The sequence below is a fragment of the Stenotrophomonas sp. YJH_SMC_40 genome (genome assembly GCF_059368615.1).
The window spans coordinates 165,382-534,128 of record NZ_JCAFRX010000003.1; the positions used below are offsets into that span (position 1 = coordinate 165,382).

The 368,747-nt window shown below is 66.3% G+C and carries 354 protein-coding genes, 2 tRNA genes and 3 pseudogenes (1 of these 359 running past the window's edge); 163 read left to right on the forward strand and 196 right to left on the reverse strand.

The window, feature by feature from the left end:
* From dnaX to AC5P6X_RS06575, 4 genes are all read left to right on the forward strand, one after another.
* Positions 1 to 1,269, forward strand: partial view of a DNA polymerase III subunit gamma/tau gene (gene dnaX, locus AC5P6X_RS06560; RefSeq protein WP_049451114.1) — the 3' portion only. Its footprint begins 765 nt before the window's first position; the window shows 1,269 of its 2,034 coding nt (coding positions 766-2,034); its start codon lies beyond the left edge, outside the window; its stop codon occupies positions 1,267 to 1,269.
* Positions 1,270 to 1,275: 6 nt separating this feature from the next.
* Entirely contained in the window at positions 1,276 to 1,596 is a 321-nt protein-coding gene (locus AC5P6X_RS06565; RefSeq protein ID WP_005408298.1) for a YbaB/EbfC family nucleoid-associated protein, read from the forward strand.
* A gap of 111 nt (positions 1,597 to 1,707) precedes the next feature.
* Entirely contained in the window at positions 1,708 to 2,307 is a 600-nt protein-coding gene (gene recR / locus AC5P6X_RS06570) for a recombination mediator RecR (RefSeq protein ID WP_005408299.1), read from the forward strand.
* Between the two features lie 67 nt (positions 2,308 to 2,374).
* Complete coding sequence (locus tag AC5P6X_RS06575) at positions 2,375 to 2,734, forward strand: histidine triad nucleotide-binding protein (RefSeq protein WP_108270514.1); 360 nt, start codon at positions 2,375 to 2,377, stop codon at positions 2,732 to 2,734.
* Between the two features lie 77 nt (positions 2,735 to 2,811).
* Here AC5P6X_RS06575 and AC5P6X_RS06580 read toward each other — a convergent pair whose 3' ends face one another.
* From AC5P6X_RS06580 to AC5P6X_RS06595, 4 genes are read right to left on the reverse strand one after another with little or no spacing between them, the layout of a single operon-like run.
* A complete protein-coding gene (locus tag AC5P6X_RS06580; RefSeq protein WP_049451102.1) occupies positions 2,812 to 3,339 on the reverse strand; it encodes a Slp family lipoprotein in 528 nt (175 codons plus the stop codon).
* Positions 3,336 to 5,285 carry a transglutaminase TgpA family protein gene (locus AC5P6X_RS06585; protein WP_099605982.1) on the reverse strand — a complete coding sequence of 650 codons (1,950 nt, stop codon included), beginning with the start codon at positions 5,283 to 5,285 and terminating at the stop codon, positions 3,336 to 3,338. Before AC5P6X_RS06585 ends, AC5P6X_RS06580 begins: the two co-directional genes overlap by 4 nt.
* The gene (locus AC5P6X_RS06590) at positions 5,278 to 6,222 is read right to left on the reverse strand and encodes a DUF58 domain-containing protein (protein ID WP_108270515.1); all 945 of its coding nucleotides are present in this window, start codon (positions 6,220 to 6,222) and stop codon (positions 5,278 to 5,280) included. The genes AC5P6X_RS06585 and AC5P6X_RS06590 overlap by 8 nt, the downstream gene beginning before the upstream one ends.
* 2 nt (positions 6,223 to 6,224) lie before the next feature.
* Positions 6,225 to 7,178, reverse strand: coding sequence for an AAA family ATPase (locus tag AC5P6X_RS06595; RefSeq protein WP_005408304.1), 954 nt, complete (start codon positions 7,176 to 7,178; stop codon positions 6,225 to 6,227).
* A 42-nt stretch (positions 7,179 to 7,220) separates the two neighbouring features.
* On the opposite strand from AC5P6X_RS06595, the gene AC5P6X_RS06600 reads away from it, so the two are divergent.
* Positions 7,221 to 9,062 (forward strand): glycosyltransferase family 39 protein, encoded by a 1,842-nt coding sequence (locus AC5P6X_RS06600; protein ID WP_049451099.1) that lies wholly within the window; start codon positions 7,221 to 7,223, stop codon positions 9,060 to 9,062.
* Between the two features lie 211 nt (positions 9,063 to 9,273).
* On the opposite strand, the gene AC5P6X_RS06605 is transcribed toward AC5P6X_RS06600, so the two are convergent.
* A complete protein-coding gene (locus AC5P6X_RS06605; protein ID WP_049451098.1) occupies positions 9,274 to 9,843 on the reverse strand; it encodes a Maf family protein in 570 nt (189 codons plus the stop codon).
* A gap of 113 nt (positions 9,844 to 9,956) precedes the next feature.
* Here AC5P6X_RS06605 and AC5P6X_RS06610 point away from each other — a divergent pair, with 113 nt between their 5' ends.
* From AC5P6X_RS06610 to AC5P6X_RS06680, 15 genes are all read left to right on the forward strand, one after another.
* Positions 9,957 to 10,466, forward strand: coding sequence for a YceD family protein (locus AC5P6X_RS06610; protein ID WP_012479287.1), 510 nt, complete (start codon positions 9,957 to 9,959; stop codon positions 10,464 to 10,466).
* A 107-nt stretch (positions 10,467 to 10,573) separates the two neighbouring features.
* Entirely contained in the window at positions 10,574 to 10,768 is a 195-nt protein-coding gene (rpmF, locus tag AC5P6X_RS06615) for a 50S ribosomal protein L32 (RefSeq protein ID WP_005408308.1), read from the forward strand.
* A gap of 91 nt (positions 10,769 to 10,859) precedes the next feature.
* Positions 10,860 to 11,837 (forward strand): beta-ketoacyl-ACP synthase III, encoded by a 978-nt coding sequence (locus tag AC5P6X_RS06620; protein WP_088436031.1) that lies wholly within the window; start codon positions 10,860 to 10,862, stop codon positions 11,835 to 11,837.
* A 78-nt stretch (positions 11,838 to 11,915) separates the two neighbouring features.
* Entirely contained in the window at positions 11,916 to 12,698 is a 783-nt protein-coding gene (locus tag AC5P6X_RS06625; protein WP_005408310.1) for a BUD32 family EKC/KEOPS complex subunit, read from the forward strand.
* A gap of 256 nt (positions 12,699 to 12,954) precedes the next feature.
* Positions 12,955 to 13,899, forward strand: coding sequence for an ACP S-malonyltransferase (gene fabD, locus AC5P6X_RS06630; RefSeq protein ID WP_049451097.1), 945 nt, complete (start codon positions 12,955 to 12,957; stop codon positions 13,897 to 13,899).
* An 82-nt stretch (positions 13,900 to 13,981) separates the two neighbouring features.
* Complete coding sequence (fabG, locus tag AC5P6X_RS06635) at positions 13,982 to 14,725, forward strand: 3-oxoacyl-ACP reductase FabG (RefSeq protein ID WP_005408312.1); 744 nt, start codon at positions 13,982 to 13,984, stop codon at positions 14,723 to 14,725.
* Between the two features lie 152 nt (positions 14,726 to 14,877).
* Positions 14,878 to 15,117: an acyl carrier protein gene (gene acpP, locus AC5P6X_RS06640; protein WP_005408313.1), complete on the forward strand. Its 240-nt coding sequence runs from the start codon at positions 14,878 to 14,880 to the stop codon at positions 15,115 to 15,117.
* 143 nt (positions 15,118 to 15,260) lie between these two features.
* Positions 15,261 to 16,523 (forward strand): beta-ketoacyl-ACP synthase II, encoded by a 1,263-nt coding sequence (fabF, locus tag AC5P6X_RS06645; protein ID WP_049444073.1) that lies wholly within the window; start codon positions 15,261 to 15,263, stop codon positions 16,521 to 16,523.
* A gap of 190 nt (positions 16,524 to 16,713) precedes the next feature.
* On the forward strand, positions 16,714 to 18,078 hold the full coding sequence (locus tag AC5P6X_RS06650; RefSeq protein ID WP_088436028.1) for an aminodeoxychorismate synthase component I: 1,365 nt from the start codon (positions 16,714 to 16,716) through the stop codon (positions 18,076 to 18,078).
* A gap of 197 nt (positions 18,079 to 18,275) precedes the next feature.
* Positions 18,276 to 19,337 carry an endolytic transglycosylase MltG gene (gene mltG / locus AC5P6X_RS06655; RefSeq protein WP_108270516.1) on the forward strand — a complete coding sequence of 354 codons (1,062 nt, stop codon included), beginning with the start codon at positions 18,276 to 18,278 and terminating at the stop codon, positions 19,335 to 19,337.
* Positions 19,334 to 19,999 (forward strand): dTMP kinase, encoded by a 666-nt coding sequence (gene tmk / locus AC5P6X_RS06660; protein ID WP_005412450.1) that lies wholly within the window; start codon positions 19,334 to 19,336, stop codon positions 19,997 to 19,999. Before mltG ends, tmk begins: the two co-directional genes overlap by 4 nt.
* Positions 19,996 to 20,952, forward strand: a complete 957-nt coding sequence (locus AC5P6X_RS06665) for a DNA polymerase III subunit delta' (RefSeq protein ID WP_005412451.1) — start codon at positions 19,996 to 19,998, stop codon at positions 20,950 to 20,952. The genes tmk and AC5P6X_RS06665 overlap by 4 nt, the downstream gene beginning before the upstream one ends.
* Positions 20,949 to 21,302: a PilZ domain-containing protein gene (locus tag AC5P6X_RS06670; RefSeq protein ID WP_108270517.1), complete on the forward strand. Its 354-nt coding sequence runs from the start codon at positions 20,949 to 20,951 to the stop codon at positions 21,300 to 21,302. Before AC5P6X_RS06665 ends, AC5P6X_RS06670 begins: the two co-directional genes overlap by 4 nt.
* A gap of 111 nt (positions 21,303 to 21,413) precedes the next feature.
* Positions 21,414 to 21,488 (forward strand) — tRNA-Val (locus AC5P6X_RS06675).
* A 233-nt stretch (positions 21,489 to 21,721) separates the two neighbouring features.
* Entirely contained in the window at positions 21,722 to 22,102 is a 381-nt protein-coding gene (locus AC5P6X_RS06680) for a tautomerase family protein (protein WP_005408320.1), read from the forward strand.
* Between the two features lie 30 nt (positions 22,103 to 22,132).
* Here AC5P6X_RS06680 and AC5P6X_RS06685 read toward each other — a convergent pair whose 3' ends face one another.
* From AC5P6X_RS06685 to AC5P6X_RS06795, 23 genes are all read right to left on the reverse strand, one after another.
* Positions 22,133 to 23,206, reverse strand: coding sequence for a phage late control D family protein (locus AC5P6X_RS06685; protein WP_049451093.1), 1,074 nt, complete (start codon positions 23,204 to 23,206; stop codon positions 22,133 to 22,135).
* Entirely contained in the window at positions 23,197 to 23,412 is a 216-nt protein-coding gene (locus AC5P6X_RS06690; RefSeq protein WP_049451092.1) for a tail protein X, read from the reverse strand. The genes AC5P6X_RS06685 and AC5P6X_RS06690 overlap by 10 nt, the downstream gene beginning before the upstream one ends.
* On the reverse strand, positions 23,396 to 23,863 hold the full coding sequence (locus AC5P6X_RS06695; protein ID WP_005408323.1) for a phage tail protein: 468 nt from the start codon (positions 23,861 to 23,863) through the stop codon (positions 23,396 to 23,398). Before AC5P6X_RS06695 ends, AC5P6X_RS06690 begins: the two co-directional genes overlap by 17 nt.
* Before the next feature lie 2 nt (positions 23,864 to 23,865).
* Positions 23,866 to 26,313 (reverse strand): phage tail tape measure protein, encoded by a 2,448-nt coding sequence (locus tag AC5P6X_RS06700; protein WP_108270519.1) that lies wholly within the window; start codon positions 26,311 to 26,313, stop codon positions 23,866 to 23,868.
* 120 nt (positions 26,314 to 26,433) lie between these two features.
* Entirely contained in the window at positions 26,434 to 26,724 is a 291-nt protein-coding gene (locus tag AC5P6X_RS06705; protein WP_005412456.1) for a phage tail assembly protein, read from the reverse strand.
* 80 nt (positions 26,725 to 26,804) lie between these two features.
* The gene (locus AC5P6X_RS06710; RefSeq protein ID WP_005412457.1) at positions 26,805 to 27,308 is read right to left on the reverse strand and encodes a phage major tail tube protein; all 504 of its coding nucleotides are present in this window, start codon (positions 27,306 to 27,308) and stop codon (positions 26,805 to 26,807) included.
* 2 nt (positions 27,309 to 27,310) lie between these two features.
* Complete coding sequence (locus tag AC5P6X_RS06715) at positions 27,311 to 28,510, reverse strand: phage tail sheath C-terminal domain-containing protein (protein ID WP_187757203.1); 1,200 nt, start codon at positions 28,508 to 28,510, stop codon at positions 27,311 to 27,313.
* 107 nt (positions 28,511 to 28,617) lie between these two features.
* Positions 28,618 to 29,202, reverse strand: coding sequence for a hypothetical protein (locus tag AC5P6X_RS06720; protein WP_049433223.1), 585 nt, complete (start codon positions 29,200 to 29,202; stop codon positions 28,618 to 28,620).
* A 4-nt stretch (positions 29,203 to 29,206) separates the two neighbouring features.
* Positions 29,207 to 30,724 (reverse strand): tail fiber protein, encoded by a 1,518-nt coding sequence (locus AC5P6X_RS06725; RefSeq protein ID WP_088436021.1) that lies wholly within the window; start codon positions 30,722 to 30,724, stop codon positions 29,207 to 29,209.
* A 7-nt stretch (positions 30,725 to 30,731) separates the two neighbouring features.
* A complete protein-coding gene (locus tag AC5P6X_RS06730; protein ID WP_088436020.1) occupies positions 30,732 to 32,033 on the reverse strand; it encodes a phage tail protein I in 1,302 nt (433 codons plus the stop codon).
* Complete coding sequence (locus AC5P6X_RS06735; RefSeq protein WP_088436019.1) at positions 32,026 to 32,922, reverse strand: baseplate assembly protein; 897 nt, start codon at positions 32,920 to 32,922, stop codon at positions 32,026 to 32,028. The genes AC5P6X_RS06730 and AC5P6X_RS06735 overlap by 8 nt, the downstream gene beginning before the upstream one ends.
* A 2-nt stretch (positions 32,923 to 32,924) precedes the next feature.
* Complete coding sequence (locus AC5P6X_RS06740) at positions 32,925 to 33,263, reverse strand: GPW/gp25 family protein (protein ID WP_005408332.1); 339 nt, start codon at positions 33,261 to 33,263, stop codon at positions 32,925 to 32,927.
* A 52-nt stretch (positions 33,264 to 33,315) separates the two neighbouring features.
* Positions 33,316 to 33,906: a phage baseplate assembly protein V gene (locus tag AC5P6X_RS06745; protein ID WP_012479303.1), complete on the reverse strand. Its 591-nt coding sequence runs from the start codon at positions 33,904 to 33,906 to the stop codon at positions 33,316 to 33,318.
* Positions 33,903 to 34,457, reverse strand: a complete 555-nt coding sequence (locus AC5P6X_RS06750) for a hypothetical protein (RefSeq protein WP_024956107.1) — start codon at positions 34,455 to 34,457, stop codon at positions 33,903 to 33,905. The genes AC5P6X_RS06745 and AC5P6X_RS06750 overlap by 4 nt, the downstream gene beginning before the upstream one ends.
* Positions 34,458 to 34,809: 352 nt before the next feature.
* Complete coding sequence (locus tag AC5P6X_RS06755) at positions 34,810 to 35,187, reverse strand: hypothetical protein (protein ID WP_088436017.1); 378 nt, start codon at positions 35,185 to 35,187, stop codon at positions 34,810 to 34,812.
* Positions 35,184 to 35,669 carry a glycoside hydrolase family 24 protein gene (locus AC5P6X_RS06760; protein ID WP_049451085.1) on the reverse strand — a complete coding sequence of 162 codons (486 nt, stop codon included), beginning with the start codon at positions 35,667 to 35,669 and terminating at the stop codon, positions 35,184 to 35,186. Before AC5P6X_RS06760 ends, AC5P6X_RS06755 begins: the two co-directional genes overlap by 4 nt.
* Positions 35,666 to 36,016 (reverse strand): hypothetical protein, encoded by a 351-nt coding sequence (locus AC5P6X_RS06765; protein WP_005408337.1) that lies wholly within the window; start codon positions 36,014 to 36,016, stop codon positions 35,666 to 35,668. The genes AC5P6X_RS06760 and AC5P6X_RS06765 overlap by 4 nt, the downstream gene beginning before the upstream one ends.
* Entirely contained in the window at positions 36,013 to 36,441 is a 429-nt protein-coding gene (locus tag AC5P6X_RS06770) for a helix-turn-helix domain-containing protein (RefSeq protein WP_223846372.1), read from the reverse strand. The genes AC5P6X_RS06765 and AC5P6X_RS06770 overlap by 4 nt, the downstream gene beginning before the upstream one ends.
* A 355-nt stretch (positions 36,442 to 36,796) precedes the next feature.
* Positions 36,797 to 37,180: a hypothetical protein gene (locus AC5P6X_RS06775; protein ID WP_033835195.1), complete on the reverse strand. Its 384-nt coding sequence runs from the start codon at positions 37,178 to 37,180 to the stop codon at positions 36,797 to 36,799.
* A gap of 151 nt (positions 37,181 to 37,331) precedes the next feature.
* A complete protein-coding gene (locus tag AC5P6X_RS06780; protein ID WP_049451083.1) occupies positions 37,332 to 37,970 on the reverse strand; it encodes a deoxynucleotide monophosphate kinase family protein in 639 nt (212 codons plus the stop codon).
* A gap of 41 nt (positions 37,971 to 38,011) precedes the next feature.
* Positions 38,012 to 38,239, reverse strand: coding sequence for a hypothetical protein (locus tag AC5P6X_RS06785; RefSeq protein WP_024956102.1), 228 nt, complete (start codon positions 38,237 to 38,239; stop codon positions 38,012 to 38,014).
* Positions 38,240 to 38,313: 74 nt separating this feature from the next.
* Positions 38,314 to 38,589, reverse strand: coding sequence for a DUF7696 family protein (locus AC5P6X_RS06790; RefSeq protein WP_049451082.1), 276 nt, complete (start codon positions 38,587 to 38,589; stop codon positions 38,314 to 38,316).
* Positions 38,590 to 40,926 (reverse strand): VapE domain-containing protein, encoded by a 2,337-nt coding sequence (locus AC5P6X_RS06795; RefSeq protein WP_049451081.1) that lies wholly within the window; start codon positions 40,924 to 40,926, stop codon positions 38,590 to 38,592.
* A 488-nt stretch (positions 40,927 to 41,414) separates the two neighbouring features.
* On the opposite strand from AC5P6X_RS06795, the gene AC5P6X_RS06800 reads away from it, so the two are divergent.
* The 5 genes from AC5P6X_RS06800 (at position 41,415) to AC5P6X_RS06820 (ending at position 46,296) form a co-directional block, all read left to right on the forward strand.
* Positions 41,415 to 41,639, forward strand: a complete 225-nt coding sequence (locus tag AC5P6X_RS06800; protein WP_005408344.1) for a hypothetical protein — start codon at positions 41,415 to 41,417, stop codon at positions 41,637 to 41,639.
* An 11-nt stretch (positions 41,640 to 41,650) separates the two neighbouring features.
* A complete protein-coding gene (locus AC5P6X_RS06805) occupies positions 41,651 to 41,905 on the forward strand; it encodes a hypothetical protein (protein WP_012479313.1) in 255 nt (84 codons plus the stop codon).
* 210 nt (positions 41,906 to 42,115) lie between these two features.
* Complete coding sequence (locus tag AC5P6X_RS06810; protein WP_108270521.1) at positions 42,116 to 42,511, forward strand: DUF2946 family protein; 396 nt, start codon at positions 42,116 to 42,118, stop codon at positions 42,509 to 42,511.
* A gap of 129 nt (positions 42,512 to 42,640) precedes the next feature.
* Positions 42,641 to 44,779 carry a TonB-dependent receptor gene (locus AC5P6X_RS06815; protein ID WP_108270522.1) on the forward strand — a complete coding sequence of 713 codons (2,139 nt, stop codon included), beginning with the start codon at positions 42,641 to 42,643 and terminating at the stop codon, positions 44,777 to 44,779.
* 11 nt (positions 44,780 to 44,790) lie between these two features.
* Positions 44,791 to 46,296 carry a PepSY-associated TM helix domain-containing protein gene (locus AC5P6X_RS06820; RefSeq protein ID WP_049451078.1) on the forward strand — a complete coding sequence of 502 codons (1,506 nt, stop codon included), beginning with the start codon at positions 44,791 to 44,793 and terminating at the stop codon, positions 46,294 to 46,296.
* A 9-nt stretch (positions 46,297 to 46,305) separates the two neighbouring features.
* Here the strand turns inward: AC5P6X_RS06820 and AC5P6X_RS06825 are convergent, their stop codons facing one another.
* On the reverse strand, positions 46,306 to 47,439 hold the full coding sequence (locus AC5P6X_RS06825; protein ID WP_049451077.1) for an MFS transporter: 1,134 nt from the start codon (positions 47,437 to 47,439) through the stop codon (positions 46,306 to 46,308).
* Between the two features lie 11 nt (positions 47,440 to 47,450).
* On the reverse strand, positions 47,451 to 48,227 hold the full coding sequence (locus AC5P6X_RS06830; RefSeq protein ID WP_049451076.1) for a DeoR/GlpR family DNA-binding transcription regulator: 777 nt from the start codon (positions 48,225 to 48,227) through the stop codon (positions 47,451 to 47,453).
* Between the two features lie 157 nt (positions 48,228 to 48,384).
* On the opposite strand from AC5P6X_RS06830, the gene smqnr reads away from it, so the two are divergent.
* Positions 48,385 to 49,032 carry a SmQnr family pentapeptide repeat protein gene (smqnr, locus tag AC5P6X_RS06835; RefSeq protein ID WP_049451075.1) on the forward strand — a complete coding sequence of 216 codons (648 nt, stop codon included), beginning with the start codon at positions 48,385 to 48,387 and terminating at the stop codon, positions 49,030 to 49,032.
* Positions 49,033 to 49,035: 3 nt separating this feature from the next.
* Here the strand turns inward: smqnr and AC5P6X_RS06840 are convergent, their stop codons facing one another.
* Positions 49,036 to 49,710, reverse strand: coding sequence for a class I SAM-dependent methyltransferase (locus tag AC5P6X_RS06840; RefSeq protein WP_049451074.1), 675 nt, complete (start codon positions 49,708 to 49,710; stop codon positions 49,036 to 49,038).
* A gap of 88 nt (positions 49,711 to 49,798) precedes the next feature.
* Positions 49,799 to 50,497, reverse strand: coding sequence for a glutathione S-transferase family protein (locus AC5P6X_RS06845; protein ID WP_049451073.1), 699 nt, complete (start codon positions 50,495 to 50,497; stop codon positions 49,799 to 49,801).
* A gap of 115 nt (positions 50,498 to 50,612) precedes the next feature.
* Between AC5P6X_RS06845 and AC5P6X_RS06850 the strand changes: the two genes are divergently transcribed.
* On the forward strand, positions 50,613 to 51,557 hold the full coding sequence (locus AC5P6X_RS06850; protein ID WP_099605046.1) for a LysR substrate-binding domain-containing protein: 945 nt from the start codon (positions 50,613 to 50,615) through the stop codon (positions 51,555 to 51,557).
* On the opposite strand, the gene AC5P6X_RS06855 is transcribed toward AC5P6X_RS06850, so the two are convergent.
* Positions 51,496 to 52,875: an aminotransferase-like domain-containing protein gene (locus AC5P6X_RS06855; protein WP_088431379.1), complete on the reverse strand. Its 1,380-nt coding sequence runs from the start codon at positions 52,873 to 52,875 to the stop codon at positions 51,496 to 51,498. The two genes, AC5P6X_RS06850 and AC5P6X_RS06855, sit on opposite strands and share 62 nt — an antisense overlap.
* A gap of 133 nt (positions 52,876 to 53,008) precedes the next feature.
* Between AC5P6X_RS06855 and AC5P6X_RS06860 the strand changes: the two genes are divergently transcribed.
* A complete protein-coding gene (locus AC5P6X_RS06860) occupies positions 53,009 to 53,872 on the forward strand; it encodes a DMT family transporter (RefSeq protein ID WP_099605047.1) in 864 nt (287 codons plus the stop codon).
* 39 nt (positions 53,873 to 53,911) lie between these two features.
* Here the strand turns inward: AC5P6X_RS06860 and AC5P6X_RS06865 are convergent, their stop codons facing one another.
* Positions 53,912 to 54,847, reverse strand: a complete 936-nt coding sequence (locus AC5P6X_RS06865) for a LysR family transcriptional regulator (RefSeq protein ID WP_088436010.1) — start codon at positions 54,845 to 54,847, stop codon at positions 53,912 to 53,914.
* A 107-nt stretch (positions 54,848 to 54,954) separates the two neighbouring features.
* On the opposite strand from AC5P6X_RS06865, the gene AC5P6X_RS06870 reads away from it, so the two are divergent.
* On the forward strand, positions 54,955 to 56,472 hold the full coding sequence (locus tag AC5P6X_RS06870; RefSeq protein ID WP_088436009.1) for an MFS transporter: 1,518 nt from the start codon (positions 54,955 to 54,957) through the stop codon (positions 56,470 to 56,472).
* A gap of 279 nt (positions 56,473 to 56,751) precedes the next feature.
* Here AC5P6X_RS06870 and AC5P6X_RS06875 read toward each other — a convergent pair whose 3' ends face one another.
* Positions 56,752 to 57,156, reverse strand: coding sequence for a GFA family protein (locus AC5P6X_RS06875; protein ID WP_033834825.1), 405 nt, complete (start codon positions 57,154 to 57,156; stop codon positions 56,752 to 56,754).
* 171 nt (positions 57,157 to 57,327) lie between these two features.
* Between AC5P6X_RS06875 and AC5P6X_RS06880 the strand changes: the two genes are divergently transcribed.
* The gene (locus AC5P6X_RS06880; protein ID WP_108270523.1) at positions 57,328 to 58,302 is read left to right on the forward strand and encodes an Lnb N-terminal periplasmic domain-containing protein; all 975 of its coding nucleotides are present in this window, start codon (positions 57,328 to 57,330) and stop codon (positions 58,300 to 58,302) included.
* Positions 58,302 to 60,323 carry an esterase/lipase family protein gene (locus AC5P6X_RS06885; protein ID WP_005408362.1) on the forward strand — a complete coding sequence of 674 codons (2,022 nt, stop codon included), beginning with the start codon at positions 58,302 to 58,304 and terminating at the stop codon, positions 60,321 to 60,323. The genes AC5P6X_RS06880 and AC5P6X_RS06885 overlap by 1 nt, the downstream gene beginning before the upstream one ends.
* Before the next feature lie 87 nt (positions 60,324 to 60,410).
* On the opposite strand, the gene AC5P6X_RS06890 is transcribed toward AC5P6X_RS06885, so the two are convergent.
* Positions 60,411 to 61,832, reverse strand: a complete 1,422-nt coding sequence (locus AC5P6X_RS06890) for an MFS transporter (RefSeq protein ID WP_088436007.1) — start codon at positions 61,830 to 61,832, stop codon at positions 60,411 to 60,413.
* Between the two features lie 29 nt (positions 61,833 to 61,861).
* Here AC5P6X_RS06890 and soxR point away from each other — a divergent pair, with 29 nt between their 5' ends.
* Entirely contained in the window at positions 61,862 to 62,296 is a 435-nt protein-coding gene (gene soxR, locus AC5P6X_RS06895; RefSeq protein ID WP_005412484.1) for a redox-sensitive transcriptional activator SoxR, read from the forward strand.
* A 72-nt stretch (positions 62,297 to 62,368) separates the two neighbouring features.
* Here the strand turns inward: soxR and AC5P6X_RS06900 are convergent.
* A pseudogene (locus AC5P6X_RS06900) lies at positions 62,369 to 62,980 on the reverse strand (short chain dehydrogenase); the annotation flags it as partial.
* Positions 62,981 to 63,069: 89 nt separating this feature from the next.
* On the opposite strand from AC5P6X_RS06900, the gene AC5P6X_RS06905 reads away from it, so the two are divergent.
* Complete coding sequence (locus tag AC5P6X_RS06905) at positions 63,070 to 63,945, forward strand: LysR family transcriptional regulator (protein ID WP_099605049.1); 876 nt, start codon at positions 63,070 to 63,072, stop codon at positions 63,943 to 63,945.
* Positions 63,946 to 64,121: 176 nt separating this feature from the next.
* Here AC5P6X_RS06905 and proC read toward each other — a convergent pair whose 3' ends face one another.
* Positions 64,122 to 64,943, reverse strand: a complete 822-nt coding sequence (gene proC / locus AC5P6X_RS06910; protein WP_005408367.1) for a pyrroline-5-carboxylate reductase — start codon at positions 64,941 to 64,943, stop codon at positions 64,122 to 64,124.
* Positions 64,944 to 64,961: 18 nt separating this feature from the next.
* Entirely contained in the window at positions 64,962 to 65,639 is a 678-nt protein-coding gene (locus AC5P6X_RS06915) for a YggS family pyridoxal phosphate-dependent enzyme (protein WP_005408368.1), read from the reverse strand.
* Between the two features lie 87 nt (positions 65,640 to 65,726).
* On the opposite strand from AC5P6X_RS06915, the gene AC5P6X_RS06920 reads away from it, so the two are divergent.
* The 3 genes from AC5P6X_RS06920 to AC5P6X_RS06930 all read left to right on the forward strand — a co-directional run bounded on the left by AC5P6X_RS06920 (position 65,727) and on the right by AC5P6X_RS06930 (position 69,199).
* Complete coding sequence (locus AC5P6X_RS06920) at positions 65,727 to 66,764, forward strand: type IV pilus twitching motility protein PilT (protein ID WP_004147099.1); 1,038 nt, start codon at positions 65,727 to 65,729, stop codon at positions 66,762 to 66,764.
* A 100-nt stretch (positions 66,765 to 66,864) separates the two neighbouring features.
* Entirely contained in the window at positions 66,865 to 68,007 is a 1,143-nt protein-coding gene (locus AC5P6X_RS06925) for a PilT/PilU family type 4a pilus ATPase (RefSeq protein WP_005408369.1), read from the forward strand.
* 208 nt (positions 68,008 to 68,215) lie between these two features.
* Positions 68,216 to 69,199 carry an aldo/keto reductase gene (locus AC5P6X_RS06930; RefSeq protein WP_005408370.1) on the forward strand — a complete coding sequence of 328 codons (984 nt, stop codon included), beginning with the start codon at positions 68,216 to 68,218 and terminating at the stop codon, positions 69,197 to 69,199.
* A gap of 47 nt (positions 69,200 to 69,246) precedes the next feature.
* Here the strand turns inward: AC5P6X_RS06930 and AC5P6X_RS06935 are convergent, their stop codons facing one another.
* Positions 69,247 to 70,146 (reverse strand): LysR family transcriptional regulator, encoded by a 900-nt coding sequence (locus AC5P6X_RS06935; RefSeq protein WP_049451062.1) that lies wholly within the window; start codon positions 70,144 to 70,146, stop codon positions 69,247 to 69,249.
* Positions 70,147 to 70,617: 471 nt separating this feature from the next.
* Here AC5P6X_RS06935 and AC5P6X_RS06940 point away from each other — a divergent pair, with 471 nt between their 5' ends.
* Together AC5P6X_RS06940 and AC5P6X_RS06945 are read left to right on the forward strand one after the other, a co-directional pair.
* Positions 70,618 to 70,830 (forward strand): DUF4287 domain-containing protein, encoded by a 213-nt coding sequence (locus AC5P6X_RS06940; protein ID WP_014646220.1) that lies wholly within the window; start codon positions 70,618 to 70,620, stop codon positions 70,828 to 70,830.
* A 110-nt stretch (positions 70,831 to 70,940) separates the two neighbouring features.
* Positions 70,941 to 71,648, forward strand: a complete 708-nt coding sequence (locus AC5P6X_RS06945; RefSeq protein ID WP_014036228.1) for a YitT family protein — start codon at positions 70,941 to 70,943, stop codon at positions 71,646 to 71,648.
* Positions 71,649 to 71,731: 83 nt separating this feature from the next.
* Here AC5P6X_RS06945 and AC5P6X_RS06950 read toward each other — a convergent pair whose 3' ends face one another.
* Positions 71,732 to 72,277, reverse strand: coding sequence for a DNA-3-methyladenine glycosylase I (locus AC5P6X_RS06950; protein WP_049451061.1), 546 nt, complete (start codon positions 72,275 to 72,277; stop codon positions 71,732 to 71,734).
* Entirely contained in the window at positions 72,274 to 74,061 is a 1,788-nt protein-coding gene (locus AC5P6X_RS06955) for a DUF4153 domain-containing protein (protein ID WP_108270525.1), read from the reverse strand. The genes AC5P6X_RS06950 and AC5P6X_RS06955 overlap by 4 nt, the downstream gene beginning before the upstream one ends.
* 91 nt (positions 74,062 to 74,152) lie before the next feature.
* Here AC5P6X_RS06955 and AC5P6X_RS06960 point away from each other — a divergent pair, with 91 nt between their 5' ends.
* From AC5P6X_RS06960 to AC5P6X_RS06975, 4 genes are all read left to right on the forward strand, one after another.
* Positions 74,153 to 74,719 (forward strand): YqgE/AlgH family protein, encoded by a 567-nt coding sequence (locus tag AC5P6X_RS06960; RefSeq protein WP_005408377.1) that lies wholly within the window; start codon positions 74,153 to 74,155, stop codon positions 74,717 to 74,719.
* Entirely contained in the window at positions 74,712 to 75,206 is a 495-nt protein-coding gene (gene ruvX, locus AC5P6X_RS06965; RefSeq protein WP_005408378.1) for a Holliday junction resolvase RuvX, read from the forward strand. The genes AC5P6X_RS06960 and ruvX overlap by 8 nt, the downstream gene beginning before the upstream one ends.
* A 15-nt stretch (positions 75,207 to 75,221) precedes the next feature.
* The gene (locus AC5P6X_RS06970) at positions 75,222 to 76,172 is read left to right on the forward strand and encodes an aspartate carbamoyltransferase catalytic subunit (RefSeq protein WP_049451058.1); all 951 of its coding nucleotides are present in this window, start codon (positions 75,222 to 75,224) and stop codon (positions 76,170 to 76,172) included.
* 347 nt (positions 76,173 to 76,519) lie between these two features.
* On the forward strand, positions 76,520 to 77,011 hold the full coding sequence (locus AC5P6X_RS06975; protein WP_088436004.1) for an REP-associated tyrosine transposase: 492 nt from the start codon (positions 76,520 to 76,522) through the stop codon (positions 77,009 to 77,011).
* A 120-nt stretch (positions 77,012 to 77,131) separates the two neighbouring features.
* Here AC5P6X_RS06975 and AC5P6X_RS06980 read toward each other — a convergent pair whose 3' ends face one another.
* From AC5P6X_RS06980 to AC5P6X_RS07055, 16 genes are all read right to left on the reverse strand, one after another.
* Positions 77,132 to 77,929, reverse strand: a complete 798-nt coding sequence (locus AC5P6X_RS06980; protein WP_049451056.1) for a carboxylesterase family protein — start codon at positions 77,927 to 77,929, stop codon at positions 77,132 to 77,134.
* 70 nt (positions 77,930 to 77,999) lie between these two features.
* Entirely contained in the window at positions 78,000 to 78,266 is a 267-nt protein-coding gene (locus AC5P6X_RS06985) for a hypothetical protein (protein WP_049451054.1), read from the reverse strand.
* A 62-nt stretch (positions 78,267 to 78,328) separates the two neighbouring features.
* The gene (gene mgtE / locus AC5P6X_RS06990) at positions 78,329 to 79,690 is read right to left on the reverse strand and encodes a magnesium transporter (RefSeq protein WP_005408383.1); all 1,362 of its coding nucleotides are present in this window, start codon (positions 79,688 to 79,690) and stop codon (positions 78,329 to 78,331) included.
* Between the two features lie 194 nt (positions 79,691 to 79,884).
* Entirely contained in the window at positions 79,885 to 81,654 is a 1,770-nt protein-coding gene (ptsP, locus tag AC5P6X_RS06995) for a phosphoenolpyruvate--protein phosphotransferase (RefSeq protein ID WP_059033400.1), read from the reverse strand.
* Between the two features lie 2 nt (positions 81,655 to 81,656).
* Entirely contained in the window at positions 81,657 to 81,926 is a 270-nt protein-coding gene (locus AC5P6X_RS07000; protein ID WP_005408385.1) for an HPr family phosphocarrier protein, read from the reverse strand.
* The gene (locus AC5P6X_RS07005; protein ID WP_005408386.1) at positions 81,919 to 82,311 is read right to left on the reverse strand and encodes a PTS sugar transporter subunit IIA; all 393 of its coding nucleotides are present in this window, start codon (positions 82,309 to 82,311) and stop codon (positions 81,919 to 81,921) included. The genes AC5P6X_RS07000 and AC5P6X_RS07005 overlap by 8 nt, the downstream gene beginning before the upstream one ends.
* Before the next feature lie 497 nt (positions 82,312 to 82,808).
* On the reverse strand, positions 82,809 to 83,693 hold the full coding sequence (gene rapZ / locus AC5P6X_RS07010; protein WP_033835540.1) for an RNase adapter RapZ: 885 nt from the start codon (positions 83,691 to 83,693) through the stop codon (positions 82,809 to 82,811).
* A 27-nt stretch (positions 83,694 to 83,720) separates the two neighbouring features.
* Positions 83,721 to 84,671, reverse strand: coding sequence for an HPr(Ser) kinase/phosphatase (gene hprK, locus AC5P6X_RS07015; protein ID WP_005408388.1), 951 nt, complete (start codon positions 84,669 to 84,671; stop codon positions 83,721 to 83,723).
* Positions 84,668 to 85,120: a PTS sugar transporter subunit IIA gene (locus AC5P6X_RS07020; RefSeq protein ID WP_032130191.1), complete on the reverse strand. Its 453-nt coding sequence runs from the start codon at positions 85,118 to 85,120 to the stop codon at positions 84,668 to 84,670. Before AC5P6X_RS07020 ends, hprK begins: the two co-directional genes overlap by 4 nt.
* A gap of 21 nt (positions 85,121 to 85,141) precedes the next feature.
* On the reverse strand, positions 85,142 to 85,459 hold the full coding sequence (gene hpf / locus AC5P6X_RS07025; protein ID WP_004147311.1) for a ribosome hibernation-promoting factor, HPF/YfiA family: 318 nt from the start codon (positions 85,457 to 85,459) through the stop codon (positions 85,142 to 85,144).
* Between the two features lie 58 nt (positions 85,460 to 85,517).
* A complete protein-coding gene (locus AC5P6X_RS07030) occupies positions 85,518 to 86,939 on the reverse strand; it encodes an RNA polymerase factor sigma-54 (RefSeq protein WP_038645608.1) in 1,422 nt (473 codons plus the stop codon).
* A gap of 39 nt (positions 86,940 to 86,978) precedes the next feature.
* Positions 86,979 to 87,698, reverse strand: coding sequence for an LPS export ABC transporter ATP-binding protein (gene lptB / locus AC5P6X_RS07035; RefSeq protein WP_005408391.1), 720 nt, complete (start codon positions 87,696 to 87,698; stop codon positions 86,979 to 86,981).
* The gene (lptA, locus tag AC5P6X_RS07040; RefSeq protein ID WP_005408392.1) at positions 87,698 to 88,249 is read right to left on the reverse strand and encodes a lipopolysaccharide transport periplasmic protein LptA; all 552 of its coding nucleotides are present in this window, start codon (positions 88,247 to 88,249) and stop codon (positions 87,698 to 87,700) included. The genes lptB and lptA overlap by 1 nt, the downstream gene beginning before the upstream one ends.
* 103 nt (positions 88,250 to 88,352) lie before the next feature.
* A complete protein-coding gene (gene lptC / locus AC5P6X_RS07045; RefSeq protein WP_012479345.1) occupies positions 88,353 to 88,928 on the reverse strand; it encodes an LPS export ABC transporter periplasmic protein LptC in 576 nt (191 codons plus the stop codon).
* Complete coding sequence (locus tag AC5P6X_RS07050) at positions 88,925 to 89,473, reverse strand: KdsC family phosphatase (protein WP_005408394.1); 549 nt, start codon at positions 89,471 to 89,473, stop codon at positions 88,925 to 88,927. Before AC5P6X_RS07050 ends, lptC begins: the two co-directional genes overlap by 4 nt.
* A gap of 66 nt (positions 89,474 to 89,539) precedes the next feature.
* A complete protein-coding gene (locus AC5P6X_RS07055; protein ID WP_012479347.1) occupies positions 89,540 to 90,541 on the reverse strand; it encodes a KpsF/GutQ family sugar-phosphate isomerase in 1,002 nt (333 codons plus the stop codon).
* 54 nt (positions 90,542 to 90,595) lie between these two features.
* Here AC5P6X_RS07055 and AC5P6X_RS07060 point away from each other — a divergent pair, with 54 nt between their 5' ends.
* Genes AC5P6X_RS07060 through AC5P6X_RS07070 form a run of 3 tightly spaced genes read left to right on the forward strand, consistent with a single transcriptional unit; the run spans position 90,596 to position 92,433 of the window.
* Positions 90,596 to 90,826 (forward strand): BolA family protein, encoded by a 231-nt coding sequence (locus AC5P6X_RS07060; protein WP_005408396.1) that lies wholly within the window; start codon positions 90,596 to 90,598, stop codon positions 90,824 to 90,826.
* Positions 90,827 to 90,847: 21 nt separating this feature from the next.
* A complete protein-coding gene (gene murA / locus AC5P6X_RS07065) occupies positions 90,848 to 92,119 on the forward strand; it encodes a UDP-N-acetylglucosamine 1-carboxyvinyltransferase (protein ID WP_005412503.1) in 1,272 nt (423 codons plus the stop codon).
* Entirely contained in the window at positions 92,116 to 92,433 is a 318-nt protein-coding gene (locus tag AC5P6X_RS07070; protein WP_005408398.1) for a hypothetical protein, read from the forward strand. The genes murA and AC5P6X_RS07070 overlap by 4 nt, the downstream gene beginning before the upstream one ends.
* A gap of 139 nt (positions 92,434 to 92,572) precedes the next feature.
* Here the strand turns inward: AC5P6X_RS07070 and AC5P6X_RS07075 are convergent, their stop codons facing one another.
* From AC5P6X_RS07075 to purM, 7 genes are all read right to left on the reverse strand, one after another.
* Positions 92,573 to 93,256: a DUF3108 domain-containing protein gene (locus AC5P6X_RS07075; protein ID WP_005408399.1), complete on the reverse strand. Its 684-nt coding sequence runs from the start codon at positions 93,254 to 93,256 to the stop codon at positions 92,573 to 92,575.
* Between the two features lie 2 nt (positions 93,257 to 93,258).
* A complete protein-coding gene (locus AC5P6X_RS07080; protein ID WP_005412504.1) occupies positions 93,259 to 94,080 on the reverse strand; it encodes a DUF3108 domain-containing protein in 822 nt (273 codons plus the stop codon).
* Positions 94,081 to 94,147: 67 nt separating this feature from the next.
* Positions 94,148 to 94,807 carry a phosphoribosylglycinamide formyltransferase gene (gene purN, locus AC5P6X_RS07085; protein WP_005412505.1) on the reverse strand — a complete coding sequence of 220 codons (660 nt, stop codon included), beginning with the start codon at positions 94,805 to 94,807 and terminating at the stop codon, positions 94,148 to 94,150.
* Positions 94,804 to 95,466, reverse strand: coding sequence for a DUF2238 domain-containing protein (locus AC5P6X_RS07090; RefSeq protein WP_049397533.1), 663 nt, complete (start codon positions 95,464 to 95,466; stop codon positions 94,804 to 94,806). The genes purN and AC5P6X_RS07090 overlap by 4 nt, the downstream gene beginning before the upstream one ends.
* A 41-nt stretch (positions 95,467 to 95,507) precedes the next feature.
* The gene (locus AC5P6X_RS07095; protein ID WP_005412507.1) at positions 95,508 to 95,930 is read right to left on the reverse strand and encodes a hypothetical protein; all 423 of its coding nucleotides are present in this window, start codon (positions 95,928 to 95,930) and stop codon (positions 95,508 to 95,510) included.
* On the reverse strand, positions 95,927 to 96,415 hold the full coding sequence (locus tag AC5P6X_RS07100; RefSeq protein ID WP_005408404.1) for a hypothetical protein: 489 nt from the start codon (positions 96,413 to 96,415) through the stop codon (positions 95,927 to 95,929). Before AC5P6X_RS07100 ends, AC5P6X_RS07095 begins: the two co-directional genes overlap by 4 nt.
* A gap of 23 nt (positions 96,416 to 96,438) precedes the next feature.
* Entirely contained in the window at positions 96,439 to 97,497 is a 1,059-nt protein-coding gene (purM, locus tag AC5P6X_RS07105) for a phosphoribosylformylglycinamidine cyclo-ligase (RefSeq protein ID WP_043034199.1), read from the reverse strand.
* Positions 97,498 to 97,596: 99 nt separating this feature from the next.
* Here purM and AC5P6X_RS07110 point away from each other — a divergent pair, with 99 nt between their 5' ends.
* Genes AC5P6X_RS07110 through hda form a run of 3 tightly spaced genes read left to right on the forward strand, consistent with a single transcriptional unit; the run spans position 97,597 to position 100,609 of the window.
* Positions 97,597 to 98,736, forward strand: coding sequence for a DUF2066 domain-containing protein (locus AC5P6X_RS07110; protein WP_495215380.1), 1,140 nt, complete (start codon positions 97,597 to 97,599; stop codon positions 98,734 to 98,736).
* Entirely contained in the window at positions 98,733 to 99,902 is a 1,170-nt protein-coding gene (locus tag AC5P6X_RS07115; protein ID WP_005408407.1) for an AI-2E family transporter, read from the forward strand. Before AC5P6X_RS07110 ends, AC5P6X_RS07115 begins: the two co-directional genes overlap by 4 nt.
* The gene (hda, locus tag AC5P6X_RS07120; protein ID WP_005408408.1) at positions 99,902 to 100,609 is read left to right on the forward strand and encodes a DnaA regulatory inactivator Hda; all 708 of its coding nucleotides are present in this window, start codon (positions 99,902 to 99,904) and stop codon (positions 100,607 to 100,609) included. The genes AC5P6X_RS07115 and hda overlap by 1 nt, the downstream gene beginning before the upstream one ends.
* 487 nt (positions 100,610 to 101,096) lie before the next feature.
* On the opposite strand, the gene murU is transcribed toward hda, so the two are convergent.
* From murU to AC5P6X_RS07140, 4 genes are all read right to left on the reverse strand, one after another.
* Positions 101,097 to 101,807 carry an N-acetylmuramate alpha-1-phosphate uridylyltransferase MurU gene (gene murU, locus AC5P6X_RS07125; RefSeq protein ID WP_005412511.1) on the reverse strand — a complete coding sequence of 237 codons (711 nt, stop codon included), beginning with the start codon at positions 101,805 to 101,807 and terminating at the stop codon, positions 101,097 to 101,099.
* Positions 101,804 to 102,829: an aminoglycoside phosphotransferase family protein gene (locus AC5P6X_RS07130; protein ID WP_049448592.1), complete on the reverse strand. Its 1,026-nt coding sequence runs from the start codon at positions 102,827 to 102,829 to the stop codon at positions 101,804 to 101,806. The genes murU and AC5P6X_RS07130 overlap by 4 nt, the downstream gene beginning before the upstream one ends.
* A gap of 64 nt (positions 102,830 to 102,893) precedes the next feature.
* Positions 102,894 to 103,163 carry a GlsB/YeaQ/YmgE family stress response membrane protein gene (locus tag AC5P6X_RS07135; protein ID WP_005408411.1) on the reverse strand — a complete coding sequence of 90 codons (270 nt, stop codon included), beginning with the start codon at positions 103,161 to 103,163 and terminating at the stop codon, positions 102,894 to 102,896.
* Positions 103,164 to 103,231: 68 nt separating this feature from the next.
* Entirely contained in the window at positions 103,232 to 104,725 is a 1,494-nt protein-coding gene (locus AC5P6X_RS07140) for a M20 family metallopeptidase (protein ID WP_005408412.1), read from the reverse strand.
* Between the two features lie 199 nt (positions 104,726 to 104,924).
* Here AC5P6X_RS07140 and AC5P6X_RS07145 point away from each other — a divergent pair, with 199 nt between their 5' ends.
* The 4 genes from AC5P6X_RS07145 (at position 104,925) to AC5P6X_RS07160 (ending at position 108,075) form a co-directional block, all read left to right on the forward strand.
* Complete coding sequence (locus AC5P6X_RS07145; protein ID WP_024958219.1) at positions 104,925 to 105,251, forward strand: ComEA family DNA-binding protein; 327 nt, start codon at positions 104,925 to 104,927, stop codon at positions 105,249 to 105,251.
* A gap of 352 nt (positions 105,252 to 105,603) precedes the next feature.
* On the forward strand, positions 105,604 to 106,689 hold the full coding sequence (locus AC5P6X_RS07150; protein WP_212560556.1) for a L,D-transpeptidase: 1,086 nt from the start codon (positions 105,604 to 105,606) through the stop codon (positions 106,687 to 106,689).
* Between the two features lie 17 nt (positions 106,690 to 106,706).
* Positions 106,707 to 107,432, forward strand: coding sequence for a murein L,D-transpeptidase catalytic domain family protein (locus tag AC5P6X_RS07155; protein ID WP_111109108.1), 726 nt, complete (start codon positions 106,707 to 106,709; stop codon positions 107,430 to 107,432).
* A gap of 34 nt (positions 107,433 to 107,466) precedes the next feature.
* Positions 107,467 to 108,075 (forward strand): HutD/Ves family protein, encoded by a 609-nt coding sequence (locus AC5P6X_RS07160; RefSeq protein WP_005412516.1) that lies wholly within the window; start codon positions 107,467 to 107,469, stop codon positions 108,073 to 108,075.
* Between the two features lie 147 nt (positions 108,076 to 108,222).
* On the opposite strand, the gene AC5P6X_RS07165 is transcribed toward AC5P6X_RS07160, so the two are convergent.
* The 13 genes and pseudogenes from AC5P6X_RS07165 to AC5P6X_RS07225 form a co-directional block, all read right to left on the reverse strand.
* Entirely contained in the window at positions 108,223 to 109,827 is a 1,605-nt protein-coding gene (locus AC5P6X_RS07165) for a sulfite reductase subunit alpha (protein WP_329756645.1), read from the reverse strand.
* Positions 109,824 to 110,795 carry an FAD:protein FMN transferase gene (locus tag AC5P6X_RS07170; protein ID WP_049448739.1) on the reverse strand — a complete coding sequence of 324 codons (972 nt, stop codon included), beginning with the start codon at positions 110,793 to 110,795 and terminating at the stop codon, positions 109,824 to 109,826. Before AC5P6X_RS07170 ends, AC5P6X_RS07165 begins: the two co-directional genes overlap by 4 nt.
* Before the next feature lie 53 nt (positions 110,796 to 110,848).
* Positions 110,849 to 111,652 carry a DUF4198 domain-containing protein gene (locus tag AC5P6X_RS07175; protein ID WP_049448602.1) on the reverse strand — a complete coding sequence of 268 codons (804 nt, stop codon included), beginning with the start codon at positions 111,650 to 111,652 and terminating at the stop codon, positions 110,849 to 110,851.
* 75 nt (positions 111,653 to 111,727) lie between these two features.
* The gene (locus tag AC5P6X_RS07180) at positions 111,728 to 112,246 is read right to left on the reverse strand and encodes a DUF2271 domain-containing protein (RefSeq protein WP_005408420.1); all 519 of its coding nucleotides are present in this window, start codon (positions 112,244 to 112,246) and stop codon (positions 111,728 to 111,730) included.
* A gap of 26 nt (positions 112,247 to 112,272) precedes the next feature.
* Positions 112,273 to 112,911 carry a PepSY-associated TM helix domain-containing protein gene (locus AC5P6X_RS07185; RefSeq protein WP_005408421.1) on the reverse strand — a complete coding sequence of 213 codons (639 nt, stop codon included), beginning with the start codon at positions 112,909 to 112,911 and terminating at the stop codon, positions 112,273 to 112,275.
* A gap of 199 nt (positions 112,912 to 113,110) precedes the next feature.
* Positions 113,111 to 115,531: pseudogene (locus AC5P6X_RS07190) on the reverse strand (TonB-dependent receptor domain-containing protein).
* Positions 115,532 to 115,677: 146 nt separating this feature from the next.
* Entirely contained in the window at positions 115,678 to 116,079 is a 402-nt protein-coding gene (locus AC5P6X_RS07195; RefSeq protein ID WP_108270730.1) for a hypothetical protein, read from the reverse strand.
* A 164-nt stretch (positions 116,080 to 116,243) separates the two neighbouring features.
* The gene (locus AC5P6X_RS07200; RefSeq protein WP_057501291.1) at positions 116,244 to 116,921 is read right to left on the reverse strand and encodes a Fe2+-dependent dioxygenase; all 678 of its coding nucleotides are present in this window, start codon (positions 116,919 to 116,921) and stop codon (positions 116,244 to 116,246) included.
* 10 nt (positions 116,922 to 116,931) lie between these two features.
* Positions 116,932 to 117,651: a tetratricopeptide repeat protein gene (locus tag AC5P6X_RS07205; protein ID WP_108270729.1), complete on the reverse strand. Its 720-nt coding sequence runs from the start codon at positions 117,649 to 117,651 to the stop codon at positions 116,932 to 116,934.
* Positions 117,652 to 117,719: 68 nt separating this feature from the next.
* Positions 117,720 to 120,026, reverse strand: coding sequence for a TonB-dependent receptor (locus tag AC5P6X_RS07210; protein ID WP_005408426.1), 2,307 nt, complete (start codon positions 120,024 to 120,026; stop codon positions 117,720 to 117,722).
* 152 nt (positions 120,027 to 120,178) lie between these two features.
* A complete protein-coding gene (locus AC5P6X_RS07215; RefSeq protein WP_049448608.1) occupies positions 120,179 to 120,583 on the reverse strand; it encodes a hypothetical protein in 405 nt (134 codons plus the stop codon).
* A 200-nt stretch (positions 120,584 to 120,783) separates the two neighbouring features.
* Entirely contained in the window at positions 120,784 to 121,116 is a 333-nt protein-coding gene (locus AC5P6X_RS07220; RefSeq protein WP_012479365.1) for a non-heme iron oxygenase ferredoxin subunit, read from the reverse strand.
* Positions 121,113 to 121,652 (reverse strand): GNAT family N-acetyltransferase, encoded by a 540-nt coding sequence (locus tag AC5P6X_RS07225; protein WP_005408429.1) that lies wholly within the window; start codon positions 121,650 to 121,652, stop codon positions 121,113 to 121,115. The genes AC5P6X_RS07220 and AC5P6X_RS07225 overlap by 4 nt, the downstream gene beginning before the upstream one ends.
* 163 nt (positions 121,653 to 121,815) lie before the next feature.
* Here AC5P6X_RS07225 and AC5P6X_RS07230 point away from each other — a divergent pair, with 163 nt between their 5' ends.
* The gene (locus tag AC5P6X_RS07230) at positions 121,816 to 122,256 is read left to right on the forward strand and encodes a hypothetical protein (RefSeq protein ID WP_123958287.1); all 441 of its coding nucleotides are present in this window, start codon (positions 121,816 to 121,818) and stop codon (positions 122,254 to 122,256) included.
* A 63-nt stretch (positions 122,257 to 122,319) separates the two neighbouring features.
* Here AC5P6X_RS07230 and AC5P6X_RS07235 read toward each other — a convergent pair whose 3' ends face one another.
* The 5 genes from AC5P6X_RS07235 to AC5P6X_RS07255 all read right to left on the reverse strand — a co-directional run bounded on the left by AC5P6X_RS07235 (position 122,320) and on the right by AC5P6X_RS07255 (position 127,622).
* Complete coding sequence (locus AC5P6X_RS07235; protein WP_108270299.1) at positions 122,320 to 123,576, reverse strand: cysteine desulfurase; 1,257 nt, start codon at positions 123,574 to 123,576, stop codon at positions 122,320 to 122,322.
* On the reverse strand, positions 123,573 to 124,835 hold the full coding sequence (sufD, locus tag AC5P6X_RS07240) for a Fe-S cluster assembly protein SufD (RefSeq protein ID WP_049448615.1): 1,263 nt from the start codon (positions 124,833 to 124,835) through the stop codon (positions 123,573 to 123,575). The genes AC5P6X_RS07235 and sufD overlap by 4 nt, the downstream gene beginning before the upstream one ends.
* Positions 124,835 to 125,599 (reverse strand): Fe-S cluster assembly ATPase SufC, encoded by a 765-nt coding sequence (sufC, locus tag AC5P6X_RS07245; protein WP_322534124.1) that lies wholly within the window; start codon positions 125,597 to 125,599, stop codon positions 124,835 to 124,837. The genes sufD and sufC overlap by 1 nt, the downstream gene beginning before the upstream one ends.
* A 74-nt stretch (positions 125,600 to 125,673) precedes the next feature.
* The gene (gene sufB, locus AC5P6X_RS07250) at positions 125,674 to 127,149 is read right to left on the reverse strand and encodes a Fe-S cluster assembly protein SufB (protein WP_005408435.1); all 1,476 of its coding nucleotides are present in this window, start codon (positions 127,147 to 127,149) and stop codon (positions 125,674 to 125,676) included.
* Positions 127,150 to 127,166: 17 nt separating this feature from the next.
* Positions 127,167 to 127,622 carry an SUF system Fe-S cluster assembly regulator gene (locus AC5P6X_RS07255; RefSeq protein ID WP_005408436.1) on the reverse strand — a complete coding sequence of 152 codons (456 nt, stop codon included), beginning with the start codon at positions 127,620 to 127,622 and terminating at the stop codon, positions 127,167 to 127,169.
* A gap of 208 nt (positions 127,623 to 127,830) precedes the next feature.
* Here AC5P6X_RS07255 and AC5P6X_RS07260 point away from each other — a divergent pair, with 208 nt between their 5' ends.
* Positions 127,831 to 128,298 (forward strand): SET domain-containing protein, encoded by a 468-nt coding sequence (locus AC5P6X_RS07260; RefSeq protein ID WP_088436931.1) that lies wholly within the window; start codon positions 127,831 to 127,833, stop codon positions 128,296 to 128,298.
* Between the two features lie 162 nt (positions 128,299 to 128,460).
* Positions 128,461 to 129,003, forward strand: coding sequence for a type 1 glutamine amidotransferase domain-containing protein (locus AC5P6X_RS07265; protein ID WP_024956948.1), 543 nt, complete (start codon positions 128,461 to 128,463; stop codon positions 129,001 to 129,003).
* A gap of 38 nt (positions 129,004 to 129,041) precedes the next feature.
* Here the strand turns inward: AC5P6X_RS07265 and AC5P6X_RS07270 are convergent, their stop codons facing one another.
* The 4 genes from AC5P6X_RS07270 to AC5P6X_RS07285 form a co-directional block, all read right to left on the reverse strand.
* On the reverse strand, positions 129,042 to 129,638 hold the full coding sequence (locus tag AC5P6X_RS07270; protein ID WP_049448619.1) for a DUF1439 domain-containing protein: 597 nt from the start codon (positions 129,636 to 129,638) through the stop codon (positions 129,042 to 129,044).
* Positions 129,639 to 129,720: 82 nt separating this feature from the next.
* Entirely contained in the window at positions 129,721 to 130,251 is a 531-nt protein-coding gene (locus AC5P6X_RS07275) for a hypothetical protein (RefSeq protein ID WP_049448621.1), read from the reverse strand.
* Between the two features lie 51 nt (positions 130,252 to 130,302).
* A complete protein-coding gene (locus tag AC5P6X_RS07280; protein WP_005408441.1) occupies positions 130,303 to 130,611 on the reverse strand; it encodes a DUF3861 family protein in 309 nt (102 codons plus the stop codon).
* Between the two features lie 295 nt (positions 130,612 to 130,906).
* A complete protein-coding gene (locus AC5P6X_RS07285; RefSeq protein ID WP_005408442.1) occupies positions 130,907 to 131,305 on the reverse strand; it encodes an HU family DNA-binding protein in 399 nt (132 codons plus the stop codon).
* 372 nt (positions 131,306 to 131,677) lie between these two features.
* Here AC5P6X_RS07285 and AC5P6X_RS07290 point away from each other — a divergent pair, with 372 nt between their 5' ends.
* Positions 131,678 to 132,109 (forward strand): OsmC family protein, encoded by a 432-nt coding sequence (locus tag AC5P6X_RS07290; protein ID WP_164221493.1) that lies wholly within the window; start codon positions 131,678 to 131,680, stop codon positions 132,107 to 132,109.
* 158 nt (positions 132,110 to 132,267) lie between these two features.
* On the opposite strand, the gene AC5P6X_RS07295 is transcribed toward AC5P6X_RS07290, so the two are convergent.
* Both AC5P6X_RS07295 and AC5P6X_RS07300 read right to left on the reverse strand, forming a co-directional pair.
* Positions 132,268 to 133,146 carry a PhzF family phenazine biosynthesis protein gene (locus tag AC5P6X_RS07295; RefSeq protein WP_164221491.1) on the reverse strand — a complete coding sequence of 293 codons (879 nt, stop codon included), beginning with the start codon at positions 133,144 to 133,146 and terminating at the stop codon, positions 132,268 to 132,270.
* Between the two features lie 91 nt (positions 133,147 to 133,237).
* Positions 133,238 to 134,110 carry a PhzF family phenazine biosynthesis protein gene (locus AC5P6X_RS07300; protein WP_329756654.1) on the reverse strand — a complete coding sequence of 291 codons (873 nt, stop codon included), beginning with the start codon at positions 134,108 to 134,110 and terminating at the stop codon, positions 133,238 to 133,240.
* Positions 134,111 to 134,185: 75 nt separating this feature from the next.
* On the opposite strand from AC5P6X_RS07300, the gene AC5P6X_RS07305 reads away from it, so the two are divergent.
* From AC5P6X_RS07305 to murD, 3 genes are all read left to right on the forward strand, one after another.
* Positions 134,186 to 136,780 (forward strand): bifunctional aspartate kinase/diaminopimelate decarboxylase, encoded by a 2,595-nt coding sequence (locus AC5P6X_RS07305; RefSeq protein WP_495215383.1) that lies wholly within the window; start codon positions 134,186 to 134,188, stop codon positions 136,778 to 136,780.
* A gap of 76 nt (positions 136,781 to 136,856) precedes the next feature.
* Entirely contained in the window at positions 136,857 to 138,209 is a 1,353-nt protein-coding gene (gene murL / locus AC5P6X_RS07310) for a UDP-N-acetyl-alpha-D-muramoyl-L-alanyl-L-glutamate epimerase (protein ID WP_329756656.1), read from the forward strand.
* Positions 138,190 to 139,599 carry a UDP-N-acetylmuramoyl-L-alanine--D-glutamate ligase gene (gene murD / locus AC5P6X_RS07315; RefSeq protein WP_329756658.1) on the forward strand — a complete coding sequence of 470 codons (1,410 nt, stop codon included), beginning with the start codon at positions 138,190 to 138,192 and terminating at the stop codon, positions 139,597 to 139,599. Before murL ends, murD begins: the two co-directional genes overlap by 20 nt.
* Positions 139,600 to 139,693: 94 nt before the next feature.
* Here murD and AC5P6X_RS07320 read toward each other — a convergent pair whose 3' ends face one another.
* Positions 139,694 to 140,287, reverse strand: coding sequence for an SMI1/KNR4 family protein (locus tag AC5P6X_RS07320; RefSeq protein WP_285311465.1), 594 nt, complete (start codon positions 140,285 to 140,287; stop codon positions 139,694 to 139,696).
* A 132-nt stretch (positions 140,288 to 140,419) separates the two neighbouring features.
* Between AC5P6X_RS07320 and AC5P6X_RS07325 the strand changes: the two genes are divergently transcribed.
* Positions 140,420 to 141,211, forward strand: coding sequence for a dienelactone hydrolase family protein (locus tag AC5P6X_RS07325; protein ID WP_329756662.1), 792 nt, complete (start codon positions 140,420 to 140,422; stop codon positions 141,209 to 141,211).
* A 189-nt stretch (positions 141,212 to 141,400) separates the two neighbouring features.
* Here the strand turns inward: AC5P6X_RS07325 and AC5P6X_RS07330 are convergent, their stop codons facing one another.
* Complete coding sequence (locus AC5P6X_RS07330; RefSeq protein WP_005408451.1) at positions 141,401 to 142,399, reverse strand: polyprenyl synthetase family protein; 999 nt, start codon at positions 142,397 to 142,399, stop codon at positions 141,401 to 141,403.
* A 214-nt stretch (positions 142,400 to 142,613) separates the two neighbouring features.
* Between AC5P6X_RS07330 and AC5P6X_RS07335 the strand changes: the two genes are divergently transcribed.
* Positions 142,614 to 144,227: an alpha-glucosidase family protein gene (locus AC5P6X_RS07335; RefSeq protein WP_108270294.1), complete on the forward strand. Its 1,614-nt coding sequence runs from the start codon at positions 142,614 to 142,616 to the stop codon at positions 144,225 to 144,227.
* 177 nt (positions 144,228 to 144,404) lie between these two features.
* Here the strand turns inward: AC5P6X_RS07335 and AC5P6X_RS07340 are convergent, their stop codons facing one another.
* Both AC5P6X_RS07340 and AC5P6X_RS07345 read right to left on the reverse strand, forming a co-directional pair.
* Positions 144,405 to 147,158 (reverse strand): TonB-dependent receptor, encoded by a 2,754-nt coding sequence (locus AC5P6X_RS07340; protein ID WP_108270303.1) that lies wholly within the window; start codon positions 147,156 to 147,158, stop codon positions 144,405 to 144,407.
* 251 nt (positions 147,159 to 147,409) lie between these two features.
* On the reverse strand, positions 147,410 to 149,461 hold the full coding sequence (locus tag AC5P6X_RS07345; protein ID WP_108270302.1) for a glycoside hydrolase family 97 protein: 2,052 nt from the start codon (positions 149,459 to 149,461) through the stop codon (positions 147,410 to 147,412).
* Positions 149,462 to 149,698: 237 nt separating this feature from the next.
* On the opposite strand from AC5P6X_RS07345, the gene AC5P6X_RS07350 reads away from it, so the two are divergent.
* The 6 genes from AC5P6X_RS07350 (at position 149,699) to AC5P6X_RS07375 (ending at position 156,503) form a co-directional block, all read left to right on the forward strand.
* Positions 149,699 to 151,891, forward strand: coding sequence for a glucosidase family protein (locus AC5P6X_RS07350; RefSeq protein ID WP_108270293.1), 2,193 nt, complete (start codon positions 149,699 to 149,701; stop codon positions 151,889 to 151,891).
* Positions 151,888 to 153,375 (forward strand): MFS transporter, encoded by a 1,488-nt coding sequence (locus AC5P6X_RS07355; protein ID WP_012479383.1) that lies wholly within the window; start codon positions 151,888 to 151,890, stop codon positions 153,373 to 153,375. Before AC5P6X_RS07350 ends, AC5P6X_RS07355 begins: the two co-directional genes overlap by 4 nt.
* Entirely contained in the window at positions 153,375 to 155,090 is a 1,716-nt protein-coding gene (locus tag AC5P6X_RS07360; RefSeq protein WP_049448645.1) for an alpha-amylase family glycosyl hydrolase, read from the forward strand. The genes AC5P6X_RS07355 and AC5P6X_RS07360 overlap by 1 nt, the downstream gene beginning before the upstream one ends.
* 121 nt (positions 155,091 to 155,211) lie before the next feature.
* Positions 155,212 to 155,598: an SseB family protein gene (locus AC5P6X_RS07365; RefSeq protein WP_005412550.1), complete on the forward strand. Its 387-nt coding sequence runs from the start codon at positions 155,212 to 155,214 to the stop codon at positions 155,596 to 155,598.
* A 150-nt stretch (positions 155,599 to 155,748) separates the two neighbouring features.
* Complete coding sequence (locus AC5P6X_RS07370) at positions 155,749 to 156,213, forward strand: GNAT family N-acetyltransferase (RefSeq protein ID WP_049448646.1); 465 nt, start codon at positions 155,749 to 155,751, stop codon at positions 156,211 to 156,213.
* Complete coding sequence (locus AC5P6X_RS07375; protein WP_049448648.1) at positions 156,210 to 156,503, forward strand: hypothetical protein; 294 nt, start codon at positions 156,210 to 156,212, stop codon at positions 156,501 to 156,503. The genes AC5P6X_RS07370 and AC5P6X_RS07375 overlap by 4 nt, the downstream gene beginning before the upstream one ends.
* A gap of 124 nt (positions 156,504 to 156,627) precedes the next feature.
* Here AC5P6X_RS07375 and AC5P6X_RS07380 read toward each other — a convergent pair whose 3' ends face one another.
* The 3 genes from AC5P6X_RS07380 to AC5P6X_RS07390 all read right to left on the reverse strand — a co-directional run bounded on the left by AC5P6X_RS07380 (position 156,628) and on the right by AC5P6X_RS07390 (position 162,287).
* Positions 156,628 to 160,212: an ABC transporter permease/M1 family aminopeptidase gene (locus tag AC5P6X_RS07380; protein ID WP_329756669.1), complete on the reverse strand. Its 3,585-nt coding sequence runs from the start codon at positions 160,210 to 160,212 to the stop codon at positions 156,628 to 156,630.
* 12 nt (positions 160,213 to 160,224) lie between these two features.
* Positions 160,225 to 161,127, reverse strand: a complete 903-nt coding sequence (locus AC5P6X_RS07385) for an ABC transporter ATP-binding protein (RefSeq protein WP_329756671.1) — start codon at positions 161,125 to 161,127, stop codon at positions 160,225 to 160,227.
* Positions 161,128 to 161,255: 128 nt separating this feature from the next.
* Entirely contained in the window at positions 161,256 to 162,287 is a 1,032-nt protein-coding gene (locus tag AC5P6X_RS07390; RefSeq protein ID WP_012479391.1) for a LacI family DNA-binding transcriptional regulator, read from the reverse strand.
* Positions 162,288 to 162,579: 292 nt separating this feature from the next.
* Between AC5P6X_RS07390 and AC5P6X_RS07395 the strand changes: the two genes are divergently transcribed.
* From AC5P6X_RS07395 to AC5P6X_RS07415, 5 genes are all read left to right on the forward strand, one after another.
* Positions 162,580 to 163,152: a single-stranded DNA-binding protein gene (locus tag AC5P6X_RS07395; protein ID WP_005408464.1), complete on the forward strand. Its 573-nt coding sequence runs from the start codon at positions 162,580 to 162,582 to the stop codon at positions 163,150 to 163,152.
* 202 nt (positions 163,153 to 163,354) lie between these two features.
* On the forward strand, positions 163,355 to 164,260 hold the full coding sequence (locus AC5P6X_RS07400; RefSeq protein ID WP_329756673.1) for a hydroxypyruvate isomerase family protein: 906 nt from the start codon (positions 163,355 to 163,357) through the stop codon (positions 164,258 to 164,260).
* A 27-nt stretch (positions 164,261 to 164,287) separates the two neighbouring features.
* On the forward strand, positions 164,288 to 165,973 hold the full coding sequence (locus tag AC5P6X_RS07405; protein ID WP_088436899.1) for a GMC oxidoreductase: 1,686 nt from the start codon (positions 164,288 to 164,290) through the stop codon (positions 165,971 to 165,973).
* Positions 165,973 to 166,548 (forward strand): gluconate 2-dehydrogenase subunit 3 family protein, encoded by a 576-nt coding sequence (locus tag AC5P6X_RS07410; protein ID WP_495215385.1) that lies wholly within the window; start codon positions 165,973 to 165,975, stop codon positions 166,546 to 166,548. Before AC5P6X_RS07405 ends, AC5P6X_RS07410 begins: the two co-directional genes overlap by 1 nt.
* On the forward strand, positions 166,548 to 167,306 hold the full coding sequence (locus tag AC5P6X_RS07415) for a 3-keto-disaccharide hydrolase (RefSeq protein ID WP_049448744.1): 759 nt from the start codon (positions 166,548 to 166,550) through the stop codon (positions 167,304 to 167,306). The genes AC5P6X_RS07410 and AC5P6X_RS07415 overlap by 1 nt, the downstream gene beginning before the upstream one ends.
* 30 nt (positions 167,307 to 167,336) lie before the next feature.
* On the opposite strand, the gene AC5P6X_RS07420 is transcribed toward AC5P6X_RS07415, so the two are convergent.
* From AC5P6X_RS07420 to AC5P6X_RS07440, 5 genes are read right to left on the reverse strand one after another with little or no spacing between them, the layout of a single operon-like run.
* Positions 167,337 to 167,633, reverse strand: coding sequence for a c-type cytochrome (locus AC5P6X_RS07420; protein WP_012479397.1), 297 nt, complete (start codon positions 167,631 to 167,633; stop codon positions 167,337 to 167,339).
* Between the two features lie 18 nt (positions 167,634 to 167,651).
* Positions 167,652 to 168,515, reverse strand: a complete 864-nt coding sequence (locus AC5P6X_RS07425) for a sugar phosphate isomerase/epimerase family protein (RefSeq protein ID WP_108270290.1) — start codon at positions 168,513 to 168,515, stop codon at positions 167,652 to 167,654.
* 19 nt (positions 168,516 to 168,534) lie between these two features.
* Positions 168,535 to 169,659: a Gfo/Idh/MocA family protein gene (locus tag AC5P6X_RS07430; RefSeq protein WP_329756676.1), complete on the reverse strand. Its 1,125-nt coding sequence runs from the start codon at positions 169,657 to 169,659 to the stop codon at positions 168,535 to 168,537.
* A gap of 12 nt (positions 169,660 to 169,671) precedes the next feature.
* Positions 169,672 to 170,889 (reverse strand): nucleoside permease, encoded by a 1,218-nt coding sequence (locus tag AC5P6X_RS07435; RefSeq protein ID WP_033833422.1) that lies wholly within the window; start codon positions 170,887 to 170,889, stop codon positions 169,672 to 169,674.
* Positions 170,890 to 170,916: 27 nt separating this feature from the next.
* Complete coding sequence (locus AC5P6X_RS07440; RefSeq protein WP_049448662.1) at positions 170,917 to 171,969, reverse strand: sugar phosphate isomerase/epimerase family protein; 1,053 nt, start codon at positions 171,967 to 171,969, stop codon at positions 170,917 to 170,919.
* A 95-nt stretch (positions 171,970 to 172,064) separates the two neighbouring features.
* Here AC5P6X_RS07440 and AC5P6X_RS07445 point away from each other — a divergent pair, with 95 nt between their 5' ends.
* The 4 genes from AC5P6X_RS07445 to AC5P6X_RS07460 all read left to right on the forward strand — a co-directional run bounded on the left by AC5P6X_RS07445 (position 172,065) and on the right by AC5P6X_RS07460 (position 177,310).
* On the forward strand, positions 172,065 to 173,072 hold the full coding sequence (locus AC5P6X_RS07445) for a LacI family DNA-binding transcriptional regulator (RefSeq protein ID WP_329756679.1): 1,008 nt from the start codon (positions 172,065 to 172,067) through the stop codon (positions 173,070 to 173,072).
* Between the two features lie 147 nt (positions 173,073 to 173,219).
* Entirely contained in the window at positions 173,220 to 174,272 is a 1,053-nt protein-coding gene (locus AC5P6X_RS07450; RefSeq protein ID WP_495215387.1) for a sensor domain-containing diguanylate cyclase, read from the forward strand.
* Positions 174,273 to 174,379: 107 nt separating this feature from the next.
* Positions 174,380 to 175,405: an AI-2E family transporter gene (locus AC5P6X_RS07455; protein ID WP_150359551.1), complete on the forward strand. Its 1,026-nt coding sequence runs from the start codon at positions 174,380 to 174,382 to the stop codon at positions 175,403 to 175,405.
* A 162-nt stretch (positions 175,406 to 175,567) separates the two neighbouring features.
* The gene (locus AC5P6X_RS07460; protein WP_111150158.1) at positions 175,568 to 177,310 is read left to right on the forward strand and encodes a GGDEF domain-containing protein; all 1,743 of its coding nucleotides are present in this window, start codon (positions 175,568 to 175,570) and stop codon (positions 177,308 to 177,310) included.
* A 9-nt stretch (positions 177,311 to 177,319) separates the two neighbouring features.
* Here the strand turns inward: AC5P6X_RS07460 and AC5P6X_RS07465 are convergent, their stop codons facing one another.
* On the reverse strand, positions 177,320 to 177,826 hold the full coding sequence (locus AC5P6X_RS07465; protein ID WP_099605567.1) for a PaaI family thioesterase: 507 nt from the start codon (positions 177,824 to 177,826) through the stop codon (positions 177,320 to 177,322).
* A 35-nt stretch (positions 177,827 to 177,861) separates the two neighbouring features.
* Complete coding sequence (locus AC5P6X_RS07470; RefSeq protein ID WP_049448672.1) at positions 177,862 to 178,296, reverse strand: hypothetical protein; 435 nt, start codon at positions 178,294 to 178,296, stop codon at positions 177,862 to 177,864.
* Between the two features lie 284 nt (positions 178,297 to 178,580).
* Here AC5P6X_RS07470 and AC5P6X_RS07475 point away from each other — a divergent pair, with 284 nt between their 5' ends.
* Positions 178,581 to 179,012 carry a pyridoxamine 5'-phosphate oxidase family protein gene (locus AC5P6X_RS07475; RefSeq protein WP_005412573.1) on the forward strand — a complete coding sequence of 144 codons (432 nt, stop codon included), beginning with the start codon at positions 178,581 to 178,583 and terminating at the stop codon, positions 179,010 to 179,012.
* 38 nt (positions 179,013 to 179,050) lie between these two features.
* Here AC5P6X_RS07475 and AC5P6X_RS07480 read toward each other — a convergent pair whose 3' ends face one another.
* Both AC5P6X_RS07480 and AC5P6X_RS07485 read right to left on the reverse strand, forming a co-directional pair.
* Complete coding sequence (locus AC5P6X_RS07480; protein ID WP_049448674.1) at positions 179,051 to 180,445, reverse strand: DUF2867 domain-containing protein; 1,395 nt, start codon at positions 180,443 to 180,445, stop codon at positions 179,051 to 179,053.
* A 24-nt stretch (positions 180,446 to 180,469) separates the two neighbouring features.
* Positions 180,470 to 180,781, reverse strand: coding sequence for a metalloregulator ArsR/SmtB family transcription factor (locus AC5P6X_RS07485; RefSeq protein WP_004147836.1), 312 nt, complete (start codon positions 180,779 to 180,781; stop codon positions 180,470 to 180,472).
* 129 nt (positions 180,782 to 180,910) lie between these two features.
* Here AC5P6X_RS07485 and AC5P6X_RS07490 point away from each other — a divergent pair, with 129 nt between their 5' ends.
* The 5 genes from AC5P6X_RS07490 to AC5P6X_RS07510 all read left to right on the forward strand — a co-directional run bounded on the left by AC5P6X_RS07490 (position 180,911) and on the right by AC5P6X_RS07510 (position 185,221).
* A complete protein-coding gene (locus tag AC5P6X_RS07490; RefSeq protein WP_088436903.1) occupies positions 180,911 to 181,492 on the forward strand; it encodes an NMCC_0638 family (lipo)protein in 582 nt (193 codons plus the stop codon).
* Positions 181,493 to 181,676: 184 nt separating this feature from the next.
* On the forward strand, positions 181,677 to 182,144 hold the full coding sequence (locus AC5P6X_RS07495; protein WP_005412578.1) for a DUF2975 domain-containing protein: 468 nt from the start codon (positions 181,677 to 181,679) through the stop codon (positions 182,142 to 182,144).
* Positions 182,144 to 182,368 (forward strand): helix-turn-helix domain-containing protein, encoded by a 225-nt coding sequence (locus tag AC5P6X_RS07500; RefSeq protein ID WP_012479411.1) that lies wholly within the window; start codon positions 182,144 to 182,146, stop codon positions 182,366 to 182,368. The genes AC5P6X_RS07495 and AC5P6X_RS07500 overlap by 1 nt, the downstream gene beginning before the upstream one ends.
* A gap of 43 nt (positions 182,369 to 182,411) precedes the next feature.
* A complete protein-coding gene (locus AC5P6X_RS07505; RefSeq protein ID WP_088436904.1) occupies positions 182,412 to 183,950 on the forward strand; it encodes a TerC family protein in 1,539 nt (512 codons plus the stop codon).
* 134 nt (positions 183,951 to 184,084) lie between these two features.
* The gene (locus tag AC5P6X_RS07510) at positions 184,085 to 185,221 is read left to right on the forward strand and encodes a metallophosphoesterase (protein ID WP_088436905.1); all 1,137 of its coding nucleotides are present in this window, start codon (positions 184,085 to 184,087) and stop codon (positions 185,219 to 185,221) included.
* A 53-nt stretch (positions 185,222 to 185,274) separates the two neighbouring features.
* On the opposite strand, the gene AC5P6X_RS07515 is transcribed toward AC5P6X_RS07510, so the two are convergent.
* The 5 genes from AC5P6X_RS07515 to AC5P6X_RS07535 form a co-directional block, all read right to left on the reverse strand.
* Entirely contained in the window at positions 185,275 to 185,913 is a 639-nt protein-coding gene (locus AC5P6X_RS07515) for a ferric reductase-like transmembrane domain-containing protein (protein ID WP_049448683.1), read from the reverse strand.
* A 115-nt stretch (positions 185,914 to 186,028) separates the two neighbouring features.
* On the reverse strand, positions 186,029 to 186,763 hold the full coding sequence (locus AC5P6X_RS07520; protein ID WP_088436906.1) for an HvfC family RiPP maturation protein: 735 nt from the start codon (positions 186,761 to 186,763) through the stop codon (positions 186,029 to 186,031).
* Positions 186,756 to 187,601, reverse strand: a complete 846-nt coding sequence (locus AC5P6X_RS07525) for an HvfB family MNIO-type RiPP peptide maturase (RefSeq protein ID WP_088436907.1) — start codon at positions 187,599 to 187,601, stop codon at positions 186,756 to 186,758. Before AC5P6X_RS07525 ends, AC5P6X_RS07520 begins: the two co-directional genes overlap by 8 nt.
* A 56-nt stretch (positions 187,602 to 187,657) precedes the next feature.
* Positions 187,658 to 188,134, reverse strand: a complete 477-nt coding sequence (locus AC5P6X_RS07530) for an HvfA family oxazolone/thioamide-modified RiPP metallophore (RefSeq protein ID WP_088436908.1) — start codon at positions 188,132 to 188,134, stop codon at positions 187,658 to 187,660.
* 95 nt (positions 188,135 to 188,229) lie between these two features.
* Positions 188,230 to 188,874, reverse strand: coding sequence for an HvfX family Cu-binding RiPP maturation protein (locus AC5P6X_RS07535; protein ID WP_108270285.1), 645 nt, complete (start codon positions 188,872 to 188,874; stop codon positions 188,230 to 188,232).
* A 342-nt stretch (positions 188,875 to 189,216) separates the two neighbouring features.
* Here AC5P6X_RS07535 and AC5P6X_RS07540 point away from each other — a divergent pair, with 342 nt between their 5' ends.
* From AC5P6X_RS07540 to AC5P6X_RS07565, 6 genes are all read left to right on the forward strand, one after another.
* Complete coding sequence (locus AC5P6X_RS07540; protein WP_044569642.1) at positions 189,217 to 190,011, forward strand: alpha/beta fold hydrolase; 795 nt, start codon at positions 189,217 to 189,219, stop codon at positions 190,009 to 190,011.
* A 3-nt stretch (positions 190,012 to 190,014) separates the two neighbouring features.
* Entirely contained in the window at positions 190,015 to 190,560 is a 546-nt protein-coding gene (locus AC5P6X_RS07545) for a redoxin family protein (RefSeq protein WP_108270284.1), read from the forward strand.
* A gap of 57 nt (positions 190,561 to 190,617) precedes the next feature.
* Entirely contained in the window at positions 190,618 to 191,358 is a 741-nt protein-coding gene (locus AC5P6X_RS07550; protein WP_049448695.1) for a response regulator, read from the forward strand.
* Entirely contained in the window at positions 191,355 to 192,668 is a 1,314-nt protein-coding gene (locus AC5P6X_RS07555; RefSeq protein ID WP_108270283.1) for a sensor histidine kinase, read from the forward strand. The genes AC5P6X_RS07550 and AC5P6X_RS07555 overlap by 4 nt, the downstream gene beginning before the upstream one ends.
* Positions 192,669 to 192,793: 125 nt before the next feature.
* Positions 192,794 to 193,807 carry a hypothetical protein gene (locus tag AC5P6X_RS07560; protein ID WP_049448699.1) on the forward strand — a complete coding sequence of 338 codons (1,014 nt, stop codon included), beginning with the start codon at positions 192,794 to 192,796 and terminating at the stop codon, positions 193,805 to 193,807.
* Between the two features lie 78 nt (positions 193,808 to 193,885).
* The gene (locus tag AC5P6X_RS07565; RefSeq protein ID WP_329756695.1) at positions 193,886 to 195,145 is read left to right on the forward strand and encodes an MFS transporter; all 1,260 of its coding nucleotides are present in this window, start codon (positions 193,886 to 193,888) and stop codon (positions 195,143 to 195,145) included.
* Between the two features lie 4 nt (positions 195,146 to 195,149).
* Here the strand turns inward: AC5P6X_RS07565 and AC5P6X_RS07570 are convergent, their stop codons facing one another.
* Complete coding sequence (locus tag AC5P6X_RS07570) at positions 195,150 to 196,097, reverse strand: nucleoside hydrolase (protein WP_005412590.1); 948 nt, start codon at positions 196,095 to 196,097, stop codon at positions 195,150 to 195,152.
* 151 nt (positions 196,098 to 196,248) lie between these two features.
* Here AC5P6X_RS07570 and AC5P6X_RS07575 point away from each other — a divergent pair, with 151 nt between their 5' ends.
* Entirely contained in the window at positions 196,249 to 196,581 is a 333-nt protein-coding gene (locus AC5P6X_RS07575; RefSeq protein ID WP_043034145.1) for a hypothetical protein, read from the forward strand.
* A gap of 71 nt (positions 196,582 to 196,652) precedes the next feature.
* Here AC5P6X_RS07575 and AC5P6X_RS07580 read toward each other — a convergent pair whose 3' ends face one another.
* From AC5P6X_RS07580 to AC5P6X_RS07640, 13 genes are all read right to left on the reverse strand, one after another.
* The gene (locus AC5P6X_RS07580) at positions 196,653 to 197,372 is read right to left on the reverse strand and encodes a GntR family transcriptional regulator (RefSeq protein ID WP_005408509.1); all 720 of its coding nucleotides are present in this window, start codon (positions 197,370 to 197,372) and stop codon (positions 196,653 to 196,655) included.
* A 56-nt stretch (positions 197,373 to 197,428) separates the two neighbouring features.
* Positions 197,429 to 198,796 (reverse strand): SLC13 family permease, encoded by a 1,368-nt coding sequence (locus AC5P6X_RS07585; RefSeq protein ID WP_005412592.1) that lies wholly within the window; start codon positions 198,794 to 198,796, stop codon positions 197,429 to 197,431.
* A 104-nt stretch (positions 198,797 to 198,900) separates the two neighbouring features.
* Positions 198,901 to 199,821 carry a malonate decarboxylase subunit epsilon gene (gene mdcH, locus AC5P6X_RS07590; protein WP_495215390.1) on the reverse strand — a complete coding sequence of 307 codons (921 nt, stop codon included), beginning with the start codon at positions 199,819 to 199,821 and terminating at the stop codon, positions 198,901 to 198,903.
* Positions 199,818 to 200,633, reverse strand: coding sequence for a triphosphoribosyl-dephospho-CoA synthase MdcB (gene mdcB, locus AC5P6X_RS07595; RefSeq protein WP_164221425.1), 816 nt, complete (start codon positions 200,631 to 200,633; stop codon positions 199,818 to 199,820). The genes mdcH and mdcB overlap by 4 nt, the downstream gene beginning before the upstream one ends.
* 35 nt (positions 200,634 to 200,668) lie before the next feature.
* Positions 200,669 to 201,310, reverse strand: a complete 642-nt coding sequence (gene mdcG, locus AC5P6X_RS07600) for a malonate decarboxylase holo-[acyl-carrier-protein] synthase (RefSeq protein WP_049453239.1) — start codon at positions 201,308 to 201,310, stop codon at positions 200,669 to 200,671.
* Positions 201,303 to 202,007 carry a biotin-independent malonate decarboxylase subunit gamma gene (gene mdcE / locus AC5P6X_RS07605; protein WP_164221513.1) on the reverse strand — a complete coding sequence of 235 codons (705 nt, stop codon included), beginning with the start codon at positions 202,005 to 202,007 and terminating at the stop codon, positions 201,303 to 201,305. The genes mdcG and mdcE overlap by 8 nt, the downstream gene beginning before the upstream one ends.
* Before the next feature lie 2 nt (positions 202,008 to 202,009).
* Positions 202,010 to 202,918 (reverse strand): biotin-independent malonate decarboxylase subunit beta, encoded by a 909-nt coding sequence (locus tag AC5P6X_RS07610; RefSeq protein ID WP_329756699.1) that lies wholly within the window; start codon positions 202,916 to 202,918, stop codon positions 202,010 to 202,012.
* A complete protein-coding gene (gene mdcC, locus AC5P6X_RS07615) occupies positions 202,915 to 203,235 on the reverse strand; it encodes a malonate decarboxylase acyl carrier protein (protein ID WP_099527516.1) in 321 nt (106 codons plus the stop codon). The genes AC5P6X_RS07610 and mdcC overlap by 4 nt, the downstream gene beginning before the upstream one ends.
* Before the next feature lie 10 nt (positions 203,236 to 203,245).
* Positions 203,246 to 204,889, reverse strand: a complete 1,644-nt coding sequence (gene mdcA, locus AC5P6X_RS07620) for a malonate decarboxylase subunit alpha (protein ID WP_108270277.1) — start codon at positions 204,887 to 204,889, stop codon at positions 203,246 to 203,248.
* A gap of 190 nt (positions 204,890 to 205,079) precedes the next feature.
* Positions 205,080 to 207,287, reverse strand: a complete 2,208-nt coding sequence (locus AC5P6X_RS07625) for a TonB-dependent siderophore receptor (RefSeq protein WP_329756702.1) — start codon at positions 207,285 to 207,287, stop codon at positions 205,080 to 205,082.
* 353 nt (positions 207,288 to 207,640) lie between these two features.
* A complete protein-coding gene (mqo, locus tag AC5P6X_RS07630) occupies positions 207,641 to 209,329 on the reverse strand; it encodes a malate dehydrogenase (quinone) (RefSeq protein WP_329753133.1) in 1,689 nt (562 codons plus the stop codon).
* 227 nt (positions 209,330 to 209,556) lie between these two features.
* Complete coding sequence (locus AC5P6X_RS07635) at positions 209,557 to 210,003, reverse strand: GNAT family N-acetyltransferase (RefSeq protein ID WP_005412603.1); 447 nt, start codon at positions 210,001 to 210,003, stop codon at positions 209,557 to 209,559.
* Positions 210,004 to 210,172: 169 nt separating this feature from the next.
* Complete coding sequence (locus AC5P6X_RS07640; RefSeq protein WP_005412604.1) at positions 210,173 to 211,078, reverse strand: LysR family transcriptional regulator ArgP; 906 nt, start codon at positions 211,076 to 211,078, stop codon at positions 210,173 to 210,175.
* Between the two features lie 138 nt (positions 211,079 to 211,216).
* Here AC5P6X_RS07640 and AC5P6X_RS07645 point away from each other — a divergent pair, with 138 nt between their 5' ends.
* Positions 211,217 to 211,852, forward strand: a complete 636-nt coding sequence (locus AC5P6X_RS07645) for a LysE/ArgO family amino acid transporter (RefSeq protein ID WP_005408523.1) — start codon at positions 211,217 to 211,219, stop codon at positions 211,850 to 211,852.
* Between the two features lie 167 nt (positions 211,853 to 212,019).
* Positions 212,020 to 213,987: an alpha/beta hydrolase family protein gene (locus AC5P6X_RS07650; RefSeq protein WP_049448733.1), complete on the forward strand. Its 1,968-nt coding sequence runs from the start codon at positions 212,020 to 212,022 to the stop codon at positions 213,985 to 213,987.
* A gap of 55 nt (positions 213,988 to 214,042) precedes the next feature.
* On the opposite strand, the gene AC5P6X_RS07655 is transcribed toward AC5P6X_RS07650, so the two are convergent.
* From AC5P6X_RS07655 to AC5P6X_RS07665, 3 genes are all read right to left on the reverse strand, one after another.
* Positions 214,043 to 215,797 (reverse strand): peptide MFS transporter, encoded by a 1,755-nt coding sequence (locus tag AC5P6X_RS07655; RefSeq protein ID WP_049448734.1) that lies wholly within the window; start codon positions 215,795 to 215,797, stop codon positions 214,043 to 214,045.
* 79 nt (positions 215,798 to 215,876) lie between these two features.
* Positions 215,877 to 217,025 carry an acetyltransferase domain-containing protein gene (locus tag AC5P6X_RS07660; protein WP_164221417.1) on the reverse strand — a complete coding sequence of 383 codons (1,149 nt, stop codon included), beginning with the start codon at positions 217,023 to 217,025 and terminating at the stop codon, positions 215,877 to 215,879.
* A 91-nt stretch (positions 217,026 to 217,116) separates the two neighbouring features.
* Entirely contained in the window at positions 217,117 to 217,659 is a 543-nt protein-coding gene (locus tag AC5P6X_RS07665; RefSeq protein ID WP_223846374.1) for a hypothetical protein, read from the reverse strand.
* Positions 217,660 to 217,936: 277 nt separating this feature from the next.
* Between AC5P6X_RS07665 and AC5P6X_RS07670 the strand changes: the two genes are divergently transcribed.
* The 3 genes from AC5P6X_RS07670 (at position 217,937) to AC5P6X_RS07680 (ending at position 223,584) form a co-directional block, all read left to right on the forward strand.
* Positions 217,937 to 219,901 carry an OPT family oligopeptide transporter gene (locus AC5P6X_RS07670; RefSeq protein WP_005408528.1) on the forward strand — a complete coding sequence of 655 codons (1,965 nt, stop codon included), beginning with the start codon at positions 217,937 to 217,939 and terminating at the stop codon, positions 219,899 to 219,901.
* Between the two features lie 233 nt (positions 219,902 to 220,134).
* Positions 220,135 to 222,213 (forward strand): alpha/beta hydrolase family protein, encoded by a 2,079-nt coding sequence (locus tag AC5P6X_RS07675; RefSeq protein WP_049448737.1) that lies wholly within the window; start codon positions 220,135 to 220,137, stop codon positions 222,211 to 222,213.
* A gap of 141 nt (positions 222,214 to 222,354) precedes the next feature.
* Entirely contained in the window at positions 222,355 to 223,584 is a 1,230-nt protein-coding gene (locus tag AC5P6X_RS07680; protein WP_005408530.1) for a DUF819 family protein, read from the forward strand.
* Positions 223,585 to 223,810: 226 nt separating this feature from the next.
* On the opposite strand, the gene AC5P6X_RS07685 is transcribed toward AC5P6X_RS07680, so the two are convergent.
* Genes AC5P6X_RS07685 through AC5P6X_RS07705 form a run of 5 tightly spaced genes read right to left on the reverse strand, consistent with a single transcriptional unit; the run spans position 223,811 to position 226,834 of the window.
* Positions 223,811 to 224,290, reverse strand: coding sequence for a hypothetical protein (locus AC5P6X_RS07685; protein ID WP_005412610.1), 480 nt, complete (start codon positions 224,288 to 224,290; stop codon positions 223,811 to 223,813).
* A gap of 46 nt (positions 224,291 to 224,336) precedes the next feature.
* Positions 224,337 to 224,597 (reverse strand): cell division topological specificity factor MinE, encoded by a 261-nt coding sequence (minE, locus tag AC5P6X_RS07690; RefSeq protein ID WP_005408532.1) that lies wholly within the window; start codon positions 224,595 to 224,597, stop codon positions 224,337 to 224,339.
* Between the two features lie 2 nt (positions 224,598 to 224,599).
* Positions 224,600 to 225,409, reverse strand: a complete 810-nt coding sequence (minD, locus tag AC5P6X_RS07695) for a septum site-determining protein MinD (RefSeq protein WP_005408533.1) — start codon at positions 225,407 to 225,409, stop codon at positions 224,600 to 224,602.
* A gap of 37 nt (positions 225,410 to 225,446) precedes the next feature.
* Complete coding sequence (minC, locus tag AC5P6X_RS07700) at positions 225,447 to 226,292, reverse strand: septum site-determining protein MinC (RefSeq protein WP_043034132.1); 846 nt, start codon at positions 226,290 to 226,292, stop codon at positions 225,447 to 225,449.
* A complete protein-coding gene (locus AC5P6X_RS07705; RefSeq protein WP_005408535.1) occupies positions 226,238 to 226,834 on the reverse strand; it encodes a GNAT family N-acetyltransferase in 597 nt (198 codons plus the stop codon). The genes minC and AC5P6X_RS07705 overlap by 55 nt, the downstream gene beginning before the upstream one ends.
* A 150-nt stretch (positions 226,835 to 226,984) precedes the next feature.
* Here AC5P6X_RS07705 and AC5P6X_RS07710 point away from each other — a divergent pair, with 150 nt between their 5' ends.
* From AC5P6X_RS07710 to AC5P6X_RS07725, 4 genes are all read left to right on the forward strand, one after another.
* Positions 226,985 to 228,181, forward strand: coding sequence for a sensor histidine kinase (locus AC5P6X_RS07710; protein ID WP_005408536.1), 1,197 nt, complete (start codon positions 226,985 to 226,987; stop codon positions 228,179 to 228,181).
* The gene (locus tag AC5P6X_RS07715) at positions 228,181 to 228,822 is read left to right on the forward strand and encodes a response regulator (RefSeq protein WP_005408537.1); all 642 of its coding nucleotides are present in this window, start codon (positions 228,181 to 228,183) and stop codon (positions 228,820 to 228,822) included. The genes AC5P6X_RS07710 and AC5P6X_RS07715 overlap by 1 nt, the downstream gene beginning before the upstream one ends.
* A gap of 234 nt (positions 228,823 to 229,056) precedes the next feature.
* On the forward strand, positions 229,057 to 230,130 hold the full coding sequence (locus tag AC5P6X_RS07720; RefSeq protein ID WP_005408538.1) for a polyketide cyclase: 1,074 nt from the start codon (positions 229,057 to 229,059) through the stop codon (positions 230,128 to 230,130).
* Between the two features lie 103 nt (positions 230,131 to 230,233).
* Entirely contained in the window at positions 230,234 to 230,605 is a 372-nt protein-coding gene (locus AC5P6X_RS07725; RefSeq protein ID WP_033833348.1) for a DUF423 domain-containing protein, read from the forward strand.
* 368 nt (positions 230,606 to 230,973) lie between these two features.
* Here the strand turns inward: AC5P6X_RS07725 and AC5P6X_RS07730 are convergent, their stop codons facing one another.
* The 5 genes from AC5P6X_RS07730 to AC5P6X_RS07750 are packed head-to-tail and all read right to left on the reverse strand — an operon-like array spanning position 230,974 to position 233,672.
* Positions 230,974 to 231,783: a M15 family metallopeptidase gene (locus tag AC5P6X_RS07730; RefSeq protein ID WP_108270274.1), complete on the reverse strand. Its 810-nt coding sequence runs from the start codon at positions 231,781 to 231,783 to the stop codon at positions 230,974 to 230,976.
* 9 nt (positions 231,784 to 231,792) lie between these two features.
* Positions 231,793 to 232,386 (reverse strand): PH domain-containing protein, encoded by a 594-nt coding sequence (locus AC5P6X_RS07735; RefSeq protein ID WP_049448399.1) that lies wholly within the window; start codon positions 232,384 to 232,386, stop codon positions 231,793 to 231,795.
* 3 nt (positions 232,387 to 232,389) lie between these two features.
* Positions 232,390 to 232,569: a DUF4177 domain-containing protein gene (locus AC5P6X_RS07740; protein ID WP_005408542.1), complete on the reverse strand. Its 180-nt coding sequence runs from the start codon at positions 232,567 to 232,569 to the stop codon at positions 232,390 to 232,392.
* Positions 232,566 to 232,745, reverse strand: coding sequence for a type II toxin-antitoxin system antitoxin (locus tag AC5P6X_RS07745; RefSeq protein ID WP_005408543.1), 180 nt, complete (start codon positions 232,743 to 232,745; stop codon positions 232,566 to 232,568). The genes AC5P6X_RS07740 and AC5P6X_RS07745 overlap by 4 nt, the downstream gene beginning before the upstream one ends.
* A 45-nt stretch (positions 232,746 to 232,790) precedes the next feature.
* Entirely contained in the window at positions 232,791 to 233,672 is an 882-nt protein-coding gene (locus tag AC5P6X_RS07750; protein WP_149500805.1) for an SPFH domain-containing protein, read from the reverse strand.
* 137 nt (positions 233,673 to 233,809) lie between these two features.
* Here AC5P6X_RS07750 and purT point away from each other — a divergent pair, with 137 nt between their 5' ends.
* The gene (gene purT / locus AC5P6X_RS07755) at positions 233,810 to 234,997 is read left to right on the forward strand and encodes a formate-dependent phosphoribosylglycinamide formyltransferase (protein ID WP_049448402.1); all 1,188 of its coding nucleotides are present in this window, start codon (positions 233,810 to 233,812) and stop codon (positions 234,995 to 234,997) included.
* Between the two features lie 72 nt (positions 234,998 to 235,069).
* On the opposite strand, the gene AC5P6X_RS07760 is transcribed toward purT, so the two are convergent.
* Together AC5P6X_RS07760 and AC5P6X_RS07765 are read right to left on the reverse strand one after the other, a co-directional pair.
* Positions 235,070 to 236,284, reverse strand: coding sequence for an endonuclease/exonuclease/phosphatase family protein (locus tag AC5P6X_RS07760; RefSeq protein WP_108270272.1), 1,215 nt, complete (start codon positions 236,282 to 236,284; stop codon positions 235,070 to 235,072).
* Between the two features lie 38 nt (positions 236,285 to 236,322).
* Positions 236,323 to 237,078 (reverse strand): arginyltransferase, encoded by a 756-nt coding sequence (locus AC5P6X_RS07765; RefSeq protein ID WP_495215391.1) that lies wholly within the window; start codon positions 237,076 to 237,078, stop codon positions 236,323 to 236,325.
* Positions 237,079 to 237,234: 156 nt separating this feature from the next.
* Here AC5P6X_RS07765 and AC5P6X_RS07770 point away from each other — a divergent pair, with 156 nt between their 5' ends.
* Entirely contained in the window at positions 237,235 to 237,795 is a 561-nt protein-coding gene (locus AC5P6X_RS07770) for an EF-hand domain-containing protein (protein WP_108270270.1), read from the forward strand.
* Positions 237,796 to 237,846: 51 nt separating this feature from the next.
* Here the strand turns inward: AC5P6X_RS07770 and AC5P6X_RS07775 are convergent, their stop codons facing one another.
* From AC5P6X_RS07775 to AC5P6X_RS07790, 4 genes are all read right to left on the reverse strand, one after another.
* Positions 237,847 to 239,064, reverse strand: coding sequence for an RNA polymerase sigma factor (locus AC5P6X_RS07775; protein WP_108270269.1), 1,218 nt, complete (start codon positions 239,062 to 239,064; stop codon positions 237,847 to 237,849).
* Between the two features lie 209 nt (positions 239,065 to 239,273).
* Positions 239,274 to 239,783 carry a pathogenicity-like protein gene (locus tag AC5P6X_RS07780; RefSeq protein WP_033833354.1) on the reverse strand — a complete coding sequence of 170 codons (510 nt, stop codon included), beginning with the start codon at positions 239,781 to 239,783 and terminating at the stop codon, positions 239,274 to 239,276.
* Between the two features lie 4 nt (positions 239,784 to 239,787).
* On the reverse strand, positions 239,788 to 240,696 hold the full coding sequence (gene tesB / locus AC5P6X_RS07785) for an acyl-CoA thioesterase II (RefSeq protein WP_108270268.1): 909 nt from the start codon (positions 240,694 to 240,696) through the stop codon (positions 239,788 to 239,790).
* Between the two features lie 141 nt (positions 240,697 to 240,837).
* A complete protein-coding gene (locus AC5P6X_RS07790) occupies positions 240,838 to 241,614 on the reverse strand; it encodes an enoyl-CoA hydratase/isomerase family protein (protein WP_012479449.1) in 777 nt (258 codons plus the stop codon).
* Positions 241,615 to 241,648: 34 nt separating this feature from the next.
* Between AC5P6X_RS07790 and AC5P6X_RS07795 the strand changes: the two genes are divergently transcribed.
* The gene (locus AC5P6X_RS07795) at positions 241,649 to 242,095 is read left to right on the forward strand and encodes a copper chaperone PCu(A)C (protein ID WP_108270267.1); all 447 of its coding nucleotides are present in this window, start codon (positions 241,649 to 241,651) and stop codon (positions 242,093 to 242,095) included.
* A 70-nt stretch (positions 242,096 to 242,165) separates the two neighbouring features.
* On the opposite strand, the gene AC5P6X_RS07800 is transcribed toward AC5P6X_RS07795, so the two are convergent.
* The 3 genes from AC5P6X_RS07800 to uvrA form a co-directional block, all read right to left on the reverse strand.
* Positions 242,166 to 242,891 carry an enolase gene (locus AC5P6X_RS07800; protein WP_108270266.1) on the reverse strand — a complete coding sequence of 242 codons (726 nt, stop codon included), beginning with the start codon at positions 242,889 to 242,891 and terminating at the stop codon, positions 242,166 to 242,168.
* A gap of 97 nt (positions 242,892 to 242,988) precedes the next feature.
* Positions 242,989 to 243,396, reverse strand: coding sequence for an acyl-CoA thioesterase (locus AC5P6X_RS07805; protein ID WP_060380351.1), 408 nt, complete (start codon positions 243,394 to 243,396; stop codon positions 242,989 to 242,991).
* Entirely contained in the window at positions 243,396 to 246,389 is a 2,994-nt protein-coding gene (gene uvrA / locus AC5P6X_RS07810; RefSeq protein WP_024957497.1) for an excinuclease ABC subunit UvrA, read from the reverse strand. The genes AC5P6X_RS07805 and uvrA overlap by 1 nt, the downstream gene beginning before the upstream one ends.
* Positions 246,390 to 246,707: 318 nt before the next feature.
* Between uvrA and rplU the strand changes: the two genes are divergently transcribed.
* The 3 genes from rplU (at position 246,708) to cgtA (ending at position 248,528) form a co-directional block, all read left to right on the forward strand.
* Positions 246,708 to 247,016, forward strand: a complete 309-nt coding sequence (gene rplU / locus AC5P6X_RS07815; RefSeq protein ID WP_005408557.1) for a 50S ribosomal protein L21 — start codon at positions 246,708 to 246,710, stop codon at positions 247,014 to 247,016.
* 18 nt (positions 247,017 to 247,034) lie between these two features.
* Positions 247,035 to 247,298: a 50S ribosomal protein L27 gene (rpmA, locus tag AC5P6X_RS07820; RefSeq protein WP_005408558.1), complete on the forward strand. Its 264-nt coding sequence runs from the start codon at positions 247,035 to 247,037 to the stop codon at positions 247,296 to 247,298.
* Between the two features lie 177 nt (positions 247,299 to 247,475).
* The gene (gene cgtA, locus AC5P6X_RS07825; protein ID WP_049404715.1) at positions 247,476 to 248,528 is read left to right on the forward strand and encodes an Obg family GTPase CgtA; all 1,053 of its coding nucleotides are present in this window, start codon (positions 247,476 to 247,478) and stop codon (positions 248,526 to 248,528) included.
* 342 nt (positions 248,529 to 248,870) lie between these two features.
* Here cgtA and rpsT read toward each other — a convergent pair whose 3' ends face one another.
* Positions 248,871 to 249,140: a 30S ribosomal protein S20 gene (rpsT, locus tag AC5P6X_RS07830; RefSeq protein WP_005408560.1), complete on the reverse strand. Its 270-nt coding sequence runs from the start codon at positions 249,138 to 249,140 to the stop codon at positions 248,871 to 248,873.
* A 117-nt stretch (positions 249,141 to 249,257) separates the two neighbouring features.
* On the opposite strand from rpsT, the gene murJ reads away from it, so the two are divergent.
* The 5 genes from murJ (at position 249,258) to ispH (ending at position 256,215) form a co-directional block, all read left to right on the forward strand.
* The gene (gene murJ, locus AC5P6X_RS07835) at positions 249,258 to 250,862 is read left to right on the forward strand and encodes a murein biosynthesis integral membrane protein MurJ (protein WP_032965638.1); all 1,605 of its coding nucleotides are present in this window, start codon (positions 249,258 to 249,260) and stop codon (positions 250,860 to 250,862) included.
* A 75-nt stretch (positions 250,863 to 250,937) separates the two neighbouring features.
* Entirely contained in the window at positions 250,938 to 251,885 is a 948-nt protein-coding gene (locus AC5P6X_RS07840) for a bifunctional riboflavin kinase/FAD synthetase (RefSeq protein WP_005408562.1), read from the forward strand.
* Positions 251,882 to 254,713, forward strand: coding sequence for an isoleucine--tRNA ligase (gene ileS, locus AC5P6X_RS07845; protein WP_108270265.1), 2,832 nt, complete (start codon positions 251,882 to 251,884; stop codon positions 254,711 to 254,713). Before AC5P6X_RS07840 ends, ileS begins: the two co-directional genes overlap by 4 nt.
* Positions 254,713 to 255,237 (forward strand): signal peptidase II, encoded by a 525-nt coding sequence (gene lspA, locus AC5P6X_RS07850; protein WP_005408564.1) that lies wholly within the window; start codon positions 254,713 to 254,715, stop codon positions 255,235 to 255,237. Before ileS ends, lspA begins: the two co-directional genes overlap by 1 nt.
* Before the next feature lie 27 nt (positions 255,238 to 255,264).
* Positions 255,265 to 256,215, forward strand: a complete 951-nt coding sequence (gene ispH, locus AC5P6X_RS07855; protein ID WP_049448422.1) for a 4-hydroxy-3-methylbut-2-enyl diphosphate reductase — start codon at positions 255,265 to 255,267, stop codon at positions 256,213 to 256,215.
* Between the two features lie 70 nt (positions 256,216 to 256,285).
* Here the strand turns inward: ispH and AC5P6X_RS07860 are convergent, their stop codons facing one another.
* On the reverse strand, positions 256,286 to 256,666 hold the full coding sequence (locus tag AC5P6X_RS07860; RefSeq protein WP_123958321.1) for a hypothetical protein: 381 nt from the start codon (positions 256,664 to 256,666) through the stop codon (positions 256,286 to 256,288).
* A 415-nt stretch (positions 256,667 to 257,081) separates the two neighbouring features.
* Here AC5P6X_RS07860 and AC5P6X_RS07865 point away from each other — a divergent pair, with 415 nt between their 5' ends.
* The 4 genes from AC5P6X_RS07865 to AC5P6X_RS07880 all read left to right on the forward strand — a co-directional run bounded on the left by AC5P6X_RS07865 (position 257,082) and on the right by AC5P6X_RS07880 (position 260,732).
* A complete protein-coding gene (locus tag AC5P6X_RS07865) occupies positions 257,082 to 257,420 on the forward strand; it encodes a hypothetical protein (protein ID WP_141097954.1) in 339 nt (112 codons plus the stop codon).
* On the forward strand, positions 257,401 to 257,979 hold the full coding sequence (locus AC5P6X_RS07870; protein ID WP_143572877.1) for a hypothetical protein: 579 nt from the start codon (positions 257,401 to 257,403) through the stop codon (positions 257,977 to 257,979). Before AC5P6X_RS07865 ends, AC5P6X_RS07870 begins: the two co-directional genes overlap by 20 nt.
* Before the next feature lie 207 nt (positions 257,980 to 258,186).
* Complete coding sequence (locus tag AC5P6X_RS07875) at positions 258,187 to 260,070, forward strand: M61 family metallopeptidase (RefSeq protein ID WP_329757107.1); 1,884 nt, start codon at positions 258,187 to 258,189, stop codon at positions 260,068 to 260,070.
* Entirely contained in the window at positions 260,067 to 260,732 is a 666-nt protein-coding gene (locus AC5P6X_RS07880) for a lysoplasmalogenase (protein ID WP_329757105.1), read from the forward strand. Before AC5P6X_RS07875 ends, AC5P6X_RS07880 begins: the two co-directional genes overlap by 4 nt.
* 82 nt (positions 260,733 to 260,814) lie before the next feature.
* On the opposite strand, the gene AC5P6X_RS07885 is transcribed toward AC5P6X_RS07880, so the two are convergent.
* From AC5P6X_RS07885 to AC5P6X_RS07905, 5 genes are read right to left on the reverse strand one after another with little or no spacing between them, the layout of a single operon-like run.
* On the reverse strand, positions 260,815 to 261,534 hold the full coding sequence (locus AC5P6X_RS07885; RefSeq protein ID WP_088436856.1) for a hypothetical protein: 720 nt from the start codon (positions 261,532 to 261,534) through the stop codon (positions 260,815 to 260,817).
* Entirely contained in the window at positions 261,531 to 262,487 is a 957-nt protein-coding gene (locus tag AC5P6X_RS07890; protein WP_329757103.1) for a hypothetical protein, read from the reverse strand. Before AC5P6X_RS07890 ends, AC5P6X_RS07885 begins: the two co-directional genes overlap by 4 nt.
* A 46-nt stretch (positions 262,488 to 262,533) precedes the next feature.
* On the reverse strand, positions 262,534 to 265,320 hold the full coding sequence (locus AC5P6X_RS07895) for a TonB-dependent receptor (RefSeq protein ID WP_123958326.1): 2,787 nt from the start codon (positions 265,318 to 265,320) through the stop codon (positions 262,534 to 262,536).
* A gap of 14 nt (positions 265,321 to 265,334) precedes the next feature.
* Positions 265,335 to 266,303, reverse strand: a complete 969-nt coding sequence (locus tag AC5P6X_RS07900) for a FecR family protein (RefSeq protein WP_033833367.1) — start codon at positions 266,301 to 266,303, stop codon at positions 265,335 to 265,337.
* The gene (locus AC5P6X_RS07905; protein ID WP_080052359.1) at positions 266,300 to 266,809 is read right to left on the reverse strand and encodes an RNA polymerase sigma factor; all 510 of its coding nucleotides are present in this window, start codon (positions 266,807 to 266,809) and stop codon (positions 266,300 to 266,302) included. The genes AC5P6X_RS07900 and AC5P6X_RS07905 overlap by 4 nt, the downstream gene beginning before the upstream one ends.
* Positions 266,810 to 267,064: 255 nt before the next feature.
* Between AC5P6X_RS07905 and AC5P6X_RS07910 the strand changes: the two genes are divergently transcribed.
* The 6 genes from AC5P6X_RS07910 (at position 267,065) to AC5P6X_RS07935 (ending at position 274,769) form a co-directional block, all read left to right on the forward strand.
* Positions 267,065 to 269,935 carry an autotransporter outer membrane beta-barrel domain-containing protein gene (locus tag AC5P6X_RS07910; protein ID WP_088436858.1) on the forward strand — a complete coding sequence of 957 codons (2,871 nt, stop codon included), beginning with the start codon at positions 267,065 to 267,067 and terminating at the stop codon, positions 269,933 to 269,935.
* 97 nt (positions 269,936 to 270,032) lie between these two features.
* Complete coding sequence (locus tag AC5P6X_RS07915) at positions 270,033 to 271,037, forward strand: 2-hydroxyacid dehydrogenase (RefSeq protein WP_495215393.1); 1,005 nt, start codon at positions 270,033 to 270,035, stop codon at positions 271,035 to 271,037.
* Positions 271,038 to 271,087: 50 nt separating this feature from the next.
* A tRNA-Thr gene (locus AC5P6X_RS07920) sits at positions 271,088 to 271,163 on the forward strand.
* 319 nt (positions 271,164 to 271,482) lie between these two features.
* Positions 271,483 to 273,126, forward strand: a complete 1,644-nt coding sequence (locus AC5P6X_RS07925) for an RNA-directed DNA polymerase (RefSeq protein ID WP_495215394.1) — start codon at positions 271,483 to 271,485, stop codon at positions 273,124 to 273,126.
* Entirely contained in the window at positions 273,113 to 273,853 is a 741-nt protein-coding gene (locus AC5P6X_RS07930; RefSeq protein WP_141097957.1) for a hypothetical protein, read from the forward strand. Before AC5P6X_RS07925 ends, AC5P6X_RS07930 begins: the two co-directional genes overlap by 14 nt.
* Before the next feature lie 298 nt (positions 273,854 to 274,151).
* On the forward strand, positions 274,152 to 274,769 hold the full coding sequence (locus AC5P6X_RS07935; RefSeq protein ID WP_176414814.1) for a hypothetical protein: 618 nt from the start codon (positions 274,152 to 274,154) through the stop codon (positions 274,767 to 274,769).
* Between the two features lie 103 nt (positions 274,770 to 274,872).
* On the opposite strand, the gene AC5P6X_RS07940 is transcribed toward AC5P6X_RS07935, so the two are convergent.
* The gene (locus AC5P6X_RS07940; protein WP_088436863.1) at positions 274,873 to 276,489 is read right to left on the reverse strand and encodes a TIGR04141 family sporadically distributed protein; all 1,617 of its coding nucleotides are present in this window, start codon (positions 276,487 to 276,489) and stop codon (positions 274,873 to 274,875) included.
* Positions 276,490 to 276,993: 504 nt separating this feature from the next.
* Here AC5P6X_RS07940 and AC5P6X_RS07945 point away from each other — a divergent pair.
* On the forward strand, positions 276,994 to 278,196 hold the full coding sequence (locus AC5P6X_RS07945; RefSeq protein WP_088436132.1) for a site-specific integrase: 1,203 nt from the start codon (positions 276,994 to 276,996) through the stop codon (positions 278,194 to 278,196).
* Positions 278,197 to 278,201: 5 nt separating this feature from the next.
* Here the strand turns inward: AC5P6X_RS07945 and AC5P6X_RS07950 are convergent, their stop codons facing one another.
* Positions 278,202 to 278,543: a helix-turn-helix domain-containing protein gene (locus AC5P6X_RS07950; RefSeq protein ID WP_088436133.1), complete on the reverse strand. Its 342-nt coding sequence runs from the start codon at positions 278,541 to 278,543 to the stop codon at positions 278,202 to 278,204.
* 149 nt (positions 278,544 to 278,692) lie between these two features.
* Between AC5P6X_RS07950 and AC5P6X_RS07955 the strand changes: the two genes are divergently transcribed.
* Positions 278,693 to 279,226 carry a hypothetical protein gene (locus tag AC5P6X_RS07955; RefSeq protein WP_495215396.1) on the forward strand — a complete coding sequence of 178 codons (534 nt, stop codon included), beginning with the start codon at positions 278,693 to 278,695 and terminating at the stop codon, positions 279,224 to 279,226.
* A 747-nt stretch (positions 279,227 to 279,973) separates the two neighbouring features.
* On the opposite strand, the gene AC5P6X_RS07960 is transcribed toward AC5P6X_RS07955, so the two are convergent.
* The gene (locus AC5P6X_RS07960) at positions 279,974 to 280,321 is read right to left on the reverse strand and encodes a winged helix DNA-binding protein (protein ID WP_141097906.1); all 348 of its coding nucleotides are present in this window, start codon (positions 280,319 to 280,321) and stop codon (positions 279,974 to 279,976) included.
* Between the two features lie 226 nt (positions 280,322 to 280,547).
* Here AC5P6X_RS07960 and AC5P6X_RS07965 point away from each other — a divergent pair, with 226 nt between their 5' ends.
* The 12 genes from AC5P6X_RS07965 (at position 280,548) to AC5P6X_RS08020 (ending at position 297,358) form a co-directional block, all read left to right on the forward strand.
* Complete coding sequence (locus tag AC5P6X_RS07965; protein WP_141097907.1) at positions 280,548 to 281,012, forward strand: hypothetical protein; 465 nt, start codon at positions 280,548 to 280,550, stop codon at positions 281,010 to 281,012.
* Between the two features lie 169 nt (positions 281,013 to 281,181).
* Positions 281,182 to 282,240 carry a hypothetical protein gene (locus AC5P6X_RS07970; RefSeq protein ID WP_141097908.1) on the forward strand — a complete coding sequence of 353 codons (1,059 nt, stop codon included), beginning with the start codon at positions 281,182 to 281,184 and terminating at the stop codon, positions 282,238 to 282,240.
* A gap of 1,388 nt (positions 282,241 to 283,628) precedes the next feature.
* Complete coding sequence (locus AC5P6X_RS07975; RefSeq protein ID WP_495215397.1) at positions 283,629 to 284,351, forward strand: hypothetical protein; 723 nt, start codon at positions 283,629 to 283,631, stop codon at positions 284,349 to 284,351.
* Between the two features lie 14 nt (positions 284,352 to 284,365).
* Entirely contained in the window at positions 284,366 to 285,742 is a 1,377-nt protein-coding gene (locus AC5P6X_RS07980) for a winged helix DNA-binding protein (RefSeq protein ID WP_495215398.1), read from the forward strand.
* A gap of 576 nt (positions 285,743 to 286,318) precedes the next feature.
* Positions 286,319 to 287,248, forward strand: a complete 930-nt coding sequence (locus AC5P6X_RS07985; RefSeq protein ID WP_425531789.1) for an RHS repeat-associated core domain-containing protein — start codon at positions 286,319 to 286,321, stop codon at positions 287,246 to 287,248.
* Entirely contained in the window at positions 287,226 to 287,756 is a 531-nt protein-coding gene (locus AC5P6X_RS07990; RefSeq protein ID WP_123958328.1) for a hypothetical protein, read from the forward strand. The genes AC5P6X_RS07985 and AC5P6X_RS07990 overlap by 23 nt, the downstream gene beginning before the upstream one ends.
* Positions 287,757 to 288,192: 436 nt before the next feature.
* Entirely contained in the window at positions 288,193 to 291,075 is a 2,883-nt protein-coding gene (locus AC5P6X_RS07995; RefSeq protein ID WP_329757090.1) for an RHS repeat domain-containing protein, read from the forward strand.
* Positions 291,076 to 291,080: 5 nt separating this feature from the next.
* On the forward strand, positions 291,081 to 294,140 hold the full coding sequence (locus AC5P6X_RS08000) for an RHS repeat domain-containing protein (protein ID WP_123958330.1): 3,060 nt from the start codon (positions 291,081 to 291,083) through the stop codon (positions 294,138 to 294,140).
* 517 nt (positions 294,141 to 294,657) lie between these two features.
* The gene (locus AC5P6X_RS08005; RefSeq protein WP_149500828.1) at positions 294,658 to 295,536 is read left to right on the forward strand and encodes a site-specific integrase family protein; all 879 of its coding nucleotides are present in this window, start codon (positions 294,658 to 294,660) and stop codon (positions 295,534 to 295,536) included.
* A 132-nt stretch (positions 295,537 to 295,668) separates the two neighbouring features.
* Positions 295,669 to 296,031: a hypothetical protein gene (locus AC5P6X_RS08010; RefSeq protein WP_049448441.1), complete on the forward strand. Its 363-nt coding sequence runs from the start codon at positions 295,669 to 295,671 to the stop codon at positions 296,029 to 296,031.
* A gap of 505 nt (positions 296,032 to 296,536) precedes the next feature.
* Complete coding sequence (locus AC5P6X_RS08015; RefSeq protein WP_227415829.1) at positions 296,537 to 296,761, forward strand: TonB family protein; 225 nt, start codon at positions 296,537 to 296,539, stop codon at positions 296,759 to 296,761.
* A gap of 78 nt (positions 296,762 to 296,839) precedes the next feature.
* Positions 296,840 to 297,358, forward strand: a complete 519-nt coding sequence (locus AC5P6X_RS08020) for a hypothetical protein (RefSeq protein ID WP_049448445.1) — start codon at positions 296,840 to 296,842, stop codon at positions 297,356 to 297,358.
* 26 nt (positions 297,359 to 297,384) lie between these two features.
* Here the strand turns inward: AC5P6X_RS08020 and AC5P6X_RS08025 are convergent, their stop codons facing one another.
* From AC5P6X_RS08025 to AC5P6X_RS08035, 3 genes are read right to left on the reverse strand one after another with little or no spacing between them, the layout of a single operon-like run.
* The gene (locus AC5P6X_RS08025; RefSeq protein ID WP_005408578.1) at positions 297,385 to 297,711 is read right to left on the reverse strand and encodes a hypothetical protein; all 327 of its coding nucleotides are present in this window, start codon (positions 297,709 to 297,711) and stop codon (positions 297,385 to 297,387) included.
* Between the two features lie 23 nt (positions 297,712 to 297,734).
* Positions 297,735 to 298,079, reverse strand: a complete 345-nt coding sequence (locus AC5P6X_RS08030; RefSeq protein ID WP_088436146.1) for a hypothetical protein — start codon at positions 298,077 to 298,079, stop codon at positions 297,735 to 297,737.
* 40 nt (positions 298,080 to 298,119) lie between these two features.
* Positions 298,120 to 298,731, reverse strand: a complete 612-nt coding sequence (locus AC5P6X_RS08035) for a GyrI-like domain-containing protein (RefSeq protein ID WP_049448451.1) — start codon at positions 298,729 to 298,731, stop codon at positions 298,120 to 298,122.
* 353 nt (positions 298,732 to 299,084) lie between these two features.
* Between AC5P6X_RS08035 and cyoA the strand changes: the two genes are divergently transcribed.
* The 4 genes from cyoA to cyoD are packed head-to-tail and all read left to right on the forward strand — an operon-like array spanning position 299,085 to position 303,101.
* Positions 299,085 to 300,125, forward strand: coding sequence for a ubiquinol oxidase subunit II (cyoA, locus tag AC5P6X_RS08040; RefSeq protein WP_005408581.1), 1,041 nt, complete (start codon positions 299,085 to 299,087; stop codon positions 300,123 to 300,125).
* Between the two features lie 2 nt (positions 300,126 to 300,127).
* Positions 300,128 to 302,125 (forward strand): cytochrome o ubiquinol oxidase subunit I, encoded by a 1,998-nt coding sequence (cyoB, locus tag AC5P6X_RS08045; RefSeq protein WP_005408582.1) that lies wholly within the window; start codon positions 300,128 to 300,130, stop codon positions 302,123 to 302,125.
* Entirely contained in the window at positions 302,122 to 302,760 is a 639-nt protein-coding gene (gene cyoC / locus AC5P6X_RS08050) for a cytochrome o ubiquinol oxidase subunit III (RefSeq protein WP_005408583.1), read from the forward strand. Before cyoB ends, cyoC begins: the two co-directional genes overlap by 4 nt.
* A complete protein-coding gene (gene cyoD / locus AC5P6X_RS08055; RefSeq protein WP_005408584.1) occupies positions 302,760 to 303,101 on the forward strand; it encodes a cytochrome o ubiquinol oxidase subunit IV in 342 nt (113 codons plus the stop codon). The genes cyoC and cyoD overlap by 1 nt, the downstream gene beginning before the upstream one ends.
* A 654-nt stretch (positions 303,102 to 303,755) precedes the next feature.
* Here the strand turns inward: cyoD and AC5P6X_RS08060 are convergent.
* Positions 303,756 to 305,813 (reverse strand): putative bifunctional diguanylate cyclase/phosphodiesterase, encoded by a 2,058-nt coding sequence (locus tag AC5P6X_RS08060; protein ID WP_088435909.1) that lies wholly within the window; start codon positions 305,811 to 305,813, stop codon positions 303,756 to 303,758.
* 150 nt (positions 305,814 to 305,963) lie between these two features.
* Here AC5P6X_RS08060 and radA point away from each other — a divergent pair, with 150 nt between their 5' ends.
* From radA to AC5P6X_RS08080, 4 genes are all read left to right on the forward strand, one after another.
* The gene (radA, locus tag AC5P6X_RS08065) at positions 305,964 to 307,340 is read left to right on the forward strand and encodes a DNA repair protein RadA (RefSeq protein ID WP_005408586.1); all 1,377 of its coding nucleotides are present in this window, start codon (positions 305,964 to 305,966) and stop codon (positions 307,338 to 307,340) included.
* 121 nt (positions 307,341 to 307,461) lie between these two features.
* The gene (locus AC5P6X_RS08070) at positions 307,462 to 309,318 is read left to right on the forward strand and encodes an ATP-binding protein (protein ID WP_033833372.1); all 1,857 of its coding nucleotides are present in this window, start codon (positions 307,462 to 307,464) and stop codon (positions 309,316 to 309,318) included.
* A 48-nt stretch (positions 309,319 to 309,366) separates the two neighbouring features.
* Positions 309,367 to 311,673, forward strand: a complete 2,307-nt coding sequence (locus AC5P6X_RS08075) for a tetratricopeptide repeat protein (protein ID WP_049451942.1) — start codon at positions 309,367 to 309,369, stop codon at positions 311,671 to 311,673.
* A 92-nt stretch (positions 311,674 to 311,765) separates the two neighbouring features.
* Positions 311,766 to 312,230 carry a YqhG/Tai3 family protein gene (locus AC5P6X_RS08080; protein ID WP_049451941.1) on the forward strand — a complete coding sequence of 155 codons (465 nt, stop codon included), beginning with the start codon at positions 311,766 to 311,768 and terminating at the stop codon, positions 312,228 to 312,230.
* Between the two features lie 99 nt (positions 312,231 to 312,329).
* On the opposite strand, the gene AC5P6X_RS08085 is transcribed toward AC5P6X_RS08080, so the two are convergent.
* The gene (locus AC5P6X_RS08085; protein ID WP_049451940.1) at positions 312,330 to 313,124 is read right to left on the reverse strand and encodes a cytochrome C assembly family protein; all 795 of its coding nucleotides are present in this window, start codon (positions 313,122 to 313,124) and stop codon (positions 312,330 to 312,332) included.
* 122 nt (positions 313,125 to 313,246) lie between these two features.
* Here AC5P6X_RS08085 and ffh point away from each other — a divergent pair, with 122 nt between their 5' ends.
* From ffh to AC5P6X_RS08135, 10 genes are all read left to right on the forward strand, one after another.
* Positions 313,247 to 314,623: a signal recognition particle protein gene (gene ffh / locus AC5P6X_RS08090; RefSeq protein WP_049451939.1), complete on the forward strand. Its 1,377-nt coding sequence runs from the start codon at positions 313,247 to 313,249 to the stop codon at positions 314,621 to 314,623.
* Positions 314,624 to 314,714: 91 nt separating this feature from the next.
* On the forward strand, positions 314,715 to 315,791 hold the full coding sequence (locus AC5P6X_RS08095; RefSeq protein ID WP_005412650.1) for an NAD(P)H-dependent flavin oxidoreductase: 1,077 nt from the start codon (positions 314,715 to 314,717) through the stop codon (positions 315,789 to 315,791).
* Complete coding sequence (locus AC5P6X_RS08100) at positions 315,788 to 316,600, forward strand: aminotransferase class IV family protein (protein ID WP_049451938.1); 813 nt, start codon at positions 315,788 to 315,790, stop codon at positions 316,598 to 316,600. The genes AC5P6X_RS08095 and AC5P6X_RS08100 overlap by 4 nt, the downstream gene beginning before the upstream one ends.
* Positions 316,601 to 316,698: 98 nt before the next feature.
* Complete coding sequence (gene rpsP / locus AC5P6X_RS08105) at positions 316,699 to 316,959, forward strand: 30S ribosomal protein S16 (protein ID WP_005408594.1); 261 nt, start codon at positions 316,699 to 316,701, stop codon at positions 316,957 to 316,959.
* Between the two features lie 44 nt (positions 316,960 to 317,003).
* On the forward strand, positions 317,004 to 317,516 hold the full coding sequence (rimM, locus tag AC5P6X_RS08110) for a ribosome maturation factor RimM (RefSeq protein ID WP_005408595.1): 513 nt from the start codon (positions 317,004 to 317,006) through the stop codon (positions 317,514 to 317,516).
* Between the two features lie 8 nt (positions 317,517 to 317,524).
* Positions 317,525 to 318,283, forward strand: a complete 759-nt coding sequence (gene trmD, locus AC5P6X_RS08115; RefSeq protein ID WP_024956747.1) for a tRNA (guanosine(37)-N1)-methyltransferase TrmD — start codon at positions 317,525 to 317,527, stop codon at positions 318,281 to 318,283.
* Positions 318,284 to 318,437: 154 nt separating this feature from the next.
* Entirely contained in the window at positions 318,438 to 318,839 is a 402-nt protein-coding gene (gene rplS / locus AC5P6X_RS08120) for a 50S ribosomal protein L19 (RefSeq protein ID WP_005408597.1), read from the forward strand.
* An 82-nt stretch (positions 318,840 to 318,921) separates the two neighbouring features.
* Positions 318,922 to 319,302 carry a DUF6404 family protein gene (locus tag AC5P6X_RS08125; RefSeq protein ID WP_049451937.1) on the forward strand — a complete coding sequence of 127 codons (381 nt, stop codon included), beginning with the start codon at positions 318,922 to 318,924 and terminating at the stop codon, positions 319,300 to 319,302.
* A 79-nt stretch (positions 319,303 to 319,381) separates the two neighbouring features.
* Complete coding sequence (locus tag AC5P6X_RS08130; protein ID WP_005412655.1) at positions 319,382 to 319,816, forward strand: DUF1801 domain-containing protein; 435 nt, start codon at positions 319,382 to 319,384, stop codon at positions 319,814 to 319,816.
* A 38-nt stretch (positions 319,817 to 319,854) separates the two neighbouring features.
* Positions 319,855 to 320,262 carry a DUF1801 domain-containing protein gene (locus AC5P6X_RS08135; RefSeq protein WP_495215399.1) on the forward strand — a complete coding sequence of 136 codons (408 nt, stop codon included), beginning with the start codon at positions 319,855 to 319,857 and terminating at the stop codon, positions 320,260 to 320,262.
* A 69-nt stretch (positions 320,263 to 320,331) separates the two neighbouring features.
* Here AC5P6X_RS08135 and AC5P6X_RS08140 read toward each other — a convergent pair whose 3' ends face one another.
* Positions 320,332 to 321,792 carry an MATE family efflux transporter gene (locus tag AC5P6X_RS08140; RefSeq protein WP_049451935.1) on the reverse strand — a complete coding sequence of 487 codons (1,461 nt, stop codon included), beginning with the start codon at positions 321,790 to 321,792 and terminating at the stop codon, positions 320,332 to 320,334.
* A gap of 62 nt (positions 321,793 to 321,854) precedes the next feature.
* On the opposite strand from AC5P6X_RS08140, the gene AC5P6X_RS08145 reads away from it, so the two are divergent.
* The gene (locus AC5P6X_RS08145; protein ID WP_049451934.1) at positions 321,855 to 322,094 is read left to right on the forward strand and encodes a hypothetical protein; all 240 of its coding nucleotides are present in this window, start codon (positions 321,855 to 321,857) and stop codon (positions 322,092 to 322,094) included.
* Between the two features lie 9 nt (positions 322,095 to 322,103).
* On the forward strand, positions 322,104 to 322,511 hold the full coding sequence (locus AC5P6X_RS08150; protein WP_005408603.1) for an RNA-binding S4 domain-containing protein: 408 nt from the start codon (positions 322,104 to 322,106) through the stop codon (positions 322,509 to 322,511).
* A gap of 38 nt (positions 322,512 to 322,549) precedes the next feature.
* Here the strand turns inward: AC5P6X_RS08150 and AC5P6X_RS08155 are convergent, their stop codons facing one another.
* The 3 genes from AC5P6X_RS08155 to mutS all read right to left on the reverse strand — a co-directional run bounded on the left by AC5P6X_RS08155 (position 322,550) and on the right by mutS (position 327,762).
* Entirely contained in the window at positions 322,550 to 323,152 is a 603-nt protein-coding gene (locus AC5P6X_RS08155) for a DUF937 domain-containing protein (RefSeq protein ID WP_123958336.1), read from the reverse strand.
* Positions 323,153 to 323,260: 108 nt separating this feature from the next.
* Positions 323,261 to 324,904 (reverse strand): catalase, encoded by a 1,644-nt coding sequence (locus AC5P6X_RS08160; protein WP_005408605.1) that lies wholly within the window; start codon positions 324,902 to 324,904, stop codon positions 323,261 to 323,263.
* A 188-nt stretch (positions 324,905 to 325,092) separates the two neighbouring features.
* Positions 325,093 to 327,762 (reverse strand): DNA mismatch repair protein MutS, encoded by a 2,670-nt coding sequence (mutS, locus tag AC5P6X_RS08165; protein ID WP_425530069.1) that lies wholly within the window; start codon positions 327,760 to 327,762, stop codon positions 325,093 to 325,095.
* A 241-nt stretch (positions 327,763 to 328,003) separates the two neighbouring features.
* On the opposite strand from mutS, the gene AC5P6X_RS08170 reads away from it, so the two are divergent.
* Together AC5P6X_RS08170 and AC5P6X_RS08175 are read left to right on the forward strand one after the other, a co-directional pair.
* Complete coding sequence (locus AC5P6X_RS08170; protein WP_237398738.1) at positions 328,004 to 329,266, forward strand: O-antigen ligase family protein; 1,263 nt, start codon at positions 328,004 to 328,006, stop codon at positions 329,264 to 329,266.
* Positions 329,266 to 330,258 (forward strand): glycosyltransferase, encoded by a 993-nt coding sequence (locus tag AC5P6X_RS08175; protein WP_329755892.1) that lies wholly within the window; start codon positions 329,266 to 329,268, stop codon positions 330,256 to 330,258. Before AC5P6X_RS08170 ends, AC5P6X_RS08175 begins: the two co-directional genes overlap by 1 nt.
* Positions 330,259 to 330,288: 30 nt before the next feature.
* On the opposite strand, the gene AC5P6X_RS08180 is transcribed toward AC5P6X_RS08175, so the two are convergent.
* Positions 330,289 to 330,681 carry a barstar family protein gene (locus AC5P6X_RS08180; RefSeq protein ID WP_049451902.1) on the reverse strand — a complete coding sequence of 131 codons (393 nt, stop codon included), beginning with the start codon at positions 330,679 to 330,681 and terminating at the stop codon, positions 330,289 to 330,291.
* A gap of 282 nt (positions 330,682 to 330,963) precedes the next feature.
* Here AC5P6X_RS08180 and AC5P6X_RS08185 point away from each other — a divergent pair, with 282 nt between their 5' ends.
* Together AC5P6X_RS08185 and AC5P6X_RS08190 are read left to right on the forward strand one after the other, a co-directional pair.
* On the forward strand, positions 330,964 to 333,186 hold the full coding sequence (locus tag AC5P6X_RS08185; protein WP_123959409.1) for a methyl-accepting chemotaxis protein: 2,223 nt from the start codon (positions 330,964 to 330,966) through the stop codon (positions 333,184 to 333,186).
* A gap of 165 nt (positions 333,187 to 333,351) precedes the next feature.
* Positions 333,352 to 333,720 carry a glycine zipper 2TM domain-containing protein gene (locus AC5P6X_RS08190; protein WP_032965667.1) on the forward strand — a complete coding sequence of 123 codons (369 nt, stop codon included), beginning with the start codon at positions 333,352 to 333,354 and terminating at the stop codon, positions 333,718 to 333,720.
* Positions 333,721 to 333,848: 128 nt separating this feature from the next.
* On the opposite strand, the gene AC5P6X_RS08195 is transcribed toward AC5P6X_RS08190, so the two are convergent.
* From AC5P6X_RS08195 to AC5P6X_RS08215, 5 genes are all read right to left on the reverse strand, one after another.
* Complete coding sequence (locus tag AC5P6X_RS08195) at positions 333,849 to 334,976, reverse strand: ABC transporter permease (RefSeq protein ID WP_123958338.1); 1,128 nt, start codon at positions 334,974 to 334,976, stop codon at positions 333,849 to 333,851.
* Positions 334,973 to 336,160 (reverse strand): ABC transporter permease, encoded by a 1,188-nt coding sequence (locus AC5P6X_RS08200; protein ID WP_329755890.1) that lies wholly within the window; start codon positions 336,158 to 336,160, stop codon positions 334,973 to 334,975. Before AC5P6X_RS08200 ends, AC5P6X_RS08195 begins: the two co-directional genes overlap by 4 nt.
* Positions 336,145 to 337,158, reverse strand: a complete 1,014-nt coding sequence (locus AC5P6X_RS08205; protein ID WP_033834499.1) for an HlyD family secretion protein — start codon at positions 337,156 to 337,158, stop codon at positions 336,145 to 336,147. The genes AC5P6X_RS08200 and AC5P6X_RS08205 overlap by 16 nt, the downstream gene beginning before the upstream one ends.
* Entirely contained in the window at positions 337,151 to 338,551 is a 1,401-nt protein-coding gene (locus tag AC5P6X_RS08210; protein WP_099605770.1) for a TolC family protein, read from the reverse strand. Before AC5P6X_RS08210 ends, AC5P6X_RS08205 begins: the two co-directional genes overlap by 8 nt.
* A gap of 78 nt (positions 338,552 to 338,629) precedes the next feature.
* Entirely contained in the window at positions 338,630 to 339,526 is an 897-nt protein-coding gene (locus AC5P6X_RS08215) for a LysR family transcriptional regulator ArgP (RefSeq protein WP_049417512.1), read from the reverse strand.
* A gap of 106 nt (positions 339,527 to 339,632) precedes the next feature.
* On the opposite strand from AC5P6X_RS08215, the gene AC5P6X_RS08220 reads away from it, so the two are divergent.
* Positions 339,633 to 340,253, forward strand: coding sequence for a LysE/ArgO family amino acid transporter (locus AC5P6X_RS08220; protein ID WP_099605769.1), 621 nt, complete (start codon positions 339,633 to 339,635; stop codon positions 340,251 to 340,253).
* 50 nt (positions 340,254 to 340,303) lie between these two features.
* On the opposite strand, the gene AC5P6X_RS08225 is transcribed toward AC5P6X_RS08220, so the two are convergent.
* The 18 genes from AC5P6X_RS08225 to AC5P6X_RS08310 form a co-directional block, all read right to left on the reverse strand.
* The gene (locus AC5P6X_RS08225; RefSeq protein WP_329755889.1) at positions 340,304 to 342,358 is read right to left on the reverse strand and encodes a TonB-dependent receptor plug domain-containing protein; all 2,055 of its coding nucleotides are present in this window, start codon (positions 342,356 to 342,358) and stop codon (positions 340,304 to 340,306) included.
* Between the two features lie 253 nt (positions 342,359 to 342,611).
* On the reverse strand, positions 342,612 to 344,081 hold the full coding sequence (locus AC5P6X_RS08230; protein ID WP_329755888.1) for a M23/M56 family metallopeptidase: 1,470 nt from the start codon (positions 344,079 to 344,081) through the stop codon (positions 342,612 to 342,614).
* Complete coding sequence (locus AC5P6X_RS08235; protein WP_005408657.1) at positions 344,078 to 344,461, reverse strand: BlaI/MecI/CopY family transcriptional regulator; 384 nt, start codon at positions 344,459 to 344,461, stop codon at positions 344,078 to 344,080. Before AC5P6X_RS08235 ends, AC5P6X_RS08230 begins: the two co-directional genes overlap by 4 nt.
* Before the next feature lie 91 nt (positions 344,462 to 344,552).
* Positions 344,553 to 345,344 carry a type I methionyl aminopeptidase gene (map, locus tag AC5P6X_RS08240; protein WP_171039729.1) on the reverse strand — a complete coding sequence of 264 codons (792 nt, stop codon included), beginning with the start codon at positions 345,342 to 345,344 and terminating at the stop codon, positions 344,553 to 344,555.
* 10 nt (positions 345,345 to 345,354) lie between these two features.
* Positions 345,355 to 345,567 carry a ParD-like family protein gene (locus tag AC5P6X_RS08245; protein WP_005412680.1) on the reverse strand — a complete coding sequence of 71 codons (213 nt, stop codon included), beginning with the start codon at positions 345,565 to 345,567 and terminating at the stop codon, positions 345,355 to 345,357.
* A gap of 67 nt (positions 345,568 to 345,634) precedes the next feature.
* On the reverse strand, positions 345,635 to 345,994 hold the full coding sequence (locus AC5P6X_RS08250; RefSeq protein ID WP_329755886.1) for a bleomycin resistance protein: 360 nt from the start codon (positions 345,992 to 345,994) through the stop codon (positions 345,635 to 345,637).
* A gap of 63 nt (positions 345,995 to 346,057) precedes the next feature.
* Entirely contained in the window at positions 346,058 to 346,942 is an 885-nt protein-coding gene (locus tag AC5P6X_RS08255) for an arginase family protein (RefSeq protein ID WP_005412678.1), read from the reverse strand.
* 3 nt (positions 346,943 to 346,945) lie between these two features.
* A complete protein-coding gene (locus tag AC5P6X_RS08260; RefSeq protein ID WP_049451947.1) occupies positions 346,946 to 348,010 on the reverse strand; it encodes a GNAT family N-acetyltransferase in 1,065 nt (354 codons plus the stop codon).
* 29 nt (positions 348,011 to 348,039) lie between these two features.
* Positions 348,040 to 349,440, reverse strand: coding sequence for an aspartate aminotransferase family protein (locus AC5P6X_RS08265; protein WP_049451892.1), 1,401 nt, complete (start codon positions 349,438 to 349,440; stop codon positions 348,040 to 348,042).
* A 63-nt stretch (positions 349,441 to 349,503) separates the two neighbouring features.
* Positions 349,504 to 350,220, reverse strand: a complete 717-nt coding sequence (locus AC5P6X_RS08270; RefSeq protein WP_329755885.1) for an MtnX-like HAD-IB family phosphatase — start codon at positions 350,218 to 350,220, stop codon at positions 349,504 to 349,506.
* A gap of 174 nt (positions 350,221 to 350,394) precedes the next feature.
* Positions 350,395 to 351,597 carry a DegT/DnrJ/EryC1/StrS family aminotransferase gene (locus AC5P6X_RS08275; RefSeq protein WP_329755884.1) on the reverse strand — a complete coding sequence of 401 codons (1,203 nt, stop codon included), beginning with the start codon at positions 351,595 to 351,597 and terminating at the stop codon, positions 350,395 to 350,397.
* Positions 351,598 to 351,607: 10 nt separating this feature from the next.
* Complete coding sequence (locus AC5P6X_RS08280) at positions 351,608 to 352,006, reverse strand: DMT family transporter (protein WP_005408666.1); 399 nt, start codon at positions 352,004 to 352,006, stop codon at positions 351,608 to 351,610.
* Positions 352,003 to 352,362, reverse strand: a complete 360-nt coding sequence (locus AC5P6X_RS08285) for an EamA family transporter (RefSeq protein ID WP_012479558.1) — start codon at positions 352,360 to 352,362, stop codon at positions 352,003 to 352,005. The genes AC5P6X_RS08280 and AC5P6X_RS08285 overlap by 4 nt, the downstream gene beginning before the upstream one ends.
* Position 352,363: 1 nt before the next feature.
* Positions 352,364 to 353,200 (reverse strand): alpha/beta hydrolase, encoded by an 837-nt coding sequence (locus AC5P6X_RS08290; protein WP_065179649.1) that lies wholly within the window; start codon positions 353,198 to 353,200, stop codon positions 352,364 to 352,366.
* Between the two features lie 79 nt (positions 353,201 to 353,279).
* Positions 353,280 to 354,659 (reverse strand): sensor histidine kinase, encoded by a 1,380-nt coding sequence (locus AC5P6X_RS08295; RefSeq protein ID WP_005412674.1) that lies wholly within the window; start codon positions 354,657 to 354,659, stop codon positions 353,280 to 353,282.
* Entirely contained in the window at positions 354,656 to 355,339 is a 684-nt protein-coding gene (locus AC5P6X_RS08300) for a response regulator (protein WP_005408670.1), read from the reverse strand. Before AC5P6X_RS08300 ends, AC5P6X_RS08295 begins: the two co-directional genes overlap by 4 nt.
* A gap of 132 nt (positions 355,340 to 355,471) precedes the next feature.
* Positions 355,472 to 356,599: a metallophosphoesterase gene (locus AC5P6X_RS08305; protein ID WP_049451889.1), complete on the reverse strand. Its 1,128-nt coding sequence runs from the start codon at positions 356,597 to 356,599 to the stop codon at positions 355,472 to 355,474.
* A 73-nt stretch (positions 356,600 to 356,672) separates the two neighbouring features.
* A complete protein-coding gene (locus AC5P6X_RS08310) occupies positions 356,673 to 357,122 on the reverse strand; it encodes a winged helix-turn-helix transcriptional regulator (RefSeq protein WP_329755883.1) in 450 nt (149 codons plus the stop codon).
* 75 nt (positions 357,123 to 357,197) lie between these two features.
* Here AC5P6X_RS08310 and AC5P6X_RS08315 point away from each other — a divergent pair, with 75 nt between their 5' ends.
* A complete protein-coding gene (locus AC5P6X_RS08315) occupies positions 357,198 to 358,415 on the forward strand; it encodes an MFS transporter (RefSeq protein ID WP_425531781.1) in 1,218 nt (405 codons plus the stop codon).
* An 82-nt stretch (positions 358,416 to 358,497) separates the two neighbouring features.
* On the opposite strand, the gene AC5P6X_RS08320 is transcribed toward AC5P6X_RS08315, so the two are convergent.
* Positions 358,498 to 359,913: a GGDEF domain-containing protein gene (locus AC5P6X_RS08320; protein WP_285309293.1), complete on the reverse strand. Its 1,416-nt coding sequence runs from the start codon at positions 359,911 to 359,913 to the stop codon at positions 358,498 to 358,500.
* Positions 359,914 to 360,200: 287 nt separating this feature from the next.
* Between AC5P6X_RS08320 and AC5P6X_RS08325 the strand changes: the two are divergent.
* A pseudogene (locus AC5P6X_RS08325) lies at positions 360,201 to 362,450 on the forward strand (TonB-dependent siderophore receptor).
* A gap of 45 nt (positions 362,451 to 362,495) precedes the next feature.
* Here the strand turns inward: AC5P6X_RS08325 and AC5P6X_RS08330 are convergent.
* Positions 362,496 to 363,422 carry a hypothetical protein gene (locus tag AC5P6X_RS08330; RefSeq protein ID WP_088436617.1) on the reverse strand — a complete coding sequence of 309 codons (927 nt, stop codon included), beginning with the start codon at positions 363,420 to 363,422 and terminating at the stop codon, positions 362,496 to 362,498.
* A 221-nt stretch (positions 363,423 to 363,643) separates the two neighbouring features.
* Between AC5P6X_RS08330 and AC5P6X_RS08335 the strand changes: the two genes are divergently transcribed.
* Positions 363,644 to 364,624 carry a cation diffusion facilitator family transporter gene (locus AC5P6X_RS08335; protein ID WP_329752759.1) on the forward strand — a complete coding sequence of 327 codons (981 nt, stop codon included), beginning with the start codon at positions 363,644 to 363,646 and terminating at the stop codon, positions 364,622 to 364,624.
* Between the two features lie 38 nt (positions 364,625 to 364,662).
* Here the strand turns inward: AC5P6X_RS08335 and nfi are convergent, their stop codons facing one another.
* A complete protein-coding gene (gene nfi, locus AC5P6X_RS08340; RefSeq protein WP_049451886.1) occupies positions 364,663 to 365,337 on the reverse strand; it encodes a deoxyribonuclease V in 675 nt (224 codons plus the stop codon).
* A 94-nt stretch (positions 365,338 to 365,431) separates the two neighbouring features.
* On the opposite strand from nfi, the gene gpmA reads away from it, so the two are divergent.
* Both gpmA and AC5P6X_RS08350 read left to right on the forward strand, forming a co-directional pair.
* Positions 365,432 to 366,181, forward strand: coding sequence for a 2,3-diphosphoglycerate-dependent phosphoglycerate mutase (gpmA, locus tag AC5P6X_RS08345; RefSeq protein WP_005408679.1), 750 nt, complete (start codon positions 365,432 to 365,434; stop codon positions 366,179 to 366,181).
* 161 nt (positions 366,182 to 366,342) lie between these two features.
* Positions 366,343 to 368,436, forward strand: coding sequence for a M13 family metallopeptidase (locus AC5P6X_RS08350; RefSeq protein WP_329755880.1), 2,094 nt, complete (start codon positions 366,343 to 366,345; stop codon positions 368,434 to 368,436).
* Positions 368,437 to 368,747 lie beyond the last annotated feature (311 nt).

Consider the following 368,747-nt stretch of genomic DNA (forward strand, 5'->3'; position numbering starts at 1 on the left):
CTGGCTGACGGCGATGGCCCGCGCCTGCTGCAGGTGGTGGCCGCGCTGGCCGAATTCTCGCCGGACTGGAGTGGCGTGCTGGAAGCGCTGGCCGAAGGCCTGCACCGCATCCAGGTGCAGCAGCTGGTACCGGGTGCGGCCGTTGCCGAAGGCCTGGATGCCGCCGCATTCGCCGAGCGCCTGCGCCCGGAAGTGGTGCAGCTCTGGTACCAGATGGCCTTGAACGGCCGTCGTGACCTGCCGATGGCGCCGAGCCCGCGCGCGGGCTTCGAGATGGCCGTGCTGCGCATGCTGGCGTTCCGCCCGGCCGCGGCGGTCCCGCCGGTGCCGAAGTCGGTGGAGGGGGCAGGCAATGCGCCGGGTGGCAATGCTGCCGGTGGTGGCACCGGTGCGGGGACCCACGAAGCGACGCCGGCGACTGCCGCCGCTTCGGCAAGCCCGGCCGTGGTGGCGCAGGTGGCCGCTCCGGTGCAGGCCGCGCCGCGCGAACCTGAACCCGAACCTGAGCCGGCCCCGCAACCCGAACCGGACCCGACGCCGGAGCCCGAGCCGGTTCCGGTGGAAGAGCCGGTGTCACCGCCGCCGGTGAAGGCCGAAGCAGCGACGCCGCCGTCCGTTGAAACAGAAGTGGGCGACGACCTGCCGCCGTGGGCCACCGACGAAGCCGAGGCACGTGACGAGGCGCTGGCGGCCGAGATGGCTGGGCCGGAAGCTGCCATGGTGGCGCCCTGGCATGAGCCGCCGGCTCCCGTCGCGGCTCCCAGCGAGCCTGCACCGCCCGAGCGCCCGTTCCGCACTGAAGGCATTGCCATCGCGCCGGTCGAGCCGGCGCCAGTGCAGGAGAATGCGCCGCTGGAAGGTGTGAGCGACCTGGCCAGCGCCGAGGACTGGCTGGATCTGGTCGCCAACAGTGGCCTGAGCGGCCCGTCGCGGCAGCTGGCCGCCAACGCTGCCTTCATCAGTTGCCAGCACGGGACCTTGAAACTGGGCCTTTCGCCCGGATTTGAATACCTGCGCTCGGAGCGCGCGCTGGCCGCCCTGGGCGAGATGCTGGAGAAGGCCCTCGGCCAGGCGCCGAAGATCGTGGTCGAGACCGTGGAAACCGAACACGTTCCGGCCGAGACTCTGCACCAGCGTGCCGACCGCCAGCGTAGTGAGCGGCAGCAGGTGGCAGAGGCCGTTTTCATGGACGACCCGGAAGTGCAGGTGCTGATCCAACAGCACGGTGCCCGGGTTGTTTCCGATTCCATCCGTTCTTTTGACGAGTAAGACACCATGCGCGGAAACATCGCCCAACTGATGCAGCAGGCCCAGAAAATGCAGGAAAACCTGCAGAAGGCCCAGGAAGAAATCGCCAAGATCGAAGTGACCGGCAGCGCCGGCGGCGGCATGGTCAGCGTGACCCTGACCGGTGCCAAGGAATGCCGCAAGGTGCGCATCGACCCGTCGCTGACCAGCGACCCGGAGATGCTGGAAGACCTGATCGCCGCCGCCTTCAATGATGCCTCGAACAAGATCGATGCCGAGTCGAAGTCGAAGATGGGGTCGGCCACCGCCGGCATGCAGCTGCCGCCGGGCATGAAGCTGCCGTTCTGATTTCCCAGGGGGCGCCTGCTGCTGCAGGTGCCCGCTCCAACCCTCGGTCGAGCATGGTTCGACTCTACAGACAGCTGTCGAGCGTGCTCGACGCCATGAAAGCATGCCGCCGTGTCCGCACCCCTGCTTGAACAATTGATCGACGCATTGCGGGTGCTGCCTGGCGTCGGCCAGAAGACTGCACAGCGCATGGCCTATCACCTGCTCGAGCGCGAGCGCGAAGGTGGCCAGCGTCTGGCCGAGACACTGGCATTGGCGGTGGAGCGAATCGGCCACTGCGTGCAGTGCCGCGATTTCAGCGAAACCGAGCTGTGCCCGACCTGTGCCAACGGCAGCCGCGAGCGCAGCCAGCTGTGCGTGGTCGAATCGCCGGCCGACCGCCTGGCCATCGAGAACGCCACCGGCTTCCGCGGTGTCTACTTCGTGCTGCAGGGGCGGCTGTCGCCGCTCGATGGCATCGGCCCGCGCGAGCTGGGCCTGGAGCAATTGGAGCGACGGTTGGCCGAGGGCGAGGTGCAGGAGCTGATCATCGCCACCAGCGCCACTGTGGAGGGCGAGGCCACCGCGCATTACCTGGCGCAGCTGGCGCGCGCACGCAAGGTGCAGCCGAGCCGTTTGGCGCAGGGCCTGCCACTTGGCGGTGAACTCGAATACGTCGATCGCGGCACGCTCTCGCACGCGTTCGGAACGCGCAGCGAATTCCGCGATTGAATGCCGGCCGGGCATCCCCCGGCGCGGCCGGCCTACAATGCGGATGACATCCCCGCCGAGGCCGACCATGAGCAACGAAACCCTCTTCAGCAAGATCATCCGTCGCGAGATCCCGGCCACCATCGTCTACGAGGATGACGAGGTGCTGGGCTTCAAGGACATCGCACCGCAGGCACCGGTGCACGTGCTGTTCATTCCGAAGAACGAGATCATTCCGACCCTGGATGACCTGCAGCCGTCGCAGGCGCACCTGATCGGCAAGCTGGCGGTGGCTGCCGCCGAGTACGCGCGCCGCGAGGGCTTCGCACAGGACGGCTACCGCATCGTGATGAACTGCCGCGAGCATGCCGGGCAGACCGTGTTCCATATCCACATGCACCTGCTGGCCGGTGCGCCGCTGGGGCATTTCGGTGCGCCTGGGCGTTGAAGCCCCTGTCCACGCCATGCGCGGATGAAAAAGGCCGCCCGAGGGCGGCCTTTTCCGTCATGCCTGTGCGGTGACGATCACCACCAGCCCCAGCGACCATAGCCGCCCCAGTACGGACCATACGGGCCCGGGCCCCACGGGCCATAGGGGTAGGGCACCACGTCGACCTGGCGCTGTTCCGGCCACAGGTAGATCACATCGGCCGACAGCTTGGGCAGGCGGTAGTCGTACTCGCCGATGCGGGTGTTCTGGTAGCCGTCGATCTTGCCGATGAAGGTCACGTCACGACCGGCTTCGAACACGGCCGGGTCGTAGAAGCCGGCACGGCAGGCGATGAAACGACCGTCGCTGGCGTCGGACGAGGTGGTGTTCGGGCGGCCACTGCCATTGAGCGGGCGCGAGATGATCTGGAAGCAGGTCTCGCCCTGGCCGGGCTTGGTTTCGATGATGCGACCGCCCCAACGGACCGGCGTGCCGATCTGCTGGGTAGCGACTGAGTCGCGCGGGGAGACCAGGCTGAACTGTCCCTGCAGCGGCTTGGGGGCCGTGGCGCAGGCCGACAGGGCCAGCGTGGCCACAGCGGTGAGAAGGAACTTGGTGTTCATGGGGAGGCTCCGGAAGTCGGGCGATGCCTGCGCAGGTCCCGCAATAATGAAGCGAGGTCGGTGCAAGTTCCAGCGTAGCGCGCGTCGGCGAAACGCTGGCTGAGTGCGAGCAGGGCCGGGTCAGGGCGCTGCCGGTGCACCCGCTGGGCCCAGTCCTGTGCGGTTTCGTGCGGTTCACGGGCCAGGCCGAGGCGGGCGTAGCGCCGTCCGAGCCGGTGCCAGGCGCGCAGCAGCGGGTCGCGTTCGCGCTCGCCACGGGCCAGCAGCCAGGCCATCCACGCCAAGGCCAGCATCGTTGCCACCACGAAGCCAGCGACAAGTTGCGTGGGGCCCAGATCATCCAGCCCGAACGGCGTGAGCAGTTGCTGCTGGCGGCGTGCATCGAATGACAGCACCAGGTCGTTCCAGCCGCGGCGCAGCCAGTCGCCCATCTGCCCCAGCTGCTGCCAGCGTTGCTGCAGTGGCGTGTCCGTACCGGCCTGCAGGCGGTCGTCCAGTGTGTCCAGGATGCGTTCCGGTGCCACGGCTGCGGTCGGGTCAACCCGTACCCAGCCGCGCTGCGGCAGCCATACCTCGGCCCAGGCGTGGGCGTCCATCCGCCGCACGATCCAGTAGTCGCCAAGGCGGTTGTAGGTGCCGCCGGCAAAGCCGGTCACCACCCGTGCCGGGACGCCGGCGTTGCGCATCAACACCACGAAGGCCGAGCTGAAGTGTTCACAGAAGCCGGCCTTGTAGCCGAACAGGAACTCGTCGATCGGGTCGCGCCCTGCCGCAGGGGTGTCCAGCGTGTACGAGAAGTCGGTGGTGATCCACTGCAGCGCGCGGCGCACGATGGCCTCGTCATCGCTGCCAGCCTGCTGCCGCCATTGCTGCGCCAACGTGGCGGTGCGCGGATTGAAGCCACTGGGCAACTGCAGCGCGGCCCGTCGCAGATAGGGTGACAGCGTGCTGTCGAAGCGTTGTGGTGGCGCCGAATGCAACCGCCAGCGGCTCAGCGACGCCAGTGACCGCTCGCTGCTCAGGTTCATGTCCGCATCCAGCGTGCTGCCTGCAGGCGCGCGGCTGGGCAGGTCCAGTGCCACCAGCTGGCGCCGGTCGGTGGGTTCGTAGTCGATCTGGTAGTCCCAGCCCTGCGTGCCGGCCTCGACCACGGCCGCCGGCCGTCGCTCGCTGGCGCGGTCACGTGTCCAGCGCCGGCCATCGAAGGCGGTCAGTACCGGTCCTCGCCAGTAGCGTTGCATCGGCTCGGGTACCGCGCCGAAGAACTGCACGCGCAGCGCCGGGCTGTCGTCGGCCATCAGGTCCAGCCACTGGCCGGGCTCCATGCTGTCGGACAACCCCGGCGTACCCACGGCGCGCTCGGGAACACCCCACAGTGGCGTGGCCAGGCGGGGGAACAGCCAGAAGCAGGCCAATGCCAGCGGCAGGCCGATCGCCAGCAGGCGGCCAACGCCGCGCAGCTGCCCTCGCAAGGGCAGCTGGGCGGCGTGGCCTTCATCCCCGGCCAGGCGTTGCAGGGCGAGCAGCGCGCTGATCCCCGCCAGTGCGGCCAACACCGTGGTCAGTGGTCCTTGGTCGAGCAGGAACGCCGCAAACGGGGAAAACAGCGCGAACCCGAGCAGGCTGCGGGCATCGCGCCGGCTGCGCAGTTCGCTGGACTTGATCGCCAGCATCGCTGCCAGCAGGGCGCAACCGGTATCGCGCCCAGGTCGGACCATCCCCATCTGCCAGGCGATGGCACCGAGCATGGCCAGCACCAGCAGCAGGCGCACCGGCATGGGTAGCACCTTCCGCCACGACAGGATCGCAGTCACGAGTGCTGCGGCCGCGATCACGCCCGCCAGCAGGGGCGGCAACTGCAGCAGCAACGGCAACAGCGCCAACGCCGCGCTGGCCAGGGTCCAGTTGCGGGCATTGCGGTCGAGCGCGGGCGTGGTCTCAGTCATGCGGCATCAATGCCAGTGCACGCAGGCACAGGTGGTGGTGGCCGGCGCCCTGGCCTGGCCCGAACGGCGGGTGTGCAGGCAGCAGCAGGGTGTAGCGGCGGCCTTCGCGCTCGGCCATGTCGACCCATCGCGCCAAACGCGCGATGCGTGCTTCATGGCCCAGCGGGGACAGCGTGCGCCAATCGAGGATGACTTCGATGCCAACCGGCCTTTCGTACTCGCGCACCAGCAGGCTGTCGCGGCGTGCCGAGTGCTTCCACGAAATGCTGCGTGGCGCATCGCCCGCACGATAGGGCCGCAGCTGATGCAGTTCCTCGCCGCTGGCGTGGGCTCGGGTATGCAGCGGATCGTTGCCGCTTTCCGGCAGTGCAGGGGCCAGCGCCTCGGGTTGCGGATAGACCAGCAGCGGTTGTTCCGGCCACACCCACGACCATGCCCGTACCAGGCCCAGTGGCTGGGTGGTGGAGAGGCGGATGCGCGGGAGCTCCAGCCAGCCGCGGCGTTCGCTGGGAACCTGCAGCTCCACCTCACCGCGGCCGTGTGCAGGCAGCGAGGTCCAGGCTTCGCTGTCACCCACCTGCAGGTGCAGGCCGTGGCGTGCGCGCGGATCACGCAGTGACAGGTTCACGCGCAGGCGCAGTGGTTGCCCGGCAGGAACCGGCTCGGCGGAGATCGCGTCGATCTGTACGCCGGACAGCTGCAGGTGCGCGGCGATGGCGCTGGCGATCGCCGCTGCCGCCAGCAGCAGGGCCAGCAGCAACGCCGGGTTGTTGTTGTAGTTCAGTGCGCCCAGCAGCATTGCCGCCAGCAGCGCGGCGACGAACAGGCCGAAACGGGTGGGCAGCACGTAGATGCGATGGCGGTCCAGGCGCTGCGGCAGTGCTTCAGGCCTGCGCGGGCGTGCCAGCAGTTGCAGTCGTGCCCAGCGCGTGGCCACCCTCAGTCCACCGCAACGGTCTGCAGGATGGCCCGTGCCAGTGCCGGCCCCGAGCTGGACTCGGCTTCGGCCACGAGGCGATGACCGGCCACCGCCACGAACAGGGTCTGCACGTCCTCGGGCACCACGTGGCCGCGGCCCAGCAGAAGTGCATGCGCCCTGGCCGCGCGCAGCAGCGCAAGGCCGGCACGCGGTGACAGGCCCACGCGCACGCCGGCGTGCTGGCGGCTGCGGGTCAGCAGGGCCTGCACGTAGTCGACCAGTGCATCGCTGGCATGGACCTGGCTGACGGCTTCACGCAGCGCGCGTACCTGGGTGTCATCCAGCTTCGGTACGGCACGTGCGATCAGGTCGCGGCGGTCTGTACCTCGCAGCAGTTCGCGTTCGGCCTGCGCACTGGGGTAGCCCATCGCCAGGCGCAGCAGGAAACGATCCAGCTGCGAATCCGGCAGCGGGAAGGTACCGGACAGGTCCACCGGGTTCTGCGTGGCGATCACGAAGAACGGATCGGGCAGGGGATGGGTCTGCCCATCCAGGGTGACCTGCTGTTCGGCCATCGCCTCCAGCAGCGCGCTCTGCGTGCGCGGCGGCGCACGGTTGATCTCATCGGCCAGCAGCACGTGGGTGAACACCGGCCCCGGATGGAACTGGAACTGGCGGCTGCCGGCCTCGTATACCGAAACGCCCAGTACATCGGCGGGCAGCAGGTCGGAGGTGAACTGCACGCGCTGGAAACTGAGGCCCAGGCTGCTGGCCAACGCATGCGCCAGCGTGGTCTTGCCCAGGCCGGGCAGATCCTCGATCAGCAGATGGCCACCGGAAAGCAGGGCGACGAAAGCCAGCCTGACTTCCGGCACCTTGCCCAGCACCAGTGCGTTTACCTGATCCTGTGCCTCCCGCAGGGCCTGGCGCAGTTGATCGGTTAGCATGCTGGGATTGGGGGACGAGGCTGGCATGATCGTCTCAGGTCTGGAATCCATTCGATTATCCATAGAGCAATGCAGGGCGAACAGCGCGCGCGGACAATATTTCTCTGGTTATGGACGCTGGTCACAGCGGCCAAGCTGGTAGTGGCTGCGCGGCTGCCACTGTTTGTTGACGAGGCGTTCTATTGGCAGGAAGGCCAGCATCTGGCCGCTGCGTATTCGGACCTTCCCGGACTGACCGCGTGGTTGGCGCGCCTGGGTGTGGAGATCGGTGGCCAGCATGTGCTCGCGTTGCGCCTGCCGTTCCTGGCCATCGGCGCGCTGCTGCCGTTGCTGGTGGTGCGCACGGCCACGCGCTGGTTCGGCAATGTGGCCGGTTGGCAAGCGGGCAGCCTCACGCTGTTGATGCCGTTGTCGGCGACGCTGGGCCTGCTGGCGGTGCCGGATGTGCCCATGGCACTGGCCGCGGTGATCTGCCTGCACGCCGGTGCGCGGCTGCTGCACAACGTTGATGCATCGTCGGCGATGAAGCTTGCGCTGGGCCTGTCGATCGGTGCGCTCAGTCACTACCGTTTCATCGGTGTCATCGGCGTTGGCTTCATCGCGTTGCTGGCGCTGCCGCAGGGGCGGCGCATGCTGGCCGATCCGCGCGTATGGGTCGCGCTGGCGGTGGGCGTGCTGGCGTGGCTGCCGTTGCTGGCATGGAACGCGGACAACCACGACGCCGGCCTGAAGTTCCAGGTGGTCGAGCGCCATCCCTGGACGTTCGAATGGAACGGGCTGTGGTTCCTGGTGATCCAGCCCATGCTGGTCACCCCGATCCTGTGCATGGCGATGTGGAAGGTGGCGCTGGCCGGTACCCGCAGGGGCGGCGGCACGCGCGTGCAGTGGCGCTACTTCGGCCTGGTCGGGGGCGTATCCACGCTGGGCATCTTCCTGCTGGGCTTCTTCACCGACGTCGAGCGGATCAGTTTCCATTGGCCGCTGCCGGGCTACCTGGCCCTGCTGGTGGCGGTGCCGGTGGTGCTCAACGGCTGGCCACGCTGGCTGCGGCGCACCGGCTGGTGGCTGGCGGGCGCAGGCATGGTGCTGGCGTTCGGCTATTACCTGATGGCCTCCACGCCTGCGTTGCGCGAGCAGCTGGCAGGCAGCAAGTACTACCCGCGCAATTTCGCTGGCTGGCAGCCGTTGGCGATGGCGGTGCGCGAAGAGTTGCAGCAGATGCCGGCGGGCACGCGGGTGCTGGCGGGGAACTTCAAGGTGGGGGCCGAGCTGGGCTTCCAGCTCGGCAATGGCGATATCGAAGTGCTGCCGCATCCGCTCAACGACAAGCATGGGCGCACCGCGCAGCTGGCGCAGTGGGAACTGCTGCATGAGGGCAAGCGCTCGACGCCGATGCTGCTGGTGCTTTCACCCAGTGACCAGCGTTATCGCGATCTGCTGGCGCGCTATCACGCCATCTGCGGACAGGTGGGGCCGCTGCCGGCGCCGCGTGTGGTCAGCAGTGACCATGGTTTCCAGCGTTTCCTGCTGTTCCGGCTGCCGGCGCGGCGCGCGCCGGGGGCGTGCGTGACTCCGGCAATGGCATGGCTGGATACCCCTTCCAACGGCGAAAAGGTGTCTGGCACGCTGGCGATCAAGGGATGGGCGTTCAAGGATGGTGTCGGCCTGGCACGGGTTGAGGTGCTGGTCGATGGCCGCTCGATGGGGGATGCGCGCTATGGCCGCGCATTCGACGTGCGCCAGACCTGGCCGGACAGCACCGATCCGCAGCATCCGGCGGTGGGCTTCGATGCTTCATTGGACACTAGCACGCTGGCGCCGGGACGGCATTGGCTGGGCCTGCGCCTGCACGGTCGCGATGGCAGCGTGGAGGAATGGCAGGAGCAGCCGTTCGAGGTTCGCGGGCGCTGAGGCGGAGCGCGGTCCAGGTGGTCGCGCGCCAGGTTGGTTGGGTGCTCCATGTTGGTAGAGTCGACTGTTAGTCGACTGCTCTTCCAGCCGCCGGCAGAACCCCGCGCTGCGCGCGATGGTCGACTGACAGTCGACGCTACCCGGCTCAGGTCCTACCCGGCCCATGTCCGGCCTGTTTCCGCGATCGGTGCCGGCAGTCAGTGTGTCGCCTTCAGGGCACCGCGAACCCTGCCTGGCGCAGCAACCCGCACAGCGCGATCAGCGGCAGGCCGATCAGCGCGGTCGGGTCGCGGTTGTCGATCGCTTCGAACAGGCTGATGCCCAGGCCCTCGCACTTGAAGCTGCCGGCGCAGTCCAGGGGCTGTTCGGTGGTCACGTAGCGTGCGATCTCCTCATGGCCCAGCGCGCGGAAACGGACCTCGGTCAGATCCACGGCACTGAATGATTCTCCGTCTCGCGTGAGACTGATGGCGGTATGGAAGCGTACTGTCTGCCCGGACATCGCCGCCAGCTGCGCGCAGGCCGCCCCGGCCGTGCCCGGTTTGCCCAGCGGCCGCCCGTTCAGGTCCGCCACCTGGTCCGAGCCGATCACCCAGGCGCCGGGGTGGCGGGCGGCGACTTCGGTTGCCTTGGCCGTGGCAAGGCGCGTTGCAAGGGCCAGCGGCGTCTCACCGTTCAAAGGGGTTTCATCCACCTCCGGGCGCGCGCAGTCGAAGGGCAGGCCCAGCCGCTGCAGCAACTCGCGGCGGTAGCGGGAGGTGGAGGCCAGGACCAGTGACATGCGAGAATACCGGGGCAGGGTGCGGCAGTCTGGCCTGTGCGCAGCGCCAGCAGCAAGTGCTGTATGGCGGGCATTTGACAGCAGCCCCCCCGATCCTTAGTATTCAGCGGCTTATGTCCGCGAACGTGCCCGAATCGCTGGATGCTTGGCGGATGGTCGTAGCGCGAAGGCGCTTCGACGGCCAGGTCTCCCTGGCTGAATTGACCCGCCTGCAGGGGCTGGTCGCAGATACCGACGGCGAGTGTTCCTACTCGCTTGAATTCGGTCGCGACGAAGTCCTGCGGGTATCCTATGTGGAACTGACCATCGACACCGCGTTGCCGCTGACCTGTCAGCGCAGCATGCAGCGATTCCTGTTGCCGGTGAAGGTGACCCAGAGGCTTGGCCTGATCCGCGACGAGGACGAGGAATCGTCCCTGCCGGAGGAGTACGAGGCGTTGCTGGTGCCGGAAGACGGCCAGCTGCGTCCGCTGGACCTGGTCGAAGACGAGTTGGTGCTGGCGGTGCCGGTGGTACCGCTGTCGCCCGACGGTGAAGCAGTCGACAAGGACTGGGCGCCGAGCGAAGAAGAAACAAAGAAGGCCAATCCGTTCGCGGCATTGGCGGCATTGAAGAAACAATAGCAGCCGGATTGTCGTCGGCGGCTGCGGCGAAAGCGAAAGTGTGCTGGGCGCTGGCGTCCTGCGCGACGATACGACGAAGCAAAACGAACCGAGTTTGGAGCAATCCCATGGCTGTGCAGAAATCCCGTGTTACCCCGTCCCGCCGCGGCCAGCGCCGTTCGCATGACGCCCTGAGCGCCAAGCAGCTGTCGACCGACCCGACCACCGGCGAAGTGCACCTGCGTCACCACATCACTGCCGACGGTTTCTACCGCGGCAAGAAGGTCATCCAGACCAAGACCTCGGCCGTCGAAGAAGATTGATGTGCCGGGAAGGCCGCTGCCCCCGGGCAGCGGCCTTTGCCTTCTTTCCCGGGCGTGCCGGTGATCGGCGGCCCGCGCAACAGGAAACATGATGAGCAAGCGGATCTATTCGAGGATCGCGGGCACCGGTAGCTATTTGCCGGAAAAAGTCCTGACCAACGCCGACCTGGAAAAAATGGTCGAAACCTCGGATGAGTGGATCCAGTCGCGCACCGGAATTCGTGAACGGCACATCGCGGCCGAAGGCGAAACCACCAGCGACCTCGGCTACCAGGCCGCGTTGCGCGCACTTGAAGCGGCCGGTATCGACGCTTCGCAGCTCGACATGATCGTGGTCGGTACGACCACGCCCGATCTCATTTTCCCCTCCACCGCGTGCCTGATCCAGGCCAAGCTCGGTGTTGCGGGGTGCCCTGCCTTTGACGTCAACGCCGCCTGCTCGGGCTTCGTGTTCGCGCTGGGCGTGGCCGACAAGTTCATCCGTTCCGGCGACTGCAGGCACGTGCTGGTGATCGGCACCGAAACGCTGACCCGCATGGTCGACTGGAACGATCGCACCACCTGCGTGCTGTTCGGCGATGGCGCCGGCGCCGTCGTGCTCAAGGCCGACGAGGAAACCGGCATCCTCAGTACCCACCTGCATGCCGACGGCAGCAAGAAGGAGCTGCTGTGGAACCCGGTGGGCGTCTCGACCGGCTTCAAGGACGGCGCCAACGGTGGTGGCACCATCAACATGAAGGGCAACGACGTGTTCAAGTACGCCGTCAAGGCGCTGGACTCGGTCGTGGACGAGACCCTGGCTGCCAATGGCCTGGACAAGTCCGACCTGGATTGGCTGATTCCGCACCAGGCCAACCTGCGCATCATCGAAGCCACCGCCAAGCGCCTGGACATGTCGATGGACCAGGTGGTGGTGACTGTCGACAAGCACGGCAACACCTCGTCCGGCTCGGTGCCGCTGGCGCTGGACGCCGCGGTGCGTTCGGGCCGCGTCGGGCGCGGCCAGCTGCTGCTGCTGGAAGCCTTCGGCGGCGGCTTCACGTGGGGTTCGGCCCTGCTGCGCTATTGATAGTGCAAGTTACGACAATGTGAAGTTCTGTCGTTACGGCCCCTCTGGGGCCGTAACGCGTTTAAAGGAGTACACGTCATGGTTGAGCCCATCGTCATCGAAGGGCAGCGCGCCTGGCTGAAGCAGTACGGCAAGGGAAGCCGCGCAGTGGCCCTGGGCCTGCTCAATTTCGTTGCCCGCCGTTTCCATCTGGACGCCCTGCGGCCACCGCCGCACCGTGGTGGTGATGCCGCGCGAGAAACCGAAGCCCGTCGCCTGGGAGAACTGCAGGCGCAGGGCGTGAACGTGCCCGACGTGCTGGGCAGCGGCCACGCCGCGCTGGTGATCGGTGACAACGGCAGCTCGTTCAATACCTGCCTGCGCCAGGCCGACGAGGCCGGCCGCGACCGGCTGGTGATGGCGGCCATGCAGGCCATCGCCGAAGCGCATGCGCGCGGCGCCTATTTCGGCCAGCCGCTGCCGCGCAACCTCACCTGGGATGGGCAGAAGGTGGGCTTCATCGACTTCGAGGAAGATCCGCTGGAAGTGATGGATCTGTCCGAAGCGCAGGCCCGCGACTGGCTGATGTTCGGTTACGGCGTGGCCAAGTACTACGCCGACCGCCCCGAGCAGCTGCAGGCGATGATGGCCGAGGCGATGGGCGAGGCCCAGGCGCCTGTGCGCGAACACGTGCACGCGGTCAGCGGCCGCCTGCGCAGCCTGGCCCGGGTCTGCATGAAGCTGGGCCGTTCAGCGCGCGCGCTGGCGCATTCGATCTTCATCGCCCATGGCGCCAGCACGGCGGGCGTACTGATGCTGGTGGGCCTGTGCGTGGACTTCCTCGCCGACGGCGACCTGGACGTGCTGCAGCTGTTCTGCTGATGGCAGGTTCGCGCTGCTGGCAGGTTGGCGCTGCGGTAGAGTCGACTGTCAGTCGACTTCCGCGCGCAGCGCGGGTTTTCAGCGGCTGATCGAAGGGCAGTCGACTGACAGTCGACTCTACCTGGGCGGGGCACCGCACCGGATGCCGGGTTGTCCCGCGGCCGCGCTCCATACGCCTGCATACGCGCACGTACAGACGACACAGCGGATTCGCCCTTATCATGGCCCGCTTCGATTGCAACAAGCGGATGACCGCGTGACCGTATCCACCCTCGCTTTTGTCTTCCCCGGCCAGGGCTCGCAGTCTGTGGGCATGGTGGCCGAGCTGGCCGAACTGCACCCGCAGGTGCGTGAAGCCTTCACCGAAGCATCCGATGGTGCCGGCGTCGACCTGTGGGCGCTGTCCCAGGGTGGCCCGGAGGAAATGCTCAACCGTACCGAATACACCCAGCCGGCCCTGCTGGCCGCGAGCATCGGCGTGTGGCGTGCCTGGAACGCCGTGGGCGGTCCGCGCCCGTCGGTGCTGGCCGGCCACAGCCTGGGCGAGTACACCGCCCTGGTCGCCGCTGGCGCGCTGAGCCTGCATGACGGTGCGCACCTGGTGCGCCTGCGCGGCCAGCTGATGCAGGAAGCCGCACCGGCCGGTGTCGGCGCCATGGCCGCCGTGCTCGGCGCTGAAGACCAGCTGGTGCTGGACGTCTGCGCCGAAGCCGCGGGCAGCCAGGTGGTGGTGCCGGCCAACTTCAATTCGCCGGGCCAGATCGTGATCGGCGGCGACGCAGATGCGGTTGACCGCGCGCTGGCGCTGCTGGCCGGGAAGGGCGTGCGCAAGGCCGTCAAGCTGGCCGTGAGCGTGCCCTCGCACACCCCGCTGATGCGCGAAGCCGCCAACCGCCTCGCCGAAGTGATGGCCGGCCTGTCCTGGCAGGCGCCGCAGCTGCCGGTGGTGCAGAACGTGGATGCCCAGGTGCATGACGGTATCGACGCGATCCGTACCGCGCTGGTCCAGCAGCTGTATCAGCCGGTGCAGTGGACCGGGTGCGTGCAGGCGCTGGCCGGTCGTGGCATCACTCGGATCGCCGAGTGCGGCCCGGGCAAGGTGCTGACCGGCCTGGTCAAGCGCATCGACAAGGCCATCGACGGCCGTTCACTGGCCACCCTGGGCGACTTCGAAGCCGCCCGCGAGGCATGGTCGGCCTGACTCCCCCTGTTCCTGCCGACCGTACCGGTGGCCGCTGCACGCGGTACGGGTACGGCGGCCGCCCCAGCCTGAGGAAAACATCATGAGCAAGCCCCTGCAGGGTGAAATCGCACTGGTCACCGGCGCCAGCCGTGGCATTGGTGCCGCCATCGCCGATCTGCTGGCCGCCCAGGGCGCCACCGTCATCGGCACCGCCACCACCGAATCCGGCGCTGCCGCGATCGGTGAGCGCCTGGCCGCCCACGGCGGCCACGGCCGTGCACTGAACGTGACCGACGCTGCCGCGCTGGACAGCGTGCTGGACGGCATCGCCAAGGAGTTCGGCCCGATCTCGATCCTGGTCAACAATGCCGGCATCACCCGCGACAACCTGCTGATGCGCATGAAGGACGAGGACTGGGCGTCGATCATCGACACCAACCTGACCAGCGTGTTCCGTACCAGCAAGGCGGTGATGCGCGGCATGATGAAGGCACGCAAGGGCCGCATCATCAACATCGCATCGGTGGTGGGCGTGACCGGCAATGCCGGCCAGGCCAACTACGCGGCCGCCAAGGCCGGCATCATCGGCTTCAGCAAGTCGCTGGCCAAGGAAATCGGTTCGCGCGGTGTCACCGTCAATGTGGTTGCTCCCGGCTTCATCGACACCGACATGACCAAGGCGTTGCCGGAAGAAGCGCGCACCGCGCTGATCAACGACATTGCCCTCGAACGCCTGGGTTCGCCGGAGGACATCGCCCATGCGGTGGCCTTCCTGGCCAGCCCGGCTGCCGGTTACATCACCGGCGAAACCCTCCATGTGAACGGTGGCATGTACATGCCGTAAGCAAGGGGCGCAGGGATTGCGCCGCAAGTGGTTGATCTGCTGAGGTTTTTGCTGCGATGCAAGGCCGCGCCGGTTTCCACTACACTATCCCACGGCCATCGCCTTTGATGGCGACCACTTTTGAACCACAACTCCATCTGGAGCGAGATCCCATGAGCACCATCGAAGAACGCGTCAAGAAAATCGTCGTCGAACAGCTTGGCGTCAAGGAAGAAGAAGTCACCAACAGCGCATCGTTCGTCGATGACCTGGGCGCTGACTCGCTGGACACCGTCGAGCTGGTGATGGCCCTGGAAGAAGAATTCGAGTGCGAGATCCCGGACGAAGAAGCCGAGAAGATCAGCACCGTGCAGGCCGCCATCGACTACGTCAAGGCCCACGTCAAGGCCTGATGTCAGACGGCAGTGCGCGTGCAGGTATTTCCTTGCCGCGCACCGCACCCCATGGGGCCGCTGTTGCGGCCCCGTGTGTTTGGGCATCACATCGAAGCAAACCGAGTTACCCGTAGAAATCATCCGGGTCAGGAGAAACAGCAATGAAGCGTCGCGTCGTCGTAACCGGCCTGGGTATCGTCTCGCCGTTGGGCAATGATCTGGCCAGCAGCTGGGAAGGCATCACCCACGGTCGTTCGGGCATCGGTCCGCTGACCAACGTTTCTGATGCCTACCTGGACCGGTTCACCACCAAGATTGCAGGTGAGGTCAAGGGATTCGACATCACCGCCGACAATGAACTGTTCGGCAAATTCCGGGTCAGCGGCAAGGATGCCAAGAAGATGGACCCGTTCATCCATTACGGCCTCGGTGCCTCGTTCATGGCCCTGCACGACTCGGGCCTGGAGATCACCGACGCCAATGCCGAGCGCATCGGCGCCATCGTCGGCGCCGGCATCGGCGGCCTGCTTGGCATCGAAGAGCAGACCATCGAGTTCCACGAGGGCAAGAAGATCTCGCCCTTCTACGTGCCCAAGACCATCATCAACATGCTGCCGGGCCAGCTGAGCATCATCACCGGCCTGAAGGGTCCGTCGTTCTCGGCGGTCTCGGCGTGCGCGACCTCGAACCATTCGATCGGTACCGCGATGCGCATGATCCAGTACGGCGATGCCGACGTGATGGTGGTCGGTGGTGCCGAGCGTGGCTCGTCGCCGACCGCCGTGGGCGGTTTCTGCGCGATGAAGGCCATGAGCACCCGCAACGATGCTCCGGAACAGGCCTCGCGCCCGTGGGACAAGGACCGTGACGGCTTCGTGCTGGGCGACGGCGCCGGCATCCTGATCCTGGAAGAGTACGAGCACGCCAAGGCCCGTGGTGCGAAGATCTATTGCGAACTGGCCGGCTTCGGCGCCAGCTCCGACGCTTACCACATGACCGCGCCGAGCGAGAACGGCGAAGGCGCCGCGCGCTGCATGGTCATGGCCATGAAGGACGCCGGCGTGAGCCCGGAGCAGGTGGGTTACCTCAACGCGCACGGCACCTCCACGCCGCTGGGCGATCTGGGCGAGACCATGGCGATGAAGACCGCCTTCGGCGACCACGCCTACAAGATGATGGTCAGCTCCACCAAGTCGATGACCGGCCACCTGCTGGGCGCTGCCGGCGGCGTGGAAGCGATCTTCTCGGTGATGGCGCTGCAGGACAACGTCATCCCGCCGACCATCAACCTGCAGCAGCCGGGCGAAGGCTGCGACCTGGACTACGTGCCCAACGAAGCACGCCAGGCCAAGGTGGACGTGGTGATGTCCAATGGCTTCGGCTTCGGCGGCACCAACGGCACGCTGATCTTCAAGCGCGTCTGACCGGTGCGGTAGGTTGTAGAGTCGACTGTTAGTCGACTGCCTTTCGATCCGCCGCGGTGATCGTTGATGGGAAAGCAGTCGACTGACAGTCGACTCTACCCATCGGCAATCCGACAAACGGATCAACGCCGTGCACCACGGAGCCGCCGCAAGGCGGCTTCCGTGCATCTGAACTCCCGAACTGGCTGCCATGACCCACGCACCGCTGATCCACCCGCTGCCGCACCCGATCGATCTGCTGGCCCTGCAGCAGCACGACCCGGCGCGCTTCCCGCTGCTGATGGAATCCACCGCCTCGGGCACCGCCCAGGGCCGCTGGAGCCTGCTGCTGGTCGCGCAGGGCGATGGCCTGCGGCTGGATGCCGACGGCCAGGTGCGCGACCAGCACGACCTGGTGCAGCCCGGCACGTTCCTGCAGGCACTGGATCGCGCCTGGCAGCATGAGCGCCTGCCGCATGACGGCAGCCACAGCCTGCCGTTCCGCGGCGGCTGGGCGTTGATGCTCGATTACGAAGTGGCCAGCCAGATCGAACCAGTGCTGCCAGCGCGTGCTCGCGGGGATGGTCGCCCGACCGCGCTGGCGCTGCGCTGCCCGGCGGCGGTGCTGCATGACCACCACAACGATGCCAGCTTCGTCATCGCCGAAGCCGGCGAGCAGGCGTTGCTGGATGCGCTGGTGGCACTGGCCTCGGCCGTGCTGCCCGAAGCCGGGCTGGGCTGGCAGCCACCGCAGGCGGTCGGCGAGGACGCGCCGCAGCGTTTCACCGATGGCGTGCGTCGGGTGATCGAGTACCTGCGCGCCGGCGACGTGTTCCAGGTGAACCTGTCGCGGCGCTGGAGCGCGCAGTTCGCTGCGCCGGTCAGCCCGCAGGCGCTGTACGCACAGCTGCGTCGTGCCAACCCGGCGCCGTTTGCCGGCCTGTTCAGCGCGCACGGCCGCCATGTGGTCAGTTCCTCGCCGGAGCGGCTGGTGTCGGTGCACGCCGGCCATGCGCAGACCCGTCCGATTGCCGGTACCCGTCCACGCTTCGAAGGCGACGACGATGCCGCGCGCATCCAGGAACTGGTCGGCCACCCCAAGGAGCGCGCCGAGCACGTGATGCTGATCGACCTGGAGCGCAACGACCTGGGCCGCATCTGCCTGCCGGGCACCGTGGTGGTCGATGAGCTGATGACCGTGGAGAGCTACGCGCACGTGCACCACATCGTCAGCAACGTCAGCGGCCATCTGCGCCCGGAGGTCACGCCCGGCGAGGTGATCGCCGCCACGTTCCCGGGTGGCACCATCACCGGCTGCCCGAAGGTGCGCTGCATGCAGATCATCAGCGAGCTGGAGCAGGTGCCGCGCGGTGCCTATACCGGCGCGTTCGGCTGGCTGAACCGCGATGGCGACCTGGACCTGAACATCCTGATCCGTACCGCCGAAGTGGATGGCCACGAGGTGAGCTTCCGCACCGGCGCCGGCATCGTGGTCGATTCGGACCCGGACAAGGAGCTGGACGAGACCCGTGCCAAGGCCCGCGGCCTGCTGCGCGCACTGGGCCAGCAGGGGTAGTGCCGGCCGCTGGCCGGCAACCTCATTCATCCACGATCCACGCGATTGCCGGCCAGCGGCCGGCACTACCGGTACCGGCGGGTGCCGTTGTTCCGGTGGGTGCCGACCGTTGGTCGGCACGGCTGCGTGGCCCCGGTCATGACCCCAATCCACCGGCACGGTATCCTGCACGACGGAATCGAGTTCAGAGGTAGTCCATGGCGGGAGCCAAGCGCGGGTGTCTGTTCGTGGTAACGCTGGTGGTGGTGCTGGGCGCCGTCGTGGCCGGCGTGGGCGCGTGGTTCTTCTACCAGCAGACGCGTTTCGCCGATGCCCCGATCACCCCGACCGCCGAGAGCGTGGTCATCGCCAGCGGCGATGGCATGAACAGCGTGCTGCGCAAGCTGCGCGATGCCGGCGTGGACGAGGGCCAGGACGCCCAGTGGCAGTTGCTGGCGCGCCAGCTTGATGCCGCCGGCAAGCTGAAGGTGGGCGAGTACGCGCTCAGCGCCGAGCTGACCCCGCGCGAACTTCTGCTGCGCATGCGCGCGGGCAAGGTGCTGCAGCACCGCGTCACCATCGTCGAGGGCTGGAACATCCGCCAGCTGCGTGCTGCGCTCAAGCGCGCCGAGCCGCTGCTGCACACCACCGACAATCTTGATGATGCCGCGCTGATGCAGCGCCTCGGCTTCGGTGGCCAGCATCCGGAAGGCCGCTTCCTGCCGGAGACCTATGTCTACCAGCGTGGCGACAGCGATCTGGACGTGCTCAAGCGCGCCCATGCCGCAATGGAAAAGGCGCTGGATGAGGCCTGGGAAAGCCGTGCGCCGGACCTGCCGATCAACACGCCCTACGAGCTGTTGACGATGGCCTCGATCATCGAGAAGGAAACCGCGCTGGCCAGCGAACGCCCGCAGATTGCCGGCGTGTTCATGCGCCGCCTGAAGATCGGCATGCGCCTGCAGACCGACCCGACCGTGATCTACGGCCTCGGTGCCGCGTATGACGGCAACATCCGCCGTCGCGACCTGACCACCGATACGCCCTACAACACCTACACCCGTGCCGGCCTGACCCCGACCCCGATCGCGATGCCCAGCCGCGACGCGCTGATGGCGGCCGCGCAACCCGCGGCGGGCGACGCGCTGTACTTCGTCGCGGTGGGCGATGGCAGCGGCGCGCACGTGTTCTCGCCCAGCCTGGACCAGCACAACGCCGCAGTCGCCCGCTACCTGCAGCAGCTGCGCCAGCAACGTACCCAGGAGACCCCGGCGCAATGAGTCCCGCGCTGCTTCGCCACCCGCGTTTCGTCAGCCTGGAAGGCGGCGAGGGCGCGGGCAAGACCACTGCCATCAATGCCATCCGTGACTGCCTGCGCAGCCACGGTCATGAGGTGGTACTGACCCGCGAGCCGGGCGGTACGCCGCTGGCCGAGCGCATCCGTGGCCTGGTGCTGAAGCCCGATGCCGAGATCGCCGCCGAACCGCTCAGCGCCGAAGCCGAGCTGCTGCTGGTGTTCGCCGCGCGCGCGCAGCATGTGCGCCAGGTGATCCAGCCGGCGCTGCAGCGCGGTGCCTATGTGCTGAGCGATCGTTTCACCGATTCCAGCTATGCCTACCAGGGCGGTGGCCGTGGCCTCGACCCGCAGTGGATTGCCGATCTGGAGCGCCGCGCGGTGGGCCTGCTGCCGGGCCTGACCCTGCTGCTGGACGTGGACGTGGCCGTCGGCCGGGCACGCGCCAATGGCCGTGACCTGTGGCCGGACCGCATCGAGAGCGAACAGGATGATTTCTTCCAGCGCGTGCGCGAAGTGTTCCGCAGCCGCGCACAGCAGGACCCGCAGCGCTTCGCGTTGATCGACGCCGGCCAGGAGCAGGCGCGCGTGGCCGCCGATGTGGTCGCGCGTGTCGAGCGCTGGCTGCAGGACGGGGAGGGCGCATGAGCACGTTTTCGCCTTGGCAGCAGCGCGCGTTCGACCAGACCGTGGCCGCGCTCGATGCGGGTCGCCTCGGCCATGGCCTGCTGATCTGCGGGCCGGCCGGGCTGGGCAAGCGTGAGGTGGCGTTGGCGTTGGCCGACCACGTGCTGGCGCGCGGGGACGCCGCGCACGCCACGCGCACGCGCCAGCTGATCGCCGCCGGTACCCATCCGGACCTGCAGCTGGTCAGCTTCATTCCGAACAAGAGCGGCGACAAGCTGCGTACCGAGATCGTCATCGAGCAGGTGCGCGAGATCACCGACAAGCTGGCGCTGACCCCGCAGTACGGCGTGGCGCAGGTGGTGATCGTCGACCCGGCCGATGCGATCAACCGCTCGGCGGCCAACGCGCTGCTGAAGACGCTGGAAGAGCCGCAGCCCGGCCGCTACCTGTGGCTGATCAGCAGTGACCCGGCACGCCTGCCGCAGACCATCCGCAGCCGTTGCCAACGCCTGGAATTCAAGCTGCCGCCGCAGCACGAAGCGCTGGCCTGGCTGCAGCAGCAGGGCCACAGCGAAGCACTGGCGCGCGAAGCGCTGGAGGCCGCCCGCGGCCATCCCGGCCAGGCCGACAACTGGCTGCGCGAAGACGGCCTGAGCCTGCGCCGCGAAGTCGGTCGAGATCTGGAACAGCTGGCCGCCGGCAAGACCGGCGCGGTGGAGCTGGCGCAGAAGTGGTGTGGTGACGACAACGCGGCGCTGCGCCTGCGCTTTGCCGCCGACCTGGCGCTGGCCCAGGCCAGCACCGATGCCTTGACCACGCCGGAGCGATTGCACAAGCTTGCAGCCTGGTTCGATGCGGCCAACCGCACCCGTGACCTGCTGCGCACCACGGTGCGTGCAGACCTTGCGGTGGTCGAGTTGCTGCTGGCCTGGAACAAGGTGAACGAGCGGCCTGCCGCAAGGGGAAATCGATGAGTGCCAGCAACGCCCGCCAGGGCATCCTGTCCCTGGCCGTGAAGGACAAAGCCGCGCTGTACAGCGCGTACATGCCGTTCGTGAAGAACGGCGGCATCTTCGTGCCCACGCCCAAGCGCTACTTCCTGGGCGACGAGGTGTTCCTGCTGCTGACCTTGCCCGATTCCAGCGAGCGCCTGCCGGTGGCCGGCAAGGTGATCTGGGTGACCCCGGCCGGCGCGCAGGGTAACCGCACCGCCGGCATCGGCGTGCAGCTGGCCGATGGTCCCGAAGGCGAGGGCGTGCGCCACAAGATCGAGACCCTGCTGGCCGGGCTTACCGGCTCGGACAAGCCGACCCACACGATGTGAGGTGGCGCCGGGCCATGCGGCTGCATGCCTCGAAACGCCCGTGAACACGAATGTGAAAAAGTGTTGACGGCCTCTGAAAAGCCCCTATAATGAGCGGCTCAGCAACACACCGGGCGGTTAGCTCAGCGGTAGAGCATTGCCTTCACACGGCAAGGGTCACAGGTTCGATCCCTGTACCGCCCACCATGTTGCAGAACGAAAGAAGCCTCCAGAAATGGGGGCTTTTTTGTTGCCTGACCATCAGCGCGGCTTTCCGGCATCGTTGGCAGCGCGACTCACCGGCTCCCTCAACCGCGCGAAGCGCTCGGGGGACGCACTTCACCGATGCGGGCACAGGATTCCATCCATGCGCTGTTCCGTGGTTCACGGCCGGCGTACTCTCGAGGCAGTGCCGTGCCCCCATTCCCTTGAGTGCCACCATGCCGCTCGCCCGCATCGATCTTCGCAAAGGTAAATCCGCCGACTACCTGCAACGTGTCGGCGAAGCCATCTACCAGGCCATGCGCGCGGTGGGCGTGCCGGAGAACGACCGCTTCCAGATCTTCCAGCAGCACGACGCCGGCACGCTGATCTACGACCCCGGCTATCTGGGCGTGGACCGCACCGACGATTTCATCTGCATCCAGATCACCTGGAACGAAGGGCGTACGCTGGAGCAGAAGAAGGCGTTGTACGCCGGCATCGCCGATGGACTGCACGCGGCGGTGGGCATCCGCCGCGAGGATGTGTTCATCAATCTTGTTGAAGTAAAGAAGGAGAACTGGTCGTTCGGTAATGGCGTGGCGCAGTACGTGAGTTGATGCGCGGAAAGCACCACGCATGGCGTGAATCTACACCTCGCTGCCGACCTGTTCGCCTTCGCTGGCCGGGGCATTGCTGGCCGCTTTTACTGCGTCGGCGCTGTTGGGTTGTTCGCATTCGATGCGGGTGACATAGCCCTCGCTGCCGATGCTGTGCTCGGCACGCTTGACCAGCCACTGCCCATCCACGCCCTCGCGGAACCCCTGCATCACCACCGTGGCCTCGGCCATCAGCGTCTCGCGGCCGGGCAGGGTGTAGCTGAGCGTCCGCGTCTGCCGTGCCTGTTCGCGATGCTTGGCGCGCGCCGCCGCCTCTGCGCTCTCCCGGTCGGCATAGGCCATGCGCAGGCGCATGATCGGTTCACCGCTGCCGACCTTCACTTCCTGGCGCTTGGCACTGCGCACGTCGCGGTAGTACGCAATGGTGGTACCGGCATCTTCGCGTGCGGCAAGGGTTACCCGATAGTCGCTGCCATCGGCCGGGGTGAGGGTGACATCAGGAATGCGCTCGCCGCTGGCGCTGGTGGATTCGCCCCGCTTCACGAACACCAGGCGCCCGCCTCCGGGCTTGGCGATGGCATCGTGCTGTTTGGCCAGGCGCAGCAGAAGGTTCATGTCCGACTCCTGCGACTGCACCGTCAGCGGAAGCACGATGGACGCCAGCGATGCGTTCACCGCTGCGTTCAGCCCATGCTCGCCGGCCATGCGTCGCACCATGTCGCCGATCGTGGTGCCCTTCTTCCAGGTGCGCGTCTTCTGCGTCTGCAGGTCGCTCTTGCCCCCCTTGCTGGTCTCGAACGGTGCCGCCCTGGCGCGCAGCGTCATGCTGCCGGGAAAGCCGGAGATCTCCACCTCGTCGCAGATGTACAGGCCCGCGCGCCGCACTTCGCCGTCATAGCCGATGAAGGCCTCCAGTTCCGCGCCAACCGGTGGCAGCTGGATCGGATCGGACGGATCGTGGTCGGCCAGCTGCAGTTCCAGCGTGTCGGACGTGTTGCCGGTCTCGTCGGTGATGCGCAGCGACTTGAAGCGCGCCATGATCCTGTCGGTGATGTCCTGGCTGTTGGCCACCACGCGGAAGGCCGGTGTGATGTTCAATCCCACAGGGCGACTCCCTTGCGCTCGCTGGCCGGGCGCTGCACCTCCGGCAGGGTGATCGCTACGCCGGCAGGCAGTACCGGGCCGCGTGCGGCCAGGCCCGGGTTGGCATCGAACACCGCGCGCAGGATGGCTGGTGACTGCTCGCCATAATGCGCGTACGCGACACGGTCTACGACGTCGCCGTCGCGGGTGCTATACGTTCGTGCCATTGCTGTGCTTCCGCAGTGAAAGGGTGAATTCCTGTTTCAGGATCGCGCTGTCGGCGGTGAACTCGCTGGCGGTGGCATCGATCTTCTCGATGACCCACAGGCCCAGGTTGCCGCCTTTGCCGGTCAGCAGTCGATGAGGCGTGCCCTGCGCGGCCAGCTTGCGCAGCTGTGAGAGCTCATTGCCGGCGCCGCGGAACTGGTAGTAGATGACGCCCGGCAGGGTCATGCTGGCTGAGCCCGGTCCGGTGTACTGCAGGGCCGCCATCTGGCCGATGCGGTCCTGCGCCTGCCAGCGATACTCGTTGGATTGCTGGATCTCCCGGAAGACCGCGGTGTTGAGGCTGAACTTGAAGCCGCCCAGCATCAGCAGCACCGGAGCGTTGCCGGAATCGTTTGCTTTGAACTGCGACAGCAGCTTGTCCACTGTGCCGGTTACGAACTCGCGCTTCATGCTCAGTTCCTGTCTGCAAGGCCACCACGGGCGGCAACCGCGTTGCGACGCTGCAGCTCGTCGGCCGTGCGGCGCGCCACCGATTCGCTGGATTCACCGGGTTGCTGGTGGATGGTGATGTTGTTGGTCTGTTGCTGCTGCACGGTGGTCGGTGCGCGCATCGTGGGCGAGGGCATGTCCGGCGCACGGCGTCCCTGCGCGCCGCTCAGCTCGGCCATGCGGCGGTTCAGGCCATCGTTGTCGTTGGTGCCGACCGCGTACGCAACGCGCGCCATGTCGCCGATGCCACCACCGCCGCGCGCCTTCATGCCGCTGTAGATGTTGGCGGCGCCCACTGCGGTCTGCAGCCCGCCCTCGGCGACCTCCAGCGCTTTGTCGTTGGCAGCCCCTACGCCACCACCAAGCTTGTCCATGAACCAGCCGACGCCTTCGATGACTGGCTTGAGCTTTTCCAGGATGCGGTCGAACGCTGCGGTCGCCTTCTGGCTGATCGACTCCCAGATGTTGCCAAGGGTTTCGTTGATGAAGCCGGCGACGGTGCCGAGCATCTCGCCCAGCCACACCACCGCCCCCACCACGCCGCCGATGACCTGGATCACCAGCCGGAAGTTGGTCAGCAGCGCCTCACCCACCAGCGAGCCGATCTGGGCGACGCGTGACAATTCATTGCCGGTGTACTGCGCCGGTTCCAGCATCTTCGACAGCCAGTCCCAGGCCTGGCCGATCAGCCCGCTCATGACTTCCCAGGCGGGGCGCAGTGGTTCAACCGCGCGCATCAGTTCACCCATCGCTGCGGTGCCTGCACCGCTCAGGCCTTCCCAGACGCCGCCCAGGAATGCCTTGATCGGTTCCCAGTACTTGCGCACCAGCAGGGCGCCGGCGGTGATGGCGGCGACGGCAACGGCGATGGGGCCACCGCCGATGGCACCAATGGCAGTTGCGACGATGCGGAAACCCGATGCCAAGCGCATGGCCATCGGCCCAAAGCGCCCCAGCTGTGCCAGCAGGCTGCCGCCACGGAACAGCTGGAAGGCCTTCTGCACGCCCAGGACCGGGCCCTGCAGGAAGGTCCAGGCATAGCGAGCGCCGAGTACCGCCGCGCGCATGCCCAGCATGCCGACCACGATCTGCGTGGTGTTGGCGATCAGCTTCGGGTTTTCCTGCACGAACGAGGTAACCCCGTTCAACAGCTCGGTCAGCTTGACCGCGGCCTCGCCCACCGCGGGCAGCAGCGCGGCACCGAAGGCCTTGGACAGGTTGTCCACGGCGATCTTGGCGCCCTCGATCTTCTGCGGGTCGGTCTGCATCGCGTCGGCATAGGCCGCATCGGTGGTACCCGCCGATCCATTCAAGGCCTTGTCGCGGACACGGATGTAGGTGTCCCAGTTCTCGATCATGGGCTGGACGAAGTTCTTCGCCTGTGCATCGCTGAACAGGGTGCCGATCTTCTTCTGGTCGCCCGCAGTCGCCTGGATGATCCCCTGCATCGCAGCATCGAAGGGATTGCCGCCGCTGGTCTGTGCATCGCCGATGATCTTGCGCAGATCCAGGTTCAGGCTCTTCTTGGCCTTCTCCTGAATGTCCGGCGAGAGCACCTCGGACATGAAGCTCTTCATGTTGCTGGCGGCCTTGTCGGCGCCACCTGCCGAGTCCAGCGTGGCTTCCAGTGCCGCACCCAGCGTAGCCGCCGCCGATGTGCCCTGCAGCTTCATCGCCTCGAACGAGGAACCCAGCACCGGCAGCACCTGGGCCATGTCCTTCAGGCCCAGGCTGCCCTGCTGGCTGTTCACCACCAGCACGTCCAGCGCGTTCTGCATGCGCGAGGGATCGATATCGAACGACTGCTGCAGGGCGGCCGCAGCTTGGGCCACATCATCGATGCTGGCACCGGTGACGGTGGTGGTCCGTCCAACGGCGCCGAGGCTGGCCTGCGCGGACTGTGCGTCCATGCCGGCCGCGACCATCAGCTTGATCGACCGCTGCAGATCGTCGGCGCCCTGGTTGGTTGCACGCGATTGCTGCAGGATCGCTTGGCCGAGCGCACTCACCTGCGCGCGGCTGAGGTTGGCTGCCACGCCGATCTGCTGGTTCTGGCGGGCGAAGCCGGAGGCGTTCTCGACCGGCTTGGCCAGTGCGGTGACGGCGGTGCCGAGTGTGCCGCGCGCTGCCTTGAACGAGGCGCCGAGTTTCTCGCGCTTCTCCAGGTTGGCGGTGCGCTTGGCTTCGACACGCTCCAGCGCTTCCTGTGAGGCGCGCAGCGCATCGGCCTGCGCGCGCATGCGGGTGTATGCGGTGCCCGACTTCTTCATCGCGGCGAGCTTGAGTTCCAGCTTGCCGGCTTCATCGCCGAGGCGCTTCACGCCATCATTGGCGAAGGACAATGCGTCCTTCAGCGACTTGGACACCTCACCGCCGATCGTGATCGTTGTCGTTTTAACGTTACTGGCCATGTACCGGCAATCCCTGAATCCACCAGATGAACTTCGACACCCGCAGTGTCATGATTTCGCGCAGGCCCCAGCCGGTATGACCGGCCAGGGCGAGCACTCCCTGCCTGATCTGTGGCAGGGTCAGGTGGTAAAAAGCGCGACGCCTGCCTGCAGTCGTGCGTAGTCGCGCAACGGCATCTTGCGCACGTCGTCCGGCGAGATCTCGCACAGGTTGGCGATCATCCGCACCTCACGCTGGGCGTCGCTGCCCTTGTCGTCCTGGTAGCGCTCCATGTCTTCCACGGTCGGCTCGCGCATGCGCAGCACGGCGGTTTCCATGCCATTGACCTGGCGCGGACGGGTGAGGGTGATCTCGGCGAAGCCATCGCGCTCGATGACGGTGTCGGTGGGGGTCTTGGTCTTGCTGGACATGGATGCGTTCCTGGAATGCGATGCGATGCGATGGATGCGGGGGCGCGAGGCGCCCCCGGGTTCTTCGGTGCGGCGTGGGCTCAGATGCCCAGCGCGCCGCGGATGCCGGCCAGGACGTCGACGCCACCCTGGCGGGCGATCATGTTGACCACGTCGATCTCCTGCACGACCTGGGCACCATGGGTCAGCTTGTAGTAGCTCAGCGCCAGGCTGACCTTGATCGTGCCCTTCTCGCCGACCTTGGTTTCGCCACGGTCCAGCAGCTTCACCTTGCCGCGCATGTTGTGCACGACCTGGGTCACTTCACCGTCGTCGCCTTCCAGCGCCTCGCGGGCGGTGAAGCCGTATTCCTTGCTTTCGATGACGTGGAACTTGCTCATGATCTCCGCGTCGTCGGAGGCGAACTCGACATCGGCGGTCAGCTTTTCATGGCCGAGCACGATCTCGGTCGGGGCGAGCATGCCGCCGGCCTGGAAGTCCTCGGTCTTCAGAGACAGCTTGGGGGCGGTGAAGGACATCACGCTGCCGGCATAACCCTTGCCGTCGACGTAGAAGTTGAAGTTTTTGCGGATCTTGCGTGCCATGCTTAGAAGATCTCCGAGACGTAGTTGTTGTTCATGTGCATGCGGAAGGTCAGCTGCTCACCCGGGTAGGTCGGAGTGAAGTCGAAGTCCCAGTAGAAGCGGCCCTGGGCCACGCTGTCCGCTGCGTTCAGTTCCGGGTCGATCCAGCAGTTGCCGCCGAGGATCGCGCCCTGGGTCTTCAGGCCGCGCAGGAAGGCATTGACGCCCTCGCGCACGTCATCGACGTAGGTCTTGCTGATGCCGCGGTCGACGGCCCACAGGTGGGCGGCTTCCAGGCTGTCGGCGATGATGTCGGCGGTGCGCACCACGCACAGGAACTGCCACTTCGGATCGATGCTGGTGGTGCGGTTGCCCCACAGGCGGAAGCCCTCTTCGCGGATGACCGTGGCCACGTTGGCCTGGTTCAGCAGGTTGGCGCGGCTGGTGGCATCGGATAGGCCGAAGTCGATCGCACGCGCGGTACCGACCACGCCGTTGAGTTCCAGGTTCGACGGCGACGCCCACCAGCCGCGCTCGTTGTCGCTGCGGGCGATGGCACCGGCCACGGCACCGGAGGCATGGCGGGTGACGATGGCATCACCGGACTGCACCAGCAGCGCGGGGTCGACCACGTAGACGCGCTTGGAGCCGGTCAGGGCGGCGGTGGACTTGGCAGCGTCGTCGTTGCTGTTCGGGCCATCCTTGATGATCACCGCACGCAGCTTGTCGGCGATGCCGAGCAGTTCCGCTACGACCGGGTTGGCCAGCAGTTCGGTGTCGCGCTTTTCGTGGGTGTGGGTGAAGCCCGGCACCGCCAGGATGCGTGGCTTGATGCCCACTACCGACTTTGCCGCCAGCAGTGCATGCACGCCGGTGTAGGCACCGGTCTGCGCGTTCACGCCGCCCAGCACGTTGGCCAAGGTGTCGTTCTCGGTGGCGCCCTTCTCGACGCGGACAACGACGACGACCGCGTTGGACTGGTCGAAGATGGCGTCGAGCTGGCCCGGGAGGGTGCCATCATCGACTTCGGTGGCGGTGCCGGCGAGCAGTTTGGCTGCCTGCGAACGCGAGGTCACCAGGACCGGGGTGTTGTACGGGAAGGCGATCTTGTCGGCGCGGGGCGCGGTGCCCACAATGCCGATGACACTGGTCGAGGCAACAGCGATCGAGCGGGAACCACCATCGATGTTGACGACCTGCACGCCATGCAGAAATTCGGCCATGCGTTGTTTTTTCCTTGGTTGGGTGGGTGCTGCGGTCGCGATCTGCGCCGCATGGGTACATGTTCGTATCTGGCCGCGGCTGGCTTAATTGCAGCCGTGGCCCGATGTCACGGCTGCGGCGGCGTGCCCGCTTCGGGATCGGGCGCACTCACCCTTGCCCAGGCGGCGCTGGCTTCATCGAAGGTGACCGGATAGCTGCGATCGCCGGGTGGTGCCAGGTCGGTGACCGTGGACGGCAGCGCCACGCCGCGGGGCAGGGGAGTGGCGAAGCTGGCATCGTGCTTGTTCCACAGGGGGCGCGTGCTGTAGTCCGGCAACAGCGTCCATTCGCGGCGGCTGGCATTCCACGCGTTGTACTGCGCGGTGGTGCCATCCAGCTTGAATGGTTCGGACAGGGTCACGTCCTTGGGCAACGGCTCACCCAGCGCGAGGCGATTGGGTACCGCCATCGCGGTGCGCGTGTCCCACAGCATGCAGTTGCGGAAATCGGCCACCAGTTCCCAGCGTGAGCCATCCTCGGCCAGGCGCAGTGACTGGTATTCGCCTGCGGCCTGGCGGGGGGCGACGTCCACAGTGAAGTCAGGCAGGTTCCACGCGCCATCGGGCGAAGGTTGCAGACGGACCTTGCCCATGTAGGCACGGGTGTGGGGATCGTAGGAGTGCGCGAAGCGCGGTTCAGTAGGCAAGGTCATGTCCTCAGTACGCGATGCAATAGATCATCCGCAGGCCCGCCGGCAGGTTGCGGTCGCCACCGGCGGCCTCCACCACGATGGCATGGCTGTGTGCACCGGCGTCCGCCGCCGAGGCGGCATGGCCGTGGTCGCCGACGTGGGCGATGGAAATGGTGTGCGAGTGACCACCGGCGCCGTTCATGCCGATGTTGTGACCATGGCCACCAGCGCCGTCGGTGGTGAAGCTGTGGGCGTGGCCACCGGCAGGGCTGGTGTTCGGCCAGGGATTGTCATAGTCGATGTTGCCGCGGGAGCCCATGTGGTTCCCGTAGTCGGCACCCCATGGATAGGCGGCCCCAACTTCCGCATAGGCGGTGAGATGCTGGTGGTCGCCCACCCAGGAGGTTCCGCCGGTGTGCGCGTGATGGCCCTGCGAGTCGGTCCATGCACCGTGCGCGTGATCACCGACCGCGCTTGCGCTGGCGCCATGCGAGTGCGCGCCACCTGCGCCCACGGAAATGGCATGGCTGTGGTTGCCTGCCGTTGCCGCGCTTGCGCTGTGGGCATGGTGGATCACTTCACCCTGGGTGAAGCTTCCGACCGCTTCCGGGTTCAGCGTGTGCGTGACTACCGTGCCTTCCTGCATGGCCGGCAGGTTGAAGGTGGTTGCGCCATCGCCGGCGCCATAGCGGGTGCCGATGGCGGCGAACAGGGCCGGATAGCTGGCACGCGGAACAGCGGCGCCATTGCACAGCAGCATGCCGTTGGGCGCGGTGGCACCGGCGAACAGGATGACCTGGCCGGGAACGTGCACGCTGGACGGCACGCCGGTCATGTTGCGCCAATCCAGGTAGTGCGTGCCATGACGGCCATCGAGCAGGTCCGCGTCCAGCCCCTTGTCGGCGCCTTCATCCTTCAGCGCCGCTGATTTCAGGCCCAGCGCGGAACGGAATGCGGCATCGGTAGCGATCGACAGCAGCGTGCGCACGAACTGGGTGGGGGCGCTGGCACCGAATCGCTTGTCGATGAAGGCACGCAGGCCACGCGGCGTTACTGCACGCTGGGTGTCTGCGCCATCTTCGGTCTCGGTCGTAGTGGCCAGCTCGACCACGCCCTGCACCTCGGTGGTGGAGGGAGGGTAGATGAATTCGGCATTGCCGAATTCGATCAGTGCGGTATCGACTTCACTGAAGCGGGTATCGGTGGAGAGCAGCAGCATCGAGGCTGCGGTTTTCTCCATGATGGGATCGGCCTGGCCGAATGTGGCGAACAGCGTGCCGTCGCCTAGGTACAGGCCGAAGCCACGCAGGCTGTAGGCGGTGGCGCTGTCGTCGCGGATCGTGACGTGCAGCGTGTCATCGCCCACCGCCTTGCCGCCGAATGTCGAGACACGCTTGATCTCGCCGGGCAGCGTGGTCAGCCCCGCCGACGGCGTGAATGCCGTGGAGGTCAGGCCGATCTCGGTGATCAGCACGGCACTGGTGCCGGTATTGGGTGGGTTGACCAGCCTGGCGAAGCCGGCGTCGGTGATTTTCAAGCGCATGCGGGGTTTACTCTCCGATCAGTTGGATACGGCGGAAGGTGGTGCCCTGGGCACCGGCGAGCGCACCGATACCGGCGTTGGCCTGCATGCCCTGGGTGAAGGTGAAGTGCGATCGCACCGGCTTGGTCCGGCTGATCTCGCCGATCACGTCGTCGACGAACTTGGCAGTGGCGGTTTCGCCGCCCTGGTTGGCAATGGTCATCACCGCTTCGAAGGTGTGCGGTGCGCCCTGCGGCTGCATCTCCCACCATTCACGGATCAGGATCGAGCCACCAAAAGCGGCGACCACGTCACGCACGCTGCCCCAGGTACCCTTGCGGCGCTGGATGGCGATCGCGGCACGCACGCGCGCGCGCTTCACCGTCTCCGGCCAGTAGGCCTTCCATTCGTCCACGGACAAGGCCCAGGCCAGCCAGGGCAGCAGAGTGGCCGGACAGCGGTCGGCGTCCCACAGCGCGGTGATGTCCACCGGCAATGGGCGGGTGACCGCAGCGCGGGCCAGAGCCCGCTCCGCGTGGGTGGCGTTGGGCGGCAGCAGGGTGCCTGCCATCGGCACCCTGATCAGCGCATCGCCGTCGATGATCGAGCCGGGAGCGGGTGCCTGGCTGAGCGTGATCACATTGTTGAGCACGCTGTAATCAATCACGGCCACAGGCTGGGGCATGGTGCGGATGTAGCTGGTTGCCTCGCGGCCTTCCTCCACCTGCACGCCCCAGAGATGGATGCGGCTGTCCGGCTTCAGGCCGGTGTTTCCGGCTGCCCGTCGATCCAGCACGATACTCACGCCCCGGCGGGCGTCATCTGCGGTTGCGGCATAGGTGTAGCTGTAGCGCTTCCACTCGGTGCCCACCTGCAGACGTGTCCTGCCTGCGCCGGTGGTGCGCACGCCGAGGTCGATGGCACATGGCTCGGTTGCGCGCAGCCAGATGCTGACGGTACGCACGGCACCATCGGGAAACGCGCTTCCATCCTCGTCCACCAGACCGGTGAAGTTCTGATTCGGTCCCCCGATCGCATCGGAGACAGGAAAGGAGCAGGCACTGGAACTGCCATCTGGAGCGGGGTGATTGGACGACAGGTTCGCTGGCTTGGTGTAGAAGCCCTTCCACCAGGTATTACTGAACGCTGCCGAGAAGCGCTGCAGGTTGCGCCGCAGCGTATCCGACAGCTTCAGCCGCCCCTGCCAATCGGTGCGGTACACCGCCTGCAGGGCGGACAGTGCGCCACCCGGATGGCGGAACTGCAGGTTGTGGCCGTCGATGGCGCCGCGCAGGCGCGCATTGACCACGCGTGTGCCGGAATCACTCATCGTTGCCGCCATGCGTCAGAGTCACAGCGGAGCAGTAGGTGGCCTGGGTACGATCCACCACCACGTCAGCCGCTGGGCTGGAAATCTCCACGCGCTGCACACCCTCGGCATGCAGTGCGGCGAACAGGCCCGAGCGGGTAACATCGCGGCCGAGCCGATGCGATTCGGCGATGTAGCGGTCCAGGCGCGTGCGCGCCTCGGCCAGCACGACCTGCGAGTCCGGTCCGGCGAAGGTATAGAGCGTGGCGGTGACCGTGTAGTCGACGATTGTCGCTGTGCGCACCAGCACGTGGTCGGTGAGCGGTCGCACGTCGGTTGCGCTCAGCTTCATTTCGACGGCGTCGAGCAGTCCAGGGGCAGCGGTGCCATCGGCTTCACGCGACAGCACAGAAACCACCACCTCACCCGGCGACGGACTTGTCGCGCTGGCATCGAGTACCCGTGGATCGGCGCTCAGGGCGTGGAAGATGTAGGCGCCCTCCGGGCCGGCCACGCTGAAGCCTTCCGGCCCCAGCTGGATGCGCCGACGGAAATCCTCATCGCTTTCGTAGCGCGGCGGAACACCCTGCTGCGGTTTGCCCGGATCCAGCATCTGGCGACCGATGCCGAAGATCGCGGCCAGCTGGTCGAGGTCGCTGCCAACCGCATAGGCCAGCATCACGCCACGCGCGGCGTCGTTGACACGCTGGCGATCGAGCAGGCGCAGGTAGGTGCAGACCTCCAGGATCTTGAAGGCCGGGTCCGACGGCAGCAGCGCGTCGAAGGTGGGATCCAGGGCCTGCAGTGCGGTCAGCGATTCATCGAACATGGCTTCGAAATCGAGCACTTCGATGACCGCCGGTGCAGGCAGCTGGGACAGATTGACACTGGTGAACGAGCCGGATGCCACGGTTAGCGAACCTCGATTCCTTCGATGGTGATGGCCTCGCCGTCCGGCAGGTGGATCCCGGTCACTGCCAGGATCATCACGCCGGGGGCGGGGAGGGAGACGTCGACGTTCTCGACGTGGAGACGCGGTTCCCATCGCGCCAGCGCGTCGACGGTGGCCGCGATCAGGTCCATGCGCAGCGAGCGGTTGGTCGGCGCATCGATCAGTTCGAATACGCGTGAACCGTATTCGCGGCGCAGTACGCGGGAGCCAAGGGGCGTGGTGAGAATGTCACGCACGGACTGGTGGAGATGGGCGAGCCCATCCAGTGATTTGCCGGTGTTGGCGTCGATTCCTCGCATGGCCTCTATCGTCGTGGAGTGCGGTTTTTCAGGGCATTGCAGGCGTGGCCGCTCAGGCCTGGGCCGGCGTGGTCGGGGCGGTTGGGCCCTGTGCGGTGTGCGTGTGTGCCTTCAGGCCGATGGCGCCGGCCTTGACTTCGCCCGGTGTGCTGATGTCCTTGCCGGCGCTGATCGCGCCGCTGACATCCAGATCGCCGGTCGCCTTGATCGAGGGTGTATCGAGCACGATCGATTCGCTGGCGATCACCTGTGCATTCGCGCAGGTGACGATGACCTTGCCGCTGCCGACATGGACGTTGAGCGTGGTGGTTTCCTGGTCGTACTCGACGCTGCTGCCGTCGGCGAACTCGGTGCGCTGCCGCAGGCGCGAGTCGGCAGGCGGCGGAAAGCGGTCCTGGTACAGGCTGCCGAGTACCAGCGCCTGGCCGGGGTCGCCATAGGGGCACGCCAGCACGACCTGCTCGCCCGGTTCGGGAGCGCACCAGCTGCGCATGCCCGGTCCGGCGCGGCGCTCCAGCCAGGGAATCCAGTCGGTAAGCATGCCGTCGGCATCGACGCGAACGCGCCCGTTCGCCTCGTCCAGTTCGCGTACCACACCGATCATCAGCAGGTTGCCGATCAACCGCGCGTGTTCGGCGCTCATGGTGCGCGCTCCGGCAATGGCTGGTAGCGGGACTCATGGACGCGGCCGATCTCCGGCGCGAAGCTGTAGCACGCCTGCGGCACCACGCCGCCAGCGTCGTCCCAGGGGTTGTCGCCCAGCGCGACCGGCAGTGACCACTCGACGATCCAGGTGCGCAGGCCCGGCTGTGCCGCCGCGGGGTCTTCCGGCAATGCTGCAATCACATCGATCGCACCGCTGGCAACGCCGGGGAAGCGGCCGAGCTGGTGCAGCCAGGTCGCCAGGGCGAGGGCCGCGTTGCGCAGCTGCAGCGCTGTGGTTGCATCGGTCGCCGGCAGCGCAATGCGCGCTTCGAAGCGAAGCGTGGCCTGCAGCAGGCCACTGCCATCATTGTTGTCCCTGCTGCGGTCACAGCGGGTCATCGCCAGCAGGCAGGCCGGCAGGGGCATCCCCTCAGCGTTGGCGTCGCGATGGAATTCGACGCTTGCAAACCCCGGAAAGCGTGCGCGGATTGCGGCTTCGATCGCGGCAATCAGCGGATCGAGCGTGGGAGGGAAGGAATCGTTCGCCATGTCAGCTCATGCAGGGAAGGGAAGAAGGGCGTGGCCCGTGCGGCGCGCGCGGTCTGCAGCCAGTGTTGCCATCACCGCGGTGGGGTGGCATTGCAGGCGTGACCGTATCCGGCAGGCTCAGTGCGTGGGAGTGGCACTGCTGCCGCAGTCGGCGGGTGCTGCCGGCGCGGCGCCATTGATGGTGATGCCGCGCTGGCTGCCGAGGCCGCACAGCAGCGCACTCAGCTGGTCGGCCAGCGCGTGGTACTGCTGTGCGACCGCAACGTGATTGCGCAGCAGCGCGTCATCGCTGGCTGCGTGCAGGTCCGGCAGGCGGGGTGGGGGAAGCAGCTGGGCAGGTGCGATGCTGAGGTCAGCGCGGCAGGGCGTGGCCGGCGTTGGCCTCGCGCCAGATGCGCACGAACTCAGCGTCAGCGTCGCCGCGATCACGACCAGGAGTCTTGGCATGGGTCTCGATGTCCCGTTGCAGGGTGTTGAACTGTTCGGTGTGCCGGGCCTGGTGGGCCAGGCGCTGTGATTCGGCCTGCGCGCCTGCGGCGCTGTTGGCGAGGGCCTGCTGGTGCGTGCGCTGGACTGCATCGGTGCGGGCCTCCTGCTGCGCTGCCCGGGTGGTGGCAACGGCAAGGTCCGCAGTGCGGTCGCGCAGGGTCCATCCCAGCCAGGCGCAGCTCGCGTGGCTGCCGGCAAGGACCAGCAGCCCGATGCCCAACCTCAGTGCCGCGGGCGTCACTGCAGGGCTCCGCCGGCGGCACGGTACGCCGCGCGCAGTGTTTCCAGTGCGTGCTCCTTCTGGCCGTAGCCGGCGCCCGGCAGCGATGCCCAGATGCGCCGGGCCGCAGTGACGGCGGCATCGAAGCGGCCCAGCCGGATCAACTCGTAGGCACCGCATTGCTTGAGCAGCGCCACGGCCGCGCGGTCCTGCGAAACCGGGCCGAAGTCAGGCAGGCCCAGTCGCGCGCGCAGGTCATCCCAGGTGCTGCGCAGGAACTGGTAGCGGCCGGCGGCGCTGGATTTGATGCCATAGCGTGGCAACGACACCAGCACGCGGGGATGGTCGCGGTAGTCGGTGAACAGCTGGCCACCGACGATGACGTCGTAGCCGCGGTCACGCGAGCGCCGGCTGGGTATGTCGGTGCCTTCGGACACCGCCAGCATGTCCAGGAACGCAGCAACGTTGGTGCCACCGAGGGCGCTGGCTGCAGCGGCTGTCATGCGGCGGCCCCCGGCTGCTTGCGAACCAGGTTCAACAGAGCGTCTATCTGTACGCTCTGCTGGGCGATCTGTGCACGCAGGGCGCTGACTTCACCGCGCAGCTGCCCGATCTCCTGGGCCATTGCCTCGCGCTCGTGCATCAGCCCATCGGCGCGTGTACGTTCGGCCGCGAGCTGTTCCTGCAGGGTGCGCAGGGTGTTGCTGGTGGCTTCATCGGCGGTGCGGTCGACCTTGGCCGACGACAACCACTGGCGCAGCCACAGCGACACCGCGATCAGCACGCCCGAGGTCCCGCCCAGGTACTTGGCCCAATCCGGCACGCCGGCCAGCAGGTCGCTCTCGTTCATGCGCGTGCGTATCCCTTGAGCAGGGCCGGGTGGACAGCCGGTGGCAACGCGGTGCGCGCACCGCGCAGGGCGCGCTTGATGGTGGTCTGTGAGACGCCGAACTCACGCGCAACATGGTCGCGTGGCATGCCGCTGGCGACCGCGCGGGCAATCTGTTCACGGCGTTCGTGCGCGCCGGCAGCGAAGCAGGATGCCAGGAACAACAGTTCGCCGCCGAAGTGCGCGACCAGCCGCTGGGCGACGTCGTGGCCAAGGATGTCGATCAGCCGGTGCTGGTCGGGCAGGGTGGAGGGTACGTAGACGATGACGCGGTGACGGCCGGTGGTGCTGGAGGTGGTCGGCGGCCAGGCACGCACCAGCGTGAGGGCTGCGGATTCGCCGATGACCTCGGCCAGGGTCTGGATGCTGTCGGGCAGGGCGTTCATGGAGGATGTCTTCAGTGGCATTGATCTCCACTGTTGCCATCCCGCATGACCAGTCAACACCTTTCATCTACTTTTATATCGGTGCGCTGAAGACGTTCAGTCGTGCGTGAGGAGGGGGGAGGAGCACGACACGCCTGCTTGCAGTGAGACGAATCCGCTTGCTCTGGCCGCTGGTGTTTTCCTGTACATCCGTACTCGTTGTCCTCACCTGGCAGGAACAGAGGCAGATCAAGGGGATGGGGCAGGTACAGGGTGAGGACGGCCACCTGCCACACAGCCTCATGCGCCGTGTACTGGCCGGAAACGAAAAAGCCCCGGACGATGCCGGGGCTTCAGGACTGCAGGGGGCGCTGGATCAAAGATCGAACACCAGGTTGCCGCCGGTCTTGCGGGGGATGTACCCGGCGTCGCGCAGCCAGCGTGCCGCGTTGACCTGGTCCATGCGCTTGACCGGGAAGCGGTTGGCGAACATCAGGAAGCGCGCCACGGTGATCGACTCGCCCTTGCCCTTCAGGGCCGCAAGGGTTTCGACGAACCAAGGCGCGGGCGGCTGCTGGCTGCCCGGGCGGGCCACGGTACGCGTCTGCTGGGCGCTGCCTGCGCCTGCCCGGGCAGTGGCCAGCGTGCACAGCGAGATGAAGATCGCATCCAGGCTCACGATGTCCTTGCTGCCCTTGGGCTGGGACTTGAACAACTCGATGGCCTTCAGGCGCGTCGACGTGAACTGTTCGACCTCCATGGCGTTTCCTCTTTGCGAAATGGGTTGGGGATGCAGGGTGACGACAGGTGTCGTCGGTGATGGGGATGACCTTACATCATTTTCGCCGATGATGGGTCGGGGCCTGCGCTGGGTTCGGGGGATGGACCGGATGGCGGGCCGGCATTCCGGATCAGATCACACCGCGCGAACGCAGCTGGTCCAGCGATCTGCGGACCAGATCGGCCGGGGTGCTGTCATTGTCGACTTCGATGTCGACCAGCTCATGCGGCAGCGGCTGCTCGCTGGCATGAGGGTCGCTGCTGCGATGGCCTGGGCGATTGACGCGGATCACGACACCACCACGACGCCGGATCGCGCGGGCCTCATTGGCGAAGCGGACGTCGGGTACCAGCCCGCCCTCGGGCAGGCGTGCGAACAGCGAGCGTACCCACAGCTCGGGATGGACGCGGTCACGCCCCCACTCGGTACCGGCGGTCTGCATCAGGTGGCGCGGGGTGAGTTCGGCCAGCCAGTCGATGGCGTCCTCCTTGCGGCTGTCCAGTTCGTGCAGGGAGAGCCCGAGGAGGGAGGCGACCAATTGCCGCAGTGGGGCCGCGAAGCTGTCGCATGGCAGTGACAACGCCGACGCCAGTCCATTGGCGAGTGTGTCCTTGCCCGAGCGCTTGCTGCCGGCGATGCCGATGTAGAGCGGCACACGAGAGCGTGGCGCCGGCCGCAGGGCGATGCTGCCCAGTGCAGGGCCGGCACGGAACGCAGCCAGTGTGTCGGCAATCAGGCGATGACCGCTGTCGAGGGAGGCGGGAATCATGCGGAATCTACTCCTGGAGAAATGCGGCAGGTGCCGGAGGATCAGGAATCGCGACCGACGACGCTGCGGGCGCGGAGGATGCGCTGGGTGATGCGCCCTCCCCGGGCCGCTGCGGCGATCGGGTCAAAGCACAACATGGCGGTGCGGGTACGCCGGCCGGCAGCAAGGTGGTCGCGGATGGTCCGCTCGGACAGCACCGGTACCCGCTGGTGGATCTGCTGCACGGTCAGCTGCTCACCTTCGAAGGCATGCAGTCGGGGACGGGACATGGCGGAAGCGCTCCTGGAAGGTGGCGGGCCGATACCGGCATCTTGCCCCTGTAGATGCCCCTAGTCAACACCTTTCATCTACTGCCATCATGGTGCGGTTGGGCGGGCGGGCTGGCGATCCACAGCCGCAATGCCGCTGCTGCCAGGCGCTCACGCTCAACCGGGCCGCGTGCGGCCAGGACACCCTCGAGATACTGTTGGCGGTGCCGGCGCGGACTGACCACCGTCCAGCGCCCGTCGGTGCCCACGCGCCGGTAGCGGTCCAGTTGCAGCAGGCGACGTGCTTCGCAGTGCAGGCGCCAGTCGCCGTTGCTGCTGTCAACGTCGCGACCATCATGGAGGCGCGGCATCTAGAACGGCCCTGCCGCGTGCTCGGCCAGACTGCGTTTGCGCTGTGGCATCAGCCAGACCTTGGCGCGCTCCTTGCCCACCACGCGGGTGCGCACACCATGCCGCTTCACCACGTAGGCGGCGGCCTCGTTCACCTCGCGACGGTTGGGCCTGTCGATGCCCACCGCGATGACGATCTCGGTGGCGCGGTAGTGCGCGCTCCAGTGCTCGGCAGGGAGCGACCAGTCGAAATGACGATCGATCAGTTCGGCGATCGGCGAGATGGGCTCGTGTTCGCTGTTGGTGGCATTGAGCGCATCCAGTTCCTCGGCACTCAAGTGCCAGGTCTCGCCACTGCAGTACAACGCATGGGCCTCAGCCCAGACCTGCTGCATGTCGATCCGCGCCGGTTCGCCCAGCGCCACGGCGTGCACGGTCCACCAGCGGGTGTTGCCGGTGGCATCGCGGAGGAAGCGTTCGTCGTTGACACTGGCAAACAGGATGGTGCGCCGCGCATAGCGGGATTCGGTGCGCGCGTAGGGGCGACGGATCTCGTCATGGCTGCGCGAGATGAATGATTTCAGCGCCGCGATATCGGTACGGCGGAAGGTGGCATCGACTTCGCCCAGCTCGACGATCCATCTGGAGATGACCTGCTTGACGCTGTCCTTGTTGGCCGGATCCAGAACCACCCCGTCGGCGATCAGATGCAGCTCTACCGGCGCCAGCTGCCGCGCCCAGCGTGTCTTGCCCAGGTTCTGTTTCGAAACGAACGTCAGCACGCCGCGCGCGACCACGCCATCGGGCTCAAACGCCGCAGCCACGCCGGAGATCAGCCAGCGCCGCATCAGGACTTCCTTCAGCACGCGGCCGTCGGCCATGTGCGTGGGCTTGGCTTCCTGCACGGTATCGAAGAACGCCTGCAGGCGGGACTGGCCATCCCACGGCCGTGAGGTGATCCAGCTGGCGACCGGGTTGTAGGGATTGGCTTCGGCCACCTGGCACAGGTTGGTCTCGAAGCTGGCGGTGGCCATGCCAGCGCGGTGCATGCAATCCATCACTTCGCCCGCCGCGACCTCCTTGGCGTTGTCCACGGTCGTCTGCAGCCCAGGGACCAGAATCTCCAGATCCTTGCGGATGACGTTGTAGCGCACGGTCACACCGGTACGACGGCACAGCTCGGCCAGGTTGCGGGCGGTTGGCAACGGCCGCCCGCGCGCGTTGGTATCGGGAAACGGGGTGAAGGCATCGAATGCGGACAGGTTGCCCGGCACCTGGTAGCGCGCGCTGGCCGATGACGGCGCATCGTCCAGCGCCACGTCGTCGCCCCCTGCCGGCGGCATGGGGGGCAACAACTGGGCACGCACGGTGTCCAGCCCCTCGCGCAGATGCAGGTCGTTGAAGTCGGTAGGGCGGTCATCGTCGCCATGCAGCGCGGCGAACTCGGGCCAGACCACGCGGGCATCGATGTCCGCGGCAGCCTGCGTGGCCAGGGTGACGCCAGGGTTGTCCAGCGGCTGCCGCGTCCACTGATCGTTGTCGGCACACAGCACGAATGACGCGTCCGGCATGGCGCCGCGCCAGGCTCGGGCGACCGCGCCAAGGTTGCCTGCATCCCAGGCCACTACCACGCACCAGCCCGTGGCCTGGTGGATGGATCCGGCGGTGGCATAGCCCTCTGCAATGGCGATCGGCTGGCCGGTAACCGGCTTGCCGATGACATGGAAGCAGCCCTGCTTGCGGCCACCGGAAAGGAAGTCCTTGTCGCGGCCAAGTGCTGGATCCACGCGGGGAAAGATCGCCTGCAACGAGACGATACGGCCCGCGCTGTTCATTACCGGTACCAGCAGGGCGTTGTCGATGTGGCGGAAGACAAGGCCATCGCTGTTGCGCACCGGCCACGGCGCCACACGCAGGCCATGTGCATGGATGCCCTTGCGTACGAGATAGGGGTGGTGGGCATCGGCAGGAATGGCTCGGTTCCACAGCACGTTGGCCGCCTTGGCGGCGGCGTCATCGCGTTCGCGCTGATGCCGTTCGCGCTCGCTGCGGGCCGCCTCCTGGCGTTGCCTGATGGCACGCTGCTCGGCGGCGCTCAACGCGGTCGGCGATTTCGCGCACCAGGCATGGCGGGTGCCGGTCCGCCAGCTGCCGAACTCGCCGGCCGGCACGTGGTCTCCAAACAACACCGCCCAACCATTGCGCGTGCCACGACGGTCGCCTTCCACATGGAAGCGCACCAGCGTGCCATCGGCGTTGAGCGCGTCGCGGCCGCGCGCGTCCGGCACGATGCCGTGCGCGTGCATGGCCTGCAGGAACGCGGGAACGATGTCCTGCGTGGGATGCGGTGTGTGCATTCGACGGAGCCCCTGGGAACGTGGATCGGTCCACGGCGGCCGATGGCGGCCAACGTGCTGTGCAGTACCTGGCGTGCGCAGGCCACGCAGCGGCCGACCGACGCAATGTGGTCAGGATGTGATGGGAGGTGGTGACACGGTCATGGTGTCGGAATGGGGGTTCATTTGCAACACCTTCCAGTACCTTGCATCCCCGGTCGCGAACAGGCCGCCCGCTACTCGTTGGATCTGTGATGACGATCCGCAGATTGCTGTGGTCGCGCCGGTGCGTCGCAGTTGGCGAGAACCGGTTTTCGGATGATGCGATCGCCGTCAACGACGGCCCATCGTTTCTCTCCATCGCGCCTTCGGGCGCCCGTGCACAAGGAGCCTGCATGCCTGAAATCCACTGCAACCACGAACGCCGATCCGCCGCGGAATCCGCGTCGTTGACCGTCGTTGCGGCGTTCTCAACCGGTGCGACCACCCCTCGATAAAATACAACCCGCATGACGGACACCATCGACGAAGCGCAGGAAATGGAAGCGCGCCACCTGCAACGCGCCCTGGCCCAGCACGCGACGCGGGCCAGCAACGTTGCCCCTCTCACTCCCATGGGGGAATGCCACAACCCGGACTGCAGCGAGGACTTCGACAACGATCCGGCAAGACTGTTCTGCGGGCCTGCCTGTGCCGAGCGTTTCGAAGCCATCCATCAACACCGCAACGCATAGGAACAGGGGACATGTCTCTGAACAGCAACGACGCTGGCTTCACCGAACGCATCGCCGGTTTATCGGCCGAGCTCGCCGTGCTGGTGAGCCTGGTGGAGAACCACATCCATCTGCAGCTGGCTGATCTGGCCGACTCGGGTGATGTGGATGCACAGGAGCGATTTGCGGTAGCCGATCCGGAGCGCTGGTTGGAGAACGCCCGCAACAGCCTGCAGGCGGGTTTCATGTTCCTGGAGCGCGCGGTGCAGCAACCGGCGCGGTTCTAGCGATGTGATGCGGGGACGGAAGGGGCCGTATGGGTGCCTTCCGTCCCCCTTGGTGTCATGGAGAGCACTTGCGTCCGTGGCTGCGTCATAACGTCGCACCACCCTTCTGGAAACCCTGAACGTGGTCCAGGGTTGGCGGCAGCCCCGTAGAATGGCGGCGTGCGTCGTTCTGTCCTCCACCGCCGGTTCCAGTCCCTGGCATGGCTTGCCATGCTGCTGGTGCTGCTCGCCCCGTTGGTGAGCCGTTGGCTGGCGCACGGTCACGTGGCTACCGCTGCGCCGGTGGCGGCGATGGACCAGGCGATGCACGCAGAGCATGCGCAGCACGCGATGGAAGGGCACCACGATCATCACGCGATGGCGATGCAGCACGGCGAATCGACGCCGAAGCCAGCTGCCGATCCACATGCCGACCATGAGATGGGCGTGGATTGCTATTACTGCCTGATCGCCGCGCGGCTGATCACCCTGCTGGTGGCCGCATTGCTGCTGCTGGCGCCGATGGCGCCGGTATGCCGCGCGCTGTGCGGTGCGGTGCGGGCGTTGCCGCAACGGATCAGCGGCACATTGGGAGCGCGTGGGCCGCCGGCCTTGATGGCCGTTTGAGCCCTGCGCGCACGCCTTTGGATTGATTTTCCCAAGCTGCCAGGCATGGCCTGGCACGACTGCGTGCGCGTTCCCCGAACTCCCTGAGCTGCCCTGCCACTGCGGGATGGCTCTGCATGCCGTGAACAGATGAAAACCAACCCCAACTCCGCGCACCTGCGCAGGGCGGCGCTGCCTGCGCTGTGCATGTCCCTGCTGCCCGCCGTGCCCGCCCTTGCCGCCGATGCGGCACCCACGACCACGCTGGATACCGTGCGTGTGGTCGACACCCGCAGCGGTGAACTGTCTTCCACCGCCAGCGCCGGGTCTGCGCTGGGCCTGAGCGTGCTGCAGACACCGGCCAGCCTGACGGTGATTTCGCGCGAGCAGCTGGAGCAGCGCGGCGACACCAACCTCAATGATGCGATCAGCCGCGCCGGTGCGATCAGTGCGATGCCGCACCCGGGCAACGGCCTGAGTGCGCTGTCCAGCCGTGGCTTCACCGATGGCGCTTCCGTGATGCGCCTGTATGACGGGCTGCGCCAGTATGGCGGCGTGGGCATCACCTTTCCGTTCGATACCTGGTCCATCGAGCGCATCGAAGTGCTGCGCGGTCCGGCCTCGGTCATCCATGGCGATGGTGCCATTGGCGGGGTCATCAACATCGTGCCGAAGAAGCCGACGCGCGGTGCCATCGAGAACGAGATCAGCGTGACCGTGGGCAGCGAGGACACCGCACGTCTGGGCTTCGGCAGTGGCGGCGCGCTGACGCCCGAGCTGGCCTACCGGCTGGATGTGAGTGGCAACTACAGCGGTGGCTGGGTTGATCGCGGGCGCAGTAGTGATGCCACCTTCTCCGGCGCACTGCTGTGGCAACCGCGTGCGGATCTGCAGCTGTCGCTCACCCATGCGGAAGGCTATCAGCAACCGATGCGCTACTTCGGCACGCCACTGGTGGATGGCCGCCAGCTGGAGGCGCTGCGCCACCGCAACTACAACGTGGAAGACAGCGACATCCGCTACCGCGACCGCTGGACGCAACTCGATGCGCTGTGGACACCGAACGCGAACGTGGAATGGCGCACGCGCCTCTACCAGATCGACAGCCAGCGCGATTGGCGCAATGCCGAATCCTATGTCTACAACCGCGCTACCGGCTTGATCGATCGATCAGGAAACACCGAGATCACCCACAACCAGGAACAGACCGGACTGACCTCGACGCTGCGGGTACAGGGGAACATTGCGGGCCTGGCCAACAGCTTCGCCGTGGGCCTCGACGCCAACCGCGCGCACTTCAAGCACACCAACAACACCTACGCCGGCAGCTCCGGCCCGGTCGACCCGTTCGATCCGGTGCCGGGCCAGTTCGTCAGTGACGCGCCGAATCTGCCGCGCTACCGCAACGGTGCCGAGCAGTACGCGCTGTTCGTGGAGGACCGGTTGGCGCTGAGCGAACGCTGGTCGGTGCTGGGCGGGCTGCGCCACGACCGCGCGCGCATTGATCGTACGGATCTGGTCAGCGGCCAGAATGCGTTCTCGAGGACCTACAGCAGTACTGGCTGGCGCGTGGGCGCAGTGTTCGTATTGCAGCCCACGCTGAGTTTCTATGCACAGTACTCGCAGGCGGCGGACCCGGTCAGTGGCCTGTTGATGATCAGCCCGGCCAACGGCGCCTTCGACCTGGCCAAGGGCCGGCAGGTCGAGGTGGGCCTGAAGCAGGCCTTCGATGGTGGCGAGTGGACGCTGGCGGCGTACCGCATCCGCAAGACCGGGCTGCTCAGCCGCGATCCGCTGGTGCCGGATCGCCGCGTGCAGGTGGGCGCACAGACCTCGCGTGGCATTGAGGCGTCCTTGAACTGGAACTTCGCGCCGCGCTGGTCGCTCGATGCCAATGCCACGGTGCTGAAGGCCGAGTTCGAGGACTTCCTGGAAACCATCGGTTCGCCGCCGGTGCTGGTGTCGCGTGATGGCAACGTGCCACCGAACGTGGCCGAGCGCCTGGCCAATGTGTGGCTGAGCTGGCAGTTCGCACCGGACTGGAGTGCGGCGGGTGGCGTGCGTTACGTCGGCAAGCGCTACGCCGACAACGCCAACACCTTGCAGCTGCCCGGCTACAGCACCACCGACCTGGCACTGACCTGGCAGGCGGCACCGCGCACGCGGCTGTCGGCGCGGCTGTTCAACGTGTTCGACAAGGCGTACTACGCCACCGCGTACTACACCAGCACGCAGTGGCTGCTGGGTGCGGACCGGCGCGTCGAATTCACCGTCGACCATCGCTTCTGAGGACGCTGGCGATGACGTTGCGATCCACCGCCAAGCGCTGGACCTATCTGGTGCACCGCTGGCTGGGCATCGGCGGATGCCTGCTGATGTTGCTGTGGTTTGTCAGCGGCATGGTGATGCTGTTCATTGGTTACCCGAAGCTGACACCCGGTGAGCGGCTGGCGGCGTTGCCGGTGCTGGGGGATGCTCGCGATCTGCAGGGGCTGTCGGTACTGCCTGCCGTGGTGCAGGCCGAGCCGGAGGTTGTGGCGCTGACGACGCTGCGTGGCGAGCCTGCGTACGTGGTGCGCAATGGCAGCAACGTGGGCGCCTGGTCTGCCGTGACCGGCCAGGCGCTGCTGCCGGTGTCGGCACAGCGAGCCGAAGCATCCGCCGCACAGTTCGCGGGCGGCCAAGCCTTCGTCGGCGCGACACGCGTGGACGAGGACCGCTGGACGCATTCGCGTGCGCTGGATGCGCATCGGCCGCTGTACCGGGTTGAAGTGGGCGGCGCGCAGCCAGGGGATGTGTATGTGTCCTCACACACCGGCGAAGTGGTGCAGGACGCACCGCATGTGCAGCAGCGCTGGAACTATGTGGGCGCCTGGCTGCACTGGTTGTACTTCCTGCGCATGCAGTCGGTGGACCCGGTGTGGACGTGGGTGGTGATCGTGATGTCCGCGCTGTGCACGGTGGCGGCGATCAGCGGCATCGTGGTGGGTGTGTGGCGCTGGCGCTTCCGCGGGCACTACCGCACTGGCGCGAAGACGCCGTACGTCGAGCCCTGGATGCGCTGGCACCATCTGATCGGGCTGGTGGCTGCGGCCTTCATATTCACCTGGATCTTCAGCGGGCTGATGTCGATGAATCCGTTGGGAGTTTTCAGCAGCACGCGTGAAGCGATCGACAGCGGACGCTATCGTGGCGGTACGGTGGCGGTGGATGGCGCGTTGGGTGAACCGGCGGCGCTGCTGGCGGCCGTCGACGACGCGCGCTTCAAGCCGGTGGAGATCCAGTGGCGACGCATCGATGGTGAGCTGTTCGCGGTGTTGCTGGACGGGCAGGGCGAGACCCGCATTGTGTCCGGCAGTGATGGTCATCTGCAGGTTGCGCGGTTGCTGCGGGCCGCATGGCTGCAGCAGAAGGTGCGGGCGTTGTCCGATGCGCCCGTGCAGGGGTACTGGGTCCAGCTCGCAGCGGATGCGTACTTCTACCCGCGTGCACCGGAAGCCATGAACGGCGCAGCGGTACGCCGCTTCCCGGTGGCGGTGGCTGATTTCGGCGATGCCGAGGCGACGCGGGTCTACCTCGATCTGGCCACTGGCGACCCGTTGCTGACGATGGGGCGTCGCGAGCGCGTGGGTCGCTGGCTGTTCTACTTCCTGCACAGCTGGGACCTGCCGGCGATGCTGCGTCAGGACATCGCCCGGCTGGCGGTGTTGCTGCTGCTGAGCCTGGCTGGCGCTGCGTTGTGTGCAACGGCCACGGTGATCGGCTACCGCCGGTTGCGGATGAAACTGCGGCGCAGGCGGCGCTGATGCCTTGGACTAAACCCGCAGCCAACGTGTGGACACGGCCACCAGCAACAAGGCCGTGGCCACACCGATGAACGCAGCAATCAGACCGAAATGATTGGCGGCAAAGCCGATCAACGCCGGTCCGGCAAGGATGCCGGCAAAGCCCAGCGTAGAGACGGCCGTGATCGCCAGTGCACCGGGCATGCGGTTCTGATGGCCGGCCAGCGAAAACAGCGCCGGCGCGATGTTGGCGCAACCGAGGCCGACCAGCACATAGCCCGCCAATGATGCCTGCCACGGCGTGACCAGGGTCAGCACCAGCACGCCGGCAGCGGCGAGCAGCGCGCCGAACACGATCGCGCGCTGGCGGCCCACGCGTGCCACCAGTGCATCGCCGAACAGGCGCGCGACCGTCATGGTCAGGGTGAAGGTCACATAGCCGATGCCTGCCAGGCTGGCATCGACGCGACGTATATCGCTGAGGAACACCGCGCTCCAGTCGAGCATCGCACCTTCGCCGAGGAAGGCGACGAACGCCAGCACGCCGATGAACAGCACGATGCCATGCGGTAGGGCCAGCATCGGTGTGTCGTGTGGCATGCGTTCGCTGTGCCAGTACGTCGCCGACAACAGCATCACCAGCAGCATGGTGCCGACACCGATCAGCACCGATGCCAAGGGCGGCAACTGTGCGGACAGCAGCACGGTCATGGTGGCCGCGCCGAGGAAGCCGCCAATGCTGAAGAAAGCATGGAAGCCAGACATCATCACCCGCCGTGCTTCGCGCTCGACGATGACGGCCTGCACGTTCATCGTGCAGTCCATCGCACCCACGGCCGCACCGAACACGAACAGCACCACGCCCAGCGTCCAGGCCGAACCCGCCAGGGCCAGGCCGGGCACGGTCAGGCAGATCAGCAGGCTGCTGGCCACCATCACCCGGCGGCAACCGAGGCGTGCGGCCAGCACGCCGGACAAGGGCATCGCCAGCAGCGAGCCGGCACCGAGGCAGAGCAGCACCAGCCCCAGCGTGGCGTCATTGATCCCGGTGCGCGCTTTGGCGAATGGCACCAGGGTGGCCCACAGCGCGGTGGCGAAGCCGGGAATGAAGAACGCAGCGCGGGTCGCGTGCTGTTCGGCACGCGCGCGGTTGGCAAGGGACATGAGCAGTACGGTCAGGGAGGCGTGGGGTGCACCGCGATACCGGCGGCGTGGAAGCGAGCCGCCAAGGCGGGCGGTGCGGTGGTGGTCAGCACCAGGTCGTCGATCTCGTCCAGGCTGGCGATCTGCCAGTTGCCGCGGGCACCGAGCTTTTCAGTGGTGGCGGCGACGATGACGCGGCTGCTGCAGGCCACCATCGCGCGCTTCAGCGTGGCTTCTTCCGAATCCATTGCCCACACACCGGTGTCGCCGTCCACCGCGCAGGGGCCGGGCAGGTACACGTCGGCACGCAGGCGCTGCACCTGGGCCAACGCCTCGGCACCGACCGCACCGCCACCGCTGGCCAGGCGCCCGCCGATCAGCTGCACTGAAGTGCCTTCGAGCATGCTGGCGGCGGTGGCGATCTGCGGGGCATTGGTGATCACCGTCAGGCCGAGAGCGGCCGGCAGCTGCTGGGCGATCGCCAGATTGGTCGAACCGGCATCGAGCAGTACCACCTGGCCGGGTTGCAGCAGCGCGCAGACGCGGGCGGCCAGCTCGGCCTTGTCGCCGCGGTCGCGGGTCAGGCGCTCGCGCAGCGGCCGTTCCTTGGGCGGCGGCAGCACGGCGCCGCCGTAGACGCGCTGGCACAGGCCCTGGGTGGCGAGCTCGCGCAGGTCGCGGCGGATCGAATCTTCGGAGACGGCATAACGGCGCGCCAGTTCGGCGGCGACCACGCGGCCCTGCTGGCGCAGCTCCTCGAGGATCTGCCGGGTGCGCTGGGCGGGTAGGGGGCTGGGGTCGGCGCTCATGCCGCAAGTCTGCACGTTCGTGCATAATCGTGCAACAACACGCATTGGTCGGGAGGGCACAGGGCGGCTGGACTGCCGGTGAACCCGCCCGCCCCGGGGTCTATGGATCGGCCTCGCGGCCCGGCATCATGGCGGGGCACTTGGCATGGAATCCCTGATGTCTCCCACCGTTCACCGCAAGCTGCGCATCGGCGCGGACCAGTACACCGGCCAGAAAGTGGTCGACCAGCAGTTCCACGAGTGCGATTTCTCCGGTGCGGACCTGACCGGCACCGAGTTCATCAACTGCAGTTTCTACGATGCCGACAGCCGCGCCGGCTGCCGCTTCAATGGCGCCACGCTGAAGGAAGCCAGTTTCCGCAGCTGCGATATCAGCATGTGCCATTTCAATTTCATCAAGGCGCTGGGCCTGGAGATCAGCGAGTGCCGTGCGCAGGGCGCGGATTTCAGCAACGCCAGCTTCATGAACCAGATCACCACGCGCAGCTGGTTCTGCAGCGCGTTCATCAAGAAGTCGAACCTGCGCTATGCCAATTTCTCGCGGGTAACGCTGGAAAAGTGCGAGCTGTGGGAAAACCGATGGGATGGCGCGAATGTGAGTGGCGCCAGCTTCGCCGGCTCGGACCTGTCCGGCGGCCAGTTCGAGGGCATCGACTGGAACAGCGCCAACTTCACCGACTGCGACCTGACCAACTCGGAGCTGGGTGAGCTGGACCTGCGCAGCACCAACCTGCGTGGTGCCAAGCTGGACGTGCAGCAGGTGGCGCTGTTGATGCAGCGCATCGGCATCACCGTGGTGGCGTAGGCATCACCCGGCGTACGCCACCCAGCCCTTGAAGCTGAAGCCTGCGTAGAACAGCTCCACGCCATCGAAGCCGGCCTCCTGCAGCAGCGCCACTTCCTGTTCGGGGGCCAGCAGCGGCAGCCGCTCGGCAATGGCCTCGATCGCGCGCTGTGCATCGGCGTGGGCAACGCCCGAGGCTTCGGCGAACGCTGCGTAGCGCTGCAACCAGCGCAGCTTGCCGGCCGGTTCCTGCGGCACGCTGTGGTGGGCCACAACCAGCGGCGCGCCGGGCTGCAGGCGCCGGTGCAGCTCGCGCAACGTGTGCAGGCGCTGCCCGGCATCGAGGAAGTGCAGGGTCAGCAGGCAGCTGGCCCCATCGAAGCGCAGATCGGGCGCATCGTCGATGTAACCTTCCAGCAGCTGCACGCGCGGCATCAGTGGACCCAGTGTCTGCTCGGCCAGGGCCAGCATCGGCGCGGCCGGATCCACGCCCAGCAGCTGCCAGCCCGGCTGCGCCTCGGCAAAAGCCTTCAGCTCCAGCCCGCCACCGGCGCCCAGCACCAGCACACGGCCCTGCGCGGGAACGCGTTCGGCCAGCAGCAGGCGGCTCATCTGCTGCAACGCGAGGAAACCGGGCACCTGGCGCAGCGGCGCTTCGGTATAGCGGGCCACCGCCTGCGGATCGGAGAACGTGGACATGCGCGGATTCCTGCGGCGGGGGGACATACCACTGTAGCGCGGCGCGCAAGAGGCATTGCGCGCCGCTGCCACACGGGCAGGACAGGGCTCAGGCCGCTGCTGCCTCAAGCACGTCTTCCAGCCGCACCTCGCCGAGGAAGCCACCGCTGCTGGTTGCCGGCTGCTGCGCTTCGATGGCGTAGGCGAACTGCACGCCGGCGTCGTCCTGCAGGCGCTCGAACAGCTGCTGCACCCTGGGGTACTCGCGACGATCGACCACCTGGTGATAGTCGTTCCAGCGCGCGATGCCGGCGAAGTAGGCATCGGCAAAGCTGCGCTGTTCGCCCAGCAGCCACGGGCCCGTGCCGATCATCTGCTCCAGCGCCTGGTGGGCGTGGCGCACCTTGGTGGTGCCATAGGCACGCAGCGCCTCGCCTTCATCGCCTTCCGCATGCTCCAGTGCGTGCCAGAGCGGCGCGTAGGCACCGAAGAAACTGGTGTTGAGATAGGCCAGCCGATGGTTGAGGCGATCGAAGCTGGAGGTGCCCTGTGCGAAGCCCAGCCCCTGCGCGATACCCAGCGCGGCCAGGTGGTTGAGGATGGCCAGGCTCTCGCTGAGCAGCTCGCCCTGCGCGGTTCGCAGCGTCGGGGTTTCGCCCAGTGGATTGAGGCGGCGGTAGTCCTCGCCCTGCACCTGGCCGGGCATGTCGATGCGGCACAGGTGATACGGCTGGCGCAGCCATTCCAGGGCGACGATGGAGCCGAACGAGCAGCCCGAGGGCACGCCGTAGAAGAGGATCGGGGTCATGGCAGATTTCCGGTTCAAGCCGCGATGCGGCGGGTGAGGGAAGCGTGCCTGCGTGGACATTGCCCCGGAAGCCGTTCGAATGGCATCCTGAAGTCCACATCTGTGGACGTTGTCCATGCTCAACCTCAACGATCTGGCCCTGTTCGTGACTGCGGTGGAGCAGGGCGGGTTCGCCGCAGGCGGGCGCCATCTGGGCCTGCCGCGCTCGACCCTGAGCAAGCGCGTGGCGCTGCTGGAAGAGCAGCTCCAGGTGCGGCTGCTGCAGCGCAGTTCGCGCCGCTTCGCATTGACCGAGGTCGGCCAGGAGTTCTTCGAGCGCGCACGCGCAGCGTTGTCTGAGGTCGAGGCCGCCGAGGCCATCGTCCGCGACCGCCAGGCCGAACCTAGCGGCACCGTGCGGATCAGCGCTTCGATTCCGGTGGTGCAGGGGGAGCTCGCCGCGTGCCTGCCCGCGTTGGCCCGCCGCTATCCACGGCTGCGTATCGAAGTTGAAGTGAGTGATCGTTTTATCGACCTGGCGCAGGAAGGCATCGACATCGCCCTGCGCAGCCACTTCGGTCCGCTGCCGGATTCCGGGTTGGTGCAGCGCATGCTCGGTAGCGAACGCATCGTGCTGGTGGCGTCCCCTGGTTATCTGGCAGCCGCGCCGGCACTGGACACGCCCGAACAGCTACGCGCGCATGCCGGCCTGCTGACCGCGCGCCATGCAACGCGCTGGACGCTGCACGGCGCCGACGCCCGCACCGTGCAGGTGGAGCCGCAGGTGGCGCTGGTCGGCAATGAATCGCAGCTGCTGATCGCGGCGGCAGAAGCGGGTCTTGGCATCACCGTACTGCCACACAGCCTGTGTGCTGCGGCCATTACCGCCGGCCGCCTGCAGCAGGTGCTGCCGGCATGGCATGCCGGCGAAGTCACCACCAGCGTGTTGCTGCCGCATCGCCGCGGCCAGTTGCCGGGCGTGCGCGTGGTGGTGGATGCGCTGGTCGCGCATTACCAGCTCAACGCAGCGCGCGCGCCAGTACCTGCCAGATCCTCGGGTCTTGGCACTGCGAAACGTTGAAACGCACATAGTCGGCTGCGCGCTGCGATTGGCTGAAGGCATTGCCCGGCGCCAGCACGATGCCTTCGCGCAGGCATTGCCGCGCCAGTGCGGCGGCGTCGCGGCCATCGGGCAGCTGGCACCACAGGAACAGGCCGGCTTCCGGCTGCAGCCACGGCGTGATGCCCAGCATCTGCAGCTTCCGCAGTGTGTGCCGGCGTGCATCGGCCAGCCGCGAACGTATCGACTGCATGTGGCGGCGGTAACCGCTGTCGGTCAGCGCGATGTGCATCAACTGCGCGGCCAGATGGCCACCGCCGAAGCTGGTCGCCAGCTTCAGGTCGGTCAATGCCTCTATCCAGTCGTGGCGCGCAGCGATGTAGCCGCAGCGCGAGGCTGCCGACAGCGTCTTGGAGAAACTGCCGACGTGGATCACCCGTGACAGTCCATCGAGCGCGGCCAGCCGCGGTGCCGGCTGCAGTTCGAAGTCGGCGAAGATGTCATCCTCGATGATGATCAGTTCGCTGCGTTCGGCCAGGCCCAGCAGGCGGTGTGCGGTGCTCGCGGAAAGCACCGCGCCGGTCGGGTTGTGCAATCCGGAATTGGTGATGTACAGCCGCGGCGAATGTGCCTGCAGGGCCTGCGCGAACGCCTCCAGGTCCGGGCCGCTGTGCGTGTACGGCACGCCGATGGCCTGCACCTGGTGCGCCTTGAGCAGCGCGTGGTAGTTGAAGTAGCTCGGGTCATCGACCAGCACGCAGTCGCCGGGCTTGAGCAGGAAACGGCAGAGCAGATCGACCGCGTGCGTACCGGATTCGGTCAACAGGATCTGCTCCACCGGTGCATCGATGCCAAGCGTGGCGCTGCGCCTTTGCAGCAGCTGGCGCAACGCGGGCAGCCCGAGCGGGGCGGCGTAGTCCACCAGTTGCATGGCATCGGCACGCGCCAGCCGGCGCAGGCCGCGGCGCACGCCATCGTGATACAGCCAGTCACTGGGCATCCAGCCGCACCCTGGCTTGAGGTCGCCCGCGGGCGTTTCCAGCGATTGCCGTGATACCCACAGCGGATCCACCGCGCGATCCAGCCGTGGCTCCAGTTCGGCCAGCGCCAGCGGTGCGGCCGGGCCACTGACGTAGAAGCCCGAGCCTGCGCGCGCACTGATCAGGCCTTCGGCCGCCAGGCGCTCGTAGGCCTCGACCACGGTGGAGACCGAAACCCCCATCGTCGCAGCCTGCGCACGAACCGAAGGCAGGCGTGAGCCGGGGCCATCCACCCGTGCACTGATGCGGGTGCGGACGGTCTGGATGACCGATTCGATGCGGGTAAGCGGGCGCGGCATGGTGGAACCGTAGTGGAAGTGTGGGCAGTACAGTTACTTGCGACTGTACTGGATTGTAGCTGGGGTCTTCCCGCGCCGGATGCTTCCATGCAGGTCCAGCCGGGCATCGTCCGGCACCTTCAGGAGTATAGGCGTGGAACGGTCGGCGAGTGGTTGGATCAATGGCTTCATCGGTGTGGTGATCTTCGCCGGCTCCCTGCCGGCCACCCGCTTGGCGGTGCTGCAGCTGGACGCCGGATTCGTCACCGCTGCACGCGCCACCATTGCCGCCGTGCTCGGCCTCGGCCTGCTCCTTCTGCTGCGCCAGCCGTGGCCGCGGCGCAGTGACCTGCCCGGGCTGATAGTGGTCAGCCTCGGGGTGGTGGTCGGCTTTCCGTTGTTGACCGCACTCGCGCTGCGCCACGCATCGTCGGCGCACACCATCGTGTTTCTCGGCCTGTTGCCGTTGAGCACTGCGGTGTTCGGCGTGCTGCGCGGTGGTGAACGGCCGCGACCGGCGTTCTGGCTGTTTTCGTTGCTGGGCAGTGCCTGCGTGGTCGGCTATGCGGTGCGCAACGGCATCGAGGCATCGTTGCAGGCCGATCTGCTGATGCTGGCGGCGATCGTGGTGTGCGGGCTGGGCTATGCCGAAGGTGGTCGGCTGGCCCGTCATCTCGGCGGTTGGCAGGTGATCAGTTGGGCGTTGCTGCTGGCCTTGCCGGTGATGCTGCCGCTGACGGTGCTGATGCGCCCGGCATCGTTCACTGCGGTCGGTGCCTCGGCGTGGTGGGCGCTGGGCTATGTGGCAGTGTTCAGCATGCTGATCGGCTTCCTGTTCTGGTACCGCGGGCTGGCGCAGGGCGGCATCGCCGCCGTCGGCCAGTTGCAGTTGCTGCAACCGTTCTTCGGCCTGGCCCTGGCCGCGCTGCTGCTGCACGAATCGGTCAGCCTCAGCATGGTGCTGGTGACCGTGGTCGCGGTGATCTGCGTGGCCGGCGCGCGCCGCTTCAGCCGCTGAACGAAAAAGGGGACGGAGGGGATTAAGTCGTAATCGGTCCTACTGTGCCTGAAACGACTTAATCCCCTCCGTCCCCTTTTCCGGGGCGCCCTGGAACAGATGCGCAACGGCGTAGTCGATGAACACCCGCAGGCGTGCACTCGGATGGCGCCCACCGGGCCATAGCAGCGAGAACTGCCCCTGGTGCGTGGGCAGCGCAGGCAGTACCCGTTGCAGGCGGCCATCGGCCAGCGCGTCGGCTGCGAGGAAGTCAGGCATCCAGGCCAGGCCCATGCAACCGATCGCAGCGGCAAGCACGGCCTCCATGTTGTTGCAGGTCATCGCCGTGGGAAGGCGCGCTCCGGCATCGCCTTCGATGCCCGGCAGCTGCCAGGGATGCAGCTTTCCGGTGGTGGGGTAACGGAAGCGCAGCGCGGTATGCAGGCGCAGCTCGCCCACATCGCCGGGCGTTCCATGCATCTGCAGATAGCCCGGCGCCGCACAGAGGATGAAACGAAAGCCGCCCAGTCGCCGTGCGGTCAGGCTGGAATCGGCCAGTTCACCACTGCGTATCACCGCGTCCAGGCCTTCGCTGACCACATCGACGATGCGGTCGTTGAAGTCCAGTTCCAGCTGCACCTGCGGATAGCGTTGCTGGAAGCCGGGCAGCACCGGCAGCAGGAAGCGGTACCCGATGGTGGGCAGGCCGATGCGCAGCAGCCCGCTGGGGGCGTGCTGTCGCTGCGCCAGGTCCGCCTGTGCTTCGGAAAGTTCATCTAGCGCACGCCGGCAGCGCTGCAGCAGCAGTTCGCCTTCGTCGGTGAGATGCACGCGGCGGGTGGTGCGTTGGAACAGCCGGGTGCCGAGCTCCTGTTCAAGGCGGGCGATGCGCTTGCCGACCGCCGACGCGGACAGGCCAAGTGCACGCGCAGCACCAACGATGCTGCCGGCCTCCGCGGTGCGGACGAAGGCGAGCAGGGCAGAAATGGAGTCCATGCGGGGCATGATTACGGAACATTAGGACGCAATCAACGTCCATCGAGCCTGTTTTTCAGGGATAGCGGCCCGTCCATCATCAATGCCCCTGATGGATGGAGGCCCGCATGGCCCCGGTTTCGATGCTCCCTGTACCTGTCCAGACGCAGCAGCGCTGGACCCTGCTTGCCGTCTGCCTGGCCGCACTGGCGTTGCCGTTGTCCTTCTCGGCCGGTGCGGTCGCGGTGCCCGCGCTGGCCCGTTCCGTGGCGTCGTCGCCGAGCGTGCTGGCCTGGGTGACCAACGCCTTCATGCTCACCTTCGGCAGCCTGCTGCTCGCTGCCGGTGGCCTGGCCGACCGCTATGGCCGGCGGCGGTTGTTCCTGCTGGGCACAGCAGGCTTCACCATTGCCACGATCGCCGTCTGCCTTGCTCCCACGCTACCCTCGCTGGATCTGGCGCGTGGGTTGCAGGGCGTTGCCGCCGCAGCGGCGTTGGCGTCCGGCACGGCTGCGCTCGCGCATGCCTGGCAGGGGCCGATGCGTGGCCGTGTGTTCGCCCTGCTGGGCGCCACATTCGGTGCGGGGTTGGCGCTGGGGCCGCTGTTTGCGGGTCTGCTGCTGCAGGCATTGGGATGGCGCAGTGTGTTCGCCGTCGGCGGCGTGCTGACATTCGCCGCCTTCGTACTGGGCGCGCGTGTGTTGCCCGAGAGCCACGGTGAACGCGGGCGGCTGGATGTCGGCGGCATGCTGGGCTTCAGCCTGATGCTGGCAGCGCTGACCCTGGCCCTGCTGTGGCTGGGCGAGTTCGGCCTGCATACCGTGCGCGTGCAACTGGCGCTGTTGGCGACGCTGCTGCTGGGCGCAGCGTTCATCTGCATCGAACGACTGCACCGCTCACCCCTGCTGGACCTCTCGTTGTTCTCGCAACCGGCGTTCCTCGGTGTCCAGCTGCTGCCGGTCGCAACCTGCTTCGGCTACGTGGTGCTGCTGGTGGTATTGCCTCTGCAGCTGCTGGGAGTGCACGGACAGAGCGCGACCCTGGTGGGGCTGCAGATGCTGACCCTGTCCGCGCCGATGCTGGTGCTGCCGATGCTGGCCGCGCGCTGGGCGGAGCGCGTGGGAAGTGCGCGGCTGTGCACGCTGGGACTGCTGGTCTGTGCCTCTGGCCTGTACCTGCTGTCGCGCCATGCATCGCAGCCGTCGCCTTCGCAGTGGGTGCCGTGGCTGATGCTGGTCGGTGCAGGAACGGCCTTGCCATGGGGGCTGATGGATGGGCTGTCGGTGAGCGTGGTGCCGGTACAGCGTGCGGGCATGGCCGCCGGCATCTTCGGGACCGTGCGTGTAGCCGGTGAGGGCATCGCATTGGCCGCAGTCACTGCCTTGCTTGCGCTGCTGATCGGCCATCAGCTGCAGGGCGCGTCGCCGGCATCGCTGGCGCGTGCCGGTGCCTATCTGGCCACGGGGGCGCGGGAACAGGCGCAGGCACTGCTACCGGCGATGAGTCGCATGCAGCTTCAGCATGCCAGTAGTGAGGCGCTGGCAACACTGCTGCGTGTACTGGCGCTGCTGACCGCCGCATGTGCTGCGTTGTTGCACCTGTTGCTGCGGAAACGTAAAGACGCGTTGGTCGGGCGTACTGCGTAGCAGGCTCATCGCCCGCCTTCGCCGTCATCCCGTTGTCGTGTCCCGCTCACGCTGCCTATGCCCACCCGGGCCTAGGCTTGGTCGTCCCCGTCCCCCACGGAGACCTGCCATGTGGCTGCTCGATCATCTCTGGCCTGGCCGTCGACCGCTTCCTCCCCCGGCCGCGGATGCGCCACCGGCACCGCCGCGCCGGCCCTGGCTGAAACGCCCGGCGCGGGCCGGGCGCAGCGGCATGGCGCCCTGGCAGAAGGTGGCCACCCCGCCGCGGCGCACGCGCCACTAGCCGGTGCGGTCTGATGGATGGTTGACCCCATCGCTGACCGGGATCACCCCCAACGCGAACGGGTCGATGCCTTCCAGGCAGGCCACGTTGTAGCCGTACTGGTCGGGGTTGGAGCGGCGCCGGTGATGGGTGTAGATGCCGCACACGCCACAGAAGTAGTGCTCGGCCACATGGGTGTTGAACTGGTACATCTGCAGGTGGTTCTGCCCGCGCAGCACCTGCAGGCCCTGGCGGGGGACGCTGGCGGCGATGGCGCCCCGGCGCCGGCACATCGAGCAGTCGCAGCGGCGGGGATCGACGATGCCGTCGGGCAGGTCCAGCAGCAGCTCGACGGTGCCGCAGTGGCAGGTTGCGCGGTGCTGGGGTTGGACCGGAACGCCGGCCACGGAAGTGATGCCCATCATTGCTCCTGTGTGATCCGTCTGGCCGCGGGGGCCGCCGCAGACGGTGCGCCGGTGTGCCTGAACGGGCCGTAGATGCCACGGTGAACCCGCTTGTGGCTAACTATGCGGCTTCAGGACCGCGACAGGATGCCAGTGAAAGCCGCAGGACGATGGATGACAGGAAGTGCCATGGCGCTGCTGGCGCTGTGGGTGACCGGGCTGCTGGCCTATCAGTTGCCGGGGCCGGGCTGGCTGGCCACCGGCGTCGCCGGGCTGTGGCTGCTGGTAGCGCTGTGGGTGTCGTGGCGGGTCGCGCGTGGCCGTGCCTCGCGCCGCCTGGGCCTGGCGTTCGGGGCATCGCTGGCGCTGGCCGGCCTGTGGTGGCTGCTGCTGACCCCGCGCCAGGACCGCCTGTGGGCCGATGACGTGGCCCAGCGCCTGCACGTGGTGTCTTTCGATGGCCGCCACGTCGTGCTGGACAACGTGCGTGATTTCACCTGGCGCAGCGAAACCGACTACGACGCCCGCTGGGTGCGCCGCGAGTACGACCTGGACCAGTTGCGCTCGGCCGATCTGGTGCTGTCGTACTGGATGGGCCCGGCCATCGCCCACACCCTGATCTCGTTTGGTTTCGAGGACGGTCGCCACGTGGTGTTCTCGCTGGAGATCCGCAAGGAGCGCGGTGAATCGTTCTCGGCGCTGGGTGGCTTCTTCCGCAAGTTCGAGATGACCCTGGTAGCTTCGGAGGAGACCGACATCATCCGCACCCGCACCAACGCGCGCGGCGAGGACGTCTATCTCTACCGTCTGCATGGCATGGACCGTGCGCAGCTGAAGGAACTGTTCGCTGCGTACATCGCGCAGGCCCGCGAACTGGATGCCAAGCCCGGCTTCTACAACACGCTGACCAGCAACTGCACCACGATCGTCTTCGACCTGGCCCGGCACATCGCACCGCGCCTGCCGCTGGACTATCGCCTGCTGCTGTCCGGTTACCTGGCCGAGTACGCGCAGGAGGTCGGCGCGCTCGCTCCAGGTGTGCCGTACGCCGAGCTGCATGACAAGGGCCGCATCACCCAGCGTGCGCTGGACCTGGGCAGCGGCGACCATTTCTGCACCGTAATCCGCCAGGGCGTGCCCGGCACCGAGCAGGACCCGCAGTAATGACCCGATTCCTCCCACGCCGCTGGCAGCGCCTGCTGCCGGTGTTGTTCGCTGCCTTCCTGCTGCTGGGTAGCAGCGGTTGCGCGATGGTTACCGTCAAGCAGGTCAAGTCCAGCGATTCGCTGGTCAACAAGCGTGCCGACGTGCTCAACACGGGCAAGCTCAGTCCGGCCGCGCGCGAGACGCTCAGCGCGGCAGGCCTGGACGAGTCGCAGTGCGAAAAGGACTTCCTGGTCTGCCGCAGCACGCTGCTGATGACCGACGACCTCAATGTCGAGCAGCGCTTGTCGGCGCTGTCCGAACTGTGGGTGAAGGCCGCGCTGGCGATGACGCCGAAGAAGACGGCTGCCGGCGATCCGCCGATGAGCGATGCGGCATTGGATGCCTGGCTGGAAGCGGCGCGCTATGCCTATGCCTACCTGTTCTACAGCGGCCGTTCGCCGTCCGACCGTGCCTTCGAGGATCGGCAGACGCAGGTGCGCGACTACTACAACTACGCCGCCGAGAAGGCGGCAGTGGTGCTGTTCGTGCGCGCACGCGCCGCTGCGCTGGCCGGCGAGGACTACACGAAGCCGCTCACGGTCGGCAGCTGGTCGCTGGCCTCCAACTACCAGCAGCTGAACCTGAAGAGCATTCCCGCGCAGTTGGTGCCGGCCGGCACGGTCAGCTTCGTCGGCCTGCGCAGTACCTATCGCCGCGATGGCTTCGGTGCCGAGCTGGTGATGGTGATGGACCCGCCGAAGCTGGTTGCACCGGTGATCGCACCCGAGGGCCCCAAGGCCGAGGCGCCGCAGGAGGATGAGGACGACGCACGCCGTGGCCGCCGTCATCGCCATGACGATTCGGTGCCCGAGTTCAGCGAGATGTCCTCGATCAACGTCACCGCACTGCTGCGCTTCGAGGGCAGCAACCTGGACGATGTGATGCGCACGCGCCGGGTCGAGCTGGACGCTTATTCGCCCGAAGCCACCGAGCGCATCACCCTGCATGGCGAGCAGGTGCCGCTGGCCGGCAACTTCACCGCCGCCTATGGCCTGTGGCTGGCGCAGAGCGGTTTCGCCCGGCAATCGCTGCGCACCCTGTTCGGCATGAGCGAGGGCATCGGCGAACCGCACATCTACCTGATGCAGCCGTGGGACCCGAATCGTCGCATCATCTTCATGCTGCACGGCCTGGCCAGCAGCCCGGAAGCCTGGGTGAACCTGGCCAACGAGATCATGGGCGACCCCGAGCTGCGCCAGCAGTTCCAGGTGTGGCAGGTCTACTACCCGACCAATGCGCCGATCGCGTTGAACCGCTACGAGATCGCCAACGCATTCAACGACACGCTGAAGCACTTCGATCCCAACGGCAGCACGCGTGCATCGAAGGACATGGTCTACATCGGCCACAGCATGGGCGGCGTGCTGGCGCGCCTGCTGGTCAGTGACTCGGGCGACGTACTGTGGAATGACCTGCTGGCCAACTACGACCTGAAGGGCGAGCGCCTGAAGCGGGTGCAGAACAAGCTGGGGCCGCTGCTGCATTTCAAGGCGCAGCCGAACGTGGAACGCGCGATCTTCATCGCCGCGCCGCACCAGGGCACCGACATTGCCGGCAACAAGGTCGGGCGCCTGATCGGTCGCCTGGTACGCCTGCCGCTGACCATCCTCGGCAAATTCGAGGATGTGTTCCTGGCACTGGCGCAGGCCGAACAGCAGGTCGATGGCACGGCCAAGCCGAAGATTCCGAACAGCATCGACAACCTCAAGGCCAGCGATCCGTTCGTGAAGGCCGCCGCACAGCTGCCGATCGAAGCGGGCCTGAAGTACCACTCGATCATCGCCCAGCGCAAACCGGAACTGCCGGTGGACAAATCCGATGACGGGCTGGTGCCGTACTGGAGCGCGCACCTGCCGGGTGCATTGTCCGAGAAGGTGATCATCTCCGGCCACAGCGTGCAGGAGACCCCGCAGGCGGTGCTGGAAGTGCGGCGCATCCTGCATCGGGACATCGATGATGTGGGGGCCGGTACGCGGTAATGCCGGCCGCTGGCCGTCACCATCATGGGATTCCCGCGTGCGCGGAGGTTGCCGGCCAGCGGCCGGCACTACCGGAATCCGGCGGCGCTACACCCGTCGCGCGATCACCGTGGCCAACAGCGCAAGGCCGAAGGTGATGGCCAGGCACAGCAGGTAGCCGGTGTGCGGGGTGCTTTCCACGAACAACGCGAACAATGCGCCGGAGACCGCCAGCGCGGTGGTCACCGACAGGGCCTCGCTCAGCTGCAGTGCCGAGGTGTTGGCACCCTGCTCCCGCGGCGCCGACAACGACAGCGTCAACACCGACAGGCTGGCGTAGATCATGCCCATGCCGAAGCCGGTCACGGCCCAGCCGAGCAGCGACACCGGCAGTGGCACTACGTTGAACAGCACGGCCAGCGTGGCGGCGATGCCGACCGTCATCATCATCGTGCCGGCGCGCAGCAGCTGCTGGCGTGACCAGCCACGCTGCTGGTGGCCCTGCAGCCACGAGCCGGTGAACCAGCCCAGCGCACCGAGACTGAGTACGGCACCGGCCCAGCTGGGCGAAAGGCCACGTTCGCGCTGCAGCAGCAGTGGCAGGTAGGCCTCGCAGGCGAAGAAGGCGGCTGCCGCGATGCCACGCAGCGCGATCACGCTGGGCAGGCCACGGCGCAGGATCAGTGTTCCGGGCGGAAGCAGTCGATGTACGCAGAACAGCAGCGCCAGCACCGCCACACCGATGCAGAGCAGGGCAGGCAGGCCCTGCTGCTGGCCGCCGAAGTAGAGCAGCAGCGCCGCCAACGAGGCACCACTGGCCCAGCGCACCACGGTGCCTCGCCCATCGTCGGCGAGGCCGCCATCGGTGGGTTGCATGCGCGTAACTGCCGGACGCAGCAGCAGCGCGGCCGGAATGGCCAGCAGTGGCACGGCCAGGAACACCCAGCGCCAGCCCAGGTGCTGCACGATCAGGCCGCTCAACGCCGGGCCGACCATCGAAGGCACCACCCAGCCGGCCGAGAAGGCGGCGAACACCTTCGGCCGCAGGTGCTCCGGGTAGCTGCGGCCGACCATCACGTACAGCGAGACCGAGATCGCACCCGCACCCAGGCCCTGCAGCAGGCGTCCCGCCACCAGCATGCCCATGCGCATCGCAAAGCCGGCCAGCAACAGGCCCAGCACGAAGCAGGCCAATCCGTACCAGAGCGGCCGTGCCGGACCATGGTGATCGGCCCAGCGCCCGGCGAGGGTCATGCCGATCACGCTGGTGGCCAGGGTACCGCCGAAGGCCAGTGCGTACAGGCGCAGGCCATCCAGCGCCTCGGCCACGGTGGGCATCGCGGCCGCAACGGCCAATGCCTCGAAGGCGTGCAGCGCGACCAGCGCGACCATGCCGAGGGTGGTCGCGCGATAGCGTGCGGACAGGATCGAGGTGTCAGCCGGCAGGTGGGCGGCGGCGGGCGAGAGGGTCGGGGGCATACGGGTCAGATGCGGGCCGCGCTTGTCAACTGGCGGCGAAGATAGCAGCATGACACCTCAACAGCAGTTGAGGTCAAGCAATGGTGTCCCAGGAACTGAGCGTGGGCGAAGTCGCCCAGCGCAGTGGCGTGGCGGTTTCGGCGCTGCACTTCTACGAGCGCAAGGGGTTGATCAGCAGCCTGCGCACTTCGGGTAACCAGCGCCGCTATAGCCGCGACGTGCTGCGCCGGCTGGCGGTGATCCGCGTTGCGCAGCGCGTGGGCATGCCGCTGGAAGCGGTCGGCCGTGCCTTCGAAAGCCTGCCCGAGGGCCGCGCCCCGACCAAGGCCGACTGGGCCAGGCTGTCCGCGCGCTGGCGCACCGAGCTGGAAGAACGCATCCACATGCTGCAACTGCTGCGCGATGAGCTCACCGGCTGTATCGGCTGCGGCTGCCTGTCGCTGCAGCGCTGCCGCCTGGCCAACCCGGGGGATGTGCTTGGCGAACGCGGCGACGGCCCGATGCGCTGGGAGTGACCTGCGAAAAGGGGACGGAGGGGATTATGTCGTTTGTGCATTGACGACTTGATCCCCTCCGTCCCTTCTTTCTTACCAGACCGTGATCGTCTCGCCGCTCTGGATGCCTTCCACTGCACGCTGGAAGGCCAGCGCCGCGCGCTGCGCGCTCACCGCTTCAAAGCCCGGGAAGTAGGGTCCGTAGGCTGCCATCGATTCGATCAGCACGTTCGGGCTGACCACGTTGATGCGCAGGCCACGCGGCAGCAGTTCCAACGCGGCGGCACGCACGAAGCCTTCCAGCGCGGCATTCACCGAGGTGGCGTTGACGCCATCGCGGATCGGCTGTGCACTGACGATGCCGCTGGTCAGGGTGATCGAGCCGCCGGCGTTGAGATGGTGCTGCGCCGCCAGTGTCAGCCGCACCTGGCCCAGCAGCTTGTCCTGCAGGCCGAGGTTGAACTGCGCCGGCGTCATGTCCTGCAGCGGACCGAAGTGCAGCTTGCCGGCGGTGGAAATCACCGCATCAACCGGGCCGGTACGCGAGAACAGTTCGGCGACGCTGGCGTCGTCGGTCAGGTCCACGCGCAGTTCGCCGCTGCTGCGGCCGGCGGCGAGAATCTGATGCTGTTGGCCGAGCTGGCGGGCGACTGCCTGGCCGAGGGTGCCGCTGGCACCAACGAGGAGGATCTTCATGGCCGTTCCTTGCGTGAGGGAGTAAGCGCAGTCTGCGCCGTCACAGTGGGGTTAGGTAAGCGGCGTATGCTTTGCAGATTCCTAACTCCGGATTAGCAATGGACACCCTTCGCTGCATGCAGGCTTTCGTCGCGGTAGCCGAGTGCGGCAGCTTTGCAGGGGCCGCTGAAGAGTTGCAGGTCTCGGCGGTGATGGTCGGCAAGTACATCCAGCAGCTGGAGGCGCACCTGGGCACCGCGTTGCTGCAACGGAACACCCGCCGCCAGCGCCTGACCGAAGCCGGCAGCGCCTACCTGGCCGGGTGCCGGCAGGTGCTGGAGCAGGTGCAGCAGGCCGAGGCCGACGTGGCCGGCCTGCAGGTTCAACCGCGCGGGCTGCTGCGGGTCAGCGCACCCACCACCTGGGGCAGCTGCGTGCTGGCGCCACAACTGGCCGGCCTGCTGCGCGCGCAGCCGCAGCTGAACGTTGAACTGGATCTGAGCAACCGCCGTGTGGATCTGATCGAGGACGGCTTCGACGTGGCGATCCGGGTCGGGCCACTGCCGTCGCAGGAGGTGGTGGCGCGGCCGCTGCCACCGTATGCGATGAGCCTGTGCGCGGCGCCGTCCTACCTGCGCCGGCGCGGCACGCCGCGTACGCCCGCCGATCTGGAAGGGCATGACTGCCTGAGCCATCTGGCCTGGCGCGGTGGCCACGGCTGGCAGCTGGCCAACGGTGAACAGGTGGACTGGGAAGCGCGCCTGACCTGCAATGATGGTGTTGCACTGCGCGAAGCCGCGGTGGCCGGGGCCGGGCTGGTGCTGCAGCCGACCGCACTGCTGGCCGGGGAGATTGCAGCCGGGCGGTTGAAGCCGCTGCTGCGCGACTACCTGCCCGAACCGCGGCCGATGCACCTGATCTACCTGCCCGACCGCAGGCCGCGCCCGCGGTTGCAGTGCTTCGTCGATTTCGTCATGACCACGTTGGCGCAATAAGCATCCACGCCATGCGTGGATGATGGTAGGTGCCGACCATTGGTCGGCACACATCGGGATCAATCATTCACCGCAGACAGCAGAGCACCGTGCATTCCAGCGGCGACAGGTATCAATAGATCCACGCCATGCGTGGATGATGGTAGGTGCCGACCGTTGGTCGGCACACATCGGGATCAATCATTCGCCGCAGACAGTTCCTGCCCACGCACCTGCGCGGCGCGCAGTGCCGTATCCACCAGGGCCTCGAAGCCACCGGCCTGGAAGCTCTCGATCGCGGCCTGGGTGGTGCCGTTGGGCGAGGTCACGCGGCGGCGCAGTTCCGCCGGGCTTTCGCCAGCCTCATCCAGCATGCGCGAGGCGCCCAGCAGGGTCTGCACCACCAGCGTGCGCGCGGCGTCGGCCGGCAGGCCCTGGGCAATACCCGCCGCTTCCATGGCTTCGGCCAGCAGGAACACATAGGCCGGGCCGCTGCCGGAAACGGCAGTCACTGAATCCATCAGCCCCTCGCTGTCGATCCACACCGTGCGCCCGGCACTGGCCAGCACCTGCTCGGCCCGCGCGTGCTGCTGCGTGTCCACCGACGGTGTGGCGAACAGGCCGGTCACACCTGCGCCGAGCAGGGCAGGGGTGTTCGGCATCGCGCGCACCACTGCCAGGTCGCCCCCCAGCCAACGCTGCAGCTGCGCACTGGTGATGCCGGCGGCAATCGACACCACCAGCGGTCGGCTCGCCTGTGCCAGCGCCTGCAGAGACTGGCAGACCTCGCGCAGCACCTGCGGCTTCACCGCCAGGAGCCAGGTGCCACCCTGCGCGGCGGCATCGCTCGCGTTGTCATGCACCTGCACGCCGAAGTCGGCGGCCAGCGCCTGGCGCAGTTCGGCCACCGGTTCGGCGACGTGGATGTGCGCGGCCGGCACGCCCTGGCGGATCAGGCCGGCGATCAGGCTGCGCGCCATGTTGCCGCCGCCGATGAAGGTGATGGAATCAGCTGCCATGGAAGTCTCCTTGAAAAATCAGGCCGGGCGTGGGCGCGCGCCGAACAGGGCGGTGCCGATGCGCACCAGGGTGGCGCCCTCGGCGATGGCTTCGGCGTAGTCGCTGCTCATGCCCATCGACAGCGTGTCGATCTGCGCGTGCTGGGCAGCCAGCAACTGGAAAAGTGTGCGCATGCGCACGAATGCATCCCGACGGCGCTCGGCTTCGGGCCATGGCGCGGGAATCGCCATCAGTCCGCGCAGGCGCAGGGTGGGTTCGGCGGCAATCGCTGCGGCCAGTGCATCCACTTCTTCCGGTGCACAGCCATGCTTGCTGGATTCGTCGTCGATGTTGACCTGGATCAGCACGTTCAGCGGGCCTCGCGCGGCCGGGCGATGGCGTGCCAGCGCGGTCACCAGCTTGGGGCGGTCCACGCTCTGCACCCAGTCGAAATGGCTGGCCACGGCCTCGGCCTTGTTCGACTGCAGGTGGCCGATCAGGTGCCATTCCAGCGCCAGGTGCTGCAGCGCCTGCATCTTGGCCAGTGCCTCCTGCACGTAGTTCTCGCCGAAGGCGTGCTGGCCCTGCGCGGCCAGCGCGGCCACGGCCTCGGCCGGCTGGGTCTTGGACACCGCCAGCAGGCGTGGGTCGGGCCTGCCAGCGGCCTCGGCGGCGGCATGCAGGTTGCTCAGGATCTGGGGCAGGGGAGTGGCCACGTAACGCGTTCCGTTGAATCAGGAGGCTATACTGCCGCCCGGGGAAAGATCCTTCCAGTCGAAGCCGTTATTGGGGAGTAGCCGCTCATGGATATCGCCGAACTGCTGGCGTTTTCCGTAAAGAACAAAGCGTCCGACCTGCACCTGTCCGCAGGCCTGCCGCCGATGATCCGCGTCGACGGCGACGTTCGCCGGATCAACATCCCAGCCCTGGACCACAAGCAGGTCCATGCGCTGGTGTACGACATCATGTCCGACAAGCAGCGCCGCGATTACGAGGAATTCCTCGAAGTGGACTTCTCCTTCGAGATTCCATCGCTGGCGCGCTTCCGAGTGAACGCGTTCAACCAGAACCGCGGTGCCGGTGCGGTGTTCCGTACCATTCCGTCCGAGGTGCTCACCCTCGAGGACCTGGCCTGCCCGCCGCTGTTCCGCGAAGTGATCCAGCAGCCGCAGGGCCTGATCCTGGTAACCGGCCCGACCGGTTCGGGCAAGTCGACCACGCTGGCGGCGATGATCGACTACATCAACAAGAACGAGTACGGCCACATCCTCACCGTCGAGGATCCGATCGAATTCGTGCATACCTCGCAGAAGTGCCTGATCAACCAGCGCGAAGTGCACCGCGACACGCATGGCTTCAATGAAGCACTGCGCTCGGCGCTGCGTGAGGACCCGGACATCATTCTGGTGGGCGAACTTCGTGACCTGGAAACCATCCGCCTGGCACTGACCGCAGCGGAAACCGGCCACCTGGTGTTCGGCACCCTGCATACCAGTTCGGCGGCCAAGACCATCGACCGCATCATCGACGTGTTCCCGGCCGGCGAAAAGCCGATGGTGCGCTCGATGTTGTCCGAGTCGTTGCGTGCGGTCATTTCGCAGGCGCTGCTGAAGAAGGTTGGCGGCGGTCGTACCGCAGCGTGGGAAATCATGGTCGGCACCCCGGCCATCCGCAACCTGATCCGCGAGGACAAGGTGGCGCAGATGTACTCGGCCATCCAGACTGGCCAGCAGTACGGCATGATGACCCTGGACCAGCACCTGCAGGACCTGGTCAAGCGCAGCCTGATCACCCGAAACCAGGCCCGTGAGTACGCCAAGGACAAGCGCCTGTTCGAGTAAGGCGGGGCAGTAACGGGGCAGCGTGCGCCAGTGCGCTGCTGTTCCCGTGTTGTTTCCTCCACCGACCGTTACCTGGTAAACCGCTTTCCGGGAGCCTGCCGTGAACACCACCGCGACCACCATCGATTTCACTTCGTTCCTCAAGCTGATGGCGCACCAGCGCGCCTCGGACCTGTTCATCACTGCGGGTATGCCGCCGGCAATGAAGGTCAACGGCAAGATCTCGCCGATCACGCAGACCCCGCTCACGCCGCAGCAGAGCCGCGACCTGGTCCTCAACGTGATGACCCCGGCGCAGCGCGAGGAATTCGAGAAGACCCACGAATGCAACTTCGCCATCGGCCTGTCCGGTGTCGGCCGCTTCCGCGTCAGCTGCTTCTACCAGCGCAACCAGGTCGGCATGGTGCTGCGTCGCATCGAGACGCGCATCCCGACGGTGGAAGAACTGAGCTTGCCGCCGATTATCAAGACCCTGGCGATGACCAAGCGCGGCATCATCCTGTTCGTCGGTGCCACCGGTACCGGTAAATCGACCTCGCTGGCAGCGATGATCGGTTACCGCAACCAGAACTCGACCGGCCACATCATCACCATCGAAGATCCGATCGAGTTCGTGCACAAGCACGAGGGCTGCATCATCACCCAGCGCGAAGTCGGCATCGATACCGACAGCTGGGAAGCCGCGCTGAAGAACACCCTGCGCCAGGCGCCGGACGTGATCATGATCGGTGAGGTGCGTACCCGCGAAGGCATGGACCACGCCATCGCGTTCGCCGAAACCGGCCACCTGGTGCTGTGCACCCTGCATGCCAACAACGCCAACCAGGCGATGGACCGCATCGTCAATTTCTTCCCGGAAGACCGCCGCAACCAGCTGCTGATGGACCTGTCGCTGAATCTCAAGGGCGTGGTCGCGCAGCAGCTGGTGCCGTCGCCCGATGGCCGCTCGCGCAAGGTGGCGATGGAGATCCTGCTGGGCACGCCGCTGGTGCAGGACTACATCCGCGACGGCGAGATCCACAAGCTGAAGGAAGTGATGAAGGACTCGGTCCAGCTGGGCATGAAGACCTTCGACCAGAGCCTGTTCGAGCTGTACCAGGCCGGCGAGATCAGCTACGAGGACGCGCTGCGTTACGCCGATTCGCAGAACGAAGTGCGCCTGCGCATCAAGCTCAGCCAGGGCGGCGACGCACGCACGCTGTCACAGGGCCTGGATGGCGTGGAGATCTCCGAGATCCGCTGACCTGCAGATCTGTAGAGTCGACTGTCAGTCGACTCTCGCGCGCAGCGCGGGATTTTCCCGGCCGGTGAAAGAGCAGTCGACTAACAGTCGACTCTACCGGGCGCGTTGGCGATTGATGAATTCCAGTCATGACCAACTGCAACGCTGCCCATTCAATCGGCAGCCCCTGCAGGCGTATCGTCAGCGTTCCCCCCTCTGGAGCACGACGATGCAGACACGTGAACTCGGCCGCAGCGGCCTGAAGGTTTCCGCCTTGGGCCTGGGTTGCATGGGCCTGACCCATGCCTATGGCCAGCCGGTCGAGCGCAGCCAGGGCATCGCCCTGCTGCACGCTGCCGTTGAACGCGGCGTGACCTTCTTCGACACCGCCGAAGTGTACGGCCCGTACACCAATGAAGACCTGCTCGGCGAGGCCCTGGCGCCTTACCGCGACAAGCTGGTGATCGCCACCAAGTTCGGCTTCAGGGATGCGCGCACCGATACCGGCCTGGACAGCCGCCCCGAGAACATCCGCGCCGTGGCCGAAGCCAGTCTCAAGCGCCTGCGCACCGACCATATCGACCTGTTCTACCAGCACCGTGTCGACCCGAACGTGCCGATCGAGGACGTGGCTGGCACCGTGCGCGACCTGATCGCCGAGGGCAAGGTCGGCCACTTCGGCCTGTCCGAGGCCAGCGCCGCCACCGTGCGCCGTGCGCACGCGGTGCAGCCGGTGGCTGCCGTGCAGAGCGAGTATTCGCTGTGGTGGCGTGAACCGGAGCGCGAACTGCTGCCGGCCCTGCAGGAACTGGGCATCGGCTTCGTGCCGTTCAGTCCGCTCGGCCGTGGCTTCCTGACCGGCGCGATCAACGCCGACACCACCTTCGACGCCAACGATTTCCGCAACAGCGTGCCGCGCTTCGAAGTGGACGCCCGCCGCGCCAACCAGGCGCTGGTGGATCGCATCAGTACGATTGCTGCAGCACGCGGCGCGACCCCGGCGCAGGTGGCGCTGGCCTGGCTGCTGGCGCAGGCGTCGTGGATCGTGCCGATTCCGGGCACCACCAAGATCCACCGCCTGGAAGAGAACCTGGGCGCGGCTGACCTGCAGCTGGCGCCGGAGGAACTGCAGCGCATCGCGCAGGCGCTGGATGAAGTATCGATCGTCGGTGAGCGCTACAACGCCCAGCGTGCGGCCCAGGCCAAGGGCTGATCACCGGGTGCGGACCGAGGTGGGTGCGGACCGTTGGTCCGCACACCTCATCCAGCCATCGGCCCGCGCAGCGCATCCAGCACCGTGCGCATCGCCACCGTGACGTGGCGGCGCGACGGGTAGTACGCGTAGTAGCCATCGAAGTGCGGGCACCAGTCGTCCAGTACCGACTGCAGGCGGCCATCGTCCAGCATCGGCTGCACCTGGTCTTCCGGCAGCCAGGCCAGTCCGCTGCCGGCCAGCGCAGCGGCGCGGGTCATGCCCATGGTGTTGAAGGTCCACTGGCCGCTCACGCGCACGCTCAGTTCGTTGCCGTCCTGGCCGAAATCCCACGGCATCAGCCCGCCATGCGTGGGCAGGCGCAGGGTCACGCAGTTGTGGCCTGCCAGCTCGTCCGGATGGCGTGGGACCACGTGCTGGCGGAAGTAGCTGGGTGCACCGACCACGCGCATGCGCAGCGGCGGGCTGATCGGCACGGCGACCATGTCGCGCGCCAGGCGTTCGCCGAGGCGGATGCCGATGTCGTAGCGCTCAGCCACGATGTCGGCCAGCCCGTAGTCGGCGGTCAGTTCCACCTTGAGGTCCGGATACTGCTGCAGCAGCGGCGCCAGCCGTGGCCACGCGATGTACTCGGCGGCATGGCCGGTGGCATTGATGCGGATGGTGCCGGCCGGGCGTTCACGGTATTCGGCCAGCGCGGCCAGTCCGTCCTCGATCTCGGCCAGGCGCGGGCCCAGGGTGTCGAGCAGGCGGGCACCGGCTTCGGTGGTGGACACGCTCCGAGTGGTGCGGGTCAGCAGGCGCACGCCCAGGCGCTGTTCCAGGCCGCGCATGGCATGGCTGAGCGCGGACTGGGACACGCCCAGCTGGGCGGCGGCCTTGGTGAAGCTGCCCTCGCGGGCAACGTGCACGAAGGCCTGCAGGTCGTTGAGGTTTTCGCGGGGCATGACGGGATGATACGGCCGGGCTGCGCCCGGCACCTGCCGAATCAACGTCAACGGCAACGTCAAAAGCTGGCTTCCCGTGGGAGGCGGGGTGGCTCAGGTTGCGGGGGACGGCGCAAGTCCCCCTCCGGGGCCCGGCCCAGCCGCTGGCGGCTGTGCGTTCGGGCGCTTGCGAAGCAGTGCTTCGCAAGCAAAGCGCCCTCACCCATGAAGCTCGGTCGCGCTTGCTCGTGTGTGCTGTCCTGCGCACACGGCAAGACCGGGGTTGGTCGTCCTGCCCAACCCGCCCGAGGCATGCCTCGGGCCCATGCGGCTTACACCCCGCAACCTGAGCCGCCCCGCCTTCGACAATTTCCCGCTGCTGTTGGTGGGTGCCGACCGTTGGTCGGCACGGGATCCGGCCCCACGACGTGAGGGTGTGTCGATTTCAGGGACTGTGGTTCGTCGAATGAATGACTTCAACGGGAGCTGCACATGAGCACTGACACCAAGCCGAAAGGCCCGGCCTCGTATTTCCCCTCCATCGAGAAGACCTACGGGCAGCCGGTGGCGCACTGGTTCGGGCTGCTGGCCGGGAAGAAGGGCCTGAAACACATGGAACTGGTCAGCTTCCTGAAAAGTGAGCATGGGCTGGGCCATGGCCATGCCAATGCGCTGGTGGCGCACCATCTGGCCGGCAAGGGCTGAGCAGCGGCGGGCCGGAGATCGGGCGGGGCGCATTCAGCTGAACGATTTCATCTGCAACTGTCATGCAGATCGTGTCTAATACCGATCCCCACCTGCTGTTCCCCACCCGTATGTCCCTTCCCTCCCATGGCCCCGCGCCGTGCGACGACGCTGACGGCCACCTGGTCACCGCCGGTCCGCTGACCCCGCCGCCCGACAGCGCCGGCACCACCGCCGACGAAAAAGCGCTGCGCCACTCGATCGCCGAGGACGTGCAGGGCATGGTGCTGGCCACGATGGTGGCCTCGCTGGGCCTGGCCATCTTCGCCAAGGGCGGGCTGATGATCGGCGGCATGGCGGGCATGGCGTTCCTGCTGCACTACGCGATGGGCTGGAACTTCGGCCTGGTGTTCGTGCTGGTCAACCTGCCGTTCTACTGGGTGGCGCTGCGGCGCATGGGTTGGGAATTCACCCTGAAGACCTTCGCTGCGGTCACCGCCTGTGGCGTGTTGACCGACCTGCTGCCGCGCTGGATCGACTTCTCGCACATCAACCCGCTGTATTCGGCGATCGTCGGCGGTGCGTTGTCCGGCCTGGGCATCCTGTTCTTCATCCGCCATCGTGCCAGTCTCGGCGGCATCGGCATCCTGGCGGTGTACCTGCAGCGCACCCGTGGCTGGAGCGCGGGCAAGGTGCAGATGTCCTACGACGCCTGCCTGATGGTGGCCGCGTTCTTCGTGTTGTCGCCGTCGAAGGTGCTGTACTCGGCCATCGGCGCGGTGGTGCTCAGCCTGGTGCTGATGTTCAACCACCGCCCCGGCCGCTACATGGGCGTGTGACCGTTCAACGGGGTTCCCGGCCAGCGGCCGGCACTACCGGAACCCACGCGTAGTAACGCCGGGCCATGCCCGGCGGATATCCATCAGCGGGCGGCGGCCTTCAGCCACGGCGGCGACAGCGTCAGCAGCCGCGCATGCACCGGGCAGTCCTCGGCATGCGCACCGGGGAGGTAGCCCAGGCTCATCAGGAACTCGCCGGTGATCTCGCCGCCGGTGAAGCGGAAGGTCTTCTTGAACAGCTTCACCCAGTCGGCCTTGCTGCGCGGGTGGTGCGCGTCCAGCCACGCCGCGAAGCTGCCATGGCTGGCCCGCAGCTGCTGGATCACCTGCGCGTTGTGGATGGCCGCCAGCACCTTCAGCCGGTTGCGGATGATGCCCGCGTCCGACAGCAGGCGCTCGATGTCCTGCTCGGCGTATGCAGCCACGCGGTCCACATCGAAGCCGTCATAGGCCGTGCGGAAGCCCTCGCGCTTCTTCAGGATCGTTTCCCAGCTCAGGCCGGCCTGATTGATTTCCAGCACCAGCCGCTCGAACAGTTCGCGCTCGTCACGCTGCGGGAAGCCGTACTCGTTGGCGTGGTAGTAGTCATGCACCGGATGGCCCGGGGCGATGAGGCAGTAGCCGCTCATGGGGAAGACTCGGTGGATTCGGGTTCGGGATCGATGGCCACTGCGGGGCGCCCATCGATGGACAGCATCGGCCAGCGTGGCGGTTCGAGCGTGAGTTTGCCATCACGCAGCGCCTGGTTGATCGCCTCGGCCTGGCCGCTGGCGGTGCCGAACAGCGAACCGGCCCGGCGCCAGTGGGCATCCCTGCCACGTGCGTACAGCACGCAGTCCGGCCCACGGTGGGTGTACAGCTCGCACAGCAGCACTTCGCCAGTGCCATCGCCGTCCAGGTCGCGATGCACGATCAGGCAGTCGCGCTCGCTCTGGGCGCAGGATTCGCCATCGATCGCGCGCGTGGCCAGTGCCTGCCACCAATCGTCCGGTGGCGAGCTGGATCCCTTGGCCAGCTTCAACGCGCGCTGCAGGGCGACGACGTCCTGCGGCCCCTTGTCGAGGCGGTGGCCGTCATCCCAGCGCGAGGTACGTGCCAGCGCGGCAGCGATCACCTGTGGCGCGTTGGCATCGGCGGTGATGGCTGGGTCACGCTGCAGCTCGCGCAGCGCCTGCACGCCGCGGTGGCCAAGATCGAAGCGCAGCACGTTGACGTCACTGCTGGTGATTGCAGGCGGGTCCGCACGCAGGCGCGCCAGCTGGCTGGACAGGGTCAGCCGTACCGGGTCCAGCAGCGGCGAGTTGCCCAGCAACGCCAGTGCCAGCACCGCCCAGCACATCCAGCGGTTGACCGGCTCCAGCATCTGCAACCAGCGCCCCTGCCGGCGCAGCACCGCCAGCGCGTAGCCCGCGGCATAGCCGGCCACGGCCACTGCGACGAGTACCGCCCAGAACCGGTCCACGGTCCAGCCGTACTGCACCACGCGCAGCCCCAGTGCGTACAGGGCCAGTGCGGCGTAGGCCGGCAGCGCCAGCAGGCTGGCTTCAACCAGCCGGCGCAGCAGCAGCGGGTAGGGGGCGCTGTCTTCCCCCTGCTGGTAGACCGCGTTGGTGAACGTCACCAGCAGCAGCGACAGCACCAGCAGCAGGCCGGCGGCCGAGCGGGTCTTCCACAACGGTTCCAGCCCGGTAAGCGGCAGGCTCAGCACGAACAATACGGCGATGAACGAGAGCAGCGGCAACAGCCCACGGCAGATCGCGAACAGCACCTGACGGGTGATCTGGATGGCGCGGTGCTGGGTGCGCCCGATCAGTACGCCGAACCCGGCCAGGCTGCCGGTGGCCAGTGCGATGAACGCGTCCTGCCGGAACAGGTCGCGGAAGACGGTCACGTCGAGCAGCTGGAACAGCGCCGACCACAGCCACAACAGCAGCCAGGTCAGCCCGGTGAACAGTGCCGCCAGGGCCAGGGTCAGACCATTCTGCCAGGTGCGCTCGAACAGCTCGGGATAACTGGCACGCCAGTGCCCGTGCTGCAGCTGGAACTGCCACCAGGGCAGGACCACGAACACCGCAACGGCAATGCCCAGGGTCAACGGAAGCTGCAACGCGCCCGATTCCAGTGCGGTCTCGCCATTGAGGTTCCAGCCGATCCAGGCGGCCAGCGCCAGCACCACCGTCGAGCCGAGCACGGCCTGCAGCCACAGGCGGCGCTGGCCCAGCTCCACCAGGCTCAGCGCCACCGCGCTGGGAATGGCCAGCACCCAGGCGTACCAGCAGTAGCGCCAGCCGATATCGCGGAACGGCCACGCGTCGGACAGTTCCTGCGCGGCATACAGCATCAGGCCCTGCAGCAGGGCAAGCAGGACGATGGCGCTGCGTGCCGGCAGGGTCAGGGGCGTTGAAGACTGCATCGATGACCTTCCATGGCAAAGCACCATCCTAGCCCATCGCTGTTCGACGCCATCGCGCGACCATCCCGCCCCCAGCAGGTAGAATAGGACCATGCCTGTAACGCCGACTTCCCTTGCCGATCACCTGCTCGTCGCGCTGCCGTCGCTGCTCGACGCGACCTTCGCCCGCAGCGTCGCGCTGATCTGCCAGCACGACGAGAACGGGGCGATGGGCGTGCTGGTCAACCAGCCTTCCGAGTACACGCTGGGTGAAGTGCTTGCACAGATGGACATCACCACCGGTGATGGCGACCTGCAGGCGCGCATGGTGCTCAACGGCGGCCCGGTGCATCCCGAGCGCGGCTTCGTCATCCATGACGACGCGCGGGCGTGGGATTCCAGCCTGACCGTGGGCGACGGCCTGTACCTGACCACCTCGCGCGACATCCTCGAAGCGATGGCGCGCGGCGAGGGCCCGGCCAATGCCGTGGTCACCCTCGGCTGTGCCGGTTGGGGCGCCGGGCAGCTGGAAAGCGAGCTGTCCGAGAACAGCTGGCTGACCGTGCCGGCCGATGCCGAGCTGGTGTTCCAGCTGCCGCTGGAGCAGCGCTGGCAGGGTGCGGCCTCGCGCATCGGCGTGGACCTGTTCCGGCTGACCGACTACAGCGGCCATGTCTGAGCCCATCACGCCCGCGCCGGATTCTGCTGCCCCGGCGATCCGCCGTGATGGCACCGTTCTGGGTTTCGATGTCGGCTCGCGACGGATCGGCGTGGCCATCGGCAGTGCCTTCGCCGCGCATGCGCGCGCGGTGGCCGTGGTCGATGTGCACGGCAACGGCCCGGACTGGACCGCGATCGAACGCCTGCTCAAGGAATGGAAGCCCGACGGCCTGGTGGTCGGCGACCCGCTGACCCTGGACGGCCAGGACCAGCCCAACCGCAAGCGCGCGCAGGGCTTCGCCCGCCAGCTGCGGGAGCGCTTCAAGCTGCCGGTGGTGATGATCGACGAGCGTTCCAGCTCAGTCGAGGCCGCACGCCGCTTCGCCGTCGAGCGCGCCGAAGGGCGCAAGCGCCGCCGTGATGCGGCTGCCCTCGATGCCGTCGCCGCAGCGGTGATCATCGACCGCTGGCTGTCGTCCCCCGACGACGCCACCCCCATTCCCTGACTGCCCGACACCGCCATGACCGCCCAGCAAATCGATGCCTCCGGACGCCTGCGCCACCTGCTGACCCTGGAGGGCCTGCCGCGCGAAACGCTGCTGCAGCTGCTCGACCGCGCAGGGCAGATCCGCGATGCCGCAGTCGGCCGCGTCGGCAACAAGCGCCACGTGCTGGCCGGTTCGGCGGTGTGCACGCTGTTCTTCGAACCGTCCACGCGCACCCGCAGTTCGTTCCAGCTGGCCGCGCAGCGGCTGGGGGCGGACGTGCTGAATTTCGACGCCTCGACCTCCTCTACCCGCAAGGGTGAGACCGCCTGCGACACGCTGCGCAACCTGGAAGCGATGGGCGTGCGCGGCTTCGTGGTGCGCCACCCCGATGACGGCGCCGTGGCCGCACTGGCCGATGCGGCAGGCGAGGGCACCGCGCTGATCAATGCCGGTGACGGCCGCAGTTCGCACCCGACCCAGGGCCTGCTGGACATGCTGACCCTGCGCCAGGCCAAGGGCCCGGATTTCTCGAAGCTGAAAGTCGTGATCGTCGGCGACGTGAAGCACTCGCGCGTGGCCCGTACCGACCTGCATGCGCTGCGCACGCTGGGCGTGGGCGAGATCCGCGTGTGTGGCCCGCAGTCGCTGCTGCCGGACGACGAGACCCTGAAGGGCTGCGTGGTCGGCGATGATTTCGACGCGATGCTGGAAGGCGTCGATGCGCTGATGATGCTGCGCCTGCAGCGCGAGCGCATGGAAGAAGGCCTGGTGCCGTCGCTGGAGCAGTACCACGCGCAGTACGGCCTGACCAACGAACGCCTGGCGCGCGCGGGCAAGGATGCCGCGGTGCTGCACCCGGGCCCGATCAACCGCGGCGTGGAAGTGACCGACGAGGTGGCCGACGGCTCGCAGTCGTGGGTGCTGCGCCAGGTCGCCAACGGCGTCGCGGTGCGCATGGCCGTGCTGGAAACCCTGCTGGGCTGACCTGCCCTGGTGGGTGCCGACCGTTGGTCGGCACGGTTGATCTGTCCTTATCCGATCCGGTGGGTGCCGACCGTTGGTCGGCATGGTTGATCTGTCCTTATCCGATCCGGTGTGTGCCGACCGTTGGTCGGCATGGTTGATCTGACCTTATCCGATCCGGTGGGTGCCGACCGTTGGTCGGCACGGTTGATCTGTCCTTATCCGATCCGGTGGGTGCCGACCGTTGGTCGGCACTGAACCGTCAGTGCGGTGAAGTGCGGGCCTAGCCATTGAATGGTTCCGGGCCTACCTGTACTGACGTGATTGCCCGATAGAACCGGAGTAGCGGCAGGCGCACGCTTGGGCCCATGAGCCGCGCACGCCTACGCCTTGGCCGCCATTCCCGGATCGGACAATCCTACATCCTGACCACCGTCATCCAGGAGCGTCGACGCTACTTCGATGATGCCACTGCGGCACAGGAGGTGATGGATGTGTTCCGTCGCATTGATGCTGAGGGCCTGACGCACTCACTTGCCTATGTGGTCATGCCGGACCACATCCATTGGCTTGTGGAGATCCGTGCGTTCTCGCTGGACTACATCATGCAACGCTTCAAATCGAGCAGTACATTGCGGATCAACCGCATGCTGGGTAGGACAGGACCATTCTGGCAATCGAGCTATCACGATCACGCCATTCGTTCTGAAGAATCACTGTTTCGCCATGCGATGTACATCGTCGCCAACCCGGTCAGGGCGAACTTGGCGAGCTGCGTGGGAGAGTATCCGTATGCCTGGTGCCGATGGGAGATCGATGAGAGGTACCAGGCAATGGATTACCCCGAAGCGGAGAGGTAGTGCCGACCAACGGTCGGCACCCACCCATACCCAAGCCGACCAACGGTCGGCACCCACCAATACCCAAGCCGACCAACGGTAGGCATCCACCAACAGGTGTTTCCCAGCAGAAGCTGCGGTTCAGCGCTTCTGCGCGAACAGCCATTCCCACATTGCCGGGTCGGCGTAGGTGGCGTCCCAGGCATTGTGGTTGCCTTCCGGGTATTCGGTGTAGCGCACGTCGCGTGCGGCGGCGCGCTGGAATGCGGCATGCAGTCTGCGGTCGTCGTCCGGCGGCACCACGTCATCCAGTGCGCCGTGGAAGATCCAGATCGGCGTGTGCTGCAGGCGCTGGGCAATCACCGCGTACGGGTCCGCTTCGTGCGCGACCTGCTCGACGAACAGGGTCGGGCGTACCGCACGCGGGGCGAGCACCGCGCCGCACACGGGGACGATCGCGGCAAAGCGGCGTGGGTCATCCAATGCGATGTTCCAGCTGCCATAGCCGCCCATCGACATGCCGGTCAGGTATTGCCGCGCCGGGTCGGCGCCGAATTCGGCGATCGTCGCGTCCAGCGCGGCCACTGCCGTACGGTTGTTGCGGCCGCTCCATTCCTCGTGGCCCGGCACCTGTGGGAACACCACCAGGGCGGGGAAATCGGGATGCGCGCGCAGGTAAGGCCCCAGCCCGGCGTGGGTCTGCTTGACGCCATCGGCGCCACGCTCGCCCGAGCCGTGCAGGAACAGGACGACCGGAAGGTGGGTGGGAGCGGCGGCCTGCACGCTAGCCGGAATGAACACCTGGTAGTAAGCCGTTTGCCCGTCCACCTTCACCGCGCGTGCTTCGAAGCGGCCACGCGCGCTGTCCGGCAGCGAAGTGCAACCGCTCATCATCAGAAGGGCCAGCAGTGGCAGCCAGCGCGACAGCAAACGGACCATGGGATTTTCCGAAGCGGCGAGATCGCCTGCATCGTAGTCCGCCGACGTCGGCACGGCATCGTGCGCCGCGTCACTGCGGGCGCGGGAAGCTGGCGATGATCTCCAACTGCTCCTGTGCCTCGGCATTGCCTTCGGCGGCGGCGGCCTGCACCTGCGCAATGTCCGGGTGCAGGACCACCAGCAGTGGGTTCTCGCAGACCGGGCAGGCGTACTCGGTGGCGTCCTCGTCAAGTTCCATTTCCATGGCACGCGAGCTGCCCTTCCATTCACAGGCCGGGCAGGTGTGCTGCTGGTCGCGCCAGCCGGGCTGGAAGTAGTTTTCGATTGTCGTTGCCATGGGGGGATCCAGTTGGGATCGGGTCAGAGCGCCGCGCAGCGGGGATCCGACCCTCGAGACGGTCAGTGCAGCAGCACCAGGGTGGCCAGGCCGAGGAAGGTGAAGAAGCCCATCGAATCGGTCACGGCGGTCAGGAAGATGCCGCTGGCCAGCGCCGGGTCGAAGCCGAAGCGTTTCAGCGTCAACGGCACCAGCACGCCGGCCAACGCAGCAAACAACAGGTTGCAGGTCAACGCGATGGCGATCACTGCCGACAACCCGGGCGAGTGGAACCAGGCGAGCACGATCAGGCCCAGCACCGAACCCAGCATCACGCCGTTCAACAGCGCGACCCGTACTTCCTTCCACAGCAGGGTGCGGGCGTTGGAGGCGCCCACCTGGCCCAGCGCCAGGCCGCGCACCATCAGTGCCAGCACCTGGGTACCGGCGTTGCCGCCGAGGCCGGCGACGATCGGCATCAGCACCGCCAGCGCCACCAGTTTGTCGATGGTGCCTTCGAAGTGGCCGACCACGCTGGAGGCCAGGAAGGCCGTGCACAGGTTCACCGACAGCCACATCAGGCGGCGGCGCATCGCGCGCCAGACCGGGCTGAACAGATCTTCGTCCTCGTCCAGACCGGCGGCGCCCAGCGCCTGGTGCTCGGCCTGGCCGCGGATGATGTCGACCACGTCATCGATGGTGATGCGACCGATCAGGATGTTGTTGTCATCCACCACTGGCGCGGAGATCCAGTCATGGTCGGAGAACTGGCGGGCGACTTCCTGGTCGCTCTCGCCGACGTCGATGGCTGGCTGCTCGTCGTCGATCAGGCGATTGATCGGGGTGGTGTCCTCGTGGGTCACCAGTGCCGCCAGCGACACGCGGCCGAGGTACTGATGGCGGCGGCTGACCACGAACAGGTGGTCGGTGTGGTCGGGCAGTTCACCGCGCAGGCGCAGGTAGCGCAGCACGACGTCGACATTGACGTCGGCGCGCACGGTCACCACGTCCGGATTCATCAGGCGACCGGCGCTGTCCTCGGGATAGGACAGGACCTGTTCCAGGCGCTCGCGGTTCTCGCGGTCCATCGACTTGAGGACTTCGTCGATGACCGTGTCCGGCAGGTCTTCGACCAGGTCGGCCAGATCGTCGATGTCCAGGTCTTCGACCGCGGCGATGATCTCGTCCGGGTCCATGTCCGCGAGCAGGCTTTCGCGCACGTCGTCGCCGACGTGGACCAGCACCTCGCCGTCGTCTTCCGGATCAACCAGTCCCCACACCACCTCGCGCTTGCCCGGCGGCAACGATTCGAGCAGGTTGCCGATCTCGGCCGGGGCCAGGGTGTTGACCAGGCGACGCACCGGGCCCAGTCGGCCGCTGTCCAGTGCATCGGACAGCATCCGCAGTTGGCGCGCAGTCTTGTCGTGGCGTACAGCTTCAGCCATCGCAGCTCCCGCGGGGATAAGAAAAGCCGCGATCCCGGCAAGGATGCGGCAACAGGGGTGTTCAGCGCGTCATTATCGCAAGGCGATGTTTCAACGCATAGCCGCCGGGTGGCGGTAGTGCCGGCCGCTGGCCGGCAACCTCTTGGTCTTCGATGGGGAGGCTGCCGGCCAGCGGCCGGCACCACCCTTGGCGCTCAGGGCGTATCCGCCACCAGTGCCAGCCAGCGTTCGATCGCGCGGCGGTCGCGCGCGGCCAGCAGCTTCGGTGCGCGCGCGCGCAGCATGGCCAGGTCGGCCTCGCGGACCGCGCGGCGTACTTCCAGCAGCGTGCCCGGGTGCAGGCTGAACTCGGTCAGGCCCAGTGCCAGCAGCAGTGGGGTCATCCGCGCATCGCCGGCCATCTCGCCACAGACCGCCACCGGGATGCGGTGGCGCGCGCCGGTCTCGATCACCATCTGCAGCAGCCGCAGCACCGCCGGGTGCAACGGCGAATACAGCTCGCCCAGTGCTTCATTGTTGCGGTCGGCCGCCAGCAGGTACTGCACCAGGTCGTTGGTGCCGATCGACAGGAAATCGACCAGGTCGATGAAGCTTTCCAGCGCCAGCGCCGCAGCAGGGACTTCGATCATCGCGCCCAGTGGCACGTGGTCGGACACCATGTGGCCTTCGCCGCGCAGCTGTTCGGTCAGCTTGAGCATGCGGCGGCGCACTGCCAGCAGTTCCTCCCGGGTGCTGACCATCGGCACCAGCACCCGCAGCTTGCCGTAGGCCGAGGCGCGCAGGATCGCGCGCAGCTGGGTGTCGGCTACCTTCGGCCGTGCCAGCGACAGGCGTACGCCGCGAAGGCCGAGCGCCGGGTTTTCTTCGTTGCTCAGGGTCAGGCCGGTGCGGTCGGCCTTGTCCGCGCCCAGATCGAGGGTGCGGATGGTCACCGGTCGCCCGCTCATGCCCAGTGCCGCATCGCGGTAGGTCTGGAACTGTTCTTCTTCATCCGGCAGCTCGTTGCGCTGCAGGAACAGGAATTCGGTGCGGTACAGGCCAAGGCCGTGGGCGCCCAGCGCATGCGCCTGGGTCACGTCCTCCAGCGACTCGGCATTGGCCAGCAGGGCAATGTCGACCTGGTCGCGGGTGCGGCTGGGCTTGCTGCGCAGGCGGCCGAGCTCGCGCTGTTCGCGCGCGTGTTCCTTCAGTCGCGCGCGGTAGTCGCGCAGATTGTCGGCCTGTGGATTGGCGGTGATGCTGCCGTCGGCGCCGTCGATGATCAGCACGTCGCCATCGGCGATGCGGCTGAGCAGCTGCGGCACGTTGACGATCAAGGGCAGGTGCAGGCTGCGCGCAAGGATCGCGCTGTGCGAGAGCGCGCTGCCGGCGGCGGTGACGATGCCGACCACGCCTTGCGCCTGCAGCTGTGCCAGTTCGGAGGGCGCGATGTTGTCGCAGACCAGGATCTCGCCGGCCAGGCCTTTCACCGCTGGCGGGCGTTCGGGCTGCAGGAAGGCATGGATGCGGCCGATCACATGGTCGAGGTCGTCCATGCGGCTCTTCAGGTAAGCATCGTCCATGCCGTCGAAGACCTTGGCCAGGCGGTCGCGCTGCAGGCGCAACGCATAGCCGGCGCTGTACGGTCCGCTGCGGATCAGTTCGTCCAGCCCATACAGCAGCTCGGGATCGTCCAGCAGCAGCGCATGCAGGTCGAGGAACTCACCCACTTCCTGGTTCAGCGCTCCATGCAGGCGCTGGCGCAGCTCGTGCATCTCCGACCGCGCGGCGTCCACCGCGCGATGCAGGCACGCCAGCTCGGCCTCGACCTGGTGGGCGGCAACGCGCTGCTCGGCCACTTCCAGTGCATGCGGCAGGCGCACGCGGGCGCGGCCCATTGCCGTGCCGCGGGCGGCACCATGCCCGGCCAGCAGCAGTACCGGCCGCTGGCCGGAAGGGGGTTGGCCGGCGCGTGCGCGTGGCACGCTCAGCTGTCCTCGTCGAAACGGCGTTCGAACAGGCCGACCACCGCCTCCATCGCGGCGGCTTCGTCCTCGCCGTTGATCCGCACGGTGACCGGGGTGCCCTGGCCGGCGGCCAGCAGCATCACGCCCATGATGCTCTTGGCGTTGATCTCACGGCCTTTGGCGGCCATGGTCACGTTGCAGCGGAACGGCGCCAGGGTCTGCACCAGCTTGGCGGTGGCCCGGGCATGCAGGCCCAGGCGGTTGCTCACGGTGAGTTCTCGTTCAAGCATCGTCGACTATCGCTCCATTACGGGTACCCGCCGCGGCTGTGGCGGGCAGTTGATCCAGTCCCTGTTCCGGATAATTCATCACCCGCAGCAACATCGGCAGGCTCAGCGCCGACACCCGGCGAACCGGGGTCCCCAGCCGGGCCAGCTGCCCGGCAAGGTTGGCAGGGCTGGCGCCGTACAGGTCGGTCAGGATCAGCACACCATCACCCCCGTCAACCCGCCGCAGGGCGGCCGAGGCGAGCGGGAGCAGGGCGTCCAGGTCTGCGTCGAACGGTACTTCGAAAGCTTCGGTTTTCAGCGGCAACTGCCGCAGGAGCCGGGTCGCCACGTCAAGCAGGGCGGTCCCGACCCCGGGATGTGTTACGAGGAGAATGCCACAGGTCATTACTGCACGTTAACAGGTCAAGGTGAATTGGCGATAGCAGCAGGAGAGGGGCACTGTGTCCCGTATTCAGCGTTGCTCCCAGGGGAGGCCTTTCCCGTTGAGAAAGAGATCCGACCCCATCCGTTTTTCGATGCCTGACAGCGATTCATCCACGCATGGCGTGGATCCATCGTGTCGACCAGGGTCGACACCCACCAACAGCAGCAGAAATCTGTCAGAGGCGGGGCGGTGGGGCAGGCAGGACCGTTGGCGCCATGGATGGCGCCATCGAGCCCCCAGGGGTGAGGGCGCTTTGCTTGCGAAGCACTGCTTCGCAAGCGCCCGAACGCCCAGCCGCCAGCGGCTGGGCCGGACCGCGGAGCGGGGTTCACGGCGTGTCCTGCAGACCCACACCGCCCCGCCATCCCACGGAATGCCGCTTCTGCTGTTGCTGTTGCTGTTGCCGGCCAGCGGCCGGCACTACCGGCGGGTGCCGGGCGCAGCCCGGCCGACCCCCCTCAATCCTGTTCGCGGTGGTACGTCGCCACGTCTTCCCAGCCCATCTCGCGGGCATGCCGGGCCAGGCGCTCGGCCAGGAACACCGACCGGTGCTTGCCGCCGGTGCAGCCGAACGCCACTGTCACATAGCTGCGGGTGCCATCACCCAGCTTCGGCAGCCAGGTATCGAGGAAGTCCATCAGCTGGGCCAGGTAGCGCTGCACGTCCGGCTGCGCTTCCAGGTAGTCGCGTACACCCGGTTCGCGACCGCTGAGCGCGCGCAGGTCCGGGTCCCAGTGCGGATTGGGCAGCACCCGCGCATCGAACACGAAGTCCGCCTCGGCCGGCACGCCGCGCTTGTAGGCGAACGATTCGAACAGCAGCGACAGGCCGGTGGCATGGTCCATCGTGAACTCGGTGATGATCCGCCGCCGCAGCTGATGCACGTTGAGGCTGCTGGTGTCGATCACCGCATCGGCCTCGCGGCGCAGCGGTGCGGTCAACTCACGTTCGCGGGCGATGGCTTCGGGCAGCGACAGGCCCAGCTGGCTCAGCGGATGGCGGCGGCGGGTGTCGGCGTAGCGCTTGAGCAGCGTCTCGTCGCTGGCTTCGAAGAACAGCACCTTCACGTCCACGCCGGCGTCGGCCGCCAGCTGCCGCCAGTCGCCCAGCTGGCTCAGGTCGGCCTGGCCGCGAACGTCGATGCCTACGGCCAGACGCCGTGGTGCGCTGCCGTCGTGGTTGGTCAGCAGGCTGCGCACGAAGTCGGGCAGCAGATTGATCGGCAGGTTGTCCGAGCAGTAGTAGTCCTGGTCCTCGAAGGTCTTCAGGGCGACGGATTTACCCGAGCCGGACAGGCCGCTGACGATGATCAGGGTCGGGGCGGAGGGGGTGACGGTGCTCATGGACAGGCTCTTCGAAGGGCAGGGAAATCAGGGTGTTCGCCGTTCCAGCAGGTTGCTGTGGCGGGCGATGAACATGGCTGCCGGGTCGATGCCCTTGGTGCGCAGGATGTGCAGGCGGGTGGCCGCCTCGGTCAGCACGGCCAGGTTGCGGCCGGGCATCACCGGCAGGGTGATCAGCGGTACGTCCAGGTCCAGCACATGGCGGGTGCCCGAATCGCCGGTCAGGCGCTCGTAGCCATGCGGGGTGGGTTCGGTCATCGGCTTGGTCAGGTGGACGATCAGCCGAAGGTACTTGTTCTTCTTTACAGCCGTGTCGCCGAACATCTCGCGCACGTTCAACACGCCCAGGCCGCGCACTTCCAGCAGGTCCTGCAGCAGCTCCGGGCAGGTGCCATCGAGTACATCGGGTGCGATCTGGGTGAATTCGGGGGCATCGTCGGCCACCAGGCGATGGCCGCGGCTGAGCAGCTCCAGCGCCAGCTCGCTCTTGCCCGACCCGGCCTCACCGGTGATCAGCACGCCGATGGAGTAGATCTCCATGAACACGCCATGCAGGATCACCCGCGGCGCCAGCGTACGCGCCAGGTGGTAGGACAGGTGGTTGAGCAGTTCGTGGCCGCGCTTGGGCGACAGCCACAGCGGCGTGCCGGATTCATCCGCGGCGGCGCGCAGGTCTTCCGGGCAGGCCTGGTTGCGGGTCAGCACCAGCGCCAGCGGGTGCGACTGCATGATCTTTTCGATGGTCTCCCAACGCTGGCGCGGTTCCAGCGCATCCAGCCAGGACAGTTCCTCGGTACCCAGGATCTGCACCTTGTTGGGGTAGATCGCATTGAGGTAGCCGGCCAGCGAGGGGCGCCGCGAGACCGTGTTGCCGGCCTCCAGCTCGCGCTTCTCGCCGGACTTGCCGGCAGCCCAGCGCAGCCCCAGCCGCTCGCGCTGCTGTTCGAACAGTTCACGGGCGGTGATGCTGGTATTCATGCGGCGCTCGCAGGTGGGGTCATGTCCAGCGCCTCGCGCAGCGCCCGGGCATCGCCCGCTTCGCGCAGGGCCTGGCGGATGTCCGGCGCCGAGAACAGCTCGGCCAGCTCGGACAGCAGCATCAGGTGCTGGTGGGTGTAGTGGGCGGGGACGGCCATGGCGAACACCAGGTCCACCGGCTCGTCGCCACCAAAATCGACCGGGGTGGCCAACCGCAGCAGGGCGCCGCGGGGGCGGTCCAGGGTTGGCGCGCGGCCGTGGGGAATGGCGATGCCGTGGCCGATGGCGGTGCTGCCCAGCGCTTCGCGCTGGCACAGGTTCAGATAGATCTGTTCGGCGTTGGCCTGGCGGCAGGCCAGCAACCCGGCGGCGGCCTGCAGGACGCTGTCACGGTCGGTGGCCGTGCAGAGCTGGGTCTGCACGGCCGCCAGGAGGTCAGTCAGGGGCATGTCTGCGGGGAACGGTGGCGATCAGCCACCATTGTCGCCCACCGGCAGCGGTGCGTGCTGCTGTTTTTTCTCCTTGTGCTTGATCACCAGACGGTCAAGCTTGTCCGCAAGCAGGTCGATCGCGGCATACATGGTCTGGGCATTGGCCTCGGCGTGCAGGGTCTGGCCGGGAATGTTGAGGCTGGCGTCGACGTGGTGTTCGGTCTTCTGCAGCTTGAGGGTCACCCGCGCTTCGCAGTGCTGGTCGAAGTGCTTTCCGATCCGGGCCAGCTTCTCCTCAACATAGGACTGCAGGGCCGGGGTGACTTCGACATCTTTGCCAAACGTTTCGATGCGCATCGGGTTTCTCCTGTGTTCGGATGTGCCAATGAACCTCTCCGCCGGGCGCGGCGGCGCGTCAAGCGATTCTGACCCTTTCGTGCGAGGCGGAAATGTTCATGGCTTCACGATACTTCGCCACGGTGCGTCGCGCTACTGGAATTCCCGACGATTTGAGCAGGTCAGCCAGCTTGGCGTCAGAAAGCGGCTTGCGCGGGTTCTCGTCGTCGATCAGGCGCCGGATCATCGCCTGGATGGCGGTGCTGGACGCCTCGCCACCGCTCTCGGTATCGATGCCCGAGGCGAAGAACGCGCGCAGCGGCAGGGTGCCTCGCGGGGTACGCACGTGCTTGCGGGCGATCGCGCGCGAGACCGTGGATTCGTGCAGGCCGAGCTCGGCGGCGATCTCGCGCAGGGTCAGTGGACGCAGCGCCTGCTCGCCGAATTCGAGGAAGCCGGCCTGCTGCAGGATCAGGCTGCGCACGACGCGCAGCAGGGTGTCACCACGCTGCTGCAGCCCTTTCAGCAGCCAGCGCGCTTCCTGCAGCTGGGCACGCAGGTAGCCGGCATCGGCGTCGCCACAACGTCGGATCAGCTGTTCGTAGCCGCGGTGGATCACCACCTTCGGCCCGGCATGCGCGGCCAGCGCTGCGCGCCATACGCCGTTCTGCCGCCACACCACCACATCCGGCACCACATAGGTGTCCTGCGACAGCGGCGCGATCTGCGTGCCCGGGCGCGGGTCCAGCGAACGCAGCAGCGCCACGGCAGTCTCGACCTCGTCCAGCGGCAGCTTCAACTCATGGGCGAGCCCGGTGACGCCGCTGCGCGGCAAACGTTCCAGGGGTCCTGCGGCAATCTGTCGCGCCAGGAGCAGACCGGGCGTGTCGCCGGCCAGCACATCCAGCTGCAGCAGCAGGCATTCGCCCAGCGTGCGTGCAGCCACACCCACCGGATCGAAGCGCTGGATGCGATGCAGCACGGCGAGGATCTCGTCCTCGTCGGCGTGGATCGCCGGCAACAGGGTTTCAGCGATGGTGGCCAGCGGCTCGCGCAGGTAACCGTCGTCGTCCAGTGCATCGATCAGTGCGGCACCGATGCTGCGATCACGCGAGGACAGATGCGACAGATGCAGCTGCCACAGCAGATGGTCGGCCAGTGTTTCGGTTTCGGCTACGCGCTCGGCAGCGCTGCCGTTGTCGTCGTCATCATCGAAGCTGCCACCGCTGCCGGTCGTGGTCCAGTCCAGTTCGGTCGGCGCCCAGTCGTCGCCCTCATCGCTGCGCTCTGCAGGCGCTTCGTTGTCGTTGCCATCGCTGCCTTCATTGGCGGCGCTGCTGTCGTTGCTGTCGGCCCAGTCCAGCAGTGGGTTGCTTTCCACTGCCTGCGCGATCTCCAGCTCCAGCTCGGTGGCCGACATCTGCAGCAGCTTGATCGCCTGCTGCAACTGGGGCGTGAGCACCAGTTGCTGTCCCAACGATGTCTGCAGCCGAGTCTTCATGCCTGTGCCGAAAGGAAGGAAAGGGACCCGGCGACTGCTTCACAGCTTGAAGGAATCCCCGAGGTAGACGCGACGTACATCGGCGTTGTCCAGGATCGCCTCCGGCGAACCCTGGGCCAGCACGCTGCCCTCGGCGAGGATATACGCGCGGTCGCAGATACCCAAGGTCTCGCGCACGTTGTGGTCGGTGATCAGCACGCCGATGCCACGCTGCTTGAGGTGGGTGACGATGCGCTGGATCTCGCCGACCGAAATCGGGTCGACACCGGCAAACGGTTCGTCGAGCAGGATCAGGCGCGGTTGTGCGGCCAGTGCGCGGGCGATCTCGCAGCGGCGGCGTTCGCCACCGGACAGGCTGGCGCCGAGCTGGTCGGCGACATGGCCCAGCTGCAGTTCGTCTAGCAGGCCGTTCAATTCGCGCTCGCGGCCGGCCGAGTCCAGGTCCTCGCGCAGTTCCAGCACCAGGCGGATGTTGTCGGCCACGGTAAGCTTGCGGAACACCGACGGTTCCTGCGGCAGGTAGCCCACCCCCTGCTTGGCGCGGGTGTACATCGGGTCGCCGGTGATGTCCTTGCCGTCGAGCACGATGCTGCCGGCATCGGCGGCCACCAGACCGACGATCATGTAGAAACAGGTGGTCTTGCCGGCACCGTTGGGGCCGAGCAGGCCGACCACTTCACCCGCATCGAGGGTCAGCCCGAAGTCCTTGACCACTTCGCGCTGCTTGTACTTTTTGCGCAGGCCCTTGGCGACGAGCATTACTTCCTGCTCCCGGCCGGCTGTGCCGGCGTGGTGGCCTTGGGCTGTGCCGCAGGCGCGGCCGGGGTCTTGTTCTTCGGCGGGATGACGGTACGCACGCGGCTGCCGTCACCACCGGAGTTCATCTCGCCGGTGCGGGTGTTGTAGACCATGCGCTGGCCGGCATTGGTGCCGCGCGCGCTGGTGACCTTGTAGTTGCCGGTCAGGGTGATGATCTCGGTCTTGATGTCGTAGTCGATGCGATCAGCCAGCGCATCCATCCAGGTGCCGTCATCAAGCTGCTGCTTCATCTTGGCCTGCTTGCCGGTGAACACCACGCGCACGGCCTCGCCGTCCTTGAGGTAGATCTCGGCCTCGGACGAACGCAGGTCCAGCGTGCCCTGGGTGATGATCACGCCCTGCGACAGCACGGTCTTGCCGTCGCCGGTGAGCATGCCGGACTGGGCGCCGGAATCGATGTGCATGTCTTCGTTGCGGTCGGTGGACTTGGCGAAGGCGGCGCTGGGGACAAGAAGACCGAGCGCGAGTACGGCGGCAAAGGGAATCTTCATCGGGGTCCGTTCTACCGGTGGGGGCCTGCCGGGCGGGCCGGGGGCGGAGGGTGGGGCTGCCGGCCCTGCGCCTGTCCGGAGACGTCGCGGGCTGGCGGCGGAATCAGCGTCTGGGCGTGTAACGGCCCTTGGACTGGCTGAGGAAATGATACGTGTTGTTCTTCGAATCCACTTCGAAGCCGACGCCGGACTGTTCCATGCCCGGGCGGGTCATGGTCACCAGGGCGTCGGTACGGGCGCGGTTCTCCTTCGGGAACACGTCCAGGTGGTCGGTGCGGAAGGTGGTCGGCACCACACCCGGGCCCGCCGGGCTGTCGCCGGCAACCTTGCCGCGCAGCTTCATCTCGTCGCCCTTGGCGCTGAGCCAGCCGGTCTCGGCACGCAGCGTCCAGTGCTTGCCATCCTTGTCCGGCATCTCGAACAGCGGGGTGGCGATGTTGATGGTCTGGTCGCCGCGCTGGCGCTCCAGCCGCGGTGCGCGAAGGGTGGTCGATTCCTTGCCGTGCTCATCCAGGGCAACGATCTGGAAGTCATGCAGGATGTAATCCACGCCGATTTCCTGGCCCCCCGTGGCTGGACCCTTGTCGCGGTTGCGCAGCGCCGCCCAGCTGCTCAGCAGGGCGGCCAGCAGCAGGCTGATGCCGAGCACGGTGCGCCAGTTCAAGGTGGGCAGGTTCATGCGCCAAACCTCGCCAGCACCGCATCCGCGCGGCCCTGGGCGGCCAGCAGGATGTCGCACAGCTCGCGCGCGGCGCCACGGCCACCCTCGGCGCGGGTCTGCCAATGCACGCGTTCGGCGATCCACGGATGGGCATTGGCCGGGGCCACCGCAAGGCCGACCGCACCCAGCGGCGCCAGATCGGGCAGGTCATCGCCCATGAACGCCACCTGTTCCAGGCCGATCCCGTGCTGCGCACACAGCGCCTGCACGCTGGCCAGCTTGTCGCCCACGGCGATCTGGGTGTCGATGCCGAGGTCGGCGCCGCGCTTGAGCGCGGACTGGCTGTTGCGCGCGGTGATCAGCACGGGGTGGATACCGTGCTGCTGCAGCAGTTTCAGGCCCAGGCCATCCTGCACGAAGTACGCCTTGCTCTCGTTGCCGTCCTTGTCGTAGTACAGCCGACCGTCGGTGAGGGTGCCGTCCACGTCGAAGCAGGCCAGGCGGATCTGGGCCGCAGCGGCATGCAGGTGGGCGGGGAAGGCGGGCAGGGGGGACCAGGGCATCAGGGCGGCAGGCTCGTTATGGGCGGGTGCGGCGTTACAGACTGAATGGGGTCTACGGACTGTCGGTTAAACCACCCGGGCCCGCAACAGGTCATGAATGTTCAGCGCGCCAACCGCGCGGCCCTGGCCATCAACCACGATCAGGCCGGTGATTTTGTGGGTCTCCATCAGGCGGGCGGCCTCGACCGCCAGCTGGTCGGCGCCGATGGTGCGCGGGTTGCGGGTCATCACGTCGGCGATCTTCGCCGTGCGCACGTCCAGCGCACTGTCCAGCGCACGGCGCAGGTCGCCGTCGGTGAACAGCCCGATCAGCACGCCGTCGGCGTCAACCACGGCGGTCATGCCCAGCCGCTTGCGGCTCATTTCCACCAGCGCCTCGCTGAGGCTGGCGTCGGCGCCCACGCTGGGCAGGTCGTCGCCGGTGTGCATGACGTCGGTGATGTGCAGCAGCAGGCGACGGCCGAGGCTGCCGGCCGGGTGCGAGCGGGCGAAGTCATCGGCGGTGAAGCCACGTGCATCGAGCAGGGCCACGGCCAGTGCATCGCCCATCGCCAGCGAGGCGGTGGTGCTGGAAGTGGGTGCCAGCGCCAGCGGGCAGGCCTCGGCCGGCACGCTCACATCCAGATGGATGTCGGCGGCGGCGGCCAGGCTGGACTGCGGGCGGCCGGTCATGGAGATCAGCAGGTTGCCCTGGCGCTTGAGCACCGGCAGCAGCATCAGCACCTCGTCCGATTCGCCCGAGTAGGACAGGGCCAGCACGACGTCGTCCTCGGTGATCATGCCCAGGTCGCCGTGGCCGGCTTCACCGGGGTGCACGTAGAACGCCGGCGTACCGGTAGAGGCCAGGGTGGCGGCGATCTTGCGCGCGATATGCCCGGACTTGCCCATGCCGGTGGCGACCACCCGCCCGCGGCTGGCCAGAATCGCCTGGCAGGCCTGCTGGAAGGCCTCGCCGAGGCGGTCGGCCACGGCATCCAGGGCCTGCCGCTCGATCTCGAACACGCGGCGGCCACTGGCAACCAGGCCGGCAGGGTCGACGGAACGGGGGGGCAACAGGGATTCGGCCATGCGGACGCCACGCAGCGGAAGTAGAATGGACCCACATTTTATTAGGAAAGCCCGTTGGACGCCGACACCATCCGCAATCTGATCGAAACCGGCCTGCCCGGCGCCCGCGCCGACGTGCAGGGCGACGATGGCGTGCATTTCGAAGCGACCGTGGTCTGCGAGGCCTTCGCCGGCAAGATGCCGCTGGCCCGCCACCGCATGGTGTACGCCACCCTGGGCGACCTGATGGGCGGCGCGATCCACGCGCTGGCGCTGAAAACCGTGACCCCGGCCGAAGCCGGCTGAACCGCAGAAGATCCCGAATACATGGCCAAGATCGTTGTGACCGGCGGCGCTGCGCTGCACGGTGAAGTGAGCATCTCCGGCGCCAAGAACGCCGTCCTCCCCATTCTCTGCGCGACCCTGCTGGCCGATGCGCCGGTGGAGATCACCAACGTGCCGCACCTGCACGACGTGGTCACCACGGTGAAGCTGCTCGGCGAGCTGGGCGCCAAGGTCACCATCGACCAGGGCACGCTGTCGCGCGGCAGCGCGATCGTGGTCGACCCGCGTCCGGTCAACCAGCACGTCGCACCGTATGAGCTGGTCAAGACCATGCGCGCCTCGATCCTGGTGCTGGGTCCGCTGCTGGCCCGCTTCGGCGCCGCCGAAGTGTCGCTGCCGGGCGGCTGCGCGATCGGCTCGCGACCGGTCGACCAGCACATCAAGGGCCTGCAGGCGCTGGGCGCCGAGATCGTGGTCGAGAACGGCTTCATCAAGGCCAGCGCCAAGCGCCTGAAGGGGGGCCACTTCACCTTCGACATGGTCAGCGTCACCGGCACCGAGAACGTGCTGATGGGCGCGGTGCTGGCTGAAGGGACCACCGTCCTCGACAACTGCGCGATGGAACCGGAAGTGACCGACCTGGCGCACTGCCTGATCGCGCTGGGCGCGAAGATCGAAGGCCTGGGCACCGCCCGCCTGGTGATCGAGGGCGTCGAGCGCCTGTCCGGTGGCCGCCACGAAGTGCTGCCCGACCGCATCGAGACCGGCACCTTCCTGGTGGCCGCGGCGATGACCGGTGGCAAGGTCACGGTCAACCGTGCGCGCCCGAACACCATGGACGCGGTGCTGTCCAAGCTGGTCGAGGCCGGTGCGAAGATCGAGACCACCGACGACAGCATCACCCTGGACATGCAGGGCAGGCGGCCGAAGGCGGTCAACCTGACCACCGCGCCGTACCCGGCATTCCCGACCGACATGCAGGCGCAGTTCATGGCGCTCAACTGCGTGGCCGATGGCGTGGGCGTGATCAACGAAACGATCTTCGAGAACCGTTTCATGCACGTCAACGAACTGCTGCGCCTGGGCGCGGACATCCAGGTCGAAGGCCACACCGCCATCGTGCGTGGCAGCGAGCACCTGAGCGGCGCACCGGTGATGGCGACCGACCTGCGTGCGTCGGCCTCGCTGATCCTGGCCGGCCTGATGGCCAGCGGCGATACCACCATCGACCGCATCTACCACCTTGATCGTGGCTACGAGAACATCGAAGAGAAGCTGTCTTCGCTCGGCGCCACCATCCGGCGCGTGCCATGATCCTGCGCGGCAAGTTCAGCCCGCGTCGCAAGGCGCTGCTGGCCCTGGTGCTGATCGTGCTGGCGTGGCTGGGCTATGCCTGGTACGCCAACATCGCCATCACCCAGGGCATCGAGCAGAAGGACATGGACTGGAACGGCGACGGCACGGTCACGCGTGACGAGATCATCGAGTCGTTCTATGCGGTCGCGGTGAACGACAGCCAGGACGGCAACCGTCATTGCCGCACCTTTGTCTGGCGCAGCACCGGCGAGCAGATCCGCGTGGACTGCCGCACCGAGTTCAAGCCGGCGGCGGCCGAGGAAAAGAAGTAAGAAAAACGCCCGCGAAAGCGGGCGTTTTCTTTTCGCGGGGCCCGGGGTCGGGTCCCTTTCCATCGGAAAGGGCTCCGACCCCAGCCACACAACCGGGGTCAGAGCCCATCCCCGAGGGGATGGGATCCGACCCCGGCACTCAGTTCATCGCCTTGATGGTCAGGTCCAGCGCATCGCGGCCGCTCTCACGCTGCAGCATGCGCGCCGGCACCGGGAAGTCCGGCACGATCCAGGCGATCAGCTCCTTGTTGCCATCGGCGCGCGAGACCTTGGTCGCCTCGTAACTCTTGCCGGCCACGGTGATCGATTCCTTGCCGATCACGCGGTAGGTCATGTTCTTGATCCGGCCTTCGTCCACCATGCGATAGGTCAGCGGCTTGCCGGCGGCCAGGTCACGGGCGATCGCCAGGTTGATCAGCAGCGCGTCCATGTCGCCTGCTTTCAGCGCGATGGGGCCCGCACGGTCCGGCTTGATGTCGCCGGTCCAGGTGGCCTGGTTGCTGGTCCAGTTGTAGTTGGCCTGCACGTTGCGCTTCTTCACCAGCAGTGCCGAACGGTCCTGGCTGCTGAGCGGGCGCAGCTGGCCACGCACTTCCTCGAACACCGTGCTCTGGCTGAGGTCGGCCAGCTGGTTCTTCACCTGCAGGCTGTAGCGCCATTTGTTGCTGCCTTCGCTGGCCAGGGTCATGGTGCCGTTGGCCTGCATGCCCATGTAGCTGGCCAGGTAATCCGCCTTGAACGGTTCCAGCGCCATGGCCGGCAGACTGGCCACGGTCAGGGCAGCGGCTGCGATCCAGGTGAGGGGGCGGGTCAGGGTATTCATGCTCAGACTCCTTGGTATTCGATCAGGCGCAGGTCGACGCGGTCTTCGCCGTCTTCGCGTTGCAGGATGCGCACCGGGGTGGGGACACCGTTGGCGATCCAGAGAATGGTTTCGTTTCTGCCACCGTTGGTCCGGTAGACCCGCAGCGCGTTGTAGGACAGGTCGCCGACCTCGACGTTCTCGGTCTGCGGCGCGGCCTGGTAGTCGTGTTCGCGGACCTTGCCCATGTCCACGTAGCGGTAATGCATGGTGGCGCCCGGACGCGCATCGCGCATGATCGCCAGGTTGATCAGCAGCGCGCTCTGGTCGCCGGCCCGCAGCGGGATCGGCTGCGCGCGCTCCTTCTTGACGTCGCCGGTCCATTGCGCGGTGCCGGCCTGCCAGTTGTAAGTGCCCACGGCCTTCTTGCCCAGGAACAGGCCCTTGCGCACCGTGCTCTGGCTGAGCGGTGCGTAGACGCCACTGCGCTCCTCGAACACCGTGCTCTGCTCGATGTTCAGACCGAGCACGCTGGCAAAGCCGCGGCGGCCGACCACCTGCATGTCCACGCGCCACTGGCTGCCGCCGGTGTGGGTGACCTGCATGCTGGCATCACCCGCTTCCTTGCCCTTGTAGAAGGCCTGGTAGGTGGCGGTGAACGGCTGCAGCGGCGGCGGCTCCCAGGCCAGTGCCGGCAACAGCGGCACACTGGGCTCGTTCGGTGGCAGCGCAGCGGGTGTGGGCGGCGGTGAAGCCGCAGGCGGCTGCGCCTGGCCCCAGCCCACAGCGGGAAGCACGGCAAGCGACAACAGCAGTGAAGTGGACAGCAGCGTCGTGGTCTTCATGGAGGACAGGAACCGCAGGAGGGGGCAGGATGCCAGCCCCGCAGTCAGCGGGGCGTGTGCAAGAGCGTTACCGGTTCAGGTTTCCGGCGGAATCTAGGGCCAAGGGGCTAAACAGGGGGTGACCGTCCAGCCAGGGCTGACCCTCCCGTTCAGCCAGGCGGCCCTCGCACAGCAGCTGCAGTGTGGCGATCAGCAGCGGATGCTCCACCGCAAGCACGCGTGCGGCCAGCGCCTGCGCGTCATCGCCGGGCCGCACCGGCACGCGGGCCTGCGCCAGCACCGCGCCGGCATCCAGTTCGGGGACCACCAGGTGCACGCTGGCGCCATGCTCGGCGTCACCGGCCTGCAGCGCCCGCGCGTGGGTGTCCAGGCCCTTGTGCAGCGGCAGCAGCGACGGGTGGATGTTGACCAGGCGGCCATCGAAACGCTGCACGAAGGCCGGACCAAGGATGCGCATGTAGCCGGCACAGACGATCCAGTCCGGCTGTACCGCGGCAAGCGCATCGCCGAGCGCCTGCTCGTAGCTGGCGCGGTCGCTGAATTCCTTCGGTGCATGCGCCCAGCGCAGGCCGGCATCGACACGCAGCAGGGCCTCTGCGGCGGGGCGGTCGGAGAACACGCCGACCACCTCGGCCGGCAGGCGGCCGCTGCCGATCGCGTCGAGGATGGCCTGCAGGTTGCTGCCGCGGCCCGAGGCGAGCACAGCGATGCGGGTTGGGGCGGTCATTGCAGGGAACTCCGGCGGATCAGAGGCCAGGTCAGCAGGCTGCCGACGGTCGCCATCAGCATGTCGGCATGCGCATCCCACATGTCACCCTGCTGGCCGTTGTAGGCTTCGGCGGCATCCGGCGACAGCGCCAGCGCGATGGCCCATTCGAACCATTCGTAGACCAGGCTGGCACACATCACCGTCATCACCGCCAGGGTGAAGGCCTGGCCCAGGCGCAGCGCCGGCCACGCATGACGGGCCAGCTGCAGCAGTGCGGGGGTGAAGCAGACGCCGAAGAGGAAGTGGATGAGGCGGTCGAAATGGTTGCGCTGCCAGCCGAAGGCCGCATTCGGCGACCAGCCGGTCAGCATCTGCGCCCAGGCGTCGTAGGGCACGTTGGAATACAGCCAGCGCGCCGCCACGCAGTGCAGGGCGATGAAGCCGCAGATGGCGATGAAGGCGCCATTGCCCAGCCAGCCGCCGCGGCGGTCGACCCACAGCAGGGCGGCCAGACCGACCACGGTCAGCGTGCTGTGCAGGGCCTGCTCGATGGGCCACAGCGGGTGGATCCAGCTGATCGCGAAGACCGCCAGTACGGCAGCGAAAGCCCACTTCTTCGGGACCGGGAAGCGGCGGGTGGTGGGCGAATCAGACGTCGGGAGGGCAGGCGCGGACATGGGAAATCGATCAGATGAGGACGGGGCGTCTGCCGGCAGGTTCAGGCACTGAGGTGATCACCGCGGTCGAACAGCGCAGCCATTTCCGGCTTGGACAGGAACACCCAGGCATAGGCGGCCAACGCCATGCCCAGTGGTCCAGCCAGCACGCCCAGCCACGCCGCGCGCTGGCACCAGGCCAGCCCGGTGCGATGTGACAGCTGGCGCGCGGTGTGCAGCTGCACGAACCCCAGCACGGCGGCCAGCACGGCGATGGACGCATAGACCGTGGTCAGCATCCAGGCATCCTCCAACCCGCGCGACTGGGCCACCCAGCCGCTGAGGCCGAGGAACGCCACTGCGGCGACCCAGTGGAAACCGGCCAGGGCGTAGAACAGCACTCTCAGTGTCTGCAGATGGCTGGTCAGCTGCAGCTGTGCCAGGGTCTGATGCGGCAGCGGCGGTGGATTGCCGGAGGCGGTCATGCGGTCGCGGCGGGAAGGTCGAAGGCGGCCTTGACCTGCGGGCGCAGCAGAGTGATCAGGCTGAACACCCCCAGCACCGTGCCGACCGGCGTGAACAGGCAGGCCAGGCCAGCCGCGATCAGGCACAGCAGATGGCGACGGCGGCGGGACAGGCAGCGGCCGGCATAGGCCACGAACGCGCCCAGCGTGATGCCACCGAACACGACGACGCAGCCGAGAACGGTGAACACCCAGCCCATCAGGCGCTGTTCCTCCAGCGAGGAGGGCTCGCCGCCGGACTTCATCGGCAGGCTGCCGGTCAACGCGGCGATGCCGATCACGATGTGCAGGATGAAGATCAGCGAGAACAGCACGATCAGGCCACCGACCACGTAGTGTGCGATGGCCAGCATGCGCAGGTGGTCGGCATCCTGCGCGCTGAACGGCGGTACCGTCGCCAGCGGCGGCGGCACGGGGGCGGGCGACAAAGGGGGCGTTGCGTCCATGCGGGGCTCCTGGGTTGCCGGCGTCAGCCGATGTGGACGCGTTCGGCGCCTTCGGCGGTGACCACCTGGCCGATGGTCCAGTGCTCCAGGCCCTGCGCCTTGACTGCATCGGAAACGGCAGCCACCTGGTCCGCTGCGACGATCAGCACGAAGCCGATGCCGCAGTTGAAGGTGCGCCACATCTCGCTGTCGGCCACCGCGCCTTCCTTCTGCAGCCACTGGAACACCGGCGGCAGGGCCCATGACGACGCCTGGATGTCCAGGCCGAGGCCGTCGGGCACTACGCGGATGATGTTCTCGGTCAGGCCGCCGCCGGTGATGTGGGCCATGCCATGGATGGCCTCGCCGTGCGACTTCAGCAGCGACAGGATCGGCTTCACATAGAGGCGGGTCGGTGCCATCAGCGCATCGACCAGCTTCACGCCGCCTTCCAGTTCCAGATCGGCCGGGCGACCGGCGCGGTCGTAGATGCGGCGCACCAGCGAGTAGCCGTTGGAGTGCGGGCCGGAGGAGGCGATGCCGATCAGCACGTCGCCGGCGGCCACGCTGGCGCCGTCCTTCAGCTCGCTCTTCTCCACTGCGGCGACCGTGAAGCCGGCCAGGTCGTATTCGCCGGGGGCGTACATGTCGGGCATTTCAGCGGTTTCGCCGCCGATCAGCGCACAGCCGGCCTCGGTGCAGCCGTTGGCGATGCCGCCCACGACCGCTGCGGCGGTGTCGATGTCCAGCTTGCCGGTGGCGAAGTAGTCCAGGAAGAACAGCGGTTCGGCGCCCTGCACCAGCACGTCGTTCACGCACATGGCGACCAGGTCGATGCCGATCGTATCGTGGCGGTTCAGCTGGTGGGCCAGCTTCAGCTTGGTGCCCACGCCGTCGGTACCCGACACCAGCACCGGCTCGCGGTACTTGTTGGACAGGTCGAACAGGGCACCGAAGCCACCCAGGCCGCCCATCACTTCCGGGCGGAAGCTGCGCTTGACCAGGGGCTTGATCCGCTCGACCAGCGCATTGCCGGCGTCGATGTCGACCCCCGCGTCACGGTAGGTGAGGGGGGAGGGGGCGGAAGACGGGGTGTTGGTCACGGGCGTCGGCGCTGGCAGGGGTTGAACGGGCGATTTTAACAGGCCGCATTGGCGCAAAGGCCGTATTCGGGCAACAATTCCCCCGGATACGTCGAGCCAATGGATGTCCTGATGCGCCGCAGCCTGATTCTGACCCTGCTCCTTGCGCTGAGCCTGCCGGTGGCCACGATGGCCCAGAGCGGCCTTCGCACCGAGGGTGATGTCGCCACCGCCAGTGGCGCGTACGAGGCCGAAGTGCCCGTCAACAGCCAAGCCGAGGCCGATCGCAACGGCGCCCTGGCCCGCGCCCTGAGCGTGGTACTGGGCAAGCTGTCCGGCGACCGCAGCGTGATGTCCCGCCCCGGCGTGGTGCAGGCGCTGCGCAACGCCAAGGACTACGTGGCCAGCTACGACTACAAGCAGGACCAGAGCGTGGGCGCCAGTGGCGCCCCCAGCTTCCGTACCCTGCTGGTGGCCCGCTTCCGCGAGGATGATGTCGACTCGCTGGTGTCGGCGCTGGGCCTGCCGCTGTGGCCGCAGCCGCGACCGAAGCCGGTGCTGTGGCTGGCCGTCGACGATGGCAGTGGCCCGCGCCTGGTCAGCGTGCAGCAGGCCAACGCCGCCCGGCCGTTGCTGAACCGCGCCATCGAGCGCGGCTACAAGCTGGGCCTGCCCAGTGGTGGCGCCGCCGAACAGGCGCTGGCGGGTGCGATCTGGCGCCAGGACAGTGCCGCCGTGGCCCGTGCCTCCTCGCGCTACTCGCCGCCGATGCAGCTGATCGGCAAGTTGTACCGCGCCAATGGCGGCTGGCAGGCGGCCTGGGTGTTCGTCGACAACGGCCGTGAACTGAACAAGTGGACCAGCAAGGACGCCAACGCCATGCGCGCGATGGCGGCCGGTGCCGACGGCGCCGCCGACGCGCTGGTCAAACGCTATGCCAAGGCCGGCGCCGCCGTCGGTCAGGCCGGGACCTACCGTGTGGTGGTCACCGGCATCAACAGCGCCGACGACTACCTGCGTCTGGCCGCTGGCCTGCGCGAGGTGCCGGTGGTGCGCAATGTCACCCCCCTGCATGCCTCGGCTGGCCAGCTGGAGCTGAACCTGGAGATGACCACCGGCCTGGCCGGCTTCAACCGCATGCTGGGCGACAACGGCGTGCTGGCGCCGAGCGCTCCGCTGCCGGCCCTGCCCGCTCCGATCGACGACACCACCGGTACTCCGGTGGCCGCCCCGGTCAGCAACGAGTACCGCCTGCGATGACTCTGACCCCGGAAGCGGAAATCGCGCAGTTCCTGCGCCGCCTGAAATACATCCTGTTCGCCGGCCTGATCGGCTGGGTGGTGTGGCTGCTGGCGCCGATCCTGACCCCGTTCGTGCTGGCGCTGGCGCTGGCCTGGCTGGGTGACCCTCTGGTGGACCGCATCGAGGCCACCGGCCGCTCGCGCATGACCGGCGTAGTGCTGGTGTTTGCGGCGATGGTGCTGGTGATCGTGGCGCTGCTGCTGGTGCTGGTACCGATGATCGAGCGCCAGATCACCACCCTGATCGCGGTTGCCCCGCAGGCACAGGCGTGGCTGATGGAGAAGGGGATTCCCTGGTTCGAGCAGAAGACCGGCCTGGAAGTGATGCAGTGGCTGGACCCGGACCGCCTGATCGAATGGGTGCGCAGCCACTGGCAGCAGGCCGGCGGCTTCGCCACCACGTTCATGGGCTACGTCTCGCGCTCCGGCTTCGCGATGGTGACCTGGGTGGTCAACATCCTGCTGCTGCCGATCCTGGCGTTCTACTTCCTGCGTGATTGGGACAAGCTGGTCGAGCGCGTGGCGTCGGTGATTCCGCGCAACCACATTGGCACCATCAGCGCGTTGGCGCGTGAGTCCAACGAGGTGCTGGGTGCGTTCATCCGCGGCCAGTTCCTGGTGATGCTGGCACTGGGCGTGATCTATGCCGGCGGCCTGTCGCTGGTCGGCCTCAAGCTGGGCCTGCTGATTGGCCTGATTGCCGGTCTGATCAGTTTCATCCCGTACCTGGGCGCGACCACCGGCGTGCTGATGGCGGTGATCGCCGCGCTGGTGCAGGCACAGGGCTTCGACCTGAAGCTGCTGATCCTGGTCGGCGTGGTGTTCACCGTGGGCCAGCTGCTGGAGAGCTACGTACTGACCCCGCGCATCGTCGGCGACAAGATCGGCCTGCACCCGGTGGCGGTGATCTTCGCGGTGATGGCCGGCGGCCAGCTGTTCGGCTTCCTCGGCATGCTGCTGGCGCTGCCGGTGGCGGCGGTGACCAACGTGCTGCTGCGCTACGCGCACCAGCGTTACCGCCAGAGCGAGCTGTACGTGGGCGAGAAGCCGGCAATCGTGCTTGACGGCGTGGTCGATGCGCCCCATATCATCGTTCCGAACGAAAAAGGCCCCGACCTGAAGTGATGGGTGTGCCGCAACTGCCGCTGGCCCTGCATTACCCGCGGGACCAGCGCCTGGAGACCTTCATCGGCGCGCCGGATGGTGCGCTGGCGCAGCTGCGCGCGATCGCGGTGGGTGCCAGCCACGATTGGGTCTACCTGGAAGGTGCGGCGGGCACGGGCAAGACCCACCAGGCGCTGGCGATGTGTTCCAGCGCCGAGCAGGCAGGGCGCCTGCCGACCTATGTGCCGCTGGCCAGTGCGGCCGGCCGCGTGCGTGCGGCGCTGGATGGGCTGGAAGCGCGCGAGCTGGTGGCGCTGGACGGCCTGGACGAGGTTGCCGGCAACCGCGACGACGAGATCGCGCTGTTCGATTTCCACAACCGCGCGCGCGCCGCGGGCGTGACCGTGCTGTACACGGCGCAGAAGGCGCCGGAAGCGCTGGGCCTGGTGCTGCCGGACCTGCGTTCACGGCTGGGCCAGTGCGTGCGCGTGCTGCTGCAGCCGCTGGATGAGGAGGGGCGGGCAGCGGTGCTGCGCGAACGCGCGCTGCGACGCGGCCTGGCGATCGACGAGGCATCCATCGAGTGGCTGCTGTCGCACACCGGGCGCGAGCTGGGTGGGTTGATCACGCTGCTGGACTGGCTGGACCGCGAGTCGCTGGCGGCGAAGCGGCGGATCACCGTGCCGTTCCTGCGCCAGGTGCTGGAAGAAGGCCGGCCCCGCTACTGAGGGTGGGTTTGTTTGCAGGGCTGCGCCCTGCACCCGCAGAAGCAACGTCAACGTCAAAAGCTGGCTATCCGTGGGGATGGCGGGGTGGATCCGGTTGCGGGGGACGCTGCAAGTACGTCCATGTAAGCTCGGTCGCCGCATCCATGCGGCTCACGCCCCCGCAACCGGATCCACCCCGCCTTCGACAGGTTCCCGCGATCTGCCGGGACTGCGTACTGCACTGCTGACTGCTGTTGGTGGGTGTCGACCTTGGTCGTCACCAGAGCAAGCGCAGCGAAGCGACCCGCTTTTGCTTTTCTTTTTTCTTTTCCGTGGCTGGACGCGCACGGAAACTGTCAGAGGCCGGTCGGGGTGGGCTGCGCAGGGGCGTGAGCCGCATGGATGCGGCGACCGAGCTTACATGGACGTACTTGCAGCGTCCCCTGCGCAGCCCACCCCGACCGGCCAAGCACGGCTTCTGCTTTCAATGAGTCCAGCCACGAGGGGCTCAGCCGTTCGCCGCCAACTCAGCATCCAGCGCGCGCAGCCGATCCACGGTGCCGACATCGGTCCAGCGCCCGCGATGGTGCTGCCCGGTCATCAACCCCTGCGCCATGAAATGCTTCTGCAGCGGCACCACCGAGAACTTCGGCGGCAGCCGCTCGCTGCCCGGCGCCTCGCCGATCACCGTGCGCCAGTCGGCCACGATCGAAGGACGGTACACGCCGATGCCGGCATAGGTCAGGCACGGTCCTTCGCGATCGTGGTGCAGCACCCCCTGCGTATCGAGGCGGTAGTCACCGTCCGCGTGCTGAACCGGATTGTCGACCAGCACCAGGTGCGCCTGGCCCTGCGGCTCGCGCGGCAGCGTGGCGAAATCGAAATCGGTCCAGATGTCGCCGTTCACCACCAGGAACGGGGCATCGCCCAGCACCGGCAGGGCGTTGAGGATGCCACCGCCGGTCTCCAGCGGGGTCGCTCCTTCGTACAGGAAATGCAGGTGCAGGCCCCATTGGCTGCCATCGCCCAGCGTCGCCGGGAACTGTTCGGCCAGCCATGCGGTGTTGACCACCACCTCGCGCACGCCGAGTGCGGCCAGGCGTTCCAGGTGCCAGACGATCAACGGCTTGCCAGCCACTTCCAGCAGCGGCTTGGGCGTGTGCAGGGTCAGCGGGCGCATGCGCTCGCCGAGGCCGGCGGCAAAGACCAGCGCCTTCATCGGGCCACGCGCATCGGTGCACCCAGCTCGGCCAGCGCCGGCTTGATGCGCTCGTCCAGCAGCTGCTGCAGCGGTGCCAGTTCCCGATAGCGCGGCAGCACTTCATCCAGATAGGTGATGAAGCGCGGTGCGTCGTCGAGGTAATGGCCCTTGTTGTCGCGGTAACGCAGCCGGCAGAACAGGCCCAGGATCTTCACGTGGCGCTGGATGCCCATCCAGTCGGCATCGCGCAGGAAGGTGGCGCGATCGGGCACCGGCAGGCCGGCGTCGCGGGCGCGCTCGTGATACTGCGCCAGCCATTCGTCCACGCGTTGCAGTGGCCAGCTCAGGAAGGCGTCCTTGAACAGGCTCACCGCATCGTAGGCGATCGGGCCGCGCACCAGGTCCTGGAAATCCAGCACTGCGGGGCCATTGTCGACCGGCATCAGGTTGCGCGGCATGTAGTCGCGATGGGTCATCAGCTGGGCTTGGCCCAGCGCGTTGTCCATCAGGCGGCGATGCACCAGCTGCAGGCCTTCGATCTCGCCGCAGTCCAGCTCCAGGTTCAGGTGGCGCTGCAGGAACCATTCGTCGAACAGGCCGGCATCGCGCTGCAGCAGCGCCTCGCCAAACTGGCCGAAGTCGGCCGGCACCGGGATCGCCTGCAGGCGCAGCAGCTGTTCGATCGAACGGCCGAACCATTCATCGGCATTGCGCTCGTCGAGGATCCTGGCCAGGGTCGGGCCGCCGAGATCTTCCAGCAGCAGGAAGCCGGCATCCAGATCCTGCGCCAGCAGCGCGGGCACGCGCAGGCCGTTGTCGTGCAGCAGGCCGCGCATGCGCAGCCACGGCCTCGGATCTTCCAGCCCCGGCGGGGCATCCATCACGATGTGGCTGCCGCGCGTGCTGGTGGTACGCCAGTAGCTGCGCATGCCGGCATCGACCGAGGCGCGTTCGACCACCGCGCTGGCATCATCGAGCTGGGTACGGGCCCACTGCAGGCGCTGCGCGCTGCGCTGGGGATCGGAGGCGGGTTCGGTCATGCAGGCATATCCGGGCGCGCCGGGCGCGCCAACGTCGGGAACAGGAAGGGAAGGAGGGACGGGGTCAGCGACGGCCGCTGAACAGGCGCAGCACGGCCAGCACGGCCACCGCACCCACTACCGCACCGAGGAAACCGGCCGGCTCACCGGGGGCGTACCAGCCCATGTACTGGCCGAACCAGCCGGCCACCAGGGCGCCAAGGATGCCCAGCACGATGGTCAGCAGGCAGCCCATGCGGTTGTTGCCGGGCATGAAGAAACGCCCGAGCAGGCCGACGAAGAAGCCGACCAGGATGATGTAGAGCCAGCTGCTGCTGCCGAACAGACCATTCATGCGCGCGATTTCCGCCAAGGGTGGACGCAGCCTAGCAAGGCCAGGCTGCGTCCGTCACGGGTGCCGGATCAGCAGCAGCCGTGGTCGCCGTGGCGGGTGCCGCTGTCGGCAGCCACCGGCGAACCGCTGGTCTCGCCGCGCAGGCTGGCGGCGTAGTGCTCGCTGATCACCTTGGACACGCAGGCGGTGACCTTCTTGCCCATCGGGATGTGCAGGAACTCGTTCGGGCCGTGCGCATTGGAGTGCGGGCCGAGCACACCGGTGATCATGAACTGCGCGCCCGGGAACTTCTCGCCCAGCATGCCCATGAACGGGATCGAGCCGCCTTCGCCCATGTACATCGCCGGCTTGCCGAAGAAGGCCTGGCTGGCGTCGTCGATGGCCTGGGTCAGCCACGGCGCCATGGCCGGGGCGTTCCAGCCGGTGGAGGCCTTTTCCAGGTCCAGGGTGACCTGCGCGCCGTTCGGCGGGTCGCGCAGCAGCGCTTCCTTCAGCAGCTCGCCGCAGGTCTTGCCATCGGCCGTCGGCGGCAGGCGCAGCGACAGCTTCACCGAGGTCTGCGGGCGCAGCACGTTGCCGGCCGATTCCAGCGGCGGCATGCCGCCGACGCCGGTGACCGACAGCGCCGGGCGCCAGGTGCGGTTGAGCACCAGCTCGGTCAGGTCCTCGTTCATCGGGCGCAGACCGTCGACCATCGGGAACTTCTCGAAGATCTCGGTATCCACCACTTCGGCGGCACGCTTGGCCTGTTCCAGGCGTTCGGCCGGGATCTCGACGTTCATGCCGTCGATCAGGATGCGGCCGGTCTCCTGATCCTCGATGCGCGAAAGGATCTGGCGCAGCAGGCGGAAGCTGGACGGGATCACGCCGGAGGCATCGCCGGAATGCACGCCTTCGTTGAGCACCTTCACGGTGAAATTGCCGCCGGTCAGGCCGCGCAGCGAGGTGGTGCACCACAACTGGTCGTAGTTGGCGCAGCCCGAATCCAGGCAGACCACCAGCGACGGCTTGCCGATGCGGTCGGCGAGGTGGTCGACGTAGGCTGGCAGGTCGTAGCTGCCCGACTCTTCACAGGCTTCGATCAGCACCACGCAGCGGGCGTGCGGCAGGCCCTGGGCCTGCAACGCCAGCACGGCGGCCAGCGAGCCGAAGATGGCGTAGCCGTCATCGGCGCCGCCGCGGCCATACAGCTTGTCGCCGCGCAGGACCGGGGTCCACGGGCCGAGGTCGTCGTCCCAGCCGGTCATTTCCGGCTGCTTGTCCAGGTGGCCGTAGAGCAGGATGGTGTCGTCGCCGGTCTCGGCGCCGGTGGCCGGAATTTCCAGGAAGATCAGCGGGGTACGGCCTTCCAGGCGCACCACTTCAACCTTCAGGCCGGGCAGCTGCTGGGCCCTGGCCCAGTTCTCCATCAGCGTGACCGCCTGTTCCATGTAGCCGTTCTGCACCCAATTGGCGTCGAACATCGGCGACTTGTTGGGAATGCGGATGTAGTCGACCAACTGCGGGACGATCTCGCTGTCCCACTTGTCATTGACGAATTGGCCGAGCTTGGCGCTGTCCATCTGAAACTCCGGTTGCATGGGCTGATCCGGCCATTCTACGCCTGTGCCACGGGTAGGGTTTTTCCTACATCACGTCGGGTATTTGGCTGGCTTACGGAAATCCGGGAAACCGATAGGCTGTGTGCATGTGGTGACGGACACTGTTCCTACCGACGGGATTGCCGGTCGGGGCGGCCAGAATCACAAGGAGATACACGTTGTGCCTTGGTTTGTCGTGTTGAGGGCACTGGTGCTGGTCATGGGGATCGCTGGGGCGCATGCCGCCGAACCGATCGACATCAACCGCGCCGATGCCCAGGCGCTGCAGCAGGGATTGACGATGGTCGGAGCCGCCAAGGCCGAGGCGATCGTCGAGCACCGGCGCAGACACGGCCCGTTTCATCGCGTCGAGGACCTGACGCAGGTGAAGGGGATAGGGAAAGCAATCGTCGAACGGAATCGACAGCGGATCACCGTAGGCAACAGGTTGTTGCCGGCGGATCCGGTACCCGGATCGGTACCGGTGCGAACCGTACCGAGGCGCTGACAGCAGGAATCGTCGGAACCGGCAGGAAGCTGGTTCAGCGGTCACGGACAGGACGGCCGTGACCACCGACCGCCGCAGGACGCGGCACCAATCACCAGGATGGTGGCATCACAGACCTGTGGAAGGGGCTGAGATACAAGCAGGACAGACGCGGCCGCGTGCAGGATGCAACGCTACCCCCACAGCGCAGGATGCGAGGGGGCGGCAGCAGGCCGACAAGGACGTAACGATTGCCCGGTACGACACATGGCTGTGTCGCCGGGCAGTTTCATTTCCGGCGCCTGGTTTTGCCGCGGCCACCACGGGCCGATGGTGTACGGTGGCCGCACCGCATGGAAAGGACCCCCGCTGGATGCTCCCGCTCCGCCCCACCACCCTGATGCTCGCCCTTGCACTGGCCCTGCCGCTGCTGGCCCATGCCGCTGCGCCGACAGCGGCTGCCAAGCCCACGGCTGCCGCAGCCAGCAGCGCTGAAGTGCGCGGGCCGACCGACCTCAAGCCGGGCGAATACCTCTGGCATCCGGAAATCTCGCCGACCGGCCCGATCGTGCTGGTGGTCAGCCTCGATGAGCAGCGCGCCTACGTCTACCGCAACGGCATTGCCATCGGCCTGACCACGATCAGCTCGGGCAAGGCCGGGCACGAGACGCCAACCGGCGTGTTCACCATCCTGCAGAAGGACAAGGACCACAGGTCCAACCTCTACAACAGCGCGCCGATGCCGTACATGCAGCGGCTGACCTGGGACGGCATCGCCCTGCATGGCGGCAGCCTGCCCGGGCATCCCGCCTCGCACGGCTGCGTGCGCCTGCCGCAGGCCTTCGCGCAGAAGCTGTTCAGCGAAACCCAGCGCGGCGATACCGTGGTCGTGGCCGATGCCAAGAGCTCACCGATGACCCTGGCCTATCCGTCGGTGCTGGCGCCGGTGAACGCGCGCGGCCAGGCCCTGCCGGAGGCCGAGGGCGGAGCCCCGGCACAGGCCTGGTGGGACGACAGCGCGGCGCCGGCCGGGCAGGTCGGCATCCTGGTCAGCCTGCACGACCAGCGCCTGTACGTGCTGCGCGATGGCGTGATGATCGGCGAGTCGCCGCTGAAGGCTGACGCCCTGCCGGCGTTCCAGGGCACCACGCTGTTCGTGATGGGGCAGGGTTACAGCGACACCCCCAGCCCGCTGGACGTGAACCAGCGCCTGCACCAGTGGACGGCCTACCCGTTGCTGGGCCAGGACCGTGCCCAGGCCACGCCGGACCTGCTGGCCACGCCCTCGCTGCCGATGGCGCTGCCGGCCGATTTCGCCCGCCAGCTGTACCAGGTGCTGGTGCCGGGCACGACCCTGCTGGTGACCTCGCTGCCGGCGGTCCGCCCAAGCCCGGCTGAATCCGGAATGCAGCCGGTCTTGGAATCCGAGCCGCCAGGGTCCACCCTCAAGGGCAACTGAGTGCCCTCGTTGTGCCCATGACTGCATCCCGCCTGTGCCGGCTGGCCGCGTTCGGCCTGCTGGCGACCTCGGCCAGCGCCCCGGCGCTGGCACAGACGCCCGCCCTTGCCACCAGCGCCGATGATCTGGCTGCCCTGCTGTCGCGCAGTGCGCCCAAGGCCGACCGCCACGTGTTGCAGCTGGCGGCGCACGCCATGCGCTGTGCGCTGCAGCGGCCGGAACTGGGCATCAACGGTGATCGCCTCAGCGTGATCGACTATTCGCGCCCGTCCACCGAGCCGCGCCTGTGGGTGTTCGACCTGGCCCACCAGCGCCTGCTGTTCGAGGAGTGGGTGGCGCATGGCCGCAACAGTGGCGAGAACCGCACCGAGCACTTCTCCAACCGCGATGGCAGTTTCATGTCCAGCCTCGGCGCGTTCACCGCGCAGGAGACCTACATGGGTGGCAATGGATATTCGCTGCGCCTGGCCGGGCTGGAACCGGGCTTCAATGACCGCGCGCGTGACCGAGCCATCGTCATCCATGGTGCGCCATACGTGAATCCGGCTGCCGCGCAGCTGCAGGGGCGGCTGGGCCGCAGCCTGGGTTGCCCGGCGGTGCGCCTGTCGGTGGCCAGGTCGCTGATCGATGCGTTGCGTGGCGGCACGATGGTGTTTGCTTACTACCCCGACCAGGATTGGCTGAAGCACTCGCAGCTGTTGGCCGGCGGGTGCGGTGGCCAGGGCACGCTCGCCACGCGGTGATGCACGATGGCGCGCGGCATGATGCAATGCGCCGATGAACATCGACTCCCTGCTGCACACTCCGAGCCAGGTGATCTCCAGCCTGGACTACCGCCGCGAACGTTGGCGCAACGGCCTGGGCTGGACCCGCGAGATCCTGCGCCTGCCCGCGCAGGGGGATGACTGGGCGCTGCGCCTGTCGGTGGCCGAAATCGAACAGGATGCCGCGTTCTCTGCCTTCCCCGGCGTGGAGCGCGAACTGGTGTTGCTGCAGGGCAATGGCGTGCGTCTGCGCTTCGACGATGGACGCGTGGCGGAAGTGCTGCCGCCACACGGACGAGTGCGGTTTGCTGGTGAGGAGACACTGCACGGGGAACTGGTCGATGGCACCACCCACGACTTCAACCTGATGTGGAAGCGCGAGCTGCTGCAGGCCGAACTGCTGCACCGGCCGCTGGTGGGCGCGATGTTTTTCTTCTGCGAACCGGGCGTGGCCTGGGCGCTGCATCTGCTGGCCGGTCAGGCGGAGTTTGGTGCCGACAGCGGGCTGCCGGCGTTGCAGGCGGGCGATACCGCATGGTTGGCGGCCGGCGAACGTCAGCGGCACGCATTGCAGGGCGGTGGCGAGTTGCTGGCGATACGGGTCAGTGCAGCAGCGGGATGATTCCTGGGCGCCGGTGGGCGCCATCCACGCATGGCGTGGATCTACAGCTGTGCGGTTGTCACCATGCCTGGGCACGCCGTCATGGTGCGGCTGTGGTTGGGGTCAGAGCCCTTTCCTGCGGAAAGGGATCCGACCCCGATGGTTCGTTCAATACACATCGCGCCGGTAACGACCGGCCAGCAACAGCGCTTCCTTGCCCGCAGTACCCAACACCTGCTCGATCACCGCATCCACCGCCGGGGCCATGCCCTGCAGGCTGCCGCAGACCAGGATCGTCGTGCCTTCATCCACCCACTGCCGCAGCGTTGCCGCTTCGGCCAGCAGCCGGTCCTGCACATAGCGATGCGCGCCGCCATCTCGGCTGAACACCGCATCCAGCCGCGCCAGCGTGCCGTCGGTCAGCATCGCCTGCAGTTCTTCACCGAAGTGGAAGTCGTGCGCGGCGGTACGCTCACCGAACAGCAGCCAGGTGCGGCGCGCGCCACTCCGGGCACGTTCGTGCAGGTGCGCGCGCAGGCCGGCGATGCCGGTGCCGTTGCCGATCAGCAGCAGCGGCACATCGGTGGGCACGCCATGGAAATTGTCGTTGCGGCGCAGACGCAGCTGCACCGGTTCGTCGATGGCCGCGTGGTCGCACAGCCAGCCACTGCCGATGCCCGGTGTTCCATCGGCGCGCAGTTGGCGGCGCAGCAGCAGCTCCACCGCACCGTCGGCCATCACCGAGGCGATCGAGTACTCGCGATGCGGCAGCGGCTGCAGGGTCGCCAGCAATGCAGGCAGATCACCCGGGGGAACCAATGAGGGCAGGTGCGAGCGCGCGACGCGTGCCAGCAACGTCTGTCCGTCATCCAGCACGATGTCTGCGTCAAAGCGTTGTGTGTCCAGCCAGGCACGCACGGTGTGCGATGCGTGCTGTGGGCCGATCTCGGCGATGTCACCGGCCTGCCATTGCGCATCTGCATCGGCTGGGGGCTGCAGGCGCAACCAATACACGGGGCCGCCGGGGCTGCCGGGGTTCAGATGCTCGCGCTGCAGCAGCGTCCACGGCTGGTACTCGGCCGGACTCCAGTCGGGCAGTTCGCTGGCGTTACCGCCGAGTTGTCCCAGCAACTGCTGCCAATGGCGCAGCGCCGCCGGATCGGCGTTGTCGACTTCGATTGCATCGAACAGTGGATGCGCGCCGTGCTGGCGCAGCCATTGGTCGAGCTGGTGACCGAATCCGCAGAAGTGGCCATAGCTGCGGTCGCCCAGTGCGAGCACGCCGTAGTGCAGATGCTGCAGCGAGGGCGGCGTGGCCATCACCCCGCGCAGGAACGGCAGGGCGTGGTCGGGCGGATCACCTTCGCCGGTGGTGCTGGCAATGAACAGCGCGCGCTGGCTGCCGGCCAGCAACACGGCGTCGACCTCATGCAGTCCGCGCACGCGCGCTGGCACGCCGGCACCGCGCAGGGCCTCGGCACTGCGTTCGGCCAGTTCGCGGGCAAAGCCGGTCTGGCTGGACCAGGCCAGCAGGATGGGCGCGGAGTCTCCGCTTGCGGCATCGTCGCGCGGGCGCCCACGCCACCACAGCGCAACGCAGGCCAGCGCATACAGCGCCGTGGCGAGTACCGCGATCTGAGACTGCCGCGCCGGTGGCGCGCCCTGCCACCAGGCTTCACCGAGGTGCAGGCGCAGCAGCGCCCAGCCGATCAGCGCCAGCAGAAGCAGGACCAGCGCGTTGCCGAGCCACGCGCGCGACGGCCGGGTACTCATGGGCTCTGCTCGTCGAGCAGGCGCTGGAAGGCGCTGCTGAGGAATTCCTGCGGGCCGTCCGCTGCGCGTTGCAGGTAGCGCGCAGCCAGCCCTTCGCGTTCGGCCAGCGCCATGCCCTGTTCGCGGCCCAGCACGGTCAGTGCGGTGGCCCAGGCATCGGCGTGCATGGCGTCGTCGGCCACCACGGTGACTGCCGCGGCAACCTGGCGCACCGGTCTGCCCGAACGCGGGTCCAGGCTGTGACTGTAGGCCTCGCCATCGACCTGGTACTGGTGCCAGCGATCGCCGGAGGTGGCCACCGCCTTGCCCTCCAGCGCCAGCACCCGCAGCGGGGTATTGGTGTGCGCATCTTCTTCCGGCGCGGACTCCACCAGCACGCGCCATGGCTGGCCGTCCGGTTTGCGGCCGTAGCCGGCCAGTTCGCCGCCGACTTCGACCAGCGCGGCAGTGATGCCCTGTGTGCGCAGCCACGCAGCGACATGGTCGACGCCAAAGCCCTTGGCGATCGCGGAGAGATCCAGTTCCAGCCCACCCGGTTGCAGCAGCGCATCGTCCTGCCACTGCAGGCGCTGCCAACCGCAGCGATCGCGCGTGGCCTGCAGGGTAGCGTCGTCGGGCTGGCGGCGTTCACCGGCATGTGCACCGAAGCCCCACAGGGCAACCAGCGGACCGAGGGTGGGATCGAAGGCGCCGCCACTGGCGGAAGCGATGGCCTGTGCGCAGGCCAGAACGTGGCGGGTCTCGGCCGGCAGCACGCACCATTGGCCCGCGTCGGCGCGGTTGTAGCGGCTCAGGTCCGAACCGGGCTCCCAGGTACTCATCTGCGCGACCACTTCGTCCAGCCGCGCCTGGATGCCGGCGTGCAGCGGGTGCAGGTCGCGCTGGCGCGGCGCGACCAGCGACACGCTCCAGGTGGTGCCCATGGTGGTGCCGCCGAGGCGGGCGATGTCGAGCAGGGAATCGGTCATGGTGATGCGTTGCGGGTGCGATGCCGGGCTGCCCGGCATCGCGGTCCACGTCATTACTGCGGCAGCACTTCCAGCGTGGCGACGTAGCTCAGGCGGCGCTTGGCGGCCTGCTTCACCGACGTCTTGTTGTCCTCGGTGCCGGTTTCCAGCCAGTACATGCCGGCTTCCGGCCAGGTCACCTTGATCTCGCCCTTGGCATCGCTGGTGACCTTCAGCTCGTCCTGTGCGTTGCGGTAGCGGGTGGCGCCACGCACGATCTCGAATTCCAGGCCGGCGGCCGGTTTGCCGTCGACCAGCACGCGGAAGGTGGCTTCCTCGCCGGCGAACAGATCGTTCGGGTGGCCGACGGCGACCAGCTCGATGCCACGGTTGGTCGGCTTCAGCGCAGTATCGTTCGGCGCGCCGTTGGTGACGAAGGTTTCCACGCGGCCGACTGACTGGCTCACTTCCAGCTTCTTCGCGTCCTTCGGCAGTTCGCCGAAGGTGGCAACGCTGCCGCGCCAGCGCTTGCGCTCGCCGTTCTGCTCGTAGGTGGCGAACAGGCCGTCATTGACCGACGCAATGCGGTAGGTGCCGGGCTGCTTCAGCTCGACATCGAACACGCTGCGGTACTTGCCGGTCGACGCGTTCTGCGGCTGCACGCTGCTGCCGTCCGGCGCGGTGATCACCAGCGATTCCAGGCGCAGCGGCACGTGGTTGAAGTAGAACAGGTCGTTGGAGACCGCACCGTCGACGGTGATCCACGGCGCGTTGCCGGCGATCACGGTCTGCGAGGGCAGCAGCCAGGCCTTGTGGGCCAGGGCGGAGAAGGGAAGGGCAGCGGCCAGGGCGGCGGCGAGGACGAGCGTGCGCTTCATGCGGAAGACTCCAGTGGATGCGGGGTAATGCGACAAGGGCGAGGGGATTACGACTTAATCCCCTCCGTCCCCTTTTCAGGGTTTGACGGCGAGGGTGACCTGGCCCAGTTCGGTGGCGCCCTGCGCCTTGCCGTTCTGCGCGGCGGTGGCCGGCCAGGTGAAGGGGATCTTCAGCAGTTCGCGGCCGCCGACTTCGCGCACCGCTTCCACTACCAGAGTGTAGTTGCCCGGGGCCAGCTGCTTCAGTGCCGGCTGCCTGTCATTGAACGACAGTGCGTGCTTGCCGGCCGGGCGGGTCGGACCGGTCACGCCGTCCACCGGCACCTGCAGGGTGCGGCCGCTCTTGCGCCACCACTGGCGCAGGTCGGGCAGCCACTTGGTGCCGTGGCCTTCGCTGTTGCTGGTCTGCTGGTACCAGACCGAGAGGTTGGCCGCGACCTTCTGGTCGGCGCCTTCCAGCCACACAGCCACATACGGGCGGTGGTATTCGGCCACGTTGAGCTTGGGCACTTCGACGTTGATGTCGAGGGTGGTGGCATAGGCCGGCGAGGTGGCCAGCAGGCCGCTGAGGGCGATGGTCAGGGTGACGCGCATGGGGCGGCTCCGGAAACGGGGAAAAGTCAGTGGATCAGCAACAGGGCGATCAGCAGCGGGATCATCAGGCCGAGGCCGACCAGCGGCCAGGTCATGCGCCGCTGCCGCGCATGCAGGTGCAGCAGGAACAGGCCGGTGATGCAGAACACCAGGCAGGCCACGGCGAACAGGTCCAGGAACCAGCCCCACGCCGGGCCCGCGTTGCGGCCCTTGTGCAGGTCGTTGAGGTAGGACACCGCGCCGCGCGAGGTCGATTCGTATTCCACCGCGCCGGTCTCGCGATCGATGCTCAGCCAGGCGTCGCCGCCGGGGCGGGGCAGCGACAGGTAGATCTCTTCGGGCGACCACTCGGCCGGTCGCCCGCCGATGGCGATGCCAAGCTGCGTGTCCAGCCACTGCCGGGCAGGGCGCGGAATCGGTGCGTTGCCGTCTTCGCGCGTGCCGAGCTGTCCAAGCAGCGCGGCCGGCAGTTCAAGATGCTGGTTCTGCACCTCGGGCTTGGCCTCGATCTTCGCGGCATGGTTGAGGGTCAGGCCGGTCACCGCGAACAGCAGCATGCCGATCAGGCACACCGCCGAGCTGATCCAGTGCCACTGGTGCAGCGTCCGCAGCCAGAAGCCACGGTTCTGTTGCTGCTGCACGGTGGAAGAGGCAGGACGGCTCACGGCACGGTTCGAGGCGGACGAGGACTGCCCATTACATCATTGATGAGAATAGCTCGCAATTGCGTATCGTTCTGTATCCCGGGAGCAGGCATTGCGGGTTGCCGGCCAGCGGCCGGCACTACCGATCGGTAGATCCAGGCCATGCGTGGATGAAGCGGTGCCGACCAAGGTCGGCACCCACCGGGGAAGGGCACGGCGATCAGAACTTCGCGTTCAACGAAATCCAGTAGCTGCGGCGCTGGTCCTTGGTCGCGTAGTCATCCACGCAGCTGAACTCGCTGGGATTGAGCAGCAGGCACGACTGCGAAACGAAGTCCTTGTCGAACAGGTTGTTGACCCGTGCATTGACCGTCAGCCACGGCGTAGCCTTCCAGCTGCCCCCCAGGTGGAAGATCGTGTAGTCCTCTTAATAGCGCACGTGGCGGGTGCCGGCACTGTCGATGAGGGTGTCGCGATAGCGGTCGTAGCGGCCTTCGCCGATCAGCGACAGGCTGATCGCTTCGTTGAGCTGCCAGTTGAGGCTGGCGTTGGCCATGTGCTTTGCCGGCGTGGTGCCTGAGATCGGGCGTCCCTTGTCGGGGCCGCTGGTCTGCTCGCTCCTGGTCCAGGTGTAGTTGCCGCGCAGCTGCAGGGTGTCGAGCAGGTCGACATGACCGGCCAGTTCCGCGCCGCGGGTCTCGGCCTTGTCGATGTTCACGCTCTGGGTGAAGGTGCTGTAGCCCAGTGCTGCCCAGCCTGGGCCGATGTCCACGCAGTAGCCGCTGCCGGCGCGCGCCACTTCGCAGTTCGGGAACGTTCCGCCGCTGGCGATCTTGTCTTCGAACGTGTTGAAGAAGCCGGTGACGTTGAAGCCCCAGCGCTGGCCTTCGTAGTAGGCGGCCAGCTCGTAGTTGGTGCTGGTTTCAGGCTTGAGGTTCGGGGAACCGACCAGCGGCAGCACGCCCTGGCCACCGAAGCCGGTGATACCCGGGAACAACTGGTCCGGTCGCGGGGTCTTGTAGCCGGTGCTGACGCCACCCTTGAAGGTCCACGCATCGCTGGCGTTCCACACCAGGTAGCCACGCGGACTGACGTGGCTGCCGAACACGTTGTGGTCGTCGTAGCGCAGGCCGAAGGTAGCGGTGAGGGTATCGGTCAGCGCCCAGTTGTCCTCGGCGAACAGCGCCCACATGCGGTGCTTCTGCCTAGTGTTGCTGCGATAACCGGCGCCATCCATGCCGAACACGCCGTCGATCATGTCGGTGTCGTTGTACTGGCCGCCGACGGTCAGCTTGTGCGCGCCGAAGTCGAGGTCGAGCATCGTGTCGAGCACGTAGCCTTCCAGTTCCATGGCGCGCAGCGGACGCGGCAGGAACGCCTGCAGGCGCGCCATCTCGCTCGGGTTGAGCGCGGCCAGGGCATTGCCACGGCCGGCCGCACAGTTGTTGGCGGCACCGGTGCGGCGGCAGACGTCATTCCACAGCGTCTGCAGGTTGGCGCGCTCGTCCAGGGTCAGCGGCAGCGAACGACCCAGGTTGCTGCTCTTGCTGTGGGTCAGTGAGGTCTGCCAGGTGCCGAAGCTGTAGCGGCCCTGGTGGGTCAGCGACAGCTGATCGCGCTCATAGCGCTGGTAGGCGGTGTAGCCGACGCGCGGCTGCACCACGCGGCGGGTGACGGTGCCGCTGCCGTTCGGGTTGGGGATGACCGCATTGCCGACACGCCACAGGCTGGCCAGGCTGTCCAGCGTGCCGGTCTGGCCTTCGCTGTTGTCGTACTTCTGCCGCGACACGTCGTAGTCCAGCCACAGTTCGTGGTCATCGTTGACCCGGAAGTCCACGCGCACGCCGGTATTCCAGTTGGTGTTGGCCACCGACTTGCCACCGCCGCCGAAGCCGATGCTGCGCTCCCACAGGCTGCCGTCGGGCAGGGTCAGTGCGTCCCACTCCGGATTGGAGGCCTTGGCGTCGTAGTAGCTGCCGCGCACCGCCAGGCTGAGGCGGTCCTTCAGCAGCGGGCCGCTGAGGTACAGGTCGGTGGTGCGCGCATCACCGAACTGGTCATCCTGCTGCACGGTGAAGCCCTGGGTCACGGCGCCGTGCCAGCGGTCCTGGTTGCGTCGGGTGATGATGTTGATCACGCCACCCATCGCGTCCGAGCCATACAGCGTGGACATCGGGCCGCGCACGACTTCGATGCGCTCGATCGCGTCCAGCGGCGGCAGGTAGGCGAACTGGCCGCCACCGAAATTGTTCGGGTACAGCTGGCCGACATTGCTCTGGCGACGGCCGTCGATCAGCACCAGGGTGTACTCGGACGGCAGGCCGCGCATGGAGATGGTGGCGCGGCCGTTCTTGTCGGTGGCCTCCAGGCCGACATCGATGCCTTCGACGTCGCGCAGCGCATCGACCAGGTTGGTGTAGGGGCGCTTGCTGAGTTCTTCGCGGCTGACCACGCTGATGCTGGCCGGTGCATCGATCACCTTCTGCTCGAAGCCGGAGGCGGTGACCACCACCTTGTCCAGCGTCTGTGGCGCGCCGGTAGCGTCACCGTGGGCGAAGGCAGGGGCGGTCATGGCTGCCAGCACGGCGCTGGTCAGCAGGGTACGGGACAGGGACGAACGGACACGATGGCGCTGGGCCATGGCAGTAACCTCGAAGGATGCAGGGTGGTGCGATGCCAGGCGCGAACGGCGCGGCATGCACGGGGAGGCCCGGTCAGGGGCGGCAGGGATGAAGCAGGCAGCGGCGCGCGGGCACGACCGCGCAGGCGGTCACGCGGGGCCGTGAATCAGGCGAGCGGCGGCGCCTGGCCGCGTTGCTGGCGGCGCCCGGGCGCATCGGCCCAGGGCGTGTCCGGAGCGGCCAGCGGCCAGTCCGGGCGCACGCCGGGCATGGCCGGCGTGGCGGGTACGAGTTCAAGCTCGGTGCGCAGCCATTGGCTGGCCAGCAGCAACGGCGGGCGTGCCTTCTCGGCTGATTTCACCGGAGCGGCAGCACAGCGGCGCAGCTTGGCCGGTGCCTCTTCCTGCAAGGTGCCTTCGCCACCGCGCTCTTCCAGCGGCATCTGCACGGCCATTCCGGCCTGGCCGTGTGGCAGCAGCGGCAGGGTGCCCAGCAGCACGGCCAGCATCGCCACCCACGCCAGCAGGCTGGCCAGCGCAGGACGCTGGCCGCGCATGGCGGTGCCCATCTTGCGATGGATGAGTGGGCGAGGGCGAAGCGGGCGCAGCAAGCAGAGGTCCCCAAGGGTCTGCCGGCAGCGGCCGGCATCAACGGGGCGTGATTGTAATGAGAGCTGTTATCTGTTGCAAATGAGAATGATTGCCAAAACGTCTCAGGCTGGCCGAATGGGGCTCAGACTTCGCTCCAGCGCCGCAGCAGGTTGTGGTACACGCCGGTCAGCTGCAGCACCGCCTCGGCGTCGCCGCCGGTCTGCCGCAGGCGCTCGATCGAGCCGTCCATTTCCCACAGCAGGCGGCGCTGCACATCGTCGCGGATCATGCTCTGTACCCAGAAGAACGAGGCCACGCGCGCGCCTGCGGTTACGGGGCGCACCTGGTGCAGGCTGCTGGACGGGTACACGATCAGGTCGCCGGCCGGCAGCTTCACTTCGTGCTCGCCGTAGGTGTCGCTGATGATCAGTTCGCCGCCCTCGTACTCGTCCGGCGCCGACAGGAACAGGGTGCAGGAAATGTCCGAACGCAGCTGTTCGCCGTTGGCCAGGTTCATCACTGCGCCGTCGACGTGGAAGCCATAGGTGCCCCCACCGCTGTAGCGGTTGAAACGCGGCGGCAGGTATTTCAGCGGCAGCGCGGCGCTGAAGAACAGCGGGTGCCGGGCCAGCGCGACGAGGATGATCTCGCCCAGTTCGCGGCGCAGCGGTGAGGCCTCGGGCAGCTGCTGGTTGTGCTTGGCCTGCGCGCCCAGATGGCCGACGGTTTCGCGGCCATCGGTCCAGTCGGCGGCATCCAGTCGGCGGCGAAAGTCGGCCACCTGGTCGGCGCTGAGAATGTCGGGGATGTGCAGCAGCATGCGGGACTCCTCAGAGGGACGGCGGCGCGACCAGGGCGCGCACTTGTGGATGCGGCGACGCGGCCAGTTCGGGCACGATGTGCGCCATGAACGCCGGGCTGCCGTGGGCCAGTGCGCGCCGCAACCAGTGCACGGCCTGCTCGACCTGTCCGGCCTGCAGCAGGATCGAGGCGTAGTTCGCCTGGCCGCGGAAATCGCCGGCTTCGGCCGCGCGCTGGTACCAGGCCAGGGCTGCCTGCGGATCGGGTGCGGTATCCAGCCCGTCTTCGAGGTGGCGGGCCAGCAGGTTCATCGATTTGGCATGGCCCAGGTGTGCGGCACGGGTGTACAGGGCCAGCGCCTGTGCGCGGTCCTGGGGCACGCCGCGGCCGGTGGCCAGCAGGTTGGCCAGGTTGTACAGGCCCCAGTCCAAGCCGGTGTCGGCCGCGCGCCGGTACCACACCGCGGCCAGCACCGGGTCGGGTGCGGTGCCCTGGCCCAGTTCGTGGCAGCGGCCCAGCATGTTCATCGCCATCGGCGCGCCGTTGTTGGCGGCGGTTTCGTACCAGAGCCGTGCCGCCGAGGCGTCCTGTGCGGTGCCTTTGCCTTCCATGTGCATCTGCGCGAGCAGCAGTTGTGCCTCGACCTGTCCGGCCTGCGCGGCGTCGCGCACGCGTGCGAAGGCAGCCTGCGGATCGTGCTGCAGCAGCTCGGCCAGAGCATCGCTGTCGATGGGGGTACGGGTTGCCATGGGGTGAGTATCGCCGGAAACAAAAACGGCGGCAGGAGAGCCTGCCGCCGTGGTGGAGCGCAGTTACATCAGAACTTCACGTTCAGTGCCAGGGTGGCCGAGCGACCCGGGGCGATGCTCGCGTAGTGCGAGGCATAGGCCTTGGTGAAGTAGGTCTTGTCGGTCAGGTTCTGCACGTTGAGCTGCAGGCTGATGTTGTCCTGGATCGCGTAGCTGGCCATCGCGTCGAAGCGGGTGTAGCTGGCAATCCACTTGGTGTTGGCGACGTCACCGTACTGCTTGTCCGAGTAGAACGCACCGGCGCCGATGGTCAGGCCGATCGGGAAGCGGTAGGTGGTCCACAGGTTGGCGCTGTGCTTGGCGGTGTTCGGGAACTCGTTGCCGTTGTTCGGCGACGGCACGTAGACGTTGGACGGGCAGGTGCGGCCCACCGGTGCGCCACAGACGAAACCGTTGTCCTTCAGTTCCGAGTCCAGGTAGGTGTAGCCGCCGTACAGGCTCCAGGCATCGGTCAGCTGGCCGGTGAAGCCCAGCTCGAAGCCGTTGATTTCCTTCTTGCCGGCGTTCTGGCTGGTGCCGTTGTCGATGGTCACGCGTGCGTTGTTCATCACGGTGTGGAAGATCGCGGCAGTCAGGTTCAGGCGCTTGTCGAACAGGTCCCACTTGGTGCCCAGTTCGAGGTTCCTGGTGTCCTGCGGCTTGAGGTCGGCCACGGCGGCGCTCAGGCCGTCCGAACCGTCGCCACCGTCCATGCCCGGCGGGGTCGAGGAGGTGCCCCAGGACAGGTAGATGCTGCCGTTGGCGGCCGGCTTGAACACCACGCCGGCCTGGTAGTTCAGGAAGTCGTTGCTGTTGCGCACGCGGGTCGGTGCCTTGCCGGCCACCGGAGTGGTCAGGGTGGTACGGAAGTCGTCGTAGCGCAGGCCGAGGTTGATCATCCACTGCTCATTGAGCTCGATGGTGTCGAACACGTAGGCCGAGGTGGTCTTGGTGCGCTGCTCGACGTCCAGTGCCTTGTCGCTGCGATAGACGATCTGACCGGCCGCCCACGGATCGTTCGGGTTCGGATTGTTGAAGTCGGTGCAGTTGTAGCCGGTGGCCGCGCCGGACACCTGGCAGCGAGTGCTGTTGGCGCTGTTTTCAAGGGGATTGGCGGTGCCCGGCGACATCAGGTAGCTGCCACGGGTCATCTTCTCGTCGCTGTACTCCACGCCCGCGCTGTAGCTGTGCTTGAGCGCGCCGGTCTGGAACGCACCGGTCAGGCCCAGCTGGTCGGCGAAGCTCTTGACGTCGACCGCACGGGTGTTGGTGCGACGCCACAAGGTGCCGTACAGGTTGGGGTTGCCCTTGCTGTCGTCCGGCTGGGTCCACAGGTAGTCGTTGCTGGTGTTGCCCAGGCGCGCGATGTTGCGCAGCTTGTGGCCACCGAAGTCGTAGCTGGCATCCAGGGTGCTGATGTCGGCGCGGGTGCGCTGGAAATCACGGTCGACCAGGCCGTAGTAGTTGTTGCGGTCCGGCACCATCGGCCGGCCATCGCCGTTCTTGGCCACGTTCGGGCCGCTGGAGAACGGATTGCTGTAGGGGAAGCCACCCGCGTCCGGCAGGTCATCGCTCTGCATGTGGTAGTGGCTGGCGATCAGCTGCGCCGGTCCGTTCAGGCCGAACGCGATCGACGGCGCGATGCCCCAGCGGCTGACGTTGGCGGCGTCGCGGCCGGCGATGTCCGATTCGTGCTTCATCAGGTTCAGGCGGGCGGCGATGCCATCGCCCAGCACGTAGTTGGCGTCCACGGTGCCGCGCGCGTAGCTGTCGGTGCCGATGCCCATGCTGGCGCTGGTCTCGTTCTTCAGCTTCGGCGTCTTGCTCACCAGGTTCAGGCTGCCACCACCGGAGTCACGGCCGCCGTAGGCCGAGCTCGGGCCCTTGACCACTTCCACCTGCTCCAGGTCGAAGATCTCGCGGGTCTGCGAGCCGACGTCGCGCAGTCCGTCGACGAACACGTTGCTCTGCGAATCGAAGCCACGGATGAAGGGGCGGTCACCGGTCGGATTGCCGCCTTCGCCGGCACCGAAGGTGATGCCCGGCACCATGCGCAGCGCATCCTGCAGGTTGGTCGCACCGGTTTCGGCGATCAGCTTCTCCGACACGATCGACACCGACTTCGGGGTGTCCAGCAGCTCGGCGGTGAACTTCGGCGAGGACGGGTTGAACCAGCTGCCGCGCACCTGCACCTTGTCCAGCTCGGTGGCGTTGCGGGAACCGGCGTCGGCGCCGTCGGCAGCCTGCGCAGCCAGCGGAGCAAAGCCCGCGGCCAGGGTGGCGGTGGCGAGCAGGGAAACGCGCGGGGCGTGCTTGCGGGACGTGATGTGGGTCATGACTGTGGGTAGTGGCTTGGATCGGGAAAGGGCGAGCGCGAGCCGGCGCAGATGGGCATGCGGCGACAGGCGGGAAGTGGGTGCTGTAGAGCCGAGCCAGGCTCGGCTGGCGGGAAACGCAATCAGGCGCACGGCAACGGCCGCAGGGCGCCTCAGCTGGCGTGCGGTGCGGGTGGTGCGTGGCCGGGGTTCAACCGCAGCGCGGGATCATGCAACTGCCAGCGCAGGGCATCGGAGCGCCACAGCGGGATACGCGCGACCAGAGCGGCGCGTGCAGGGACCAGACCGGTGCAGGGCGAGGTGCCCTCGCCATCGAACGGAGTCTCCGGTGCTGGTGCGGCGTGCTGCGGGCATTCGTCGGCTGGCGGTTGCGGCAGCGGCATCGCCTGCAGCAGATCTTCAGCGTGTGCCTGCCAGCCATGCGCAGCCGGATCGCCGCCACGCCCTTCGTGCAAGGCCGACCAGCCCAGCAGCAACGTCAGCAGCACGGCCACGAGCAGTGGCCACCCTTGGCGGGCGAGCTGGCACAGCGTGGCGGTGGGCGCGGGCGAAGCCATGGCGCAGGGGCGATGTCGTTACGAAGATGTTACGTAGAATAACATCAACGATAATGATTCGCATATGCGCAATCGGGTTGCCGATCTGGATGGCCTGGAAGGGCCCTGGAAGGCCCCTCAGTGCACTCCAGTGGATCACCCCATCGGTGGATGCTCTCCCGCGAGGCGCCCTCTGGGGGCTCTCCGGGCAGAGCGCCGCCTCAATCCCGGTCGTCGCGGGTCCAGACCGCGTCGTGCTCGCGCTTCACCGGGAATTTGGGCACCGGGGTATAGGCCGGGGCACACAGGGCGCGGCCATCGCGCACGTCGAAGCGCGCGCCGTGCAGCACGCACTCCACGCTGCCTTCGGTAGTGTTGAACTCGCCCGAGGACAGTTCGAACTCTTCATGCGTGCACTGGTCTTCCAGTGCGTACAGCTCGCCGTCGAGGTTGAATACCACGATCGGCGTGCCGGTCACTTCGTCGAACACGCTCTTCATTTCACCCGGCAGCAGCTCGTTGCCGGCACAGACAAAGGTCCAGGCCTCACTCACGCGGCGGCTCCGTTCAGCGGCTTTTCCAGGATCTCGAAGCGCAGGTCGTCGCGCTTGGGGATGCCGAAGCGTTCGTCGCCATACGGGAACGGCTTCTTGATGCCGGTACGGCTGTAGCCGCGGCGCTCGTAGAAGGCGATCAGCTCGTCGCGCACGTCGATGACGGTCATCTGCATCACCGGTACGTTCCATTCGCGCGCGGCGTGTGCTTCGGCGGCATCCATCAGCTGCTTGCCGACGCCGCCGCCCTGCTGGGCCGGATCGACCGAGAACATGCCGAAGTAGCCCTTGCCGTCGACATCGGCGACGTGGGCGCAGGCCACCAGCTGGTCCCCGCGCTCGGCCAGCAGGATGGTCGAGCGCGGGCGGTCGAGGTCGGCCTGGATGCCTTCGGCGTCGATGCGGGCGCCATCCAGCAGGTCGGCTTCGGTGGTCCAGCCGACGCGGCTGGCGTCGCCACGGTAGGCCGAGGTGACGAGGGCGATCAGGGCGGGGATGTCGGCCGGCGTGGCGGCGCGGAAGGTCAGGGTGCTCATGGCCCCATTCTAGGGGGGGCGTGGGCGGGCGCAAATGGGGGGAGGGGGCAGATCCCTTTCGCAACGCGGAAGGGATCTGACCCCGGAGCACCGGCTATGCTCGCCGTTCGTCGCTTTCCCGCAGGAGGCAGAAATGGATTGGCAAGGCGGAGACGGAGGCGCCATGAAGGTCGCTACGCTCGGCATGATCGTGGCGATGTCGGTCCTGCTCGCGTGCACGGATGCCTCCGTCGTGGGCAGGGACGCTTCCTTCAACAGTTTTGCCTGCCCTGGGTTCAACCCGGCACGTGCACTTCCTGTCGCCCTGGAGGAACTGCGTGCGCACCCTGTCCGCTATCAGGGCCGCTTGGTAAAGGTGCGGGGTGCCTACGTCGGAGGCTGGGAAATGTCGGCGCTGCATCCAGGACCGCCGGTACGTGACCCGTGGGCGGCAGACGGCATCTGGGTGGAGGGAATCGCGCCGGTGACGTTGCCGACGGAGCAGGCTTTTGAAATGACCGGGATCGTGTCGGCGGCGCGGCCGGATGCGGTGAGCGGCAAGGGGCATCTTGGCCAGTGGCCTGCCGAACTATGTGTGTCGTCGGTGCGGCGGCTGCAGGAGTGATCGGGTAGTTGGGGTCAGAGCCCATTCGCGATGCGAAAGGGATCTGACCCCGGTCTTCCGGGGTTACCCCAACAGCTTCCGTACCTTGGTCAGCGCGGTCATGAACCGCTCGATCTCGGCGTGCGTGTTGTAGAACGCCAGCGAGGCACGGCAGGTGGCCGCCACACCAAAGTACTGCAGCAGCGGGTGTGCGCAGTGCTGGCCGGAGCGCACCGCCACGCCTTCCAGGTCAAGCAGGGTCGCCAGGTCGTGCGCATGCGCGCCGTCGATCAGGAACGAGACCACGGCGGCCTTCTCCGGTGCTTCGCCGATGATGCGCAGGCCATCGACGCGGCGCAGCTCTTCGGTGAAATGCGCCAGCAGTTCAGCCTCGCGTGCTTCCACGTTCTCCTGGCCAAGCTGCTGCAGGTAGTCGGCGGCCACGCCCAGGCCGATGAAGCCGGCGATGTTCGGGGTGCCGGCTTCGAACTTGTGCGGGGCATCGTTGAACACGGTGCCGTCGAAGCTGACTTCCTTGATCATCTCGCCGCCGCCAAGGAACGGCGGCATCGCATCCAGGTGCTCGCGGCGCGCCCACAGCGCACCGGTGCCGGTCGGACCACACATTTTGTGGCCGGTGATGGCGTAGAAGTCACAGCCGATCGCGGCCACGTCGACCTTGCGGTGCGGCACGGCCTGCGAGCCATCAACCACGGTGATGATGCCGCGCTTGCGCGCTTCACGGCAGATCTCGCGCACCGGGTTGACCGTGCCCAGCACGTTGGACACGTGGGTGACCGCCAGCAGCTTGACCTCCGGGGTCATTGCCGCGCGCAGCGCATCCAGATCGAGTGCGCCGTCAGGCGTGATCTCGGCCACGCGGATGGTGGCGCCGGTACGCTGTGCGACCAGCTGCCACGGCACGATGTTGGCGTGGTGTTCCATGCGCGTGATCAGGATCACGTCGCCGGCCTTCAATCGCGGCAGGGCCCACGAATACGCCACCAGGTTGATGGCGAAGGTGGTGCCGCTGCACAGCACCAGCTCGCTGGGGCGCACGTTGAGGAAGCGCGCCAGCGTGTTGCGCGCGCCTTCGTAGGCGTCGGTGGCTTCGCTGCCCAGTGCATGCACCGCGCGGCTGACGTTGGCGTTGTAACGGCGGTAGAACTCGTCCACCGCGCCGATCACCTGCACCGGCTTCTGGCCGGTGTTGGCATTGTCGAAATAGACCAGCGGCTTGCCGTGCACTTCACGCATCAGCAGCGGGAAGTCGAGGCGGACGCGATCCCAATCGGGCGCGCCGGTGCGTTCTTCGATCGGGCGCGGGGTGGACAGGTTCATGCCACACCCGCCTCGGCCAGGGCCTTGTCCAAACGGCGTGCCAGCTGCTCGCGCAGGGCTTCCGGCAGGATCTTCAGCGGCTCGTGGCAGAACGCGGCGCTCAGCAGTGCCTGCGCCTGTGCCTGCGGCAGGCCGCGCGAGCGCAGGTAGAACAGCGCGTTGGCATCGAGCTGGCCGACAGTGGCACCATGCGCGGCCTTCACTTCATCGGCGTCGATGACCAGCGTCGGCTGGGTATCGATCTCGGCGTCGGCCGACAGCAGCAGGTTCTTGTTGGACAGGTTCGCATCGGTGCCGTCGGCGCCTTCGCGGATCTGGATGCCACCATGGAACACCACGCGGCTGCGGTTGGCGGCAACGCCACGCCACAGCAGCTCGCAACTCGTATCGCGTGCGATGTGGTCGATGCCCAGGCGGGTTTCGACGTGGCGGCGGCCATTGCCGAGCAGCACGCCGTTGGCGGTCAGCTGGGCATTGTCGCCTTCCAGGCGCACGTTCAGTTCGTGGCGGCTGAGTGCTGCGCCCAGTTCCAGGTCGACGCGGTGGTACTGCGCGTCGCGGGCCAGCACCGCGTCGGTACGCAGGAAGCTGGTCTGGCGCGCGCTGCCGGCCTGCACGCGGGCGTGCTTGAGCACGGCATCGCGGGCGACATGGGCGTGCAGCACGGTGTTGTCCAGGTGCGCCGAATCGCCGACGCTGAGGCGGTGCTCGACCACGCCCAGGCTGGCGCCGGCACGCAGTTCGATCAGGTGGCGGTGGTGCCAGGCCAGATCGGTGTCGCCAGCGACGCTGGCGAACACCAGCTGTAGCGGCGCTTCCACCTGCACGCCTTCTTCCACGCGCAGCACCACGCCTTCATCGGCCAGCGCGGCATTCAGGCGGGCGAAGATCTCTTCGCTGCGCTCGTAGCGGCGGCCAAGGAAACGCACGGCGTCTTCGCCGGAGGCCAGTGCGGCCGACAGCGGCTGCAGCTGCACGCCGTCCGGCAGGACCTGCACGTCGCTCAGCGCGGCATCCAGGCGGCCGTTGACGAACACCAGGCGCGGTGCCGGGATGTCCTCCAGCAGCGCGGCGTCCAGCGCCGGGCCCTGCAGCGGTGCAGCCGCGAACGCACGGCGTTCCAGCTGGCGCAGCGAGGTGTACTTCCAGGCTTCGTTGCGCGCGGCCGGCAGGCCGTCACGCAGGGCCGCGTCCAGCACTTCGCGGCGCGCGTCGCTGCCGCAGAAGGCCTGGGCCATGGAGTCGAGCAGGGCGCTCATCAGACCGCCGCCTCGCGCACCACGCGATCCTTGAGGAAATCGTAGCCGTGCGCTTCCAGTTCCAGCGCCAGTTCCGGGCCACCGGTCTTGACGATGCGGCCATCGGCCAGCACGTGCACCACGTCCGGCTTGATGTAGTCCAGCAGGCGCTGGTAGTGGGTGATGACCAGGAACGAACGGTCAGCGGCACGCAGCGCGTTGACGCCGTCGGCCACGCTCTTCAGCGCGTCGATGTCCAGGCCCGAATCGGTTTCGTCCAGGATCGCCAGCTTCGGCTCGAGCACGGCCAGCTGGAAGATCTCGTTGCGCTTCTTCTCGCCACCGGAGAAGCCTTCGTTGACGCCACGGTGCAGCAGTTCGTCCTTCAGGTGCAGCACGGCCAGCTTCTGGCGCACCAGCTTGAGGAACTGCATGGAGTCCAGTTCGTCCTCGCCACGCGCCTTGCGCTGTGCATTCAGCGCGGCGCGCAGGAAGTAGGTGTTGTTCACACCCGGGATTTCCACCGGGTACTGGAACGCCAGGAACAGGCCGGCGGCGGCGCGGGCTTCCGGGTCCTGGTCGAGCAGGTCGCTGCCGTCGAACTGCACGCTGCCTTCGGTGACTTCATAGCCGTCACGGCCTGCCAGGACATTGCCCAGGGTGGACTTGCCGGCGCCGTTGGGGCCCATGATGGCGTGCACCTGGCCGGGCTTCACTTCCAGCGACAGGCCCTTGAGGATTTCCTTGTCGCCGATGCGGGCGTGGAGGTTTTCGATCTTCAGCATGGTGGGGGTTTCCGTGGGGCGGGCCGCGGCCCGCCGGTAAAGAGAATGCGTTTGCGAGGGGCAGGGGTGGGCGATCAGCCCACCGAACCTTCCAGCGAGACTTCCAGCAGCTTCTTGGCTTCCACCGCGAACTCCATCGGCAGTTCGCGGAACACCTGCTTGCAGAAGCCGTCGACGATCATCGACACCGCGTCTTCCTGGCTGATGCCACGGGCGCGGCAGTAGAACAGCTGGTCGTCGGAAATCTTCGAGGTGGTGGCCTCGTGTTCGACGGTGGCGCCCGGGTTCTTCACCTCGATGTAGGGGAAGGTGTGCGCGCCGCACTGCTTGCCGATCAGCAGCGAATCGCACTGGGTGTAGTTGCGCGCGCCATCGGCGTTGCGGTCCACCCGCACCAGGCCGCGGTAGGTGTTCTGGCCACGGCCGGCACTGATGCCCTTGCTGACGATCTTGCTCTTGGTGCGCTTGCCGACGTGGATCATCTTGGTGCCGGTGTCGGCCTGCTGGCGGTGATGGGTCAGCGCCACGGAGTGGAACTCACCGACCGAGTCGTCGCCGAGCAGCACGCAGGACGGGTACTTCCAGGTGATCGCCGAACCGGTTTCGACCTGGGTCCAGGTGACCTTGCTGCGCGCGCCACGGCATTCGGCACGCTTGGTGACGAAGTTGTAGATGCCGCCGACGCCGTTCTCGTCGCCCGGGTACCAGTTCTGCACGGTGGAGTACTTGATCTCCGCGTCTTCCAGCGCGACCAGCTCGACCACCGCCGCGTGCAGCTGGTTCTCGTCGCGCATCGGCGCGGTGCAGCCTTCCAGGTAGGACACGTAGGCCTTGTCCTCGCACACGATCAGGGTGCGCTCGAACTGGCCGGTGTGGCCGGCATTGATGCGGAAGTAGGTGCTCAGTTCCATCGGGCAACGCACGCCCTTGGGAATGAACACGAAGCTGCCATCGGAGAACACCGCCGAATTGAGCGCGGCGAAGTAGTTGTCGCCTACCGGCACCACGGTGCCCAGGTACTGGCGGACCAGTTCCGGATGTTCCTTGATGGCCTCGGACATCGAGCAGAAGATGATGCCCTTCTCGGCCAGTTCCTTGCGGAACGTGGTACCGACGGACACCGAGTCGAACACCGCGTCCACCGCCACGCCTGCCAGCTTGGCACGCTCGTGCAGCGGCACGCCGAGCTTGTCGTAGGTGTCGAGAAGTTCCTTTGGCACGTCATCCAGTGAGGCGTACTTCGGGCCCTTGGGCGCGGAGTAGTAGCTGAGCGCCTGCAGGTCGATCGGCGCGATCTCCAGCTTGGCCCAGTCCGGCATCGGCATGGTCAGGAAGTGGCGGTAGGCGTCCAGGCGCCACTGCGTCATCCACTCCGGCTCGTCCTTCTTGGCCGACAGGGCACGGATGGTGTCCTCGTCCAGGCCCGGCGGCAGGGAGTCCGATTCGATCTCGGTGATGAAGCCGGCCGAATACTTGCGGCCGAGCTGCTCGTGGATCTCGCGGTTGGGGGTGTCGTCGTGGGCGACGTTTTCGATGGTTTCGGTGGCCATGGGGGGCTGCCTGTGGATCAGGAGACGACGTCGACAGCGATGGTGCGGCGCTGTTCGTCATCGGCAAGGGGAAGAGGGGGCAGGATCTGGGCGAGGGTGACATCGCGCAGGGCCTCGGAGACCACGTCGTTGATCAGCCGCCAGCTGCTGCGCGCGCCGCACTTGGGCGCCATGCCGCACTGGTGGTGGTCGTGGCTGCATTCGGTCAGGGCCAATGGCCCTTCCATCGCTTCGACCACTTCGAACAGCGAGATCTCGATGGCCGGGCGGGTCAGGCGGTAGCCGCCACGGACACCGCGCAGGCCTTCGACCAGGCCGGCCTGGGCCAGCGGCTTGAGCACCTTGCTGACGGTGGGCGGCTCCAGGCCGGTGAATTCGGCCAGCTCAGTGGCACTGAGCACCTCGCCCGGACGGGCGGCAAGCACGGTCAGCACCACGGTGGCGTAATCGGTGAGCTTGGTGACACGCAACATGGGAATGCGAGCGGTTCTTAAAGCGGACTGAAATTGTACGCTTTTATTCGCCGGCATCCAACCCGGGCATTCAGCCGGCGCTGGGACGGACCGGGACGACGCACCGGGGCCACCGCCGGGGCGCCATGCTGCGCCAACGGGGTGATTTTCGCAATCACCCGGAATGGGCGAGAATCCCGGTTCCATCCGCTGCAAACAGCCCGTGCCGATGCCGAAGAAGATCCAAGCCCGCAAGTCCGCCATCCATGGCAACGGCGTGTTCGCCGTGGCCCCGATCAAGCAGGGCGAGCGCGTGATCCAGTACAGGGGCCTGCTGCGCAGCCACGGCGACGTTGATGCCGATGACAGCGGCGACGTTGAAAGCGGCCATACCTTCCTGTTCACCCTCAACGATGACTGGGTGATCGATGCCAACTACAAGGGCAACGATGCGCGCTGGATCAACCACAGCTGCGACCCGAACTGCGAGGCGGTGATCGAGGAAGACGAGGACGGTGACAGCCGTGGCGACAAGGTGTTCATCGAGGCGCTGCGTGACATCAAGGCCGGCGAAGAGCTGACCTACAACTACGGCATCACCCTGGCCGAGCGTCACACCGCCAAGCTGAAGAAGATCTGGGAGTGCCGCTGCGGCTCGCCCAAGTGCACCGGAACCATGCTGCAGCCCAAGCGCTGACCGGTACCGCGTAGTGCCGGCCGCTGGCCGGCAAGGCGCAATCCAGGTGCCGGCCAGCGGCCGGCACCACCCGGAGGCTCTCCACCTGCCGTGCACGGCAGGGTCACCGCCGTGCAAGGGCCGTTCTTCCATTCTGTCGGCACCCCCAACTGGAGTGCACCCATGGCAGAACGATTGAAGGGCAAGCAGATTGCCATCCTTGCCACCCACGGCTTTGAACAGTCCGAACTGACCGAACCCAAGCGTCTGCTGGAAGCCGAAGGCGCGCGCGTCAGCGTCGTGTCGCCTGCAAAGGAGGCAACGATCAAGGGCTGGAAAGAGAAGAACTGGGGCGACGCCGTTGCAGTGGATATTCCGCTGGATGAGGCCGATCCGGCCAGCTTCGATGCCCTGGTGCTGCCGGGAGGGGTCATCAATCCGGACACGCTGCGTACCGACGAGGCTGTACTCGGCTTCGTCCGCGCAGTAGACGAAGCCGGCAAGCCTGTGGCGGCGATCTGCCATGGCCCGTGGCTGCTGATCAACAGTGGCCTCGCCGATGGCCGCGAGCTGACGTCCTGGCCGTCCCTGCAGCAGGATCTGACCAATGCGGGGGCGAACTGGCGCGATGCCGAGGTCGTGGTCGACGGCAACGTGATCACCAGCCGCAAGCCGGACGACATCCCAGCTTTCAGCGAGGCGGTGGTCAAGGCACTTGCCGCCTGATGCGCTGCCGGTAGTGCCGGCCGCTGGCCGGCACCACCTTACTTGCCCAGCACGCCTGCCGGCACCAGGTTGCCCAGGTTCTGGTTGAAGGTGACCACCAGCTTGCCGTTCTTCACCTGTGCCGACTGCACCTGCAGCGCGCCAAGCATGCCGGCCACGGCCGGGTCCAGCTTGTAGATCGGCTCCCGCTGGGCGTAGTCGCTCAGCCAGGCGTTTAGCAGGCCGCGGGTACGGGAGTCGAGACGACCGCCCTGGTTGGCCGGGATGAAGTCATCCACGCTCGGCTGCTGCAGGTGGAATCCCTGGGTCTGCGCGTCGTAGCGCAGGCCGCTGCTGAGCTTCACCGTACCCAGTTTGGCCGGATTGCCACCGGCAGTGGCCAGTGCCACGTCCATGCCAAGATTCAAGCGCTCGCCGGCCGGGAGGCTCAGCTGGGGGTGGCTCATGGTGAGGGCGATCAGTCCGCCCAGCGCGTCCTGGGTGCGCGGGAAGCTGCCATCGAGATACTGCTGCACATCGCTGGCGCCGACCGACAGTTCGCGGCCGGAAATGGATGGGGCGGCCTGCGCGCCGATCGCGGCGGCGATCAGCACGGTGGAGGCGGCGAGGCGGGTCATCAGGGAACGCAGGCGCATGGCGGTGACCGCTGGACTGGGAAAGGATGGAGGAAAGAGTAGCCGGGGCGGCTGAATCGCGCGTGCATGCCGCTGCAACGGTTCAGTCCAGCGTTGGCCGCAGTTGCGCCGACTGGATCTGCCAGCCGCGGCCATCAGCACTGGGCTGCACGCGGTACCAGCCGCCGAAGCGGAAGGTGCCTTGGGTGGTGACCGCGCGGATCCGCACCGGCACCTCCAGCAGCTTGGGAGGGTGCTGGCCGTCGCGTGCCACCGGGGGCTCGCTGTCCAGCCGCAGCGTACGCACGCCCTGCAGCTGGCGTATGGCAGCGTCATCTGCGCGGTGCGGGTCGGCCGGTGGAATCGCCCATGCCGCGTCGCTGGCGCTGCGGTTGCGGTTGAGCAGCGCGATCACGTAGCGGTTGAGCATCACCGATGGTGGTTGGGCGTCGGCAGCGACCGCAGCGAACAGCGGATCGATCGCCGGTGTCTGCAGGGACGCCGCTTCGGAGCCGGCGATGCCCTGCGTTCCGGCGCTGGCGACAGCCGGCGCTGGCGCAACATCGGGCGCTGCCGCAGGCCTGGAGCAGCCGAGCAGCGCCAGGGGCGCGATCAGGAAAAGCGTCCTGCGCATGCCTCCTCCCCGAGGCGATGTGGGGGAGACAGTGTATCGGCTGCGCGGGAATCAGCGGGAGGAGGGCAACTGCTCCAGCGCATCCAGTGCCGGCAGCACCTGCCCGGCGATGGCGGCCAACGCATGTCCATCGGTCTCTGCGTGGCGCTGCACGATGTCGCGCAGCAGCTGGGTGGCGATCACCAGGGTCGCGCGTTCATCACCGCTGATGCCAGCGGTGCGTGGCGCCGCTTCCAGCAGGCGCATCAGGTCGCGGCTGGCGCGATGTTCCAGTTCGATGGTGCAGCGCCCGGTGCACTGCAACCCGTCCTTTTCGATGGGGGTCACCGAGATCCGGTAGCGGGTGGAGGGACTGGCCATGAGGGGGTGCTCGCCGTAGCTGTGGAGGATGTGCCCACCTTAGGCAAGGCCGTGCGCGGCGGCGATGGCCGGGGCTGCACGCAGTGTTCCACCCGGTACGTTCCAGGGCCTGCCCAGGCCGCGCCTGGCTAATGGCGACGGGCTTGAACGGGGATTTTCCAGTATGCGGCAACGCTGTGTTGCGAATGCCCCGGGGCGGCGCATCCACACGTGGCGTGGACCTGCTGCCGGGAACGTGCAAAAGAAAACGGGACGGCCAGAGCCGTCCCGTCGGAATCCGCGTTGGGGCGCGCGCTTACAGCGCGGCGTCCTTCAGCTTCTTCAGCGGACGCACCTTCAGCTTGGTGGTGGCCGGCTTGGCAGCGAACCACTGCTCTTCCTTGGTGAACGGGTTGATGCCCTTGCGCTTCGGCTTGGCCGGCACATTGACGGTGGTGATCTTCAGCAGGCCCGGCAGGGTGAAGGAGCCAGCGCCCTTCTTGTGCACCGAGGAGGCAACGGCGCTTTCCAGCGAGGCCAGCACAGCGCGGACGTCCTTGGCGACGACGCCGGAGGCTTCAGCGATGTGTGCAACCAGGCCGGACTTGGTCAGCACTTCCTTGATCGGCTTCGGAGCGGCCGGCTTGGCGGCTGCCTTCGTCGCGACTTTCTTCACTGCCTTCTTCGGGGCAGCCTTCTTAGCGGTCTTTGCCATGGTTTCCTGTTCCGTGAACGGTTGGTTGTTTGGTCGGCGCCGAACCCCGTCGGCAAGCGCAATGTAGGGCAACTCTTGGGCGCCGCCAATAGCCCGAAGCGCGGAAAGTGCATGTTTTTTCATATCCAGGCCGATTCAGTACATGGCGCGCAGTGGGGGACGGGGGTGTGGCAGCGCGCGCTACGGCCCACGCCCGCCCATCAGCGGAATGCGCGAAACCACTGAAAACAAGAGAAAAATGCGTTTCCGGCTGGTGAGAAAGTGTCCACGCGCCGGGTTCGGAAGGCGACCTGCGGCGTGCGGCGGAGCGACGCAGGGCTAACGCCTCCCGTGCGAGGGTGACCGTTCATCACCGTCACGCAGGAGCAGCACATGGGAATCTCGCGACACGCCACCGCGCACTGGGAAGGCGATCTGAAGTCGGGCAAGGGGCAGCTGAGCACGCCGCAGAGCGGGCTGCTGGACAAGACACGCTACGGCTTCAACAGCCGTTTCGGCGACGAAAAGGGCACCAATCCGGAAGAGCTCATCGCTGCTGCGCACGCCGGTTGCTTCACCATGGCGCTGTCGGCCAAGCTCGGCGAAGCCGGCTTTACCCCGACCTCGCTGGATACCGAAGCCAAGGTCGATCTGTCATTGGAGGGCGGCCCGCAGCTGTCGCAGATCCGGCTGAAGGTGAAGGCAGTGGTGCCGGGTATCGACGCGACGCAGTTCCGTGCGATTGCCGATGACGCCAAGCAGAACTGCCCGGTGTCCAAGGCGCTGAGCGCGGTGCCGATCACCCTGGAAGCCGAGCTGGGCTGAGGGTAGTGCCGGCCGCTGGCCGGCAACCGCATGATGTCGAGGTCCAGGTAACAGCCGGCCAGCGTTATGGCGGCCTTCCTGGCCGCCACCCTCCGGGCCGTCGCGTCCGACGTTGGCAGCGGCTCCTGCCGCTGCCTTCGGCTCCACCTCGATGGTGTTTACCAATCGATGGTGCCGCTGATCACCGTCTGCACCTGGCCGCCCGACCAGACCTCGCCGTCCTGGTCGATCAGCAGGGTCAGGCGCGCGTCATGGCCGACTTCGCGGCCCTGGCTGACTTCAAACGGCGTCCGTCCACGCGGCAGCGCGTCACGCAGGTCCAGCCACGCGGCCAGCACCGCATTGGCCGCACCCGAGGCGGCGTCCTCGAAGCGGCGTCCATTGCCGACGAAGGCACGTACGGCTAGGTCGAAACCCTCGCTGCCATCGCTGAAGGCATAGGCGAACACGCCCATGCTGTCGGTGGATTCAGCCAGTGCGGCCACTGCATCCCAGTCTGGCTGCAGCGCGCGCAATGCGGCCTCGTCGGCCACCTGCACCACCCACCAGCTGCGGCCGCCCTGCATGCGTGCCGGCGGCAGTGTGCCCAGCGGCCAGTCCTTCAGCGCGGCCTGCAGGCGCGGATCGGTGGCCTCAGCGGTTTCGGCCAGCTGCGCGCGCGGGGTGCGGATGGCGATGCGCTGCTGCGTACCCTCACCGCTGACGCGCAGCGGCAGCGCGCCGGCAATGCCGTCCTGCACCAGCACGCCGTCGACCGCTGCGGCCAGGCCCGCCTGCAGCACCGCATGCGCGGTGCCGACGCTGGGGTGGCCCGCGAACGGTACTTCCTTCTGCGGGCTGAACATGCGCAATCGATAGCTGGCGCCCGGCACCTGCGGCGGGAACACGAAGGTGGTTTCGGGCAGGCGCGTCCAGCGCGCGATGGCCTGCATGCTGGCGTCGTCCAGGCCCTCGGCATCGAGTACCACGGCCAGCGGATTGCCAGCGCCGGCGCGCGGGGAGAACACGTCCAGCTGCAGGAAACGGCGGGTGGTCATAGGGGGCAAACTCCGTAAAACGAGAGGGGATACGGTAGCGCCGGGCCATGCCCGGCGACCGTGCGCGGCATTCGCCGTGCGTGGCCCGGTGCTACCAATGGATGCTGCCGTCGATCACGCACTGCACCTGGCCGCCGATCCACACCGTGCCCTGCGCATCAACCTCGACCTGTACGCGACCATCGCGGCCGACTTCGCGGCCCTGGCTGGCGACGTAGCGGCCCTCGCGGCCGGGCAGGGCATTGCGCTGGCGCAGCCAGGCACCGATCAGCGCATTGGCGCTGCCTGTCACTGGATCCTCGGGCACGGCGGCTGCATCAGCGGGGCAGAAGGCGCGCACCACCCGGGTGTGGTCGTCGCCGGCCTCGTCGGCGAACACGGCCACACCGGTCGCGTCGGTGGCGAGGCTCCAGTCGGCCAGCGTGGCCATGTCCGGCACAAGGTTGCGTACGGCGGCGGCGTCGCGCAGCGGCAACAGCCACCAGCGTGCGCCGTTGTCCCATAGTTCGGGCACGTGCCCGCTGTCGGCCAGCGCCAGCAGCGCTTCGGGCGCTCCGTCGGCCGCGGTGTCCAGCCGCCGCGCCGGTGGGCTGGCCAGCTGGATCTGCAGTGCCTCGGCCGGGCCGCTCACCCGTACCGGCAGCAACCCCGCCGCGCATTGCTGCAGCAGGGAACCGTCGTGCGGTTGCGCCAGGCCGCAGGTCACCGCCGCCCAGGCGGCGCCGACGCTGGGGTGGCCGGCGAAGGCCAGCTCGCGGGTCGGGGTGAAGATGCGGATGTGGTAGTCGGCGCCCGGCGTGCTGGGGCGCAGGAAGAACACCGTCTCGGACAGGTTCAGCCAGGCGGCCAGGGCCTGCATCTGGCTGCTGGGGAGCCCGTCGGCGTCCAGGATGACGCCCAACGGGTTGCCGGTGCCGGGGCGGGGGGCGAAGACATCGAGCTGCAGGTAACGGAGGACGGCCATCTACGGGGATATTGCGCTTAGAATCAAAGGTTCCGCCCCCGAGGGCGGCTTCCCCACATTCTACATAGCCAATCCATGTCAGCTTCCCCCCTTGTCGATCGTTGGATCGTACTGAAGTTCGGCGGCACCTCGGTGTCGCGTCGTCACCGCTGGGACACGATCGGGAAGTTGGCGAAAAAACGCGCGGAAGAGACCGGCTCGCGCGTGCTGGCGGTGGTGTCGGCGCTGTCCGGGGTCACCAACGAACTGACCGCGATCGCCGATGGCGCGCCCGACAGCCGGGACCGCGTGGCGGCGCTGGTCGAACGCCACGAGGCCTTCCTGGTTGAACTCGGCCTGGGCCGCGAGGTGCTGGCCGATCGCCTCGCCGCGCTGCAGGGCCTGCTCGACGATGCGCGTGCAGCCACCCGTCCGCTCGACTGGCAGGCCGAAGTGCTGGGCCAGGGCGAGCTGCTGTCCTCCACCCTGGGTGCGGCCTACCTGCACGCTTCGGGCCTGGACATGGGCTGGATGGATGCCCGCCAGTGGCTGGACGCGATGCCGCCGCAGCCGAACCAGAGCGACTGGTCGCAGCGCCTGTCGGTGAACTGCCAGTGGCGCGCCGACGCGGAATGGGTGCAGCGCTTCCGCGCGCAGCCGACCCGCCTGCTGATCACCCAGGGCTTCATCTCGCGGCACGCCGATGGCGGTACCGCCATCCTCGGCCGCGGTGGCTCGGATACCTCGGCGGCGTACTTCGGTGCGCTGCTCGGTGCCAGCCGCGTGGAGATCTGGACCGATGTGCCGGGCATGTTCAGTGCCAACCCGAAGGATGTGCCGGACGCGCGCCTGCTGACCCGCCTGGACTATTACGAGGCGCAGGAAATCGCCACCACCGGCGCCAAGGTGCTGCACCCGCGCTCGATCAAGCCGTGCCGCGATGCCGGCGTACCGATGGCCATCCTCGATACCGAGCGCCCGGAACTGCCGGGCACCAGCATCGACGGCAGCGCCGCGCCGGTACCAGGGGTGAAGGCGATCAGCCGCCGCAACGGCATCGTGCTGGTGTCCATGGAAGGCATCGGCATGTGGCAGCAGGTCGGCTTCCTGGCCGATGTGTTCAATCTGTTCAAGAAGCACGGCCTGTCGGTGGACCTGATCGGTTCGGCCGAAACCAACGTCACCGTGTCGCTGGACCCGTCCGAGAATCTGGTCAACACCGATGTGCTGGCCGCGCTGTCGGCCGACCTGTCGCAGATCTGCAAGGTGAAGGTGATCGTGCCGTGTGCGGCGATCACCCTGGTGGGCCGTGGCATGCGTTCGCTGCTGCACAAGCTGTCGGACGTGTGGGCCACCTTCGGCCGCGAGCGCGTGCACATGATCTCGCAGTCGTCCAATGACCTGAACCTGACCTTCGTCATCGACGAGGCCGATGCCGATGGCCTGCTGCCGGTGCTGCACGCCGAGCTGATCGACAGCGGCGCGATGCCGGTGGAAGAGACCGAAGTGTTCGGCCCGCGCTGGCGCGAGATCGCCGGCACCGTGCGCCCGCGTGGCACGCCGTGGTGGCGCGGCCAGCGTGCGCACCTGCTGCAGCTGGCCGATGCCGGTACGCCGCGCTACGTCTACCACCTGCCGACCGTGCGCGCCCGCGCCCGCGCGCTGGCCGCGATCAAGCCGATCGACCAGCGCTACTACGCGATCAAGGCCAACAGCCACCCGGCCATCCTGCAGCTGCTGGAAGCCGAAGGCTTCGGCCTGGAATGCGTGTCGCATGGCGAGCTGAAGCACGTGTTCCAGCACCTGCCGGAACTGTCGCCCAAGCGCGTGCTGTTCACCCCCAGCTTCTGCCCGCGCAGCGAATACGAAGCCGCATTCGCGCTGGGCGTGACGGTGACGGTCGACAACGTCGAGGCACTGCAGCGCTGGCCGGACCTGTTCCGCAACCGCGAGCTGTGGCTGCGCGTCGACCTGGGCCGTGGCGAAGGCCACCACGCCAAGGTCCGTACCGGTGGCAAGGAGTCCAAGTTCGGCCTGCCGATCGCCCGTGTCGACGAGTTCGTGCGCGCGGCCACCGATCTGGGCAGCCGCGTGGTCGGCCTGCATGCGCACCTGGGCAGCGGCGTGGAGACCGCGCAGCACTGGCGCCTGATGTGCGATGAGCTGGCCGGTTTCGCCCGCCGCATCGGCAGCGTGCAGACCATCGACATCGGTGGCGGCCTGCCGATTCCGTATTCCGCCGAGGACGAGCCGTTCGATCTGGATGCCTGGGCCGAGGGCCTGGCCGAGGTCAAGGCGCTGCATCCGGCGTTCCGCCTGGCGATCGAGCCGGGCCGCTACCTGGTGGCCGAATCCGGCGTGCTGCTGACCCACGCCACCCAGGTGGTGGAAAAGGACGGCGTGCGCCGCGTCGGCTTGGATGCCGGCATGAACGCATTGATGCGCCCGGCGCTGTACGACGCCTGGCACGACATCGAGAACCTAAGCCGCCAGGGTGGGTATGCCGAGGCGGCGTTCGATGTGGTCGGCCCGATCTGCGAATCCAGCGATGTGTTCGGCAAGCGCCGCAAGCTGCCGGTGTCGACCGCGCCGGACGACGTGATGCTGATCGCCGATGCCGGCGCCTACGGCTATTCGATGGCCAACACCTACAACCAGCGGATGCTGCCGCGCGAAGACGTGATCGAATGATCGCCGCGCGCGCCCTGCACCCGCCCACCGACACGCCGCGCACCATCGCGCGGGCCCGTGCCTGACCGGATACACCATGACTGCTTTCGACAAACACCAGGTTTCCCGCTTCCGCTTCGTCCGCTGCGAATTCGCCGCGGAGACCGGCGTGGCCAGGCTGGTCTATGCCTTTGATGACGGCCCGGAGATGGTGGAAACCATCACCGTGCCGGGCGCCCCGTTCGTGCTGGACGAGGCGCGTGCCGCCGCCGTGCAGCGTGCGCTGCAGCTGCTGCACCTGATCGCCGGTGTCAGCTACTACAAGGCGGGCGTGCCGGAGACGGTCAGCATCGACAGCTACAGCATCGATGCCGATACCGCCGCACTGGTGGAGACCATTTACCTCAACGGCCTGGGCGAATTCGCCTACCGCAATGGCCTGAACCTGCGCGGCCGCTTCCGGTTGCCGGTGCAGGGCGAGGCCGTGCAGGCGGCGTCGCTGGGCCTGCAGCCGCACGCGCTGGTGGCCATCGGCGGCGGCAAGGATTCGCTGGTCAGCATCGAAGCGCTGCGCCGTGCCGGCGTGGACGAGACCGTGACCTGGATCGGTGGCTCGCAGCTGATCCGTGCGTGCGCCGAGCGCACCGGCCTGCCGGCATTGAACCTGGGCCGCACGCTGGCACCTGAACTGTTCGAGTTGAATCGCCAGGGCGCATGGAACGGCCATATCCCGGTGACGGTGGTGAACTCGGCGATCATGGTGCTGGCCGCGTTGCTGCACGGCGTGGACCAGGTGGTGTTCTCCAACGAGCGCTCGGCCAGCTACGGCAGCCAGATTCCAGGCACCGGCGAAGTGAATCATCAGTGGTCCAAGGGCTGGGCCTGCGAGCAGGCGTTCGGCAGCCATGTGCAGAAGTACGTGGCGGCGGACCTGCAGTACTACTCGCTGCTGCGCCCGATGTCCGAGCTGGCGGTGGCCCGCCAGTTCGCCAAGAGTGACTTCTACGACGCGCATTTCTCCAGCTGCAACCGCAACTTCCACATCCTCGGCGAGCGCCCGGTGAACCGCTGGTGCGGCGTCTGCCCGAAGTGCCACTTCGTGTTCCTGGCGCTGGCCCCGTTCATGCCCAAGACGCGCCTGGTGCGCATCTTCGGCCGCAACCTGCTGGATGATGCCGAGCAGGCCGGTGGCTTCGATGCGCTGCTGGAATTCCAGGACCACAAGCCGTTCGAGTGCGTGGGCGAAGGCCGCGAATCGCGTGCGGCGATGGCGACCCTGGCGCAGCGCCCGGAGTGGAAGGAAGACGTGCTGGTGAAGCGCTTCTGCAACGAGATCCAGCCGCAGCTGGATGCCGCCGAACTGGAACTGGCACCGCTGCTGCAGCTGCAGGGCGAGCACCGCGTTCCGGCTGCGCTGTGGGAACGGGTGCGTGAAGATTTCGAAGCTTGAAGGAAAGCGCGTTGCGCTGTGGGGCTGGGGCCGTGAGGGCCGCGCCGCGTTTGCGGTGCTGCGTGAGCGCCTGCCCACGCTGCCGCTGAGCCTGTTCTGCCCGGCGGCTGAAGTCGAGGCCGCGCGTGCGGAAACGCAGGGCGTGCTGGACGTGCGTGGCGAGCCTTCTGCTGAAGCGCTGGCCGCGTTTGACGTGGTGATCAAGTCTCCCGGCATCAGCCCCTACCAGCCAATCGCGCTGGCGGCGGAAGGGCAGGGCACCCGCTTCATTGGTGGCACCGCGCTGTGGTTCGCCGAACACGCGGCCGACGATGGCATCGTGCACGACACCGTGTGCGTGACCGGTACCAAGGGCAAGAGCACCACCACCGCGCTGGTCGCGCACCTGCTGCGTGCCGCCGGCCACCGTACCGGCCTGGTCGGCAACATCGGCCTGCCGCTGCTGGAAGTGCTGGACCCGCAGCCCGCGCCTGAGTACTGGGCGGTGGAACTGTCCAGCTACCAGACCGGCGAAGTGGCACGCAGTGGCGCCCGCCCGCAGGTGGCGGTGGTGCTTAACCTGTTCCCGGAACACCTGGACTGGCACGGCAGCGAACAGCGTTACATCGAAGACAAGCTGCGGCTGGTGACTGAAGCCGCACCGCGCATCGCCGTGCTCAATGCCGCCGATCCGCACCTGGCCGCGCTGTCGCTGCCCGACAGCGAAGTGGTCTGGTTCAACCAGCCGCAGGGCTGGCACATGCGCGGCGACATCGTGCATCGCGGTGAGCAGGCCGTGTTTGATACCCGCAACACGCCGCTGCCGGGCCGCCACAACCGTGGCAACCTGTGCGCGGTGCTGGCCGCGCTGGAAGCGCTGGGGCTGGACGCGGTGGTGCTGGCGCCGGCGGTGCAGGACTTCCGTCCGCTGCCGAACCGCCTGCAGCGCATCGGCGTGGCCGATGGCCTGACCTACGTCAACGATTCGATCAGCACCACGCCGCATGCCAGCCTGGCTGCGCTGGAGTGCTTCGCCGGCCAGCGCATCGCGCTGCTGGTGGGCGGGCACGACCGTGGCCTGGACTGGACCGATTTCATGCAGCACATGGCGCACGACGTGCCGCCGGTGGAGATCGTGACCATGGGCAGCAACGGCCCGCGCATCCACGCCATGCTGCAACCGCTGGCCGATGCCGGTCGCTTCGGCCTCCATGCTGCGGGCGATCTTGCCGAGGCGATGGCGCTGGCGCGTACTGCGCTGGGTGAGCAGGGTGGGGTGGTGCTGCTGTCGCCGGGCGCACCGAGCTTTGGTGCGTACCGCGATTACGTGGCGCGTGGCCGTCATTTCGCCGAGCTGGCCGGATTCGACCCGGACAGCATCAGCGCGATTCCAGGGTTGGGCATCGCCTGAGGGGTCGGATCCCTTTCCGCAGGAAAGGGCTCTGACCCCAACGGGATTCTGGCCGGCAACCCTCCGGAGAAATTCATCCACGCATGGCGTGGATCTACTGCTCCTCGTCGATGAACGCGTAGCCGCCGTCGATCAATTGCTGCAGATACGCATCGAAGCTGGGCGCGATCACCGCGTAGCTGTCCGGGTCGTGCAGGTAGCGCACCACCTGACCGACCGTGCCGCCCGGTGCGGGGTTGAAATCCAGGTAAAGCATCGACGTGCCGCCGTTGTTCATGCAGTGCGAGAAGCACAGGCGGCGGTTCATCGGCAGATCGGCGTCGATGCCTTCACCCAGAATCTCCGGCTCGTCATCCAGCCACTCTTCATAGATGGAACGGATGCTGTCGTCCCATTGCTGCTGGTCCTCGAAGATCTGCGCGACCGAGCGCAGGTAGTACGGATAGCCGCCGTCCTCCACGTCCGAGCCGAGCATCAGCACGCGGACCCCGCCGCCGGGGTACTCGCGGAAATGGGTGCCATCGACGCGGGACAACAGTTCCACCAGGCTGTCAGGCACCTGCGGCCATTGCATGCGCAGGCGCTGCAGGTCTTGTGCGCTGGCGCCCTGGACGTGAGCCCATTGCGGGGCATCGTCGGCAGGCAGGCGTGGGATCAGGCCAGACAGAAAGCGGTCAACAAGGTTCATGCGAAAAAGGGGACGGAGGGGAGTAAGTCGTATCCAACCACACCTGCGTCACGTCGCCAATGCAGAATGCGACGCGGGAGGGGCGAATACGGCTTAATCCCCTCCGTCCCCTTTTTCTTGCGGAGCAGGCGCATGAATCGTTGGCGATGCGGTGTGGCGGTGATGCTGGGGCTGGCGGCGATGCCGGCGTGGGCGGCGATGAAGACGCAGCCGGTGGAGTGGAAACACCAGGGCACGACCTTCAGTGGCGTGCTGGTCTATGACGACGGCGACAACGACAAGCGCCCGGGCCTGGTGATGGTGCCGAACTGGAAGGGTGTGAACGAATCGGCCATCGAGAAGGCCAAGCAGCTGGCCGGCGATGACTACGTGGTGCTGGTGGCCGATGTGTACGGCAAGGGCGTGCGGCCGAAGACCGATGCCGAGGCTGGGCCGGTGGCGACCAAGCTGCGCAACGACCGGCCGTTGCTGCGGGCACGTGCGCTGGAGGCGGTGAACGTGCTCAAGGCGCAGGCCGGCAAGGTGCCGCTCGATGCCAGCCGGATCGGTGCGGTGGGCTTCTGCTTTGGCGGCACCACGGTGCTGGAGCTGGCCCGTGCAGGTGCGCCGTTGGCCGGTGTGGTCAGCCTGCACGGCGGGCTGGGTTCGCCGCTGCCGGCGCAGGCCGGTGGCAGTCACCCGTCGGTGCTGGTGCTCAATGGTGCCGACGACAGGAGCGTGACCGCCGAGGATATCGCCGGTTTCCAGAGGGAAATGAACGCGGCCAAGGTCGACTGGGAGTTCACCAACTACAGCGGGGCGGTGCACTGCTTTGCCGAGCGCGATGCCAACAGCCCGCCGGGGTGCCAGTACAACGAACGGGCGGCCAAGCGCGCGTGGAAGGCGCTGGATGAGTTCTTCGAGGGGCGCTTCGAGAAACGTTGATCCGCGCAGCGGTAGTGCCGGCCGCTGGCCGGCAACCTCATGATGCTGCGGATGTCATCGGGAATGCCGGCCAGCGGCCGGCACTACCGGATGCGGTCAATGCGGGCGTTTCCGTGCCGACCAATGGTCGGCACCCTCCGGAACGCCGGTTTGGTGGGTGCCGACCGTTGGTCGGCACACCTCAACCCATCAATGCGAGCGCTGCACCGCGTAACGCGCCAGGCCACGCAGGGCCGCCACGGCATCGTTGTCGCCCAGGCCATCGAGCGCACGCTCGGCGGCTTCGGCATATTCCTCGGCACGCGCGCGGCTGTACTCCAGGCCGCCGGTAGCACGGATCGCGGCCAGTACTTCCGGCATCGCCGAAGCGTCGCCGTCCTGCACGATGGTGCGCAGGCGTTCGCGGGTGGCGTCGTCGGAGTGGGCCATCGCGTGGATCAGCGGCAGCGTGGCCTTGCCCTCGGCGAGGTCGTCGCCCAGGTTCTTGCCCAGTTCCTCGGCATTGGCCGAGTAGTCCAGCACGTCGTCGGCGATCTGGAACGCGTAGCCCAGGTGCATGCCGTAGTCGAACAGGGCCTGCTGGGTGGCTTCGTCCACGCCGCTGGCCAGCGCACCCAGGCGGGTGCCGGCGGCGAACAGCACCGCGGTCTTGCGCTCGATCACGCGCAGGTAGGCGGCTTCGTCGGTATCCGGGTTGTGCACGTGCAGCAGCTGCAGCACTTCACCCTCGGCGATGCGGTTGGTGGCGTCGGCCAGGATCTGCATCACCGGCATGCGCTCCAGCTCGACCATCAGCTGGAAGCTGCGCGAGTACAGGAAGTCGCCGACCAGCACGCTGGGCGCGTTGCCCCACAGCGCGTTGGCGGTGCTGCGGCCACGGCGCAGGCTGGATTCGTCCACCACGTCATCGTGCAGCAGGGTCGAGGTATGGATGAACTCGATGATCGCCGCCAGCTGGTGGTGCTCCGGACCGGCTTGGCCGACCGCGTGACCCGCCAGCATCACCAGCATCGGGCGCAGGCGTTTGCCGCCGGCGGAAATGATGTGGTCGGCGATCTGGTTGATCAGCACGACGTCCGAGGACAGCCGGCGCCGGATCAGGGCGTCGACGGCGGCCATGTCGGCCGCGGCAAGCGACTGGATCTGGGGCAGGCCCAGGGCGGGACGGGTGTCTTCGGTGATGGTCATGCGATCAGGCTTTCAGGCTCACCACCGATTATAGGCGCTGGCCGTGAATTCGGGCGCAAACGGGGCTGGCCGGCGTTTCCGGCCCCGCAAACGCTGCCGCCTGCGTGAATACGTATGCAGGTTGCGCCATGCCCGCGAGGCCGCCGCTAAGCTTGCCGGAACAGGATTTCGGCCCGCTACTGGCGGGTCCCGCATGCCCGGAGGGGGGCTGTCGATGTCGCACTATCCATGGTGGCGCGGAGCCGTCATCTACCAGATCTACCCGCGCAGCTACCTCGATGCCAGCGGCGATGGCGTGGGCGACCTGCCGGGCATCATCCAGCGCCTGGACCATATTGCCGCGCTGGGCGTGGACGCGATCTGGATCTCGCCGTTCTTCAAGTCGCCGATGGCCGACTTCGGCTACGACATCGCCGACTATCGCGACGTCGACCCGCTGTTCGGCAGCCTGGACGACTTCGACCGCCTGCTGGCCAAGGCGCACGACCTGGGCCTGAAGGTGATGATCGACCAGGTGTTGAGCCATACCTCGATCGAGCACGCCTGGTTCCGCGAGAGCCGCCAGGACCGCAGCAATCCGAAGGCCGACTGGTACGTCTGGGCCGACCCGCGCGAGGACGGCACCCCGCCCAACAACTGGCTGTCGCTGTTCGGCGGCGGCGCCTGGCAGTGGGAACCGCGCCGTGAGCAGTACTACCTGCACAACTTCCTGGTCGACCAGCCGGACCTGAACTTCCACAACCCGGACGTGCAGCAGGCCACCCTGGACAATGTGCGGTTCTGGCTGGACCGCGGCGTGGACGGCTTCCGCCTGGATGCGATCAACTTCTGCTTCCACGACGCGCAGCTGCGCGATAACCCGCCCAAGCCGGCGGACAAGCGCGTGGGCCGCGGCTTCAGTCCGGACAACCCGTACGCCTACCAGTACCACTTCTACAACAACACCCAACCGGAGAACCTGCCATTCCTGGAGCAGCTGCGCGCGCTGCTGGATGAGTATCCGGGCGCGGTGAGCCTGGGCGAGATCTCGTCGGAAGACTCGCTGGCCACCACCGCCGAGTACACCCAGGACGGCCGCCTGCACATGGGCTACAGCTTCGAGCTGCTGGTGGACGACTACAGCGCGGCCTACATCCGCGACACAGTCTCCCGGCTGGAAGCGGCGATGACCGAAGGCTGGCCGTGCTGGGCGGTTTCGAATCACGATGTGGAACGCGCGGTCAGCCGCTGGGGCGGCTATCCGGCAGATCCGCGCCTGGCGCGGATGCTGGTGGCGATGCTGTGCTCGCTGCGCGGCTCGGTGTGCCTGTACCAGGGCGAGGAGCTGGGCCTGGCCGAGGCCGAGGTGCCGTTCGAGGCGCTGCAGGACCCGTATGGCATCACCTTCTGGCCGAATTTCAAGGGCCGCGACGGTTGCCGCACCCCGCTGCCGTGGACCGACGCTCCGCTGGCTGGCTTTACCTCCGGCACGCCCTGGCTGCCGATCCCGGCCGAGCACCGGGCGGCGGCGGTGGCCGTGCAGGAGCGCGACCCGCACTCGGTCCTGGCGGCGTTCCGCGCCTTCCTGGCCTGGCGGCATAGCCAGCCGGCGCTCCTGCATGGCAGCATCCGGTTCATCGAAAGCGCCGAGCCAGTGCTGCTGTTCGAGCGTATGCTTGCAGATGAAACCCTCCTGCTGGCCTTCAACCTGTCGGCCGAAGCGGTGAGCCATCCGCTGCCGCCGGGCAACTGGCAGCAGGTGGCGGTGCCGGGCCCGGATGCGGGCACGGTGCAGGGCAATGAACTCCAGCTGCCGCCGCGCGCGGTGTATTGCGCCCGACGCAGCTGACCGTTTTCTCCGGTGGCGGTACTTGCGGGGACGGGGCCGAAGCGCCCCGTCCCTTTTTTGTGGGTGGGATTGCGGTGAAGGGCATCCACGCAAAAGAAAACCCGCTGCCTGCGCAGCGGGTTTCCGGTCCTGCTCCCCTTGTGTTGCCGGCCAGCGGCCGGCACTACCCGGTCGTGGTCAGAACTTGTAGTTCACGCCCAGCATGTAGGTGCGGCCCCACTCGATGTACTCCAGTGGGCGGTCCTTGCTGCCGGCGTAGGTGCGGTACGGCTCGTTGGTCAGGTTGCTGCCCTGCAGCAGCAGGGTCAGCCCCCGCAGGGCGCTGCTGTCGCTGAAGGTGTAGCTGACCTGCGCATCGGTCACGTTTTCGCCCACCACGTAGCGCAGGCTGCGATTGCCGTTGAAATTGCCGATCTCACCGATGAAGTCCGAACGTCGGCGCTGGCTCACGCGTGCCTCAAAGCCGCTGCGCTCGTAATAGGCGGTGAAGTTGTACACGCGCTTGGACAGACCCGGCAGGCTGATCGGGTCACTGCCCACGCTGGACGCGCTTTCCGGATCCAGGATGGTGATGTCGCTCTTGTTGAAGGTCGCGCTGGCCTGCACGCCGAAGCCACGCAGGCTGTCGGTCAGCATGTCCAGCGGGAACGATGCGGTCAGCTCCAGGCCCTTCAGCGTGCCGCCCTTGCCGTTCTGCGGCGCGGAGAAGGTGCCGGTGGTCAGCACCGGTGCGGTCATGCCCGGCGGCGGTACGTAGCTGCCCAGCAGCGCGGTGAAGTCGTAGTTGTCCACCGACTGGGTGTAGACGTAGCTCTTCAGGTCCTTGTAGAAGATCGCGGCGGCCACGTAAGCCTTCTCGCCGAAGTACTTCTCATAGGACAGGTCCAGCGCGGTGGCACGCCATGGGTCCAGCAACGGATTGCCGCCACTGCCGCCGGGACGACCGGTGCCGGTATCCACGCCGAACTCCAGGCCGGCACGCATCTGGTCCACGCGCGGCCGCGCAACCTGCTTGGCGGCGGCAAAGCGCAGCGTCTGCTGGTGCGGGAACATGAAGGCCAGGTTCAAGCTCGGCAGCCAGTCGTTGTACTTGCGGCCTGCGGAGTAGGGCTGGATGTTGCTGCCAGCCGGCTGCGAGCTGTCCCAGTAGCGCGAATCCGAGCTCTGGTCGGTGTGCTGCATCTGCACGCCGATGTTGCCGCGCACGCCTACCACGCCGATGTCGGTGTTGATGTTCAGGCGCGCCCACGCGGTGGTGATCTTTTCCTGCACCGTCCACGACTTGGGAATCAGGTAGTCCAGGTTGTCGACCGGGTTGAAGGTCATGTAGCGACCGACCGCGGCCGGCACGTTCCAGGCCGGGATGGTGCCGAGGCCGGCGAAGCTCAGGTCGACCGGGCGGTACTGCAGGTCCGAGGCGATGTTGGCATCGCCCTGTGCACCGAGCAGGATGTTGCCTTCGGACTGGGTCTTCACCTTGCGGCGGTCGGCATAGTTCACGCCGATGTCGAGGTCTGGCGCCCACGAGGCAATGGCCTCGGGCAGCGCAATCGTGGCGGCCAGCTTGCCGCCCTTCAGGCGGTCTTCCACCTGCGGCACCTTGCCGTAGCCGGAACCGTAGATGGTGTTGGTCAGGAACAGCGCGTCGGGATTGGAGTAGTTCAGGCCCGGGTTGATCTGCGAGAAGCCGTTCTGACGGATCGACACGCCGACCGTGTCCAGCTGCGGCATCGGGGTCAGCTGCAGGTTGTTTTCCAGGTTCAGCTCAGCGCGCGTGGCCTTGGAGTAGTTCAGGTCGGCGACCAGCTTGACGCCGCCGAAGTTGAACTCGTTGTTCCAGCCGAACGCATCGATCTTGTCCTTGCGCTTGTTGTACATGCCGCGCACCAGCGGATACACGCCGCTGGCGGTGCCGCCGGTGAACGAGCCGTTGGCGTTGATCTGCGGGTTGCTGACCAGCAGGCCCGGGGTGTAGTTGCCGTTGTAGTTGCTGAGGTTCAGCTCGAACTGGTTGGCGGTGTCGATCTGCTCGGCTTCGGTGTGGAACGCATCGAAGGTGCTGGTCCAGCTGTTGTTCGGACGGAACTGGATCGTGGCCATCACGCCGTCGCGCTTGTTGTTGCCGGTGCGGCGCAGCGCCTTGATGCCATCGGAGAAGTAGGTGCCGGCGCCCACGCCCGGGCGCTCGCCCTTGTCGGTGTGTTCGGTGGTCCACGGTTCGTACAGGCCGACCTGGTTCTCCTGGATCGGCATGTCGCTGTGCGCGTAGCCGATGGCAATGCCCAGGGTCTTGTCCAGGAACTGGTCGATGTAGCTGGCGCTGAAGCGGTTGCCGTACGGATCGATGTTGGCGGCGCGGCCCAGCGAACTCTTCTGGTAGCGGCCGCTGACCGCGATCACGCGCTCGCCAAAGCTGAGCGGGCGCGCAGTCTGCATGTCGATGGTGCCCGACAGGCCCTGGCCGACCAGCGCCGCGTCCGGGGTCTTGTAGACGGTCACGCCGTTGACCAGCTCGGACGGGTACTGGTCGAACTCGACACCGCGGTTGTCGCCGGTGCTGACCACTTCACGGCCATTGAGCAGGGTGGTGGCGAAGTCCGGCGACAGGCCGCGCACGCTGATCACTTGCGCACGGCCGGCCACGCGCTGGGCGGCCAGGCCGGGCAGGCGCGAGATGGATTCGGCGATGCTGACGTCGGGCAGCTTGCCGATGTCTTCGGCGGAAATCGCCTCGACCACCGAGGTGGCGTCCTGCTTGACCGCGATCGCGTTCTCGATGCCGCGGCGGATGCCGGTGACCTGCACCGTATCCAGGTTGGTGGCGGTGGTGGCCGGCGTGGTGGTGCTCTGCGTGGACTGTGCCGACGCCAGCGTCGGCGCCAGCACAACGGCCAGCGCGAGACTCAGCGCACTGCGCTTGTGGTTCAACATTTTCCCCTCCCAGGCAATGTTGCAGATCGATTCGTGAACGTCCCGGCGGTGCCGTGAACGCGCGACGCGGTGGCCGCTGTCGTCGCCGCTATGGTAGGCAGCGCATTCTTCGCGGGAATCACCCTGCATACGTATTCAATGGCGTTTGCAGGGGTGTAATCGCTTTCAGATCCTGCTTGCGGTGGTGCCGGCCAGCGGCCGGCAATCACGTTCACCGGCTGGCCGGCCAGCGGCCGGCACTACCGGGGCATTCACAGCGGCGTGAAGCGAATGGCCTGCCCACCGCCCGGTGCCAGCACCAGCGTCAGTGCATCGGCACTGGTCACCTCGCGGGTTTCGCGTGCGAACGCGAACGGGTTGCTGCGGAAATCGGCGCCTTCACCATCACGGTAGATCTCGGCGCGATAGCGCACGCCTGGCTCCAGGAAGCCCAGCGGCACCGGCAGCACGCGGCCGTGTTCGTCGGTGATGCTGCCGAGGAACCAGTCACGGCTGTTGCGGTCGCGGCGCACGATCGTCACGTAGTCGCCCACTTCGCCATCGAGCACGCGGCTCTGCTCCCAGTCCACCGCCACGTCCTCGATGAAGCGGAATGCCTCGCGGTGCTGCAGGTAGTGCTCGGGCAGGTCGGCGGCCATCTGGATCGGGCTGTACAGCACCACGTACAGCGCCAGCTGGCGGGCCAGCGTGCTGGGGATGGCCTGGCCGTGGCGGCCCTTCAGGCTGAGGATGCCGGGGGTGTAATCCATCGGCCCGGCCAGCATGCGGGTGAACACCAGGTTGACCTCGTGCTCGGGCGGGTTCGGCGGCTGGCCCCAGGCGTTGTACTCCATGCCGCGCGCGCCTTCGCGCGAGATCCAGTTGGGGTAGGTGCGGCGCAGGCCGGTGTCCTTGATCGGCTCATGTGGGTTCACCGACAGATGGCGGCGTGCTGCTTCCTGCACCACCTTCAGATGGTGGCGTGCCATGAACTGCCCGTCGTGCCACTCGCGCCACAGCGGGCCCCCCGTGGGATTGCGGCGGTCGACCTGGCCATCGTCGCAGACGTAGCCGGTCTTGAACTGGTCCACGCCCAGCCGTGCGTACAGGTCTAGCGCGGCGCCCAGCTGATCCTCGTAGTGCTCGATGGCGCAGCCGGTTTCATGGTGGCCGATCAGGTGCACACCCTTTTTCAGGCCATATGCCGACAGCGCTTCAATGTCGAAATCGGGCGTGGCCCGGGTGAAATCGAAGTCGTAGCCGTTGCCCACCCACATGCCGTCCCAGCCCGGGTTCCAGCCCTCCACCAGCACGCCGCGGAAGCCATGCGCGGCGGCAAAATCGATCACCTTCTTCGTCTTGGCGGTGGTGGCCGCGTGCTTCGGCCCCGTGGCCCAGCTCTCGTTGTCCAGGTGCATCGACCACCACACGCCCACGTACTTGGCCGGCTTCACCCAGCTCACGTCGCCCAGCGCATTGGGCTCGTTGAGGTTGAGGATCAGGTCCGATTCGACCAGGCCACCGGCGTGGTCTGCGATCTGCAGCGTGCGCCAGGGCGTGGCGAAGGGCAGGGCACGACGCACCTTCCAGCCCTCGGCCGAGGGTGACAGCTGCGCGCGCAGGCGTTGCCCCTCGGTGCGCCGCAGCCACATGCCGGCGTAGTCCACCAGAGCGGCCTCGTGAATGGCCACATGCAGGCCATCGCGGCTGCGCACGGTCATCGGCGTATGCACCAGCGGCACCTCGCGCAGCGGCGTGCGCTGGTACAGATATTCGTAGTGGATCGGCTCGCCGGCGGGGATCCACCAGGCGGTGGATTCAGGCGCGATGGCGAACTCGGTCAGTTCGTCATCGATGATCGCCTCGTGCAGGTTCGGCTGTTCAGGGAACACATAGCGGAAGCCCAGGCCATCGTCGTAGGCGCGGAACACCACATCCAGCCGACGCTTGCTGCCGGTGGTTTCGGCCAGCTGCACGGTCAGCTCGTTGAAGTGGTTGCGGGTGAGCCGGCGCTCGCCCCACGGCTGCTCCCAGCTGTCGTCGACGCTGCGCCGCTGCTGGCCAAGCAGGGCGAAATCGCGGTCCAGGCGGCCGTCGCGCAGGGCGAAGCCGAGCTTCGAATCCTCCACCACGGGTTCGCCGAAACGCTCGACGCGGTAGCGGGCGGTGCCGCCGTCCAGCACGAGGCTGACCTTGAGCACCTTGCCGGGTGATTCGACGCTGGCGACCTGTGGCGCGGCCTGCGCCAGCGTGGCCACGCCCAACAGGGCCAGGCCGAACATGTGCGCGAACAGCGCGCGTACAACCGTGTGTGGCATCGGCAGTTCCCCTCCCAAGGCGCCGTTGGCAGACCCGGACCATAAGCCAGCGCAGCAGGCGCGCTACCGCGTGGCGCCATGAATACGTATGCAGCTGGACGCAGCCGACAGCCCCGCGTCTACCATGGGGCCAAGGCACCTTGAGGGAGGGGCCGCGCCCGCCCGTCGGCAACGACGGTGCGGACCTACAACGCGTGCAGAGAGGGAGGGAGGCCGACGGGCGCAAGCCGGTCCGCCGCTTCGATGCTGAAGATCATTTGCCTGACCGCTGCCCTGGGGGCAGCGCTGGGATCGACCGCGCAGGCGGCCGACCTGCAATTCGACGGCCGCCATGCGCGCGCCGAAGCCGCTGCCAACGGCAGCTTCGTGCTGCATGCGCCGAAGGGCGCAGTGCAGATCGCAGCCGCACCGATGCGCAGCCAGACCGGCAGCGTGATGTTCGACGCGTTGTTCGCGCTGGCCCAGCAGGAGATGGACCAGGACCGCGTGGGCGCGATTCGCGATCCCGCGTTCGACGAAGGCCGACCGGTGCCGTGCGAGTGCTTCCAGACCGGCGCGCGCTGGCCCTATGTGTGGACCCGCGATGTCAGCTTCGCCGCCGATCTGGCGCTGGCGCGGCTGGACCCGGAGCGCACCCGGCAGTCGCTGCAGTTCAAGCTGTCGGCGGCGCGCGACGGGCACACGCCCGGCCTGTTCGTGGCGCAGGACACCGGTTCCGGTGGCAGCTGGCCGATCAGCAGCGATCGCGTGGTGTGGTTCCTGGCGGCACGTCATCTGCTGGAGGATCGCGCGTTTGCCGACCAGGTCTGGCAGGCGCTGAAGGGCACGCTGGCGCAGGACCGCGCGATGGTGTTCGACGCGCAGGTGGGCCTGTACCGTGGCGAGACCTCGTTCCTGGACTGGCGCGAGCAGACCTATCCGGACTGGACCCGCGAGGACGTGCGCTTCATCGGTGATTCCTACGCACTGTCCACCAACGTGCTGCACTACCAGGCATTGCGCCTGGCCGAACGCCTGGCCGGCCAGCACGGCGACGCCCGCGCGGCCGACTACAAGGCGTGGGCCGATGCGTTGGCGCAGCAGATCGATGCGCGCTTCTGGCGCGAGGATATCGGCCAGTACATGAGCTACATCGGCGAAGCCGCGCACCCGGTGCCGTACGCCAAGGTCGATCTGCTGGGCCTGTCGCTGGGCATCCTCGCCGGGGTGCTGCCGCCCGAGCGCGCACGCCGTGCACTGGCTGCTTACCCGATGGGGCCAGCCGGCAGCCCCGTGGTCTGGCCGCAGGAAGCGCAGCAGCCGATCTACCACAACCGTGCGATCTGGCCGTTTGTCAGCGCCTACTCGCTGCGTGCGGCGCGGCAGCTGGATGATGCGCCGCGCATCGCCGCCGAAATCCGCTCGCTGATGCAGGGCGCCGCGCTGGCCGGTTCCAACATGGAGAACTACGAACTGGTCAGCCAGGCGGTGCATGTCGAGGAAGGTGCGCTGAGCGGCCCGGTGGTCAACTCCGAGCGCCAGCTGTGGTCGGTGGCCGGCTATCTGGCCATGGTCACCGAAGGCGTGTTCGGCGTGCAGGACGATGGCCGCGTGCAGCCCAAGCTGCCGGTCGCGCTGGTGCCGGAACTGTTCGGCACACATCCCCGTATCACGTTGGAAGCCAACGGCAAGCGCTATGTGCTGGAGCGCCCGCAGATCGTGGGCGATGGCCTGCTGGTGGCCGGCAGAACCACCACGCGTGGCAGCACCACGACGGTGCAGCTGGTCGCCGCCCCGGCAGCAACCGGTTTCGCTGCCACGACTGCGGATGCCAACGTGCGTGCGCCGGCCGCGCCGGTTGCGCCGCAGGCCCTGCGCAAGGGCGCGGGCTGGAACGTTGCGGTGGCAGCCGATCAGGTGCTGTGGAAGGACGGCAAGGCGGTGACCGACAGCAACGGCGTGGCGCGCGTCAACGACGATGGCCTGCAGCATTGCCTCAGCCTGACCCGACGCGAAGGCACGTTGGAATCGCTGCACAGCCCGATGCTCTGCGTCGGTCCGCAGCAGGTGCTGAAGGGCGAGGAACGCTGGCAGTTCACCTCGGCCAAGGCCGGGCAGGTGCGCCTGCGCCTGCAGTACCGCAACCCGAACGGGCCGATCAACACCGGCGTCACGGCTGCAGTCAAGCAGCTGGTGCTGCAGTGCCCGGGCCAGCCTTTGCAGCGGCATACGGTTGCGATGCCGCACAGCGTGGCCGTGCAGGACTCGACCTCGGCAACGTTCGCCGTGCCCAAGGGGCCGTGCACGGTCGCGCTTGAAGAAGGCTTCAACATGAGCGCGCTGCAGCATTTCGCGCACTACACCGGCGGAAAGGGCGGGCGCGACGGCGTGCTCAACCAGGCGCAGGTGCAGGCGTTGAAGGTGACGCAGGTGGCGGCGCAAGAGGACGCACGATGAATCGTCCCGCCAAGCCACAACTGTCGTTCTGGCAGATCTGGAACATGTGCTTCGGCTTCCTCGGCATCCAGTTCGGATTCGCCCTGCAGAACGCCAACGCCAGCCGCATCTTCGAGACGCTGGGCGCGGACATCGACGCGGTACCTGGATTGTGGATCGCCGCGCCGCTGACCGGCCTGCTGGTGCAGCCGGTGATCGGTTACCTGTCCGACCGCACCTGGACCCGCTGGGGGCGCCGTCGTCCATACTTCATGATCGGTGCGGTGTTGACCACGCTGGCGCTGCTGGTGATGCCGAACTCGCCGACGCTGTGGATCGCGGCCGGCACGCTGTGGGTGCTGGATGCCTCGATCAACGTATCGATGGAGCCGTTCCGTGCCTTTGTCGGCGACCAGCTGGCGCCACGCCAGCGTCCGGCCGGCTACGCGATGCAGAGCTTCTTCATCGGCGTGGGCGCCATCGTCGCCAGCTTCCTGCCATTCATCCTGGCCCACTTCGGCGTTGCCAACACCGCGGCCGCCGGGGAAGTGCCCGACACTGTGCGCTATGCGTTCTACTTCGGCGCGGTGGTGCTGCTCGCGGCGATCACCTGGACGGTGGTCAGCACCCGCGAATATTCACCGGCGGAGCTGGCCGGGTTCGATGATGCCGAGCCACCGGAACATCACGCGGCGGCCGCGATCAACGGCCCGGCTTCATGGACGCGGGTGACCCTGTGGCTTGGGTTGGGTGTGTTGCTGGCGCTGCTGATCACCTGGCGGCAAGGCGACAGGATGCTGTACGTGCTGGCCGGCCTGTGCGCCGGCTACGGCCTGCTGCTGGCGGCGGCGCGCGCGCTGCCGGCCACGCATATGCTGGCCGCCATCGTCGGCGACCTGCGCGCGATGCCGGTCACCATGCGCCGCCTGGCGTGGGTGCAGTTCTTCTCGTGGTTCGCGCTGTTCGCCATGTGGATCTACACCACCGCTGCGGTGGCCGGTACCCACTTCGGTTCGACCGATCCACAGTCGGCCGCCTACAACGAAGGTGCCAACTGGGTGGGCGTGCTGTTTGGCGCCTACAACGGCTTCGCTGCGCTGGCGGCGGTGCTGATTCCGCCGATGGTGCGTGCGATCGGCCTGCGCTGGAGCCACCTGGTCAACCTGTGGCTGGGCGGCGCCGGCCTGGTCTCGCTGATGTTCATCCGCGACCCGCACTGGCTGCTGCTGTCGATGGTAGGTGTGGGCTTTGCCTGGGCCTCGATCCTGTCGTTGCCGTATGCACTGCTGTCCGACAGCGTGCCGGCGTCGAAGATGGGTGTGTACATGGGCATCTTCAATTTCTTCATCGTGATCCCGCAGCTGGTGGCGGCCAGCGCGCTTGGCTTTGCCCTGCGCGCATGGCTGGGTGGCCAGCCGATGCATGTGCTGGTGCTGGGCGGCTGCAGCCTGTTCCTGGCCGGCTTGTGCGTGCTGCGGGTTCCGTCCCGTCCGGAGGTGGTGTGATGCGTGGTGTCCTGGCTGTTGCTGTTTCCCTTGCCCTGTTCGCCGGCCAGGCCGCGGCCGCGCCGCGCCCGGACTACGTCGGCACCACCGAGCCGTTCGCCAGCGATGCGGTGTACTTCGTGGTCACCGACCGCTTTGTCAACGGTGACCCGTCCAACGACCATCGTGACCAGGGTGGCGCGCACCGCACCTTCGATATCCCGGTGCCATGCCCGGACAAGGTGGACGGCAACATCGGCTACCTCGGCGGCGACTTCCGTGGCGTGCTCGACAATGCGCAGTACATCCGCAACCTGGGCTTCGGTGCGGTGTGGATCACGCCCATCGTCGACAACCCGGACGAGGCCTTTACCGGCAGCAAGCCGATCAGCTGTACCAGCACGCTGACCGATCGTGGCAAGACCGGTTACCACGGCTACTGGGGCATCAATTTCTACAAGCTCGACGAGCACCTGCCGAGCAGGGACCTGGACTTCGCCGGGCTGACCAAGGGCCTGCACGGCGCTGGCTTGAAGGTGGTGCTGGATATCGTGGGCAACCACGGTTCGCCGGCCTGGACCATGCCGACGCGGCAGCCGCAGTTCGGGCAGATCTTCGACAAGGACGGAACGCTGATTGCCGACCACCAGAACCTGCCGCCGCAGAAACTGGATCCAAAGCACAACCCGCTGCACGCGTTCTACAACAATATCGGTCCGGTCGACAGCAAGGACGGTTCGATCTTCGACGGCAACCTGGCCGAGCTGTCGGACTTCAACCAGGACAATCCGGCGGTGATGGACTACCTGGTCGGCGCCTACCTGCAGTGGACCGCGCAGGGCGTGGACGCGTTGCGCATCGACACCATCGGCTGGCTGCCGCACCCGTGGTGGCATGCCTTCGTCAAGCGCATCCGCGCCGAGCATCCGGGCATGTTCATGTTTGGCGAAGCCTTCGACTACAACGCGGCGACCATTGCCGAGCACACTTGGCCGGCCAACGCCAATGTCAGTGTGCTCGACTTCCCGCTGCGCGGTGCACTGGAGCAGACCTTCGGCACCGCCGGCAAGGGCTTCGAGACCTTGGCCGAGCCGCTGCACCTGAGCGACGGACCGTACGCCAATCCGTACGAGCTGATGAGCTTCTACGACAACCACGACATGCCGCGCCTGCAGGCCAGCGACAGCGGTTTCATCGATGCGCACAACTGGCTGTTCACCGCGCGTGGCATTCCGGTGGTCTATTACGGCTCGGAGACCGGTTTCATGCGTGGCCGCGCAGAGCACGCCGGCAACCGCGCCTACTTCGGCCAGCCGCGTGTGGATGCGGCGCCGAAGAGCCCGATCTTCGCGCCGCTGCAGCGTATCGCGCGACTGCGCGAAGTCACCCCGGCGCTGCAGCGCGGCCTGCAGGTGAATGAGCGCCTGCAGGGTGATGAGGCAGTGTTCTTCCGCGTGCTGCAGCATGGCGAGGTGGCGCAGACCGCGCTGGTGCTGCTGAACAAGGGTGACCAGACGAAGACCTTCAGCGTGACGCGCTTCGTTCAGGCCGGCCGCTGGCGTGATGCGCTGGACGGCGGTTCGTTGCAGGTGAACGGTCCGCTGAAGGCCGACGTGCCCGCGCACGGCGTGAAGGTCTACGTGCTGGATGCCGCCGTTCAGCAGCCGGCACTGCAAGCCGAGCTGGACAAGGCGATGGCCGACCAGAAGGCGCGGGACCAGCGTCTGGGGCGGTAGTGCCGGCCGCTGGCCGGCAGCCCCGGATTCCGGGTACCTGCAGATGCCGGCCAGCGGCCGGCACTACCGGGTTTGGCCGCATCCGGCACAATAGGCACCCCTCACGCCCCGCCGTATCGCCATGACCGACCTCGCCCCGCAGACCCCGATCGAAACCCTGCTGAAGGCGGCGATGGACGGGGCGGTGCCGATCCGCGCCTTCATGGAGGCCTTCGTCGCTTCCGAGGTAGTGCTGCTGACCGGCAGCCTGGTCACCCCGGACGGCAGCGGCTTCGACCCGCTGCTGTTCGACAAGCAGGGCACCCTGCATGTGGCGGTGTTCACCGAGCCGTCGCGGGTGGGCGTCTACAGCCAGCAGGCGCAACACCAGATCCGCTGGCTGATGCTGGACGTGCTGCGCCGCGTGCCGGGTGGCTACGGCGTGGTGATCAACCCGGGTACTTCGCTGGGCTTTGAGATCTCGCCCAGCGGCGTTGGCGAGATCCTGAAGGACTTCGCCCAAGGCTGAGTTGCCGTCGGGCCATTTGTAGCGTCGAGCCATGCTCGACTGCCTTTCGCGCATGGCCTGATGTGTCGAGCATGGCTCGACTTTACAGAAGGCTTCCCTTCGGGCGCCGTCCATGATCCCCTTGGGTGACATCGGGATCGAGGCATTGCCATGGAATTCAGGGGACTACCCGCCGACGCACCGGAACGGCAGCAATTGGCCCAGTGGTACCACGCGGAATGGGGCCAGGACGCCGGCCTGACACTGGAACAGGAGCTGCAGCGGCTCAATCCGCCACAGGACGCCGAAGGTTTCCCGCACCTGATCGCCGTATTCGATGACGGTCAGGTGCTTGGCGCAGTCCAGCTCAAGCGGCGGGAAATGCAGGCGTTCCCACAGTACGAACATTGGCTGGGCAGCGTGTTCGTGGCCGACAGCCATCGCGGGCGTGGGCTGGCTGGCGCGCTGGTGGAGCAAGCAGCGGCGCAGGCGGTGCGGATGGGGGTTTCCGATCTCTACCTGCAGACCGAGGCCCTGGACGGTGGGCTGTATGCGCGGCTGGGCTGGAAGCCGCTGCAGGAAGCCGACAACCGCAGCTATCGCGTGCTGGTGATGGTGCGCAGGTTGGCCGCATGAGCGCATCCACATCGCGCCATCCCCGCTCGGCCCTGATCTTCCTGATCGCGGCGATCGTTGCCGCGCTGGTGTCCATGCCCCTGCTGCGCGCGGTGGGCATGGTGCTGTGGCCGGTGTTCGTCATTGCCTGGCTGATCAACCTGGGCGCGGCCTGGCATCTGGCCCAGTGGGCGCGCCAGCAGCGCCGTTCGGCGTGGGCATTCGGGTTGCCGGCGGCGCTCGGCACCATCGCCTCGATCGTGGTCTATGTGCTGCTGGCATTGCTGGGGCCGAAGGCCCCGGTGCGCTGAACCTTCGCGACTGTCGTGGACAATGTGCCGAGCATGGCTCGGCACTACAGTAGGGCGAGCCAAGCCAAGCCAAGCCCGCACGTGTTGCGTGGAGCGCCGGCGCATAGGCCGGCGCTCCGTTACCTCACATCGTTACCTTGCGCCGGTTGTCATCGCTCACCCGGTCGATCAGCTTGTTGTAGGGATCGAAGCCTGCTTCGTCCGGCTTTTCATCCACCGTCACTGTGATCTTCGGATCGGCGTTGGTGATGTGGTGGCGCTGCAGGTACAGCACCTTCTGGTCGCGCTCCTTGCCCGACGGCCCATTGGCGAACACGCCGACCTCGACCCAGTCATCCATCTTTCCGTCGCTCTCCTTGCCCTTGCCGTCGGCGTACTGCTTGGCGGCGTGCAGGTCCAGGGTCACGTCGTAGCGGCCGTCATCGCGCTTGCGGGCGCTGGCGGCCATCACGCGGTTGTCGTAGAAGCTGATCTTCTCGAACAGGTCGGTGACCAGCTGCTGGCGGTCGGCCGGGGTCTCGGCGCGGATGTAGTCCAGCAGCTCGCGTGAGGTGGTGTACGGCGGTTGCTGGTACCCCTTGTCCTGCAGGAAGCGCTTCAATGCGCGGTTAAGCGCCTGCTCGCCGATCTCCTCGCGCAGCCGGTAGAACACCAGCGAACCCTTCTGGTAGTGGATGTACTGCTGGTTCTCCACGCGCTCCAGCGGCTGTTCCTCGATGGCCTCGCCGCCGCGGCCGGACAGGTAGCCGTCCAGCTCGCGCTTGAGGAACTGGCGCATGTGCTGGCGGCCGTACTCCTGCTCCATCACCATCAGTGCCGAATACTGCGACAGCGATTCGGACAGCACCGTCGCGCCCTGCACGTTGGCACCGATCACCTGGTGCGCCCACCACTGGTGTGCGATCTCGTGCGCGGTTACGTAGAAAACGTAGTCCACCTTGTCCGGGTCACGCAGGTCGGCGATGAAACCGATGGCCTCGGAGTAGGGGATGGTGTTGGCGAACGACTGCGCGAAGCGCGCATAGCCCGGGAACTCGATGATGCGTACCTGGCGGTGCTGGTACGGGGTGAAGTTCGCTTCGTAGTAGGCCAGCGACTTCTGCACCGCTTCGATCATACGGTCCACGTTGTAGCCGTGCGCCGGGTCGAAGTAGACCTCCACCGGGATGTTCTTGTACTTCGCCCTGCGCACCTCCCAGCGTGCCGACAGGTAGGCGTAGAAGTTCAGCATTGGCCGGTCCATGGCGTAGCTGAAGCAGCGCCGGCCATTTACCGTGGTCTCCTTCAGAAGGTAGCCCGGCGCCAACGCCACCTGGTCCGGTGCCGTGCAGACCGTGGTGCGGAAGTCGAGCCAGTCGGCATCGTTGGCTATGTACGTGTTGGCACGCGCGGCTTCGTCTTCCAGCTTGGGCATGCGCCGCGGCTCACCCAGGTCGCGCTTGCGCCGCTCGTTGCGATCGGTGATCTCGGCGCCTTCGTTGTAGCCGAACGACGGCAGTACGCGGCTGTTGAAGAAGGTGCCGTTGTCGACGATGTTGCTTGGTGCCTGGCCCGCGGTGATGCCGTTGGGCTTCTGCACCACCCGGAAATGCACGCTGCGGGTCTCACCCGGTTGCAGCGGTTTCTGCAGGCGGTAGATGCGGTAGCCGAGATCGGCGTCATGCATCGATAGTGTCTGCCCACCCAGGTCGACCGCGACCAGCTGCTTGTCATCGCCCATCGAGACGTGCACGTCCTGGATCGGCGTGGCGTGGGTATTGCGCACCGTCCAGTTCGCATCGATCACCATCGACTGCGATTCGGGGAACACGTCCACGCGGTTGTCCACCGCCACGATGCGGGGCTGCGGCAGGTTGCGGTACTTCGACAGCTCGCGCTCGTAGCGGGCCTGCAGGTCCAGCTGTTGATCCGGGGAAAGGAACTCGTTGCGGATGTTGGTGCTCCAGTACAGCCAGCCGCCCACGGCGACAAAGGCCAGGGCGGCCACTGCGGCGAAGGCACCGGTCGGGCCGCGCAGGCGACGGCCGGCCAGGGCCAGGCGCTGGCGCAGGCTCTGGCTGACACCTCGTACCCAGAAGGCCGACGCCAGGCACATCAAGGTCAGCAGGAACAGCGCCCAGTAGCCCTGGAACGCCAGTTGCCCGGTCAGGAAGTGGCCGTAGCCGTTCATGTCCGAATAGGGCGCGTTGGGCCAGCTGCCGAAGTTGTACAGGTTCTGCGTGTAGTCGAGCAGGCCGAGCATGCCCTGACCGATCATCACCACGATCAGCAATGCGTAACCGACGAACTTGTTGTTGGTGAGCACCTGCAGCACCAGCGCCAGGCCCCCCATCAGGATGTAGACCACCGAATCCAGCGCCAGGCTGCGCAGGTACAGCAACGGCTCCAGATGCGTGTAGCCCTTGGCCAGCTGCACGCCCATCGCGGCCAGCGCGCCGGCGGCCTGGAAGCAGACGATCACGGCCAGCAGTGCGGTGAACTTGGCCAGCAGCGGCACCCAGTTCGGCACTGGCATGGCATCGGTCACTTCATTGATGCGCGCACTGCGTTCCTTCCAGACCAGCTCACCGGCGAAGAACAGCACGATGATCACCAGCAGCCAGCTGAAGGCCCCCTGCAGGCCCATGATCATCTGCGAGGTGACCGGCCAGATCGAGGTGCCGTACAGGGTCTGCCGGAACAGCGCGCTGGGCAGGAAGTTGGCCAGGCCCAATACCAGCAGCACGATGAACGGCACGCTGCGCAGGACGCCGCGTGTATCGAAGCGGACCTGGCGCAGGAACTGCTGCCACGCCGTGCTGGCAGTGAACGCCGGCATCACGCGCGGCAGTGTCGCGCGGGTGGGGCGGACCACGCTGGCATCGGCAGCCGGTTGCGCCTGCCTGCGGCCCCAGCGCGGACGGCCACTGCCGCTGCGTTCGGTGCGGAACAGCGCGAAGGTGGCGGCGAACAGCGCGGCAGCCACGCCCAACCACAGGGCGCGGTTGGCCAGCAGGTAACCGGCCAGCTCGGGAATCCCGTTGTTGCGTTCGGCAGTGGACCAGTAGCGGATGGTACGGCCGAGTGCGCGCATGCCCAGCGGTTCGCTCAGCACCGCGATCCACGTATTGTCGATGTCGCGCAGCAGGGCCGCGCTGGCGCCGTACAGGACCAGGTAGGCCACCAGGCCGATGTAGACCCACAGGATCGAGCGGGTCAGCGCTGCCAGCAGCGACAGCAGCGCGGTGGTGAACAACAGGTTCGGAATGACGATGACCGCGAACGTCCAGGCATAGCCCTGCCAGCTGATCGGGCCCATGCGCTCGGGATCGACCCAGGGCATGAACGGCGCCAGCCACAGGCCGAACGCGATCAGGATGTAGACCAGCAGCCCGGCCGCCAGGGCGGCACCGATGCGCCCGGCCAGGTAATCGCGGCGCTTCACCGGGCTGGCGAAGATCAGTTCGGCAGTGCCGAGTTCGAAGTCACGCAACAGCGCGTTGCTGACGAACAGCGCGGTGACCAGCATGCCGAGCAGGGTGAAGATGCCCAGCATCTGCGCGATCACGGTGGGCGCGTTGCTGTGCACGTTGCCGGTGCCGCCACCGATCTGCACGGCGTCGCTGGACGCGGCGGCAAAGGCAAGCAGGGCGAACAGCCCGGCCAGCAGCCACAGCAGCGGGGATCGCAGCTGCTCGCGCAGCTCGAAGCGGAAGAAATTGAAGATCATGGCGTGCTCCGCTCAGGCTGCCGCGCGGGCACGGGCCTGCAGGCGCAGGCGCTGGAAGTACACATCCTCGAGGTCGGGAGCCACGGCCGCGAAGCCGTCGCCAGGGTCGTTGGCGCTGTGCACGTGGATCACCGGGCGGCCACCGACCAGGCGGGTGGACAGCACCACGTAGCGTGCCTCGTGGTCGGCCAGTTCCGAAGGATCAACCTGCTTGCGCCAGACCTGCTGCTGCAGGGCGTCGATGGCATCGGCCGGGCGCCCGGTCAGCAGCACCTGGCCTTTGTTCATGATCGCCATCGTCGGGCACAGATCGGTCACGTCCTCGACGATGTGGGTGGAGAGGATTACCGCCACGTTCTCGCCGATCGCCGCCAACAGGTTGAGGAAGCGGTTGCGTTCTTCCGGGTCGAGGCCGGCGGTGGGTTCATCGACGATCACCAGCCGCGGGTCACCCAGCAGCGCCTGGGCAATGCCGAAGCGCTGGCGCATGCCGCCGGAGTAGGTGCCCAGCTTGCGCTTGCGCGCGTCCCACAGGTTCACCTGCTGCAGCAGCCCATCGACCACCTCGCGGCGCCGCGCGCGCTGGGCCAGGCCCTTGAGCACTGCGAAATGCTCCAGCAGGTCCAGCGCGCTGACTTTCGGGTACACGCCGAAATCCTGCGGCAGGTAGCCCAGCCGGCGGCGCACCGCGTCCTTGTCGCGCAGCACGTCGATCGGCGCCTCGCCTGGAATGCTGAGCGTCGCCGTTCCGCTGTCGGCCTCCTGCAGGGTGGACAGCGTGCGCATCAGCGACGACTTGCCGGCGCCGTTGGGGCCGAGCAGGCCGAACATGCCGCGCGGGATGTCCAGGTTGACGTTGTTGAGCGCATGCACGCCGTTGGCGTACGTCTTCGACAGCGAATCGATCTTCAGCATGTGACGTACACCTTTCCATGGGCGATGTCTGCGCGTTATCCGCGCATCAGCGTCCGTGCGCATCCGCCGTTGGTCATGGGGGGGAATCAGGCCGTCGTGCGTTGGTAGGGGCGCCGGCCCTGCGGTGCCTACCCGCGCAGCGACGATTCCCGCACCACCAGCTTCACCGGGATGCTCTGGCTCTCCACCGGCTGCCGGCCGATCAGCGCCAGCAGGCGCTCGACCAGCAGTTGGCCAGCCTGCTTGGTGTCCTGCTGCACCGTGGTCAGCGCCGGGGATACCGAGGCCGCCAGCGGGATATCGTCGAAGCCGGTCACCGCCACGTCCTGCGGCACCCGCAGGCCCGCCTCGCGCAGGGCCCGCATCGCGCCGATGGCGATCAGGTCGCTGGCGGCGCAGATCGCATCGATCGGTTCACCGCGTGCCAGCAGCGCCTGGCAGGCTTCCTGGCCCGACGCCTCGGTGGTGATCGCATCGTGCTGCAGTGCCGGTTCGGCGGCCAGGCCGTGGTCCTGCAGGGCCGCGACATGGCCGCGGTAGCGCTCCTGGAATTCGGGGTAATGGCTGGAGGCATGGCCGAGGAAGGCGATGCGGCGGCAGCCCTGCTGTAACAGGTGGGTGGTGATGTCATGCCCGCCCTGGAAGTTGTCGCTGCCGATCGACACGCCGGGCTGGCCGGGCAGCGCGGCGCCCCAGCGCACGAAGTGCGTGCCCTGTTCAACCAGCCGCTGCAGGCGATCGCGCGATTCGTGGTAGTCGCCGTAGCCGAGCAGGATGATGCCGTCGGCTTTGTTGCTGTCCTCGTAATCGGCCTGCCAGTCGGTGGACAGCTGCTGGAACGAGACCAGCAGGTCCTGCCCGTGCAGGGCGCAGGCGCGGGTGATCGAGCCGAGCATCGAATGGAAGAACGGGTTGATCAGCGAGTCGTCGTTGGTCGGGTCCTCGAAGAACAGCAGGGCCAGAGTGCCGGCATTGCGCAGGCGCAGGCTGGAGGCGTTCTTGTCGACCTTGTAGTTCAGCTCGCGGGCGATGCGCAGGATGCGCTCGCGGGTCTCGGCGTTGACCATCGGGCTGCCACGCAGGGCCCGCGACACGGTCGGCTGGGAGACCCCGGCCAGGTGGGCGATGTCCAGGGAGGTGGCTTTGCCTTTGATCGTCATGGGAACGCGGGAGGGGGCAGGGGGAGGAGCTTGGGCATGATGCCATGGGCAGACGCCAATCCCCCTCCGGATGTCCACCGAAGCGAGGGTAAGTCATTGCCGGACAAGGAAATCAGTTCAATCCTCCTGCGCGGCCGGGGTCTTCTGACCGGGCGGATGGCGGCGGCAATGCTAAGATGCATCGTTCTCGCATTCCCCCAAATTTCAACAGGGGCGGCCTCGCCTACTGCACCCCCGCCCGGGGCTGTGCTATCACTGGCGGTCTGCCCCTGGACAACGGACGAAGGTACCTATGGCGCGCGGCATCAACAAAGTCATCCTGGTCGGCAATCTCGGCAACGACCCGGACGTGAAGTACACCCAGGGCGGCATGGCGATCACCCGCATCAGCCTGGCCACCACCAGCGTCCGCAAGGACAAGGATGGCAACCAGCAGGAGCGCACCGAATGGCACCGCGTGGTGTTCTTCGGCAAGCTCGGCGAGATCGCCGGCGAGTACCTGCGCAAGGGCAGCTCGGTCTACGTCGAAGGCAGCCTGCGCTACGACAAGTACACCGGCCAGGACGGCGTGGAGAAGTACTCCACCGACATCATTGCCGATGAAATGCAGATGCTGGGCGGCCGCGGTGAAGGCGGTGGCGGCGGCGGTGGTGGCAACTACGGCGGCGATCGTCCGCAGCGCCAGCAGGCGCCGCGCCAGGAGTATGGTGGCGGTGGTGGCCAGCGTGGTGGCCAGGGCGGCGGCTATGGCAACCAGGGCGGCAACCAGGGCGGCGGTTACGGCAACCAGGGTGGCAACCAGCGCCCGCAGCCGCAACAGGCGCCGCCGATGGACGACTTCGCTGACGACGATATTCCGTTCTGATCGAACGCTCGTTCGCAGCAGAAAGGAAAGCCCCGCTCATGCGGGGCTTTTCTTTTTGCGCGATGCCATCTGCGTTGTGCCTCGCACCATCAGTTTTTCGTGCACCGCGACTTGCAAACAGACAATTTCCTCCCCTATGGTGCAATCGATTGCATTGCTGTGAATCGTTGCGTTTGATACCGGTTGGGAGGCCGGAAGGTGGATGACCATCCATTCGATCAGACCGGCTCCTTCGAGGGGGCTCACGCGGCGCGATGCGCTGCGCATCGCAGTTGCCGGCAGCATTGGCCTGGGGGCCGCGACAACCGCGGGCGCATTGCCCGCATTCGCCGCCACGGCGCCACTCAAGGGCAACCTGAAGCATTCCGTCGCACGCTGGACCTTCCCGCAGCTGTCCGTTGCCCAGCTCTGCACGACAGTGAAGGACATCGGCTTTGCCGCGATCGACCTGGTCGGCCCGGAAGACTGGCCCACGCTGAAGGCGAATGGCGTGTACAGCTCGATGTGCAACGGCGCAGAACTGGGCCTGACCAAGGGCTTTGCCGGCCGCGAGTTCCACGACCAGCTGGTGGAACGCTACACGCGGCACATCGATCTTGTCGCCGATGCCGGCTATCGAAACCTCATCTGCTTTTCCGGCAACCGCAACGGTATGGACCCGCAGGACGGCATGGCCAATGCCGAGGCCGGGCTCAAGCGCATCCTCGGACATGCCGAGAATCGCGGCGTGGTGCTGGTGATGGAGCTGCTCAACTCCAAGGTCGATCATCGCGACTACCTGTGCGACCACTCCGCGTGGGGTGTGGAGCTGTGCCAGCGGCTCGGCTCGGACAATTTCGGCCTGCTCTACGACGTCTACCACATGCAGATCATGGAGGGCGACATCATCGCCACCATCGGCAAGCATCACGCCTGCTTCAAGCACTACCACACCGCAGGCGTGCCTGGCCGGAACGAGATCGGAGACCAGCAGGAGCTCCACTATCCAGCCATCTGTCGCGCGATCCGCGACACCGGTTTCAAGGGGTATCTGGCGCAGGAGTTCACGCCTGCAGCGTCCGATCCCGTTGCCTCATTGCGCGAGGCGATCCGCCTCTGCGACGTCTGAAACGATATCCACCCAGGTGAGAAACCCATGGCAGATAATCATTACGACGCCATTGTTGTTGGCTCGGGAATCAGTGGCGGTTGGGCGGCGAAGGAGCTGACCGAGAAGGGCCTGAAGGTCCTGATGCTGGAACGCGGGCGCAACATCGAGCACGTCAAGGACTACGTCAACGCGATGAAGGAGGCGTGGGATTTCCCGCACCGCAACCGGCCAACGCAGGCGATGAAGGCCGCCTTCCCGGTGCTGATGCGCGACTACGGCCTGGCCGAGAACCTGGAAGGAATGTGGGCCAACGAACAGGAATCGCCCTACATCGAGACCAAGCGCTTCGACTGGTTCCGTGGCTACCACGTCGGTGGTCGTTCCTTGATGTGGGGGCGGCAGAGCTATCGCTTCTCCGATCTGGATTTCGAGGCCAACCTCAAGGACGGCATCGCCACCGACTGGCCGATCCGCTACGCCGACATCGCGCCGTGGTACGACCACGTGGAGAAGTTCGCCGGCATCGCCGGCACGCGCGAAGGACTGGACGTGCTGCCGGACGGCGAGTTCCTGCCGCCGATTCCCCTGAACATCGTCGAGAAGGATGTGGCCGCGCGCATCAAGAAGGCCTTCGGCGGAACGCGGCACATGATCCACTCGCGCACTGCCAACATCACCCAGCCGATGCCCGAGCAGGGGCGCGTGAACTGCCAGTACCGCAACAAGTGCATCCTGGGCTGTCCCTTCGGTGCCTATTTCTCGACCCAGGCGGCGACGCTGCCAGCGGCGATGAAGACCGGCAATCTGACCTTGCGGCCGTTCTCGATCGTCAAGGAAGTGCTCTACGACAAGGACCGCAAGCGCGCGCGCGGCGTGGAGGTCATCGATGCCGAGACCGGGCAGACCTACCAGTACACGGCCAAGGTCATTTTCCTCAATGCATCGTCGTTCAACTCGACGTGGCTGCTGATGAATTCGGCCACCGACGTCTGGGACGGCGGGCTGGGCTCTTCGTCCGGCGAGTTGGGGCACAACGTGATGGACCATCATTTCGGGGCCGGTGCCTCGGGCCGGGTCGAGGGTTACGAAGACAAGTACTACTTCGGCCGCCGTCCCTGCGGCTTCTACATTCCGCGGTTCCGCAACGTCGCGGCCGACAAGCGTGGCTACCTGCGCGGGTTCGGCTACCAGGGCGGTGCCAGCCGCACCGGATGGTCGCGCGAGATCGCCGAGCTCAACATCGGTGCCGATCTGAAGGAGGCACTGACCGTGCCGGGTGACTGGCGCATCGGCATGACCGGGTTCGGTGAAATGCTGCCGCACCACGACAACACGATCCGCCTGGACCACGACCGCAAGGACAAATGGGGACTGCCGGTGCTGGCGATGGACGTGTCCATGCGCGCCAATGAACTGGCGATGCGCAAGGACATGGCCGCCGATGCCGCCGAGATGCTGGAGGCGGCCGGGGTCAAGGACGTGAAGATGCACGACAACGACTATGCCCCGGGCAAGGGCATCCACGAGATGGGGACCGCACGCATGGGACGTGACCGGAAGAGCTCGGTATTGAACCAGCACAACCAGGTCTGGGATGCACCCAATGTCTATGTGACCGACGGTGCCTGCATGACCTCCAGCGCCTGCGTGAATCCCTCGCTGACCTATATGGCGCTGACCGCGCGCGCGGCCGACCATGCGGTACGCGAACTGAAAGCGGGGAACCTCTGATGGATCGCCGCGAACTGTTGAAGATGATCGTTGCCGCTACCGGAGCGGCCATGGTTGGCCTGCCTGCGCTGGTGCATGGCAAGGTGCCGGCTGCCGGGGCGATGCCCGCGTTCTCCGATGCCGACATCGGCATGCTGGACGAGATCGCCGAAACCATCCTGCCGCGGACAAGGACGCCCGGGGCCAAGGACGCGGGTGCCGGTGCGTTCATGGCGACGTTCGTCAGCGACTGTTACACCGCCCGGCAGCAGGCGACGTTCCGCGCCGGCCTGGCCGACATCGACACGCGCGCCGGTGGCCGTTTCGTATCGCTCACGCCGGAAGCCCGCACCGGGTTGCTGCGAACGCTGGACGCCGAAGCCAAGGCACGCAATGCCGACGTGACCGAGACCGGCACTCCCGAGGAAGGCGAGGCCATGCCGCATTACTTCACGATGATCAAGCAGCTGGCCATCTTCGGCTTCTTCACTTCAAAGGTCGGGGCGACCGGTGTGCTGCAGTACGTCGCCGTGCCGGGCCGCTACGACGGTGAGCTGGCCTATGTCCCCGGTACGCCCGCGTGGGGGACCAGCTGATGGACGCCACCCTGATGCTCCGCCCTGCGTTGATCACGGCCGGCCTGCTGGCCGCTGCATCCGCATTCGCTCACGACGGCGCCGACGCTGCGCGTGACCCGAAGAAGACCGAAGTGTGGACGCCCGTGCCCGCAGTCGTGGCCACGCCGCCAGGCAAGGCCCCCTCCGATGCCATCGTGCTGTTCGATGGCAAGGATGTCTCGGCGTGGGAGGCAGAGCAGGGCGGGCGCGTGCCCTGGACGGTTGCCGATGGCGCCATGACCGTCGTTCCGGGCAGCAAAGGCATCCGCACCCGGCAACGCTTCTGCGATGTCCAGCTGCATGTCGAATGGCGTACCCCCACCGAGACGAAGGGCTTCGACGGCCAGAACCGGGGCAACAGCGGCATCTTCCTGCAGGAACTGTACGAGCTGCAGGTGCTCGACAGTTACAACAACCCGACGTATGCCAACGGCCAGGCGGGTTCGATCTACAAGCAGGCCATGCCACGGGTGAACGCCTCGCGCGCACCGGGCCAGTGGCAGGTCTACGACATCATCTGGAAGGCGCCGCGCTTCTCGCAGGGCGGCGGCCTGACGTCCCCCGCGCGCATCACCGTGCTGCACAACGGCGTACTCGTGCAGGACGACACCGTGCTGGCAGGCAGGACCGAGTACATCGGTGCGCCTTCGTACGCACCCCATGCGTGCGCGCCGCTCTATCTGCAGGAGCATGACTCCAGGGTCAGCTACCGCAACATCTGGGTGCGCGAACTGTAGCGGCACGCGGCCGGCGTGGTCGCCGGCCGCCTACTTCGCCAGATAGCTGGCGAGGTCGTCGATCTCCTGCTGCGACAGCTGGGCAAAGGGCGGCATCAATCCTCCGCCCTTCCTGATCTTGTCCTTGACCTGGGCGGGCTGAAGCCGCTTGCCGACGTCGGTGAGCGCCGGGAAGGTCGGCGGTACGCCGGCGCGTTCAGCACCGTGGCAGGCAGTGCAGTGCTGGGCATAGAGTTTCGCGCCGGCGGCAGGATCGTCCTTGGCCCGGGCTGCCGTTGAAGTGCTCATGCCGCCCAGAGCCAGGGCCAGGGCCAGGATCATCTTCATGTGGGGCTCCTTGATGCGTCAGCGCCGTGCACGGGTGGGCACGTTGGCGGGCAGGTGTTCACGCAGGTAGTCCGCGCCGGTCTGGATGACCTTGGCCGGGTCGCGTGGCTGGTCGTGTTCGACGATGTACCACTGCACCTTGGCCGCCGCAGCGGCGGGCAGGATCGCGTTCCAGTCCAGCACGCCCTGGCCCACCGCGGCGAATCCGCCTTCATCCTGGGCCTGGCCCTTCGGCGCATTGTCCTTGGCGTGCACCGCAAACACGCGTCCACGGAATTTTCCCAGCATCACCGCCGGGTCCAGGCCCGCGCGTGCAACCCAGGCCAGGTCCAGCTCGGTCTGCAGGTCGGGCCCGGCCGCTGCGAACAGCAGCTCCAGCCCGGTCTGACCGTCGAAGTCGGCCAGCTCGAAATCGTGGTTGTGATAGGCCAGGCGCATGCCCTTGCCGCGCACCTGCTTGGCGATGCGGCCCAGCTCCTTGCCCAATGCGGTCCAACCCGCGGCATCGGTTGGGCGGTCCTTCTGGTCCAGGTAAGGCACCACCAGCGTGCTGTTGCCGATCGACCGGTTGAACGTCACCACACCATCCAGGTTGCCCCGCAGCTCGGCCAGTGGCACGTGCGACGAAACCGCCTTGATCGAATACCGGTCCAGCAGCTGCTTGAGTTCGGTGGCGCTGGTGTTCTGCGTACCGACCGTTTCCACCGCACGGACGCCCGCGTCGTGGACGATCTTCAACTGCTGATCGAGCGAGCCTGCATTGCGCAGGGTGTACATCTGCACCGCGATCGGCTTCTGCGTGGTGGCGGCTTCGCTCGCGAAGACGGGCAGGGCAGCGAGCAGCAGGATGAGACTTGCACTTCTACGGAAAAGAGCTTTCATCAACAGATCCTCCCGGAATTCAACCGATGGTGGTCCAGGCACGTGACCTGGCTGATGCAATGACGCGATCGACGATCCGTGCCGAGCGCAGGCCGTCTTCGAAGGTGGGCAGGCCCTGCGGCCGCTCGCCTTCAATGGCGCGATAGGTGTCGGCGACAAACGCCTCGAAACACTGAGCGTAGCCCTGTGCATGCCCGGCCGGCAGCACGGAAAGGCGGCGTTGTTCGGCGCTGCCGGCACCGGGGCCGCGCATGAAGGTTTCCTCGCGCTGATCGGGCAGGCCGATCCAGAGTCGTTCGGCATCCTCCTGGTTGAAGGCCACGCTGGCCTTGGCACCATCGATCTCGAACCAGAGGCGGTTGTGGCGTCCGGCCGAGACCTGGCTGACCGTCAATGACGCCAGCGTGCCGGCGCCGGTCCTGAACATCGCTGCGGCCACGTCTTCGCTGGTGACAGCCTGCATCGCGCTGGCGGCCGTTGGCGTGCTGAAGCTCTGCCCGCTGACGGCGCCACGCTCGGCGATTACCGTGGAGAACGCCGCGTTCACTTCGGCGAAGCCCTCGCCACTGACCCATTCGACCAGGTCGCACCAGTGCGAACCGATGTCGGCGAACACGCGCGACGTGCCTCCCAGCGCGGGGTCCACGCGCCAGTTGTTGCTGGCCGGATCCAGCAGCCAGTCCTGCAGGTAGCTGCCGTGGATCAGGTGCAACGGCCCCAGATCGCCCTGGGCGATGCGTGCGCGCGCCTCCCGGACCACTGGGTGGTAGCGGTAGACGAAGGGCACCGTGGCAACCAATCCGGTCGATGCGGCCAGCGCCGCCAGCGCCTGTGCATCATCCAGCGTCGTCGCCAGCGGTTTCTCGCAGATCACGTGCTTGCCGGCTTCCAGCGCAGCCTGTGCCATGGCGCGGTGCAGATGGTTGGGCGTGCACACGTGCACGACCTGTACCTGCGGATCGGCGATCACCTCCTCGACATCCCGGTAGGCGCGCGGGACATTCCAGGACTGCGCGGCCTCATGCGCGCGCTGCGCTGACGAGGCGGCTACGCCGCGCACCTCGGCACCGGCCAGTAGTGCCGCACGACGATGCACTGCACCGATCATGCCGGCGCCGACGATGGCGATTCCAAGCTTGGGCATCGACGGGGATCCTCAGGGTGTGGAGGGCGCGGCCGTGACCGTCGGCCGGTCGCGGAACAGCAGCAGGAAGGCGATCAACACCACCAGTGCAACGCCGGCCGGGAACAGCCAGATCTGCTGCCAGTCGGGGCCGGCCTCGGTGGTGAAGTGCTCCACCACCGCGCCGGACAGGAAGGTGCCGATCAGCATTCCCACGCCGTAGGTAGCCAGGGTGATGAAGCCCTGTGCGCTGCTGCGCGCGGCGGGGCCGGCATGCGCATCGGTGTAGATCTGGCCGGTGACGAAGAAGAAGTCGTAGCAGATGCCGTGCAGCACGATGCCGATCACCAGCAGCGAGAAGCCGCTGCCCGCATCGCCGAAGGCGAACATGGCGTAGCGCACCACCCAGGCGGCCATGCCGACCGCCAGCATGGTCTTCACCCCCAGCCGCACGAACAGGAACGGCATGGCCAGCATGAGCAGCACTTCGGAGACCTGGCCCAGCGACTGCAGGCCTGCTGCGCCGCGCACGCCCAGGTCGTTGAGATACGGATTGGTGAAGTTGTAGTAGAACGACAGCGGAATGCAGATGGCGATGGACGCCAGGAAAAACACCAGGTAGGCGCGCGACTTCAGCAGTCGCAACGAATCCAGCCCCAGGATCTGCCCCAGTCCGGCATCGCGCTGCTGCGCCAGCGGTGGCGTGTGCGGCAGGGTGAATGCATACAGGCCCAGCACCAGCGATGCCAGCGCGGCCATGCGGAAGGTCAGTTCAAGCCGATGGGCCTGTTCCCAGCCCAGCCAGCCGATCAGCACACCGGCGATGATCCAGCCGATGCTGCCGGCCACGCGTACCAGCGGGAACTGTTTCTCGGGCGACTGCATGTGCCGCATCGCCACGCTGTTGGCCAGTGCCAATGTCGGCATGAACAGCAGCATGTAGCCCATCACGCAGGCCGAGAACACGCTGAAGCTGGTGGCGGTGGACGCCAGCCACATCAGCACCGCGCCGGCCAGGTGCAGCACCGCAAGGATGCGCTGCGCCGCGAAGTAGCGGTCGGCGATCAGGCCGACCAGGAACGGCGCCACGATGGCGCCGATGGACTGGCTGAGGAAGGCGGTGGCCACCTGGCTCGCGCTGGCCTGCAGCGGGCCCTGCACCAGGTAGGTTCCGAGGGTGACGAACCACGCCCCCCAGATGAAGAACTGCAGAAACATCATCGCGCCCAGGCGCGACATGGCGTGCGTCATGGCTTGCCCTCCCGGGGCGGTCTTGGCTCAGATTCCCAGCATGCGGTGCAGTGATGCGGCGTCCGTGCCACTGTCGGCAAAGTCGTCGAAGGCGCGTTCGGTCACGCGGATGATGTGGTCGCGGATGAAGGCGGCACCCTCGCGTGCGCCGTCCTCGGGGTGCTTCAGGCAGCATTCCCATTCCAGTACCGCCCAGCCGGGGAAGTCGTACTGGGCGAACTTCGAGAAGATCGCCTTGAAGTCGATCTGGCCATCACCGAGCGAACGGAAGCGGCCCGGACGCTCGATCCAGTCCTGGTAGCCGCCATACACGCCGCTGCTTGCGCTGGGGCGATACTCCGCGTCCTTGACGTGGAAGATGCCGATGCGCGCGTGGTAGCGGTCGATGAAACCCAGGTAGTCCATCTGCTGCAGCAGCAGGTGGCTGGGGTCGTACAGGATCTTGGCGCGGGGGTGATGATCCACCACATCGAGGAAGCGTTCGAAGGTCGCGCCATCGTGCAGGTCCTCACCCGGGTGGATCTCGAAGCAGAGATCCACGCCGCAGGCATCGAAGGCATCGAGGATCGGGCGCCAGCGGCGGCCGAGTTCGGCGAAGGCTTCTTCCACCAGTCCCGGTGGGCGCTGCGGCCAGGGATAGAAATAGGGCCAGGCCAATGCGCCGGAGAACGTGGCATGCGCGGTCAGCCCCAGCCGCTGGCTGGCTTTGGCGGCCAACAGAAGCTGCTCCACTGCCCAGGCCTGGCGGGCCGCGGGATCGCCGCGCTTGTCCGCGGGTGCGAATCCGTCGAACAAGCTGTCGTAGGCCGGATGGACCGCGACCAGCTGCCCCTGCAGATGGGTGGACAGCTCGGTGATCTGCACGCCATGACCGGCCAGCATGCCGGCGACGTCGTCGCAGTACGCCTGGCTGCGCGCGGCCTCGGCCAGATCGAACAGGTGGGGCGCCGTGGTGGGGACTTGTACGCCAGAATAGCCCAGACCCGCAGCCCATCCGGCCAGCGTGTCCAGCCGATCAAAAGGAGCCGTGTCGCCGATGAACTGCGCCAGGAACAGCGCTGGACCCTTGAGCGTCTTCAACGTGATTCGCCCTCGATGCAATCGATTGCATTATCCTAGCAGGGGCTTACGCAGGACCTGTTGTGCAGTGCACAGCGGGCGGGAGAACTAACGCCATGGCCACCATCTACGACATCGCAAAGCACGTCGGCGTCTCCGCCGGCACCGTGTCGCGTGCACTTTCGCGGCCGGACAAAGTGCTGCCGGCCACGCGCGCGCGCATCGAGCAGGCCGCCGCGGCGTTGGGCTACGTGCCCAACACGGTTGCCCGAACGCTCAAGACCCAGCGCAGCGGCAAGATCCTGGTCACGGTGCCGGATATCGCCAACCCGTTCTTCGCGCAGATCCTGCAGGGCGCGGAAGACGCCGCGCAGGCTGTCGGCTATGCGGTGCTGCTGGGCGATACGCAGGACCAACCCGACCGCGAGGAGCGCTACGCGCAGATGCTCCGGCGCAACGAGGCCGACGGCATGATCGTGCTTGGCCATCGCCTGCCACCGACGGCGCGCGAGATTGTCCAGCAGAGGGGGGCTGCCGCGCCGGTGGTCAACGGCTGCGAGTTCGATCCCGCGCTGGGCCTGCCCAGTGTACACATCGATAATGCCGCCGCCGCACGCGCCGTCATGGAGCACTTGTACGCACTGGGCCATGAACGGATCGCCGTGGTCGGTGGGCCGCCGGACAATCCCCTGCACCAGCAGCGCCTGGAAGGGGTGCGGGCGGCCGGCAATGCGCGTGGCCGCCTGCGCCAGCTGAGCATCGTGCCCGGGGATTTTTCAGTGGAATCCGGCCATGCGGCTGCCATGGCGCTGCTGGACGGCACGTCCGCACCAACGGCGATCTTCTGCTTCAGCGACCAGATGGCGCTGGGCACCCTGGCGGCCTGCCGGGAGCTGGGCATCCGCGTGCCGGAAGACCTGTCCATCGTCGGCTTTGATGATCTGGCGTCTTCCCGCTACCTCACGCCGCCGCTGACGACCATCCGGCAGCCGATGCGGGAAATCGGCGCGCGCGCGGTCAACCTGCTGCTCGCCATCATCGAACAGGTGGATGTTCCGCTTCAACAGACGCTGGATTTCAGCCTGATGGTGCGGGGATCGACGGCTGCGCCCCGACGCAGGTGACCACGGGGTGGGGCCGCGGGAGGGTGGCAGCCGGCCCGCGCGATATCGTGCAACCTTGATCCCGAATTGACGCAAAGCTGTCAGACTCATCGCAGGCAGCCCGGCAAGGGCCGTAGCAGCAGGTGCGATCGCGCAAGGGGGGCGGCAATGCCATTTTTCACCGATTCGGCGGAAGGCGCGGTCGAAGGCATTGGCGCGGCACGTCGCATCGGCTGGATGCGTTTCGTCGGCAATGGACTGGGAGCGATCCCCATCGCCTCGATCATGCTTGAACGCCAGGATGGCGGGCTGGCGTGGGTCCTGCTGCTGCTCAACGCGCTGGCGTGGCCGGCACTGGCATTGCTGCTGACCCAGCGCTCCCGCCAGCCGGCGGTCGTCCAGTTCCGATGCATGGTGGCCGACTCCTTCTTCGGCGGTGGCTGGATCGCCTTCATGGCGTTGAGCGCGGTGCCCAGCGCACTGTTCGCCGCGCTGCTGGTGGCCGACAAGATCGCCGCCGGTGGCGTGCGCCTGGCGATGCGCGCCACGCTGGCCCTGCTGCTGGGCTTCGCACTCACCTGGTGGCTGCTCGGCTTCCCTTACCAGCCGGTCACCTCGCAGCGCACGATCGTGCTGAGTGTCCCGTTCCTGTTCGTGTATGGCATCGGCCTCAGCATTCTCAGCTGGCAGCTGGCGCGCCGGGTCAAATCGCAGAACCGTCAGCTGCAGCGGCTCAGCCGGATGGACCCGCTGGTCGAGCTGGCCAACCGTGGCTTCCTGATCCTGCGTGCGCAGCAGGCGCTGGACCGGGCCCAGGGCCAGGGCGGCTTTGCCTGCCTGCTGATGCTCGATGTGGATGATTTCAAGCGCATCAATGACTCGCATGGCCACCGCGCCAGTGACGAGGTGCTGCGGCATATCGCGGCGACATTGCGCACCTTTGCCCGGCCCGGTGATACGCCCGCGCGGCTGGGGGGCGATGAGTTCGTAGTGCTGCTGCGCGACTGCGCGCCCGTCGATGCGATGCACGTGGCCGAGCGGGTGCGCCTGCACCTGCTGGAGGCCGCGCGGCAGGCCACGCCGGGCGTGGAGTTCAGCGTGAGTATCGGCATTGCCGCGACGCCGCGTGGCGGTAGTGTCGAGGACTGGTTGGCACTGGCCGACCGCGCGCTCTACCACGCCAAGCGGCAGGGCAAGAACACAGCCAGCTACGGCGAGTGAGTGCGGCACGGCTGCCGCCGAACGAGGCCGAAACGCCCGTTCATCCTGCACGCGGAATCGGCACGCCAATCCTCTACCATGGGCCACCCCGCCCGGACGCGCCGCCCATGCAAGACGCCCTCGTTGCCCAGCCCAAGCCCCCCGTTGCGAGGATCGCGGCCTGGCTGATGATGCTGTTGGGCATGTGGCTGGCGCTGAAGCTCGGCCTGGTGGTGACGCTGCTGTCGGGCCTGCTGGTGTTCCAGCTGACCCATGTGCTGGCGTCCACTGTGGAAGGCAGGCTGCCGCCGGGACGGGCGCGGGCGATCGCGGTGATCGTGCTGTCGGCGATCATCATCAGCGCGCTGGTGCTGGCCGGGATCGGTGTGGCGTCGTTCTTCCGCAACGAGACCGGTGGGCCGGACGCGCTGCTGGCACGGCTGATGGATATCCTCAATTCGTCGCGCCACCAGGTTCCAGCGCTGCTGCAGCCGTATATCCCCGAGGACATGCCGGCGCTGCGTGCGGCGCTGAATGACTGGGCCGCCGAGCACCAGCGCCAGCTGGGCGTGGCCGGTACCTCGGTGGTGCAGGTGGGTGTACGCGTACTGATCGGCATGGTGCTGGGCGCGATGATTGCGCTGTACGACGAACTGCCGCTGCCGACGATGGGGCCGCTGGCGCAGGAGCTGATCGGGCGCACCAGCCGCCTGGCCACCGCGTTCCGCCAGGTGGTGTTCGCGCAGGTGAAGATCTCCCTGCTCAACACTATTTTCACCGCCATCTTCCTGCTGGGCGTGCTGCCGTTGTTCGGCGTGCACCTGCCCCTTTCCAAGACGCTGGTGCTGATCACCTTCATCGCCGGCCTGCTGCCGGTGGTGGGCAACATCATCTCCAATACGATCATCAGCATCGTCGCGTTGTCGGTCTCGTTCTATGTGGCCGTGGCCGCGCTGCTGTACCTGATCGTGATCCACAAGCTGGAGTACTTCCTCAATGCGCGCATCGTCGGTGGCGAGATCCAGGCGCGTGCCTGGGAGCTGCTGCTGGCCATGCTGGTGATGGAGGCGGCCTTCGGCCTGCCGGGCCTGGTCGCCGCGCCGGTGTTCTATGCCTACGTGAAGCGCGAACTGGTCGACCAGCGCTGGATCTGACGCGGCTGGGCATGACGTATTTGTCCCGGTTCGAATGTTCGCGCGGCCTTGTCGGTGCGTTCGCGGTCGGCAGGGTATACCCACCGCCACGGTTGGCCCGCGAGTGGCTTGGCGCCTGTGTAGCCGGCCGTTACAGTGTTCGGCACTACAGGGGAAATGTGCATGGCCCGCAAGGCGTCGCCCATCGGATTGCGGACCTGGGTCTGGATCCTGGCTGGGCTGTTCGTAGTCTGTACGCTGCCGCTGATGGCCATCGCACTGGTGCAGGGCACGCTGCGCTTCACGGCCGCCGAGGACAACCTGGCCAGCCTGCGCCAGCTGCGGCAGACCTTCGACCTGGCCAACCTGGTGTCGGCCGAACGCGGCCCCGCCAACAGCCTGCTGGGGGCCGACCCGGCCGATGCGGCCGAGCAGGCACCGCTGGCCGCGCAGCTGGCGGCCGCGCGCAAGCGGGTCGACGCTGCCCTGCTGCAGCTGGACACCGTGTTCAAGGCTGATCCGGGAGTGGTCGACGAGCATGGGCTGCTGGCCGACGCGCAACGTCGCCTGCAATCGGCGCGGGCTGCGGTCGACCGGGTCGTGGCGCAGCCCCATGACGCACGCCGCGTGGAGGAGGTGGAGCGTGCGATCAGTGGCATGTTCGCCGTGGTCGATCGCCTGCACCTGCTGACCTCGGCACAGATCAACGTGCTGGTCAGCGCCGACCGTGAAGCAGCGATTCCGGCGATGCAGGGCCAGGTGCTGATCGATCTTCGCGAGCATGGTGGCCGCCTGGCCTCGAATGTGATGGCGCCGGTGGCGGTGCCAGGGGCATGGCGGGAGGAACAGGTACGCGCTGCACTGCAGACCGAGGGTCGCCTGTTGGAGCTGTGGCGGTTGGCGGGCAGCCACGAGTCGGTGTTCCGCAGTGACCCTGAATTGTCATGGCACTGGGACATGGCGCGTCGGCAGTTCTTCGGCGAATCGCTGCCGATGATCGAGCAGTTGATCGAAGATGGCCGCCGAGGCCTGCCGCCGCAATGGACCGCCGCCGAATTCACCACGCGCTACGTGCCGACCCTGCAGTCGCTTGAGGCGCTGCGTGATGGCTACCTGAGCGTGTCCATCGCCCGCTTTGAACGCACCCGCAATCGCGAGGCCATGCGCCTGGCCGTGCTGGTGGCGACCGCGCTGGGCACACTGGTGGTGCTGGGCGTGGCATTGCGCATTGCCCACCGGCAGATCCTGCAGCCGTTGCTGCAGGCGCAGGCGCAGGTGATCCAGCTTGCGTCGGATGCACCCGGTCCGGAGCAGCATGTCACCCACCCGCTGGCCGAGATGCAGCGCTTGTTCGACGCCATCGAAGTACTGCGTGAGAAATCGCGCGAGCGCTCGGCACTGACCAGCGAGCTGCGCCAGCTCGCTGGCACCGACGAGCTGACCGGATTGTTGAACCGGCGCGCGCTGGATGAGGTGGTGCAGCAGAGACACGCGGGGGGCGATGCAAGCGCCGTGGTGATCCTGCTGGACGTGGATCGCTTCAAGGCGATCAACGATGGCCATGGTCATGATGCCGGCGACGAAGTGCTGGTGCGGGTGGCGCAGTTGTTGCGGCACCACCTGCGCCGCAGCGACAGCATCGCCCGTTATGGCGGCGAGGAATTCCTGGTGCTGCTGGCCGACGGTGATCTGGCCGGTGGCCGGCAGCTGGCCGAGTCATTGCGATTGGCCCTGCAGCAGATGGACATCGCGCTGGCCGGCGGCACCGTGCTGCGGGTGACCGCCAGTTTCGGCGTGGCCGAGGGCGGCACCGACGCGCTGGGCTGGCGCACCCTGCTGCGTGCCGCCGATGCGGCCATGTACCGGGCCAAGGCGCAGGGGCGTGATCGGGTACGGGTGGCGGGCGGCGGTCGCATCACGCGCTGAGGGCAAGCCTCAGCTGATGCGTGCATGCACCCGCCGCAGCGTCCGCGCGATCATCCGGCGCGCGATCGGACGTGGTACCGACAAGCCACGCCAGCGCAGCGCACCCACCCGGAAGGTGGCGGTGGCGGTGGCCAGTACGTTGCCTGCCGGGTCAGTCAGCCAGCCACGCGTGAAGGCGATGCTCCCCTTGCTGTGCTCGACTTCGCCCCAACCGATGATGCGCCCTGGTCGTGCCGGACTGACGAAACTGGTCTTGGATTCCACCGTGACCGCGATGCGGTTGGCGGGCAGTGTGGCGTAGATCGCCGGCCCCATGCAGTCATCCAGCATCGCTGACAGGAAACCGCCCTGCACGTTGCCCATCGGGTTGGTCAGCATCGGCCCGGCGTCGAACTCGACATGGATGCGGCGCAGTGCGTCGTCGTAGTCGACGAATCGCCAGCCGAGCAGGGTGCCCGCCTGGGAGGGCGGCAGATCACCGTTGACCACGCTGTAGAAGATCGATTCGGGATTCATGGGAGCCTCGATGGAGGGATAGGAGGGAGCACGCATCAGGACAGTGCCAACAGGGCCAGCACGAATCCGATGACCGATAGCAGCACCACCGCGGCGCCGGCGGGCACCGGTGTACGCGCACCGGTGCGTCGCCGCACGCCGGAAGCGACCAGTAGCGGCGGTACGGTGGCGAACAGGCAGAACAGCTGGAAGGCCAGCAGTTGCGGCAGCGCGAAGTGTCCGCCGAAGAAGATCAGCCAGGCCAACATCACGCCGGCGCCGGCCAGTGCGATCCAACCGGCGCCGACCACGCGGATGAGTGCCATCAGCAGCAACTGCATGCGCGGTTCGACCTCCTTCCATGGCAGGCCCACGGCCTGGCCGTGGTAGGGCATGAAGTCCGAGCGTTTCAGGTAGGCCGCAGCAAACAGCGAGACAATGAAGAACGCCAACAGGTAGCAGCCGAACGCGAGCCAGGCGAACAGGTCCATGTGGGGGCCATGCGGTTGCGGAGGGGAGCCCCGGTGATGCCGGCGGCCATGCCGGATGCATCGCGAGGTTGCGCGATTCTCGGGCAATGCCCTGTTAGAGGCGTGTCGCGGCGTGGAGGACCGTTCCTCCATCCGCTGTTAACGCGGGTGTGGTGGTGAGGAATGCGTCACGCACGTGCCATGCGCCCTATCTCGTTTTCTGTGAAGAGGTCGCAACTGCCCATCCACGCTTCGGTCACCGCCCTGCGCAGACGCTGGGACTCCATCCGACGAGGGAAGACGACATGACCCAGCTCACCCTGCCTGAACTGTCCAGGAAAATGGCCGGCATCGATTTCACGATGCTGCAGACCCACGCCGGCGGAGAGATTGCCGGTCGTCCGATGAGCAACAACGGCGACGTGGACTATGACGGTGACAGCTGGTTCTTCACCACCGAAGACACCGACATGGTGCGCGAGATTGAAGCTGACCCCGCCGTCGCGTTGGGTTTTTCCGGCAGCAAGTCGCTGCTGGGCAAGCCACCGTTGTTCGTCCACGTGCAGGGCAGGGCAGCGCTGGTGCGCGACCGGGCCACGATGAGCCAGCACTGGGTGAAGGACCTGGAGCGATGGTTCGAACAGGGCGTGGATACACCGGGACTGGTGCTGATTCACGTGCGTGCCAGCCGCATCCACTACTGGGATGGCGAGGACGAGGGCGAAATCGTGATCTGAGCGGAACCGTGCAGCGCCCGGCGCATCGCGTTCCAGGGTCAGCAGTGCGCAGGGTGCGCTGCCGGATCCCCAAGATTGGCCAGCTCCGGTGCCAAGGCGTGTTCCACCGCACGCCGCAGCAGTGCCGGCGCGACATAGTGCCGGTGCCCGGCGTCGATCAGTGCCATGTACATGCCGCCGAACGCATTGAGGGTCTGCACGCGAGAGCCCAGGCTGATCTCGACATGTCCATCGCTACGCCGCTGCACGCGCACGCTGCTGCGGAAACGCAGGTGCCGATCGTCGGCGCCGAGCAGGACTTCGGCGTCGTTGTCCTGCGTATCGATGTGCGAATCCAGCACAGGAAATCGACCAGCGAACAACCGGCTGCGATCGGTGGACAGCAGTGACGACACCGGGCATCCCAGCGGCGACGTGCGCAACCGCAACGGCGCCACCAGTCGGTTTCGCAGCGCCATCAGATGGCCTACGCCACTGGGCGGATTGCGCAGGAAGCCGTCCAGTACATCGGCCAGCAGTGCCGACGCGGAACGGTGGACCACCTGCGAGGGTTCCAGGCACAGGGTGGTCAGGTCCTGGTAGTGGCTGTGCGGCAGCGCTGTGGGCAGCAGGCCATCGGTGGCGGCGGGCCGCGAACGGATGGGATAGGCCGGTGTGGCACGTTCGACGAACCCGCGCAGCGGCCGCATGGAGATGCGGCGCAGCGGGCCGAGCAGGGCACGGGTACGCGCGCAGAGGTGTGCGCACAGGCTGGGAGGCGCCGCCTGCAGCGACAGTTGCAACAGCGGGGCCGCCGCAAGCGAAGTGCCCGAAGGCCAGTGCGATTCCGGAAGCACCTCGGTCAGGCTGGGGATATCGGCGGCATTGCGTTGCACCTGTGCACGCGCCTGCTCGCTCATCGCGCCGGCCAGTTCATTGCTGTGGCAGGACAACGCGAACAGCGCTGGATGTGCAGGATGGTTCGACGCGAACTGGTGCCAGGTGCCGCCGCCGAAGCGCACGGTAAACAGGCAGTCCGGTGGGATGCGGATGCGCCGAAGCGTGCGCGCGAAGGCACCGGGATCTGTCGCCAGCTGCGTGTCGGAGGCGGTGGCGAAACGCAGCTCGGCTCCCGCGCTGCCGGCGATGGCGGTGAACATGCGCGGGCCTGCATGGCGATGAAACGGGTGGCCACCGGCACCGACGGTGAAGCTGTACAGCGAGGAGGCATCCCCGTGCTGCAGGTGCATGCCACCCAGTCGCGCCGAAGGTTCATCCAACGCATCGATGAATGCCGGGTGGTGGCGCTGACGCTGGCCGGCGTCACTCACCAGCGCGTCACCGGCACCGATGCCGAGCTGCGCGATCAGGGTGACTTCGGTCGGACTGCCGCCGTCCTGTGCCGGAAGCTGCACTGCTGGAAACGAACGGCGATCGCGGGTCGAACCAGGCATCGTCATGCTCCTTGGCGGGGCGGATCAGCGGGCGGGAGACTTGCGGCGGGCGCGGGCTTCACGCTTGAGCGGGCCGCCGACCGGGCAGACTTCGGCCGCCCACGAGAACAACGTGTTGGCCAAACGGTCGGGTACCTGCCTGAAGTACACGAACTGGCCGCGTTTTTCGCGTTCGATCAGTCCGGCTTCCTCGAGGATGCGCAGGTGGCTGGACAACGCCGGCTTGCTGAAGTCGAAGCGCTCGGCCAGCTCGCCCGCGCTGAGTTCGCCGGCACTGAGATAAGCCAGGATCTGCCGGCGGGCGGTGGAGGCAAGGGCTTCGAAGATGCGGTCCATGGCGAGCTAATTAACTAATTCGTTAACTAATACTCCTCCCGCCGGTGGCGGCTGTCAAGCCATGACCCATTGCGCGGCACGCCCGGGCTTTGCCATCCTCCCTGCTGTTTTCCGTAGCGTGGAATCCCGATGCGTCCTGCGTTCTGGCTGGCTTTGTCCCTGCTGCCCACCCTGGCGGCGGCGCAACCCGCGCGCACGCCCAAGGCCAAGGCTCCGGCGCAGGATCCCTTCAGCGAGTTGTTCGATACCGCCTGCATGCAGCACATCGGGGCCCCGGCGCGGTTGCAGTCGCTGATGGAATCCAATGAGCTGTCGCCGCTGCAGCCCGCCGAAGCCGCCACGCTGTTGCAGGGGCAATCGGGTGTGGCCTGGATGGTGCCCCTGGCCAGTGGCCGTTATGCGGTGAGCTGGGCTGACGATGGCACGTGCACGGTCTACGCCGAGAAGGCCGACGCGGCGGTCGTGCAGAAGGGATTCGCCCGGTTGGTGCAGGCCGCGCCGATGCCGTTGCAGGTGCGCTCGCTGCCGGGACGTGGGCCGCTGTCGGCCGATCAGGTGGCGATCCAGTACGGCTGGGCCACCCCGGGGCAGGGCAAGCTGCAGGTGCGCTTCCGCCTGGTCACGCAACAGGCCGCCGATGCCGGCGTGCAGGCGATGGCCTCTGCGACGCCGGGTGAGGCGATGCTGGAGCGGGGCGCGCCCGGGCCCTGACAGGAGCCACGCCTGCGGTTCAGCCTTTCACGCAGCGTGTGATATATCGTTTATCGATAAATCCATCCTGGGGCGGCGCGTCCACCCCAACACCGGAGGCCGCTTGACCGCTCGTCCCGCCCGCGCCAGACCCGCGCGAGGCCTGTTTGCCCTGGCCCAGGCCGCCGTACAGGCCGTCCGGGCGATGTGCTGGCTGGGCATCCTGGCCGCACTGCTGGCGGTGCCGCTGGTCGCCCACGACCGCCGCTGGCTGCTCGACAGCGTGCATGACGCCGAGGCCGCTGCCGCGCACGGCAATGATCTGTTCCTGCACTTCTGCCTGGGCCTGGGCGCGATCATCGCGCTGCTGGTGCTGTGCCTGCTGTTCCTGCGCCATCTGCTGAGGCTGCTGAAGTCGGCGGCGCGCGAGCGGCCGTTCACCCACGCCAATGCACGGCGCCTGCAGCGCATGGCCTGGCTGATGCTGGCAATGGAACTGCTGTCGATCCTGATCGGTGCCTATTCGGCCTGGATGGGCCCGGATTTCACCTGGATGGAGGTCGGCGGTGGCATGTCGATCACTGGCCTGGTGGCCGTGCTGATGCTGTTCGTGCTGGCGCGCGTCTTCGCCGTGGGCGCAGCGATGCGCGACGACCTCGACGGTGTCATCTGATGGCGATCGTCATCACCCTGGACCGCATGCTGCAGGCACGGGGCATGACCCTGTCCGAGCTGGCCGGGCGCATCGACATCACCCTGGCCAATCTGTCGATCCTGAAGACCGGCAAGGCGCGCGCCATCCGCTTTTCCACCCTTGATGCGATCTGCCGCGAGCTGCAGTGCACGCCCGGCGACCTGCTCGGGCACGACCCGGCGCAGGCACAGGACGCTGACTGAGCGGTCGCTCTTTTCCCTTACCTACTGACGAAACGGACCTGAAATGGAATGGTTGGCTGACCCCTCGATCTGGATGGGCCTTGCAACCCTGGTCGTGCTGGAGATCGTTCTCGGCATCGACAACCTGGTGTTCATCGCGATCCTTGCCGACAAGCTACCGCCGCACCAGCGTGACCGCGCGCGGGTAATCGGCCTGGCGCTGGCCTTGCTGATGCGGCTGGTGCTGCTGGCGGCGTTGGCGTGGATCATGAAATTGACCGAGCCGCTGCTGACGCTGTTCGACCACAGCTTCTCCGGGCGTGACCTGATCCTGTTGGGCGGTGGCCTGTTCCTGCTGTTCAAGGGCACCATGGAGCTGCACGAACGGCTGGAAGGCCGCGAACACCAAGAGGATGGCAAGAAGGTCTACGCCAGCTTCGCAATGGTGGTGGCACAGATCGTGGTGCTCGACGCGGTGTTCTCGCTGGACTCGGTGATCACCGCGGTGGGCATGGTCGACAACCTGGGCGTGATGTATGCCGCCGTGACCATCGCGATGGCGCTGATGCTGTTGGCCAGCAGGCCGCTGACGCGCTTCGTCAACAAGCATCCTACGGTGGTGGTGCTGTGCCTGGGCTTCCTGCTGATGATCGGTTTCAGCCTGGTGGCCGAGGGCCTGGGCTACAAGATTCCGAAGGGTTACCTGTACGCGGCGATTGCCTTCTCGATCCTGGTCGAGGCGTTCAACCAGTGGGTGCGTTTCAACCGTGAGCGCAACGAACGCCGCCAGCCGTTCCGCCAGCGCACCGCCGACGCCGTGCTGCGCATGCTGGGCGCGCGCCCGGCCAATGGCCACGACGACGAAAACGCGGACGAACACGTCGATGCCGAAGAGCGCCTGCAGCCGGCGGAGCACGAGATGATCCGCAGCGTGCTGGGGCTGGCCGATCGCCCGGTGTCGAGCGTGATGACGGTGCGTGCCGACGTGCAGTGGATCGACCTGGCCCGTGGGCAGGAGGATGTGGTGGCACGCCTGGTGGCGTCGCCACACACCCGCCTGCTGGTGGGTGATGGCGACCTGGACAGCCTGCGTGGCGTGGTGCAGAGCCGCGACCTGCTGGCCGACCTGCTGCAGGGCAGGCCGCTGCAGCTGGAGGGCAACCTGCGCGAGCCGCAGTACGTGCTGTCCAGTGCCAGCGCGCTGCAGGCGCTGGAACTGATCCGCCAGCACCCGGTGCCGTTGGCGGTGGCGGTGGACGAGTACGGCAGCGTGGAAGGCCTGGTGACCGCCAACGACCTGCTGGCGGCCATTGCCGGTGACCTGGTCGATACCCAGGACGCGCGCTATGGCGTGGTCGCGCAGGGCGAGGACCAATGGGAGGCCGACGGTGCCCTGACCCTGGACGACCTGCAGCGGCTGGCCGGCGTATCGCTGCCGCGCAGTGCCGACTACATGACCATCTCCGGCCTGGTGCTGGAGCGTCTGGGGCGCCTGCCGGACATCGGTGACGCGGTGGAGATTGCGGATGTTCGCATCACCGTACTGGCGATGGAGAAGCGTCGCATCGCCCGCCTGCGGGTGGAGCGCCTGGGGCATCCGTAGCGTCGAGCCATGCGCGATCGGGGTTCTGTAGCGTCGAGGCATGCTCGACGGCTTCCTGGGCAGCCGAGCATGGGCCCGGCTCTACACAACACGACCCGCAGCCGTCACCATGGCGGGCCCGATTTCTGTCATGGATGGTTGCAGTGCTGAGTACGATCGGTTTGTTGATGGGCCTGTATGTGGCCTGGCGCCTGTTCTGGCCACTGCGCATGCCTATCTGGATGAAGGTCGTGCTGTCGTTGCTGCTGGTGGGCGTGGCCGTGCAGCTGCGCATCGTCGCCACCTTCTGGGGCACGATGGCCTCGCCAGAGATCCCGAAGCTGGCCATCGCCGTTCTGGCCACCGGCTCCACGGCGGTACTGCTGCTCGCCTTGATGATGCTGGTACTGGATGCCGGCCTGCTGCTTTCGCGCCTGCTGCGTTGGCCGCGCATCGTATCGGTCCTGCGCGCCTCGAAGCTGCGGCCGTTGGCCGGCCTGCTGGCGCTGCTTGTGAGTGGCTATGGCATCAGCCAGGGCATGGCCGTGCCCCAGCCTCGGCAGATCGACGTGGCGATCAAGGATCTGCCTGCTGCGTTCGACGGCTATCGCGTGCTGCAGCTGACCGACATCCACGCCAGCCGCTTGCTGACCGGCGACTGGGTGCGCAAGGTTGTGGACAAGAGCAACGCACTGACACCGGACCTGATCGTGATCACTGGCGATCTGATCGACGGCAGTGTCGAGGCCCGCCGTGACGACGCGCGCCCGCTCGCGGACCTGCGGGCGCCGGACGGCGTCGTCGCCATCACCGGCAACCACGAGTACTACGCGCAGTACCAGGCGTGGATGCAGGCGTTCCGCGCGCTGCACATGCAGGTGCTGGAGAACAGCCATCTGCAGGTACGCCGTGATGACGCGGCGCTGACCATCGCCGGCGTCACCGATCCGGTGGCGGCACGCTATGGCCTGCCGCTGCCGGATCTGGAAACCGCGCTGGCCGGCGCCGATCCCTCTGCACCGGTGATCCTGCTCGATCACCGCCCGCGCAATGCGCGTGAAGCTGCCGCGCGCGGTGTGAAGCTGCAATTGTCCGGGCATACCCACGGCGGGCAGATCTTTGGTATGGACCAGTTGGTGAAACGAGCCAACGGCGGCTATGTCTCCGGCCGCTACGACGTGGACGGGATGACACTGTACGTGAGCAACGGTGCGGGCCTCTGGGCAGGTTTCCCGGCGCGCATCGGTGTGCCGTCGGAGATCACCCTGATCACGCTGCGCCGCGCGCCTTGACCTTAGGGGGTCAGATCCCTTTCCCTGCGGCAAAGGCATCTGACCCCGGCCCGTCAGGCCGCCCGCAGCGGCGGCCGCACATGCGCACTTCGGCGCAGCGCCTGCGCCCGCTTGGCAATCCAGCGCACCACGAAGGCGGTGAACAGCAGCGCCGACGGCACCGCATACCAGAAGTTGCCCGGAACGCGCTTGAAGTACGAGTAGGTAAACACCGCCGCAATGATCCACATGCCGGTGACGTGCAGGCGACGCCAGGCGGTGGGTCCCATGCGCCTGGCGAGCCCCCGGTGCGAGGTGATGGCCAGCGCCAGGATGGCAATGTAGCCCACCGTTCCCGGGAGGTTGGCCAGCGCGGATCGTGCTGGCCAGAACGCCGGGTTGAGGACGCCGAAACTGGTGATCGCGACTGCATGCAACAGGTGCGAGAACGCGAAGGACAGGCCGATGATGCGCCGTTCGCGCAGCAGGAAGCGGGTGAGCGGGCCGGGCAGAAGGCTGGCGAACGACGATGCCGTGAACGCTGCCAGGAACAGCAGGAACGATGTGCGCGCAGTGACCCGGATCGCGGCTCGGCTGCCTTCGGCTGCATCGGGATACAGGGCGAAGGCCGCCAGCGCGAAGGCGATCAGGACCACCGCTACGGCCACGAACAGGCGCCAGCCATGCAGGAAGGACGTGTTGGAAGGAGCCATGATGAGACCTCGAAGTAGGGGGACGGTAGTGCCGGCCGCTGGCCGGTCAAGGAAGGGGTAGTGCCGGCCGCTGGCCGGCCGAGGAACGGGTAGTGCCGGCCGCTGGCCGGCAACCTCAGAAAGCGGGCGATGCAACCAGCACGCCCGCCGCGCACAGCTCGCCCAGAACAGGCACGCAGGCCATGCGCAATGCGTCCGCTGCCACGCCATGTGTTTCGGACAGCAGCTGCAGTGCTTCATCCACCGACGCGCTGTCGTCACCGAACACCGACAGCAGCGCGTAGGCCAGCGGTGACAGTTCCTCGGTCTGCAGGCTGAAATCGGCGAGGCGCTGGATCACCAGCAGCGTGGGAGCCGTGCTCAACACCGGCTCCAGCGCCCCGTCCTCATGTACTGGCCACTGGTAGCCAAGCACCCGCACCAATGGCGAAACCGCCAGCACATCATTGCCTACGGGAGCGCGCTGCAGCGGCCGCCCGCCGTCACGCGCTTCAATGTGCAGCGACTGCTGCGTGCTCTCGTAGTGCGCCAGTTCCGCTGCCCAGCCCGGCAGCGCCAGCGTGTCCTGCACCGCCAGCCAGGCCGCGAACTCGCCCGCGATCCGTGGGAACAACGGCGTGCGGCAGGCGTGCCTCGCGTAGTAGTGCTCGACGGTGTTGCGCCAGCAGGCATCGCCCAGCTGCGACTTCAGCCGCGGCAGGCTGCCCGCCAACAGGCTGTCCAGACTGTCAATGCACAGGCGGCAGTAGACCGCCATCCGCCGCGCCTCGATGCCATCGGGTGCGGTCTTTGCAGGGTCGCGCACATGATCGGCCCAGCGCCGTTGCAGGGTAGCCAGCGACTCAGCCATGGGTCACCTCGGGCCAACGTGCCTCGGCCTGCGCCTGGCGGATCTGCCCGACCTCGGCCAGCAATTCGGCAAGCGGGGGGAAGTTGAAGTCGCGTTCGAGCAGCGTGGGGCGCACGCCCACCCGCGCATAGGCCTCGCGCAACAGTGCCCAGACCACGCCTTTCACCGGCGCACCATGGGTATCGATCTTGAAGCCATCGTCTTCATCGAAGTGGCCCGCTACGTGCAGCGAGGCGACGCGGTGGGCCGGCACGCGGGCCAGGAATTCGAAGGCGTCGTAGCCGTTGTTGCAGGCGTTGACGAAAACGTTGTTGACGTCCAGCAGCAGGTCGCAGTCGGCTTCGGCGAGCACGGCGTTGATGAAGTCGATCTCGCTCATGTCCGCGCCGGCAACGGCGTAGTAGGAGATGTTCTCCACGGCGATGCGTCGGCCCAGCATCTCCTGCACCTGGGCGATGCGACCGGCGACATGGTGAACGGCCTCGGGGGTGAACGGCAGCGGCAGCAGGTCGTAGACATGGCCGCCGGCGGCGCAGTAGCTCAGGTGTTCGCTGTACAGCTGCACTTGGTGCAGGTCGAGGAAGGCACGGGTCTGTGCCAGCAGGGTGCGGTCCAGCGGATCAGGACCGCCCAGCGACAGCGACAGGCCGTGGCAGGTCAAGGGGTGGCGGTCGCTGAGTTGGCGCAGCGCGTCGCCGTGTGCACCGCCGACGCCGATCCAGTTGTCGGGGGAGACTTCGAGGAAGTCGATGGCACCGGCCGGCATTGCCAGCAGTTCGTCGATCAGCCCACGGCGCAGGCCAAGGCCGGCGGCATTGAAGGGCAGGGGCAGGGACATGGCGGATGCTCCAGAGAAAGGGCGCCGCCCTGAAGGCGGCGCCGGGTGAACGTCGATCAATCGGCAACGCGGGAGAACAGGCCCTTCGGCATCGGCTTGCCGTTGGCGGTGTAGACGCTGCGCAGGTAGTCGTGCGCTTCCTGCTCGCTGATGTAACCGTCGTGGTCGGTGTCGATGCGGTCGAACTCGGCGGCGCGCTTGGCGGCCACAGCGTTGAACTCGGCACGCGAGACCTTGCCGTCGTGGTCGCGGTCAGTGCGGGCAAACGAGGCGTCGCCGCACTTGCCTTCGCCACACTGGCCCTCGGCCACCTTGGCCTTGTCGGCGGGCTTGCCGGTGGTGGCCTTGTTGGCCCCGCACTTGCCTTCACCGCACTTGCCTTCGGCGGCGGCGCTCATGGCCACCGCGCTGATCGCCAGCGGTTGGATCGCCGCGGCCTGGCCGGCCAGCAGCAGGCCACCGGCCAGGGCAATGCCGATGGCACCGATGCGCGGCAGGCGGGAGGAGGGGGTGTTCCTGGTCGAGATGGACATGGTGATGACTCCTTGGGAAAGCACGCGGGGCGTGCGGGATGGACGCCGCCGAGGAGGCGACGGAAAGCGAAAGGCGCGGGAACAGGGGATTCAGCTCAGGCGGCGTGGCGACGGCGCAGCAGATGGCCCAGCAGCAGCACGCCGCCGAGCAGGGCACCGCCGAAGCCGATGCCGGGCAGCAGCGCGGCAACCGGCAGCAGCAGGGCGATCAGGCTGACGCCCCAGCCCAGGCCGTCATTGCCGACAGGGGCATGCTGTGAGCCGGCCAACAGCCGGTCCACGCTGAGCGCGCCACCGCCGTTGAGGATCAGCGGCAGCAACATGGCCAGGAACAGTAGCGGCAGCTTGAAGTTGCCGTAGCCCTGGTCGGTGATCGCGTAGCCCTGCCAGAGTTCACCCAGGCCGTTCCATTGGTCGGGCCAGTGCACGGCGGCGATGGCAACGATGGTGAGGACCCAGAAGACGTAGGCCACCGAGCGCGTGGCCAGGCCGAGCAGCAGCATCACCGCGCCCACCAGTTCCAGCCAGGTCGCCAGCTGCCAGTTCAGCGACGCGGGCAGGGCGGAGAACGGGAACGGGAAGCGGCCTTCCAGGTCGGCGAACCAGTTCTGGTCGCCCAGCTTCTCGCGGCCGGATTCAAAGAACTCCCAGGCCAGCAGGGTGCGCAGCGCCAATGGCGAGAGCCAGCGGCCGACCGCATCCAGGCGGGGGGTATACACGGAAGAGGCGGTGCTGATCATGGTGGTGTCCTGCGGGCCAGTGGTCGATGGAGGCCATTCCAGGCGGCGCAGGTATCGGCAACGTGTGCCGTTGCCCGGGGTTTTGTCAGCGACTGTGGTCGCGGCCGGGGTTTCGTACAGTCAGATACAAAGACGATGCGTTGACGCACATCGGGGCGTTGCGCGCCCGCGTGCGGGGAGCGATATTCACCCGAAAGCGCCCAGCCAGGACCGGCGCGCGAATGTATCCCACTGTAGAAACCCGCCTGCGCCCTACAGTCCGGTACAACTCCGCGCAGCGGAGAAACAGCGGTGATACACCGGCAGGCGGAAATGGCCATTCCCAACACCGGAGTGCCACCCATGATCCGTACCTCGTTGCTTGCCGCTGCTCTCGCCCTTGCCGGCGCAGCCGTCCCCGCCTTCGCTAGCCAGGTCGATACCGCTGCACCGCCCACCGTCATCCTGGTGCACGGCGCCTTCGCCGATGGCTCCAGCTGGAGCAAGGTCATCAGTACCCTGCATGACTGGAAGCTGCCGGCGGTGGCCGTACAGAATCCGCTCACCTCGTTGGCCGACGACGTCGCCGCCACCCGTCGTGCGATTGCCGCTGCGCCTGGCAAGGTGGTGCTGGTCGGCCACAGCTGGGGTGGCACGGTCATCACCGAAGCGGGCAATGACCCGAAGGTGCAGGCGCTGGTGTACGTGGCGGCGTTCGCACCGGATGCAGGGCAATCTTCGGCGCAACAGGGCGAAGGTTTCCCGGTCGGTCCGGGTCTGGCCCGACTGCAGGAAAGGGACGGCTACCTGACCTTGCCGGCTGATGCCATCGCCCAGGACTTCGCGCCGGACGTGATGAAAAAATCGGCCGCACTGCTGTACAGCACGCAGGTCCCGTTGAAGGCCAGCGCTCTGGGCGAGGTGGTGAACGTTGCGGCGTGGCGCAGCAAGCCGAGCTGGTACGTGCTCAGCCGCGATGACCGCATGCTGTCGCCGCAGCTGCAGGCCGCGACCGCACGTCGCATCGGTGCACAGCTGCAATCGATCGGCAGCAGCCATGTGTCGCTGCTTTCGCATCCGGCGCAGGTGGCCGACAGCATCCTGGAAGCGGCGGGGGTGAAGCCGGCGGAACTGCCGCTGGCCGAGCAGGGGGGCTGAGCGATGGCCGCACTGCGAGGGTACGCATTGCCGCTGTTGCTGGCCCTGCTGGGCGGAGCGGCGTTGTTGCTGGCATGGCCCGGCGCGGATGCCGGCGCGCAACCGCTCGATGCAGAACCGATGGCCGGGTTCGACGGTGGCGGGCCCTGGCACAACAGCCCACCGCTCACACTGAAGCAGTTGCGGGGGCAGGTGGTGCTGGTCGAGTTCTGGACCTACACCTGCCGCAACTGCCTCAACGTTGCGCCGCATGTCCACCAGTGGCATGCACGCTACGCGTCGCGGGGCCTGAGGGTGATCGGCGTGCATACGCCGGAGTTCGCCTATGAAGGGCTGCCCGGCAACGTGCGCAAGGCCATCGCACGGTTGGACATCACCTGGCCGGTGGTGCAGGACAACCAGTACCGGATCTGGAACGCCTGGCGCAACCGCTTCTGGCCCGCGCTGTACCTGCTCGACCGTCAGGGGCGGGTGGTCTACCGCCATTACGGCGAGGGCGACTACGCACGTACCGAAAGCGAGATCCAGCGCCTGCTGGCCAGTCCCTGAGCCGCGCTACCATGGCCGCGCAGCGCGGCCCTGACCTCCGTCTTCATCGAGAACGCAATGAACCACGTACCGCATATCCTGGTCGTCGACGATGACAGCGAGATCCGCCAGATGCTGGCCGATTACCTGCAGCGCAACGGCCTGCGCGTGAGCCAGGCCGACGGTGGCCGGGCCATGCGCGCGCTGATGGATACCCATGCCGTGGATCTGGTGGTGCTGGACGTGATGATGCCGGGCGAGGACGGCCTGAGCCTGTGCCGCAACCTGCGCGCCGGCAAGCATCGTGCGGTGCCGGTGGTGCTGCTGACCGCCCGCGACGACGAGACCGACCGCATCATCGGCCTGGAAATGGGCGCTGATGACTATGTGACCAAGCCCTTCTCTTCGCGCGAACTGCTGGCACGCATCAATGCGGTGATCCGCCGCACGCAGATGCTGCCGCCAAATCTGCAGGTGAGCGAAGCAGGTCGCCAGCTGGCCTTCGGCGAGTGGCGCCTGGACACCACCGCACGCCATCTGCTGGATGCGCAGGACACCGCGCATCCGCTCAGTGGCGCCGAGTTCCGCCTGTTGCGCGTGTTCCTCGATCACGCCAATCGGGTGCTCAGCCGTGACCAGCTGCTCAGCCTCACCCAGGGCCGCGATGCCGAACTGTTCGACCGCTCGATCGATCTGCTGGTCAGCCGCGTGCGGCAGCGCCTGGGTGACGACGCACGCGAGCCGACCTACATCAAGACCGTGCGCAGCGAAGGCTATGTGTTCAGCCTGCCGGTGCAGTTGCTGGGGCCGGACGAATGAACACCACCGCACACCGCCCACGCTGGCCGCGCACGCTGTCGGCGCGGCTGCTGCTGGTGCTGCTGGGCGGACTGACCCTGGCCCACGCACTGTCCTTCGGCCTGCTGTTCTTCGAACGCTACCAGTCCACCCGCAGCATGATGCTGCGCAACCTGGACGAAGACGTGGCCGTGAGTGTCGCGCTGCTGGAACACCTGCCCGCAGGCCAGCGCGCGGCCTGGGTGCCGCGGCTGGAGCGGCGCACCTACCGTTACCTGCTGCGCCCGGCTGCGGCTGGGCCGGGACTGCAGACCGATCGTGCACGCCAGGTCACCGCGATCATCGACGACAGCCTGCAGCGCCGCTATCCGTTGCAGGCGCGCCAGGTGGCTCGCCTGCCGGAGCGGTTCGAGGTGGAACTGCGCCTGCACGACGGCACCCCCTTGACCATCGAAGTCACCCCGTCGGGCCTGCCGCTGGCGCGCTGGCTGCCCGCCGTGTTGCTGGTGCAGCTCGCGCTGCTGCTGGTGTGCGCGTGGCTGGCGGTGCGCCTGGCCATGCGCCCGCTGCAGCAGCTGTCGCATGCGGTGGAGCATCTGCAGCCGGGCAAGGACGGGCCCGAACTGCCTGAAGATGGCCCGGCGGAAGTGGGCGGCGCGGCGGCCGCGCTCAACGCACTGCAGGCACGCATTCGTGGCCATGTCAGTGAGCGCCTGCAGATCCTGGCCGCGATCTCGCATGACCTGCAGACCCCCATCACGCGCATGAAGCTTCGGGTGGAGACCCTGCCTGAAGACAGCACCCAGCAGCGGTTGCTGGACGACCTCGACCATCTGGGTCAACTGGTGCGTGAGGGCGTGGCCTATGCGCGCAGCAGCCACGTCGCCAGTGGCGCACCGGTGTCGATGGACCTGGGCGCGTTCCTGGCCAGTGTGGTGGGCGATTACGAGGACATGGGCAAGCCGGTCAGCGGTGTTGCGCCCGCTGGACTGGTCGTGCAGACCTGGCCGCAGCCGCTGCGCCGGGTGGTCGGCAATCTGGTCGACAACGCGTTGCGTTACGCGGGTGCCGCCGAGGTCGAGGCGGGCCGTGATGACGCCGGCAGAGTGTGGATCAGCATTTCCGACCGTGGCCCTGGCATTCCCGAGGACCAGCTGCAGGCAGTGCTGGCGCCGTTCCATCGGCTGGAAAGCTCGCGCAACCGCGATACCGGCGGCACTGGCCTGGGCCTGGCCATCGCGGTGCAGCTGGCACAGTCGCTGGGCGGCTCGCTGACGTTGCACAACCGCGAGGGCGGCGGCCTGCGGGCGGAACTGCAGCTGCCGGTGTAACGGGCGGCGTCGGATCCCTTTGCGGGAGCGAAGGGCGCTGACCCCGATGTGGGATCTGCGACGTTCCTGCACGGCTTCGGGATCGGCGATCATCTGCCGGGAGTGTCGAAACCAGGAAACACGCAATGCAGGGAACGCAGCATTCAATCCGGCGCCCGCGCCACGTCGCGCTGCTGGTCGGTCTACTCGCGCTGGCGGCCTGCCAGCGCGCACCAGACGTACCGGCCGACGCGCCCGCAGCGGCCGCACCACTTGCCGCCCCGGCCACCGCAACAGACCTCTCTCCGCTGCTCGATGCCCTGCCGACCTGCGCGCTGGAAGGCTGGTACATCGATCTGCAGACCGACCGCCCGGCCGACCCCTGGCTGGCCACGAATGCACCGAAGCCCTGCAAGGAAGATGAGGAGAACGAGATCGCCACGTTCTGCGTGCAGGGGCAGTGGAAGGGACTGCCGGTGGAGGAGGTGATCCTGCCGACGATGACCTTCGTCTCGTTCCGTGGCGCGAAGATCGGCCTGCCGCTGGAGAAGGCACGTCCCATCGTCCGCCAGCGTTTCGGCCAGGAATTCCCGGGTGGTGTGGCTTACGAGGAGGGCCGCGAGCCGAAGCTGCTGGCCGACCCGGAGGATGCGCAGCGTTCGTGGCTGCTGTGCAGCACGCCGGAACCGGGAGACAATCTGGGCAGCCAGGCAGGCGTCAGCTACTCGGGCATGAACCTGCCCTACGACCACGACGGTTGCAGCTACCGCTACAGCCCGGTCGACTTCTGCGATGCGCCGCACCGGGCCGCCATCGAAGATGCCCTCCAGCATCAGAAACCCAATTTCAACGAGCACTACCTGCTGGTGCAGGTCGATGATCGACCCGAGTACTTCCAGCGCACGCTGGTGTTGGTCGATACCCGCACGGGCAGGGCGACGCCACTGCCGTTCGATGCCTTCACCGGGCCGGCGGGGAAGGGCGGTGATGCTACCGGCTACGGGACACTGGAAACGGGCGTGGACCAGCCGCAGTTCTGCCTCGATGGCGCGTTGCTGGTCTACCGCGTGTTCGAGGAGGGGCGCTTCTGCTTCGGCTTTGACGGCGAGCGTTTCACCGGCCATGAAACCCAGTACATGCAGGCAGCGGACAGCCGATGACCGGTATTTCACCCCGTCCATGCCACGCTGCGCGGAACCTGCGCAACCGGGATCGAGGCTGTTGAAGGCGAATACGCAATGACCGCGGCGCGGCAGCGCTCGATGTGGGTGGCGGGCCTGTCCACGGTAGTGGAGTGGTACGACTTCACCCTGTACCTGTATTTCGCCACTGTGCTGTCGCGGGTGTTCTTCGGCGGCGGCGAACAGGCGCTGCTGGTCACGCTGGCCGGCTTCGCGGTGTCCTACCTGATGCGCCCGCTGGGCGCGCTGTGCTTCGGCCACCTTGGCGACCGCCTGGGCCGGCGCTGGATGCTGCTGGCTTCGATGGCGTTGATGGCGGCGGCAATGCTGGCCACTGCGCTGCTGCCAACCGCGGCCACCGCAGGCACCACGGCGGGCGTACTGCTGCTGGTACTGCGCTGCGTGATGGCGTTTTCGGTGGGCGGCGAGTACACCGGCGTGGTGGCGTACCTGCTGGAAAGCGCACCGGCGCGGCGACGCGGCCTGGTGACCTCGCTGGCTTCGGCCGCCAGCGAGGTGGGTGCGCTGCTGGCGGTGGCGATCTCTGCGGTTACCGTGGCGCTGCTCGCGCCCGCGCAGCTGGACAGCTGGGGCTGGCGTATTCCGTTCTTCGTTGGCGCGGCGCTGGCACTGGTGATCCTGGTCGCACGCTCGGGCATGCACGAGTCGCCGGAGTTCGAGCGTCAGCGCCGTGAGGGCAGCATTCCGGCCACGCCGCTTCGCCATGTCCTGCGCAACCATCCGCTGGCGGTGGCGCGCACGTTCGCGATCTCGGCGCTGGGCTCGATTACTTACTACGTCGGCATCACCTATGTGCCCGCATTCCTGCATGCGCGGGGCCACGATGAGGGCGATGCGCTGTGGCTGTCGACGATTGCGGCAGTGGCGGTGATCGCGATCACGCCCCTGTGCGGCGCATTGTCCGACCGTGTCGGACGACGGCCGGTGCTGTTGGGCCTGACCGTGCTGGCAGCGCTGCTGCCGCTGTCCTTGTTCGCGTGGATGGCGCAGGCGACGCCGCTGGGCATCGCGCTGGCCGCGGTGTTGCTGGCCTGCGTGGCCGGTGGCGTGAGCGCGGTGGCGGCCCCGGCCACGGCCGAGCAGTTCCCCGGCGAAGGGCGGGTGAGTGGGCTGGCACTGGGCGTGACCATGGCCACGGCCTTCTTCGGCGGGGCAACGCCATGGCTGGCGCAATGGTGGGTGGAACGCAGCGGCTGGGCGGCGGCGCCGGGCGCGATGATCGCGCTGGTGGCGGTGCTGGTGCTGCCGGTGCTGTGGACCCTGCCCGAGACGGTCCCGGGCAGGGCCAAGCGCTAGCGGGTCAGACCTTCAGGGTCTGCTCGATGTCGGCCAGCACGGCGGCCGCATCCACGCCGATGGCAATCGACTGCACCACGTGGCCGTCCCACACGCTGGGGCCGAACGCCAGGCCTTCCGGCTTGGGAATGGTCATGCCGCGGGCGACGCCGTCGGTGGCCACGCGCACGCTGGCGCGCTCGAACCGGAACAGCTCCGGACGGGTCAGCGCGATGCAGGCGCAGCAGTCGTGCACGACCATGCCCTTGTGGCCGGCCTGCAGGTAGAAGTCCACGTAATCCTGCGACAGCGCACGCACCAGTTCGGCATCGGCACCACCGATCGCAGCCAGCGTGTCCAGGCCGTCACGGTCCATTTCCACGCGGGTGGTCACGTCCAGGCCGATGGCGGTGACCGGCCAGCTGGCGGTGAACACCACGTCGGCCGCTTCGGCGTCGCCCCAGATGTTGGCCTCGGCGGCCGGGGTGATGTTGCCGTTGACGTGGAAGGCGCCGCCCATGATCACCACGCCGCGCACCAGGCCGGCGATGTCCGGCGCCTGCTGCAGGGCCAGGGCCAGGTTGGTCATGCGGCCGACCGCGACCAGGGTCACCTCGCCCGGATGGGCGCGGACCAGGTCGATGATCAGCTGGTGGGCCGGGCGCGCATCGGCCGCCACGTCCAGGCTGGCCGGCACCGGGTGGTTGCCCAGGCCGTTGTGGCCATGGATGTGCACCGGCCAGGCTTCCGGGGTGGCTTCCGGCTGCAGCGGGCCGCCGGCACCGCGTGCGACCGGGGCGGCAAAGCCCCAGGCCTGCTTCAGGTACAGCGCATTGTGCGTGGTCGACTCCACCGAGGCATTGCCGAAGGTGGTGGTGACGCCGATCAGGTCGATCTGGGCGTGCTTGTGCAGGTACAGCAGGGCCAGGGCGTCGTCGACGCCCGGGTCGGTATCGAAAATGACTTTCAGCATGTTGTTGTTCTTCTTCTTCCGTGTGGTGCGGGGGGCGCCGGCGGCCCGGAAGCAGGCCGGCGCGCCCTACATTGTCCCATCTTCATGACAGGCAGGGCCATTGCCGGGGAGGCAGGCCATAATGCCCCCAGTCCAGGCACGGAACCGCCGAATGCTGATCGTTGCCCTTCTGCTGGTCCTGCTGGTGCTGGGCCTGAACGTGGTGGCTACCGTGGTGATCGTCAGGCGCGATGGCCTCTCGGCAGGCGGCCGGACGGTGCAGTTGCTGCTGGTCTGGCTGCTGCCGCTGGTCGGCGCCATCCTGTGCATGGCGGTGGCCACGGCCGATGGCTCGGGCAGCCGGGGGGATGGCGGCGGAAGCCATGACACCTCCGTTGGCTATTCCAGTGACAACCACAGCCATCACAGCTACAGCAGCTCTGACTGCGGAAGCGGCGACAGCGGTGGGGGTGGTGACGGCGGCAGCTGCGGTGGCGGCGATTGATGAGACGTTCCAGGGTGCCGGCCAAGGTCACGTCCTGGTAGTGCCGGCCGCTGGCCGGCAACCTCATCCGCTCAACCGCCGCCTTCGGTCGGCAAGGGCGCCGGCACGTTCAACAGCCCGCCTGCTGCCACATAGGCGGCCAGAGCCTGGCCCTGGCTCAGCAGATGGCGCTCCATGGTGCGTTCGGCAGCCTGCGCGTCGCGGCGTCGGAAGCACTCCATCAGCTCGCGATGTTCGGCCAGCGACTGCGCGGTGCGCCCCGGTGTCAGCAGCTGGCGGCCGCGATGCATCTTCAGGATGCGATGCAGATCGTGGGTGATGCGGATCAGCCACGGGTTGCCGGCGTAGTGCTGCACGGTTTCGTGGATCAGGTAGTTGTTGCGGTAGTACTCGGCGATGTTGCCCTCGGCTGCCGCGGTTTCCATCGCGGCATGCAGGTCTTCCAGCTGCTGCACGCCGGCATCGTCGATGTGCCTGACCGCCTCGTGCGCGCAGCGGCCTTCCAGCATGGCCATCACCGGGAACAACTGGTTGAGGTCTTCCAGCGTCAGTCGGGTGACCCTGCTGCCACGACCCGCGTCAATCTGCACCAGACCTTCGGCGGCCAGCAGCTTCAGCGCTTCGCGCAGCGGTGTGCGGCTGATGCCCAGTTCTTCGCACAGCGCGGGCTCGTCGATCCACTCACCCGGCGGCAGGCGGTAATCGTAGATGCGTTCGCGCACGTGTTCGGCAACCTCTTCATACAGAGGCGCGCGCTTCTTCGGTGACCGCGGGGCAGGGGCAATAGCCATGCGCAGAGTGTAACGCCAGGTCGTGCCGACCAGTGGCCGGCACGACCGTCCGGCGGTTACATCCAGCCCGGCACCACGAACACCAGCCAGGCCAGCAGCGGCCCCAGGGCCACCACCAGTCCGCTGTAGACCAGGAAGCGGCGGAACAGGGTCTCGCGTTCCTCTTTGGCTGCCGAGGCCACCACCAGTGCGCCATTGGTGGAGAACGGGCTGACATCGACGATGGTGGACGACACCGCCAGCGCGCAGATCACGCCGGCGGCGCTGAGGTGACCCTGCATCAGGAACGGTACCGCCAGCGGAATCGTGGCGCCCAGCACCGCAGCCGACGAGGCGAATGCGGAGACAATGCCGCCGACGTAGCAGACCAGCAGCGCGCCGAGCAGCGGAATGCCGATGTCGGACACGCCATTGCCGATGAAGTCCACCGCGCCGGCATGTTCCAGCACGCCGATGTAGGTCACCACACCGCAGATCAGCAGCACGGTGGACCAGCTGATGCCATCGACCGCGCCCTTCTGGCTTTGTGGCGACAGCAGTGCCAGCGCGACAGCCACGGTGATCGAGACCAGGCCGACGTTGAGGTTGTAGATCAGCGCGGCCACGCCCAAGCCGAGCAGGCCGATCAGGGTGAACAGGCGCTCGCGGGTCAGGCTCACCGCATCCAGTGCCGCCGGATCATTGCTGAGCGTGCCGCCGCCAGCTGCGACCAGCGCGCCATGGCCTTCAATGGCGAATTGCCGCGACGATGCCTGCGGGCCACCGGCCATCGCCAGCTCGGCATTGCCGATCGTTCCGGCCGCGGTGATCGAGCCACGCCGCAGCAGGGCGATGCCGCCGAACGCGAAGAAGCAGATCGTCGCCATCATGAAGTTGAAGCCCAGGCTGGTCAGGAATACCGCCATCTCGGTCACTTCCAGCCCGGCTTTCTGCACCACGCCGTTGGTGATGCTGCCGTACACGCTGATCGGCGAGAAGCCACCGGCCTGCGCGCCATGGATGACCAGCAGGCCCATCATCAGTGGATTGATGTTGTACTGCTTGGCAAAGCGCAGCGCGACCGGACCGATGATCGCGACCGCCGCCGGGCCCAGCGCACCGAACGCGGTGAGGACTGCGGTGATCACGAACATCACCCACGGAATGGCCACGATATGGCCGCGCACGGCTTTTACTGCCCAGTGCACCAGCAGGTCGATGGTGCCGTTCTTCTGCGCGATGGCGAACAGGTAGGTGATGCCGACCAGGGTCAGGAACAGATCGCCGGGAAAGCCGGCCAGGACCTCCTTGCCGCCCATGTCGACCCACAGCCCGCCGATGATGAAGGCCAGCGCGAAAGCGACGGCACCCATGTTGATTGGCATCGCGGTGGCGACGATGAACATGATCACCAGACCGATGATCGTTGCGATTTGTGGACTCATGCGCCCTCCCAGACACGTGACTCACGTACAGCGCGGATGGAGACCCGCCATCCCGGGGTAAGGCGACGTACGGCGTGTTGCGTGATACGTACTGCTCGAACCCGTTACTGCAGCCGTTCCAGCGCGCTGCGGACCCATGCCGCCGCGCCTTCAAGGCTCTGGAACTCTTCCACCGCGCGCACCTCGCAGCACGGATAGGCCGGCGCGACCATGCGCGCCAGCGCGTTGCCCGGGCCCAACTGCAGGAATACCCGCGCGCCGCGCTCGAAGGCCTGGCGCATCACCTGCGCCCATTCGATGGTCTGCGCCAGTTGCAACGACAGCGTGTTGACTGCCGTTGCGCGGTCGCGCACCGGTCGCGCATCGATGCCGGCCAGCAGCGGCAGGCGTGGGGCCTGCTGTGGCGATGCATCGAGTGCGGCAGCGAACGGTGCGACCGCCGTCGCCAGCAATGGTGTGTGTGCGGGCACGCGCACCGGCAGCAGACGGATGTCCGCGCCCTGCGCCCGCGCTGCATCGTCCAGCCGCTGCAACGAGGCGTGCGTGCCGCCCACGATGAAATGGTCCTGCCCGTTGGCGATGGCCACGTGCGCGCCGTGCAGATCGCACAGCGGCTGCAGTACATGGCGTTCCAGCCCGAGCACCGCCTGCAGGCCTGCATCGGCGGGGCTGGCGCTGTCCATCAACTGCGCACGTTGCGCAGCCAGCGCCAGGCAGGTGGCCGCATCAAAGCTGCCGGCGATGGCATGCGCGGCGAGCTCGCCGATGCTGTAGCCGGCCACCAGCACCGGTGCAGGCGCCGCTTCGCGAAGTCCCTGCCAGTGCGCAAGGCTGGCTGCACACAGCAAGGGCTGCGCCAGAACATTGTCGAAGCGCGATTCGTCAGCAGCTGCCGCGAACACGTCGCGTCCAAGCACTGCGCTGGCGGTCTCCAGTACGTCGCGCACGGCGGGCAGATCGCGCACGCGGTCGAACATTGCCGCATGCTGCGCACCTTGGCCGGGGCAGAGCAGGGCAAGGCTCATGCAACCTCCTGCTGCAGCAGGAACCAGGCACAGGCCAGCAGGTCGGCACTGCCGCCGGGGCTCAGCCGGCGTGCGACGAATCCATCACCGATGCTGTGCAGGCATGCCTGCCAGCCGGGTACGAAGGCGCCACCGGCATCGAGGAACCCTCGCGCCTGTTGCTGGGCCCAGCGCAGGCCGTCGACGCCGCCACGGTGCAGCAGGTTGAGGTCATCCACGCACGCGATCAGCTGCATCAGGGTCTGGCACATCGCGGCCTGGCGTGGCAGGTCGCTGGCCAGCGCGTGGCGCAGGGCAGGCAGTGCCACCTCGCGCAGCAGCGGGTAGCCGGCGGTCGCTTGTTCGCGCACACCCTGCACGCCGTGCCGCGCGCGCGCGCGCTGGCCAGGGCTGTTCGCATCTAGAGGTGCGTCGGCGAGCTCGGCAGCCCAGCGGCGCACTTCCTGGCAGACCTGCTCGGCTGCGATGGCACCGCCCGCGCGGCCCCGACAGGCAGCGGAAGCCGCCACCAGCAGGCCAAGGCTGAAGATCGCGCCGCGATGAGTGTTGATGCCCGCAGTGGCGTGCAGCATCGATATCTCCGCAGCGATGCCGTGCCGGCGCAACGTCTGGAACGGTGCCGCGCTGGCACCGGCGTCGGCCACGGCGATGAAGTAGTGGCGCAGCGTGAACAGGCTGCGCAGGAACGTGCCGGCGTCCATGTCGTGGTGGCTGCCGCTGTCGAAGGGGGTGACCAACCCTGGCTTGGGTGCAAGGGCCAGTTCGGCGTGCAGGCTGGCGATGGCGAGGCGCCCCAGACGCGCGCTGTCCACGGCAGCTGGCCTGACCGCCGGTTGCACGAGGGCGTTCACGCGCTCACCCCGGTGGAGGCGAACAACGCATCACGTAGTTCCAGTGCGGCACCATCGAGGCGCTTGACCAGTACCTCGCGGCTGCGCCCGGCGTATTCGCGCCAGTTCACCGCGCCACCATCCACCAGGCACAGTTCGCCATCGACCCGATGCCCGAAGGCGCTTTCCCAGTGCTGCAGGCGCTCGACCAGCAGGTCGGCCTGGCGTGCGTCACCCACCTGCCACAGCAGGTCGATGTCCGAGCGTGCATGCACATAGGGCAGGCCGCTGAGGTGCTGCCAAGCGAAGGCGCCGAACACGCGGGCCGGTGCAAGCCGCAGCATTGCCTGCAGTGCCGCCTGCCAATCAGCCGGAACGCCGCCGGCGAGAATCTCATCCAGGGCAGGGGGAGGTTGCAGGTGCTGGATGTCCTGCAGGGCCACGCGCAACGCCAGCCGTTGCTTGCCTTCGCCTGGCGGCAGCGGCACCCCCAAGCGCAGCCGCGGGTCGGGATCATCCGCCGCACTGCGTGCCACCATCGCTGGCAGGCCCTGTGCGAACCATGCTGCCAGGCGCGGTTCGTGCGCAGTCACGTCAGCCCGCCAGTCGGCATCGGCCGACAGCCAGGCCAGCGTGTGGCGGGCGGGCCGCTCAGGCATCGCCGTGGGCCACCGCAGTCGAAACCCCTGCCGCCAGGGCGCGACCGCCGCGCTGTGCGCCGCGTGCGGCACGCAGGTCGCCTTCGGCGGGTGTGCGCAGGGCCTGCAGCAGGTGCTGGGAAAGATCGCCTTCCCACAACGAGTCCACCGCGCCCATCGCCACGTAGTTGGCGACGCCCGGCGCGAATACCGGCGAGCTCTGGCTCAGCGCCTGCAGCTTCTCCAGCGGTTGCTTGGTCACCCGCGCCATTGCGCGCAGGTCCATCACCCGCACCTGTGCATCGGGCAGGGCGTGGATGTGGTCGGCCATCAGGCCGAATGAGAGGAAGCCGCCACTGACGGATTCGCCGTAGACCAGGGTGATCAGGCGCGCACCACGGCGGCGTGCCAGATCGAGCGTCTGCGCGAGATGCGCAAAGTAACCATTGATGCCCAACAGTTCGTCGCGCCGCGCCAGGCGCTGTCCGGCGGTATCCACCAGCATCACGATCGGTTGCTGCGGATGCGCGGCGGTGCTGGCCAGCACCGTTTCGGCCAGTACCAGTACGTGGTCCACGCCCACCTCGAGCCTGTCGGCGGTGCCGATCACGGTCACCTCGCCATCCTCGGTGGCAGCGCTGCCGGTCAGCACCGAATCGTTCACCGCAATGGCATGCCCATGCGGGAACAGGGCATCGAGCAGGGTCTGCAGCGGCATGCTCATGGCAGGCTCCGGTCGGCGGTGGCGATGAGGAACTCATCGGTGTCGAGCAGCGGTAGTCGCTCGGGGGCTGCGATGCCTTGGCGGGCCCAGATCTCCAGGCCATCGCGGCAATCGCCCCAGGCCTGCACGCGCGCCTTCAGTGCAGCGTGGCGGGCCTGCAGCGCGGCCAGTGCAGTATCCGGATCGGTGCTGCTGGTATCAGGCTGCAGCGCGTTACTGGCCGCCTGCGCGAAGGCCTCGATGGCATCGGGCACCAGCACCTGTGCCTGGTCGATCAGGTAGCGGTGCTTGCCTCCCGTTACGCGCCAGACCAGCGCGCGATCGCGGGAATCGAACTCTTCCACGCCGCGCACGGTCTCGATCACTTCCGGGCCGGACAGCGACAGGCGACCCTCTTCGGACATGATGACCGTAGTGCAGCAGCGGGCGACGATGCCCATGCCGCCGAAGGCGCCGTTGCCGCTGCCGATCAGCGCGATCACCGGCACACCCGCTGCACGCGCGTCCAGGGTGGCGCGCATGATTTCGGAAATGGCGATCAGCCCGGCATTGGCTTCATGCAGGCGCACGCCGCCGGTGTCCAGCAGCAGAAGCACGCCTTCGGGATGTGTTTCGGCTGCACGACGCAGCAGCCCGGTCAGCTTGGCGCCGTGCACCTCGCCCACCCCGCCGCCCATGAATTCACCCTGCTGTGCGGCCAGCAGCACGCGCTTGCCCTGCAGCGTGGCTTCGCCGACCACGATGCCATCGTCGAATGCGGCCGGCTGATCGAGCTGGGCCAGGTGCGGGCTCATCACCCTCCGCGCCGGGCCGAGGAATTCGCGGAACGAACCGGCGTCGACCAGCCCGGCAATGCGCTCGCGTGCATCGGCTTCGTAATAGCTGTGGCGTCGAGCGTGGCTCATGGCGTGCCTCCGGCCAGCAGTGTTTCCACGGCCTGGTCCAGGCGCAGGCTGACTACCGCCGGGGTCGCACCGGCATCGTTGATCGAGATGCGTACATCGCGCAGCGGATGACGCTGTGCGAAGTCGCTGATCACCGCTTGCCACACGCTGCCGAAGCCCTTCGCGGCGGTGATGATGCGCACCGTCATCGCGCCGTCCAGTGCGGCCGGCTCCAGCAGGATTTCCAGGTTGCCCGAGGCCAGCACGCCGACCAGCACCGCATCGCGCGGAAACTGCACCGCAGTGTGTCCTTCGAATCGATAGTCGAGGGTTTCCATGCTCAGCCCCTTACCAGTTGCGGAAGCGCTTGGGCGGGTCGTACAGGCCGCCGGACCAGCGCACCAGGTCCTTCACCGAACGCGCCGCCAGCAGGTCACGGCTGGCATCGCGCACGGTGATGCCGAGGTCATCGGGACGGCGGATCACGCCGCGGTCGCGCAGGTTCTCCACCATCGCGCGGTCGCGCCCCATGCCCACGGCGGTATAGCCGGCCACGCCACGGATCGCCTGTTCGCGCTCCTCAGGGGTGCGGCACAGCAGCAGGTTGGCAATGCCTTCCTCGGTCAGCACATGGCTGACGTCGTCGCCGTAGATCATCACCGGCGGCAGCGGCATGTTCGCGCGTTCGGCCAGGTCCCAGGCATCGAGGCGCTCGACGAAGGCCGGCGCCATGTGCTCGCGGAAGGTTTCCACCATCTGCACCACCAGCTTGCGCCCACGCGGCATCTCACCCGGGCGCGCGGCCTGCTGGCCGGCCTTGATCCAGGCCTCGCTGGCATGGCGCCGGCCGCGTGCGTCCGAGCCCATGTTCGGTGCGCCACCGAAGCCGGCAATGCGGTCGCGGGTGGCGGTGGAGCTGTTGCCCTGCAGGTCGATCTGCAATGTGGAACCGATGAACATGTCGCAGGCATACAGGCCGGCGGTCTGCGAGAAGGCGCGGTTGGAACGCATCGAGCCATCGGCGCCGGTGAAGAACACATCGCCTCGCGCGGCGATGTACTTCTCCATGCCCAGTTCCGAACCGAACGAATGCACCGATCTGACGAAGCCCGATTCGATTGCCGGAATCAGTGCCGGGTGGGGGTTCAACGCCCAGTGCTGGCAGATCTTTCCCTTCAGGCCGAGCGATTCGGCGTAGGTGGGGAGCAGCAGTTCGATGGCCGCCGTGTCGAAGCCGATGCCATGGTTGAGGCGGTTCACGCCGTACTCGGCGTAGATGCCCTTGATCGCCATCATCGCCATCAACACCTGGATCTCGGAGATCTGCGCCGGGTCGCGGGTGAACAGCGGTTCGATATGGTTCGGCCTCGGCGCCTGCACCACGAAGTTGACCCAGTCAGCGGGAATGTCGACGCGGGGGAGGGTGTCGACGATCTCGTTGACCTGGGCGATGACGATGCCGCCACCGAAGGCGGTGGCTTCGACGATCACCGGCGTGTCTTCGGTGTTCGGCCCGGTGTACAGGTTGCCGTGCCGATCTGCGGCCTGCGCGGCGACCAGGGCCACGCGCGGGGTCAGGTCGATGAAGTAGCGGCCGAACAGTTCCAGGTAGGTGTGGATGGCACCGATCTGGATGCGCCCTTCAGCCACCAGGTTGGCCAACCGCACTGACTGCGGGCCGGAGAACGAGAAGTCCAGCTTCGACGCGATGCCACGCTCGAATACATCCAGGTGCGACGGCAGCGACAGCACCGACTGCACCATGTGCAGGTCGTGCACGCGGGCCGGGTCAAGATCGGCCAGGGCCTGGGCGAGGAAATCGGCCTGCTTCTGGTTGTTGCCCTCCAGGCAGACCTTGTCGCCTGGCTCCAGCAGTGCGTGCAGCAGCTCGCCTACGTCGCCGGCGGCGACCTCGCGTCCCCGGGCCCACGGCGCGGCACGTTCCAGGCGGGCCTGGCGGCTGCGTTCCAACGTATCCCAGCTCGGGTTCATCGACCGGCTTCCGATTGGTGTCGATGTAATTACGACATAATTACGAAGGACGCCGCAACCTGCAGTGCAGCAAAAGGAAGGGCCCGCGCGGAGGCGGGCCCATTCAGGTAGGCCACGACCGTGGGCCGTGGCGGAGGGCGTGCCGACCAACGGTCGGCACCCACCAGGCACCCACCGGTTTGCGGGTTGCTCAGAACGTCCAGCGCAGGCTGGCCGACACGAAGCGCGGTTCGCCGTAGTTGTTGTAGTCCAGATTCGCCCAGTAGGTCTTGTCCAGTGCGTTGCGCACGCTCAGCGTTGCGGTCCAGCTGTCGCTGATGCGGTAGTTGGCATTGAACTGCACCAGCATGTAGGCCGGCTGGTTCACCGTCACCGTGCCGCCCAGCGGATAGGCGATGTTGTAGCCCTGCACCTTGCTCTGCCACTGCACGCCACCGCCAACGCTCAGGCGTTCCAGCGCACCGCGCAGCTGCAGCTGCGTGTTGAGCTGCAACAGATCCTTCGGCGGGTTGGCGTACAGCAGGTCGGTAGCCGCGCGGGTGACCTTGACGTGGGTGTAGCCGGCATTGACCGTCCAGCCCGGCAGGATCTCGCCGTTGACGTCCACTTCCCAGCCACGTGCCTTGGTGCCGTTGACGCCGATGTAGGCGGAGGTGCCATCGCTCAGCGAACCTTCCGGCACGCCCATGTCGCGCACGGCGTAGTTGTCCTGCTTGGCCTCGAACACGGCGGCGTTGGCGGTCAGGCGGCCGTCCAGCCACTGGGTCTTGATGCCCGCTTCCAGGTTCGAACCCTGCACCGGTGCCAGCAGGTTCTCGTTGCGGTCCTTGAAGTTCTGCGGGTTGAAGATCTCGGTGTAGCTGGCATAGGCCGACACGTTCGGGGTGATGTCGTAGACCAGGCCCACGTAGGGAGTGACTTCATCGCTCACCTTGTACGCGCCGCTGGTGCCGGTGTAGGCGCCAGCGGCGTTGTAGGAGCGGGTGAGGGTTTCCCAGCGGCTCAGGCGTGCGCCGGCAATCAGCGACAGCGGATCGGCCAGGCGCAGGCGGGTGGCCAGGTAGACGCCACTCTGCGTGGTCTTGGCCACGCGGCGCGCGCCGGTGCGGCGGTAGGTCACCTCGGAGATGTCGCCGTTCCAGTTGTACACGTTGGGAATGTAGTAGCAGCGCTCGCGTGCACCCGTGGCGCTGACACACGTTGCCCAGTCGCTCGGGAAGTTCAGTGCCAGGGTATTCGTCGTGCCTTCCAGGTCCGACCACTGTGCGCCGAGCGTCACGTCGTGGTCGCGGCCGAACAGATCGAAACTGCCGGTCAGGTAGGCATCGACGTTGCGGCGGGTGTCCTTCGAATCACCGGCGGCTGCACGCAGGAAGATGCCCGAGCCGGTCACCGGGTCCGGGTTGCCGGTGCCGTACAGGCGCACGTTCTGCACGTTGCCACGGGTATAGGCGGTATTGATCTTCAACAGCCAGTTGTCGCCGAAACGCTGTTCCAGGTTGGCGAAGGCGGTGTTGCTCTCGCGCTTCCAGTAGCTCCACTTCGGCGACAGGTTGGTCGAGCGCGGCAGGTGCGCGAAATGGCCCTGGTTGTCGAAGAACGGCACGGTGCCCCAGGTCGAGCCGGTGGGGTTGTTGTCCTGGCTCTGGTAACCGAGGGTGATCGTGGTGCTGTCGGTGACGTCGCCCTCCAGCACCGCCATGCCGGCCATCTTGTTCTCGTCGTAGCGGTCGTAATACAGGCCACGATCGGTGTAGGCGGCGACCACGCGGCTGCGGAAGCGGCCGTCGGCGGTCAGCGGCGCGGTCACGTCGGCCTCCATGCGACGGTAGTCCCAGCTGCCGGCGCTGACCGCGAACGACGCATCGAATTCCTTGCCCGGGCGCTTGCGCAGCAGGTTGACCGTGGCCGACGGCACGCCGGCGCCGCTGAGCAGGCCGTTGGCGCCGCGGATCACTTCGATACGGTCGTAGAAGGCGGTGTCGTACTCCTGGTTGGTGGAGCCGCTGTAGGTGGGAATGCCATCGACCTGGAAGTCGGTGATGGCGAAGCCGCGCGCGTAGTACAGCGGGCGCTGCGTGTCATAGAAGGACACGCTCACGCCGGTTACGTTGCGCATCACATCGTTGATGCTGAACAGTGATTCGTCCTGCAGGCGCTGCAGGCTGATGGCGGTGGCGGACTGCGGGGTCTCCTGCAGGGTGATCGGCAGGCGCGTGGTGCTCGACGGTGGTGCGGACTGTTCGGCGCGGACGCTGACCCGGTCCAGGGTCTTGGCATCGGCAGTGCCATCGGCGGCGGCGAACGCGCTGGGCGCGGCCAGCAGGGTCAGCGACGTAAGCAGGGCAGCCGGCAGCAACGCGCGGCGGGGCAGGCGGTTACGGAGGATCAGGGACATGGTGGGCTCGAGGCTCGGAAGCGGGGAAGGGCGGCAACAGTCGTCCAGCGCCCGGGCGGCGGCTTCGGGCACGGTCAGGTCCATCTGGGGAGGTGCGATCACTGCACAGGACGCAAATGTAAATAATTCTTAACAACATTACAATTCGCGTCATTCGCAGGGGCTTTCCGGCGCAGAGCAGTGGCGGGCCGGGGTCGGATCCTGTTGCCGCAGGCAATGGGCTCTGACCCCATCATCGGATCCCAAGCGCAGGTCAGAGCCCTTCCGTGCGGGAGGGATCCGACCCACCTCGCACAAAAACAGACGGCCACCCGAAGGTGGCCGTCCGTCTGAATCGAAAGCAAACTGCGGGCTTACAGCGCCTGCAGTTCCTCGTTGGCGTTGCGCTTTTCCTTGGCCGCTGCCGGCACCGCAGCCGCAGCGGGCGATGCCGCGTTCGCATCCACCGGCACCTCCAGATACGGCAGATGCAGGGTCTGGCTGGTCAGCGTACGGATCTCGTTGACCAGCGCGGCGCTGTCGTTGAGCTTGCGCCCGTACGACGGCACGATCTCGCGCAGGCGGGCTTCCCAGCCGGCCTTCATCTGGTCCGGGAAGGCCTTGGCCATCAGGTCGAGCATGATCGGCGGCGAGGTCGACGCACCCGGCGAAGCGCCGAGCAGGGCGGCGAGGGTGTGGTCCTTGTCGGTCACGATCTCGGTACCGAACTGCAGCACCGGGCCCTTCAGCGGATCACGCTTGATGATCTGCACGCGCTGGCCGGCGGTGACCAGCTTCCAGTCACCCGGCTTGGCGTTGGGGAAGTACTTGACCAGCTCGGCCTGGCGGTCGGCATCGTTCAGGCGCGCCTGGCCCATCAGGTACTGCACCAGGTCCAGGTTGTCCTTGCCCACTTCCAGCATCGGGCCGACGTTGTTGTGGTTCACCGACGAGTACAGGTCCCACCACGAGCCGTGCTTGAGGAACTTGGTGCTGTACAGCGCGAACGGCCCGAACAGGACCACCGGCTTGCCGTCCAGCTTGCGCGCATCCAGGTGCGGCACCGACATCGGCGGCGAGCCGGTCTCGGCCATGCCGTAGGCCTTCACGCCGTGGCGCGAGGTCACGTCCTGGCCCTGGAAGGCGAGGAACTGGCCACCGACCGGGAAGCCGGCGTAGTCCTTCGATTCCGGAATGCCGGACATCTGCAGCAGCTTCAGTGCAGCGCCACCGGCACCGATGAACACGAAGCGGGCGTGGGTGGTGGACTCGGTGCCGGCCCTGAGGTCCTTCACCGTCACGTTCCAGCTCTTGTCGGCGTTCTGCCGCAGCGCGCTCACTTCGTGGTTGAGGTGCAGGCTGAAGTTCGGGCTGCGCTGCAGGCCGGCGGTCAGCTGGCGGGTGATCACGCCGAAGTTGACGTCGGTGCCCAGCGGCATCCAGGTTGCGGCAACCTTCTGCTTCGGGTCACGGCCTTCCATCAGCAGCGGGGCCCACTGCTTGATCTGGGCCGGATCCTCGGAGTACTGCATGCCGTAGAACAGCGGATTCTTCACCAGGGCCTGCTGGCGCTTGTGCAGGTAGGCGATGTTGTCATCGCCCCAGACGAAGCTCATGTGCGGGGTCGGGTTGATGAAGTCGCTGGGCTGGCTCAGACGGCCTTCCTTCACCTGGTGCGACCAGAACTGGCGCGAGACCTCGAACGATTCGGCGATGCCGACCGCGCGCTTGGTCTCGATGCTGCCGTCGGGCAGTTCCGGGGTGTAGTTCAGTTCGGCGAACGCCGAGTGGCCGGTGCCGGCGTTGTTCCAGCCGTCGGAGCTTTCACCGGCGACGCCGTCGAGGCGTTCGTAGACCTGGATGTTCCAGTCCGGCTGCAGTTCCTGCAGGTAGGTGGCCAGGGTGATGCTCATGATGCCGGCGCCGACCAGCACCACATCGACGGGCTTGTCGTTGCTGGCGGCGGGCACCGAGCGCTGGGTCAGCGGCCAGTACAGGAACAGCGCGGCGGCCAGCAACAGCAGCACGAGCAGGGCGAGCAGGGCCTTGCCAAATTTCTTCATGGGGGCGGGATCGTTGGCGGAGGGGAAGGGGTCAGGATGCGCGTGGGGCAGGGAAAGGGCGTGAAGAAACAACGCCTTGCGACATCCAACCGCGATTCTAACCGGATCCGGTCCGTTTTTGATGCAACGCAGCATCCGACGTTTCGCGGCCCCGTCACGTGGCTGGCGGGCTCGACCTGGCGACCGCAGCCCCAGTAGCGTCAGGCCATCCCTGGCGACAGCTTCACTCAGACCAGCTCAAGAATCTCGTCGCCGGCCTCATCAATCTCGCCGGTCGGGCGCCAGCCCAGGCGCCGGTAGAAGCCATGCGAGCGCGAGCGTGGGTCGGCCGAACAGGCCAGGAACAGGCGTTGGTGGCCGGCATCGCGGGTCAGGCTGACCACGTCCTGCAGCAGCTGGCGACCGATGCCGCGGCCTTCATACTCGGGCAGCAGGGCCAGCACCAGCACCTCGCCGCTGTCGCGGTCGGCGAAGCAGTAGCCGGCCATGCGCTCGCCCTCCCAGGCGACGCGGCCGATCGAATCGCCCTGGGCGATGCCGGCCGCCCAGCTGTCCTCGGTGATGCCCAGCTCTGCCAACTGCGCGGCGCTGAAGGCGTTTTCGCGGGTGCGCCCGCGCAGGTCGATGCAGGCGGCGGCATCTTCGGGGCGCGCATCGCGCACGGCTATCGGCATACAGGACACCCTTGTAGTGATTGGCCCGCCAGTATCCGCATCACGCATGGACCCGGTGTGGAGGGTTGATGGAGATTGGATGGAGCAAAAAGGGGACGGAGGGGATTAAGTCGTCTTTGCCCGATGTGTCGCTTGGGCCTTATACGACTTAATCCCCTCCGTCCCCTTTTCAGCGCTTGCGCCGGATCAGCGCGGAGGAGGCATCCAGCACCGCGCGGGTCAGCAGGGCCATGGTCTGCACGTCGCCCTTCCAATGCTGCCAGTACAGCGGCACGTCTTCCCACGCGCGCTGGCGCACGTAGACCAGGCGGCCCGCGTCCAGGTGCCGCTTGACCAGCGGCAACGGATTCATCGTCCAGCCCATGCCGCCAAGGTTGGCCTGCACGAAGGCGCGCGTGGACGGAATCCACCAGGTCGGCGCGGTGCTGGGCAGGTCGTCGCCGGCCATGCGCCGGGCGAAGCGCGACTGCATGTCGTCCTTGCGGTTGAACACCAGCACCGGGGCCTGCGCCAGCGCCTGCGCGGTCACGCCCTTGGCGAAATGACGCTCGCGGAACTCGGGGGTACAGGTGGCGGCGTAGCGGATGCTGCCCAGCGCATGGATCTGGCAGCCCTGCACCGGCTCGTCCAGGGTGGTCACCGCGCCCAGCACCGTGCCCTGGCGCAGCAGCTCCACGGTGTGGTCCTGGTCCTCCACGCGCAGGTCCAGCGTGGTGCCGGTGGTCTGCGCGAACTGGTAGGCCGCCTGCGGGAACCAGGTTTCCAGGCTGTCGTGGTTCACCGCCACCGGGATGCTGGCCTGTGGCAGGTCCTCGTCGGCCAGGCCCATCCGGTGCAGCGCATCGTGCTCGAGCAGGGCGGTCTGCTCGGCCAGCTGCACCAGCAACTGCCCCTCGGCGGTGGCGGTGGCCGGGGTGCCGCGCTTGACCAGCAGCCGGCCGATCCGGTCCTCCAGCGCCTTGACCCGCTGCGAGATGGCGGACGGGGTGACATTCAGCGACTGCGCGGCGCGGTCGAAGCTGCCTTCGCGGATCACTGCGGCCAGGGCACGCAGCTGGGCATGGTCGATACGCATCGAATTAAGTTCCGCTAATGTTGGTTTAGGAAGTTTAGCTCGTCTTTTTCATGTTGCGGCGCGACAATGGCGCTCGTTCCGGTGCTGTCCGCCTTCGCGAGGCACCGTCCCCCCAAGCAAGTAAAGGCAGTGAATCCCATGTTCTCGGTCATCTCCGCCAGCACCGGCCTCGGTGCCTGGTTCTCTGGTGCAGCTACCGGCATCGGCCTGTTCGCCGTGGTCGGCGCCCAGAGCGCCTTCATCCTGCGCCAGGGCATCCTGCGCAAGCACATCGTGCCGGTGGTCGCCACCTGTGCGGCCATCGATGCGATCTTCATCTTTGCCAGCGTGGCCGGCCTGCGCACGCTCACTTCGGCGCTGCCGTGGCTGACCACCGCCGTGCTGTGGACCGGCGTGGCGTTCCTGGCCTGGTACGCGATGAAGTCGGCGCGCCGCGCGATCGCCGGTGGTGGCGGCATGGGCGAGGCTGACAGCGACGACGGCAGCCGCCGCGCGGTGCTGATGGCCGCGGTCGGTTTCTCGCTGATCAACCCGCACTTCTGGCTGGACATGATGGTGATCGGTTCGATCGCCGAGAACTTCGGCAACGCCCGCATGGCCTTCGCTGCCGGTGTGGTCACCGCCAGTTGCCTGTGGCTGACCGCGCAGGGCCTGGGCGCGCGCCTGCTGGCGCCGCTGTTCACCAAGCCCAGCACCTGGCGCGTGCTCGACGGCACCATCGCGGTGATCCTCAGCATCCTGGCCCTCACGTTGGCGGTGCGCGGGGTCCACTGACCCGGCGCACGCCCCCCGAACCCACGTCCTGACTCTCTCTCCAAGGTAGTGGTAACGACGGCACCGGCAACGGTGCCGTCGTTTTTTGTGCGCCACTGGCGGGCCGGGCACTGGCCTGCCTAGAATCGGCCAGCCGGGACAAGGGGTCCAGGCAGGGGGAGAGAAGGATGCACAAGCGCTGGCTGGCCGCCATCATCGTGGCGGGACTTTGGTGTGGAACCGCTGCTGCGATCGATCTGGGCGCCTATGTGCGAGCGGACAAGTTCGGCGATGTCATGCTGTCTCCCGGGGGCGATTATCTGGCCGCGACCGTGCCTGCGGACGGCTTCACCGCTGTGATCATCCTTCGTACGGACGACAACACGCCGGTGGGCAGCCTGCGCCCACCACTCAATTCGCATGTCTTCGGCCTGCACTGGGTCAACAACGATCAGGTGATGTTCGGTCTGGCGCAGAAGTTCGGTACCCGCGACGCGCCGTGGGCCACCGGCGAGCTGCTGACACTGGATGCACGCACCGGACGACCGGAACTACTGGTGGGCTACCGCGACCTTGGCCTGCGCGTGCGGCCCAAGTACCGGACGTCGGCCGCGGCGTTCCTCAGTGACGCCCTGCCTGGCGATGATGCGCACGTGGTCATCGCAGTAGGCGGATCGCGGCTGGATGCCAACGGTTATGCGGCCCAGCTGGAACTGGCAAGCGGCAAGCAGCGGCTGCTGGCCCGCGCGCCGATGCCGGGTGCCTCCTATGTGGTGGATGCCCGCGGCGACGTACGTTTCGTACAGGGCGCCGGTACTGACAACGTCCATCGGCTCTACCACCGTAACGGTGGCGACTGGGCGCTGGTCAACGATGAGAAACGGAGTGGTCGCAGCGAGGCGGCGCTGGGCTTTTCCGCCGACGGCCAGCTGGCCTACCTGCTCAGCGAGCAGCCCAGCGGCCCCGATGCCATCGTCAGCTGGAACCCGGCCACGCAGGAGCGCAAGGTCGTGCTGCGCGATGAGGTTGTCGATCCGGCACGACTGATCCGCAGCCCGGGCAGCACCGTGCCGGTCGGCGCGCTGTTCCTGGGAAACACGCCGCATACCCGGTTCTTCGACGAAAGCTCGGACGAGGCACGGTTGTACCGCAGCCTGGAGGCGGCCTTCCCCGGGCGTGCAGTATTCATCACCTCCAGTACCCGCGACGGTCGCCGGCTGCTGGTGGAAACCGGGTCCGGTTCCAATCCGGGCGAGTTCTACCTCTACGACCGCGACCGCAACCAGGCGCGCTTCCTGATGGCGCGCAGCGAATGGATTGATCCGGAGAGCACTGCGTCGGTGCGGCCGGTCCTGCTGAAGGCGCGTGACGGGCTGGAGCTCCATGGATTCCTGACAGTCCCGCATGGCAGCACTGGCCGTGACCTGCCGATGGTGGTGGTGCCGCATGGTGGGCCGATCGGGATATTCGACAACGGCAGTTTCGATCACGAGAACCAGTTGCTGGCCGCTGCCGGCTACGCCGTGCTGCAGATCAATTTCCGCGGCTCGGGCAACTACGGCCGTGCGCACAGCCGGGCAGCACTGAAACAGTGGGGGCGTGCGATGCAGGACGACGTGACCGACGCCACGCGCTGGGCGATCAGCGAAGGCATCGCCGATGCCCGGCGCATCTGCATCTACGGTGCCAGCTACGGCGCCTACTCGGCGATGATGGGCGCCGCGCGCGAACCGGGGCTGTACCAGTGCGCGGCCGGCTATGTGGGCGTCTACGACCTGCCGCTGATGTTTACTGGCGGCGATATCCAGGACCGCGATTCCGGAATGAGCTACCTGCGCGAGTGGCTGGGTGATCCGGCCACGCTGGGCGCGGTCTCGCCGGTCAACCTGGCCGAGCGGATCAAGGTGCCTGTGTTCCTGGCGGCCGGGGGTCAGGACAAGCGTGCCCCGATCCAGCACACCGAGCGCATGGAAGCGGCGCTCAAGCGTGCCGGTACGCCGGTGGAAAGCCTGTACTACAAGACCGAAGGGCACGGCTTCTATACCCAGGCCCATCGCAGCGAGTACTACGGCAAGCTGCTGGCGTTCCTGTCGCGCAGCCTGGGTGGCAAGACCGCCACGACTGCGGCTGCGGACGGCAAGGGCAGGGCGCCGTAACGCGAAGGGCGGCGGATGATCCAACCGCCGCCCCGGTTCCTGCCTGCGCGTGGGCTTACTTCACCCCGTGCATCATCTTCTTCAACAGTGGCGCGGCAATGAAAGCGGCCAGCGCACAGCCCAGGCCGATCCACATCAACAGCCAGAACAGGTGCGCATAGGCACCGGCGGCGGCCACCATGTCCAGCGATTCGCCTTCCGGCACCTCGATCGCGGCCAGCTTGCCGAACAGCGCGGCCAGCGTTTCCGAGAAGGCGGTGGCCAGGAACCAGGTGCCCATCATCAGGCTCATCACCCGCGGCACCGCCAGCTGGGTCACCGCCGACAGGCCGACCGGCGACAGGCACATCTCGCCACTGGCCAGCAGGAAGTAAGCCAGCACCAGCCACCACACGCTGGCCATCTCGCCGGTGGCGCCAACCTGCTGAGCAGCCAGCGCCAGCGGCACGAACGACAGTGCGCCGATCACCAGGCCCCAGGCTGATTTGACCGGCTTGCCTGGTTCCCAGCCGCGGCGGTCCATCCACGTCCACAGCGCGGCGAAGGCCGGTGCCAGCAGCACCAGGAACAGGCCGCCGAGATAGGTGAGCGAGCCGGCGGTCTGCGGAATCACCAGGCAGTCGCGCACCAGCAGCACCAGCATCAGCACGACGATGGCGGCGAAGAACGTGCGCGGCGCAGCCGAACCCGGACGACGCTCGGACAACCGCGCGCTGACCACGAAGCCCAGCGGTGCCAGCAGCAGTGAGAGGATCGACCACGGCAGCGGCGTACCGCCGGTGATCACCAGCGAGGGCACGATGTCCTTGGTCAGCAGCCGGTCGGTGAAGGTCACCCACGAGCCGTAGGACTGCTCGTACATGGTGAAGAACACCAGCGCCATGAAGATCAGCACCATCAGCGCGATCATCTGCTGGCGCTGTACCGGCGTGCACTTGCTGCCGGTGAACCAGGCGAACCAGACCAGCACGCCGCCCAGCACCACCACCATCAACATCAGTGCCAGGCTGATTTCACCGCCCAGCGCGAACGCGCCGTTGCCGGCCGCCCACATCAGCCACGCCACCGGCAACACACCGAGCACCGCGCACAGATAGATGAGCCATTCGCGCGGCAGGCCCAGCACCTTCTGCTTCAACGCCGCCGGTTGCGGCGGCTCGGCGTGGCCCTGCAGGTACTTCTGGCCCCACAGGAACATCGCCAGGCCGGCCAGCATGCCGATGCCGGCCGCACCGAAACCGTACTTCCAGCCGTAGGCCTCGCCGAGGAAGCCGCACACCAGCGATGAGAACAGCGCGCCCAGGTTGATGCCGGCGTAGAACAGCGAGAAACCCGAATCGCGGCGCGGATCGTCCTTGGCGTACAGCTTGCCGACAATGGTGGAGATGTTCGGTTTCAGGAAACCGACGCCCATGATGATCAGCGCCAGCGACAGGTAGGTCACCGCCAGTGCCGAGGTGTCGCGCACCACTTCGCCGTTCACCCGGTACGCAGCGTGGCCTTCGACGGCCATGCCGAGGTGGCCGAGTACCAGCAGGATGCCGCCGAACAGCACGGCCCGGCGCATGCCCAGCCAGCGGTCGGCCAGCATGCCGCCGAATACAGGGATGCAGTACACCAGGCCACCGTAGGCGCCGAGCAGGTCCAGGCCGGCCTTGTCGCCGAACAGGTGGTACTTGGTCAGGTACAGCAGCAACAGCGCCTTCATGCCGTAGAAGGAGAAGCGCTCCCACATTTCGGTGAAGAAGCAGACGTAGACGCCTTTGGGGTGGCCCAGGAAGTCGTCGGAAGCGATAGCGGTGGAATTCATCGCGGAATTATAGGCCTGTGGCCCGATCCGATTTCAGTAGATCCACGCCATGCGTGGATTGCCGGACTGGCCTGGGCGATCACAGATACCGCAACCACGCCAGGTCACGCCTTCGCACCTTGAACCGCGCGAATGCCCGGGTCGGCGGGTACAGCACCACCGCCAGCGCACAGGCCACCAGCAGCAGGCCGCTGACCGAATCCAGGGCATACAACTCGCCATGGGTCGGCCCCCAGGCCGCCAGCGCGCCCAGGTACAGCGCCTTCAGCACATACAGGTGCAGCAGGTAGAAGAACATCGGCGCGGCGCCGATATCGGCCAGCGGGCGCAGCGCACGCGCCAGTGGCGGCCATTCGTACAGGCGCAGCAGCAACAACCCCACGCCCAGGGTCAGCAGCAGGAACTGCAATGACGGCGGGTACTTGGTGATGTTGAGGATGCTCAGCCAGGTGCGCAGTGCTGTGGTCTGGTACTGCCAAGGGGCATCCCCGTACTCGTTGGCGAACCGCAGTAAGGCGAACAGGGCCAGCGCGCCGACGCCTGCCCACAGCAGCCAGTGATGACGCTGTGCCGGCGCGCGCTCGCGGGCGAACCAGGGCCCCATCAGATAACCCAGGGCGATCACCCCGATCCACGGCAGCACCGGGTAGGAGGTGCGCAGGCGCAGCGCGCCGGCCTCGATCCAGTCGCGCTGGTGCAGCACTTTCCACAGCACCGCCAGCAGGCCATTGCCTTGCACCCGCAAGCCGTCGAACAGGTTGTGCCCGGCCACCACCGCGATTGCCAGCACCAGCAGGGCCGGGCGTGGCAGCCAAAGCAGCCCGGCCAGCGCGATCATGCTCAGCCCGATGGCCCAGATCACCTGCAGGTACAGGGTTTCCGGCGGCAGCTGGAAGGTCCAGGCGAAATTCACCAGGGTCAGTTCCAGCACGACCAGGAACAGCCCGCGCTTGAGCAGGAACGCGGCCGTGGCCCGGCGCGGATCCGCCTGGCGCTGGCCGTACAGCCAGGCCGACAGGCCGGTCAACAGGACGAACACGGGTGCGCACAGGTGGGCCAGCAGACGGCAGGCGAACAGCGCGGGGGAGACCGTCGCCGCGTCCATCGGGTCGCTCACCTGGTGCTGCAGGAAGAAGGTCTCGCGCACGTGGTCGAGCAACATCAACAGCATCACGGTGCCGCGCAGCTGGTCGATGGAGGCCAGGCGGGTAGTGGGGGAAGGAGCCACGTGCGAGGTTCGGTCGGCGTGACAGGATATAACATTACAATTGCGTCTTTCCAGCGTGTGCTGGGCGGTTCCGACGAGCGCGCGCGTCGGCTCAGGGCAGGCAAACCGAGGGGCTCCAGCCCAGCGCCTCGTCGTAGTGGACCTGGATCGCTCGCAGGCTCCCGTCGGGGGTGGCCTTCAAGCAGAATCGGGCGCTGTGGTGTTGCGTGGCGCCGGTCCTGGTGGCCGACAGCGAAACGTCGTACAGGCGTCCGGGCTGCAGCGGCATCGCCGTCTGTCTTGAAATGGCGTTGGCTGGCACTTCTCCGTAGACCACGCAGGCTCCGGGTGGAAGTGGGATTGATGCGGGATGGGCAAAGTAGAACGACCATTGCCGCCGCAGCGGTGGAGTAATTGCGTCATGCACCTCCACACCAAACACCTCCGGAGTTTTACCGATACGCTTGCGCTCCTTCCTGGGTAGTCCGAAACAAGGTTTGCCGGCGTGGTCGGTGATCTCGACTGCGCCAATGCGGCTCCAGGCAGATGCGTAATCGCAAAGCGGCATCAGGCAGGTCAGGGTCACGACAGCCACGACCGGTGATTTGATCGGGCGGATCCGCAGTGGGTTGTTCATCGGGCGGCTCAGCGTCATCGGTTCAGATCATGAACACGATGCACGGGGCGTTGAGGCACTTCAAACGATGATGGCTGGAATGCTGCAGTACTGGTTGGCCTGGCCCCCTGCAGGACATGAGACAGCGAGGCCCGGCAGCCGTCCGGGATGTGCCCCATGCGCTTGATGCGTTGGCCGAGTTTGGCCGGAAGCGACTATCTCACTGCCGACCTGGCCGCAACCCTCCCGAACCGCACTGGACTTGCCGCCTCCTGAACGCTAGCGTGCAAGGGATTTTTTGCCAGCAGGGGCTTCCATGAACCACGACGCTGCGCCCAAGCAGCTCACCTTCCGCGCAGTGGCCCTGGCCATCGTGCTGGCGGTGGTGCTGTCGGCCGCAAACGCCTACCTCGGTCTGTTCGCAGGCCTGACCATCGCCACCGCCATTCCCGCCGCGGTGATTTCCATGGGCGTGCTGCGCCTGCTGGGCGGTGGCTCCATCCTTGAAAACAACATCGTGCAGACCGGCGCATCGGCCGGTTCGTCGATCGCCGCTGGTGTGATCTTCACCATCCCGGCGCTGGTGATCATGGGCTACTGGCCGGACTTCAAGTACTGGTGGGTGCTGGGCATCGCCGGCCTCGGCGGCCTGCTGGGCGTGTTGTTCTCGGTGCCGCTGCGTCGTTCGATGATCGTCGAAGACCCGCTTCCGTTCCCGGAAGGCAAGGCTGCGGCGGAAGTGCTCAAGGCCGGTGAGAATCCGGGCCCGGGCCTGAAGATCCTCGGCCTGTCGGCGGTGATCGGTGCCTTCGTCAAGCTGGCCGCGGAAAGCGGCATGCGCCTGATCCCGGATGCCTGGGCCACCTCGGCCTACGTCGGCAGCTCCAAGGTCACCGCCTTCATCGGTACCAACCTGTCGCCGGCACTGCTGGGCGTGGGCTACATCGTCGGCCTCAACGTCGGCATCGTGGTGGTGTCCGGTTCGATCCTGACCTGGCACATCGCCATTCCGATCTACCAGGCGTTCTTCATGAACACCGATCCGGCACTGGCCGCGTCGGTTGCCGCGGCTTCGTCCACCGAGGCGGCGTTCGCCATCTGGGGCGCGAAGATGCGCTACCTGGGTGTCGGCGCGATGCTGATCGGTGGCATCTGGACCCTGATCTCGCTGCGCAAGTCGCTGCTCAACGGCGTCAAGAGCGGCTTTGCCGCCGCCCGCAAGAGCGGTGGCCCGGTGCTGGCGCACACCGAGCGCGACCTGCCGATGAAGTGGATGCTGGTGGCCCTGGTGGTCTTCGTGCTGCCGCTGCTGGCCCTGTACCAGGCCATCGTCGGCCAGTGGCACGTGTCGATCCCGATGACCCTCATCATGATCGTCGCCGGCTTCCTGTTCGTTTCGGTCTCGGCCTACCTGGCCGGCCTGATCGGTTCGTCCAACAACCCGGTGTCGGGCATCACCATCTCCACCATCCTGTTCGCCTCGGCCGTGCTGGTCGTGCTGCTGGGCGCCGACGGCCTGAAGCCGGTCGGTGCCGGCGGCGCGCCGCTGGGCGCCGTGGCCGCCATCATGATCGGCGCGGTGGTGTGCTGCGCCGCTGCGGTTGGTGGTGACAACCTGCAGGACCTCAAGGCCGGCTACATCGTCGGCGCCACCCCGTGGAAGCAGCAGCTGATGCTGGGCATCGGTGCCTTCTCGTGTGCGCTGATCATGGCCCCGGTGCTGAACCTGCTGGCCACCGCCTACGGCATCGGCGTGAAGTCCGAGCTGCACCCGAACGCGCTGGCCGCACCGCAGGCCAACCTGATGGCCTCGGTGGCCAAGGGCCTGTTCGGTGGTGAACTGCCGTGGACCTTCATCGGCATCGGTGCCGTGGTCGGTGCCGCCATCATCGCCTTCGACAGCTGGCTGAAGGCGCGCAACGCCCGCTTCCGCGTGCCGGTGCTGGCCGCCGCCATCGGCATCTACCTGCCGCTGGAGCTGATGGTGCCGATCTTCCTCGGCGGCCTGATCGCCCACCTGGTCGAGCGCTTCCACAAGGTGCGTGCCGATGACGAAGAAGGCCGCGACCGCGTGCACAAGCCGGGCGTGCTGTTCGCCGCGGGCCTGATCACCGGCGAAGCGCTGATGGGCATCGCCATCGCGATTCCGATCGTGGTCAGCAGCCGCGCCGACGTGCTGGCCGTGCCGTTCCACCTGCCGGGCGCGCAGTGGATCGGCCTGGCCGTGCTGTTCCTGGTCGGCTGGCTGATCTACCGCACCGGCAAGTACGCCAAGGCGTAAGGGGGCTCTGCCCCTGGGTTCAACGGGTAGTGCCGGCCGCTGGCCGGCAATCCCGGAATCCCGTGATACCCCTGGTTGCCGGCCAGCGGCCGGCACTACCGCAGACCCCGCTTCGGCGGGGTTTGCTCTTTCTGGCGACGGGGCCAACCCCGCAGGCAGCCATGACCGATGGCCTTGGCAGCCCCGGCCGCACGGGCCTACCATCGGTTTTTTGCCGTCCTGCGGAGACCCCGATGAAACTGCGTCATGCCCTGCTGCCACTGAGCCTGCTGGCCGCCCTGCCCAGCGTCGCCGCTGCCCGTGGCCTGGAAGTCCGCGACATGGTGGCCATGGACCGCGTCTCCGCGCCGGTGCTGACCGCTGACGGTGGCACCGTGGTGTTCGCCAAGCGCAGCGTCGATGCCAACCTGAAGGCCTCCACCGCGCTGTTCGCGCGCAACCTGCGTACCCGCGATGCGGCGCCGCCGAAGCAGATCACCCCGGCCGGCTGGAACGTCAATTCCGCTTCGCTGTCGGCCGATGGCCAGACCGTGTATTTCCTCAGTGCCAGGAACGGCAGCCAGCAGCTGTACGCGCAGCCGATCAGCGGCGGTGCTCCGCGCCAGCTGACCGACTTCCCGGTCGACGTGGACAGCTACCACGTGTCGCCCCAGGATGACCGCGTGCTGTTCAGCGCCGGCGTGTTCCAGGACTGTGCCTCGGACCTGGCCTGCACCGAGAAGAAGCTGAAGGAAAAGAAGGACGCCAAGGCCAGCGGCCAGGTGTGGGATTCGCTGTTCGTGCGCCACTGGGACACCTGGAACGACGGTCGCCGCAACACCCTGTTCGTCGCTCCGCTGCCGACGGCCAAGGCCGGTGCGGTCAAGGGCGCGTCGGCGCTGAGCGCGACCATCGATGGTGATGCGCCGTCCAAGCCGTTCGGCGGCAATGATGACTTCGCGTGGTCGCCGGACGGCGCCAGCGTGGTGGCCAGCATCCGCGTGGCCGGCAAGCAGGAGCCGTGGTCGACCAACTTCGACCTGTACCGCTTCGACGCCGCCGGCAAGCAGGCGCCAGTCAACCTGACCGCCTCCAACCCGGCCTGGGATGCCGGCCCGGTGTTCAGCGCGGACGGCAAGACGCTGTTCTACCGTGCGATGAAGCGCCCGGGCTTCGAGGCCGACCGCTTCGGCCTGATGGCGATGGACCTGGCCAGCGGCAAGACCCGCGAAATCGCGCCGCAGTGGGATCGCTCGGCGGGCGGCATCACCCTGTCTGCCGATGGTGCCAGCATCTACACCACGGCCGATGACCTTGGCGAACACCCGCTGTTCCAGATCGACGTGGCCAGCGGCAAGGCCACCAAGCTGATCGGCGACGGCAGCGTGACCTCGGTGGATGTGGCCGGCAACAGCGTGGCGATCACCCGCAACAGCCTGAAGAGCAACGACCAGGTGCTGGTCGGCCTGCTGCCGGCTGCCGGCCAGCCGATCGGCGAACTGCGCGCGCTGACCCCGGCCGCCGGTGAGGTGCTCAAGGACGTCAGTTTCGGCGACTACGAGCAGTTCGAGTTCAAGGGCTGGAACAACGACACCGTGCATGGCTATGTGGTCAAGCCGCACAACTACCAGGAAGGCAAGTCCTACCCGGTCGCGTTCCTGATCCACGGTGGCCCGCAGGGCAGCTTCGGCAATGGGTGGAGCTACCGTTGGAATCCGCAGACCTACGCGGGCCAGGGCTACGCCGTGGTGATGATCGACTTCCACGGTTCCACCGGCTACGGCCAGGCCTTCACCGATGCGATCAGCCAGCACTGGGGCGACCGCCCGCTGGAAGACCTGCAGAAGGGCTGGGACGCGGCGCTGAAGAAGTATTCCTTCCTCAACGGTGACAAGGCCTGTGCGCTGGGCGCCAGCTACGGCGGCTTCATGGTCAACTGGATCGCCGGCAACTGGAACAGCCCGTTCAAGTGCCTGGTCAACCACGATGGCGTGTTCGACCAGCGCATGATGGGCTACGCCACCGAAGAACTGTGGTTCACCGAGTGGGAGCAGGGCGGCACGCCGTACCAGAAGGCCGCGAACTACGAAAAGTTCAACCCGGTCAACCACGTGGCGGACTGGAAGAAGCCGATCCTGGTCATCCACGGCCAGCAGGACTTCCGCATTCCGGTCGAGCAGGGCCTGGCCGCGTTCACCGCTGCCCAGCGCCAGGGCATCGAATCGAAGTTCCTGTACTTCCCGGATGAAAACCACTGGGTGCTGAAGCCGAACAACAGCATCCTGTGGCACGACACCGTCAATGCCTGGCTGAAGCAGCACATCGGCAACTGATGACTGCAGCGCCGCCCTTCGGGGCGGCGCTTTTGTTTCGCCATCTGCTTTACCGGTGGGGGCCGACCGTTGGTCGGCACACCCTCATGATCCGCCGCCAACAGCAGCCGGCCAGCGCCCGGCTCTACCCAGAGCACCTGCATGATCCAGAACGACATCGTCGTCTTCGGCTTGATCGCCGCCACCCTTGGCGCCGTGTTCTGGACCGCTTCGCGCGAGCAGGGCCTGTGGAAGCGCTTCTACACGTTCGTGCCGGCGCTGCTGCTGTGCTACCTGATTCCCGGCATCTACAACACTGTCGGCCTGATCGATGGCCAGAACACCAAGCTCTACAACCCGATCGCACGCGACATCCTGCTGCCGGCAGCGTTGATCCTGCTGACCCTGGCGGTGGACATCAAGGGGATCCTGCGGCTGGGCCCGAAGCTGGTGCTGATGTACCTGGGCGCCTCGGCCAGCATCATGCTCGGTGCGGTGGTGGCGTTCCTGGCGATGCGCGCGCTGCATCCGGAAACCGTGGCCGGTGACACCTGGGCCGGCATGGCCGCATTGGCAGGCAGCTGGATCGGTGGCGGTGCCAACATGCTGGCAATGCGCGAAGTATTCGACGTCAATGCGACCACGTTCGGCCAGTTCGCGGTGGTCGATGTCGGTGTCGGCTACGTGTGGATGGCGGCACTGATCTTCCTGGCGGGGCGGGCAGCGAAGATCGACGCGCGCAGTGGCGCCGATACCTCGGCCATCGATGAACTGAAGGAGCGCATCGCGCGCTTCCAGGCCGAACATGAGCGCATTCCCAGCCTCACCGACCTGATGCTGATCGTGGCGGTGGCCTTCGGCGGCGTGGGCCTCTCGCACGCCATCGGCGCGCCGCTGGCAGCATGGTTCAAGGCCAACGTCAGCTGGGCCTCGCAGTTCAGCCTGGACGCGCCGTTCGTGTGGGTGGTGGTGCTGTCGACCACGCTGGGCCTGAGCCTGAGCTTCACCCGTGCGCGCACGCTGGAAGGCGCGGGCGCATCGCGCCTGGGCTCGCTGCTGCTGTACTTCCTGATTGCCTGCATCGGCATGCAGATGGATCTGCTGGCGCTGCTGGATCGCCCGTGGCTGTTCCTGCTCGGCCTGATCTGGATTGCCGTGCACATCGTGCTGCTGTGGTGCCTGGGCAAGCTGCTGAAGGTGCCGTTCTTCTATTTCGCCATCGGTTCGCAGTCGAACATCGGTGGACCGGCCTCTGCGCCGGTGGTGGCCGCGGCGTTCCATCCGGCACTGGCGCCGGTGGGGGTGCTGCTGGGCACGATGGGCTATGCCACCGGCACATACCTGGCCTACATCGTCGGCATCACCCTGCGCGCGCTGGCCGGGCAGGGCTGATGGGGTAGTGCCGGGCGCTGGCCGGCAACCAGGTAATGCTTCACGGGTTCATGAGGTTGCCGGCCAGCGGCCGGCACTACCGATGCGTTACGCCACCGGCAACCCGCGTTCGATCCGCCACGCCTTCGCGTCTTCGGCGTCCTGCTCGAACCGCGCAGAGTGAAAAGAGGGGCGCCGCAAGGTCCGACGCGTCGCCACGCGCCCGTGGCCAACCGCGCCCGCGGCCTTACGCCACCGGCAATCCGCGTTCGATCAACCACGCCTTCGCGTCTTCGGCGTCCTGCTCAAACCACGCCTGTGTCGACCCCAGCCGATACGTGTACCCCCAGGCATCCATGTCGGCCATCAACCGCGCACTGCCAACACCAGGCAGCTGCCCGGCCAGCACGATCTGCAGGTAGCAGGTGGCATCTTCCTCGGCGACCGAATCGGTGGCGTCGGTGTGCACCTGCGCGCGCCGCTCCGGCGGCAATACGATCAGGTGGCAGGCTTCATGCAGCATCGAATGCACCGGGGTGTCATCGCGCACATAGACATTGCTGGCGATGATGCCCGCCTCGGGCTCGCCCCAGTAGCTGCCGGGAATCGGTTCGCCTGCGGCCACGTGGTGCAGGCGAAGGCCATGCGCGGCGAGCAGGCACTGCGCGTCGGCGAAGGCGATGTCGCCCACGCAGGTGATGTCCACGGCGGTTGTCGTATCGGTCATGCAGGTCACGCGGCCCCGCCCATGCAGGCACGGGCGGGGCGGGGCATCAGGGTTTGTCCGGGCCTTCAGGCAGCGCCACGGAGATGTCCAGCACATCGTGCTGGCCATCCTTCACCAGGTCGACCTTCACCGCATCGACGTCGATGTTCACGTACTTCTTGATCACTTCCAGCAGCTCGCGCTGCAGCAGCGGCAGGTAGTCCGGGCCACCGCGGTGGCTGCGTTCCTGCGCGATGATGATCTGCAGGCGGTTCTTTGCGGTTTCGGCGGTGGTCTTCTTCGCTTTGAGGAAATCGAACAGGCCCATGCTTACCCTCCGAACAGCTTGCTGAAGAAGCCCTTCTTCTCGACGCTGGTGAAGCGCATCGGGCGATCTTCGCCGAGGATGCGCGCGACGGCGTCGTCATACGCCTGGCCGGCAGCGGATTCGACATCCAGGATCACCGGTTCGCCCTTGTTGGAGGCATTGAGCACATCGCCCGATTCGGGGATCACGCCGATGGCCTTCAGCCCCAGCACTTCCTCGACGTCGGCGATGCTGAGCATCTCGCCGGTTTCCACGCGCAGCGGGGTGTAGCGGGTCAGCAGCAGGAAGGCAGGCACGTTCTGGCCGGATTCGGCCTTGTGGGTCTTCGAGTCCAGCAGGCCGATGATGCGGTCGGAGTCACGCACCGAGGACACTTCCGGGTTCACCACCACCACGGCGCGGTCGGCGAAGTACATCGCCAGGAATGCTCCCTTCTCGATGCCGGCCGGCGAGTCGCAGATGATGTAATCGAAGCCATCGGCGGCCAAGTCCTTCAGGACCTTGCCCACGCCTTCCTGGGTCAGTGCGTCCTTGTCGCGGGTCTGCGAGGCGGCCAACACATACAGGTTGTCGAAGCGCTTGTCCTTGATCAGGGCCTGCTTGAGGGTGGCTTCGCCATGCACGACGTTGACGAAGTCGTACACCACGCGGCGTTCGCACCCCATGATCAGGTCGAGGTTGCGCAGGCCGACGTCGAAGTCGATCACCGCCACCTTCTTGCCGCGCCGCGCCAGGCCACAGGCCAGGCTCGCGCTGGAAGTGGTCTTGCCCACGCCGCCCTTGCCGGAGGTGACTACGATGATTTCAGCCAAAGGACTTCTCCTGGTTCTGCATTAGTTTGGGGCTGCGTCAGTCCAGCGCAGCGATCTTGATCTGGTCCTGTTCCAGCCACACCTGCACGGCCTTGCCGCGCAGGTTGTCCGGAACATCGTCCAGTACCTTGTAGTGGCCTGCAATGGCCACCAGTTCCGCATGGAAATCACGGCAGAAGATGCGTGCCGCGGTGTTGCCCTGGGCCCCTGCCAGCGCGCGGCCGCGCAGGGTGCCGTAGATATGGATGCTGCCATCGGCGATGACCTCGGCGCCGGCGCCGACGGTGGCCATCACGGTCAGGTCGCAGTTCTCCGCGTACAGCTGCTGGCCTGAACGCACGTTGCCCAGCTGCATGCGGCCCGGCTGCGGCGCGGCTGCATCGGCGATCTTGGCTACCGGTGCGGCCGGGGCTGGCTTCGGTTCGGCACGCGCGGCGCGGCGCGGTTCCGGTGCGGGCGGCGGCGGGGCCGCTTCGGCCTCGGCACGTTCGTACTGGGCGCGGAACTTGGCCAGCAGCGGCAGGCCGAGCTGCTGCGAGAGCAGGTCGACCGCGCTGGTGCCATAGGCCAGCGCCACCGGCAGCACGCCGGCGCTGCGCAGGCCATCGACCAGCGCCTGTGCGGTGGCAACGTCCGGAACCTGGCTCAGGCCGCCGAAATCGAGGATCACCGCCGCGCGGCCGAACAGCTTCGGCGCGCGGGTCACGCGCTCGCGCATTTCCTGCACGAGGCGTTCGACATCAAGGGTACGGATGCGAAGGTTGGCGATGCCCACCTGGCCGATCTTCAGTTCACCGGCCTGTTCGTAATCGAAATTCACCGCCACGCTCAGGTCCCCGTCGGCCGCTGTGCCTGCGCCGGCAGCTGCCGGGCGCGTGTCCATGCCACATCCGGCAGCTTGCCGCCGTAGGTCTCCTGGACCCACGGGTAGCTGCACAGTTCCTTGGCCAGCATGCTGGCACGCACATCGACCTGGGCCATGGTGTTCTGGCCCAGCTCGCGGAAGCCGAAGCTGCCGTGGAAGAGCAGGGCGGCATCGGCGCCGTGGTCGAGGAAGACTTCGCAGGTCATCTGCGGGTAGCGCAGCTCGGCAAAGCTCTGCGCGTCGGCATAGAACGCACGGCCGACGCCACCGCCGCGGCGGCGGCTGGCGACCACGATGCGGTCGATGTAGAAGAAGGGGGTGTCCAGCTGCTGCTTGAACCAGGCGAAGTTGCTGCTGTCGTGCTGGCTGTCGCTGCCGAAGCCGATCAGGAAGCCGGCCAGGTTGCCGTCGCGCTCGGCGACGCGGAAATACTCAGCGGTTTCATAGAACAGGCGCAGGCGGGCCGCATCCAGGGGAAGGATGGCCAGGCCAGCGTTGTTGTTCAAAGCCAGGACGGAATCGAGCTCGTGCTCGCGCACGTCGCGGATGACAATCGACATTGTGACTCCGTGGGGTAACGCGGTTGGTCCATCAAGGGACCCTGCGCACGATTATTGCATGCCCGGGGTGGGCTGCGGCATGAACAGGCGACCGGGCAGGCATGACTTCCGTGGGGTGCGGTGTGCAGGCCGGGCCCGTAGAGTGCTGGCATGTTGGGAGTCCTCAGCCATACCCGCGTCCTTCGCCTGGCCGGCCTGTTCACCTGGGTCATGGTCGGTCTGCCCCTGGCGTACTCGCAGTTCGAGAACCTGCACAGCCGCGGTGACATGGGCGGCTGGGCGGTCCTGCTGTTCGTCGCCTACCTGTCCTTCGGCACCTCCTATTACTGGCTGACCCGCATCCTGCGCAGCGACAGCCCCACCAGCTGGCTGGACCGCGGCCTGCTGCTGCTGCTGACGATTTCGGCGCTGGGCGTCAGCTTCCTCAGCGGCTCGGGCCTGGGCAGCATCCTGATGATGGTGGCCGCCGGGGTCATCCCGTGGATGCTGTCGGTGCGGCTGGGCGTGCTGTGGCTGCTGGTCAGCCAACTGGCGGTGGCCCCGGTCTACTACTTGCTGCTGCGCTTCCCGTTGTTCGAAGCGGTGATGCAGTCGCTGCTGTACGGCGGCTTTTCCATGTTCATCTTCGTGACCAGCCTGGTTGCCCGGCAGCAGACCGAGGCGCGCGACGAACAGCGCCGGCTCAATTCAGAGTTGCGTGCCACCCGCGCCTTGCTTGCCGAGAGTGCGCGCGTCAATGAGCGCACCCGCATCTCGCGCGAGCTGCATGACCTGCTGGGCCACCAGCTGACCGCGCTGACCCTGAACCTGGAAGTGGCCGGGCACCTGGCCGAAGGGCAGGCGCTGGAGCACGTGAAGCGCTCCCACACCTTGGCCAAACTGCTGCTGGGCAACGTGCGCGAGGTGGTCAGCCAGCTGCGCGAGACCGGTGCGATCGACCTGGCCGCGGCGCTGCGCCCGCTGACCGAGAACGTGCCCTCGCTGGACATCCAGCTGGAGATCGAGGATCCGCTGAACGTGGAAGATCCCCAGCGGGCCCACGTCCTGCTGCGCTGCACGCAGGAGATAATCACCAACGCGGTGCGCCACGCCGGTGCGCGGCACCTGTGGATCAAGGTGTACCGTGAAGCCCCGGACCGGGTGGTGGTGGAGGCCCGCGACGACGGTGTCGGCGCGGACATGGTCAATGTGGGCAATGGCTTGCGCGGCATGCGCGAGCGCCTGCAACAATGTGGTGGCCAGCTGCAGATCGAGACCCGTCCCGGTGAAGGCTTCCGCCTGCGGGCAACGGTGCCGGCAACGGTGCTGGTGGCCGCCCTTACCAAGGTTCCTGAAGGAGTACGTTGATGATTCGCGTCTGCCTGGTCGATGACCAAACCCTGGTGCGGCAGGGAATCCGCTCCCTGCTGGCGCTCGACGATGGCATCGAGGTGGTGGCCGAGGCCGGCGATGGCCGGCAGGCGGTCGAGCTGATCCCGCAGGTGCGCCCCGACGTGGTCCTGATGGACATGCGCATGCCGGTGATGTCCGGACTGGAAGCGCTGCAGGTGCTGTCGCGGCAGGAACAGCTGCCGCCGACCATCATCCTCACCACCTTCGATGACGATCAGCTGGTGCTGGCTGGCCTCAAGGCCGGTGCCAAGGGTTACCTGCTCAAGGATGTGACCCTGGCACAGCTGGTCGGTGCCATCAGGACCGTGGCCGAGGGTGGTTCGCTGGTACAGCCGGCGGTGACCCAGCGCCTGTTGTCGGGCCTGGAGCACATGCGCAACGAGTTCGTCAGCCTGGACCGCCCGGATCCGCTGACCGACCGCGAGACCGAGATCCTGCGGCTGATGGCCAGCGGCTTCTCCAACAAGGAGATCGCCAACTCGCTGGGCGTGGCCGAGGGCACCATCAAGAACCACGTGTCCAACATCCTCTCCAAGCTGGGTGTGCGCGACCGTACGCGCGCGGTACTGAAGGCGTTCGAACTCCAGCTGGTCTGAGGAAAATCGTTTCGGTACAAAGACTTGGGTGATGGCAGGGGGTTCCGGCCAAGGTGCCCCCCTACTTGCCGGGCAGCGGTATGCGTTACCCTTCGAATTCTTTGTCCATACAAATACGCAGCCGGCAGGGAAACCGGTGCGCCAATCCCGATAAACAATGCCCGCGAAGCCTGCTAGGATTGGCGCTTCGCTTCAATCAACCCGGCCGTGGGATCGGCCCCGGAGACTCTCTGAATGACCCGTATTATCGAGTTCCTGATCGCCTTGGGGATCGTGGCTGGCCTGTTCGTCATCATTGGCGTATGTCTGCCGGGCGAGCGTCACATCACCGAAAGCATCGAGACCAACCGCAAGATGACGATCGTGTACGACACGGTCAGCAGCCTGCGCCGCTTCAAGGACTGGAACCCGCTGGTACTGCGCGATCCCGCCGTTGAACTGAAGCTGTCCGGCCCGGCCTCCGGCAAGGGTGCCACCCTGGACTTCACCTCCAAGGACCTGGGCACCGGCTCCTGGAAGATCACCGACGCCGAAGAGAACAAGCGCGTTGCGATCGCCATCGAAGACGCCACCAAGGGTCACGACAAGGTCACCACCTTCACCCTGGAGCCGACCGGCAAGGGTGGCCGCAACGTGAAGATCACCCAGGACTACTCGGTGAAGTACGGCTTCGACCTGTTCGGCCGTTATGCAGGCCTGTATGTCAGCCGTCAGATCGGCGACGACATCAAGATGGGCCTGTCGCGCATGGCCAACATGCTGGCTACCGTCCCGAACGTCGACTACCGCACGCCGGAAGCCCCGCTGACCGATCTGGCCATCGTCGATGTGCCGGCTGAGGATCTGCTGGTCGTCAACGCCGGTAACGTGGACCGCGGTCAGGACACGATCACCAAGTCCATCAAGGACAACCAGGAGTGGATCAAGCGCGTGATGGAGGCCAATGGCCTTGAAGCCGCCGGTCCGTTCCGCATCATCACCACCGACTTCGGCCAGGAGAAGTACGCCTTCGACATCGCCCAGCCGGTGAAGAAGAAGGGTGCTGAAGGTGCCACCGCTGAGGCCCTGACCGTCAAGATCGACGGTGGCGCTCCGGTGAAGTACGTGCACGTGGCTCCGCACCGCTCGGCACATGCGGCCTACACCGGCCACATGGCGGGTCTGGACGTTGCCCGCAACGGCCTGCGCGCCTGGGCTGTGACCTCCGGCAACGAAGTGATCGACCGTCCGTACGAAACCTGGAAGGATGGCATCGACAAGTCGTTCACCCCGGAAGGTACCTACGACATTTACTGGGCCGTCAAGTAAGCCTCGGCTGACCCATGTAGTGTTGGACACGAAAACGCGCCGCTCATTGCGGCGCGTTTTTTTTCATCTGGCGCCCGGAAAGGGCGCTGTGCAAGGAGCCCCCATGTTCAACCTGGAACGTCGCGCACGTAAGCCTTCCCTGCTGGCCTGCCTTGGTGCGCTGCTGGCGGCGGCCTCGATCGGCCTGTCCGCCTACGCATCGCACGGTGTGGCTGACCCGCTTTCACAGCAGCACCTGAACATGGCGGCACTGTATGCGTTCGCGCATGGCGCGGTGCTGGTGGCGCTTGGCCCGCGTGCGCAGGGGGCGACCGCGCACCTGGCGCTGTACGTGCTGCTGCTGGGCGTGTTGCTGTTTTCCGGCAGCCTGGTGGGTGGTGCGTTGTGGCAGTGGCCGACGCGGATGGCGCCGATCGGGGGCACCAGCATGATGGCCGGGTGGGTGTTGCTGGCGATCAATGCGTTGAGGCGGTGACGGTCGCAGGGCTGTCGCTCCGATCCATGCCGATGCGATCGTGATGGTTCATGGGCGTTACTTTTCTTTTCGCGCGAAAAGAAAAGTAACCAAAAGAAACGCGCCGCCGGCCGCGAGCCGGCGCTGCGCACCGGTCCCCTGCGCTCCTCGGCCCGTCGAGGGGCGGTGCGGGAACTCGCTGCGCTCAGACACCCGCACCTCTTCGCCCTCGCCGGACCTGCGGTGCTCGGCTCGCTTGAAGGCGGACCCAACAGCCGCGCGCTGATCCCTTATAGAAGCTTCGAGCGAAGCGACCCGCTTTTGTCTTTGCTCTCTTGTTCCATCCCGCGGCCATGCGCTGACCGCTCCAGGCTTTCGCCACGAGGGGCTCAGCCGTTGGCCGGTCTCCAGCACCAGTGCCACGGTTCGTAGACGATGCCGTGCGGGTTGTCGCGCGGGTAACTCAGATGGAAGCCGTGCCCGCCGGCATGCGCCTGCAGCCACGCGAACGCATCGGTGGCGTCGAACGATTCTTCAGCCGGCGCGTCGCCCGGTGTGCCGATGTCCAGTGCGTGGCCGCTGTGGTGTTCGCTGAAACCCGGTGCGGCATTCACCTTCAGGATCTCGGCCACGCTCAAGCCGCGCGCCAGCTTCCGTTCGAAGATGCCCAACTGGTAGGCATGGCTGCGGAAGCCGGAGATGGCATCCAGCGCAATTCCATCCTGTGCCGCGTGCAGTCGCATCCGCCGCCAGCCCTGCGCGGCGCCACGGCGCAGCCACAACGGGCGTGCGAAGCGGTCGCGACCGGCGAAGTGCAGCAGGCACGGCTCGGATTCCAGCGGCAGGCCGCTGTCGTCGGCATAGCGCTGCGCATCCAGGCCAAGCTGCTGCAAGCGCTGCTGCAACCCGGCCAGCGGCAGCCACTGTTCCTGCAGTGCGGCACCGAACGGGCGTGCCGCCGCCGTATCCAGCAGTGCCAGTGCTTCCTCGACCCCGGGCTCGCGCGGCAGGCGCGGCACCATGGCGTGCACACCCTGCGCCAGTACCACCGCCAGATAGCGGCCATCACGCTTGCGCCGCAGCACCCACTGCGCCTGCGACAGCAGGCGTGCATCCAGGTTGCTGCGTGCGCGCAACAGGTGGGCGGGCCACAGCTCGATGGCCTCGGTATTGATCAGCAGGGGGGCGCGTCGTTGCATCGCCGCAGCTTACTGCCGTGGCGCCGACGCGGCCACCTTGCGCAGCGCATCGAGCAGCGCCTGCGGCCGGTCCACACTGAGCAGCAGCGTGCTGCCATCACTGACCGGCAGGGCGAGCACGCGCGCACGGTCGGTGACCAGGGCGAAGCCCTTGCCGCCTCCCTGCAGGCGAAAGTGGCCCGAGTAGAAGCCCGGCATTGAATAGCCATTGGTTTTGACACGAATGCCGTAGCGGCGGTCACGCTGCAGGTCGACCACCTCGGCCTGGTCCAGCCGCAACTGCGCCACCGGCACCCGCCGCCGGTACATCGTTGAACGGACGTCCAGCACATCGCCGGCCAGTTCCACCCGGCGGCGGAAGAAGGCCGTGCCCAGTCCAATGCCCAGCAGGGCAATCACCAGCAGGCTCCATGCCGCACTGCCGCCCATCCGGAACCAGGGCGGCGACAGCGTTACTGCGATCCAGGGTGCGCTCGCCGGTGCCTTGTACAGCTGCGCATACAGGCAGGCCACGAAGGCAGCCAGCAGCGGCAGCACGATCCAGAGCACGCGCAGCGGCGAGCTCTCGGCCACGTCAAAGGGTTTCGGGTCGCTGCCGCCCATGGTTCAGGCCTCCTTCTTGAACACCAGCATCGCCGGGCGCATCGGCGCCGGGATGATGATGTTGACCAGTTCCCAGCCCAGTTGGCCCTGGCGGCTGAGTTCGGCCTGCACGTCCTCGGGCTTGAGTACACCCATCATGGACGTCTTGACCTCGATGGTCTGGTAGCTCCAGCGCTTGCTCATTCCTTGTCCTCCGGCGATGGCGTGGGTTTCGGCAGGCGTCCTGCCTTGCGCAGGGCGTCGCGCAGTACGTATTCGATCTGCGCGTTGAGGCTGCGCAGCTCGTCGTCAGCCCAGCGCTGTGCCGCGGCCAGGACCTCGGCATTGATGCGCAGCGGATAGGCTTTCTTCTCACTCATGAAAACTCCTGGCGGGGCGGTGGGGCGCCCCGTTGCGAGGATGGCTCAGTAAAGCGAACCGGCGTTGACGATCGGTTGGGTGCCGCGGTCCGAGCACAGCACGGTCAGCAGGTTGCTGACCATGTGCGCCTTGCGTTCCTCGTCCAGTTCAACCACGCCGTTCTTCTGCAGTTCGGCCAGGGCCATTTCGACCATGCCGACTGCACCGGCCACGATGCGCGTGCGCGCGGCGATCACCGCGTTGGCCTGCTGACGCTGCAGCATGGCCTGGGCAATTTCAGCGGCGTAGGCCAGGTGGCTGATGCGTGCGTCGATCACCTGCACGCCGGCGTCGGCCAGACGCTCGGCCAGCTCGTTCTTCAGGTGCTGGGAAATCTCGCTGGCGTGGCTGCGCAGGGCCAGCTGGCCATCCTCGTGCTGGTCGTAGGGATAGCTGGTGGCCATCGCGCGCAGCGCGGATTCGGACTGGATGTGCACGAAGCTCTCGTAGTCGTCCACGTTGTAGACCGCCTCGGAGGCATCGACCACCTGCCAGACGATCACCGCAGCGATCTCGATCGGGCTGCCGTCCAGCTCGTTGACCTTCAGCTTGCCGCTCTCGAAGTTGCGCACGCGCTGGCTGACCCGGCGCTTGGCATAGAAGGGGTTGTTCCAGCGCAGGCCGTTGTCCTTGACCGTGCCCACGTACTTGCCGAACAGGCTCAGCACCGCCGCCTGGTTGGGCTGGATGGTGTACAGGCCGGCCAGGATGAACACGCCCAGCGCCGCCAGCAGGGCGCCCAGCAGCATCAGCAGCAGATTGGGCGAGCCGGCGCTGGCCTTGGCTGCCACACCCAGTACGAACAGGGCGGCGCCAGCGAGGGCGACGAGCAGGGCGCCGGCCAGCGTGCCGAGGCCGTTGAGGGAAGACAGCGACTTCTCTTTCATGGCGGTACGTCCTTGAGGGTTCGTAGAAAAGATATCAAAGTGATATCACTTGTCGACTACCGTTCGTCGGATGCCGTGGCCGGGGCGGTCGGCCAGCTAGAATGCCCACCCGCCTTCACATCGCTGCTGGAACCGCCATGGCCAAGCTTGGAACTCCGTTGTCCCCCTCCGCCACCCGCGTGCTGCTGCTGGGCTCGGGCGAACTCGGCAAGGAGGTGGCCATCGAGCTGCAGCGGCTGGGCGTGGAGGTGATCGCCGCCGATCGCTATGCCGATGCGCCGGCCATGCAGGTCGCGCACCGTTCGCACGTGATCGACATGCTCGACGCGATGGCCCTGCGTGCGCTGATCGCCCAGGAGCAGCCGCACCTGGTGGTGCCGGAGATCGAGGCCATCCACACCGAAACCCTGGTCCAGCTGGAACAGGAACAGGGCCTGCGGGTGATCCCGACCGCGCGCGCTGCGCGCCTGACCATGGACCGCGAAGGCATCCGCCGCCTCGCCGCCGAGACCCTGGGCCTGCCGACCTCGCCGTACCGCTTCGTCGATACCGAGGCCGAATACCGTGCTGCCGTGGCCGCCATCGGCCTGCCGTGCGTGGTCAAGCCGGTGATGTCGTCCTCGGGCAAGGGCCAGAGCACCCTGCGCAGCGAGGCGGACATCGCCCCGGCGTGGGAGTACGCGCAGACCGGTGGCCGTGCCGGTGCCGGCCGCTGCATCGTCGAAGGCTTCATCGATTTCGATTACGAGATCACCCTGCTGACCGTGCGCCATGGCGGTGGCACCTCGTTCTGCGCGCCGATCGGCCATCTGCAGAAGGAGGGTGATTACCGCGAAAGCTGGCAGCCGCAGCCGATGTCGAGCGCCGCGCTGGCGCGTGCCGAAGAGATTTCGCGCGCGATCACCGACGACCTTGGCGGCTGGGGCCTGTTCGGTGTCGAGCTGTTCGTGAAGGGTGATGAGGTGTGGTTCAGCGAAGTGTCGCCGCGCCCGCACGACACCGGCCTGGTGACGCTGGTATCGCAGGAACTGAGCGAATTCGCGCTGCATGCGCGCGCCATCCTTGGCCTGCCGATTCCGGTGATCCGCCAGAGCGGCCCGTCGGCATCGTGCGCGCTGCTGGCCCACGGCGAGGGCGTGCCGTACTTCAACAATGTCGCCGCCGCGCTGCAGGTGCCGGACACCGCCGTGCGCCTGTTCGGCAAGCCGAGCGTGCATGGCCACCGCCGCGTGGGCGTGACCCTGGCGCGCGCGGAAACCATCGACGAAGCACGCGCCATCGCGCGTGATGCCGCCGACGCCATCGGCATCGAACTGCGCCCCTGAAAAAGGAGCGACGACCAACGGTCGTCGCCTACCGAATCCCGGTGGGTACCGACCGTTGGTCGGTACGCTGCTCTACCGCACGTCCACCCACACCAGGTGGTGGTCGCTGCCGTCGGCGATCTTCGCTTCCGGGCTTTCATTGGCCGGCCAGAAGATACCGCTGCCCACGTATTCGAAACCGGTCGAGGGCAGCACGTAGTCCAGGCGCATGGTGCCGGACTTCGGGCCGAAGTCGCCGGTGGCGTGGAACGGTGCGCCCTTGCGCTCGATGCCCTTGGCCGCATAGGCCAGGCTGGTCTGCTCGCCGCCGACGCTGCGCGGGGTTGGGTAGCGCAGCACGCGGGCGTTCTCGATCAGTTCGACGATCGCCTCATGGCGGCCATCGCCATCGACCGGGTCGTTGTTGAGGTCGCCGAGGATCACGAAGCGCGCGTCCTGCTCCAGGCCGCCGCACTGGCCCTTGTCGTCGCACAGCCACGGCTTGTCACCCTTGGACAGGTATTCCTGCCACAGGCGCAGTTCGTCGTGATTGCGCGCTGCGTTGCGCTTCTCCGGACCGTCGAACACCGGCGGGGTCGGGTGCGAGACCAGCGCATGCACCACGCCGGCCGGGGTCTTCACCGGCACGTCCCAATGCGACTTCGACGACAGCCGCAGCTGCGACCACACATGATCGTTGTAGAAGCTCTGGCCGGTACGCGGATCGACCGGGCGGATCGCACCGGGCATCGCGCTCCACTTCAGCAGCTGGAAGCTGCGCACCTTGGCTTCATCGATCGGATAGCGCGACAGCACCAGCATGCCGTACTGGCCCGGGTGCAGGCCGTAGCCCCATGCATCGTTGCCGCGGCTGCGGCCTTCGCCACCGACCACGCCGTTGTTGTCCAGGTCCAGCCCGCTGGGCACGCCGGTGTTGACCGGTGCCAGGTAGCGGTAGGCGAAGTGCAGCGGCTTGCCGCCGCCAGGCTGGGCCACTTCCAGGTAGCGCTTCTGGAACAGGTCGGCGGCGCGATGGGCGTCGTCGAAGTCGAACTCATTCAGCAGCACCAGGTCCGGGCGCACCTGCTGCAGCACCGCGGCGATCTTGCGCGCGTGCTCGCTGTCGCCTTCCAGCTCCTTGATCAGGCCGCCGGCGTCATCGGAGTACAGCGAGGTGTTGTAGGTGGCCAGGCGCAGCGCAGCGGATGGCTTTTCGGTCATCGCGGGGGACGTGGCGAAGGCAGGGGCGGTGGCGCCGCAGAGCAGGGCCAGGGCGAGGATCAGGGGATGGCGGCGGGTCATGTTCATGGGCCGTATTGTGCACCCGGCCCGGTGTCAGCGGTTTGTCAGCGCCCGTCCAGATCATTGTCGAAATCGTGCCAGCGGCGGCCATCGTAGGCTTCCAGCGGACGGAAGCGACGCTTGTAGTCCATCTTCTGGTGGCCGCGGATCCAGTAGCCCAGATACACGTGCGGCAGCCCCTCGCGGCGCGCCCATTCGATCTGTTGCAGGATCGCGAAGGTGCCCAGCCCGCGCGCGGCATGGTCCGGGTCGAAGAAAGTGTAGACCGCCGACAGCCCGTGCTCGGTGACGTCGGTCACCGCCACCCCCAGCAGCTGGCTGGGCTGGCCGTCGTGGCCGGGCAGGCGCATTTCCATGAAGCGGGTGTGCGACCAGCTGCCGATCAGGAACTGCTCGAACTCGTGCGGTCCATGGTCGTCCATGCCGCCGTTGGCGTGGCGGTGGGTGAGGTAGCGGTGATACAGCGCGAACAGGTCGTCGCGGGCGGTGGCGGCGGTGATCCGCACCTCCAGGTCGGCATTGCGGGCGGCGCAGCGGCGCTGGCTGCGGTCCGGAGCGAAGCGCGCCACCGGGATGCGCACCGCCACGCAGGCCTGGCAGTGCGCGCAATGCGGCCGGTAGACCAGGTCGCCGCTGCGGCGGAAGCCCCAGCGCAGTGCCAGCGGATAGAGCGCACCGAGGCGGCGGTCGTTCGGGTCCAGCACCAGGTCGCGTGCCACCCGGTCCGACCAGTACCCGCAGGGGTGCTCGCCGGTCTGGAAAAGTCGCAGTTCGTCGTCTCTGTCGCCATGTATCGCCATGGGCACAGCATAGCCCCAGGTTGTCGCAGTGGCGGCGACTGTCCGGCGGATGAATGGAATCGGCAGTAGCGTCAACCGACGTCGCGCCCGGGCGTTGTTGTCCCCCGAGGGTGAAGTGATCACCCCGACGCTGTTCCCATCCCCAGGAGTGACCTCATGATCCGTACCCCCCTGCTGCTGGCCCTGCTGCTGGGCACCTCCGCTTCCGGTATCGCGCTGGCCGCCGACACCCCGACCACGCCCGCGCCGCGCCCGGCCAGGCTGGACACCAACGGCGACGGCGTCATCGACCGCAGCGAGGCCGCCGCCAACCCGCGCCTGGCCGCGAAGTTCGACGAGCTGGACAAGAACAAGGACGGCAAGCTCTCGCGCGATGAGCTGCCGCGCTGGCAGTATGGGCGACGTGGCCACGGCGGTGAGCGCTGGGCCAAGCTGGACGTCAACAAGGACGGCCGCATCAGCCGCGAGGAAGCCAAGGCCGATCCGCGCTTGGCCGCGCGCTTCGACCAGCTTGATCTGAACAAGGACGGCTACCTGGACAAGGCCGACCGCGAGCTGCGCATGAAGCAGCATCGTGATGCCTGGTTCGCTGCCGCCGACACCAACAAGGACGGCCAGCTGAGCAAGGCCGAGTTCGACGCCGCCAAGGGCCCGATGCACGGTGGCCCGCGCCATGGCGGTCCGCGTGATGGCGCTGCGCCGAAGCCGCAGCGCTGAGGGTCAACGCAGTGAATGACGACAACGCCGGCAGGCTGCCGGCGTTGTCCGTTACACGTTTCCGTTGCGCATCAGCGCATATACCACCAGGCCGATCACGAATACGTTCGCCCCGATGATGCCGGTGCGCCCGTACACGGATTCGTATTTCCAGTTGGTTCCGCTGCGGCCGCGCCGCGCTGAATCGCGCGCGATCATGGGTGCCATCACGCGCTGCAGCGGCACCAGGCACTGGTAGTTCACCGTACCCAGGCCGATGACGAGAATCGCAAGTTGCAGCCAGATCGGCACCTGCAGCATCAGCGAGATCAGCAGGCTGGTGCAGACGACCATCGCGGTGAACGTATTGAGGTGCACGAAGCGCCGCACTGCTGTTCGTTCCTGCTGGGTGTCTGCGAAGCGCAGCAGGAAGCGGCCACCCAGATAGCTGCCGATGATGCCGCCGACGACGCCACCGGCAACGGTGGCCCAGTCGCTGGCGGGAATCAGGTGCAGCTGGCTGGCGGCGGCCGTCAGTGAACCCATGGCAGCCCCGCCTGCGGCACTGACGCCCCCCAGGCCCAGCTTGCTGCCGCCCATGCCGACACCAGCGCCGAGCAGGATCGCTGCGCTGGCCGTGCCGGGCGCGGCCACCAGTACCATCGAAACCACCGCCGTAGCGAATGCGGCGCTCGGCGCGCTGCTGCGCGCGAACTCACCGAAGCGCTGCAGCAGGCCGTCGCGCACCAGGGCACGTGCACGTGACAGGCGCTTGCGCACGGCTGCGTCGCTGAGCCCGAGCAGGTCGGCCACCTGCTGCGAGCGTTGGCCTTCGCGGTAGTACAGCAACAGCACCTCGCGGCTGTCGGCGGGCAGGGCGGAAATGATGTCCTCGGCGGCGATCTCTTCCTCCACCCGCTGCAGGCGGTCGGCCGCGCCCGGGGCCGGGTCGGCGGCCATGCCCATCGCCACCTCGGCGGCCTCGCCGGTCAGCGGCCGGCCACGTTGTGCACGCAGCCAATCGCGGGCCAGGTTGCGGGTGATCTGCCGAAGCCAGGGCAGGAAGCTGGTCGAACTGCGCAGCTGGTGCAGCTGCTGCCAGCCCTTGACGAAGGCTTCCTGGGCGATGTCCTCGCTGGCCTGGCGGTCGCGGGTGATGGCCAGCGCGATGGCGGTGACCGTGTTCTGGCAGGCCAGCACGATGCGGCCATAGGCGTGCTGGCAACCGCTGGCGGCGGCCGGCAGTTCGCGTTCCAGGGTCTGGTCGATCGATGCGGCGAACGTCGTCATGGCGGCGGCTCTCCTGCTGGGATTGTGTCCCATGACGGAGCCGCGCGCCCAATGTGACCGACTTTCTGTGCGGTAGTGCCGGCCGCTGGCCGGCATCCTCATGACAAAAAAGGGGACGGAGGGGATCAAGTCGTTTGAGGCACAAACGACTTGATCCCCTCCGTCCCCTTTTTTGCGGCTGCCGGCCAGCGGCCGGCACTACCCGTGCGTCATTTTGAGGGCTGGATGCGGACCCGCACTTCTTCCTCTTCCGGCGCGGCCTGCGGTGCCGGCTGTGCCCGCTGCGGCTGGGCCTGCGGGGCAGGGGCCGGTGCGACCGGTGCCGGGGCACCACGATGGCGCAGGCCGATCACCAACGCCACGCCGGCGATCACCACCAGCAGGGCGATGCGGATGCGCCAGGCCCAGCTGCGGCCGCCACTGCCCGGTTCCGGCGCGTCGCGGAAGGCGAACTCGGCGGTCGGGTGGTCGCGACGGGTGGTGTCGAGCAGGCGCGCCTCGCGCAGGATTTCACGCGCGCGCGGCTGGTCGTCGGCGCGTACGATCCACACCGCCGGATAGGCGTTGGCGTTGCCCAGGTCGGTATAGCTGAACTGACCGCGGCGGCGGGTCTTGTACGAGCGCCCGTTGGTCACCTTGACGTCGATGCCATGCTCGCGCAGGAGCTCGGCCACGCCTTCGACGGTTTCCACGCGCTGGCTGCTGAAGATCTGGCGCATGGGGTTACTCCTTGGCTGGCACGGCAGCGGCCGCGGCCTGGTCGGGAACGACGCGGATCAGGCCTTCCTGCGCGGTGCTGGCCACCAGCACGCCATTGCGGGTGAAGAACTGGCCGCGGGCCAGGCCGCGCGAATCCTGCGCGCTGGGGCTGTCCAGCGAATACAGCAGCCAGTCGTCGGCGCGGAACGGGCGGTGGAACCAGATCGCGTGGTCGAGCGAGGCCATCTGCACGTGCGGGTGGTAGTAGCTGATACCGTGCGGGAAGGTCGCCGTGCCCAGCAGGTGGAAGTCGGAGGCGTAGGCCAGCAGCGCCTGGTGCAGCTCCGGCGCATCGCCCACCGGTTCGCTCAGGCGCAGCCACACCTGGTGGTAGGGCGGGCGCTTGGGTGGGTTCAGTTCGTCGCGCGGGTACACGTGGCGGAACTCGAACGGGCCACCGCGCGACAGCCAGCGCTGCACCTTGATCGGCAGGCGTTCGAGCACTTCCGCCGGCAGCGGACGATTCGGCTCGATGTCTTCCGGCTGTGGCACTTCGGGCATCTTGTGCTGGTGTTCGGCGCCGGTCTCGGCCTGCTGGAACGAGGCCGCGCAGAAGAAGATCACCTTGCCGTGCTGGATCGCGGTGACCCGGCGCACCGAGAAGCTGCCGCCATCGCGGGTGCGGTCCACGTCGTAGACGATCGGGTGGTCGATGTTGCCAGCGCGCAGGAAATAGGCGTGCAGCGAGTGCACGTGGCGGCCATTGTCGACCGTGGCCTGCGCTGCGGCCAGCGCCTGGCCCAGCACCTGCCCGCCGAACACGTACTTGGTGCCGATGTCGCGGCTCTGCCCGCGGAACAGGTTGTCCTCCAGCCGCTCCAGCGTGAGCAGGTCGATCAGCTCGGAGACGACGGGTTCGGGCGTTTCGTTCAAGGGGGGGCGGCCACAGCAGTGAAGAGGCCCTGATTATACCGGTGCAGGCCAGCCCATCATCGGTAGTGCCGGCCGCTGGCCGGCAGCCACAGGCGACCCGGAAGGATTGCCTGGTTGCCGGCCAGCGGCCGGCACTACCGTTTACTTGCCCAGCCGGGCTACCAGGGCCTGCAGGGCGTTCTGTGCGTCCGGGGCGAACCAGGCCTCGACAAAGCGGTCCAGCTGGATCAGGTCCGGGTGCAGCGCCTCATGCAGGTCGGCACGGGCAATCGCGCGGGTCAGCAGCATCGGCTGGCGCGGCTGCTTGAGCAGGTTCTGCAGCCAGGCAATGGCGCGTGCCACCACCAGGTCTCCCTCGGCCAGCTCATCCACCAGGCCGATCTGCAGCGCCTGTTCGGCCGGCACCAGCGAACCGGTGGTCAGCAGCACACCGGCGCGGTGCACGCCCACCGCACGGCGCAGCAGGCGCTGGATGCCCTCCGGCGCAATCAGGCCCACCTGCACCTCGTTCAGGCCGATGGCATACGGCCGCGACGGATCGGCGCTGCGCGCCATCACCCGGTAGTCGCAGCACAGGGCCAGCACGCAGCCACCCGCCGGGGCGTGGCCGGTGATCGCCGCGACCACCGGAATGCGGCTCTCGGCCAGCGTGCGCACGGCGCCAAAGAAGGCGTTCCAGGTGTCCAGCAGCTTGTGCTTGTCATCGCCATGCGAGAGCAGGTGCGGCACGTCCATGCCGCCGGTGAAGACGCGTTCGCTGCCCGACAGCACGATGCCATGCGCGTCTTCGGCCATGGCCAGCTCGATGGCATGGATCAACTGCCGGCACAGTTCGGTGTCCAGTGCGTTGACCGGCGGCCGTGCCAGGCGCAGTTCGCGGATGGGGCCATGGTTGATCACCTCGATGAGCGTCGTCATGCTGCGGTCTCGTTGCGAAGAAGGAACCTGGGCGATGATAACCATACCATTCGTTGGCGTACTGTGGGTCCTGTGTGCGACCGCAGCATCGGCCTCGGCCGCCGAACCGGCGTGCGTCACGGTGGAGCAGGGCTGGGCGCGGTTGCCTCCGAATCCGGCAATGCCGATGACCGCCGGCTACGGCGTCATCCACAATGGCTGCAGCAAGGCGGTGGCGATCACCGGCGCGACCAGCAGCAGCTTCGGTGATGTGTCGCTGCACGAGACCACGATTGTCGACGGGGTCAGCCGGATGCGCGCGATCGAGCGCCTGCCGCTGGCAGCCGGCGCGCGTGCCGAGCTCAAGCCCGGCGGCCTGCACCTGATGCTGATGCAGGGCAAGGGCGCGCTGAAGGAAGGGCAGGTGCTGCCGCTGCGGCTGCAGCTGGAAGGGGGTAGCGAAGCGAGCGCGACGTTGACCGTGCGCAAGGCCGCGCCGTAGCGGGATGGCAGTGCCGGCCGCTGGCCGGCAACTCGGTATGCCGGCCAGCGGCCGGCACTACCAAACAGGCTTACGACCAGTCGTACGAGAACAGCACCGTGCGGCTGACCGGCTCGTACAGCATCACGATCGCGTCGGCACCGGTGGCGCACCAGTTGTAGCCGGCTACGTCGGCCACGGCGAAGAATTTGTTGCCATTGCGGGTGATGATCACCGTTTCGGCATCGTCCGCAGCGTTGGGGTCATCGGCCGCCTCGGTGAAGCCCAGTTCGAAGGCTGCGGGAATCTCCGCGGTCTCGGTCCAGTTGCCGAAACCAATGGGGCCACCCAGCGTATCCAGATAATCGCGCTCGCTGGCCTCACCCTTGCCATAGCGCGAGTAGCAGGCGAGGCGACCGTGCTCGGCATGGTAGTCGCGGGCCTTGGCGTAGCTCTCGCGCATCTGCGCGATGTGTTCCTGTGCGTCCTTGTCCTGTACCGCATCGCCGATGAAATAGCCCTCGTTGCCGAGGAAGCGCATCTGGTTGCCGGCGGTCAGTTCGAAGGCGATCCAGTTGGTGCCGGTGAAATCGTTGTGGTGTTCTTCGGTGGTCTCGCCGATGCAGCCGTCGTACGGCTCGATCGGGCACAGCATCGTTGCCACCTGGCCAGCCAGTTCCGGGCGCAGCACGCCCAGGTCGATCTTCAGCAGCGGCAGCAGGTGCTGGCCGAGCCAGGCCTGGTCGGCGGGAAAGACGTCGGTGGGGAAGGGGACCATGCCGGGCAGCAGGTCGCGCAGTTCGGTCTTGTGGATCATGTCAGTCCTTTGATCAGTGTCGGTCGTGCCGGCCGCTGGCCGGCAACCTCATTGCAGCCAAAGCGTGCCGACCAAGGTCGGCACCCACCAGGGCGCGTCAGGTAGAGGCGCTGCGGATCGCCTCCGGCAGCGGTGCGCTCTTGCCGGTCTGGGTATCCATCCAGACCACCACCACGTTGCCATCGGAATACAGCTTCGAATCGTCCTGCTGATCGACGATGCGGTGGCCGATGGTCACGCTGCTGTTGCCCAGGCGCTCGACGAACAGCTCGACCAGGATGTCGTTGGGCCACACGATCGGCAGCCGATAGTTGACGTTGGTCGCGGCCACCACCGGTGCGATGCGGTCGGTCATCGATACGCCGTCCACGCCCAGCATCCAGCGCACGCGCGCTTCCTCCAGGTAGGAAATGTACTTGGCGTTGTTGACGTGGCCCATGCTGTCCATGTCACGCCAGCGCACGCTGATCGGGATGCGGGCCAGGATCTTGTGTTCGCTGCTCATCAGGCGTCCTTCTTCTTCGTCGTGCTCTTGCTGGCCTTGCCGGTGCTCTTGGCAGCCACCGCCTTCTTCGCCACCTTGGCCGGCTTCTCAGGCTTCACCTTGCGCGGCGGGCGGGCATCGGGCTTGTTGGCCACGGCGGCCGGCTGTTCCGGGCGCGCGCTGGTGGACGGCAGCATGCGCGCAAGGAACTGGCCGGTGTAGGACTGTGGGCAGGCCGCCACGTCTTCCGGCGTGCCGGTGACCAGGATGGTGCCACCGCGATGCCCGCCTTCCGGGCCCAGATCGACGATCCAGTCGGCGGTCTTGATCACGTCCAGGTTGTGCTCGATCACCACCACCGTGTTGCCCTCGTCGCGCAGCTTGTGCAGCACGCCCAGCAGCGCTTCGATGTCGTGGAAGTGCAGGCCGGTGGTCGGCTCGTCGAGGATGTACAGGGTGCGGCCGGTATCGCGGCGCGACAGTTCCTTGGACAGCTTCACGCGCTGCGCTTCACCACCAGACAGCGTGGTCGCGCTCTGGCCCAGCTTGATGTAGCTCAGGCCGACGTCGACCAGCGTTTCCAGCTTGCGCGCGATCGACGGCACCGGCTCGAACAGCTTCAGCGCATCCTCGACGGTCATTTCCAGCACGTCGTTGATGTTGAAGCCCTTGTACAGGATCTCCAGCGTTTCGCGGTTGTAGCGCTTGCCATGGCAGACATCGCACGGCACGTACACATCCGGCAGGAAGTGCATCTCGACCTTGATCAGGCCGTCGCCCTGGCAGGCTTCGCAGCGGCCGCCGCGCACGTTGAAGCTGAAGCGGCCCGGCGAATAGCCACGCGCGCGCGCTTCAGGCACCTGTGCGAACAGTTCGCGCAGTGGAGTGAACAGGCCGGTGTAAGTGGCCGGGTTGGAACGCGGGGTGCGGCCGATCGGCGACTGGTCGATGTCCACCACCTTGTCGAACAGGTCCAGGCCATCGATCTCCTTGTACGGGGCGATCGGGTGCGAGGAACCGTTGATCTCGTTGGCGGCCAGCGAGAACAGGGTGTCGTTGATCAGGGTCGACTTGCCCGAGCCGGACACGCCGGTCACGCAGGTCAGCAGGCCCGACGGAATCGCCAGGTCCACGCCCTTCAGGTTGTTGCCGCTGGCCCCGCGCAGGTGCAGGGTCATCTTCGGGTTCGGTTTGTGCCGGCGCGCCGGAATCTCGATCGCGCGCTTGCCGGACAGGTACTGGCCGGTCAGCGAGCGCGGGGCTTCCAGGATGTCCTGCAGGGTGCCCTGGCCGACGATCTCGCCGCCGTGCACGCCCGCGCCCGGGCCGATGTCCAGCACATAGTCGGCCAGACGGATCGCATCCTCGTCATGCTCCACCACGATCACCGTGTTGCCCAGGTCGCGCAGGCGGGTGAGGGTGCCGAGCAGGCGTTCGTTGTCGCGCTGGTGCAGGCCGATGGACGGCTCGTCGAGCACGTACATCACGCCAACCAGGCCGGCGCCGATCTGGCTGGCCAGGCGGATGCGCTGTGCCTCACCACCGGACAGGGTGTCGGCCTTGCGCTCCAGGGTCAGGTAATCCAGGCCCACATCGACCAGGAAGCCGAGGCGTTCGCCGATTTCCTTGACGATCTTCGCGGCGATTTCACCACGCCAGCCCGGCAGGCTCAGTTCGCTGAAGAACTTCAGCGCCTCGTCGATCGGCAGCACCACCAGGTCCGGCAGCGGGCGGTCGGCCACGAACACGTTGCGAGCCGCCTTGTTCAGGCGCGCGCCGTGGCATTCCGGGCACGGCTGCTCGCTGATGTACTTGGACAGTTCTTCGCGCACCGCCGGCGACTCGGTTTCCTTGTAGCGGCGTTCGAGGTTGGGAATGATGCCCTCGAAGCGGTGCTTGCGCTGGGTGCGGCCACCGGCTTCGGTGAAGTAGGTGAAGGTGATCGCTTCGTCGCCGCTGCCGTACAGCACGGCCTGCTGCACCTTGGCCGGCAGCGAGTTCCACGCCGCGTCGACGTCGAACCGGTAGTGCTTGGCCAGCGAAGCGATCAGCTGGAAGTAGTAGGCATTGCGGCGGTCCCAGCCGCGCACCGCACCGGCGGCCAGCGACAGTTCGGGATGCACCACCACGCGCGAGGGGTCGAAGAACTCGGCCATGCCCAGGCCATCGCAGCCGGGGCAGGCGCCCATCGGTGCGTTGAACGAGAACAGGCGCGGTTCCAGCTCCGGCAGCGAGTAATCGCAGACCGGGCAGGAATACTTGGAGGAGAACAGCGTCGGCGCGGTTTCGGTGTTGTCCAGGCTCTGCACCGAGGCCATGCCGTCGCCCAGCTTCAGCGCGGTTTCGAAGCTCTCGGCCAGGCGCTGCTTGATGTCCTCGCGCGGGCGGAAGCGGTCGATCACCGCCTCGATGGTGTGCTTCTGGCGCAGTGCCAGCGGCGGCACCGCGTCGATCTCATGCAGCTCGCCGTCCACGCGCACACGGACGAAGCCCTGCGCACGCAGCTGGTCGAACACCTGCGCATGCTCGCCCTTGCGGTCGCGGATGACCGGCGCCAGCAGCATGTAGCGCTGCTCCGGGTCCAGCGTCAGCACCTGGTCGACCATCTGGCTGACCGTCTGCGCTTCCAGTGGGTAGCCATGGTCCGGGCAGCGCGGGGTGCCGACGCGGGCGTACAGCAGGCGCAGGTAGTCGTAGATCTCGGTGATCGTGCCGACGGTCGAACGCGGGTTGTGCGAGGTCGACTTCTGCTCGATCGAGATGGCCGGGGACAGGCCTTCGATGTGGTCCAGGTCCGGCTTTTCCATCACGCTCAGGAACTGGCGCGCATAGGCCGACAACGACTCGACATAGCGGCGCTGGCCTTCTGCATAGATGGTGTCGAACGCCAGCGAGGACTTGCCCGAGCCGGACAGGCCGGTGATCACGATCAGCTTGTCGCGGGGCAGGTCGAGGTCGAGGTTCTTCAGGTTGTGCGTCCGCGCGCCGCGGATGCGGATGAAATCCATCGCCATGGGGGATCCGGTTGTGGGGGCGTTGGCTGGGTGCCGGGCCAGCAGGGAACGGCAATCGGTCAGCCTACCGAGGTGACCAGATGGGGGCAATGGGCGACAATGCCAGCCCGGTGTCTCACCTTGTGAGACAGGCCGTCAGCCAGGGGTCAGATCCCTTTTCACGGCGTGAAAAGGGATCTGACCCCCGTGCCGCTGCCGTCTCCTTCGACGTTCAGGGGTTGACTTGACCCGCGCCCGCTGATCTGCGTACAATTCCGCTCCTGTCCGCCCTCGATGGCGGCAGCTCAGACCACAATAACTACAGAGGAAGGCCTGGTCATGTACGCAGTACTGGTCACCGGCGGTAAGCAATACCGCGTGGCGCAGGGCGAAAAGCTCCGCATTGAAAAGCTCGAAGTCGAAGTCGGCAGCGAGATCAAGTTTGACAACATCCTGATGCTGGGTGACAGCGACGGCGTGAAGCTGGGCGATGCGCTGAAGGGCGCTGCCGTCACCGCCAAGGTCCTATCCCAGGGTCGTGCTGACAAGGTCCGGATCATCAAGTTCCGTCGCCGCAAGCACCACATGAAGCGTCAGGGTCACCGTCAGTACTACACCGAAATCGAGATCACCGGCATCGCCGGCTAAGCATCAGGAGAAGCAGTCATGGCACATAAAAAGGGCGTAGGCTCCTCGCGCAACGGTCGCGACTCCAACCCGAAGTACCTGGGCGTCAAGATCTTCGGCGGCCAGGCCATCGAAGCCGGCAACATCATCGTGCGTCAGCGCGGCACCCAGTTCCACCCGGGCACCGGCGTTGGCCTGGGCCGTGACCACACCCTGTTCGCCCTCGTGGACGGCAAGGTGGAGTTCTCGGTCAAGGGCGCCAAGAAGCGTCGCACCGTCAGCATCGTCTCGGCCGACGCCTGATCCAGGCATCGCCGGCGCCCGTGCCTCGGCATGGGGGTGCTGCATGAAGAGCCCCGCTTCGGCGGGGCTTTTCGTTAGAGTTGAAGCAAGACCGGCCAGGCCGGGCTGCCGGCCATCGGCAGGCATAACATTCAAGGCGGCGGCCGGCAGGCCGCGCCCATCGCAGGCATCGAAACAATGAAACTGGTAGACGAAGCAGAAATCGAAGTGTTCGCCGGCAACGGCGGCAACGGCTGCATTGGCTTCCGTCGCGAGAAGTTCATTCCGCTCGGCGGCCCGGACGGCGGCGACGGCGGTGCGGGCGGCAGCGTGTACATCCGCGCCGACGAAAACCTGAATACCCTGGTCGACTTCCGCCATGACCGCATCTTCAAGGCGCAGCGTGGCGAGAACGGCATGGGCCGCCAGGCCTACGGCAAGGGCGGCGAAGACCTGACCATCACCGTGCCGGTCGGCACCGTGGTGATCAACGTTGCCACCGATGAAGTCATCGGCGACCTGACCCAGCACGGCGACCGCCTGCTGGTGGCCAAGGGTGGCCGCGGTGGCCTGGGCAACATGCACTTCAAGAGCTCGACCAACCGCTCGCCGCGCCAGGCGCTGCCGGGCGAGCCGGGTGAGGAGCGCACGCTGAAGCTGGAGCTGAAGCTGCTGGCCGACGTCGGCCTGCTGGGCTTCCCCAACGCCGGCAAGAGCACCCTGATCCGTGCCGTTTCGGCGGCGACGCCGAAGGTGGCCGATTACCCGTTCACCACGCTGTACCCGAACCTGGGTGTGGTGAAGGTGGAAAACTACCGCAGCTTCGTGATTGCCGACATCCCGGGCCTGATCGAAGGCGCGGCCGACGGTGCCGGCCTGGGTGCGCAGTTCCTGCGCCACCTGCAGCGCACCCGCCTGCTGCTGCACCTGGTGGACATCTCGCCGATGGAGGGTGGGGTGGAAGGCATTTCTCCGGTCGAGCAGGTGCGCGCCATCGAGCGCGAGCTGGAAAAGCACGATCCGGAACTGCTGCAGAAGCCGCGCTGGCTGGTGCTGAACAAGGCTGACCTGATGTTCGAGGATGAAGCGAAGGCTGCGGCCGAGCAGATCGTCGCCGAGCTGGGCTGGAAGGAGCCGTGGTTCCTGGTCTCCGCGCTGGGCCGCGAAGGTACCTTCCCGATCATGAGCCGGATCATGGCCTTTTTCGATCGCCAGAAGGAAGAAGAGCAGGAAGCCCGCGACGCGCAGTAATGCTGTTGTGGTTCCATGCGAAAACCCGGCTTCGGCCGGGTTTTTTGTGGACTGCGCGATGGGGTTGGGGCTGGCTGGGGTGATGGCTCCGGCTGGGTAATGGCGCCGGCTGGGTAGAGTCGACTGCTAGTCGACTGCTCTTCTCGCTACCCGTAAAGCCCGCGCTGCGCGCGTTAGTCGACTAACAGTCGACTCTACCCAGCCGGTGCAGCCGCCAGTCCACGCCGCCGGCCAATGCCGCCGTACCTGCGGCAATCCCCGGATCGCTGGCAACAAAAAACCCGGCCGGGGCCGGGTTCTTGTCTGCTGCCCGGCCCCTAAGGGCAGGGCGGCAACGCCGGATCAGGCGGCCTTGAGGGCCTTGATGCGGTCGTTCAGGCGGCTCTTGTGGCGAGCAGCCTTGTTCTTGTGGATCAGGCCACGCGCGCTGAAGCGATCCAGGATCGGCTGGGCAACGGCGAAGGCGGCTTCGGCGCCGGCGGCATCGTTGGCGTCCAGCGCCTTGATCACTTTCTTGACAGCGGTGCGCAGCATCGAGCGCTGAGCCACGTTGCGCGCGTTGCGCACGACGGTCTGCTTGGCGCGCTTCTTGGCGGACTTGATATTGGCCACGGTGGTGGTTTCCTGAAAAAATCGGTGTTATGGGAACAGCAAGCTAGCTAGTATGATGGCGTAAGAAATGCACGTCAAGTCGATTGTCAAGAGGGACGCTGAGTGAGTTCACCCAAGTTGTTGCGGGGCCTGCTGTCGTTCAGCAGCATGACCATGGTCTCGCGCGTTCTCGGACTTGTCCGGGACTTCGTGGTGACCACCACGTTCGGCACCAACGCCATCACTGATGCTTTCTGGGTCGCCTTCAGGGTACCCAATTTCCTGCGGCGTTTGTTCGCCGAAGGCTCTTTCGCCACCGCTTTCGTGCCCGTGTTCACGGAAGTGAAGGAGACCCGCAGCCACGCCGAGCTGCGTGAACTGATGGCCCGCACCGCCGGCACCCTGGGTGGGGTGCTGATGCTGGTCACTGCGCTGGCGCTGATCTTCGCGCCGCAGCTGGCCTCGGTCTTCTCCAGTGGCGTTGATACCGATCCGGTCAAGCAGGGCCTGCTGGTCGACCTGTTCCGCCTGACCTTCCCGTTCCTGTTGTTCGTGTCGCTGACCGCCCTGGCCGGCGGCGCGCTGAACAGCTTCCAGCGCTTCGCCATGCCGGCGCTGACCCCGGTCATCCTCAACCTGTGCATGATCGCCGGTGCACTGTGGCTGGCCCCGCGGCTGGGCGGCACCCCGGAGAAACAGATCCTGGCGCTGGGCTGGGCGGTACTGGCTGCCGGCATCCTGCAGCTGCTGTTCCAGCTGCCCTCGCTGAAGGGCATCAACCTGCTGACCCTGCCGCGCTGGGGCTGGAGCCATCCGGGCGTGCGCAAGGTGATGACGCTGATGGTGCCGACCCTGTTCGGCTCCTCGGTGGCGCAGATCAACCTGCTGCTGGACACCGTCATCGCGGCCAAGCTGACCGATGGCTCGCAGTCCTGGCTGTCGCTGGCCGACCGCTTCCTGGAGCTACCGCTGGGCGTGTTCGGCGTGGCGCTGGGCACGGTGATCCTGCCGGCGCTGGCCCGTCACCACGTCAGCACCGACCGCGAAGGCTTCTCGCGCTCGCTGGACTGGGGCCTGCGGATGACCCTGCTGATCTCGGTGCCGGCCATGCTGGGCCTGCTGCTGCTGGCCGAACCGCTGATCGCGACCATCTTCCAGCACGGCCAGTTCAGTGCCTTCGATACCCGCATGACCGCGCTGTCGGTGTACGGCCTGAGCTTCGGCCTGCCGGCGTTCGCCCTGCTGAAGGTGGTGTTGCCGGCGTTCTACGCACGCCAGGACACCAAGACCCCGGTGCGCGCGGGTGTGGCCGCGCTGGTGGCCAACATGGTGTTCAACTTCGCCCTGCTGGCGGTGCTGTACCAGGTCATGGTGCCGGACGAGCTGAAGGCGCAGGGCGTGATGGCGGCCATCGGCAAGCAGCCGGGCCTGCATCTGGCGCTGGGCATTGCCAGTGCACTGTCCAGTTACCTGAACCTGGGCCTGCTGTGGTACTGGCTGGGCAAGACCGACGTCTACCAGCGCCGGCCGGGCTGGGGCGGCTATCTGCTGCGACTGCTGCTGGCCTGTGCGGCCATGGTTGGTGTGCTGCTGGCCCTGCTGCACTGGCTGCCGGGCTTCTCGGCGATGAGCGTGTGGGAGCGGATCGGCAGCCTGTCGCTGCTGGTCGGCGGTGGCGGTGCCACCTACGCGGTAGCCATGCTGGCGATGGGCTTCCGCCCGCGCGATCTGCGTGGGCATTGATCGCGGCCTGTGGCGGCTATACTTCAGGGTTACACCATTGAAGCGGCGGCCCCGGTCGGGCCGGAACGAGAGTTGATGAGCAGGCTGTTCAGAAGCGTCGAGGGCGGGGACCTGTTCCCCAACGGAAGCGTGGTCTGTATCGGTGCATTCGACGGCCTCCACCTGGGCCATCGTGCGCTGGTCCGCCACGCGGTTGCCCGCGCGCGCGCCTTGGGCGTGGCCGCCGTGGCCGTGGCGTTCGAGCCGCTGCCGCGTGAGTTCTTCGCCCAGGGCACACCGCCGCCGCGGCTGACCCTGGCGCGCAGCAAGGTCGAGATCCTGCGCGAGCTCGGTGTCGATGCGGTCGGCCTGCTGCGATTCGACGCGGCGATGGCGGCGATGCCGGCCGAGACCTTCGTGCGCCAGTTGCTGGTCAAGCGCCTGAGTGCGCGTGAGGTCTGGATCGGCCCGGAGTTCTGCTTCGGCAACCGCCGCCGTGGCGACCTGGCTCTGCTGCAGAAAATGGGTGCCGAACTGGGTTTCACTGCGGGCGAAATTGAAGCGGTCGACCTGCATGGCGAACGCATTTCCAGCACCCGCATCCGCCAGCTGCTGCAGCAGGGCGACTTCGCCCGTGCCAACGATCTGCTGGGCCGTCCGTACGCGATCAGCGGCCGGGTGGTGCGCGGGCGCCAGCTCGGCCGTACGCTGGGCTTCCCCACCGCCAATCTGCGGTTCCCGAAGACCCCGGCGCTGTCGGGCATCTACGCGACCTGGGTGCATGGCGTGTTCGACCAGCCGTGGCCGTCGGTGTCCAGCTTCGGCACCCGCCCGACGGTGGAGGGCGTGGAGCCGCTGCTGGAAGCCCACCTGTTCGATTTCCAGGGCGACCTGTACGGGCGCCACATCGATGTGGAGTTCGTCGCCAAGCTGCGCGACGAAGAGAAATTCAATGATCTGGCGGCGCTGACCGACCAGATGCACCGCGACGCCGAACAGGCGCGCGCCATCCTTTCCGAACATAGATTGCGAGCCACTGCGTGAGCCAGGACTACAAGACCACCCTGAACCTGCCAGCCACCGAATTCCCGATGCGCGGCGACCTGCCCAAGCGCGAGCCGGGCATTCTGGCGCGGTGGGAAGAGCAGGGGCTCTACCAGCAGCTGCGCGACAACGCCGCCGGCCGCCCGCTGTTCGTGCTGCACGACGGCCCGCCGTACGCCAACGGCCGCATCCATCTGGGCCACGCGGTCAACAAGATCCTGAAGGACATCATCGTCAAGTCGCGCTACCTGGCCGGCTTCGATGCGCCCTACGTGCCGGGCTGGGACTGCCATGGCCTGCCGATCGAGATCGCGGTGGAAAAGAAGTGGGGCAAGGTCGGCACCAAGCTCGACGCCGTCGAATTCCGCCAGAAGTGCCGCGAGTTCGCCGAAGAGCAGATCAATATCCAGCGCGTGGACTTCAAGCGGCTGGGCGTGACCGGTGACTGGGACAACCCGTACAAGACCCTGAGCTTCGACTTCGAAGCCAACGAGATCCGTGCGCTGTCCAAGGTTGTGGCCAACGGCCACCTGGTGCGTGGCGCCAAGCCGGTGTACTGGTGCTTCGACTGTGGCTCGGCGCTGGCCGAGGCCGAGATCGAGTACCAGGAAAAGGAATCGCCGGCGATCGACGTGGCCTACGCCGCACGCGATGCGGAGGCCATCGGCCAGGCGTTCGGCGTGAGCGTGCCGGCCGACGTGGAAGTGGCCGTACCGATCTGGACCACCACCCCGTGGACGCTGCCGGCCTCGCTGGCGGTGTCGCTGGGCGCGGAGATCACCTACGTGCTGGCCGAAGGCCCGGCGCACAACGGCAAGCGCCGTTGGCTGGTGCTGGCTGCGGCGCTGGCCGAGCGCGCGCTGCAGCGCTATGGCGTCGAAAACCTGGTGCTGCACGCTGAAACCACCGGCGCGGCGCTGGAAAACCAGCTGCTGGCGCATCCTTTCTACCCGGAGCGCGAGATCCTGGTGCTCAACGGCGACCACGTCTCCGACGAGGACGGTACCGGTGCGGTGCACACCGCCCCCGGCCACGGCCAGGAAGACTTCGTGGTCAGCCAGAAGTACGGCCTGCTGGACAAGTACAACGCCGGCCAGGTGACCCCGATCGACGGCCGTGGCGTGTACCTGGAATCGACCCCGCCGGCCGGTGACGTGGTGCTGGCTGGCCAGCACCTGTGGAAGGCGCAGGAGGCCATCGTCGGCGTGCTGCGCGACAACGGTTCGCTGCTGGCGTTCCATCCGATCCGCCACAGCTACCCGCACTGCTGGCGCCACAAGACGCCGGTGGTGTTCCGCGCCACCCCGCAGTGGTTCATTTCGATGGACAAGGCCAACCTGCGCAACGATGCGCTGGCCGCCATCGACACCGTCGGCTGGTTCCCGACCTGGGGCAAGGCGCGCATCCAGAGCATGGTCGACGGTCGCCCGGACTGGACCATCTCGCGCCAGCGCACCTGGGGCGTGCCGATCGCACTGTTCACCCACCGGCAGACCGGCGAGATCCATCCACGTTCGGTGGAGCTGATGCAGCAGGTCGCCGACCGCGTCGAAGCCGAGGGCATTGACGTGTGGTACTCGCTGGATGCCGCCGAACTGCTGGGCGCTGAAGCCGCCGACTACGAAAAGGTCACCGACATCCTCGACGTCTGGTTCGATTCGGGCGTGACCCATGAAGGCGTGCTCGCCGCGCGTGGCTTCGGCAAGCCGGCCGACCTGTACCTGGAAGGTTCCGACCAGCACCGCGGCTGGTTCCAGTCCTCGCTGCTGACCGGCGTGGCGATCGACAAGCGCGCCCCGTACAAGCAGTGCCTGACCCACGGCTTCACCGTGGACGAGCACGGCCGCAAGATGTCCAAGTCGCTGGGCAACGGCATCGAGCCGCAGGACATCATGAACAAGCTGGGCGCGGACATCCTGCGCCTGTGGATCGCCTCGGCCGACTACAGCAACGAGATGTCGCTGTCGCAGGAGATCCTCAAGCGTAATGCCGATGCCTACCGCCGCCTGCGCAACACCGCACGCTTCCTGCTCGGCAACCTGGACGGTTTCGATCCGGCCCAGCACCTGCGTCCGCTCGACCAGATGGTCGCGCTGGACCGCTGGATCGTGCATCGCGCGTGGGAGCTGCAGGAGAAGATCAAGGCGGCCTACGACGGCTATAACATGGCCGAGATCGTGCAGCTGCTGCTGAACTTCTGCAGCGTGGACCTGGGCTCGCTGTACCTGGACGTGACCAAGGACCGCCTGTACACGATGCCGACCGATTCGCACGGTCGCCGTTCGGCACAGAGCGCGATGTACCACATCGCCGAAGCGTTCACCCGCTGGGTGGCGCCGATCCTGACCTTCACCGCCGACGAGCTGTGGGGCTACCTGCCGGGCGAGCATGCCGGCCATGTGCTGTTCACCACCTGGTACGACGGCCTGGCGCCGCTGCCGGCCGATGCCCAGCTCAACGCCACCGACTTCGATCAGTTGCTGGCTGTGCGCGAGCAGGTGGCCAAGGTGCTCGAGCCGATGCGTGCCAACGGCGCCATCGGTGCCGCGCTGGAAGCGGAGATCACCATTGCCGCCAACGAGGAGCAGGCCGCGAAGTGGCAGCCGCTGGCCGATGAACTGCGCTTCCTGTTCATCAGTGGCGACGTGCAGGTGCGCCCGGCGACCACCGACGAGGTGTTCGTCAGCGCCCAGCCGACCACCAAGGCCAAGTGCGTGCGCTGCTGGCACCACCGCGCCGACGTCGGCAGCAACGCCGACCATCCGGAACTGTGCGGCCGTTGCGTGAGCAACGTGACCGGCGCCGGCGAAGTGCGGAGCTGGTTCTGATGGCCGCGCCCCGTCCGCATCCGAACGCCCTGGTCTGGCTGCTGCTGTCGGCCGCCATCATCGGCCTGGACCAGTGGTCCAAGGCCTGGGTGCTGTCGAGCCTGCCGGAGTTCCAGCCGGTGGTGGTCATCGACGGCTTCTGGAACTGGTACCGCACCTACAACACCGGCGCCGCGTTCAGTTTCCTGAGCGACGCCGGTGGCTGGCAGAAGTACTTCTTCACCGCGCTGGCGATCGCCATCAGCGGCCTGATGGCGTGGTGGCTGCGCGGCACCGCGCGCGGCAACTGGAAGGCCGCGGTGCCGTATGCGCTCATCATCGGCGGCGCCATCGGTAACGTGATCGACCGCCAGGTGCACGGCCATGTGGTCGATTTCATCCAGTGGTACGTGGGCAGCTACACCTGGCCCTCGTTCAACATCGCCGACTCGGCCATCGTGGTGGGTGCCATCGGCATCGCCCTGTTTGGCCTGTTCGACGGCAAGTCCGCCAAAAAGGCGGATAATGCCAATCCGAAACCGTAAGCCGGCCGCTGCCGGGAGATTGAACTGATGGATGTGCTGCTCGCCAACCCGCGTGGTTTCTGTGCCGGTGTCGATCGTGCGATCGAGATCGTCAAGCGCGCGATCGAAACGCTGGGCGCGCCCATCTACGTCCGCCATGAAGTGGTGCACAACCGCTTCGTGGTCGACGACCTGAAGCAGCGCGGGGCGATCTTCGTCGAGGAACTCGACGAAGTGCCGGACAACAACACGGTGATCTTCAGCGCCCATGGCGTGTCCCAGGCCGTGCGCCAGGAAGCCGAGCGCCGTGGCCTGAAGGTGTTCGACGCCACCTGCCCGCTGGTGACCAAGGTCCACTTCGAAGTCGCCCGCCACTGCCGTGCCGGCCGTGACGTGGTGCTGATCGGCCACGCCGGTCACCCGGAGGTGGAAGGCACCATGGGCCAGTGGAACCGCGAAGCCGGCACCGGCCAGATCTACCTGGTGGAAGACGTGGAGCAGGTTGCCACGCTGCAGATCAACCAGCCGGAAAACTTCGCCTACACCACCCAGACCACGCTGTCGGTGGATGACACGCGCGGCATCATCGATGCGCTGCGCGAGCGTTTCCCGGCGATGCAGGGCCCGAAGAACGACGACATCTGCTACGCCACGCAGAACCGCCAGGATGCCGTGCGGGATCTGGCCAAGCGCTGCGACCTGGTGCTGGTGGTCGGTTCGCCGAACAGCTCCAACTCCAACCGCTTGAGCGAGCTGGCCCGCCGTGAGGGCGTGGAGTCGTACCTGATCGACGGCGCGCACGAGATCGACCCGGCATGGGTGGCAGGCAAGCAGCACATCGGCGTGACCGCCGGCGCCTCGGCACCACAGGTGCTGGTGGATGGCGTGCTGGCCCGCCTGGCCGAGCTGGGCGCCAACGGCGTGGGCGAGCTGGATGGCGAGCCGGAATCGATGGTGTTCGCGCTGCCGAAGGAACTGCGTCTGCGGTTGGTGGATTGACTGCGGAAGGTGGTTCGCCGGGCATGGCCCGGCGCTACCGGGTGCATGTCCATCCACGCATGGCGTGGATCTACTGCATCCGGTCGGCACACCCGTAGATCCACGCCATGCGTGGATGGGCATCGCCCATGATCTTGTCCGCCCACGCGCGCCAGTAGATCCACGCCAAGCGTGGATGGGCGCACCGCGCGTGACCTTTTCCCGCTTGCGCATCGCAAATAGGTTCACGCCATGAGTAGATGGGCGCAGCGATGGTGAGTATCGAGGGTACCATCGCTGGAAGCTGCCAAATAAACACGCGACCCATGCTCAGCTCATTGCTGGCTGAGCAGATGAGCAGATGAGCGATCATGCCACTTGAACACTCCGAGCTTTGATGCGCTGTTCCATCAATGGTCTCGCCCGAGGTCTTTCTCTCTGCGAACGCATGGCGGTTTGTCTTCAAAATCATGACGCTTGCCCCTGATGCCGAAAAGTTTTAACGCGTTCTCGTTTCGGGTGTGATCGGCTGCAAATAGCGGAGTCTTTAGGAATTTTCCTATGATGAAAAAGGACTGCTGGCGCTATTTTTGAGTCGGATCGCTGTGATCCAAGGAAAGGGGTAAACAAATGGTATGGAAATACCTGATTTTGATCATCTCACTTCTTTGTCCGGCCTACGCGAAATCGCAGGCCTTCCCTGTAACTGGTTTGGGCCAGTGCGTAGACTTCATCTCCGCTGCTTCCACCACGCTTACCTCCCAGATCCAGGCACATAGGGGGTAAGAGCATACGGCCTTCCACCTAGTTACGACCCGCTGACGGCGAAAATATTGGTTCCACCATACTCTTGCAATAGCAATGACTGGCCTGGGCTCTATAAAACTGTGGGCTATCTGAGTCATGAGCTTGGTCACCACGAGGCAGGTGTTCCCAATATTGATGCTCCGATCACCAAAGCCCAGTATGTTGAAAGGAATTGCGTGTGGGAGGCTAAGGCCGTGGTTAACAACGCGGTAGTAAGTGATCAGATTCGTGTGGCATCTGAAGGATTTGTTGAAGTCCCGTTGATTTCCGAGAACTCCGCTAAGCTATGGAGCATGTGGTCGGGTGGTGAGTCATTGGTGGATATCGGGAAAGTTTTCTGCGATAACAATCATGTCGCGTCGGGAAAAACGTATACCAAGCAGCACGAGGACTACTACGATGCCAACTATCCTTGGTGATTTTGTTAGGACGTCAGTGAAATCATTGCTGACCTTGCCTATGATTGTTCCGCTCGCCGCTGTAGCGGCAACCCCGCCCCCTCAGGCATGGAGTTCCGCGGCAAAAGCTTCGCAGCTCGAGGCGCTCGATTACATCGAGCGACTGGAATTGGCGCGAAGTGCGGGACCGGATGCCGCCGCTGATGCTTTGGGTATAAAAAACGGCTTGCTTGCTGATGTCGCCACTGCGACCGGGACCGTTCGTAATTTCGGCGGTATTGAGCTTGCCACCGAACTTGACCAACGATCAGGCCAGACAACGATAATTGTGAGAGCATCGGGCGGGTGTATCGATCGGGACGTCGCGAAGGCGAAACTCGTACTGGGCAAGATTGTATGGGCGCCGCTGGCCGATTCGCCGGCACCGGTTTTCGGTTACGCACACTTCCAAGGGGGTTCGGCATCGACTGTATTTTTTGATGCAACGGGTTCCAAGTGTTTGACAGGCGTCAGGATCGAAGATCCGATGAGGTTGAAGGGGGCAATTGAAGCCGCTTACAAGCAAGAAGCATCGAAATAGGTTTCCGATCCAGTTGGCTTGCCAGACCGCCGATAGGCCTGACAAGCCAGCGCTCGGAAGAAGTGCATCGGTGTTCCCCAGAGATGCTGGGGGGGCTAGGGAATGCTTGGGGCTTTCAGCAAGCCTGTCTCCCATGACCTTTGGCCATAGGGCCACGCACGCCACAGGCCTAGCATCAAAGGCTCTACCGAAGCTGGAACCTGCCTGATGAAGACCCGTGCCCTGGTGATGTCCGTGCTGTTCGCGCTGGCTGCGACGCCTGCGCTGGCGCAGACCTCGCCGCCGGGCGATGCCGCGGCCCCCGGCCTGCTGCGCATCGATGTCGACGCGCGCGATCTGGCCCGGCGCATCTTCAAGGTGACCGCTACGGTGCCGGCCAAGCCCGGCCCGATGACCCTGCTGTACCCGCAGTGGATTCCCGGCAACCATTCGCCCACCGGCCCGATCGACAAGTTGGCCGGCCTGCGCGTGACCGCCAACGGCAAGCCGCTGGCCTGGCAGCGTGACCAGTTCAACGTCTATGCGTTCAAGGTAAACGTGCCCGAGGGCGTGAGCGAGATCGTCGCCCACTTCGACTTCCTGTCCTCGCAGGGCGGCAGCCAGGGCCGGGTGGTGATGACCCCGGAAATGCTCAACCTGCAGTGGAACGCCAATTCGCTGTATCCGGCCGGCGTCGATGCGCGCAACCTGCAGGCGCAGGCCAGCGTGACCCTGCCCAAGGGCTGGTCGTTCGCAACCGCGCTGGAAACCGCGCGGCGCGACGGTGACACCGTGGTGTTCAAGCCGATCTCGTATGACCATCTGGTCGATTCGCCCTTGTTCGCCGGCGAGCACTACCAGCGCATCGATCTCGACCCGGGCGCGAAGGTGCCGGTGCACCTCAATGTGTTTGCCGACGACGCCAAATCGCTGAAGCCGAGCGAGGCACAGATCACCATGCATCGCGCGCTGGTGCAGCAGGCCGACAAGCTTTACGGTGCGCGCCACTACAACCACTATGAATTCCTGCTGGCATTGACCGACCGCCTCGGTGGCATCGGCCTGGAGCATCACCATTCCAGCGAGAACAGCGCTGACCCGGGCTACTTCACCGAGTGGGACAGCAACGCGTGGATGCGCGATCTGTTGCCGCACGAGTACACCCATTCCTGGAACGGCAAGTACCGTCGCGGCGCCGACCTGGCCACCGCCAACTTCAACGTGCCGATGGGCGACAGCCTGCTGTGGGTGTACGAGGGCCAGACCCAGTTCTGGGGCCAGGTGCTGGCGGCGCGTTCGGGGCTGTGGTCGACCGCGCAGGCGCGCGACATGCTGGCCAATGTGGCCGCGACCTACGACCGTGGCCGACCGGGCCTGGCCTGGCGGCCGCTGCAGGACACTACCAACGATCCGACCATCGCCCAGCGCCGCACGCTGCCCTACCGCAACTACCAGATGAGCGAGGACTACTACTCCGGCGGCCAGATGCTGTGGCTTGAAGTGGAGGGCAAGCTGCGCGAACTGAGCGGCAACCGCCGCAGCCTGGACGACTTCGCGCGTGCGTTCTTCGGCGTCGGCAATGGCGACTGGGATGTCAACCCGTACACCTTCGATGATGTGGTCGCGACCTTGAACGGCATCGCGCCGTACGACTGGGCGACGTTCCTGCGCGGGCGCCTGGACGGCCACGGTTCGTTGACCGGCGGCCTGGAGCTGGCAGGCTGGAAGCTGGTCTACCGCGATACGCCGAACGACGCCTACAAGGCACAGGAAAAACGCGCCAAGGCGGCACTGCTCGCCTATTCGCTGGGCGCGACCGTGCTCGACAGCGGTACGGTCGGCGATGTGATCTGGGACAGCCCGGCGTTCAACGCCGGTCTTGCACCGGGCATGAAGGTGATCGCGGTTGGCGGCCGTGAGTACAGCAGCCAGCGCTTGAAGGACGCGGTGGCTGCGGCAGCGAAGGACAAGGCGCCGATCGTGCTGCTGGTGAAGCAGTTCGACCGCATCGAAACGATGAGCATCGCCTACCACGGTGGCCTGCAGTACCCGGTGCTGGAGCGTATCGCCGGCAAGCCTGACCGCCTCGCAGAATTGTGGAAGGCGCGATGAAGCCGCGCGCCCGCGATGGCGTGATCCTGCTGATGGCGATCCTGGCCATCGTCGGCACGTTCCTGCAGGGTGACGGGCGCTGGCTGCACTGGCTGGCCAAGCCGACCACCACGCTGCTGATCGCTGCCATCGTCTGGCGCGTGCATGATCCCGCGCAGCCGTTCTATCGACGCGCGGTGCTGGCCGGCATGCTGCTGTCGTGCGTGGGTGACATCGCTTTGATGCTGCCGATGGATGCGTTCGTGCCGGGCCTGGTCGCGTTCCTGCTGGCCCACCTCTGCTACATCGTGGCCTTCCGCGACGGCCTGCGTGCCGGACGTGGCCTGCTCGCCGCCAGCGTCCTGCTGGCGACGTTTGCCGTGCTCAACGTACTTGGCCTGTGGCCGCACCTGCCTGCACCGATGCGTGCGCCGGTGCTGGCGTATGTGGTGGTGCTGGCCTCGATGGCGGTGCTGGCACTGGCACGCCAGTGGCGCCGGCCACAGCCCGCTGCCGTGGAAGCCAGCAGCGCGCGCTGGGCGGCCGCTGGTGCGCTGCTGTTCGTCGCCAGCGATTCACTACTGGCCTTGGACCGCTTCGCCGGCGGCCTGCCGCTGGCCGGCGTGCTGGTGCTGTCCACGTACTACGCTGCGCAGTACGCCATCGCCCGCTCGGTGAAATAGAAAAAGGGGACGGAGGGGATTAAGTCGCAATCCGCACCAAGGCACATGCGACTTAATCCCCTCCGTCCCCTTTTTTTGTGGCCTATCGACGGTTCACGCCGCGCAGGGTGCCCTGCGCATCGAACTGCAGGCGCACGGATTCGCGGTCACCGGCGACGTCATCCGGCAGCCACACCAGCTTGCCGCCTTTGCGCACGATCACGTAGACGTGGCCGACTTCGGATGCGGGGTTCTGCAGCGCGTTGCGTTGTTCCTGCAGTGCCTGCGCCACGCGCGGCACGGCCTCGAAATCGATGCTGGCCAGGGGTGTGCTGCTGCGCTGCAGGCTGATGGTCGGCGCGAACTGCTGCGGGTTCACCGGATTGCCCTTGCGCCACTGGCCACGTTCGAAGTGGTAGCTGTCGACGTGGCCCGGCTGTTGCGGGTCGACCAGATCGAGGTTGATGCGGCCATCGTCGTAGAAGTGGATGCTATGGAAGACCGTCAGCCTCTGGCCGGCCAGTGCCGGCAGCTGCTCCAGTGCCTGGCGCGCAGCCTGCAGGTAGTCCGCATCGAACAGGCGATTGTTGCGTTCGGGCGCCGCAGCGGTACTCGCCGCGGGGAAGGCGGCCGGGGACGGCACAAGCGATGCGGGTTGCTCGCGCGGCGACTGAGACGGGACGGAGGGTGGCAACCGGTCCGGCTGTACCGAATGCCCCAGCGTTTCGCTGATGGTCTGCAGGGCGCCGCCGGCAACGGCCACGCCCGCCAGAACCAGCAGCAGTACCAGGAACACGGTGCGGGTGGAGGGCGGCTGTTTCATACGCCCTCCAGGCGCACGTTGCCACGGTCATCCGGGTCGTACAGCAGGGTCACGTTTTCGCGCGGGATGTTGGCTAGATCGATCAGCGGGATGAAGCGGCGCACGCTCACCTGCTGTACGCGGCCGTCGCGATCGGTGTACTCCAGCTGGAACTCCACCTGCGGCTGTTCGTTGAGGTAGGTGCCGGTCTGACGCACCTTCAGCACCCTGGCCTCAACGCCGATGCCGCGGTACTTCAACGCCTCGCCGCGCGCATCAGCCTGCAGCAGGCGGCCAAGCAGGCGCAGCCCCAACATGTACCCACACAGCACCAGCGGGCACACCAGCAGCGGGTGGCCGAAGGACAGGAAGGTCCAGCCAAGGCCCTCGCTCTGCAGCCGGTAGGCCGCCACATAGGCAGCGGCTACCAGGACGATGCCGAGCGCTGCGCCGATGCTTCGCCGCCACAGGCTGGCGACATCCAGTTCGGGCTGGGCACCGTCCAGTACCACGTTCGGGAACGCGCCCGGCACCCGGCTCAGGCGTGCATCGACGTGCCTGCCGACGCCGAAGCGCTGCAGTTGCGGCTTGCTGTCGACCACCAGCAGCTGTTCGCGGATCGGCGTGCCGGACAGGTTCTTGAAGGACAGCTGCAGTTTCCATTGCGCGAAGCCACGCACCTGTACGCCGGTCTGTTCAGCGTGTTCGATCAGCGCATCGCGCGGTTCGCCATCGGCGAGGATCGAGCGGACGCGATGCAGGGCGCGCGGTGGGCCGAGCAGCAGGAAATGCAGGAACGCGAACAGCAGAGAGAGCCATGCAGCCAGTGACAGCACAAGCAGCAGCAGGGACAGCCATGGCGCGCTGCGATCAGCCAGCGCCACCGGCCAGGAGGTTCCGAAATAGAGGATGCAGGGGAAGGGCAACGCGAAGAACAGCAGGAACGCGCCCCAGAACCAGAGATAGGCTTTCATGGGGAAGGTGGCAGACCGGTGGAACAGGCCGCGTAGCGTACTACGCTCAGCGGAACTGCAGGGTAAGCAGGTAGTAGCGACCCAGTGGATCGTCCAGCCCCGGCATCTGCCCACCATTGCCGACCAGGTAGTTCACCGGTTGCGCATCAAGCACGTTGTGCACGTCCAGCGCCGCGATGACGCGTGTGCCCAGGCGGCGCGCCAGGTGCAGGTTCCAGCGCAGCTGGCGCGGATTCATGCAGTGGTTCTGTTCGATCTGCCGCTGCGGGCACTCGGCGCCGGGCAGCCATGCGCGGGTGCGGCCCACCTGGTTGCCGCGCAGGGCGATGTCCCAGTTGCTGTTCTGCCATTGCACGTTGAGGACCGCCGCCATCTCGGGCGTGACATGCCCGCGCAGGTCGATCGCCGGCTCATGGTCCCGACGGCGGCGCAGCTCCTGCTGCTTCAGCGCGTCCAGCGAGAACAACCACTGGCCGGTGCTGCCGGTGTCGACCCGGTATTCGCCACGCAGCACCCAGTTGCGGGAAGTGGTGCGGCCGATATTGTCGAACGACAGGCGGAGGCTGCTCAGGTTGCCATCCTCATCCAATTGCCAGGTGTCACGGTTCCACACGGCATCGGCCGGTTGCAGCGCGAGGATCTCGTTGCGCAGCTCGACGATGTTGTGGGTCAGCGAAAGCGAGAACGCATCGCTGGGTGACCAGGTCGCCGCCAGCGAATGGCTGCGTGAGCTCTCGGCCTTGAGCGCGTTGTTCTCCTCCACATCCGCAGTGACCACGCAGCGGCCGTCCGGCTCGCTCTGTGCACAAGGTGGCAGTGCGCTTGAGACGGGCAGGGTAAGGGTGCCGAACTGTCCTGGCGGGCGGCGCTGTTCGAACAGGCTGGGCGCGCGATAGCCGCGGCCGCTGGCCAGCAGGAACGACCAGTGCGGTGTTGGCGTCCAGCGCAGGCCGGCACGGGGCGAGAATGCCGTGTAGTCGCCGTCGTAGTCCCAGCGCGCGGCCAGGTCCATGCGCAGTTCCGACGTGAGTGGCAGGCCCAGTTCCGCATACGCGCCGCCACTCTGCCGCGACAGGCGCCGCTGCTGCTGCGGCAGCCCCAGTGCCAGATCGCCCTGGCTCAGCAGGGTGTCCGGGTGCGACGTCCAGCGTTCATGGCGCAGATCGATGCCGGTAGCCAGCTGCGCATTGCCGCCCCGCATCGGCATCAATGCGCGCTGTATGCCCCACCAGCCCTGCCACTGCTCGGTAAGTCCACGGTTGCGGATCGATGGGAACAGCGAAGTGGCTTCATCGGCGGGCAATGCATCGAAGCCTGGCAGGAACCTGAGCGACTGCGCCGCCTCGATGAACGGTTCGGCGCGCACAGTGCCCGGCGTGGCCAGGGTGACGTCGCTGCGCTGCGCGCTGATGCCGGCGTCCCAGCTGTGGCTGCCCTGGTCCCGGCCGATGCCCAGGGTGAGATCGGCGTCGGTGGCACGGACCTGGGGACGCACATTGCCGGCTTCGCGCAGGACACTGTTGAAGGTGTAGCCGTACAGGCCGAGGGCGACGGCGGTCGGGCCCAGATCGAAACGCTGCCGGTTGTGGCTGGCGCGGGCTTCGGCATAGACGTAGCGTCCCTGGCCACGCTCATGCCGGTAGCGCAGATAGGCCGAGGCGGTATCGGAGGCCGGTTGAAGCGAACGAGGGCGCGAACTGTCGAACCAGCAGGCGCCATTGCGTCGTTTCAATGGTCCGTCGCAGCGCGTAGCGGGCCAGTAGTCGCCATCGCGGAAGGCGCCGATCAGGTACTGCGACGTCTCTGCGTGCCATTCACGCTGGTCCCCCGCCAGGTGATCGACGCGATGCAGGTCGATGCCTGCGAACCAGCGGTCGCCGCTCCCGCGCAGGCCTCCGGTGGCGGCCTGCACGCGGTACTGGCCAGCGTCGCCACGACTGCTCAGACCGGTCTGCAGCGTTGCCTCCGGGCCGTCGGCCTGGTCGCGGAGGATGATGTTGACCACGCCGGACATGGCATCGGCACCGTAGATGGCCGATGCACCGCCGCGCACCAGTTCGATGCGTTCGACAAAGCTGAGTGGAATGCCGCCCAGGTCGGTGAGCCCGCCCTGTTCCAGGGACACCATCGGATAACGGGGCAGGCGCCGGCCATTGACCAGGAACAGGGTGGCGCGCGGTCCCATGCCATCCAGGCTGGTGGTGGCGGCTGCACCGACAGGCAGGTACTGCGAATCGCCACTGCGTGCGCTGCTCATCGCTGGCAGCCCGTTCATGCCGGGCAGGTGTCGCAGCAGGTCGAACAGGCTGCCGTAACCGCTGCGCAGGATGTCTGCGCGATCGATCGTGGTCACCGGCAGGGTGGTCTGCACGGAGGTGCGCGGCAACCGGCTGCCGGTGACATGGATGGGCGCCAGGTCCACCTGGGGGGGCGACTGCGGGGGCATGCGCGGGCGCGGCGCCACCGTTGCCGGAACCGGCGCCGCGACGGCGGGGGCTACGCGGATGCGGCGGACCACGAAGCCACCGGACGGTGTTCGAAGGATGGTCACCGGCATGCCGGCGACCAGCTGTTTCAGGGCCGATGCTGGATCGGCCTGGCCATGGGTGCCGTTGGCATGGAGCCCCGCCAGTTCCCGGGCATCGAACACCAGAGCGATGCCGCTTTGCCGTGCCCATTGCTGCAATGCCGAGGGCAACGGGCCAGCGTTGATGCGGTAGTCGTGGGTGGCAGCCGGATCGCCTGCGAGGGCGGCAGGCGGCGCGGCGACCAGCAGCGCCAGGCACAGCAGGGGGCGGAGCAGCCCCCACTGCAGCGCGCCTGGTCCTGCCATCGCCGCAGGCCTCCTCAGTACGTGCGGCGCAGTTCCAGCGCGCCATCCGGGCGCGTCTGGCCAGCAATGGACCAGCCAAGTTCCAGCGCGGACAGCAACTCCTGTGCGTCGCCTGCGCGGAACGTGCCGCTGACTGCCAGATCGGTGATCTCCGGGTCGGCGATCACCAGCGGTGCATGGCCATAGCGGTTCATGCGTTCGACCACGATCGACAGCGGGGTGGCATCGAAGACCAGCTGCCCATGCAGCCAGCCCTCGGCGGCTGCCGTGGAGGACAGCGCTGGACCGGGCTGGATGCGCCCGGAGGGGAGTACCTGCAGTTGCTGGCCAGGGGCCAGGGTGTGCTGGGCGGCGCCGTTGCTGACTTCCACCGCACCCTCCAGCAGCGCGACCTCGACCAGGCCATCGTGCAGGCGCTCGACCTGGAAGGTGGTGCCGATATCGCGGATGGTGCTGGTGCCGGCGCGCAGCTGCAGTGCTTTGTTCGATGGCGCGACCTGCAACTGCAGGCGGCCGCGTTCGAGGTCCAGCTCGCGGTGGCGCCAGCCAAAGCGTGCGTGCAGCGTCGTGCCGGCATCGAGCGTGGCTACGCTGCCATCGGGCAGGGTCAGCCGCTGCGCCTGATGCGTGTCATTGGCAAAGCGCTGCGGGGCTGGGTTGCCATCCACCGCTACCATCCAGCCCACGCCGATGGCCAGGCAGATACCAGCGGCCGCGGCCGCGGCAGGCAGCCAGCGGCGTCGGGCAGGCCGTGCCGCACGCGCCGCAGCCGTCCGCAGCCATGGGTCCGCAGCCAGGCCCTGGCCCTGCTGGAAAAGATCTTCGGCCTGCGCCCAGGCTTTGACATGGGCAGGGTCTTCAGCCAGCCAGTCTTCGAACGACTCGCGTTCGGCAGGGGTGCAGTCCGGGGCCTCCAACCGCGCCACCCAGGCGCTGGCGCGTGCGAACAGCGAGGCGTCTTCCGTGTGCCGGTGGCTGCTCATTCGGTATCCCCGTCGTTGTGCAGCGGATCCGGTCCCAACTCCTGGCGCAGGCCCTGCAGGGCGCGGGCGATGTGTTTTTCCACGGTCTTGGCTGTAATTCCACAGTGCCGCGCGATCTGCGTATAGCTCATGCCGGTGATCCGGTTGAGCAGGTACACCTCGCGCGCACGCTCGGGCAATTTGAAAAGGGCCTGCCGCAGCAGGGACAACATCTGCCCGGACTCTGCCTGGCGCAAGGGGTCCGGCGACGGGCTGGTGGGCTCGTCGTGACCATCATGCTCGGCCAGTGACAGGTGCGGTCGCGACTGCGGCGATCGGCCGCGATCGGCCAGGCGATTGCGCGCGATACGATACAGCAGCAGGCGCAGTTCGTCGGTGCCGTGCGCGCGATAGCGGATCAGCCGCTCCATGCAGTCCTGCGCGATGTCCTCTGCATCCTCCGGCCCGACGCCCCGTGTGCGCAGGAACGCGCACAGTGGCGCGCGTTCCTCGCGTACGAACGCGATGAAGGCGTCCGCAGGCGCGGGTGGCTCCGGCGCGTGGTGGATCAGGGGGGACGGAACGGACAGGGCTGGCCTCGGCTGACGTTGGCGGGTGCGCCTTCGAGTTTTACGCGACGATGACCGGATGGGGAAGAGTGTGTGGTGCCCCTCTCTCATTGTGAATGCATTCATTTTTTCCGGCCGACGGGGCTGGGGGAGATTCCGGCGCTTTGCCGTTTGATTCCTTACCCGCGTGTTGCGGGTGGAGAGAGAGAACGTATGAAGCATTCGAAGTTGAGCCTGGCCCTGGCCGGGCTGATCGCCGTTGGCGCCATCGCGGCGGCTGATGACGTCATGGCAATGAGTTATCACGTGCAGGGGGATCGCATCTTCCTGAGCGGCGGGGTGACCTACGCCGATGTGGTGTCGTTGCCCGCGTTGCTGGCCAAGGCACAGGCCGAGGGCCGGCCGATCCGCGAAGTGGTGCTGCGCACCTCCAATGGTGGCGCGCTGATCGCCGGCGAGTGGCTGCAGGGCGTGATCCGCACGTCCGGCCTGAACACCATCGTGTCCGGCCACTGCATTTCGTCCTGCTCGATCATGCAGTCCGGTGGCGTCGAACGCTATCTGGCCGGTGATCTGCCGATCGTCGATTCGGTACAGATCCACGCGGCCAGCAACAGCGGCAAAGTGATCTACACGCCGTCGCCGCGGATGACCCAGATCTACACCGGCAACTACGGCGGCGGCATCGATGCCGGGCTGCTGCACAAGGCCATGTATGAAGTCGTGCAGCCCAACGGCCTGCTGGTGTTCCGCGATCCGGCGCGCACCACGGGTGCCTCGGTGACTTTCGATCCTGATGGCAGCGGCAGCAAGCTGGAGTCGTTCCCGGGCCAGGACATCTACAGCAACAGGGTCATCACCGCCAAGGGCTACCGCGACCCGGGCGATACGTTGAATGTCACCGCCAACGTGAGCGGCGACATCAACCCGGGCTACCTGCGCACCGGTCGCCAGCTGCAGACCTTCGTCGATGATGATTTCGCGCGCTGGAACACCAACTGGCAGTCCAGCTACATCAACCTGGCGCAGAGCATCTACAACGCCTCCAGCAATGGTCCGCAGGGCATCGGCGCGAACTCGGTACAGGACTACCAGAACGATCCCACATACAAGGCCCTGCTGCTGTCGAAGCTGCGCCTGGGCGACCTGGATGTGTCCACGCTGGACAACTCCATGGGCGTGATCCGCGTGACCAACGGCGCGACATGGCGGACCTCCGCGACCACCGGTGCCGACTTCATGCTGGTCGACAACGGTACCATCGCACTGGAAGGCGGTGCCCTGCGCGCTTCGGAGGTGCGGGTAATGGGCGCAGGCATGCTGGTCGGCAATGGTGACGTGGCCGGCACCGCTATGGATCTCAGTGCGCTGGCCAGCGGTACCCGCCCGTCCTGGCGCGAGGACGGCTTCAACCGCCTGCGCGTGTACGGGACCCTGATGCCGCGCGGCGGCGATCTGGTCACCCATGGCTACGTCAACATCATGCCGGGCGGGAAGGTGCTGTTCGATGTGACCGAGAACGGCGGGGCGGGCAGTGGCCGCCTGCGCGTAGGCAGCTTCTTCGACAGCAAGCAGACCGACGGCGCGCTGGTGATCTCCAAAGGGGCCTTCCTCGAACTGAACGTGGCGCAGGGTTACTACAGCCAGGACTTCCGCCGTGACCTGGTGCACGGCCCGATCTACCAGGGCGGCTTCGAAGAGGTCGTGCGCCTGGGTGACACCGGCTACAGCGCCAGCATCACCGGCGGCGAAGTGTTCCGCCCGCGTCACAACTCGCTGCTGAGCTTCAACGTGAAGCAGGCCGCTGACGGCCTGTGGCTGACCGCCAACCCGGGTTTCGACCAGCTGGGCCTGTTCACCAACGGCACTTCCGGCGATGGCTTGGGCCGCGCGCTGGCGACCGCTTCCGATCGCAGGGATGGTGGCCTGAAGTCGCTGCTCGGCGCCCTGCAGTTCGCCGACCGTGATGTGATCGCACAGCAGGCCGGTGCCCTGCGCGGTGACGCGCACGCGACCCTGCGCCTGGCCGACAACGCATTGTTGGGCAGCATCGGCGACGTGGTGCAGCAACACCAGGCCGCGATGCGCAGTGGTGGTGATGCCGACGGCCTGGCCTCGCAGGCCGCGCAATCGGTGTCGGCGCAGCCGGGCATGCGCCACGGCAGCCTGTTCAATCAGCTGGCCATGCATCTGGTCGAGCCGGCGGCGGGCGGCGGTGAAGGCAGTGGCCCTGGTCGCAACCATGGCCTGTGGGCGCGCGGTTTTGCCAGCCACGGCCGCATCGATGCCGACGGTGGCGTGGCAGGCTTGAGCCATAACATCGGCGGCATCGTCGTCGGCGCCGATACCCGCGTTGCCGATGACCGCGTCACCCTGGGCGTCAGCGTGGCAGCGGCGGATATGTCGACCAAGGGCCGCGACGGCTCCGACTTCAGTGGTGACGTGCGCGCGCTGGACGTGGGCGGCTACCTGGACGCGACCTATTCGCGCGGCTATCTGTCGGCCGCGGTGCGCTACACAGACCTGCGTCACGACACCCGCCGCAGCGTCAGCGGTATCGATGGCCTGCAGCAGCCGCTGCGTGCCAAGTACAGCAACGATGCGATCTCCGCGCGGGTGGAGCACGCGTTCTCATTCACCACGGGCAAGGGCCTGGTGATCCAGCCGCTGTTGCCGGTGGTGGACTACGCGCGTACCTCGGCCACGCGCTTCAATGAAGGGCAGGGCGCGGGTGCACTGGTCGGTCGCAGCGGCAGCCTGGAGAGCATCCGCGTGGGCGCCGGCCTGCAGCTGTTCAGGACCTTCGAAGGCAACAACGGCGAGCGCATTACCCCGCGTGCCCGCGTGGTCTGGCAGAAGGAACTGGGCGACTCGCAGGCGCGCTACAGCACCGGCTTCGCCGCAGCACCCGATCTGGTGTTCGGGGCAAGCAGCCAGGCCGTGGGCGAGCAGGTGCTGGCCTGGAACCTTGGTGTGACCAGCCGCGCCAGCGAACGCCTGTCGATCATGGCCGACTACGTGGGCGAGCGTCGTGACGGGCAGATCCAGAACGGCGTGATGCTGGGGCTGGGTTACAAGTTCTGAGTGGCACAGGGCACCGGCGATGCTCGCATCGCCGGTGCCATCCCTACGGACGCGTGGCTGCGGTATGGTCGGCATGGCATTCCATCCAGGTTCTTCCATGCAGATCGCCGTCTTCAGCGCCCGACCCTACGACCGTCGCTTCCTGGACGAAGCCAACCTGCGTGAGGCGGCGGGGCAGGGTTGCACGTTCATCTACTTCGATGCCGCGCTGGATGCGCATACCGCAGCGCTGGCACAGGACTGCGCCGCGGTCTGCGTGTTCGTCAACGATCGGCTGGATGCGCAGGTGCTGCGCGCGCTGCACGCGTTGGGTGTGCGGGCCGTGCTGCTGCGCTGTGCGGGCTTCAACAATGTGGACCTTGCCGCTGCGAAAGCGCTGGACCTGTTCGTCGCGCGGGTGCCGGCGTATTCGCCCGAAGCCGTGGCCGAGCATGCATTGGCGCTGGTGATGACCCTCAACCGCCAGACCCATCGAGCCTACAACCGCGTGCGCGAAGGCAACTTCATGCTCGACGGCCTGCTCGGGCGCACCCTGCATGGCCGCACGGTCGGCATCGTCGGTACCGGCAAGATCGGCCTGGCCACCGCGCGCATCTTCAAGGGTATGGGCTGCACGGTGCTGGGGCACGACCCGTACCCGTCGCCGGCCTTCGCGGGCATCGGCGAGATGGTGGCGCTGGATGAACTGCTGGCGCGCGCTGACATCGTCTCGCTGCACTGCCCGCTGACGCCCGATACCCAGCACCTGATCAATGACGCCTCGCTGGCGCGGATGAAGCCGGGCGCGATGCTCGTCAACACCTCGCGCGGCGGATTGGTGGATGCCCATGCAGTGATCCGCGGGCTGAAGTCGCGCCGGCTCGGCCACCTGGCCATCGACGTGTACGAGCAGGAAAGCGCGCTGTTCTTCCAGGACCTGTCCGGCGAGATCATCGACGACGAGGCCTTCCAGCGCCTGATGACCTTCCCCAACGTGCTGGTGACCGGCCACCAGGGCTTCTTCACCGTGGAGGCGCTGCAGGAGATCTCGGCGATCACGCTGGGGAACCTGCAGGATTTCGCGGCTGGGCGGGTGTGTGCCAACCGGGTAGAGGCGGACTGAGCCGGGTGGATTGACCGCCGGGGCGCCCAGCCCGTAAAATCGCGGGCTCCGCCGGAATAGCTCAGTTGGTAGAGCGGCGCATTCGTAATGCGTAGGTCGCAGGTTCGACTCCTGTTTCCGGCACCAGTTGTAGAAAAGCCCCGGCCTTGGTCGGGGCTTTTTGTTTGTGCGGATCGCGGAAGTGCTTGATAAGGAAGGTGTTCCTTCCTCTGCAAAGTCAACGTTGCTCAAGCAGTCGACAGTTGCGGACAATTCGCACCCAGTGCGGAACCACTGCGCAAAGTCGCAGTGTTGGCTTCAATGTCGCTTACCACAGTGCGCAAGCTTGGCGTTTTCTCCGAGCGCCAATCGAATCGATGTGGTAAGAAGGCATTAGATGGATCAAGGTGGCCCGTGCTTGGCGATGTTTTGATAGCAGGCCTGACGTTTGTCGACGCTTCGCCACGTGACGTGGAGTGAGAAGGTAATGGAATACAGAGACTTCTTGAGAGCCGCGCGAGAGGTAGGGGCGCATGGAGATAACGACACGCTGCCATTCGATGGCGATTCCAGGTTCGTGAAGGCATGTGCCGAGTCTCTAGCGTATGTAGCAATCAGGCTATATAACAAGTTCTCGGAACGGCGGCCAGAGGATGTTAAGAATGCCTTGAAGGGCTATGAGCCATTCTCTGAGCGACTGCTGGTGCCGACCGGTTCCGCCGGGTTCAGGGTGGTTACAAAGATCCATCCATTCTGGAACCTTTACATGAATGGACTCGCGATAGGTTTGGCACGCGCTACCGTGTCGCATCGGTCTATCCGTGCGCACTCCTACCGTTTTGTGGATGACGACGACTCCATTGATATCTTCGACAGGGCTCATTCCTGGCGAGCTTTCAGGGTTGCCGCCGTTGACGCTGCGGCGAAGGCGGGCGATGGCGCCGTGGTGGTTCAGACTGACATATCCAGTTTCTACGAGCGAATCTCACATCATCACGTTGAGAACATGCTCGCCAGCATTGTAGGGGAGCAATCTGCTGTTCAAGTAAACGCGCTTCTGTCTCGCTTCTCAGCAGGGCGATCATTTGCACTTCCAGTTGGTGGCCAATTCTCAAGGATAGTGGCCGAATCCTTCATGCTACCAATTGACCAGGCGCTCGACCGGAGAGGTTTGAACTGGTTTAGGTACGTAGATGATTACGTGCTGGTTGCCCCGGACTACCACGTTGCTCATGAACACCTTGCGTATCTATCCAAGCAGCTTGCTGACTTCGGGCTTTCGTTAAACAGGACCAAGACTACAATCCTGCGGGCGTCAGCGTTCGTCGACTACGTCCAAGCGCAGCTTGGCTCAGATGAGGGCGAGGTCGGTGCTCTAAAGGAAATTGATCTCCACTTTGATCCGTACTCGGATTCACCCGTTGAGGACTACGAGAGCCTTCGGGCGACAGTTGAATCATTAGATGTGCAGAGGCTGCTGAGCTTGGAGTTGGAGAAGTCAGTTCCAGACAGCTTCCTTGTGGCACAGGTGGGGCGAACGTTGGAGTTCCACGCCCCCGAAGTCGCACTAGACTTGGCGAAGACGCTTTTGAGCGAGGCGAGCTTGAGGTCTTTCCGCGGATCCTGGTCCACTATCATGCGTGGAGTTGCTCATCTTCGATCCCTCGATGGCTACAAGGAGATCCATTCCAAGATTGACCTGTGCCTTGACGACGTCTTAGTCCACTCTCGCTACTTGCTGACGAACGAGGGGAGCCAGCTTCACTTCCTGCGCGCCTTGCGCTTCTCAACGTCGCCTGCACGTGCCGCGTTCGTTTGGGGTCTTTATGAAGACGCCGCAAGTCAGACCGTTAAGCGCGGTTGCCTTGACTGTGCCGCAGGTTGGGCAACTCATGGCGACCTGAATACGATTGCTAACCGGTGGGCTGGAATGCATCCTGAGGTCAGGCGTGCTGCTTGGCTGTTCTCCAAGTCCTTCAGTAGAGAGGGGACGGACTTCCGTAGACAACGACGCGAATCGCTCATCAAGGGGGGAGAGCTTGGGTTCGAAGAGAATGAGTCCGAGACTTTCCCCGTGATCTTTGCGAGGTGGGCGCATGATCAGACCTAATATAATTGACCCGCGAAGCGTTGCGCGAGATGTGCCTGGCCTCTTTGAGATTGTTTTTCCAGGTCTTACTCCGGGTCTCGTCGCCCACCTCAACGCGACCAGCCGCGCTTTGGAAGGGGAGGCTGTCAATGATGAAGAAGTTCGCCGGTGCAAGCTCGGTCCCGCCCTGCTGTTTGAGGTTTCATGCGTACGGGTGGATCGTCTTTTTGAGCAGGACATCGATTCTGACAGCCCTCAATCCTGCTTGGCTGAAGCTTGGCGTAGGCAAAGCCGGTTCTACGATGCTAGATATGTCGACTTCATCGACGACCACGACTGGTCTGTTGCTTGCAAGGTTGGCAAGTCTCTCCATGACGCTCTGGCTGGGGAATGTAGATCACGTGGACAGCCGCTCGTTGTCCGGCCGCTAGTTATGGGGTGTCAGTGGGTTGCTGGTTCCTGTGGGGATTACGCAATTGGCGACTGTATTGTCGAGGTTAAATGCATCGTTGGAAACTTCAGTGGGGCCGACTACCGTCAGGTCTTAATGTATTGGATGCTGTCGCTGATCGCTGATGTTGAAGGGCGCGGAGAAGTCTGGAAGCAGGCGCTTCTTATAAACCCGCGCCGGAAGCTGGTGGTTGATCTAGATCTTCAAAATTTCTTGACGGTTGTAGGTCGCGGCGCTACTCACATTGAGATGATGCAGCGGTTCTTGTCCGTCGTAGGGGAACGCATGCCTAGGTGAGGCAAGTCTGATCAGTCTGGCGATGCATTTCCTACGGTTCGTGTCGATTGGGTCGATCGAGGCAAGTCGAAAATCGGCTTTTTGGCTTAGATTTTTCTGTGCGACAGAGACGCTAGGTCACCCGTTAGTGGTCGGCGGGTGATCGCGGCGCTCCGATGACGTTCCCAGGCATCTTCGAGCCCCTTCCCGGAGGCCGAGTGGGTATGTGTTGTATGCTCTGCGGGCGCGTTCTGCAGCTCGCACCTGCCGTGTCCGGTAGCCGCTTGGCTCCCACAGCTACTGAATCATGGAAACGTTGATGACAATTGAGTACGCGATAGTAGCCGTAGTGTTCTTCCTGCTTGGGAAATTCTCCGAGAAGTTTCTTTCATCCTACGCGACCGAGAAGGGGAAGAACCTGGCCACTAAAGAGGATGTTGGTGATATTACTCGTGAGGTTGAGTCGATACGTGCAGACCTTTCTGGAAAGCTGGCGACACATGGGTTCCGCTATCAGCAGGAGTTCGAGGTGTTAGCTGAGCTGTCACACCAACTATTTGACGTAGCCTCCGCCTGCGCCCAGCTGCGGCCGGTTTTGGACTACGTCGACCCCGCGAAGACAAAGGACGAGATTGCTCAGGAGCGCCTCACACGATTGCACGAAGCAAGGTACGCGCTGCACCTGACGAGGGAGCGAAAGAGGCCGTTCTATCCCGAAGAAATCTATGAACACTTGCGCGCAATAGACAATGTCGCGCATACCGAGAGCGTTCAGTATCGGTACTTCTTGCAGAGTAATACTGGCCTGGGGAAAGACGCCACCTTCATGGGGGCTTGGGCTCAGCAGGAAGCTAACGCGGAAGAGATACGCAAGCTGGTTGACGCTGCAGGCGCATCAATCCGTCTTCGGGTCACGTCTTTCGATAAGATCATTTAGTCGTGAGTTGCTGATGGCATCTCGGTAAGGTGGGAGTGCCAGTTATGCGGCACTCAGTCGGCCACAGTGAAGTTGGACAGGCAGATCTCTTAGGTTAAGTGCGTCATGGGACTACACGCTGGATCGTTGGAGCACCGGCAATTGACACCCGGAAGCCGCGTTGGCTGAGGCTCTCAAACGTCTTCGTAAGATTTACCTTGCTGAAGAACGGCAAGTTCTGCTTAAGTGTTGCGCTGTCTGCACCAAGAACAAGAAAGACGATCTCGTAGTCTGCTGATTTGACTGAGTTTAGAGAGACCAGATCGCCCGCCGCCGGATTCACGCCTCGCAGTACTGTCCTTGCCTTCTTTCGAAAATCTTTGTCGCTAAGCATGATCTCTGCAGCCACTCCTCCTTGCGCGAAAAGGTGGCTGAGTCCCGCTGAACCGCCCTTCCGGTGTTTAACGTGAATAAGGTGTTTGGTGGGAGATAAAAGGTCGCAGAGCTCGATGGCAGTTGTGGTCCGGTCTGTCTTGACAAGTTTCTTGTCCAGCAAATAGTAGCCGTTTGCCGCGGCGGCCCGTACGTTGTAATCCCCCTCTGCTTCAATTCTATGTTTCTGGTCGTCTTCCCAAATCTCCACTGCCGGGAATGGAAGGTGGCAAAGGGGAACATGGGCTAAGACTTCTGTTATACGGCCGATAAAAGTTGCGTCGACTTCGTACCACTTTCCGTCAAAAATAATCTTTGTCTTATCGCCTTCCGTGATCTCAAAGTAGACACAGCGATAGACTGAGTGATCGGTGATGTTCCCGTCAACGTCGTGAACAAAGAGTCGATCCCGTTTGATTCCATCAATCTTCAGTTGTGCAAGATCATCAACGTTGTCGAGATAGTCTGCCGGATCGATGGTGGCTCGCAGGCCTTTCTTGTTCCGTGTAAAGCTAAAGCCCAATATTGTGTCCCACGCTCCTATCTCAGGAAGTGTGATCATCAGCTGCTCATTACGCGCGCGCATGGCGAGGATAAGGATCTCGTCAAGTTTGGCGATCGCCGCGTCGTCTTTGACCCTCCGCACGTTGTCGACCCAAGAAAACGATGCTTTGTACGTCTCGCTGTCATAGTAACCTTTGATGCGGCTACTCAATGCGGGAAGCTGGAAAGCTTCCAATTCGATGCCAAATGAGAATCCGGCATCTCCTCCAGCAATCTGTACGAGGTCGATCCCCTTCTTCGGTACCCCTGTCACGGCACGGAGAACGTCTCTCAGGATATCTATTCCAAAAACGCTCACCTCAGAGTCCCTGGCTGCCTGAGACTTTTTCTGGACAGGCTGGTCTTCCAGTGTATGGAGGTCGACACTGCGCAACGATTTTTCATCGAGCGTGTTCAACGCTGTGCGAAGGCCAAAATCTTGTACGAACAATGACTGCTCAATCAGGTAACGCCCGTACCCAAAAGTGAACGCAAAAACATCATGACCCACTCGCAGAAGCAGAGCCGCCGAGCTTGATCGGTTTGCCAGCCCTGGAACCTCTTTGCCGCTGACCTCGTCCAGAAAGGGACCCCATATGGGTCTCTTCTCCTTACTCTTCTTAACGAAGAGGGTTCCGTCAATGCCTAGGGCCTCCGCCATTGGGTACTCATCTACAGGAGTCGTAGTGAGTAGCGAAGAAAGTGGCTTGCCATCTGCAAGTGGCTTTGCCATGAAGAGGTTAAGTCGGCGATATCCCTTTGCCATATTTCGGAACCCTTGTGCGATCTCGGGGGGGGGGGGGGGGGGGCGTCTGTCTGAACCAACGGCCATCCTCACAGGCTGGATCTACTTGCTCCAATGACCAAGTACCCATTCCCATTGATGGGTCGAGTAGTCCCACCGCCAGTGGGCACGGACCCATTTGGTTTTTCCGAATGGTCTGAATGTCTGGATGTTCTGTGGCCGATCCGGTGGCTTGGGAGGCTTCGGGGGATGGATCTTTCGTATCGTCATGAATCGACTCTCCTATTGCGGAACGGGAGTAGATCGGACAGGGCTGAAATTCAGGCGAGTAGCTCTCCGGCAGCAAATTGGAGCCGGCCAGAGTTATTGGCCTTATGGCAGAAACTGTGACGACGGTCAAGTATTCGACTCGTTTGATCCCTGCTTGGGTATCTCGGAAATTGTGACGCTGCGGACAATCCTCATCCAAACACCGCCTCGCATCCTGTCCTAAGTTGGCTCTATCGACACTTATGGACCCTCCGGATGTCATCCGCCCTCACCAAACGCATTGTTCTCACAGCTGAGCCCCGAGATCGCCCCTACGAGCTCAGGGACGCTCAGATTCGTGGTCTGATCCTTCGCGTGCAGCCCTCTGGGCATAAAGCTTGGATCGTGACCTGGGCCCACGGTAAGCGCCGTACATTGGGTTCGGTCGAGCACCTGACACTTGACCAAGCCCGGGATCAAGCCCGGCAGGCTGTAGCTGAATACGTTCAGTCTGGTCTGCCTGCCTTGGCGAAGTCCAGGGCAACCAGTTGCACGCTCGAAACGCTGCTTAACGATCACTTCGAACCCTGGGCGGTTGCTGAGCTCAAGGTTGGTCGTCAGTACCCAGACCGCATTCGATCAGTGTTCCCTTGGCTGTTGCGCCGTCAGATCATTGAGATTGACGTGCCCACAATGGAGCGGTGGTGGCGCGGGCGTGTCACTGGCCCCGATGCCGTCACCAAGGCTACCGCAGCGCGCGACTTTGCTTGCCTGCGGTCTGCCTTGTCCCGGGCCGTTGAGTGGAAGCTGATCGAGACCAATCCTTTGATGGGCATGCGTCAACGATCAGCGGCTAGCCGCAAGGTGGTTCGGTTCCTGTCCCCGGACGAAGAAGCGATGCTCCGGGCCACGCTCGCAGCGCGCGATCTAGCCGGGGTTGAGGGGAGGGCGAACGCGAATGCGACCCGACGCAAGTACCGGCAAGCGGTTCTGCCTGATTTGCCGATGGACGGGTACGTCGATCACCTGACCCCAGTGGTGCTTACAGCCATGAACACCGGCATGCGGAGGGGCGAGTTGCTGTCGATGACCTGGGCAGACATCAACTGGGAAGCGAAGATGCTCACCATTCAGGCGGAAAATGCCAAGTCCGGTAGGCAACGCCACATCCCGCTAAACGTCGAAGCCATGGAGGTCCTGCAGCGTTGGGCCGGTCAAGCGGGCGAGCGCCGTGCGGGCAAAGTCTTCGACGTGACCGACATCAAGAAAGGGTGGGGCAAGCTTATTGCTGACGCCCGCATCGAACACTTCCGGTTCCATGACCTACGCCATCACTTCGCATCGCGCTTGGTTCGGGCAGGGGTGGACCTGAACACCGTGCGGGAGCTCTTGGGTCATGCAGACATCACCATGACTCTTCGCTATGCCCACCTCGCCCCGGACACTTTGGCAGCGGCAGTTGCCAAGCTCGCGGCGTGATGCGATCAGTCAGACTGCCGCCCGGCTAAACGTTCAAGCTCTTCCCGCATCCTCTGGCGCTCTTTCGGTGTGAGCTTTACGAAGGCCAAGATCGCGGCAGCCAGGTCATCGTCCTCAGCGAAGAGGTACGCGACAGGTACATCAAGAGCGCTGGCAAGTTCTGCGGCCTTAGTCATATCCGCTTGGTTTCGCTCGCGCTCGTACCTGTTGATCAGCACGGCACCTCGGTTCTTGTCCTGATCCTTATCCACCAGAGCGCCCAGCGCGCGCTGGGACAGCCCGCGCAGCGCTCGCGCTTCGGACAGCCGTTTGGAAAACGTAGAAGTGATGACTGGGGGCGAAGGCACGCGGAGGTAACGGTGTGTGAACCTGCAGGAGCATGGGCCATATACCTATTCAGTAGAAGTCATTACCATTGCGGTATATAGCGTTGCACGCGGTTTGACCGGCCGCAAGGGGTGGCCGGGCCCGTCAGCGTTCAGTCGGGGACGTTAGGATGAAGAACCGGATTACGCTTGCTGCCGTCGTGTCATTGGTGCTGACGGCTGTTGCCCCAGGCCAGGTGGTGGCTCAGGAGCAGCGGTCATATGACCGCTTCAAGGATCGAACCTCCTACGATGCCAAAGTGGAGCTGTCTGAGCTGTCCAAGACCAGCAGGGGCGTATCTCTGAGCCTACAGAGCGTGGTAGACGGAGACCGCGCTGTAACGAAGTCGGATTCTTTCACCGTCTCTGCCATCGTGACCTTCAACACGTCCTATGACGTTCGTTGTGCCGGTACAGGCTTTGACATGCTCGTGGACGGAAAGGCTGTTTCGCTTCCTGGCGATATGCCCGCTTTCAATCGATACGAGTACGCCATCCTGTCCTTCGGCAAGAAGATGACTTTGGCTGAGGCCTCAGCTTTCGCGGCTGCTCAGAAGGTCGCAGTTCGTGTCTGTGACACAGAGTACGTGCTCGACGAAGCGCAGCGGAGCACGATAGCCGGTTTGGTCGACGATGCTCAGATCGTCCGTCCAGCGACACAGTGATCCGCTCAAATCACTAGCTAAGGAGTGAAAGATGCAAGAAGGAACTATGACCGATAATCCATATCAGTGTCCGGCGTGTGGCGCTGCGCTGCCCACCGGCAGCGGCAGGACTAGCTGCCCCAAGTGTCATGGGAAGCTATCGTCCGAGAGCGTGAAGATGCAAATCGATAAGCTAGCCGGAGCTGCTGAAAGAGAGGGGTCGGCAACTGCATGTGTCATCTTGGGCCTAGCTGGGCTTGGGATCGGGCTGTACTTCCTGATCAACCCATCAGCAAGCGGCTACACCAACATCGCGAACATGCACGCGCTCGCTGTGGGGCAAGCTCTGACCGTCGCTGGGGCTGTCTTGCTTGGGTTCGGCATTCGCCCTCGATAACTTGCTCGCTAGCTTGATCGGGCCCGTTGGCAGAGATGTCAGCGGGCCTTTCGTATGTGTCAAGGTCTGCGATCTGGGGCCATCTTCTGTTTGGGGTGCTATCCGTAGGCAGAAGCGCACTGGCACGCCCTGCCGCGTGATGTGGCGAGCTCCGTCGACTCTGCATGCAGGGCTGTAACTGCTTAGTCCGACGCGCGCTGTGAAGCGATTGGTTGGCATTGCTGGGGCTGCTATCGAGCAGAGGGTCAGGATCATCCGCATCCAAGTCGCGAAGTCCTAGGTGAGTCGGGGAAGTCGCGCTACCTCGCTGCCGAATTGGGGTTGACGCCTGGGGCACTCCATACAGCCGGAGCGTGCATCTTGCCTGGCTGCTACGCCAAACCGTCATTAGATTCCAGTGCCGAGCGAATGACTGCCATGGACGATGAGAAGTCTTTCAGCTGCCTGTCCTTCAGATCTCCCAGGTAGCTGACATTGATCTTCTCCCAGGCATCATTGGCGCGGCGTAGAAGCTTCTTGCCATCGTCAGAGAGTCTTGCGTACTTCTGTCGGGTGGAGTCAAAAAAGATAGGTTCGTCTTGCCACTCTTCGATCAGATCGGCGGCATCCAAGCGCCTATAGATGCCTGTCATCGAGGTCGGTGACATACCTAGGCTCTTCGCCACATTAGCTCTGATTGCGTGTGATCCCCGCTTGTAGAGGCGATCAATTTCGCTCATTGCCAAATACATGTTGGTGTCCAAACCGATTTCATCCAGCTGCTCATCGAGCCTTTTCCGAACTAGCCTTGCTAGTGTCAATAGCTGCTCAATCTCTGGGTACTTCCTGGATGCAGGCTTCATACATGAGTGAAAAATGGCGGGATGTCCGTATCGTACATCCCGCCATATTACGGTTGCTAGCCTACTCATACAGCGATTGGCTGTGCTTACGGGAGGCAATGAGATGAATGATCTGAATCGTGCAATTTCGATGTTTGGCGCGCGTGGTTCGCTCGATCATGTGGAACACGAGACTGCGCTTGAGATTGTGGGGGAGGCCGCAATGGCAAGGGAGAATGCATGTGCGCAGCGCCGCGCCTTTGAGTGCAAGGACCTGACCCCGTTCCAGGCGACGTCCAATTTCGCAGAACTGTTCGCTGCCCGCATCGGTGATCGCTCGCTGCGGCATGACATGCGCGTATGCGATGCCTCCATGTTCCGCATGCTTTGGGCGGCACGTCAGGCCGCTGACATGCTTGGTATCCCTTATGGGGTCTACATTGACGTTGCGGTGAGCTATCTCCAGGAAACGAAGGGTAAGAAGCGGATCACTCCGAAGATGCTCATCGCACCGGACGTGCAGTTGCATGTGATGGATCGCTGGGACGCAGAGATGTCCGTTAATTGCATCGGCGAGCGGCAGAACTGATTGTATTTAAGCCATAGTGCTGGATGCGGAGGGACCCTCCGCGTCCAGCTACTTAATCAAATGGCGGCGCAGCTAGCGCAGTATTCTCACTCCTCGCGAAGGAGGGGGCAACGGATACGAGAGGACAGTAATGAGTATGGAGGGATATCGTCGCGCCAAGAAATTGGCCGTGGCCAAGAAGTTTGGAGCTGATGCGGTGGCGGCGGAGCAAATGGTGCAGGCACGGGAGTGGATTGCACCGAGCGACTTCGATGAAGAGCCCGAGTTGGCTGGCTCAGCACATCTTTCATATCGCTACATGAACCCCTACGAGCGGACGCAGAACTTCTATGAAGCGTATCGCAAGCACTACGTGGCGCGCTTCGTGCGACGCGAGGGGCGTGAGCCGCACGGCTTTGTTGACCGTATCCACGGTCTGGAAGCAGGTGACTTCACTAGCATCTGGCGGGCGCGCCAGCGCGCGGATGCGATGGGGGTCCCCTATGAGCGGTATGTCATTGAGCTGATGCTACATGCTGACGCTAACGGGACGCGACAGCTGCCCCGACCGAATCAGCTTTGTAGTGACTCCAAACTGCCCATGCTGCTCGAGCGTCTGGAGGAGAAGCGGGCCGAAGGGTTCTTCGATCCCTTTGCGGGGCACTTCGATCCGCGCTTCTATGCCGTCAACTTCGTCGACGACCAGCAGCAGCTGGATGCATTGGCATGGATCGAGGAGCAGATTGCTAAGGCCGGACGTGCTCGCAAACCGGTGTTGCTTCGCCGCTTCATGTGCATTGAGCAGGTTATCTCGGAAGCAGAGGCTACGCGCCGGTTTGGGCAGGGGCTCGTCGATGAGGCTAAGGCCCACCGAGGGGGGTACACTTCGCGCACTCCGGTGGTGCTTGATGCCCCCGGGCCCTCCGATCCAGCCTGTTTTGGTATGCGCACCGAAGGGCATGCAATCTGCAGCCAATGTCCGGTAGCCCAGCGTTGCACTGAATTTCGTGCCGAAGTCGAGGAAAGGGTCCAGGAGCGATTCGGGGTGCTGAACGTTCCGAAGGAGCGTAAGCGCGTTGCGGCCCGAGACCGCAAGCGTCGACAGCGCGAGCGAGAGCGCAGTGGGGCTGCCATGACGGATCAGGAGCTTCACCGGGTGCTGAAGGAGGCAGGGGATCCCAAGGTGATCCAGAGGCGCGAGAAGGACAAGCAGCTCCGGGATAGGAAGAAACCCAAGAGCCAGGAGTAGGCAAGGGGCCCGGCACTGGGCGAGATGTCACGCTTCCCTATATCTATTAGCTCTTACTTATAAGCTTTAACATATATAGGGAAGCGTGACATCGAGACCTCCCAGCCCGGAGATCCTAGCGCTCAAGAGGTCGGCTTCCGGCAGGCGCTGCCGTCCCGACGCCCCCCGGGAGGGTGCATCTCCTGACGAGTTCTCCCTCGGCTGGATCCCTCGTAGCCGATCCTCTGGTCTTCGCGTCCGTCAGGACCCTGTCTCGGGAGCTCTGCATGCCCTTGCGGCCTCTGCTATGTATGAAACCCTGCTTCCGATCCGCGTCATACCGAGCCTGTGTGACGTGATCATTAGCCGGAGATCTGGGTGATGCAGTTGAGGTTCAAGCATTGATAGTGCAAGTCTGTCTCTGCCGATCGGGCGCCAGTGGGGGCAGGGCTGACCGTCACTTTCGCGAGCGCAAGGAATGCTGTCGTCTGCCCCATGCTAAGCGCTACTAAAGCGCATGCTGCCTGAGTTCAGCACGCACGACGCGGGCGGCGGTGTATGAGCCGGTGCCTGCGGTCGCAAGACATTGTGGCCTTGTATGAAGCGTACGGTGGTGCTAGGCCTTGTAAGGGCGGTAAAGAATGTGTGCCCTTCAAGTCTCATCCTCTGCGACCGATATGCTCAAGGATGCATAAAACAATCACCGGGACGGCTACATGGATCGTTGGACGTGGATGATGGTAAGGATGTATGCGCCCGCACTTGGGGCTTTGGCACTGGGGTTGCTGCTGATGCTGCCGTTGGGAGCGCTCCGGGGGAGTCCGGTGCTTGCAGGAGTGTCTGCGATGGCGCGATGGCTCCCGGCGTTGGCTATCGCGGTATCGGTCACCCTTGCACTTGTCGCTACTCTAAGGCTTTGGCGCTGGGATCAAGGGCGCAGCGCTTTGGTTTGCGAATGCGGTGGCTTGCTGGGACAGGAGCGTCCTGGGCGTTTTGGCGCATATCGAAAGTGTCTCGCCTGCAACCGCAACGTCAATGAGAGGTACTACACGTAGGTTCGGTTCCGGGGCGCGTACACCCGAAGCCGCTGTCCGCCTTGAAAGCAGGCGTGAGCCCTACCTGGCTTTCCCTGGGGCTTCACGGGCCCGAATCGGCTCAAAGTGACGGCTCCCCGGCTTACAAGGCACTTATCGGCACCCTGGCTGCCAATTGAGGCTCGCTAAGTCGTTGTTCCAAAAGGACGTCTGGCCATCTGTGGTGCCATGAGTAACTGCATCAGTACTGCGTGGGTTGGGGGAGTCCGGCTGGGGGCAAGAGGGGTGCCAATCTATGAACTTCCTGTGTAGAGTGCGTTCAGAAGCGTGGGTACCCATTTCTCATTTCGAAGCTTTTTCACTAAGGAGTAAGGCGTGTTTGATCAGGAAGTCTCAGATGGGTTCCGTAAGATTTGCCAGTCACTAAAGCTTTACCGCCGAGCTGAGCTGGTGGATGAAGCCTCTGGAGACTCGCTGATCGATGATCTATACGTAGATCCTCTGCGTGGCAATAAAATCATCACCACTCTGCTAGAGCCGCACACTACCTTCCTGATCGGTAGAAAGGGAACGGGCAAGTCCACAATCTTCCAGAAGATGCAGCGCGAGATCCTGCGTAGGGGTTACTCCACGTCGGCGTACATCGATATAAAGACAATCTACGAGTCATCTCAGGTTGATCCCGTTGTCAGTGGTCGCGTCTACGCAACAGACTCAGGCCTTCCGAGGGAGGCACTGGAAAAAATATTGCTTCAAAAGGCGTTTCTCGAGTCCTTGGTCAACGAAATAAGGGCGCAGCTCAAGAAGCGAATATCTCATGCCTCTCTTTGGTCTAAAGTTAAGGAGGCTTTCGGTGGCGGCATCTCCGAGCTGGATGTTGCGCTCGAGGAGTTGGTCCAATCACTGAATGTTCCCACCTATGAGAATGCGGTAGGAATTCTTACGAGGGCGACTAGAGAAAAGCGAGAAATATCTGCCGATCGCAGCGTCAAAGGTTCTGCCGGCCTGGGGGCAGAGGGTATCGGGCTGACCTTTGAGGGGGGGGCGCGACACTGGGTAATAAGTCTGTCGACGAGTTCGATTATTCGGACGTTCTAATTCGAACGCTACGGATGAATGATTTCATCGTAAAGCTTCGCGAGCTGCTTGATCGCGTGAAGGTGCGGCAACTCTACATTCTGATCGACGATTTTAGCGAACTTCCGCAGGATGGTATGCGCTTCGTGGTGGATGGAATGCTCGCGCCCTTGAATAATTGGTCCGATGAACTAGTTAAGCTGAAGATTGCGGCTTATCCCGGCCGCATTTATTATGGTCAGATCGACAAGGCGAAGGTTGATGAGGTCTACCTTGACCTATACAAGTTGCACGCGCCGGCTGACGTCGCGACCATGGAATATTCAGCAATTGATTTTACAAAACGTCTAGTTGGTGAGCGATTCAATAAGTTTCTTCCGGGGAGGGAGTCGGAAGTTTTCGCTGTCGATGACGAACATCTTTGGCGTGAGCTTTTCTACGCCAGTCTTGGGAATCCGAGAATTCTTGGTTACGTCTTGCATTTTGCCTCGGAGATGGCGTCCGTTCGTGGAAGTAAGATTAATCTCAAAATCATCAAGGATGCTTCTAGAAAATATTATGAGGATAAGATTGAGCCATATTTTTCGCTTGGTCGTTTTCTTCATGACACCTTCGCTGAAAGGCTTTCTATTTTTAGTCTGAAAGAGCTCTTGGAGGACGTTGTTCGGCGCGCCCGCGAGCTGAGGGAACATACGTCTGAAGTCTTCACTCGGATAAAAGGAACTCCGCCGACAAGTCATTTTCATGTTCCGGTGGCAATGGAGTCGGTGCTGCAGACGCTGGAATTGAATTTCTTCGTAACAAAGTACTTCGAAATGTCGGACCGATCGGGAAAGAAGGTTTCGGTCTATTCGCTAAATTACGGCCTGTGCGAGCGCTACAGTATTCGGTTTGGGCGACCATCGGGTGAGCGAGAATTTAGACTTTACTTTGTTGAAAGAGTTTTTGATTATTCGGGGATCGTGCTCTCATTTCTGAATAGGAATCAAGATATTTCTTGCGACACGTGTTCTACCAAGTTCTCATTTGATCAGTTATCCGCAATTAAGATGTATGGAATGGTTTGCCCTCAGTGCCGTAGCGGTACCGTCGTCGTGGCGAATCTCTCTCGGAAGTACGCAGACCAGGTTCGGCAGGTTTCCGAGAATCTTTTGCTGGAGCAGGTTGATCTAAATATTCTCGCAGCGCTTGACGCTGAGGGATCGCCGATGAAGCCTAAGGATGTTGCGGAGGAGCTAGACTGTTCCCACCAGCTGGTTGGACGGCGTGCGAAGCACCTCGAGGAACGAGAATTGCTGCTGCGAGACAAGGATGGGTATCAGCGGCTCTATCGCATAACTCCGACGGCCCAGAGTGCTTACTTTTCGAGCGAAGACGTTGCACTGGATATTCAATCGAGCGAGGTTGAGTAGTTGCGGGGCTGCGAACTTCTTGCGGAATGGCTAGTGGTTCTGAGCGATGGGAAGTATCCGAAGGCTTAGTTGGCGCTTACCGTTAGTAGGTTCGGTGCAGGTCAGTGCCCGGAAAAGGGTGCCCGGCGATTGTCGGGCTAGCTCAGCACAGTGCTGCGATGGCACCGAACATGCCGGTCCGCTCGGCTGGAATGGGTTGCATCCATTGAGTTCTTGTTCGCTTGCATCGCTAGCCGCATTCAGTGGGCGCATTCGTAATGCGTAGGTCGCAGGTTCGACTCCTGTTTCCGGCACCAGTTGTAGAAAAGCCCCGGCCTTGGTCGGGGCTTTTTTTATGCTCTGGTAGTGCCGGCCGCTGGCCGGCAACCCCAGGAGTGCCAGCCCATGGCTGGCAGGTCGCGATTTCTGAGTCTCGCGATCTACCCGCCCCTCCGGCTTCCCAGGCGCTTGGCTCCTTGCACAGTTCCTGACCTGGCAACTGCAGCCGGTCATTCCTGTGCTATGAATACCCAGCCTTGCTTCAAGGCTCTTTCAGAGATTGGAAGGATGCGCAGGTTCGGGGGAACTGCAGGCGGCGTGTTTACCCGCTTCAGGAGATGTGGAGATCGAATTCGCAAGCTGGGGGCATCAGGCGCCTGGCTGTGTTGTGTGCTGCTGATCGGCCTTGGCCTGTCGCCAATCGCAGTCGCCCAGACCACTGTGACGTACATCCACACTGACGCCCTGGGCTCGGTCGTGGCTGAGAGCGATGCCAACGGCAATGTGATCAAGCGCTATGACTACGAGCCCTACGGGGCCGTGGTCGGTGGTCAGGTCACGGACGGGCCTGGGTATACCGGGCATGTGAGCGACTCGGCTACCGGGCTGAGCTACATGCAGCAGCGGTACATGGACCCGCAGTTGGGGGTGTTCCTGTCGGTTGATCCTGTGACGGCGTATGAGCAGCCTGTGGGGCAGTTCAATCGGTACCGGTATGCCAACGGGAATCCCTACAAATTCACCGATCCTGATGGGCGGGCCGTCACGTGCGATGAAAAGCGGTGTGCTGGTGAGGTCAATACCATAGCCGATGCTCTAGCTCTTCCTGTCATTCTAACGGTGGCCTACGGCGGTCGGTTGCTTTCAAACCTGATCGATACGGTTCAACGAAATGAGTCGGCTGATCCGTCCGGCTCTACAGCAGCCCCCAGTGGCACGAATCCACCGGCATTGCCGGTGGATCTGGTAGGTGATCAGAGCAGCCCCTTGGCAGGGCCGAATAAGAACGGCACGCGGCATACAAGTGGCAATCTGAAGCCGGAGTTCGGTGGCACCGGGAACTACGACGAAGACCTCGAGACTCTCGCCGGAGAAACAAGGCCCGCGGTTCGCGGTGATAGTGCTCCTCCCGGGGCACAGATCGGAGAAAATGGTGTTTTTGGTCGCCAGACAAACAGTTCCGGTGGCAAGAGTATCGACATCCCTGCAAACGGTAGTAAACCGCATGAAACCCTACACTACGATTGAACAGCTCTCCGGCGGCATGCGCTATCTACCGCTGCAATTGAAGGGAGTGCAGCTGGATGCTCTGCCAGCTTTGATCCTGGGGCGTCGCCTTCTTGAGTGCAGGATTCCACAGATGCAGGCAGCTCGATCGGCTTCGCAAGTGGTCTTGAATTTCGATCCGGATATGACTCTGGAACTAACATCTTCCAGTACGGTTGCGCAGGGATGGGATGAATTCGGGACGATAAATGTCGAGGTCCTGCCCGAGGCCGCAGTTGAATCGACGTGCGAATGGAGCGATCTGGAGTTGCCGGAAGATCTCGATGTCGTCCGGACCGAGATTGTTCGTTGGCAAGGCGACGGACTGATCGTTGATTCAGGTATTCGTTTGCACTTCGGGAATGGCCGGACCTTCTCAGCCGTAGCGCTGGATGTGCCCGGGGTGCTTCTCTTGACTATGCCTGGAGAGAATGCTCCGGATTCCTGGCAGTTCCCGGCAAGTGAATACTCTTTCGTAGTGATTGGATGAGTAGGTCGGGACTTTCTGCTTGGCAAATTTTCTGATCCAATCCAGCCTCTTGGGAGGGGCTTGCGACGTTACAGGCTCGGCTCCTGTTCACTCACCCTGCTTGATGAATAACCTAGGCTTTGGTCAGGGTTTTTTGCTTCGTCTTCGTTCGGAAGTCTTTGATGCAAAAGGGGGCGAGCGGGAAGGTCATGTGCCCGGGAACACCCATGCGCGCCGGGTCTTATTCCGCGCCTGCGGCATATTCCAAATCCGTTCATGGTTGGTATAGGCTGTCGCCATTGCTCCTGAGTGCGATATGCAATGTGTCGAAGCAGGCGGGCAATGCAGCAAGGGAACACGGGGACTGGGGCAAGCTACATTCGCACGACGGGTATGTTCTGCCTGGCGGCATGTCACGCCCATCGAAGATCAACTGCAGCAGCAATGGAACCGCGTAATGCAGAACTCCATGGATCAGCAGTGGACACGTTGGAAGAGTGCGGGCCGAACCGGGGTAGCCATGGCGATGTTGTTGCCCGTTCTGACGAACACTGCAATGGCCCAGAGCACATCCGGAAACTTCGTGTGGGAAGAGTTCCCTGATCGGATAGCGAAGGCGGAGAAGGTTTCCGCACTGGGTCCTGATCTGTTTGGCGACAAGGTCAGGTTGGCCAACGGCGAGCTTGGATTCGAGATTACCGATATCGACCTCCCAGGCAATAACGCGCTGGAGGTCAAGCTCACCCGTACCTACGACGTGGTAAGCCGGAAAACCTACTTCCCGGAAGCGATGCTGGCGGACTGGCAGATCAAAGTTCCCCACATCAGCGGCAGCTATGCTCCAGACTGGGGGACTGGAGCCGATGCCGGCGCACCAGGGCGCTGTTCGTCGAGCTGGTTGCCTGCTGAATCAGCGCATTTCAGCACGCGGGAGTTCTGGGGCGGTCTCTCTGTTGATATTCCCGGGGGTGGTGGGGAGCTGTTGCGTACCGCTGCCGGCGTGACCCAGCCGCAGGATGGTTCGGCTTACCCCTGGACAACGTCGGGGCAGATATTTTTCTCCTGCCTGCCGGTCATCCAGAATGCGGGTGGAGAAGGGTTCCTGGCGATCACGCCAGACGGAACACGTTACTGGTTCGATTGGTTTGCACAGACCTCCGAGCCAACGCTCAAGAAGTATCAGTATTTCCATGACGATGGGTCGTTGCCCAAACCAGAGCCTTGGCGATTCCTGCAGCGCCGCAAGAACATTCTGCTTGCGACCAGGGTGCAGGACAGATTCGGGAACACCGTCCAGTACACCTATGCAAATGCGTGGAACGAGGCGCCCAGGCTGACCGCAATCACCGCCAGCGACGGTCGCCAGCTCACGCTCTCCTATCAGGGCAGCAACGTCAGCAGTGTCAGCGACGGTACGCGCCAGTGGCAGTATCAGTACAACAGCTTGCCATCGCGCCGAGGCCTTTCCGCCGTCCTTCTCCCCGATGGGAGCCGGTGGGCAATCAACTTCGAAGACTTCACCCGAGCGGCGCTGCGATATGCCGAGGTGATGTCGCCCGAGCCCGGTGAGATGTTCCGGAACTGCTTCGAGAACGAGGTTCCCACGTCCTATCCTTCCGGGACCATTGCAGGAACGATGGTGCACCCCTCCGGTGCTACCGGGCGGTTCACCGTTACATCGCTTGAGCATGGCCGTAGCCACGTACCTCTCAACTGTCGTGGCATCGACTATACGCCCGGCTTCGGCAACAACCCCAATGACGACGTCAATACCTATGCGATCTCCGGCTTCAGTTTCACGCTGGCCGAGAAGACCATCAGCGGCCCGGGGCTCCCTGTACTGCGTTGGACGTATGACTACACCCCCAACATCAGCATCTACCGATACCCGGGGCAGCCGGCCGGGAACCTGGTATGCCCGTATGGGAGTGCTGCTACCTGTGCCGCGCCCCCGTGTACCAGTGATGATTGTGCGCAATCCAGTATCACGACCGTGAGCGGGCCGGGTGGGGAGTGGGTCCGCTATCGACATGGCAATACCTACCGTTACAACGAAGGCAAGCTGCTTTCGGTGGAAGTAGGTACCGGTCCATCCGACATTGCGCGTACCACCACCTACCGTTACGACCTGCTTTCCACCGGCCAGAACTATCCCGCGCGATATGGAACCAGCGTGCAGTTCTCGGGCGAGGGGTGGGCCGGCGAATATCATCGCCCACAGCTGGAGACGCACATCTCCCAGCAGGGGGCCGTTTTTTCGACTGTTCTGGGCGATCTGGACTACTTCGCGCGTCCGCACGGGATCACGAAGTCGAGCACGCTTGGCTTTGCCCGGACCGAAGGCCATGGCTACCGTGACAACCTCTCAAGGTGGGTCCTGGGCCAGCGGGAAAGCATCACCTGTCTCGCACCGGCCACTTGCGCGGGTCAGGCAATGTCCCATGTGGTATTTGATGGCAACACTGACCTGCCAATCCAGTTCAGGGAGTTTGGAGCGCTTCGTCAGACACTGACCTATCACCCCAATGGCAGCGTCGCCACTGTCGCCGATGGCCGCAACGGTCAGGGCGTGGATACCCGCATGACGCTGGTTGACTGGAAACGAGGCATTCCCCAGTCCGTCCATTACGGTGACGGCACCATGGAACTGGCAACGGTGAATGATCAGGGCTGGATCGTGCAGTATGCCGACGCCAATGGCTACGCGCGAAACTACGCCTACGACGCCCTGGGACGCTTGAAGCAAACCGACCTGCCGCAGGGCGACACGGTGGCATGGAATTCGACGTCCACCGTGTTCGAGGCAATCTCCTATCCGGAATACGGATTGCCCGCAGGGCACTGGCGGTCCACCACCCAAACGGGGAATCATCGTCGACAGGTCTTCCACGATGCCTTGTGGCGGCCCGTTGTAACGATTGAAGAGGATATCGCCAATTCCCAGGCGACGCAGCAGTGGGTGGCGACGCGCTATGACGAGATGGGGCGTACGTCGTTCACTTCCTATCCGCGGAACCTCCATCAGGAAGGCAGTGCGGACTATGCCGATACCAGCCTGCAAGGTGTTCATACCAGCTACGATCTGCTGGGGCGACCGCTGGCAGTCCAGCAGGACTCGGAGCTCGGAGTGTTGAGCACCTACAACGAGTATCTGTCCGGCTTCCAGACCCGGGTGACCTCGCCCAAGGGCCAGAAGACACTCCTCCGCTACATAGCGTTGGAGCAGCCCGTCGCCGATCTGCCGGTCTATGTTGAAGAGCCAGGCGGTGTGATCACCACCATCGAGCGGGATATCTACGGTAAGCCTGTGGAGATTTCGCGCAGCGGAGGTGCTCAGTGAGGAGAATGCGAATTCCGGGAGTACGTCGCGAAACCTGGTTCGCCTTCCTTCTTGCACTGGTGGCGATGCTGCTGGGGGTTGGGGACGCCTACGCGCAGGCTTCCTTGCGCCTGACCGCGCCCGGCGGGACGACCTTCACCGCACCTTCCGGCTTCGATCTCAAGCTCGAGGCCAGAAGCGGTGGCAATGGCAAAACAATGGAGGTCGTGGAGTTCTACTGGCTCAAGCGCAACGGGGTTCGAATCGATTTTGATGAGGCGTTGCCCACACGGATCTATTCGGAAGGCGAGTTGCCTGCTGGCGTGTATACCTACACGCTTGAGGGGCGCGCCATGTATCACGACCCGGTCAATGGCAATGAGCGATACAAGACCATCTTCCCGATTCCAACGCTGACCATCACCGTTGTTGCAGGAAGTGGAGGTATTAGCGCCTCATCCGGAACCTGCACCATTCCATGGGGGCAGAGCAGTTGCCCGGTGACGATCAGCTGGAACTCCAATGCTCCCGCCGCGCGCGTGCTGGTGTCTGCGCTGGACAACAGCGGTATGCAGGTGATCGGGCAAGGGCAATCCGGAACGGTCACCGGCTGGGTCACGGCGGCCGGGCAGCGGTTCCATCTGATGAACGGCTCGGCGACGTTCGCGACGACCGAATCACGCGGCGTGCCGACCATCAATCAGCCTCCGGTTGTGAGCGTCGCTTCGCCGGTTGCAGGCGCCATGTTCCCGGCAGGCGCGGGTGTCCCTATCAACGTGTCAGCGAGTGATGGCGATGATGGGATCAGTCGGGTTGAGCTCAAGGTGGATGGCGCCACCATCGCGACGTTCCAATCGCCGCCCTATGCCAGTCGCATAGCCAGCCTGGCGCCGGGGACGCACACCGTGGTGGTTGTCGCCACTGATACGCGTGGCGCTTCGACGACGTCGGTACCAGTCAGCTTTACGGTGTCTACCGTGCCAGGTGTGACGTTGACGCGTCGTTACGTCTACGACGGGCAGCAACGACTGTGCAAAGTCATCGAGCCTGAAACCGGCTCGACGGTGATGGCGTACGACGCAGCAGGCAACCTGGCCTGGAGCGCAGCCGGCCTGGATCTGCCCAGCGCGACAAGTTGTGATCTGGCCGTTGCCGAAGCCAGTGGACGCGTGGTTCGTCGCAGCTACGACGCACGGAATCGATTGGCCACGCTGCGCTTCCCGGATCGCAATGGCGATGTCGACTACAGCTACACCGCCGATGGACTGGTACAGCAGGCCATCGCCTACAACGACGCTGGCAGCACCTCGGCTACCACTCAGTACCAGTACAACAAGCGACGTCTGCTGGTGGGTGAGACCCTGTCCCAGTCCGGTGCAGTGCCGCGGAGCCTGGGGTATACCTACAACGCCAATGGGCATCTGGCGGGTCATGTCTATCCCGCTGGCCGCCCGGTCGACTACGCTCCGAATGCCATGGGGAAGCCAACGCGTGTCGGCGACTACGTCACGGGCGTTAGCTACTATGCCAATGGTGGAATCAAACAGTTCACGTATGGAAATGGTGTGGTCCACACGGCTACCCAGAACGCGCGGCGCCTTCCTGCGCGCATTGTGGACAGCAACATCGTTGCCCTGGAGACATCGTTTGATCCGAATGGCAACGTTGTCGCCATCGCAGACCTGCAGTTGGGCACCGACTACAGCCGCCAGATGCAGTATGACGATCGAGACCGTCTTGTTGTGGCCGGAAGCCCGATGTTCGGCGGAGCGGGTTGGCACCGCTTCCGTTATGACGCCCTGGACAACATCCGCAGTTGGTCACTTGATGGGGTCAAGGCCGACCAGTACTGGTATGACGCGCACAACCGGTTGACCAACATCCGCAACGACAACGGGGCGACCACTGTTGGCCTGGCCTATGACGTCCAGGGCAATCTGGCCAACAAGAATGGCCAGGGCTTTCGCTTTGACTATGGCAATCGCCTGAGGGAGGCGGTGGGCAAGGCCAGCTATCGCTATGACGCGGACGGGCTGCGCGTGCTTGCCACGCGGACTGACGGGGCGGCAGAGGAGTCTCTCTATCGTCGCGGAGGACAGCTCGTCTATCAGTTCAACCGTGGTAGCGGCCTGCAGACCGAAACCTTGTATCTGGACAGCAAGGCAGTTGCGCAGCTGGAGACGGTGTCTGGCGCAACCACGGTCAAGTACCTGCACACGGACGCGCTGGGCAGCCCGGTTGCCAGCACCGGGAGTGCGGGACAGCTGCTTGAGCGGACGCACTACGAACCCTACGGCAGGCCCATCAATCGAACGGTGGATGGGGTCGGGTACACCGGTCACAAGATGGATGGCGATACCGGGCTGAGTTACATGCAGCAGCGGTACATGGACCCGCAGCTGGGGGTGTTCCTGTCGGTTGATCCGGTGACGGCGTATGAGCAGCCGGTTGGGCAGTTCAATCGGTATCGGTATGCGAACGGGAATCCGTACAAGTTCACGGACCCGGATGGAAGAGTCCCGGTAATGCCCTTCATCTACGGTGCCGTCTTGGGCGGCCTTGCAGATATCGTGGTCCAGAAGGCCATGAATCCGGATAAGCCCATTGATAAAGTGGAGGTTGGCATTGCCGCCGCCGTTGGCTCTGTTTCCGGGGGCGCTGGTGGACTAGCCGTTGCTGCGGTCGGTTCCGGCACGATTTCGGTTGGGCGTGCAGTTGCAATACAGGCCGTGGTCAATGCGGTTGCAGGTGGTGCTGGTTCCGCCGCAGAGAGCGCAATCAAAGGCCAGCCCATCACGGCGGAGGGCGTCGCTTCAAATGCGATTGGCAGTGCCGTTGGAGGATTGGGAGCCTCCGGTGTTGGCGTTGCCATGGGTGATTTCGCTGGCCCAGCTTCACGAGGAACACTCAAAAGGCTGAGTCAATCCCGCGGCCCAGGCGGACCGAACATGGCAAGTGCCACTGCATCAACTGGAACTGCAATTCCGAGGCAATCAGCATTCCAGGGCGGGGCTTCCCAAGCGGGCCAAGGCGTCGCGGGAGCAGGGGCAACTATCGTACAGAAAGATCTGGAGAAGAAGAAATGACTTCCATGATAAAAGGTTTCCTAGGGGCTCAGCTTCTCGCTGCGTTCTTCGGCCTTGCGTATTTCGCGGTTCTTACGTACCGGCATCATCCGGATGCTATGCATATCAGTCTGCGGATTTGGGGCTACTTCGCGGCGTTGTTTCTGATCCTTCAACTTTTCTTTGCGCTTAAACAGTGGTGGCAAAGGCCGCATCGAAGGCGATAGATGTGCGCTCTTTTTTGGTGTGGTGATTTTTGGAACGTTCTGGTCGATCTTTACACGGAAGAGGGGGGAGGGGTGATCTAGTGCTTCAGGCTCACGTGTACGAAGTTGGCGATGGATATCGATACGAGGTGGTATTGGTAAACGAGCCGTAGAGTCTGCGGGTCTGTTCGAATTTCATCGGTTTTCAGCAGTTGTGACTGAACTGGCGGCTACATGGGGTGTGGTCGACCACTGCGGACGATCCTCATCCAAACACCGCCTCGCATCCTGTCTTAACTTGGCCTTATGGCCACTTACGGACGCTCCACCCAATGTCATTTGCACTCACCAAGCGCATCGTTCTCACAGTTGAGCCCAGAGAGCGCCCCTACCAGCTCAGGAACGCTCAGGCTCGTGGTTTGATCCTTCGAGTGCCGCCCTCGGGTCACAAAGCATGGATCGTGACCTGGGCGCACGGTAAGCGTCGTACCTTGGGTCCGGTAGAACATCTGACACTTGATCAAGCCCGCGACCAAGCCCGGCAAGAGGTTGCCGAATGCGTTCAGTCCGGATTGCCGACACTCGCAAAGTCCAAGCCCACCAGTTGCACGCTTGAAACACTGCTCAATGACCACTTCGAACCTTGGGCGATAGCTGAGCTCAAGGGCGGTCGTCAGTACCCGGACCGCATCAGATCGGTGTTCTCGTGGCTATTGCGCCGTCAGATCATTGAGATTGACGCGCCCACCATGGAGCGATGGTGGCGCGGGCGCGTCATTGGCCCTGCCGTCGTCACCAAGGCTACCGCAGCGCGCGACTTTGCTTGCCTGCGGTCTGCCTTGTCGCGGGCCGTTGAGTGGAAGCTGATCGAGACTAACCCCCTCATGGGCATGCGTCAGCGATCAGCGGCTAGCCGCAAGGTGGTCCGGTTCCTGTCCCCTGATGAGGAGACGATGCTCCGGGCCGCGCTGGCAGCGCGCGATCTAGCTGGGGTTGAGGGGAGGGCGAACGCCAATGCGGCCCGACGCAAGTACCGGCAAGCGGTTCTGCCTGATTTGCCGATGGACGGGTACGTCGATCACCTGACCCCGGTGGTTCTTACAGCCATTACGCGATTCCGACACCGCCGGGTGGCAAAATTGAAGGATCACCCGATGGTCGATTTGTTCAGGCAAAGGGGTCTGATGGTCAACCCACTGGGGTTCGAATAGATGGCGGGCACAAGCCATCAACTCATCCTGATCCCCGCGCCCAGCAGCCGCATGGTCATGTTCCCGGTGTAACCAATGCCGACGGAACCCCCATGGCTTCCGATCAAACAATGAGTTGGAGTGACGTAAATCATGGAAACTGAAGCTGCGATCATTGAGATGACAAAGCTTGTGAATGAGTTCGCGTTGGGCTCCGTTGATGCCCAAGCTTTCATTGAGAAGTACTCGAATTTCTACTACTACGAAGCGCTGGACGGACATGAAGCTTCAAGTGCACTGCGCCCCGAGAGCATGATGAAGCTCGGGCCCGCTATAGAGCTGCATCGCCGCGTTCAAGAAGATGTGGTGAACAAGATCTCGTTCGATGCGGGGTTTTCAACTGAAGCGATGAGGATGGCTGGGCGACTCTCCCCGGCGGAGGCGCGGGAGCACGCGCTGAGGATATGTGCAGATGTTGGGATTGAAGTTGTTCTGTCGGCAATCAATGCCGCATGAAGCCGTCCGGCGACAGGTTGTCACCGCCCGGCGACGAAGCGGCAGTATTGATGTCACCTCTGGACTTCGCGTCAAATCCTCCGGGGAGATCCAGTCTCCTGCTCTGGGGGGCGGTCACGAGGTGAGCCATGCTGCCCAGCATGATCGGGTTGGATTGTCCGCTTTCCAGGCTTCGCTTGTTGCGCCACAGTCCAACTCGGAGAGCAACGGCGTGATGCAGATCCGAGTCGGCGTATCTTCGGAGGAGGCGCGGGCTACGGGTGTGGAGACCCGGGCCGCGCATGAGCTGGGGGAGCCTGCCCGGAAGAGCTACAGCGACACGAACGGCACGGTTAATGTCTGCTCCCCCACCAGCAATCGGGAGTGTTGAATGAACCGCGTTCTGATGCTTGCGTTGGCCTTGTCCAGTGCCTCATGTCGCGCCGGTGAGGAGCTCCCTGGGCCTTGCCAGGCGGCAAGCAGTCCGGTGGAGTCCATTGCGCCGGTCGTTTCCGCCGCGACTGAGATGCAGGTGCGTGGCTCTGTCGTGGCGACTGTCGTCGTTGAAGAGGATGGGCGGGTGACAAATCCCGTCATCACGCGGTCACAGTTTGAGGCGCTGGACCGGGGGAGGGTCGACAATGCTGCTTATGAGCGCGCAGCCTTGGTTGCCGTGGCGAAGTGGCGTTTCCCTCCGGTCCCATCCCGCTGCACCAGGAAGGTCACATTCGATTTCCAACGTCTGGATTGAATGAGCCCGGTCAACCTGCTGAAACAGCAACGGCAGCGAGCAGGTGTTGAAGACCCTCATCGAGGACGATAAGAGGAAATGATCATGCGGATTGCTTCTTCAGTCGTCATTCTGGCCGCCTCGCTGCCGGCTGCAGCATCCGCTGCGCCACCTGTCTCTGTGCCGCAGGCCTGCGCGCCGACCTACTGCATTGAGGTCGGCGCCACGTTGCCCGACCGGCCGGTGACGATCCGGGTTGAATCGACGGTTCCCGCAGACGCCTCGACGACAACGGTGGACATGGGGCGTGGATTTTCAATTGCCTTCCATTCCCGGTATGTCGAATGGAAAGCCGGGCGAATGGGCCTCCCGCCCGCGCGATGGACACCAGGCAAAGCCAAGGCGAGCGCGGCAGCTTGCCTGAAGTGTGGCGCGCCGGGCTGGAATGAAGTCATGGGCATTGCCATGACCGGCATCCCCGAAGACTATGGCAATGACCTTTCCGGTATCAGTGTCTGCTTTTGGCCGCTTGATCGTTCATCGGCAGGGCACGGGGACGGCAAGTCCCTGCGCCTTGGGGAGAAGGTCTGCATCGCAGATCCGGCCCCGAAGCGCTGAGCAGCACGTCTGCGCGGAGTGCTGCCTTAATAAGCAAGATCGAAATAGTAGATCTTCTTTGCTCCGAACACGCCGCAACCTTCGCTGGTGAGTGCGTGGAAGCCGATCGGTGTCCGCGATGACGCCGCCGACAGGATGGCCGCGTACTTTTCCCGTCCGGATTTGTCGCTGGCCAGATCGATTGTCCAGCGCCCGTCGGAAGCACACTCGTTGTTGGTGGGCTGGCCTTCCAGCCACACGGAAACGAACGTGGATTCGACAACCAGTTTGGTGATTTTTCCGGTCTGGTGTGTATCGGCCCATGCGCTGCCGGACAGCAGCAGTGCACCGAGCGTGATAGCGAGCTGTTTCATGTCTTCCCTGCAGGCCCGGAGGATCAAGCCCTATATATAGCGCAGCAGGTGCCGGATCTGATGAGCACGAGCATCACCAGTTGCCGCAGATAGCCGCCGATCACCCCGGCCAGCACCCCGGCCGCGATCCGCATGGCCAGCCGGAACCATCGCCCGGTTCGTTCCCGCAGCCAGGGCAGTACCACCGTTACCTGTGCAGCCAGCAGCGACACCACCACATCCATCCCCAGTGCATCGATCAGCGACAGCAGCGGCAGCAGGTCGGGATTGCAGGCCAGTACAAGCAACAACACGCTGCACAGCAGCGCGAAGGCGCGGCGCCCGGTGGGCAGGGTGGTCCAGCGCAGTAAACGATCAATCAGGGGCATGAATCTTCTGCTCCCTTGTCAGAGCGGTGCTCGCAGGCGGTCACTCCGCGCGGACGGGCTGCCGCAGCACGGTCTTCAACCGCGTCGCGTCGGTCCTGCGCGGGTCGCTCAGGTAGATCTCATGATGGGGGCCGGCAAAGGTGTAACCCAGTGCGGGCATCAGTTCGTCGTGCAGATGGGCCAGGGCCGGACCCTCTTCATCGTAGGCGCCTACGTGAAGCGTCTGCAGGCAGAGGCCTTCTTCGAGAATTTCGTGGCGAAGGCTGGCCGGAACGTCGCCCAGTTTCTTCGCCGCCTTGGCGATGGCAGCCTCCGACTGCGCTGGACTGATCCCGTCCGGCGTACGGATCATCACCGTCCACCTCCACTCATCCTTGCGGCGTGCCACAAAGCTCGACGGATCCTCGGCGGTCCAAAGCGCTTCCAGCGGTGGCACCACGTAGTCCTGGCCCCCGGCCTTCAGGGCGAACTTCAGTGCATAGCTCACCGAGTACAGCCATTGCACCGCCTGCAGGTAGGCCGGGGCGGTGTTCGGGTCGCCGCGGCCATCGACCATCAGGTAGGGCAGGGGCGGTACATCGACCGGTACGAACTGGCCGGCGGGCGGGTGATAGAGTGCCCGGTCGCGCTTCTTGAAGTCGATCTTGTCCATCGGGGTCTTCCTCCTGTACCGAGCATCCCATGCCAGGCACCCGTCAGCACGCCTGAACCGATTCAGGTGACTTTGCCGAACGAGGGCGAACGGCCCGCAAACGTCCAAGGCCGGAATGCCGCCCTAGGTCATGCGCCTCGTCACGCCCGCGCGGTGCGACAACGTGTCGCAGCCAGAATCGGGCCTTTCCTGCGCTCGATCAATGTCAATGCCTTTCTTAAATGGTGGGTGACGGCCTAAAATTGAAAGGCTGACTCGACCCACCTCCCTACCTGTCTTCCGGACCGGTGGGACCGGCTTTGGCCGGAACAGGCAGGACGGGGAACGGCATTCCCTCGCAATTGGATCGACCGATGATTCCGTTGAAAACCCTTGGGCGCTGGTTGCGCCCGGGCCTGCTGCTGTCGTTGCTGGTGATGCTCACCGGCTGCGATGCCGTGGCCATCCTCAGTCCGAAGGGCCAGATCGGCCAGGATGAGAAGACCCTGCTGATCACGGCCACCGTGCTCATGCTGCTGGTCGTCATCCCGGTCATCATCATGACCCTGACCTTCGCGTGGAAGTATCGCGCCTCCAACACCAAGGCCCGTTACGAGCCGAAGTGGTCCCACTCGACGGCGATCGAGGTGGTGGTGTGGTCCATTCCCTGCATGATCGTGCTGGTGCTGGCGGTCCTGACCTGGCGTTCGTCGCACGCGCTGGACCCGTATCGTCCGCTGGAATCGGACGTCAAGCCGGTTACCATCGAGGCGATCTCGCTGGACTGGAAGTGGCTGTTCATCTATCCGGAAGAGAAGGTGGCGGTCGTCAACGAAATCAAGTTCCCGGTCAACACGCCGCTGAACTTCAAGATCACGTCCGATTCGGTGATGAATGCCTTCTTCATCCCGCACCTGGGCAGCATGATCTACTCGATGGCTGCGATGGAGACCAAGCTCCACCTGATCGCCAACGAGACCGGTGAATTCCCGGGCATGTCCTCGCACTACAGTGGCGCAGGCTTCGCCAAGATGCACTTCACCGCCTACTCGGTCACCGATGCCGAATACCGCCAGTGGCTGGACCAGGTCCGTGCCGGTGAGCAGACCCTGGACAAGGCCTCGTTCAAGGCCCTGGGTGAAGCACGCAACGCCGAGTGGTATCCGGTCACCTACTTCGGCAAGACCGAAGAAGGCCTGTTCGACTGGGTCATCGCCAAGCACATGGGCGACAACAAGCATTACGGCATGAAGCACTCGCACGCCGGTGCCGCCGCTGCCGATGCCGCCAGCCATGAAGCGCACGAGGGGCATGCCCCCAGTGACGCGCATGATTCCAAGGAATCGGGTGAAAACCTGGATGCCACCGAACACGAACACGCTGGCCATGCTGGCCACGCGGGTTCGGGAGAATGAACATGTTGGGAAAACTCTCTCTTGAGTCGATCCCCCACGATCCGATCGTGCTGACCACCCTGGTCGGCGCGGTGCTGGGTGGCCTGGGCGTCATGGCCCTGATCACCAAGTTCAAGCTGTGGGGCTATCTGTGGAAGGAGTGGTTCACCTCGGTGGATCACAAGAAGATCGGCGTGATGTACCTCATCGTCGCCTTCGTCATGCTGCTGCGCGGCTTCTCCGACGCGATCATGATGCGTACCCAGCAGGCGCTCGCCGTCGGCGGGTCCGAGGGTTACCTGCCGCCGCACCACTACGACCAGATCTTCACCGCCCACGGCGTGATCATGATCTTCTTCGTGGCGATGCCGCTGATCACCGGTCTGATGAACCTGGCCGTGCCGCTGCAGATCGGTGCGCGCGACGTCGCGTTCCCGTTCGTCAACTCGCTCAGCTTCTGGCTGTTCGTGTCGGGCGCTGTGCTGATCATGCTGTCGCTGTGGATCGGTGAGTTCGCTGCCACCGGCTGGCTGGCGTTCCCGCCGTTGTCGGGCATCGAATACAGTCCAAGCGTCGGCATGGACTACTACATCTGGGGTCTACAGGTCGCAGGCCTGGGTACCACGCTGAGCGGTATCAACTTCTTCATCACCATCCTGAAGATGCGTACCCCCAGCATGAAGCTGATGCAGATGCCGGTGTTCACCTGGACCGCCCTGGTGACCAACGTGCTGATCGTCGCTGCCTTCCCGGTGCTGACCATCACCCTGGTGCTGCTGACCCTGGACCGTTACCTGGGTACGCACTTCTTCACCAATGACGGTGGCGGCAACGCCATGCTGTACATCAACCTGATCTGGATCTGGGGTCACCCGGAGGTGTACATCCTGGTCCTGCCGGCGTTCGGTGTGTTCTCCGAAGTCATCGCGACCTTCTCGCGCAAGGCGCTGTTCGGCTACAAGGGCATGGTCTACGCCACCGCCTGCATCGGCGTGCTGTCGTTCATCGTGTGGCTGCACCACTTCTTCACCATGGGCTCGGGTGCCAACGTCAATGCCTTCTTCGGCATCACGACGATGATCATCTCGATCCCGACCGGCGTGAAGATCTTCAACTGGCTGTTCACGATGTTCCGCGGCCGCGTGCACTTCACCACCCCGGTGCTGTGGACCATCGGCTTCATGGTCACCTTCGTCATCGGCGGCATGACCGGCGTGATGCTGGCGATCCCGGCCATCGACTTCGTGCTGCACAACAGCCTGTTCCTGATCGCCCACTTCCACAACGTCATCATCGGCGGCGTGGTGTTCGGCATGTTCGCCGGCATCACCTACTGGTGGCCGAAGATGTTCGGCTTCCGCCTCAACGAGTTCTGGGGCAAGTGCGCGTTCTGGTGCTGGTTCATCGGCTTCTACGTGACCTTCATGCCGATGTACGTGCTGGGCTTCATGGGCATGACCCGTCGCCTGCAGAGCACCGTCAACCCGGCCTACGAGCCGCTGCTGCTGATCGCCGCCGCAGGTGCCTTCATCGTGGGCGCCGGCATCCTGTGCCAGATCATCCAGGTGGCCGTGTCGATCCGCGACCGCAAGAAGACCGTCGACCTGACCGGCGACCCGTGGGATGCCCGTACGCTGGAGTGGGAAACCTCTTCGCCGCCGGCCTTCTACAACTTCGGCACCCTGCCGGAAGTCACCGAACTGGACGATTTCTGGGAGCGCAAGCAGCGTGGTGAAGCCTGGCCGAAGCCGGCCAAGTACACCGACATCCACATGCCGCGCAACACCGGCACGGGCGTTGTCATCGGTGCCTTCAGCCTGGTGTTCGGCTTCGCGATGATCTGGCACATCTGGTGGCTGGCCATCGTCGGCTTCGTCGGCATGATCGCCACGTTCATCTACCGCACCTTCGACCAGGACGTGGACTACTGGGTCCCGGCCGCCGAGGTGGAACGCATCGAGAACGAACACCGCAAGCACCTGGAAGCCCAGGGCCTGGTGAAGTCGGAGCTGAAGGCATGAGCACCAATACCTCGACCCTGAGCCACGGGCACGCCGCGCATGCGGCGGCCCATGGCCATGACGACCACGAGCACCACGACACCGGCGGCAACACCGTCTTCGGTTTCTGGGTGTACCTGATGAGCGACTGCCTCATCTTCGCCTCGCTGTTCGCCACCTACGTGGTGCTGGCAGGCGGCACCGATGGTGGCCCCACCGCGAAGGACCTGTTCGAACTGCCGTTCGTGGCATGGGAAACCGCGCTGCTGCTGACCTCCTCGCTGACCTTCGGCCTGGGCATGATCGCCATGCACCGCAAGCAGATGGGCCAGATGTACCTGTGGCTGGGCATCACCTGGCTGCTGGGCTTCGGCTTCATGTGCATGGAAGTGTGGGAGTTCCAGCACCTGATCCACCAGGGCTACGGTCCGGACCGCAGTGCCTTCCTGTCGGCGTTCTTCGCCCTGGTCGGTACCCACGGCCTGCACGTCAGCGCCGGCCTGCTGTGGCTGCTGGTGATGTTCGTGCAGCTGAAGAAGTACGGCCTGACTCCGACCAACAAGACCCGCATGGCGTGCCTGAGCCTGTTCTGGCACTTCCTGGACCTGATCTGGATCGGCGTGTTCTCCGTCGTCTACCTCAATGGAGCGCTGTAATGGCACATGACAACCATGCACACGACCACGGCACCGGCGGCGAAAGCCATGGCACCGTGAAGTCGTACCTGATCGGCTTCGTGCTGGCGGTGGTGCTGACCGTCATCCCGTTCTGGATGGTGATGTCGGGTGATTTCTCGCGCACCGTCAACGGTGTGGTGATCGCGATCACGGCAGTGCTGCAGATGCTGGTCCACCTGGTGTTCTTCCTGCACCTGGACCGTTCTTCGGAAAGCCGCTGGAACGTCAACGCTGCGGCCTTCACCGTGGTGGTGATCGGCATCATCGTGGTCGGTACCCTGTGGGTCATGCACAACATGAACGTGCACATGATGCACTGACGTCCGTGCGACGTTGCCACGCAGAAGGGCCGCCCTCGGGCGGCCTTTTTGTTTGTCGCGCCCACCGGGAATGGCACGCGCAGTGGTAGTGCCGGCCGCTGGCCGGCAGTTGCGGGAAGCCGGCCAGCGGCCGGCTCTACCAGGAGATCCACGCCATGCGTGGATGGGGCTGAATCCTTGCCTGCAGCAAGGGATCCGACCCCAAAGCCATCGGCCTCATCCCGCCTGGCATGGCCGGCACAGGGGGTAGTGCCGGCCGCTGGCCGGCAATTGCGGGAAGCCGGCCAGCGGCCGGCTCTACCAGGAGATCCACGCCATGCGTGGATGGGGTCAGAGTCCTTGCCTGCAGCAAGGGATCCGACCCCAAAGCCATCGGCCTCATCCCACCTGGCATGGCCGGCACAGGGGGTAGTGCCGGCCGCTGGCCGGCAGTTGCGGGAAGCCGGCCAGCGGCCGGCTCTACCAGGAGATCCACGCCATACGTGGATGGGGTCTGAATCCTTGCCTGCAGCAAGGGATCCGACCCCAAAGCCATTGGCCTCATCCCAACTGGCATGGCCGGCACAGGGGGTAGTGCCGGCCGCTGGCCGGCAATTGCGGGAAGCCGGCCAGCGGCCGGCTCTACCAGGATCCACGCCATGCGTGGATGGGGTCTCACCCCACCCGGCGCAGGAATTCCTCGGCGTCCATTGGTCGGCCCAAGTGGTAACCCTGCAATTGATCACACCCCAGTTCGCTCAGGTACTCGCGCTGTGCCTGCGTCTCCACACCCTCTGCCACCACCTGCAGCTGCAGGGTGCGCCCCAGCGCGATGATCGACGAGACGATGGCGGCATCCTCTTCATTGCATTCCAGATCGTGCACGAACGCGCGGTCGATCTTCAGTTCGGTGGCGGGCATGCGCTTCAGGTAGAGCAGGCTGGAATAGCCCGTGCCGAAGTCGTCGATGGCAATGTGCACGCCCATCGCGGTCAGGTCGTTGAGAATCGCCAGGCTGGCGTCCACGTCCTTCATCGCCGTGGTCTCGGTGATCTCCAGGGTCAGGCACGCCGGCTCGATGCGGTGCCGTTGCAGCACTTCGCGCACACTGTCCAGCAGCGCCGGCGAGGCGAACTGCAACGGTGACAGGTTCACCGCCATCGACCATCCGGAATGTCCGGCATCGTGCCACGCGCGCAGCTGTGCACAGGCACGGTCCAGTACCCAGTCACCGATCGGCAGGATCAGACCGCTGCGTTCGGCGATGGGAATGAACACATCCGGCGCCAGCAGGCCCAGCTCGGGATGCTGCCAGCGCAGCAGCGCTTCGGCGCCGGTGGCCGGTGCGCCGGCGGCAGGGAACTTGGGCTGGTAGTGCAGCACCAGCTCGTCGCGGGCGATGGCCTTGCGCAGGTCCTGCAGCAGGCGCAGCTGGCGGTTGGCACTGAGCTGCATCGAGGGGGTGAAGAACGTATAGCCGTTCCGGCCGGTCTCCTTGGTGTGGTACATCGCTGCATCGGCGTGTGCCATCAGCTCGCGCTCGTTGCCGGCATCAGCCGGATACAGGGCGATGCCCAGGCTGGCGCTGACCTGCAGCTCGGCTGCATCCAGCAGGAACGGTTCGCCCGCCGCCGCGATGATCCGCTCGGCGACCACCACTGCATCGTCGGGAACATCGATGGCCAGCACGATCACGAACTCGTCGCCGCCGAGGCGGGCGAAGGTGTCCTGTGGCCGCAGCAGGCCGCCGATACGCTGCGCCACCGCCACCAGCAGGCGATCTCCCAGCTGGTGTCCGTACGCATCATTGACCGCCTTGAAGCCGTCCAGGTCGCAGAACATCACCGCCACCGCCTGGTTGCGCCGCCGCGCCTTCTCGATGGCCTGCTCGATGCGGTCCTGCAGCAGCATGCGGTTGGGCAGCTGGGTCAGCGGGTCGTGCAGGGCGGCCTGGATCAGCCTGTCGTTGGCGTGCGCCAGTGAATCGGCCAGCAGCCCGGTGCGCACGCGCATCTGCCGGTCGAACAGCGAGGCCACCAGGGCGATGCCCAGGGTCGCCACCGTGGTGACGATCACCAGCACCGCCAGCCAACGCGTGTCGATGCCGCCGCTGCCGACCGCGCCGCAGATGCTGCCCTCCGGGAAGCGCGCCGCGGCCATGCCGGTGTAGTGCATGCCGACGATGGCCAGGCCCATCACCAGTGAGGCGAGCAGGCGCAGGCGCGTGGTGTTGCGCTGCTCGGCACGCAGGCGGAAGGCAATCCACAGCGCCGCACCGGCGGCGCCGATGGCAACCGCGATGGAGGCAGCGAACCAGCCCGGGTGATAGTCAATGCCCGGCTGCATGCGCATCGCGGCCATGCCTAGGTAGTGCATGGTGGCAATGCCCAGGCCCATCAGCACGGCGCCGGCCAGCAGACGTCGCCAGGGCAGGCTGGACCGCGACACCAGCCACAGCGCATAGGCCGAGGCGCCGATCGACACGGCCAGCGAGTACAGGGTGATGCCGAGGTCGTAGCCGACCGGAATCGGCAGGTCGAAGGCCAGCATGCCGATGAAATGCATCGACCAGATACCCAGGCCCATCGCCGCCGCGCCGCCGGCCAGCCACCAGCGGGCCACGCGGCCCTCGGCGGTGGCCAGGCGGCCGGCCATGTCCAGCGCCGTGTACGAAGCAAGAATGGCCACCAGCAGGGAGATGGCGACCAGGCTCTGACTGTAACTGCCAGTCATGTTGAATCCAGAGGGGGAGGGAGGGGGCGCCCGCAAGGCGCACGCCCGCGACAGCTATCGGCGCGGGCAGGCGGGACTTGAGCGGTCGCAGCACCTGCGACCCGGCTCGGCTATCCTGCCACGCCTGTTCCCCTTGCTGGAAATCATCCGATGGCCAAAGCCCGCACCGCCTACGTCTGCAATGAATGCGGCGCCGAATTCAGCAAGTGGCAGGGCCAGTGCACCGAGTGCAACGCCTGGAACTCGCTGTCGGAAATCGTGCTGGAGAGCGCGGCGGCGGCCAAGGCGCCGGCGTCGCGCCGGGCGGGTTGGGCGGGCAAGATCGATCCGCCGAAGATCACCGCGCTGAAGGACGTGGAGCAGACCGAGCACCGCCGGGTCAGCACCGGCATCGGCGAGTTCGACCGCGTGCTCGGCGGTGGCCTGGTCGAGGGCGCGGTGGTGCTGGTCGGCGGTGACCCGGGCATCGGCAAGTCGACCCTGCTGCTGCAGGCAGTGGCAAAGATGGCGGCCGAACTGCCGGTGCTGTACGTCACCGGCGAGGAGTCGCTGGCGCAGGTGGCCGGTCGTGCGCACCGGCTGGAACTGCCACTGGATGGGGTCAACGCGCTGGCCGAGACCGGCGTCGAGTCGATCCTGCAGCATGCCTCCAGGGCGGGCCCGCGGCTGATCGTGGCCGATTCGGTGCAGACCCTGTGGACCGAGAGCCTGACCGCCGCGCCGGGTTCGGTCAGCCAGGTGCGCGAGAGCGCGGCGCGGCTGGTGCGTTTCGCCAAGGAGACCGGCACCGCCGTGTTCCTGGTCGGCCACGTGACCAAGGAGGGCGGCATCGCCGGCCCGCGCGTGCTCGAACACATGGTCGATGCGGTGCTGTACTTCGAAGGCGAGAGCGGCAGCCGCTTCCGTTTGCTGCGCGCGTTCAAGAACCGCTTCGGTGCGGTCAACGAACTGGGCGTGTTCGCGATGGGGGACAAGGGCCTGAAGGAAGTCTCCAATCCATCGGCCATCTTCCTGTCCGGCGGCAGCACCCATCAGCCGGGCAGCTGCGTGATGGTCACCCGCGAGGGCACGAGGCCCCTGCTGGTGGAGGTGCAGGCACTGGTCGATGCATCGCCGCTGTCGAACCCGCGCCGTGTCGCGGTCGGCCTGGAGCAGAACCGCCTGGCCATGTTGCTGGCCGTGCTGCACCGTCACGGCGGCGTGCTGGTCGGCGACCAGGACGTGTTCGTCAATGTGGTCGGGGGTATCCGCGTACAGGAGACCGCGGCCGACCTGCCGGTGCTGCTGGCGGTGCTGTCCTCGCTGCAGGACCGGCCGCTGGCGGAAAAGACGATTGCCTTTGGCGAGGTTGGCCTGTCCGGCGAGATCCGCCCGGTGCCCAACGGCGAGGACCGCCTGCGCGAGGCGGCCACCCATGGTTTCAAGCGCGCCATCGTGCCCAAGGCCAACGCGCCCAAGGGCGGTTCGGTGAAGGGCATGGAAGTGATCGCGGTGGAGCGCCTGTCCGAGGCTATCGACGCGGCGTGATGCGCGCGGCCCTGCCTCTACAAACGTCGTATACGGCAACGGTCAGCCTGCCTGTGCTAGTTTTTCCCGCTCGACGAAGGCGCCCTCTGGCGTCTTTCCGTGCCCAGGAGTAAACGATTACATGCAGGACACCACGCCCACCGCCCCCAACGCCGAAATCCGTCGCGCAGGGGTCGATCTCAATGGATTGATGACGGTGCTGGGCAAGCACCTGTATTCCACCCCGGTGGTGGCGCTGCGTGAGCTGGTGCAGAACGCGCATGACTCGATCATCCGTCGCCGCATCGAGCAGCCTGGCATCGAAGTGCCGTCGCGCATCTCGGTGCAGGTCGATGCCGCTGCCGGCGTGCTGCGCATCACCGATACCGGTGCCGGCCTGACCCGCCAGGAAATCCATGACTACCTGGCTACCGTGGGCGTCGGCTACACCCGGGGCCTGCGCCAGGGCGGGGAGGACGATGAAGGCCTGATCGGCATGTTCGGCCTCGGGTTCCTGTCGGCCTTCGTGCTGGCGCGCAGGGTCAGCGTGCGTACCACCTCGTACCAGACGCCGGAACTGGGTCATCTGTACGTGTCCAGCAATGCCGAGCAGTACACCGTCAGCGAGATGCCGGCGCGCGCGGTTGGCACCGAGGTGGAACTGGAGCTGCATCCGGATTTCCTGCCGCTGGCCAACGAGGCGCGCCTGCACGAGGTGCTGGGCCGCTATTGCGCGCTGCTGTCCGAGCCGATCTTCATCGGTGCTGCGGCCGAGGCGCTCAACCCCGAGCCGCCGCCGTGGCGCAGCCAGGGTGACGTCGTCGTGCATCCGGTACAGGCGCGTCGCCAGGCGCTGCAGTTCGCTGCGCGCTTCGAGCACGATTTCGAGCCGATCGTCACCGTGCCACTGCGCGCGGATGGCGACAGCGATGCCACCGGCCTGTTGTGGGTCCAGGACGGCGCTACCTACGGCACCAGTGACAACCGCAATCTTTCGGTGTTCGTGCGCGGCATGCTGCTGGATGACGATGCGCGCGACCTGCTGCCGCCGTGGGCCGGTTTCATCGGCGGGGTGATCGAATCCTCGCGGCTGACGCCCACCGCCAGCCGCGAAGACCTGCAGCGCGATGACCAGTACCGGGCCGTGCAGCACGCGCTGCTGGAGGCGCTGATTGATGGCCTGGCCGACGTCGCACGGCAGCAGCCGGAAGCCTGGCGACGCGTTCTCACGCGCCATAATGAGGCCTTGCTGGGCGCGGCGCTGTGCGATGACCGCCTGTTCGACCTGCTGTTGGAGCACGTGCGCGTGCCGACTTCGCAGGGCGACCTGCCGGCCAGTGCGCTGCCGGCACGGGGTGCCGTGCATGTGATTCTCGACAATGGCGGTGGCTTCGAGGAGATGCTGTTCCGCGCGATGGGGGTACCGGTCGCGCATGGCCACCGCTATGCAGTCGTGCCGTTCCTGCGTCGCTGGGCCCAGGCCAAGGGCCTGCGCCTGGTTGAACTGGGGACCGAGCAGGGTAACCGTGCACTGTTCCGAAGCGATGACAGCCTCGACGAGGCGCAACTGGCATGGCTGCGCGAGCAGCTGGGCGACGGCGAACAGTTGCTGCCGGCACGCTTCAGCCCCGAGTCGCTGCCGGTGGTGGTGGTGCCCGACCGCGAAGCCGAGCTGAAGCAGCGCCTGGAAGACGACGAGAACGACAAGCGCGTGTCGATGGCCGCGCTGCGCCTGGCCCGGCAGTTCACCGCACGCATCGAGTCGCGCGCGCCGTCGCGGCTGTATCTCAATCTCGACAACCCGGCAGTGCAGGCGCTGCTGCGCGCCCAGCGCGAGGGGCATCCACAGGCCGAAGCCGCAGCCCGTCTGCTGCGCTCACTGAAGATCATCGTCGCCGCGCAGGGCCGCCCGCTGGCACGCGCGAACGCTACGCCCGGCCCGGATCTCAACGGCGCCTTTACCGATATTGCCGGTGCCCTGCAGCAGATGCTGCGCTGAGCACCGTACCTTCTCATCCAGCCTTCGCTAGACAGGAGCACTTACCCCATGGACATCTGGAACTGGGTCGAAAAACTGCAGGGTGACCTGCGCCAGGCCGGCCAGGCGCAGAACGCGCACCTGCTGAACCGTCTCGCCGACGAGGTGAGTGAACTGCAGATCGACCGCGTCGATGCATTGCTGCCCGAAGCGCGTGCGCTGGGCAAGGCGCTGGACAACCCGTGGGTCGACGTCTATGTCGGCCACTGGGCGCTGCGCAACCGCGTCGGCAACCGCGTCGAAGGCGAGAGCGCGCTGGGCGAAGCGGTGGCGCTGTTCGAACGTGCGCACCGTGATGACACGCTGGAATGCCCGCAGTCGATCTGCGTGACCCAGGATCTGGCTGCCTGCTATGGCAACATCGATGGCCCGGGCTGGGTGCCCGAGCGCATCGAAGTCTGCGATGAAACACTGGGTCGCATCGATCCGAGCTGGGCCTGTTTCCAGTGCCTGAGCTGCGAGAAGGCCGATGCGCTGCTCGATGATGGTCGTGGCCAGGCGGCGCTGGATTACCTGCAGGCGCAGGCCGATGCCGTGGAGGCCTGTGGCAAGGAAGTGTTCGACAGCTTCCCGGAGATGCAGATCAAGATCCTGCTGGGAATGGGCCGTGCCGATGAGGCACTGGCGCTGATCGAAAAGCGGGAGGCCGAAGTTGCTGCGTCCGGAGAGTACGAACCGGCCAACTGCACGGTGCCGCGCCGCCTGTCCAAGGCCTGGGCGCTGGCCCAGCTGGGCCGCGACGAAGAGGCGCTGCAGCAGCTGGTGCCGTGGAGCGAGCTGACTCCGAACTACTGGCGCCTGTGGGCCAACACCGCCGCCGCGCTCTGCCAGCGGGATCCTGCGCGCAACACCTGGGATCTGGGCACGCGCTTCAACACGATCATCGAGCACTTTGCCCGGGTCGGATCGCATCGCCTGCTGATCGAAGTGGCAGCGCTGAGCCTGGAGCTGGCGCTGCAGCGTGGCGCGCGCTGGGTGGCACTGCGGCAGCTGGAACTGGCCCGCACCCATCTGGCGCAGCTGCGCCAGGATCGTGGTGCTGCGGCGCTGGTGGCCGGCCTGGCCGCGCGCATCGACGCGTTGCCGGATGTCGCACCGCTGCCGGCGCCGGCGGGCGAGCTGCTGGCATGGCTGGACGCGCAGGGCGAACAGAACCAGTCGCGCGATCCCGAGCGCGAAGCGCAGTGGTTGCTGCAGGCGCATGCCGAGTTGCCCGATGACGAGGCGCTGGCCGAGATGGCGGCCAGCGCACTCAATGCCTGCGGCGCGCAGCCCGAGGCGCGCGCGCTGCTGTGGCGGTTCGTACGCAGCCATGCGCAGAACGATGGTCCCGCGGCCTACACGTTGATGCGCTGGCTGGCCGAACAGGGCGACGACGATGGCCTGCGCCAGCTGGCCGATCTCTATCGCGGCAGCGTGCCGGTGTTCGCGCACTGGTGCGAGGTGCAGCGTGCACGCCGCGTGTCCGACTGGCCGGCGCTGGAGCAGGCGGCCCGATCCCTGCTGGAGCTGTCTCCGGGCTCGCACGGCGCGCGCGGCACGCTGGCGCGCATGTACATGGAAACCGGCCGCTTCAGCGAAGCACAGGCCTGCTATGCGCAGCTGGTTGAATTGCTGGAAGATCCGAATGCCGCGCATTGGGACCACATGAGTGCCGCCAGCGCGGCGCGGGATTGGGACGCCGTGCGTCGCTCGGCGAAGGCGATCGGCATGGAGCTGTCCAGCCTGGAAGGCGTGGTCGAAGAGCCGTGGGGCTGGGTGATCATCCGCAGCGAAGAGAACGGTGAGCCGATGGAGTACTACGCCCGTCGCAGCGGGCCGGTGACCGCGCGCATCGTCGAGAACGCGCCGTCCAACCGCGCCCAGCAGGTGGGCGACTGGGTGGTGTTCGATGCCGCGCTGGTGCATCCGGCACCCGAGGAGGAGGAAGCACGCGAGCATTTCATCCCGACCTATGCGCAGGTGCATGTGCTGGAACGCGGCGGCTTCGCCCGCAGCTGGATGATCGATGGCGCGCACCCGGGCGAAGAGGCCTGGAATGCCTTCGTCGAGGCGGCCGAAGCACAGGGCTGGAAGGTGTGGTCACACAGCCGGCCGGACTACACCGTCACCGACCCCGATGTGGAAGAGGGTACGCTGCCCGGCCTGCTGTTCACCGTGGCCCAGCCGCAGGACCATGCACCGCTGGCGCTGCACCGCTTCCTCCAGCAGCAGACCGCGACGTGGCCGCATCCGCATTGCTGGCTGCGCCTGGCCGAAGCCTGCGACCAGGATCGCCAGCCGCACCTGGACGTGATCGAGCGTTACGGGTTGTAAGCCGGGTATCGGGTAGTGCCGGCCGCTGGCCGGCAGCGCCGGGATATCCTGTATTGCCGGCCAGCGGCCGGCACTCCCTCAAGGAGAAATACATGCGAAAGACAGGGATGTTCGTGATCGCCGGGCTGCTACTGGCCCCCACCGTGCAGGCTGCACCCGCCTGCCGGGAGCCTGCGGCTGTGGCCCGCGCCTTCTACGAGGCGACGACCGGCAACGGTGATCTGCTGGATCCGCCGGCCGCGCTGGTCAGCGCGGCCTTCGGCAAGGCGCTGCGTGATGAGCGTGCCTGCCAGCAGCGCGAGGAGGGCATCTGCACGATCGATTCCGATCCGTGGCTGGATGCGCAGGATGGCGACATCGACAGCCCCGTGCGTTACAGCTGGAAAGAGGCCTCGGCGACCACCGGTCAGGTAGAAATGCGCTATTGGGTCTGGAAGAAGGCCTACGTGACCCGGTTGCCGATGGTGCGCCAGGGCCAGGGCTGCTGGCAGGTCGATGACATCCTCACCAACAGCGGCCGTTCGGTGCGGAAGATCCTGGCGCAGCCGGTGCCCTGACCGGCGGCAGCATCCACGCAGGGTGCGGTCCAGTTGCCGGCCAGCGGCCGGCACTACCAGGTGATGTTGGGTGGGGGCCGACCGTTGGTCGGCACGCTTCTATCGCGTATGCCCGAACACCAGTTCGATCACGAACTGGCTGCCGAAGAACGCCAGCAGCAGCAACAGCATTGCCGCCAGCGTCCAGTGCACCGCCTTCATGCCGCGCCAGCCGTAGCGGCGGCGGCCGACCAGCAGCACGCCGAACACGACCCACGACAGCACGCTCAGCACGGTCTTGTGCACCAGCTTCTGTGCCAGCAGGTCATCGACGAACAGCACACCGGTGACCAGGGTCAGGGTCAGCAGCGCGAAGCCGACGGTGATCACCCGGAACAGCAGTGATTCCAGGTCGGCCAGCGGCGGCAGCGCCCGCAGCCACGGCCGGAACTCGCGGCGACGCAGTGCGCGTTCCTGCAGCCACAGCATGATTGCCAGCAGCGCGGCGATGCTCAGCGTGGCGTAGGCCAGCAGCGCCAGCCAGGCGTGGCTGGCCAGGCGCCAGCCCAGCACTTTGCTCGGTTCGTGGCCGTAGCCGTGGTAGGCCAGCAGCAGCACGGCAGCCAGCGGGAACACCACCACGCCCAGCGCCGACATCCGCCCGCGTGCGCCGACCAGCGAGGTCAGCCAGGCCATGCCCAGGCCGACCAGCGACAGCGCGGCGAAGAAGTGCATGTCCGGCCCGCCGTTGGTGCGCATCGCCACCATCACGTGGTAGCCGCCGTGCAGCAGCATCGCCGGCAGGGCGGGCCACAGCCAGGCGGGGGAGCCGGTGCTTTCATCGCGGCCAAGCGCACGCACCAGCAGGGCGCTGGCGGCCAGGTAGAGCAGGGCGGCGATGAGAACGATTAACATCGTTGCAGTTTCGCATACCCCTGCGGTGGTGGCGACGGCCCCGTGGTCGCAGCCCGGGGAGGGGAGCGGACCCGTTATACTGTCTGCCTTATTGTCCCCCGCTTTCAGACAGGTTGCGCCGCATGTTCGAGTCCCTGACCCAGCGCCTTTCCGGCACCATCGAGCGCCTGCGTGGCCGTGGCCGCCTGACCGAGGAGAACATCCGCGAGGCGACCCGCGAAGTGCGCATCGCGCTGCTCGAAGCCGACGTTGCGCTGCCGGTGGTGCAGGCCCTGATCGAGCGCATCAAGGTACGAGCGGTCGGCCAGGAAGTGCTGAAGTCGCTGACCCCGGGCCAGGCGCTGATCAAGGTCGTGCGCGACGAGCTGACCGCGGTGATGGGCGCCGAAGCCAGCGACCTGAACCTCAATGTGCCCGCGCCGGCCATCATCCTGATGGCGGGCCTGCAGGGCGCCGGCAAGACCACCACGGTGGGCAAGCTGGCCAAGCACCTGAAGGAAAAGCGCAAGAAGAAGGTGATGGTGGTTTCGGCCGACGTCTACCGTCCGGCCGCGATCGAACAGCTGAAGACCCTGGCCGAGCAGGTCGGCGTGCTGTTCTTCCCGTCCAGCGCCGACCAGAAGCCGGAAGCCATCGTCCGTGCCGCCATCGACGACGCGCGCAAGTCGTTCGTCGACGTGCTGCTGGTCGATACCGCCGGCCGCCTGGCCATCGACGAAGCGATGATGGCCGAGATCAAGGCCCTGCACGCTGCGGTGAACCCGGCCGAAACCCTGTTCGTGGTCGACGCCATGACCGGCCAGGACGCGGCCAACACCGCCAAGGCCTTCGGCGACGCCCTGCCGCTGACCGGTGTGGTGCTGACCAAGACCGACGGTGACGCCCGTGGCGGTGCCGCACTGAGCGTGCGCTACATCACCGGCAAGCCGATCAAGTTCGTCGGTGTCAGCGAAAAGCCGGAAGGCCTGGACGTGTTCCACCCGGACCGTATCGCCAGCCGCATCCTCGACATGGGCGACGTGCTGTCGCTGGTCGAGCAGGTCGAGCAGCAGGTCGACAAGGACAAGGCGGCCAAGCTGGCCGAGAAGGTCGCCAAGGGCAAGAAGTTCGACCTGAACGACATGCGTGACCAGCTCGAGCAGATGCAGAACATGGGCGGCATCGGCGGCCTGATGGACAAGCTGCCGGGCCTGGGCAACATCCCCGACCATCTGAAGCAGCAGGTCAGCCAGGGCAAGGATGTGCCGCGCATGATCGCCATCATCAGCTCGATGACCAAGAAGGAACGGCGCAACCCGAACCTGCTGAACGGCTCGCGCCGCGCGCGCATCGCCAAGGGCTCGGGCGTGACTCCGGCTGACGTCAACAAGCTGATGAAGCAGTACATGCAGATGGAAAAGATGATGAGCAAGATGGCCGGCGGCGGCATGAAGGGCATGCTGCGCAGCATGAAGGGCATGATGGGCGCCATGGGCGGCCGCGGCATGCCGTTCCGTTGATGCAGCGACGGGGCCGGCGCGCATTGCGACGCGGCCCCGGTCACAATGACTGGCGTATGCTGGATGGCGACTTCTCCAACAGGTATGTCGCGTGAATGCATCGCCGATTCTTGAACGCGCCGACACCTTCTGTCGGCGTTTTTCATTGCAGCTTCCGATCCTGCTGGCACCGATGGCCGGTGCCTGCCCGGTGCCGCTGTCGGCTGCGCTGGCCAATGCCGGCAGCATGGGCGCGATGGGCGCGGTGTTGTCCTCTTCGGCCGATATCGGTCGCTGGATGGACGATTTCCGCGCCGCTTCGACCGGCCCGGCGCAGGTGAACCTGTGGGTGCCGGATCCGGTGCCGACCCGTGACGTTGCCGCCGAGGCTGCCAGCCGCGCCTTCCTGGCGCAGTGGGGCCCGGACGTGCCGGCCAGCGCCGCCGATGCCACGCCCGCCGACTTCGAAGAACAGTTCGCCGCACTGCTGGCCGCACGCCCGGCGGTGGCCTCGACCATCATGGGTGTGTTGCTGCCGCGCCACGTGCAGCAGTTGAAGGATGCCGGCATTGCCTGGATCGCCTGCGCGACCACCTTGTCCGAAGCGCGTGCAGCACAGGACGCCGGTGCCGATGCGGTGGTGGCGCAGGGCATGGAAGCGGGCGGCCATCGCGGTGCGTTCGATCCGGCGATGGCCGAGCGCCAGCTGGTCGGCCTGTTCGCGCTGCTGCCGCGCCTGGCCGATCACCTGCAGATCCCGGTGATTGCCGCCGGCGGTATCGCCGATGGCCGCGGTATCGCCGCCGCGCTCACGTTGGGGGCCAGCGCGGTGCAGATCGGCACCGCGTTCCTGCGCACGCCCGAAGCAGCGATCGCCTCGGCATGGGCCGATGGGCTGGCCGCCAGCGAACCGGAAGACACCTGGCCGACGCGCGCCTTCAGCGGCCGCCTGGGCCGCGGCCTGGCGACCGCCTATGTGCGCGCCGCTGCCGCAGAAGGCGCCCCGGCGCCACGCCCGTACCCGGTGCAGCGCGGGCTGACCGCGCCGATGCGCAAGCAGGCCGCGCAGGAAAACCGCCTGGCGGCGATGCAGGCCTGGGCCGGGCAGTCGGCGTGGATGGCGCCGGCACAGCCGGCCGCCGACGTGCTGCGCGGCATGTGGAGCCAGGCGCAGGCGCTGCTGCGATGACGGTGACCTGCAACGGCCTGCCGGCACAGGTCGAGGATCTGCTGCCGGCGCTGGTCAACTACGGCCATTTCACCTCGCTGCAGGTGCGCGACCACGCGGTGCAGGGACTGGACCTGCATCTGGCGCGGCTGTCACAGGCCACGCGTGCACTGTTCGGCAGCGAGCTGGATACGGTGCAGGTACAGACCTGGATGGCACAGGCCCTGCAGCAGGCCGGCCTGGCCGATGCCTCGCTGCGGGTGACGGTGTACTCGCGCCGGTTCGATTTCCGCAACCCGCTGGCGGCGGTGCCGGTGGACGTGCTGGTGGCAGTATCAGCGCCGGTGGCCCTGATCGCGCCCAAGCGCGTGCGCAGCGTGGTCTGGCAGCGCGAAATGCCGCAGATCAAGCACGTGGGCACGTTTGGCCTGTTCGCCGAGCGCCGCGCGGCGATGGCCGAAGGATTCGACGATGTGCTGTTCGTGACCGCTGATGGCGACGTGAGTGAAGGAAGCACCTGGAACCTGGCCGTGCACGATGGTGAACGGCTGCTCTGGCCGCAGGCGCCGGCCCTGCGCGGTACGGCCGAAGCGCTGCTGAAGCGGCATTGGCCCGATGCGCAGTTGACGCGGCCGTTGGCGCTGGCTGAACTGGGCAGTGTGAAGGCCGCTTTTGCCTGCAACGCCAGCGGCCTGTGGGCGCTGGAGGCCATCGACGGGCAACTCCTGCCAAGCTCGCAGGCGCTGGCTGAACAGGGCAGGGCGGTGCTGGCGGCGGTGGCTTGGCAGGGGCTGGGGTCAGATCCCTTTTGCGCCGCAAAAGGAATCTGACCCCAAGCGGCCCCCCCGGGGTTGGCTCGGCCGGGCTCTGCCGCTATAATCGCCCGCTTACCTCGCCATCCTGGCGACTGGGCAATAGGAAAAACACCATGGTCAAGATTCGACTGACCCGCGGCGGCGCCAAGAAGCGTCCGTTCTACCACATCATCGTCACCGACGTGCGCAGCGCGCGCGACGGCCGCAACATCGAGCGCGTTGGTTTCTACAACCCGGTCGCCCAGGGCGGCGAGAAGCGCATCGAGCTGGACCTGGCCCGCGTTGACCATTGGGTCAAGAACGGCGCCCAGCCGACCGACAAGGTCCGCAACCTGATCAAGGAAGCGACCAAGTCCCAGGCCGCTGCGGCCTGATCCTGACGGGCCACGCTTCGGCGTGGCCCTCTTGGTTGAAGCAGATGAAAGATATCGAGCGCCGCATCCTGCTGGGCAGGGTTGTCGGCGCTTTTGGTGTGCGCGGCGAGATCAAGCTCGAGTCCTGGACCGAGCCACGTTCCGCCATTTTCCGTTACCAGCCGTGGATCGTGCGCAGCCCGTCCGGCGTGGAAACCACGATTGAAGGTGTGCGTGGCCGCGACAGTGGCAAGCACCTGGTCGCCCGGTTCCCCGGCGTCGAGGACCGCGATACCGTCGAAGCGATGCGCGGCACCGAGATCTACGTGGCCCGCAGTGCCCTGCCACCGCCGAAGCCCGATGAGTATTACTGGGTGGACCTGGAAGGCCTGGACGTGAAGACCACCGAGGGCGTTGCCCTGGGCCAGGTCTCGCACTTGTTCAGCACCGGCGCCAACGACGTGGTGGTGGTCCGGGGTGACCGCGAGCGGATGATTCCGTTCGTGCAGCCGGACTTCGTCAAGTCGGTCGATTTCGAGGCCAACCTGGTCGTGGTCGACTGGGATCCCGAGTTCTGAGTGTGAGCATGCGTTTCGACGTCATCACCCTGTTCCCCGAGTTCCTCGCCCAGTCCGCTGGACTGGGCGTGGTCGGGCGCGCGCAGGAGAAGGGATTGTTCAGCCTGCATGGCTGGAATCCCCGTGATTACGCCGAAGGCAACTACCGCCGGGTGGACGACCGTCCGTTCGGTGGCGGCCCGGGCATGGTGATGCTGATCGAGCCGTTGCAGGCCTGCCTGCAGGCGATCCGCGATGCTGATCCGACCCCGGCGCGGGTGATCTACCTCAGCCCGCAGGGGGCGCCGTTGACCCAGGCCAAGGTGCGGGAACTGGCGGCATTGCCGCGCATGGTCCTGCTCTGTGGCCGCTACGAGGGCATCGACGAGCGTTTCCTGGAAGCCAATGTCGACGAGGAAATCTCCCTCGGCGACTACGTGCTGTCGGGTGGCGAGCTGGGTGCCGCGGTCATCATCGACGCCGTGGCCCGCCTGCAGGACGGGGCCCTGAATGACGCTGAATCAGCGGCCCAGGACAGCTTCGAAGGTGATCTGGGCCTGCTCGACTGCCCGCACTACAGCCAGCCGGCCCAGCACCCTCTGGGCGACGTGCCGGACGTGCTGCGCTCAGGCAACCATGCGGCCATCGCCGCGTGGCGCCGCCAGCAGTCGCTGGTCCGTACCGCCCAGCGGCGCCCGGACCTGCTGGATGAACAGGCGCTGGGCAAGGCCGACCGCACGCTGCTGGAACAGGGCCGTCAGGCCCAGAAACAGAAGGCCGACCCCTAGCGCAGGGCCGGCTTTATCGGCTATCATGGCCAATTACCGCCAGCCCAGGCCGGCGCGCGCAGTACCCACAACAAACGTGCAGCACAGTCCGGTGACTGCATGAGCCCACGTTGTCTACATGACACGCCCACCCGAACAAGAATCGGTGTAACCCATGAGCAAGCTGAACAAGTCCATCGTCGCGGAATTCGAATCCGCCCAGATCACCCGTGAACTGCCGAAGTTCAGCCAGGGCGACACCGTTGTCGTCAACGTGAAGGTGAAGGAAGGCAGCCGCGAGCGCGTGCAGGCCTACGAAGGCGTCGTCATCGCCACCAAGAACGCCGGCCTGAACTCCTCGTTCACCGTGCGCAAGATCTCGCACGGCTACGGCGTCGAGCGCGTGTTCCAGACCCACAGCGCCATCATCGACTCGGTCGAAGTGAAGCGTCGTGGTAAGGTCCGCGCCGGCAAGCTGTACTACCTGCGTGGCCTGGAAGGCAAGGCTGCCCGCATCAAGGAAGACCTGGCTGCCGCTGCTGCCGCCAAGGCTGCCCGTCTGGCCGAAAAGGCCTGATAAACAACTTCGGTTGTTGCCGCGACGGCCACCTTCGGGTGGCCGTTTGCGTTTCCGGCATCGCATCGGCCACGATCAGGTGATGAACGACATCAACCCGCGCTATCCCGCCGTGATCCAGTCGGCGTTGCGCTTCCTCGACGGCAAGGGACTGGCGCGTGTGCAGTCGGCGCCGTTGCTGCATCGCCTGCTGTGGCGCATGGGCATCGCACTGCCACCGCCGATCCTGGCCGGCTTCGGTACCAATGCGCTGGTGCAGGGCCTGTTGTTCGGGCTGTTCTGGACCGCGCTGATGTGGCTGATGCTGTGGCAGGGCAGTGAGCGTCCGCTGGCGCTGCTGCTGGTGGCCGGGCTGTTGGCCGGAGCGCTGTTCGGCATGGTGATGGCGGCGCTGATGCGCTCGCTGCGCCGGCACCGCAAGCTGCCGGAGTGGCGCCAGTTCCGCGCGGGGCAGGCGGACTGAGCCGATGGCGCACTGCGCCGTGACCGCCCGGCACGGGCCGCGGTAGGCTGCAGTGTCATCCCGATGGACGTGCCGTGCGATGCCTGCCAAGCGAACCGCACCTTCCGCTGCGCCCAAGCTGTTGTCAGGCGGCAATCCGCAGATCGCCAAGGGCGAGGGCGATGCCACGGTACAGGCGTATATCGCGGCGATGCCGGACTGGAAGCGGCCGATCGGCGCACGGCTGGATGCGCTGGTCGAACAGGCCGTACCCGGGGTGCACAAGGCGGTGAAGTGGAACTCGCCGATGTATGCGGTGGCCGCGGGCGAAGGCTGGTTTCTCAGCTTCCATTGCTTCACCCGCTATATCAAGGTGGCGTTCTTCCGCGGCGCTGCGCTGAAACCGGTGCCGCCGGAGCCGTCCAGGAGTGCCGATACGCGCTACCTGCACATTGCCCAGGATGGCGTACTGGATGAAGCCCGGTTTCTTGACTGGGTGCGCCAGGCCGCGGCATTGCCCGGCGAACACATGTAAGCCCACCGTTCTGATCTCCTTGCCGACGAGAGCCGCTGATGGCCACGCATGCACCCAACCCGGCCGATGCCGGAACCCCGGCCGCCGAACTGATCGATGCGCGCATCGCTGAACTGGGCGACTGGCGTGGCGAAGCGCTGGCACGCGTGCGTGCGTTGATCCATGAAGCGCTGCCCGACGTGCAGGAAACCTGGAAATGGCGGGGTACACCGGTGTGGGAGCACAACGGCATCCTGTGCACCGGCGAGACCTACAAGCAGGCGGTGAAGCTGACATTTGCCAATGGCGCGGCGCTGGCCGGTCCGAAGGGACTGTTCAACGCCAGCCTGGAGGGGAACACGCGGCGCGCGATCGATATCCATGAAGGCGCGATGCCGGATGCCGCCGCGTTCAAGGCGCTGATGCGCGCGGCGGCCATGTTCAACGCGGCGAAGAAGAAGCGGTAGAGCCGGCCGCTGGCCGGCTGTTCCGCGATGCTGCTGGAGAGGTGTGAGGTTGCCGGCCAGCGGCCGGCACTACCGCATCGGTGCGGCATCCGGGTCGGCCACCGGCGACGGCGGGCAGGCCGGAATTTCCGACGGCGTGGCCAGTTCCTCGGCGTGCGAGGGCTTGCCCATCATCTTCGCCTTGCGCCAGCCGCCCCAGCGGTAGTACGCCAACGACAGCAGCATCGACACCAGCGAGCTGACCGGGAAACTCCACCAGATCGCATCGGCGCCCCAATACGGCTGCAGCAGCTCGGCGAACGGCACGCGCACGCCCCACAGCGAACCAGCCAGGATCAGCAGCGGCGGGATCACCGCGCCGGTGGAGCGCACCACGCCGGAGATCACGAAGCTGACGCCGAAGAACAGGAACGAGCCGATCACCACGTGGTTGAGGTGACGGGCAATGTCCAGCGCCTGGCTGGCCGGCGGCAGGAACAGGGCCAGCAGCTGGCGATCGAACAGGACCAGTGGCAGGATCAGCGCGCCGGTCAGCAGGAAATTGAACAGCACGCCCTGGCGTGCGGTGCCGCGTACGCGGTCCCAGCGCTGTGCACCGACGTTCTGCGCCGCCATCGAAGAGCACGCCGCGCCGATCGCCATCGCCGGCATCTGCAGGTAGTTCCACAGCTGCAGGGAAGCGCCGTAACCGGCGGCGGTGTCGGTGCCGTACTGGTTGACCATGGTCATCAGCAGGATCACCGACAGCGAGATCAGCACCATCTGCAGGCCCATCGGCACGCCCTTGAGCACCAACGCTTTCAGGATGGTCAGGTCGAGCTTGAACAGGCGCATGTCGGCGCGGCCCAGCCACAACGTGTGGCGCTTGTGCCGCATGTACAGCAGCAGGCCGGCCAGCGACAGCGTCTGCGCGACGAGCGTTGCCCAGGCCGAGCCGGCGATGCCCAGCGCGGGGAACCGCCCCATGCCGAAGATCAGAACCGGGTTCAGCACGATGTCCAGTGCCACCGACACCATCAGGAAACGGAACGGCGTGCGCGAGTCACCGGCACCGCGCAGCGCGGCGGTGAGGAAGGCGAACGCATACAGCGTCGGCATCGCCAGGAAGATGATCTGCAGGTAGGCCTCGGCCAATGGCAGCGAGGCGGCCGGCGTGCCCATCGCCGCCAGCAGCGGATGGGCCATGAACCAGCCGGCGATGGCGATGATCACCGACAGGCCGATGAAGAAGGTGGCGCTGGTACCCACCACGCGCCGCGCCTGCGGGATGTCGCGCGCGCCGATCGCCTGGCCGATCAGGATGGTCGAGGCCATGCCGAAGCCGAACACCGAGCCGATCAGGAAGAACATGATGTTGTTGGCGTTCGCGGTGGCGGTCAGTGCCGCCTCGCCGAGGAAGCGCCCGACCCAGACCGCATTCACCGAACCGTTCAGCGACTGCGCGATGTTGCCGGCCAGGATCGGCAGGGAAAACAACAGGAGATTGCGGCCGATCGGGCCGGAGGTCAGGTCAAGCGGCGCTTTGGCCATGGAGTGGTGATCGAATCCCGGGAGGCGCACACTAGCACCAAGCCGGTTTGCAGGATGTGGCAATGCATCAACGACTGCAGGTGAAATGGAGCATGGCGCTGGTCTTGATCGGCGCCGCACTGGCCGCATGTTCGACAGGTGACCGGCTGGGTGATACCCAGGTGCGGCCAACCGACCGCCCCGAGTGCCTGGTCGGCAGCCAGCGCCAGGATCTTTCCGCCGGCGTACCCACCCTGATCGGGGGCAGTGGCTGCCGCACCGACCCCGATAACCCGCGCCCCCTGAACAAGCGAACGGAGTAGTCCCTGCCGATGACCGAGCTTTCCCCGCTGTCGCCCAGTGTCCGCCTGGACATCTGGCTGTGGGCGGCCCGTTTCTTCAAGACCCGCAGCCTGGCCAAACAGGCCATCGAGACCGGCAAGGTCAGCGTCGCCGGGCAGCGCCCGAAATCCTCACGCGCAGTGCGCGTCGGTGAGCAGCTGCAGGTCGACCGCGGCGAAGAGCATTTCGAGATCCAGGTGCTGGGCCTGAGCGACCAGCGCGGGCCGGCGCCGACGGCGCAGCAGTTGTATGCCGAGAGTGAGGCCTCCAAGGCGCGCCGTGCCGAACAGCGCGCGTTGCGCATCGCGGCGCGCGATGGTTTCCAGCCGCCGGAGCACAAGCCGGACAAGCGCGCACGGCGGTTGATCCGCGCGCTCGGCGATATCGACGCGTTGTAAGCAGCAGGGCGCCAGACCGGATCCGGCGCCCCCTTGGCTCAGCGCTTGCCGCCGAGCAGGCTGCCGCCGATCTTCAGCAGATCGCCCACGCCGAGCTGGCCGTCACCGTCCTGGTCCAGCAGGCTGCCGAGCAGGCCGCCGGCAAGACCGCCCTGCTGCTGCACCTGCTGCTTTTCCTGGCCGAGGGCCTGGCTGAGCGAGCCGGCGTCGGCCTGGCCGCCACCGAGGCGCTGGGCGAGGAAAGCCATCACGATCGGTGCGAGGATCTGCAGCAGCTGGCTGGTGCGGCCACTGTCGAGCTGGGTGGCCTGGGCCAGGCCGGTTTCTACCTTCTGCTGGTTGCCGCCGAAGATGTGGCCGAGGATGCCGGCGCCATCGCTGGCGGCACCACCGCCACCGCCGCCCAGTACCGAACCGAGCACGCTGCCCAGGTCCAGCCCACTGTGGTTGTTCCGCAGCGCGCCGAGCAGCGCCTGCGCGCCCTGCGGCTGCGAGGCGTTGTTGCCCAGCGCGCCCATCAGCACCGGCAGCGCGGCACTGATCGCGCCGGAAGCCTGGGTGTCGCTGATGCCGAGCTGCTGCGATACCTGCTGCAGCGGTGCGCCCTGCAGTTTGGCGAGAAGTTCGTCGGTGAGGCTCATCTGCGGAATCCTTGATTGGGGTGGGGCGTGCAGAAGGTACGACGCGGACCGTTAAAACGGCGACGCCGCCTCACGGGGAGGCGGCGTGCTGTTCACGGGGCAGGGCGATCAGAGCTCGATGTCTTCGGCGCCCGGGGTCGCGGTGGGGAAGTCCGCTTCCGGCTGCGCCGGCTTGAACGGATCCGACGGCTGGCTGGCCAGCGCCTTCAGGGCCGCGGCAACGCCAGCGCCATAGGCCGGGTCGGCCTTGCTGCAGTTGTCGATGTGGCGCTGCTTGATGAAGTCCGGCGCATCGCCCAGGGCGCGGGCGGTGTTGGCGAACAGGCGGTCCTTCTGTGCCTGGTTGTAGCTGCGGAACAGCGCACCGGGCTGGCTGAAGTAGTCGGCGTCGTCCTCACGGAAATTCCAGAAGTCGGCGTCACCGCGGATCTTCATCGGCGGCTCGCGGTACTGCGGCTGTTCCTGCCACTGGCCGTAGCTGTTCGGCTCGTAGTGCGGCAGGCCGCCGTAGTTGCCGTCCACGCGCATCGCACCGTCGCGGTGGTTGCTGTGCACCGGGCAGCGTGCGGCGTTCACCGGAATCTGGTGGTGGTTCACGCCCAAGCGGTAGCGCTGCGCATCGGAATAGGCGAACAGGCGTGCCTGCAGCATCTTGTCCGGCGACGGGCCGATGCCGGGCACAAGGTTGCTCGGTGCGAACGCGGACTGCTCGACGTCCTGGTACCAGTTGACAGGGTTGCGGTTCAGTTCGAACTGGCCCACTTCGATCAGCGGGTAGTCGCTCTTCGGCCACACCTTGGTCAGGTCGAACGGATGGATGCGGTAGGTTTCCGCCTCCAGCTCGGGCATTACCTGGATGAACAGCTTCCACTTCGGGAAGTCGCCCTTCTCGATTGCGGCGAACAGGTCGCGGCCGTGGCTTTCGCGGTCATGGCCGACCAGGATCTGCGCCTGCGCGTCGGTCAGCGATTCGATGCCCTGCTGGCTGACGAAGTGGAACTTCACCCAGAAGCGCTCGCTGTCGGCGTTGGTGAAGCTGTAGGTGTGCGAGCCGAAGCCGTGCATGTGGCGGAAGCTGCGCGGGATGCCGCGGTCGCTCATCACCACGGTCACCTGCAGCAGGGCTTCGGGCAGCAACGTCCAGAAGTCCCAGTTGTTGCGCGCGCTGCGCAGGTTGGTATGCGGGTCGCGTTTCACGGCCTTGTTGAGGTCGGCGAACTTGCGCGGGTCGCGCAGGAAGAACACCGGCGTGTTGTTGCCGACCAGGTCCCAGTTGCCTTCTTCGGTGTAGAACTTCAGCGCGAAGCCGCGGATGTCACGCTCGGCGTCGGCGGCGCCACGCTCGCCGGCCACCGTGGTGAAGCGCGCGAACATCTCGGTCTGCTTGCCGACCTTCTCGAACAGCTTGGCGCGGGTGTACTTGCTGATGTCATGGGTGACAGTGAAGGTACCGAACGCGCCGGAGCCCTTGGCGTGCATGCGGCGCTCGGGAATGATCTCGCGGTTGAGGTTGGCCAGCTTCTCCAGCAGCCAGACGTCTTCCATCAGCAGCGGGCCACGTGGGCCGGCGGTCTTGCTGTTCTGGTTGTCCACCACCGGTGCGCCGAAGGCCGTGGTCATCGGCGTGACCGGATCATCGCCGTGCTTCTGCTTGGGCGTGGTGCTCAGTTCACGCTGCTGCTGGGCGCCTTCCGCAGGCGACGGCGCGGTGTGATACGGGCACTTGGGGCTGTTGTTATCGGACTGGCTCATGGCTGGCTCCTGCGGGTGAAGACGGGGTGGAACATCTTCACTCGACTTTAGCTAGGGCCAGATGAAATGAATAATCGAATGATCCATTCAGGTTGATAGTTTTTGTCAATTGAAACGTGGAATAAGATTTACGGGGCCTTCCATAGGCCTCCCGCATGGCGGCGGGAAGCCATGTGTGCGCCCTGCGGTTACAGCAGCGTTTTCAGCCGATACAGCGCTTCCAGTGCCTGCTTTGGGGTCAACTCGTCCGGATCGATCGCCGCCAGCGCTTCCTGCGCCTTGCTGGACGGTGCCGCGAACAGGCCGAACTGCTGCGGTGCATCCAATGCCTGGGGTGCCAGCTCGGCGGCATGGCTTTCACCACCGCGCTGTTCCAGCTCGGCCAGGCGACGGCGTGCCTGTGCCACGGTGGCGCGCGGCAGGCCGGCCAGTGCCGCCACCTGCAGGCCGAAGCTGCGGTTGGCCGGGCCGTCTTTCACTGCGTGCATGAACACCAGCGCTTCGCCGTGCTCGACCGCGTCCAGGTGCACGTTGGCGATGCCGCTGCGGCCGCCCTCATGCTGTTCGTCGGCCAGCGCGGTCAGCTCGAAGTAGTGGGTGGCGAACAGCGTGTAGCAGCGGTTCTGGTAGGCCAGGTGGCGGGCCACCGCGTCGGCCAGCGCCAGGCCATCGTAGGTGGAGGTGCCACGGCCGATCTCGTCCATCAGCACCAGCGAATGGGCGGTGGCGTGGTGCAGGATGTAGCTGGTCTCGGCCATCTCGACCATGAAGGTTGACTGCCCGCGGGCGAGGTCGTCGCCGGCGCCGATGCGGGTCAGGATGCGGTCGATCGGGCCGATCACCGCCCGGCTGGCCGGCACGAAGCTGCCGATGTGGGCCAGCAGCACGATCAGCGCGTTCTGCCGCATGTAGGTCGATTTACCGCCCATGTTCGGGCCGGTGATGACCAGCATGCGACGGTCCGGATGCAGGTCCAGGTCATTGGGTTCGAACGGCTGTTCGCGTACCGCTTCGACCACTGGATGGCGGCCGCGTTCGATCTTCAGGCACGGCTCGGCCTGCAGCTCCGGGCGCGCCCAGTCCAGCGCCTGCGCGCGTTCGGCGAAGGCGGCCAGCACGTCCAGTTCGCTCAGCGCAGCGGCACACTGCTTCAGCGGTTCCAACTGCCCGCCAAGGGTGTCCAGCAGCTGCTCGTACAGGTACTTCTCGCGCGACAGCGAACGGTCGCGCGCGGACAGCACCTTGTCCTCGAATGCCTTCAGTTCTTCGGTGATGTAGCGCTCGGCATTGGTCAGCGTCTGGCGGCGGGTGTAGTGCACCGGCGCACGATCGGACTGGCCCTTGCTGATTTCGATGTAGTAACCGTGAACGCGGTTGTAGCCCACCTTCAGGGTGGGAATACCGCTGCTCTCGCGCTCGCGCAGTTCCAGGTCGACCAGGAACTGGTCGGCATGGGTGGACAGCCGGCGCAGCTCGTCCAGCTCTTCATCGAAGCCATCGGCCAGCACGCCGCCGTCGCTCAGCTTCAGCGGCGGCATCTCGGCGATGGCGCTGGCCAGCAGCTGCGCGCACGCGTCGTGTTCGCCCAGCGCCGCATGCAGGGCCTGCAGGCGCGGCGAGTCCAGCGGGGCCAGCACTTCGCGCACCGCCGGCAGCAGGCCCAGGCCGTCACGCAGGGTGGAGAAATCGCGCGGGCGCGCCGAGCGCAGCGCGACGCGGGTGAGGATGCGTTCCAGATCGCCGAGGCGGCGGAACTGCTCGCGGATGTCGGCGTCCGCACCGCGATCGATCAGGGTTTCCACCGCGTGGTGGCGCTGCACCAGCACCTCGCGCAGGCGCAGCGGGCGGTGCAGCCAGCGGCGCAGCAGGCGCCCACCCATGGGTGTCACCGTGCTGTCGAGCACGCCCAGCAGGGTATTGCGGGTATCACCGTCGACACGCGTGTCCAATTCCAGGTGGCGGCGGGTGGCGGCATTCATCGCGATCGCTTCGCCGGCTGTTTCCATCGCGATCGAAGTCAGGTGCGGCAGGCGCTGCTTCTGGGTTTCCTCGACATAGCCGAGCAGGGCGCCGGCGGCGGCGGTGGCACGGGGCTTGTCATCGATACCGAAGCCGCTCAGATCGTGCAGCTTGAAGAAGTTCAGCAGCTGGCGGCGGCCGCTGTCCGCGTCGAACAGCCACGGCGCACGGCGGCGCACGCCGGTGCGCTGGCGCAGGAACTCCGGCCAGTTCTCCTCGTCGGGCACCAGCAGCTCGGCCGGCTCCAGCCGTGCCAGCTCGGCTTCCAGGGCGTCGTCGGTCTCCACTTCGTTGACCAGGAAGCGGCCACCGGCCAGGTCGGCCCAGGCCAGGCCGTAGCCCTGCTTGCTGCGCGACAACGCCATCAGCAGGGTGTCGCGGCGCTCGTCCAGCAGCGCTTCGTCGGTGACCGTGCCGGGGGTGACGATGCGCACCACCTTGCGTTCGACCAGGCCCTTGGCGAGCGCCGGGTCGCCGATCTGCTCGCAGATCGCCACCGACTCGCCCAGCGCCACCAGCCGTGCCAGGTAGCCTTCGTAGGCATGCACCGGCACGCCGGCCATCGGGATCGGCGCGCCGCCGGAGCTGCCACGCTGGGTCAGGGTGATGTCGAGCAGCCGCGCAGCCTTGCGCGCGTCGTCGTAGAACAGCTCGTAGAAGTCGCCCATGCGGAAGAACAGCAGCAGGTCCGGGTAGTCGGACTTGGCTGCGAAGAACTGCTTCATCAGCGGGGTGTGTTCCTTGGACGCCTTGGCGTTGCTGGTATTGTCTTTTGTATCAGTCACTTGGGGCGTTTCGCGTCTTGGGCAGGGCGTCAGGGCGTGACCACGCGCAGGCATGGCCGGAGAAGTCATTAGTGTAGCGACCTGGGGGGGTCGATGATCCGCGGCACCCGCGCTGGGCCCGGAGGCTGTCCGTGTGCCAACGCCTGCGCCCCTGCGCCGGCACTTTGGTTGATTTCCCCAGGGTCCCACGGTAGTGTCAGCCCCGGCGATCTCCGCCAAGCGGCCTCCATGGAAAACGGGGCGACTTATCCCCGGGCGGGCGTTGATGGAAAGAACAAGCATGACTGCAGCCTGCATGGCCGCCGAACCTCGTTACACTTGGCGTACCGTCCTGCTGAGCATCCTGGTCGCCATCGTTCCGCTTGCCGGCTCCGCACCCTACACCTTGCTGAAGGCGGTGCTGCTGCTGGCCCTGCTGGTCACCGGCGTGGTTCTGATTCGCCGCCAGCCCGATGTCCGCCTGCGCTACCGCATCGCCCGGTTCATCGTAATCGTCTGCTTCCTGCGCCTGGCCTATGCCTTCTACAGCATCCTCTGGCACGGGCTGCGCTGGAACGAGCTGGATCTGCCGGCGCAGACACTGCTCTACCTGGGTACCGCTGCTGTGTTCGCCACTGCGCTGGACTGGCGCCTGATCTGGAAGATCTTCGCCGTGTCCACCCTGGTCTTCGGCGGGTCGTGCATCGTGCAGCACCACGTGATGGGCCTTGAACGCGCGCACGGTTTCAGTGGCGGCGAATGGACGGCCATCGAGTTCACCATGGTGACGCTGTGCATGGCGTTGTTCTCGGTCATCCGGTTGATCCAGCCCAATGTGCATCCGGCCGAACGCTGGCTGCACGGCGTGGCCATCGCCGTCGGCGTGTACGGTTCGATCCTGGCGCAGAGTCGCGGGCCGATCCTGGCGTTCATTCCCGCCATGCTGATGGTGATTGTGGTGCACGTCCGGCGAACCCGGCGCTGGCGGGGGGCACTGGTCTTCGTCGGTGCCCTGGCCATTGGCGTGGTCGGCGCCACCTCGGTGCTGAACCACGAGGTGATCCAGCGCTTCGGTGAGGTCAGTGGCGAGATCTCCGGCTTCAACCAGGAAAACGAGGTCGGCTCGGTCCGCGAGCGCATCGCCATGTGGGGCGTGGCGGTCGACGCCTTCGCCGAGCATCCCGTGGCGGGGGTGGGCCTGAACCAGTTCGGTACCTATGCGCGTGAGGGCATCGCTCGCGGCGAGGTGTCCGAGTCGATCTTCCGCTACAACCACCCGCACAACGAGTACCTGGAAGCGGCGGTGACCGGTGGCGTGCCGTTGCTGCTGCTCATGCTGCTGGTCTTCATCCTGCCCGGCATTCATTTCGTGCGGCGCCTCGGCCACGCCGACGACATCACCGCGACGATCGCCATCGCCGGACTTGCCGTGGTCATCGTCTATGCGCTTTCGGCGTTCACGGACAACGTGTTCTACCGGGCGATGCCGCATTCGTTCTATTTCTACCTGGTGCTGGGCTTCATGATGGCGACCGCCTTGCCGGCGCGTAACCTGCATCGGCCAGGGAGTCCGTCCTGATGGCGCATATCCATCTACTGGCCGCCGACAACCAGCGTGGCCTGTCCCATGACATCCAGGTGATCGAGCGCTCGTTGCAGCAGCTCGGGCACACGGTGACGGTCAGCCGCCTGGACGCGGTGCGCAATGGTGGCGCCTGGAAACTCCGCGGAATGCGCCTGCGCAGGCTGCTGGCCTCGTGGCTGAGCCTGGGGCGCACGCCCGCCCGGTTCGACGTCAACATCTCGCTGGAGCATGTCCGGCCGGCAAGCTTCGGACTGGCCGTGGTCAATCTGTTGATTCCGAATCCGGAATGGGTGTCCGCACGCAGCCTGCGGATCCTGCCGCGGTTCGATGCGTTGTTGACCAAGACCGAAGAAGCCACGCGCATCTTCAACGCACTGGGCATGCGCGCGCTGGAAGTCGGTTTCTGCAGCCGTGACCGCTACGACCCAGCGGTGCCGCGCAGGCCGCGCAGCTTCCTGCATGCGGCCGGTACCAGTCGCATGAAGGGGACGGCTGCACTCGTCAATGTCTGGAAGCGGCACCCTGAGTGGCCCTTGCTGACCATCCTGCGCGGCGGCCCTTCGGACGAAGATGAGGGCGGGGCCGCGAACCTGCGGATCGTCCGCGAGCGGCTGCCCGACCAGGAGGTGCAGCGCCTGCAGAACGAACATGCGTTTCACCTGTGCCTGTCGCAGACCGAAGGCTGGGGCCATTACCTGGTGGAAGCGATGAGCTGCGGCGCGGTGGTGATCACCTGCGACGGCGCGCCGATGAACCAGATGATCGACGACAGCCGCGGTATCCTGGTCGCCGCGCACGAGGGCGAGCCCTGCCATCTGTCCAGAACCTGGCATGTGGATGAGAAGGCGCTGGAACAGGCCGTCGAGCGCGCGCTGGCGATGGATGAGGCCGAGTGGACCCGGCTGGGCGCCAATGCACGCGCATGGCACCTGGCCAGCGAGGTGGCGTTCCCGCGCCGTCTGGGCGATGCCCTGGCCAAGCTCTGAGCTGATGTGGGGCTGGTCGCCGCAGCCCGCTCAGCCAGGCACCAGGGTGATCTGCGGATGGCTGCCGAAGATCTCCATGACGATCTCGAAGTAGGTCTGTCCCTGACCAAGCGCCAGTGCCGTCAACTGAGCGTGGATGGCCGCACCGTTGAACCTGCCGCCCTGAGCGAGTTTCGATTGCAGCCAGGCGCGCGTGGTCTCGCGGCCCAGTGCATCGCGGCTGTGGGCGATGTCACGCCACACCACCGTGGCGATGGCATGGCCTGCGAGAGCGCCGTAGCCGCCGTGAAGCAGGTCATCAAGCGCATCCAGGCTTGCGCCCAGTTGCCAGTCTTCGTCGGCCATGAACACGCGATTGATTTCCACGTAGAGGCTGGCGATGTCGTTGATGGACGCGCCTTCGATGTGCAGGATCCGTGTCATCTGCGGACTGTAGCTCTCCCGGGCGGCGGTTGTGTCCGGCTCAGATAATCCAGGGCCGCTTCGGATGGAGCTGGCATGATTATGGTGTTAAATCTGCGTGATTTTCATCGGGCGCTGGCGTGTCAGCGGTATTCGATAATGATATGGCGCCATTATCTGCCGCCTTGTTTTCTGACTGCCTGCACAGTTCCATATATTTGGATCGGTCCATATATAAAGTCCCGTAAAGTTTCCCTTCGCTGCGCCGCCATCGAACGTACGGCCACGATCAAGGGAATTGAGATGCTTGCCTTACGTAATCTCCGTGTGGGATCCCGGCTTGGCGCCGGCTTCGGTCTGCTGCTGCTGTTCATCATGGCCATCGTTGGCCTGGTGCTGTATGGGAATCAGCTGAAATCCGCCCAGTTCGAGAAAGTGGTGGACGTCAACATGGTCAAGATGCGTTTGTTGAATGACATGCTTGATACCAACAACGCGGTGCTGATGCATCGCCGCCTGATGGTGATCAAGCGGGGTGAGGATTTCGACAAGGATTATCAGAAGGCGCAGGAGCTGTCGCAGACCTACGACGGTATCTGGGCCAAGTACATCAAGATTCCACGCGACGCCACTGGTGATGCCCTGGTGGCGAAAATCGACGCGGCACGCAAGGCCACCGACGCCTCCACCCAGCATCTGCACGAGCGCATGAAGGCCGGCGATTTCGACGGCGCGGCCAAGGAACTGCTGGCCGAACATGGCCTGGCGACGGCCTGGAATGAAGCCATCTCGACCCTGCTGCGGCATCAGGAGGCGCTGACAGCGCGCAGCCGCGAGGAGTACCGCGCGACCGAATCATGGACCGGTACGTTGTCGATCGTGTTCGGTGTGATGAGTCTGCTGCTGGGCTCGCTGGCGGCATGGGCGATTACCCGCAGCCTGACCCGTCCGCTGGCAGGGGCGGTGAAGCTGGCCGACGGTATTGCCGGTGGCCGCCTGGACAGCAGCATCGACGCGTCCGGCAACGATGAGGTGACCCAGCTGCTCCGATCAATGCAGCGCATGCAGGCGCAGTTGCAGTCGGTGATGGCGGCGCAGGGTGAACTGGCCCGCCAGCACGACGCGGGCAGCCTCAGCTATCGCATGGACGAGAGTGCTTTTCCTGGCGACTACGGGCGCATGGTGCACGAGACCAATGCGCTGGTCGGCTCGCATGTGCAGGTGCAGAACCGGCTGATCGAAGTAATGAAGCATTACGCCCGCGGTGATCTGTCAGTGGACATGGATCCGTTGCCGGGCGAGAAGGCCGCAATCACCCAGGCCATGGACGAAACCAAGACCAGCCTGTCGGCGATCAACAGTGAGATCCGCCGCCTGGCGACGGCTGCAGCCGCAGGCGACTTCAGCCTGCGCGGCGATGAAGATCGCTTCGCCTATGAGTTTCGCGACATGGTGGCCGGGCTCAATCGCCTGATGCAGACCACCGACGAGAACCTGGTGCAGGTGTCGACCCTGCTGCAGGCGATCTCGCGCGGTGACCTCACCGTGCGCATGCAGGGCGACTTCCACGGCGTGTTTGCCCGCATGCGCGATGACTGCAATGCCACCGTCGATCAGCTCAAGCAGATTGTCGGCCGTATCCAGTCCAGCGCGTCCAGCATCAACCTGGCGGCAGGCGAGATCGCGTCGGGCAACACCGATCTGTCGCGTCGCACCGAGCAGCAGGCGGCGAACCTGGAAGAGACGGCGGCGTCGATGGAGGAGCTAACCTCCATCGTGAAACAGAACGCCGAGCACGCACGACAGGCCAACCAGCTTGCCATCGGTGCGCATGGCGTCGCCTCGCAGGGCGGCGAGGTGGTCGGCCAGGTGGTCACCACGATGTCGGCTATCGAAGCCTCGTCGAAGAAGATCGCCGAGATCATCAGTGTCATCGACGGCATCGCGTTCCAGACCAACATCCTGGCCTTGAACGCGGCGGTGGAAGCTGCGCGTGCCGGCGAGCAGGGGAGGGGCTTTGCGGTGGTGGCCAGTGAGGTGCGCACGCTGGCGCAGCGCTCGGCCGGTGCGGCCAAGGAGATCAAGGGCCTGATCGAGGATTCGGTCGGCAAGGTCGCCGATGGATCGGCGCTGGTTCGTCAGGCCGGCACCACGATGGGCGAGATCGTGGCCTCGGTGCAGCGCGTGACCGACATCATGGCCGATATCTCTGCCGCCTCGCAGGAGCAGAGCTCGGGTATCGAACAGGTGAACCAGGCGGTGGTGCAGATGGACGAGACCACGCAGCAGAATGCGGCGCTGGTGGAAGAAGCCAGCGCGGCGGCACGCTCCATGGAAGAGCAGGCCAACCTGCTGGCCGAGGCAGTTTCGGTGTTCCGCACGGGGGCGGTGACCGCCGCCGCAGCGGTCCGCCCGGCGTTGGCAGCCGTGGCGGCATCGGTTGCACCGGTACGCCGGCCGGCGGTGCTGCCGCCGCGGATGGAACCGACGCTGGCCGCCAATGCGGGCGGTTGGGAAGAGTTCTAGCAGAGGGCAATGCCGGTAGGAAGACAGCGCCCATCACGATGGCTGATCGTGATGGGCGCGGATTTCTTCCTGAACGCGCGATGGCCGATGAGGCGGCGGATACGCGCATTTCACTTCCGGTTGCCAACCGCAGGAGGACACTTGCGCCATACCGGAACTCAGGAGATGGCCATGAAGACCTCGACCCGATTGCTTGTGCTGGGCACGCTGCTGGCGGCTTCGTCGGTGGCCGGTGCGCAGACGTATGGGCCGCGCGATGAGGGACGCAAGTTCAATGACGGCAGCCGCGTGGTCTGCAAGAACGTGGAAGTGCAGCGCAACTCGCGCGATCCGAACCGCATCACGGGTACCGCTACCGGCGCAGTGATCGGCGGCCTGCTGGGCAACCAGGTGGGCGGCGGTAACGGCAAGAAGCTTGCAACCGTGGCCGGCGCCGTGGCCGGTGGTGCGGCCGGCCGCCAGATCCAAGGCAACCAGCAGCAGAAGAACGGTGACCGCGTGGTTGAACGTCGCTGCGAACGCGTCTACCGCTGATCGGTCACAGCCAGACCTCGTTTCCCCTTCCACACCGCAGTACCCGAACGCCGGCCCCACGCCGGCGTTCTTCGTTGCAGGAAAAAGGGGACGGAGGGAATTAAGTCGCAATCCCCCAAGCCGGCCGTTTACGACTTAATCCCCTCCGTCCCCTTTTTTGCGAGGAGGCGCCAGGTGGCGAGGCTGCCGTAGAGCAGCAGCAGGACGGTGAGGGTGATCAGTTCGTGGCTGACGTCGGCCAGGCTGGCGTCCATCTGGTTCAGCCGCACCATCAGGTTGATGCCGGAGGTGGTAGGCAGCAGCTGCGCCAGCCAGACCAGCGGTTGCGGCGTCATCACTGCCGGCCACGACAGGTTGGCCAGGAAGAACAGCGGGATCGAGGTGGCGATGATGTACTGGAAGGCGCGTTCGCGGGTGCGGAAGAAGCTGCCGACGAACAGACCGAAAACCACGGTAGCGGCGATGAACAGGGTGCCGCCCAGCAGCTGGCCCAGTGGGTTCCCGCCGCGCGGATAGTCCTGCACCCAGGCGGTGAACCCGGCGTACCAGAACAGGCCGAACAGGCCGATCAGGCCGAAGCCCATCGCCATGCCGGCCAGGGTCGGCAGGTCGAAGCGCAGGCGCCGGCCGAGTGCCAGACGACGACCACCGAGCAGCACGCCGATGCCCATCAGCAGGGTCTGGTGCACGATCAGCTCGGCCACGCCGGGCACGATGGCGCTGCCATAGCCTTCCTGGGTGTTGTACAGCGGGCGCTGCACCAGGGTGACCGGCGGCGCCTGTGGCGCGCCCATGAAGGCGGCCTGGCCGACCACGGCGTCACGCCCGAACGCGCCCAGTGCGTCGGCCACGCTGCCCAGCACCCAGCTGGCACGGCCCAGGTAGGCGCCGTTGCCGAGCAGCACCAGCTTGGCCGGGTGGCCGCGCAGGATGTCGCGCTCCAGGTTGGCCGGGATCAGCACGATGCCTTCGGCGTGGCCGGCTTCCAGTTGCTGGCGCGCACTGTCGATGTCCGCCGGTTGCCCGACCACGCGTGCAACGCGGAGTGCATCGAGCTTGCGCAGCAGCTCGCGGCTGGTCGCGCTGTGGTCCTGGTCCACTACCAGCACCGGCAGGTTGCCGGCCACCTGGTGACGGTACGCGGCCGGGTAGAAGAAGGAATACAGGATCACCGCGCCGACCATCACCACGATCGCGTAGCGGTCGCAGAGCACCGCCATCAGGGTCTGCCGCAGGCTGCGCCAGATTGCGCTCATGCGTCGGCTCCCGCAGGCTGCGCGGCTTCCGGCGTACGCGCGAAGGCGATCAGGCGCAGGCCGCCAATGCCTCCTGCCACCACCGCCATCAGCAGCAATGTGGCCAACGGCCACACCGAAACCTGCAGCGGCGAACCGATGAACTGCTGCTGGGTCTGCAGTTTGATGTAGGCGCTGAGTGGCAGCAGCTGATGCCAGATGCGGGTGAACAGGGGGCCATCCAGCACCGGGAAGGTAGCGCTGGAGAACGCCAGTGCGGTGCCGATGCTGAGGCCGACCGCGGACAGCGCGGTACCCATGTCGCGGGTGACGCCGACGAAGAACAACGCGTAGGCGGCCGTGGCCAGGTAGAACAGTGGCTGTGCGAGCAGCAGCAGGAGCACGCTGCCGGCCACACCATCGCCGCGCAGCCAGGCCAGGTAACCGATGCCGAGCGCGCCATACAGCGAAAACAGCAGGATGTACGGCGTGACCTTGCCCGCAATCACCGACCACGGCGTTCGACCCAGCCAGGCGGGCAGGGTGCCGTCGCGGATCTCGCGGCCGAGGCTGCTGGCCACCGCAAGTGCCAGTACCAGCGACAGCACGGCAGGGAAGATCAGCGGCAGCAGGAACAACTCGTAGCTGCGCGCAGGGTTGTACAGGATGTCCGACTGCACCGCGATCGGTGCCGCACGCAGTTTGCCTGGGCCGACCTGCAGGCCGATGCGTTCGCGCAGCAGGCGTGCGTTCCAGGCCGAGACTGCGTCGCCGATATCGCGCGACGCAGATTGGCCGGTGGTCATGTAGGTGGCGTTGTAATAGGCGAACACCGTGCCCTGGCGTCCACGCAGCGCCTGCCGGGTGACATCGCGCGGCACCAGTACGATGGCAAACACGTCCAGCCTGCGCAGCTGCGAACGCGCGTCCTCCAGGTCCGCCGGCTGGCTGGCGATGCGTACGCCGGGGCTGGCATCGAGCATGCGCAGCAGCAGGCGGCTGTCACTGCTGTGGTCGAGGTCGACCACGGCAATGGGGATGTCGCGCATCACCGATGGCGAGAACATCCACGCCATCACCGCCAGCATCAGCAGGGGCAGCACGGTGACCAGCAGCAGGTCGGCACGGTTGCCGCGCAGCGACTGCAGCTCGCGCCGCCACGAAGCAGCGAAGCCGTTGCGGTCCGGGCTCAGTGCTGGGGCCATGCGAACAGCACGCTCATGCCGGGGCGGAAGCCCTCGATGCGGCGTACCGGGCGCACCCGCACCTCGAAACTGCGGACGTCGTAGCCGGACGACTGGCGGGTGGTACGCCAGGTCGCATAGTCGCCGGCAGGGTTGATGAAGTAGACCTCGAACTCGCCGTCCAGGCCGAGTGCCGGCACGTTGCCCTGCAGCTTGCTGCCGATCTTCAGGCCCTGCATCTGTGATTCGCGCAGGTTCATCGCCACCCACATGCGATCGATGTCGACCAGGGTGAATACCGGGTAGCCGGCCGGCACCAGTTCGCCCGGGTCGGCCATGCGCTTGTTGATCTCGCCGGCCACCGGCGCGCGCCCTTCTACTTCGGCACGCGCAGCGTTGACTTCGGCCACCGCGCCCTGCGCCTGCTGCACCTGGCCCTGAGCGGCACGCTTGTCCTGCTCGCGTGCGCCGGCCAACGCCATGTCGTACTGCGCGCGCGCGGCACGGGCCAGTTCGCGCGAACTGGTGGCCTGGGCATGCGCTTCATCGCGCTTCTGCCGGGTCATCACCCCTTCGTTGAACAGGTTCTGCACGCGCTGGTAGGTGGCTTCGGCCAGCGTTGCACCGGCTTCGGCGCGCTTCCAGTTCGCTTCGGCGGCGCGGATGTCTTCGCTGCGCGCGCCTTCGTCGGCCTTGTCGGCCACCGCCTGTGCGGCGGCCAATGCGCCGTGGGCCTGCTGTTCCTTGGCGGCCACTTCGGGGCTGTCGAGCAGGAACAGCACCTGCCCGGGCTGCACGCGGTCGCCCTCGCGCACCTTCAACTCCGCCACGCGCGCGGTGATCTTGGCGGCCACGTTGATGGTGTCCGCGTCGGCCATGCCCTGGATCTGGTCGGCCGGGCTGCGCCAGGCCAGCCACAGGCCGAGCACCACCGCGACCAGCAGCACCACTACCAGGATCGGGCCCAGGCGGCGCTTGGCCGGGGGTGTTGTCGCATCGTCGTGCAGCACATCACTCATGGTCGATCACCTCGTCCGCACGGCGCCGGAATTCTTCAAAACGGTCCATCTGTCCACTGACCTCCAGCAACTGCGCCAGCGCAATATCGTATTGGTAGGCGGCCTGTGCGCGCTCTACACGGGCACCGCCGAGGCCGAGCCGCGCGTCGATCACATCCAGCGAGGTGGCCTGGCCCTCGCGGAACGCCAGCTCCTGCAGGCGCAGGTTTTCCTGTGCCTGGGTGATGCTGCTGTCGAGCAGCACGTACTGCTGGCGCGCGGTTTCCAGTTCGTTCCAGGCCTTGCGCACGCCCAGCGCGACCTGGTTCTCGGCCTCGCGCAGGCCCGCTTCGGCCTGGTCCTGCTGCGCACGCGCGGCGCTGATCTGCGCCGGCCGCGAGTTCGGCGACAGGAAGGTGTACTTCAGGCCGATGCCAAACGCCCAGTCCGGATCGGTCAGCATTTCGTCGCGGCGGCGGAAGTCGTACTGGCCGAAGGCAAAGATCTGCGGTTTCAGCTTGGCCTGCTGCACGCGCACGCCCTGTTCGGCCTGCGCCACCATGGCCCGCAGGCGTGCGATCTGCGGCTGGCGCGCCTGCGCAGTACGCTCGAAGCTGGCCACCGGTTCCAGCGGCACGCGCTGCACGAACAGCGGCGAAACCGGCTGCACCTCGCCACCACTGCGCAGCAGCGTGGCCAGTGCGGCCTTCAGCGTGGCCAGGTCGTTCACTGTCTTCTGGTATTCGCGCTCGGCCTTGTCGCGGGCCACGGTGGCCTGCAGGCGCTGGGCGCGGGTGGCGAAACCCTCGCGTTCCAGCTTCTCTGCATCGGACAGGTGGCGGTTGAGGCCATCGCGCACGTCACGGCGCACGTCCACCGCCTGCTCGGCCAGGCGCTGCCCGAAGTAGGCCTGGGCCAGCTGCACGGTCAGCGATTGACGTTGTGCTTCGCGCTCGGCGCTGGCCTGTTCGTGGGCGGCACTGGCCGCACGCTGCGCGGCCGGAATCACGCCGCCGGTGTACAGCGGCAGCACCGCAGTGACCACTGGACGGGTGCGCCAGTCGCGCTCGGTGAACGACAGCGGCGAATCGATGCCGAAGGCTTCAGCCACCGGCGCCAGTGAGCCCAGCGGCAGAGTGAGCGTCTTCTGGAACTGCAGGCGGCGCACTTCGCCGGTGATCTCCGGCAGGCGCAGCAGCCGGGTGGCGTCCTGCAGGTCCTGCTTGTTGCGAACGGCTGCATCGGCAGCGGCCAGCGCATCGGAGACCTGCTCCAGGCGTTGCCGCGCCTGTTCCCAGTCCAGTGCGGGTGCATCGGCACTGCTCTGCGCTGCCGCCGCAAGCGGCAGGCAGGCTGCCAGGGTCAACGCGACTTTCGCGCGGTGCATCCTTGTACGTCGGCCGATCACGCCCATGCCGTCCCAGTGGTAAAGAAGTGCGCAAACGGTAGTGCGCATCGTGTGAAGCCCGGGTCTGCGGTCATCGGTCTTTCCTCAACGAAGGGTGCCGCTGGCCGCAGTACGCAGCGCCTGGGTGATGTGCTGCAGCGTGCTTGAGCGCACGGCGGCATGCTGCCAGTACAACGGCACATCGAACCAGCGGCGGGGTTCCAGTACCACCACGCGGCCGGCGCGCACAGCGGGCGCGGCCAGGGTTTCCGGGGCCAGGCCCCAGCCGAGTCCGCACGCGGCGGCTTCGACGAAACCGGTGGAGGAGGGCAGGTAGTGTAGCGGCGGCTGCAGCCGCGCGCGGGTCAGGCGACGCACGAAGCGCCACTGCAGTTCATCTTTGCGGTTGAACACCAGCATCGGCGCGCGTGCCAGCGCCGTGGCGTCCATGCCATCGCTGAAGTACTGGCGGGCGAAGCCGGGCGAAGCAATCGCTTGGTAGCGCATGGCGCCGAGCGGGTGTACGTTGCAGCCCTTCACCGGCTGGCTTTCGGCGGTGACCGCACCCAGCACGCTGCCGTCGCGCAGCAACCGCAGGGTGTGGTCCTGGTCGTCCATGCGCAGGTCGAACAGGTAGCCATGGCGCTGGTGCAGGTCGGCGATGGCCGGCACGAACCACGTATCGAGCGAATCATCATTGACCGCCAGCGGGATCGGGGTGCGCGCAGCGTCGCTGCTGCCACGCTCGGGTAGCAGCTCGGCCAATGCCTCGGCCTCCAGCGCCTGCATCGGTCGCACCCGGCGCAGCAGCGCCTCACCGGCGGCGGTGGGGCGGCATGGCGCCTGGCGCACCACCAGCACCTGCCCGAGCCGGTCTTCCAGAGCCTTGATCCGCTGCGACAGTGCTGATGGGCTGATCGACAGGCGGCGTGCCGCAGCCTCGAAGCTGCCTTCCTCCAGCACCGCGGCAAACGCGGCCAGTTGCGGGTGTACCAGGTCCATGCCGGTGCCTCTTCAGTTTTCCTGCACAGGATAAAGAAAAATCAGTTTGTCTAAACAAGGCTGTTGGCCGCACCCTGCGCGTCCCCTCGCTGCCTGGCCTGTCCCGATGTGGATTGCCGCTACCGTCGCCGGCCTCTTCGCGGGCGCCGGCCTGATCATCGCCATCGGCGCACAGAATGCCTTCGTGCTGCGCCAAGGCCTGCAACAACGTCATGTGGGCAGGGTGGTGCTGGCCTGCGCCGGCGCGGATATCGCGTTGATCCTGGCCGGCGGGGGCGGCATGGGCGCGCTGGTGCTGCAGTGGCCGTTGCTGCTGCAGGTGCTGCGTTTCGGTGGCGCGGCCTTCCTGCTCTGGTATGGCCTGCAGGCAGGGTTACGCGCGTGGCGAGGTGGCAGCGCGCTGGCCGCCGCCGAGGCGCAGGGCGGCAGTGGGCGCCAGGTGCTGCTGACCTGCCTGGCTTTCACCCTGCTCAACCCGCACGTCTATCTGGATACGGTGGTGTTGCTGGGCAGCCTGTCCACGCGCTATCCGGGCGATCTGCGCTGGGCCTTCGCCGCGGGTGCCTGCCTCGCCAGCGTGGCCTGGTTCTGCACGCTGGGCTATGGCGCGCGCCTGTTGCAGCCGGTGTTCCGCAGGCCGTCTGCGTGGCGGGTGCTGGATGCTGGCGTGGCGATGTTCATGTTCTGCCTTGCGACGTTGTTGCTGTTGCGTCCTCTATCGCCATGAGTGCGCGGTCGGGTACCGCGCGCTTGAGTCGTACTTCGTGCATACATCGATCACAGCGGGAGCTCCCATTGCAGGCGAAGGCTGGGTACGGAACGTCGGGTGTTGCGAAGTACCTGCGACCCGCCTTCGTCGAAACGCCACTGGCCGGTCTCGATGTCCTGCGCCAACAGGTTCGAGGCGGTCAAGCGCAGCTTGCCGTGCCGCTCGGTCGCGTACTGTGCCCAGGCTTCCAGTTCGCGTCGATAGGACGTGATGTCCAGCTCGCTCAGGCTGTAGCGTATTCTGCCTCCGCTGCGATGGGTGTAGGCCAGGCCGCTGCTCCAGCGCGATGAGATGCGGTAATCGAGCGACGCATTGGCGGTGAATGGCACCTGGTCTTCAATCCGATTGTCAGGCCCGGGAAGATCCCTGACCCGGGAGTGGTTCCAGGTGGCGTTGCCGCGCAGCTCGATATCCGGCCCTCTGCGGTACAGGCGTGCCAGCGGCATCCTGCCATCCATCTCGATTCCCCAGGCCATGGCGCGGGTACCGTTGACCGGCGTCGATACCCAGCGCCCGTCACGTAGCACCGTTTCATTGCGGATCGGTGCATCGATGCGACGCAGGTAGCCGCCGATGCTTCCTTGAGTACCTTCACCGCCGTGCATTTCCCAAGCCGCATCCAGACCCCACGCCAGTTCCGGACGCAGCGATGGATTCCCGATCTCGTCGGGGTTCAGTGGACGGTTGTTGGTAGAGGTGTACGGACGCGGGACCAGCGAGCGCAGCGCTGGTGCGCGGAAGCTGCGGCTCAATGAGACCCGTAGCTGGTCCTTGCCCTTTGCACGCTTCCACAGGCCCTGCAGGACCGGCGTGAACACGCTGGCACGGTGACGCGTGGTGGCGAAATTCCGACCTTCGCTGCGGGTCTGCAGCTGTTCCCAGCGACCGCCGACGTAGAAGGCACTGCGCGCGCCCCAAGGAAACTCATCCTGCGCGTACAGCGCCACGCGATTCAGCCGCGCATCGAAGGAGAGGTCGCTGACCGTCGATGGTTCGCTGGGGGAAGAATGCAATTGCTGCACTCGGGATTCACGCCGCGAGTCCATGCTGCTTTCGGCACCGACCTGCAGTGTATGGCGGCCCCACGCCGGCAGGGTCCACTTCACGCGGGTGGTGCCACCCAGCACGTGCAGCTTCGCATCGGTGCGATCGAAAAGATTATCCTGCTGTGCCTCATCCTGTCCTTGTTCGCGAAAGCGGTAGTCCTCCCGGTTTCCGTCCATTGCCAGGCGCAGGTTCAGGCTGCCTCCATCCGACAGTTCTTTCTTCCACTCTGCACTGACCTGGCCCTGGTCAAGGCGCAGGTGCGTGCGTTGCCGGTAATGGGGAGTGCGTAGTGCCGGGCCCAGCAGCGTGTCCCAATCAATGGTCATGTCGCGACGGAAGTCGGACGCGTCCACCAGGGCCTGCAGCGAAAGGGTGATGTCATCGCTGGTTCTGAACGTCAGTGAGGGCGAGAGCGAAACGCTGTTGCGTTGGCCGGTGGCACGCAGGCGCGATTGTCGATGCAGCAACGGCGTACCAACACCATCCCAGGCGTCCTCTCTGTTGCGTTCCTCCGCCAGGAATGCGCGGGCGGTTGCCGTGGCGGTCAGTGAAACATCACGGTCGAGATTGGAACGGGCCTGCCGCCAGCTCGCTGACGGGGTCATGCGCCCTTGGGTATCCGTCCATGAAACCGTCAGCCGTTGACTGTCTTTTGCAACCGGTGCACGGGTGACGATGTTGAGTGTGCCGGCGATGGCACCCATGCCCTGATCAGCGGAGGGCGCGCGCAGGATTTCGATGCGCTCGATCAGATCGGTGGCCAGTGAGTCCAGGCTGAAACCGGCGGGTGTGCGCTGGCCGTTCAACAGGATCTGCGTGTAGCCCGCGCCCAGGCCGCGTAGTGACACGGTGCCTGGACGGCCCGGTGCGCCGTTCGAAACGCTGACACCGGGCAAGCGCTTGAGTGCCTCCAGCAGGTCGGTATCGCCATGCCGTTGCAGCGCCTCGCGGTCCACCACGATGCGGCTCGCAGTGTCGTCACGGCGAGCGTCGTAGCGCTCGGACTGGACGTGCACTGCATCCAGATCGGTCGTGTTTGAAGGGGAGGGTGTCGTTGGTGGAAGGGCCATGGCATTCGCTGGTCCCATCAGGCAGCCAATGGTGAGCCACACGCCCGCGTGTGGCCGCAGTGTTGTCGGGGAGGGCGAAGATCGACGCATGGTCGTGCGGTTCCTTTGTCACGGCGGGACAGCGGGCCGCAGCAGGTCCTCCCGCGGCCGGGTATCGAAACGATGCATGGAGGGCGGCGGCAGGGCGCCGGTCAGTGCATTACTGCAACCAGTGCTGCGGGTCCACTCGTGTTCCGTTGCGCAGCAGTTCCATGTGCAGGTGTGGGCCGGTAGTGCGCCCGGTGTTGCCGCTGCGGGCGATGGGATCGCCCCTGCGCACCTGCTGGCCTGGCTGTACCGCGAAGTCCTGCAGGTGTGCAAACAGCGACTGCCAGCCACCGCCGTGATCGATCACGACAACCGTGCCGTAGTTCGCACCATCGGGATAGGCGTGCGTGGCAGCGATCACGGTGCCGTCGGCGGGGGCGAGCACGGCGGTGCCACGGCGCGCGGCGAAGTCGGTGCCGTGGTGGGCGCTCTGGCGGAAGTCGGCGACGTGCCCGAACACGCTGGTGACCCGCGCATTGGACAGTGGCATGAAGAATGACGGAGGTGGCAGCGTGGCTTCCACCAGTGTTACCGATGCGATGGGGAGTGGCAGCGTCACGGGCGTCGGTCCTGCCACCACGGTCGCCTGTACGGTGGCCACGCCGACTGTGCAGGCAGAGCCCAGTGCGAGCAGCAGCAGGACGCTGGTGAGGCCTGGGCGGCGACCGTTGTCACCCTTCAGCATGTGCTGCAGGCGCACCTGGTGGCCGCCGAGATCGCGATGGGTGAGGGCGCTGGTCGGCTGCACGGCCGTCGCGTAGCGAAGGGTCTGGACATAGGCGTGGGCCAACAGAAGGCCGTCGTTGGCGGCGCCACCCTCGGCCAGTGCTCGCGCATCGCATTGCAGTTCGGCGGCCAGTTGCATGCGCGCGGCAATGCGTCGAACGAAGGGATTGAACCAGTACAGCGCACCAACAAACCGCATCAGCGCAGCGCGCTGGGGGTCGCGGCGCTGCAGGTGGGCCGCCTCGTGGCCGATGACCAGGCGAAGCGTACGATCAGGCAGGGCCAGGCATGCCGTGGGCAGGATGATCTGCGGCTGCGGCCTGCACAGGGCGAACGGCGTGCCGCTGCCTTCTACAATGCGCAACGCGACGCCTTCCTGCTGAAGCCCCTGCACAGCGTGGTGCGATTGCGGGCCAGGCAACTGCGCAGTCTGCAGCGGGTGGCTGCGGCGTAGCAGGGCCCGCAGCCGGCCGCTGGCCAATGCCCAACGAACGAGGGTCAGCATGACCCCCGCGATATAGACGGTCAGCAGCAGTGGCGTCAGCCAAGCCATCAATGGCTCGGTCGCCGCGAGTGCAGGCAGTTGTTGCACTGGCCGCAGTACGGCGGTGCCGCTGTCCAGCGCAACGGGCAATGCGCTGGCCAGCTTCTGCAACGGTGCCGCCTGCACCGGCAGCAACAGCGCAAGCAAGGGGGGCAGCACGGCACACAACCACGCCCCCAGCCAAAAGCGTGTCGACGCATGTGAAAGCCTGAGCAGCCGCTGCAGCGATTGCGCGCCGTACCAGGCCAGGCCAGCCCCCAGCAGGCTCGCAGCGAGGCTGATCATCCACGGCGCGGTTGATGACAGGCTCATGGCTGGTCCTCGTCATCCTGGAGCAGCAGCGCCTGCAGTTGCTCGATTTCCTTGTCGCTCAGCAGGCGGCTTTCGGCGAATGCCTGGGTCGGCAGCGGCCCGTCGATCTCCAGTACGCGACGAGCGAAGTCGGCACTGAGTGCGGCCAGGGTGGCCACCTTGCCGACCTTGGCACTGTAGACATTCAGACCGTGCTGGCTGCCCTCTTTCACCAGGCCCTTGTCGACCATCCGTTCCAGCGTCTTGCGCGTGGACGAGTACGACCAGTCCAGTGCGGCAGCTGCCGCGTTGTGCAATTCACGCGCGCTGCAGGCGCCGTCGCGCCACAGGCACTTCAACAACTCCAGTTCGGCGTTCGAAGGTGTTGGGACGCGGGGCATGGTCAGACCTGTGCGTGCGATTGATGTCGTGAGTGTGCGACAGATGTCGCACGCCATGCAAGAGGCACATCAAGGCGCGGAGGTGCTGAGGTCAGCCGGTCGCCATCCGGTCGATGGCGCACAACGGTGTCTCGCCGGGGCGCAGGGTCAGCACGCGCACGCCGCTGCCGGTGACCGCGACGGTATGCTCGAACTGCGCCGACAGCTTGCCGTCGCGGGTGTAGACCGGCCATTCGTCCGGCTGCTGGCGGATGGCCGGCTTGCCCTGGTTGAGCATCGGCTCGATGGTGAACACCATCCCTTCTTCCAGCACCATGCCGGTGTTGGGATGCCCGTAGTGCAGGATCTGCGGTTCCTCATGCATCTCCTGGCCGATGCCGTGGCCGCAGTACTCCTTCACCACGCTGTAGCCGTGGCTGCGTGCGTGGCGGGCGATGGCGTGGCCGATATCGCCCAGGCGTGCGCCGGGGCGCACCGCGGCGATGCCTTTCCACATCGCCTGGTAGGCGGTCTGCACCAGCCGGCGCGCGGCGTAGTCGACCTCACCGACCAGGTAGGTGGTGCTGGAGTCGGCGATGTAGCCGTTCTTTTCCAGGGTGATGTCGAGGTTGACGATCTGGCCGTTGCGCAGCACGTCGGTGGTGCTGGGCACGCCGTGGCAGATGACGTTGTCGATCGAGGTATTGAGCACATACGGGAAGCCGTACTGGCCCTTGCTGGCCGGCCGTGCCTGCAGCTCATCGACGATCATGCGCTCGACGAATTCGTTGATCTCCATCGTGCTGCGGCCCTGCAGCGGCAGCTGGTCGAGCGCGGCGAACACCTGCGCCAGCAGGCGCCCGGATTCGGCCATCAACGCGATTTCGTCGGGGCGCTTGATGATGCCCATCGGCTCAGACCTGGCCCGGGGGCAGCAGCGGCGGCTGCACGCCGGCCGCGCGCAGCTCGCTGGCGACGATGTCCTGGAAGCTCAGCGTCGGGTTCAGCTCGCAGAGCATGCCGACCCGGATCCAGAAGTTGGCCTGGGCGTTGATCGAGCGGCTGGAGACGGTACAGGCACGGCGCAGCTGGTCGTGCAGGGTGTCATCGATGTTGACGATGCCCATGGATGGCCTCGAAGTATGAATATACGAAGCGTATATGTTTCGTATATCCATCTCAAGCCAACGTCATTCAGTCGGTGTGGGTGGCGAAGCGCAGCCGGTTGCCATCGGGGTCGCGCAGCAGCATTTCGCGGGTGCCCCATTCGGTGTCATGCGGGGGCTGCTCGATCGGCATGTTGGCGGCACTGAAGGCGCGGTGTAGGTTGTCGACGTCGTCGACGATGAAGTACACCGCGCCGCCGACCTCGCAGTCGCCGCTGTGTTCGGTGAGGAAGATCGTCTGGCCGTCGCGGGTGAGCTGGGCGAACAGTGGGAAGCCGGGTTCGAAGCGGTGTTCCCAGTCGACCACGAAACCCAGCCCCTGCACGTAGAACGGCAGGGTGGTGTCGGCGTGGCGCATGCGCAGTTGCGGGATGACGGTCTGGGGCATGGCGAGGGCTCCGGGACGGGAGTCCAGTGTAGTGCCGGCCGCTGGCCGGCATTACCGACGCGGTCAGCAGGCCGTCGGTACGGCAGCGATTGCCGCCAGCAGTTCGCGGTTCACCTGCTGGTGACGCGCCTGCCAGGCAGGAAGATCTTCGGCGCTGATGTCCGGTTGGCCATCCAGCGACGACAACCAGCGCTTGAAGCGACTCTGGTAGTTGGCCAGCGACACTTCCCCGGTGATGTCACTGCCGACCAGGCCGCCGGCACGCAGCGCCTCGATCACCACCAGTGCGTCTTCCAGCTGGAATCGGCCCTGGTCCCAGTTGCTGCGCGCGACGTCCTCGGCGAACACGTCCTTGTCGATCGACAGGTAGGTCGGCTGCGGCGACTTGGCCTGTTCGGCAGCGAACGCGGCGACCAGTCCCTCCGGATGCTCGAAGCGTCGGAATGCACGGCCCATGCCGAGGCGATGGCCCCAGCTGACATCCACGTCCATGCACCAGTACGTCAAGCGACCGCCCAGCAGCGGGCGCCAGTGGTTCTCCCAGGCATGGCCGAGGCCGATGTCGCTGGAGGTAATGCCGAGCACATGGATGTGCGAGATCTGCGGCAGCTTGCTGGCTGCATTCACCCATGAGCCACAATGCATGCCGAACGGAAAACGCATGTTGTCCGGATGGTTGTCCAGCACTACCAGCTGGAACGGCGCCTGTGTGCGCATGCGGCACAACAGCGGCAGGCTGAGATGATGGAAGTCGCCACTGCCCAGCATCACGGTGCCGAGCTGCGCGGGCAGCGGCGCCAGCACTTCGGCGGCGAAACGGTGCAGGGTGGCAGTGCTGCAGGCGAAGCGCAGCGGGTCGTGCCACTGCGGCAGGGCCAGGGTCTGCGCCTGGGGCAGCGGCAGCACGCCACCGTCCAGGTCGAGGATCAACGGAGAACGCAACGGCATCGTTCAACCGCCTCCATCAGGTTCGCCCTGCAGATGCGGCGCCAGCTTGCGCAGGGCAGTGCGCAGCAGCGGGGAACGGGCGTGGATCGCGTGCCGGGTGGAGGTGAAGCGGGCGCCCAGTTCGGCCTTGATCCGCGAGTCGGTCCAGCCGGCCACGTAGTGGCTCAGGCCATGCAGCAGCGCGTACTCGAGGTTGTGCATCCAGCTCACCGCGTACAGGTTGTGCTCGCGTGACTGCGGGTAGGCCAGACCGATGTACTTGTCCACCAGCTTTCCGGCGTGGATGTAGCACAGGTTCCAGCCGATCAGCTGACCTTGGTGGCGGTACAGGAACATTCGTCCCTGGCCCTGGCTGTCGGCCAGCAGGTACTGGAAATAGGTCAGGTCGAGCTGGTCGAAATGCACCGCGCTCTGCGCATACACGCCCAGGTACAGCGCATACAACTCGGCCTGCAGCCGTGGGTCGGCCAAGGCGGGATCACCGGTGGCGATGCAGTCGACCTGCAGGTCATCACGCGAACGGAGCTTGCGCCGGATGTTCTTGCGGCGCGAGGGCGACAGGCGGCCGAGGTAGCCATCGAGCGAATCGAAATCGATCGCCACCCAGGCAAGCGGCATGCCTTCCAGTTCAACGAAGCCGCGCGCCAGCAAGGCCTGCAGGAACGCCGCGCTGTGCGCATTGGCCGCGTCGTCCAGCAGCGGTGAATCGATGGCCAGGTCCTTGACCACCAGCAGCCGGGTATCGCCGATCGCGTGACGCGTCACGTCCTCGGCCAGCGCCTCAGGCGCGATGTGTGCCGGCAACGGGGTGTACTCGGTGCTGGTGGCACCGACGAAACGGGTCTTCCAGGTGATCCATGGCCGCCACAGGCGCGACAGCGGCAGGCCGAGCAGCCTGCCGCGCAGTTCGTCGTCCATTGTAGTGGTCAGGTCCAGCGGCGCACGGAAGGTCGGCAGGCCGCTGGGAAGGCGGCCTGCCTCGAATCCGAGCGGCGGGTGGGCCAGGAAGCCCTCCAGCAGCGCGGCCGGTTCCAGCGCGGTGCTGGATGCGCGTGACGTCATTTCCATCGGCACGGGAACCGGCAGCCCATCCAACCTCAGCCCTTGGCCTTGGTCAGCGCCTGGTTGAGCAGGGTGATCGCCAGGTCGATCTCTTCGTAGCTGATGTCCAGCGACGGCGCGAAGGTGATCACGTTCTTGTACCAGCCACCCACGTCGAGCACGAGGCCCATGCGCTTGCCGTCGTGCAGGAGGTCACCGGCCAGGCCGATGTCGACCATGCGGTCCAGCAGTTCCTTGTTCGGGGTGTAGCCGTCGGCCTGGCAGATTTCGGCGCGCAGGGCCAGGCCCAGGCCGTCGACGTCGCCGATTTCCGGGTGGCGCTTCTGCAGGCCACGCAGGCCGTCCAGGAAGTACGCGCCCTTTTCCGGCACGGTGCGCTCGTAGTCCATTTCCTTGCCCAGCTTCAACACTTCCAGGCCCAGGCGGGTGCCCAGCGGGTTGGAGTTGAAGGTGGAGTGGGTGGAACCCGGCGGGAACACGGTCGGGTTGATCAGCTCTTCGCGTGCCCACAGGCCGGACAGCGGGTTCAGGCCGTTGGTCAGCGCCTTGCCGAACACCAGCACGTCCGGGGTCACGCCGAAGTGCTCGATCGACCACAGCTTGCCGGTACGCCAGAAGCCCATCTGGATCTCATCGACCACCATCAGGATGCCGTACTTGTCCAGCACGCGCTTGAGGCCGGTGAAGAAGTTGCGCGGCGGAATGACGTAGCCGCCGGTGCCCTGGATCGGCTCGACGTAGAACGCGGCGTACTCGGCCTGGCCGACCTTGGGGTCCCACACGCCGTTGTACTCGCTTTCGAAAAGGCGCTCGAACTGCCACACGCAGTGGTCGGAATACTCGTCCGGGGTCATGCCCTTCGGGCGACGGAAGGGGTACGGGAACGGGATGAACATCGCGCGCTCGCCGAAGTGGCCGTAGCGGCGGCGGTAGCGGTAGCTGGAGGTGATCGACGAGGCACCCAGGGTGCGGCCGTGGTAGCCGCCTTCGAAGGCGAACATCAGGCTCTTGCCGCCGCGCGCGTTGCGCACGATCTTCAGCGAGTCTTCAATGGCCTGCGCGCCGCCGACATTGAAATGCACGCGACCGTCGAGGCCGAATTTCTCGTGCATGTCCACGGCAATGGTCTTGGCCAGCTGCACGCGGGTCGGATGCAGGTACTGGCTGGCGACCTGCGGCAGGGTGTCGATCTGGTCCTTCAGCGCGTCATTCAGGCGCTTGTTGCTGTAGCCGAAGTTGCAGGCCGAGTACCACATCTGCAGATCGAGGTAGGGCACGCCCGCACCGTCGAACATGTAGCTGCCTTCGCCGCGCTGGAAGATCTTCGGCGGGTCGACGTAGTGGACGGTATCGCCGAAGGAGCTGTAGCGGGCTTCGTCGGCCAGCAGCTGCGCGTCGGAGGCAGCGGCGTCGGCGTTCTTGTCAAAAATGTTCATGCAGTTCGGTTCCGTGAAGGACGTTCGAAAGGGGCGACGGGGGAGCGTGCTTGGAGGGAGTGCTCAGGCGGTGGCCAGCAGCGGGGGCAGTGCGGCGGGCTGCGGACGGGCGTCGATGCGACGTGGCTGCAGCAGGCTGCCATCGAGCAGGCGCGGCAACAGTGCGACTGCATCGTGGAAGGTGTCGATGGCGGCATGCTCGATGCCGGCATTCGTGCAATGGGTAATCAGGCTGCGCTTGGCGAACACGAAGTCGGCGTCTTCTGACACACAGAAATCCGAGCTGCCGTCACCGATCATCAGCACGCGCGGTGCTTCGTTGGCGCGCGCCTGCGCGGCGCAGGTGCACTTGCAGGTGCCACTGCGGCAGCCTTCGGCCTGGTAGGGCGACTCCAGTTCCCAATGGTCTTCGCACCAGCGCAGGTGGTTGGCCACCACCGGCAGCTGCGACAGGCCGTGGTTGGCCAGGATGCGGTGGATCGCATAGTCCAGGCCGTCACTGACGATGCGCAGCGGCAGGCCCAGCTGTTCGGCACGGCTGACAAAGGCGGCGAAGCCCGGATCGATCTGTACCTGGTCCAGATGGGCGTCGAGCGTGGCCGGGTCCAGCTTCAGCAGCCGCACCTGGCCCTGCATGCATTCACGCGAGCCGATCTTTCCCGCTTTCCACTGATCTTCCAGTTCCTGCCAGCCCGGCTGGCCGTACTTTTCCAGCAGCGAGTCGATGACATCTTCGAGGCTGATGGTGCCGTCGAAGTCACACAGGATGCTCCAGTGCATGGGCAGGTCCGTCGATGAAAGAAACGCCCGGCCCGATGCCGGGGCAGGCTCAATGTAGGCAGGCCGCCTTTCTCGTTCCTTTCCTGTTGAAAGGCTCTTCTGACAGGCTGGGAAAACGTTCAGGAAGGTGCATGGATGAATGCGCGGAGGGCAGGCCACGCGTGCACGTTCGGGTCAGGCGCGGGCCAGGACCTGCAGTATTTCGGCAGTCTCTTCGCGGGTCTGCCAGGCGCTGTTGCCAAGGGTCAGCATGCGTGCGGCGAAGTCGCGTGCATTGGGCATGTCGTCCTGCGGCACGATGCCGCGCAGGTACGCGTAGCCGGGCAGGGCATGGATGAACATGCGGCTGGCGCCGAGACCACGTGGCCACAGGTCTTTCAGCACGGCATCGCGGGCGCGCTGGCTGGGCAGCAGCAGCATCAGCAATGGCCAGGTGCCACCGCTACCGGCGAGGCCGTCGACCACCTCAACGGCTGGCAGCTGTGCCAGCTGCACGCGCAGCTGCAACGCACGCAGGCGACCGGCCTGCAGGAACGCCGGCAAGCGCCGCGCGGCATGCGCGCCGATGTTCTGCCGCCAGTGGCTGACCCGGTGCTGCGGTATATCAAGCGGGAAAATGTCGCCGACCGCTTCTTCCAGATCGTCGCGTTGAAGCGCACTGCGCAATGGATTGCCATACACCAGCGACAGCAGCGAAGGGCGATAGCAGGCAGCAAGGCCGATCAACTGCACGCTGCGCAGCAGCTCCCAGCGCAGGCTGGAGCGAACGTGCTGGACGGCATGTTCGGCCAGCGCAGCACGCAGTTCGTCGTCACGGCTGACCAGCAGGCCGCCTTCATGCAGGCTCAGGCCCTTGCCGGCAGCCAGGCTGAAGAATCCGATATCGCCACGCAGGCCGACACTGGTGTTGCCAACGCGTGCGCCGAGCGCCTGCGCGGCATCCTCGATCACCCAGGCGCCGGCGCCGCGCGCAACCTCGCAGGCCAGCTCGACATCGGCGATGCGCCCGCCCAGGTGAGTGGGCAGGATCGCCAGCGTGCGTGCATCGGCCAGGCGCTTGAGCTGGCCAGGGTCGAAATCGAAGTGGCCATGACGGGTGTCGCACAATTGCGCGCGCAGGCCCAGGCTGTGCACCGCGATCGGCACCAGCGGGCAGGTATAGGCCGGCATGATCACGGTGTCGCGCCTTGGCGCGCGCTTGCGCAGCGTACGCAGCGCGATCAGCAGTGCGTGCGTGCCGGAACAGGTCAGCTGCAGTGGCGGTGTGCCGAGCTGGCTGGCCAGGACTTCGCGCAGGTCGCCACCACCGGGCAGGAAATCGCTGGCCTGAATCGGCAGGCCAGCGGTAGGTGGCAGTTCGCGCGCGAACAGGCTCATCGCAGCCCACTCACGACGCGCTTTCGGCGGGACTGTGCGGGTCGTCCGCTTCAGCGCGGCCGAGGCAGACGATGCCGGCCACGATCAGTACCGCACCGAGCAGATGGTGCAGGGTCAGTGGCTCGTTCAACAGCCACGCCGACAGCAGCAGCACGCTGATCACTTCCAGGTGCGAGGCCGCGAACGCCGGGCCGATCGGCGCATGGCGCAGCAGGCTCATCCAGGTGAAGAACGCACCCACGTAGCCGAGGATGGCGCCATACACCCACGGCTGCGACAGCACGCGCAGCAGCCAGGCGGTGTTGGCCTCGACCGGCAGCGCGGCGTCACCGGCGTACTTGAAGCACAGCTGGGCCAGCGTGTCGAAGGCCATCAGCAGCGGGAAACCGATCACATACAGGCGCCTCATGAGCCGGCCCCCACCACCGCCACGCCCGCGGTGACCAGCAGCATGCCGGTCACCCGCAGCGGCGTGAGCTTCTCGCGGAACAGGAAACGACCGGCGATCATCAACGCAACGATGTTGATCGAGCCCAGCAGCACGCCCTTGGACAGCGGCACCAGCGACAGGAACGCAATCCAGGCCACGAACTCGAGCACGTAGCAGGCGATGCCGATCCACAGCCAGGGGCGGCTGAGCATGTGTTTCCAGCGTTGCAGTCCTTCGCCTTCCTGCGGGTCGCTGGCGGCGGCCTTGAAGGCGAGCTGGCCACCGGTATCGAGTACCACATTGGCCAGCCACAGCAGGGTGGCGAGTGCCCCCATCTCAGGCCACCGCCTTGAGCACGCCCGTGCGTTCACCGATCTCGGTGAAAAAGCGCGCGCTGCGACGGATCACATCGCGGCGTTCGCGATCGATGGTGATCATGTGGTAGCTGTCTTCCAGCACCACCAGTTCCTTCGGGCCGCTGACCCGCGACATCACCAGCTCGGCGTTGCCCATGCTGGCCACATCGTCTTCGCGGGCGTGCATCACCAGGCACGGTGCGGTGACCTGGTGCAGGTGGCGGCGGGTCCACTGGCTCAGCGCACGCATCTCGGCCAGCGCATGCCAGGGGTTGCCCGGCAGGCCGGCGGCGGCGCTGTCGCCGGACAGCATTGCGGCGCTGACCTGCGCGCGCAGGCGCTCGTCGCGCAGGCCGTACGGCGGTTCTTCCATGAACATGCGGTCGCGGCCGATGTTGAAGCGCTTGAACCACGGCAGCAGGAACGAGAAGCGGGCCACGGCGGGAATGTTCCAGCCGTCGTAACGGAAAGTGGCGCCGTACACGCCCACGCCGGATACCCACTCCGGGCGACGTGCCGCCAACGCCAGCGAGAGTACCGCGCCCATCGACAGGCCACCCACGAACAGCTGGTCGACCTTGCCGCGCAGGGCGGCCGCCGCATCTTCCACGCCCTGGTACCACTGTTCCCAGGTGGTCGCCAGCAGGTCATCCACGGTGCCGCAATGGCCGGGCAGCTGCACGCCGTGCACCGTGAAGCCGGCATTGTTCAAGCCCTTGCCAAGCATGCGCATTTCCGCCGGGGTGCCGGTCAGGCCATGGACCAGCAGCACGCCCTGGGGGCCACCGGGGAGGAAGAAGTCGTGCGATTCGGTCACCTGGCGGCTCCGGGACGGCAGTGGGGATGGCAGGATCGCAAGCGCGATTTTCACCAGCCTTTCAGCGCGCCGGGCCGGGTCAGGGGGCCTTCAGCAGCGGCAGCGTGATGGCGACCTTGAGCCCCCCGCCCGGGCGGTTGAGGAAGCTCAGGCGGCCGCCGAAGTGCTCTACCGCCTCGTGCGCGATGGCCAGGCCGAGGCCGGTGCCGCTGGCAGCGGTGCCCGGCGCCCGGAAGAAGCGCTCGCCCAGCCGTGGCATCACGTCGTCGGGCACGCCGGGGCCGTTGTCTTCCACATAGAGTTCGACATCATTGTCGTCCAGCGCGTGCACGCCCACCGTGACGGTGGCATTGCGGCCGGCATAACGCAGGGCGTTGTCGATCAGGTTGTCCAGCGCCTCCTGCAGCATGGCGCCGTTGCCGAGCACACGCAGCGGATGGGGGCTGCCGCGGTAGCCGAGGTCGATGCCATCGCGGATCGCCTCCGGCACGCGCATGCCAACCCACTGCGGCACCAGCTCGCACAGGTCCAGTGCTTCCACGGTATCGGGCACGGTCTGCGCCCGGCTCAGCGCCAGCAGCTGGGTGCTGACCCGGGCAGTGCGCTGGTTGAGCCGGCGGATGTGCTGCAGCGCCTCGCGCACCGTATCGGGGTCACCGTGTGCCAGCGCCTGGTCCACGTGCAGGGCCATGCCCGCCAGCGGCGAACGCAGCTGGTGCGCGGCATCGGCAATGAAGCGGTTCTGCAGGGTGATCATTTCCGCCTGGCGGGCAAACAGATCGTCGATGGTGCTGATCAGTGGCTGGATCTCCTCCGGTACGTCGGCGTCGGAGATCGGTGCCAGTTCGCCACGGCGCTGCGCCAGGCGGGTCCTCAGCGGCGTGAGGATGCGCAGGCCGTAGGTCACGCCGAACCAGACCAGTGCTGCGGTGCCCAGCGCCAGCATGGTCATCAGCGGGATGATGATCATCAGGATCTCGCGCGCGCGCTGTCGGCGGTCGGCCATGCTCTCGGCCACGGTCACCGCCAGCTGGTCCTGCGGATCGTTCATCGCCTGCGTGCAGACCGTGGCCATGCGCACCTGCTGGCCATTGAGGTTGCCGTCGTACAGCGCCGGATGCACGCCGGTGCAGTCCTGAGAAGGGGCATACGGGCTGAAGTCGGCATTGCCGCTGAGCGTACCCATGCGGCTGCTGTCGACGTTGAAGTAGCGATGGCCGTCGGGGTCGTACTCGATCAGGAAGCGCGCCTGCGGCGACAGGTCGCTGGTCACCGGCATGGTGCTCAGCATCTGCGCGAACGAATGCGTGTCGTCGATCAGGTTGCGGTCGTGGATGCGGTTGGAATAGTCCAGCGCAACGTAGTAGGCCAGGATCGTGTTGAAGGTGAGCAGACCCAGCATCGGCAGCGCCAGGAAGGCGAGCAGGCGCCGGCGCAGGCTGGGCGGTCCACTGATCACGGGGTGCTGTCGTCCTGCGCGTCTTCCAGCATGTAGCCCAGCCCGCGCACGGTGCGGATGCCCATGCCGCCGGGCTGCAGCTTGCGGCGCAGGCGGTGCAGGGCGATGTCCAGGCCGTTGTCGGTCAGGTCCTGGCCCCAGTCGCACAGCGCTTCCACCAACTGCGCGCGTGACACGATGCGCTCGGCGCGCACTGCCAGTGCCGACAGCAGGCCGAACTCGCGTGCGGTCAGTTCCAGCGACTGGTCGTCGATCCACACCCGATGCCCGGCCAGGTCGATGCGAAGGCGGCCGATGCGCAGGTCCGGGTTGCCATTGCTGGTGACCCGGCGCAGCTGGGCGCGCACGCGCGCTTCGAACTCGTCCAGCGCGAACGGCTTGACCAGGTAGTCATCGGCACCCAGGTCGAGCACACGCACGCGCTCGGCCAGGCCGTCACGGGCGGTCACCACCAGCACTGCGAGGCCATCACCGCGCTGGCGCAGGCGCTGCAGCACGTCGCGGCCATCCAGCTGCGGCAGCCCCAGGTCCAGTACCAGCAGCGCGTACTGCGTCGAGCCCAGTGCAGCATCGGCGTGCGCACCGTTGTCGACGTGGTCGACCACGTGCCCCTGCCGGCGCAGCGAGGCGCACAGGCCGGAGGCGATATCCGGGTCGTCTTCAGCAATCAGAACGCGCATGCGCGGGGCTCCTGTAACGGTCAGGCCCACCGGATGGACGGGGGTGGGCCTCTCGGCTGCCGAGGGTAGCCGCAAACCGACTGCAGGTGGAGCGCGTCGGCACCTCCCGGCACCGTCGCGCTGTCCCTCCATTCAGTCCTGCAGGCCCGGCTCACCGAGCGCCAGCGGCACCCGCGAACCATCCAGCAGGCCACGGCTGAGCTTGCCACCCTCGATGAACAGCAGTTCGCCGTTCTCGCCGTTCTTGATGCTGCTGTCGATGGCGATCACGCGGTCGCCGTGGAAGCTGCTGACGTGCGGCATCGAGGTATGGCCAACCACGATGCGCTTGAGCTGCAGGCGGTCGAGCACAGCCTGCACACCCGCGGTGTCGAGGCGGCCATCGAAATAGCCGCGGTACCAGATCGGGCTGGTCTTGCCGTCATACAGCGGTGCGGTGGCCGGGTCGGCCTTCACTTCGGCCTTGGGCAGGCCCAGCGAGGCCTGATAGGCCGCGTTGGTGCGTGCCGGGTCCAGCGCCAGCTGCACCGCCTCGGGCGAGATGCCGCCGTGCAGGAACAGGGTATCGCCGATCTTCAGCAGCACCGGGCGGGTGCGCAGCCACTGGCCGATCACCGAGTCGGCGCCATACAGCTGCGGGTAGCTGCGGCCGAGCAGCTGGGCGCTGCGCAGGTATTTCGGGTTGACGTAGCGCAGGTCGTCGTACAGCACCATGGTCTCGTGGTTGCCGAGCACGAAGTGCACCGCGCCGCCGGCGGCGGCCGCCTGCTGCTGCAGGCCATACAGCAGCCAGAAGGCTTCGGTTACCTGCGGGCCGCGGTCGAACACATCGCCGGCGATGACCAGGGTGTCCTTGCCCAGCGCCCAGCGGTCCTGTGCGTCGATGACCTTGTGGGCACGCAGCAGGCGCACCAGCAGCCCGTACTGGCCGTGGATGTCGGACAGCGCCACGATGCGCGGCACGGCCGGCAGCACGGAGACCGACGGAGCATTCGGGGCGGCCACGTGCACGCTGTGTTCGTAGCCGCAACGCGGGGTGATGTCGGTGCCTGCGGCCTGCGTGGCAAGTGTGTGCGACTCGACCTTGTCGTCGCAGATCCATCTGGCCTGCAGCTGGTTGCCCTGGCGGAACACATAGGGTCCATCGGCCTGTACGTGGTCGGCGGGCGCGGCAACCTCGCGGGCCTGCGTGGTTGCTGTGGCGCAGGCCAGCAGCGGCAACAGCAGGGCGGTCAGCAGGGAAGGGCGACAGCGCGACATCGGCGGCATCCAGCGGCGGAAAGATCCGATGCTAACCGGCGCGGGCGTCCGTCGGTGTGCGCGAATGGGCGGATCAGGTGTCGCGCCCGTCGTCCTTGAGCTTGCGCACGCGGGTGGCAGTGGGCTGAAGCGGCTGGCCATCGCGCCCGCGCGGCTGCATGTAGGGCAGCGGCCGCCGCGTCGCCAATTCGATCAGCTGCGAATGGCCTTCGCCTGCACCGAAGCGATGGCGCTCTCCCCACTGGCGCAGTGCGACCAGCAGCGGGAACAGTTCCAGGCCTTCGGCGGTGAGCACGTACTCCTGGTAGGCCGATCCATCGGAGGCTGGCTGCAGCTGCAGGATGCCGGCCTCGACCAGCCGGCGCAGGCGGTCGCTGAGGATGTTGCGCGCCGCGCCGAGGCTGCGCTGGAAATCACCGAAGCGGGTGATGCCGTCGAACGCGTCGCGGATCACCAGCAATGCCCAGCGGTCACCGAGCAGGTCGGCACTGCGGGCTACAGGGCAGGGGCTGTCGGCGTGCATGCTGGGTATCTCCGAATGTGGTTGCAGTTTAAAACCAATGGCGATAGCCTGCATCTGGTTTCAAATTGCAACCATATGATGAGTGCGACATCGCTTCCCCGCCCGCTGCTGGTCCTGCTTGCGGCTGCCGCCGGCGCCAGCGTCGCCAACGTCTACTACGCGCAGCCGCTGCTGGATCAGCTTGCACGCGCCTTTGCGCTGGACCGGGCGGTGGCCGGCGCAGTGCTGGCTGCCACCCAGGCCGGCAGCGTGCTGGCATTGCTTGGCCTGCTGCCGCTGGCAGACCGCGGCGACCGGCGACGCCTGCTGCGGCTGCAGTTGATCGCGCTGGTGCTGGCCCTGTTATGGCTGGCGGCGTCACGCACGGCGAGCTGGCTGTTGTCGGGCATGCTGCTGGCAGGCCTGCTGGGCACCGCGCTGACCCAGGGCCTGATTGCCTATACCGCCATGCTGGCACCGCCCGAGCAGCGCGGTCGCGTGGTTGGTGTGGTGCAGGGCGGCGTGTTCATCGGCCTGCTGCTGGCGCGCGTGGTGTCCGGTACGGTGGCGGCGGCCTTTGGCTGGCAGAGGGTCTACCTGCTGTCAGCGGTGGTGATGGCAGCGTTGGCGGCGCTGCTGTGGCGGCGCCTGCCCGCAGTACCGGTGCCGTCGGTCCCTCCACGCTGGCGCGAGCTGCTGGGCTCGATGCTGGGCATGCTGCGCCGCGATCGAACGCTGCGCGAGCGCGGGCCGCTGGCATTGCTGCTGTTTGCCGGCCTCAATGTGTTCTGGGCGGCGGCACCCTTGCCGCTGTCGGCACCGCCGCTGCACTGGTCGACCGCAACCATCGGCGCGCTCGGCCTGGCCGGCGTGGTCGGTGCGCTGATGGCGGCGCGGGTCGGACACTGGATGGACCGTGGTTTCGCGCATCGGGTCAGCCTCGGCGCGCTGTTGTTGATGCTGGTCGCGTGGTGGCCGCTGCTGGGCCTCCCGCATTCGCTGTCCTTGCTGCTGCTGGGGGTGGTCGTGCTCGACCTCGGCGGCCAGGCACTGCATGTCTCGAACCAGGCATTGTTGCTGCGTGCACCGGCAGAACAGCATGGGCGCCTGGTGGCGTTGTACATGCTGTTCTATGCACTGGGCAGTGGTGCAGGCGCGGCGGCGGGGCCCTGGATGCAGGTGCGGCATGGCTGGCCTGCCGTGTGCCTGCTGGGGGCAGGCATCGCGTTGCTGGCGCTGCTGTGGTGGGCAGCATGGCGGGTGGGGGCGGTGAAAGCAGGGGCTGGCGCGCGAACCGGTAGAGTCGACTTTTAGTCGACTGCTCTTCGTTCCGACGGCGAAAAATCCCGCGCTGCGCGCGATAGTCGACCAGCGGTCGACTCTACCTGTCCTGCCGTCATCGCTGCAGTGCACGCCGCCCCGGGGCTTCCTGCAGGTCCGCGCTGGCGACCACCACGCGGTTGCGGCCGCTGCGCTTGGCCTCGTACATCGCGGCGTCGGCACGTGCCATCAACCGCTCGTAGTCCGGATGACCATCGTGACCGGCCACGCCGATGCTGGCGGTCAGCTCCAGCACCTGGCCATTGGCCAGTGCTACCGGTGATTGTGCGATCTGTCGGCGCAGGCTCTCGGCGATCACGGTCGCCTGCGACTCGCTGGCGGCCACCAGCACCACCACGAATTCTTCGCCGCCATAGCGGAACAGGTAGTCGCTGCCACGCGTGAGCTGGCCGAGCAGGCCGGCCACGTGCTGCAACGCACGGTCGCCGGCATCGTGGCCATGGCCGTCGTTGATTGCCTTGAAATGATCCAGGTCGAGCAGCAGCAGCGAGAACGGTGTGCGGTTGCGCGTGGCCAGCTCGATTTCCCGGCGCAGCACGGTGGGCAGGAAGCGACGGTTGAGCAGGTTGGTCAGCGCGTCGCTGCCGGCATCCAGTTCGCCGATGCGCTCGAACAGCAGCGTCATCAGGGTGCGGATGGCGGCCAGGTCCTCGCGGATGGCCGGCAGCACCGCCAGTCGCTGCGCCGGAGCATCGCCACTCGCGCGCTGCAGGTGGCCGTCAATGCGGGCCATCAACTGGCCCACCTGCTGCGTTTCGCTGCTTTCGCCGAAGCTGGGGATGCCCTTGTGGGTGAACCACAGGCCGAACTCCGAGGTGGCCAGGCTGGCGTTGTCGCTGGCCTGCACGTGGCCGGCGAGGGCGTAGAGCAGGGCGTTCTCCCAGTCCAGCAGCAATGCGCGCTGGCGCTCGCGTTCGGTACCGACGTTCTGTACCAGCGAGAACAGCCGGTAGGCGGCGTCGGCACGGGTGGAGCGCTCGCGCGCATGGGTGTAGGCCAGGGTCATGCCTTCCATGGCGATGTCCATGATCGCGCTGAGGCAGGCGATGGCGGCGAACGCGGTCGCGCTGTCGGGCGCGTCGGCGCGCAGGCGCACGAACAGCTCGTGCTTGAGCACGCGCGCACCGCGGGTGACCAGGTCGACCGGGATGCCGACCCGTGCGTGTACGTCGCCGATCACCCGCTGCGAGGCGACCGTGGTGGCGATGCCAGCGGCGTCGGTGGTCAGCAGCTGTACCAGCCAGCGCTGCATGGCCGGCTGCAGGCGCTGCTTGACCTGGTCGTGGGACAGGAAGCGGCGTGCGCGCCCGTCCTGCAGCAGCACTTCGTAAAAGCGCTGGGCCAGCGCGGGTGGGGCATCGGTGGCAGCGGCCTTGAGCAGCGCGGTGGCGGCAGGGCCGGCCTGTAGCAGGCATTGCTGCCAGGCCTCGGCCAGCGGCTGGCTGGCATCGTCCAGTTGGGGTGGTTCCACGTCGATCTCTGACTGCGTACGGCAAACCACGGGTATCGGCCGCGGTGGCATACGGTTGATGGCGGGGTAGCCGGCCAGTTTACGCGCGGTGCAGGCTTGCACGGTGCGCAAAGCACATCGACGCCGCTGCGGCAATGAGTGAACGCATTTGAGAATCACTCGCATTGATGGGAGAATGCGCGCACGGAGCGGGCTGCAGGTGCCTGCAGGACGGCTCCGCCTCCCCCCTCGTCGTTGCCTCAAGCCCTTTGCCAGAGGCCCCGCAGCCCTGCCAGAAGGTCCTGATCATGTCTCCTGCCGTTGTCCATTCACCGCGCCCGCTGGCGCTTGCCGTCGCCGCCCTGCTGGCGGGCAGCGCCCTGACCGCCCAGGCCAAAACCGACGCCACCGATATCGACACGGTGCACGTCACCGCCTCGCAGATCGCGCGCCAGGCACTGGGTACCTCGACCATCACCGCCGAGGATATCGCCCGGCGCCCGCCAGCCAACGACATCGCCGAGCTGTTGCGGACCATGCCGGGCGTCAACCTGACCGGCAACAGCGCCTCGGGGCAGTACGGCAACAACCGCCAGATCGACCTGCGTGGCATGGGCCCGGAAAACACCCTGATCCTGGTCGATGGCAAGCGCATCGGCGCACGCGATGCCGTGCGCATGGGACGCAGCGGCGAGCGCAATACCCGCGGTGACACCAACTGGGTGCCGGCGGAAATGATCGAGCGCATCGAAGTGCTGCGCGGCCCGGCGGCGGCACGCTATGGCTCCGGTGCCTCCGGCGGCGTGGTCAACATCATCACCAAGCGCCCGACCGGCGACCTGACCGGTGCGGTGGACCTGTATGGGCTGGTGCCCGAACACAGCGCCGAAGGTGGCAGCGAACGCGTCGGCCTGTAGCTGAGTGGGCCGATGACCGACACCCTGTCGTTCCGCCTGTACGGCAATCTCAACAAGACCGACGCGGACTCGCTGGAGCTCAACCGCCAGTACGCTACCAACCCCAACGCGGTGCCGCCGGCCGGCCGCGAGGGCGTCAAGAACCGCGATGTCAACGCGCTGCTGCGCTGGGACGTGACCGCCAACCAGGTGGTGGAGTTCGAAGCCGGCACCAGCCGCCAGGGCAACATCTACGCTGGTGATCGCGCGGTCAGCACCACCGGTACATCGACCGGTGTTGACCTGGCGGCACTGGCCGAGGGCGAAGCGGAGACCAACCGCATGTACCGCAACACCGGCGCGATCACCCATCGTGGCCGCTGGGGCGACGTGACCTCGCGGGTGACGGCCGCGGTGGAGGCGGTGAACAACTCACGCATCAACGAAGGCCTGGCCGGTGGCCCGGAAGGCAGCTTCAACGGCAGCGACTGGTCGACCTCGCGACTGCGCAACTACCAGCTGGACGGCGAAGTGAGCTTCCCGACCACGCTGGGTGGTGCCGAGAACATCTGGACGCTTGGCTTTGAATACCTGGACAGCCGCCTGACCGACCCGTACTCGATGAGCCAGTCCAGCAGCAGCGGCGGCGGCATCCCGGGGCTGTCGGCCGATCGTGCGCGGGGCAAGGCCGATGCGCAGACCACCGCCGTGTTCGTCGAAGACAACATCTACCTGGGTGAGCGCTGGATCGTTACCCCGGGCCTGCGCTTCGACCACCACAGCCAGTTCGGCAACAACACCAGCCCCAGCCTCAACGCGCAGTTCCGCATCAACGGCGACTGGGTGGTGAAGGGCGGCATCGCCCGGGCGTTCAAGGCGCCGAACCTGTACCAGTCGAATCCGGACTATCTGTATTACACCCGTGGCAATGGCTGCCCGAATGCACTGCCGAGCCTGGGCGCCGGCTGCTATATGCGCGGCAATGCGGACCTGAAGGCGGAAACCAGCCTGAACAAGGAACTCGGCATCGAGTGGGCACCGCAGAGCGGCTGGCAGGCCTCGTTGACTTACTTCCATAACGACTACAAGGACAAGATCCAGGCCGGCTACACCCAGATCGGCCTGACTGCCGACACCAGGGGCCGCATCTTCCGCTGGGAGAACGCGCCGAAGGCGATCGTGCAGGGGCTGGAAGGCAACCTGGTGATCCCGCTGCTGGGCGAGCAGGGCAACCGCCTGAAGTGGAGCAACAACTTCACCTACATGGTGGAGAACGAGAACAAGCGCACCGGCCAGCCGCTGTCGGTGATTCCGAAGTACACCGTCAACACGATGCTGGACTGGCAGGCCACCGACAAGCTGTCGCTGCTGCTGACCGGCACGTTCTACGGCAAGCAGAAGCCGGCCACCACCAACATCAACAATGATCCGCGCTGCACCGGCACCTGCGACCCATCGATCGCACTGCAGGATCGCGGTGCGTACAATATCTGGGGCGTGAGCGCGCGCTACAGGGTGACCGAGACGGTCAGCTTCGGCTTCGGCGTGAACAACCTGGCCGACAAGCGCCTGTTCCGCGAGGCCAACAGCAGCGATGCCGGCGCGGCGACCTACAACGAGCCGGGCCGCGCGTACTGGGCCAGCCTGCGCTTCGGGTTCTGACCCGATGAGGCCTGCGCCGGGGCGTTCCCCGGCGCAGCCTGAAGGCTACTTCACCTGCCGGCAATCGCGCAGGTGGACGCCACCGGTGTCCATCTTGTCGACCACGCCTTCCAGTTTCACCCAGTCGTTCTCGCGCAGGGTGGCGCCCAGCGCCATCTGATCCGGCGCAAGCGCACAGTGCACGGTGAAGTTGGCATTGTTGTCGTCGTTCGACTGGCGTCCGCCGATGCCACCGATGCCCTTCATCTTGGTGACCAGATAGCCCACCTCGAAGGTCTTGGCAAAGCGGTTGGGCTGGGCGGTGTAGACCTGGCCATCGATGATGAAACGACGGCCGAAATACTTGACGAGCAACGGCTGGTACATCGCATCGGTATCCGGCGGGGTGCTGGTGCCGGAGAACAGCGCCCTGAGCGGTGCGGTGTTGATTTCCCGCTGCAGCCGCTTGGCGTCCTTGCCCATTTCGGTGGACATGCCGACCGCAGTGGCCTGGATCGGCTTGTCGAAACCGCTGGAGACACGCACGGCTTCTGCGATCGCCTCGCCTTCGGGGCCGGTCTTGAGCTTGTCCAGCCAGCCACACAGCGCGCTGCGTGCGTCCTCTTCCTTGGCGGTCTGCCCGCGTGACAGCTTGGTGCCGACCACCACGTTGCCGCCATTGGAGGCGGTGATGATGCTGACCAGCGGCATCTTGGTGTCGGTCTGCAGCACGTACATCTGGCCTTCGGTCTCCGTGATGACATCTCCGCTGACGAAGTTGTTGCCTTCGTCGAGTGCCGCCTTGCGCAGCTGGCCCAGCGCACTGCGGGGCTTCAGGCCGGGAAGGGTGACCTCGGAGGTGAAAAACTGGCCATTGCGGGGGTCGCCTACCGCCTGGAAGTTCTGCTGGCAGGTCTTGGCCGAGGCGCTTGCGGCCACGCCCAGCGTGAAGGCCACGGCGACGGCGACCCAGGGGGTCTTGGTAGTCCACATGTTCCGGATTCCTTGTGCTTGGGTGTCCATTGCGGGCCGCAACGCCGAAGCGGTCTGGCTGCCCGTTCCCCGTCCAGAGGGGATGTGGTCATCATAGTGTGGCCTGGCACGGGCGCAAGCTGCGGCGAGCCGCGACGTGCAGTCTGCAATGTTATAAACACCGTGATAGTTTCCCCACGGCCGTCGGCGTAGCCTGCCTCCATCGCAAAGGAGCTGTTGCCATGGGCCACGACCACGATCACCTGCCATCCGAGATCCGCCACGAGAAACCCTTGTGGTGGGCGCTCGGCCTGACCTCCACCTTCCTCGTCGTCGAAGTGGTGGGCGCGTTCTGGACCAACAGCCTGGCGCTGTTGTCCGACGCGGCACACATGGCCACCGACGCGCTGGCCCTGATGATCGCGCTGGTCGCGGTGCGGCTGAGCCGGCGCCCGCCGGATGCGCGTCGCACCTACGGCTATGCGCGCCTGGAAGCGCTGGGCGCAATGATCAACGGCGCGATGCTGTTCGTGGTTGCCGGCTACATCCTGTGGGAAGCCGTCGGGCGCTTCAGCAAGCCGCAGGAGATCGCCTCCACCGGCATGCTGGTGATCGCCTCGGCCGGCCTGGTCATCAACCTGATCTCGATGCGCCTGCTGCAGGCCGGCAGCGGCGAGAGTCTCAACGTGAAGGGCGCCTACCTGGAAGTGTGGGCGGACATGCTCGGCTCGGTGGCGGTGATTGCGGGTGCGGTGCTGATCCAGTTCACCGGCTGGAAGCCGATCGATCCGATCCTGGCGGTGCTGATCGGCCTGTGGGTGTTGCCGCGCACCTGGGTGCTGATGCGCGAGGCGATCAACGTGCTGCTGGAAGGCGTGCCCAAGGGCATGGACGTGGCCAAGGTGCGCGACAGCCTGTCCAGCCACGCCGCGGTAATGGACGTGCATGACCTGCACGTGTGGGCGCTGGCCTCCAGCACGCCGGCGCTGACCGCGCATGTCGTTACGCGCGACGGCACCGATGCCGATGCGCTGCGCCGTGAGCTGAGCGGGCGCCTGCACGATGACTTCGGCATCGAGCACGTGACACTGCAGCTTGAAGCGGACCACTGCGGCGAAGCCTGTGGTGAGCCGGCGCCGGTGAAGGGCGGCGAGCATGAGGGCCATGAAGGTCATGACCACGACGAGGACGCGCAGGGCCATCGCGGCCACGTGCATCGTTGAATGAAAATGAAAGCCGCACCGGGGAATGCCCGGTGCGGTCATTCGTCCCGTCGCGAGGCCAGCCGATCCGCCAGCCGGGTCGGCTCCGGCAGCCGGTAACCGCGCAGGGTGCGCTGCACCCAGTCCAGCGCGGTATCGGCACTGACCCGATGGCCACCGGCCACGAACAGCGGCTTGCAGCGCAGCTTGCTGCGCAGCACCCAACCCAATTGCTCATCGCCATCGAGCAGCGGCGTATGCGCGCCGGCCTCGGCGCCCGGTTCGACGAAGCGGCCGACCAGTTTCGACTTGGCCACACCGATGCTGGGCAGGTCGGTGACCACGCCCAGATGCGCGGCCACGCCCAGCCGGCGCGGATGGCTGATGCCGTGGCCATCGACGAACACCAGTTCCGGCGTGCGTGGCAGCAGCGCCAGTGCGGCCAGCAGAGCTGGCAACTCCCGGAAGCTGAGCAGGCCGGGAATGTACGGCATCACCGTGGGAATGCGCGCTATTTCCTGCGCCACGGGCTGCAATGTCTTCGCATCCAGCAGGACCGCTGCGGCGCGGGTGGTGGCACCGTTGTCCTCAAAGCCCACATCCAGCCCGGCCAGCCAGCGCACGTTGCGTGGCAGGCGGTCCTGGCGCTCCACGCGGCTGGCAAGCTGGGTCTGCTGCGCGCGGGCAGCGGCGACGCTGCCTTCCCAGCGCCCGGGGTCGATCACCGTATTCATTGGCTGGAGCATCGCATGCGCGGCGCCACGGCCCGGTGAGCGGCAGCCGGGGCTACAATGGCGGCCTGCCTTTCCTCGCGTTGGAGACCCTGCAGTGACCCGTAAACTCGTACTGTTGCGCCATGGCCAGAGCCAGTGGAACCTGGACAACCGCTTCACCGGCTGGGTCGACGTCGACCTGACCGAGCAGGGGCGCCGGGAAGCGGCCGCCGCCGGTCGCCTGATGCGCGAGGAAGGCCTGCAGTTCGACGTCGCCCATACCTCCGTACTGAAGCGCGCCATCCACACCCTTCAGGGTGCGCTGGCCGAGCTGGAGCAGGACTGGCTGCCGGTGAACAAGTCCTGGCGCCTCAACGAGCGTCACTACGGCGGCCTGCAGGGCCTGGACAAGGCCGAGACCGCCGCCAAGCACGGCGAGGAGCAGGTCAAGGTGTGGCGCCGTTCGTACGACATCCCGCCGCCGCCGATGGAGCTGGAAGATCCGGGCCACCCGATCCATGACCGCCGCTACGCCGGCCTGGACCGCAACGCGCTGCCGGGCACCGAATCGCTGGCCACCACCCTGGATCGCGTGCTGCCGTACTGGCACGACGCGATCGCGCCGCAGCTGAAGGACGGCAAGACCGTGCTGGTCACCGCCCACGGCAACTCGCTGCGCGCGCTGTACAAGTACCTCAACAATGTCTCGCGCGAGGAAATCCTCGAGCTGAACATCCCGACCGGCATCCCGCTGCTGTTCGAACTGAACGACGACCTGACGGTGCAGTCGTTCCGCTACCTGGGCGACCCGGAAGCGGCGCGCAAGGCTGCTGAAGCCGTGGCCAACCAGGGCAAGGCGAAATAAGTAGATACCCACCGTTGGTGGGTATTCTTCTGCTGGGTGTGTGCGGACCAACGGTCTGCACACACCCGCTTGCGACCACGGGCGTTCCCCCTGTGACCTTTGGCCGGTCCCTGTCGTGGGCCTCCCCGGCTACCCTGTGAAATTACCCGCAGGAGAGCCTCATGAACGTCCGCAACCTGGTCCCGCTGGGCCTGACCATCGCCATCGCTGCCTCGCTGGCGGCCTGTGGCAAGAACGAAACCGCACCGGCGGCCGGTGCCGACGCCAAACCGGCCTTCGACCTGTCGCAGATCAAGACGCCGCTGATCTCGCTCAACAGCGCCGACCTCGATCCGGCCATCTCGGCCTGTACCGACCTCAATGGCTTCGTCAACAGCAAGTGGCTGAAGGCCAACCCGGTGCCGGGTGACCAGACCACCTGGGGCAGCTTCGAGATCCTGCGCGAGCGCTCGCTGGAAGTGCAGCACGCGCTGGTGCAGCAGGCCGCCGCCAGCCAGGCCAAGGCCGGCTCGGTGGAAGCCAAGATCGGTGACATCTGGAAGACCGGCAATGACGAAGCCAAGATCGAAGCCGCCGGCCTCGCGCCGCTGCAGCCGCAGCTGGACAAGATCACCGCGCTGAACGATACCGCCGCCATCACCCAGTACCTGCGCGACAGCCAGGCCGAGGGCAAGGGCGTGCTGTTCTCGCTGTTTGCCAATGCTGATTACAAGGATTCGGCCAACGTCATCGCCTACGTCGGCCAGGGCGGCCTGGGCCTGCCGGAGAAGGGCTACTACTTCGACGATGCGCAGGCCAAGATCCGCGACGCCTACGTGGCCTACATCGCGCAGGTGCTGACCCTGTCCGGCGTGGACGCCGCGCAGGCCGCCGAGCAGGCCAAGGCCGTGATGGCCTTTGAAACCCGCCTGGCCAAGGCCTCGATGTCGCGCATCGAAATGCGTGACCCGGCCAAGCGCTACAACCCGCTCAGCGCCGCAGACGCCGACAAGCTGACCCCGAACTTCAGCTGGACCGCGCTGTTCGACACCCTGAAGGTGCCGGCCGCACAGAAGTTCTCGCTGGCCCAGCCGGGCTTCTTCGGTGAAATGGACAAGATGCTGGCCGATGTGCCGGCCAGCACCTGGCAGGCCTACCTGCGCTTCCACACCATCGACGACGCCTCGCCGTACCTGAGCAGCCAGTTCGAGAAGGCCAACTTCGAGTTCTATGGCAAGACCCTGCGCGGCCAGCAGGAAATGCAGCCGCGCTGGAAGCGCGTGCTGGAGTCGGTCAACGGTGGCATGGGTGAAGCCCTTGGCCAGCTGTACGTCGACGCCGTGTTCCCGGCCGAGTCGAAGGTGGCCATGCAGCACCTGGTGGAGAACCTGTCGCAGGCATTGAAGGCGCGTCTGGAGCAGCTGCCGTGGATGGGCGAGGAAACGAAGAAGAAGGCACTGGAAAAGTGGGCCAGCTTCACCCCGAAGATCGGCTACCCGGACAAGTGGCGTGACTGGGCGGGCCTGCAGACCAACGGCGACAGCTACCTCGGCAACATGCAGGCAGCGCGTGCGTTCAACTACCGCTACATGCTGGACAAGATCGGCAAGCCGGTGGACAAGACCGAGTGGGGCATGACCCCGCAGACGGTCAACGCCTACTACAACGCCACCAAGAACGAGATCGTGTTCCCGGCGGCGATCCTGCAGGGGCCGTTCTTCGACGCCAAGGCCGATCCGGCGCTGAACTACGGCGGCATCGGTGCGGTCATCGGCCACGAAATGATGCACGGCTACGACGACTCGGGCAGCCAGTTCGCCGCCAACGGCAACTTCGACAACTGGTGGACCGACGCCGACCGCAAGGCCTTCACCGAGCGTACCGACCAGCTGGTTGCACAGTTCGATGGCTACGAGTCGGTGCCGGGCGTGTTCGTGAAGGGCAAGCTGACCCTGGGCGAGAACATCGGCGATCTGGGTGGCCTGACCGTGGCCTACGACGCACTGCAGATGGCGCTGAAGGAAGACCCGAAGGCGAATGTGGAAGTGGATGGCCACAGCCAGGACCAGCGCTTCTTCATGAACTGGGCCACCGTGTGGCGCCGCAACTTCACCGACGGTGAGCTGCGCGTACGCCTGAACACCGACCCGCATGCGCCGGCCAACTTCCGAGCCAACGGTGCACCGTCGAACATGCCGTCCTTCTCTGCGGCGTTCCAGTGCAAGGCCGGCGACGCGATGGTGCGTGCCGACGACAAGCGCGTGGTGATCTGGTAATCGATCACCCGTGATGCGTGCGAAAGGCCCGGCGAACGCCGGGCCTTTTGTTTTCCAGGCCGATAGCGATGAGCGGACGGGTAGAGTCGAGTGTCAGTCGACTATCGCGCGCAGCGCGGGATTTTCTCGATCCGAAGAGCAGTCGACTAACAGTCGACTCTACCGCCGGGCGTTTCACGTGCCGGGAGTCGACCAACCGGTTCGACGGAATCCGCTTGGTAGAGTCGACCGTTGGTCGACTATCGCGCGCAGCGCGGGATTTTCTCGATCTGGACGAAGGGCAGTCGACTAACAGTCGACTCTACCGGCGG

Excerpts from the sequence above, each read along its gene's own strand:
- AC5P6X_RS06565 (WP_005408298.1), top strand. The coding sequence starts at position 1,276 with ATGCGCGGAAACATCGCCCAACTGATGCAGCAGGCCCAGAAAATGCAG.
- AC5P6X_RS06575 (WP_108270514.1), top strand. The coding sequence starts at position 2,375 with ATGAGCAACGAAACCCTCTTCAGCAAGATCATCCGTCGCGAGATCCCG.
- AC5P6X_RS06580 (WP_049451102.1), bottom strand. The coding sequence starts at position 3,339 with ATGAACACCAAGTTCCTTCTCACCGCTGTGGCCACGCTGGCCCTGTCG.
- AC5P6X_RS06585 (WP_099605982.1), bottom strand. The coding sequence starts at position 5,285 with ATGACTGAGACCACGCCCGCGCTCGACCGCAATGCCCGCAACTGGACC.
- AC5P6X_RS06595 (WP_005408304.1), bottom strand. The coding sequence starts at position 7,178 with ATGCCAGCCTCGTCCCCCAATCCCAGCATGCTAACCGATCAACTGCGC.
- AC5P6X_RS06600 (WP_049451099.1), top strand. The coding sequence starts at position 7,221 with ATGCAGGGCGAACAGCGCGCGCGGACAATATTTCTCTGGTTATGGACG.
- AC5P6X_RS06605 (WP_049451098.1), bottom strand. The coding sequence starts at position 9,843 with ATGTCACTGGTCCTGGCCTCCACCTCCCGCTACCGCCGCGAGTTGCTG.
- AC5P6X_RS06610 (WP_012479287.1), top strand. The coding sequence starts at position 9,957 with ATGTCCGCGAACGTGCCCGAATCGCTGGATGCTTGGCGGATGGTCGTA.
- rpmF (WP_005408308.1), top strand. The coding sequence starts at position 10,574 with ATGGCTGTGCAGAAATCCCGTGTTACCCCGTCCCGCCGCGGCCAGCGC.
- AC5P6X_RS06620 (WP_088436031.1), top strand. The coding sequence starts at position 10,860 with ATGAGCAAGCGGATCTATTCGAGGATCGCGGGCACCGGTAGCTATTTG.
- AC5P6X_RS06625 (WP_005408310.1), top strand. The coding sequence starts at position 11,916 with ATGGTTGAGCCCATCGTCATCGAAGGGCAGCGCGCCTGGCTGAAGCAG.
- fabG (WP_005408312.1), top strand. The coding sequence starts at position 13,982 with ATGAGCAAGCCCCTGCAGGGTGAAATCGCACTGGTCACCGGCGCCAGC.
- acpP (WP_005408313.1), top strand. The coding sequence starts at position 14,878 with ATGAGCACCATCGAAGAACGCGTCAAGAAAATCGTCGTCGAACAGCTT.
- fabF (WP_049444073.1), top strand. The coding sequence starts at position 15,261 with ATGAAGCGTCGCGTCGTCGTAACCGGCCTGGGTATCGTCTCGCCGTTG.
- AC5P6X_RS06650 (WP_088436028.1), top strand. The coding sequence starts at position 16,714 with ATGACCCACGCACCGCTGATCCACCCGCTGCCGCACCCGATCGATCTG.
- mltG (WP_108270516.1), top strand. The coding sequence starts at position 18,276 with ATGGCGGGAGCCAAGCGCGGGTGTCTGTTCGTGGTAACGCTGGTGGTG.
- tmk (WP_005412450.1), top strand. The coding sequence starts at position 19,334 with ATGAGTCCCGCGCTGCTTCGCCACCCGCGTTTCGTCAGCCTGGAAGGC.
- AC5P6X_RS06665 (WP_005412451.1), top strand. The coding sequence starts at position 19,996 with ATGAGCACGTTTTCGCCTTGGCAGCAGCGCGCGTTCGACCAGACCGTG.
- AC5P6X_RS06670 (WP_108270517.1), top strand. The coding sequence starts at position 20,949 with ATGAGTGCCAGCAACGCCCGCCAGGGCATCCTGTCCCTGGCCGTGAAG.
- AC5P6X_RS06680 (WP_005408320.1), top strand. The coding sequence starts at position 21,722 with ATGCCGCTCGCCCGCATCGATCTTCGCAAAGGTAAATCCGCCGACTAC.
- AC5P6X_RS06690 (WP_049451092.1), bottom strand. The coding sequence starts at position 23,412 with ATGGCACGAACGTATAGCACCCGCGACGGCGACGTCGTAGACCGTGTC.
- AC5P6X_RS06695 (WP_005408323.1), bottom strand. The coding sequence starts at position 23,863 with ATGAAGCGCGAGTTCGTAACCGGCACAGTGGACAAGCTGCTGTCGCAG.
- AC5P6X_RS06700 (WP_108270519.1), bottom strand. The coding sequence starts at position 26,313 with ATGGCCAGTAACGTTAAAACGACAACGATCACGATCGGCGGTGAGGTG.
- AC5P6X_RS06705 (WP_005412456.1), bottom strand. The coding sequence starts at position 26,724 with ATGTCCAGCAAGACCAAGACCCCCACCGACACCGTCATCGAGCGCGAT.
- AC5P6X_RS06710 (WP_005412457.1), bottom strand. The coding sequence starts at position 27,308 with ATGGCACGCAAGATCCGCAAAAACTTCAACTTCTACGTCGACGGCAAG.
- AC5P6X_RS06715 (WP_187757203.1), bottom strand. The coding sequence starts at position 28,510 with ATGGCCGAATTTCTGCATGGCGTGCAGGTCGTCAACATCGATGGTGGT.
- AC5P6X_RS06720 (WP_049433223.1), bottom strand. The coding sequence starts at position 29,202 with ATGACCTTGCCTACTGAACCGCGCTTCGCGCACTCCTACGATCCCCAC.
- AC5P6X_RS06725 (WP_088436021.1), bottom strand. The coding sequence starts at position 30,724 with ATGCGCTTGAAAATCACCGACGCCGGCTTCGCCAGGCTGGTCAACCCA.
- AC5P6X_RS06730 (WP_088436020.1), bottom strand. The coding sequence starts at position 32,033 with ATGAGTGATTCCGGCACACGCGTGGTCAATGCGCGCCTGCGCGGCGCC.
- AC5P6X_RS06740 (WP_005408332.1), bottom strand. The coding sequence starts at position 33,263 with ATGCGAGGAATCGACGCCAACACCGGCAAATCACTGGATGGGCTCGCC.
- AC5P6X_RS06745 (WP_012479303.1), bottom strand. The coding sequence starts at position 33,906 with ATGAGCGCCGAACACGCGCGGTTGATCGGCAACCTGCTGATGATCGGT.
- AC5P6X_RS06750 (WP_024956107.1), bottom strand. The coding sequence starts at position 34,457 with ATGGCGAACGATTCCTTCCCTCCCACGCTCGATCCGCTGATTGCCGCG.
- AC5P6X_RS06760 (WP_049451085.1), bottom strand. The coding sequence starts at position 35,669 with ATGACAGCCGCTGCAGCCAGCGCCCTCGGTGGCACCAACGTTGCTGCG.
- AC5P6X_RS06765 (WP_005408337.1), bottom strand. The coding sequence starts at position 36,016 with ATGAACGAGAGCGACCTGCTGGCCGGCGTGCCGGATTGGGCCAAGTAC.
- AC5P6X_RS06770 (WP_223846372.1), bottom strand. The coding sequence starts at position 36,441 with ATGAACGCCCTGCCCGACAGCATCCAGACCCTGGCCGAGGTCATCGGC.
- AC5P6X_RS06775 (WP_033835195.1), bottom strand. The coding sequence starts at position 37,180 with ATGGAGGTCGAACAGTTCACGTCGACGCGCCTGAAGGCCATCGAGTTG.
- AC5P6X_RS06780 (WP_049451083.1), bottom strand. The coding sequence starts at position 37,970 with ATGATTCCCGCCTCCCTCGACAGCGGTCATCGCCTGATTGCCGACACA.
- AC5P6X_RS06785 (WP_024956102.1), bottom strand. The coding sequence starts at position 38,239 with ATGTCCCGTCCCCGACTGCATGCCTTCGAAGGTGAGCAGCTGACCGTG.
- AC5P6X_RS06790 (WP_049451082.1), bottom strand. The coding sequence starts at position 38,589 with ATGCCGCGCCTCCATGATGGTCGCGACGTTGACAGCAGCAACGGCGAC.
- AC5P6X_RS06795 (WP_049451081.1), bottom strand. The coding sequence starts at position 40,926 with ATGCACACACCGCATCCCACGCAGGACATCGTTCCCGCGTTCCTGCAG.
- AC5P6X_RS06800 (WP_005408344.1), top strand. The coding sequence starts at position 41,415 with ATGACGGACACCATCGACGAAGCGCAGGAAATGGAAGCGCGCCACCTG.
- AC5P6X_RS06805 (WP_012479313.1), top strand. The coding sequence starts at position 41,651 with ATGTCTCTGAACAGCAACGACGCTGGCTTCACCGAACGCATCGCCGGT.
- AC5P6X_RS06810 (WP_108270521.1), top strand. The coding sequence starts at position 42,116 with ATGCTGCTGGTGCTGCTCGCCCCGTTGGTGAGCCGTTGGCTGGCGCAC.
- AC5P6X_RS06815 (WP_108270522.1), top strand. The coding sequence starts at position 42,641 with ATGAAAACCAACCCCAACTCCGCGCACCTGCGCAGGGCGGCGCTGCCT.
- AC5P6X_RS06820 (WP_049451078.1), top strand. The coding sequence starts at position 44,791 with ATGACGTTGCGATCCACCGCCAAGCGCTGGACCTATCTGGTGCACCGC.
- AC5P6X_RS06825 (WP_049451077.1), bottom strand. The coding sequence starts at position 47,439 with ATGTCCCTTGCCAACCGCGCGCGTGCCGAACAGCACGCGACCCGCGCT.
- AC5P6X_RS06830 (WP_049451076.1), bottom strand. The coding sequence starts at position 48,227 with ATGAGCGCCGACCCCAGCCCCCTACCCGCCCAGCGCACCCGGCAGATC.
- smqnr (WP_049451075.1), top strand. The coding sequence starts at position 48,385 with ATGTCTCCCACCGTTCACCGCAAGCTGCGCATCGGCGCGGACCAGTAC.
- AC5P6X_RS06840 (WP_049451074.1), bottom strand. The coding sequence starts at position 49,710 with ATGTCCACGTTCTCCGATCCGCAGGCGGTGGCCCGCTATACCGAAGCG.
- AC5P6X_RS06845 (WP_049451073.1), bottom strand. The coding sequence starts at position 50,497 with ATGACCCCGATCCTCTTCTACGGCGTGCCCTCGGGCTGCTCGTTCGGC.
- AC5P6X_RS06850 (WP_099605046.1), top strand. The coding sequence starts at position 50,613 with ATGCTCAACCTCAACGATCTGGCCCTGTTCGTGACTGCGGTGGAGCAG.
- AC5P6X_RS06855 (WP_088431379.1), bottom strand. The coding sequence starts at position 52,875 with ATGCCGCGCCCGCTTACCCGCATCGAATCGGTCATCCAGACCGTCCGC.
- AC5P6X_RS06865 (WP_088436010.1), bottom strand. The coding sequence starts at position 54,847 with ATGGACTCCATTTCTGCCCTGCTCGCCTTCGTCCGCACCGCGGAGGCC.
- AC5P6X_RS06870 (WP_088436009.1), top strand. The coding sequence starts at position 54,955 with ATGGCCCCGGTTTCGATGCTCCCTGTACCTGTCCAGACGCAGCAGCGC.
- AC5P6X_RS06875 (WP_033834825.1), bottom strand. The coding sequence starts at position 57,156 with ATGGGCATCACTTCCGTGGCCGGCGTTCCGGTCCAACCCCAGCACCGC.
- AC5P6X_RS06880 (WP_108270523.1), top strand. The coding sequence starts at position 57,328 with ATGGCGCTGCTGGCGCTGTGGGTGACCGGGCTGCTGGCCTATCAGTTG.
- AC5P6X_RS06885 (WP_005408362.1), top strand. The coding sequence starts at position 58,302 with ATGACCCGATTCCTCCCACGCCGCTGGCAGCGCCTGCTGCCGGTGTTG.
- AC5P6X_RS06890 (WP_088436007.1), bottom strand. The coding sequence starts at position 61,832 with ATGCTGCTATCTTCGCCGCCAGTTGACAAGCGCGGCCCGCATCTGACC.
- soxR (WP_005412484.1), top strand. The coding sequence starts at position 61,862 with ATGGTGTCCCAGGAACTGAGCGTGGGCGAAGTCGCCCAGCGCAGTGGC.
- AC5P6X_RS06905 (WP_099605049.1), top strand. The coding sequence starts at position 63,070 with ATGGACACCCTTCGCTGCATGCAGGCTTTCGTCGCGGTAGCCGAGTGC.
- proC (WP_005408367.1), bottom strand. The coding sequence starts at position 64,943 with ATGGCAGCTGATTCCATCACCTTCATCGGCGGCGGCAACATGGCGCGC.
- AC5P6X_RS06920 (WP_004147099.1), top strand. The coding sequence starts at position 65,727 with ATGGATATCGCCGAACTGCTGGCGTTTTCCGTAAAGAACAAAGCGTCC.
- AC5P6X_RS06930 (WP_005408370.1), top strand. The coding sequence starts at position 68,216 with ATGCAGACACGTGAACTCGGCCGCAGCGGCCTGAAGGTTTCCGCCTTG.
- AC5P6X_RS06935 (WP_049451062.1), bottom strand. The coding sequence starts at position 70,146 with ATGCCCCGCGAAAACCTCAACGACCTGCAGGCCTTCGTGCACGTTGCC.
- AC5P6X_RS06940 (WP_014646220.1), top strand. The coding sequence starts at position 70,618 with ATGAGCACTGACACCAAGCCGAAAGGCCCGGCCTCGTATTTCCCCTCC.
- AC5P6X_RS06945 (WP_014036228.1), top strand. The coding sequence starts at position 70,941 with ATGTCCCTTCCCTCCCATGGCCCCGCGCCGTGCGACGACGCTGACGGC.
- AC5P6X_RS06950 (WP_049451061.1), bottom strand. The coding sequence starts at position 72,277 with ATGAGCGGCTACTGCCTCATCGCCCCGGGCCATCCGGTGCATGACTAC.
- AC5P6X_RS06955 (WP_108270525.1), bottom strand. The coding sequence starts at position 74,061 with ATGCAGTCTTCAACGCCCCTGACCCTGCCGGCACGCAGCGCCATCGTC.
- AC5P6X_RS06960 (WP_005408377.1), top strand. The coding sequence starts at position 74,153 with ATGCCTGTAACGCCGACTTCCCTTGCCGATCACCTGCTCGTCGCGCTG.
- ruvX (WP_005408378.1), top strand. The coding sequence starts at position 74,712 with ATGTCTGAGCCCATCACGCCCGCGCCGGATTCTGCTGCCCCGGCGATC.
- AC5P6X_RS06970 (WP_049451058.1), top strand. The coding sequence starts at position 75,222 with ATGACCGCCCAGCAAATCGATGCCTCCGGACGCCTGCGCCACCTGCTG.
- AC5P6X_RS06975 (WP_088436004.1), top strand. The coding sequence starts at position 76,520 with ATGAGCCGCGCACGCCTACGCCTTGGCCGCCATTCCCGGATCGGACAA.
- AC5P6X_RS06980 (WP_049451056.1), bottom strand. The coding sequence starts at position 77,929 with ATGGTCCGTTTGCTGTCGCGCTGGCTGCCACTGCTGGCCCTTCTGATG.
- AC5P6X_RS06985 (WP_049451054.1), bottom strand. The coding sequence starts at position 78,266 with ATGGCAACGACAATCGAAAACTACTTCCAGCCCGGCTGGCGCGACCAG.
- mgtE (WP_005408383.1), bottom strand. The coding sequence starts at position 79,690 with ATGGCTGAAGCTGTACGCCACGACAAGACTGCGCGCCAACTGCGGATG.
- AC5P6X_RS07000 (WP_005408385.1), bottom strand. The coding sequence starts at position 81,926 with ATGCTTGAACGAGAACTCACCGTGAGCAACCGCCTGGGCCTGCATGCC.
- AC5P6X_RS07005 (WP_005408386.1), bottom strand. The coding sequence starts at position 82,311 with ATGACCTGTGGCATTCTCCTCGTAACACATCCCGGGGTCGGGACCGCC.
- rapZ (WP_033835540.1), bottom strand. The coding sequence starts at position 83,693 with ATGAGCACCGTCACCCCCTCCGCCCCGACCCTGATCATCGTCAGCGGC.
- hprK (WP_005408388.1), bottom strand. The coding sequence starts at position 84,671 with ATGAATACCAGCATCACCGCCCGTGAACTGTTCGAACAGCAGCGCGAG.
- AC5P6X_RS07020 (WP_032130191.1), bottom strand. The coding sequence starts at position 85,120 with ATGCCCCTGACTGACCTCCTGGCGGCCGTGCAGACCCAGCTCTGCACG.
- hpf (WP_004147311.1), bottom strand. The coding sequence starts at position 85,459 with ATGCGCATCGAAACGTTTGGCAAAGATGTCGAAGTCACCCCGGCCCTG.
- AC5P6X_RS07030 (WP_038645608.1), bottom strand. The coding sequence starts at position 86,939 with ATGAAGACTCGGCTGCAGACATCGTTGGGACAGCAACTGGTGCTCACG.
- lptB (WP_005408391.1), bottom strand. The coding sequence starts at position 87,698 with ATGCTCGTCGCCAAGGGCCTGCGCAAAAAGTACAAGCAGCGCGAAGTG.
- lptA (WP_005408392.1), bottom strand. The coding sequence starts at position 88,249 with ATGAAGATTCCCTTTGCCGCCGTACTCGCGCTCGGTCTTCTTGTCCCC.
- lptC (WP_012479345.1), bottom strand. The coding sequence starts at position 88,928 with ATGAACCTGCCCACCTTGAACTGGCGCACCGTGCTCGGCATCAGCCTG.
- AC5P6X_RS07050 (WP_005408394.1), bottom strand. The coding sequence starts at position 89,473 with ATGCCCTGGTCCCCCCTGCCCGCCTTCCCCGCCCACCTGCATGCCGCT.
- AC5P6X_RS07055 (WP_012479347.1), bottom strand. The coding sequence starts at position 90,541 with ATGGCCGAATCCCTGTTGCCCCCCCGTTCCGTCGACCCTGCCGGCCTG.
- murA (WP_005412503.1), top strand. The coding sequence starts at position 90,848 with ATGGCCAAGATCGTTGTGACCGGCGGCGCTGCGCTGCACGGTGAAGTG.
- AC5P6X_RS07070 (WP_005408398.1), top strand. The coding sequence starts at position 92,116 with ATGATCCTGCGCGGCAAGTTCAGCCCGCGTCGCAAGGCGCTGCTGGCC.
- AC5P6X_RS07075 (WP_005408399.1), bottom strand. The coding sequence starts at position 93,256 with ATGAATACCCTGACCCGCCCCCTCACCTGGATCGCAGCCGCTGCCCTG.
- AC5P6X_RS07080 (WP_005412504.1), bottom strand. The coding sequence starts at position 94,080 with ATGAAGACCACGACGCTGCTGTCCACTTCACTGCTGTTGTCGCTTGCC.
- purN (WP_005412505.1), bottom strand. The coding sequence starts at position 94,807 with ATGACCGCCCCAACCCGCATCGCTGTGCTCGCCTCGGGCCGCGGCAGC.
- AC5P6X_RS07090 (WP_049397533.1), bottom strand. The coding sequence starts at position 95,466 with ATGTCCGCGCCTGCCCTCCCGACGTCTGATTCGCCCACCACCCGCCGC.
- AC5P6X_RS07095 (WP_005412507.1), bottom strand. The coding sequence starts at position 95,930 with ATGACCGCCTCCGGCAATCCACCGCCGCTGCCGCATCAGACCCTGGCA.
- AC5P6X_RS07100 (WP_005408404.1), bottom strand. The coding sequence starts at position 96,415 with ATGGACGCAACGCCCCCTTTGTCGCCCGCCCCCGTGCCGCCGCCGCTG.
- AC5P6X_RS07110 (WP_495215380.1), top strand. The coding sequence starts at position 97,597 with ATGGATGTCCTGATGCGCCGCAGCCTGATTCTGACCCTGCTCCTTGCG.
- AC5P6X_RS07115 (WP_005408407.1), top strand. The coding sequence starts at position 98,733 with ATGACTCTGACCCCGGAAGCGGAAATCGCGCAGTTCCTGCGCCGCCTG.
- hda (WP_005408408.1), top strand. The coding sequence starts at position 99,902 with ATGGGTGTGCCGCAACTGCCGCTGGCCCTGCATTACCCGCGGGACCAG.
- murU (WP_005412511.1), bottom strand. The coding sequence starts at position 101,807 with ATGAAGGCGCTGGTCTTTGCCGCCGGCCTCGGCGAGCGCATGCGCCCG.
- AC5P6X_RS07130 (WP_049448592.1), bottom strand. The coding sequence starts at position 102,829 with ATGACCGAACCCGCCTCCGATCCCCAGCGCAGCGCGCAGCGCCTGCAG.
- AC5P6X_RS07135 (WP_005408411.1), bottom strand. The coding sequence starts at position 103,163 with ATGAATGGTCTGTTCGGCAGCAGCAGCTGGCTCTACATCATCCTGGTC.
- AC5P6X_RS07140 (WP_005408412.1), bottom strand. The coding sequence starts at position 104,725 with ATGGACAGCGCCAAGCTCGGCCAATTCGTCAATGACAAGTGGGACAGC.
- AC5P6X_RS07150 (WP_212560556.1), top strand. The coding sequence starts at position 105,604 with ATGCTCCCGCTCCGCCCCACCACCCTGATGCTCGCCCTTGCACTGGCC.
- AC5P6X_RS07155 (WP_111109108.1), top strand. The coding sequence starts at position 106,707 with ATGACTGCATCCCGCCTGTGCCGGCTGGCCGCGTTCGGCCTGCTGGCG.
- AC5P6X_RS07160 (WP_005412516.1), top strand. The coding sequence starts at position 107,467 with ATGAACATCGACTCCCTGCTGCACACTCCGAGCCAGGTGATCTCCAGC.
- AC5P6X_RS07165 (WP_329756645.1), bottom strand. The coding sequence starts at position 109,827 with ATGAGTACCCGGCCGTCGCGCGCGTGGCTCGGCAACGCGCTGGTCCTG.
- AC5P6X_RS07170 (WP_049448739.1), bottom strand. The coding sequence starts at position 110,795 with ATGACCGATTCCCTGCTCGACATCGCCCGCCTCGGCGGCACCACCATG.
- AC5P6X_RS07175 (WP_049448602.1), bottom strand. The coding sequence starts at position 111,652 with ATGAAGCGCACGCTCGTCCTCGCCGCCGCCCTGGCCGCTGCCCTTCCC.
- AC5P6X_RS07180 (WP_005408420.1), bottom strand. The coding sequence starts at position 112,246 with ATGCGCGTCACCCTGACCATCGCCCTCAGCGGCCTGCTGGCCACCTCG.
- AC5P6X_RS07195 (WP_108270730.1), bottom strand. The coding sequence starts at position 116,079 with ATGGGCACCGCCATGCGCGGCCAGCGTCCTGCGCTGGCCAGCCTGCTG.
- AC5P6X_RS07200 (WP_057501291.1), bottom strand. The coding sequence starts at position 116,921 with ATGCTGCTGCACATCCCCGACATTCTCAGCGCCGACCAGGTGGCCGAC.
- AC5P6X_RS07205 (WP_108270729.1), bottom strand. The coding sequence starts at position 117,651 with ATGGCAACCCGTACCCCCATCGACAGCGATGCTCTGGCCGAGCTGCTG.
- AC5P6X_RS07210 (WP_005408426.1), bottom strand. The coding sequence starts at position 120,026 with ATGACCCACATCACGTCCCGCAAGCACGCCCCGCGCGTTTCCCTGCTC.
- AC5P6X_RS07215 (WP_049448608.1), bottom strand. The coding sequence starts at position 120,583 with ATGGCTTCGCCCGCGCCCACCGCCACGCTGTGCCAGCTCGCCCGCCAA.
- AC5P6X_RS07225 (WP_005408429.1), bottom strand. The coding sequence starts at position 121,652 with ATGAGCACCCTGACCTTCCGCGCCGCCACGCCGGCCGACATCCCCGCC.
- AC5P6X_RS07230 (WP_123958287.1), top strand. The coding sequence starts at position 121,816 with ATGAAGGTCGCTACGCTCGGCATGATCGTGGCGATGTCGGTCCTGCTC.
- AC5P6X_RS07235 (WP_108270299.1), bottom strand. The coding sequence starts at position 123,576 with ATGAACCTGTCCACCCCGCGCCCGATCGAAGAACGCACCGGCGCGCCC.
- sufD (WP_049448615.1), bottom strand. The coding sequence starts at position 124,835 with ATGAGCGCCCTGCTCGACTCCATGGCCCAGGCCTTCTGCGGCAGCGAC.
- sufC (WP_322534124.1), bottom strand. The coding sequence starts at position 125,599 with ATGCTGAAGATCGAAAACCTCCACGCCCGCATCGGCGACAAGGAAATC.
- sufB (WP_005408435.1), bottom strand. The coding sequence starts at position 127,149 with ATGGCCACCGAAACCATCGAAAACGTCGCCCACGACGACACCCCCAAC.
- AC5P6X_RS07255 (WP_005408436.1), bottom strand. The coding sequence starts at position 127,622 with ATGTTGCGTGTCACCAAGCTCACCGATTACGCCACCGTGGTGCTGACC.
- AC5P6X_RS07260 (WP_088436931.1), top strand. The coding sequence starts at position 127,831 with ATGCCGAAGAAGATCCAAGCCCGCAAGTCCGCCATCCATGGCAACGGC.
- AC5P6X_RS07265 (WP_024956948.1), top strand. The coding sequence starts at position 128,461 with ATGGCAGAACGATTGAAGGGCAAGCAGATTGCCATCCTTGCCACCCAC.
- AC5P6X_RS07270 (WP_049448619.1), bottom strand. The coding sequence starts at position 129,638 with ATGCGCCTGCGTTCCCTGATGACCCGCCTCGCCGCCTCCACCGTGCTG.
- AC5P6X_RS07275 (WP_049448621.1), bottom strand. The coding sequence starts at position 130,251 with ATGCGCAGGACGCTTTTCCTGATCGCGCCCCTGGCGCTGCTCGGCTGC.
- AC5P6X_RS07280 (WP_005408441.1), bottom strand. The coding sequence starts at position 130,611 with ATGGCCAGTCCCTCCACCCGCTACCGGATCTCGGTGACCCCCATCGAA.
- AC5P6X_RS07285 (WP_005408442.1), bottom strand. The coding sequence starts at position 131,305 with ATGGCAAAGACCGCTAAGAAGGCTGCCCCGAAGAAGGCAGTGAAGAAA.
- AC5P6X_RS07290 (WP_164221493.1), top strand. The coding sequence starts at position 131,678 with ATGGGAATCTCGCGACACGCCACCGCGCACTGGGAAGGCGATCTGAAG.
- AC5P6X_RS07295 (WP_164221491.1), bottom strand. The coding sequence starts at position 133,146 with ATGACCACCCGCCGTTTCCTGCAGCTGGACGTGTTCTCCCCGCGCGCC.
- AC5P6X_RS07300 (WP_329756654.1), bottom strand. The coding sequence starts at position 134,110 with ATGGCCGTCCTCCGTTACCTGCAGCTCGATGTCTTCGCCCCCCGCCCC.
- AC5P6X_RS07305 (WP_495215383.1), top strand. The coding sequence starts at position 134,186 with ATGTCAGCTTCCCCCCTTGTCGATCGTTGGATCGTACTGAAGTTCGGC.
- murL (WP_329756656.1), top strand. The coding sequence starts at position 136,857 with ATGACTGCTTTCGACAAACACCAGGTTTCCCGCTTCCGCTTCGTCCGC.
- AC5P6X_RS07320 (WP_285311465.1), bottom strand. The coding sequence starts at position 140,287 with ATGAACCTTGTTGACCGCTTTCTGTCTGGCCTGATCCCACGCCTGCCT.
- AC5P6X_RS07325 (WP_329756662.1), top strand. The coding sequence starts at position 140,420 with ATGAATCGTTGGCGATGCGGTGTGGCGGTGATGCTGGGGCTGGCGGCG.
- AC5P6X_RS07330 (WP_005408451.1), bottom strand. The coding sequence starts at position 142,399 with ATGACCATCACCGAAGACACCCGTCCCGCCCTGGGCCTGCCCCAGATC.
- AC5P6X_RS07335 (WP_108270294.1), top strand. The coding sequence starts at position 142,614 with ATGTCGCACTATCCATGGTGGCGCGGAGCCGTCATCTACCAGATCTAC.
- AC5P6X_RS07340 (WP_108270303.1), bottom strand. The coding sequence starts at position 147,158 with ATGTTGAACCACAAGCGCAGTGCGCTGAGTCTCGCGCTGGCCGTTGTG.
- AC5P6X_RS07350 (WP_108270293.1), top strand. The coding sequence starts at position 149,699 with ATGCTGAAGATCATTTGCCTGACCGCTGCCCTGGGGGCAGCGCTGGGA.
- AC5P6X_RS07355 (WP_012479383.1), top strand. The coding sequence starts at position 151,888 with ATGAATCGTCCCGCCAAGCCACAACTGTCGTTCTGGCAGATCTGGAAC.
- AC5P6X_RS07360 (WP_049448645.1), top strand. The coding sequence starts at position 153,375 with ATGCGTGGTGTCCTGGCTGTTGCTGTTTCCCTTGCCCTGTTCGCCGGC.
- AC5P6X_RS07365 (WP_005412550.1), top strand. The coding sequence starts at position 155,212 with ATGACCGACCTCGCCCCGCAGACCCCGATCGAAACCCTGCTGAAGGCG.
- AC5P6X_RS07370 (WP_049448646.1), top strand. The coding sequence starts at position 155,749 with ATGGAATTCAGGGGACTACCCGCCGACGCACCGGAACGGCAGCAATTG.
- AC5P6X_RS07375 (WP_049448648.1), top strand. The coding sequence starts at position 156,210 with ATGAGCGCATCCACATCGCGCCATCCCCGCTCGGCCCTGATCTTCCTG.
- AC5P6X_RS07380 (WP_329756669.1), bottom strand. The coding sequence starts at position 160,212 with ATGATCTTCAATTTCTTCCGCTTCGAGCTGCGCGAGCAGCTGCGATCC.
- AC5P6X_RS07385 (WP_329756671.1), bottom strand. The coding sequence starts at position 161,127 with ATGCTGAAGATCGATTCGCTGTCGAAGACGTACGCCAACGGCGTGCAT.
- AC5P6X_RS07390 (WP_012479391.1), bottom strand. The coding sequence starts at position 162,287 with ATGACGATCAAAGGCAAAGCCACCTCCCTGGACATCGCCCACCTGGCC.
- AC5P6X_RS07395 (WP_005408464.1), top strand. The coding sequence starts at position 162,580 with ATGGCGCGCGGCATCAACAAAGTCATCCTGGTCGGCAATCTCGGCAAC.
- AC5P6X_RS07400 (WP_329756673.1), top strand. The coding sequence starts at position 163,355 with ATGACCATCCATTCGATCAGACCGGCTCCTTCGAGGGGGCTCACGCGG.
- AC5P6X_RS07405 (WP_088436899.1), top strand. The coding sequence starts at position 164,288 with ATGGCAGATAATCATTACGACGCCATTGTTGTTGGCTCGGGAATCAGT.
- AC5P6X_RS07410 (WP_495215385.1), top strand. The coding sequence starts at position 165,973 with ATGGATCGCCGCGAACTGTTGAAGATGATCGTTGCCGCTACCGGAGCG.
- AC5P6X_RS07415 (WP_049448744.1), top strand. The coding sequence starts at position 166,548 with ATGGACGCCACCCTGATGCTCCGCCCTGCGTTGATCACGGCCGGCCTG.
- AC5P6X_RS07420 (WP_012479397.1), bottom strand. The coding sequence starts at position 167,633 with ATGAAGATGATCCTGGCCCTGGCCCTGGCTCTGGGCGGCATGAGCACT.
- AC5P6X_RS07425 (WP_108270290.1), bottom strand. The coding sequence starts at position 168,515 with ATGAAAGCTCTTTTCCGTAGAAGTGCAAGTCTCATCCTGCTGCTCGCT.
- AC5P6X_RS07430 (WP_329756676.1), bottom strand. The coding sequence starts at position 169,659 with ATGCCCAAGCTTGGAATCGCCATCGTCGGCGCCGGCATGATCGGTGCA.
- AC5P6X_RS07435 (WP_033833422.1), bottom strand. The coding sequence starts at position 170,889 with ATGACGCACGCCATGTCGCGCCTGGGCGCGATGATGTTTCTGCAGTTC.
- AC5P6X_RS07445 (WP_329756679.1), top strand. The coding sequence starts at position 172,065 with ATGGCCACCATCTACGACATCGCAAAGCACGTCGGCGTCTCCGCCGGC.
- AC5P6X_RS07450 (WP_495215387.1), top strand. The coding sequence starts at position 173,220 with ATGCCATTTTTCACCGATTCGGCGGAAGGCGCGGTCGAAGGCATTGGC.
- AC5P6X_RS07455 (WP_150359551.1), top strand. The coding sequence starts at position 174,380 with ATGCAAGACGCCCTCGTTGCCCAGCCCAAGCCCCCCGTTGCGAGGATC.
- AC5P6X_RS07460 (WP_111150158.1), top strand. The coding sequence starts at position 175,568 with ATGGCCCGCAAGGCGTCGCCCATCGGATTGCGGACCTGGGTCTGGATC.
- AC5P6X_RS07465 (WP_099605567.1), bottom strand. The coding sequence starts at position 177,826 with ATGAATCCCGAATCGATCTTCTACAGCGTGGTCAACGGTGATCTGCCG.
- AC5P6X_RS07470 (WP_049448672.1), bottom strand. The coding sequence starts at position 178,296 with ATGGACCTGTTCGCCTGGCTCGCGTTCGGCTGCTACCTGTTGGCGTTC.
- AC5P6X_RS07475 (WP_005412573.1), top strand. The coding sequence starts at position 178,581 with ATGACCCAGCTCACCCTGCCTGAACTGTCCAGGAAAATGGCCGGCATC.
- AC5P6X_RS07480 (WP_049448674.1), bottom strand. The coding sequence starts at position 180,445 with ATGCCTGGTTCGACCCGCGATCGCCGTTCGTTTCCAGCAGTGCAGCTT.
- AC5P6X_RS07485 (WP_004147836.1), bottom strand. The coding sequence starts at position 180,781 with ATGGACCGCATCTTCGAAGCCCTTGCCTCCACCGCCCGCCGGCAGATC.
- AC5P6X_RS07490 (WP_088436903.1), top strand. The coding sequence starts at position 180,911 with ATGCGTCCTGCGTTCTGGCTGGCTTTGTCCCTGCTGCCCACCCTGGCG.
- AC5P6X_RS07495 (WP_005412578.1), top strand. The coding sequence starts at position 181,677 with ATGTGCTGGCTGGGCATCCTGGCCGCACTGCTGGCGGTGCCGCTGGTC.
- AC5P6X_RS07500 (WP_012479411.1), top strand. The coding sequence starts at position 182,144 with ATGGCGATCGTCATCACCCTGGACCGCATGCTGCAGGCACGGGGCATG.
- AC5P6X_RS07505 (WP_088436904.1), top strand. The coding sequence starts at position 182,412 with ATGGAATGGTTGGCTGACCCCTCGATCTGGATGGGCCTTGCAACCCTG.
- AC5P6X_RS07510 (WP_088436905.1), top strand. The coding sequence starts at position 184,085 with ATGGTTGCAGTGCTGAGTACGATCGGTTTGTTGATGGGCCTGTATGTG.
- AC5P6X_RS07515 (WP_049448683.1), bottom strand. The coding sequence starts at position 185,913 with ATGGCTCCTTCCAACACGTCCTTCCTGCATGGCTGGCGCCTGTTCGTG.
- AC5P6X_RS07520 (WP_088436906.1), bottom strand. The coding sequence starts at position 186,763 with ATGGCTGAGTCGCTGGCTACCCTGCAACGGCGCTGGGCCGATCATGTG.
- AC5P6X_RS07525 (WP_088436907.1), bottom strand. The coding sequence starts at position 187,601 with ATGTCCCTGCCCCTGCCCTTCAATGCCGCCGGCCTTGGCCTGCGCCGT.
- AC5P6X_RS07530 (WP_088436908.1), bottom strand. The coding sequence starts at position 188,134 with ATGTCCATCTCGACCAGGAACACCCCCTCCTCCCGCCTGCCGCGCATC.
- AC5P6X_RS07535 (WP_108270285.1), bottom strand. The coding sequence starts at position 188,874 with ATGATCAGCACCGCCTCTTCCGTGTATACCCCCCGCCTGGATGCGGTC.
- AC5P6X_RS07540 (WP_044569642.1), top strand. The coding sequence starts at position 189,217 with ATGATCCGTACCTCGTTGCTTGCCGCTGCTCTCGCCCTTGCCGGCGCA.
- AC5P6X_RS07545 (WP_108270284.1), top strand. The coding sequence starts at position 190,015 with ATGGCCGCACTGCGAGGGTACGCATTGCCGCTGTTGCTGGCCCTGCTG.
- AC5P6X_RS07550 (WP_049448695.1), top strand. The coding sequence starts at position 190,618 with ATGAACCACGTACCGCATATCCTGGTCGTCGACGATGACAGCGAGATC.
- AC5P6X_RS07555 (WP_108270283.1), top strand. The coding sequence starts at position 191,355 with ATGAACACCACCGCACACCGCCCACGCTGGCCGCGCACGCTGTCGGCG.
- AC5P6X_RS07560 (WP_049448699.1), top strand. The coding sequence starts at position 192,794 with ATGCAGGGAACGCAGCATTCAATCCGGCGCCCGCGCCACGTCGCGCTG.
- AC5P6X_RS07565 (WP_329756695.1), top strand. The coding sequence starts at position 193,886 with ATGACCGCGGCGCGGCAGCGCTCGATGTGGGTGGCGGGCCTGTCCACG.
- AC5P6X_RS07570 (WP_005412590.1), bottom strand. The coding sequence starts at position 196,097 with ATGCTGAAAGTCATTTTCGATACCGACCCGGGCGTCGACGACGCCCTG.
- AC5P6X_RS07575 (WP_043034145.1), top strand. The coding sequence starts at position 196,249 with ATGCTGATCGTTGCCCTTCTGCTGGTCCTGCTGGTGCTGGGCCTGAAC.
- AC5P6X_RS07580 (WP_005408509.1), bottom strand. The coding sequence starts at position 197,372 with ATGGCTATTGCCCCTGCCCCGCGGTCACCGAAGAAGCGCGCGCCTCTG.
- AC5P6X_RS07585 (WP_005412592.1), bottom strand. The coding sequence starts at position 198,796 with ATGAGTCCACAAATCGCAACGATCATCGGTCTGGTGATCATGTTCATC.
- mdcH (WP_495215390.1), bottom strand. The coding sequence starts at position 199,821 with ATGAGCCTTGCCCTGCTCTGCCCCGGCCAAGGTGCGCAGCATGCGGCA.
- mdcG (WP_049453239.1), bottom strand. The coding sequence starts at position 201,310 with ATGCCTGAGCGGCCCGCCCGCCACACGCTGGCCTGGCTGTCGGCCGAT.
- mdcE (WP_164221513.1), bottom strand. The coding sequence starts at position 202,007 with ATGCCGCTGCAGACCCTGCTCGATGCCCTGTTCCCGCATGGGCATGCC.
- AC5P6X_RS07610 (WP_329756699.1), bottom strand. The coding sequence starts at position 202,918 with ATGAGCCACGCTCGACGCCACAGCTATTACGAAGCCGATGCACGCGAG.
- mdcC (WP_099527516.1), bottom strand. The coding sequence starts at position 203,235 with ATGGAAACCCTCGACTATCGATTCGAAGGACACACTGCGGTGCAGTTT.
- mdcA (WP_108270277.1), bottom strand. The coding sequence starts at position 204,889 with ATGAACCCGAGCTGGGATACGTTGGAACGCAGCCGCCAGGCCCGCCTG.
- AC5P6X_RS07625 (WP_329756702.1), bottom strand. The coding sequence starts at position 207,287 with ATGTCCCTGATCCTCCGTAACCGCCTGCCCCGCCGCGCGTTGCTGCCG.
- mqo (WP_329753133.1), bottom strand. The coding sequence starts at position 209,329 with ATGAAGAAATTTGGCAAGGCCCTGCTCGCCCTGCTCGTGCTGCTGTTG.
- AC5P6X_RS07635 (WP_005412603.1), bottom strand. The coding sequence starts at position 210,003 with ATGCCGATAGCCGTGCGCGATGCGCGCCCCGAAGATGCCGCCGCCTGC.
- AC5P6X_RS07640 (WP_005412604.1), bottom strand. The coding sequence starts at position 211,078 with ATGCGTATCGACCATGCCCAGCTGCGTGCCCTGGCCGCAGTGATCCGC.
- AC5P6X_RS07645 (WP_005408523.1), top strand. The coding sequence starts at position 211,217 with ATGTTCTCGGTCATCTCCGCCAGCACCGGCCTCGGTGCCTGGTTCTCT.
- AC5P6X_RS07650 (WP_049448733.1), top strand. The coding sequence starts at position 212,020 with ATGCACAAGCGCTGGCTGGCCGCCATCATCGTGGCGGGACTTTGGTGT.
- AC5P6X_RS07655 (WP_049448734.1), bottom strand. The coding sequence starts at position 215,797 with ATGAATTCCACCGCTATCGCTTCCGACGACTTCCTGGGCCACCCCAAA.
- AC5P6X_RS07665 (WP_223846374.1), bottom strand. The coding sequence starts at position 217,659 with ATGACGCTGAGCCGCCCGATGAACAACCCACTGCGGATCCGCCCGATC.
- AC5P6X_RS07670 (WP_005408528.1), top strand. The coding sequence starts at position 217,937 with ATGAACCACGACGCTGCGCCCAAGCAGCTCACCTTCCGCGCAGTGGCC.
- AC5P6X_RS07675 (WP_049448737.1), top strand. The coding sequence starts at position 220,135 with ATGAAACTGCGTCATGCCCTGCTGCCACTGAGCCTGCTGGCCGCCCTG.
- AC5P6X_RS07680 (WP_005408530.1), top strand. The coding sequence starts at position 222,355 with ATGATCCAGAACGACATCGTCGTCTTCGGCTTGATCGCCGCCACCCTT.
- AC5P6X_RS07685 (WP_005412610.1), bottom strand. The coding sequence starts at position 224,290 with ATGACCGATACGACAACCGCCGTGGACATCACCTGCGTGGGCGACATC.
- minE (WP_005408532.1), bottom strand. The coding sequence starts at position 224,597 with ATGGGCCTGTTCGATTTCCTCAAAGCGAAGAAGACCACCGCCGAAACC.
- minC (WP_043034132.1), bottom strand. The coding sequence starts at position 226,292 with ATGGACACGCGCCCGGCAGCTGCCGGCGCAGGCACAGCGGCCGACGGG.
- AC5P6X_RS07705 (WP_005408535.1), bottom strand. The coding sequence starts at position 226,834 with ATGTCGATTGTCATCCGCGACGTGCGCGAGCACGAGCTCGATTCCGTC.
- AC5P6X_RS07710 (WP_005408536.1), top strand. The coding sequence starts at position 226,985 with ATGTTGGGAGTCCTCAGCCATACCCGCGTCCTTCGCCTGGCCGGCCTG.
- AC5P6X_RS07715 (WP_005408537.1), top strand. The coding sequence starts at position 228,181 with ATGATTCGCGTCTGCCTGGTCGATGACCAAACCCTGGTGCGGCAGGGA.
- AC5P6X_RS07720 (WP_005408538.1), top strand. The coding sequence starts at position 229,057 with ATGACCCGTATTATCGAGTTCCTGATCGCCTTGGGGATCGTGGCTGGC.
- AC5P6X_RS07725 (WP_033833348.1), top strand. The coding sequence starts at position 230,234 with ATGTTCAACCTGGAACGTCGCGCACGTAAGCCTTCCCTGCTGGCCTGC.
- AC5P6X_RS07730 (WP_108270274.1), bottom strand. The coding sequence starts at position 231,783 with ATGCAACGACGCGCCCCCCTGCTGATCAATACCGAGGCCATCGAGCTG.
- AC5P6X_RS07735 (WP_049448399.1), bottom strand. The coding sequence starts at position 232,386 with ATGGGCGGCAGCGACCCGAAACCCTTTGACGTGGCCGAGAGCTCGCCG.
- AC5P6X_RS07740 (WP_005408542.1), bottom strand. The coding sequence starts at position 232,569 with ATGAGCAAGCGCTGGAGCTACCAGACCATCGAGGTCAAGACGTCCATG.
- AC5P6X_RS07745 (WP_005408543.1), bottom strand. The coding sequence starts at position 232,745 with ATGAGTGAGAAGAAAGCCTATCCGCTGCGCATCAATGCCGAGGTCCTG.
- AC5P6X_RS07750 (WP_149500805.1), bottom strand. The coding sequence starts at position 233,672 with ATGAAAGAGAAGTCGCTGTCTTCCCTCAACGGCCTCGGCACGCTGGCC.
- purT (WP_049448402.1), top strand. The coding sequence starts at position 233,810 with ATGGCCAAGCTTGGAACTCCGTTGTCCCCCTCCGCCACCCGCGTGCTG.
- AC5P6X_RS07760 (WP_108270272.1), bottom strand. The coding sequence starts at position 236,284 with ATGAACATGACCCGCCGCCATCCCCTGATCCTCGCCCTGGCCCTGCTC.
- AC5P6X_RS07765 (WP_495215391.1), bottom strand. The coding sequence starts at position 237,078 with ATGGCGATACATGGCGACAGAGACGACGAACTGCGACTTTTCCAGACC.
- AC5P6X_RS07770 (WP_108270270.1), top strand. The coding sequence starts at position 237,235 with ATGATCCGTACCCCCCTGCTGCTGGCCCTGCTGCTGGGCACCTCCGCT.
- AC5P6X_RS07775 (WP_108270269.1), bottom strand. The coding sequence starts at position 239,064 with ATGACGACGTTCGCCGCATCGATCGACCAGACCCTGGAACGCGAACTG.
- AC5P6X_RS07780 (WP_033833354.1), bottom strand. The coding sequence starts at position 239,783 with ATGCGCCAGATCTTCAGCAGCCAGCGCGTGGAAACCGTCGAAGGCGTG.
- AC5P6X_RS07790 (WP_012479449.1), bottom strand. The coding sequence starts at position 241,614 with ATGACGACGCTCATCGAGGTGATCAACCATGGCCCCATCCGCGAACTG.
- AC5P6X_RS07795 (WP_108270267.1), top strand. The coding sequence starts at position 241,649 with ATGATAACCATACCATTCGTTGGCGTACTGTGGGTCCTGTGTGCGACC.
- AC5P6X_RS07800 (WP_108270266.1), bottom strand. The coding sequence starts at position 242,891 with ATGATCCACAAGACCGAACTGCGCGACCTGCTGCCCGGCATGGTCCCC.
- AC5P6X_RS07805 (WP_060380351.1), bottom strand. The coding sequence starts at position 243,396 with ATGAGCAGCGAACACAAGATCCTGGCCCGCATCCCGATCAGCGTGCGC.
- uvrA (WP_024957497.1), bottom strand. The coding sequence starts at position 246,389 with ATGGCGATGGATTTCATCCGCATCCGCGGCGCGCGGACGCACAACCTG.
- rplU (WP_005408557.1), top strand. The coding sequence starts at position 246,708 with ATGTACGCAGTACTGGTCACCGGCGGTAAGCAATACCGCGTGGCGCAG.
- rpmA (WP_005408558.1), top strand. The coding sequence starts at position 247,035 with ATGGCACATAAAAAGGGCGTAGGCTCCTCGCGCAACGGTCGCGACTCC.
- cgtA (WP_049404715.1), top strand. The coding sequence starts at position 247,476 with ATGAAACTGGTAGACGAAGCAGAAATCGAAGTGTTCGCCGGCAACGGC.
- AC5P6X_RS07840 (WP_005408562.1), top strand. The coding sequence starts at position 250,938 with ATGAGCAGGCTGTTCAGAAGCGTCGAGGGCGGGGACCTGTTCCCCAAC.
- lspA (WP_005408564.1), top strand. The coding sequence starts at position 254,713 with ATGGCCGCGCCCCGTCCGCATCCGAACGCCCTGGTCTGGCTGCTGCTG.
- ispH (WP_049448422.1), top strand. The coding sequence starts at position 255,265 with ATGGATGTGCTGCTCGCCAACCCGCGTGGTTTCTGTGCCGGTGTCGAT.
- AC5P6X_RS07860 (WP_123958321.1), bottom strand. The coding sequence starts at position 256,666 with ATGATTTTGAAGACAAACCGCCATGCGTTCGCAGAGAGAAAGACCTCG.
- AC5P6X_RS07870 (WP_143572877.1), top strand. The coding sequence starts at position 257,401 with ATGCCAACTATCCTTGGTGATTTTGTTAGGACGTCAGTGAAATCATTG.
- AC5P6X_RS07875 (WP_329757107.1), top strand. The coding sequence starts at position 258,187 with ATGAAGACCCGTGCCCTGGTGATGTCCGTGCTGTTCGCGCTGGCTGCG.
- AC5P6X_RS07880 (WP_329757105.1), top strand. The coding sequence starts at position 260,067 with ATGAAGCCGCGCGCCCGCGATGGCGTGATCCTGCTGATGGCGATCCTG.
- AC5P6X_RS07885 (WP_088436856.1), bottom strand. The coding sequence starts at position 261,534 with ATGAAACAGCCGCCCTCCACCCGCACCGTGTTCCTGGTACTGCTGCTG.
- AC5P6X_RS07890 (WP_329757103.1), bottom strand. The coding sequence starts at position 262,487 with ATGAAAGCCTATCTCTGGTTCTGGGGCGCGTTCCTGCTGTTCTTCGCG.
- AC5P6X_RS07895 (WP_123958326.1), bottom strand. The coding sequence starts at position 265,320 with ATGGCAGGACCAGGCGCGCTGCAGTGGGGGCTGCTCCGCCCCCTGCTG.
- AC5P6X_RS07900 (WP_033833367.1), bottom strand. The coding sequence starts at position 266,303 with ATGAGCAGCCACCGGCACACGGAAGACGCCTCGCTGTTCGCACGCGCC.
- AC5P6X_RS07910 (WP_088436858.1), top strand. The coding sequence starts at position 267,065 with ATGAAGCATTCGAAGTTGAGCCTGGCCCTGGCCGGGCTGATCGCCGTT.
- AC5P6X_RS07915 (WP_495215393.1), top strand. The coding sequence starts at position 270,033 with ATGCAGATCGCCGTCTTCAGCGCCCGACCCTACGACCGTCGCTTCCTG.
- AC5P6X_RS07930 (WP_141097957.1), top strand. The coding sequence starts at position 273,113 with ATGATCAGACCTAATATAATTGACCCGCGAAGCGTTGCGCGAGATGTG.
- AC5P6X_RS07935 (WP_176414814.1), top strand. The coding sequence starts at position 274,152 with ATGACAATTGAGTACGCGATAGTAGCCGTAGTGTTCTTCCTGCTTGGG.
- AC5P6X_RS07940 (WP_088436863.1), bottom strand. The coding sequence starts at position 276,489 with ATGGCAAAGGGATATCGCCGACTTAACCTCTTCATGGCAAAGCCACTT.
- AC5P6X_RS07945 (WP_088436132.1), top strand. The coding sequence starts at position 276,994 with ATGTCATCCGCCCTCACCAAACGCATTGTTCTCACAGCTGAGCCCCGA.
- AC5P6X_RS07955 (WP_495215396.1), top strand. The coding sequence starts at position 278,693 with ATGAAGAACCGGATTACGCTTGCTGCCGTCGTGTCATTGGTGCTGACG.
- AC5P6X_RS07960 (WP_141097906.1), bottom strand. The coding sequence starts at position 280,321 with ATGAGCGAAATTGATCGCCTCTACAAGCGGGGATCACACGCAATCAGA.
- AC5P6X_RS07965 (WP_141097907.1), top strand. The coding sequence starts at position 280,548 with ATGAATGATCTGAATCGTGCAATTTCGATGTTTGGCGCGCGTGGTTCG.
- AC5P6X_RS07980 (WP_495215398.1), top strand. The coding sequence starts at position 284,366 with ATGAATGATTTCATCGTAAAGCTTCGCGAGCTGCTTGATCGCGTGAAG.
- AC5P6X_RS07990 (WP_123958328.1), top strand. The coding sequence starts at position 287,226 with ATGAAACCCTACACTACGATTGAACAGCTCTCCGGCGGCATGCGCTAT.
- AC5P6X_RS07995 (WP_329757090.1), top strand. The coding sequence starts at position 288,193 with ATGCAGAACTCCATGGATCAGCAGTGGACACGTTGGAAGAGTGCGGGC.
- AC5P6X_RS08000 (WP_123958330.1), top strand. The coding sequence starts at position 291,081 with ATGCGAATTCCGGGAGTACGTCGCGAAACCTGGTTCGCCTTCCTTCTT.
- AC5P6X_RS08005 (WP_149500828.1), top strand. The coding sequence starts at position 294,658 with ATGTCATTTGCACTCACCAAGCGCATCGTTCTCACAGTTGAGCCCAGA.
- AC5P6X_RS08010 (WP_049448441.1), top strand. The coding sequence starts at position 295,669 with ATGGAAACTGAAGCTGCGATCATTGAGATGACAAAGCTTGTGAATGAG.
- AC5P6X_RS08015 (WP_227415829.1), top strand. The coding sequence starts at position 296,537 with ATGCAGGTGCGTGGCTCTGTCGTGGCGACTGTCGTCGTTGAAGAGGAT.
- AC5P6X_RS08020 (WP_049448445.1), top strand. The coding sequence starts at position 296,840 with ATGATCATGCGGATTGCTTCTTCAGTCGTCATTCTGGCCGCCTCGCTG.
- AC5P6X_RS08025 (WP_005408578.1), bottom strand. The coding sequence starts at position 297,711 with ATGAAACAGCTCGCTATCACGCTCGGTGCACTGCTGCTGTCCGGCAGC.
- AC5P6X_RS08030 (WP_088436146.1), bottom strand. The coding sequence starts at position 298,079 with ATGCCCCTGATTGATCGTTTACTGCGCTGGACCACCCTGCCCACCGGG.
- AC5P6X_RS08035 (WP_049448451.1), bottom strand. The coding sequence starts at position 298,731 with ATGGACAAGATCGACTTCAAGAAGCGCGACCGGGCACTCTATCACCCG.
- cyoA (WP_005408581.1), top strand. The coding sequence starts at position 299,085 with ATGATTCCGTTGAAAACCCTTGGGCGCTGGTTGCGCCCGGGCCTGCTG.
- cyoB (WP_005408582.1), top strand. The coding sequence starts at position 300,128 with ATGTTGGGAAAACTCTCTCTTGAGTCGATCCCCCACGATCCGATCGTG.
- cyoC (WP_005408583.1), top strand. The coding sequence starts at position 302,122 with ATGAGCACCAATACCTCGACCCTGAGCCACGGGCACGCCGCGCATGCG.
- cyoD (WP_005408584.1), top strand. The coding sequence starts at position 302,760 with ATGGCACATGACAACCATGCACACGACCACGGCACCGGCGGCGAAAGC.
- AC5P6X_RS08060 (WP_088435909.1), bottom strand. The coding sequence starts at position 305,813 with ATGACTGGCAGTTACAGTCAGAGCCTGGTCGCCATCTCCCTGCTGGTG.
- radA (WP_005408586.1), top strand. The coding sequence starts at position 305,964 with ATGGCCAAAGCCCGCACCGCCTACGTCTGCAATGAATGCGGCGCCGAA.
- AC5P6X_RS08070 (WP_033833372.1), top strand. The coding sequence starts at position 307,462 with ATGCAGGACACCACGCCCACCGCCCCCAACGCCGAAATCCGTCGCGCA.
- AC5P6X_RS08075 (WP_049451942.1), top strand. The coding sequence starts at position 309,367 with ATGGACATCTGGAACTGGGTCGAAAAACTGCAGGGTGACCTGCGCCAG.
- AC5P6X_RS08080 (WP_049451941.1), top strand. The coding sequence starts at position 311,766 with ATGCGAAAGACAGGGATGTTCGTGATCGCCGGGCTGCTACTGGCCCCC.
- AC5P6X_RS08085 (WP_049451940.1), bottom strand. The coding sequence starts at position 313,124 with ATGTTAATCGTTCTCATCGCCGCCCTGCTCTACCTGGCCGCCAGCGCC.
- ffh (WP_049451939.1), top strand. The coding sequence starts at position 313,247 with ATGTTCGAGTCCCTGACCCAGCGCCTTTCCGGCACCATCGAGCGCCTG.
- AC5P6X_RS08100 (WP_049451938.1), top strand. The coding sequence starts at position 315,788 with ATGACGGTGACCTGCAACGGCCTGCCGGCACAGGTCGAGGATCTGCTG.
- rpsP (WP_005408594.1), top strand. The coding sequence starts at position 316,699 with ATGGTCAAGATTCGACTGACCCGCGGCGGCGCCAAGAAGCGTCCGTTC.
- rimM (WP_005408595.1), top strand. The coding sequence starts at position 317,004 with ATGAAAGATATCGAGCGCCGCATCCTGCTGGGCAGGGTTGTCGGCGCT.
- trmD (WP_024956747.1), top strand. The coding sequence starts at position 317,525 with ATGCGTTTCGACGTCATCACCCTGTTCCCCGAGTTCCTCGCCCAGTCC.
- rplS (WP_005408597.1), top strand. The coding sequence starts at position 318,438 with ATGAGCAAGCTGAACAAGTCCATCGTCGCGGAATTCGAATCCGCCCAG.
- AC5P6X_RS08125 (WP_049451937.1), top strand. The coding sequence starts at position 318,922 with ATGAACGACATCAACCCGCGCTATCCCGCCGTGATCCAGTCGGCGTTG.
- AC5P6X_RS08130 (WP_005412655.1), top strand. The coding sequence starts at position 319,382 with ATGCCTGCCAAGCGAACCGCACCTTCCGCTGCGCCCAAGCTGTTGTCA.
- AC5P6X_RS08135 (WP_495215399.1), top strand. The coding sequence starts at position 319,855 with ATGGCCACGCATGCACCCAACCCGGCCGATGCCGGAACCCCGGCCGCC.
- AC5P6X_RS08140 (WP_049451935.1), bottom strand. The coding sequence starts at position 321,792 with ATGGCCAAAGCGCCGCTTGACCTGACCTCCGGCCCGATCGGCCGCAAT.
- AC5P6X_RS08145 (WP_049451934.1), top strand. The coding sequence starts at position 321,855 with ATGCATCAACGACTGCAGGTGAAATGGAGCATGGCGCTGGTCTTGATC.
- AC5P6X_RS08150 (WP_005408603.1), top strand. The coding sequence starts at position 322,104 with ATGACCGAGCTTTCCCCGCTGTCGCCCAGTGTCCGCCTGGACATCTGG.
- AC5P6X_RS08155 (WP_123958336.1), bottom strand. The coding sequence starts at position 323,152 with ATGAGCCTCACCGACGAACTTCTCGCCAAACTGCAGGGCGCACCGCTG.
- AC5P6X_RS08160 (WP_005408605.1), bottom strand. The coding sequence starts at position 324,904 with ATGAGCCAGTCCGATAACAACAGCCCCAAGTGCCCGTATCACACCGCG.
- mutS (WP_425530069.1), bottom strand. The coding sequence starts at position 327,762 with ATGCCTGCGCGTGGTCACGCCCTGACGCCCTGCCCAAGACGCGAAACG.
- AC5P6X_RS08170 (WP_237398738.1), top strand. The coding sequence starts at position 328,004 with ATGGCCGCCGAACCTCGTTACACTTGGCGTACCGTCCTGCTGAGCATC.
- AC5P6X_RS08175 (WP_329755892.1), top strand. The coding sequence starts at position 329,266 with ATGGCGCATATCCATCTACTGGCCGCCGACAACCAGCGTGGCCTGTCC.
- AC5P6X_RS08180 (WP_049451902.1), bottom strand. The coding sequence starts at position 330,681 with ATGACACGGATCCTGCACATCGAAGGCGCGTCCATCAACGACATCGCC.
- AC5P6X_RS08185 (WP_123959409.1), top strand. The coding sequence starts at position 330,964 with ATGCTTGCCTTACGTAATCTCCGTGTGGGATCCCGGCTTGGCGCCGGC.
- AC5P6X_RS08190 (WP_032965667.1), top strand. The coding sequence starts at position 333,352 with ATGGCCATGAAGACCTCGACCCGATTGCTTGTGCTGGGCACGCTGCTG.
- AC5P6X_RS08195 (WP_123958338.1), bottom strand. The coding sequence starts at position 334,976 with ATGAGCGCAATCTGGCGCAGCCTGCGGCAGACCCTGATGGCGGTGCTC.
- AC5P6X_RS08200 (WP_329755890.1), bottom strand. The coding sequence starts at position 336,160 with ATGGCCCCAGCACTGAGCCCGGACCGCAACGGCTTCGCTGCTTCGTGG.
- AC5P6X_RS08205 (WP_033834499.1), bottom strand. The coding sequence starts at position 337,158 with ATGAGTGATGTGCTGCACGACGATGCGACAACACCCCCGGCCAAGCGC.
- AC5P6X_RS08210 (WP_099605770.1), bottom strand. The coding sequence starts at position 338,551 with ATGGGCGTGATCGGCCGACGTACAAGGATGCACCGCGCGAAAGTCGCG.
- AC5P6X_RS08215 (WP_049417512.1), bottom strand. The coding sequence starts at position 339,526 with ATGGACCTGGTACACCCGCAACTGGCCGCGTTTGCCGCGGTGCTGGAG.
- AC5P6X_RS08220 (WP_099605769.1), top strand. The coding sequence starts at position 339,633 with ATGTGGATTGCCGCTACCGTCGCCGGCCTCTTCGCGGGCGCCGGCCTG.
- AC5P6X_RS08230 (WP_329755888.1), bottom strand. The coding sequence starts at position 344,081 with ATGAGCCTGTCATCAACCGCGCCGTGGATGATCAGCCTCGCTGCGAGC.
- AC5P6X_RS08235 (WP_005408657.1), bottom strand. The coding sequence starts at position 344,461 with ATGCCCCGCGTCCCAACACCTTCGAACGCCGAACTGGAGTTGTTGAAG.
- AC5P6X_RS08245 (WP_005412680.1), bottom strand. The coding sequence starts at position 345,567 with ATGGGCATCGTCAACATCGATGACACCCTGCACGACCAGCTGCGCCGT.
- AC5P6X_RS08250 (WP_329755886.1), bottom strand. The coding sequence starts at position 345,994 with ATGCCCCAGACCGTCATCCCGCAACTGCGCATGCGCCACGCCGACACC.
- AC5P6X_RS08255 (WP_005412678.1), bottom strand. The coding sequence starts at position 346,942 with ATGCCGTTGCGTTCTCCGTTGATCCTCGACCTGGACGGTGGCGTGCTG.
- AC5P6X_RS08260 (WP_049451947.1), bottom strand. The coding sequence starts at position 348,010 with ATGGAAATGACGTCACGCGCATCCAGCACCGCGCTGGAACCGGCCGCG.
- AC5P6X_RS08265 (WP_049451892.1), bottom strand. The coding sequence starts at position 349,440 with ATGAACATTTTTGACAAGAACGCCGACGCCGCTGCCTCCGACGCGCAG.
- AC5P6X_RS08270 (WP_329755885.1), bottom strand. The coding sequence starts at position 350,220 with ATGCACTGGAGCATCCTGTGTGACTTCGACGGCACCATCAGCCTCGAA.
- AC5P6X_RS08275 (WP_329755884.1), bottom strand. The coding sequence starts at position 351,597 with ATGAGCCTGTTCGCGCGCGAACTGCCACCTACCGCTGGCCTGCCGATT.
- AC5P6X_RS08280 (WP_005408666.1), bottom strand. The coding sequence starts at position 352,006 with ATGAGGCGCCTGTATGTGATCGGTTTCCCGCTGCTGATGGCCTTCGAC.
- AC5P6X_RS08285 (WP_012479558.1), bottom strand. The coding sequence starts at position 352,362 with ATGGGGGCACTCGCCACCCTGCTGTGGCTGGCCAATGTGGTACTCGAT.
- AC5P6X_RS08300 (WP_005408670.1), bottom strand. The coding sequence starts at position 355,339 with ATGCGCGTTCTGATTGCTGAAGACGACCCGGATATCGCCTCCGGCCTG.
- AC5P6X_RS08305 (WP_049451889.1), bottom strand. The coding sequence starts at position 356,599 with ATGTCGCGCTGTCGCCCTTCCCTGCTGACCGCCCTGCTGTTGCCGCTG.
- AC5P6X_RS08310 (WP_329755883.1), bottom strand. The coding sequence starts at position 357,122 with ATGCACGCCGACAGCCCCTGCCCTGTAGCCCGCAGTGCCGACCTGCTC.
- AC5P6X_RS08315 (WP_425531781.1), top strand. The coding sequence starts at position 357,198 with ATGATGAGTGCGACATCGCTTCCCCGCCCGCTGCTGGTCCTGCTTGCG.
- AC5P6X_RS08330 (WP_088436617.1), bottom strand. The coding sequence starts at position 363,422 with ATGTGGACTACCAAGACCCCCTGGGTCGCCGTCGCCGTGGCCTTCACG.
- AC5P6X_RS08335 (WP_329752759.1), top strand. The coding sequence starts at position 363,644 with ATGGGCCACGACCACGATCACCTGCCATCCGAGATCCGCCACGAGAAA.
- nfi (WP_049451886.1), bottom strand. The coding sequence starts at position 365,337 with ATGAATACGGTGATCGACCCCGGGCGCTGGGAAGGCAGCGTCGCCGCT.
- AC5P6X_RS08350 (WP_329755880.1), top strand. The coding sequence starts at position 366,343 with ATGAACGTCCGCAACCTGGTCCCGCTGGGCCTGACCATCGCCATCGCT.